Here is a 458,352-nt window from a genome sequence, read left to right on the forward strand (position 1 = left end):
TCAACTCCAATGCGCGTAAGCTTCATGAGTGGACTCCTCTTCGCCAACGACTGGTTCTATCGCTTCCAGTCTGGCACTCGATGCCGAAGACGGAGAGGAGTCCATCTCATTGCTGTGGGTCGGAAGCTGACCTTAGCCTCGCCCCGCTCACCATCCACGTGTCAGACAATACGCGCTCTTGTGCCGTCACCCAAAAACCCGCGCCGGCGGCGGCGTACAACCAGAACAATCAACCGAAGACCACAACTGGGATGCATGCGCTCCGCTCGGCCCCGACCTTTTGCTGCTCGACACTCAAAGCATATCTGTGAAGCCCACCTACACCCTGTCTTCAGCTACGCCTGGCCGTGATCGCGGCCCGGATCATCCGCCAAGCATGCAGGACCGCGTAGCCACAAGAAATGGACCGATGACCGCCCCCAGGGCTTCCGGAATAAGGTCCAGATCGGCCATCAGCGCAACCATCGCTATTAGCTCACCCCACGGCAATTAGATGTTCGGTCGGGCTGTAGCTCTGCGACCGCCCCCCCGATAACACGGGCAAGTCACCTTTCAATGGAAAGAGAGCCTTTTGGGCGCCAATACGCCCAGGAGCTCTTCGAGCAGACGCGCAGCGACAGCACTAGGCGTAAGATCGGAGCCCTCGCGCACTCACTACAGCCTTAAGGGAGTTCCTATGTCCCTTCTTCGCTACGCCGTTTCAGCAAGTTTGGTAGTGGTTGCTACCATCGCTATCGGCCTTCCCGTCCGTGCCTCGCAGGATGTGCCGAAACCACAGCAGAATCCCAACCTTTCTGGCGTACACGATTTCGACTTTTTCGTCGGCAGTTGGCGCACTCACAGTCGCCGACTGAAATATCGTCTTGTCGGCAGTCACGACTGGGAGGAATTCGACGGGACGATCCGCTCGTTCAGTCTTATGGGCGGGTTGGCGAATGTCGACGACACCGAGTTTGATACACCGGAAGGCATCTACCGCGGTGTAGCGCCACGCGCCTATGACCCGAAGACGGGTTTGTGGGCCATCTGGTGGATTGATGGCCGCAATCCCCATGGCGCACTCGACCCGCCGGTCAAGGGTCGTTTCGTACACGGCGTCGGTACTTTCTACGCAAGCGATACGCTTCGCGGCAAGCCCATCAAGGTGCGTTTCATTTGGTCGCAGATCACCCCCACTAGTGCGCACTGGGAGCAGGCCTACTCTGGAGATGGCGGCAGGACTTGGGAAACCAACTGGATCCAGGACGTGCGCCGGGTCCAGTGAACCCGAGTCCCGAGACTAAGCACGTAGCCGGATTTTGAGAAACGGTCATCCGAGAGCTAAGAGCGCAAGGGGATAGACGAACACGCTCGAAGGCCATGGCTGACAGGCAATCCAACGCACCTTGATGTCTGCTTTGGGTTGCGACTTCAGCCGGTCGATGCAACACCCCTAGACTGCGGCAGCAGGAGGTGTGTGGCAATGGCCCAGCGACCACGGATCCATTACACAGTGACTCAGAAGGCGGTGATGTGGCCGTTGAGTGGCCAATGGCCGGGCTCGACAGTTTGGCAGTTGGCTTGCACGTCGCGGAAGGCTTCGCTGTTGGCGAGCAGGCGCGCGAGGGCGTGGATGCCGGTGCAGTGCATGGCCAGCATGGCTTCGGCGCGTGCCGGGTGCCGTGGCAGAGGCGACGGCGTGGGACACGGCTGATCGACGGATAAGCGCCGGCGGCGATCCGTGTAGGGCAAAGCCATGTTTTGAGGTAAGCCGTCACCAAGGTGCGGTGCATCGCCAAACCAGCCGATGCACCGCGGGAACGATCACAAGGACTCGCTTACCCGTTCATCGCTTGCTCATCGCCGAGCTGCTTGGCGTACTGCTCCAGGCACTGGATCGCCACGGTCACTCCTTGCTTGAACAGCGGTGGAAGTGGCCATGTCATGGGCTCGGCGCTGTTATGCCGTGCCCTCGCCACGCGATACCGCTCGTCTTCAAACCACAGTTGCGCAAGCGCGTAGTGCGCCAGTGCAACGTCGTCGAGGGTGGAAAGGCGCAGCGAGTATGCCTGGGGGCCGTGCGCCGGTGGATCGGCGGCGGGCGAGGCGGTGAACGGGTCACCCAAGGAGGAAAAAGACAGGCGTGCGGGTGCCGTATGATCGTGGACAGCCATGATCAACTCGTAGTCAGTTGGTGATGGTTAGCGGGTCGTAGGTGTTGGTAGCACCTGCGGCCCGCGCCTCATGACATTGCTGCCATGGTCACTCGCGTAGCCCAATCCAAAGAACCCCGCGAGTGACGCGCCGAAAGTAGCAAAGGGAAACATTGCCGCCTGTCAGGGATTGCCGTTGCGGCGCATCCGGTCGCATGACATGGCTAGTGTGGTCCTTGGACTGCGGGGATTTGGCGGGTAACAGGTTCACTTATCGCTCGACCTCACTGGCGATGGTTGGATGTGAGCCTGGAACCGGTCTTTTGCGGATCAGCGATGCGTCGCATGGAAGTCACTAGTGCAAGGTCGCCGAAGCATCCGCATCGTCGCGCACCACGCGCCAACCATCACGCATCAATGGTCGAAAACAGCCGCTCGGGCAATTGCGCGCGCAATGCCACTGCGTCCAGATGGACGAGATTCTTGTTCACTTCCAGCATCACCCTCTCGCGGGTGCCCGCATCCAGTTGTTCGCGCATGGCGCCGAGGAAGGCGGGTGCGGCGATCAAGGCCAAGGCATGGAATTCGCCATCGGTACGCGCCTTGCGCAGACAGCGGGACAGTGCCGTGGCGAAGCTGGTCATCTCATGCGCGGTTGCCGTGGTATCCGGATCTTCGGCATGGCCGCCGGGGCCGAATCGCTCGAAACCGCGTCCCGCGCGATCTGAGACCAGCTCCTGAACGAGCATGCGGCCCTCGGGATGGATAAACGAATCCATTTCTTCCAGCGGGCCTGTCGGCTGACTCGTCCGGAACAAGCGCGCCACGGCGCGATTGGCGACCACGATCCACACGGACTTTTTCATCATGCGCTCCCAGAGAGATTCACCAGGAATGCCCTGCCGCATCGACTGCTGTGCAGAGCAGGAGCCAAGCCTCGTCGGCTTTGCCGCAATGCTCAGGTTCCCCGAGCTGGCGTCAAGCTGACGTGAGTGGTCTGCTTGACGCCGCCATCAGGGGATCTCGAAAGACCGTCCTTGTTCCCGTCATTCCCGCGAAAGCGGGAATCCAGCGCTTTGTGTTCAGTGGGTTGAAAGTCTCTGGATTCCCGCTTTCGCGGGAATGACGAGCTTTTCGAGGTTCCCATGAATGACTAGACGCTGCGAAACAGCGTGAGCTGATCCACGATCTGCTCGCCCTGGACCTTGAGCCACGGCTCTTGCAGAACCGCATCCGTGCACGGACCCAGGGTACAAACGCGAATCTCGCGCTTGCCCGCTTCCGCTTTCAACATGTCGAGCACGCTGCGCAGTACGCCGCCTTTGAACGGCGTGTAGAGGTAGAACACCGTACCTTCCGACAGATCAGCTGAACGCACGTCCTGCTGAAGAAAGGTTACTTGTTTCAAGTCCAGCGCCTGCGCACTGCGGCGAGCGCAGTCCGCATAGACGCCTTCGATTTCAATGCCGATGCAGCGTGCGCCCGTGCAGATGTTTGCCACCAGCGGTACATGGCCCAGGCCCGAGCCGAGATCGATCAGCACATCGTGCTCGTTGAGCGCGCTGCACTGGATCAGGTCGAAGATGAAGCGTGCCGGCGTGGGTTGATAGAACACCATTTCCGGCGCCAGCTCGGCGATGCCGCTGTCGGGCTCGTCAAACTGCAGGACGCCAGTGACCAGGGCATCGAGATAATCGTAGCCGACGCCGTTCAACTGATAGTCCGCGTGCACGGCCGGGTCGTAGACCTTTGCCCAGGCAAGCAGGCGCTTGGCGCCGTCACCGCGACGGATTTCGGCGCGGATTTCCTGGTAGAGCTCACGATTGGCCGCGTCCATCTGGTCGGAAATGGCTTCCACGCGACGCTGAAGAGCGGATTCCTCCGCCATCGCCGCATCGTCTTGCGGTCGCGGCATATGAAAAAGACAGGTTTCAATACGATCGAGCGCTTCGATGCGCTGACGCAGTTGGTCCGGCTCGTACAACGAAACATCCTGTTCCAGTTCGGCGACCAGATCTTGCAGCGCAACCTTCATTTGACAGCATTTCCTAGGTGAAACCATGCGATAGCCGCAGCGCCTTCCAGGCATGCCTGCGGGACCGGCATCTGCGCTATGTGTCCGTTCGATACCTGACGAACCGGGTGCCTATATTAGCCCTTTAGCGCCAGGCGGACCGGGAATGGCGCCACGCCTGCTTCTGTTGGCGGCTTCAGGCCGGCGCGAAGCGCTTGCGGAATCGCCCGATTGCGGCGGTGTGCCCGCCCTACTTCCAGCCGCTGACCGCGCTGAGCAGGGCCGCACCGGCTTCGGGCAGGCAGCCTTCATTGACGATGGTGAGTGCATCGCCCGGCGCGACGTAATTGTCATGCCGCGCGAGGCGCTCCTCGATCTGCTCGGGCGTCTCGCCGCCACGGGCCATGAGGCGGCGCGCAATGCTTTCGCGGCTGGCCGTGATCAGCACCGGCACCATGTCATTGAAGCGAGCCCGGGCCAAGGGAAAGGCTTCACGCGACCCGTTGACCAGCACGTTGACGCCTTGGCGCAGCCAGTGCTCGATCTCCTTGCCCAGGCCGCAGCGCAGGCCGTGGGCCTGCCAGGTGAGTGCAAACAGACCGCGGCGCTCGCGACGTTCGAACTCCTCGGCGCTCAGCGCCACGTGAAGTTCGCCACCGCCGTGAGCCGGGCGGGTGATATAGCGATGCGCGCACACCACCGCATGGGAGGGACCATTGTCGCGCACCCAACCAAGCACGCTGTCCTTGTCGGCGCCGGACGGACCCATCACGTAGTAGAGGCGCCCCGCATTCATGCCACGGAAACCTTGCGCAGTGCGAAGCGTTCCAGCGGCTCGAAGGCTGCGCCGGGCGATGGTTCGACGCACAAGCTGAGTGCATCGATGCGGGCGGCGGGCAGCATGGCGGCACGCAAGGCAAGCCAGCGCTGCAGCGCACGCTCCTCGTCGACCGAGGCGGGTGCGGACAGCGTCATGTGGAAGCGGTAGCGTTCGAACACGTAGGGGTATCCGTAGCGTTGAAGGTAGTGGGTTTCGATGGCGTCGAGCTCGACGGCGCGACGCTGGAATTCCGGTTCGATGAGCGGCGCGCGCAGCGGCTCGATGGCTTCGGTGCAGGCCGCGGCGAGAGCATCCACGGCGCGACACTCGCTGACTGGCCGCAAGGCCAGAAAGCCATCCAGCCGGGCGACCCGCAGCGAGAGATTAATCGGCGCATGGGCTTGCGCCACCGAGGACAGCACGCGACGCACATCGGCGACGTCGTGATCCGGGGACAAGGTGAAAGGCGAGCGCAGGGTGGCGTGCCAGCCGTAGCGGCGCACGTCGGCAAGCAAGGCATTCCAGCGCGGCAAGGGAATGCCCGAAATGCCATCGGGCGTCAGCTCGGCACTCAACCAGTCGCGACCCAGTGCGGCAAGCGCCGTGGCGGGAGCTGGGCAGAAGTAAATCGCGTAGCGCATCAGTCCTCCGCCAGCGGGAGGCGCGTCAGCCGATCGCGGCGGCAGCGGCGATGGTCGAACCATGCGCGAACAGCACTCGGGTCGCGCCGTCCTGCCTGTACCAGCATGGGTTCTTGCGTGTCTTCGGTGATGCCAAACTCGTTGAGCCTTCGGGTCACGGAACGGGTACGCCGGTAGAGGTCGGAACGATTAGGAAAGCGCTGTCCCGGAAAATACGCTGTGCTGTGGTCGACAATATGACCGTCCGACCGGGCCGGTGTGCGCAGCAGCCCCTGCTGCCGCGGTGCGTTCAAGATGCCCTCGGCGAAGGTGTCCCGCAGCGGGCGCCACAGCGCCACGCCCCCTCCCCTTATGGCTTGCTCATGCCACCCGTGCCCCCTGTCTGTTCACCGTCATGGCATCCGCATGTGCCACTGCCGGCATGCGCCGGACCGGGAGCACGCTGCCCCGGCCTGTCTAAATAACCAACCTTTGTGACAAGACGAGGAAGCCGCGTGGGCGCGCCGCTACGGCGGCGCCCTGGGGCGCGCACCCGGCGCTAGAACGAGCCGAACATCGTCCCAAGCACGATGACGGCGATCAGGCCGAGGACGGCGCCGACGATGCCAACCATGACGATGTCGCCATAGCTCTCGCCATGCTTGGTGCCGCATACGGCAAGCAGGGTGACCACCGCGCCGTTATGCGGCAGCGTGTCGAGCGTGCCGGACCCAATCACGGCGACCCGGTGCAGCAAGGCCGGGTCCATGCCGATGGCCGCCGCACGTGCCATATAGGTGGGACCGAGCGCATCGAGGGCGATGGTCAGGCCACCCGATGCCGAGCCGGTCAGCGCGGCTAGTACATTGGTGGCGACGGCCAGGGAGGTGAGCGGCCCGCCACCGATATTGAGCACGGCGTCGCGAACGCCGGCAAACGCCGGCAGGGCAGCCACGACCGCGCCAAAACCGACCAGGCTGGCCACGCTCACCGCAGGCAATACGGCCGCGTTGGCTCCAGCATCCAGGGTCGCGCGCAAGCCGGTGAGCCGGTGGAAGTTCAAGGCCAAGGCCACCGCAATGGCACAGGCCAATGCCGTCACCACGGCCCACACGCCGCCGACCCGGGCCAGCGAGGTGTTGCCCCACTGCGGCTGGTTGAGATAGCTGGTATCCAGCGCCGGGAGGATGAACAGCGACATGGCCAGATTGACGGCCACCACGGTCAACAGCGGCAGCGCGGCGGCCAGGGTCGACGGTGCATCGGCCTGGGTGCCGTGCACGATCTCGGTGGGGTCGAATTCGTGTGCGGTGGTGGCGCGCTCGCGCAGCGTCTCGCGCTTGGCCACGTCCTGCGGCGACAGCAGGTCACCCTGCCCGAAACCCTCGCCCTGCTTCCTGGCCGATGCCTCGCGCCGCCCCAGCCACCACATGCCGAAGACCATCATGATCAGGGACGCGATGACACCTAGCCCCGGCGCGGCAAATGGCGTGGTGCCGAAGAACGGCATCGGGATCGCGTTCTGGATCGACGGCGTACCGGGCAAGGCCGACATGGTGAACGTCGAGGTGCCCAGCACGATGGCCGCCGGCATCAGGCGGCGCGGGATGGCGGCGGTACGGAACAACTCCTGGCCCATCGGCGCCAGCACGAAGAACGCGACGAACAGGCTGACGCCACCGTAGGTGACGAAGGCGCCGGCCAGCACCACCGCCAGCACGGCATGCTTCTGGCCCAGCTTGCTGATCATGAAGTTCGCAATGGCCGTGATCGAACCGCTGTCCTCCATCAACTTGCCGAACACGGCGCCGAGCAGGAACAGCGGAAAGAACTGGGCGAAGAAGGCGGCGCCGCTGACCATGAAGGTCTGCGTCCAGTGCGCCAGCAGCGGCTCACGCGCGAATAGCGCGGCGACCAAGGCCGCCATCGGCGCCAGCAGCAGCACGCTCCATCCGCGAAACGCCAGCCATACCAGCAGCGCCAGGCCGAGCAGGATACCGAGCAGTCCCATGGCCTCAGCACTCCGCCAGTAGCGCGTCGAGATCGGCGGACGAACGGTGACCGAGATCGTCCCCGTGCACGCGCAGGAACTCGTCCGCGCTGCGCCGCCCCTCCTCCTTCAGCAGGCTGAGGAATTCCCATTCTGCATTGAGTTTCGAGGAGGCGCCAAAGGTCTCGAGTTTCTCGGTCATGATCCGGTGCACCCGCATGCCAGCCCACAACGCACCCTCGCCGTGACCGGGGTCGGCCACCTGGCGCAGCAAGGCGATCATGCGCAACTCCTTCATCAGCGGCGAATTGAAGGAAATTTCGTCGAGACGATTGCGAATCTCGTTCGCCGTTCGCGGCGTTTCCTTGCGATGGCGTGGATTGATCTGCACCAGGATGCTGTCGTGCGCATCGCTTTCGCGAATCAGCGGGGTGATGGTCGGGTTGCCGACATAGCCACCGTCCCAATACGGCTCGCCATCGATTTCCACCGCCTGGAACATCGTCGGCAGGCAGGCGGAGGCCAGCAGCACGTCCACCGTGATCTCCGCATTGCGGAAGATCCGGCCGCGGCCGGTGTGCACGTTGGTGGCGGTGACGAACAGTTTTATGGGTGCGCCGGCGAGATGGTCGAAGTGAATGGTGTCGGCGAGCACCGAGCGCAACGGGTTCATGCCGAGCGGATTCACGTCGTAGGGGGAGAACACGCGCGATGCAAAATCCATGGCGATATAGCCCGGCGATGCGTCCAGCCCCCAGCGCCCCATATAGCGATCGATCGGCGAGCGCTGCAAGGGGCTGAACATCGCCACTTGGGCCACGCGTAGCCAGTACGCATCGAGTGCCGCGCGCGCGCCCTCGGCGCCGCCCTTGGTCCAGCCATCCACCAGGACGACGGCATTCATGGCACCGGCCGAGGTGCCGGAAATCGCGTCGATGCGCAGCCACGGCTCGTCCAGCAGGCGATCGAGCACGCCCCAGGTATAGGCGCCATGGGAGCCACCGCCCTGCAGGGCAAGATCGATCAGTACCGTCGGACGCACCGCCGCGGGTTCCACCGGGGGCGTCGAGCTGGCCTTCCCCTCCACCGACTTACTTGTCACGGGCGGGCCCTTTTCCACCCGGGCCACCCGCCATGGGCCACAGCTTGCTCCACTGCGCCATGATGTCGTTCCACGGCGCAGCGCCGGCGGTGAGGTCGCCCACGCCGCCAAGCGCGCGCGAGGTGTCCTGCTGCCAGGTCATGATCGCCTCCTGCAGGCCCTGCGCGAAATGCGCCTGGACGTTGGCGGCGATTTGATTGGTCACTTCGGTATCACCCGCGCGCTGCTGCAAAAGGCGCCAGAACGTTTCGCCGGGCATGCTGGCCAGCGCGGTCCAGTCCTGCGCCTTGAGCAACTGCTCCACGCGCGCCTGCGACTCGCTGATGCCGTCGTCGACGGCACGACTGGACAGCTCCAGCCACTTCTTCCAGTTCTCCATGACCAGCTTGCTCACACGCAACTGGAACTCGGTGTTGGCCTTGTAGAGACTCAGCGGGAGATCACTTGGATTGCTCATCGGTCATGCCCTCGGTGGAGTGATGCGTCCTGCGACCGGGCCGGCGGCCCACGGACTTGCCAAAACGATGCAGCGAAGCGCAACGCATGCCGCCGGCAGCGGATTTCGATCACCACGACACAGAGGGCAAGGCGGCCATGCGCGGCCTGACTGACTACGCCCAGCCAAGCGATGACGTCGCACGAACTAGCCCCTGTCCATCGCCAGCATGACTTGCTTAGGTGCGGTAGAGCTTGTTTTGACACTACCGTTCCCATCGTGATGCCGATGTCATGGCTTGCGATGGCGCTTTTTTCGAGCCCGCTAAAAGTCTCGGTGTCGACAACTGTTCGAGTTTCCTTCCTACTCGTCATCCCAGCGAAGGCTGGGATGACGGTGTCTCTTGATGGCGTTGACGGTGTCGCTTGAGGGCTTTTGGGACGCTCTTACGATCATGGGCCCGCGCCAGCGCCACCGCGATTCAGCTCGCGGTCCGTTTGCATTCACCGCAAGTTGCAATACACGGAACAACACTCGGTGCCCCCCTCCAGCAACGAGGTAGGTCCATGAAGAAGATCGCTTCATTGACGCTTGCGATGGCCCTGGGCGTCTCCGGTGTCGCCATGGCGCAGGATGCACTGACGGAACATCAGGTGCAGGCATCGCTCGAGCAGCAGGGTTACACGAAGGTGCACGAGCTGAGCTTCAACCATGGCGTTTGGACGGCCAAGGCGCACAGCGCGGACGGGCAGAAAGTGTCGCTGCGCATCGACCCGAAGACCGGCCAGGCGTTTCCCAACGAACAGGTATCGCGACTGAGCGAGAGCGATATACGCGCCTCGCTATCCACCAAGGGCTATACCCGCGTCCACGACCTGGATTTCGATAACGGCGTGTGGACGGCCAAGGCCGACAATGCCGCCGGCAGCAGCGTACGCCTGCAGATCGATCCGGAAACGGGCCGAATCCTGGGTGGCGACAAGCGCTGACGATGGGGGGACCGGTGGGTCCGGGGCTTCGAAGGAGCCAGTCGGGCGCGCCCTTGCAGCGGCCCCAGGTCATCCTCGACTCGTCAGGTGCGGCGAAACCGCCGCACCTGACGTTTGACGCTATCGAACAACTACGCTCAAAGAGCGGCGTCCTTCAGCTTCTTCAGCGGGCGAACCTTGAGCTTCACCGTGGCGGGCTTGGCAGCGAACCACTGCTCTTCCTTGGTGAAGGGGTTGATGCCCTTGCGCTTCGGCTTGGCCGCAACGCTGACAGCGGTGATCTTCAGCAGACCCGGCAGCGTGAAGTGGCCAGCGCCCTTCTTGTGCACGGAGCCCGTGACAGCCGCTTCGAGCGAAGCCAACACGGCACGGACGTCCTTGGCCACCACACCGCTGGTTTCAACGATGTGAGCAACCAGGCCCGACTTGCCCAGGGCTTCCTTGATCGGCTTGTGAACGACTGCCTTCGCGGCGGCCTTCGGAGCTGCCTTCGGAGCGGCCTTCTTCTTTACTGCTTTCTGCGCCTTCGCCATACGTTTCCCCGTGGTCATCAAGATGATGGTGTGTGCAATGCCTTTCGGCATGCGGAATGTATGGCATGCCAGGGCTTCGCGCCAAGCTGCAACACGGAAAAAATGCGGTTTTTTTGCATCCGGGGCCGAAAAGGGGTGAAGAAAGTCACGCTTGGACCCAGCAGAGGCCTGTTTTCTAGGGCTTTTCCTATCGGCCGACCGCCACCCCACCCCGTTTACGCAGGCGTCAGGCTATGGACCGGCGAGGCCGGCGGTATCTACTATCGAGCCTCGTTTCCCCGTCCAGGTGTCGCCCATGAAGCGTTTGGCTTTATCCCTTCTTGCCCTGTCCGTGTCGTCGGCCCTGTTCGCCGCTGCCGCCACGAATGCCCCCAGCATCGACCCGCACCGCTTGTCGGACGACGTCAAGACGCTTTCCTCAGACGCCTTTGAAGGCCGTGGCCCCGCCACCGCCGGCGAAACCAAGACCGTCGACTACGTCGTCGCGCAGCTCAAGGCCGCCGGCGTGCAGCCCGGTGGCGACCTGAAGAACGGCAAGCGCGAATGGACGCAGGCAGTACCGCTGCTGCGCACCGAAATCGTCGGTACGCCGACGCTGTCGTTCGCCAACAATGGCAAGGTCGAAGCGCTGACCCAGGGCGACCAGATCGCCGTGCGCGCCGCGCTGGACGGCTCCAAGCAGGTGTCGATCAAGGACGCCCCGCTGGTCTTCGTGGGCTATGGCGTCAAGGCGCCCGAGCGCAATTGGGACGACTACAAGGGCGTGGACCTGCACGGCAAGATCGCCGTGGTGCTGATCAACGACCCGGACTTCGAGACCGGCGTGGGCGACTTCGGCGGCAAGGCCATGACCTACTACGGTCGCTGGACCTACAAGTACGAGGAACTCGCGCGCCAGGGCGCCGCCGGCGTGCTGATCGTGCACGAAACCGCGCCGGCCTCGTATGGCTGGGCCACGGTGAAAAATTCCAATACCAACACGATGTTCGACATCGTGCGCGACCACCCTGCCGCGGTGCACCCGCAGGTGGAAGCGTGGGTCCAGCGCGACGTGGCGGTGAACCTGTTCAAGAACGCCGGCCTGGATTTCGAGGCACTCAAGAAGCAGGCGCAGACGCGCGACTTCAAGCCCGTCGTGCTGAAGGGCCAGACCTTCTCGGCCAACTACAAGGTCGATTCCAAGGTCATTACCTCGCACAACATCGTGGGCCGCATCGAAGGCAGCAAGCGTCCCGACGAGACCGTGATCTACAGCGCGCACTGGGATCACCTGGGCGTCGGCGAGCCGGATGCCAAGGGTGACCGCATCTACAACGGCGCTGTCGACAACGCGACCGGCACGGCTGCCCTGATCGAGCTGGCCCGTGCATTCGCCAGCCAGCCGAAGCCGGAACGCTCGGTGATCTTCCTCAACGTCACGGCCGAGGAGAAGGGCCTGCTCGGCTCCGAGTACTACGCCGCCAAGCCGCTCTATCCGCTGGCCAAGACGGTCGCCAACATCAACATGGATGCGCTCGACCCGCACGGTCCGGCCCGCAACTTCACCATCTCCGGCAGCGCCAAGCTCGATCTGCTCGACGAGCTGACCGCTACCGCCAAGAAGTGGAACCTGGTGTACGAAGCCGATCCGAAGCCGGAAGCAGGCCACTTCTTCCGCTCCGATCACTTCTCGTTCGCCAAGCGCGGCGTGCCGGCGATTTCGTTCGGCTCGGGCAATGACTGGGTGGATGGTGGCGTGGCTGCCGGCAAGGCCGCCGAGGACGAATACGTCGCCAACCACTACCACCAGCCTTCGGATGAGTGGCAGGCGAGCTGGCCGTTCACCGGCATGGCGCGCGACCTGCAGATCCTCTACACGCTGGGCAACGACCTGGCCAATTCGGACACCTGGCCGAACTGGAGCAAGGATTCGGAGTTCCGTGCCGCCCGTGACGAGACGGCTTCGCAGCGCAAGTAAACGCGCCTGAAGCCGCTTGGCGAAAACGGCTCGCAGTGATGCGAGCCGCTTTTTTTTTGCGCCTGTTGAACGGTATTTTCACCACGCGCGGAGGTTCATGACGCTTGCAACAGAACTGCAGCATGGGCGTCATCAACCAGCCCTGCGAGCGCCATCTAACCGTCGCCATGGAATAACAGCGGGGTCATGGTAGGTGGTCAGGCTAGAGCACCATCAGCCGTTCACGATTGTTCATACCATGCTGGCCCAATACGTCTACCCGTCGAAAACCGGCCTGTTCCGCATCATCCGCCATGGCCGCCTATGGCGCGTGCTGTGCGAGGCCCAGGAATTCGGCCGCCACGAGACCGCCGAAGCCGCCCTGATCGCCGCCCGCATCGCCTGCCCACAAGCACGTCTGCCGGGCGCGCTGGAGCAATGGCGGCATCTGCCGGAACTGGCTTTGGCCCATTCGCGCGTTTCCTCTGACGGCGGCACGCGTTGGCGGTTGGCTGGCTGAGCTCTTGGCTCCCTCTCCCCGTCGGGGAGAGGGCTGGGGTGAGGGGCCAATCTTGCTGGCACGCTGGCTCAGGGAATCGCTTCTTTCAGCTCTATCGCAAGCACCGGCCCTCACCTCAATCCTCTCTCCCACAGGGACTACCTTCGGGTCGCCCGGAGGGGAGAGGAAGTTGGGGGGGCGCCTTTTTCAGCGCTATCGCGAGCACCAGCTCCTCACCTCGATCCTCTCCCCTTTGGGGAGAGGAAGTTGGGGTGTCGTTTTTTTCGGCTCTATCGCGAGCACCCGCCCCTCACCTCGGTCCTCTCTCCCACAGGGACTACCTTCGGGTCGCCCGGAGGGGAGAGGAAGACCAGCGGTCACTCTTGCGCGTTGATTACAGCCAGGAAATCCTGCCCATAGCGCTTGAGCTTGGCTTCGCCGACGCCGCTGATTGACGACAGCTCGGCTTCGTTCGACGGCAGCGCGCGCAGCATCGCCAGCAAGGTCGCATCGTGGAAGATCACGTACGGCGGCACGCCATGCTGCCTGGCGAGCTGGGTGCGCAGCTTGCGCAGCTCGTCCCATAGCGGCTGCTCATAGGCTTCCACGCCGAGACTGCCGCCCGTCACCAGCTGGCTATCGCGACGCTTGCGCGAGGCACGGGCCGGTCGCGCGTCTTCACGCAGGCGCACGGACTGGTTGCCGGTGAGCACGTCGCGACTGGTCTTGGTCAGGCGCAGCGTGCCGAAGCCTTCCGCGTCGGCCTCCAGCAAACCCATCGCCAAGAGTTGCCGGAACACCGAGCGCCATTGCTTCTCGTCCATATCGGCACCAATGCCGAAGGTGGACAGGCGGTCGTGGCCCAGGTCGGTCATGCGCGTGCTGTCTTCGCCGCGCAGGATGCTGATGACATGGCCTGAGCCGAAACGCTGTCCGCTGCGATAGACCGCCGACAGGGCCTTCTGCGCAGGTACGGTGGCGTCCCAGGTCTTGGGCGGCTCGATGCAGTTGTCGCAGTGCCCGCAAGGGCCGTGATACTCCTCGCCGAACGCCGCCAGCAGCAACTCGCGGCGGCATTGCGTCGCTTCCGCGTAGGCCAACAGCGATTCGAGCTTCTGCCGTTCCACTCGCTTGCGCTCATCCGCGGATTCGGACTGGGCAATCATCTGGCTCATCGTCACCACGTCCGACAAGCCGTAGATCATCCACGCCTCGGCCGGCAGGCTGTCACGGCCCGCGCGGCCGGTTTCCTGGTAATAGCCTTCCATGCTGCGCGGCAGGTCAAGGTGCGCCACGAAGCGCACGTCGGGCTTGTCGATGCCCATGCCAAACGCCACCGTCGCCACCATCACCAGGCCGTCCTCGCGCAGGAATCGTCGCTGATGCGCGTTGCGCGTGGCGGCATCCAGGCCTGCGTGATACGGCAAGGCATCGAAGCCTGCTTCGGCTAGCCACGTCGCCGTTTCGTCCACCTTGCGCCGACTGAGCGCATACATGATGCCGGTTTCGCCGCGATGCCGCTCCAGGAACTCCATCACCTGACGTCGGGCGTTGTGACGAAGACCGACGTGATAGCGAATATTCGGTCGGTCGAAGCTGGATACGAATTGCTTGGCGTCCTGCAGGGCCAGGCGCTCGACGATTTCCTCGCGCGTGCGGTCATCCGCCGTCGCGGTGAGCGCGATGCGTGGCACCTGCGGGAAGCGCTGATGCAGCACTGCCAGTTCGCGGTATTCCGGGCGAAAATCGTGGCCCCATTGCGATACGCAATGCGCCTCGTCGATGGCGAACAGCGCCACCTCGTTGCGTTCAAGCAGGCTCAGGAAACGCGGCGTCAGCAAGCGCTCGGGCGCCACATAGAGCAGGTTCAGTTCCCCGTCCAGCAGGCGCCGTTCCACCTCGCGCTGGTCTTCCGCGCTGAGGCTGGAGTTGAGGTAGGCCGCTGCGACACCGGCCTCGCGCAGCGCGTCCACCTGGTCCTGCATCAAGGCGATCAGGGGCGACACGACGATGGCGGTGCCTTGCCGGATCAAGGCGGGAATCTGGTAGCACAGCGATTTGCCGCCGCCCGTAGGCATCAGCACCAGCGCATCGCCACCCGCAATCAACTGCTCGACGATGGCCTGCTGCGGGCCGCGAAACTCGGTGTAACCAAAAACGCTGTGGAGGATTTCTAGGGGAGAGGAAGCCATCGCGAGATGCTAGCAGTGGCACCCCCGACTCGACCCACGTCGATGGCGATCGCGACAGAAGCTGATGAAGAAAGCGCAACTTATTACGTCGCGTAACGACTGAGACTCGCGCCTGCGATGGATGAAAGCTTGCGCGATAACTGTCGCCAACCTTGCGACAGGTGTATCGGAATACACATTGACAGAGCGAGGCTCTGCAAAAAGGCCACTTGCAAGTCCATGTATTTACGTTAATCGAATTTCCACGTGACCAGCCTGCGAATGGTTCGTTGACAAATCGTTAGTTTCGTCCGTAAGGTTCAAGCAAGGATGCGGGGGGATTCCGCAATTTCCTGCCCTGTTGGCTCAAACGCGGACCTGTGGAAACAGGCCCGAAGGGGAGGCTGTTGCCTCGAGAAAGGCCGCCATCGCTCGGCCTGATTGTTGATTTCAACAACGATGTTTAGGGGAGTTCACACGTGAAAGAATTGGGTAATAGCAAGCTTGCCCTGGCCGTTCGCCTGGGCCTGGCCATGGGTGCCTTCGTGGCAGCCGGCTCGGTTTTCGCCCAGGATGCGGCCGGCAGCAATCCTGAATCCGCCAAGAAGCTGGAAACCGTCACGGTCACCGGCTCGCGCATTCGCAGCGTCGACGTCGAGACGGCTCAGCCCGTCATCACCGTCACCCAGGCCGATATCCAGAAGACCGGCCTGACCAATGTCGGCGACATCCTGCAGAACCTGACCATTACCGGCCAGCCGACTTTCAGCAAGTCCGCCGTGCTGACATCCAACACCGAAGAAGGTGGTCAGTACGCCAACCTGTACAACCTCGGTGAGAACCGCACCCTGGTGCTGGTCAACGGCAAGCGCTGGATGACCAGCCTGGCCGGCTACACCGACTTGTCGACCATCCCGGCAACGCTGATCGACCATATCGAAATCCTCAAGGACGGCGCTTCGGCCATCTATGGTTCTGATGCCATCGCCGGCGTGATCAACATCATCCTGAAAGATCACTTCGAAGGTGCCGCGGTCAGCGGCCAGATCGGCGAGAACGAAGGCAACGACGGTCGCCAGCAGGCCTACTCATTCACCGTGGGCAGCACCGGCGCGAAGTCGTCGATCGTGTTTGCCGCGACCTACAACAAGACCGATCCGGTCTGGGCAAAGTCGCGCGACATCACCGACTACACCTATGGCCCGAACCATATCGAAGACGGTTTGAGCAGCACTGGCCCGTGGGGTCGCTTCAAGGCTGCCGATCCGACCACCGCCACGGTGCCGGGCACGTATTACCTCAACCACACCGGCAGCTGGAACGGCCAGGGCGTGGGCGCAGACTCGACCCAGCTCAGCAACTACCACTCGCCGGCCAACTTCCCGGACGATTACTACAACCCGTCGCAGCAGATGATGGCCCAGCTGCCGACCGAGCTGAAGTCGATCTTCACTTCGGGCAGCTACACCTTCAACGACTACGTCACCTTCAAGGCGACGGGCATGTACTCGGAGCGCGATTCGTCGACGCAGACCGCCGGCTATCCGTTGAACAGCGCCAGCCAGCCGACCTTCCCGGTCTATATCAGCGGCCAGAGCTACTACAACCCGGTACCGGGCCAGGATGAGTTCTTCTATCGCCGCATCGTCGAGATGCCGCGCGTCAGCGACGAATCGGCCAAGTCGTTCCATTTCGACGGCTCCTTCGAAGGTGCGTTCGAAGTCGGCAAGTACAGCTGGAACTGGGATGTCGGCTTCGGCTACAACAAGTACGACGTCGACACGACCGGCACCGGCAATATCAACCTGCTGCACCTGCAGAGCGCGTTGGGTCCGTCGTTCCTCAATAGCGCCGGCGTCGTCCAGTGCGGCACGCAGGCGGCTCCGATCGCCCTGTCGCAGTGCGTGCCGTTCAATATCCTCGGCGGCCCCACCGCTTCGACGCCGGAAGCGCTGAAGTACATCAATGCGCTGGAGCAGTCCAGCCAGCAAAGCCTGATCAAGGACTACACCGCCAATATCACCGGCGGCCTGTTCGAAATGCCGGGCGACGCCGGCACCTTCAGCTTCGCAGCAGGTGTGGAACATCGTGGCGTCAGCGGCTATGACTACCCCGATGAACTGGCCAGTGCCGGCTACACCACCGACCTCGCGGCCGGTGCCACGGTGGGCCGTTACAACACCAACGAAGCCTATCTCGAGTTCAATATCCCGGTGCTGAAAGACCTGCCGGGCGCGAAGTCGCTGTCGTTCGACGTGGCCAGCCGTTACTCGCACTACAGCAGCTTCGGTGGCACGACCAACAACAAGTACAGCTTCCAGTGGATGCCGTTCGATGATTTGATGGTGCGTGGCACCTTCGCCAAGGGCTTCCGCGCGCCCACGTTGTCCGACACCTTCGGCGGCGGCTCGCAGACGTTCGACTATTACACCGACCCCTGCGACGCGACCTTCGGTTACACCAGCAATCCGACGGTGGCCAAGGCCTGCGCAGCCGCTGGCCTGTCGCCGACCTTCCGCCAGACCGACAATGCGGGCAAGCCGGTCACGGGCCCGGATAGCCAGGGCACCACGCCGTTCAACACGGGTGCCGGCAATGCCTACCTGCAGCCGGAGCACAGCATCAGTCGCACGGCGGGCTTCGTCTACAGCCCGAGCTACGTGCAAGGCCTGGACTTCACGCTCGACTACTACCATATCAACATCACCAACGTGATCACGGCGATCAGCGCGGACTATGTGCTGCAGCAGTGCTATATCTTCTCGGTGCAGAGCTACTGCAACCAGTTCAGTCGTGATGCGAACGGTCAGGTGGTGGGCTTGAATCGCGGCAACGCGAACCTGGGTTCGCTGGATACCGCCGGCTACACCTTCGGTGTGCACTACCGCCTGCCGGAGTTCTCGTTCGGCAAGTTCGTCGTGACCCTCGACAGCAACTATCTGTCGAACTACACCACCGTCAGCACGGCCGGTGCGCCGCCGCAGGACTACGCCGGCACCTATGGCTTCCCGCGCGTGCGTGCCAACCTGGGCCTCGACTACACGAAGGGTAACTGGGGCGCCACCTGGGGCCTGCGTTACTACGGTGCCTTCCGCGACGAGTGCTGGAGCGCCCCGGACATCGAGTGCAACGAGCCGAACTACAACGGCCACAGCTGGCCGTATGGCGTAGGTGCGAATCGCAAGGGCGCGATCATCTACAACGACGCCCAGGCCCGTTACGAGCTGCCGTGGAAGGCCAACATCGCGTTCGGTATCCGCAACATCTTCGACAAGCACCCGCCGACCACGTACTCGGTCAACAACAGCAGCACGGGTCTGCTCGACCCGACGCTGGACCTCGATCGTTACTTCTACCTGCAATACAACCAGCGGTTCTAAGCCCCTGCGTTGAGTGCTCCATCCCGATGGCGTCCCGCAAGGGGCACCCTTTTACGGAGTCCCGCAAGGGACTCCGCTTTTTTTTGTGCGGATGGAAAAAGCCGACGCTGGCGATGCGCCGGTTTGGCTTCAAACCAGCCTCAGTCCGGCATGCCCCACAAGGCCCGGTCCAGGTCCGCGTCCATGCCGAAGCCGGCCAGCGGCACGCGCCTATCTTTCACCATCACGCCTTCGGCGCGCAGCGATGAAGCCTCGCATCACAAAGCCATGAAAACTTGCGTAATGACAGCCATTAACTTACGCGAAGCGCGCTGACTTCAGTATTGACAAAGCAACTAGTTACGAAATGGCGAGCCATAAGTCTATGTATTTGCGAAAAATGAATTTTCACGCGACAGAAATACGAATATTTCGTTGACAATTTGTTATTTGCGCTCGTAAGTTTGTAAAGGGGATGCGGGGGAGAGCCGCATTTTCCTGCCCTGTTGGCTCAAGCACGGACCTGTGGAAACAGGCCCGCGGGAAGGCATGTGCCTCGAAAAAGGCCGCCATCGCTGAGCCAGATTGTTGATTGCAACCACGCTTAGGGGAGTTCACACGTGAAAGAGTTGGGTAATAGCAAGCTTGCCATCGCTGTTCGCCTGGGCCTGGCCATGGGTGCCTTTGTGGCAACCGGCTCGGTTTTCGCCCAAGACGCGGCGGGCAGTAATCCTGAATCCGCCAAGAAGCTGGAGACCGTGACGGTTACCGGCTCGCGCATTCGCAGTGTTGATGTCGAGACGGCTCAGCCCGTCGTCACCATTACCCAGGCCGATATCCAGAAGACCGGCCTGACCAATGTCGGCGACATCCTGCAGAACATGACCATCGCGGGCCAGCCGGATTTCAGCAAGTCCGACGTGTTGGTCTCCAATACGGAAGAAGGCGGCCAGTACATCAATCTGTACAACCTGGGCTCGAACCGTACCCTGGTGCTGGTGAACGGCAAGCGCTGGATGACCAGCCTCGCCGGTTACACCGACATGTCGACCATTCCGGCAGCACTGATCGACCGCATCGAAGTCCTCAAGGACGGCGCCTCCGCCATCTATGGTTCCGATGCCATCGCTGGCGTGGTCAACATCATCCTGAAGGATCGCTACGAAGGTGCCGCGGTCAGCGGCCAGATCGGCGAGAACGAGGGCAACGACGGTCGCCAGCAGGCCTACTCGTTCACGGTGGGCAGCACCGGCGAGAGGTCGTCGATCGTGTTTGCCGCGACCTACAACAAGACCGATCCGGTCTGGGCAAAGTCGCGCGACATCACGCTGTACACCTATGGCCCGAACCATATCGAAGACGGCTTGAGCAGCACGGGCCCGTGGGGTCGCTTCAAGCCAGCGAACTCGGCTACCGCCACGGTCAAGGGCTCGCATTACCTCGACCACACCGGCAGCTATGACGGCCAGGGCGTGGGCGCAGACTCGACCCAGCTCAGCGACTACCACTCCCCCGTCAACTTCCCGGACGACTACTACCTGCCGTCCCAGCAGATGATGGCCCAGCTGCCGACCGAGCTGAAGTCGGTGTTCACCTCGGGCAGCTATGTTTTCAACGACTACGTGACGTTCAAAGCCACCGGCATGTACTCGGAGCGCGATTCGTCGACGCAGACCGCCGGTTATCCGTTGAACAGCGCCAGCCAGCCGACCTTCCCGGTCTATATCAGCGGCCAGAGCTACTACAACCCGGTGCCGGGCCAGAATGAGTTCTTCTATCGCCGCATCGTCGAGATGCCGCGCATCAGCGACGAATCGGCCAAGTCGTTCCATTTCGACGCCGGCTTCGAAGGTGCCTTCCAGGTTGGCAAGTACACCTGGAACTGGGATGTCGGCTTCGGCTACAACAAGTACGACGTCGGCACGATCGGCACTGGCAACATCAACCTGCTGCACCTGCAGAGCGCGCTGGGTCCGTCGTTCCTCAATAGCTCCGGCGTGGTCCAGTGCGGCACTCCTGCGGCGCCGATCGCGCTGTCGCAGTGCGTGCCGTTCAATATCCTCGGCGGCCCCACCGCGTCCACGCCGGATGCGCTGAAGTACATCAACGCCCTGGAGCAGTCCAGCTTGCAGAGCCTGACCAAGGACTACACCGCCAACATCACCGGCGGTCTGTTCGAGATGCCGGGCGATGCCGGCACGCTCAGCTTCGCAGCGGGCGTCGAACATCGTGGCGTCAGCGGCTATGACTACCCGGATGAACTGGCCAGTGCCGGCTTCACCACCGACCTCGCGGCCGGTGCCACGGTGGGCCGTTACAACACCAACGAAGCCTACGCCGAGCTCAACATTCCGGTCTTGAAGGATCTGCCGGGCGCGAAGTCGCTGTCGTTCGACGTGGCCAGCCGTTACTCGCACTACAGCAGCTTCGGTGGCACCACCAACAACAAGTACAGCTTCCAGTGGATGCCGTTCGAGGATTTGATGGTGCGTGGCACCTTCGCCAAGGGCTTCCGCGCGCCCACGCTGGCCGACACCTTTGGCGGCGGTTCGCAGACGTTTGACGCGTATACCGATCCCTGCGACACGAATCCGAACATCGGCTCCACCACGAATCCGACGGTGGCCAAGGCGTGTGCGGCGGCCGGCTTGCCTGCCAACTTCCACCAGACCGACACCACTGGCAAGCCAGTTTCGGCCCCGGATACCCAAGGCGTGACGCCGTTCAATGCGGGTGCCGGCAATGCCTACCTGCAGCCGGAGCACAGCATCAGCCGCACGGCCGGCTTCGTCTACAGCCCGAGCTATGTGCAAGGCCTGGACTTCACGCTGGACTACTACCACATCAATATCACCAACGTGATCACGGCGATCACCGCGGACTATGTGCTGCAGCAGTGCTACGTGTTCTCGGTGCAGAGCTACTGCAACCAGTTCAGTCGTGATGCGAACGGTCAGGTGGTGGGCTTGAATCGCGGCAACGCCAACCTGGGTTCGCTGGATACCTCCGGCTACACCTTCGGCGCGCATTACCGCCTGCCGGAGTTCTCGTTCGGCAAGTTCGCGATCAGCTTCGACAGCAACTACCTGACGAACTTCACCACCGTCAGCACGGCCGGTGCGCCGCCGCAGGATTACGCGGGCACCTATGGCTACCCGCGCGTCCGTGCCAACGTGGGCTTCGACTGGCAGCTTGGCAAGTGGAGCGCGAATTGGGGTGTGCGCTACTACGGCGCCTTCCGTGACCTGTGCTTCGACGACACCGAGTGCAACCAGCCCAACTACAACGGTCACAGCTGGCCGTATGGCGTAGGTGCGAACCGCAAGGGCGCGATTGTGTACAACGATGCCCAGGCCCGTTACGAACTGCCGTGGAAGGCCAACATCGCGTTCGGTATCCGCAATATCTTCGATCGGAAGCCGCCGACCACGTACTCGGTCAACAACAGCAGCACGGGCCGGATCGACCCGACCCTGGACCTCGATCGTTACTTCTACCTGCAATACAACCAGAAGTTCTAAACGATTGCGTTGAGCGCACCATCCCGACGGAGTCCTGCAAAGGGCACCCTTTTTCGGAGTCCCGCAAGGGACTCCGTTTTTTTGTTCCGATGGAAAAATTCGGCGCTGTCGATGCGCCGGTCCGGCTTCAAACCCGGATCAGTCCGGCATGCCCCACAAGGCACGGTCCAGGTTCGCGTCCATGCCGAAGCTGGCCAGCGGCACGCGCCCGTTCTTCACGACCACGCCTTCGGCGCGCAGCAGCCGGCATTGTTCGCGAAAGCCGCGACTGCCTGTCGGCAGAGCAACCTGGCCGCTGGAGCGCAATACCCTATACCAGGGCAGGATCATGCCTTCAGGAGTCTCGCCTAGCAGCTTGCCCACCAGCCGCGCCCTGCCCGGCAAGCCAGCACGGGCGGCTATCGCGCCGTAACTGGCGACGCGACCGCGCGGAATGGCCGCAATGGCGGCATAGATGCGTGCATGTGCTTCGTTCATGGCGTGATCGGAAAGTTTGAACAGGCTCTTTACGCTAGGTCGTGGCACAGTAGCGGCGGCAAAACTGCCTGCCAAGGACACCGCGCCATGCGCCATTTTGAAGCCGTGCGCTCCCATATCGGCAGCATGCATCAGTTGCGCCACAACGACCCGTACCTGATCAGCTTCGATCTCACCCTGCCGCACGATCGCCACCAGGGTATTTATCTCGCCGAACTGGAAGACGAGGCCGGTCGCCGCTACCTGCGGATCTCCACGCCGATCGGCCCGCTGGCAGGCACCGACCCGCGCCGCTGCCTGCGTTTCAACTGGGAGCAGCGGCAGGGCTTTCTGGCCCTGGCTGATCTGGACGGTTCGCCTTACCTGCACCTGTGCGAGAACCGCCCCTACGAACTGCTGGACGCCGCGGAGCTGAAGCGGCTGATCGAGGAGCTGGGCGTCCTCGGGGATCAGCTGGAGCGGATCGTCGCTGTAGGCGGCGACGATCTGTGAGTAGAAGTTGCAGGGGCGCACTGTAGGAGCGCACCCTGTGCGCGATCACGGCGTCACCGCTCCATTGGCCGATCGCGCACAGGGTGCGCTCCTACAATAAAGCCGGGTGTTACAGCAGCGCGGCGAGACGCACCATGCCGTAGGCAAGCAAGGCGGTGACCGGCAAGGTGAGAATCCACGCCCATACCATGCGCTCCACCACCGACCAGCGAATCGCATTCCAGCGCTTGGCCGCGCCCACGCCCATGATCGAGGCGGACACGTTATGCGTGGTGGACACCGGGATACCGAAGGCCGACGCGGTGAGGATCACCGCCGCCGAGCTGCCTTCCGCGGCAAAGCCGTTGATCGGATGCAGCTTCACCATCTTGTGACCCAAGGTCTTGATGATGCGCCAGCCACCGCCTGCGGTACCCGCGGCCATGGTCAAGGCGCATACCACGGCCACCCAGGCCGGCACGTTGAAGCCGCCATCGGCCGAGCCCTGGATGCGCAGGAAATGCAGCCACGCCGGCAGTCCCTCGAATTGCCCTGCGGCGGTCGCGCCGGCAAGCGCGAGGGCAATGATGCCCATGCTCTTCTGCGCGTCGTTCATGCCATGCGCCAGGCCCATCGCACTGGCCGAGAAAATCTGCGCCTTGCCGAAGAAGCTGTTGACGAACGGCGTTCGCCCGAACCGGCGCAGGAAGCCGGAGCGACCGGAAAGCCAGCTAAGCAGCGCGTACAGCGACCCCATCAACAGGAAGCCGAGCACAAAGCCCATCAGCGGCGATATCACCATCGGCAGGATCACCTTCGGCACGACGCCATTGCCTTGCCACCAATGGGCGCCACCGTGCCACCAGATCACTGCCGCGAAGTTGTTGCCGGAGGCGGCGACCGCCGCACCGACCAGCGCACCGACCAGGGCATGGCTGGAACTGGACGGCAAGCCCACCCACCAGGTGATCAGGTTCCACACCGTCGCCGCCAGCAAGGCGCAAATCAGCAACTGCGGTCCTGCCGCAATGACATGGGTGTCGATCAGGCCGGCGGCGATGGTCTTGGCCACCGCCGTACCCCACAGCGCACCAATGAGATTGGTGACCGCCGCCATCAGCACCGCCTGGCTCGGCGTCAGCACCTTGGTCGCCACCACCGTGGCAATCGAATTGGCGGTGTCGTGAAAGCCATTGATATAGGTGAAAGCCAGCGCTATGAGGACGACGGCAACCGCAAGGCCGATACTCATGCGCACACCCCGCGCAGGGCACGCAAGGGGAGGCATGCCCGGTAGTCGACCGGGCGGCTCAGGTAAGGCGAGGTCATCGGGCGGGCCTCAGGAGTTCTTCAGCACAATCGAGTAGACGGTGTTGCCGACGTCGCGGCACTTGTCGATTGCCTTCTCGAGCAGCTCGAACAGATCCTTGGCCAGCATGGCGCGCATGGCGTCGTTGCCTTCCACGTAAAGCGTGCGGTACGGCGAGAGCAGCATGCGATCGCCTTCCGATTCCAGCGTCTGCAGGCGGTCCTGCAACTTCTTCACCGGGTCGATGCGCAGGCCACGGCGAAGCTCGCCGATCATCTCCGACACGACCTCGGTAGCACGCAGCAGCACATGGGCACGCGCGGCGAAGTCGACATCCACCAGACGCGTGGCCACGATTTCGTAGCGTTCGGCAAACTTCTCGATGGTCTTGGGAATCTTGTACAGCGCAGAATTCAGCGCCTCGATGTCCTCGCGATCGAGCGCGGTGACAAAGGTGTTCACCAGTTCTTCGCTGATCTGCCCGGCAAGCGCCTTCTCGCGCTGGCGAGCGGAGGCGAAGGCGGCCATCACGGGCGCATGGTCCTTGCGCGTGACCAGTTCGTGCAGGGCCTTGGCGCTTTCGCGGGCGGCGTCGGCACTCTGCTCGAGCAGGCCATAGAACTTATCGCCTTTGCCGAAAATCGTTTGCAATGAAAACATGCGGTTATTGCCTGGGTGCGGGGACGGCGTAAATGACGGGTATGTTACAGGACGCCCCTAGTGCACCGCATCACGCCTGCCGGGCCGGGCCTTTTGGGGCTTCGCCAGGCACCCGGAGCCCTTCATTGGCGGCGAAGAAGACCCGTCGAGGCCTTACACTGCGTCTCATGCCCATCCGCGACCTTCCCCGCGACCGTCTGCCGCCATGCTGACTGAAATCGCGCTCGTCATCGTCCTTTCGCTGTTCAACGGCTTCTTTGCGCTCTCCGAAATGGCGCTGGTGGCCTCGCGCAAGTCCCGCCTCAAGCACATGGCACGCAGCAGCCGGCGCGCCCGCATGGCGTTGCGGCATGCGGAGGCGCCGGAGCGTTTCCTGTCGACCGTGCAGGTGGGCATGACCCTGGTGATCCTGATCACCGGCGCCCTGGCCGGCGACGTGCTGGGCGACCATATCGCCACCATGATCCATGGCGGCCGGGCGGCCTGGATGGAGCCTTACGCCAAGGTGATCGGCTTCGTCATCGGCTTCACCATGATCTCCTACATCCAGATCGTGGTCGGCGAGCTGGTGCCCAAGCGTCTGGCGCTGTCCTCACCCGAGGTGATCTCGGGCTACGTGGCGATGCCGATGCTGGTGCTGTCGCGCGCGGCCACCCCCTTCGTCTGGCTGCTCAATTTCTCCAGTGGTGTGCTGCTGCGCATGCTGAACGTGCGTGGGCGCGGCAGCGATGTGGCCTCCGAAGAGGAAATCCGCCTGCTGGTGGCCGAAAGCGCCGAGCACGGCGTGCTCGATCGCGACGAACACAATATGGTCAACCGCGTGCTGCGCCTGGGCGACCGCACCGTGGACAGCGTGATGACCCCGCGCACGCGCATCGTCTGGCTGAACCAGGCCGCCAGTTACGAGGAAAACGCCGAGATCCTGCGCAGCACGCCCTACTCCCGCTACCCGGTCTATCGCGGCGACGAGAGCGACATCCTTGGCGTGGTGGAAGTAAAGCGACTCCTGCGCGGCTTTGCCGAAGGCAAGCCCGACCTTTTTGGCCAGCTGTCCAAGCCGCTGTACGTGCCGGCGACGGCGCGCGCGCTCGACCTGCTGGAAGAGTTCCGCGACGCGGAAACGCAGCTGGCCCTGGTGGTCGACGAATACGGCGACATCGTCGGCCTGGTGACGCTCAACGATCTGCTCGCCGCCATCGTGGGCGCGACCCAGCTCGGCAGCAGCGGCCCGGAGGAATCCCAACCCATCGTGCAACGCGAGGACGGCAGCTGGCTGATCGATGGCTCCTTGTCGACCGACGATCTGCGCGAGCTGCTGCACGTGGATTCGCTGCCGGGTGAAGAAGAGCACGAGTACCGCACCGCCGCCGGCATGGTGATGGCCGCGCTCGGCCATATTCCGCAAACCGGCGAAGTGTTCGAGTGGCGCGGCTTCCGCGTGGAAGTGGTGGACCTGGACGGCGCTCGCATCGACAAGCTGCTGATCACGCCGGTGGCTGGCGTGGATGTGGACGAGGATGGGTTCTGACCCGCCCCCCATCACCCTGCCTTGGTGTAGGAGCGCACCCTGTGCGCGAAAAGCCTACGGAGCGGTGACGGCGAGACGCTGATCGCGCACAGGGTGCGCTCCTGCCGAGCGAAGGGCGTCAGCCCTTTGGACCCTTGAGCTTGTCGTTCGCAATCTGTGCCATCCGCTGCGCATCGGCAAAAATCCCATGCATCACGCGCAGCTCGCGTTCGTCCATCTGGGCGCGCTGAAACAGCTTGCGCAGACGCAGCATGATGGTGGTCGGCGCGCGGCCCTTGTGGAAGTCGATGTCATCCAGCATCTGGCCGAGGTGCTCGTAGAAACGCTCCATCTGGGCGGCATCGGCCGGCAGCTCGGCATCCGCGCGAACCGGGGCTGCCACCTCGCCCAAGGAGGCGACGCGCAGCTCGTACGCCATCACCTGAACCGCCTGCGAGAGATTCAGTGAGCTGAAATCGTCCACGCTGGGGATGCGCACCATGGCGTGGCAACGGGCCAGTTCCTCGTTCTCCAGGCCGGTACGCTCGTTGCCGAAGACCAGGGCCACCTGCTCGCCGCGCGCCGCCGCTGCCAGCGCGCGGCTGGCGGCCTCGCGGGGCGTGATTTCTTCCAGGTCCACGCCACGACGCCGGGCCGACAGGCCCAGGGCGAGGCTGGTGCCCGCCAAGGCATCGACCAGGCCCTCGTGGATGCCGGCGCCTTCCAGCACGTCATCGGCGCCAGCGGCCAGCGCCGAGGCCTCCCGATCGGGGAAGCGGGCCGGCGACACCAGGGCCATGCGACTGAAGCCCATGGTGCGCATGGCCCGCGCCGAGCTGCCGATATTGCCCGGATGCGAGGTGCGCACCAGCACGTAGCGGATGCGGTCGGCAAGGTCGTTGGGGGTGGTCATGGGCTGGCAAATCGCGGCAAAACGGGCGCAAAGCTTGGAAACTGTAGGCCGGTCTGTCAAACGGTTGCCAGCCGGCCGGCCCCGGGCTGCCTGCCCGCAGGCGCCTTCTCTGCTAAACTTCGCCGCCGAAAACCCCGTTCTTTTGCAAAGTCGAAGCCATGCCCAGACCCGCCGTCAACGTCGCGGTGCGCGCCGCGCGCTCCGCAGGAAACATCATCCTGCGTTATATGAACCGTATCGACGGCCTCAATGTCGTCGAAAAGCAACGCATGGACTTCGCCTCGGAAGTCGACAAGCTGGCCGAAGCCGAGATCATCAAGGAACTCAAGCGCGCCTACCCGACGCATGCCTTCCTCGCCGAGGAGAGCGGCAGCATGGGCAAGGGTCCGCTGGTGTGGGTGATCGATCCGCTCGATGGCACCCACAACTACCTGCGCGGCATCCCCCACTTCTGCGTGTCGATCGCCCTGCTCGACAAGGGCGAGCCGGTCTATGCCGTGGTGTTCGACCCGCTGCGCGACGAACTGTTCACCGCCAGCAAGGGTGACGGCGCCTATCTCAACGACCGCCGCATGCGCGTCAGCAAGCGCGAGAACCTGGGCGGCGCGATGATTGCCACCGGCTTCCCTTACCGTCAGCGCACGCATCTGGAACCGCAGCTGGACATGACGCGCGCCATCCTCGGCCAGGCCGAAGATATTCGTCGCTCCGGCTCGGCAGCATTGGACCTGGCCTATACGGCTGCCGGCCGCTACGACGGCTTTTTCGAGATCGGCCTCAAGCCGTGGGATATGGCTGCCGGCGTGCTGCTGGTGCGCGAAGCAGGCGGCCGCTATTGCGATTTCGCCGGCCGTGACGGCATTCCTGAAAGCGGCAACATCGTCGCTGGCAACCTGCACATTGCCCAGGCCATGGTCGATGCGTTCAGCGCGAACGCCACCCCGGCGCTGTTGAAGGCCTGAGAACTATCGACGGATGGTAGGAAGGCGCCCACCAGGGCGCCTTTTTTGTGGGTCCAGCCAGCTCTTTATCCATGTAGGAGCGAACCCAGTGCGCGACCGCGGCGGTACGGCGTCACCGCTGCGTAGGCTTTTCGCGCACTGGGTGCGCTCCTACCGAGAAAGCTTAGGCGCCCGGCTCGGTTTCGCGCAGGAAAACACGCAGGAATGGCACGGTGATGCGTCGCTGCGCGGCGAGCGAGGCCTGGTCGAGGCGGTCGAGCAGATCGAGCAGCGCCCCGAGATCTCGCGCATAGCGATTGAACAGCCAGTCCAGCACCGTGTCGTCCAGCTCGATGCCGCGAGAGGCCGCCTGCTGCCGCAGCACGTCGCGGCGCTCAGCATCATCCAGTGGCTTGAGCAGGGCCTGCTGGCAGGCACCCAGGCGCGAACGCAGGTCCGGCAAACCCAGTCCAAGCTGCGCCGGCAAGGCTTCGGCAGCAAACAGCAGCGCCGCGCCTTCGGCCTTGGCGCGGTTGTAAACATCGAACAGGGCGTGTTCGGCGTCGCGATCGCCCACGATGGCGCCGAGATCATCCAGCGCCAGGAACTCGCTGCCAGCCACGCCACGGATGGCAGCCGCCTTGTCGCGCAAGCTGGCCAGCGGCAGGTATTGCACCGTGCGTCCACCCTCGACGGCCGCCTGGCAGGCAGCCATCAGCAAATGGCTTTTGCCACTGCCGACCGGACCACAAAGGTAAAGCCACGGTGTGCCCGGCGTGCGCGCCAGCTGCTCCACCGCAGCGAGCGTCGCGGCGTTGGCGCCGGGATGGAAATGTTCGAAGCGCTGGCGGCGTGGCCAGCGCAGGGCGAGCGGCAACTGCGGAATCATCTTTGCGGTACTACGTCCTTATCGCCGGCGTGGCGGACGACCGTGCTGGTCTGCACCGTGCCATCGGGCGTGTCGACCGTGACATCCACCTCGGTGCGCAACGGATCGCCACGGCCATCCTGCATGTACAGATCACTTTGCCGGTAACGCTCGCCCAGGTAACGCAACAGCACCAGGATCACCGATGCCGCGGGCAAGGCCAGCAGGACGCCGAGGAAGCCGGCGAGGTAGCCGCCCGCAAGCACCGCGAAGATCACCGCCACCGGGTGCAGGCCGATCTTTTCACCCACCAGTCGCGGCACCAGCACATAGCCTTCCAGCAGCTGGCCGGCCGTGAAGATCCCGATCACGATCAGTACATGATTCCAGTCACCGTACTGCACCACGGCGGCAATCAGCGCCGAGCCAAAGCCGACGATGAAACCCAGGTACGGCACGAAGCTGAGCAGGCCGGCGACCATGCCAATCAGCGGGCCCACCGACAGCCCCATGATGGTCAGCGACGCACCGTAGAAAATGCCCAGCGCCAGCATCACCAGCAGCTGTCCACGCACGAAGGCGCCCAGCACGCTGTCGGCTTCCCGCGCCAGCTGGCGGATAGTCGGCTCGATCGAGCGCGGCAGCATGCGATCGATCCAGGTCACCAGGCGATCCCAGTCGCGCAATAGATAAAACGCGACCACCGGGATCAACACCAGGTTGGTCAGCCACATCACCACGCCCACGCTCGAGCGGGAGATCTTGCCGAGCACGCTGGACGCCACCCCGCCAATCGAACCGATATGGTCCTTGAGCTGGGTCATCAGGCGATCGGTGTCGAAGGCGCCGGGATCCAGGTGCAAGGTGGCCTGCAGCCACGGCAGCGCCGTGCCGCGGACCCAGTCCACGTAGCGCGGCAGGTTCTGCACCAGGTTGTCGACCTGGCGCGAGATCAAGGGAATCAGCAGCAGCAACGCACCGACGGTTAACAGCAGCAAGCCGGTGAACACGATGCTCACGGCCAGGGTGCGCCCCATGCGCAGGCGCTGCAGGCGATCGGCCAGCGGGTTGCCCATGTAGGCCAACATGGCGGCGAACGCAAACGGCATCAGCACCGGCGCCAGCAGCCAGAACACGTAGAGGATGACCGCGCTGATCGCGAACATCTGCCAGCGGCGGGAGGTGTCATGAGTCATCGACATGGCTCATCCAGTGAGGTTAGGCAGTTTGACCCATGCCGGCAGGCATCGCCAGCACGACACCGCATGGCGACAGGCGCGGTGCTGGGTAGGCTCAGTGCACCCAGCGCAAACTGGCATCGGCCTCGCTGTGCGAGTCGCCACGCAGCAATCGCCCGCCCGCGGCGAGGCTGTTGGACAGCGCATCCATCGGCAGGCTGGCCTTGACGGCGAACAACATGCCATCGCCTTGCGCGCTCATCGTGGTTACCTGGCGCACGGCCGGGTCGGCGCGCAGCGTGGCCAGCAGATTCGCGTAATCCATCGCCGAATTGATGCCCGAGATCCACAGCTTGCCGTCGATATTGGCCGAGCCAATCACATTGAGCTGCTTGGCCAGGCGATCGGCCAGGCCGTTGCCGGCGTCCGTGAGGACCGCGGCCGCGTTCGCGCCGTCGTTGTTCCAGCGCTGCTGCGGACCGCCGGATACCAGCACCCAGTCACCGCTGTTGCCGTGCACCTGGCCCAGCAGGATCAAGCCCGTCTTGTACTGCCTGGCCAGCGCGGCCACCTGCTCGGGGTCGGCGCTGGTGAGATTCGGCGTGTCGCCGGTCTTGGCGGGATCCGCCAGCACCGTGCTGTAGCCGCGCGCCGCGATCGCCTGGGTCAGTGCGGCCAGGGCGTCCTTGTTCAGCACGCTACCGTCCTCGTCGCGCACCACCAGCAGCACGGGCGGCTTGGACCCGGCACTGGCGACGCCCATCTGGGCCACGGCCCGCTGGACCGCGGCTTGATCGAAGGTCACCTGCAAGGCCAGCCCGGTCGCGGCGCGCTGATACTGGAACTGCTTGACGATGCCGGCAGCCCCCTTGAGCACGTCGGCATAACCCGGCTTGCTGCTCAGGTCCTGCCCTCCGGAAGTCCGCGCCAGCACCTGGGCCAGGGCATCGCTGAAGGCGTTGTTCCTCGCCGCATCGCTGGTATCGGCCACCGAGACCACCACCGTATAAGGTGACACCTGCTCTTGCGCATGCGCGGACAGCAGCGGGGCAAGTCCAAGCATCAGACAGACGAGCAACAGACGGGACAGGCGCATGGGGTGGGAGAATCCGGAGGGGAACGCCGGGAAGTCTGCCCAATCCGGCCCGCAGCGTCCATCGGAAACGGCCCCAGATCGGCACCAGACCTCAGTTATGCGCGCTCCCGTCGAGCAGCGGGCAGGCCCTCGCCTTCACTGCTACAATTTGACGTTTCTCCACGCCGGGTTGCCCCCATGTCCGACGCCCTTACCTACCGCGCCGCTGGCGTCGATATCGACGCGGGCAATGCCGTGGTCGAACGCATCAAACCGCTGGTCAAGCGCACCTTCCGTCCCGAAGTGATGGGGGGATTGGGCGGCTTCGGCGGCCTGTTCGACCTGTCCGGTCGCTTCAAGGAGCCGGTACTGGTCTCGGGCACCGATGGCGTGGGCACCAAGCTCAAGCTCGCCCAGCAGCTGGGTCGCCACGACACCATCGGCATCGACCTGGTCGGCATGTGCGTCAACGACGTGCTGGTGCAGGGCGCCGAGCCGCTGTTCTTCCTCGACTACTTCGCCACCGGCAAGCTGGACGTGGACACCACGGTCGCCGTCGTTGGCGGCATCGCCAAGGGTTGCGAGCTGGCCGGTTGCGCCTTGATCGGCGGCGAAACGGCGGAAATGCCGGACATGTACCCGCCGGGCGAATACGACCTGGCCGGCTTCACCGTCGGCGCGGTGGAGAAGTCCGCCCTGCTCAGCGGCGAAGGCATCGTGGCCGGTGACGTGATCCTGGGCGTGGCCTCGTCCGGCCCGCATTCCAATGGCTACTCGCTGATCCGCAAGATCGTCGAGCGTGCAGGAAGCCCGTTGGAGCTCGACCTCGGCGGCGTCAGCCTGGCCGACGCGTTGATGGCGCCGACCACGATCTATGTGAAGGCGATGCTGGATCTGTTGAAGAACCAGACCGTGCACGGCATGGCCCACATCACCGGTGGTGGCCTGAAGGAAAACATCATCCGCGTGGTGCCTGAAGGCCTGGGCATTGCGCTCGATGCGTCCACCATCGTGCTGCCGCCGGTGTTCGACTGGCTGATGCGCGAGGGCAAGGTGGCGCGCGAGGAAATGTGGCGCACGTTCAACTGCGGCGTCGGCTTCACCATCATCCTGCCGCGCGACGCCGTCAGTGCCGCCTCGGCCTTGCTGGCCAAGCATGGCCTGGCCAGCTCGGTGATCGGCGAAGTCGTGCCTGCGCAGGGCGAAGAGCGCGTACACATCGGTTGATCGCCGTGCCTTCGTCGCCTCTTCGCGTCGCCGTGCTCGCCTCCGGGCGCGGCAGCAATCTGCAGGCCTTGATCGCTGCCCGCGAGGCGGGCGAGCTGCCGGTCGACTTCGTCATGGTCGGCAGCGACAAGGCCAAGGCCGGCGCCCTGCAACTGGCCGAAACCGCGGGCATCCCCACCTTCACGCTCGATCCCAAGCGCTACGCGCATCGGCGCGACTTCGATGCCGACCTGTTTGCGCAACTCGATGCCAGCGGTGCGCAGGTGCTGGTGCTGGCGGGTTTCATGCGCATCATCGATGGCGAAACGCTGAAGCCCTGGGTCGGACGCACGATCAATGTCCATCCCTCCCTGCTGCCCAAGTACCGCGGCCTGCACACGCACCGCCGGGCGCTGGACGCCGGCGATGCAGAACATGGTGCCAGCGTGCACTACGTCACGTCGGAACTGGACGGCGGCCCGGTGATTGCGCAGGCACGCATCGCCATCCAGCCCGGTGACGACGAGCACCGCCTGGCGGAGCGCCTGCTGGTCCACGAGCACCAGTTGCTGCCCGCCGTGCTGCGCTTGATCGCACAGGGGCGTCTGGCCCTGACGCAGCGCGGTATTGTCGAACGGGACGGCCAGCCCCTGCAGGCGCCGCTGCAACTGCGAGACGGCGATTTGGTTGACTGAGTCCGCGCCGGCTCTCTACAACCCGTTCAGGATGGGTGCGTAGACTTCGGACCTCATGACCAAGCCAACCTCCATCCGCTCGATCGCCGCCGGCCTGGTGCTGGCGCTCTCCACCTCCGCTGCCCTGGCCGCCACGCCCACGCCGTTCACCGCGACCTACCAGGTATCGCAGGGCGGACAGGTGATGGGCGAAGCCGTGGTGACGCTCAAGCCGGTCGGCAACGGCCTGTGGGAATACAGCAACCAGACCCACGGCACCTCGGGCCTCGCCGCCGCACTGGGCGCCAATTCCACCGAAACGACCCGTTTCCGCTGGAACAACAACGCGCCGGAAACCGTGATCTACGACTACCACATGGATGCCGCGATCAAGAGCAAGCAGCGCCATATGGAAGTGAACTGGACCAGCAATCAGGTCAGCGTGGACGAAGGCAAGGGACCGATGACCTACCCCAGCGTGCCGGGCATGGTCGACCGCAATACCGCACCGCTGGCCATCGGTATGGCGCTGCGCGGGGGACAACAGATGGTCGCGCTACCTGTGGCGGTCAAACGCAACGTGGAGAACCAGCAGTTCAAGGTCGCCGGCAAGGACAGCGTCAGCGTACCCGCCGGCAACTTCCAGGCCGAACGCGTCGTGCGCAGCGACAGCGACAAAGCTTTCAGCGCTTGGTACGCCCCGCAGAAGTATCCGGTGCCGGTGAAGCTGGCGCAGAGTGATGGTGGCAATCTGGAGTTGCAGTTGGTGAGTTACAAGAACGGCAACTGAGCACAACGCTTAGGCCAAGCCCGTCGCCCCTAGCTCGTCATCCCAGCGAAAGCTGGGATCCAGTGACTTTCGCTTTGACCAAGCGCCTCAAAGGCACTGGATCCCCGCGTTCGCGGGGATGACGGCAAAGAAAAAGGCCGCTTTCGCGGCCTTTTTTTACACTCGAAGACTGGCGCTTACGACGGCAGGCGGCGAATCTTCGCACCCAGCACGCCGAGCTTTTCCTCGATGTTCTCGTAACCGCGATCGATGTGATAGACGCGATCGACCGTGGTGTCGCCTTCGGCGACCAGGCCGGCCAGCACCAGGCAGGCCGAGGCGCGCAGGTCGGTGGCCATGATCGGCGCGCCGCTCATCTTCGCCACGCCCTTGATGATGGCGGTATTGCCTTCAAGGCGGATATCGGCGCCCAGGCGCTGCAGTTCCAGCGCGTGCATGAAGCGGTTCTCGAACACCGTTTCGGTGATCACGCCCACGCCCTCGGCCACGCAGTTGAGCGCAGTGAACTGCGCCTGCATGTCGGTGGGGAACGCCGGGTACGGCGCGGTGGTGATGTTGACGGCCTTCGGACGACGGCCGCGCATGTCCAGCTCGATCCAGTCGGCGCCGGTGGAGATGTGCGCACCGGCCTCTTCCAGCTTGGACAGCACCGCGTCCAGCGTATCGGCGCGGGCGTTGCGGGCGCGCACCTTGCCGCCGGTCATGGCCGCACCGACCAGGAAGGTGCCGGTTTCGATACGGTCGGGCAACACTTCGTACTCGGCGCCATGCAGGCGCTCGACGCCGTGGATGACCAGGGTGGACGTACCTGCGCCCTCGATCTGTGCGCCCATGGCGATCAGGCAGTGCGCCAGGTCGACCACTTCCGGTTCCTGCGCGGCGTTCTCGATCACCGTGGTGCCCTGGGCCAGGGCCGCCGCCATCATGATGTTCTCGGTACCGGTGACGGTGACCATGTCCATCGAGATGCGGGCGCCCTTCAGGCGCTTGGCCTTGGCCTTGATGTAGCCGTTTTCCACGATCACTTCGGCGCCCAGCGCCTGGAGGCCGCGAATATGCTGGTCGACCGGACGCGAACCGATCGCGCAGCCGCCCGGCAGCGAGACTTCCGCCTCGCCGAAGCGCGCCACCAGCGGGCCCAGCACCAGGATCGAGGCGCGCATGGTGCGCACCAGGTCGTACGGCGCGAAGCAGCGGTCGGTGGAGCGCGGGTCGACATGCATCTTCATGCGGTCGTCGAGCACCAGCTGGGTACCCATCTGGCCGAGCAGCTCGATGAAGGTGGTGACATCGTGCAGGTGGGGCACGTTGCTGATCGCCACCGGCTCATCGGCCAGCAGGCATGAAGCGAGAATCGGCAGCACGGCGTTCTTGGCGCCGGAAATGCCGACCTCACCGTGGAGCGGCTCGCCGCCACTGATCAGGATCTTGGCCATCGTAGTCCTTGCGAAAGTGCTTGGGAGTCACAGCGCAGCCCTCAACGGCGCGCCGCGACCTCCTCGGGAGTCAGGGTTTTCAAGGCAAGCGCATGAATCGCACCGCCCATGAGATCCCCCAGGGTGGCGTAAACCAGGCGGTGCCGTGCGAGCGGCAACTTGCCAGCGAACTGTGCAGCCACCACTTCAGCTTCGAAGTGCACGCCGTCTTCGCCATTCACGGCCGCCCGCGCACCGGGCAGGCCTTGTTCGATCATTGCCTGGATGGTGGCAGCGTCCATTGATTTGGTGGTTCCACTTGCAGAGGGTGGGTCAACGTCGTGGATTCGAAAGGCCGGTGAATCCAATGCCGTCGACTATGACGTTAAAATGCGAATATGCCATGTTAATGGAAAACCTCTGTCGCAGAAACGACACGCATAGGCGGCAGCCCCCGCACAGCGGCTGCAAGAAAACGCCAACGCCATGATTTAACGGAATATTTCAAGGTCACCACGAGCCTTTTGGCGGTGACAAAATTCCGGCACCAAGCCCGAGGATGCATGAACGCCCACATCGCCCCAGCCAGCCAGAACGCGATCGACGCCGAGACCATCGTGCGCAATGCCCGCACCGTGATCGCCACCGAAGCGGCGGCCATCCGCGACCTGGAGACCCGCATCGGCCCGGAGTTTGTCGAAGCCTGCCGTCTGATCATGGCTTGCGCCGGGCGCGTGGTGGTGACCGGCATGGGCAAGTCCGGCCATGTCGCGCGCAAGATCGCCGCCACCCTGGCTTCCACCGGCACGCCGGCCTTCTTCGTCCATCCGGGTGAGGCCAGCCATGGCGACCTGGGCATGATCCTGCCGCAGGACGTGGTGCTAGCCCTGTCGAACTCGGGCGAAACCGACGAAGTGCTGTTCATCCTGCCGGTGATCAAGCGCCAGGGCATTCCCTTGATCGCGATTACCGGCAATGCGAATTCGTCGCTGGCCGACGAGGCCAATGTGCATCTGGATGCCAGCATCGCCGCCGAAGCCTGCCCGCTGGGCCTTGCGCCCACCGCCAGCACCACGGCCGCCCTGGTGATGGGCGATGCGCTGGCCGTGGCCTTGCTGGAAGCACGCGGCTTCACCTCCGAAGATTTCGCCCGCTCGCACCCGGCCGGTAGTCTGGGCCGCCGTCTGCTGCTGCACATCAGCGACATCATGCACACCGGCGAAGGCATTCCGGCCGTGTCTCCCGAGGCCTCGCTGACCGAGGCGCTGATGGAAATGACGCGCAAGCGCCTGGGCATGACGGCGGTGATCGATGCCGACCGACACCTGCTTGGCGTGTTCACCGACGGCGACCTGCGCCGCGCCCTCGACGACGATGGCGTGGACCTGCGCGGATCCACGGTGGCCGCCCTGATGACGCGGGGCCCCAAGACCATCAGCGCCGACAAGCTGGCCATCGAAGCCGCACAATTGATGGAAAAGCATCAAATTCACGCCCTGCTCGTGGTCAACGACCAGCAGCAGGTGGTGGGTGCGCTGAACATTCACGATCTGCTCCGCGCCCGTGTGGTGTGATTTGACGGCTCAGGGACGAGGGATGCGTAGCGAGGGGCGTCACGGTGCACGCCTGCCCCCATTGGACGTTCATACTCGACCCCGTTCCGGTTTTCGCGCCCTCGCCGCTCATCCCTAGCCCCTCACAACGACGCCCCCACCCGTGCCCAGCTACCTCTCCGACATCCCCGCTGACGTACTCGCCCGCGCCGCCAAGGTCCGCCTCGTCGTCTTCGATGTGGACGGCACGCTGACCGACGGTCGCCTGTGGTACGGCGAGGACGGTCATGAAACCAAGGTGTTCCATGTGCACGACGGCCTGGGCCTCAAGCGCCTGCTGGCCAATGGCGTGCAGGTGGCGATCATGTCGGCGCGTATCAGCCATCCGGTCGCCTTGCGCGCCGAAGAGCTGGACATTGCCCATGTCTACCAGGGCCAGTCCGACAAGCGCGCCTGCCTGGACCAGTTGATGGAGGCGCTGTCGCTGACGCCGGGACAAGTGGCCTTCGTCGGCGACGACCTGCCCGACCTGCCGCCCATGCGCATCGTCGGCCTGGCCGTGGCCGTCGCCAACGCCCATCCGTGGATCCTCGAGCAGGCCCACTGGCATACCCGGCTCCACGGCGGTCTTGGCGCGGCACGCGAAATCAGCGACATGATCCTGCACGCCCAAGGCAAGTCGGCCGCCGAGCGGGAGCGCTGGCAGTGAATCTGCGTAGATACCTGCGCGACCGGGGCGTACCGGTGGCGATCGTGTTGATTGGCCTGGCGACCGGCGCCGCCCAGATGCTGTACTGGTGGCTGGCGCCTACGCCGAAGGAAAGCGACTTCGTGGGCCCACCGCGCTCGGGTTACGTGCTGACCAACTTCAAGCTGTGGGCCTTCGACGTCGACGGCCTGCCCAGCTTCCGCATGGTCGCGCCCCACCTGGAGCGGCGCGAGAACGACGAATCGCTGTACATCAATACGCCGAATTTCGAGATGCCCTCCAACCAGCCGGGCGTACCCCCCTGGCTGGGCAACTCGCTGTACGCCTGGGTCGACAAGAGCGGGACGCTGCTGAAACTCAATGGTCCGGTGTTCATGCACCGCGCCGCCTTTGCCGATACGGCCGCGGCGGAAATGCATACCTCGGACGTCACCGCCTGGCCCAAGGAGAACCGCATGGAGACGGCAGCTCCCGCACATATGGTGCAGGGCGACAGTAAACTTAGCGGGGTTGGCATGCGTGCCAACCTCAACACCAATCATCTGGAGCTGCTCGATGAAAGCCACGGCACGTACCCGCCGCGCAAACTCAGGTCCCAAGCTGGGGCTCAGCCTGCTGTGCCTGCTGGGGCTGCTCATCCTGCAGCCGGCCCTGGCCAAGCAGGATGACCGCAGCCAGCCGATGAACTTCGCCTCCAAGACGGTGGACGGCTTCAACCAGCCCAACACCATCACCACCCTCACCGGCAATGTGGTGGCCACCCAGGGCACCATGAAGGTCACCGGCGACGTCGCGAAGTTGTACCTGGACGCCGATACGCAGATCGCGCGCATCCTGGTCACCGGCAAGATGGCGCATATCGAGCAGTTGGACGACGCCGGCAACCTGATGCAGGGCGACGCCGACACGCTCGACTATGACAATGTCAACGGCATCGCCGTGCTGATCGGCAACGCCGTGGTGCGTCAGCAGGGCCGTGGCGAGTTCCATGGCGACAAGCTCACCTACAACACCAATACCGCGCTGATCACCGGCCAGGCCGGCGGCGACGGCCTGGTGCATGGCGTGATCCTGCCCAAGGCGAAACCCGGCGCACCCGCTGCAACGCCCGCCAAGCCGGCACCGGCGCCCGCTTCAACCGCGCCGACCAAGCCGGCGACCCAGCCGACCGGGAACCCGTAATCGATGCTTTCTGCTGAAGGTCTACAAAAGAGTTTCAAGGCGCGCCAGGTCGTGCGCGACTTCGCCTTCTCGATTCGGGAGGGCGAAGTGGTCGGCCTGCTCGGCCCCAACGGCGCCGGCAAGACCACCTGTTTCTACATGGTGGTCGGCCTGATCGAGGCCGATGCTGGCGTCATCAAGCTCGACAAGCAGGACATCACCGGCCTGCCCATGCATTCACGCGCGAAGCTAGGCATCGGCTACCTGCCACAGGAAGCCTCGGTGTTCCGTCGACTCAGTGTCGCCGACAACATCATGGCCGTGCTGGAGCTGCGTGAAGGCTGGGATGAAAAGCGTCGCACCACCGAGCTGGAAAGCCTGCTGGACGAATTGAAGATCGCGCACATCGCCGACCAGAAAGGCATCAGCCTCTCCGGTGGCGAACGTCGCCGCGTGGAGATTGCCCGCGCCCTCGCCGCCCATCCGCGCTATATGCTGCTGGATGAACCGTTTGCCGGCGTCGACCCCATTTCGGTGGGCGAGATCCAGCGCATTGTGCGCCATCTCAAGGAGCGCGGCATCGGCGTGCTGATCACCGATCACAACGTGCGTGAAACCCTCGGCATCTGCGACCGCGCCTACATCCTCAACGATGGCGAAGTGCTCTCGCGCGGCACGCCGGCGCATATCTTGGCCGACGAGAAGGTGCGCGAGGTCTACCTGGGTCGTGAGTTCCGCCTGTAACAGCTCGGCGACAGCTCTAAATCAGAGGTAGTACACGATTCCGCCTTTGACCTATGGCCGACCCTGGGCACAGGCGTTAGGATGACCCGGAAGTTCATCCGACCCAGCTGGCATGAAACCCGGACTGCAGTTTCGACTCAATCAGCAGCTCACCCTGACGCCGCAGTTGCAGCAGGCCATCCGCCTACTGCAACTGTCGCAGCTAGAGCTGGAGGCCGAGCTGCGGCAAATCGCAGAGGGCAACCCGTTGCTCGAGTTTTCCGAGGACAACCCGGAAGACGTCGATGGCGACGAGCGCGAGGTCGTCGATCTCCTGCCGGCCAGCAGCCCCAGCACCTCCAGCAATGACACCGTGGACGATGCCGAAGCGCCGGAATGGAGCGACGGCGATGGTGGCGGCGAAGATCCCATCGACTTCTCCAGCAGCGGCAGCGCCACGCGCAACAACAGCAATCCCGATGACGACGGTTTCGAGCCGCAAAGTGCCGCAGCGGAGACCCTGCAGGAACACCTGCTGTGGCAGCTCAACCTCACGCATATGAGCGCGCGCGAGCGCACCATTGCCACGGTGCTGATCGATGCGCTGAACCCCGATGGCTACCTCATCGAAAGCATGGAGTCGCTGATTGGCGCCTTGCCGCCGGATCTGAAGGCCAGCGCGGCGGAAGTGGAGAACGTGCGGCGTACGCTGCAACGCTTCGATCCCACCGGCGTGGCCAGCCTGGATTTGCGCGACTGCCTGCGTGTCCAGCTCGAACAATTCGACGCCGACCTGCCCCAGCGCGAACTGGCGCTGCGCATCGTCGACAGCGAGCTTGAGCTGCTTGCCCGCAACGACATCGCCCGACTCGCGCGCAAGCTGCGCGCCAGCGAGGACGACACCGCGGCAGCCGCCGTGCTGATCCGCAGTCTCGATCCACGGCCCGGCGCCGCGCTGGACGTGACGCCGGTGGAGTACGTGGCACCCGATGTATATGCACGCAAGGAAGCCGGACGCTGGCGCGTCAGCCTCAATCCCGACTGCCAGCCGCGGCTGGGACTGAACCAGCATTATTGCGGCCTGATCGCGCAGGCGCGCGGCACCGATGCCAGCTGGATGCGTGGCCAGCTGCAAGAGGCCCGCTGGCTGATCAAGAGCCTGGAATCGCGTGCGGAAACGCTGATCAAGGTGGCCGAGGCAATCGTGCGCCGGCAAAGCGCCTTCCTCGACTACGGCCCTGAAGCGATGCATCCACTGGTGCTGCGTGAAGTGGCCGAGGAAGTGGGCATGCACGAGTCGACCATCTCGCGTGTGACCACGCGCAAATACATCCATACGCCGCGCGGTACTTTCGAACTGAAACACTTTTTCTCCAGCGGCGTGTCCACCGAAGACGGCGGCAGCGCCTCGGCCACCGCCATCCAGGCCATGCTGCGCAAGCTGATCGATGCTGAAGATCCGCGCAAGCCGCTGTCCGATCAGGCCATTGCCGAGGAGCTGCACCGCAAGGGCATTCAGGTGGCGCGGCGCACTGTCGCCAAATACCGCGAGGGCATGCGCATCCCCAGTTCCAGCGAGCGGCAGCGGGCCAGTTGATACCTCTGCGGCAAAGCGTCCCGGGAACTTGCCGGGATAAAAGACGTCCCCATTAAAGGAGAGAGTCCCGCCGGAGGAAAACCTGTCATGTCTAACTCGTAAAGGTCCGCATAACGCGGGCTTTGCAGCAGAAGTGCATAGTGAATGCCCTGCCTTGGCGAGGAGACGGGAATCCCCCTATGGAGCACCCCGGTCATTGAAGCTTTGTTTGAAGGTGTGTCGGCCACGGTCCCGCGACCGGCGCATCGACCCCAGCCGCGACCAGCGGCAAGTACCAGAGGAGGCGCAACATGCAAGTTCAACTCAGCGGTCAGCAGATCGAAGTCACTCAGGCTCTTCGGGATCATGTGAACAGCCGGCTCGACCGCCTTACCCGCCTCGACGACAAAATCCTCAGCCTCAGCATCGTGCTTTCAGTGAACAAGCTGCAGCAACGCGCCGAAGGTACGGTCTATGTCTCGGGCGCCAGCCTGCATGCCGAAGCCCTTGAAGCCGACATGTACGTCTCCATCGATATTCTGTTCGACAAGCTGGTCACCCAGCTGCGCAAGCATCGCGAAAAAATCTGCGACAAGCACCAGCGCGCCGTGCGCGAAGAGCGCCAATACGGCTGACCTGTTGCCCGGCCCGCCCCGCTCCGGGGCGGGCCATATCCCCCACATGGAACCTAACCCAAGCACCTTCTCCCCGGAGGGGAGAAGGAGCAACGAGCTCGGCGCTCAGTTGTCGCGCTGTAGCAAGCACCCGCCCTTTACCCCCTTTTCGGGGCTCATCCCAGCCTTCTCCCGAAAGGGGAGAAGGAGCTAGAGCGTGGGAAGGCGCCATTTGGTGCGAACTGGCACAATGCCCGGGTAGCCGCCAGGGTCCATGCAGGTCCCGCCACGCGGCGCAAAGGACCTGGATTGGATCGCCTTACCGCACGGCAACTCTACGATGGCGTTCACGAGCGCATGGCGCTGCGCTGGGTGTCCGGCATGCGCGGCGAATCGCGCGTACTGGAACACGGTGCCACCACCACCCGCCGGCCCTCGCTGATCGGCTACCTCAACGTCATTTACCCGAACAAGATCCAGATCATCGGCACGGAGGAGCTGAACTTCCTCGACGGCCTGGATGCGCGCCAGCGCTGGGAAACGCTCAACAAGATCTCCGCCTACCAGCCGGTCGCCATCATCGTGACCAAGGATCAGGCGATTCCCTCCGACTTGCGTGAGGTCGCCGAGCAGACCAATACGCCACTGTGGATCAGCTCCAAGCGCGGCCACGAGCTGCTGACCTGGATGCAGTACTACCTGGCACGCCTGCTCGCGCCCAAGATCACCCTGCATGGCGTGTTTCTCGAGGTGTACTCCATCGGCGTGCTGATCACCGGCGAATCGGGCTCGGGCAAGAGCGAGCTGGCGCTGGAACTGATCAGCCGCGGTCACCGCCTGGTGGCCGATGACGCCACTGAATTCACCTTGATTGCACCGGACGTGATCGACGGTACCTGTCCCGAATTGCTGCAGGACCTGCTGGAAGTGCGCGGCCTGGGCGTGCTCAACGTGCGCGAAATGTTCGGCCACACCGCGGTCAAACCCTCCAAATACATTCGCCTGGTGGTGCACCTGAAGCCGCTGCGCGAAGGCGAGGATACCGACGGCCTTACCCGTCTCACCGGCGACATCGGCCACCGCGATATCCTCGAAGTGAAGGTGCCGATGATCACCATACCGGTGGCACCGGGCCGCAACCTGGCCGTGCTGGTGGAAGCCGCCGTGCGCAACCATATGCTCAAGAGCAAGGGCATCGACCCGGCCCAGACCTTCATTGATCGCCAGGCGCACCAGATGCGCCGGCTACCCCCGTGGTGAACGCATGAGCGACACGACAACCGGCCGAACCATCCACCAGCCCGACACGATCCACCTGATCGTGCTCTCCGGCATGTCCGGCGGCGGCAAGACCGTGGCTCTGCGCGCGCTGGAGGACCTGGAGTTCTACTGCGTCGACAACCTGCCGACTGCCCTGCTGCCGCAGTTGGTGGCCGCGGTAAGCCGTGGCATGAGCGACAAGCGCCGCAACGTCGCCGTAGGCGTGGACGTGCGCAACCGCGAGGAAGACCTCAAGCGGATGCCCGAGATGTTGTCGGAACTGGCGGCGGAAGGCGTCGATGCACACCTGATCTTCCTCGATTGTCGCGACGAGGTATTGATCAAGCGCTATTCCGAAACGCGCCGACGCCACCCGCTTTCGTGGCGCGGATTGTCCTTGGCCGACTCCATCGCCGAGGAACGACGCGTGCTGCGCTCGCTTTCGTCGATTGCCGACAAGGTGATCGACTCCAGCGACATGAACGTGCACCAGCTGCGCCGGCTGATCGCCACCGGCTATGCGGAGGCGACCGAAGGGCTCACCCTGATGTTCCAGTCGTTCGCGTTCCGCCGCGGCCTGCCGCTGGACGCTGATTTCGTGTTCGACGCGCGCTGCCTGCCGAATCCGCACTGGGACCCCAAGCTGCGGCCGCTTTCAGGCAAGGACGCGCAGGTCCGCGACTACCTGGAAGCGCAACCGCTGGTGGCCGAATATTTCGCCGACACGGCACGCTGGCTGGATGCCTGGCTGCCGCGGTTCGAGGCAGACGATCGCAGCTATGTCACCATATCCATCGGTTGCACCGGTGGTCGCCACCGCTCGGTCTACCTGGTGGAAAAGCTGGCGGCCCACTATCGCGCGCAGCGTAACGGCGTGCTCACCTTCCATCGCGAACTCGAGTGATTGCCATGCTGTCCAAATTCACTGAGCGGAACGGCACGCCGTCATGAGCGTCGGCGTATTGCTGATGACCCACGAGGCGGTCGGCAAGGCCTTGATCCTGGCCGCCCATCACGTGATTCCGAAGCTGCCCTTGCGGGTGGAAGCGGTGGAAGTGCCCGCGCAGTCCGATCCGGATGTCATGCGAACACTCACCGCCAAGCATGCCCGGGCCCTCGATGAAGGCGACGGCGTGCTCGTACTGGCCGACCTGTACGGCGCCACGCCCTGCAATATCGGGCTGTCGCTGGGCGCGCTGGGCGTGCGTTTGCGCTGTGTGTCGGGGCTCAACCTCCCGATGCTGCTGCGCGTGCTCAACTATGCAGACAAACCATTAGACGAACTGGCGGAAATCGCCGCCAGCGGTGGACGCGGGGGAATCCTGATCGATCATGCTTGAACAAGACATCGTAGTTTCCAACAAGCTCGGCCTGCATGCCCGTGCCTCGGCCAAGCTGGTGCAACTGGTGCAGGGCTTCAAATCCACGGTCTGGCTGGTCAGCAAGGGGCGCGAAGTCAACGCGCAGAGCATCATGGGCGTCATGATGCTGGCAGCCGGCATCGGCACGCAGCTGACCGTCCGCGCGGATGGGCCGGATGAGGAATCCGCCATCCATGCCGTGGTCGCCCTGTTCGACCGCAAATTCGACGAAGGAGCCTGAGTGCGGAAAGTCATCGCCCGAGCCCAGCGCCAGGAGGCCGTTGCCACGGCCCCATGCCTGGTGGCGCGCCACTTTTCCGGGTCGGGAGAGCCGGGATCGGGAATGAATAGTGTCGTCGTGGCCGGATGCCACCGCGTTGAGAGACCGAGCAGGTCACCCCACCAGGGAAGGTACGCATGAGACAAACACTGACTGGCACCACGGCCGCGCGGGGCATGGCCCTGGGACGGGCGCGCCTGGTCCAGCCAAGCCGCTATCTGGTCGACACCCGTCCACTGAACGAGGACGAGGTCGAGGTCGAACTGCAGCGCCTGCATCGGGCGCTGGAGACCGCGCGGCAGGAGCTGCGCGAGCTGCGCGGCAAGCTGCATGGCGCCCTGGCGCGCGAGGTGAATGAATTCATCGACGCGCACAGCCTGTTGCTGGACGACCCCGAGCTGCTGCGCGGCCTGGACGACCTCGTACGCATCGGCCATTACCGTCCGGGCGCAGCGCTCAAGAAGCAGCGCGATCGCCTGGCCGCGGTGTTCGAGGCGATGGACGACCCCTACCTGCGTTCGCGCAAGGAAGACGTCGACCAGGTCATTGGTCGAGTCATTTCCGCCTTGCAGCGCCAGACCAGCCGCGAAGAACGCAAGCTGGCGGCGCGCGTGGGCGAAATCCTGATCGCCGATACCATCGCGCCCGCCGACATGGCGCACCTGGCGGGCAGCGGCCTGCTCGGCGTGGTGGCCAGCTCGGGCAGCGCGTATTCGCACAGCGCCATCCTCGCGCGCAGCCTGGACCTGCCCATGCTGGTCGGCGTGCGCGATGCCTTGTCGAGCATCCACGATGACGACCTGATCCTGCTCGACGCCGAGCGCAACGAAGCCGTGGTGCATCCCACCGCGCAGGATCTGGCCCGCTACCGTTCCTGGCAGCGCGAGGCCGTGCAGGAGGGTCGCCGCCTGGCCACCCTGGCCAATGCCCCTACGCGCACGCGCGATGGCATCGATATACGCCTGCTGGCCAACGCCGAGATGCCGGCCGACATCGCCATGGCGCGCGCGCGCGGCGCCGATGGCGTCGGCCTTTATCGGACGGAATTCCTGTTCCTTCGACAAAAGGGCCTGCCCACCGAGGACGAGCAATTCATCGCCTACCGCGATCTGGTCCTTGGCATGGGTGGCCTGCCGGTCACCATTCGCACGCTGGACCTTGGCGCCGACAAGGCCGATGCCGCAGGCCTGGTCCTGCGCGGCGAGGACAATCCGGCGCTGGGTGTGCGCGGCGTGCGCCTGTCGTTGCGCTATCCCGCCGTGTTCACCACGCAGATTCGCGCGATCCTGCGCGCGGCCTGCTATGGACCGGTGCGCGTGCTGGTGCCGATGGTGACGCAGCCCGACGAACTGATCGCCGTGCGCACGCTGTTCAAGCTGGCGCGCCAGGAACTCAAGCGCGAGAACGTGGACCTGCCGGAGAAGCTGGCGCTCGGCGCGATGGTCGAAGTGCCCGCCGCGGCGATCAATGTGCGCGCCCTGCTGGAACACGCGGACTTTCTCGCCATCGGCACCAACGACCTGGCCCAGTACGTGCTGGCCGCCGATCGCGGCAACGATGCGCTGGACAATATCTACAACCCGCTGCAGCCCGCGCTGCTGCGCCTGCTGTCGTATGTGATCAGCGCCGGACGGCGTGCGAAGAAGCCGGTGAGCCTGTGCGGTGAAATCGGTGGCGATGTGAACTTCACCGCCCTGCTGCTGGCGCTGGGCCTGTGCGAGTTCAGCATGCACCCCAGCCAGCTGCTGCACGTGCGCGATCGCCTGGCCGCGCTCGATCACGCCGCCCTGCGCGCGAATGCACCACGCATCCTGCGTGCACATACGCACGAACAGGCGGAAGCGCTGCTGGCTGAGATCACCGGGTAAAAGCTGGCCGTGGGAAGGGCGTTGACAGGATCAGCCGCGCCCGCCGAAGGCGCCGTGCAGAAAGGCCTCGATCAAGGCACCGCGATAACGCTGGCGATGCAGCAGCAGCGACAGCTTGCGTTGCAGATCGAGAAACGGTGTCTTCAGTGTTTTCAGGCGCCCGCTCATCACCGCATCGGTGACGGCCACTTCGGGCAGGCAGGCAATACCGAGGCCTGCAATCACCGCCTGCTTGATCGCTTCGGTCTGGTCGAGCTCCAATACGGTCTCGCCCATCGGCAAACTGGACAGCGCGCGCTCACTCAAGCTGCGTGTGGCTGAGCCGGGCTCACGCAACACCCAGCGCGCGCCGGCAAAGTCATCCGGCTGCAATCGCCGTTTGCGCGCCAGTGGATGATCGGGGGAAACGCACACCACCAAGGCATCGTCACGCCAGGGACGCACTTCCAGCGAAGGATGCGCCACGGGCCCTTCCACGCAACCCAGCTCCAGGGCGTGATCGAGCATGGCCGCGGCGATCTCGGCGGTATTGGACACGCGCAGCCGGACCGAGACATGCGGATGGGCGCGCACGAAATCGCCCAGCAGCTCGCCCACGCGATAATTGCCCACGGTGTTGCTGGCGCCCACGCGCAATTCGCCGCCCAGGGCTTGCGCACTGTCGCTGCCGATCCGTCCGAACTCGGCGTAGCGCTCCAGCAGCTCCTGCGCCAACGGCAACAGCTCGCGCCCGCGCGTATTGAGCCGCAGGCGACCGCGTTCGCGCGCGAACACCGGCGCATCCAGCTGCCGCTCCATCTCGGCCAGGGCCATGCTCGCCGCGGGCTGGGTGAGATGCAGCGCTTCGGCAGCGGCGCGCACGCTGCCCAGGCGGGCAATCTGCACGAACACCTCGAGCTGGCGGGGACTGATATTGATCATCAGCAGATCTTATTCCATCCATCAGAAATTCAAAGTTTTATTGATGGACTGACGAGCGGAGAATGGCGCCGTCGAAGGAGATCGCCATGAACGCCAACGCTACAACCCTGTCCGCTCCCACCCTCAATCAACGCCTGCCGGGCCTGCTGCTGTCGGTGGCCATTGCCCTGGTCGCGCTGCTGCTGGGCAAGGCCGTGCCGCTGATCGGCGGTCCGGTGTTCGGCATCGTGCTGGGCATTGCCGTACGCAACCTGGTGGCGCCGGGTGGCAGCTATACGCCGGGCATCCAGTTTGCCGGCAAGCAAGTACTGCAATGGTCGATCATTGCGCTGGGTTTCGGCCTGAGCCTGAACCAGGTCGCCAAGACCGGCCTGGAGTCACTGTCGGTCACCCTGGTGACCATGACCGTGGCCTTCCTCAGCGCCTGGCTGCTGGGGCGCCTGTTGAAGGTGGACGACAAGCTGAAGATCCTGATCGGCGTGGGCACGGCCATTTGCGGTGGCTCGGCAATTGCGGCGGTGACGCCGATCATCAAGCCGGACGACCACGACACCGCATTCGCGATCTCCACCATCTTCCTGTTCAACCTGGTCGCCGTGCTGTTGTTCCCGCTGCTTGGGCACCTGCTGCACCTGTCCGACCTCGGCTTCGGCCTGTGGGCAGGTACGGCGATCAATGACACCTCGTCGGTCGTGGCAGCAGGCTACAGCTTCAGCAAGCAGGCCGGCGACTACGCCACCATCGTCAAGCTGACCCGTGCCACGCTGATCATCCCGATCTGCCTGGTGCTGGCCTTCGCCACGGCCTGGAAGCAGAAGAAGCAGGGCGCCAGCGATTTCAGCCTGGCCCGCATCTTCCCCTGGTTCATCCTGTGGTTCCTGGTCGCCTCGGCGGTACGTACGGCAGGCCTTATTCCGACAGCGATCCAGCCCGTGCTGCATATGGCGGCGGAGTTCCTGATCATCGTGGCGCTTACCGCGATCGGTCTGTCGGCCAACCTGCGCCGCATGGCTTCCACCGGTGCACGTCCGATCCTGCTGGGCCTTGGCGTGTGGGCGGCGGTATCGGTCAGCAGCTTGCTGGTGCAGTTGGTGATTGGGCAGCTTTAAGAGCCGCTCCAGAGTCTCGGGAAATCGCTCAACACAAGCCGTCATCCCAGCTTGGCTGGGATGACGGCTTAATTCGTATCTTTTCCAGGAATCTTGAGCAGGCTCAAGCCTTGCCCTGCTCCACCAGTGTCAACGCCACCTTGTCACGTAGATAGACCGGTAGCGCATGCTCAGGGGCAGTGGCCCGCCCCGCTTTGAATTCCAACGCAGCCAGTTCGGCCACATGACGCGCCTGCGGATAGCAGGCGCCGTCCGCAGAACGCAACTCGCCGGTGAGGCGAGCACGCAGTACATCGGCATAAGTGGCCCAGCCCGTGCCGACCACATGCCAATGGGACGCCTGCGGCAAAACCAGGGCATCGTGCATGCAGACGCGCTCGTCGTCGAGCGCGACGAGGCCGCCGTTATCGTCGCGTCGATAACTCGCTGCATAGATTTCACCCATGCGCGCATCGATCACGGCGAGGATGGTGGCATCGTCTTCAGGTGCTTCCAACGCCAGCGCGGCGAGCGACGATATCGTGATGACGGGGATATCGAGCGCCAAGGCCATGCCTTGTGCCAGGGAGATGCCGAGCCGCACGCCGGTAAAGGCGCCCGGTCCGCGCCCGACGGCAATGGCGTTGAGCGCATGACGGCCTAGCCCGGCTTCAGCCAGCAGCGCGTCGGCCATCGGCAACACCAGCTCGGCATGACGGCGGGGAGCGAGTTCGCTGCGCGCGATCACTTCGTCGCCATGGATGAGGGCGACAGAACAAGCTTCGGTAGCGGTTTCGATGGCGAGCAGATTCATGACCGCTCCATGATAACGGCTGTCGGCCCTGCCGCGGTGGGTCCGCTGGCGTACCCGTCAATGCGGCAGGCCAGGTTCCTCTGCAGCGCCAACAGACCGATGCGCAACAGCGCGGCGGTCCAAGCTCGCAACCAGCTTCCCATGGCCTTCTCTCCTGAGCACCGAGCCTTGATGGAAACAGTCGCCGCGGCAAGGCAACGGGCGCGCTGCGGTCAAACCACGGCGGCTTGATGACGAAACGAAGACCGGCCCGCCACGTGCAAGCCATTACCTCCCGGGTAATCGCCTTGGCGCCATGTCGGCTTCAGGCTGGGCTCACCTCAACGAGACAGCAAGGAGTTCGTCATGCACAACGCCCACCACCTCATCGAACGCTATATCGACGGCTGGAACGAAACCGATGCGCTACGCCGCCGCAACCTGATCGAAGACGTCTACACCGAGCATGCGCGCTATACCGACCCGATGATCGACGCGAATGGCTGGGAGGCCATCGACGCCACCATCGCTGCCGTGCAGGGCATGTTCCCTGGCCATCGCTTCAGCCTTGCCGGCCCGGTCGACGCGCATCACGACACGCTGCGCTTCCAATGGCAGCTGGCTGCTCCCGATGCGGACGAGCCGCTCGTCGTTGGCTTCGATGTCGCCGCGCTGGAACACGGCCGCATCCGCCAGGTGTTCGGCTTTCTCGACAAGGTGCCGCAGGCAGCCTGACCTCATCCGGCGAGCGACTACGGCCGCTCGCCCTCACCGGAGACACACCATGCCAAGTTTCAAAAGCAGTGACGGCGTCACCCTCGCCTACCAGGATTGGGGCCACGGCAAGCCCATCCTGTTCGTCCATTCCTGGGCCCTCGACGCGCAGATGTGGGCCCCGCACATGCTGCACTTCAACGCGCTGGGCCTGCGCACCATTGCCATGGACCGTCGCGGCCATGGCCGCTCCGAGCAGCCCGCCAGCGGTTACGACTATGACCGGCTGGCCGACGACCTGGCTGAGTTGATCGAACATCTCGACCTGCACGAGGTCACCCTGGTCGGCCATTCGATGGGCACCGGCGAATGCACTCGCTTGCTCTCGCGCCATGGCAGCACGCGAATAGCGCGGGCGATCTTCGTCTCATCGATCGCCCCCTGCTATCTCGATGCGGATGGTGCACGGCTACCCGCCAGTGCCTTCGATCCGGTGTTGGCGCAAATCCACGCGGATTTTCCGCGCTGGCTCCACGACGCGGCCGATGGCTTCTTTCTTCCTGCCGAGACGCATACTTCAGCCGGCACCATCCGTCGCACGATCGATATCGCCCTCGGTACGTCGCTGTACGCCGCCACCGCCTGCTTTCGCATCCGCTGCCGCGCCGACCTGCGCGACGAACTGCGCCGCATCGACGTTCCCTTGCTGGTCATCCATGGCCATCGCGATGTCAGTGAGCCGGTCGCGTATGGACGCGCGATCGCCGGATTGGTGCCTGATTGTCGCTACCTGGAATACCCCGGCGCGCCACACGGCCTGTATCACACCCATCGACTGCCTTTGCTCGACGATATCCAGGCCTTTATGGCGACCGAGGTCACGGCATGACTCTCGGCGCACGGCAACGGCGGCGCCGCGTGGGATCATTGATCCGTGCCAGTCGACGCCACGCTCGCCCCGCGCCACCAGGAGCTTTCGCATGAATGCTGTCGCTATCCCGCCTCGGCCTGTCGGCGATCTGTTGCGCGAGTGGCGACGGCATCGCCGGCTGAGCCAGCTCGATCTGGCCACCGGCGCCGAGATCTCCACGCGCCACCTCAGCTTCGTCGAATCGGGACGTTCCCAACCGAGCCGCGACATGATCCTGCACCTGGCCGAGTATCTGGATATCCCGCTGCGCGAACGTAACGCGCTACTGGTGGCCGCGGGTTTTGCCCCGGCCTTCCGCGAACGCACGCTGGCCGATCCCGCCCTGGATGTCGCACGCGCAACCATCGATCTGCTGCTGAAAGGACTGGAGCCCTATCCGGCGCTTGCGGTCGACCGTCACTGGAATCTGGTCGCGAGCAACCAGGCGACGCTGCGCTTGTTGTCGGGACTGTCCGAGGCGTGGCTGCAGACGCCGGTCAATGTGCTGCGACTCAGCCTGCATCCAGCCGGCCTGGCCCCGCGCATACGCAACCTGCCGGTATGGCGGGCACACCTGCTCGATCGCCTGCGCCGACAAATCGACGCCAGCCAGGATCCGCAGCTGATCGAACTGTTGCGCGAACTGCAGGCCTATCCCGCGCCTGCCGCAGAGGCTGTGTGGACCACGACAGCCCCAATCCATGCGATCGCCGTGCCGATGGAGCTGGAGCTCAACGGCGAAGTACTGTCGATGTTGAGCACGACCACGGTGTTCGGCACGCCCACCGACATCACCCTCGCCGAGCTGGCACTCGAGGCTTTCGTGCCGGCCGACCAGGCCACCATGGAGCGCTTGCGCGCGGTGGCCGCAGCGTGAGCGCCGCCGCGGCCATCCGGGTCAACCCGGCGGCTGCCACAACTCCACGCGCGTGCCTTCGGGGTCCATGATCCAACCGAAGCGACCGAACTCGCTGTCCTGGACGTTCTCATCTACCGTCACGCCGGCGTCGCGCAGCTGTGCCAGCAAGCCATCGAGATCGTCCACGCGGAAATTGATCATGTACGGTTGCGCGCTCGGTGCGAAATAGTCCGTATCCGCCGCAAACGCCGACCACAAGGTATAGCCCTTGCGCTGCTCGTCTTCGTCGAAGCGCACGCCGCCCCAGTCATCGACGGGCAGGCCCAGATGACGCGCATACCATTCGCTCAACGCCTTGGGATCGCGTGACTTGAAGAAGATACCGCCCAGACCAATGACCTTTGCCATGTCCTGATCCTCTCGAAGTGAAACCGCTAAGCGGGCGACGACAGCTCGCCCTCGAAAAACGCCTGCACCGCCGCCAGTTCGCGCGTGCGCGGCATGGCGGGAAGACTGGCGAGAAACAGGCGACCATAGCCCTTGCTGGTCAGGCGAGGATCGCATAGCACCAACACGCCGCGGTCGCGCACATCACGAATCAAGCGGCCGGCGCCCTGCTTGAGCGCAATGACCGCCGTCGGTACCTGCCAGCCCATGAAGGGGTTGATGCCGGCATGTTCCAAGGCCTCCAGCCGCGCCTGCAACACCGGATCATCCGGCGCGGCGAATGGCAGCTTGTCGATCACCACGACGCTCAAGGCCTCGCCCGCGACGTCCACCCCTTCCCAGAAACTGGCCGCGCCCAGCAGCACGCCATGACCGCTGCTGCGAAATTCCTCCAGCAGCCGATGCCGCGGCGCCGTGCCCTGCACGAACAGCGGCCAGGGCACGCGCTCGCGCAACAGTTCCGCCGCGCGGCGAAGTGCGCGATGCGAGGTGAACAGCAGGAAGGCGCGCCCGTTCGATGCGTGCAACACCGGCAGCACGGCGTCGAGCACGCGATCCGTATAGTCCCGCGTGGCAGGATCAGGCAACGGCGTCGGCAGGTAACAAAGGGCCTGGGTGGCGTAGTCGAACGGACTTTCCACCTGCAGTGTCTGCGGATCCTCCAGTCCAAGCTGGCGTGCAAAGTGGTCGAAACTGCCGGCCACCGACAGGGTAGCCGAGGTATGGATCCAGGCCGCCTGCGTCTGCTCGCGCATCGCGCGCAAGGGCGCGGCGAGATCGAGTGGCGTGGCGTGCAAGGCAAAGCCACGCGGAAAGAGTTCGTACCAGCGCACATCCCGCTCGCTCTCGCGCTCGGCAATGCGATCGAGGCGTTCGCTCAGATGGGCTGCACGCTCGTGCGCATTGGCAAAACCGCGCGAGCGCTCGGCCTGGGAGGCGAGCACATCGGTGAGTGCAGCCAGCACTTCACGCAGGTCGTGCAGTCCGGTGTGAATGGATGCACTCGCTTCCAGCAGGTGGAACGGCCCGCGCTCCGGCAACGCATCCATGGCCAGCCGCAATCTGCGCACGGCATCCTGCAAGGCCTCGGCCGGCTCGAGCACCAGGCCGATCGCGCCGGTGATGCCATTACATTCGCTCAGGCTGTCCTGCGCCAATTCGCTGAACTGACGGGCACTGATGCTTTGCGAGAAGAACTGGCCGGCCAGATCCGGGATCTGATGCGCCTCATCGAGGATGAAGGCATGCGCGCCAGGGAGAATTTCGCCGAAGCCCTCCTGTTTCAGGGCCAGGTCCGCGAACAACAAGTGATGGTTGACCACCACCAGGTCGGCTTCCTGCGCCTCGCGGCGCGCTTTCACCACGTGGCAGTCGTCGTAGAACGGGCATTCCACGCCCAGGCAGTTGTCCGGCGTCGAGGTGACCCGCGGCCACAGCGGCGACTCTTCCGGCACCTCGGCCAATTCCGCGCGATCGCCGCGCCGCGTGCGCGCGGACCACGTGCGGATCGCAGCCAGCTGCCCTGCCTGGGCGCGATCGAAGGTGGCGCCTTCGCGCACGGTCTGGTCAAGCCGGTACAGGCACAGATAGTTCGCGCGCCCTTTCAGCAGCGCCGTCTTCAGGCGCGCATCCAGCACGGAACGCACACGCGGAAGGTCGCGGAAGTACAACTGGTCCTGCAACGCCTTGGTACCGGTGGAGACGATCACTCGCTGGCCGGACAATAGCGCCGGCACCAGATACGCGAAGGTCTTGCCGGTGCCGGTGCCGGCCTCGGCGATCAGGGTTTCACGCTCGGCGATGGCATGCTGCACGGCACGCGCCATCGCCTGTTGGGCGGCACGTGGCGCGAAATTCGGCAGCTCGCGGGCAAACGGGCCATCCGGGCCCAGCAACGCGGCCATATCCTCGTCATCGATCATCCGCCAAGTATCGCCGACCTGAGCCGCACTCGCGAATGTCCTTGGGGCGAGGGGCGAGGGATGAGTAGTGAGGGATGAGTAGCGAGGGCGACTGAACGAGGCGCCGCCAAACCGCGGGAGCGAGTGATTGTGACGCCCTCGCTCCTCGCCCCTCACAACACGCCCGGCAGCCAAGGTCTAGACTGCTGACGCCCCGACCTGCGGAGTTCGCCCATGCCCACGTCCATCAGCGGTATCGGCCAGATTGCCATCACGGTAAGCGATGTCGACCTCGCGCTTGCCTTCTACCGCGACATACTCGAGTTGCCATTCCTGTTCCGCCCTGCCCCGAATCTCGCCTTCCTCGACAGCGGTGGCGTGCGCCTGATGCTGTCGACACCGCAAGGCGCGGGCAGGGTAGGCAGTAACTCCATCCTGTATTTCAAAGTGGCCGATATCGGCGACACCTTCTCGGCCCTGCTGAATCGTGGCGCCACCGGCGAGCGCGAACCGCAGGCCACGGCCGAGCTGTCCGATCACACCTTGTGGCTGGCTTTCCTGCGCGATCCGGACGGCAACCTGGTTGGCCTGATGGAAGAACGCCGACGCCCGGCATAAGCGCGACTCGAGCGGTCACTTCATGACCGTATGCACGCCAGGCTTGCCCGGCATTGCGCATGGCTGGTTCACCTCGGCTCCCAAACGAAGATGGGGCAAGGCGGTTGGCGGCGTATCGCGAAACGGCAGCAACGCTGACGACCGAATCTGCTGGCGGCACCGCTGCCCACTAGGGTTTGTGCGAGCGGTATCGAAGCGCATCGACCAGCAGGGCAAAGGCGGGCGATGGTTGCCGCCGGCTTGGGTAGTACAGGTGATAACCCGAAAACAGCGGGCACCAATCATCCAGCACCTGGCGCAGACGGCCGGCCCTGAGGTGCGGTCGGACCATGTCCTCGGGCAGATAGGCCAGGCCGAAGCCGGCCAGTGAGGCGGCAAGGATGCGCTCGAGACTGTTGAAGGTCAGCCGTCCCTCCACGCGCACGTTGAGTGCCTGGCTACCTTGCTCGAACTCCCACGCATACAGACCACCGTGGGTAAGAAAGCGCAGATTGATACAGTCGTGCCTGGTGAGGTCGTGCGGTGTGGCGATCGGCGGCCCGGCATCCAGGTAAGCCGGTTGGCCCACCACCACCAGCCGCGTCGGCGGCCCGATGGGCACGGCAATCATGTCCAGTGCCACCTGTTCGCCCAGGCGGATGCCGGCGTCGAAGCGCTCGGCCACGATGTCGGTGAGCGTCGAGTCGCTGACCACCTCCACATGGATATCCGGGTACTGCGGCAGGAAGGTCTCCAGGACGGGCCACAGGATGGTGGCGGCGGCGTGCTCGCTACTGGTGATGCGGATGGTGCCACTGGGCTTGTCGCGCAGCTCGCTGAGCCCGGCGAGCGCCGCGTCGATATGCTCGAAGTTGGGCGCCAGCGCCTGCTGCAGTCGCTCGCCGGCTTCGGTGGGCGACACGCTGCGCGTGGTGCGGGTGAGCAGGCGCAGGCCGAGCCGTGCCTCGAGACCCTGGATCTTGTGGCTGAGCGCCGACTGCGACAGGCCAAGCTGAGCCGCGGCGCGGGTGAAGCTGCCTTCACGCGCCACCGCCAGGAACGCCTGCAGGTCGTTGTAGTTCTCGCCAGCCATGATCGCGCCGATGTGATTGATCGACTGGAATCATAAGTCCATTCGATATTTGCCGTCTTATCAGATAGGCGTAACGGGACCAGACTGGCATGGTCATCGCCGCCCGGCAGTCACCCACTGGCCGCTCGGCGACTCACCGTTTTCTCCAGGAGCCCCACCATGGCCGACTTCACCCCGAAGACCCAAGGCCCTTTCGCTGACATTGCGCCCGCGCTCGACCAGCTCACGCAGCAGGTGTTGTTTGGTGACGTCTGGGAACGACCCGAGCTGTCCAAGCGCGACCGCAGCCTGGTCACGGTGGCCGCCTTGGTCGCGCAATACCGCATCAACGAGCTGCCCTTCCATCTGCAGTTCGCGCAGCAGAACGGCGTGACGCGCGACGAACTGGTCGAGCTCATCACCCACCTGGCCTTCTATGCCGGCTGGCCAGCGGCAAGTACGGCGGTCGGCATCGCACGCAAGGTGTTCGCCGAAGGTACGTGAGCGGCGGACACGCCGGTTGATCCCGTTTTGAATTCATCGAGGTGACATATGCAAAAGCGCGTACTTGGAAAGAGTGGCCTGGAAGTCTCGGCCCTCGGCTTTGGCTGCATGGGCTTGAACTTCAGCTACAGCCATGCCCTGGCGGACAACGACGCCATTCGTCTGATTCGCGACGCCTTTGAGCGAGGCGTGACGTTTTTCGATACGGCGGAAGTCTATGGGCCGTTCACCAACGAGGTGTTGGTGGGCAAGGCCTTGGCGGCTGTCCGGGACGAGGTCGTCATTGCCACCAAATTCGGCTTCGACATCGACCCCGAGAGCGGACGGAACAAAGGCCTCAACAGCCGCCCGGCGCATATTCGTGCCGTGGCCGAGGCCTCGCTCAAGCGTCTGGGCGTCGACACCATCGACCTGCTGTACCAGCACCGTGTCGATCCCAATGTACCGATCGAAGACGTCGCCGGCGCGGTCAAGGATCTGATCGCCGAAGGCAAGGTGCGCCATTTTGGCCTGTCCGAGCCGGGCGCACCGACGTTGCGTCGAGCCCACGCGGTGCAGCCTGTGACCACCCTGCAAAACGAGTACTCGCTATGGACCCGCGGCCCCGAGACGAACGGCATCCTGGACGCGTGCAAGGAGCTCGGCATTGGCCTGGTCGCCTATAGCCCACTGGGCAAGGGCTTTCTCACCGGCACCATGAGCAAGGACACCACGATCGGTGACAACGACTTCCGCAAAAACCTCCCGCGCTTCTCGCCCGAAGCCATGGCCGCGAACCAGGCGCTGGTCGACCTGCTGCAGCGCATCGCCACCGCCAAGCATGCGACGCCCGCGCAGATCGCGCTGGCATGGCTGCTCGCCCGCGAGCCGTGGATCGTGCCGATTCCAGGCACCACCAAGCTGCATCGCCTGGAAGAGAATCTGGCCGCAGCCACGGTCGAGCTGACCACGGCCGATCTAGCCGAGATCGAGCAGGCGGCCGCGGCCATCCGCATCGAAGGCGAGCGCTATCCGCCGCACCTGATGGCCACCATCGGCCGCTGACGATTGAGCCGTCGCGCGTCGATCCCGCACCCATCGTCGAGCATGATGAACGGCGATGGGTGCGCTTCGGCCGCGTGACGATCCTCCTGCTTGACGGCGCAAATTACCTAACCTAAGTTAGGTATCCATGAGTGACGCGATCAAACGTGTTCGTCGCTTCAACCGGGCCGTGACGGCAGCGGTAGGCGCGCTGGATGAATCCTTTCTTGGTCGTGGCCGACCGCTGGGGTCCGCCCGCGTCATCAATGCCATTGGGCAGGGGCGCACCGACGTTGCCGTGTTGAGGGAATACCTGGGCGTCGAGACCAGTCTGATGAGCCGTTTGTTGCGCGGCCTCGAAGATGAAGGCCTGGTGGAAACCGTGGTGAGTACCCACGACGCGCGTCGGCGCGTCGCGCACCTGACCAAGGCGGGAAAGTCGGAGTTCCAGGCCTATGAAAGGCTTTCCAACGCCCAGGCCAGAACCCTGCTGGCGAAGCATGCGCGGCCAGACGAACTGCTGGCGGCGATGGATCTGGTGGCATCGGCGCTTGGACGCGATCGCGTGGTGATCGACGAGACCGACCCGCGAGATGAGGCAGCCAAGTCTTGCCTTGCTGCCTACTATGAGGAAATCCGCAGCCGTTTCGAACACGGTTTCGACGTAGCGCGTTCACGGGATCCGCTTGCCGAACAAATGATCCGACCACGCGGCGCTTTCCTGGTCGCCTGGTCTGACGATCTTCCCGTCGGCTGCGTGGGATTGAAGGGAGACAGACACGGCATGGCGGAGATCAAGCGGCTCTGGGTGGCACCTTCTGCACGTGGCATCGGATTGTCGAAGCGGCTTATGGCCGCAGCCGAGGGAATCGCACGGGAGTTGTCCATCCAGGTGTTGCGCCTGGATACCAACCGCGCCTTGCCCGAGGCCAAGCAGCTCTACCTGAAGACAGGGTGGAAGGAGATCGATCGATTCAACGACGATCCCTATGCCGACAGTTTCTTCGAAAAACGACTGTGACTTCGGCGCGCCACCGACTTACAGCGGCGACGGTTTGCGCAGAGGGCATGGAAGGGAGCACCAGACTGTACTGGCGTGTCCCGATCGGCATCGCTGTCAATAAGGTCTGAGGCTTTTGCACCCATCAGGACTGCAACGTCGCTGTCACTGCGTAGCGTCAGTGTGGCCCGATGTTGGCGGTGACATCCGTGCCGGTCTGCTTGGCACATGACTTGTCCCAAACCTCTCGCCCGGCTTCCGTATCGCCAAAGGCCAGCCGGCCTTCGGCGGGCAGTACGGCATGCTCGACCGTCATGCCGCCTGATTCGTTGCGCGTGTGATAGGTATAGCAAACATCGCCATCCTCCGAGAGGATGGCATGCTCCAGCTGGTAGCTGTCCGGGTGAAGCTGTGCCTCGTGTAGCGTGATGCTGCCAAGCATGGCCCGGCGCACCGACTCATTGAACCTTGACTCGGCCGCGCTCCGTTCGCGCGTCGCTTCCGATGCCGACATGTTTGCGGCGGTGTCGCTTGGATGATGGTGCTTCCACCAGAGTGCCGCGACGACACAGGCGATCAGGAACCCCCCGAACAGCACCGGCAGCAGGGAGGGGGCGCGCCCGCCAGTGGCCGCCTCGCCGGGTGGCGCGGCGGCATCCGATAATGGCGAGCCACACTGCGGGCAAGCGCGCCCCTGGTCGCCAACCTTCGCGCCGCAATGGGGGCAGGTGATGAGGGCCATGAGGGCGGTCCGCGTCGTGGTGACCCAGTTATCGCCCCGGGCGTGTCGATTTCGCGTGGATGATCGCCCTGGCCCGGCTGGCTGGACGGTGATCGCGCCATTCGCCGCCGCGACCATTCCGGACCCTGGTCCATAAGTGACGCGGTTGCAGCGTGCGCCCGCGCCCAGGTTCTACCAATGAAGATCGCCGAGCATGCCGGCATAGGTCTCGATGCCGTCCCACAGATTCTGCAAGCGGGCGTTTTCGTCGGCGGCATGCTGGTTGTTGTCATGGTTCGCGATCGGCAGGACGATCGCCGGCACGTCCAGTGTCTCGGTGAAGAGATAGATCGGCACACTGCCGCCCATCATGGGCAGCACGGCCACCGGGCCAGCAGCGGCGCGCTCTGCCGTAGCCAGCACGGCGCGCGAAACGGGACTGCTCATATCGCCGCGGTAGCCGGGGTAGCCATGGTTCCAGTCGAGCCTCACCAGCCTGGATTTGGAGCCGCGCGTCGCCGCATCGGGTTCGGCATGGAGCACCGTCCAGCCGAGGTCCTGCAGTCGTTTCTCCACCTGTTCGCGCACGCGCTCCGGCGTCTGGTCGGGAACCAGCCGGAAATCCAGCGACGCCTCTGCAGTGGCGGGGATCGCCCGCGCCGGACCGCCCGCCTGGAGGCCCACCACATTGAGCGCGGGGCGCATCGTGCTCGCGGTCAGGCCGTCGCTACCCTCGCTCTGTGCGATGCCAAATTCGCGCTTCAGCGAGGACTCCACTGGCGGCAAGGCCTTGATGGCCCCCTGCTCGGCCGCGGTCAGCGGACGCACATCGCGATCAAAGCCAGGGATGCGGATACTGCCGTCTGGCGCGCGTAAATCCATCACCAGTTCCGCGGCCTGATAAGCCGGGTTGGGCACCCAGTTGCCGTAATGGCCGCTATGCAACGGCCGCAGCGGGCCGTAGACGGTCGCCTTCAGATCGAGGGAGCCGCGTGCGCCAAAGTAGAGCGTGCGCTGCCGCGACTGGTGCATGGGCCCATCGCCGATCAACCACAGATTGGCAGCAAGCAGGGAATGGTTCTGACGAAGCAGGTCGGCCAGATGCGGCGATCCCCGCTCCTCCTCGCCTTCCCAGAACACCTTGATGTTGACGGACGGTGCGTGCCCGAGCGCCTTCAGTGCGTCGAAGGCTTGCAGGAAGGCGACGATCGACGATTTGTCGTCGCTGACAGCGCGACCAAACAATCGCCATTCCGGATTGAACGGAGGACGCAGCTTGGCCCAGTCCACAGGTGGCGACTTGGGGTCCGGCGTGCTGTGCAAGACCGGTGCAAAAGGGTCCGCTTGCCACTCGGCGCGGTTGACCGGTTGGCCATCGTAATGCGCGTAGAACACCACCGTCCGACTGGCGCCGGGCGTGTCGAGTTCGCCATAAACGACGGCGGGCGCATCCGGACTGGCCTGCAACAGCCGCGCCTTGAAGCCGCGTTGCGCCAACTCCGCCTGCAAGCGATGGGCCATGCTGTCGAGGCCGGAGGCATCCGCGGCGACGCTGGGAATCGCGGTGAAATCGGCGAGCTGTTGCACGACGACCGGCTCATGTCCCAGGCGCCATTGGCGGACCTGTCCCACCAGCCCGTCAGCGGCATTTGCCGCCATACAGGCGATGGCGCAAACGATGGCGACTACCCGTTGCTTCGTCATGGCCACGCCTCTGGTCAACTGGGGACTCAAGCTCGTCCACCCCTGGTTCGGGGACGAATCGTAGTGGCGATCTTCGCATTCCCAAAGGCTGGTCATGGCGTGGGCATCGGAATCGCGACAGTCGGCTGCCAGGCCTTGCCTCCGAACAGGCAAGGCTGCGCCTGGCTGATCCTCCATAAGGCCGATGGCCTGGTGATTTCCGTAGCTGCTAGTGTCCTCTCCGCAAGGCGGAGTGGTTCGCTCAAGGCAGATGCCTGCGCTGCCGCTTGACTCCAGGTCTTGAGCCCTGAAGCTTGCCCATGGGGGTACACCATGAACGCAAACCGCGCTGCCGGCTACGCTCCGCTGTTGCTGAGGATCGTCCTGGGCTCACTGTTCATCGCGCACCTGTACTGGAAGTTCGCGATCCTGCCTGGAGGCTTGTTGCGCTGGTGGGCTGCTTTCGCCGCCAATGGTTATCCCTGGTTCGTTCCCTGGTATGTGTTTTCTGCGGAGCTTGCCGGCGCCCTGCTGCTCATTCCCGGCATCTATGCGCGCTGGGTCAGTCTGTATGCCCTGCCCATGATGCTCGGTGCAACGCAGTTCTGGGCAGTACGCAAGGGCTTCTACTTCACCGGCGCGGGGGCAGAGCTACCACTGGTATGGTCGTTGCTGCTGATTCTTCAGGTCATGCTGGGCGACGGTCCGCACCGGTTGCGAGCCAGCTGGGCAACCGCGGCCTGACCGCCATTCCCACCGAGGACGCATCCGTCTCCGAGCCGGGATGGACGTCTGCATGGCCTGCTTGAGTCACTTGCGAAAGCGCTCGCCTGACGAGCTTGCGCAACAGGACCGGCATCGAGACCATCGCTGGTTCTTGCGAATCGCTGGTTTTGCTTGTGCCTGCCCAGGCAGGGGGAAATACTTGGCGCTCAAGCAGGGGCTCGTCGACGCAGGAGGTCTGTCATGCGTATGGCAATGATCTGGCTTATCGGCACGGCTGCGTGGGTGCTTTCGGCAAGCTCAAGTCTGGCCCTGGACAAGACGCCGGCGCCGGCAGGTACAGCGGCCCCACCGCATTGGTCGTACAGCGGCGAGCACGGCCCCGCGCATTGGGGCGACGTCGCGGCCGATGGTGCCGTTTGCGCCATTGGCAAGAGCCAGTCCCCGATCAATCTCGCTGCCGGCGCCGCCACGACCGGCAAAGCCGGCAATTTCAAGATCAACTACGCGCCAGGAGCCGTCGCGCTGTTGAACAACGGCCATACCATCCAGGCCGATGTCAGCGACGCCACGAATACGGTCACGTTTGACGGCACTTCATACACGTTGGCGCAGTTTCATTTTCACGCGCCCAGCGAACACACCGTCGATGGCAAGCAATTTCCGATGGAAATCCATTTCGTGAACAAGGACGCGAATGGGCACATCGTTGTCGTGGGCGTTTTCGTGCAGGCCGGAGCGGAAAACAAACTACTCGCGCCCATGTTCAGCGCCTTGCCAGCGACTGCGACGCCGGCAGGAACGCATGCCGGAAGCCCGCTGAAGGTGGACATCCCGGCCGTGCTTCCCAAGGATCGCAAGGCTTTTGTCTATGCGGGTTCGCTGACCACACCGCCCTGCACGGAAGGCGTGCACTGGATCGTGCTCGCCCAGCCGATCGAGATGTCCAACGCGCAGATCGATGCGTTCAAGTCGATTATTCACGACAACCATCGCCCGTTGCAGAAGATCAATGGACGCGACGTGGTGAGCGAGACGGAGTGAGTCGGCGGCTTGGGCTTAGCGGCGAAAACCGGCGACTGTGGTAACGGCCCTGCCCTGAGGACGCGCACTGGGTGCGCTCCTACGCAGGGAACGGGCAGCGTCAGTAGCGCTGCACGCCTTCCACGTGGCACTGCTGCAACGACTTGGCGGCCGTCGCCGCGCCGGCATCGTCGCCTGCGCGTTCGCGCAACTCGGCGATGGTCTGCCAGTTGCGCGCGCATAGCGGCCCCAGGCGCGGACCGAGCTCCCACGAGCGCTGCGCGAACTTTTCGGCGTTGGCGTAATCCTTGAGGCGGATCGCCAGTTCGGCGCGGTCCTGCAGCAGGTCCGGCGAATTCGGGCTCAGCTTCAGTGCCTGGTCGAGCTTGGCCGCCGCGGCATCGTACTGGCCGGTGCGCATGTCGCCGGCCGCCGCGTCCTGCAAATTGGCCACGCCCGGCTCACGCAGCGGGTTCACGTCAATGACGGACTTTTCCTTGTCGCCCGCGGCGTGGATGGACGCCAGCATCTGCTCGTCCGAACGGGTCGGGCGGGTCGCTTGCGCGGGCGCGCTGGGCTGGCTGCACGCAGCGAGCAACAGGACGGCCAGCGTGGCTGGCACGGCGGAGACGGGGAAGGTACGACGCGACATGATCAGTCTCGAATGGGAGCCGGGGGAGCCGGTGCGGGCGCTTGGTCACCGCCGCCGAAAAGATTGCCGACGTGCTGCCAGAAGCAGCCCTCGGCATCTTGTGACAGTGTACCGGCCACTACCGGTAATTGCCGCGCTCCCTCGCACCCCTGTTCCGTGCGCCTGCCAGTGGACGGATTGATCCAGGCAAGCTCGAGACCCTCGCCAGGCGCTGCCGACAACGGTTTCGTCGGCAGCTTGCGGAACAACTCCTGCCACGCGCGCAGACTGCCGGTGGCGCCATACAGGCCGCTCGGCTTGTTGTCGTCGCGGCCCATCCAGAACACCGCCAGATGCTCGCCAGTAAAGCCGGCGAACCAGCTGTCGCGCATATCGTTGCTGGTCCCGGTCTTGCCCGCTGCATTGAGGTAGGCCAGGCCGGAACTGCCAACCGATGCGGCGGTACCCGAACGCGTCACCTGCTGCATGGCCCAGGTCACCAGGCGCACCGCGGACTGGTATTCACCCGGGCCGGTTTTCACTTCGTAGCGCTTGATGGTCTGGCCCTTGCCGTCGACCACGCCGCGCACGGCGACCAAGGGCAAGGCATGGCCGTCGGCGGCGATGTACTGGTAAAGCTGGGTCGCCTGCAACGGCGACATGTCCAGCGCGCCGATCAGCAGCGACGGACTCGGGTTCACATCGGTCAGGCCAAACGATTCCAGGAAGGCCTTGATGCGCGACACGCCGATATTCATGCCGAGATTGATGGTGGCCAGGTTCCACGAATGCACCAGCGCGTCGACCATCGGCACCGGGCCGTGGGCATCGCCTTCGTCGTTCTTCGGCGTCCACATGGTGCCGTCGGGCTGCTTCATGCTGACCGGCTCGTCTTCGATCACGCTGCCGAGATTCCAGCGTTCCGGCTGCGCCAGCGCCACCAGGTAGACCAGCGGCTTCACCAGCGAACCAATCGGGCGGCGCGCATCGAGTGCGCGGTTGAAACCCTGGTCGCCGGGCAGCTTGCTGCCCACGACCGCCAACACCGCGCCGGTCTGCGCTTCGGTGATCACGGCAGCGGCTTGCGCCGCGTCACCACGCTTGCCGAGGCTGGCCATGGTGGTCGTGATGGCCTGCTCCGCATACAGCTGCGCGGCCGGATCAAGCGAGGTGTAGACGCTGAGATTGCCATTGGAAAGCGTCTCGTCGTCGAAGTCGGCGGTGATCTGGTCACGCACCAGCTGCATGAAGGCCGGGAAGCGGTTATGCGGCAACTGGCCGACGCTGACGATGCCCAGCGGGGTGGCCTGCGCGGCCTTCGCCTCATCAGCCGTCATCACGCCGGTTTCGGCGAACTGCTCGAGCACCAGGTTGCGGCGCGACAACGCGCGCTCTGGGTAGCGGCGCGGGTCGTAATAGCTCGGCCCCTTCACCATGCCGATCAGCAGTGCCATCTCCTGCGGCTTGAGGTCCTCCATGCGGCGACCAAAGTAGAACTCCGACGCTGCCGCAAAACCGTGCACCGCCTGGCTGCCTTGCTGACCGAGGAAGACTTCGTTGACGTAGGCCTCCAGGATGCGGCTCTTGTCGTAGTGCGCCTCGATCAGGATCGACATCAGCGCTTCGTTGAATTTGCGCGTGAAGTTCTGCTCGCGATCGAGGAACAGGTTGCGCACCAGCTGCTGGGTCAGGGTGGAACCGCCCTGCACCGTGTGGCCCGCGCGCAGGTTCGCGAACGAGGCGCGCAGGATGGCGGTGAGATCGATGCCGAAATGATGCTTGAAGTCGCGGTCCTCGACCGCCTGCAAACCGGACAGCAACATCGGCGGCACATCCGCCAGGCGCACGATGCGGCGCTCTTCCTGCTGTGAGCCGTACAAGGTGGCGATGCGCGCCGGATCGAGATGGGTCAGCTCGATGCTCTTGCCGCTGCCGAGGTCCTTCACGCCGGCCACCTGCCCCTTGCCCAGCGCCACGCGCACGCGCTTCGGCAACTCGCCGCCGTCGGGCCCGGCGTAACCGCGCGAGGCGATCGTGTAACTGCTGCCGTCCTTCAACCAGGTGCCGGCCACCTGGCCATGCCCGTCGTTGCTGTAGCCGGCGAAGGTCAGCTCCAGCTCCAGCGCGGCCGGCGTCATCGGCGTGCCGGGGGCAAGCGCGAGCGGCCGTGCATAGATGCGCGTGGGCACCGCGAAGACCAGGTCGTTGAAGCGATCCTGCACGCGTTTGTTCAGCACCAGCGTGTAGGGCAGCACGAACCCGAACAGCAGACCCATGCAGATCCAGAACGGGATGCGCACCCAGGGCCAGGCGGCGCTGGTGAACGAACGTAGGCGGGGCAAGAAGGCCAAGGAAGGGGAATCCTGAACAGGAAGGCAGGGGGATCATAGGGCCTGCTGCCCGGCGGGCATCTGAACGCAGACTGTGGTTTGTGGCACGAGGGAGGCAACGCCGAGGCCGCCAGGGGACCTTACGCACCCCCTGTAGGAGCGCACCCAGTGCGCGACAAACCGGCAGGACTGCCGGTTTGCACAGCGGCAGCTGCCCGAAGGGCGAGGGCCAAGGATGGCCCGAGTGAAAAGCCAACGGAGTGGGGACCCCGTGATCGCGCACAGGGTGCGCTCCTACAAAGAGGGGGCGGCGGGGGTCCAACAGGCGGCATCGGGGCGGAAGGGCCGCGGCGAGATGCCCAGCAAGCCCTGGACGCCGCTATTGTCGGCGATCAGGTCGGCATCCAGCCTGGTCAGCGGCCCGCGCAGGCGCGGCACGGCGTGGCGACCCAGGCGCAACAGCCAGGCCGGCAGCGGCACCGGAACCGTCGCCACCGGCAGGCTGGCGCGGACACGGGCGAACATCTCGGACGCGGGGAGACGTTCGCCGCCGCCCAGCGGCAGCACAAGCCCGGCGGCCCCGGGCTGGTCCAGGGCCGCGATCACCGCCTGGGCGATGTCGTCGGCATGCACCGGCTGGCGCAGCCCGCGCCCGGCCAGCAACGGGAATACGCGCTGGCGCATGGCGCGACGGGCGATCGGACTGAGGCTCTTGTCCAGGCCGGCGCCGTAGATCAAGGTGGGTCGGAATACCGTCCACGGGTAGCCGTGACGCTCGCACGCGGCCGCCAGCGCCGCCTCGCCGTCACGCAGCATCTGGGAGATCGCGCGTTCGGCTGGCACATCGGACGCCTGCTTGGATTCCGCACTCATCGAACTGGTCGCGATCACCCGCAGGCCAGGCACCGGATCGATCTTCGACAACCATTGGGACACCGCCAGCAGCGGCCCGAAACTGATGATGGCCGAGGGCTTCGGCACCACCGGCACGGCATCCGGCAAGCGCCCCTTCACCCACGTGACACCGGATCCATCGACGCGCGCCTGCCGGCTGATCGCCACCACGTTTTCGCCGCGCGCGCGCAGGCGTGGCAGCAGGAAATGGCCAATCTGACTGCTGGCACCGAAGATCACCACGGTCATGCAGGCATCCTCAGGAACCAGTCTGCAGGCGCGCCGTCAGCGTGGACAGGCGCGCATTGCCCGGCGCCAGCTTGCGCGCCCGCTCCAGCGACTGCGCCGCACTGGCACGGTCGCCTTGCTGCAGCTGCTGTTCGGCCTGGTCCAGCCAGGCATTGGCCAGACGTTGGCGCAGCTCGTCCTGCCCTGCAGCGCCGGGCGAGAGATCACCGAGATCCGCGAGACGATCGCCAGCCACTTGCAGATTGCCGCTGGCGAGGGCCTGGTTGAACTGGTTCAGGGCCAGGCTGGGCAGCCCTTCCAGGCCGTGCCGGGCCGTCTCGTTATTGCCATCCAGCGCCAACGCACCGCGATAGAGATCGTAAGCGCTGTCGCCCGGAGGCAGCATCAGCTTGCCCTGCTGGGCGGCCGCATCGGCACGCTGGATCATCCGTGCGAGGTCGGCGGTCTGCTGCGCGGTGAGCACCGGATGCTGCGTCGGTCCCGCCACGTCCTGGGCGTCGCCCGCGACCGGCAGCGCGCCCGCTGCCTTGTGAGTGTCGCCGAGGCGCGCCCTGGCGGCGGCAAGATCCGCCGAGTGGGGTGCCAGCTCGGCCGCTTGATCGAGCAGTTTGTGCGCCTGCTCATGGTCGCCGCTGTCCAGCGCCGCATTCGCCTGCATGATCAGCGCCTGTGCCACCTGGGCAAGACCGGCCTTGGCATCGGCATTGTCGGGATCGAGCGCCAGCGCCGCCTTGTAATGGGCCAGCGCCGTGTCGTCACCGTCACCGCTGATGCGGCCCGCGCGCATGGCGTCCTGCGCTTGATTGAGGGCATCGGCCAGCGCAGCGCCGTCCGGCTTGTCCGCCGGCACCAGGGCCGCGCGCAAGGCAGGCAGTTCGCCATAGTTGGGGATGAGCGCGGCCAGTCGATCCACCAGGGCGGAGGCGGCAGTCCGATCGCCCGCATCCAGCGCCTTATGCGCCTGGCTGGCCAGCGCTTCGCCGACCTTGTCCAGCCCGTGCGCGGCGACGGCATTGTTCGGGTCGGCGCCAAGCACGCGTCGGTACAGCGTGCCGGCGCCATCGTCGCCGTCCAGCTTGCCGGCATCGAAAGCCTGTTGTGCCTGCTCGATCAGGTGATCGGTCTGCACCGGACCCGTTCGGGCCGTGGCCAGCGCCTGGGTCAGGCGATCGACGTCGCTGCCGCCACCGAGCAACTCCCGCGCGGCGACCAGGGCCTGGTCGGCATCGTCCAGCTTGCCGGCCTGCAGCGCCGCGTCGGCGCGGGCGATCTCCGCCAAGCCCACCTTGCGCAGGCCATCGCGGGCTCGGTCGTTGTCGGGCTGCAGCGCGCGGGCGGCTTCGAACAGCTCGCGTGCGCTGGTGCCGTCATTGCCGTCCAGACGTCCTTCCTGCAAGGCGACTTCGGCACGACCCAGGACCCCATCCAGCTCGGTGCTTGGCACCAGGCCGCGCAACTTGTCCTGCTCCATCCACAGCGAGGTGCCCACGCCGATCACCAGCAGCAGCAACAGCGGGATCAGCCAGCCACGACGGCCCGATCGCGCCGGCGGCCGCGACGGCACACTGCGACGACGCTCCGGATCCAGGGTGACCTGCGGCAAGCCATCGTCCGCCTTCGCCTTTGGCGCAGGCGCATCGTCCAGATGATCGAGGTCACCCAGGGTCGGTTCGGTGCGGCCCTGCGATCCGTGGTCGTGCGGGTCTTTGCGTCCGTTCATGGGTTCACGAAGGTGGGATCAATCGTCCGAAGCTTAGCATTGCGCCGTGGCGCCACCCGCCTCGTCACGTTCAGCGTTCAGCCGGCGCTGACCCTGCGTGCGTCGACCACGTTGGGCATCGCGACCAGCCGCCCGAGCAGGCCGGAAAGCTGTTCGAAGTCGCGCACGCGCAAGGTGAAGCGCATCTCCACCTCGCCGGTCTGGGCAAACACCCGGCTGGACGAGGCGATGATGTGGGTGCCGGCATTGCTGATCATGCTGGTGACATCCTTCTGCAAGCCCTTGCGGTCGTAGCCGTGCAACTCGATCTCCACTTCATAGGCTTGCGCGGACGCCTTGCCCCATGCCATGTCGATCACCCGGTCCGGATCGCGTCGGGCCAGGCGCGCCAGGCTGATGCAGTCGGCGCGATGCACCGAAACGCCGCGTCCGCGCGTGACGAAGCCACGCACCGCATCGCCGGGCAACGGCTGGCAGCAGCGCGCCAGCGTGGTGAGCAGGTTGCCCACGCCCTCGATGCTCAGCGCACTGTGATCGCGCAGCGCCTGGCGCGGTGCGGTCGGTGCCGCCGACTGGGTGACCGGTGTAGGCGCCGAGGCTTCCTGCAGCACGCGGGCGATCTGCCCGGGCGCGACTTCACCCAGCGCCAGCGCCACCAGCAACTCGTCATGCGTCTTGAGATGGAAGTGCGCAGGCAGCTTGGCCAGGTCGGCCGTGGGCAAGGCCAGCCGCTTGATCTCGCGCTCGAAGATGCTGCGGCCCGCCGCCAGGTTCGCGTCATGCGCGATCTTGCGGAACCACGTGCGCACTTTCTCCTTCGCGCGTGAGGTATGCAGATAGCCGTGATGCGACGACAGCCAGTCGCGGCTGGGTTCGGCCACCTTGGCCGTGAGCACTTCCACGCGATCGCCGCTATGCGGCTGGAAGGTCAGCGGCACGATGCGCCCATTGACCTTGGCACCACGGCAGCGATGACCGACTTCGGTATGCACGTGGTAGGCGAAGTCCAGCACGGTGGCACCGCTGGGCAGGTCCACCACTTCGCCCTTGGGCGTGAGCACGTAGACGCGATCTTCGAGCAGCTCGGTCTGCAGTTCGGCGGCCAGGTCGCCGTCGCTGTCGGCGCGCGGCTCCAGCAGGCGGCGCATCCAGGCGATCTTCGCCTCGAACTCGCTGTCGCCGCTGCCGCCTTCCTTGTAGCGCCAGTGCGCCGCCACGCCCAGTTCGTTGATGCGATGCATCTCGTGCGTGCGGATCTGCACTTCCAGCGTCTTGCCGCGCGGACCGATCACGGCCGTATGCAGCGAGCGATAGTCGTTGCCCTTGGGCCGCGCGATGTAGTCGTCGAATTCGCCGGGCAAGTGCGGCCATAGCGTATGCACCACGCCGAGCGCGCCGTAACAATCGGCCACGCTGTCGACCAGCACGCGAATGGCGCGGATATCGTAGAGATCGGAGAATTCCAGCGCCTTGCGCTGCATCTTCTTCCAGATCGAATAGATGTGCTTGGGCCTGCCGGCCAGTTCCGCACGAATGCCGGCGGCTTCTAGCGAACGATGCAGCACATCCAGCGATTCGCGAATGAATTCCTCGCGGTCACTGCGACGCTCGTCGAGCAGGCGCGCGATGCGCTTGTAGGTATCCGGGTGCAGGTAGCGGAAGCCGAGATCCTCCAGCTCCCACTTGAGTTGCCAGATACCCAGCCGATTCGCCAGCGGCGCATGGATGTCCTGGGTCAGCCGCGCCAGCAGCTGGCGCTCGCTTTCCGGCAAGGTACTCGCCGCACGCATGCGAGCCAGCTGCCGCGCCAGCAGGATGAACACCACGCGCAGGTCGCGGATGATCGCCAGCAGCAGGCGGCGCAAACCCTCGGCGCCATGGTCGGCGCCATGCTGGGCGTGCAGCGCCCACACCCTCTCGGCGGCCACCTGGCCGGCGACCAGTCGTTGCAACTCGGCGGGCAAGGTCCGTTCGCGCTGTGCCCACGAGGCTGGGTCGAGGCGCGCCACTTCAAACCACAGGGCGGCGGCCTGAGTCTGCGCATCGCAACCGAGCATGGCCAGCAGGTCGAGCACCTCCACGCCTTCGGCACGGCTCACCGGCAGCGGCGCGCACGCCTCCAGCGCCTCCGCCAGGACCGACGGGACACTGCTGGCGCGACTGCGCCACTCGGCAAGATCCGAGCTTGCGTTGGGGGCGGCTTGAACCATGCGACCATTCTAGGGCCTGCTCGCACGCTCCGCGTGGCCCGCATGAACCGGCGGTTCATGGCGTGTATGCTGCGCCAGCGCCGTTACTTCCCCATGATCGAGAGGATTGCCCCATGCGTCTGGCCCGTCTGCTGCCGTTGATGATGAGTGTTGCCCTGGCTGTTCCCGTGATCGCGCACGCCGCCGACCAGTACGTGCCGCTGCAGCAGCGCATGTCTCCGGAGGAGTTCAAGGCCGCCGGCCTGGACAAGCTTTCGCCGGACGAGCTGAAGAATCTCGACGGCTGGCTGAGCGGGCACGCCAAGGTCACCACCAAGATGGTCGACCAGGCCGGCAAGCCGGTGTTCTATCCGAGCAGCGAGAAAGCCGGCCCGATCCAGGCGCACGTGCAGGGCAGCTTTACCGGCTTCAGCGGCCACGGCGAGTTCACCCTGGACAATGGCCAGGTGTGGAAGCAGGCCGATACCGCCAGGATTTCCTGCCTGACCAGCAACAATCCGAAGGTCACCATCCGTCGCTCGCTGATGGGCAACTGGATGATGGCAGTGGATGGTTGCAACGACACCACGAGCGTGGTGCGCACCAAGTAACCAGAAACGCCCCCCTTGTAGGAGCGCACCGTGTGCGCGATGTCGGCCCCGTCGCTACATAGGCCTATCGCGCACAGGGTGCGCTCCTACATCAGGTTTTCCAGCGCCCGGTGCAGGCGCTTGGCCGACACCGGCTCGGCCGTCTTCAACTCCTGCGCGAACAGCGATACGCGCCATTCCTCGATCAACCAACGCAGTTCGTCCAGTCCCTCGCCTCCTGCAGCGCGATGCTTCAAGTACTCGCGCCAGAACGGCAGTACCTGCAGCATGCGCTGCTGGTCCTTGGCCGGGTCCTGGCGCAGCCGCTCGGCGCGTAAGCGCATGGCCTTGAGGTAACGCGGATAGTGCGCCAGCCGCGCGGTCGGCAAGTCGCGCAGGAAACCGGGGATCAACAAGCCATCCAGCTGTTCGCGCAGATCGTCGTAGCTGGCGCGGGCAAAACCCATCAGCGGCGGTTGCAGCCAGGGCTTCAACTCGGCCTGCGCCTCGATGATCGGCTCGGCCAGCTTCAGCCGTTCCACGGCGGCGGCGAACAGTTCGCGTGCAGCCTGTGTATGTAGCGCTTCGAACGTACCGGCGGTGCGCACGTCCAGGGCGTGGCGGTCCAGCAGGTCGCTGAAGCCGCCTTCCACCAGGTCCTCGCGCAAGCCATCGACACCGCCTAGCGGTGCGTACTTGAGTGCCAGCGGATTGCCGACCGGCAGGCGGCGGCGCGCCTGCTTCATGTCGCTGGCCAGTGCGTTGCGCAACAGGCGCACCACGCCGAGACGATGCGCCTCGCGCGCCTCGTCGCCACGTTCGAACACGCGCAATGCCACCGTTTCGCCCAGGTCGACCAGGGCTGGAAAGGCCAGCAGGCCACCGGCCGAGCGGACCTGGGCCGGGATCTCCTCGAAATCCCAGCTGGCGATGTCTTCGCGGGTCAGTTCGATATCGGTCTTGCGCGAGAACGCTTCGCGCGCCTGGCCTTCCCACTGCGCGCGCATGTGGGCGAGATCGCGACCCGCCGTGAGCGTGCGGCCGTTCTCGTCATGCAGGCGATAGCGCATGCGGAAATGCGCAGGCAGTTCGACAACGGCGAATTCACCCGCCCCGATGTCCACCCCGGTGGCACGCTTCAAGAAGGTGGCCAGGGCCTTGCCCAGTGGCTCGTCGCGCGGTGCTTCCGCCTCGACAAACGCGCGGGCGAAATCCGGCGCCGGTACGAAGTTCCGTCGCAAGGCCTTGGGCAAGCCTCGAATCAACTCGGCCACTTTTTCAGCCAGCAGTCCTGGCACCAGCCATTCGCAGCGCGCAGCAGGCAGCGCATTCAACATCGATAGCGGCAGATGCAGGGTAACGCCATCGGCATCGTCGCCGGGTACAAAACGGTATTCCAGCCGGTACTTTTGCGGCCGCTCCTGCGCATCCTGCGCACGCGGCACTCGGCCATCCATGGCCAGCGGCGGGATCTCCAGCGACGCGGGAAACGCCCGCGGATCGAGCCCCGCTCCGCCGCTCATCACATCGTCCAGCGACCAGCGCAGGGCGGCCTGCTCGGCGGGACGCGCCTTGCGATACCACGCATCGAGCGCGCGGCTATCGGCGATGTCCTGTGGCAGCTTGCCTTCGAAGAAGCCGACCAGCTCGTCCTCGTGACGCAGCAGGCCTTCGCGTCGCTGCTTGGCTTCGATGCCATGCGCGTCTTCCAGCACGCGCTGGTTGGCACGGATGAAGTCGGCGCGCGCGTCGATATCGCAACGAACCAGCGCCTCGCGCAGGAAGATCTGGTGGGCGAGCGCCGGATTCTGGCGCTGGAACGTCACCGGTCGACGCTCGACCAGGGTCAGTCCGAACAGGCTCACCTGCTCGTACGCGACAACATGGCCGCGCTTGCGCGACCAGTGCTCGTCACGGCATGACGAACGCAACAAGTGTGCGGCCTGCTGTTCAATCCACAGCGGCTCGACGCGGGCGCACATCATGCCCCATACGCGGCCACCGACATCGAGGATTTGCGCGGCAAAGATCCAGTTCGGCGGCACTTTCGACAGTGCCGAGCCAGGGAATACCTGGAAGCGGCGCTCGCGCGTGCTGCGATAGACGCTCTTCTCGTCCTTGTGGCCTACCTGGGTGGGCAAGCCGGCGAGCAGGCTGCGGTGGACCGCTTCGTAGTGCAGCGCCGCTTCGCTCTCACTCCCTCTCCCCGCACCTTCGCTCCCTCTCCCCCCCGGGGAGAGGGCTGGGGTGAGGGGCAGGTGCTCGCCTGATCCCTTCCTACCCTGCTTCTTTTCAGGAGCAACTGCCGTTGCCTTTGCAGCGCCCCGCAAGGTTGCCCCCTCATCCCGGCCTTCTCCCCTTTGGGGAGAAGGAGAAGTGAGGCTCCATCCCAGCTCCTGCACCACCAACAACAACTGCCGATGCAGCTCACGCCATTCGCGCATGCGCATGAAGCTGAGGAAGTGGCGTGAGCACCAGTCGCGCAGCTTCGACTGGGTGAGCTCCTCATGCGCCTTGCCGTACTCGCGCCACAGGTTGATCACGCCAACGAAATCGGACTTGGGATCGGCGAACGCGGCATGCGCCGCATCGGCCTGCTGGCGTGCATCCGCGGGGCGCTCGCGCGGATCCTGGATGCTGAGGAAGGACACGATGGTCAGCACGTCGCGCAGGCTGTGCAGCTTTTCCGCCTCGACCAGCATGCGCGCCAGCTGCACATCGATGGGCAGGCGGGCGACGGTGCGGCCGATCGGGGTGAGATGCCGCGCCTCATCAATTGCCGAGATCTCCGCCAGGCGGCGATAACCATCGGCCACCACGCGCGGGTCGGGCGCTTCAAGGAAGGGGAACTGATCCACCTCGCCGAGCTGTAGCGAGAGCATGCGCAGGATCACGTTGGCCAGCGACGAGCGCAGCAGCTCCGGGTCGGTATACGCAGCGCGACTGTTGTAGTCGGCCTCGTCGTAGAGGCGATAGCAGATGCCTGGCCCCACGCGCCCGCAACGGCCCTTGCGCTGGTCGGCGGCGGCCCGCGAAATCGGTTCCACATGCAGGCGTTCGAGCTGGCTGCGCTGGCTGTAGCGCTTGACGCGCGCCTGGCCCGAATCGACCACGTAGCGGATGCGCGGCACCGTCAGCGAGGTTTCGGCCACGTTGGTAGCCAGCACGATGCGTCGCTTCGGGCCCGGCTTGAACACGCGGTCCTGGTCGCCCGCGGAAAGGCGCGCATACAGCGGCAGCACTTCGGTCTCACGGTATTGCCGGCGCGACAGCAGCAGATGGGTGTCGCGGATCTCGCGCTCGCCGGGCATGAAGATCAGCACGTCGCCGCGCGGGTCGTCATGGGTGATCTCGTCGAGCACCGCGGCGACATGTTCGGCACTGCCCTGCTGCATCTCACCGGCCCGCTGTCCACGCGTCGCAGCCACGGCATCGAGCGAGCGCCAGCGCACCTCCACCGGATAGGTGCGCCCTTCCACCGACACGATCGGCGCGCCGCTGAAATGCTCGGCGAAGCGTTCGGTATCGATGGTGGCCGAAGTGACGATGATCTTCAGCGTGGGCCGCTTCGCCGCCAGCCGCTTCAGGTAACCCAGCAGGAAATCGATATTGAGGCTGCGCTCGTGCGCCTCGTCGATGATGATGGTGTCGTACGCGCTAAGCCACGGATCGCCCTGGGTTTCAGCCAGCAGGATGCCGTCGGTCATGAACTTGATCAGGCTGCGCTCGGATACCTGGTCGTTGAAGCGCACCTGGAAGCCGACCTGTTCGCCCAACAGGGTGCCTAGCTCTTCCGCGACACGACGTGCCACCGAGCGCGCAGCCAGCCGGCGTGGCTGGGTGCAGCCGATCATGCCCGCTTCGCCGCGGCCAGCCGCCAGGCACAGCTTGGGCAACTGGGTGGTCTTGCCCGAGCCGGTTTCGCCGGCGATCACCACCACCTGGTGCTTGCGGATCAGCTCGACGATCTCGTCGGCACGGGCGGTGATGGGTAGCGCCTCGTCCAGGCGGATCGCCGGCTTCGCGTCGACGCGGGCACGGCGCTTTGCCGCGGACGCCTCGATATCCGTGGCGAGCGCCGTCAGCTTTCTTTCGTCGAAGCGACGCGAGAGCTCGCGCAGCCGGCCTTGCAGCCGGCCGTAGTCGCGACTGGAAACATGGTCCAGCGCCTTGCGCAGATCGCGCAGACGGGCGTCGGATGCGGAGGATGGGGGGGCGGAGGCATGGGTCATCGGACCGCACATGATAGCCGCTGACTATCGCCCGCATCGGAAGTATTCATTTCTCCGCACGGATCCGGCCCGATAAGCTCGGTTCCAGGTTCCACCCCCAACCCTCAAAAGGAGCAAGTCATGGCCATTTCCATCGGTATCGCCAAGAAGGACCGGGAGCAGATCGGCCAGCAGCTGTCCAAGCTGTTGGCCGATACCTATTCGCTCTACCTGAAGACGCACAGCTTTCACTGGAACATCACGGGGCCGCAGTTCAACAGCCTGCATGCCATGTTCGAGACCCAGTACAACGAACTGTGGCTGGCCGCCGACGAGATCGCCGAGCGCATCCGCACCCTGGACGTGTTCGCGCCGGGCTCCTACAGCCAGTTCGGCAAGCTCACCTCGATCAAGGAAGAAGCGGGAGTCCCGGAGTGGAAGGATATGGTCGGCCAGCTGGTCGAGGGGCACGAGATTGCCGCGCACACCGCGCGCGGAGTCATCAAGGCGGCTGATGCGGCTGGTGACGAAGGCACGGCCGATATCGTGACCGGACGCCTGAAGGAGCATGAGAAGACGGCGTGGATGTTGCGTTCGCTGTTGAAGTAGCCAATTGGCTCCCTCTCCCCTTCGGGGAGAGGGTTGGGGTGAGGGGTCGGCCTGGCCTCGGTGGAACATCGAGCGAACGCTTGCTCTTACAGAGGCTTTCGCGAGCACCCGCCCTTTACCCCCTTTTCGGGGCTCACCTCGGTCCTCTCCCCAAAGGGGAGAGGAAGAAGTGCGCTACGGCCTCGCTTCCAGCACCAGGTTGAACGGCGTTTCGGTGGCGCGGCGGAACTGGCGGAAGCCGCCGCCGTCGACCACGACCTGGCGCAGGCGCTTCTCGCCGGCCTGCGCGCCCAGTGCCGGGCCTTTGCGCGCCAGCGACACCGGCACGCAGATCTGCGATGAGGCGGCGTAGTACACGCGGCCGACCGGGTTCATGTTCTCCTGCACGCTGTCGCCGGCAAACGGCTCGACAATCATGCAGTTGCCATCGCTCTTCAGGGCCTGGTGCGCGTGCCTGGCGGCTCCAACCGGATCGCCCATGTCGTGCAGGCAATCGAAGAACGCGATCAAGTCGAAATTCCTGCCGGTGTAGCCGGCGGCATCCGCGACGTCGAAGCGCGCATTCTCCACGCCGGCCGCCTTGGCGCGCTCGCGCGCCACGTCGATCGAGGGCGCGTGGTAGTCGTAGCCCACGAACTCCGACTCGGGAAACGATTGCGCCATCAGGATCGTGCTGGCGCCGTGGCCGCAGCCCACGTCGGCAGCGCGACCGCCCCGGCGCAGCTTGTCCACCACGCCGTCCAGCGCCGGCAGCCATGCCGCAATCAGGTTGGCGTTGTAGCCGGCGCGGAAGAAACGCTCGGTGCCATGGAACAGGCAGGGATGATGCTCGCCCCATTCCATGCCGCGACCGTTGCGGAAATTGGCCAGTGTGCGCTCCTTGGCGTGGAACATCGCCTCGACGATGGAATAGGCCCCGGGCAGGTCGACCGGCCCGTTGGGGTCGGCCAGGCATAGCGCCTGCTCCTCGCTCAGGCCGTAGGTTCCGCTGGCCTCGTCGAACTCCACGTAGCCGCCTGCCGCCTGATTGCCCAGCCACTCGCGCACGTAGCGCTCGAACGTGCCCGTGCGCTGGGCCAGTTCGGCCGGGGTGAGGCGTGCGCCGGCAAGCGCCTTGTAGAAACCCAGTTCGTCGCCGATCTGGATCAAGGTGGCGCTCGTCGCCGCACCCAGGTCGCACACCGCCTTGCCCAGAAACGCCTGCAGTCGTTGTTCGTCGATGGCCATGGCACAACTCCGCGACACCGCCTGCGCGACGGTGGAGTAGGATCAAAAGCTCTGCATACGCCACCGCCGACATGAGCGCCTGTCCCAAACCGGACAGCCCGAAAGCACTAGGTTCCGTGGCGAGGAGGCCTTCATGCATCCGAATGCACCGTCCGTGGGCGACCTTCACGCGCTTCCGCCGATACGCGATGAATACCGGCACGATGCCGGCGTTTCCGCCGCCGTCCTGGGTGAACTGCTCGATCAACTGCTGATAGGCGTGATCCTGGCCGATGCGGACGCGCGCCCGTGCTACGCCAATCGCGAAGCGCGCCGCATCCTGGCCAGCCATGATGGACTGGCGGAAGGACCCGACGGCCTGAGGGCCAGCACCAGCGGAGGCACCTGCCGTCTGCGCCAGGCCTTGGCCCTGACGGGCCTGGCGCCGGCGGGCGACGGTGACGCAACGGCAACGCGCTACCTGTCGCTGCACCGACCCGGCCCTGCGCGACGGGCGCCGTTGCTGCTCACCTTCTCGGCCCTGGCCGGGTCGCCGGGGCGGACAGCGATCTTCATCGACGTCCCAGAGCGCCTCCAGCCGGTTTCCCGTGGGGCCATGGCGGAAGTGTTCGGCCTCACTCCACGCGAGGCCGCGCTGGCTGCCTTGTTGGCGGATGGTCACGAGCTGCGCGATTGCGCCGGTCTGCTGGCCATGGGGGAAGGCACCGCGCGCAATCACCTCAAGCACGTGTTCGAGAAGACCATGAAACACAGCCAGGGAGCGCTGGTGGCACAGTTGTGCCGTATGGTGGGACCGTATCGTTAGGGATCGTCGGCGCAGCCGGCCATCCCGTTGTATTCGCGACTGAAGCAAGCCACATGCTTTGACCCGACGACCCCGCAAAAGCTATCCAGGCGTGGAATTCGGACGTTTGCAGACCACCCGGGCCTGACCTGGCGCTGACCACTCCACCCTCTCTTTATTGAGGGAAATGCGCTGCATGGTTAAGCTCCTCACGCTTTTCGGCCTCGTGTGAGGCAGCCACGGGGATCGTTTTGAGCGCCACACCAACCAAGAGTCTGGTTTCATACTCCAAGTACCTCGCGTTGCGCTTGAGCAGTTGCCAGGCGCAACCGTACGGGCCGGGTCTGTTTGCCCACAGGGCGGCGTCATCGCTCAGTCGTGTAGCGACGTACACTTCCTCGCTCTTCCTTGCCCTGCGCGCAAACAGCTCCCGGCGCGAGGCACTTGGGATATGAAACCAAACTCTAACGACAGCCGGCATCCGCTGCTCGCAGGCATCCTGCTCGCCCTGATCGTTGCGGCCATGAACATCGGCCTGTGGTGGTGGAGCAACCTGCCGCATGGCCCCGAGGACTGGAAAGGTCCGATCGGTGGCTTTGCGCTGTCCGCCTTCCAGCGCTATCAGAACCCGCTGAAGAACGATTTTCCGAGCGAGGACGAAATCGCTGGTGATCTCAAGCTGATCAGCCAGTATTCGCCGCGCATCCGCACCTATTCGATGCTGCTGACCCCGCAGGTGTATCGCCTGGCCGAACAGGAAGGGCTGCAGGTGATGGCCGGCGCGTGGATCGACCGCCGCCTGGACAACAACGAGAAGGAGATCGAGGCGCTGATTGCCCAGTCGCGTCGTTACCCCAACTCGATCAATCGGGTCATCGTCGGCAACGAAGTGCTGTTCCGCAACGATGTGTCACCCGAACAACTGATGGCCTATGCCGACCGCGTGCGCGCGGCGGTGCACCAGCCGGTGACGATTGCCGAGCCCTGGCACATCTGGGCCAAGTACCCGGAACTGGCCCAGCACGTCGACTTCATCACCGTGCACCTGTTCCCGTACTGGAACGGCATTGCCGCCACGGCTACCGGCCGGGGGCTTGACCGCAACGATCCGCTTGGCCGCTACCCGGCGATCAAGGATGCGCTGGGCAGCTATGAAACGCTGCAGAAGATGTTTCCCGGCAAGCTCGTCGTGATCGGCGAAATCGGCTGGCCTTCGAACGGCGATCGCTTCAAGTACGCCGACCCATCGGTATCGAACCAGGCGATCTTCCTGCGCACCTGGTTCAACGAGGCGAAGAAACGCAACATCGACTACTACGTGATGGAAGCGTTCGACCAGCCCTGGAAGGAGAAGCTGTCCGGCCGCACCGAGGCCTATTGGGGCATGTTCAACGCCGATCGCCAGCTGAAATTCCCGTTCACCGGCCCGGTGACCGAGGATACCGGCTGGCCGTGGAAGGCGCTGGCGGCGAGCCTGCTCGCCCTGCTGCCGATGATCTGGTTCGCGCGCCACTACAGCCGCTTCAAGCTGATGGGGCGGTTCTTCTTCTGTGCGCTGATCCAGCTGGCCTGCGGCCTGGTGGTGTGGTCGGCCACGCTGCCGTTCAACTTCTACCTGAGCTGGATCGACTGGACCATGCTGGTGCTGCTGTTCCCGGCCCAGATCGCGATCCTCGGCATCCTGCTGATCAACGGTTTCGAGTTCACCGAGGTGCTGTGGCGCCGCGACTGGATTCGCCACGCCGGCCTGCTCAGGCCCGACCCGGTGGAAAGGCAGCCGTTCGTGTCGATCCACCTGGCCTGCTACAACGAGCCGCCGGAGATGGTCATCATCACGCTGGACTCGCTGGCCGCGCTGGAATACGAGAACTACGAAGTCCTGGTGATCGACAACAACACCAAGGACCCGGCGATCTGGAAGCCGGTGCAGGACTACTGCGAAAAGCTGGGCAGCAAGTTCCGCTTCTTCCATCTGGAACCGTGGCCGGGCTTCAAGGCCGGCGCACTGAACTTCGGCCTGAAGGAAACCGACCCGCGCGCCGACGTGGTGGCGGTGATCGATGCCGACTACGAAGTGCGCAAGGACTGGCTGGCCGCGCTGACCGGCCACTTCCACAACCCGAAGGTGGCCGTGGTGCAGTGCCCGCAGGCGCACCGCGAGTTTGAGCACAACCGCTTCCGCCGCATGACCGCGTGGGAATACGACGGCTTCTTCCGCATCGGCATGCACCACCGCAACGAGCGCAACGCCATCATCCAGCACGGCACCATGACCATGGTGCGCCGCTCGGCGCTGGAAGGCACCGGCGGCTGGTCGGAATGGACCATTTGCGAGGACGCCGAGCTGGGCCTGCGCCTGATGCATGCCGGCTATGAGCTGGTGTATGTCGACGAGCTGATGGGCAAGGGCCTGACCCCGGCCGACTTCAAGGCCTACAAGAGCCAGCGCTACCGCTGGGCCTTCGGTGCCATGCAGATTCTCAAGGGCCGCTGGGACTGGATGACCAAGAAGGGGCCGCTCTCCGGCGGCCAGCGCTTCCACTTCCTCACCGGCTGGTTCAGCTGGTTTGCCGACGCGCTGCACCTGATCTTCACCATGATGGCGATCTTCTGGACCGCCGGCATGGTGGCCTTCCCGACCATCTTCAGCCTGCCGATGCAGCTGTTCCTGATCCCGGTGATCGGCTTCTTCTTCGCCAAGGCGATCTTTGGCATCGTGCTGTACCGCGCCCGGGTCCCCTGCAGCTGGTACGACACCTTGATGGCCTCGCTGGCCAGCATGGGCCTGTCGCACGCCATTGCCCGCGGCATCCTGCACGGCCTGACGCGCGAGAAGACCTCGTTCGTGGTGACGGCTAAGAGCCGACGCCTGGGCGGCAGCAATTTCGCTGCCTTCGCGCCGGTGCGCGAGGAACTGCTGATGGCGGTCGCGCTGTTCCTGTGCATCGCCGGCATGGGCCTGCGCTTCGGCACGCATTACGTCGAAGGCGTGCTGTGGATGTTCATCATGGCTGCACAGTCCATCCCTTATGTCTCGGCCGTGGTGGGTGCGTGGATTGCGCACAAGGCCGGCGACAAGGCCGGCTGACACCCAGGTGACCCATGGCTGCGTCCATGGGTCCAGGAGTGACGGGTCAGCTAAGCTGCGGGCGGGCGTGTCACAGCGCCTACCCAAGGCTTCCAGGATGGAAACACCGATCGCATGGGCCGAATCCAACGCCTGACGCTGCTGCCGTTGCTGTGGTTGCCGCTGCTCGCGCACGCGAGCGTGCAGCTGGTGGTGGATGGCGTAGAGGATCCGCTCAAGTTCGCCGTCACCTCGGGCGTCGATGTCGCCCAATACGCCAATCGCAGCGTCACCGATGCCCAGATGCAGCGGCTTTATGGCCAGGCCGTCGACCAGGCCAAGAGCGCCATGGAGCCCTATGGCTACTACGAGGCCGCGGTGGATGGCCGGCTCGAGTCGCTGGGCGGGGGCAACTGGCGCGTCACCCTGCACGTCACCCCGGGCGTGCCGGTCACAGTGACCGCCGTCGAGCTCAAGCTCGACCCGAAGGCCGCCGAGATCCCGGGCATCCGTCGCGCCAAGCGCGCCATCGAGAACCTCAAGGGCGAAGTCCTCAACCACGGCGTGTATGACGCCGCCCGCGACGCGCTCAGCAGCGCATTGACCGCCGACGGTTTCCTGGACGCCCGCCTGACCACCCGCCGAGTCGAAGTGAACCGCGGCGAGCGCAGTGCCGTGGTCCGCCTGGTCTGGGAAGTCGGCCCGCGCTATCGCTTCGGCGACGTGCACTTCGAAGGCTCGCAGTTCCGCCCCGGCTTCCTGCAGCGCTATGTGCCGTTCAAGCACGGCGACTATTTCTCGCAAAGCCAGCTGCTGCAGCTGCAACAGGCCTTGAACGGCGCCGACTATTTCTCGGTGGTCAACGTGCAGCCCGATGTCGACGACAAGAAGAATGGCGTGGTCGACGTCAAGGTCGACCTGGCGCCAGCCAAGCGCACGATTTACACCGGCGGCCCGTTCTTCGGCACCGACACCGGTTTCGGCGTGCGCCTTGGCTACGAGCTGCGCTGGACCAACAAGCGCGGGCACAAATGGAAGAACGAGGTGGTGCTGGCGCAGAACCTCAAGACCGTCTCGACGCTGTATGTGGTGCCCATGCCTGGCCAGAATCAACGCAGCTTCAACTACGGCGCCATCTATCGCGATTCGAACACCGACACCTCGCAGTCGCGCACGCTGGAAGTCATCGCGAACGAAACGCGCCAGTGGTACGGCTGGACCCGCAGCATCGGCATGCATGTACTCGACGGCACCTTTACCGTGGGCAAGCGGGGCAACGAACCGGACAATACGCCCGGCCTGGATCACGGCCAGAGCACCCTGGTCTATCCGGAGATGTCGCTGTCACGCAAATCCGGCGACAACCCGATCTTCGTGCGCAATGGCTGGTCGCTGGTGCTGACCGCCCGCAGTACCGTCGGCACCCTGCTGTCAGACGCCAGCTTCAGCCAGGTCACCGCCGACGCCAAATGGATCAACTCCTTCGCCGGCAACAACCGCCTGATCCTGCGCGGTTCGGCCGGCGCGACCTGGACCAATGATTTTTCCGACCTGCCGCCGCAGCTGCGCTTCTTCGCCGGCGGCGACCGCTCGATCCGCGGCTATGGTTTCCAGAGCATCGGACCGGAGAACAGTTACGGCCGCGTCATCGGCGGCAAGAACCTGCTGGTCGCCAGCACCGAGGTGGAACACTACTTCAGCCGCACCTGGGGCATGGCCAGCTTCGTCGACGCCGGCAACGCGTTCAGCGGCACCGATTACAAACCGGCCATCGGCGCGGGACTCGGTGCCCGCTGGCTGTCGCCGGTGGGTATGATCCGGCTTGACCTGGGCGTACCCGTGCACAACTCGACGCATCACGGCGTGGAGCTGCACGTGGTGATTGGCCCGGATCTGTGAGAAAGACGCGATGACCGCCGCGACCTCCACACCCGCTGCCACTGCTCCCGCGCCGCCACCGCGTCGCCGCTGGCTGCGCCGGACGCTGCTGGCGCTGCTCGCCCTGCTGCTCCTGCTCGCACTCTTCCTTGGCTGGCTGGTCGGCACCGGCCCTGGCCTGCGCTTCGCCCTGGCGCGTGCCGAAGGCTTCACCCATGGCGCACTGAGCGTGCAGTCGGCGCAGGGGCGACTGATCGGACCGCTGGACCTGGTCGGCCTGCGCTATGCGGACGGCACCGGCCTCGATGTGAAGGTGGCGAAGGCGCATCTGGATCTGCGCGTGCGGTCCTTGTTGCACAAGCGCGTGCACGCGCGCGTGCTCGACGTCGACGGCGTGGATATCGCCTTGGCCAAGAGCAATCCGGACAACGAAAGCAGCTTCTCGCTGCAACCGCCGTTCAATATGGTGCTGGATCGCGCGCATGTCGGTAGCTTCCGCCTGACCCAGGCGGGCCAGCTGCTGTTTGCCTCGCACAGCCTCGACCTGGTGGGTGCGTGGACATCGCAAGGCATCGAGTTGCGACAGCTTGCCCTGCGCGCGCCGGATGGTCATGTCGATCTCGATGGCACCTTGGTGGTGGCGGCCAACTATCGTGGCGACAGCAAGCTGCGCTTCGCCTGGCGCCTCGCCGGCACCGACTATGCCGGCGAGTTGCAGGCCCATGGCGATGGCAAGCACGCCCGTGCCGATGTGCAGCTCAGCCAACCCATGGCCGCGCATCTGCAACTCGCACTGGCGCAAAGTGGCGACAACGCCTGGACCGCGCGGCTGGACGCACCGGCGTTCAACCCCAAGCCCCTGCTGGGTGAGAGTTCCCTCACGGCCCTGGCGGTGGCGCTTGAAGGCCACGGCGATCGCCGCAGCGGTAGCTTGACGGGTCAACTGGGACTCAACGACTACCAGCTGCAACTGCGCCCACTGCGTGCGCGTTTCAGCGACGACCTGAAGACGCTCACGTTCGACCAGCTCGACCTGGCCTCGCCACAGTTCAAGGGCGATGTCACGGCGCGCGGCGTCGTGCAGCTCGGCGCGCATCCGCTGTCGGCGGACCTCACCGTCGACTGGGCTGGCCTGGAACTGCCCGAGGCCCTGGTCGGACAAACCTTGCTGAGCCATGGCCAGCTGCAGGCCAAGGGCAGCCTCGACCAGTTCCACGCCGAGGGCAAATTGGCGCTGGGGCCACCCGGCCAGCTGGCCGACATCTCGCTCGCCCTCGACGGCACGCAGCAACTGATCACCCTGCACTCGCTCACGGTCAAGCAGCCGCAGGGGCAGCTGGATGCCAAGGGCACGCTCACGCTGCAGCCCGCACTGGCCTGGCAACTGGAAGCCACGGCGAACAAGTTCGACCCCGGCCACGTGCTGGCGAAGTGGCATGGCTCGCTCGATTTCGACATCGCCTCGCAGGGGACGCTGCCGAAGGACCGCCCCGACGTCACCCTGGAGATCCGCACGCTGGTCGGACAACTGCGCGATCGCACCGTGCGCGGCGAAGGCAAGCTGCATCTGCCGCCGGAAGGCGTGTTGAATGGCCAGCTGCATCTGGTCTCGGGTGGCAGCGATGTGCGCATCGACGCGCGGCCGGGCAACAGCAACAACGTCACCATCACGCTGGCCATCGCCACCCTGGCGGACTGGCTGCCGGATGCGGCCGGTCGCGTCCAGGGCAGCATCCGGGTGCTCGGGAAATATCCCGGCCTGGCCGTCGATGCGAACCTGCAAGGCCAGGCACTCAGCTACGCCGGGCAACGCGTGGACAGCCTGCGCCTGCTCGCCAACGTCCCAGACATCAGCCGCCCCGGCGGCAGGCTCGATCTGCAGGCCACGGGCGTGAATGCGGGCGGCCTCGCCTTCACCCAGGTCAGTGTGCGTGGCGACGGCACCGCGGAACGCCACAACCTCACGCTCAACGCCCACGGCGCGGCGCTGACAACCGCCCTGGCCCTCAATGGCAGCCTGCGCGGTTCGGCCTGGAACGGCACGCTGACCTCACTCACCCTCGATGTGCAGGGCCTGCCCCCCTGGCGTCTGCAGCAGCCCTCCCAGCTCTCGTACAACGACGGCGCGATGAGCGCATCGGAACTGTGCCTGACGGCCGGCGAGCCGCTGCTGTGCGCTGCCGCCAAACAGGACAAGGCAGGCAACCTGGATGCCAGCTATCGGCTGCGCAACCTGCCCATCGCCCTGGTGTTGAGCGCGGTGAGCAGCAGCAAGGTGCCGATGCGCGTGGAAGGCACCCTGGAAGGCAACGGCAGCGTCCGCCGCAATACGGCCGGCGCACTGAACGGCACGGCGACCATCACGTCCGTGCGCGGCTCCATCGCCTTTGCCGATCGGGTCGACCAGCCCTTGCTGACCTACGACAACCTCGCACTCAACGCACAGCTGAGCCCATCGAACCAGCGCATCGACCTGCATGCGGGCCTCACCAACAACGGACGTCTGGACGGCCAGGTCACCATCAGCGGCGCCCAGCAGGCACTGGCTGGTCGCGTCTCCATGCACGTGACCAACCTGGCCTTGCTGGAAGTCTTCACCAACGCGGTGGTCAGGCCCAAGGGCACGATCAGCGGCGATTTCACCCTGGGCGGCACCGTGGCCCAGCCGGCGATCAACGGCCAGGCGGTCGCAAGCGAACTGGCCGCCGAGATCCCGGCGATGGGACTACGGCTCAGCGACGGCCGGGTGACCGTCAGCACCCGGGACGCCCGGCACTTCGATATCGTCGGTTCGCTGCATTCGGGCAGCGGCAGCGTCGCCCTGCAGGGTTCCGCGGCCCTGGGTGCCGACGCCAAGGCGGTGCTGTCGGTGAAAGGCAGCAACTTCACGGCGGTCGATATTCCCTCGGCCAAGGTTGCCGTCTCGCCCGATCTCGCGCTGCGCCATGGCGCCGAAGGCCTGGACATCAGCGGCTCGATCACGCTCGACAGTGCCGACGTGGATCTGTCCAAACTGCCGGGCGCGGGGGCGACCCGGGCCTCACCCGACGTGGTCGTGGTGGATGATCCGCATCGTGAGGAACAGGTGGCCAGCCTGCCGATCACCACGACCGTCACGGTCCATCTGGGCGAGAAGACCCATCTCGTCGGCATGGGCCTGGACGGCCACCTGCACGGCCAGGTGGTAGTAAGCGAGCGCCCTGGCCGCAGCGCCCTCGGCCAGGGCCAGATCAATGTCAGCGGCACCTATCGGGCCTATGGACAGAATCTGGAGATTTCGACAGGACAGCTGCTGTTCGCCAGCACGCCGATCGACAATCCCGGCCTGAATATCCGCGCCATTCGCCGCCTCAACCCCAACGCGACCATCAGTGATGGCCAGCAAGTTGGCCTGATGGTGACCGGCACGGCGCAACGCCCGGTGCTCAACGTGTTCTCGCAGCCGGCGATGCAACAATCGGACGCCCTCGCCTACCTGATCACCGGCAGGCCGCTGTCCCAGGTCCGGGGCAATGAAGGCAACACGGTGAATGCGGCGGCCCAGGCCCTGGGCTCGGCCGCGGGCAACCTGCTGGCCAAGAGCATCGGCGCGCGACTGGGCATCGACGAAATGGGCGTCAGCAGCAACGACGCGCTGAATGGCGGCTCCGCCTTCACCGTCGGCAAATACCTCTCGCCGCGGCTCTACTTCAGCTATGGCGTCGGGCTGTTCGATCCAGGCCAGGTGATCACGCTGCGCTACCACATCAGCGGCCGCTGGAATTTCGAGGCGCTGACCGCCACCGAATTCAGTCGCGCCAGCATCAACTACCGCTTCGAAAGGTAAGCGGTGAGACCCATGTAGGAGCGCACCCTGTGCGCGATCACGACGTCACCGCTCCGTCGGATTTTCCCCCGGACCCTCCCTGGCCCAAACCGGCAATGCTGCCGGTTTATCGCGCACAGGGTGCGCTCCTACAAAAGAACGACGGCCGTATCGGGTTCAGGGCTGTTGCTGCCGCAGGCGCAACAGCTCCTCGGTCAGCCAGTCGGCGGACGGTTGCTCCTTGCCGTCGCAATTCACCTTGTAAGGCTTGCCGCTGAAGCTGCTGGTGCTGGCCGCGCGCGCAATGAACTCCTCGGCGGAGTTGATCTGGTCCCGGTGTTCCAGGTATTCCAGCTTGCTCTGCAGATGCGCTTTTGCATCGACGCCGCTGTACTCGCTGCCGTTACGGATAAAGCGGCAATGGCTGTTGCCGACATAGTCGAGCAGGGCCGCCACTTCGCGCTGCCCGGTGGCGTCCAGGGCTGCATACGCGCTCAGCGCCGGCCAGCCGCCCGCGACGACTGCTATCAAGGCCACGCCCAGCCGCCTGATCACCTGCATGCCAACCTCGACTGTCCTCGCTACCCGGGATCCTCGCGGAGTGGCGTTTCCGCCGCCTTTCCTGACTGTGACAGCGGGTCTGACGGGCGACACCGCCAGCACCGGTGGGATCCGATAGCCCAAAGGTCATGCCCACGCGAGCGGGTCGTGGGATTATGGTGAACGTTTTCCTACCCAGGAGTATCGCCCCATGCGGCACTATCGTTGGATTCTCACGGCTGCAGCCCTGACCAGCACCTGCGCCCTGGCTGCCGCCCCCGCCGCACCCCCGGCGGTGCAGGCGCCCGCACGCAACCCCAGCGGCATCGATCTGGCCGGCATCGACCATAGCGTCAAGCCGGGCGACGACTTCGACAACTTCGCCAACGGCAACTGGAAGAAGACCGCAGTAATTCCGGCCGACCGCTCGAGCACGGGCATCTTCCTGCAAGTGTTCCAGAAGGCTGAACAGCGCACCGCCGACCTGATCCGCGACACCGCCAAGGGCAACCCGGCGGCGGGCAGCAACGAGCGCAAGATCGCCGACTACTACGCCGCCTTCATGGATGAGGCCACCATCGAGAAGCGTGGCCTCACGCCGCTGCAGCCCCAGCTGAAGCAGATCGACGCCATCCACAACCAGGCCGATCTCGCCCGCGTACTGGGCGGCGGCCTGCGCGCCGACGTGGACCCGGTCAACGCAACCAACTTCCACACCGAAAACCTGTTTGGCCTGTTCGTCTCGCACGGCCTGGTGGATGCCAATCGCAACATCCCCTACCTGCTGCAAGGCGGCCTGGGCATGCCCACGCGCGACTACTACCTGTCCGACGACAAGGCGATGGTGGGTACCCGCGACAAGTACCAGGCGTATATCGCCGCCTTGCTCAAGCAGGCCGGCGTGGCCGATGCGGACGCCAAGGCCAAGTCCATCCTCGCGCTGGAAACCAAGATCGCCAAGGCGCATGCGGACATCGTCGACAGCCAGGACGTGCACAAGGCGAATAACCCGTGGCCTGCGGCGTCGTTCAGCCAGAAGGCACCGGGCCTGGACTGGGCCACCTACTTCAAGGCCGCCGGCCTGGAACAGGCAACGGTAGTCAACGCATGGCAGCCGCAAGCCATCCAGGGACTGTCCGCCCTGGTGGCCAGCGAGCCGCTGCAGACCTGGAAGGACTACCTCACCTTCCATGCCCTCAATGAAAGCGCGAGCCTGCTGCCCAAGGCCTATGCCGACCTCAGCTTCGGCTTCTACGGCCAGACCCTGCAGGGCACGCCCAAGCAGCGTGATCGGTGGAAGCGCGGCGTGGCCAGCACCAATGTCGCACTCGGCGATGCGGTGGGCCAGATCTATGTGAAGAAGTACTTCCCGGCCTCGTCGAAGCAGGAAGTCGAACAGATGGTGAAGAACATCCTCGCCGCGTTCGACGAGCGCGTGGATCACCTCGACTGGATGACGCCCGCCACGCGCCAGAAGGCCAAGGCCAAGCTGGCCGCCATCAAGGTCAGCGTCGGCTACCCGGACACCTGGCGTGACTACGGCACGCTGGAGATCCACGCCGATGACGCCCTGGGCAACCAGCAGCGCGCCGAAAAGTTCGAGTACCAGCACCAGCTGGCCAAGCTCGGCCAGCCGGTCGATCGCAACGAATGGTGGATGACGCCGCAGACGGTGAACGCGGTGAACCTGCCGCTGCAGAATGCACTGAACTTCCCGGCAGCAATCCTCGAATCCCCGTTCTTCGATCCCAAGGTGGACGCGGCCGCGAACTACGGCTCGATCGGCGCGGTGATCGGCCACGAGATCAGCCACAGCTTCGACAATCTCGGCGCCGAGTTCGACGCCCAGGGCAACCTCGCCAACTGGTGGACGCCGGAAGACCTGGCCCACTTCAAGGCGGCGGGCCAGCAGCTGGTGAAGCAGTTCAATGCGTACGAAGCCTTGCCGGGCCTGCATATCAACGGCCAGCAGACGCTGGGCGAGAACATCGCCGACCTGTCCGGCCTGACCATTGCCTATGCCGCCTACCAGAAGTCGCTCGGCGGCAAGCCCGCAGCGGTGGTCGATGGCCTCACCGGCGACCAGCGCTTCTTCCTCGCCTTCGCCCAATCCTGGCGCGAAAAGGTGCGCGACGAAGCGATGCGCCAGCGCGTGATCGGCAACGAACACGCACCCGGCCGTTTCCGCGCGCAGACCGTGCGCAATATCGATGCGTGGTACGACGCGTTCGAGCCCAAGCCCGGCCAGACGCTGTACCTGGCGCCGCAGGATCGCGTGCGCATCTGGTAAGGCATCGACGCAAGTCGAAACAGAGAGCCGCGCCCTCGCGGGGCGCGGCTTTTTTACTGAAGGCTAAGCGCGGCGCAACGGCTCAGAGGTTCTTCGTCATGAAGACGCTATACGGATCTTCGACGTAATCGGCGAACGGGCCGCAAAGCTCGAAACCGAACCGTGCATATAACTCGCGCGCCGGCGCGAATGCGGCCGGCGCTCCCGTTTCCAAGCTTAGCCGCTGGTAGCCGCGTCGCTGCGCCTCGCCGAGGATGTGTTGCAGCATGGCCGCCGCCACGCCCTGGCGGCGGTAATGCATCGATGTACGCATCGACTTGATCTCGCCATGCGCCACACCCAGCTGCTTGATTGCGCCGCACCCCATCAGCTCACCGTGCTGCCACAGCGTCCAGAACGTGATTTCCGGTCGGCGCAAAGCATCGAGATCGAGCGCATGGATGCTTTCCGGTGGCGAGTGCAGCGCCATGTCACGCAAATGCTCGTGCAACAAGGCGGCAATCTCGGGCCCGCGCAAATCATCGATGCGTATGTCGAAAGCCGTGGACGTGGGAGCGCCTTCCTGCATGTCATCGATACCCGTAGCTGCCCTAGCCGATACCCAGGCCGTCGATGCCGATGATGTCCTGACTATCGAAGCCCGCCCATTCGGCGAAGCGCCGGCCACGTTCGGCATAGTCATGAAACTGGTCGAAGCTGGGTGCGCCAGGCGAGAGCAGCACGGTGCCGCCTGCGGGCGTGAGTGCCTTGGCACGCGTCACGGCGGTGGCAAGTTCACCCACTTCTTCGATCGTGGTCTTTACGCCGGCCTCCCGCAGCGCCCGGGCGATGCGGGGGCCGTTGGCGCCTTGCGCAACGATGGCGTGCGGCGCGCGGGTCTGCATGGCCACGCAGAACTCGGACCAGTCGAGGCCCCGATCATGGCCGCCGACGATGACCGTGATGTTGTGCCCATCGAGGCTGGCGAGTGCTGCCAGCGTCGCCTGCGGCGTGGTGCTGATGGAGTCGTTGATCCATGCAAGGCCGTCACACTCGCCCAAGGGCTGCAGGCGGTGCGGCAGCGGCCGGAACGCGGCCAGCGATTCCGCGGCGGCCACGGCGTCGAAACCCATCGCTTCCAGCGCAGCGAGCGCGGCGCAGGCATTCAACGCATTGTGCTCGCCCGGGGCGCGCAGCCTCGCAATGTCGAAAACCTGTTGCGTGCCGCGACAAATAAAACCACCGCGCACATGCCATCCCGCCGCATCACCGAACACCATGCGGTTCGGATGTTGCGCCGTACGTTCCAGCAGGAACGGCTGGGTGGCATTGACCAGCAACTGCCGGGAGACATCGGCCAGCTTGAGCTTGTCGTCGATATAGCGCTCACGCGAGCCGTGCCAGTCGAGGTGTTCCTCGTACAGGCTGGTGACCACGCCAAGCTCGACCGGGCCGGCTTCGCCGGTCTGGAAACTCGACAGCTCGATCGCCCACAGCTCGGCGGACTGATCCAGCAGCTCCAGCATCGGCAGGCCGATATTGCCGGCGAGCGCCGTGCGTACGCCGAGCGAACGTGCCAGATGCGCGATCAGCGCCGTGGTCGTGCTCTTGCCCTTGGTGCCGGTAATGGCAATCACGCGCGACGCGGCATGCTCCGCGAACCACAAGGCCGTACCTGAAGTGATACGGATACCCGCCTCGGCCGCGGCCAACAGTGCTGGTTTGTAGGCGGAGACGCCGGGTGACTTCACCACCACGTCGAACGAGGCCAGCGCAATCGCATCCGGTTCGTTGCCGTGCACGAGCAGGGACGCATCGAAGGCCGTGGCAGCCGATACTTCCGGCTCGCTGCAGTACAGCGTGAGGGACAGTTGCGGTAAACGTTCCCGAATCGCCGAGATGGCGGCACGCCCTTCGCGACCAAAGCCCCAGATCGCCACGCGCTGGCCGGCGAGGTCGGCAATGCGCAAGGGCGTCCGCTGTTGCTTCACGCGAAGATCGCCAAGGCAGGCAGCAAGCGTGCCGGAATGCGGTGTTCGCCCGACGCCTGCAGCCAGGGCTCTAGCGCCAGCTCGCTCGCATCCAGCTGCGGCAGGATCTCGTTGCGGAAACGATTGACCAGGGCGTCTTCCTGCCACTCCGGGCGCTGGCTCAAGGCGAACATCGCCGCGCGCGCCTCGGCGCCCTCGCCCACGCACTCGAACGGCTTGTGGTCCTGGTATTCCAGCAGCGCGTCGAAGCCGGCCGCGAGATTCTCGTCGTCCAGCAGATTGCGGCCAAAGATCGACAACAGGCGCGGCTTGGCCAGGAACGGCGCCAGCGCCAGGAACACGAAATGGCACTTCGGGCACTGACCGCACCAACGGTCGGCCGGCTTGGGACCGAGCAGCTTGAAGTTGCGGTTGCAGCTGGAGAACGCATCGAAGTACGGCGTGAGCTTGGCAAACGCACGCGTCACGGCCAGCTCCGAATACGGACGCAGCAGCGAGCAATAAGTGAGGTCGGCAGCCACGTGCTGGTGCAGCCAGTCGCCCAGCAGCTGTTCAAACACGTAGCCCTTGCTCCACTGGTGGTTCACCAGCTGGCCTTCGTATTCCAGCGTCGCCGCGGACGCCGAGCGTTCGTTGGCGAACGCGATGCTGTCGTAGCCGTAGAGCAGCGCCGCCACGGCCAGGATCGCGGAATTCACCGCCGTCACCGGAATATGCCCGTTCCATGCGCCAAGGCGGTTGAGCTCGAACAGGCCCGGCGCCAGCTCGCGCTGGATATTGAGCATGGGCAAACCGGTGCGCTCGGCGCAGGCGGCGATCAGCGGCGAATTGCCCACCCACACCGCCGTCGCCTCACCACCGATGGACTTGATCGCTTCCACTGCCACCAACGAGTCCTTGCCGCCACCGATCGGCACCAGGGTGCGTTGCGGCAAGTTCAACGCCTTGGCCGCCGGTTGTGCCGCGGCGCCACGCGGAAACGCGATGCGTCCACGCAGATCCAGCCCGTTGCGGTAAGCGAACTCGGCCAGGCCATGCAGATACAGCGCATCGAGCAGGTCCGCCGTGGCGTCATCCAGCGGGCCACCGGCGACCTCGATGCGCGGCGGCACCCCGGCCTTGTAATAGCTCACGCCGGCAATCAGGTGCAGCATGCGCAGCGCCGCATCGAACGCCGCCTGATGGCTGGCCGGCAAGGCCGGCGCCTGCGGGAAGCGCACGCGCTCGATCAGTTCCTCGCCATGGTCAAAGGCATACACCAGCTCGGCCACGCCATCGGCATAGCTGCAGCGCACGAAGCGAAATACCTGGGTCAGGCGGGGTTGGATGTTGGTTGTCACGCTCAAGTCTCCGCGGGCATTACTCCCTCTCCCCTTCGGGGAGAGGGTTGGGGTGAGGGGCCGGGCTTGCCAATGCCTCCATGATCACCTCAAGTACGCTGTCCAAATTCTTCAAGACATCATTGTTCCAGAAACGCAGCACGCGGTAGCCCATGTTTTGGAGTTTTCGCGTGCGCGCCTCGTCATAAGCCACTTGTTCGCCATGTTGCCCGCCGTCCAGTTCCACAATCAGCGCTGCATCCGGGCAGACGAAATCCACGATGTATTGATCGATCTCGTTCTGGCGGCGGAACTTCCAGCCTTGCAGGTGCCGGTTGCGCAGGCGGTACCAGAGCACTTGCTCGGCATCGGTTTGCCCCGCTCGCAGCCCTCGAGCCCGATCCACGTTCAGACGCTTCATCCTTGAAGGCCCTCCGTTGCCAGTCTTTCGCGAGCACCCGCCCCTCACCCCGGCCCTCTCCCCGGAGGGGAGAGGGAGAAGTGGGGTCTTACTCGATGATGATTTCCTCGGCCTCATCGCGCAGGTTATACGGCGACGACATCACCTTGCCGTATGCGCCCGCCTGGGCGATCAGCATCACGTCGCCCTCTTCCGGTTCGGGCAGGCGACGGTCGGTGCCGAGCACGTCGCCGCTTTCGCAGATCGGGCCTACCACCTGGAACAGCGAGGTGGCAGGCTCGCCGAGCCGGGTGAGGTTGACGATTTCGTGCCAGGCTTCGTACAGCGCCGGGCGGATCAGGCTGTTCATGCCGGTGTCCACGCCGAGGTAGCGCACCGTGCCATGGCCCTTGCCCTTGGTCTGGGTGACCTTGGTCAACAGCACACCCGCATCGGCCACCAGGTAACGGCCGGGTTCCATCCACAGCTTGTAGTGCGGATAGGCCGCCTTTACCTCGCGCAGGACGCGATCGAGTGCGGCGATATCCAGTCGCGCCTCGCCCGGATGCGACGGCACGCCAAGGCCACCGCCGATATCCAGGAAGGTGACGCTGCCGATGCGCTCGGCCAGGCTGGCCAGCTGGCCATAGACCTCGCCCCAGTGCGTGTCGTCGAGAATGCCCGAGCCCAGGTGGGCATGCAGGCCGCGCACGATGACGCCGTGCGTATCGGCCAGGCGCAGGAACGCGTCGACCTGTTCTACCGGCAAACCGAACTTGCTGCCGCTGCCGCCCGTGCGCACCTTTTCGTGATGACCCAGGCCACGGCCCAGGTCGATACGCAGCACGACCTCGCGGCCACGGAACAGCTCACCCCACTGCTCGAGCTGATACAGCGAGTCGAGCGAGAGCGTGGCCCGCGTGGTCAGCGCCCAGGCGTAATCCTCGCGCGGCGCGAAGTTGGGGGTGAACAGCAGCGGCGCCGTCTCGGGCACCACCGCCATCACCGCCTTCAATTCACCCGGCGAGACGCATTCAAAGCCGAAACCTTCCTCCGCCAGCGCCCTGAGGATGGCCGGATGGGTGTTTGCCTTCACCGCATAGTGCAGGCGATCGACCGCTGCCAGCGTTTTCAGGTCGCGCGCCTGCTGGCGCACGGTAGGGAGGTGGTAGACATAGCGCGGCGTCGCCTCGGCACCGAGTTTCAGCAGCGCGTCGCGGCGGTCCGTACGCCACCAGGCCGCGGCGGGCGGCAATACTTCGCCGCTGCCATACAAGGCCTGCCAGCTGGGGCCGAACAAGGCGCTGTCGTCGGTGCGCAATGCGCCGGCCGTGATCAGCAACTCGTGCAGATGCGGCAAGAGTTCGTCCACCACGTTCTCGTCCACCACGAAGGTGAGATTGAGGTTGTTGGAGGACTGCGAAATCATGTGCACGCGCAGCTGGCCGAATTCCGCCAGCACGCCGGACAGCGTGTGCAGCATGGAGCGCATGCCGCGGCCGACCAGGGTAATCGCCGCACACGGCGCGATCACCTTGACCCGGCAGACCTTGGCCAGATCGCTGGCGAGCGCGGCGAGCGCGTCGGAGTCGAGCAAGTTCTCGGTCGGGTCGAGCGATACGGTGACGTTGGTCTCGGCCGAACCGATCAGGTCCACCGACAGGCCATGCTGCTTGAACTGCGCGAACACGTCGGCAAGAAAGCCGACCTGCTGCCACATGCCCACCGACTCCATCGAGACCAGGGTGATGCCCTTGCGTGCGCTGATCGCCTTGACGCTGGGTGCGTGCTCGCGCACTTCGGGACCAATCAGCGTGCCTTCCAGCTCCGGACGATTGGTGTCCTTGATCAGCAGCGGCACGCGCGGCTCGCGCAGCGGCGACAGGCAGCGCGGATGCAGCACCTTGGCGCCGGTGGAGGCGATTTCCTGGGCCTCCTCGTAATCGAGGCGCTGCAGCAGACGTGCACTCGGCACCTGGCGCGGATTGGCGGTGAACATGCCGGCCACGTCGGTCCAGATCTCTACCCGCTGCGCCTTCAGCAGCGCGCCGAAGTACGAGGCCGAGGTATCCGAACCACCCCGCCCGAGTAGGACCGTACGGCCCTGCGCTTCGCGGGCGATAAAGCCTTGGGTGATGAACACCTCGCCCAGCTGTGCCAGGCGCGCGTTCAAGGCGGGCTCGGGCTTGGCCTCGACCATGGCCGACAGCAGCTTGGTGCGCTCGTTCTGGTTCGGCAGCGCGACCGCGGCAAGGCAGTCGCGTGCATCGAGCCACTGCGTGGGCAAGCCGCTATGGCTGAGGAAGGCTGAGCCGAGCGCGCTCGACATCAACTCGCCATGCCCCTGCACCAGGGCGGCCCAGGCCAGCTCACCGAGTGCCGCGGGGCCGTCCTCCGCCAGCGACGCGAGTTCGGCCAGACGTGCGCCGAGCGTGTCCGGAACCGCCAGCTGCATGTGATCGAGCAGCTCGTAATGACGCTGTGCGATCGCCTTGGCAGCCTCGATGCGTTTGCCCTTGTCTTCCTGTGCGCACAGTTGTTTGAGTGCGTCGGTGATGCCGGAGAGTGCCGAAACGACCACCAGCACGCGTGCGCCTTCGGCGCGACGGCTGGCGACCAGCTCCAGAATGTTCTGCCAGCGCGGCAGGGTGGCGACACTGGTGCCGCCAAACTTCATCACGATCCAGGATGCGTCGGCAGGAAGCGACGCGGGGGCATTCGAGGTCACGGTTCTCTCAGTTGGGTTGCGGGAAAAATATTCGATCAGTGTTGCGCCGCAGCAGGCGGAATGCAATGGGAGGACGCCTACGGGCGTTTGGATGGCTAAATGCGGGGCCTACAGCTCCCTCTCCCCTTTGGGGAGAGGGTTGGGGTGAGGGGTCGGGCTGGCCTCGGTCGCGTTCAGGCGAGAGCTCGTTCTAGAGAGGCTTTCGCGAGCACCCTCCCCTCACCTCGGTCCTCTCCCCGAAGGGGAGAGGAAGCAGAGCGTCAGGCCACCACCACCGGAATCTTGCCAATGCGCGCCTGCCATTCCTTCGGCCCGGTCTGGTGGACCGAGGTGCCGGCCGAATCCACGGCCACGGTCACCGGCATGTCCTGCACCTCGAACTCGTAGATCGCTTCCATGCCGAGGTCGGCGAAGCCGACCACGCGGGACGCCTTGATCGCCTTGGACACGAGGTAGGCCGCGCCGCCCACCGCCATCAGGTACACCGACTGGTGCTGCTTGATGGCCTCGATGGCGGCCGGGCCGCGCTCGGCCTTGCCGACCATGCCGAGCAGGCCGGTCTGCGCCAGCACCTGTTCGGTGAACTTGTCCATGCGCGTGGCCGTGGTCGGGCCGGCCGGGCCCACTACTTCGTCGCGCACCGGATCGACCGGGCCCACGTAGTAGATGAAGCGGCCCTTGAAATCGACCGGCAGCGGCTCGCCCTTGTTGAGCATGTCGACCATGCGCTTGTGCGCGGCGTCGCGGCCGGTGAGCAGCTTGCCGTTGAGCAGCAGCACTTCGCCCGGCTTCCAGCTGGCGACTTCGTCGCGGGTCACCGTATCGAGGTTCACGCGGCGGCCCTTGCTAGAGTCGTAGGTGAGCTGCGGCCAGTCCTTCAGCGACGGCGGGTCGAGCATCACCGGGCCGGAGCCGTCCAGCGTGAAATGCGCATGGCGGGTGGCGGCGCAGTTCGGGATCAAGGCCACCGGCAGGTTGGCGGCGTGGGTCGGATAGTCCTTCACCTTGATGTCGAGCACGGTGGTGAGGCCACCCAGGCCCTGCGCGCCGATGCCCAGTGCATTGACCTTCTCGTACAGCTCCAGGCGCAGTTCCTCGGCGCGATTGCTGGGGCCGCGCGCGATCAGGTCCTGGATGTCGATCGGCTCCATCAGCGCTTCCTTGGCCAGCAGCATCGCCTTCTCGGCGGTGCCGCCGATGCCGATGCCGAGCATGCCCGGCGGGCACCAGCCGGCGCCCATGGTCGGCACGGTCTTGATCACCCAGTCGACGATGGAGTCGGACGGATTGAGCATGGCGAATTTCGACTTCGCTTCCGAACCGCCGCCCTTGGCCGCGACGATCACGTCGACGGTGTCGCCCGGCACGATCGAGACGTTGATCACCGCCGGCGTGTTGTCCTTGGTATTCGTGCGCTTGCCGGCCGGGTCGGCCAGCACGCTGGCGCGCAGCTTGTTGTCCGGGTCGTTATAGGCGCGGCGCACGCCCTCGTTGACCATGTCTTCCAGCGACAGGGTGGCGTCCCAGCGCACATTCATGCCGACCTTGAGGAAGACGGTGACGATGCCGGTGTCCTGGCACAACGGGCGATGGCCCTCGGCGGCCATGCGCGAATTGATCAGGATCTGCGCCATCGCGTCTTTCGCGGCCGGCGACTCTTCGCGCTCGTAGGCGGCGGCGAGGTTGGTGATGTAGTCGACGGGATGGTAGTAGCTGATGTACTGCAGGGCGTCGGCGACGGACTGGATCAAATCGTCTTGCTTGATGGTGGTCATGGCGAGCTTCGACTCCGGGGAATACCGCGTCGAAAACGGCCGTTGACGACGCACAAGCCCACTATTGTGCCGCAAAGTGATCGATCGGCCGAACGCGCCCGGCGCGGCTGGGCAAGGCGGCCCAGGGGCCCAGGCATTCCTCGGCCGAACGATATAGGCGCAATATTTTGCGCGGCACTTTTCAACCCCGACGCGGATTTGGCAATTTTTTACGAAATTTCAGCTACTTCCAAGGCCCATGCAATGGGCGTAGGTTCGGGTGGCCGGCGCGGTTGATCTTCCAGGGGACGCCCCGGCTGTTGGGGAACGCGATGACAAACCACGACCAGCCGGGCGGTGGAGCATCACATCCGTGATACCGCAGCGCCGCTCAGCGGGACCGTTTTTACCCTTGGAGAACGCACATGCTCAAGAACTTGCATCGCAAGTCGCTAGCGGCCTCGCTGGCGCTGCTGCTCGGTGGCTTCACCATGGCATCCTTCGCCGCCGGCGCTTCGTCGGCTGCTGACCTTGGGGCCAGCAACACCAATCAGAAGGTCAATGTCACGCTGGTGCTGGGACTGCACAATCAGGCGGCGCTGGAAAGCTATATCTACAGCACGGTCACGCAAGGCAACCCCTCTTATCACCGCTTCCTCACCACCGACCAGTTCGCGGATCGCTACGGCGCCACCGCCGATGAAATCTCCAAGGTGCAAGCCTTCATCAAGCAGCAGGGGCTGACCCAGGTCCAGCTGTTGCCGAATCATCTGGCGATCCAGGTGAGCGGCACGATCGGCCAGTTCAACAAGGCGTTCCAGACATCCGTGCACGATTATCGCGCCAGTGATGGCTCGACCTTCCATCGCCCGAGCACGGCGCTGACGGTGCCAGCCGCGCTTTCCGGCACCCTGGTGCTGACTTCGGGCCTGAACAGCGAGCCACATTTCCGCTCCCACCGCGTAAGCGCGTTAGAGCCAGCGCCGGCCAGCAGCCATGCCAATGCGCTGGCCAAGAGCGCCACCGCCGCGCCGGCCACCACGCCCTGTACGGGCAACCCGACGGCGACCTGTACACCCGGCGAATTCACCGTGGGTGATGTCGCCAACCGTTACAACGTCAATCCACTGTACAAGGCCGGCATCAACGGCAAGGGTTCGACCATCGGCATCGCCACGCTGGCGGACTTCGTGGTTGCCGATGCGTATACCTACTGGAGCGATATCGGCCTGGCGGTGAAGCCGAATCGCATCACGAAGTTCGCGGTCGACGGCGGTGGCCCGCTGAGCGGACCCGATGGCTCCGGCGAGACTTCGCTTGACGTCGAGCAGTCCGGCGGCCTGGCGCCGTGGGCCGATATCGTCGTCTACCACGCACCGAACACCGATGCCGGCTTCTTCGATGTGTTCAACCAGGCCGTGTCCGACAACAAGGTCGACAGCCTGTCGGTCAGCTGGGGCGAGCCCGAGGTCCTCTACATCCTGCAACTGGACGCCAATGTCGCCTACATGCAGGCCCTGCACCAGGTATTCCTGGAAGCGGCTGTACAAGGCATCACGATGTTCGCCACCTCGGGCGACTCCGGCGCGTTCGACACCGTGTCGTTTTTTGGCGGCTTGCCCTCCGACCCTGTGCCGCCACCGCTCACCGCGGACTCCCCGGGAGCCGATCCCTTCATCACCACGGCGGGCGGCACCACCGTGCCCTTCACTTATAGCTTCCGCAGTGGCCCAACGGCGTCGATCACCAAGGAAAGCGTCTGGGGCTGGGACTACATCGCGAACTACTTCCAGACCAATCTCGGCATCAATTTCCTTTATCGGGTTTTCTCAACCGGTAGCGGTGGCGGCGTGAGCGTGTTCTGGCCAACGCCGCTGTACCAGCAGTTCACCTCGGGCATCCGCAAGACCGAGAAGAACCAGACCTTGTCCCTCCCCGATAACGGCATCAATTACACGCTGCCAGCCAACTTCCGCGGCCGCAACGTGCCCGACCTCTCGTTGAATGCCGACCCTGAAACCGGCTACAGCTTCGTTTCCTCGACGGACGGCCCGGGCTTGCTGACGTTCGAAGGCGGCACCAGTTTCGTGGCGCCCCAGCTCAACGGCATCGCCGCCCTGCTGCGACAGTCGACGCATGGCCGCACCGGCTTCTGGAACCCGCAGATCTATCCGCTGCAGAATATCTTTGGTTATGGCCCGTTCTCGGCCTTCAACGATATCAAGGCGGGTGACAACTGGTTCTACCAGGGTGTCACGGGTTACGAGCCGGGAGCAGGTATCGGCACGCTCAACGCCACCAACTTGGCCCTGTTCCTCAGCGTGTTCTAAGCGGGCCTTGAGCAAGACCTGGCGGAAGCCGGTGCCGCAAGGTGCCGGCTTCCGCTTTTTTCCTTTCCGCGTGACCGGGGCTTGCTGAGGCCGGACTCAACCGCCATGCTCGCTGGCACCTCTCAGCGTGCAAGGTTCCATGAGCGATTCATCGACGTCCGGTGGTTACGTTCGCCGCCTCCGCCCATGGGACGCGGCCATGATCGTGGTCGGCGGCATCATCGGCGGCGGCATCTTCCTCAACCCATACGTCGTGGCGATGCGCACCTCGTCGGGCTTGTCGCTGCTGCTCATGTGGGTGGGCGCGGGCCTGCTCACCCTGATCGGTGCGCTCTGCTATGCCGAACTGGGCGCGCGCCGCCCCCATGCGGGCGGCAGCTACGTGTACCTGCGCGAGGCCTTCGGGCCGCTGGCCGGCTTTCTGTTCGGCTGGAGCATGCTGCTGGTGATCTATTCGGGATCAACGGCCGCGGTGGCCACGATCTTTGCCAGCTACGCGGCGGCCCTGTTCGGCCTGCCCGCCAGTGCCACCACCAGCCTGGCCATCGGCGCCCTGGTTTTCGTGGCGCTGATCAACCTGTTTGGCCTGCGCCTGGGCGCCCAGATCCAGAACGCATTCACCTTGCTCAAGTTGCTGGCGGTGGCTGTGCTGGTGGTATGCGGGCTGTTCCTGGCCGGCGTGAACGGCCATGGCATTCTGGCCACCGACCCGCAGACTGCGGACATGGGTTTCATGGGCGCGGCACTACCGGTGTTGTTCGCCTATTCCGGCTTCACCTATCTCAATAATCTGGCCGGCGAAGTCAGCGAGCCGCAACGCACCCTGCCCCGCGCCCTGTTGATCGGCATGTTGCTGGTAATCGCGGCCTATGCGCTGGTCAACCTGGCTTATCTCGCCGTGCTCGGCCACGCCGGCCTCGCCGCCAGCCGGGCGCCGGCAGCCGACGTCATGCAGCGCGTATTCGGCACCGCGGGCGCCAAACTGATCGCCGTGGGCGTGGCGATTTCCGCGCTGGGCTTCTGCAATATCACCCTGGTGGCCGGCGCCCGCGTGCTGCAGGTGATGGGCGAGGATGGCTTGTTTTTCCGCAGCGTGGCGCGGCTGCATCCCAAGCACCGTACGCCCAATGTTGCGCTCCTGCTGCTCTCGGGCTGGGCCATCGTGCTGGTGTGGTCCGGCAGCTATGGCCAGTTGCTGGATTACGCCACGTTTGGCGACTGGCTCGCCTGTGCGGTGGGCGTGGGCACCTTGTTCTGGTATCGCAAGCGTGAAGGCGCCCAGGCGAGCTTCCGCGTGCCTGGCTATCCCCTGCTGCCGCTGATCTTTATCGCCACGATCGGCCTGGTCATGGTGCAGAGCCTGCGCGCCAGCCCCATGAACACGGGCATCGGCCTGCTCATCATGGTCGCGGGCGTGCCGGTTTACCTGGTGTGGCGACGCCTGTTCAGCCGGGTCACCTCCTAAGCGCCGCGCTGCGATGCCACAATGTGCGGATAGAGAAGGAGAGTCTCACCGATGGCGCAAGTGCAAGACCCGATCCTGACGCCCCACCCGACCAATGCCATCGTGCCCGAGAAGGTGCGCGAAGGCATCGATCTGGAGATCAACGGCAGGACCTACCGTCATACCGGCGATGCGCAGATGCCGCTGCTTTGGTATCTACGCGACATCCTGCGGCTCACCGGCACCAAGTACAGCGGTGAACATGGCGAAGGCGGCCACGACCTGGTGCTGGTGGACGGCAAGCTGGCGTCAGCCACCCATGTTGCGGTCGCTGACGTGGCCGGCAAGCCGATCACCACGGTGGAAGGCCTCGCCGCTGCCGACGGCAAGCTGCATCCGCTGCAACAGGCCTTCGTGGACGAAGATGCGATCGGCTGTGGCTACTGCACGCCAGGCTGGCTGATGGCCTCGCTCGACCTGCTCAACCGTCATTCGCAACCCAGCGACAACGAGATCGACCAGTTGCCCAACCTTTGCCGCTGCGGCTGCCAGACGCGGGTGCGCCTGGCCATCAAGCGCGTCGCTTCCGCCGGGAGCCACGCATGATCGGCGACAACCATGACGGCGTTCGGCTGACGCGCCGCCGCTTCCTGCAGGTAGTCGCCGGCACGGCTGGCGCGCTCGTGGTCGGCATTCGCCTTGCCGATGCCACCGATGCACCGGTGCCGCCGGCCCTGCTCGGCGACACCTTGTACGGCCTTGGCCCATTCGTACGCATCGATACCGACGGCAACGTGATCATCGGCGCACGCGATCCGGACACTGGCACCGGCACCACCACGTCGCTGCCACGCATCATCGCCGATGAGCTCGACGCCGACTGGACGCGCGTCAGCGTGGTACCGCTAGGCCTTGGCGTCGAGGACGACAACGGCAAGCCGCGCTGGACCTATGGGCATCAGACCAGCGGACTCGGCAATTCGATTCCGGCCGCGTGGGGCGACCTGCGCGAAGTCGGCGCGCTCGCCCGCTGGCTGCTGCTGCAGGCCGCGGCGCGACGGCTCGGCGTGCCAGCCGACCGGCTGCGCTGTGAGGCCGGCAATGTCATCGCTCCCGATGGCCGTCGTTTCAGCTATGGCTCCCTGGCGGAGGCTGCGTCCAAGGTCACGCCGCCGACATCGCCGGTACCCTTGAAGACGCCGGATCGCTACACCTTGATCGGTCACCCTGCCGGCACCGTCGACGCGCGTGCCGTGGTCACCGGCGAGGCCATCTACACGCTCGACAGCTATGCCGGCGACATGTTGACCGCCGTGCTCAGCCATTGCCCCTGGCCTGACGGCAGCCTGGACCACCTGGACACTACCGACACCCTGGCGGTGACGGGCGTGGTCAAGGTCGTGCAGCTCAAGCCCGAGGCGGGCCAGCCGCCTGGTCACACGGTGCGCTCGCCGGCCGTGGCGGTGCTGGCCGACAGCACCTGGGCAGCGCTGCAGGGTCGCGCCAAGCTCAAGCTCCAGTGGAAGCCGGGCAGCCAGAGCGAAAGCAGTGCCTGGTTTGAACAACAGGCCGCCGATCTCGTCAACAACAAGGACGCGGCACCCACCACGCGCGTGCGCAACGATGGCGATGTCGACGCGGCCAGCAAGAAAGCCGCGCACCGCGTCGACGCGACCTATGTGCAGCCGTGGCTGGCCCACGCCACTTCCGAGCCGATGAATTGCGTGGTGCACATCGACAAGGACAGTGCGACGCTGGTGGTGCCGACCCAATCGCCGCAGGACGCATGGCACGTCGTGCAGCGGCTCACCGGCCTTTCGCCGGCGCAGATCCAGATCAGCGTGCCGCGTGTCGGCGGCGGTTATGGCCGCCGCTTCGATCACGACTACGTGGCCGAGGCGGTCATGCTGGCCAAGGCAGCGGAAAAGCCGGTCAAGCTGATGTGGACGCGCGAAGAGGACATGAGCCAGGATTTTTATCGCTCCGCCTGCGTGCACAAACTCAATGCCACGCTGGATGGCAAGCGCCAGATCGTCAGCTGGAACCAGCGCATGGCGAGTGCCTCGGCCTTTGCGCATCGTGGCGTGCCCGACAATCGCCTATGGACGTCCGAAGTGGATGCCCATCAGCTGCCTGCCGGACTCGTGCCCAACCTGCGCAGCGACTGGTACTCCCTGCCCTCGGCCATGCCTCGTGGCCTGGCCCGTGGCATGCCGCACGTGAGCAATGCGTTCGCGGTCGAAAGCTTCGTCGACGAGATTGCCCACAGCCTGAAGGAAGATCCGCTGGTGACGCGCCTGCGCCTGCTTGGCGTGCCGCGCCAGATCCCGCTGGAAGAAGGCCAGACGCTCGACACCGGTCGCCTGATCAATGTGCTGAAGCTGGTGGCCGATCGCATCGAGTGGAAGAACTGGCTGCGCACGGTCAATGGCCTGGGTATCGCCTGCTGGTATGTCGACGGCGCCTATGTCGCGCATGCCGTCGAAGCGTCCCTGCAGGGTGACCGCCTCAATATCGAGCGTGCCGTGTGCGCGGTCGATGTGGGTCGCGTGGTCAACCCGAAGGGTCTCGAAGGCCAGGTCGCCGGCGCCACGCTCGATGCGCTGTCCACCGCGCTCAACCTGTCGGTGACCTACAAGGACAGCCAGGTCCAACAGCGCAACTGGAAGGACTACCCGCTCGCCAGCATGGCGCAACTGCCGGACACGACCGAAGTGATCCTGGTACCCAGCGAACTTGAGCCGACGGGTGCCAGCTTCCTCGCCATGCCGACCGCGGCGCCCGCCCTCGCCAATGCCGTCTTCCGCGTGAGTGCGGTGCGCGTGCGCCGGTTGCCGTTGATGAAAGAACTGCTGCGCATGCTTTGACACGACAACGTGCCCGTCCGCTTGGACGGGCACGTGAGTGCGCCATCAGCGCACCTGCCTGGGGGCGCCGGCCCGGTCCCGACGGCCCGAGTCCCATAGGACACCTCACCCCGACCATCGCGCCGCATCGACGATTGACGTTACACAATGCCCCGCCGGCTGCTGAAGTGGCCCTCCGACGGGAGTCGATGTCATGAAACCGCTGCGCCTGTTGCTCACGCTTGCCAGCCTGGCGCTTTGCGCCTGTTCGACCGTGTCCGTCACCAATGAATGGAAGGACCCGGCCTGGTCAGGTCCGCCAGCATCCAGCGTGGTGGTCGTCGGCATCTCGAAAAGCGACCTGATACGACGCAAGTTCGAAGACACGTTCTCGCAACAGCTGCTGGCGGCGGGCCTGAAGGCCGTCCCCAGCTATACTCAGATACCTCCTGGCAACGGCGGAGCCGTCAAGCTAACTGACCTGGTTCGTTCCAGCGGCGCCGAGGTGGTCCTGGTCACGCGCATGCTGCGCGTTGAACAAAAGATCGATGTCACCCCGACCGGCCCCGCCTATGGCGGTTTCTATGGCTGGTACGGCGGCGCCTGGGCATCCACGGCGCAGGTGACGCAATACGATGTGGTCACGCTGGAAACCAGCGTCTGGGATGCCAAGACGCAGAAGCTCGTGTGGTCGGTCACCACCGAGGCGGTAAGTCAGGAAAAGATCGCCAAGGCGACGGAGGAGCTGGCGCAGGCGCTGATTCCGAAGCTGAGGACGGATGGGATCTTGCGCTGAGGCTTGCGGTTGGCGGTGTAATCACCGCCTAGGCGATGGCTCGTCACTCTAGCGACTGTCAACCGCCCAATGGCTGGTCAAGCCGGGGTGCCGAGCAAGCGAGATGCAAGCCGCCTGCTCCGGCTGGGCCAGGCAGCGAATCACTCCGTGGGACGCACCAACAGCGTCGTCCCATCCACGCCCACGACCTCGACCATGCTGCCCACGGGCAGATCCGGCCCACGGACCAACCACAGGCTATCGCCGACGCGCGCCTTGCCACGCCCATTGACGATCGCTTCGGCCAGGACGTAACGCTGCCCGATCTTCTGCTCGCCGCGGCGATTGAGCAAGGCATCGCCCGGTTCGTTGCGCATCAGCCTCGGGCGCAAGCCATACCAGTAGGCCGCGCAGGATAGAAACGCCAGCACCGCGAACACCAGTGCCTGGCCCAGCAGCGACAGGCCGGGTGCGACCAGCATGACCAGCCCGGTGACGCCCGCGGCGATGCCGATCCACAGCATGAAATACCCCGGCATGATCACTTCCAGCGCAATCAACACCAGCGCCAGAATCCACCACCAAAAGTGCAAGGCCACCTGTTCCACGTCGTCTCGTCTCCGGCCTGTGGATGCTTAGCCCACCGGCGGCGGCACGCGCCGGCCAGCCTGGCCCTGCAGCGGATTCTGCTGCTGGCTCAGCGATTCCTTGGCCAGCTCGGCAATGCCGGCGAGCGAACCGAGGATGCCGGTCGCCTCCATCGGCAGCAGCAACATCTTCTGGTTCGGCGAGTTCGCCATTTCCTTCAGCGCCTCGACGTATTTGTTCGCCACGAAGTAATTGAGCGCGTTGATATTGCCGTTGGCGATCGCTTCGGAAACCATCGCGGTCGCCTTGGCCTCGGCCTCGGCCGAACGCTCGCGCGCTTCGGCGGCGCGGAAGGCCGCTTCCCTTTCACCTTCGGCGGCCAGGATCACCGATTGCTTCTCGCCTTCGGCCTTGAGGATGGCCGCCTGGCGGAAGCCCTCGGCATCGAGGATATTGGCGCGTTTCTCGCGCTCGGCCTTCATCTGGCGGGCCATCGAATCGATCAGGTCACGCGGAGGCGCAATGTCCTTGATCTCGATGCGGTTGACCTTGACGCCCCAGGGATGGGTCGCCTCGTCGACTACCGACAGCAGCTTGGCATTGATGGCGTCACGCTGGCTGAGCGATTCGTCCAGGTCCATCGAGCCCAGCACGGTGCGGATATTGGTCATCACCAGGGCCAGCGCCGCCTGCTCCAGGTTGGCGACCTCGTAGGCGGCCTTGGCGGCGTCCAGCACCTGGTAGAACACCACGCCGTCCACCCGTACGACGGCGTTGTCCTTGGTGATGACGTCCTGCGACGGCACGTCCAGCACCTGCTCCATCATGTTCATCTTGCGGCCGATGCCGTACATGATGGGGATCAGGAAATGCAGGCCGGGAGTGAGCGTGCGCGTGTACATGCCGAAGCGCTCCACCGTCCACTCGTAGCCCTGCGGCACGATGCGCACCAGCTTGGCCAAGATGATCACGACGACGATGACTACCACCAACGCGAACAGCTGACCCATCGCCCTGCTCCTGCATCCATGAAAGATGCGCCGAGTATAGGTGAGCCGGCCCTCGGCGGTACGAGCGCTTACTTCGGCCCGAGTGGTAGCAGAAGGCTGACACGCAAGCCGCCTTCCTCACGATTCGCCAGGGCGATGCGCCCGCCATGCGCCTCCACGATCTCGCGCGCCAGCGCCAGGCCGAGACCGGTGCCGGAACGCTTGGTCGAATAGAACGGCAGCAAGGCCTGCGCCAGCACCGTCTCGCTCATGCCCGGGCCACGATCGGCCACTTCGATGCGCAGGTCGCGGGCAATCACCGTCAGCGACAGGCTGACTTCGTCATCCGCGCTACCGGATTCGTGGGCGTTCTTGATCAGGTTGATCAGCACCTGTTCGATCTGGCCTGCATCGAACCAGCCCGGCTGCTCGGGGATGTGGCCGCTCACCTTGAATTGGCAGTGCAGCGAAAGCGCTTCGAGAAACGCCTTCCACGCAATCGCCACCGGCTGTGGTGCCGGCAACTTGGCAAAGCTGGCATAGCCCGCGATGAAGCCATGCAGGTGGCGCGCGCGTTCGCCGATGGTGGCGAACACGCCGGGCAGGCGCGAGGTGTCGCCACGCCGCGCAAGCTCGGCGCCGGAATGCGCAAGCGAGGAAATCGGCGCCAGCGAGTTGTTCAACTCGTGGCTGATCACGCGGATCACGCGCTTCCAGGTCGCCACTTCCTGGCGCGACAACTCGCGCGTCATGCGGCGAAACAGCCGCAGTCGATGCGGCCGCCCCTGCAGGCGGAAACTGCGCTGCGACAAATGGAAGGTTTCCTCGCCACCGTCCATCTCCACGGTGAGCAAGGCGTCCTCGCCGCCATCAACGGCGCGGCGCAGGGCCTCGGGGCTATCGCTCAGGAGCTCGGCGAAGCTCAGGCCGTGCAGGGTGCGTCCTTCGTTGAACAGGTGGCGCGCCGCGATATTGGCGTAGGTGACGCGATCGCTGGCATCTGTCAGGACCAAGGCCACCGGCGTGTTCTGCACCACCGTATCCAGCAGCAACTCGCGCTGGGCCAGGTTCTGGCGCTGCTCGCGCAAGGTCTGGCCCAGCGCGTTGTGCATGCGGATCAGCTCGCCGAGTTCGTCGCGACGATCCGCGGCAATGGAGAAGCTGAAGTCGCCATCGCGATAACTCGCCACGGCGCCTTCCAGCGCACGCAGCAGCTTGGTGATCGGCGACATCACGCGGTGGCCCAGCCACAGCGCCAGCGGCAACAACAGGATGACCGAGATGATCAGGCCGCCATAGAAACTGAAATGCGCCGGTGCACCCAGGTCGATGCCGAGGTCGTTGTGCAGCCACACCAGCAACTGCGGCAGCGGCCATTGGGTGACGCCGGCATACACCAGCACGCCCGACAGGCCGGCCAGGCTCAGCAACAGCACCATGCGCGATTCCAGCGAACTCAAACCGCGCAGCATCGGGTGCTTCCTTGGCGGCGACTCGTCGTCAATGGCACGCGCCGCCCATCCCCATCGGCACGCAGTTCACATGGGGGCCGCGACCATTGTTGATGATCACGCGAATCGGCGACTGATCCGGCGGCGCGTTGTCCTTGGGATTCCGATCGCTGAACTTGAAGCGCCCGGCGGCACTGGCTGCGGTGCTTAGCGCATCGCGATAAGTGCCCGCGCTGGTGCTCGATGGCGCTGGCGCGTTCCAGCTGTCGCTGGCCTGGGTAACGGGCGGCTTGGCATTCTGCGCCACCGCCGCCATGGCGAGCACAGATGCCGCAAGAAACAGGACGCTGCGATATCGCATGGCAGGCTCCATCGGTAGCGATATCATCCTCGCCGGCGCCGTGGACGGCAATCACGATGGGTGACGCAACGCGCCAGTCAGGCCTGATCGACACCATCCCGGCTCAGGCCTGCGCCTGGGCCAGGCCGTAACGCTCCATGCGCCGGTACAGCGCCTGGCGCGACAGGCCGAGCGACTGGGCGGCACGGCTGACGACGCCGCCGGCCTTCTCCAGCGCCGCTTCCACCGACTCGCGACTGGGCTCGTCCAGATTGCGCACGGCGGTGGCCGCGACCTGCGGCAGATTCAGTTGTTCCGGCGTTATGCGGCCATCGCTGGCCAGCAGCGCCGCGCGCTCGATCGCGTTCTTCAGCTCGCGCACGTTGCCCGGCCAGGGATAGGACAGCAAGGCCTCACGCGCGGCATCGCCCAGTTCGGCGCGCCCATCGAGGAAATGCTCGGCCAGCGGCAGGATGTCATCCACGCGCTCTGAAAGCGGCGGCAGATTGACCTCGATGACATTGAGTCGGTAATAGAGATCTTCACGGAACGTACCGGCACGGATCATCGCCTTTAGATCGGCGTTGGTGGCGCTCAGTACACGCACCTTCACATGGCGGGTACGACCGGAACCGAGGCGCTCGAATTGTCCGGTTTCCAGCACACGCAGCAGCTTCACCTGCCCCGATAGCGGCAGGTTGCCGATTTCATCGAGGAACAAGGTGCCACCGTCGGCCAACTCGAAACGTCCCTCGCGGGCCTTGTTGGCGCCGGTATAGGCGCCGGCATCCGCGCCAAACAGTTCGGCTTCGATCAACTCGCCGGGCAAGGCGCCGCAGTTCACCGCAATGAAGGCGCCGCGCTTGGCCGCCGAATTGGCGTGCACGATGGCCGCAATGCGCTCCTTGCCGGCGCCGTTGGGGCCGGTGATCAGCACCGGCACATCCGAGCGCGCCACCTGGCAGGCCAGTTCCAGCGTGCGGGCCATCGCCTCGGAGGCGAACACCAGGCTGTCGAGATCGTAACGACGTTGCAGGTCCTCGCGGCGGCGGCGCCGTTCGTTGCGCGTGCGGTTCACCTCGCGGGTGGATTCGGACAGTTCCAGCAGGTTTTCCACCGTGGTGAGCAGCTTGGCGTCGTCCCACGGCTTGGCCAGATAATCCGAAGCACCGGCCTTGACCAGTTCCACCGCCGTCTCCAGATGTGTCCAGGCGGTGAGCAGGATCACCGGCAGGTCGGTATGGCGCTGGCGGATGGCCCGGAATAGCGCGATGCCCTCCTCGCCAGACGTGGTGTCGGCGGTGAAGTTCATATCCTGAATGACCACGTCGACGCGTTCGCTTTCCAGCATCGCCAGCCCCTGCTCGGGCGTCAGTGCGATCAGCGGACGGATTTCATGCAGGGAAAGCGCCAGCGACAGCGCTTCACCCACGGCCGGGTTGTCGTCAATGATCAGTACGGTTCGCATTCGTCTCTTGCACATGTAGACGTGGATGCAGCTCCACGCCAAAAGGTTGCCATCTTTCGCACGATCCGTCGCGGGTCAAGGGCGGCGGCCATCAAGCGCTCGGCGGAACGGGGGGAGCCGGGGGTGTCGGTGGAGCGGGTGGCGCGCTGGGCAGCAAGTCCTCGCGGGCCTGCGCGGACAAGGCCACCCCGTGCTCGACGCCATGGCGCCGTACCGTCAGCGGCATCGGCGACGTGCCGTGCTCGCGCAGGCGACTGAGCAAGGCCGCCACATCGTGTACGGGCTGGCCATCCGCCTCGATGATCACATCGCCCTGGGCCAGTCCCCACAGGGAGGCCGGGGTCAGCGCAGCCACGGTGACGCCGCCTTCGCTGGCGGTGACCAGATGCAGGCGCTGGCCATCGCTGCGCCAGCGCAGGCTGTTGTCGGATTGGTAGACGAAACGGCTGTGGCTTGCGGCGACCGGCGCTGCAGGGGCAGCGGGAGGCTGCGGTGCAACCGGCGGCTTGGGTGACGGCGCGGGCACCAGATCATGCGCCTGGGCCGCCAGCGTGACCGTGCGCTCGACGCCAGCCTGGCGCAGCTTGAGCGGCATCGGCGAGGCATCGTGTGCGCGCAGCGTGTTCAACAGCTCGGCCACGTCGTGAACCGGGTGGCCATCGGCTTCCACGATGATGTCGCCTTCGCTCAGTCCCCACAGCGAGGCGGGTGTGATGCCGGCCACTTGGACGCCACCGTCCTTGACCGTGGCCAAATGCAGATAGCGGCCCTCGCTATGCCAGCGCAAGGTGTTGTCGGAGCGGTAGGAAAACTCGGTAGCCGCCCAAGCAGTCGCCACGGGCGCCAGCAAGGCTGCGACCAACCACACTGTCTTGATCGATCGTTGCATCGCCTTTCCCCTTGGAAGAGTACGCGCCGCCTCATGCGGCGCGCACTTCAGTCTTACCGGAAGCTCAACCGGCCACCGGATGAGCGGGCGCCTTGCCCGCCTTCACCGCAGCGATCCATGCGTTGATGCGCATTTCAAGCACGTCCAGCGGCAGCGCGCCGCCACCGAGCACTTCGTCGTGGAAGGCGCGGATGTCGAACTGGTCGCCCAGCTCCTTCTTTGCATGCTCACGCAGCTCGACGATCTTCAGCTGGCCCATTTTGTACGCCAGCGCCTGGCCCGGCCAGGTGATGTAGCGGTCGGTTTCGGCCTGCACATCCGGCTCGTCTTCGCTGGAATGCTCGTGGAAGAAGTCCACCATCTGCTGGCGCGTCCAGTGCTTGCTGTGCACGCCGGTGTCGAGCACGAGGCGGTCGGCACGCAGCAGTTCGTCGGAGAGGCGGCCGTAGTAGGACAGCGGGTCCTTGTAGAAGCCCAGCTCCTTGCCCAGCTGCTCCGCATACAGCGCCCAGCCCTCGATATACGCGTTGTAGCCCGCCTGCTGGCGGAACGGCGGCAGCTTGGGCAGCGACTGCGCGATCGAGATCTGCATGTGATGGCCGGGAATGCCTTCGTGGTAGGCGGTCGACTCGATGGTCAGCACGCTGCGGTTGGCGTAGTCACCGGTGTTGACGAAGATCTGGCCCGGACGCGAACCATCGGGCGTGCCCTGGTGGTATTCGGCGGCGGCCGCTTCCTTCTCGCGGAACGGCTCCACCGGCACCACTTCCACCTTGGTCTTGGGCAGCAGGCCGAACAGCTTCGGCAGTTCCGGCTGCATGCCCGCCAGGTAGTTGCGGTAGCGGTTGAGAATGTCCTCACGCGAGGTGGCGTGCGTCTTCGGGTTGGTCTTGAGGGCGGCGCGGAAGCTCGCCAGGTCCTTGTAGCCCTGCGACTTGGCCACCTCGGTCATCTCGCCTTCGATGCGCTTCACTTCGGCCAGGCCGATTTCATGAATGCGCTCCGGGCTTTCCTTGGTGGTGGTCATCTGCTCGACATCGAAGCGGTAAATCGCCTCGCCGTTCGGCAGCTGCCAGACGCCAGGTTCGCTGCGGCCGTGCGGCGCGTAATCCTTCGCCACGAACTCGCCCAGCTTCTGGTAGGCCGGACGCACGTCCTGATCGATGGCCGCAAGAATGGCGTCGTGCAGGCGCTTCTGATCCGCCGGCGACACCGACTTCGGGAAATGTTTGAGCGGCTCGGCGAAAACGCTGTCCATGCCGGCGGGCTTGCCGATGCTGTCGATCTGGGTGACGACCTTCTCCAGCAGGTACTTCGGCGGCATCATGCCGTCCTTCAGGCCCTGCTGTGCCACGCTCGTCACCTGCTCGAGCAAGGTTGGCACGGCCTTGAGGCGCGTCAGGTAATCGTCGTATTCCTTGGTGCTGTTGAACGGGACGGAGCTGACGAAACCAGCCAGCGCAAGGTGCGCGCCGCTCATCTGGTCCAGCGGCATCTCGTCGATCTTCAGGTCATGCGCCTTGAGGGCGTCCTGCAGCTGACGCACCATCAGCTGCTGGTTCAGCTTGTCGTCGTCGGAGAAGCCGGTGGTGTCGATCGCCTGGAAGCGCTTCAGGAAATCCTGGTTCTTCGCATACTCGGCCTTGGCGTGTGCCAGTGAGGCGTCGCTCCAGCGGTCGTTGTAGCGCAGGTCGCCAATGATGGTGGCGAACTCCGGCGCGTTTTCCAGATTGTGCTGCCACTGCTCAGCCAGCAAGGCATTCAGCGCCTTCACGCGCGTCGCCACGTCCGCCTGCGTCGCCGGCGCCGGCGCCGCCGCCTGTACGCTGGCCACACCTGCGGCCGACATCAACAAACCCGCCAGAACCATACGCGGTCCGATTTTCATGGAAACACCCTTCCGGTTGAAATAGACCCTATTCTCCACGGCCAGCGCCACCGCAACCCGTGCCGGACTGCATGGTTCGGCGACCGGTTTGCCCCCGTTCAAACTGAACGCGTGGCCACCACCGGTGGCACCGCCGCCGCCCGCAGGGCGGGGCCGAGCACGGCCAGCTGGCCGAGCAGCCACAATGAGACGGCACCCATGGGCAGGTAATACAGCGGCAGGCGCGGCAGCTCGTAGAACTTCATGAGCGCCAGGTTCAGTCCAAACGCCAGCACCATGCCGACGAGGATGCCGCCACTGACGATCAGGAAATTCTCGGTCTGGAAGTAGCTGAGAATGTCCTGCCGGGTGGCACCGATGGCGCGTCGGATACCGATCTGCTTGCGGCGTTGCTGTACCCAGAAACTGGCCAGGCCGACGATGCCCAGGGCGGTGACCAGCAGCAGCGAGGCGATGACGGCCACCAGGATGCCCGTCATGGTGCGGTCCTGTTGGAAGAAGCTTTCGCGCAAATCGCCGATGGTTTGCGTGCCCTGCAGGTCGAGCACGGCGTCCGGGGCCACCTTGGCAATCGTCTCGCGAGCATCACGCAGTACGCGGCGGATATCGGCGGGAGCCGCCTTGATCAAATAACTGCCGGAAAGCCCCGGCCCAGGCTGCGCCGGCAGGAAGGCCGACCAGCCCCCGGTGCCGGCGCCCCATAGGGCGGGAGCGGGCACCACCAGGCGATCGATAACACCGACCACCTGGTAGTGCAAGGGCTTGCTCCAGATCGACTTGCCCAGCGGATCCTCGCCAGGCCACAAGTGCTCGGCCAGCTCCCTGGTCACCAGCACGGGCGCGAAACTCGGCATCAAGCCGGAGAACGACTGATAGTCCTCCGCCTGCAGGGCCCGACCCGCCACCAGGTGAAACCCCAAGGCCTCCGCGCTGCCCGGGCCGCCGAGGTAGAACTCGATCACGCCGCCGCGATGCAGCCCCTCGGCATCGGTGGTGATGCCCATCGAGCCGCGTCGCTCGCCGAACGGAATGGAATTGAGCACGCTGACCGACTGCACGCCGGGAATGGCGCGCAAACCCGCCGTCACCCGCGCGTTGACATCCACCGACTGGCGGTCTTCGTAGCCGCTGATCGTCAGCGAGGCGAGCGAGGCTTCATCGACGCCGCTCTGGATATGCATGTCCCGGACGCGATTGGCGATCAGGAAACAGGCGTTGCATAACACCGCACAGGCAAGCGCGATCTCCAGGCCGATCAACATCGCGGCGAGCCGGTGACGGCGCAGGGCAGAAAGTATGGGTCGTATCTGCATGGGGCCCTCAGAGTGTCTTCAATTGCAGGCCGGGTGCCACGCGACTGGCCCGGGCGGCCGGCAGCACGCCAGCGATTAGACTGGTGGCGATGGCAAGCGCAAACGTGAGCAGGAACATGCGGCCGTCGAGATAAGCCAGATCGGCAAAGGCCACCGGCTGGCCACGCACGACCCACAGCCCGAGCAAGGTCAGCAGCAGGCCACCCACACCGCCGAGCAAGCCAACCATGCCTGCCTCGACCAGGCATTGCGCGAAGATGGCAGCGCGACTGGCACCCAGCGCCCGACGCACGCCGATCTCACCGGAACGGCGCAGGAATTTCGCCAGCAGCAGCCCGATGGTGTTGAACAAACAAATGGCAAGAAACGCGAACGCGAGCCAGGTCTGCAGGCGCACGTCGCTTGGCACTACGCCATTGAAGTCCAGCCATTCCATCAAGCTGCGCAAGCGCGTGTTCTGCGGTCGCACCACGCGACCCAAGGCGTGCTGCTCGGCCGCGTAGCCATCGAGGAAGCGCTTGAACGCGGTCACCTTGGCCGGGCTGTTCAATTGCACCCACACACCCAGCCATACGCACGGCGCGTTCTGCAGATGGCCCGGGGTCGACGGTGGCAGCCAACAGGTGAACTGATAGAAATTGCCGTCGTTGATTTCCAGGCCACTGGTGAACGGTGTGAACACATCCTGCGGCTTGCTGTAGAAGTCGGCGGTCTTGCCCGCGGCGAAACGGCCGCCGGCCACGGTGTAGAACTGCGGCGATGGTCGCCACGGCGCCAGCACGCCAACGATGCGCACATCGGTATCGCGCAGGCGCAGCGTACGGCCCACGCTGTTGGCGCCCTGGAACAACCGGGCATTGAGGTCGGCGGAGATCACCGCCACGCGGGCATGCTTGTCGTCATCCTCGGCGCGCCACGGCCCGCCATACTGAAACGGCACGTCGAACATCGGGAAGAAGTCGGCCGTGGTCGACAGCATCGATGGCATCAGCGGCGGCAACGAGGCATCCGGTGCGCGCAGCTTCACCGCGCTATCGACCACCACGGTCTGCCGGTCGGCCAGATGGGCATTCAGGATGTCCATGGCGGTCGGATAGTCGAGCTTGTCCAGCGGCTGCTTGCGCTGCTCCGGCGACGGATCGGTATCGACCTGCGCGTAGAACAGCGAGCCGCTGCGTCCCGGCAGCGGATCGCCCGACAGCAGATGCATCACGGTCAAGGTGGTCATGCTGGCGCCGATGCCTACCGCGATCGCCAGCACCATCAGCGCGGTGAGCACGCTGTTACGACGCAGGCCGCGCCATGCCAGTTCAAGATAGTAGCCAAACATCCCTATCTCCCCGTAGCGCCGCCCGTAACGGGCGGCGGCCTTCCATTACACCGAACGCGTCGCCACCACCGGCGGCACCGCCGCTGCGCGCATGGCCGGACCGAGTACCGCCAGCTGACCGATCACCCATAGCGAGAGCGCACCTACCGGGAAGTAGATCGCCGGCAGGCGAGGCAACTCGTAATGCAGCATCAGCATCAGGTTGATGCCGTAGGCGAGCACCATGCCCAGCGCGATACCGATGGTGGCGAGCAGGAAATTCTCGGTCTGGAAGTAGTGCAGGATGTTCCGACGGGTCGCGCCCAGCGCACGCCGCACGCCGATCTGCCGGCGCCGCTGCGCCACCCAGAAGCTGCCCAGGCCGACGATGCCCAGGGCCGTCACCACCAGCAGGGCGATGCATACGCCCACCAGCAAGCCGGCCATGGCGCGGTCGTTCTGGAAGAAGTTGCTGCGCACCTCGTCCCACGGCCGCTGCTTCAGGATGACACGATGCGGATTGATCGCCTTCATCTTGGCCACGGCGGCCTTCAGCACGGCGTCGCGATTCTGCGGATCGGTGCGGATGATGTAGAGACCCTGGGTGATGCGCATCGGCAGCACCATGGTGAACTCGGCGGTGGCATTGTCGGTGAAGGCTGGCCGCACCAGATGCTTCACCACGCCCACCACCGTCATCGGGTAATCGGCGTAGTAGATCACCTTGCCGAGCGGCTGCTGTCCGGGCCACAGGCGTTGCGCCAGGCTCTGCGTGATGACGGTGACCTTGGGAATGCCCTTTGCGTCCTTGACCGAGGCGGCCCTGACCACATCGTCGAAATCCATGTAGTCGTCGGGCTGCAGGTTGCGCCCCTCGACCAGTTGCGTGCCCAGCGTCTGCAGCACGTTCTCGCCCGTGTAGGTCGTGGCATTGAGCGTCGACACACGCTGGTTGCGGTCGAGCTTGATACCGCCGTTCCACGAGGAATTGCCGAACGGCACCTGGTTCGCCGACGACACCTGCAGCACCCCAGGAATTTGCCGCAGCGCAGCCAGATCTTCCGCGGTCCGTGCTTTCTGGTTCTTGTTCGGGCCGATGTCGGCAAACAGGATTTCCAGCAACTCGTGCTCGGCCACGCCGCTGGTCATATGCATGCGGTCGAGGCGCTGGTTGATGAGGAACACCGCGTTGCACACGATGGCGCAGGTCAAGGCGATCTCGATGATCACCAGGAAGGCGGTGATCTTGTGACGACGCAGTGTCGAAAGAATCGGCAGGATGTCCATGGCGTTGTCCTTACTGGCTCTTCAGTTGCAGCGCAGGAGTGATCTGGCAGGCGCGCCAGGCGGGCAGCAGGCCGGCCAACAGGCTCGACCCCACGGCCAACAGGAAGGTGATCAACAGCATCGACATGTCCAGGTGCGCGAGCGCCGCGTAGTCGGAAGGTTGCTTGCGCACCAGCCACAGGCCGAGAAAGGCCAGCAGCAGGCCGCCCGCGCCGCCGGCGAGGCCGATGACGCCCGACTCCACCAGCAGCTGGGCAAACACCTCGCGCTTGGACGCGCCCAGTGCGCGGCGCACACCCAGCTCACCCGAACGGCGCAGGAATTTCGCCAGCATCAGGCCCACCGTGTTGACCAGGCAGACCAGCAGGAAGCCGAAGGCCAGCCAAGTCTGCAGGCGCACATCGCCGGGCACGACCTTGTTGATGTCCAGCCACTCCATCAAGGCAGGCAGGCGCACATTGGGCGGCCGTTGAAAGCGGCCCATCGCCTTCTGTTCCTGCGAGTAATGCAGCAGGTATTCCTTGTAGGCGGCGGCATCGCCGGTGCTGCTCAACTGCACCCAGAATTGCAGCCACACGCAGGGCGCGGTTTCGAGGTGCTCTTCATCGCCACCGCCGGTGCCCCAGCAATCCATCGAGCCGTTGTGGTCAAAGCGCAGCTCGCGCGCGGTGGTGAGCGGCAGGAACACATCTTCCGACGCGACATAGTTGCCCATGTTCATGTCGTAGAAGTGCGGATTCGGCCGCCAGCTGTCCAGCACGCCGATCACGCGGAAGGCGCTATCGCCCATGCGCAGGGTCTGGCCGGTGCTGTCCTTGCCGGCGAACAGCTTGTCGTTGAGCGTGCGGGTGATCACCACCACGCGCGCCTTGTCATTGTCATCTGCCTCGCTCCAGCCACGGCCGAACAGGAACGGCACCTGGAACATGGCGAAGAAGTCGTCCGAGGTGTAACGCGCATCGGCGTAAAACGGGTCCATGCCCGACTGCGCTGGCTGCACCGGTACCGCGCCACCGGTCATGAGGGCCTGGTGCAGGCCCCGCTTGGCATGCAGCAGGTTCATGCCGTCGATCCAGGTGACCTGTTGCATCGGCTCCTTGCCGGGCTCGTAGCCGTCCATGTCCTGCGGATCGAGCTGCGGGTAGAACAGCGTCGCGCTCCTGCCAGGCATCGGGTCACCCGACAGCACATGCAGCACGGTCAGCGTGGTCATGCTGGCGCCGATGCCGAGCGCAATGGCCAGCACCATCAACGCGGTGAGCGTCTTGTTGCGCCTGAGGCTGCGCAGCGCCAAATCCAGGTAGTAGCCGAACATACGTTTCCCCTCGCTTCCTGACTTTTCGTGCGGTCAGACCGACCGCGTGGCCTCTACCGGAGGCACCCGTGATGCACGCATCGCCGGCGCCAGCACCGCGCCTTGGCCCAACAACAACAGGATCACCACGCCTGCCAGCACATACACCAGCGACAGCCGATTCATCTCGAAGCGCGTGACCAGCCACAAATTGATCGCAACGGCCAGCAGCACGCCAAACAACGCACCCGCACTGCTGATCAACAGGTTCTCGGTCATGAAGTAGTTGAGAATGTCGCGCTGGGTGGCACCCAGGGCACGCCGCACGCCAATCTGCTTGCGCCGCTGGCCCACCCAGAAGCTGGTGAGGCCCACGATGCCCGCCGCCGTGATGGCCAGCAGCACCACGCAGATCACCCCCATCAGTATCGCCATGCCGCGATCACGCTCGTAGGCACGGGACCGCACTTCCGTAAAGCTCAGCAGGCCGTCCTGTTCATTGATGATGCGGCGCGGATTGTGCGCGAACAGCGCCTTCGACGCCGCCTTCATCGCCGCGTCCAGCTGGCCGGGACGTGCGCGCACGATATAGAACGTACCAATCGTCGAGGCCAGCCGCTTGGGAATGATGGTGGAGCGATGCGCAAACTCGGCCGCCCAACGGTCGACGCTCTGCGCCTGCAGCACGTCGACCACGCCGACGATGGTGCCGGGGCCGCCGACCATGTAAATGGTCTTGCCTACCGCGTCACCATTCGGGAACAGCTTGTCGGCCAGTGCCTTGGTGACGATCATCTGCGGCGGTGCCAGCGTGTCGCGCACATCCATGGCGGCGATTTCATCGGCGCGGAAGTTGCGGCCGGCGATCAGCTTCAGGCCCAGCGTATCGATGAAATGATCGTCCGCGAAGTAGACCGTGGATCCCGTCGTGTCCTGCTGCTGGTCGGGCTTCAACTTGATGCCGTCGTCCCAACCGCCGCCGCGCAACGGATAGGAGTTGCTGGGCGTCGCGTCCTGCACGCCGGCCAGCTGACGCAGCACCACCAGGTCCTCGCGGATCTTGGCATCGGCCTGCTGCGGCGTCGACGTTCCCACCCATTCGTTCTGGATCACGAAGATATCCGCCTCATCCAGCCCGGTCGGCTCGGACAAGTGGCTCACGCGCTGGTGAATGATGAACAGCGCATTGCAGACGATGGCGAGCGTCAGGGCGATCTGCATCGCGATCAGGAAGGTGCCCGCCTTGTGACGGCGCAACGCGGAAAGAATCGGCTTGATCTGCACGGTTCGCTCCTCGCCTCAGTTGGACTTCAGCTGCCAGGCGGGCTGCACTTGCGCCGCCCGCCAGGTGGGATAGAACGCAGCCAACACCGTGGCGGCAATTGCCACCAGCAAGGTCAGTGCGACCAGGGACAGATCCAGGTGCGCCAAACGGGCGATCTGTGGCTCGAACACCAGGCCGACGCCCCAGATGCCCAAGCCAGTCAGCAACAGTCCGAGCACGCCACCGGCCAGACCGACCATGCCGGCCTCAGCGAGGAACTGGCGATAGATGTCGGCACGCGACGCACCCAGCGCGCGGCGCACGCCGATCTCCGGCGCACGGCGCATGAACTTGGCCAGCAGCAGGCCGATCGTGTTGACCAGACAGATCAACAGAAAGCCCAGCGCCAGCGATAGCGAAATGCGGCTTTCCGGCGGCACGGCGTGCAGGAAGTCGAGCCATTCACGCACGTTGCGCAAGCGATTGTTCGGCGCCCAGTTGAAACGGCCAGCACGACGCTGGTCATTGGCGTAGCTGTCGAGGAATTGCCGATAGGCCGCCACCTTCGACGCGCTGTTCAGCTCGACCCAGGGACTGACCCAGACGCACTCGCCATGCAGCCAGCTGTCGCGATCGTCACCGCGCTTGCCGTCGCTGCCGCAGTTGTTGTTGCCGTAGGTTTCGATCTTCTGGTCGATCGCATACGTGAACGGGATATAGATCTGCGCGGGATCGGCGAATTCATTGCCGTCGAACAAGTCGTAGAAGCGCGGCTTGGGATCCCAGTTGTCCATCACCCCGACGACCCGGTACTGGCGGTCATCCATGGTGATGCGCCGCCCCACGCTGTTCTGCCCGGCGAAGAGTTTCTGGTTGAGGCTGCGGCTGATCACCACGATGGCCTCGCGCGATTCGTCCTCGACGCTACCCCAGGGATTGCCATACAGGAACGGCGCCTCGAACATCGGAAAGAAATCGCCATAGGTGGCATAGCCGGTGGCCTTGAATGGCATCTTGCTCGAGTCACCCGGCATCACCGACAAGCTCACCGGGTACAACAGGGTCTGGCGATCCGCCCGGTGCGCGCGCATCAGCGCCATCGCATCGGTATAGGTAAGCGCACTCGGCGGCTCGCCATGGCGATTGAATTGCGGACCGCGGTTGTCGATCAGCGGCACGAACAGCTGTGACGACTTCTGCGGTATCGGGTCGCCCGACACGGCGCGAAACACCGCGAACGTCACCATCGAAGCCGCCACGCCAAAACCAATCGACATGATCATCAAGGCGGTCAGCAGCGGATTGCGGCGCAGGCTGATGGCGCCCAAACCCAGGTTGTGCATGAACATGCCGCTCATAGCCACCTCACTGCGCACTCGCCATCCGCTGTTGCCCGAACACTCATCCAACGCTCCTTCGCTCTAACCATGGCTCAGACCGACCGGGTCGCCTCGACGGGCGGCACGCGCGCGGCCCGCATGGCCGGCGCAAGCACCGCGCCCTGCCCCAGCAGCAGCAAGGCCACCACGCCCACGGCCACGTACACCAGCGAGAGCCGCGCCATCTCGAATTGCGTCACCAGCCATAGATTCATGCCGATCGCGAGCAGCGCGCCAACGACCACGCCAGCGACACCGATCAGCAGGTTCTCGGTCATGAAATAGCTGAGGATGTCGCGCTGCGTGGCGCCCAGCGCTCGCCGCACGCCGATCTGCTTGCGGCGCTGGCCGACCCAGAAGCTGGTCAGGCCGACAATGCCCGCCGCGGTGATCGCCAGCAGCACCAGGCACACCACGCCCATCAGGATCGCCATGCCGCGGTCGCTCTTGTAAGCCTGTGCGCGTACGACGTCATACGTGCGCACGCCACGCTCGGAGGGGATCACGCGCATGCGGTTGAGCTTGTACAAGGTCTCCGGCACGGACTTGGTGATCGCCGCCAACTGGCCCGGTTTGCTGCGCACCATGTACGAGGTGCCGCCACCGGTGAGCTGGTAAGGCAGCAGCACGGCGTTGTCGAGGAAGGTGTCGGACCAGCTGCTGTTCCACGGCACTTCCAGCCGCTCGACGATGCCGATGATGGTGCTCGGCTTGGTGCCGTCATCGACGTACACCACCTTCCCCAGACCCGAGCCATCCGGAAACAGTTTGTCGGCCAGTGTCTTGGTGACCATGATCTGCGACGAGGCCACGACCGCCTTGGGATCCATTTCGACGATTTCGTCGGAGCGGAAGTTGCGCCCCGCCACCAGCTTCAAGCCCATCGTCGCGAGGGCATGGTCATCGACGAAATACTGGGTGGTATGCGTCTCGGACTTCTTGGCATCCGGGTTGGTGCGCACGCCGGTCGACCAGCCGCCGCCGCGCAAGGGATACGAGTTGATCGAGATGGCGTCTTCGACACCCGGCAGCTGGCGGATCGCCTGCACGTCGGCGCGAATGAGCGGGCCAGTCTTTTCGTCATCCACGCCGACCCAGCGGTTCTGCAGGGTCAACAGGTCCGTTTCGATCATGCCGGTGGGGCGCGCGATGCGGTCCAGGCGTTGCTGGATGATGAACAGCGCGTTGCAGACGATGGCCAGGGTCAGCGCGATCTGCAAGGCGATCAGGATCGTGCCTGCCTTGTGGCGCTTGAGTGCGGCGAGGATGGGCTTGATTTGCAGCATGGTCGTCGCCTCAGTTGGATTTCAGCTGCCAGGCAGGCTGGACCTGCGCCGCACGCCAGGTGGGATAGAACGCCGCCAGCACCGTCGCCAGCACTGCCACCAGCAGGGTCAACGCGATCAGCGAGACGTTGAGCCGGGCCAGCCGCGCGATATCCGGATCGAACACCAGGGTCACGCCGAACACGCCGACACCGGTCAGCAACAGGCCCAGCAGACCGCCGGCCAGGCCCACCGTGCCTGCCTCGATCAGGAACTGTGCGTAGATCTCCTTGCGCGATGCGCCCAGCGCCCGGCGCACGCCGATTTCCGGCGCGCGCTTCATGAATTTCGCCAGCAGCAGGCCGACCGTGTTGACCAGGCAGATCAGCAGGAAGCCGAGCGACACCAGCAGCGAGACCTTGGCCTCCTGCGGCACTACCTTCTCGTGGTCCAGCCATTGGGGGACGTTGTACAGGCGCACGTTCGGCGCCCAGTGGAAGCGGCCGCTGCGCTGCTGTTCGGCCGCGTAGCCGCGCAGATAGTCGCGATAGCCGGCCGCCGCCGTTTCGTCGGGCAATTCGGTCCAGTACTGGATCCACACGCATTCCGAGCGGATCCAGGCATCCCAGCCTTCACCGGCGTGCTTGTTGCAGTTGTTGTTGCCGTTCGTCGCCATCTTCAGGTCGATAGCGCGGGTGAACGGAATGAACAGCTGGATCGGGTCACCGAAGCCCGAGGTGTTGACGGGATCGAAGAACAGCGGCTGCGGATCCCAGGTGTCCATCACGCCGGTGATGCGATAGTTGCGGCCGTCCAGGTTGATCTCGCGACCTACGCTGTTGGCGCCATTGAACAGCTTGTCGTTGAGCTTGCGCCCGATCACCACGGTCGCCGCATGCGCTTCGTCGTCTGCACTCTGCCAGGCGCCGCCGTACAGGAACGGCACGTTGAACATGGCGAACGCATCGGCATACACCGCGTAGCTGCTTTCGCGGATCGGCAGCAGGCTGGCATCGGCCGGAATCACCGAAGGCGCCACCGGGTACAGCGCGGTCTGCCGCTTGCCGCGGTGATCGCGCATCAGGCCCATGGCGTCGGTGTAGCTCATCGCCTCGGGCGGCTCGCCCTTGTTTTGCGCCGCATCTTCCGGCCCCCAGTTGTCGATCAGGGGCACGAACAGCTGGGACGATTTGTCCGGTATCGGATTGTTCGAGGTGGCGCGGAACACCGAATACGTGGTCATCGAGGCGGCCACGCCAAAGCCGATCGCCATCACCATCAGCGCTGTCAGCAAGGGATTGCGGCGCAAGCTGCGAAGGCCAAGCTGAATATAGTAAGCAAACATCGTTATCCGCTCTGGTGGTGATGACGGCCTCCCGACGGCGCGGGAGGTCTCATGGGTAGGCCCGGATCAGGCCGGCGCGTTGTTGCGCGCCGCGTGCACGGCGTGGTGGAAGCGCGGGTCTTCCGCCAGATCCACGACCTGGCCGTCGATGATGTGCACGTTGCGCTGCGCGCGGGCGGCCAGCTCCGGATCATGCGTGACCATGACGATGGTGGCGCCCTCGCGATGGATCTCCTCGAGCAGTTCCATCACGCCGCGTGCCATCTGCGTATCCAGGTTGCCGGTCGGTTCGTCCGCCAGCAGCAGGCGCGGCGAGCCGGCCAGTGCACGGGCGATGGCGACGCGCTGCTGCTGACCGCCGGAGAGTTCGGCCGGATAGTGCTTGGCGCGCGAGGCCAGACCCACGCGTTCCAGCGCGTCCATGATGCGCTGCTTGCGCTCGGCCGCCTTCATGCCGCGATAGCGCAGCGGCACTTCGACGTTGTCGAACACGTTGAGGTCGGGAATCAGGTTGAACGCCTGGAAGATGAAGCCGATCTTCTCGTTGCGGATCTTCGAGCGGGCGTTGTCGTTGAGGTTGCTCACCTCGACGCCGTCCAGGTGGTACTCGCCACCGGTGAAGGTTTCCAGCAGGCCGGCGATGGTGAGGAAGGTGGTCTTGCCGGAGCCGGACGGGCCGGTCACGGCGACGAACTCGCCTTCTTTCACATTGATGTTGAAGTCGCGCAGCGCGTAGGTCTCCACCACTTCGGTGCGGTAGACCTTGGACAGGTGAGTCATCTTGAGCATGTGTGCTTCCTCAGTGGTGGTTGTCGCCCCTCCCCTTGCACGCAAGGGAGGGTTGGGTCGTTAGTTGCTGATGGCGACGCGGGCCGCGCCCTTGAAGCTGTCGGTACCTGAGATCACGATGTTGTCGCCTTCCTTCAGGCCATCGAGAATCTCGACCTTGTCGATGCTGCTGGCACCCACGCGGATCGGATGCTTCTCGGCAATGCCGTCGCGCACGATGTAGGCATAGCTGCCACCCGATTCGTCGACGAAGGAACCACGCTGCACGGTCAACACGTTGTCGCGCTTGTCGAGCAGGATGCGCACGGACAGGCGCTGGTTCTGGCGCAACTGCTTGGGCGTCTCGCCGTCGAAGCGCAGGCGTGCCGCCACTTCGCCGTTGACCACTTCAGGCGAGATCGCGCTGACCAGGCCCTTCCAGGTGTTGCCGTTGCCGGTGATTTCGCCGCCCATGCCGATGCCCAGGTCGCGTGCGAAGCTTTCCGGCACCTTCATTTCCACTTCGAGCGCGGAGAGGTCGATGACACTGAGCAGCTGCGCGTCCTTGGCCACCGTGGCGCGTTCGGCGATGAACAGCTGACCGACCTGGCCATCCACCGGCGACTTCACGTTGAGATCGTCGACCTGGCGCTGCAAGTCCTTCACCAGCAGCAGCTGGCGCTCATGGGCGAGCTTCTTGGACTGGATGTCGAACTCGAGGCTGTTGCTGTCCGTGCCCAGGTCGGCCTTGGCATGGCTCATGGTGATCTTGGCCTTTTGCAGCTCGTCCTTGGCCTTGTCCACGTTCATGCTCGGCACGGCGCCCAGCCCGAAGGCCTTCTCGTAACGAGCAAGGTCGCGCTCCGCGCCCTGCTGGTCGATCTGCGCGTTGTCGTAAGCCTTCTGCAATTCACCGCGCTTCTTGCGCGCGTCGATCTGGGCGCGCAGGTAATCCACCTGCATCGCATCGGCTGCGCTCTGTTCCTGCGCCAGCTTGTTGGTCAGTTCGGGGCTGTCGATGGTGGCAAGCACCTGGCCCTTCTTCACTGCATCGCCAGCGTGCACCTTCAAGGTCACGGCACCGCCGTAAGTGGCATAGAGGGTGGGGCTGACCGCTGCCACGACCTTGCCTTCGGCGGCGATGTCACGCACGAAGGGGCCACGCTGCACCGTGGCGAACGCCAGGCGCGAACCGCTTACCGAGGCGTCGGCCGAGAACAGGCGGCCGATGCGCGGCGCGAACAGCGCCATCAGCACCAGCACGGCCACGCCGCCGCCGATCCACAGCAGGCGACGCTTGCGATTGGGTTTGACCTCGACCAGTCGGTCTTGAGCGGAGGTGTCGCGAATCATCGATGTGTCCCTGGCCGCGGACAGTGCGGCCCCTGGACCTATCTGAGCAAGCGGCGTGCCAACTCAAAATCGATGCTTTATATGTGTATTTTCAACATGTTATTGGATGCCATCCGAAGCGGACAGCTGTCCGCGGACAACTGGACGGACAAACGGACAAGCTCCGCGGCCGCCTCAGCCCAGGGTCGGCTCCAGCTCGACGGCGGCCGCCCGGGCCACCTCGCCCGCGATGCCCCGCCCCAAGGCGGATACCTTCGCCAGTGGCATGGTCTCAAGAAGCTGGAGCGCACCCACGCGGCGGTGGCGGAACTGGGCCAAGGTAGCGCTGGCCGCCCGGCATACCAGTCGCTCCGGGCGTAGCGGCGCCAGCGGCAGCAGCCGGCTCCCGGCAAGCAAGGCATCCCAGGCGAGATAGTCCGTGTCCGGCAACAGGTGCAGCCTCGCACATGGGCGACCTTGTGCATCCATGCAGTCGATCCATTCGCGCGGCCCCTCTGCGCCGATCATGCTGGCGGCCACGAGTTCCCGCGTGTCGAACAGCGGCGCCAGCTCGCACTGCGCCACCAGCCAGCCGGTGCAAACCGGCAGATCCTGCGGCGCCGGGCGCGGCGCCGGCAGATACAGCACGCTGCCCAGCAGGGGCAGGTGGGCTGCCAGTTCGACGCCAAGCATCGACACTGAGCAACGGGTGATGGACCCAGCGTCGGCCGCAGGGCACATCGCGGCGAAGGCGTGAGTGAGCCAGCCAAGCATAGTCATTGCTCCTTGCAGGGAGGCGACCCGGCTGGCGTTCCGCGGAACGGCGTGGCGATAGGCCTGGAGTGAAGCGCCGGCCCTGGAGCCAGCAGGCGAACGGGCGTCCTTGCCCACAAAGCGCTCCTCGGGGGACGGCGAGCTATTTCGTCAGGATCAGCTTGTTATTGCGGGTGAGCCGCAGGTGGTATTCGCTGCCCTGATGCTGGATCACCAGCTCGCGCTCGCCGTTCAGCAGCAGCTGGCTGGAGATGCGCCGCGTCGCCGGGGTGTCGTCAGCGGCGGTGGGCTGGAGGCTGAGCAGGCGAAACGGGCGGGCTGGCGCTTCAGCACGTTGAGGCAGTGACAGGACGGGCATCGTCATGAGGGAACTCCGCAGTCGGAAGTGGCCACTCGATGATAATGATTCGCATTTGCGTGTCAACCCACTGATTCGCCGCACCCAACGGTTGCTCAGTGACCCGACGGGCTCGGGCCCTTCGCCTCGGCGCGTTCCTTGGCGAGGCGAGCCTCCAGATTTCCCCTTCCCTGCTTGGCATAGGCACGGCAGGCGTTGGCGTCGACCAGCGGATTGGGCGTCGTGCCGGCATCGCGCCGCGCCACCCGGTCGAGGAAATCACTCTGCTCCGGATGCGGGGTAATCAGGATGTCGCAGGGCAGCGCGGCAAGGGCGTCGATGCCGCGGCGAAAGTCCTCCACGCGATGCGGATGCGCCGCGTCGTCGGTGAAGTGGTAGCCCTTGGCGCCGTAGGGGTAGAGGCTGTCCGCATAGACCATGTTGAGGCAATGACCGGCATCGCAGGATTGCCAGGTCCACGTGGTACTGCCCGGCGTGTGGCCCGGCGTGTAGTGCGCGGTGATGGCAAGCTCGCCCACGCGCACTACGCCGCCATCGGGCACCGACGTCACCTCGGCAACGGGCGCAAACGGGGACGTTTCACCGAATTGCGGATCGTCCGGATCCTTGCCGCCCAAGCTCAGGGCCTTCGCCCCGGCCTCGCTCGCTGCCACGCGCGCACCACTGTCACGCGCCAGCGTGGCGATGGCACCGGCATGGTCAAGGTGCGCGTGGGTGTTGAGGATCAGCTTGATGTCCGCCACGCGAAAACCCAGCGCCTTGATATTCGCTTCGATCTGCGGCGCATTGCGCTCCATCGGGGCGTCGATCAGCACGAGTCCCTGCGGCGAGGCGACAAGAATTGCACTGAGTCCACGCGTGCCGACGTAATACGTATTGCCGTAGATGCGGAAGGGCTTTTGCGGCTGCGTCCACTCCGGTGGTTCGGCGAGCGCGAATGATGCGGACAGCGCGGCCACGCACGTGGCGAGAAGGATGGCGAGCGGCTTCATGCGGGGGAATCTCCTTTTCTGACGAGATGTATCGGCGATCGGTGTATTCCAGTCGCCATGCATGGTGACCGCGGCATAGGCAACGAGGGCGGCCGGGCTCGGCGCTCCGGCGGGCGCAACATGGCTTTATTGGGCAAACAAGGCGCATCGCCTCCCTGTGCAGGAGCGCACCCAGTGCGCGACCATCCGGCAGGACTGCCGGATGGCACAGCGCGGCTACCCGAGTTACTGACCAGCGACCGTGGTATCGCCGGGGTCGCGCACTGGGCGCGCTTCTACATAAGCGAAGGGCTCGGGCGCTTATTACGCCATCAGCGCAACGCCTCATCGATGCGCTTGAGCACGCCGGCATCCAGCTTCGGTATCACCTCCAGCGCCGACAGATTCTGCTCCAGCTGCTCCAGCCGGCTGGCCCCCAGCATCACCGTCGACACATGCGGATTGACCAGACACCAGGCGATCGACAGCTGCGCCAGCGACACGCCCAGGTCGGCGGCGATCGGGGCGAGGCGGCGTACCTTGGCGATCTTGTCGCCGCCCTGCTCCAGGATCGCGTCGCGCAGCCACTCATAGCCCGGTTGCGCCAGGCGCGCATCGGCAGGCATGCCATCGTTGTACTTGCCGCTCAGCAATCCGGAGGCCAGCGGCGACCAGATCGTGGTGCCCATGCCGTAGGCGTCGTAGAGCGGCGCGTACTCCTGCTCCAGCCGTTCGCGATGCAGCAGGTTGTACTGCGGCTGCTCCATCACCGGCGCGTAAAGATGGTTCTCGCGCGCCACGCGATGGGCCTCGACGATCGCCTCGGCGGGCCACTCGCTGGTGCCCCAATAGAGCACCTTGCCCTGGCGCACCAGGGTATCCATTGCCGCCACGGTTTCCGCGATCGGCGTATCCGGATCAGGGCGATGGCAGAAGTACAGATCGAGATGCTCGACCCGCAGCCGCTGCAAGGCCTGGTGGCAGGCTTCGATCACGTGCTTGCGAGAAAGGCCGCGCTGGGTCGGCAGCGGCTGCTCGACCGCACCGAAATACACCTTGCTGGACACGCAATAGCTGTCGCGCGGAAAGCGTAGATCGGCCAGCACATCACCCATCAGGGTTTCGGCCACGCCATGGTTGTAGACCTCGGCGTTGTCGAAGAAATTCACGCCGCGATCGTGCGCCATGGCCAGCAGATCGCGCGCCAGCGAGCGTCCCACCTGTTTGCCGAAGGTGACCCAGGCGCCAAACGACAGCGCGGACAACTGCAGGCCCGATTTTCCTAGACGTCGATATTGCATGGGGCACTCCGCTTTCATGGGGATGGATCAGCATGCCAAGAGCATGCGGCCTGCGTCCAGCATGGCTGCTTTGGCGCTCGCCTATACGTCATGCCGACGCCCTCCCGGCTACGCTCTCGCGGCTTCGACGTTTGCATCCCTTTCTGCCAAGGAACCATGCCATGTCACTGATGAAGGGTTGGGCCGCGCAAGAGGCGGGCAAGCCGCTGGTTTTCAGCGAGTTTGATCTCGGACCGCTCGGCGCTGAGGAGGTGGAGGTGGCCGTGGACTACTGCGGCATCTGCCATTCCGACCTGTCCATGATCGACAACGAATGGGGCATGTCACGCTTTCCGTTCGTACCAGGGCATGAGGTGATCGGTCGTGTGATTGCCGTCGGCTCGCATGCCAAGGGGGTCAAGGTCGGCCAGCGCGTGGGCATCGGCTGGACGGCGGAAAGCTGCATGCATTGCCATCAATGCCTGTCGGGCCACCAGAACCTGTGTCCCGAATCCGTGCCCACCATGGGCGTCCACCACGGGGGCTTCGCCGACAAGGTGCGCGCGCACTGGGCCTGGGTCATTCCGCTGCCGGAAAACATCCACTTGCCCAGCGCAGGCCCGCTGTTCTGCGGCGGTATCACCGTGCTCAAACCCTTCCTGGCCTACAGCATCAGCCCCAGCGCCCGTGTCGGCGTGGTCGGCATCGGCGGCCTCGGCCATATGGCGATCAAGTTCGCCAATGCCTGGGGCTGCGAGGTGACAGCCTTTACGTCCACCGCGGCCAAGGAGGCTGAGGCACGAGGTTTCGGCGCCCACCACGTGGTCGCAAGTCGCGATGCTGCGGCCATCAGCGCCATTGCCGGCACGCTGGACCTGCTCCTGGTGACCGTCAATGTCCCGATGGACTGGAATGCGTATATCGGCACGCTGGCGCCGCGCGGCCGCATGCATGTCGTCGGCGCCATCCTGGAACCGATTCCGATATCGGCATTCGCGTTGATCCTGGGGGAACGCGAAGTGTCCGGCTCGCCTACCGGTTCGCCCATCGACATCGCCACCCTGCTCGACTTCGCGACCCGCCACGACGTGCGTCCGCAGGTGGAAATGTTCCCCATGAACCAGGTCAATCAAGCGCTCAGGCATCTGGCCGATGGCAAGGCGCGCTACCGCATCGTGCTGGAGGCGTAGACGGACCAGCGCCTGAATCGCGGCGGGACTGGGCTAGGCAGGTCTGGCCCGGTGCTTGATGGAAATCCTGCCCTGTCAGCACAGCCTTGCTTCGCCCGCGGGCATCGGCGTCGATGTCCGCGAGCGATGGGCGAAACAGCAGGGCCAAACGCTGCTTGTCGCGCCGGCCCGGCCGCACTCAGGGAAGCACGTGGACCGCGGTGCGCCCGTCGAGGCCGTCGTCAGCGTCCGAACGCCATAGTGCCTTGCGGATCCGGTCACTGGTTCCCCAGGTCTTCAGCGCCGCCAGGACCGCCTCATCCTGGGTGTCCTTCCTCACGTAGAAGTCCAGGTAGCGGTGGTCCTCGCAAGCAACGTCGCAGTGGAAGCTGGAGAATCCCAAGGCCTGGATCTGGCCGAACTCGTTGAGGATCACCACCGCCGCGTCACCCCCGCGGTCATGCGATGGCACGGCCGCAAACAGGAAACGCTTGTCGTCCAGCAGTACGACGTGCTCCGGCGTGCCCCCAAGGACGGTAAGCGCCTGTTCGCTCAGGGAGCGATTGGAACGGAAATAGTTGGCTTTCGCGCTGTTCGCAAAGTGTCCCAACGCCTGGGCAAAGCCGGAGGACTTCACCAGTTCGTTGGCGTTGGGGCAGGTCGACGGATCGATCAACCTGCAAGGTCCCGGAGGTGAGGTGCCCGCCGCTGCGGCCAGCGACGGCGCAATCAGCACCGCGACCAGACATGCACTCTTGATAAGAAGCCTACGCATAACACCCCCTAGAAGTGAATCGAGAGCCTGGAACTGGCATCAAGCCATGCAGCACCCGGGTACGACGCCAGTAACCGCTGACGCCGCCAGATGGCGGCAGCGTCAATGTCCGGAATATCGCTGTCCCCGATGTCGGCAACCCGGCGCGTGAACGCCTCCGTGGCGCTCCCGCAACCGCAGGGTCGGACGCTTTACGCGCTCACCGACGCACCGGCGAATGTGTACTGCCGCCATGTGGCAGGCAGAAGTCAGTGCGTCACGGACGTCCAAACGCCCCCTGTCCCGGACGGCACAAGATGTAACACCGCCATGCATGACACGTAAAGGCTTTAGGCCGCAGATGCCGCCTGTGCAGGAATAATTCCTATGCACAGACCTGCGCAGACCTGTAGCTCGAGGCACGCGGCGCGAGGGTGCTCGGCACCTTCGCTGCAACACGGAGAGAGATCAGCGCCGCCGCAGGAACGTGGCGACCCTCGCACTGCGCGAGCTCAGGCGTGCAATAGCGCCTGCACGACCGCCAGCACGATGGCTGCGAATACGCCAGCCACGACATCATCCACCATCACACCGAGGCCGCCCTTGAGGCGGCGATCCAGCCAGCCAATTGGCCAGGGTTTCCAGACATCGAACAGGCGGAACAAGGCGAAGCCGATAAGCACCATCCACCAGGGCGCCAGCAGCGCCGGAATCAGGGCGATCCACAAACCGACGAATTCGTCCCACACGATGCTGCGGTGATCATCGACGCCGAGCACGCGACCCGCGAAACCGCACGCCCACACGCCGATGGTGAACGCGACCAGCAAGGTGAAGAGGTAGAGCTGCAGCGGCAAGGAGCGCAGCAACAGCCAGGGCAGGATGGCCGCCAATGAGCCGAAGGTGCCTTGCGCCACCGGCGCCAGCCCGGAGCCGAAGCCGCAGGCGAGCCAGCCCGCCGGCGTGGCGAGCAGGCGGCGGCGTTGCTCGGAGGTGAGGATCTTCTGGTCACTCATGCGGCGAAATGATCCCACCCGCGGCGCGCCACTTCCAGCCATTGGCCATGCACATCGCGCACCCGCACGCCATCGCTTTCGAGCATGCGCCCGATACGCGTGGCGCCACAGCCCATGCGTGCCAGATCCGTCTGCACTTCGGCCACTCGCGCAGGCGGCACCGTAAAGCACAGCTCGTAGTCGTCGCCACCGCTCAGCGCGAAGTCGCGCGCAGCGACATCGTCAAATGCGCCCAGCAGCATGGACGAGCGCGGCAGTAAGGCTGCGTCGATCTCCGCCCCGAGCCCACTCGCTGCGCAGATATGGCCGAGATCGGCCAGCAGGCCGTCGGAAATATCGATGCAGGCGCTGGCCCGCTCACGCAGGGCGAGGCCGGCGGCCAGCCGTGGTGTGGGCCGGTTCAGGCGTTCAATCAGATAGGCCGCGCGACCATCGCCTTCGTCGATGCGGGCTCCTTGCTGCAACAACTGCAGGCCTGCGGCGGCATCGCCCAAGGTGCCGGTCACCAGCACCACGTCACCGGCGCGCGCGCCGGCGCGGGTCAATGCCTTGCCGGGTGGTACGAAGCCATGCACGGCGACGCTTATCGACAGCGCGCCGCGCGTCGTGTCGCCGCCGATCAGGGCCAGCCGGTGCGGCTGCGCCAGCGCGGCGAAGCCGTCAGCGAAGCCATCGATGAAATCCCGGGTCTGCGCCGCCGCCTGCGTTGGCAGCGTGAGCGCCAGCAGCGCCCATGCAGGGCTCGCCCCCATGGCGGCGAGATCGGACAGGTTCACCGCCAGGGATTTCCAGCCGATATCGGCCGGCGCCGTGCCCTGCGGGAAATGCACGCCTTCGACCAGGGTGTCGATCGCGATGGCGATCTCCTGACCTGGCGGCGGCGCCACCAGGGCGGCGTCGTCGCCAATGCCCAGGCGAACGTCTTCGCGGCCTTGCGCAGTGCGTTCGCGAATACGGTCGATCAGTTGGAATTCCATGCTTGCGGCGATCCTGGATCAGTCAGCAGGAGAACATCTGGCCGCCGCCAGTGCAAGCCAGCATGGATCAAACGCAGGGTTTCGCGGTGCAATGACTTCAATGCAGCCGGGCGATGCGCAAGGAGCGCAGTGCCTTCCTAACGCGAGAACACCAGGGTGGGACTGCCGTGATAGGTGGTTTCCTGCCAGCGCTGAAAGCCGGCTTTCTCAGCCACGCGAATCGATGGCAGGTTCTCAGGCGCAATGATGCAGACCGCGCGCAGCGCGCCCAAGTGACGTTCGCCCCAAGCCGTGACAGCAGCGACGGCCTCGCTCGCATAGCCTTTGCCATGCGCCGACGGCGCCAGCACCCAGCCAAATTCCAGCATGCCTTCCAGCGACGGCTGCAGATCGCGCTTGAAATCGGCATAGCCGATGTCGCCGATATAGCGGCCGCTGAGTTTTTCCTCGACGGCCCAGTAACCGTAGCCGAGCAGGGACCACATGCCGGCGTACTGCAGCAGCCGCTTCCACACTTCTTCGGCGGTGAACGGCCGGCCACCGATATAGCGGGTGACCTCCGGATCCGACCAGATCGCCGTACAGGCGGCGTGGTCATCGATCCGATGCCCACGCAGCCGCAGCCGCTCGGTTTCGAGCACGGGCACCAGACCGTCGGCCAACCGCCCGTGCCGGCCGGTCATCAGCCGCGCTTCTCGGTGGTACGCAGGGTACCGGCCAGCTTGTCGAGCACGCCGTTGACGTAGCTATGGCCGTGGTCGGCGCCAAAGCGCTTGGTGACTTCGATCGCCTCGTTGATGATCACGCGATACGGCACGTCCGGGCGGTACTTCAACTCGTAGGCGGCCAGGCGCAGCGCCGCGCGCTCGATCGGGTCGATCTGGCCGACGTCACGATCCACGAAGGGCTTGAGGCTGGTATCGATCGCGTCGATGTTGCGCTCCACCCCGTGCAGCAGGTCCTCGAAGTATTCGAGGTCGGCCACTTCCATGTCCTGCTCGTGGCGGAACTGATCGATCACCGCATTCATGTGGCTGCCGCTGAGCTGCCACGCATACAACGCCTGCAGTGCGCGCCGGCGGGCGCGCGAACGCGCAGCGAGATCGATGCCTTCGGGACGACTCATCACAGCTTTCCGTACAGGTTGACCATCTCGAGCGCCGCCAGCGCCGCATCGGCGCCCTTGTTGCCGGCCTTGGTGCCGGAACGCTCGATGGCCTGCTCGATGCTGTCGGTGGTCAGCACGCCAAACGCCACCGGCACGCCGGAAGCATACGCCGCCTGGGCCAGGCCCTTGGCGCATTCGCCGGCGACGTAGTCAAAATGGGGGGTGGAACCGCGGATGACGGCGCCCAGCGCGATCACCGCCGCGTACTTGCCTGAATTCGCCACCTTGTGGGCCGCCAGCGCGATTTCCCAGGCGCCCGGCACGCGGATCAGCTCGATCGCGTCGTCCTTCACGCCATGGCGCACCAGCACGTCCCGCGCGCCGGCCACCAGGGGCTCGACGACAAAACCGTTGAAACGGCCGGCGACAATGGCAAAACGGCCTTTGGGCGTGGCGAAATCGCCTTCGATGATCTTCATGGGGGTGCGCTTCCTGAGGGCTCGGTGGCCCATGCGGGCCGGACATTTTACGGGATTTGGGGCAACTTGCCCGGATCGGGCCGGGAAACCGCCCCGGAAAGGTGGGGATGGCCGGAAAAATGCAGCCTGGCCTGCCCGTTCGCCACCTGCAGCCGGGCCGGCACGCCGAATGGCAGGGTGAACTTGTCCGGCTCGTGGCCAAACGGCAGGCCCCGCACCACCGGCACCCGCGCCACCCGGCTGATCTGCGCGAACGCAGCGTCGACGTCGTAGCCGTTGTCGTAGGCATGCGGCCGGCACTGGCTGAAATGGCCCAGTACCAAGGCGCGCTGGCGATCCAGCACGCCGGAAAGGTGCAGCTGGTACAGCAGGCGCTCGATGCGGAACGGCGGCTCGCCCACGTCCTCGACGAACAGGATGCCGCCGTCGATGCGCGGGAAGTACGGCGTGCCGAGCAGGCTGCACAGCACGGCGAGATTGCCGCCCCAGAGCGGGCCATGGACATCCAGCTCGGCGGCCGGATCGGTGGCCCAGCCTGCCGAGGCCTCCGGCGCGGATACCGTGCGCCAGAAGTGTTCCCACATCAGCGGGTTGAGCTCCGGTGCGCCGAAGTCCGCACCCAGCATGGGGCCGCCGAACGTGGTGAGGCCGCTCTTCGCGTGCAAGGCCATCTGGATCGCGGTGAAGTCGCTGTGGCCGACCAGCAGGGTGGCCGTGCCGGCCAGGCGTTCGCGCAAGGCGCCGTAGTGGATATGTTCGAGCAGCCGGGTGGCCCCGTAGCCGCCACGGATCGCCAGCGCGATATCCGGCAGGGACGGATGGATGGCCAGGGCGTTCAGATCGGCCACGCGCTCGGCGTCGCTGCCGGCATAGCGGTGTTCGACGCGGTCGAGCACGTCCAGTCCATCCACCGTGCAACCGGCCACACGCAGGCGGGCCACGCCGCGGGCCATGGCATCACGGTCGTGCGGGTAGCCGGAGGGGGCGATCAGGCGTAGTCGGGTCATGGCGGCGTCTGGTCTGGAGATGGGCCTGGAGTATGGGCTTGGCGAGCTGGCGTTCCGAGGGCATGAAGGGGCGAAAACCCTGCACCGTCATCGCACCCTACCTACTACGGTCATCCCAGCTTTCGCTGGGACGACGGGGGTGAGGGAGCGACGTGAGGCTGGTGGCCCCTCAAACGTACTCCACCACCTCCAGCCCAAAGCCACCCAGGCCCACCATCTTGCGCGGCGTGCCCAGCACCCGCAGCTGGCAGATCCCCAGGTCGGCCAGGATCTGCGCGCCAAGGCCAAGCTGGCGCCATTCCTGCTGCTGCGCTTCTTCCGGCGCCTGGGTCACCGGCTGGCGATTGAGTCGACGCAGCAAGGCCTCCGCTGTGTCCTCACCCGAGAGCACCAGCAGCGCACCACGGCCTTCGTCGGCAATGCGGCGCAACCCGGACGTGACGGTCAGGCCAAGGTCATCGCGCTGCAGATGCAACACGTCGGAAAGCGTGTTGCGCACATGCACACGGGTCAGCACCGGCGCGCCGTCATCCACCTTGCCGCGGACCAGGGCGAAATGCAGGCCGTGACGGATCGCATCGCGATAAGCCACCAGGCGGAACGGGCCGAACTCGGTCTGCACGTCCTCTTCATAGACGCGCGCGACGGTCTTCTCGGTTTCCAGGCGATAACGGATCAGGTCGGCGATGCTGCCGATCTTCAGGCCATGCTTCCTGGCGAAGACTTCCAGCTCGGGGCGACGCGCCATCGAGCCGTCCTCGTGCAGGATCTCGATCAGCACGGCGGAAGGCTCCAGCCCTGCCAGCGCGGCCAGATCGCAGCCGGCCTCGGTATGGCCTGCACGCGTCAACACGCCACCCGGCTGGGCGGTGAGCGGGAAGATATGGCCGGGCTGCGAGAGGTCCTGCGGCTTCGCATCCGACTTCACCGCCACCTGGATCGTGCGTGCGCGATCGTGGGCGGAGATGCCGGTGGTGACGCCCTCGGCCGCCTCGATCGAAACGGTGAAGTTGGTCTGGTAGGGCGAGGTGTTGTCGACCACCATGGGCTTGAGGCCCAGCTGGCGCGTGCGATGCTCGGTCAACGTCAGGCAGACCAGGCCGCGGGCCTCGCGCACCATGAAGTTGATGTCTTCCGGGCGCACCATCTGCGCCGCCATGATCAGGTCGCCTTCGTTCTCGCGATCCTCGTCATCGAGGATCACGACCATGCGGCCGGCGCGGATGTCTTCGAGGATTTCGGGGATGGTGTTGAAGCTCATGGGAGTATCCAGAGAAAGTTTGTCGCGGCGCTGCCTTTACTCGTCATCCCCGCGAAAGCGGGGATCCAGCGCCTTGAGTCGTGCGAAAGACGTTGGGTCCCCGCTTTCGCGGGGACGACGGACGTCAGACGAAACCGTGTTGCTTAAGGAACGCCTCATCGAGCTTCGGCGCGTCTCCGCTGGCGATCAGTCGCTCGATATAGCGCGCCACCACGTCCACCTCGATATTCACCGCATCGCCCACGCGACGCGCATGGAACGCGGTGTGTTCCACCGTGTGCGGAATCAGGTTGACGCCGAAGCGATGGCCAGCCACTTCGTTGACGGTCAGGCTGGTGCCGTCGATGCAGACCGAGCCCTTGGCGGCGATGTAGCGCGACAGCGCGGCCGGCACTTCAAACATCCAGCGCAGCGAGCGTCCGTCGGGCGTGATCGACACCACCTTGCCCAGGCCATCGACATGGCCGGACACCAGATGGCCACCCAAACGATCGGCCAGGCGCAAGGCCTTTTCGAGATTGACCGGGTCGCCGGCCTTCAGCTTGCCCAAGGTGGTGAGCGACAGCGTCTCGTTGGAGACGTCCGCGCCGAAGCCGCGCGACTCCAGCGTGACGGCGGTCAGGCACACGCCGGACACGGCAATGCTGTCGCCCAGCTGCACATCGGCAAGGTCGAGGTCGGCGGTATCGACGTGCAGGCGCACATCACCGCCACGCGGTTCGAGCCGCGCAATGCGACCCACGGTCTGGATGATCCCGGTGAACATCAGCACACCTCCCTGGCGAAGGCGGCGACCGAACGGCAACGAAGCCGGTTGTAACGATGCTTGGACATGAAACGTTTCCCGCGTGAATAGCATGCGAAAAACGCCCCAAGGCGTCTGGCAGGCACGCGCCCGCGAAGGCGCGCACCGTACCGTCTTCTCTCATCCGGACTTTCTGGAGGCTGTCGCCAGCTTCCAACCGTCGGCTCCGGATTTGGACCGGATCTGCTGACCTTCCGGCTAGGCCGGAAGCGCTCGCGGGCTCGCACCTTGAAGGTACCTACCGCCGGTGGGGAGTCGCACCCCGCCCTGAAGACGTCGTTGTGGTTTTACCGGCGAACCGGCCTGCGCAGTCTACCACCTTCCCCGGCGACGCTTTGCGCGGGATCGTGCAGCTGGCAGAACAATCTGTCCGGCCAGCCGCCTGGCCACGCTCACATCCCGATGGCCTGCCCCGTCTGGCGGCGATAGTCCCGCAACACCTGATCCATCACCCAGCTCGTGCGCGCGCCGGTCACCGCAGTCGAAGGACAGGCACCGGCCTGGCCGGTCAGCTCGGCCACGATGGTTTCGACCAGCGGCTGCTGGATATGCAGGGGGTTGTTGATGCGCAGCTCCCTGGCGCCGTCGGCGTTCTCGACCCGGATCGGACCGTCGCCAAAGGTGGCGAAGGTGATGCGGCCGCGATCACCGATCACTTCGATCTGGTCGTGATGCTGGTAGCTGCCGAACTGCCACAGGCCGGTGCCGAGCATGCCGTTGCCGAAGGCGAACGACATCGCCACGGTGTCCTCCACCGGGTAGGCGCCGAGCTGATTGCTCGCCTGTCCGCTGGCCGCAACTATGGGGCCGAACAGCCAGTCCAGAATGTCCAGCGTGTGGCAGCCAATGTCCATGAAGATGCCGCCACCGGAAATTTCCGGCCGTACATGCCAGGGCAGGTTCGCCGGATCGTGGTAGCGCGGATGATGCGGTTCGTGCAGCACGCTGTTGACGATGCGCGGCGTGCCGATGGCCTGCTCGTCGAAGATCAGCTCGCGCACCTTGAGGAAGCGCGGCAGGCGACGGCGGTAATAGGCCACGAACACGGGCACGTTCGCCTCGCGGCCCGCACGGATGATCGCGTCGCATTCGGCGGCATCCATGGCCATGGGCTTTTCCACATACACCGGCTTGCCCGCGGCGATGCTCATCAAGGCGTATTGCTTGTGCGTCGACGGCGGCGTGGCCACGTAGACGGCATTGACGTCCGGGTCGGCGATCAAGGCGGCGGCATCGTCATACCAACGCGCCACGCCGTGGCGCTGCGCATAGTCGCGCGCCTTGTCGCCATCACGACGCATCACCGCCACCAGCGAGGAATTCGGCGTCTTGCTGAAGGCAGGGCCACTCTTCACCTCGGTGACATTGCCGCAGCCGATGATGCCCCAGCGTATCGATGGCGTCGTCATGTGGTCTTGAACTCCTTGCCGAGAAACTGCTGGTGATAGGCGTGGAACATGTTCACTTCCGGGTGCTTGGCGCGCTCGACCAAATGCAGACGCAAGGCCTCGCGCACATTGGGTTCCAGTGATGACAAGTAGTCCACCGTGTATTCGGTGTGATCGAGCACGCCGAAGTGGCAGGTCGGTGGGCGCGTGCTGGAATGGAAACCGAGATGGATGGTGATGCGCCGGTCCTTGAGCACGCCACCGTAGCCGCGATGCACCGCGTAGTTGTTGTAGAACACCGCTTCGCCCGGCTGCACCACGATCTGCCTGCCGCCGCTGAGTTCGGCGGCGTCCACCGGCGCCATCTTCTCGGTGTTGCCAAAGATCGTCCGCTCCTCCGCGTTGAGCTGGCGGCGGTGACTGCCCGGCACGATCCACAGGCAGCCGTCCACGGTCAGCGGCATATTCATCTGCACGTAGTTGTAAGCGTAGTCGTCACTGAACCAGCTCGGATCCACCAGCTCGTCCGGCACCTGCAGCACGTCGCGATGCCAGCCCTGGCGGTAGTCGATGCCGGCATCGCCGTAGAACAGCGAAGCGCCATCGATCACGATGCCATCCCCCAACAAATCGCGGCACACGGCGAGGATGTCGGCGTTGCAGATGATGTCCTGCACGCCGCGAATGGCCTTGCCCGGCTGCAGGAATTGCAGGTTGCTCATGCGCGCGGCATCGCCGCGTTCGCGGCGCGATGCTTCCACGGCGGCCACGTAGCGGGCGACACTGGCGTCATCCAGGATCTTGCGGATCAGATAGCCCTGCTCGCGGAACGAAGCACGCTCCGACTCCGTCAATACACCTGGCTGCGAATGCTGCGACTGGGTCATGCCTGATACCTTTGATCTCGAATCCGAAAGAAGCGGCGCACCTAGGCAGCGGATCGCATCAGCAAGCGAAGGTCGTCACCGACGATGCGTCGATCGATGGCCTGCAATTTCCAACGCGCCGCCATATCCGTCAACAACGGCAGCTGCAACAGCGGGCGCGCGGCATCGCCGAGCAATAAGGGGGCCACGTAGATCAACAGCTCGTCGACCAGGCCGGCGGCGAACAGCGCACCGCACAAGGTGGGACCGGCTTCCACATGCACTTCGCTGCAATGACGATGCGCGAGCACGCCGAGTACGGCGGATAAATCCAACGCATCGCCCTGCTCCGCGACCACCGCGAGCTCGACCTTGTGAAAGCGGCCATCGTTCGCCCCTGCCTGCTCACCATGCAACAGCAAGGTCGGCGCCGTGCCGTCCAGTACGTGGCTACCTGCAGGCGTACGCAACTGCCGATCGAGGACAACCCGCAACGGCGGCGTAAACGCTTCGCCGCCGGGCAGGCGCACATTCAAGCGTGGATCATCCGCCAGCACCGTGCCGGAGCCCGTGAGGATCGCCGAGCTACGGGCTCGCCAGCGTTGCACGTCTGCACGTGCGGCCTCGCCGGTAATCCACTTCGATTCGCCGTCGGCCAGCGCGGTGCGGCCATCCAGGCTCATCGCGAGCTTGACGCGCACCCAGGGGCGACCGCGTTCGATACGGCTGAAGAAGCCGATATTGAGTTCGCGTGCGCGTTCGCGCAGCAGCCCCGTCTCGACTGCGATACCGGCATCGCGCAGCTTGCCGATGCCGCGGCCGGCGACTTGCGGGAATGGGTCCTCGGCCGCGATCACCACGCGCGCCACGCCGGCGGCGATCAACGCATCGGCGCAGGGCGGCGTGCGGCCGTGATGCGCGCAAGGTTCCAGGGTCACATAGGCCGTAGCACCACGCGCCTGGTCAGCGGCCTCGCGCAACGCGAACACCTCGGCGTGCGGTTCGCCAGCGCGTTGATGAAAACCCGTGCCGACCACCTGCTCGCCATGCGCGATCACGCAACCGACGCGCGGATTAGGCTGGGTGGTGAACAGGCCGCGCTCGGCCAGGCGCAGGGCGTGCGCCATGTGGGCGTGGTCGATCGCGGTGAAGGTGGACGTCATTACCGAGCCGATTCGCAGTGCGGTGGCGTCAGTCTATGCGAAGTAGCGGCTTTTACTTCCTCTCCCCTTTGGGGAGAGGATTGAGGTGAGGGGCGGGTGCTCGCGGAATCGTTTCAACGAAAGCCGGCTTCGACTCAGCGACGAGGCTAGATTGACCCCTCACCCCAACCCTCTCCCCAAAGGGGAGAGGGAGCAGTGCTTAGGACTTCTTGCGCCGCGCCACGCTCTCGCCCAAGAGCGAAAGCTGCAACGCCTCCAGCTCCGGCAAGTCGCGCTCGAGCTTCTCGATTTCCTCGCGGAACGCCTGCACGTCCTCGAACTTGCGATAGACCGAGGCGAAGCGCACATAGGCCACCTGGTCGAGCTTCTTCAGCTCGCGCATCACCAGCTCGCCGACCTGTCGCGACGGCACTTCGCGTTCGCCGCAGCGGCACAGGTCGTTGACGATCTCGCGCACGGCGGCATCCACCGAGTGGGTGGGCACCGGCCGCTTCTGCAGCGCGCGCTCGAAGCTCACGCGCAACTTGCGCTCATCGAACGGTTCGCGGCGCTCGCCGCTCTTGACGATGGTGGGCAGCTTCAGCTCCGCCGTTTCGAACGTATTGAAGCGTTCGCTGCACTTGGGGCATTCGCGGCGGCGACGCACCGTGGCGCCGTCCTCGGTGAGGCGGGAGTCGATGACGCGCGTGTCTTCGTGCTGGCAGAAGGGGCAATGCATGGGTCAGCCATGAGTATGCAGGAGTGGGAAAGGCCTGACCATGTCTGTGCTCTCCCCCGCTCCTGCGAACTCGTGCCCGGTCTCAGCCGTAAACCGGGAACTTGTGGCACTGCGCGGTGACCTGCTCGCGCACGCGGGCGATCACTGCCTCGTCATTCGGCGCGTCCAGCACGTCGCAGATCCACTGGGTCAGCTCGACCACGTCCGCTTCCTGGTAGCCGCGCGTGGTGATGGCCGGCGTGCCCACGCGCAGGCCCGAGGTGACGAAGGGCTTGCGGGGATCGTTCGGCACGGCGTTCTTGTTGACCGTGATATGGGCCTTGCCCAACGCTTCTTCCGCGTCCTTGCCGGTGACGTCGCGGCCGATCATGTCGACCAGCATCAGGTGGTTCTCGGTGCCGCCGGAAACGATCTTGTAGCCGCGCTCGATAAACGTCTTGGCCATGGCCTTGGCGTTCTTGACCACCTGCGCCTGGTAGGTCTTGAACGACGGCTCCAGCGCTTCCTTGAAGGCGACCGCCTTGGCGGCGATCACGTGCATCAGCGGACCGCCCTGGATGCCCGGGAACACGATCGACTGCAGCTTCTTCTCGATCTCTTCGCCGGCCTGCCCCATTGAGGCTTGGTTGGCCACGATGATGCCGCCGCGCGGACCGCGCAGCGTCTTGTGCGTGGTGGAGGTGACCAGATGCGCATGCGGCACCGGACTCGGGTAAACGCCTGCAGCGACCAGGCCGGCGACGTGCGCCATGTCCACGAACAGGTAGGCACCGACCTTGTCGGCGATGGCGCGGAAACGGGCCCAGTCCATGACCTGCGAGTAGGCGCTGAAACCGGCCACGACCATCTTCGGCTTGTGCTCGAGCGCGAGACGCTCGACTTCGTCGTAATCAACCAGGCCCTGCTCGTTGACGCCGTACTGCACCGCGTTGAACAGCTTGCCGGAGATATTGACCTTGGCACCGTGGGTGAGATGGCCGCCATGCGCCAGGCTCATGCCGAGGATGGTGTCGCCCGGCTGCAACAGGGCGAGGTAGACCGCCTGGTTGGCCTGCGAACCGGAGTGCGGCTGCACATTGGCGTAGGTGGCGCCGAACAGCTGCTTGAGGCGATCGATGGCCAGGCGCTCGGCAATGTCGACGTATTCGCAGCCGCCGTAGTAACGCTTGCCCGGGTAACCCTCGGCGTACTTGTTGGTCAGCACGCTGCCCTGCGCTTCCATCACGCGCGGGCTGGCGTAGTTCTCGGAAGCGATCAGTTCGACATGATCCTCCTGGCGACGCGCTTCATCCGCCATGGCCTGGGCCAGTTCATTGTCGTAACCGGCGATCGTCTCGTGCTTCGGGAACATCCTGACCTCTATTGGGGTGGCTACAGGGTTAGAACGAGAAAGTGTAGCGGTCATGTGTTATGGGGGCCACCTCCGGACACTTGTGCGCACGTTGCGTACAACGTACCGTACGCCGCACGCAATCGAACCGCAGGACCCGTCCGATGCCCATCGAACCCTCGCGTGTCCAACCCCGCCTGCTGCGCTGGCTGGCCCCCGCCCTGCTCCTGCTGGCCCCGCTGGCATTCGCCGCGCCAGGCATCGCCGGCGTCGGCATCGCCCCCATCCATATCCCGGACCCGGTGAGCGGTGGCCAGACGGATGGCTACGTGTTCTATCCCTCGACCGAGGCCACCCCGGGCACGTTGGCGCTGGGGCCCTACCAGGTAGCCGCCCGCATGGGTGTGCCAGCCGTACCCGGTGCGAAGCCGCTGGTGGTGATTTCACACGGCAACGGCGGCTCGCGCCTGGGCCACCATGGCCTCGCCACCTACCTGGCCAGCCATGGCTTTATCGTGGCCACGCTCAACCATCCCAGGGACGACTTCGAGGACACCAGCGGCGTCGGCCATATCGAAGTGCTGGCCGGGCGCCCGGTGCAGGTGAAGTCGACCATCTCGACCCTGCTGGCCGATCCACGCTGGAAACCGCTGATCGACCCGACGCGCATTGGCGTGGCGGGATTCTCAGCCGGCGGCTATACCGGCCTGATGGTGGCGGGCGCCCAACCCCGCTTTACGCGCTTCGTGGACTTCTGCGAGCGCTACCCGAAGGACCCCAACGTCTGCGGCAAGCTGGCCGAGTTCCAGGCCGAGGCAGCCAAGTCCGGCCTGACCCTGCGCCAGCTGATGCAGCGGCGGCAGGACCAGCTCGACCGCTATGGCGATACCGCCGACCCACGCGTCAAGGCCGCCTTCGTGATGGCTCCGCTCAGCCTGGTCTTCGACGCGCATAGCTTCGATGGCGTCACCGCTCCGATCTACCTGTACTACGGCGAAAACGATCATGTGCTGCGGCCCGATGCCAATGCCCGCCATATCCAGCCACTGATCCACACCCTGGCCGGCGTCAAGGAGGTGCCCAAGGCCGACCACTGGGTGTTCCTGACTCCGTGCGCGCCGGCGCTTGCCAAGCAAATCAGCGAGCTGTGCAGCGACCCGCCGGGCGTGGATCGCCAACAGGTGCACGCGCAGATCGACGCGGATGCGCTGGCATTCTTCCGCCAGGCCTTGCACTGGCCGGCCGACTGACATGCCCCGCGCCCTGAGCGAACAGGAAACCGACGCCTTCCGCGAGCGGCTATGCGACGCGGCGGCCCGGCTCTACGTGGACGAAGGCCCGGGCGCCGTCACCCTGCGGCGCCTCGCGGCGGAGCTGGGCGTAGGCACCATGACGCCCTACCGCTACTTCGCGAACAAGGAAGCGATCATCACCGCCGTACGCACGCGCGGCATGCACCGCCTGTGCGAGGCCATGGAGCGTGCCCTGCACTCGCCAGGCGACGGCCGCAGCCGCAGCCGCGCGGTGCGCGATGCCTATATCGCGTTTGCCCGCGCCAACACGGCCGCCTACCGGCTGATGTTCGAGTACCCCGAAGCGAACCGCGATGACCCGGACTATCGCGAAGCGCACCAGCGCATGTGGCGCAACATCGCCGCGCATGTGGAAGTAATGATTGCCGAAGGCAAGGTCGTCGCCGACCCGGCCATCCTCGGCCACCAGATCTGGGCGTCACTGCACGGCGCGGTGATGCTGGAAATCGCTGGCCTGCTACCCGAAGGCTATGACGCCGCCTCGCTGCATACGCGCACGGTGAGTGCGCTGTTCGAGACAGCACAGCCGCAGCGATAGCCCCCCGAAAGCGGGAAAAACGCAGCAGCACATGGCAAGCCCATCGCACGGGCGCACCATAGGGCGCTACCGCCTATGGAGCCTCCACCATGCAGCAACGCACGCTCGGCAAGCACGGCCCCCAGGTCTCCGCCCTCGGCCTTGGCTGCATGGGCATGTCCGGCATGTATGGCGCGGCCGATCGCAGTGAGAGCATCGCCACCATTCACGCCGCGCTCGACGCCGGCATCGACCTGGTCGATACCGGCGACTTCTATGGCATGGGCCACAACGAAATGCTGATCGGCGATGCCCTGGTCGGGCGTCCGCGCGACAGCTATCGACTCAGCGTGAAGTTTGGCGCCCAGCGCGGCCCGGCCGGCGACTGGCTGGGTTACGACGCGCGACCGGCCGCGGTGAAGACCGCGCTCGCCTACACGCTGCAGCGCCTGCGCACCGACTACATCGACATCTATCGCCCTGCGCGCCTGGACCCCAAGGTACCGATCGAAGAGACCGTGGGCGCCATCGCCGACCTGGTCAAGGCCGGCTACGTGCGCCAGCTGGGCCTGTCCGAGGTGGGCGCCAATACCATCCGGCGCGCGCACGCCGTGATGCCGGTGGCCGACCTGCAGATCGAATACTCGCTGATCTCGCGCGGTATCGAGACGGCAGTCCTGCCGGCGTGTCGCGAGCTGGGCATCGGCATCACCGCCTATGGCGTGCTTTCGCGCGGCCTGATCAGCGGCCACTGGTCCAGGGACCAGGCCACCGATGCACGCGATTTCCGCCAGCACAGTCCGCGCTTCCAGGGCGACAATCTCGCCCACAACCTCGGCCTGGTCGAACTGCTGCGCGAGCTGGCCGAGGCACGCGGCGTCAGCGTGGCCCAGCTGGCCATCGCCTGGGTGCTGGCGCGCGGTGACGATATCGTTCCGCTGATCGGGGCACGCAGCCGCACGCGCCTGCACGAAGCGCTCGGTGCACTGGACGTGACGCTCGGCGCCGACGACCTCGCCGCCATCGAACAGGCCATCCCGCCCGACGCCGCCGCCGGCGAGCGCTACAACCAGCAGGGCATGGCCTCGCTGGACAGCGAACGTTGAACGCCGTCCGCCGCTAGCGCAGACCCGTTCCCGGCCGCCGCCGCGCCACCGCCGAGACCAGCACATAGCTGATGATCATCAGCAGCAGCCACGCGCCCAGCTTGCCTAGCGGCACCATGTTCCAGCCATGCCGCTGGGCGGGATAACGCCAGGCAGCGGCAAACGTGCCCAGGTTCTCCGCCAGCCAGATGAACAGCGCCACCAGCACGAAGCCGAGCAGCAAGGGCATGCGCCGATGCGCATGGCGTATGCGGAAGTGGATCCAGCTCGGACCGAACAGCCACGCCACCGCGCCAAACAGCAGCCAGCGCGCGTCCGGCAGGAAGTGATGGGTGAAGAAGTTGATATAGATCGCGATGGCCAAGCACGCCGTCGCCGCGAACGATGGATGCCGCACGAAGCGAAAATCGAACAGGCGCCAGGCCCGCGCGATATAGCTGCCCACCGAGGCATACATGAAACCGGTGAACAGCGGCACGCCTCCGATGTGCAACAACGACGGCTCGGGATACACCCACGAGCCCATCGTCGTCTTGAAGACTTCCATCGCGGTGCCCACCAGGTGAAAGCACAGGATCACCACGGCCTCGTCGCGCCCCTCCAGCCCGGTGGCGATCAGCACGAGCTGGATCGACAGCGCGGCCAGGGTGAGGAAGTCGTAACGCGCCAGGGCAGCCCCGGCCGGGTACCAGGCCCACGTCGCCAGCAACAAGGCCAGCATGCAGCCCCCGAACAGGCAGGCCGAGGCCTGCTTCAGGCCAAAACAGACCAGCTCATGCAAGGCCGTGGCCCAGCGACCACGCGTCTGCGCCCAGGCCGCCGTTTGCCCGTCCAGCACGGCAAACACCCGTAACGCGTTGCCCGCCGCCGGCATGCCTGGTCCTGTCATGGCGTCTCATCCGTGGAAAAGACCAGCATGGACGGGGACACTGGCCATTCGCCGCCAGAACATGGCCGCCGAGAGGCAGGGAACTCACGCAGCAGGGGCGCTGCTGTCACCGGGATCGCCCCACAAGCCGCTATAATGAGTGGTTTACACCCACTCTGAATGCACCGCCTGCCCTCCTCAGCCGGCGTCGTGCACGCCGCCGGAGGCTCCATGCAATACATCTACACCATGAACGGGGTGAGCAAGATCGTCCCCCCGAAGCGCCAGATCATCAAGGACATCTCGCTCAGCTTCTTCCCCGGCGCCAAGATCGGCCTGCTGGGCCTGAACGGCGCGGGCAAGTCGACGGTGCTGAAGATCATGGCCGGCGTGGACAAGGACTTCCAGGGCGAAGCCCGCCCGCAGCCGGGTATCAAGGTCGGCTATCTGGCGCAGGAGCCGCAGCTCGATCCGGAGAAGACCGTGCGCGAAGCGGTCGAGGAAGGCGTGTCGGTGATCCTCGATGCGCAGAAGCGCCTCGACGAGGTCTACGCCGCCTACGCCGAGGAAGGCGCCGACTTCGACAAGCTGGCCAAGGAACAGCAGGAGCTGGAAAACATCCTGGCGGTGAACGACGCCCATGCGCTGGAGCGCCAGCTCGAAGTGGCCGCCGACGCGCTGCGCCTGCCGCCGTGGGACGCCAAGATCGGCCCGCTGTCCGGTGGTGAAAAGCGTCGCGTGGCGCTGTGCCGCCTGCTGCTGTCCAAGCCGGACATGCTGCTGCTCGACGAGCCGACCAACCATCTGGACGCCGAGTCCGTCGACTGGCTGGAGCAGTTCCTGCAGGACTACCCCGGCACGGTGGTGGCGGTGACGCATGATCGCTACTTCCTCGAGCACGCGGCCGAGTGGATCCTCGAACTCGACCGCGGCCGCGGCATTCCGTGGAAGGGCAACTACACCGACTGGCTGGAACAGAAGAGCGAGCGCCTGGCCCGCGAAGAAGCCGCCGAAAAGGGTCGCCAGAAGGCCCTCGCACGCGAGCTGGAGTGGGTACGTTCGGCCGCCAAGGGCCGTCAGTCCAAGGGCAAGGCGCGTATCAACCGCTTCGAGGAACTGAACTCGGTCGAGTACCAGAAGCGCAACGAAACCAACGAACTCTATATCCCGCCGGGCGAGCGCCTGGGCCAGGAAGTGATCGAGTTCAAGAACGTGTCGAAATCGTTCGGCGATCGCCTGCTGATCGACGACTTGTCGATGAAGATTCCGCCCGGCGCCATCGTCGGCGTGATCGGCCCGAACGGCGCCGGCAAGTCCACCCTGTTCAAGCTGATCACCGGCCAGGAAACGCCGGACCAGGGCGAGGTGAAGCTCGGCCATACCGTGCAGCTGGCCTACGTCGACCAGTCGCGCGACAGCCTCGATCCGAACAAGAACGTGTGGCAGGAAGTCTCCGACGGCGCCGATATCATCACCATCGGCCGCTACGAGCTGCAGTCGCGTGCCTATATCGGCCGCTTCAACTTCAAGGGCACCGACCAGCAGAAGATGGTGGGCAGCCTGTCCGGTGGTGAGCGCGGTCGCCTGCACCTGGCCAAGACCCTGATGCAGGGCGGCAACGTGTTGCTGCTCGACGAACCGTCGAACGATCTGGACGTCGAGACGCTGCGTGCACTGGAAGATGCGATGCTGGAATTCCCGGGTTGCGCGATGGTGATCTCGCATGACCGCTGGTTCCTCGACCGTATCGCCACGCACATCATCGCGTTCGAAGGCGACTCGCACGTCGAGTTCTTCCCCGGCAACTACAACGAATACGAAGCGGACAAGAAGCGCCGCCTCGGCGACGAAGCGGCCAGGCCGCATCGCGTGAAGTACAAGAAGCTGGCGTAAGCCCGCTCTTACTCCCTCTCCCCTTTGGGGAGAGGGCTGGGGCGAGGGGCCACGGCTGGCTCCGATCCTCAAAAGAACATCACTATTCTTAAGCGATACCGCAAGACCACCCCTCACCCCAACCCTCTCCCCGGAGGGGAGAGGGAGCAGAGAGCGGCAGCGAGGAGACCCCGATGCACTTCATGCAATCCCTGCACCAGGCATGGACCCGCAACAACTCATTGGTCTGCGTCGGCCTCGATCCCGAACCCGCGAAATTTCCGGCGCATCTGCAAGACAGCAACGACGCCGTGTTCGAGTTCTGCCGCGCCATCGTCGACGCCACGGCGGACCTGGTGTGCTCATACAAGCCGCAGATCGCGCACTTTGCCGCCTTGCGCGCGGAGGATGCGCTGGAGCGCTTGATCGCGCACATCCACGCCAAGCACCCTGGCGTGCCGGTGATTCTCGACGCCAAGCGCGGCGATATCGGCAGCACGGCGCAGCATTACGCGACCGAAGCGTTCGAGCGCTATGGCGCCGATGCGGTCACGCTCAACCCGTATCTCGGGCGCGATTCCATCCAGCCCTTCCTCAATCGCGCCGACAAGGGCGTGATCCTGCTCTGCCACACCTCCAATCCAGGCGCGGCCGACCTGCAGGATCTGCGCGTCACCGACGAGGACGGCAACTCCCTGCCGCTTTACCAGCACGTCGCCAAGATCATTGCCAAGGATTGGAACGGCCATCGCAACTGCGCGCTGGTTACCGGCGCAACCTGGCCCGAGCAGTTGGGCGAAGTACGCGCCCTGGTCGGCGACATGCCCCTGCTGGTTCCCGGCATTGGCGCGCAAGGCGGCGACGTGGAAGCGGTGGTGCGCAATGGTCGCAGCGCCGATGGTGCAGGCCTGCTGATCAGCTCGTCCCGTGCGATTCTTTACGCCGGCAACGGCGCAGACTTCGCCCAGGCTGCACGTGCCGCCACGCTGGAACTGCGCGACAGCATCAACCGCTATCGTTGAACCAAGCGGGCCCGGTTACGCCTGGCTCAGTCCATTGCAGTCGCAGGCTGTACCGCTGGCTGCCGAACCACCGAACGTGAAAGCAGCCGCGTGCGCAAACGGCGCTCCGTCGGGGTGGAGATAAAACGCTCCACCATCGCGCCCAGCAGCCAGCACAGCGGCAGCGCAGGCAGGTACCACAGGAAGCCAAGCGCCTGATCGCTACCCATCGCCTTGTAAGCACGCACCACCGCGAACACCACGAACATGTGGGTGAGATAGATCTCGTAGCTGAGCTGGCCCCATCGACGCAGCCAACCGAGACCCTGCAGCGCCGGCAAATCCTGGCGCCACTGGCAGGCCACCACCAGGCACAGCGACGACGTCGTCAGTACCAGCATGGAACCATCATGCAAGAGCGGCCACAGCCAGCGCTCGGCCAGCAAGACCGCGAGCAGTCCAACGGCGCCTACCCACAGCACGGCTCTCGACACGCCTGCTGACGCTGCGGGCCAGCGTGTCGTCAACAGCGCACCGAGCACGCCCGTCGCAATCGCCGCCATGCCCGGCAAGTAGGCCTTCTCCTGCCAGATCTCGTTGCCTTCGAGCACGGCACGCGTGAACGGCAGCGATAGCGCCAGCACCGCCAACATCGGCACGAGCAGCCAGGCACGCCTGGTCAGCAGGCATACGAGGGGGAAACCGATGTAGAACACTTCCTCGATCGACAACGACCACAACACATCCCAGTTGCCGGGCAGGTAACCCGTCACGCCTTCGTACCAGTTCAGGTGGAAGCCCAGCGCAGCCACGATAGCGCGCGGCAGCGACTGCCCTTCGCGCTTGATCACGTAGTCGTCCACGCCCAGCAGGTGCAGGACGCTGAGAACGACCACCAGCAACACGAGGCACGGCGCAATGCGCGAAAAGCGCCGGGCGTAGAACGCGCGCAGATCGATCTGCGCGAGCGCGCCATCGCGACGAAGCGCATGGCTGGCGATCAGAAACCCCGAAATCACGAAGAACACGAAAACGGCCTCGTAGCCGTTGTAGTTCAACGCACTCAGCAAGCGTGTCGGCAGCACATCGGCGAGCAGGCTCTTCTTGAGCGGAATACGCAATCCGATGTGATGCAGCACCACCAGCAGGATAGCAAGGCCGCGCAACAGATCAATGCCGGAATTTCGGGTCCCCACCACTGCACGGTTTGTCGTCACGTCCATCAACCCGGCCACCCCGTCAAGAAGTAGAACATGGCGCATTTCGGCCGGGTTGTGCAGCGGCAATTCATGCACGCCTGGTATCGCCAGACCGGCGCAAGCCGCGCCCCAACCCGGGCTTTGCGATCCTCAGTGCGCTGCGGCGGCGGCCGGCAGGTCGTCGATCATCTGCCGCGCCAGCCCTTCGTAGTTGTAGTCAAAGTGGTGGTCGCCAGTCTTTTCGTAGACCTTGATCCACGCGGGCAGCTTGGGGTCGGCGCAAATGGTGTCGGCCTTGTCCTTGATGCCGTAATAGCACACCACCGGAGGATGGCCGTCCAAGGCCAGCAGCGGCGGCATCGCATCCGAATGATGGACCGGATTGATCCACTGGAAGAAGTCCTGGGTGTGGGTCTTCCACCAGCCCTCCTTCATATAGCCTTCCATTTCAATCTCGAAGTTCACGTCCTTGCTGGGCGACAGCATCACGATCTGGGCAATGCGTGCACGCCCTTCGGCGCTGAGATTGCCCACGATGGACGGCAGCACGTCGGCGCCGAACGAGAAGCCGATCAGCCAGATGCGACGCTTGTCGCCCTGAGCCGTCATGCGCGTGATCAAGGCATCCAGATCGGCTGCGGAATCGGCGGCGGAGCGCTCGCGCCAGTAGTACTGCAGCAGGCTGATGCCCACCACCGGGATGCCGTGCGCCGCCATGATCTTGCCCAGCGACTGGTCCAGGTCGCGCCAGCCGCCGTCACCGGAATAAAAGATCGCGACCACATCCTCGCGTCCCGCCGGCGGCGTGACGCCAGGCGCGACCGGCACCTTCACGATCGATTCGTCCATGCTGGCGTGATGCCACGGTTGCCAGGCCCACAGCCCGACGGCTGCGGCCAGGACCAGCACCAGCGCGAGATACTTCCACAGTCGTTTCAACGGCGCACCATGCCCGAAAGTCCACCCGAAATAAGGCTCGCCACGTTGGCGAACACCAGCGGCAACGCAATGCCATTAGGCACGGCGAGGTAGCGAGGTTCCCACACCGGGTCGAATTTGTCCTTGTACTTGTGCAGGCCGCGGAAGTTGTAGAAGCGCTCGCCACGTCCAAACAGCATCGCGCCCAGCCGGCTCCACAGCGGCGCGCTGCGCCGGTTCTGCAGGCCGGACAGCGGCGCCATGCCGAGATTGAACCAGCGGTAGCCCTCCTGCCTGGCCCACGTCATCAGTTCGACGAACATGAAATCCATGATGCCGGAGGTGCCTTCAGGCAGGTGACGCATCAGGTCCAGCGACGCCTCCTCCTTGCTGTCGGTGAGGAACAGGTTGGAGAACGCCACCAGTTCATCGCCCTGCCACACCAGGGCCATCGGCGTGCGCTGCAGGTACTGCGGATCGAACGTGCCCAACGAGAACCCTTTCTCGCGCACGCCCTTGTCGCGCATCCAGGCATCGGAGATTTTCTTCAGGCGTGGCAGCAGCGCCACCACCGCTTCCGCCGGCACGATTTCCAGCCGCATGCCTTCGCGGGTGAGCTTGTTGATGGTGTTGCGCAAGACCTTCTTCGACTTGCCGTCGAGACTGAAGCTGCTGAGCAAGACCCGGGCTTCCTCGCCGATCTTCAGCAGGTTCATGCCGACTTCGAGGTAGAGGTCCAGGTCCTCGGGGCGCACCTGGTAGAACAACGGCCAGCCACCCGCGCGTTCGCACTGGTCGCGGAAGGTCCATACCAGCTCGCGCCGCGCTTCATCCGACTCACCCACCGGATCGCCCATGGCGACCCAGCTGCGGCCTTCCACGTCGTACATGATGAAGGCCTTGCCCTCGGGATCGAACAGCAGCGTCTTGTCGCCCATCAGGGCCAGATGCGCCTGCGCGGACGAATACTGCTTGATCAGCGGCAACGCCCGCTCCAGTTCCCCCTCGTTCGGCAGGCGCAAATCCGGTCGCGCCGGACGGATCAGGTTGGCCAGGGCAAACAGCAGGCCCGCGGCCGCCGCACCCACCAGGGCGCGCAAGGCGCGCGGTGCACCGCCGTGATAGAAGCTGAACTCCCACCACAGGTTGTTGCTGTATTCCACGTGCTTGTAGCTGAAGGCGACCAGCCAGCCGGCACAGACCAGCACGGCGAGGATGGCGATGATCCAGCCCATCGAGAAGCTGGCGCTGAACAGCGAAGTGCGCCGGTAGAACAGCTGATGCGCCGGCGCCAGCGCCAGCGCCAGCAAGGACAGCAGGATGGCTTCTTCGTAGTCGATGCCCTTGAGCAGCGACAGCACCGCGCCCAGCACCAGCAGCACGAGGGTCAGCACATAGGCCGCATCCAGCCGGCGCTGCAGGCCGCGCGCCAGGATCAGCAGCATCATGCCGACCACGCTGCTGAGGAAGTGGGAGACTTCCAGCACCGCCAGCGGCAACACATCACGCAAGATCGCCATGCGCGCCGGCAATGCCGAGGTGGCGCCGGAGAACAGCAGCACGGCGCCCGAGACCATGGTGAGGCCGGCGAAGAACGGCGGCAGCAGCGCGGTGAACCACGGCGCCAGCAGTGCCTTGCTGCGCAGACCGCGCGCTTCGCGCACCAGCACCACCAGGGTCGCCGCGAGCAGGGGCAGGAAGTAGTAGATCAGGCGGTAGGCGGCCAGCGCGCCGAGGATCGGCGCCTCCAGTCCCTGGTTGCCGGCCGCGCCGAAGCCGGCCAGCATCACCGCTTCGAACACGCCCAGCCCGCCCGGCACATGGCTGATCAGGCCGGCGATCTGCGCCAGCACGAAGATCGCCAGGAAATGCCCGAAGCCGGTATCCACCTGGTTCGGCATCAGCAGGTAGAGCACGTAGGCGGCCAGGCCCCAGTCCACCGCGCCCACCAGGATCTGGCGCGCGGCGACGCGCGCCGATGGCAGGCTCACGCGCCAGCGCCAGATACGCAGCGGACGTCCCAGCAGGCGATTGCCCACCAGCCATAGCAGGGGAATCGCGGTGAGCACGGCGGCCACCGGCAAGCGCCAACTGGCCAGGGGCAACGATGCCGGCACCGGCACCAGCAACAGCGTCACGCCGGTCAGGGCGCACAGGCCCAGCCAGAAACTGAGCGTGCAATACAACACGACCTTGGCCACCTCGGCGGTGGTCAGGCCGGCCTGAATATAGAAGCGGTAGCGGATCGAGCCGGAAATCAGCAAGGCCATGCCCAGCGCATTGCTGAAGGCGTAGCTGATAAAGGAGATCAAGCTGACCTGGGCGCGCGGCAGGCGCTTGCCGACATAGGCCAACCCGAACCAGTCGTACAAGGTCATCACGCCATAACTGCCGGCGGTCAGCAGTACGGCCAGTGCAACGCGATAGTTCTCAAGACCGTGGACGTAGCGGGCGACCTCGCGGTAGCTCACCTCGCTGGCCAGACGCCGCAGCGCCCACAGCGCCAGGCACAGCATCGCCACCGAAAGCAGGGGACCGGCCAACCGGCGCAACCTGGCCATCAGGCCAGGACGAGCCAGCACGTCTCCGGAAATCGGGGCCTCCGCCCCAGTCTGCTCCACCACGCGTTTACCGCCTCCACATCGACCTGCACGCAGGACTGCGCTGCGACCGTCTAGGATAGCCGGTCAAGGCCCGTTCCTGTTCGATCGTGGCATGCGGGAATGACAATTGGTCGCGGTCGCTTCAGGCAGGCCGCGACCACAAACTCAGGCCTTGCCGTTCAGCCCCTTGCCCATGCGGGCCACCCAGCGGTACAGCACGAAGACGATCGCCGCGAAGGCGATGCCGCCGATCCACTGCGCCGCGCCGGCGAAGCTGTCGCCGACCAGGGCCAGCGGCGCGCCCTTGCCAGACAGGCCGACGATGAACGCGATCACCACGCCGATCACGCTCTCGCCCACGATCAGGCCCGAGGCCAGCAACACGCCGAGCTGCTTGGTCGATTCGGGGTTGGCCGAGCGATCCGCGCGACGGTCGAAATACCAGCCGACAATGGAACCCACTACCACCATCAACGTGCTGACCGTGGGCAGGTAGATGCCCAGGCCCACCGCCAGGGGCGGCATGCTGAGCCGCTTGGTGGTACGGCGCAGGACCTCATCGATGATGATGATGGCCACACCGATCCAGATGCCGGTGATGATCAGGCTCCAGTCGATATTGTTGGTGATCACGCCCTGCGCCAGCGCCGAGATCAGGCCCGCCTGCGGGGCCGGCAGCGCATGTGCGCCTGCTCCAGCCACGCCGACGAAACCGTAGGCCTTGTTGAGCAGGTCCAGCACCGGCGGAATCACCGCCGCGCCAGCGACCACGCCGATCACCAGGGCCACCTGCTGGCGCCACGGCGTGGCGTCCACCAGCTGGCCGGTCTTCAGGTCCTGCAGGTTGTTGTTGGCAATCGCCGCCACCGTGAACACCACCGAGGTGATGAACAGCGCGAACGCCACCAGCGCCTTGCCTGCTTCCGGCCCCACGTAGGGCTTGACGAAGGCCACCAGCAGCAAGGCCGCGGCGATCACCACCAGGATGCCGACGCCCGACAGCGGGCTGTTCGACGAGCCGATCAGGCCGGCCATGTAGCCGCACACGGTGGACACGAAGAAGCCCATCAGCACCACGAAGGCCACGCCGCCGACGGCAAGCACCATCAGGTGGTCGCCCAGGCCGCTGATCGAGCCGAAGTAGCCGAGCAGCCAGGCAATCGGAATGAAGCACGCCAGTGTGATCAGGCCGACGATGCCGATCGGAATATCGCGCTCGGTACGCGGCAGCGAATCGGCCTTGCCGGCCTTGCGCACGCGCGAGGCGGCCATGGCCGAGGTCAGGCCGCTGATCACCGGCTTGACCAGCTTGGCCAGGGTCCAGATCGCCGACACGCCGATCGCGCCCGCGCCCACGAAGCGCACCTTGTGGCTCCAGGTGGCATTGGCCACGTCGGCCACCGCGCCGGTGGCCTGCGCCAGCAAGGAGTAATGCGGCACGCCCCAGCCCCAGCCGATCACCGCGCCGATCAGCATCGCGATACCGACCGACAAGCCCACCAGGTGACCAATGGCGAACAGCGCGAAGGAAAGATTGAAGTCGAAGCCGCTGACCGAACCCTTGCTGCCCACGCGGAAGTACTGCACCACGTCGCTGGCAAACACCTGGGTAGCCACCACTACGGCGAACACCGCCGACACGATCGAGCCCCACAGCACGGCCATCAGGCCGGCCTTGCCTTCCTCGACACTGCCGTCGCCATCCTCGCCGCCGCTGCCCACCTTGAGCACTTCGGCGCAGGCGAGGCCCTCCGGATACGGCAGGTCGGAATTGGTCACCAGCGCGCGGCGCAGCGGGATCGAGTACATCACGCCCAGGATGCCGCCCAGCGCGCACACGGCGAACGAGGTCCAGAACGGGAATCCGGTCCACCAGCCGATCATGATCATGCCTGGCAGCACGAAGATGATCGAAGACAAGGTGCCGGCCGCCGAGGCGATCGTCTGCACGATGTTGTTTTCCTGGATGGTCGAGTCCTTGAAGGCGCGCAACAGCGCCATCGAGATCACCGCCGCCGGAATCGAGGTGGCAAACGTGAGGCCGGCCTTGAGGCCGAAGAACACATTGGCCGCGGTGAACACCACGGTGATCACGACGCCGAGGATGAGACCGCGAATGGTCAGCTCTTTGCGCGACTGGGCGCTGGGATGGTTGCCGCTCACGAATGCCTGCCCGTCATCTTGGTGTCCCCTGCTCGTCGCCCGGGGGCGACATGGATGCGATGGCTGCCGCCGGGCGGCGGGCCAGCGCGTAGATTTGCCAGATTCGGGGGGCTACGCAAGGTATTTTTTTCGCCCTCCCCCGAGCGTGAGAGGGCGCCGAGGGCCACTATTCGTCCGCGCCCGGGTCCATCCCCGGGAACAGCACCTCGGTATAGCCGAACCGGCTGAAATCGGTGATGCGCGAGGGATACAGGCGCCCGATCAGGTGATCGCACTCGTGCTGCACGACCCGCGCATGGAAGCCCTCGGCATTGCGGTCGATGCGCTCGCCCTTCGGGTCCAGCCCCTGGTAGCGGATCAGCGAATAGCGGCTCACCACGCCGCGCAGCCCCGGCACCGACAGGCAACCCTCCCAGCCCTCTTCCATGTCCTGCGAGAGCGGCGTGATCATCGGGTTCAACAGGATGGTGCGCGGCACCGCCGGCGCATCCGGATAACGCTCGGACTGGTCGAAGCCGAAGATCACCAGTTGCAGGTCCACGCCGATCTGCGGCGCGGCAAGGCCGACGCCACCGGCATCGTGCATGGTGTCGAACATGTCCGCGATCAGCGAATCCAGCCCGGCGCTGCCGATCATCGCGTCAGGCACCGGTGGCGCCACCCGCAACAGCCGGGCATCGCCCATCTTCAGGATCTCTCGGATCATGGAATGCCTCGCTCCTGGCAGAGTTGCCGCCCATCGGGCGCTGGGCCGGCCGAAGCAGCAGTCTACCGCGCAGATGGCGATGCCAGCGTGCCCCGCGTCGCCGCGGCGCATTCGACCAATGGCTAATGTTGGCAGGCGCATAATGGCTCTTGACCCCCAAGGCGACGGGGACGACCCTTGTTGGGGACCGTTCAGGAGCGAATGCGCATGCACACCGCCGTTGCCAAACCAAGTCCCGCCGGCAAGATCCTGTGGGCCGTCATCGCGATCATCGGCGCGTGGTGCCTGGGCGTCGTCGCCCTGCGCCGCGGTGAACCGATCAATGCCATCTGGGTGGTGGCTGCCGCCATCGCCGTGTTCCTGATCGGCTATCGCTTCTACGGCAAGTTCATCAACGACAACGTCCTGCGCATGGACCCCAGCCGGGCCACCCCCGCGGTGCTGCGCAACGACGGCCTCGACTACGTGCCGACTGACAAGTGGGTGGTGTTCGGCCACCATTTCGCGGCGATCGCGGGTGCCGGACCGCTGGTAGGTCCGGTGCTGGCGGCGCAGATGGGCTACCTGCCCGGAACCATCTGGATCCTGTTTGGCGTGGTTTTCGCCGGTGCGGTGCAGGATTTCATGATCCTCGGCCTGTCGCTGCGTCGCGATGGGCGCTCGCTGGGCAACATGCTGCGCGACGAACTGGGGCCGGTGGCCGGCGTGGTCGCCATGTTCGGCGTGCTGGTGCTGATGATGATCGTGCTGGCGGTGCTCGCCCTGGTGGTGGTCAAGGCGCTGACACACAGCCCCTGGGGCACGTTCACGGTGGCCTGTACCATTCCCATCGCCCTGCTGATGGGCATCTACCTGCGCTGGGTGCGTCCCGGCAGGATTCTCGAAGTGTCGATCATCGGCCTGGTGCTGCTGCTCGCCTCGATCTGGTTCGGCTCGCATGTCAGCGTCTCGCCGACGCTGGCGCCGCTGTTCAACTTCGATGCGAAGGCGCTGGCCTGGCTGCTGATCGCCTATGGCTTCTGCGCCTCGGTGCTGCCGGTATGGCTGCTGCTGGCACCGCGCGACTACCTGTCCACCTTCCTCAAGATCGGCACCATCCTGCTGCTGGCGCTGGCCATCTTCCTGGCTGCGCCAACGCTGCAGATGCCGGCCGTGACCAAGTTCATCGACGGCACCGGCCCGGTGTTCCAGGGCAACCTGTTCCCGTTCCTGTTCATCACCATCGCCTGCGGCGCGGTGTCGGGCTGGCATTCGATCATTGCCTCGGGCACCACGCCGAAACTGCTCGCCAGTGAAGGCGAGGCGCGCATGGTCGGTTATGGCGGCATGCTGATGGAAGCTTTCGTTGCCATCATGGCGCTGATCGCCGCCGCCTCGCTGCATCCGGGGGTGTACTTCGCCATGAACTCCCCTTCCGCCCTGATCGGCACCACCGCACAGCAGGCCGCCACCACCATCAGCGAATGGGGTTTCGTGGTGACGCCTGACGAACTGCTCAATACCGCCAAGAACATCGGCGAGACCAGCATCCTCAGCCGCGCCGGCGGTGCGCCGACCCTTGCCGTCGGCATGGCCCAGCTGCTGCACGGCATCATCCCGGGCGAAGGCATGATGGCGTTCTGGTACCACTACGCCATCCTGTTCGAAGCGCTGTTCATCCTCACCACGGTGGATGCCGGCACGCGCGTGGGCCGGTTCATGATCCAGGAGATCGCGGGCCTGGTTTACAAACCACTGCAGCACACCGAATCGTGGACCGGCAATCTGCTCGCCACCGCCATCTGCGTGGGTCTGTGGGGCTACTTCCTGTACCAGGGCGCGGTCGATCCGCTGGGCGGCATCAACACCTTGTGGCCACTGTTTGGCATTGCCAACCAGATGCTCGCCGCGGTCGCGTTGATGCTGGCCACCGTGGTCACGGTGAAGCTCAAACGCGAGCGCTACGTGCTGGTGCCGGGCATTCCCGCCATCTGGCTGGTGGTGTGCACGCTCACCGCCGGCTGGCAGAAACTCAGTGGCCCGATCAGTTTCTCCGCCGCCGCGCAGAAGTACGCGCAGGCCGCCGCGGACGGCAAGCTGCTGGCGCCCGCCAAGGATGCCGCGGAGATGCAGCGCATCATCACCAACAACTATGTAGACGCCGCACTCACCGGCATCTTCATCCTGCTGATCCTCACCATGCTTGGCTTCACCCTCAACGCGATACTCAAGGCTTGGCGCATCAACCACCCGACCGCGCACGAGGAGCCGTACGTGGCACTGGGCAGCGTGCCGATTCAATGAGGGCTGCGACCATGAACGCGAACCTGCGGGCCATCTGGAAAAGGGCGGTGCAAACCGCCCGCCTCTCCTGCGGCGTCCCCGACTACGACGTCTATGTGAAGCATCTGCGCGAACACCATCCCGAGCGCCCGGTGCCCAGCTACAAGGAATTCTTCCGCGAACGCCAGATCGCCCGCTACAAGGGCACCGGCGGACGTTGCTGCTGAGCAGGCGGCAAGTTTCCGCCAAGGCCATGCCTCGAAGCGGGGCATGGCCTTTCTCGTTTTGGCAGGCGCCATGACGGATGGCGCTGGGCTTTCCGTGCCGTTCCCTTCATCATCGCCTGGTGACCATGCAAAACCCCGAGCCACACGTTTCACCATGACCGAACACCACCTCACCCAACCCACCTCGGAAGTCGAAGCGCAGCACAGCATCGGCCTGCGCGTCATTGCCATCTACAAGGCGGTGAAGACCGTCTGCCTGATCCTGGTGGCGGCCTTCGCTTTTCACCTCGACCGCGAGCAGAACTTCGAGAAGCTGGTGCACTGGCTGGAGCACCTGTCGCTCAGCGACAGCAACGGCCTGCGCTGGCGACTGGTCGAGCTATTGCAGCAATGGGGCCCGAGCAAGTTCGTCGCGATCGGGCTGGTCGCTCTCGCCTATGCAGCGATCTTCGCCACCGAAGGTACCGGCCTGTGGTTGCGCAAGCATTGGGCGGAGTGGTTCACGGTGATCGCCACCGGTTCGCTGATTCCGGTCGAGTTCTACGAGACCCTGCATCGCTTCAGCTGGCTGAAGCTCGGAGCGCTGGTGGCGAATATCGCCATCGTGGTTTACCTGGTGCGGATTGCGATGCAGCCGCGGCCACCAAAGGTACGCTGAGCTGTGCTCCTTCTCCCCTTCGGGGAGAAGGTTGGGATGAGGGGCGGGTGCTCGCGGAAGCGCTACAACCGAGCCATGTCACCAGCTCAGTTGCGGCATGACAACACGCCTACGCCTTAAACCCTCTCCGCCTCGGCGCGTTGCGGTGTAGCCGCTGTGTAGCGGCCATGGGCCGCCACCTGTCTGGCTGGCGACACCCGTCAGGCTCGTATCCCGCGCAATGCTACGAGCTCTTCAGGCCATTTTCTTTGGGTTACTTTTCTTTTGGGCCAGCAAAAGAAAAGTGACCCGGACCGCGGCAGCGGTTCGGAACGCCCGCTGCGTAAGCGGCAAGCTGGCGTAATCGCTCGGTCATTGCGTCATCGCGAGCACCCGCCCCCTCATCCCAACCTTCTCCCCAATGGGGAGAAGGAGTAAAGCGCGCTGGATCCCACGACGAAAAAACCGCGCTACACCTCGTGGTGCAAACCCTCGACGGTCATCCCGCCGCGTCGTGGCGCCAACTCCACCAGATACATCGCCGCCAGCACCAACACGCCGCCGGCCATCATTCGCCAGGTCAAGGCGTCGTGGCCAAAACTCACGGCAAAACCGGCGGCGAATACCGGCTCCAGCGTCATCACGATCGCCGCCCGCGTCGGTGACAGATGCGCCTGTGCCCAGGTCTGCACCAGCATGGCGCCCGCGCCGGCCGCCAGCGCCATGTAGACGACGGCCAACCACGCTTCAGTGTCGGGAGGCAGGGTCGGACCGGCAGGCAAAGTCGCGAGCAGGCAGATGACCGCGATCACGCTCACCTGCACGCTCGAAAGCGCAAACGCACTGCCCGGCCGCGACCACGCGCCCAGCCCGACGATGTGCAAGCCATACAGGGCGGCCGAGGCCAGGGTGAGCCACACACCGTAGCCGATGCTCAGACCATGCAAGGCGAGCAGGCCCAGGCCACCCACCGAGAGCAGCACGGCGATCCACGTCACGGGCGGCAGGCGTTGGCGCAGGAGCACGGTGCCGAGCAAGGGCGTGAACACCACGTACATGCCGGTGACGAAGCCGCTGATGCTGGCCGAGGTGTGCTCCAGGCCGGACGTCTGCAACAACTGCGCAATGCCAAAGATCGCGCCAAGCGCGATGCCCTGCCCCCATTCGCGCCGACTCAGGCGCATCAAGGGGCGATGAAAGAACACCAGCATGGCGAACGCGGCGATCAGGAAGCGCACAGCCAGGAAGTCGGCCACTGGCATGCGCGCCACCAGATCCTTGATCAGGAAGAAGGTTGAACCCCAGACGGCAGTGACGGCAATCAGTCCGACCGTGGCCCATGTCGCCGTACGCGACGACGATGCACTCATGCGCCAGGTTTCCCGCTGGCAAGCCTGCGCCGCATCAGGCGCAGCCATTGGCCGGGAATCTGCAACAGAAAATGCGCCCAGATGCCGAGCCACACGAGGGCCGACAACCACGGCTTGCGTGCGGCCGGATCGAACTTGCGGAACCAGCGCCACATGCCGCGATGCTTGTGCCGGCTGACGAAGACCGGACGATGCCGGCTCGAACTGCCCTTGCCGTGCAGCACGCGCACATCACCTGCCAGCATCACGCGATAACCGGCGTCACGCACGCGCCGACACAGGTCCAGGTCTTCGCAGTGCAGGAAATAGTCTTCGTCGAAACCGGCGAGATAGTCGAATACGCGACGCGGCAGCAGCATCAGCGCGCCCGACACCGCCTCGACTTCGAGCAAGGCTTGCGGGATCGGCCCTTCGATGTTGACGCCTTCACCCGCGCGCTTGAACAGGGTATTGAGCGAGCGACTCAACAGCGGATCGCGACGATACGAGGCCGGGTCGGCCACGCCGTTCTCGTCGCATACGACGGCGCCAATCACGCCGGCGCGCGGATGGTTGGCCAGCAGCTCCAGCAGGCGCCGCAAGGTGTCGGTGTCGATCAGGCAATCCGGGTTGAGCACCAGCACGGACTTGCCATGTGCCTGCGCTGCGCCACGATTCACCGCCGGGCCAAAGCCGAGGTTGGCGTGGTTGTAGACGACGCGCAGCCGCGCATCGTTCTCGTAGGCGCGCGCAATCGCCTGGGGAATGCCATCGTCCGAGGCGTTGTCGACCAGGATGAATTCCAGCGGGACCTCGCAAGCCAGCACGCGGCGCGCGCACTCGCGCAACGACGGGCCGCTGTCGGCAGCCACCACGATCACGCTGACCGGCAGTACCGAGGACAAGGTTGTTTGGGCGGAGTTGTTCACTGGATCCAAGTATGCGCGAGGTGTGGCGTGTCGAAGAGTGAAGAAACGTAGAGCGGGCGCCTGGCTAGGGTCGGCGCCCCTGCCCCAGCACCTCGTGCAGTGACGTGGGCACGCCGTCAGGGCTTCGCGCCAACCAGGGTTGCTCGCCTTCCCAGCCGCATAACTCCCAACCGGACAAGCGATGCAAGCGATCGGCCTGGCGATCCCACAAGGTGTCGCCGCGCCCTTCAGGCAGGCTCGCCACGAACCAGCGTCCGCCCGGGCCGAAGCAGCAACGCGGACTCACGTTGTCGATCACCCGCCCCTTCGCGAACACGTAGCGCCCTCGATCACGTTCGCCGGCCTGGTAGTGCACCGGCTCCCCGCCCGGGTCGGCGAATGCATCGCCTGCCTCGCACCAAGCGGCGCGCGACAGCTCGATGATCTGCGCCGGCGGCCCCATCGGTGCAAGCGCCATATCCTGCCACGCCGGTGCAGGCGACCCGTAGGGCGCACGCCGCACACGTCGATCCAGCAGTGACTCCATCAGCGCCACCAGCGAGAAGCCCACCAGTGCCCCCAACAAAGCGGCACCCCAAGCCACCAGGTCGCCACCCAGCGCGCGCTGGACGGCAAACAGCAAACCCGGCAAACCCCAGCGCAGACCGCGGCGACACAGTGCCGCGTAATGCACGATGCGCCGCGCAAACACCACCGCGCCCACGGCCAGCAGCAGCAACAGCGGCAAACCCATCCACCAGGGACAGAGTGCCAGCAGAGCGGCCCAGGCCAAAGCCGGCAGCACCCGCACGAGCCAGCGTGCCACCGGGGTGGTCATGCTAGGCCCGCGCGAACGGTACAGGCCACGCGGAGAACCAGAACCGGCTCCCAGCGCGGCCGCGAACCATCAACCGCACCACACCCGTGCGTTGCGGAACATGCGCATCCACGGCGAATCCTCGCCCCACTTCTCCGGATGCCAGCTCATCTGCACCGAGCGGTGCACGCGCTCGGGGTGCGGCATCAGGATTGTCACGCGCCCGTCCGCGGCGGTGAAGCCGGTGAGGCCGCCCGGCGAACCGTTCGGGTTCAGCGGATAGTCTTCGGTCGGCCGGCCACGGTTGTCGACAAAGCGCAGTGCGCCGCCCGCCTTGGACGGACTGCAGGCCTGCGGGAAGCTCACGCGTCCCTCGCCGTGCGCCACCGCCACCGGGATGCGCGAACCGGCCATGCCCTTGAAGAAGATGCTCGGCGAGTCGAGCACCTCGATCGTGGCCAGGCGCGCCTCGTACTGTTCCGAGGTGTTGCGCAGGAACTTCGGCCAATGCTGTGCGCCCGGAATGATGTCCTTGAGCTGGCTCATCATCTGGCAACCATTGCAGACGCCAAGCGCGAAGCGCGTGTTGTCGGCAAAGAATTCGCTGAACTCGGCGCGCAGGTAGTCGTTGTAGAGGATGGACGTGGCCCAGCCACGACCAGCGCCCAGCACGTCACCGTAGGAGAAACCGCCGCAGGCGGCGAAGCCGCGGAAGTCGGCCAGCTTGATGCGGCCGCTGGCGAGGTCGGACATATGCACGTCCACCGCCTCGAAGCCGGCGCGCGTGAACGCCGCGGCCATTTCCACCTGGCCGTTGACGCCCTGCTCGCGCACCACCGCCACGCGCGGTCGCGCACCCTTGGCGATATACGGCGCAGCGATGTCTTCCGCCGGATTGAAGCTGAGCTTGGGCGAGATGCCCGGGTCGGCATCGTCGAGGCGCCATTCGCGCTCGGCATCGGCCGTCATCGGGTTGTCGCGCAAGCGCTGCATGGCGTAGCTGGTCTCGTTCCACGCTTCGAACAAGGTGGTCCAGTTCCACTTGAACAGCGTGTCGCCGTTGTGGAACAGCTTGATGCCCAGCTTTTCCTTGGGACGGCCAATCCGATAAGCCATGCCGGTGAGGCCATGCTTCACCAGCAGCGCCTCGAACGCCTCGCGATTGGCGGATGCCACCTGCACCACCGCGCCAAGCTCTTCGTTGAACAAGGCACGCAGCGTCGCTTCGGCCCAGCCGTCCAGCTGGATCTCGAGGCCACAGTGACCAGCGAACGCCATTTCCAGCAGGGTCACGATGACGCCACCGTCGGAGCGGTCGTGATAGGCCAGCAGCAAGCCACTCGCATTCGCTTCCTGGACCAGCTCGAACAGCGCCTTGAGGCGCTTCGCGTCATCGAGATCCGGCGGCACGCCGCCGCCACGATTGAACACCTGGGTCAGCGCGGAGCCGCCCAGGCGGTCGCGGCAGGCACCGAGGTCAAGCAGCCACAATTCGGAATCGCCACGATCGAGGCGCAGTTGCGGGGTCAGCGTGCGGCGCACGTCGGTCACGCGCGCAAAACCGGTGATCACCAGCGATACCGGCGACACCGTGCGCTGCGGCTGGTCGCCGTCCTTCCACACGGTCTGCATGGACAACGAGTCCTTGCCGACCGGTATGGAAATGTCCAGCTCCGGGCACAATTCCATGCCCACGGCCTTCACCGCGTCGAACAGTGCCGCGTCTTCACCTGGATAGTTCACCGCCGCCATCCAGTTCGCCGACAGGCGCACTTCGCCGAGCGACGCAATCGGTGCCGCAGCCAGGTTGGTGATGGCTTCGCCAACCGCGAGGCGGGCGGCATCGGCACTGTTGAGCAGGGCCACCGGCGCGCGCTCGGCCATCGCCATGGCTTCGCCGGTATAGCCGTCGAAATCGGTGATGGTGACGGCGGCATCGGCGACCGGCACCTGCCACGGGCCCACCATCGGATCGCGGTGGTTGAGGCCACCCACGGTGCGGTCGCCGATGGTGATGAGGAAGCTCTTGCTGCCCACGGTGGGCAGGCGCAAGACGCGCAGCAGCGCCTCGTCCATGCCGATGCCGGTGAGATCCGGCACCAGGTCGACGCGTGGCTTCAGGCGCGTGGCATCGCGATGCATGCGCGGCGGCTTGCCGAACAGCACATCCATCGGCAAGTCGATCACCAGGGTGTCGGTGCGCGGATCGTGCAGCACCAGCTGACGCTCGGCCGTGGCGTCGCCCACGACGGCATACGGGCAGCGTTCGCGGGCACAGTAGGCTTCGAATTCGGCCAGGTCCTCGGCGCCGATCGCCAGTACATAGCGTTCCTGCGACTCGTTGCTCCAGACCTGCATCGGCGACAGCGACGGGTCATCGCACGGCAGGCGAGAAAGATCGATACGACCACCCACGCCGGCATCGTTCAGCAGCTCGGGGATCGCATTGGACAAGCCACCCGCGCCCACATCGTGGACGCTGACGATCGGGTTCTTGTCACCGCGGCGCCAGCAGGCGTCGATCACTTCCTGGCAGCGGCGTTCCATCTCGGCGTTGTCACGCTGCACCGAGGCGAAATCCAGTTCCTTGCTCGAGGTGCCTGAGGCCACCGACGAAGCAGCGCCACCACCGAGGCCGATCAGCATGGCCGGGCCGCCCAGCACGATCACCTTGTTGCCCGGCTGCACTTCGCGCTTCTGCACGTCGCTGCTGCGGATATTGGCCAGGCCACCGGCGATCATGATCGGCTTGTCGTAACCGCGACGAACACCGGCTTCGCCGGTTTCGTGCTCGTAGGTACGGAAATAGCCCCCCAGGCAGGGACGGCCAAATTCGTTGTTGAACGCGGCAGCACCCAGCGGACCATCGCGCATGATCTCGAACGCGGTGGCCATGTGCGGCGGCAGCGGGCGATCCACTTCCCACGGCCGCGGCGTGCCTGGGATGCGCAGGTCCGATACCGAGAAGCCGGTGAGGCCTGCCTTGGGCTTGGCACCACGACCGGTAGCGCCTTCGTCGCGAATCTCGCCACCCGCGCCGGTCGCCGCGCCGGGCCACGGCGCGATCGCGGTCGGATGGTTATGCGTCTCCACCTTGATCGCGTAATCGACACGCTCCCGATGGCCGCGCCACACGCCGTCCTTGTCGGCGAAGAAGCGCATGCCCTCGTAGCCTTCGATCACGGCCGCGTTGTCCTTGTAGGCAGACAACGTATGCGCCGGCGAATGCTGATGGGTGTTCTTGATCATGCCGAACAGGCTCTTTTCCTGTTCGTTGCCGTCCAACGTCCAACTCGCGTTGAACACCTTGTGGCGGCAATGCTCGGAATTGGCCTGGGCGAACATGAAGAGCTCGGCGTCGGTCGGATCGCGACCGAGTTCGGCATAGCGCTCGGCGAGGTAGTCGATCTCGTCGTCGGCCAGCGCCAGGCCCAGTTCGGCATTGGCCTTGGCAAGTGCGGCGCGGGCATCGCTGCCCAGGGCGACATGCACCAGCGGACCCGGCTGCCCCGCCAGGAACAAGCCCTGGGCGTCCTGCAGATGGGTCAGCACGGATTGCGTCATCGCATCGTGCAGCACTGTCATCACCGCTTCATGCTGCGGCGAATCCGCCTCCGGCAAACCGGCAACCTGCCAGGCCGTGCCACGCTCGACGCGGTGCACGTCAAAGCCGGCGCCGTGCAGGATGTCGGTAGCCTTGCTCGACCAGGGCGAGATGGTGCCCAGCCGCGGCACGACCCACAGCGAGGCCGCTTCCGGCGTCGCATCCTTGGCCTCGAGCACCTCGAGCAGTCGCCGGCGCTGTTCGCCCTCCGGCATCACCGCGGCATCGATGAAATAGACAAACCAGGAAGACTGGACGCGAGTGCCACGGCTAATGGCTTCCAGGCGTGCGTTCAGGCGTTCGAGGCGGAAAGGAGAGAGGGCGCTCTGCCCGTCGAGTGCGATCATTCGGGGAGGGGAGCTATGCGAAAACGCCTATTGTACCCCAAGGAAGGTCAAGGCTACCGCGCCGCAGCATCCGGGCGTGTGGATCGCCCTCGCGCCCTCGCCGTCATCCGCCGCGTAAGGGGAACAGCGCATCGCGCGGCAGCACGGCCGCAACTCCCCTCACCGTCATCCCCGCGAAGGCGGGGATCCAGTGCCTTTCGCTCTGTCTTGGCGTTACCGCAACCTGGCTCGCCTGCCGCGGGCTTCCGAGCCGCTGCCGCGGCCCGGGTTACTTCTCTTTGCGTGGCCAAAGAGAAGTAACCAAGAGAAAGGCCACCCCGATGGCGCGCCTTCCGGGCTGCGCCCTCCAGGTGCGCGGGTGGGTTACGGAGGTTTGTCGACAGGGCCTCCTGCCCTGACGACAAACTGGCCGGCATCCCTGCCGGCCACCCTGCGGGCTTTTCCTCCACCCACCCGCCGCGCCATAGGGGACCCGGAGAGCGGAAGAGCAACCCCCAAGGCCAAAGCCAAAAGCAAAGGCAAAAGCAAAGGCAAAGGCAAAGGCAAAGCGAAAGCCAAGTGCGATGAGCAGCGCAGCGCGCTGCTCGAGCCTTCGGCTCTGCTTTTGACTGTGGGGCCCCTGTGCGGCGGTGAGGGGCGGACGATCAGGCCCCGAAGGGGGCATCGGCACGGATGCCGATGCCTTTTCGTCAGGGCAGGAGCCCTGTCGAAAAGCCCGGCCGACCCTCACGGACTTGCCGAGCGTCAGCTCGGCAAGCGCCAAGCGGGGTGCCTTTTCTCTTGGTTACTTCTCTTTGGGCAAGCAAAGAGAAGTGACCCGGGCCGCGGCAGCGGCTCGGAAGCCCGCCGCAGGCGAGCCTGATTGCGGAAGCACAACCCAAAGAGCGAAAGGCACTGGATCCCCGCTTTCGCGGGGATGACGGTGAGGGGAGTTGCGGCCGTGCTGCCGCGCGATGCGCTGTTCCCCTTTCGCGCCGGATCACGGTGAAGGCATACGCGACGCCCCCGCCAAAAACCAGACCAGCGCCTCAGCCGCCCGCCTTGTTTTTGCTCAACAACTCCAGCATCTGCTCCGGCGTCACATAGCCACCCAGCATGGTGCCATCTTCCGCGATGATGGTTGGCGTGCCGGTGACGCCCAACTTCAGGCCCAGCTCGTACTGGTCCTTGACCGGGTTGGCGCAGGTGGCCGACTTGGGCGCCTTGCCTTCCTTGGCCGCGGTGAAGGCCGACTTGCGGTCGGTGGCGCACCAGACCGAGACCATTTCGTTATAGACCTGGGTGTTGCGGCCAGCCGGGTCGGTCACGCCATCGCGCGGCCACGCCACGTACTCCAGGGCGATGCCGGCCTTGGTGAACGCTGCCACGTGTTCGTGCAGGGCACGGCAGTAGCCACAATTCACATCAGTGAACACGGTGACCCGGTAGCGTGGATTGGCCGGACCAAAGACGATGCGCGCGGATTCCGGCACCTTGGCCAGCTCGGCCTTGCGAAACGCCGCCCAGCCGGCCTCGCTCAGATTCTTCTTGGCCGTCAGGTCGAGCAGATCGCCATTCATCACGTACTTGCCGTCCGCGCTGACGTAAAGCATCAGGCCGGAGGTAATCACCTGGTAGAACCCGGGCAGCTGCGCCGGCTTGATCGAATCGATCGTCGCCGTCGGCTCCACCGACAGGACCGCCTTGCGCACAACGTCCTCGGACCCCGGCGCGGCAGCTTCGCTGGCAGCACAGGCGTTAAGCGCCAACCCGCCGACGCACAGCGCCAGCAACCATTTCTTGAACATCTCGAACCTCACGAGCATGCGTTTCCGCAGGCGGAAACGCTGGGAAGCCATCATTCTGGCACAGGTGACTGAATCGTTCCGACAGGTGGTTGGCAGCCAAAAGGCCTCCCATGACGTCAGCCGCGCGGGTGGTGCTGGGCGTGCAGGCGCTTCAGGCCTTCCTTTGCCACCAGGGTATAGATCTGCGTGGTGCTCAGCGCGCTATGGCCCAGCAGCATCTGCAAGGCGCGCAGGTCGGCGCCGTGATTAAGCAGGTGGGTGGCGAACGAGTGGCGCAACACATGCGGCGAAATGCGCTTGGGCGTGATGCCGACCACCACGGCATAGCGTTTCACCAGGGTCCAGAACATCTGGCGCGTCATGCCTTCGCCGCGATTGCTGAGAAACAGCGCCAGCGGCTGGCGTCCCCGCGCCAGGGCCGGGCGGGCAGCATGGAGATAGGCCTCGATATGCTCGGCCGCGACCTCGCCGATCGGCACCAGGCGGTCCTTGCCGCCCTTGCCGGTCACCCGCACCACGCCCTGGCGCAGGTTGAGCGACGCCAGTGGCAGCTCGACCAGTTCCGACACGCGCAGGCCCGAGGCGTACATCAACTCCAACATGGCGCGATCGCGCAGGCCCAGCGTGCTGGCGAGGTCAGGCGCGTTGAGCAGGCCTTCGATCTCGCGCTCGGCCAGCGCCTTGGGCAGGCTGCGCGGGGTCTTGGGACGCTCGATCAGCAGGGTCGGATCGTCGAAGCCCGGCTCGGACCGCGCCAGGAAGGCGTAGTAGCGGCGGAACGCCGATTGCCGCCGCGCCAGCGAGCGCACGGCGACCGGCTGGCTGCCGTGATAGGCGGACAAGTGCTGGCGTTGCGCGCCGCGCAGCCCGAGTCCGTGCGTTGCCAGCCAGCGCGCCAGCGCTTCCAGGTCCTGCCGATAGGCATCGAGGGTGCGGTCCGCCAGGCCATCCTCGGACCAGACCCGCTCGATGAAGGCATCGATGCTGCGGCGGTCCGCATCGGTGATACTTGGTTTTTCTTCCTGCATGGACGCGATGCTCGCCGCCGGCCACGTCGTGTGCAAGCGCTCCCTACTACCGGCTGCACTCCTGATGACCTCCAGCACGCTTTCCGCCGCTATGCCCTGCCCGCTGTGGCGCCGCTTGCTTGCGCTGGTCTACGACCTGCTGGCCGTGGTCGCGATCGTCATGGTGGTGGGCTATGTCTGCCAGCGCGTCACCGGCGGCACCCTGATCCGCACCGACGGCCATGCCCGGATCGCCTGGTGGTACCAACCCCTGCAGGCCCTGGTGGTGTCGGCGTACTTCGTCGTGTCCTGGCTACGCGGTGGCCAGACCCTGGGCATGCGCCCCTGGCGCATCCGCCTCATCGCCAGCGGCGGTGGCCGCCCGACGCTGGTCCAGGCCTTGATCCGGCTGCTAGTCGCGGCCTCGCCCATGCTGCTGCTCGGGCTGACGCCCTGGGTGGGCACGCGCGGCGCCGTATGGGCCGTCGTCATCGGCTGGGCCGGCTGGTTCGCCGTGGCAGCTTTCGACCCCCGGCGACGCGCACTGCACGACCTGGTGGCGCGCACCGAGCTGCGTCGGATCGACTGAGCGCTGCGGTCCGCGTCAGGCTCCGGCTGACCTGGACCGCGCCCCAGCGCGACTTCGAGTGGCCGTCGGGCAGCTGACAGTGATCGCTGCGAACCCTTCTAAGCGACTGATTCATCAGGCCTGAGACGATGCGGCGGCGCAGCACAAGCACCCCAAACCGGGTAACATGCCAGCTTTCAGAAACCCTCGGTCTTGCCCCGATGCTTTACCAGATCCACGAGTGGCAGCGCGCCATCCTCGGCCCGCTGAGCCACTACGCTGACGCCAGCGCCAAGATGTTCAGCGACCTCACCAGTCCGCTGTCGCATGTCCCGGGGGCGCAGCGGCTCGCCGCCGGCTATGAACTGCTGCATCGGCTGGGCAAGGAATACGAGAAGCCTGCCTTCAACCTGCCGCAGGTCAATGCGCATGGCGAAGAGATCGCCGTGATCGAGCGCGTGGTGCTGGACAAGCCGTTCTGCCAGCTCAAGCGCTTCAAGCGCTTCAGCGACGATCCGGACACCATCGAGAAGCTGAAGAACGATCCCGTCGTGCTGGTGGTGGCGCCGCTGTCCGGCCATCACGCTACCTTGCTGCGCGACACCGTGCGCACGCTGCTGCACGACCACAAGGTGTTCATCACCGACTGGGTCGATGCGCGCATGGTGCCGACCAGCGAAGGCGCCTTCCATCTCGACGACTACGTCGCCTATATCCAGGAATTCATCCGCCATATCGGCGCGCACCGCCTGCATGTGATCTCGGTATGCCAGCCGACCGTGCCGGTGCTGGCCGCGGTGTCGCTGATGGCCGCTCGCGGTGAGCAGACCCCGCTGAGCATGACCATGATGGGCGGTCCGATCGAGCCGCGCAGCAATCCGACCGGCGTGAACAACCTTGCCACCACGCGGCCGTTGAGCTGGTTCAAGGGCAATGTCATCCACACCGTGCCGCCGAACTATCCGGGACGTGGCCGCGAGGTCTATCCGGGCTTCCTGCAGCATGCGGGCTTCATCGCCATGAACCCGGGCCGCCACGTCAACTCGCACTGGGACTTCTACGAGAACCTGCTGCGCGGCGACGAGGACGATGCCGAGTCGCATCGCAAGTTCTACGACGAATACAACGCCGTGCTCGACATGCCGGCCGAGTATTACCTCGACACCATCTCCACCGTGTTCCAGCAGTTCCTGCTGCCGCGTGGCCTGTGGGATGTGGCCGGCGAACGGGTGAAGCCCAGCAGCATCACCACCACCTCGCTGCTTACCATCGAAGGCGAGCTGGACGATATCGCCGGCATTGGCCAGACCGAGGCCGCGCACGACCTGTGCACCGGCATTCCGGTCGACCGCCGCCTGCACCGGGTGATCGAAGGTGCCGGCCACTACGGCATCTTCAGCGGCCGGCGCTGGCGCGAAGTGGTCTATCCGCAGGTGAAGGATTTCATCCGCAAGTTCGATCGCCCGCAGGGCTGATCGAACCTGCGCAAGACCAGCAGATTGGCCGACTGAATGTAGGAGCGCGCCCTGTGCGCGAAGAGCCTACGCAGCGGCAACGCCGTGATCGCGCACAGGGTGCGCGCCTACATGGCGAGCGCATGCACTGCGTACGAACAACGGCCTAGCTACGGACGAAGAATCGCCGGAACGCATCGACCGTTCGCGCGATGCCTTCATCGTCGATATCGAGATGGGTGACCAGCCGCAGCGTCGGCAGATAACCGACGCTGATGCGCACGCCGGCCTCGCGCAAATGGACGTCCAGTTCGCGCAGGCGATCCGCCGGCACATCGACAAAGACCATATTGGTGTAGTGACCCAGCAGCTTGACGCCGGGAATCTCGCCCAGCCCCGCCGCCAGGGTTGCCGCACGCGCATGATCGTCGGCCAGGCGCGCCACATGATGGTCCAGCGCATAATTCGCCGCTGCCGCCAGCAGGCCCGCCTGGCGCCAGCCGCCACCAGTGACCTTGCGCCAGCGGCGCGCCTTCTCGATCAGCGCCGCATTGCCCACCAGCACCGAACCCACCGGTGCGCCCAGACCCTTGGACAGGCATACCGACACGCTATCGAAGTGCTTGGCAATCTCGCGGGCGGCCACACCGCTGGCGATAGCGGCATTGTAGAGGCGCGCTCCGTCCAGGTGCAGGCCCAGTCCGCGCTCGCGTGTGAACGCATGCGCTGCCCGGATGTAGTCCAGCGACATCACGCGGCCATGCCAGGTGTTTTCCAGCGCCAGCACGCGCGTGCGGGCGAAATGCGGATCGATCGGCTTGATCGCTGCGGCGACCTTGTCCAGGGGCAGTGATCCATCGACGTCCTGGGGAATCGGCTGCGGCTGGATCGAGCCCAGCACCGCTGCGCCACCGCCCTCGAACTTGTAGGTATGCGCATCCGCGCCCACCACATACTCGTCGCCGCGCTCGCAGTGTGCCATCAGCGCCAGCAGGTTCGACTGCGTCCCGGTGGGTACGAACAGTGCCGCCTCGAAGCCCAGGTCGTCCGCCACGCGCCGCTGCAGCGCATTGACGGTCGGGTCTTCGCCATACACGTCGTCGCCCACGGCGGCATCCAGCATGGCCGAGCGCATGGCCGGAGTGGGACGGGTGACGGTATCGCTACGCAGGTCGATCGGTTCCACGGTGATTGCTCTTTCAGGGACAGACGAACAGCTTGCGCACTTGCCGGGCGCCAGGCAAGCGCTTCCAGATCAAGAAACGCATGACCGCAGGGATCTACGCTTGGCTCACCGAGACAAGAAGGAGCCACGACCATGAACAAAGGCGACGTGATCAAGGAAGTAGCCGCGAAGACGGGACTAGCGCCAGAGCAATGCGAGGCCGCCCTGAAGGCTTTCGAAGCCATTTGCGGCGATGCGCTGACGCACAAGTTCAAGGGTCTTAGGCACGATCACGCTCACGTCATCGACGAGATGGCCCGCAAGACCGGCCAGAGCGAGCAGGCATGCCAGCTCGTGATGAAGGCGTTCGAGGAGGTGTTCGACGAGGCCTTGAGCGCCAAGCTCGGCTTCCTCCGCAAGAGCGCCACCTAAGGCCACCATGGGACAGCGCGGAAGCGATTGGGCTAGCCTTCGGTCCGCGGGGATCCTGCGTCCCTGGCGAACCCACCCCGGAACGGAGCCGCGCCGATGTCGTTCCTGCGCCTCTACCTGCGTGTCATCGGGCTGCTGGCCCCCGAGCGAAGGCTGGCGATCACCCTGGCGCTGGCCAATCTCGCCCTTGCCGGCGTGTTCTTCCTGGAGCCCTTGCTGTTCGGCAAGGTGGTGGATGCGCTGGCCGCGCCGGGAGCCCATCAGGCGCCGCGGCTGATCGCCTTATGGGCAGCAGCCGGTCTGGCTGGCGTGCTGGCCAATGTGTGGGTCTCGCTGCATGCGGACCGCCTCGCCCACCGGCGCCGGCTGGCCGCGATCGCGCTGTTCTTCGAGCACGCCGCGTCGCTGCCGCTCGCGTTTCATGGCGAACACCATACGGGGCGGCTCGCCCGCATCATGAATACCGGCGTGAGCAACCTGTTCACGCTGTGGCTGAGTTTCTTCCGCGAGCATCTGGCGACCCTGCTGTCGATCATCGTGATGGTGCCGGTGGCGTTGTGGCTGAACTGGAAGCTGGCGCTGTTGATGATCGCCTTGCTGGTCTGCTTTGCCACCTTCAATGCGATTGCCGTGCAGCGCACGCACCAGGCGCAGGGCGAAGTGGAGGAGCTGCACAACGAAATCGCCACGCGCGCCGGTGATGTGTTCGGCAATGTCACGGTGGTGCAGAGCTTCACCCGGCTGGCGGCCGAATCGCGCGCGCTGCGCGAGATGATGTCGCGCGTGCTGGATGCGCAATACCCGGTGCTGAAGGGCTGGGCGATCCTCTCCGTGCTCAATCGCGCCGCCAGTACCCTGACCATCGTGGCGATCTTTGCGCTTGGCGCAGGCCTGCACGCTCGCGGCGAGATCAGCGTGGGCGGCATCGTCAGCTTCGTTGGTTTCTCGATGCTGTTGATCGGCCGGCTCGAACAGTTCGCCAGCTTTATCTCCGGGCTGTTTTTCCAGACCCAATCGCTGCGCGACTTCTTCAGCGTGCTCGACCATCGTCCCGGTATCGAGGATCGCCCGAACGCCACCGCCTTGCTGCGCGTACGCGGCGAGGTCGTGTTCGAACAGGTCAGCTTCGGCTACGACCCGGTGCAACCGGCGCTGCACGAGCTGAGTTTTCGCGCCGCGCCAGGCAGCACGATCGCCCTGGTCGGTCCGACGGGCGCGGGCAAGAGCACCGCGCTCAGCCTGCTTTATCGCGCCTATGACGCCAGCGCGGGCCGCGTCATGATTGACGGCCATGACGTGCGCGACGTCACCCTGGAATCCTTGCGCCAGAACATCGGCGTGGTGTTCCAGGACCCGGGCATGTTCTATCGCTCGATCCTCGACAACCTGCGTGTGGGCAAGCCCGATGCCGATCTCGCCGAGATCGAGGCCGCCGTGGCCGCGGCCGAGGCGGCCGCCTTCATTGCACGCAAGCCGGAGGGCCTGGAAACCCTGGTGGCGGAGCGCGGCCGCTCGCTCTCGGGCGGCGAGCGCCAGCGCCTGGCCATCGCGCGCGCCATGCTCAAGGATGCGCCGATCCTCATCCTCGACGAGGCCACCAGCGCGCTCGACAACGCCACCGAGGCACGCATCCAGCGCGCGCTGGACCGGCTGACCGAGGGGCGTACCACCTTCGTCATCGCGCACCGGCTGTCGACCGTGCGCCACGCCGACCTGATCCTGGTGCTCGATCAGGGCCGACTGGTGGAACAGGGACGCTTCGACGAGCTGATTCGCCAGGGCGGGCTGTTCACGCGGCTCGCCGAGCAGGGCAAGTTTGTGGCGGATGCGGAAGCTGGCCTGGCCTCATCTTCTTTAGAGGGCGCACTGGGAGGCGCCGGCTCTGGGGAGCTACCAGAGGATTCGTAGAACTCGGGATGCCGCGCCGACAGAGCCTGCCCTGAGCAGGACTTGTCGCAAGATTGGCCCCTCACCCTGCCCTCTCCCCAACGGGGAGAGGGAAAAGCCAGGGCTTAGCCGTGCTTGCGGAAGTACAGCCAGGCCACCAGGGCCAGCACCACCGCGGGCAGCAGGTTGGCGAGGAATGGCGGTACGCCGTAGACGGTGCCGAAGTTCACCATCGCCTTCTGCAGGAAGTACCAGCCAATCGCCAGCAGCATGCCGATGAACATGCGCTTGCCCAGGCCACCCGAACGCAGCGTGCCGAACGCGAACGGCATCGCGCACAAGACCAGCACCAGCACGTTGAGCGGATACAGCGCGCGCGTCCAGAACGCCGAGGCATACACGCCGGGGTTCTGATTGTTCGCTTCCAGATAGGAGATATTGCGCCGCAGATCGCGCATCGGCAGGTATTGCGGCTGGATCACCGATTGCTCCAGCACCTGCGGATTCAGGTGCGAATCCCAGCGCTGGCTGGGGATCGTGGTGCTGTGCACGCCCTGCTCGTCGAGCGTGGAGCTGCGTACCTGGCTCATCACCCACTGCCGCCCATCGTGCTCGGCCGTCTGCGCCCAGTCGAAGTGGGTCACCTGCCCATCGGGCGTCAGCGTGAACACGCGCACGTCGTGCAGCTGCACGGTGGCGTGCGCGCCATGGCGTTTGGCCGTCCAACCCTTGGCATTGATGATGCGGTCGCCGTCGCGCGCCCACAGGCCGGACGCGCCACCCAGGCCGACGTTGTTGGTCTTCAGGCGCAGCTGCATCGCCTGGGCCTGCTGGTCGCCCCAGGGCGCCGCGGTTTCACCCAGGATCACCACGCCCACGATCAGGATGGCCACCACGCCCACCGCGGCCACGGCGATGCGCAACTTGGACAGGCCACACGCGCGCAGCGCGGTGAGTTCGTTGCTGCTGGCCAGGCCGCCCAGGCCAAGCAGGCCACCGATCAGCGCGGCATTGCCGAACATTTCGTACAGGCGGCGCGGAAACGTCACCAGCACGTAGACGACGGCATTGGTCAGGGTGAAGCCGTTCTTGCCTACGTTGCCGAGCTGGCGCAGGAACTGGAACACGGCGTCGAGGCCGGTGATCACCAGCCATACCATCAACATGGCGCTGAGCACGGTGATGCCGACCAGCCAGTCGACCCGCTTGATGCGCAACGCGGCGATCACGCGGCCACCTTGCGCGGCTTGCGCTCGACGTATTGGCTACGGAACATCCACGCGGCAATGCCAAACACGATCAAACTCACCATCCACATCGGCCCCGCGTGATGCCAGTGGCCCTTGATGATCTGGCCACGGCACAGCGCCAGCAGCAGGTAATAGAAATAGAAGCTGAGCACGGCCAGCAGCAGGCGGCCAAAGCGCGGCTCGCGCGGCGTCTGCCGCGACAGCGGCATCGCCAGCATCAGCAGCACCAGGGTCATCGCCGGCGCGATGGTGCGCCAGGCGAACTCGGCGCGGGTATCGGGCGTGTTCGAGTTCAGCAGCGCCATCGTGGTCAACGATGCGGCGGGATCTTCGTCGCTGTTGTCTGCCTGGACGCTGGACAGCGAAGCGTCGTTGCGCTCGTACTTCATCTTGCGCCAGTTGTCCGCACCCAGCGGCAGGTCGTATTGCCAGCCATTCCAAAGCGCCAGGAAACGGTCGTTGCCGTCGCTTTCCTGGTACAGCTGGCCACGCTTGCCGGTAACCACCTTCACATGCGTCACCTTGTCGGAGCCGACTCGCTCGGTCGCAATGAAGGTATTGCCGAGCTGGCTGCCATCGCGGCTCAGCTCATCGACGAAGATGATGCCGCCCCGGCCTGGCAGCTCGGTGAAGCGTCCGGCATCGAGGCCGGCGGCGATCACCGAACGGTTGGCCGCGGCCACCAGGGCGTCCGACGTGCGCACGGCCCAGGGGCCCAGCCACAGCGACACCGCGCCCACCAGCACCGCCACGCTTAGCGCGAGGATCGACATCGGGCGCAATAAACCATCGGCACCCATGCCCGACGAGGCGAGCACATGCATTTCGCTCTCACGGTACATGCGACCCAGGCCCAGCAAGACGCCCAGGAAGGCCGACAGCGGCAGCAACGTGGTGAGGCCGGTAAGCATGTTCAGGCCCAGCACCTGGAACATCACGCTGGCCGGAAAACTGCCGTTCGCCACCTGCTGCAACACGTGCGCGAACTGCGTGCCGGACATGATGGCCAGCAGCACGATGGCGGTCGCGGCTACGTTCTGAGCCAGCTCACGCAGGAAATATCGATCGAGGATGCTCAGAAACGGTCCTCACGCACGTAGTAGCCCGCGGCGCGGGGGGCGCGCCTGAAGGACGGGAAACAACCGCTAAGTGTACGTGCTATCGCCCGGGTCATGGGGACAGGTTCTCGACATGCGATAAGATGAAGGGCTTGGCGCCGCGCCTTTCGAGGCCGGCAAACCCCAAGTCTAGCCTGTCCGAACCTTTCCGGACCTTTCTGCAGGACATCACATGACTCTCCAGTTCAGCCTTGGCTCCGCCGCTCCCGAAACCGTCGATACCCCTTGCGTGGTGGTCGGCGTCTATGAGAACGGTGTGCTCACCAGTGCCGCCGCCCGCGTCGACACCGCCGCCCATGGCGCCATCAAGCGCCAGGTGGAGAGCGGTGACATCAACGGCAAGGCCGGCACCACGACGCTGCTGTATGCGCCCGAGGGCGTCACGGCCAAGCGCGTGCTGGTGGTCGGACTGGGAACGCAGAAGACGCTGGATGGTGCACGCTACCAGCGCGTGAACGGCGAAGCCGTTCGTGCACTCGGCCGCCTGCCGATCGACAGCGCCGTGTCCTACCTCAGCGAAGTCGACGTGCCCGGCCACGATGCCACCTGGCGCGTGCGCACCGCCGCCCTGGCCGCCGACCACGCCGCCTATCGCTACACCGCCACCTTCAAGCCGCGCGACAAGAGCCCGCAGCCGGAACTGGGCGCCCTCACCCTCGCCGCTGGCCACGATGCGCAGGCTGGCCTCGACCAGGCCGAGGCGATCGCCGCCGGCGTGCGTTTTGCACGTGAGCTGGCGAACCTGCCGCCGAACATCTGCAACCCGGCTTACATCGCCAGCCAGGCCAGCCAGTTCGCCGAGCAGCACGACAAGGTCAGCTGCAAGGTGCTCGATCACGTGGCCATGGAAGAACTCGGCTTCGGCTCGCTGCTCGCGGTCGGTCGCGGCTCGGCCAACAAACCGAAGCTGGTGGTGCTCGAGTACAAGGGCGGCGCCGAGGGTGACAAGCCCTACGCGTTCGTCGGCAAGGGCATCACCTTCGACACCGGTGGCATCAGCCTCAAGCCGGGCCCCGGCATGGAAGAGATGAAGTTCGATATGGGCGGCGCCGCCGGCGTGCTCGGCAGCTTCGTCGCAACCGTGAAGCTGGGCCTGCCGGTCAATCTGGTGTGCGTGGTGCCGGCCGTGGAAAACATGCCCGATGGCGACGCCTACCGTCCCGGCGACGTGCTGACCAGCCTCTCAGGCCTGACCATCGAAGTGCTCAACACTGACGCCGAAGGTCGCCTGATCCTGTGCGACGCACTCACCTACACGACGCAGACGTTCCAGCCGAAGGTGCTGATCGATGCCGCCACGCTGACCGGCGCCTGCGTCATCGCCCTGGGCAAGCACGCCAGCGGCGTGATGAGCAAGCACGACGACCTCGCCGCCGAACTCATCGCCGCCGGTGAACAGGCACTCGATCGCGCCTGGCGCCTGCCGCTGTGGGACGACTACCAGGTGCAGCTGGAATCGGGCTTTGCCGACGTCGCCAATATCGGCGGCAAGAACGCCGGTGCGATCACCGCCGGCTGCTTCCTGGCGCGCTTCACCGAAGGCCAGCGCTGGGCCCATCTGGACATTGCGGGCACCGCCTGGGACGAAGGCCGCAAGGGCCTGGCCACCGGTCGGCCGGTGTCGTTGCTGGTGCAGTGGCTGATCGACCGCAGCGTCTAAGCGGCCGCCATCGTCATTCCGGCCAAGGCCGGAATGACGATCCCCCTTTCTTCGCCCTGGCTTCCAGCCCATGCCTCGTGCCGATTTCTATCTGATCGACAAGCCGCGCTTTCGCGAGCAACCGCTGTTGCTGGTGTGCGAGTTGGCCAAACGCGCCTATGCCTCGCAACGGCCCACCCTGATCCTCGCCCGCGACTTCGCCCAGGCGGAGGCAATCGATGAGCTGCTGTGGGCGTTCGAGGAAGATGGCTATATCCCGCACCAGCTGGCCGGTGACGACGACGATGCGAACACGGCCGTGCTGATCGTGCCACCTGGCATCGATACCGCCGATCGGCCGTTGCAGATCAATCTGCGCGAGGCCTGCCCGGCCGGCCACTACGATCGCGTGCTGGAAGTGGTGGCCGCGGATCCGGCCGAACGCGAGGGCTCGCGCACACGCTGGGGCGAGTACAAGCGGCGCGGCTTTGAGGTGAACAAGTTCGATATGTAGCTGGCCTTGCTCGCTCGCGTGCGCTGCAGGAGCGCACCCAGTGCGCGATTACGGCATCACCGCTCCGTTAGTTTTTCACTCGGGCCATCCTTGGCCCTCGCCCTTCGGGCAGCTGGCGCTGTGCCATCCGGCAGTCCTGCCGGATGATCGCGCACAGGGTGCGCTCCTACAAAAAAAACAGATCTGGCGCCCGTGGATTTATTGGCGGCGACGTTCAGGCAAACCGTAGCGTCACCAGGTCACGCCACATTGGCCTGGGCCGGCAACGGCTCCAGATGCGCCATGATGGCGTCGACCAGTTGCTCGCCGGTGAGCGGCTTGCGCAGGAACCCATCCATGCCCGCCGCGCGCGCCAGCGCTTCCTCGTCACCGCCCGTGCGGGCGGTGATCGCCACGATGGGCATGCGCTGGCCGGGTTCCTCGCGCTGGCGGATCAGTCGCGCGATCTGGAAACCGTCGATACCCGGCAAGTCGAGATCCAACAGGATCACATCGCACGGCGCCTGGGCGAGTTCGGCCAGGGCAGCCAGTCCATTGACCACATAGCGCACCTCATGACCTGCTCGCTCCAGCAGGCCACGGATCACCGCGGCGACGATGGCGTCGTCTTCGACCAACAGCACGTTGAGCAAGGGTATCGGCGCACGTTCGCCGCGCACGCTGGCTGCGTCATGCCATTCCGGGGCAAGCGGCAGTGGCAGGCGCACATGGAAGGTGCTGCCGTAGGCCAGCTTCGACTCCAGCTCGATACTGCCGCCCATCATCGCCACCAGCTCGCGGCAGATGGCCAGGCCCAGCCCGCTGCCCGCCCGCCGCCTTGGACCGGTGGCCTGTTCGAAACGCTCGAACAGGCGCGCCCGGCTGGCTTCGGGTATGCCAGGGCCGGTATCGATGATGCTGAAACACAGGCCGTGCTGGGTGCGCCGCGCACGCAACGTGACACTGCCGCGCTCGGTGAACTTCATGGCGTTGTTGGCCATGTTGAGCAAGACCTGCTTGATACGCACGGCATCGCCAATCATGCGGTGCGGCAGGTCATCGGCGATGTCCACGTCGAAACGCAGGCCCTTGGCCTGCGCCTGACTCTGTTCGAGGTGGGCCACGTCGTTGACCAGCGAACGCGGATCGAACGGTGCGAGCTCCAGATCCAGCTTGCCCGCCTCGATGCGCGCCAGGTCGAGGGCGTCGTTGAGCAATTTGAGCAACATGCCGCCCGAACGTTGCATGGCCTCCGCGTAATGACGCTGAATCTGACTGAGCGGCGTGCTCAACAGCAATTCCGCCATGCCGATGACACCGGTCATAGGCGTGCGTATCTCATGGCTGAGCGTGGCGAGGAACTGGGTTTTTGCCGCACTCGCCTGTTCAGCCAGTCGGCTGCGCTGCTCGGCCAGCTGGATCTGATGGCGTTGTGCCAGGCGACGGCGCCATGCCTGCAAGGCCAGCCAGAGCGCCAGCACGGCCAGCAGCACATAGCCGCCCCACGCCCACCAGCGCGCCCATGGCGGCGCCTGCACGTGGATCTGCACGGGTGCCGGCAGACTTACCCATTCGCCATCCGCGCCTGCCGCCATGACGTCCAGCGTGTAGTCGCCCGTGCCCAGCCCGGCAAAATCGCGCTCACCGCGGCTGCCAGTGTCCACCCACGCGGTATCCACGCCATGCAGATAAAAACGGTAACGGTTGGCGGCCGGGTCGATATACGAGAACACGCGCGACTCAACATTGAGTCCACGATCCTTCCAGCCGATGAACAGTTCGCCGGATGAAGAGAGCGGCAGATCCTGCTGCACGCCATCGCGAAGCACGCTGACGCGCGTGATCTCGACCTGCGGTGGCGTGACGTGCTCGTCGATGCGATTGGGATTGAAGCCCATCACGCCGCCGAGCGTAGGCGCGTAGATGGTGCCATCCGCAGAGCGTCCGAAGCCGCGCAGAAATTCGCCGTTGCTCAGGCCGTCCTGCAAGCCGAGCTGACGGAAACGGCCACTGGCCGGATCGAAGCGCCAGAGCCCATCGCGGCCGAAAATCCACACGCGCCGATGCCGGTCCACCGCCAGGTCAACGACGTTGATCGACGGCCAGCCATGCGCGCCATCGACCTTGTGGTCCAGCGCCAGGCCATCGCCTTCGTAGTGATAATGTTCGAGCCCGTCGGGTCGGGCCATCCACAGCCCATCCTCGGTAAAGTCGAAGGCATCCACGGCCTGGTCGTTGTTGACGCCCGGCACCGGTTCGAAATGATCGCGCGTGCGGTCCAGGCGCAACATGCCGCCATCGCTGGCATACCAGAAGGTGCCGCGGTTGAGGGTAATCTGGCTGCCCCAGCGGGATTTTTCGTCCGCCGGCAAGAACGGCACCGGCGAAACCTCCAGGGTCTCCTGGTCGACACGGAACAAACCCTCGCCAAACGTACGCGCATAAAGCTTGTCATCCGGTCCGACCTCCACCTCAAGCGGATGCCGCATGCCCTTGCTGCTCGAAGGCACCATGTCGAGCTTGCCGTTGCTATAGCGAAACAGCGCGCCCTGCACGGTGATCCACAAACGTGATTGCGCATCCTGGGTCATGCCCAACACATCGCCGCGCAAGCCGGACAGCACATGCTCGACTGCGCCGGTGGCCGGCCACAGCCTGTCCACGCGCCCATTGCGTTCGCCTACCCAGATCGAGCTGTCCCAGCCGCGGGCAATCGCGTGGGCCACGGAGTCGCGCAGGCTCAACTCATCGTCAGGGATATGCGTGAAGCGGCTGACGCTGTTCCAACCGGGCGCGAGATAGGCCACGCCGCCATCGAACAACGCAATCCACAGACCACCCTCGTTGTCGGTATGGATTTGCCACACCCAGGTGCCCGGCAGGTTTCCGTACAGCACGGGTTGGTTGATGACACCTTGCAACGGCGCGCCCTTGCCGTTTTGCAAGAACAGTCCGCGCTGGGTACCCACCCATAACCGCCCGGCACCGTCACGGGCGCTGCCCAGCACATTGGTTTCAGGCAGCTCGCCACGCCCGACCTGGCGAGCAAGGTCATCGCTGCCCACCACGAACAGGCCGTGCGACGACGCGATACGTATCTCGTCGCCGTCCCCGTCAATGCGCCAGGCGTCCAGCGCCTGCCCGGCCCGGTCCGTGGCGATCGCATGAAATACGCCGGCCGCATCGCGACGAAAGACGCCGTTGTCGCTACCGACCCACAACTGCCCGCGCGCGTCCACGAACAGGGCGCCGACGGTGCCCAGCGCGGCCGGCTGATCGCCAGCCGGCGGCACCACCACGTGATCGAAGCCACGACCATCGACACGCATGCGATCGAGGCCCGCGGCCGTGCCAACCCAGAGGGTGCCATCGCCGGTCTGCGCAATCGACCAGGCCTTGTCACTGCTCAGGCTCGACGGGTCCTTCGGCTCGTGCCCCCAATGCTGGAATGCATCGGAGCGCTGGTCGTAGCGATTGAGGCCTGCTTCCAGCCCGGCCGCCCACAAATGCCCGCTCCGGTCGAAGACCAGGGCGGAGATGCCATTGTTGAACAGCGATTGCGGCTCGCCTGCGACGTGGCGAAACACCTTGAAGCGGACCCCGTCATAGCGGGCGATACCGCTCTTGGTGCCGAACCACATCGCCCCATCCGGCGCCTGCGCGATGGTGTACACACTGCTGCTGGGAAGCCCCTCGGCGGTGCCGTAGCGACGGAACTGCGGCGTTGGCAAGGTCGCGGCGGCCGAAGGCGCGACTGCCGTGGTAGCCACTGCAGCCGTGGGTGTGGTGCCGAACAGGAAGACGCTGAGCAGCAAAGACGGCAGCATGGACTCCCCCCAAGTCGTTCGATGATGCCAGACCCGTGGTGTCAGAACGAGCCGCTCCCCCGTGAGGGCCGCCAACCCGGCCACGGCTAGGCCTAGCCCCGGGCCGGGGCAGACGGCGACAGCCGCGCCCCGACGCCTCCCAGGCTCTACCATGCAGCGATGTCCCGACGACTACGCTGGCTGCTCGCTGCTATCGCCCTCGCCGCCCTGCTATGGCTGCTGCTGGCCATTGCCGAACGGGCGCTGGCGCTGGCGCAGCGCTTTCTTGGGCTGCCGACCTGGCTGCAATGGACCCTGGGCAGCACACTGGCCTTGTTCGCCCTCGCCGGACTCGCCGTGCTCTGGTGGCTGGTAAGGCCCCGCCGCAAACGAAAGGCCGTGCCGGCGCCCGATCGCGGCGCGCTGGAACGGCGCGTCGAACGCCTGCGCGAACAGGGAGCGGATACCCAGGCACTCGGCGCGGAACTGCTCGAACTGGACCGGCGCCGCACCACGGCCCGCGTGTACGTCGCCCTGTTCGGCGAAATCTCCACCGGCAAATCCACCTTGATCCGGGCGCTGTCACGGTCATCCGCTGCGCGCAGCGATGTCCGCGGCGGCACCACGCGTCAGGTGGCGCACTACGACAGCGCGCTGCCGGATGGCCGCACCCTGGTCATCGCCGATGTGCCCGGCAGCCGCGAGACCGATGGCGCCGCTCACGAAGCCCTGGCCCGCGACGAGGCCTTGCGCGCGCATGCCGTGATCTATCTGTGCGCGGGCGATCTCACCCGCACGCAGATGGAGGAAGTGCGTTGGCTCGCCGATTTCGGCAAACCCTTGCTGCTGGTGCTGAACAAGGCCGATCAGTGGAGCGCGCACGAACTGGATCAACTTCGCCAGCGCTTGCGCGAGCAGACCAGGGGGTTGGCGAATGCCGTCGTCGCGATCAGCGCCGGTGGCTCCGAGTACTTCCAGCGCCAGCTGGCCGACGGCGCCATCGAACAGGTGGAGCGCCAGCGCAAACCTGCGATCCAGCCGCTGCTCGAGGCCTTGTCGCGGCTGACCGCCGCGGGCGCCGAAAGCCTTGAACCGCAACGCGAGCACGCGGTACTGGCCGGCCTGCACCAGCGCACCGGTGCCCTGGAGGCCCAGACGCGTGCTGCGGAAAGCGAACGCATCGTGCGCAAATACGCGCGCCGCGCCATCGTCGGTGCGATGGCGGCGGTGGCGCCCGGTAGTGACCTGATCATCCAGGGCGCACTCGCGGCCGCGCTGACGCGCGAACTGGCAGCCCTGTACGAGGTCCGCGTCAGCGACGTGCAGATCGAGGACTTCGTGCACCAGGCCAAGCTCACCCTGCGCACCGGCAGCTCCATCGTGCTGGCGATCGCGGGCAATGCGCTGAAGGCGTTCCCGGGCCTTGGCACCCTCGGTGGCGGCGTCCTGCATGCGTTTGCCTATGCACTGATCTTCGACAGCATGGGGCGCGCCCTGGCCGCTTCGCTGGCCGAGCGCAAGGCGTTGGACCAGGACGATGCCAGCGCGCGGCTCAAGACCCTGCTCACCGAGGCCGGCGGCGCGCGCCTGCGCCAGTTGGCCACGCTTACCATGGATACACTACGTGAGCGTGACGAGGATCATCCTCCGCCATCCGACTGATCGCCGCCGATGTGGCTCCGTTCGGGAAACAATATGTTCCGGCAAGGCTGCTGGCATCGCCGCCGCGGTTCGGCCAGACTTCCGCCCATGATCAGGTCGCGCCTTCCACGCTGGGCCCTGCCCCTGTTTGCCGGCTTGCTGCTAAGCGCTGGCGTGCAGGCGGCGCCCGTCGCTTATCGCTACGACACCACGCACAGCCAGATCGTTTTCAGCATCGACCACAATGGTTTCTCGCGTCCGTTCGGACGCCTGCATATCGCCCAGGGCTGGCTGCGCTTTGATGCGGCGGACTGGAGCCAGTCGGCGACCGAGCTGGACATCGACCTGGCCAGCGTCGACATGGGTGACGAGGCGTGGAACGCCGCCGTGCGCAAGCCTGCCTACCTGGATGCGGAGCGCATGCGCTACGCGCATTTCGCCAGCACCTCGGTGGAGCGCAAGGACGATCAACACGGCGTGTTGCACGGCAACCTCACGCTGCGCGGGGTGACGCGCCCCGTCGATCTTGCGTTCACCGTCAACCGCATCGGCACCACCATCTACGGCCTGCATACCACCGCGGGCTTCTCCGCCAACACCACGCTCAATCGCGATGACTTCGGCATCACCGCCACGCCGAATTCGATCGGCCACGGCGTCAGCGTGTGGCTGGAACTGGAAGCGATCCAGGACGATCAACATCAAACCACCAAGGAATCACCATGAGTCTGCGCAGCACCCGTCGCCAGTGGGGCTCGGTCGCCAAGTTCTTCCATTGGACCACCGCGCTGTTGATCATCGGCAACGGCATCTTCGGCCTGGCCATGGACCTCGCCAGCTCGCCGATGCAGAAGATCAACTGGCTGGCCCTGCACAAGTCGATCGGCCTCACCGTGCTGGCCTTGCTGCTGTTGCGCCTGCTCTGGCGCTGGCGCGACCAGCGCCCGCTGGAGGAGCCGGCACCGCGCTGGCAGAAGAGGGCCGCGCATGCCGTGCATGGCGCCCTCTACCTGCTGATCGCTGCCTTGCCACTCAGCGGCTGGTGGTTCAACTCGATCGCGGGCAAGCCACTGCAGTTCTTCAAGCTGTTCAATCTGCCCGCGCTGACGGCAGCCAACCACGCCATGCAGCGCACCGCGCACGAACTGCATGAAGACCTGTTCTGGATCCTGGTGGCCGTACTGGTGCCCCACATCGCCGGCGCGCTGAAGCATCACCTGTTCGATCGCGACAACGTCCTGCTGCGCATGCTCCCCTTCCGTCGCCTGCGCGAGAGCACCCCCTCCCAAGGAGAATCCTGATGAAACAGCTTGCCCTCCAGCACCTCGCCCCGTTGCTGCTCGCCCTGGCCTTGCCCGGCCTGGCCAGCGCCGCCGACTACACCGTGCAGCCGGCCGCCAGCAAGCTCGGTTTCACCAGCAGCTTCCAGGGCCAGTCGTTCGATGGCACGTTCGGCAAGTGGACGGCGGCGATCAGCTACGACGCGACGAAGCTCGCCACCTCCAAGTTCGACGTCCAGGTCGACGTGAGCAGCGCCAAGACGGGCGACAACGACCGCGACGGCGCCCTGCCGGGGTCGGACTTCTTCAATGCGGCGAAGTTTCCGCAGGCGCATTTCGTCACCACGGGCTTTCGCCAGAGCGGCGCTCAGGTGATTGCGGACGGTAACCTCACCCTGCGTGGCGTCACCAAGCCGGTCAGCCTCAACGTCACGTTCAAGCCGCAAGGCAGCGGCGCCACGCTGGATGTAAGCGGCTCGGTGAAGCGCCTCGATTTCGGCGTGGGCGGCGGCGACTATGCCGACACGTCGGTCATTGGCGCCGACGTGAAGATCAACGCACACCTCGTGCTCGCCGCAAAGTAAGTCGCCGACATGGCGGTCGACACGCTGTGGCGACGCTTGCGTGGCTGGCTCAAGCCAGACGCGTTCGTCGCCGCAGCGCCCGGCGCTACCGCCAACACCGATACGGCGCAATCGCGCATGACGGCAAGTCTGCGCAGCCTGCTCGACGACCCCACCATATCCCCCGCCATCCGCAGCGATCTTGCGGCGGATTTCGGCCGCATCGAAGCGATGCTTGATCGGCTGGAGCGCGGTGAATTGCACGTCGCGGTGTTCGGCCGCGTCTCCGCCGGCAAGTCGGCGCTGGGCAATGCCTTGCTCGGACGCGAGGCGTTCACCGTGGGCGTGCTTCACGGCACCACCGCCGCGGCCCAGCAGGCCACACTCGACGAGGCGATCCAGGACGGCCTGGTGCTGATCGATACGCCGGGCATCAACGAGCTGGATGGCGAGGCGCGCGAGCGCCTGGCTTTCGATGTCGCCGAAGTCAGCGACCTGGTGATTTTCGTCGCCGATGGCGACCTCACCCGTGACGAGCTGGACGCCATCCACACCCTCGCCGCCACCCAGCGCCCCCTGCTGTTGGCGCTGAACAAGGCCGACCGCTATCGCGCGGATGAACGCGAGGCCCTGCTCGATCGACTGCGCGAGCGCACGTCCGGACTGCTGCGTGCGGAGGATGTGATCGCCGTTGCCGCGCGCCCTTCGCCCGAGCGTGTGCTGGATATCGATGCTCATGGCCGCGAACACGCGCACGAACAGCAGCGACCACCCGATGTCGCCGCCTTGCGCGAACGGCTGCTGGCCATTGCACAGCGCGAAGGCAAGACGCTGTCTGCACTGAATGCAGGACTGTATGCGGGGCGTCTCACCGATCAGGTGAGTGCACGCATTGCCGCCAGCCGCCGCCTGTTGGCAAGCCGGCTGATCCGCCAGTACTGCATCGCCAAGGGACTGGCGGTGGCGCTGAATCCGATCCCGGTCGCCGACCTGCTCGCTGCGGCCGGGCTCGATGCTGCAATGGTCGTGCAGCTCTCACGCGTCTATGGTTTGCCGCTGACCCGCGCGGAATCCGGTCGCCTCGTCGCGGTCATTTCCGCACAGCTGGCGGCCCTGATGGGTGCGATCTGGGGCGTGCAACTGGTGGCGTCGACGCTCAAAGGCGTGAGTGCGGGGCTTTCGGTGCTGGTCACCGCTGCCGCTCAAGGTGCCCTGGGCTGGTATGCCACGGTCTTGATTGGACGCGCCGCGGAGCGCTATCTCGTTGCCGGCAAGTCATGGGGCGACCAGGGCGCCAAGCGCGTGGTCGCGGAGATCGTGGCCAGCCTCGATCGCGATTCGATCCTGCGTGAAGCGCGCGAGGAAATCCTCAAACGCCTGAAATCGCGCCAGGCACCGTTACTGTAGGAGCGCACCCTGTGCGCGAGAGCCTACGTAGCGGTGACGCCGTGATCGCGCACAGGGTGCGCTCCTACACAATGCCGTCGAGGAATTGGCGAACCATGGGCGCATCGAACGGCCAATCCAATTCGCGGCCATCCTGATCATCCCGCAGCACCGGCACGCGAACGCCATAACGCTGTTCCAGCGATGCGTCGTCATCGACCCAGATGCTGTCGAAATCCGGCGCGCGCGCCTCAGCCATCACGGCCAGCGCCTGGTCGCAGAGATGGCAGTAGTCGCGTTGGTAGAGTACGAATCGTGTCGGCATGGCCGCCGCACCATACGCCAGCTCGTCGTGATCCGCGAGCACATCGCGTGGCCGGCACCAGGCGGGCAGATCGTCCCGCCATACGCTTCCGCACTGACTACCCGCTGCGGCGCGGCAAGCATCGCGGCGCCGCCTGCGTAGAATAGGCGACCCTCCCCGCCCACATTGCGCATTCCATGGCTGTCAGCGTATTCGACCTGTTCAAGATCGGCATCGGTCCGTCCTCCTCGCATACCGTCGGCCCGATGCGGGCGGCGGCGCGCTTCGCCGAGCGCTGGCTGGAGGAAAAAGGCGTGCTCGATCGCGTTACGCGCGTGCGCGCGGAGCTGTACGGCTCGCTGGCGATGACCGGCCGCGGCCATGGCACCGACAAGGCCGTGCTGCTCGGCTTCGAGGGCGCGCATCCGGATACGGTCGACCCCGACCGTATTCCCGAGACGTTGGCGCGCATTCGCTCGACCCATCGCCTGCGCGTACTCGGCAAGCACGAGATCGAGTTCGAGGAAAAGCGCGACCTGGTCTTCAACAAGCGCCAGAAGCTGCCGTTCCACACCAACGGCATGCGCTTCTCCGCCTACGATGCTGAAGGCCATGAGCTGGCAACGCGCGATTACTACTCCGTCGGCGGTGGCTTCGTGGTGAATCACGACGAGGCGGCCGAAGACCGCATCGTGGCCGATACCACCGAGCAGCCGTATCCGTTCTCCACCGGCGACCAGATGCTGGCGCTGTGCGAAAAGCACGGCATGACCATCGCCCAGTTGATGATGGAGAACGAAAAGGTCTGGCGCAGCGAGGAAGCAACCCGCGCCGGCCTGCTGGTCATCTGGAAGGCGATGCAGGACTGCGTCAATCGCGGCCTGCGCTCGCCTGGCGTGCTGCCTGGCGGACTCAAGGTGACGCGACGCGCACCAGCCATGGCGGCTGACCTGCGCGATGCGCCGGAAGCCTCGCTGAAGGACCCGCTGACCATCCTCGACTGGGTCAACCTCTACGCGCTCGCGGTGAATGAAGAGAACGCTGCCGGTGGCCGCGTGGTGACGGCGCCGACCAATGGCGCGGCCGGCATCGTGCCGGCGGTGCTGCACTACTACCACCGCTTCTGCCCGAAGTCGGATGAGAACGGCATTATCGATTTCATGCTCACCGCCGGCGCCATCGGCATTCTCTACAAGGAGAACGCCTCGATCTCCGGCGCCGAAGTGGGCTGCCAGGGCGAAGTGGGCGTGGCCTGCTCGATGGCCGCGGGCGGTCTCACTGCCGCGCTGGGCGGCAATGTGCTGCAGGTCGAGAACGCCGCCGAGATCGGCATGGAGCACAACCTCGGCCTGACCTGCGATCCGATCGGCGGCCTGGTGCAGATTCCCTGCATCGAGCGCAATGCCATGGGTTCGGTGAAGGCGATCAACGCCAGCCGCATGGCGCTCAAGAGCGACGGCAAGCACCGCGTGTCGCTGGACAAGGTCATCGCCACCATGCGCGACACCGGCCGCGACATGAAGGACAAGTACAAGGAAACCTCGCGCGGCGGGCTGGCGGTCAACGTTATCGAGTGCTGAGCTTCTAGCTCCCTCTCCCCTTCGGGGAGAGGGCTGGGGTGAGGGGTCAATCTTGCGAAAAGCCTGGCTCAGGGCCGGCTCTGTAGTCACGCCCTCGCGAGCACCCGCCCCTCATCCCAACCTTCTCCCCGGCGGGGAGAAGGAGCTATGAGCGGCTCCTTTCCACAACCGATTCAAGCACCTGCCTGCTGCGCCGCGGCACGATCGATGACGCCGGTCAAGCTGACAGCGCCGCGCCGGGTCTGTCATCATCCGCCCCTTATGTCGCCCAGGTGGCGGCTCGTCGAATCACTGACCTGGGAAACCGCATGGCTTCTTCCCCTCATCGCCGCGATGTCGGCCCGTTCGCCCTCATGCTCACCGGCCTGGGCTCGATCATCGGCTCCGGCTGGTTGTTCGGCGCGGCCCGTGCCTCCAGCCTGGCCGGCCCCGGCGCGGTCTGGGCCTGGGTGCTGGGCGCGGCGATCATCATGACCATCGCGCTGACCTATGCCGAGCTCGGCGCCATGTTCCCGGAGTCCGGCGGCATGGTGCGCTACAGCCATTACTCGCATGGCTCGCTGGTCGGCTTCATCGGCGCCTGGGCGAACTGGATCGCCATCGTGTCGGTGATCCCGGTGGAGGCGGTCGCCTCGGTGCAATACATGCACCACTGGCCGTTTGAATGGGCGCACGGCCTGTCCACGCCGCTGGGCAATGGCCATATCGAATTGACCACGGCAGGCATGGGCATCGCCAGCGTGCTGGTGCTGGTGTATTTCCTGCTGAACTTCTGGAGCGTGAAGCTGTTCGCGCACTCCAATACCGCCATCACCACGTTCAAGCTGGTGGTGCCCGCCGCCACCGGCCTGCTGCTGATCGCCAGCGGCTTCCATCACGAGAACTTCTCGGTCGGCATCCATGGCGACCAGCACGCCATCGACTTCCCGGCGATTCTTACCGCCGTGACCACCGCCGGCATCGTCTTCAGCTTCAACGGCTTCCAGAGTCCGGTGAACCTGGCCGGCGACGCGCGCAACCCGGGCCGCAGCATTCCGCTCGCCGTGGTCGGTTCGATCGCCATTGCCACGGTCATCTATGTGATCCTGCAGGTGGCCTATATCGGCTCCGTGCCGACCGACATGCTGGCCAAGGCCGGCTGGAACGGCATCAACTTCAGCTCGCCGTTCGCCGACCTGGCGATCATCCTCGGGCTGCAGTGGATGGCCTGGCTGCTGTTCGTCGATGCGGTGATCAGCCCCAGCGGCACTGGCATCACCTATACCGCCACCACCGCGCGCATGATTTACGGCATGGAGCGCAATGGCACGATGCCGAAGATTTTCGGTCGCCTGCACCCGAAGTGGGGCATCCCGCGTCCGGCCATGTGGCTCAACCTGCTGGTCTCGTTTGTCTTTCTGTACAACTCGCGCAGCTGGGATTCGCTGGCCGCCGTGATCGGCGTGGCCACGGTGATTTCCTACCTCACCGGTCCGGTCAGCGTGATGACGCTGCGCCGCACCGCGGCAGGCATGCATCGACCATTCCGCCTGACCGGCTTGCCGGTGCTCGCGGCGATTGCCTTCATCATGGCCACCGAGCTGCTGTTCTGGGCCGCCTGGCCACTGACCGGCAAGATCATCCTGCTGATGGTCGTCGCCCTGCCGGTCTATCTGTATTACCAGGCGAAGGCTGGCTGGCACGACATCGGTCGCCAGCTCGGCGGCGCCTGGTGGCTGATCGCCTACCTGCCGACGATCGCGCTGATTTCCTGGGCCGGCAGCTCGAAGTTCAACGGCCACAACTACATTCCCTACGGCTGGGATTTGCTGCTGGTCGCTGTCGTCGGCTTGGTCTTCTATATCTGGGGCGTGAAGTCGGGCTGGCGCACGCCGTCGGTGGAAGCGGCGGAGGCCGAAGCCGCTAGCCGCCCTGCCCAACACTGAAACACTTCTGTGTTGGCACATGAAAACGCGCGGTGATGAGCCGCGCGTTTTTTGTTTTGCCCAGGCCATCCGACGAACGCCAAAGTTCAGTGCGGTGCCAGTGCCAGCACATCACCCAGCAGTGCCTGCGCCGTCACCTCCGGCCCCGCGCCCGGCCCCTGGATCACCAGCGGCTGGGTGTTGTAGCGCGTGGTGGTGAGGGCGAACTGGTTGTCGGTGCCGAACAGCCGCGTAGCCGGATGGTTCGCGGGTACCTCGACCAGGCCGACGCGCGCGCGGCCGCGCTGATTGAGGCGCGCCAGGAATCGTAGCGAGCCGCCGCGCGCCTTCGCCTCTGCATGACGGGCCGCGAGCGGTTCGTCCAGCTCTTCCAGGCGGGCGAGGAAGGTTTCCACATTCACCGAACGCAAGGCCTCCGGCACCAGGCTTTCCACTTCCACTTCATCCGGGCGCAGTGCAAAGCCGGCACATCGGGCCAGGATCAGCAACTTGCGCGCCACGTCTTCGCCCGAAAGGTCCGACCGCGGATCAGGCTCGGTGTAGCCCAGCTCACGCGCACGCCGCAGCAGGGTGGAAAACGGCTGGCTGCCGTCGTACTGGTTGAACAGGTAGGAAAGCGAACCGGAAAACACGCCTTCGAGGGTGAGCAAGGCATCGCCGCAATGACGCAGGCGACGCAAGGTGGACAGCACCGGCAAGCCGGCGCCCACGGTGGCCGAATCGCCATAGCGACCACCCTGCAACAAGGCGCTTTGCAACGAGCGCCAGCCCGGCAGGTCACCACCGGCCAGCGATTTGTTTGCCGTGACCACGTGGTAGCCGCGTGCCAGCCAGTCGGCATGGCGAGCGGCGAGCGTGCCGCAGGCGGTGGCGTCGATGATCACCTTCACCGCGGCGTCGCTGGCCTCGAGTGCGGCAAGCAAGGCCGCATCGTCACGGTGATCCCCGTGGCTCTTCAGCTTTTCACGCAAGGCACGATCGGCAAGCTGCTCGGCTCCCGTCTGCTGCCGGCGCGAGTTGGCCGCGCCCACCAGGCGGATCGACGCGGCTGCCTGGGTATTGAGCAGTTTCAGGAATGCACCGCCGACCACGCCCGTGCCCAGCAGCACCGTGGCAATCGACGCGGGCGCCTGCCCCGTCGACGCGAGGGTTGCCTCCGCACTCAATGCAGCACTCATGCGCTCACCCGGCGTTTGCCTGCCTCAACGGCTTGCGCGCGGCACAGCGCGGCATCGAGATCGCGCAGCAGGTCGTCGCCGTCCTCGATGCCTATCGACAAGCGCAGCAGGCTATCGGCGATACCGGCTGCGCGACGCGCCTCCGGCGCCATCGCGGCGTGGGTCATCGATGCCGGATGGGCAATCAGGCTTTCCACGCCGCCCAGCGATTCGGCCAGCGAGAAATAGTGCAGTCCGTCGACAAAGGCCTCGATATGGGACACATCGCCTTGCAGTTCGAAACTCAGCATGGCGCCGAAACCCAATTGCTGACGTGCCGCCAGCGCGTGACCGGGGTGACGCTCCAGGCCCGGGTAATAGACCTTGCTCACGGCTGCATGGCCGTCCAGACGGTCGGCAATGCGGACGGCGTTTTCCTGATGCTGACGCAGGCGCACGCTCAGCGTGCGCAGGCCGCGCAGGGTGAGGAAGCTGTCGAACGGCGCGCCGGTAAGGCCATTGCAGTTGCCCCACCACTTCAGCTGCTCGGCCACCGCGGGATCGCGTGCCACCACCGCGCCGCCCACCACATCGCTGTGACCGTTGATGTACTTGGTGGTCGAATGAACCACCACGTCTGCGCCCAGGGTCAGCGGCTGTTGCAGGGCCGGCGACAGGAAGGTGTTGTCGACCACGACCAGGGCACCTACCGCATGGGCAGCCTGTGCCACGTGACGGATATCGGTAATGCGCAACAAGGGGTTCGATGGGGTCTCCACCCACACCAGCGCCGGCTTGCTGGCGAGACCTTCGGCCAAGGTATGCGCGTTGGTGAGGTCGACGAACTTGACCTGGAAACGCCCCTTCTTCGCCCACGCATCGAGCAAGCGCCAGGTGCCGCCATAGCAGTCGTGGGCCGCCAGCACGGTCGCCCCCGCCGGTACCAGCTCCAGCGCCAGCGCCACCGCCGCCATGCCACTGGCCGTGACGACGGCGCCGGCGCCCTGCTCCAGCTCGGCCAGTGCCTCACCCAGCAAGTCGCGCGTGGGATTGCCGCTGCGCGAATAGTCATAGGCGCGCTTGCCGCCCAGGCCGGTGAATGAGTAGTTGGTCGACAGGTGCAGCGGCGGCACCACGGCGCCGTGTTGGGTATCGGACTCGATGCCGGCACGCACCGCGCGGGTACAGGGGGATGGGGTCTCGCTCATGGGTGAATCTCCGTGCGTATAGCGTTGCCGTGGGCGGCAGGGTTTTGTGTCGGGGTCAACAACCGGCCAGCGCCTCGCGCAACAACGGCGCGAGGCGATCGGTTTCCTTCAGGAAGGCGTCATGCCCGTACGGCGACTCGACTACTTCGAGCGTGGCCGGACCATGCAGGCGGCGCTGCAGCTCGCACAGGTCGGCGAGCGGCACCAGCCGGTCGGACGGGAAGCCGATCAGGGTGGCCGGCGCGGCGATCTGCTCCGGCGGCACGTCGTGCAGGTCGATGGATTCGGACAGGGCCAGGAAGCGCTCGACGTCGAAACGCTCGACGAAGCGGCGTCCGGCGTGCTCCAGGTAGTCCTCGACCTGGAAATGGAAGCGGCCATCGCGGAACTCCGGCGCGGCCCCGAAGCGGCGGGCGAATTCGTCGCTGCCGCGATAGGTGGTCATCGCCAGCTGGCGGGCCAGCGCCAGCGCCTGCTCGGGCTGGCCGCAATCCTGGCCCAGCCGCACGATGCCGCGCTGGACCGAGCGCTGCGCGGTCGCCAGCGGATGCGGGCGATGGGCGCCGGCCAACAGGATCAGCCGCCCCAGCGCATACGGGTGGCGCGCAGCAAACGCCAGCGCCGCCATGGCGCCGTAGGATGAGCCGATGAAGGCATGCACGCGCCCGATCCCCAGCGCCTCCACCAGGGCAGCCAGGGCATCGGCCTGATCCTCGCTGGAAATGGCCTGCACGCCGCCGAGGTCGGCCGGGGTGATCCAGTCGATCGAAAGCACCCGATAGCGCTCCAGATCCAGCGGCAGCCCGCTGCCGACCAAGTCCTGCCACCAACCGGGAGCCGCCTCGCCGTCGAGCGCCACCACGTCCCGGCTGGCCGAGATGCCGCCCTGCACGATCACCGTGGGAGCATCCGGGGCGCCGCACCACAGGTAACTCACATCGAGCTCGCACGGCGCGCTGCCGTACTTCGGGGTGATCCTGATGCGACGGGTGCAGCGCTGGGTGGTCAGGTCCGGCCGCATGACCGCACCGGCCGCAGCAAGGGCGGAGGCAGTGGGCGTAAGGGCTTGCGGCTGGCTGGACATCTCGGCTCTCTCCGGTCGGCATCGTCCTGCGGACCGGAGAGGAGAGGAGAGCGCATGGCGGCGCAACAACAGCGCGGCGGTGCGGATCTACCCTCATCTCGCGGCATGCGCCCTAGGCGCTACCGCAGGAATTGGCACCGTCGCGGAACTGTTCCGCAGGTTGCCCCGGCTTCAAAGGGCCTGTCCCTCCGCCGGTCTCGATGAGTTCGGTAGAATCTATACGCGAAGGATATGACTGTCAATAGACGTCTAAACGTCTAGGCGCATAGACCTCAGTAGCGCGCAAGCCGTCACGACCCGTAGACATAGGCCAAAGGCGGTCCCCGTCTGGCTTTGCACCCCTTCGCGCCAGGGCGCTGCATGGCCCTGGCGCGGCACCAAAGGCTTACTGCTTGAGCGCCGTATAGGACGTGGTCCGCCCCTGCAGCTTGTCGTCGTAGACCATTTCGATGCTTTTCCCGTCCGCACTCACGGTGGACTTCACGACCGCAATGACCTTGCCGTTGCGGAGATCCGTTTCCACCAGGGAGTTCTTGCCGACCTGCTTCACCTTCACGGTGGTAATGCCGGGGTCGCCCTTGTAGGGGGCCTCGGTGCCGTCCGTCTTGGCCTCGTAGGACTGTCCGGTCGGCGTGGTCATGCCCAGCTTGCCGCCGTCTTCCTTATAGGTGAACAACAGGCCGTTATCGGACAAGCCCGAGATATCGGACGTCACCCACGAGCCGGAGATGGCGTGCGCGCCGGCTGGACCTTGCGCCACCTGCTTCATGTCGCCCTTGCCGGTGACCGGGTCGCCACTGGTGTTGCTGCTGTCGGTGAACTCGAAATGGGCCGTCTTGCCGTCCGCCGCCACGGTGGTGGTCGAGCTGGCCACCACCTTGCCGCCCTTCTTTTCGGTTTCCTTGACCGTATGCTCGTCCACCACCTGGACCACCATCGTGTCGTAGTAGGGGTGCCCGGTCACTTTCTGGTCGGTGCCATCGGCCTTGACCTTGATTGGCGGCGCGCAGGTCTTGCACTCGAACATGCCGTTCTGCAGCACGAGCACATCGGGCTTCTTGGACATCTGCACCTTGTTGGTGTCGATCTTCCAGGTGCCGTCGAAGGCGCTCTGCGCCATGGCGTACGCCGGACAAAGCAGGACCAGCAGACCGATACTCAGCGACTTCTTCATGGTTGCGACTCCCCAGAGAGTGAGTGTGGCCAGGTCGCGCCCAAGGCCCCCAGGCAGACCTGCCGATCATTCGAGCAAGATGCCGTGGCGGACCCGGCCGTGCGACCGTACGCCCGCCCCTGAGCGCTAGCAATCAGCTGAAAGGGTTAGCAAAACATCGGAATGGCTGGCCGAATTTGCGACCTGGCAGCCCGACTGCAACACTTCATCCCACTCAAGCATCGGCAACCACCATGTCCATCGCTGCCAACCTCGTCATCGCCGTGGTCGCCCTGCTGCACGTCTGGTTCCTGATCCTGGAAATGTTCCTGTGGGACAAGCCGTCAGGGCGCCGCGCGTTCGGGCTCACGGCCGAGTTCGCTGCCCAATCCAAGGTGCTGGCGGCCAACCAGGGGCTCTACAACGGCTTTCTCGCCGCCGGACTGTGCTGGGGCCTCTGGCTGGGCCGCGACGGCATCGATATCAAGCTGTTCTTCCTAGGCTGCGTATTGATCGCCGGGCTGTTCGGCGGGCTGACCGCAAGCCGGAAAATACTCGTGATCCAGGCCCTGCCGGCCCTGCTTGGCCTAGTGCTGGTACTGCTGACCTGAGCGCTTGCCGGCCCGGCACGCCTGCATCCGAGGCGACGCTGTGCCATGCTTTTCGCTTGACCGCAATGCCGGACCACCCCATGAGCCCGATTCAACAGGAAGCGGTCGGCAACCGCTTCGATCCCCGCCGGATGCAACATGCGCGCGAACGCACCTGGGCCGCGGTACAGGGCACCCGCGAGCGGATGCGGCCCGGCATCAGCGAGGACGAGGCCCGGGTCGAAGCCGCCGAGGTGTTCCGTGCCCTGGGCATCGAACGACTGTGGCACCCGGTGATCATCCGCATCGGGCCCAACACCACCAAGACCTATCGCGAGCGCTCCGACACCAGCGTGCGCCTGGGCGAGAACGACATCTACTTCATCGACCTCGGCCTGGTGTTCGATGGGCACGAGGGTGATGCCGGCGACACCTTTGTGGTGGGCCACGCGCCGCAGCAACAGGCCTGTGCCGATGCCGCGCGGGCACTGTTCAAGCTGGTCGCCGAGGCATGGCGCAGCCAGGGCCTCAGCGGCGAGGCACTCTATGCCTACGCCCAACAGCAGGCCGAGGCTATGGGCTGGCAGCTGAATCACGAGATCAAGGGGCATAGAGTCAGCGACTTTCCCCATTCCGTGCACAAGGCCGGCGACCTCGGTGATCTGGGCGAACGGCCGTCCAGCGGCCTGTGGATCCTGGAAATCCAGATCGCCCACCCCAGCGAACCCTACGGCGCCTTCTACGAGGACCTGTTGAGCGTCGACTAGGGCCTGTCTTGAGGAGTCCCGGCATGAGCAATGACGAAGCGATGCTTGAAGGCGGCTGCGACTGCGGCGAGGTCCGTTACCGAGTGATCGGCCCACCGCTGTTCGTGCACTGCTGCCACTGTCGCTGGTGCCAGCGCGAGACAGGCACCGCGTTCGCCCTGAACGCCTTGTTCGAAACCGAACGACTGAGCCTGCTCAAGGGCATGACTGAGGCCATCGTGACGCCATCGCTGAGCGGCAAGGGTCAGACCATCATGCGTTGCCCGAGCTGCCGCCTGGCCCTGTGGAGCCATTACGCCGGCGGCGGCCCCTGGGTGGCCTTCCTGCGGGTGGGCACCCTGGACCAGCCGGACCGGCTCAGTCCCGACATCCACATCTACACGACCACCAAGCAGCCCTGGGTGGTGATCCCGGACGGCGTGCCAGCGGTGGACGAGTTCTACCCGGCCGACCAGTACTGGCCCCCGGCTAGCCTGGAACGGCGCCGGATCCTGCGGGAAAAGCTGGCAAGGTCCTAGCCTTGGTACAATGGCGGGTTCGCAAGCCTGATACCCCGCCATGTCCACGCATCTATCCGAAACCCGCCGCCGCCGCACCTTCGCCATCGTCAGCCATCCTGACGCGGGCAAGACCACGCTGACCGAAAAGCTGCTGCTGTTCGGCGGCGCGATCCAGATGGCCGGCTCGGTCAAGGGGCGCAAGGCGGCCCGTCACGCCACCTCCGACTGGATGGCGCTGGAAAAGGAGCGCGGCATCTCGGTGACCTCGTCGGTGATGCAGTTCCCCTACGAGGAACGCATCGTCAACCTGCTCGACACCCCAGGCCACGCGGACTTCTCCGAAGACACCTACCGCGTGCTGACGGCCGTGGACTCGGCGCTGATGGTGATCGACTGCGCCAAGGGCGTGGAGGAACGCACCATCAAGCTGATGGAGGTGTGCCGCCTGCGCGATACCCCGATCATGACCTTCATCAACAAGCTCGACCGCGAGGGCCGCTCGCCGATCGAGCTGCTGGACGAAGTGGAGTCGGTGCTGGGCATCGCCTGCGCGCCGCTGACCTGGCCCATCGGCATGGGCAAGCGTCTCAAGGGCGTGTATCACCTGCTGCTCGACGAAGTGCATGTGTTCGAGCAGGGCAAGAATTTCACCCGCCAGGACTCGACCATCTTCAAGGGCCTCGACGCCCCCGGCCTGGCCGAGAAGATCGGTGCCGAAGCGCTGGCCGAACTGCGCGACGAACTGGAGCTGGTGCAAGGCGCTTCGCATCCGTTCGATCTGGATCAATACCTCGCCGGCAAGCTGACCCCGGTGTTCTTCGGCTCGGCGGTGAACAACTTCGGCGTGCAGTTGCTGCTGGACTTCTTCGTCGAGCACGCACCGTCGCCACGCGCACGCGGCACCTTGTCGCGCGAAGTGAAGCCGGAGGAAGAAAAGCTCACCGGCTTTGTGTTCAAGATCCAGGCCAATATGGACCCCGCGCACCGCGACCGCATCGCCTTCATGCGCGTGTGTTCCGGCACCTATACCGCCGGCATGAAGATGATCCAGACCCGCACCGGCAAGGAAGTACGCATTGCCAATGCGCTGACCTTCATGGCCAGTGACCGCGAGATCGTCGAATCGGCTTATCCCGGCGACGTGATCGGCCTGCACAACCACGGCACCATCGGCATCGGCGACACCTTCAGCGAAGGCGAGCCGGTGAGCTTCACCGGCATCCCGAACTTCGCGCCGGAGCTGTTCCGCCGCGCCCGCCTGCGTGATCCCTTGAAGATGAAGGCGCTGCAGAAGGGCCTCGCGCAGCTGTCCGAGGAAGGCGCTACCCAGTTCTTCCGTCCGCTGATGAGCAACGACCTCGTGCTCGGCGCGGTGGGCGTGCTGCAGTTCGACGTGGTCGCCTACCGCCTCAAGGACGAGTACGGCGTCGACGCCAGCTTCGAAACCGTCGGTGTGGCCACCGCGCGCTGGGTGCATTGCGAAGACGCCAAGAAGCTGGAGGAGTTCCGCGAGAAGAACGCCATGAACCTCGGCATCGATGCTGCGGGTGAGCTGGTCTATCTCGCTCCTTCGCGCGTGAACCTGCAGCTGGCGCAGGAGCGCTGGCCGCAGGTCCGTTTCTCGGCCACGCGCGAGCACGCCACCTCCGTCGACCTCTGAGCCCCAGCCAGAGGTCCCAGCGCCACGCGCGTGGATGTCTCCATCGACGCGCGCAGAGCTCCGATCGAACGGCTGCGCCGCCGGGAACACCCGTGGCGGCCAGCCACTTCCGGCACTGTAAGCGCATTCCAGCACGCTGCTAGCCTAGCCCCTACTTCAAGGGGGACTACAGCTGATGGAACAGGGACAAATCGCCTTCCGCACACCGGCTTCCGCCACCCGCTGGCAACGTTGGATGGTGTTCTCGCCGGTGGCACGCATCGTGTTCTTCGCGGCGCTGTTCTTCGTGCTGAACAAGCTCGCCTATATGACCATGCTCGACCTCGGCGCCTTCGGCAAAGGCGTCGATCCCCTGCTGCGCTCGCTCGGCAGTCTTGTCGCATCGCTGGTACCGGCTGTCATCAGCTATACCGTGCTGGTGAAGGCCGTCGAACGACGGGCCATGCGCGAGTTCGCGTTGCGTGACCTGCCGACCCTGGGTCTCATCGGCCTCGTGCTGGGTGCCGCGCTATTCAGTGCCGTGGTGTTGGTGCTGTGGCTGGCCGGCAGCTATCACGTGTCCGGCACCGACCCCACCGTGAACTGGCTGCCCGCGGTCTTGACGGTGGGCGTAGGCGCCGGCGTCACCGAGGAAATCATCACGCGCGGCGTACTGTTTCGCATCACGGAAGAAGGTCTGGGCACCTGGTGGGCGCTGGCCATTTCCGCACTGTTTTTCGGCGGCGCCCACATCTTCAATCCGGGTGCCACGCTATGGAGCTCGCTGGCCATTGCCGTGGAAGCCGGTATTTTGCTGGCACTGCTTTATCACGTCACTCGGTCGCTGTGGCCGTGCATTGGGCTGCACGCAGCCTGGAACATCATGCAGGGCACCGTGTTCGGCATCCCCGTATCCGGCACGGCGGCGCATGGCTGGCTGATCTCCAATCGCAGCGGTCCCGACTGGCTCAGCGGTGGCGAGTTCGGTGCGGAGGCCTCGGTAGTGGCCCTGCTCATCTGCTCCTGCTGTTCGGCAGTGCTTCTGATGATCGCGCGACGCCGCGGCTCCATCGTGGCGCCAGCCTGGCGTCAACGACGCGTGATGGCTGCTTCCGCCGTCAGTTGAGTGCGGATACTCTGGCCGGGCCCGCCACGGCCCGGCAGGATGCCAAGGCCATCACGAACGACTAGAGACGTATGGCCAACGCCGCAAGCAGATACTCCTGGCTCGCGCATCAACCGATGCAGCGCAAGATCCTGATCGCGATTGGCGCGATGCTGCTGCTCTTCGTCATCGCAGGCCTGGTCACCCTGCGTTCGGTGTCAAGCCAGCTCACCAGCGGGTATTGGACCCGGCATACCTACGACGTCAAGCTCAAGCTGGGCGACACGGTACGTGCCCTGCAGGCCAGTCAGATCGGTGGACGCGGCTATCTGCTAACCCTGCAGCCTGCGGAACTGGCCGCGTTTCAAAAGGCCAACCTGGATCTGACCGACAACATCCGGCAACTGCGCAAGCTGACCTCCGACAACCCCTTGCAGCAGGAGCGCATCGACCAGCTCGAGAGCATGAGCGCGAAGTGGCAGGAGGAGATGATCAGCAAGGCCATCGATCCCGTGAAGGACATCTCCACGACTGACCCTGCCACCGCCGCCCTGCAGCGCGCAAGCATCCAGTCCAACTACCTGAACCACCTCTCGGTTCGCGTCTCCGATATCCTGGCCTTGATCACGCAGATGGATGAGCACGAGTCGACCCTGCTCAGTGAGCGCGAGCAATACGAGCATCGGGATGTGCTCGAAGTGGAAGTCGTCACCTGGGTCACCTTGCTGTTGAGCCTGGCGCTCGGCATCTCGGTCATCACCATGACCTTCCGCCTGATCACCCGGCCGATCCGTCGCATGACCGATCTGATGACGCGGCTGGCGGCACACGATCACAGCGTGGAGATCCGCCAGCTGGAACGTCGCGACGAGATCGGCGAGATCGCCCGCGCGCTGCAGGTATTCAAGCAGATGGCGATCGAGACCGCCGCGCAGACCTGGGTGAAGACCCAGGTCACGCAGATCGCCAGCGCCCTGCAGGCCGTCAACGATCCGCGCGAATTCGCCGACCGCTTGACCGGCGCGCTGGTGCCGCTGCTGCAGGGTGGCGTCGGCGTGTTTTACATGTACGACGAGAACGACCGCAGCCTGCTGCTGGAAGGCAGCTACGGCTATCAGCATCGCCGCCACCTGAGCACGCACTACGCGCTGGGCGAAGGACTGGTGGGACAAAGCGCCGTGGAGCGCAAGCCGATCACCCTGAACAACGTGCCCGAAGACTACGTGCACATCCACTCCGGCACCGGCGACGCCGCGCCCCGCACGATCACCGTGCTACCCCTGCTGTTGCGCGACAAGCTGCTTGGCGTGCTGGAACTGGCCAGCTTCCAGCCGCTCACGGAGCCGCAGGAGCGCCTGCTCGGCGAACTGTTGCCGATTGCATCGCTGTCGCTGGAAAACCTGGGGCGCGCGATCCGCACCGAGAGTCTGCTCAAGCGCACCCGCGAACAGGCGGACGAGCTGCGCACATCGGAAGATGCCCTGCGCCGCCAACAGCAGGACCTGCAGGCCACCAACGAGGAGCTCAACGCCAAGACCGCCGAGCTGGAGGAACAATCGCAGCGCCTGCAGGCCTCGGAAGAAGAGCTTCGCGTGCAGACCGAGGAGTTGCAGGCCTCCAACGAAGAATTGCGCCAGAAGACCGACACCCTCAATCAGCAGAAGCAGGTGCTGGAGACCCTGCAGCGCGAGACCCAGGAGAAGGCCGAGGAGCTCGCGCGGGCAAGCCAGTACAAGTCCGAATTCCTCGCCAACATGTCGCACGAGCTGCGCACGCCGCTCAACAGCCTGCTGATCCTGTCACGCAGCCTCGCCGACAATCGCGAAGGCAATCTGGACCACGAGCAGATCGAGTCGGCGCGCATCATCCACGACTCCGGCAGCAATCTGCTGCGGCTGATCAATGACATTCTCGACCTGTCCAAGGTCGAGGCCGGCAAGATGGAAGTCATCCTCGACGATTTACCGCTGGCGGACCTGGAGCGCGTGCTGCGACGCACGTTCAATCACGTGGCGCAGGAAAAGCAGCTCGGCTTCCATATCGACATCGATCCCGGCCTGCCGGCCAGCATACGCACGGACGCCAGCAAGCTCGAACAGGTCGCCAACAACCTGATCGGCAATGCCTTCAAGTTCACCCACCATGGCGCGGTAAGCGTGTACATCGGCCGGCCTTCGGCCGCCGTCGTGCTGCCTGAAGCGCTACGCGGCAAGGACATCATCGCCATTGCCGTCGGCGATACCGGCATCGGCATTCCGCCCGAGAAGGCGCAGAAAATCTTCTACGCGTTCGAGCAGGTGGATGCCAGCACCAGCCGGCAATACGGCGGCACCGGCCTGGGCCTGGCCATCTCCAAGCGCATCGTCGAATTGCTCGATGGCGATATCGTGGTGCACAGCGACGTCGGCCATGGCAGCACCTTCACCATCCTGCTGCCAGAGCGCGGCCCGCAAGGCGGCAGCCTCATGCCGGCGACGTCCGCCCTGACGACAACGCAGGCAACGCTGCGCGCAGCTCCCAGCAACGGGCTCCTGCCGGAAAGCATCGACGACGATCGCGCGAGCCTGGCGCCCGGCGACACCGTCATCCTCATCATCGAGGATGACCCGGTATTCGCACGCATCCTTGCCGACATGGTGCAGCGCAAGGGCTACCGCGTATTGGCCGCGGCCGATGGCGAGTCGGGCCTGCAGCTGGCCCAACAGCACCGACCCACCGGCATTCTGCTCGACGTGATGTTGCCAGGCATGGATGGCTGGACCGTGATCGAGCGACTCAAGGAAAGCGCGCTCACCCGCCATGTACCGGTGCACTTCATCTCCGCCGTCGACGAGGCCAACCGCGGCCGCGAACTGGGCGCCGTAGGCTTCCTGACCAAGCCGGTCAGCCGCGAGGCGATCAGTGGGGCGTTCGAGCGCCTGCTGCACTTCGCCGAGGGGCAGATGCGTCACCTGCTGGTGATCGATGACGACGCCGACTCGCGGGCAGCACTGCGCACGCTGCTGCGCCATGACGACGTGGTCATCGACGAGGTCGGCAGCGCGGAGGACGCGCTGCCACGCCTGTCCGAGACCAACTACGACTGCATCGTGCTCGACCTGGGCCTGCCCGGCATGTCGGGCATGCAGTTCCTCGAGCAACTGGCCACGGCGGGACGCCTGCCGCCGGTGGTGGTCTATTCCGGTCGCGAACTCAGCCGCGAGGAAAGCCTCAAGCTGCGCCAGTACACCGACAGCATCGTGATCAAGGGCGTGCGTTCGGCGGAGCGCCTGATGGATGAGGTGAGCCTGTTCCTGCACAGCATCCAGGACGGCCGCAAGCCCGCCCATGCAAGCGCGGCACCCTCGCCCAGCGCGCTCGCCGGCGGCGAGCTGCGCGATCGCAAGGTGCTGCTGGTGGACGACGACATGCGCAACCTGTTCGCGCTGTCCAAAGTGCTGCGTGGCTGGGGCATGCATGTCAGCATGGCCCAGGATGGCCTGAAGGCACTGAAGACGCTGGCCGACCACGACGACATCGAGTTGATCTTGATGGACGTGATGATGCCGGTGATGGACGGCTACGACACCATCCGCGAGATTCGTGCCCAGCCGGCGCTGGCACGACTGCCGATCATCGCGCTCACCGCCAAGGCCATGCGCGGCGATCGCGAGAAGTGCCTCGAGGCCGGCGCGAACGACTACCTGTCCAAGCCGATCGACATCGACAAGCTGTCGTCGATGATGCGCGTATGGCTGCAACGATGAACGAATTGCACGATGCGGTCCCGGCCAGGGACGTTGCCCTGGAAGACATCGAGATCGACTTGTTCGTGCGCGCACTCAAGCTGCGCTACGGCTATGACTTCAGCCAGTACGCACCGGCGTCGCTCAAGCGCCGCGTGCTGCAGCTGGCCCATACCCAGGACGCGGCCACGGTCAGTGCGCTGACCGCCCGCCTGCTGCACGAACCGGACCTGCTGCAGGGCGTGCTGGCGGGGCTGTCCGTGCCGGTGTCGGAGATGTTCCGTGACCCGGAGGTGTTTCGCACGCTGCGCGAACGGGTGTTCCCGGTGTTGGCCTCCTACCCCCAGATCAACATCTGGCAGGCCGGCTGCGCGCATGGGCAGGAGGTTTACTCGCTGGCCATCCTGCTGGAAGAAGCCGGCCTGTACGAGCGCACCCAGATCTATGCCACCGACTTCAATGAGAAGGCACTGAGTCACGCCCAGGAAGGCATTTACCCGTCGAAGGAGGCACGCCTGTGGTCACGCAACTACCTTGCCGCCGGCGGCAGTCACAGCCTGGCCGACTATTACAGCGCCCGCTACGAGTACATCAAGCTGGACCAGCGGCTGCGCCGCAACGTGATCTTCGCCAACCACAACCTGGTGACCGACGACGTGTTCTGCGAAGCGCACCTGGTGCTGTGCCGCAACGTGCTGATCTATTTCTCCGACCCGTTGCAGGACCGCACGCTCGCGCTGTTCCGCGACAGCCTGGTCCGCGGCGGCTTCCTGTGCCTGGGCACGCGCGAAAGCCTCGACTTCGCCCCCTCGGCGGTCGACTTCACGCCACTCGACGCTGCCTTGCGCATCTACCGCCTCGGCGCTCGGGCTTCCGGCAGGGACTGACATGAGCGCACCGCAAGCGATCGTGGTTGGATGCTCGGCCGGCGGCCTGACCGCGCTGGAGGTGTTGTTCGCCGGACTCGATCCCGCCCTGCCCCAGGCCATCGCCGTTTGTTGCCATACCGGCTCCTCCACCGTCGACCTGCTGTGCGAACTGCTGGCCGAACACGCCAGCCTGCCGGTGACCGAGGCACGCGAGCGCGAGCCGCTGCAGGGCGGCGTCATCCACGTCGCGCCCAGTGGCTATCACTTGCTGGTGGAGGCCGACCATCGCTTCTCGCTGTCGGTCGATGCGCGGGTCAGCTTCGCGCGTCCCTCGATCGATGTGTTGTTCGACACCGCCGCCGAAGCGTACCGGGACGCCCTGATCGGCATCGTGCTTACCGGCGCCAATCGCGATGGTGCCGAAGGTCTGAGCCAGATTCGCCGCCATGGTGGCCTGGCAATCGTGCAAGACCCTGCCGAGGCGGAGTCCACCGCCATGCCCCGCGCGGCCCTGGACCTCGCCGGGGCCGACCATTGCCTGCCACTGGCCGCCATTGCGCCACTGATCAACCGTCTGTGCCTGCCATGAAAATCTCCGCCCCCAAGATCCTCGTCGTCGACGATACGCCGGCCAACCTGGTCGCCATGCGCCACCTGCTCGCCGACAGCGGCGCCAGCCTGTACGAAGCCAGCAGCGGCAATGCAGCACTGGCGCTATGCCTGGACCATGAATTCGCGCTGATCCTGCTCGACGTGAACATGCCCGAGATGGACGGTTTCGAAGTGGCCGCCCTGCTGGGCGAGGCGGAGCGTCTGCAGGAGACGCCGATCATCTTCGTCACGGCCGCCTACGCCGACGACATCAACCGCCTGCGCGGTTACCGCTTTGGCGCGGTGGACTACATCGCCAAGCCGATCAATGACGTGATCCTGCAGTCGAAGGTGCGCGTGTTCCTCGATCTGTACGCGGCGCGCGCCCAGCTGAAGATGGCCCTGGATGCCCTGTCCGAACGCAATGCACAGCTCAACGCGGAAATCGCCGAGCGCAAGCGCATCGAGGCGCAGATTCGCCACCAGGCCACGCATGACATGCTCACCGGCCTGCCCAACCGCACGCTGTTCCATGATCGCCTGCGTACCGCGATGGAACGGGTGCCGCGGCATGGCCCGGGTTTTGCCCTGGCTCTGATCGACATCGACGGCTTCAAGAGCGTCAACGACGGCCACGGCCACCCCGCCGGCGATGCGTTGCTGCAGGCGATCGCCACGCGCCTGGGCGAGCAGGTGCGCGCCAACGATACGGTGGCGCGACTGGGTGGCGACGAGTTCGCACTCATCCTCGAAGACGTCGGCGACCTGCCGTCGCTGCTCAAGCGCTGCGAGCAGGTGTGCGCCGTGCTGGCCCAGCCCTACCCTCTGCAAGGCAGCCAGGGCCAGTTCGAGGCCCGCGTCAGCGCCAGCATCGGCATTGCGGTATGGCAGGATGCCGGTGGCAGCGACGAGGCGTTGATCCACGCCGCCGACTACGCGCTCTACCAGGCCAAGGGCGAGGGCAAGAATCGCTGCGTGCTGGTGCCCTGAATTGACGCGGGCGCGCGTTCAGCGCTGACTGCGCGGCGATACCCACATGTCGATGCGCGCACGGAAGACTTCCTGACCTGCGCCGTCACGAATGCTGACACGTGCTGGCCAGGCGTAACCGCTGGCCGCTTCGGTCGCGGCAAACTCCGGCGTGGCCGTGGCATGCATCGCGCCCTTTGCCTTCGCCACGTATTCCACGGTCATGCCGCGGGGAATCCAGCGCATGCCGGCCGGGATGGTCACGTCGGTCATCATGCCGGCGCTGAGCTCGGCCGCGTTGCACAACGCGATCGCGTGCACGGTACCGATATGGTTATGCACACGCCGACGGTCGCGAAAGCTTACTTCGCAGCGCCCCGGCTCCAGCGCCACAAAGCGCGGGGAAATGGTGGCGAAATAAGGCGCCTTCCAGCAGATCAGCCGCGCATACAGCCAGCGCCCACCCGGCAGCGAAACCAAGCGTCGATAAAGCGACAGCGTCTGGCTCATGGCAAACCTCCCGCGTGGGCGGAGCCGAAGGCTCCGCCCTTGCTACAAGACAATGGCTATCAGGCCGCGTCGGCCAGCTTCTTTTTCAGATCTGCGCGGGTCACCGCTGCACGCAGCTCGGACGGATCGAAATCATCCACCGAGATGAACTCGAACACCCGCTCGCGCACGCGCTTGAGCAGCTCATACTCGGCAGCGGTGATCACACCCGCCTGCATGGCTTCCACCAACTGGCCGTTGTAGTCGTGGGACTTGAACTGGCCAGCCTTCTGCGCCTTGCCAAACTTGCGCTCCACCGGCTCGGCCGCGATCACGTCCGGCAACAGCGCATTCATGCGGCCGATGGTGTTGTTTGCGGTCGGGGTGAGATAAGTCCATTCGGTGAGTCGATCGCGCGCTTCGCCCGGCGCCGTGATCAGGGCGGCTACGCGGCGACCAAGTCGATCGGAGGGCGGCACTTCGCGACGACCGAGCGGGAACACCAGCGCACGCAGCAACCAGGACACCGGGCGCACCGGGAAATTGCGGATCGCGCCATCCAGCGCCATCTGCATGCGCCAGACGCACTCATGGAAGGCCCAGGCCAGCAGCGGGCGGTCGGCTTCCGGACGACCGGTATCTTCGTAACGCTTGAGCATCGCACTGGCGATGTACAGGTAGCTCAGCACGTCGCCTAGCCGGGCCGACAGCTTTTCCTTGAACTTCAGCTTGCCGCCAAGCACACCCATAAAGGTGTCGGCGCAAAGTGCCAGCGCAGCCGAGTAGCGGTTGAGCTTGCGGTAATAGCGGCGCGTATAGGCATCACCGGCGGTGTCGCCGAAGCGTGAGCCGGTAAGACCCAGGGTGAAGCTGCGCACCGCATTGGAAATGCCGAAGCCGACATGGCCGAACAAGGCGCGGTCGAACGTCCGCAGGCGATCGCCGTAATCGGCGATCGACAGTGCCTGCATTTCCTTCAGCACATAAGGATGGCAACGAATGGCGCCCTGGCCGAAGATCATCAGGCTGCGCGTCATGATGTTCGCGCCTTCCACCGTGATGGCGATCGGCACGCCTTGCCAGGCGCGGCCAGCATAGTTCTTCGGACCCAGCTGCACGGCCTTGCCGCCATGCACGTCCATCGCATCGCCGGCGATCACGCGCCCCCATTCGGTAGCGTGGTACTTGGCGATCGCCGACGGCACCGCCGGCTTCTCGCCGCGATCCACCGCTGCGGCTGTCGCTCGCGACAGCGCTGCCGTGGCGTAGGTCAGGCCGCCGATACGGGCCAGCGCTTCTTCCACACCTTCGAAGCGAGCGACCGAGAGACCGAACTGCTTGCGCATGCGCGCATACGCGCCGGTCGCCGCGACGGCGGCGCGTACGCCGCCCGTGGCGTTTGACGGCAAGGAAATCGCGCGACCCACCGACAGGCACTCCACCAGCATGCGCCAGCCATGACCGGCCATCTGCGGGCCGCCGATCAGCACCGACAACGGTACGAACACATCCTTGCCGTGCAGCGGGCCGTTCTGGAATGGCACGTTCAACGGCAGGTGGCGACGACCGATTTCCAGGCCTGGCGTCGAGCGCGGCAACAGCGCCAGCGTAATGCCGAGGTCTTCCTTTTCGCCCAGCAGGTGCTCAGGGTCGTACAAGCGGAAGGCCAGGCCCACCACGGTGGCGATCGGCGCCAGGGTGATGTAGCGCTTGTCGAACGTGAGCTTCATGCCCAGCGTTTCGACGCCATCGACCGTCTGCTTGCAAACGATGCCGTAGTCGGTGATCGAGGTGGCGTCCGAACCTGCATACGGGCCGGTGAGTGCAAAGCAGGGAATCTCTTCGCCCACGGCAAGGCGCGGCAGGTAATGGTTCTTCTGCTCGTCGCTGCCGTAGTGCAGCAGCAGCTCGGCCGGGCCCAGCGAGTTCGGTACGGCGACAGTCGACGCCACGGTGGCGGACATGGTGGCGAGCTTCTGCAGCACGGCGGAATGCGCCAGCGCCGAGAAGCCCAGGCCGCCGTAGGACTTCGGAATGATCATGCCGAAGAACTTGTGCTTCTTGACGAAGGCCCACACGTCCGGCGGCAGGTCGGCCAGCTCGTGGGTGATCTGCCAGTCGTCGATCATGCCGCACAGCTGTTCCACCGGGCCGTCCATGAAGGCCTGCTCTTCCACGCTCAGCTCGGGCTTGGGCTGCTTGAGCAGCTCGTGCCAGTCCGGCTTGCCGGAAAACAATTCGCCCTCGAAGCCGACGGTGCCGGCTTCCAGCGCGGTCTGTTCGGTTTCGGAGAGTTTGGGCGTCACCTGGGCAAACAGCTTCAGCAGCGGTGCGCTGATCTGCTTGCGACGGAAGCCGTCCATCAGCAAGGGCACGGCGATCGCCAGCTCGATCACCAGCAGGATAAACATCGTCCAGAGCGCGCCGGCCATCAGGCCGACCACGGCGGTGGCAATCACCGTGGCAATCGCCCAGGTGCGCAAGCTGCTGCGATGGTAGGCACAGGCGCCGGTGGCAATGAGCGCCGCCAACAGAGTCAGGATCACGGACATCACAACACCTCGTTACGAATGACGGCTTGGCGGATTACAGGCATCACGCGGGTTCAAACGGGAACCGCATCGCTGCGGTCCTGGGCAGAAAATTGGCCCACGAATCGTGCAATCTCGCGGGTGAATGCATCGTTGGCGTCGCCGGCCACCATGTGCGTGGCGCGCGGCAATTCCACATGCTCGGCATGCGGCACCAGTTTCAGGAACTCATCGACGTTGTCGCGCGACACCACATCGCTGCGACCGCCGGACAGCAGCAGCACAGGCAGTTGGACTTTCGCGGCCGCCGCCATCAGGCGCGGCTGGTAGCGTTCGCTCTCGCTGATCAGACCGCCGAGCAGGGCCGGATCCCAGTGCCAGCGCAAGCGGCCGTCGGCACCCTCGCGCAACAGCGGGCGCAACTGGTCTTCGGACTTGCGCCCCGCGCGATGCGGCATATACACCGCGATCTCTTCCGCCGCCTCCGCATAGCTGGCGAAACCATCCGGATGCGCCTGCATGAAAGCGAGAATGCGTTCCACGCCAGCAGTCTCCCAGCGCGGGGTGATGTCCACCAGCACCATCGCGCGGAACGCCTGCGGATCCAGCTCGCCCGCAATGACCAGGCCCAACAGTCCGCCCATCGAGGCACCTACCAGGATGGGCTTGCGCGCCTCGGCATGGGCCAGCAGGCACAGATCGCCGACAAACTGTTCCATGTGGTAATCGCCGCCTGGAAGACGATCGCTTTCGCCGTGGCCCCTGCTGTCGTAGGTTACGCAACGACAACCCAGCGCAGCCAGGGCTGCCGCCGCGCCGTGCCAGGCGCCACGCGTTTGGCCAAAGCCATGCGCGAACAACAGGGTCGGGTTACCTGGCGGATTGCACACTTCCACCGCCAGCCCAAGGCCATCGGCGGCAGCGACGCGGGTCACGCTCTTCTCAGCAGTGGAAATATCTACCATACGCACGAGTATGTAATCGCTTTCCCAGCGCGTCAATACGCACCGCAAACAACCGCCCCACGGATTCAACCACTTGCAGGGGCGGCAATTACAAAGGCGGTCAACTGGGGCTACCATGCGCGTATGAATGTAAGCGCCAAACCCGAACGCACCCGCCTTTCCGCCGAAGACTGGGAGGACGCCGCTCTCAGACTGATCGCCGACCAAGGCGTCGGAGCCCTGGCCGTCGAGGCCCTGGCCCGCCAGCTCGGGGTGACCAAGGGCAGCTTCTACTGGCATTTCCGCACCCGTGAAGCTTTGTTGCAGGCGGCGCTGGAGCGCTGGGAGCAGTACGGCGAACGTGAAGTCATCAGCCAGATCGAGGCCATGCCCGACCCGCGCGCGCGCCTGCCGGAGCTGTTTCGCCGCGTGGCCCACGAACTGGCGCCGCATCGCGTTTATGCGGCCCTGCTGAAGGCGCTGGATCACCCCCAGGTGGTGCCGGTGATGGCCCGCGTGTCCCAGCGGCGCATGGAATTCCTTACCAATATTTATCGCGAGGCTGGCCTGCCGCCCGAGGAAGCGCTCAATCGCGCCCGCCTGACCTATGCGGCCTACGTCGGCTTCCTGCAGCTCAATTTCACGCTGGGCCTGCCGCGTATCAGCCATGACGAGTTCGACGCCTACGTCGAGCACATGATCAAAACGCTAACGCCAGGCTGAGTCTTTCTCCACGTCGGCTTTGCCAAGCTACCGACCAACGACAGCGCCGCCATGCGGCGCTGTCGTTTTTTTGCCTGCCGAAAAGTAGGCGCCCATGGCGCCCGGAAACGGCGCTAAACCCGCGGCCTGCCTACGCTTTGCGCACAGGTACCCTGGTTTTTTGCTGCACGCCGCCTTGCAATGCCAGTGCACGCAAACTACCGTTTCTGCTCTTTTTTGGCTTAAGACCAGAGTGAGGAACGTGATGTCGAGCAAGTTGGAAGCGTTGCAACGCTGGGTTGACGAAGTGGCGGCGCTGACCCGTCCTGCGCAAATCCACTGGTGCGATGGCTCGGATGCCGAGTACCACAGCCTGGTGCAGCAGATGCTGCAGACCGGCGACCTGATCGAACTGAACCAGCAGACCCACCCTGGCTGCTATCTGCACCGCTCCAGTCCGTCGGACGTGGCGCGCGTCGAACACCTGACCTTTGTCTGCACCAAGGACGAGCACGACGCCGGCCCGAACAACCACTGGATGGCCCCGGCCGACGCGCACGCGAAGATGGATGCGCTGTTCGAAGGCTGCATGGAAGGCCGCACCATGTACGTCATTCCGTACTGCATGGGCCCGATCGACTCGCCGCTGGCCCGCTGCGGCGTCGAGATCACCGACAGCCCGTACGTGGTGGTCAACATGCGCACGATGACGCGCATGGGTGCCGCCGCACAGGCGCGCATCGAGCGCGAGGGTCGCTTCGTGAAGGGGCTGCACTCCACCGGTGAGCTGGACCCCGAGCGCCGCTTCATCATGCATTTCCCGGAGGAGCTGACCATCAAGTCGTATGGCTCCGGCTACGGCGGCAACGCGCTGCTGGGCAAGAAGTGCCACGCCCTGCGCATTGCCAGCTACCAGGCCCAGTCGGAAGGCTGGCTGGCCGAGCACATGCTGATCGTCGGCATCGAGAACCCCAGGGGTGAAACCCATTACGTCGCGGCCGCCTTCCCATCGGCTTGCGGCAAGACCAACCTCGCCATGCTGATTCCGCCGGAAGGCTACCGCCAGGACGGCTGGAAGGTGTGGACCGTCGGCGACGACATCTGCTGGATGCGTCCCGGCGCCGACGGCCGCTTGTACGCCATCAACCCGGAAGCCGGCTTCTTCGGCGTGGCGCCGGGTACCAGCGCATCGACCAACCCGAACGCGCTGGCGTCGATCGCCCGCGACACCATCTTCACCAATGTCGCGGTCACCGCCGACAACCAGCCGTGGTGGGAAGGCCTGCCGGGCACGCCGGTCACCGATTGGCAGGGTCGTCCGTACGACGCGGCCAATGGTCCGGCCGCGCATCCGAACTCTCGCTTCACCGTCAGCGCCAGGCAGTGCCCGACCTGGTCGCCGCGTGCCGAGGACGCCCAGGGCGTGCCGATCAGCGCCATCGTGTTTGGTGGCCGTCGCCCGTCGCTGGTGCCGCTGGTGTTCGAGGCGCGCGACTGGACCCACGGCGTCCTCGTAGGTGCCGCCATGGGTTCGGAAACCACCGCCGCAGCGACCGGCGCCGTCGGCGTGCTACGCCGCGATTCGATGGCTATGAAGCCGTTCGCCGGCTATCACTACGGCGACTACTTCCGTCATTGGCTGTCGTTCGACCAGGCCGGCACGCAGCTGCCGAAGATCTTCCACGTCAACTGGTTCCGCAAGGGCGAGGACGGCAGCTTCCTGTGGCCAGGCTTTGGCGACAACCTGCGCGTGCTGGAATGGATGATCGATCGCGTCGAAGGTCGCGCCAGCGGCAAGCAGACCCCGATCGGTACCGTACCGGCGGCGGGCGAACTGAAGCTGGATGCGCTTGCCCTCGATCGCCAGACGCTCGACACCCTGCTACATGTCGACGAGGCCGGCTGGCAGGCCGAGTTGGCCGACATCGGCGACTACCTGCGCAGTTTCGGCGAGCGCATGCCACAGCAACTGCATGACGAGCAGGAACGTGTCGCCAAGGCGCTGGCCGATGCCGCGGTAACGCCGCGCACCGCTGCCGCCCGCTAAGCCACAGCGCCCGCCAGCCGCAGCAAGCGGCTGGCGGGCGTTTTTGCATGGCATCTTCTAAACCTTGCCAGGCAACCGCGCATCCAAGCTGGCAAGATGATTGCTCCCTGCCCAGCCAACGGAAGCGCAATGCCGCCTGCACCCGCCACGGATCCTTCCGACAAGGATGACGTGCACGCGGCCGCCGCGGGTGACCGGCAGGCTTTTCAGCGGCTCTATCGCTTGCACGTGGGTCGCGTGTACGGCGCGGTCTACCGGCTCGCCGGTTATGACCACGCCCGCGCGGAAGACCTCACCCAGGACGCTTTCGTGCGCGCCTGGCAGAAGCTCGCCGGCTTTCGCCACGAAAGCGCGTTCGGGACCTGGCTTTATCGGCTGGCCGTCAACGTTGCGCTGATGGATATTCGTGCCCGTAGCGCGGATCCGGTCAGCATGATGGATGAGGACAACATCCCCGATCACGGTGAAACGCCATTCTGCGCGGCGGAACGCGAAGAACTGGAACGGGCCATCGGCAAGCTGCCGCCACGCGCGCGCGCCGTACTGGTATTGCATGACATCGAAGGCTGGCGGCACGAGGACATCGGTGCCGAGCTTGGCATGGCGGTCGGCTCGTCAAAAGCGCAATTGCATCGCGCACGCGGCCTGCTGCGTAAGACTTTGGGAGAACCCTCATGAACGAATTCGAATGGCTACGCCAGACCCGCGCCCTGCGCGAACCGGTGACGCCAAGGCGTGACCTGTGGCCCGAGATCGAGGCCGCGCTCGAGCCAGCAGACCACGCCGCGCCGCCGATGCGCCAGCGATCCCAGCGACGCCAGGCCTGGTTGCTCGCCGCCAGTTTTGCCGGCCTGTCGCTGTTCGCCGGCAGCGTCGCCGTGCACCTGCGTGATCAGCCCGTGAACGCGGCCACCGCAACGACGCCGGATGTGGTGCGCTGGCATCCGTCCGATCCGCGCCTGGCCGGCGCTGCCGTACAACTGGATGCAGCAAACATGGAGCTGCGCCAGGCCATGGAACAGGCTCCCGATTCACCCGCGTTGCAGCGCCTGCTGTACCGCACCCGGAAACAGCAATCGCAATTGCGTCAGATGGAACACCAGGCTGGTTGAGTCCAGCGGAGCCTTCAGCATGAAAACCGCACGCATCATTCCACTCCTGCTCAGCCTGTCGATCGGCCAGGCACTGGCCGATACGCCCATCAACCTCAGCCATGACGCCACCCCTAGCGTCCACGTCAGCATCGGCAACGTGAAAGGGACGGTTACCGTGACAGCATGGGACCGCGACCAGGTGCAGGTCGGCGGTCATCTTGGCGAAGGTGCCAAGCCGCTGACCATCGAAGGCAGCAACAGCGACCTGACCATCAAGGTGCAAGCGCAGGGCAAATCCGGCTGGTTGAACTGGAACAGCGATACCTCGATGGGCGGCACCACGCTCGACGTGCGCGTGCCCAAGGGCGCGTCACTGGACGTGGACGTGGTGAGCGCGCCAATCAGCATCGACGGCATCGAGGGCGGCAAGATCAAGATCAATGCCGTCAGCGGCAAGGCACGCGTGAATGCCCGCACGCCCTCCGCCGAGATCGAGACCGTCAGCGGCAATATCGAACTGGCCGGCCACGCGGATCGCGTTTCCCTGCAAACGGTCAGCGGCGACATCCTTGCGCCCAGCGTAGGCAATAACGCGGAACTGCAAACGGTGTCGGGCCGCATCCGGGTCGGCGGCGGCCCGTGGCAGAAGCTCAACCTCAGCACGGTTTCCGGCGACGTCCAGCTCTCCGGCGGGCTCGCGGCAAGCGGCACGCTGGACGTCGACAGCATGAGTGGCGACGTCCAGCTGCAGATTCCCGCGAACACCTCGGCGGCCATTCACGCCAACACGTTCAGCGGCGACTTGCGCAGCGATTTCGGCACGGTGAAGAAAGCGGAACACGGGCCCGGTAGTGCGCTGCAAACCACCATCGGCTCGGGCAGCGGCAAGATCGCCATCGAGACCTTCAGCGGCGACCTGCGCATACGTCAGCAGGATTGAGTCAACGCTGCCAACGCCACGGGGCCGCATGGCGTCATGTCATGCGGCCCTTGGCTTGATAGGGTCAGCAATAATCAGGGGGCTACTGCCTGCGCTCGGCAGCCAGTGCAACAACGACGATTACAGGTCTTGGTGATACTGCACGTACGGCGTGCGCGACTGGTCAGGCTCGGGGCCGGCCGGGGTGTTCACGGCACTGCCCGACGACCACACGTTCTGCGCACCGATGCTCAGCTGACCCTGCCACGGCAGACGCCAGGTCACGCCCAGGTCGATGCTGCTCCAGCGCCGATCCGGATTGTTATATGCGGCGCCCGGCACCGCCGTTTCAGGCTGCATGACGCGGCCCACGATGCTGCCGCTCAACGGGCCGCGATCGACGCCGAAGCTCAGTGCCTTCTGGTCCAGTGTACTGACGCCCAGCAGGTTGCCCGGCAGCAGGCGCACGCGCCCCACGCTGGCACCGAGGTCAATGCCGCTCTTGCTGTCCAGGGCCAGTCGACCGCGTGCGTTCAACTGCGTACTGCTATCGAAGCCAGGCAAGCCGTTCACACCAGGCACCGCACCTGGCAACAGGCGCGGCAGCGTCGCCGCATTGGGGATGGTGTCCGAACCCAGGCTCAGGCCCAGGCTGTAACGACCGGCATCGTAAGTGGCGCCGACCTCCGTGCCGATCACGCGCGGGGCCTGATTATTGGCCCAGTTGTGCTCGGTCACGCCGGCGTGTGCCTGCAGGTTCGGGCCGAGCCCATACTGCAACTGACTGGACAGCACCGACGCGGCATCCACCGCGCGGAACTGCAGCGGCGCATCGGCGCGCTGGGCCGCCGTCAGCGTGTCATTATCCGCCTTGAGGGCCAGCCAGCGGCCATCCGCGCCACGCCACAGCGGCACCGCGACGCTGGGGCCAATCTGCGCCATCTGGTCAGGCTGCTGCATCAGCAGGCGCCCGGCCATGTCGTAGGGATCATTGGCCGCAGACTGTCCTGCCGCGATAAACGGCATAAGCAGCAAGGGCAATGACAACAACCAACGACGCATGGACGCGAGTCCCCCGAAACGGCGGATGAACGGGATGGGTCGCCCCCTCCCAGAGACGATCGGCTATCAAGATATCACGTTTTACTTTTTGCTAACACCTTAAATGCACCCCTGAAGGTGTGACGGAACCTGCGAAATCACCATTTTTTGACATCGGTCCTACGAAAGGGTTCCTTGGACCCGGGGTCCTGGCGACCGCAAGACCCTGAACAGCGGTTCAGATGAAGCAGCGGGCGACAAAGCTGAATGGAGGCGATATATAGTCCGCCTCGTCACCATGCGCGAATTCGCCTGCGACCGATGACTTCGGCTTCCACCAGCAACACTCTCGTGCCCTGGCCCGCGGACGGTAACGTCGCGGCCATGCACGCGGCCGTGGAGCGGTTGTTCCGCGCCAGCGATGCCGCCAGCGTGCTGGAGATCTGCGAGGCCATGCTGGGTGAACTTGGCATCAACGGGCGGCTGCATTGGCGCCTGATCGGTGACGAGCCTTGCCGCAGCGAAGGCACCGCCCAGCTGGACCTGGCCGAAGACCCGCAGGGCCTGCGCACCCTGGTGCTGGAATTGCCCGACGCGGCCGCGCCGGATTCGCTGTTCGACCACCTGGCCTGGCTCGGCCGCCTGTCTGCCTCCCGCCTGCGCCAGCTGGCCGAAACGTCGCGGCTGTATGAGGCCATTTCGCGACTCGCCCTGGCCGAGCGGCTGCAGCGCGCGCTCTACGCCATCGCCGACCAGGCCAGCGGCGAGCACAACATGACCGAGATGATGCATTCGCTGCACGCGATTCTCGGCAGCCTCATGTATGCGGAAAACTTCTATATCGCGCTGTACGACGCAGCTACCGACAGCGTGCGCTTCCCGTACTACGTCGACACCATGGACAAGGAACCGCCCTCGCCCGACGAGAGCGTGCCACTGCAGGAAATGCGTCACAGCCTGACCTGGAACCTGTTGCAGTGCGGCCAGGCGATCATGGGTTCGGTGGCCGAACTGACCCAGCAATTCCAGGGCCGCTTCATGTTGCTGGGCCCGGTGTGCGAGCACTGGCTGGGCGTGCCGCTGCTGCGCGAGGGCCGCGTGGTGGGTGGCATCGTGATGCAAAGCTATCGCGAAGACACGCATTACACCCAGCACGACCGCGAGCTGCTCAGCTACGTGGCCAAGCACGTACAGACCGCGCTGGAACGGCGCGAGGCGCATGAGGAGCTGGAACGCCGCGTCTCCAGCCGCACGGCGGCGCTGCGCGAGGCCAACCGGGTGTTGCGCCAGCAGGTGTTGCAGCGCCAGCGCGGCGAGCGGCTGCAGGCGGCGTTGTTCCGCATTGCCGAGCTGGCCAATGCGTCTGAAAGCCTGGACAACTTCTACGCCGCCGTCCATCGCGTGATCGGCGGCCTGCTGTACGCGCGCAATTTCTATATCGCGCTGCTGGATGAAGAGCAGAAGACGCTCAGCTTCCCCTACTCCGTGGACGAGTTCGACACCATTCGCCTGCCACGTGCCCACGGCCGTGGCGTGACCGAGTACGTGTTGCGCCATGCCAAGCCGCTGCTCGCGGATCCGGAGGAATTCGAACGCCTGTCGCGCCTGGGTGAGCTCACTCATCGGGGCTCGCGCTCGGTCTGCTGGCTGGGCGTGCCCCTGGTCTGGGGTGACCGCGCCATGGGCGTGCTGGCGGTGCAGAGCTACTCGCCCGAGCATACCTACGATGTGCGCGACCAGGAGTTGCTGACCTTCGTCGGCTACCACGTGGCCAACGCGCTGCAGCGCAAGCACACCACCGAATCGCTGAAGCAGGCCTATGCCAGCCTCGAGCGCCGGGTGACCGAGCGCACCCGCGCGCTGGCCTTGGCCAATCGCGACCTGCGCGAGCAGATCGCCGAACGCGAGCGCGTCGAACGCCGCCTGAAGTACGAAACGCTGCACGACTCGCTGACCGGCCTGCCCAACCGCACCCTGCTGCTGCAACGCATGGAACAGGCGCTGCAGCGCTACCACAGCGATACGCAGGAACTGTTCGCCGTCCTGTTTATCGACCTGGATCGCTTCAAGGTCATCAATGACTCAGTAGGCCACCTGGTCGGCGACGACCTGCTGTTCCAGGTGGGTGGACGCATTCGCGCCTGCCTGAAGACGCGCGACGTGGTGGCGCGCCTGGGTGGCGATGAATTCGCCGTGCTGGCCGAAGGCATCACCGATCCGAAGATGGCGCTGCTGATTGCCGAGCGCATCATCGACGAGTTGCAGACGCCGTTCCGTCTCGGCGCCAAGGAGATCTTCACCTCGGCCTCGATCGGCATTGCCCTGCCCAGCCCCCATTACCAGCGCCCGGAAGAGCTGCTGCGTGACGCCGATGCCGCCATGTACCGCGCCAAGGACGAAGGCCGCCACCGCGCGGCGATCTTCGACGATCGCCTGCGCCGCGAGGCACTGTCCCTGCTGGAGATGGAGGGCGATCTTCGTCGCGCCTTGAGTCGCAACGAGTTCGTGCCGTTCTACCAGCCGATCGTGGAGCTGCAGAGCGGCCGCACGGTCGGCTACGAGGCCCTGCTGCGCTGGCGCCATCCCGACCGCGGCCTGCTCACGCCTGGCGACTTCCTCGCCGTAGCCGAAGAAAGCGGCTGTGCGGAAAGCATCGACTGGCAGATTTTCGAACAGGTGTGCGCCCAGGCCGAGGCCCTGGCGGGTCCCGACGGATTCGTCAGCATCAACGTCTCCGGCCGCCACTTCCGCTCGCCGGATCTGGACCGCAGCCTGCTCGACCTGATCGCCTCCCACCAGGTGCCGCCACGCTGCCTGCGCATCGAAGTCACCGAACGTGCGCTGCTGGAGAACGCCATCCAGGTCAAGCGCATGCTCGACAATCTGCGCTCGCATGGCGTCAGCATCGCGCTGGACGATTTCGGCACCGGCTATTCGTCACTGAGCTATCTGCACCAGTACCCGATCGAAACACTGAAGATCGACCGCTCCTTCATCGTGGAACTGCCCCGCGAGGGCGGACACGGCACCGCCGTCGTGCGCGCGATCCAGGCACTGGCCGACTCGCTGCAGATGCAGGTGATTGCCGAGGGCATCGAAGAAGAGGAGCAGCGCGACGCCCTGTTGCGCATCGGCTGCCGCTACGGCCAGGGCTTCCTGTTCGCCACGCCCAAGCTGGCCGAAGTGTGGCTGCAGCGCGAGCATCATTTCGCGCTGCCGTAGGCGCCTGTTCTATATCGCCAGTCCGGCGGTTACGCGCTTCGACTCCTTCTCCCCTTCGGGGAGAAGGAGCCGAGCTACTGCGCTGTCGTCGGCGCACTCGCTGCGGGACTCACGCTCAGCAGGTGCTCGGCATCGATGCGGTCGAACGTGTAGCGATGCGCGCAGAACTCGCAAATCACCTCGATCTCGCCATCGCGGTCTTCCAACGTGGCTTCGACTTCGTCACGGCCCAGCGCACGCAGCATCGCCTCCACCCGCTCGCGCGTGCAGCTGCAGCCGAAAGCCAGTGGGCGCGGCTCGAACAGACGTACCGATTCCTCGTGATAGAGCCGGTACAGCAGCTGTTCGGGCGCCGTGCTCAACAACTCCCGGTCCCCCAGCGTGGCGGTGAGATGCTGGATGCGCGTCCAGGCGTCCTCATCCTCCACCGCATCGTGGCCACCCTCGCCGGGCAGCTTCTGCAGCATCAGGCCCACCGCATGCTCGCCATCGGCGGCCAATACGATGCGCGCGGGCAGCTGCTCGGACTGGCTGAAATAGTTCTCCAACGCCGAGGACAGGTTCGGATGCTGCAGGTCGACCAGGCCCTGGTAGCGCTGGCCGCGCTCGGCATGACCGATGGTGATGGCCATGATGGCCTTGGGCAGGGCAGCCAGGTCCAGCGTTTCGGGAAACGGATCGTTCCAGCGCGCCAGGCCACGCAAGCGGCCCTGGTCGGTGCATTCGGCAAACAGCATGCGCAACGGGCCACCGCTCTTCAGCTCGACCGACAGCGCACCATCGAGCTTGATGTTGCCGGTGAGCAGCGCGCTCGCGGCCATGGCCTGCCCCAGCACCGAGCGCAAGGCCGTCGGGTATTCCGCACGCCCTGCTATCTCACGCCAGGCCGGCCCAAGCCGGACCAGCACGCCGCGCACGCCAGCGCGCTCGAGCATGAAGCGGTGCAGCACATCTTCGACAAGCACGGTTTCCACGGAAAGGACCTCGCAAGAACAATCCCCCTAGGTGGGGGCATGGCCGGCGTAGCTCAACCGCCGATGACCCTGGCCATCGGGCTGGCTCCTAGCGGCACTTATACTGCTGGCAACCCTCCCAGCACACCGCCATGACGCCACGACGCCCGTTCCCTGCCCGCCTGCTGCGTTCCCTCATGATCATTCTCGTGTCCTGGTTGGCGCTGAGCTGGCTGGCGGTGCTGGTGCTGCGCTTCGTGCCGCCCTGGACCTCGGCGGTGATGATGGAGCGCCGAGTGGGCGCGCTTATCCACGGTGAGACGGGCTTCCAGCTGCACCAGCGCTGGGTGCCGTGGTCGCAGGTATCGCCGTACGTACCACTGGCCATGGTGGCCGGGGAAGACCAGAAGTTTCCGTTCCACCGTGGGTTTGATTTTGACTCCATCCAGAACGCCGTGGACGCGGCCGACGAGGGCAGGCGCCTGCGCGGCGCCAGCACGATCAGCCAGCAGACAGCCAAGAACCTGTTCCTCTGGGGTGGCCGCAGCTTCGTGCGCAAGGGACTGGAGGCGTACTTCACGGTGCTGATCGAGCTGACCTGGCCCAAGCAGCGCATTCTCGAGGTCTATATGAACATCGCCGAGCTGGGCAATGGCATATACGGCGTCGGCGCGGCCAGCGATGCGTTCTTCCGCCAACCGCCAGCTCGCCTCAGCGCGGCCCAGGCGGCGCGACTGGCAGCGGTGCTGCCCAATCCCCGCCTGTTGCATGCCGACAACCCCAGCGCCTACGTGCAAAGGCGCGCCAATTGGATCCAGCAGCAGATGGCCCAGCTGGGAGGCCCGGACTATCTGCAGAGCCGCCGACCACCGCGCGTGCAACGCCAACGCTGAGACTCGCCGCGGCGCCGCCACTGCACTAGGGCCTATTCACACTCTCCGCGTAGCCCGCGCCGAGATCTTATTGCCCGCCAGACAAGGAAGAACGAGGGCACGCGGAGAGGCGCCATGGATGGCGCCGGTTTTGGGGAGCGAGGAGTGTACGTCCGTACACGACCGAGTGATGACGCAGGATGGCGGGCAATAAGATCCGGCCCGCACGCGGGGAGAGTCCAGGGATGGACTCTGCCTTGAGGAGCGAGGAAGGGTTGCTTGTCCGTGGCCGCCATGCGCCAGCGCGCGGCTTGCCCTGGCAGCCAGCCAGGCCGGCGCCACGCACTGCCACCTGACGGCCACGGACAAGCAACGCGGGCTATGCGGAGAGTGTCAATAGGCCCTAGCATGCAGCTTCACTTCCGAGAATCCTTGGCGCCGCCCATGCCCCGCCTAACCGTCGTTGTGCCTGCCCACAATGAAGTCGCCGTACTGGAAGCCTTTCACGCCAGGCTGGGACGAGTACTGGCGGAGCTGCCGCTGGATAGCCGCGTGCTGTACGTCGACGACGGCAGCACCGACGCGACCTGGCGACTGATCGAGGAATTGCTGGCCCGTGACCCACGCGTGGGGGCGATCAAGCTGTCGCGCAACTTTGGCAAGGAGGCGGCGCTTACGGCGGGCCTTGACCACGTCGATGCTGACGCCGTGGTGGTGATCGACGCCGACCTGCAGGATCCGCCGGAACTGATTCCCTCGCTGGTGGAACGCTGGCACGCCGGCTTCGACGTGGTCTATGCCACCCGCACCGCCCGCGCCGGCGAGACCGGTTTCAAGCGCCTCACCGCGGCGCTGTTCTACCGCGGCATGGAGCGCCTGTCGGATACGCCGATTCCACGCGACACCGGCGACTTTCGCCTGCTGTCGCGCCGCGCGCTGGAGGCACTGCGTCAGCTGCGCGAGCGTCAGCGCTTCATGAAGGGGTTGTTCGCCTGGATCGGCTATCGGCAAACCGCCGTGCACTACCTGCGCGAATCGCGCCAGGCCGGCACCACCAAGTGGAATTACTGGCGCCTGCTGCAGCTGGCCATGGAGGGCGTGACGTCGTTCTCCACCGCGCCGCTGCGACTGGCCACCTGGGTTGGCCTGCTGTCGTCGCTGGTGGCCTTTCTGTACGGGTTGTGGGTGTTCGGCAAGGCCGCCATGCTCGGCGATCCGGTGCAGGGCTACCCGTCCCTGATGGTGGTGATCCTGTTCCTGGGTGGCGTGCAGTTGCTGGCGCTGGGCGTCATTGGCGAGTACCTCGGCCGCAACTACGCGGAGAGCAAGCAGCGACCGTTGTATTTCATCGAGGAACAGCGCTCCCCGCGGGCGAAATGACCACCTCGCGGTGCCTGCCACGCCCGTCTTCGAGTCGTCTCTACCAGCTTCACATCACCCCAACACCATGTCCCCCGCAGCGGCGCTAGACTCGACGCATGCGGCCCGTCCGCGGTCGCGTGGGAGGTTCAGGCATGCGTCAAGTCAAGCATTTGCTGGAAGGCAAGGGCAACGACATTTACAGCATCGCACCGGATGCACCCGTGCTCGATGCGATCAAGCACATGGCGGAACGCCGCGTCGGCGCGCTGCTGGTGATGCGAGGCGAGCGACTGGTTGGCATCCTTTCCGAGCGCGACTATGCGCGCAAGGTGATCCTGCAAGGTCGCTCCTCGGCCCAGACGGCCGTGTCGGAGATCATGAGCAGTCCGCCGCTCACCGTAGGGCCGGATACGGATGTATTCGACTGTATGCGCCTTTGCACCGACAGCCGCATTCGCCACTTGCCGGTGGTCAGCGGCGAGCAGGTGATCGGCGTGATCTCGATCGGCGACCTGGTGAAGGAAGTGATCGACGCCCAGGCCGAACAGATCGAGCAGTTGCAGCGCTATATCACCAGCTGATCCAGGCAGGCGCTCACGCTTCGGCCGGTCGCGCCTGCCCTGCATTCGCCGGCATCTCCTGCTGCTCCGGCAGCAGGTCTGGCGAGCGACCTGCGCGCGCGGCCACCCAGGTAGCCAGTGCAGAGACGCCCGCACCGATCGCCGCCATGCCACCCACGGCCACGCCGACCTTGCCCAGCACGGTCACCCCGCTGGTGACCACGAAATCGCCGAAGCGCCAGATCGCCGTCTCGACGAAGTTCTTGCCCTTGTAGCGCGTCTCCCGCGGCACCCGCGTATACAGCGCATCCACCGCCGGCTTGGTCATGCCATAGGCGAAGCCACGCGTGCCGACCAGCGTCACCGATAGCATCGGCACGGCGAAACCCAGCAAGGCAAGATTGCCGTGACCGAACATCACCAGGCCACCGAGCAAGGCCAGATTGACCAGTGACGGCAGCACCAGGCCCCACGTCGTGCCCCGGCGAATCAGCAGCCAGCGCGTGAACGTGAGCTGCAGGACCACGCCGAGCACATTCGCTGCCAGGTCCAGATCGTTGTAGAAGGACGTGCGCGCAATCTTGTCCGGCAAATGGACCTTGGCGTAGTCCGCCATCAAGGCGTAGGCCAAGGTGCCGATACCGTCGCCCAGGACCATCAGGATCGCCATGTAGCGCAGGAAAGGCCGCGTCCACAGCTCCTTGATGCCGGCCCAGAGCGAACCGCCGATGACTTCATCGCGCTGCAGTGGTGCGCGGCAATCAAGGCGCGCCGAAAGCGCCAGCAGCAGCACGAGTGCGGCCAGCAGGGCAGTTGCCGATACCACCAGCAACGGCGCCACGCCGATCGTCTGCACCAGCAGCTTGGTCACCAGGGGACCGAAGATGGCGCCGGCCATGCCACCCAGCGCGATCAACGGAAACACCCGACGCGCCTGCACGCTGTGGAAGATGTCCGCCATGAAGCTCCAGAACAGCGACACCACGAACAGGTTGAACACGCTGACCCAGACAAAGAACACCACGCCGAGCTGGCGTGCGCCGAGGCGATCCTGCGCCACGAAGGCAGGCACGAAGGCGAGCAGGCAGGCGATGAAAAAGCTGTAGGTCCAGCCCAGCAGGCGCCGGCGTGGGAAATGCGCGACCAGGGCGCCGAACACCGGCGTCAGCAACAACATCACCGCGAATACGCTGCCGTAGAACAAGGGCAGCGACTGCGAGCCGACGGCACCGCTGAGCTGGTCCCGCACCGGCCGGATGATGTAGTACGCCGTCATCACGAAGAAGAAGGCTATGGCCGACAGGGTCGAGGCGAGGCCTTCGTTCGCTGCGGCGGGTCGAGGGGTGTTCACTGGCGTATCCAGCCTGGGTCGCGCACAGACTAGCATGCGACTATGACGGGCACGGACGGGGGAAATGGCGTGACGTACGACTACATCATCGTGGGTGCAGGCTCGGCGGGCTGCGTGCTGGCCCATCGACTGAGTGCACACCCCGGCAAGCGCGTGCTGCTGCTCGAAGCCGGCCCCGCCGACTGGCATCCGCTGATCCATATGCCGGCAGGCATTGCGCGCCTCGCAAACGTTCGTCGCCTCAACTGGAACTATCGCACCGAGCCGGAACCGCAGCTGCTCAACCGTTGCCTGTGGTGGCCGCGCGGCAAGACGCTCGGTGGCTCCAGCTCGATCAATGCAATGTGCTACGTGCGCGGTGTCCCCGGCGATTACGACGCCTGGGCGCGCGCAACCGGCGATGCACGCTGGTCGTGGTCACAGGTGCTTCCCTGGTTCCTGAAGAGCGAAGACAACAGCCGCGGCGCCAGCCCACTGCACGCCACCGGTGGCCCGCTCGGCGTCAGCGACCTGCGCTATCACAACAGCTTGTCGACGACCTTCGTCGAAGCGGCGACCAACGCCGGCCATGCCCGCAACGACGACTTCAACGGTGCACGGCAGGATGGCTTCGGCCTCTATCAGGTCACCCAGCGCGCTGGCGCCCGCTGCTCAACCGCCTCGGGCTTTCTGCGGCCTGTGCGGCAGCGGGAGAACCTGGAGGTGCGCACGAAGGCCGCCGTCGCCCGCGTCGTCATCCGCAACGGTCGCGCCGTCGGCGTACAGCTGCAGGGCGCGACGGACTTGCTCGAGGCGGGCGAAGTGATCCTTGCCGGTGGCGCGATCAATACACCGCAGCTGTTGATGCTCTCGGGCCTGGGCCCCGCCGATCATCTGCGCGAGCACGGCATCGCGGTGGTAGCGGACATGCCCGAGCTGGGCGCCAATCTGCAGGACCATCTGGATATCTGCACGCTCGACGGCAGCACCCAGCGCATCACCTACGACCATCTCAACGAACTTGCGGCGGGTTGGCGCTTCCTGCGTCATCGCGATGGGCCGGGCAGCTCCAACGTCGCCGAAGCCGGCGGCTTTGTCCGTAGCCGCCTGGCCACCGACGAGCGCTGCGACCTGCAGTTCCATTTCGTGCCCGCCCTGCTCGACGATCACGGCCGCCATCGGCTGCCCGGTTACGGCTATACGGTGCACGCCTGCTATCTGCATCCACGCAGCCGCGGTCGCCTGCGCCTGCGTTCGGCCAACCCGGCGCAGCCCATCGCCATCCACGCGAACTATCTCGGCGACGCGGAAGGTCACGATCTGCAGCGCATGATCGAGGCCGCGCGTCTCTCGCGCGACATCCTGGCCCAGGCCGCGTTTGCGCCTTACCGCGGCGCCCCGGTGTTTCCCGAGCGGGCGCTAAGTACCGATGCCGAATACGCCGATTTCATTCGTCGCAAGGCGGAGACGATTTATCACCCGGCCGGCACCTGCCGCATGGGCAACGACGCCGGCGCACCGCTGGACAGCAAGCTGCGTGTGCGCGGCGTGGACGGCCTGCGCGTCGTCGATGCCTCGGTGATGCCGAGCCTGCCGAGCGGCAACACCAATGCCCCCGTCATCATGATCGCCGAGCGCGCCAGCGCCTTGATCCTGAACGAAACTTCTTCGGGAGAGGGCCGACCTCCTTGAGGTAGACGACTTCTTAACGCCGGCGGGCAGCGGGGACTTTCGGCCCGACCTGAGTTAATCTCGCCCACGCGTCACGGAGGGATCCGACTCGCATCCACCTGGCCCGGCCCCGCCGGCGCCGTTCTAGTTCCAACGGCGCCCAGCAGGCCCCACCAAAGCGTTCGAGTAGTATGACGTTACGCACGATGCCCCTCCTGATCGCCGCGGCGCTGGGCCTGTCCAGCGCGTCGCTGCTCGCCAGTCCCATCGATCCCCCTGTGGCACAGCCTGTCAGCGCCTCCGCGCAGGCGCCCGCCCTGCCCGCTGATCGCATCAAGGAAACGCTGGACGCCTATCAGCAGTGGCTGCAGAAACTGGATGAGCGCAACTCGGTAGCGGGCCTGGCCACGGCCGTCGTCGTGGGCGACAAGGTCGTGTTCGAGGACACCATCGGCTACGCCAATGCCGCCACGCGCGAGCCGGTGACGCCGGAAACCGTGTTTCGCCTGGCCTCGCTGTCCAAGGCCTTCGCCACCGCGCTGACCGGCGTGCTGGTCAACGAAGGCAAGCTGGATTGGGATACCAAGCTCGCCAGCGTGCTGCCGTTCTTCCGGCTCAAGGACGACTCGGCGCAGCAGCAGGCGACCGTACGCGACATCCTCGGCCAGCGCGTGGGCCTGCCCAAGAACACCTACGACAATATGCTCGAGGAGAACATTCCCTACGAGGAACTGGTGCGCAAGCTCGACGAGGTCGACCTCACCTGCGGCGTGGGCCAGTGCTACGGCTACCAGAACGTCGCCTTCAGCCTGATCGGCGACGTGATCTACGCGCAGACCGGCGACTTCTTCAACCGCCAGGTGGACAAGCGGATTTTCTTTCCGCTGGGCATGAAGACCGCCAGCTATGGTCGCGAAGCGTTGGAAGCGAGCAAGAGCTGGGCACGCCCGCACCGTCCCAGCGGCAGCGGCTGGGCGCCGTTCGAACCAAAGGAAGCCTATTACCGCGTGGCGCCGGCCGCCGGCGTGAACGCCAGCCTGCGCGACATGGAGCAGTGGCTGATTGCACAGATGGGCGGCCGCCCCGACGTGCTGCCGCCCCAACTACTGGAGACGCTGCACGCGCCGGAAGTCGCCACCCCGGTCGAAATGCACTCCACCCCATGGCGGCGCGCACGCCTGAGCGACGCGAGTTACGCGCTCGGCTGGCGCGTGTTCGAATACGGTGGCGAAACCCTGGTCTTCCATGCCGGTGCGGTCGAAGGCTATCGCACCATGATCGGCTTCTTCCCGAAATACCATGTCGGCGTGGTGACGCTGTGGAATTCCGCGGGCCCGGTGCCCTCGGGCCTGATGCCCGAAGTCCTGGATGGCCTGCTCGGCCTGCCGCATGTGGATTGGGCTGGCCTCGATAGCGATGCGCCTGCGAAGGCCGCCGCCAGCTCCAAGGGCAAGACACGCAACAAGACCAAGACCGCGGCAAGCGGCCACGCCACCAGCGGCTGACCCGTCCCACGGTTCACCCGAGCCTTGGAAAGCAAAGAGGCGCTGCATGGACCCATGCAGCGCCTCTTTCGTTGGTACGTTGCGCGTGCGGGTGCGGCCCGCTATCGATCAGTTGAGCTTGAAGACGATGCGACGCTTGTCCTGCGAGGCCACCGGTGCACCATTCTGGGTCGCTGGCTGGTACTTCCAACGGCTCACCGCTTCGACCGCGGCGCGATCGAAGACGTGACGCGGCTCCGCATCAACCACCTTCACGTCATCCACGCTGCCGTCCGGCGTGACGGTGAAGGTCAGCTCCACCCAGCCCTCCTGGTTGGATCGCATCGCCGTCGCCGGATAGCGCGGGCTGACATTTCTCACCAGCACCGCACCATGCGAGCCGCTTGCACTCAAGCTTTCGCTCGCCGCTGAGGCCGTGCTTGCCTGAGGCTGCCGCGCCGACTCGGACGATGCCTGCTGTTGCTGCGCGAGGCGTGCCTGTGCCGCCTTCTGCTGCTGTTCGGCGAGCGCCTTCTGCTGCACCTCGGCCGCCTGGCGATCGGCCTCGGCCTTGTCGGACACGGCCTTCTGGGCAGCCAGCTGCGCCTGCTTCTCCTTGTCGGACGCCATCTGCTGTTCGCGGTCCTGCAGCTTGCGCTGAGCGTCCAGCTTCGAGCGCAGTATGGTCAGCGTGTAGTTCGCCGGATCGGCCTTGGCGAGCAGATCGATCTGCCGCTGGGCCTCGGTGAAGTCGCGCTGGTTGATCGCCTGCTCGGCGACGCTGGAACCGACCGGAAAGGTCTCGCGCAGTGCATCGGCGGCGACCTGGTTACCCGGCTGCTTCTCCAGCACCTTGAGATAGAACTCGAAGGCGTTGTTGCCGGCGGGCGCCAGCAGGCGCTGCTCGTTGACCGCCTTGCGGGCTTCGGACAGCAGCTGATTGGTGCTCATGGCCGCCACGTTGACGGGCGGCGGAGGCGCTTCACGACCCGCCACCACCGGCGTCGACGGATGCGCGCCGGCGTCCGTGTCGACCAGGTCCTGGTGCGGCTTGATGATAAGGAACCACGACGCTGCCGCGAGCACGGCGACGACAGCAACAATGGCGATGGCAGCGGGCCTGATGGCCCCGCGCGCACGGCGGCGCGACTGACGTGTATATCGGGTATCCATGGTCTCTCACTGAGTGTCATCAGATACCCGCGCTTTTTCCCCCTGTGAATCCAGGAGCGGGAACCTCCCCAGGCTCCCGCGGCGCGGATGTACGAAAGGTAACCGTAATGTGGCACCACGGCAAATCGTGCGTAGGGTCACGTCGCGGCGAGCAGGATCAGACCGGCATGTCACGGCCGCGTCATCGTGCTGCTATCCGAGGTCGCCTACGAATTTTTCGTACCCCGGAAACGAAGCGTCCCGGCATAGGCCGGGACGAATCGCGCTTTCGAAGACTCTCCCCGCGCTGGGCACCGCGGGGAGAAAAGTCGGTGAAGCTAGTTATGTAAGTTGATACTTACTTCTTCGCGACCTTGGCGGTCTTGGTGGTCTTGGTGGCCTTTACCACCTTGGCGGCGGCGGCCTTCTTCACGGTCCGCTTGGCAGCCTTCTTGGCAACCTTCTTCGCGACCTTCTTGACAGCGACCTTCTTCACGGCAGCCTTCTTGGCGGCCGCCGGACGCTTCTTGGCGACAGCTTTCTTGGCGACCTTCTTGGCGGCAGCCTTCTTGGCGGCCGGCTTACGGGCAACCGGCTTCTTCGCGGCGGCCTTCTTCACGGCGGTCTTCTTGGTCGCCTTCTTGGCGGCCGGCTTCTTTGCAGCGGCTTTCTTGGCAGTGGCCATAGTTCGTCTCAGCTCCTCATCAGTTGGCAGTGGTTGCCCAGTAAAAGCATGTAGGAACGCCTCCACAAGCAGATCGCTATTGGTGGCGTGCCGAAGATTGTTCACCTGACGACGGGTGCGTTCGTCAGAAAGGGGCCTTAGAACGTGCAGTGGAATCGAGACCGTGATCTTGCGAACTGCGCCGGCCTTTTCTCCATGCTCGATATAAGGCGGTATGAATTTCGATGTTGCCATAGCACCCGTTCTCCGTGTTCCGATGCGAAAGCTATTCCTGAAGATTTCAACTGTCAATTGATTTTAGCTACGAAATCAATTCGTTTCATCCACCCCCGGGAGGGTCCAAACCCCCACCGGATAAGGCCTGAGGGGGGTCTGAGGGTAATTAAGATCAGACGTCCATACCGCTAAATTCAAATACAGACATATAACCGGTTAATGCAATAAAACCGCTTAAAACAAGCTGTTTCATGCCACGTTGCGACATTGGTCCGACATACTCACTCAACACGTATCTCCGTGAATACACAGGGTAAATTGGATGCCCCATGAGGGGGTCCAAGAATGAACAGAACACGACTGAAATCGTCCGTTTGCCCACCCCCCGGGAAGAAGCCCTCGCCCCCTCCATCGGACGCCGAATCGGTCGCGAAGGCCCTTCATCCGATCCCGGCACGCGTCCGCGAACCCCTTCCCGATCTACCTCATGGACATCTATCGGCATAGCCGTCGGTAACTTTTGCGGCCACCAAACTGCCGCCCCTCGAGCTGCCGATACCACCCCATGATGGACTTGAAGGCGTTCGCCGCCGACTCGTGCATGCCTCTCGCACTCATCACTCAGTCGATGCGCTGAGCCCCCGCAATGTCAGTGCCCGTTGATGAGGATCGTGGAGACCGCGCCGCTCAAAAAGACGCCGGCCGCTTGGTAGCGGCCGGCGTCGGGTGCAGCAGCGAACGCGGACTTAGTGGTCTTCGTTCTCGATCAGTTCGGCATAGGCGTCGGCGTCGAGCAGCTCGTCCAGCTCGCCCCGGTCGCTGGCGCGAACCAGGAAAATCCAGCCATCGCCAAAGGCGTCCTCGTTGATGGTCTCGGGCTTGTCGTTGAGGCCTTCGTTGACCGCCACGATCTCGCCGGACACCGGGCTGTAAATGTCCGAGGCGGCCTTGACCGACTCGACCACGGCCACGCCGTGGCCGGCTTGCACGCTGGCGCCGATCTCCGGCAACTCCACGTACACCAGGTCACCGAGCTGGCCCTGGGCATGGTCGGAAATACCCACGCGGACCAGGCCGTCGTCTTCGACGCGGGCCCATTCGTGGGACTTGAGAAATTTCAGATCGCCGGGAATCTCGCTCATGATCGAATCCAGTCGTTGGTCTTGGGTCGGGGATGAAGTGGCAATTCTAGCTTCTTCATCCCAAAGGCAACACGGGCCGGCACGGCCCGGTTGCAATAAGCATCAGATGCCTTCGCAAGGCTTGCCGTCGCGCACGAACGGGTACTTCACCACGCGCACCGGCACTTCCCGGCCACGGATGTCGACACGTACGTCGCCCGGCTCACCCGACGGCACGCGCGCAAAGGCCACGGCCTTGTTGAGCGTCGGGGCGAAACTGCCGGAGAGGATCTCGCCGGCACCATTGGCCGTGAGGACCGGCTGCCCGTGACGCAGCACTCCCTTGTCGTCGAGCACGAGGCCGACCATCACGCGCTTTACACCCTCGGCCTTCTGCGCCTCGAGTGCCTTGCGGCCGATGAAGTCACGCCCTTCGTCCAGCGCGATGGTCCAGCCGAGGTTGGCCTCCCACGGCGACACGGTCTCGTCCATGTCCTGCCCGTAAAGATTCATGCCGGCTTCCAGGCGCAGCGTGTCGCGGGCACCCAGGCCTGCCGGTGCGACGCCGGCGGCGACCAGCGCCTGCCACAACGCCACCGCGTGCTCCTGCGGCACGATGATCTCGAAACCGTCTTCACCCGTGTAACCGGTGCGGGCGACGAACAGCGGCATGCCATGCGGCCCCTGCGCGGCGGCGGCGGCGAACTTGCCCAGCTTGCCGATCCGCTCGTGGTCGATCTCGGCCAGCAGGCCGATGGTCTTGGCGCGGGCGTTGGGGCCCTGCACGGCGATCATGGCGAAGTCCGGGCGCTCCTTCACCTGCACGTCGAAGGCCTTGGCCTGCTGTTCGATCCAGGCCAGGTCCTTCTCGCGGGTGGCCGCATTGACCACCAGGCGGAAGAATTCCTCGCCGAGGAAATACACGATGAGGTCGTCGATGACGCCGCCCTGCGGGTTGAGCATGCACGAATACAGCGCCTTGCCATGCAGCTTCAGCTTGTCGACGCTGTTGGCCAGCAGGTGACGCAGGAACTCCCGCGTGCGCGGGCCATGCAGGTCGACCACGGTCATATGCGAGACGTCGAACATGCCGGCATCGCGACGCACGACGTGGTGCTCCTCGATCTGCGAGCCGTAGTTGATCGGCATGTCCCAGCCACCGAAATCGACCATACGCGCTCCGAGCGCGCGATGGGTGTCATTAAGTACGGTCTTCTCGGTCATCGCAGTCGTGCTCTGGGGAAAGCGACATTATCGCCGCGCGAACAAGGCATTCCAAGCCGAGCGACGCCGGCTCACCGTGCGTCGCCGTATCCATGACCGCGTCTTGCAACGCCGTAATCTACGCGTCAGGACATTTAGCCCGAGTGATGCGGCCCCAATCCCGCGAGCAATTGCTCCACCACCTGCTCGGCCAGCTGTTCGGGACGCAAGCCGGCGGTGCGCAGATGCAATTCCGCCTGTTCGGGCGCCTCGTAGGGCGAGTCGATACCGGTGAAATTGAGAATTTCGCCGGCACGGGCCTTGCGATACAAGCCCTTCGGATCGCGCCGCTCGCACTCCTCCAGCGTGGTGTCCACGAAGACCTCGAGGAACTCACCACCGTCGAACAGGCTGCGGGCGAAGCGACGTTCGCTTTGGAATGGCGAGATCACGCAGACCAGCACGATCAGGCCGGCATCGACCATCAGATGCGCCACCTCGGCCACCCTTCGCACGTTCTCCACGCGGGCCTCAGCCGTGAAGCCAAGATCCTTGTTGAGGCCGTGGCGCAGGTTGTCACCGTCCAGCATATAGGTGTGGTAGCCGAGTGCGTGCAGACGGCGCTCGACCAGGTTGGCCACGGTGGACTTGCCCGCGCCCGACAGGCCGGTGAACCACAGGCAGCGCGACTGCTGCCCTTTGCTGGCGCTACGAACATCCTTGTTGAGGTCGGTATGTTGCCAGTGCACGTTGGCGGCACGGCGCAAGGCGAAAGCGAGCATGCCGCAGCCGACCGTGGCATGGGTCTGGCGGTCGATCAGGATGAAGCCACCGAGGGTGCGGTTGTCCGCATAGGTCTCGAAGGGGATCGCGTGGTCCAGGTCGATATTGCAGTAACCGACCTCGTTGAGGTCGAGCCGACGCGCAGCCAACTCGGCCTGGGTATTGACGTCGACCTTGTGCTTGATCGTGGTCACCCGCGCGTTGACGGTACGCGAACCAATCTTCAGCCAGTAGGCACGATTGGGCAGCAATGGCTCATCACCCATCCATAACAGGTGGGCGGCGAACTGGTCCGCCACCGGCGCCGGCCGTGTGGCATCGGCAATCACGTCGCCGCGACTCACGTCGACTTCGCGATCCAGGGTCAGCGTCACCGCCTGGCCGGCGCTCGCCTCGGCAAGATCGCCGTCGGCCGTCACGATGCGCTCGATCCGCGCGCGCTGCATGGCCGGCTGCACGACGATCTCGCTGCCCACCGCCACCTGGCCGCCGCAGATCGTGCCGGCATAACCGCGGAACGAGGCATCCGGCCGGTTCACCCATTGCACTGGCAGGCGGAAGTCGACCGCCTGCGTCGCCGCCGTGTCGGCCGACTCCAGCAGTTCCAGCAGGCAGGGACCGCGGTACCAGGGCATGCGGGTGGAACGCTGGCCGACGTTGTCGCCGCTCGGGGCCACCACCGGCAGGCAGTGCACGCTGGTGATACCCATATGCGCGGCCAGTTCGCGGTATTCGTTCGCGATGGCGGCGAAGACGTCGTCGCGGTAGTCGATCAGATCCATCTTGTTCACCGCCAACACGACCTGGCGGATGCCCATCAGCGCGCAGATATAGGTATGCCGCCGCGTCTGCGCCAGCAGTCCCTTGCGCGCATCCACCAGCACCACCGCCAGCTCGGCATTGGAGGCGCCGGTGGCCATGTTGCGCGTGTACTGCTCATGCCCCGGGCAGTCGGCCACGATGAAACTGCGCCGCTGGGTATGGAAATAGCGGTAGGCCACGTCGATGGTGATGCCCTGCTGGCGCTCGGCATCGAGGCCGTCGGTGAGCAGGGAAAAGTCCAGCTGATCAGGCGCATCGGCATGCAGCTTGCGGCTGTCGCGGATCAGCGCCGCGACCTGGTCCTCCGGCAGCATGCCGGCGTCGTAGAGCAGGCGGCCCAGCAGGGTGCTCTTGCCGTCGTCGACGCTGCCGCAGGTGATGAAGCGCAGCAGGTTCGTGTTGTCCTGCGCCACCGCCGGGGTGATTTCCACGGTCGTCATCAGAAATAACCCTCCTGCTTCTTGCGCTCCATCGACGCGCTGGCGTCATGGTCGATCACCCGCCCCTGGCGTTCGGAGCTGCGCGACGTGGCCATCTCGTCGATGATCTTGTCCAGGGTGTCGGCGCTGGACGCCACCGCGCCGGTCAGCGGATAGCAACCCAGCGTGCGGAAGCGCACTTCGCGCATGGCGACCGTCTCGCCCTCGCGCAGGGTGAAGCGGTCGTCGTCGACCATGATCAGCGCCCCATCGCGCTCCACCACCGGCCTCGGCTTGGCGAAATACAGCGGCACCACCGGAATGCCCTCCCGGCGGATGTAGTGCCACACGTCCATCTCGGTCCAGTTGGACAGCGGAAACACGCGGACGCTTTCGCCCTTGTGGATCTGCGTGTTGTAGGTGTGCCAGAACTCCGGGCGCTGGCTCTTCGGGTCCCAGCGGTGCTGGGCATTGCGGAAGGAGAACACGCGCTCCTTGGCCCGCGACTTCTCCTCGTCGCGCCGCGCACCGCCGATGGCGGCGTCGAAGCGGTATTTGTCCAGCGCCTGCTTCAGGCCCACCGTCTTCATGACATCGGTGTGCACCGCCGAGCCGTGCACCAGCGGCGAAATACCCTGGCGCACGCCGTCTTCATTGATATGCACCAGCACTTCGACATCACCCGCGGCCGCCACCTGGTCGCGGAAGGCGATCATCTCGCGGAACTTCCAGGTCGTATCGACATGCAGCAGGGGCATCGGCGGGCGCGCGGGATAGAACGCCTTGCGCAGCAAATGCAGCAGCACGGAGGAGTCCTTGCCGATGGAATAGAGCATGACCGGGCGCTCGAAAGCAGCCGCCGTCTCTCGAAAAATATGGATGCTCTCAGCCTCGAGTGCATCCAGATAGGACATGGGGGACATAGATGGTTTCGCTGGCCTCTGGCTCGATCGCCCCGGGGTAGCGGCAGATCATCCGTGGAAATCTAGCGGAAGTCACCCGAAGGAACACGGTGAGCCGCCGCAGACGGCAGAAAAACGCGCTGGGACGATTCGCGCCTACCGGCGTGATCTTTTCGTCACCTCCCTGGCGCAACACTCGTTTAAGATCGGCCTCATGAGCACATCGATGGCGACGGGAAGCGCACAACTCGATGCCACTGCGACGCCCCCCTGCCTGCGCGTTGCGGGCGACTGGACGCTGGTCCATTACGCCGATCTCGAGCGCGCCGTTGGCCTCATCAAGACGCCCCTGAGCGGTGATACCACCCTCGACCTGGACCAGCTCGGCTCGCTGGATACCGCCGGCGCCTCGTTGCTGGCCAGCCTGTTGGGCACGAGCCGGCTGGGCAATCTGGAGCGCGAAGCGCCGGGCATGCCGGCGGCCCGCCGCGCCCTGTTGCAAACCGTGGGCACGGCCCTGGCCGGCTACCGCGAGCCGACCCGCAAGACGCATAAGGGCAATACCATCACCGACCTGCTGGCGCGCATCGGCGCCTCGATGGAGGCGGTCTGGCGGCAGCAGCTTGCACTCCTGGGCTTCGTCGGGCTGACCTTGCAGACGCTGGCCCAGACCATCGGGCGACCACGTCGCTGGCGAGTCACCTCGCTGGCGGCGCATATCGAGCAGACCGGCCTGGATGCCGTGCCCATCATCGTCCTGCTCACCTTCATGGTGGGCGCCGTGGTGGCCTTCCTCGGCTCGACCATTCTGGCCGACTTCGGCGCGACCATTTATACGGTCAACCTGGTGGCGTTCTCCTTCATGCGCGAATTCGGCGTGCTGCTGACCGCGATCCTGATGGCCGGCCGCACCGCCAGCGCCTTCACGGCGCAGATCGGCTCGATGAAGGCAAACGAAGAGATTGACGCGATTCGCGCGCTCGGTCTGGATCCGATGGAATTGCTGGTATTGCCGCGCGTGCTCGCGCTGCTGGTATCGCTGCCCATACTCGCATTTCTGGCCACCATGGCCGGCATTCTTGGCGGTGGCGTGGTCTGCGCGCTGATCCTGGATATCTCGCCAATCATGTTCATCAACGTGCTCAAGACCAATATTGGCGTCCAGCATTTCCTGGTGGGCATGGCCAAGGCGCCGGTGTTCGCCTTCCTGATCGCGGTGATCGGTTGCCTCGAAGGCTTCAAGGTCACCGGCAGCGCCGAATCGGTGGGCGAACACACTACTTCGAGCGTGGTGCAGTGCATCTTCGTGGTGATCCTCATCGATGCACTGGCCGCGCTGTTCTACATGGAGATGGGCTGGTGAGCGCGGTAACGGCCAGGCCGCAGGACGAGGTGATCAAGGTGCGCAACCTGGTCAACCGCTTCGGCTCGCAGACCGTGCACGAACAGCTGGACCTGGATGTTCGTCGCGGCGAGATTCTTGGCGTGGTCGGGGGCTCCGGCACCGGCAAGTCGGTCCTGTTGCGCAGCATCGTGGGCCTGCTTCGTCCCACCTCGGGGCAGGTGCAGGTGTTTGGCGAGGATCTGCTGAACCTGTCGCCCGAACGGCGCTCGCTGGTGGAACGTCGGTTCGGCGTGCTGTTCCAGAACGGCGCGTTGTTCTCTTCGCTCAACGTGGTCGAGAACGTCGCCATGCCGCTGATCGAGCATGCCGGCCTCGGCCGCCCCGATGCCCAGCAACTGGCCGGGGTCAAACTCGCCCTGGCGGGCCTGCCGGCCGGCACCGAAACGAAGTATCCCGCGGAGCTGTCGGGCGGCATGGTGAAGCGCGCGGCGCTGGCGCGCTCGCTCTCGCTCGATCCGGAAATCCTGTTCCTGGACGAACCCACGGCCGGCCTGGACCCGATCAGCGCCGCCGCGTTCGACCAGCTGATCCTGACCCTGCGCGACGCGCTGGGGCTTACCGTGTTCCTGGTCACGCATGACCTGGACACGCTTTACACCACCTGCGACCGCGTCGCCGTGCTGTCGCAGAAAAAGGTGCTGGTGATTGGCCCCATCGACGAGGTTGCGAAGACCGACGACGCGTGGGTGCAATCCTATTTTCATGGTCCGCGTGGCCGCGCCGCCGAAGACGCGCGTGCCGCCGAGCTGTCGCACGAGGTGAAGTGATATGGAAACGCGAGCCCATCACGTACTCATCGGCCTGTTCACGGTAATCGTGGTGGCCGCGGCCCTGTTGTTCGCGCTATGGCTGGCCAGGTCCAGCTCCGACCGCCAGTTCACCCAGGTGCAAATCGTCTTCCAGGAAGCCGTGACCGGCCTCTCGCAAGGCAGCGCCGTGGAAATGAATGGCATCCGCGTCGGCGAAGTCACCCAGCTCAGGCTCGACCCCGCGGACCCACGCAGGGTGCTTGCACGTGTCCGCCTCGGTGCGGACACCCCAATGCACCAGGACACCCGCGCCGTGCTGGCGCTGACCGGCGTTACCGGTCTCTCGATCATCCAGCTCAGCGGCGGTACGCCGGGGAGTGCGCCTCTGCTGGGGCGTCAAGGAAACCTGCCAACGATCGTGGCCGACCCGTCGCCACTTGCCCGCCTCCGCGCCGGGGGCGGCGACCTTTTGGTCAGCATCAATGAAGTCGTCGACCGCGCCACCGAACTGTTGTCACCAAAGAACATCGAGCACATCAACCAGACGCTCGATCACCTGGACAAGGTGACCGGCGCCTTCGCCGACCAGCACGACGACATTCGCCAAATGGTGCAGCAGCTGGCCCAGGCGAGCAAACAAGCGAACGCGACGCTGGCGCAGACGGACCAGCTGGTACGCAATGCGAACGGCCTGGTCGACAACCAGGCACGCGCCACCCTGGACAGCGCGCAGAAGACGATGGCCTCGCTGCAGAGCTCCTCCGCCACCATCGACCAGTTGCTCAACGACAACCGCGCCGCCGTCAATGGCGGCCTGCAAGGCCTTAGCGAGCTTGGCCCGGCGATTCGCGAACTGCGCGATGCGGCCGGCACCATGCGCGGCATCTCGAGCCGCCTCGACGACAACCCGGCGCGCTTCCTGCTAGGCCGCGACCGCAGCAAGGAGTTCGTGCCATGAGGTTTTTCGCCCGCTTTGCGCCCGCGTCGATGGCCATCCTGTTGCTTGGCGCGTGCTCGATCTTCCCCAAGCCGGAACCCCAGGAGACCTACCGCCTGCCGGTCACGGCCCTGCCCCGCGCCGATGCCCAGCCGGTCAACTGGTCATTGCGCGTCGATACGCCGCAGGGCGGGCGCATGATCGACAGCGCGCGCATCGTCGTGCTGCCGCAAGGCGACGTCGTCACCGTATACCGGGGCGCTCGCTGGAGCGACCCCGCGACGACCTTGATACGCAATCGCCTGGTCGACGCCTTTCGCGATGACGGGCGCGTTGCCGCGGTCAGCAGCGATGATTCGAGCATACAAGCCGACTACATCCTGACCGGCGACATGCGCGCGTTTCAGTCCGAGTACCAGGGTGACCATCCCGTGGTGGTGATCCGCTTCGATGCGCGCCTGATCAGCAATGCCGGCCTGCGCATCATCGCCACGCACCGCTTCGAGATCACCCAGCCGGTGAACGGCTCGGCGGTACCGCAGGTGGTGACTGCCTTTGGCCAGGCCAGCGATGCGCTGGCGGCGCAACTGGTGTCATGGACCTTGCAGCAACCCGCGCGCAACCGGCAGGCCAGCAACTGACGTCAGCCGCCCGCGGCCGTCGCGGTCGCATGCACCTGACGAAAGGTGAGATTGATCCGCGGCCCGACTGCGGCGGTCGTCTTCGGCAGGTCGTGCACATACAGATGCTGGGTGTCGCCGGCCATGCGCAGCAGGCTGCCGTGACCCAGCTCGATCACATGCACCTGACGCTTGCCTTCGCCGCGTTTGGCGCGCAAGCGGAACCGGCGCACCGCGCCCAGGCTCAGTGAGGCAATCACCGGCTGCCGGCCCAACTCCGGCTCGTCGTCGCTGTGCCAGCCCATTGAATCCCGGCCATCGCGATAAAGGTTTGCCAGCACGCTGTTGAAGCGCGTCGCACAGGCCGCTTCCACCCTGGCACGCAACGCCATCAGCGTCGGAGTCCATGGATGCGGTTCAAAGCGCGTGCGCGAATAGACGTAGGTGGCGTCCGCGTCGCCGATCCAGCAACTCAGGCGGGGCGACTCGACCTCGCGACCGTAGATGCGAATCCGATGAACCTCCCAGGCGATGCTCGCCATCAGATCGACGAACAGCTCATCCGCTGCGGCCGGCGCCAGCCACGATGGCCAAAGCGATAGTTCGGCGCCTGGCAGCGGCAGTGGCTGCCAGCGAGCCGAGGAAGGCGTTTCAAACAGACTCACCCGAACATCTCCCTGCGCGCGCCCACTCACCGGTCAGGCAATCGCCGGATACGCGGGCTCGACATCCAGCGTGGAGGCGCACACCGAAGCCAGCTCCAACAGGCGCAGATCGGAGCCCCGCGCGCCCACCAGCTGCAGGCCGATCGGCATGCCGTTGGGCAGGTAGCCCATCGGGATGCTCACCGCGGGGCAGCCGGCCAGGCTGGCGAAGCTGGTGAGGTCGGCCTGCGAGTCCGGCACCGGACCATCCAGCGGGAACGCACCCTGCGGCGTGGTCGGCAAGACCAGCACGTCGATCTGCGCGAACAGGCGACGCATCTTGAGGGTAGCCGCATCCAGCACGCGATCGGCAGCGGCGTAATCCGCCGCGGTCTTGGCAGCGGCATAGCCCAGCAGGCGACGAAAATGTTCGGAGACACGATGGTCGGTGTCGGCAAGATCGTCGGCGAAGGTGCCAAGCATCTCCGCCTCCATCAACAGCAGGCCGGCGCGCCGGGTACGCGCGAAATCCCAGTCGGAGAAATCGACGGTGCGGCGCTCGCCCAGCTCTCGTGGCCATTTCGCCAGTGTCGCCTCGAAGACTTCGATCACCTCGGGCTGCACGCCAAGCCCGGCCAGATTCGGCAACAGGCCCGCGCGCAGCTTGCCCGGCTCCCAGTCCGGCGGCGACAGCGCCACGCGGCGGCGACGCGAGCGCGCGTCGTCGGCGTCATAGCCCGCCAGCACCTGCAGCAGCACGGTGAGGTCGTCTGCGCTGCGCGCGAGCAAGCCTACCGTATCCAGCCGCCGCGCCGCCGGCACGACGCCGCGCGCGGAAATTTCACCGTGGGTCGGCTTGATCGCGTACACGCCGCAATAGCTAGCCGGGATGCGGATCGAGCCCAGGCTGTCCGAACCCACGGCGGCCACCGCCAGGCCTGCAGCCACAGCGGCCGCAGCACCGCCCGATGAGCCGCCAGCGGTATAGCCGTGACGATGAGGGTTATGCGTCGGCCCATAGTGAGGGTTGTCCGTGACCGCCCCCAGCGCCCCTTCATCCATATTGGTCTTGCCGACCAGAAGCGCGCCGGAAGCGCGCAGCCGCGCCACCACGTGGGCATCCTCCGTCACCGGCTTCAAGCGACCAGCCAGCCCTGCGTGGGTGGGCCATCCCGCGATGTCGAAATTGTCCTTGAGCGCCACCGGCAGGCCGTCGAGCCTGCCGATGACCCCGTCGCGTCGGCGATGCTGCGCCGCCAGGGCCTGCTCTTGCAGCATCGCTGGACTCAGGCTGACGTAAGCATTGAGCTGGGGATTGATTCGCTCGATCGCCTCCTGATAGACCTCGGCCAGCGTCTGCGGCTGCACCCGCTCCGCGGCCAGCCAATGCAGCAGCTGGCACATGGTGGCCCGACGAAGGTCGAGATCGCTGATCGGGGGCTGCTGACTCATGGTCTCGTCCTTGGCGCTGGCTGCAGTGGATTATCCCCTTCGTTGATGAAGGGTTTGCAAGGATCTGACCCGCGCCGTTGCCCGGCACGGCCCGAACCCGGAGAATGACGGATTGCCCGTTCCGTACGCCATGGAACGGTTTTGTGCCGCAGCAGACAGAGGGAGCCCGCCATGAGCGAACGCGAAACCATGGAATACGACGTCATTGTGGTCGGCGCTGGCCCCGCAGGCCTCTCGTTCGCCATTCGCCTGAAGCAGCTCAAGCCCGAAATAAGCGTGTGCGTGATCGAGAAAGCCTCGACCATCGGCGCGCAAATCCTCTCCGGCGCGGTGATCGAGCCGCAGCCGCTGGACGCGCTGCTGCCAGGTTGGCGCGACAATCCGCCGCCCATCTGCGTGCCGGCCGGCGAGGACGAGTTCTGGCTGCTCAGCAAGACCGGCGCGCGCAAGCTGCCGGTGCCGCCGGGCATGAACAACCATGGCAACTTCATCGTATCCCTGGGCGCCATGTGCGCCTGGATGGCGCCGCAGGCCGAGGCGCTGGGCGTGGACGTGTTCCCTGGTTTCGCTGCTGCGGACAACATTTACAACGACGACGGCTCGGTCGCCGGCGTACGCATCGGTGACATGGGCGTGGCCAAGGACGGTTCGCACAAGCCCGGTTACACCGAGGGCATCGACATCAAGGCTAAGGTCACCGTGCTCGCCGAAGGCGCGCGTGGCAGCCTGACCAAGCAGCTGATCAAGCGCTTCAAGCTGGACCAGGACAGTGACCCGCAGGGTTACTCCATCGGCATCAAGGAGCTGTGGCAGCTTCCCGCCGGACGCGTCACGCCGGGCAAGATCGTGCACAGCTTCGGCTGGCCGGCCGACAGCCACACCTATGGCGGCAGCTTCCTCTATCACTTGGATAAGGATCGGGTCGCGCTCGGCTACGTCAGCGGCCTCGACTACACCGACCCCAACTACCAGCCGTGGGAAGCGTTCCAGCAGTGGAAGAACCACCCGGCGGTGAAGGCGCTGCTGGAAGGCGGCACCATTCTTTCGGCAGGCGCACGCGCCATCGTCACTGGCGGCTACCAGTCGCTGCCGAAGCTGGAGATGCCCGGCGCCTTGCTGATCGGCGACACCGCCGGCCTGCTCAACGTGCCCAAGATCAAGGGTACGCACCAGGCCATCAAGAGCGGCATGCTCGCTGCCGAGCACCTGGCCGCCACCGATCTCGATCCCGCCGGTTTCGACGCCAAGTTGCGCGCTTCCGACGTGATGGCCGAGCTCAAGCAGGTGCGCAACATCAAGCCCGCCTTCAAGAAGGGCCTGTGGTTCGGCATGCTCAATGCGGCGTGGGAGACGGTGACCCGTGGTGCCTCGCCGTGGACCCTCAAGAACAAGGCCGACTGGTCCTCGCTGCACAAGCTGGGCGAGTGCGAGGAGCCCAAGCGCGACTACGTCCAGCGCGAACTCGCGCCACGCGATCGCCTCGCCGCCGTGTATTTCGCCGCCACCGAACACGACGAGGACCAGCCCGTCCACCTGCACGTGGCCGACACGTCGGTGTGCGTGACCAAATGCGCGGTGGAATACGGCAACCCTTGCACCCGCTTCTGTCCGGCCGGCGTCTACGAGATCGTCGACGATGAAGCAGGCAAGCGCCTGCAGATCAACGCCGCCAACTGCGTGCACTGCAAAACCTGCGATATCAAGGACCCGTACGAAATCATCACCTGGGTGACGCCTGAGGGCGGGTCCGGGCCCAATTATCAGAGTCTTTGATGGATATTGGTTGGCGGTTGCGGCGTATCGGCCATCTGGCGCGGCGCCTGAAAGGCAGCATCGCGATCCGGGGCTGGCGCGGGACCTTGCGCCGGGCAATGCGTGATCGCCGCACAGATGCCTCCATCGCCCTCCATGACGTCCCTTCGGTTGCTCTCCGTGCGCCGGCCGAGGGCCGCCCTCCACGAAGGATCCTCGTGGTGGAGACGATGACACCCGATCCAACGCGCGACTCCGGCTCGATGCGCCTGTGCCACATATTCGAATTGCTCAATGCTGACGGTTGGTACGTCGACTTCATCGCGGACGATGATGACGCGACGCCGCGCGACCTCGCACGGCTCGCGGCCCTGGGTGTGCGGGTACATCGCAGCAGCCCCGCATCCTGGATGCGGCACCACGGAGCCACGATAAACGCCGTCATGCTGTGCCGCCTGCCGGTGGCCGACCAATATCTGACGCTCGCTCGCCAGCTGGCACCACAGGCACGCGTGGTTTTCGATACCGTCGATCTGCATTACATACGAGAGCAGCGCGCCGCTGCACTTACATCAAATCCGGCGCTTGCCCGCCACGCCAAACGTTCACGCCGCCGCGAGTTGGCCATGGTTGCACGCGCTGACGTGACTCTCGTCGTGAGCGCCGATGAACGTGACATCCTCGCGAATGAGGCGGCGCGCTCGCGCGTGGAACTGGTCAGCAATATTCATGACGTCGTTGGCCGCGCGGAACCATTCGCATCGCGCAGCGGGCTGCTTTTCGTCGGAGGCTTCGGACACCCGCCGAACGAGGACGCCGTACGCTGGTTCGCTGCACACGTGTTACCGCTGGTGCGAGCACTCGATCCATCGATCATCCTCCATGTGGTAGGTGACATCGACGACCTTACGCGTCGCGCCATCGAGCGGGATGGCATGATCGTACATGGCCGAGTGGAAGACCTCGCCCCCCTGCTCGCCCAAGCGAGGATTTCGGTGGCACCGCTGCGCTTCGGCGCGGGAGTGAAAGGGAAAGTCAACCAGGCGATGAGCCATGGCTTGCCGGTAGTCGTCACAACCCTGGCCGCCGAGGGCATGTATCTGCACGATGGCGTGGATGCCTTGATCGAGGACGATGCGACCGCGATGGCCGAAGCTATCGATCGCATCTATCACGACGAAGCCCTGTGGGTCCGGCTATCCGATGCGGGCCTCGACAACGTTCGTCGCCACTTTTCCACTGACTGCGCACGCGAGGCACTGCGCCGAGCACTGGACGAGCCAATCGTATGAGCTCGCTGTTCCGACCGTGGCTCAAGAAACTGCTCGGCTTGCTGGCACGATACCCTGCGTTGAAGCGTTTCGTCGTCAATGTGGTGTATCGGTTCCCCGCCCTCGATGCGGGACTGCGCACGGTGGCCCATCGTACCATCCACCCGGAGGCAGCCCTCGATGTCGATGCTACGCGCATGCCCGAAACGAGCCGCCGCGCGTTCGATCGAATTCGCGCCAGGAAATTTCCATGAAGATTCGCATCGACATGCAGGGCGCGCAGACGGACAGCCGGCATCGCGGCATCGGCCGTTACTGTCTCGCGGTCACGCGCGCCTTCATCGAACTAGCACGTGATCGCCACGACATCGGCCTGTTGTTCAATGCCGCACTCGACGGCATCGGCGAGGCCGTCGATACCCTCGCCGACGCTGCCCCTCGAATATCACGCCGCACCTTCGGACCCGTGCGTCACGTGTCTTCCGACAATCCCGCAAATGATGCGAGACGCAAGGCGGCTGAACTCGCCTTCGGTCACGCACTCGGCGCGGACCTCCCAGACGTCGTCTGGCTCGGCAGCGTCGTGGAGGGCTTCACTGATGATGCCCTTGTCCCATACGCGAAGCCCGAGGCTTTTACGGTTGCCACGCTGTATGACCTGATCCCACTTCACGACCCGACGACATACCTAAGCAATGCGCATGCCCGTGACTGGTATATGCGTCGTCTGGAGGTGCTGAAGCGTTGTGACCTGCTCCTCGCCATCTCCGAGTGGGTGCGCAATGACGCCATCGTACGGCTCGGCATCGACCCTGAGCGCATCGTCGCGATCGGTGCTGGCGTCGACGCGCGTTTCGCTCCACGAACCGCGGGCATCGACCACACGCAATATTTACTCGGTCGCTTTGGCATCGACCGTCGTTTCGTTATGTATAACGGCGGATTCGACAAGCGAAAGAATGTACTCTCCTTGATCGAAGCGTTCGCCGACCTGCCAGCCGAACTACGTGCCGTGCATGCCCTGGTCCTGGTCGGTCGCGTTCCTCCTCTTCTGGCCAAAACATTCGCCGCGACCATGGTTGCCCGTGGCTTGGAGCCCGATGATGTACTCTTGACGGGTTTCGTCAGCGACGAGGACCTGGTGCGGCTTTACCAGGCATGCGCCCTGTTTGCGTTCCCCTCCGAACGCGAGGGCTTCGGCCTCGCTCCGCTGGAAGCAATGGCCTGCGGTGCGCCAACGATCGTCAACGATGCGACCAGTCTCCCTGAAGTGGTCGATGATCCGGAAGCCCTTTTCGATGGACATGCGCCTGGGGCGCTGGCCGCTCGCATGCGTACCGTGCTCACGGACCGCCACCTGGCAGACCGCCTTTCCTCGCGAGGACTTGCACGGGCCCGCCACTTCAGCTGGCGAGCCGTCGCGGCTCGCGCGCTGTCCGCTATCGATGAGCACGCCCTGGGGTATACAGCAACATCGCTAGATGGAGCGGAACGGCCCACCGGGCTTCCCGTCTATCGCGTCGACGCGGGCAATGTCGACAGACTACTGCCCACACTGCGTCAGTGGCCGGGCACTGTGGTCTGGTCTGGGCCACTTCCGGAGACGGGACCATCGCTACCCGCAGACCGCTACCGACTGGGGGGCTACGGCCGATTGCACGTTCAGGGCGGCGGAAACGAATGGCTCGCACTGCTGGAGCAGGACGCAGCTGGCGTGCTGCTCGACGATGGCCAGGCGGGTATCGCCCTCGATGAACGGGTCCAGCGCTTTCGCGTCGCGCACCCGTTGGCGCGACAGCGAAGCGTGGAAGACTCGATCGCAGCCTCCGTCGCCCCGTCGTTGACGGACGATGATCTGGCACGCGTCGCCGATGCTCTTGACCGTTCGCGGCCGACCAGCACCCGCCGCTGGCTTGTAGACGTCACGCACATCGCAACGCGCGACCTCGGCACCGGTATTCATCGCGTCGTGCGATCCATCCTTCGTGAGTGGCTGCAACATCCGCCTGAGCATGTGCTTATCGAACCGATCGTGTTCAGAGAGGGGCGCTTCCATCACGCGCACGATTACGCTTGCGCCCTCATCGAGGCGGACATCCCTCCGAACACCCTGCCCGGGGACCTCGTGGCCATCACCGGCAGCGAGGTGTACATCGGGCTGGACTGGACCATGGAAAGCCTTCCTTCCAGCGCGCCGCTGCTACGCACCTGGCGATGGGCAGGGGTGCAGATGCAATTCGTCGTCTACGATCTCCTGCCGCTGACGATGCCGGATGCATTCCACGCGCATTCGCGCGAAGCATTCACGCGATGGGCGACCACGATTGCCAGCCTTGGCGATGTCCTGCATTGCATTTCCCGAAGCACGGCGGCGGAGGTCAGGGGCTGGTTGAGTGAGAACCATCTTGGGCGGCGGCCGGAAGTGACAAACTTCGAACTCGGCGCCGACGCGAGTGGGCATTGCCAGATCGGTGAGCTCGATCCGGCCCTGGAGGAGGCAATGTCCACGAGCGCGTCGCTACTCATGGTCGGGACGGTCGAGCCACGCAAGGGGTACGTCCAGGTACTGGACGCCATGGAATTGCTGTGGGAGGCGGGTGCGAATCTTACGTTCGTGATAATCGGTCATCGCGGATGGCTCGTGAACGACCTGACGGAGCGCCTCCAGCAACATCGCGAAAAAGGCAAGAGACTTTTTTGGCTCGACAATGCCGACGACGGGACACTGGAAGCGGTCTACCAAAAATCGACGGTTTTGGTCGCCGCGTCGCGTGGCGAGGGCTATGGACTACCTTTGATCGAAGCAGCGCGCCGAGGCAAGCCAGTCATCGCGAGGTCACTTCCGGTTTTCCAGGAAGTCGCCGGTGATTTTCCTTCTTACTTCGACACGGATTCTCCGGAAGGCCTGGCAAGTCATATTGCCCGCTGGCTCGCCGCGCGTCCGGCACCGGGACCACATCCTGAGTGGCTGAACTGGCGACAGAGCGCGTTCAGGCTGGGACAATTAATCCGCACTCGCGTCGAGAGCGCGGCGCCACCCTGACCCAGGTCGGGCTTGCATTCATCATCCGCACCGCACGGTCGGTCAACGTTGCGGCGGTTTCAGCGTGACGATGACGAACAAAGGTTGTTCATCCACGGACAACAGGGGATCCTGGCGCAAGGCCTTCACTTGTTCCGCGTAGGCGGCTTTGATCTGCACCGGACAAAGGAAGCCAGGGTTGGCCGCGAACAAGGCAAGCGTCCGGGCCGAATACCCCCTGGCTTGATCAACACAGGGCCAAAGGTGTGCTGCCCACAGACTATCGAAGTATGGAATGACCATTGCGTCAGCTTCATGGTGGAGCAACGTCGCGCGGATCGCGGGAAGGTCGCCTGTGTCAAACCGGTTCATGGCGAACTTTTGCAGATTGGCGGGCCACTGGTCGCGGGCGATCTCAATTTGTTTGTCCCCTCCGACGTTGTAGGAAACCACGCCGAGCTTGGGGCTCAGGTAGTTCGCCATCACGTCATTGCTGAAGGGCAAGAAGAATATTCTCGATCCGGGACGGAGCCTCGCAGCGAGAGGTCTGGCGAGGTCATGATCGATCGTGGCGAGATCGCGTCGATAGCTCCGGTAGTCCCTCCACATGTCCATAAGATGCGGCATGCTGGAAACGATCAACAGTAAGTACACGATGGTCCAGGCCCAGCTATGGCGGGACCGGACCCGTGCCGAGCCCATGACGACGAGGCCCCACATGCCAAGCAGGAACAGGGCCTCCCACCGATAGGCCGCGCGCATGGCGCGAAATCCCGGAACGTGCTCGGACACGAATGCATTGCCGGTGGGCATTACGCCGGATGCGGCCTCCATGAAGGGCCCGCTTGCCCCATCAGGCTTGATCGCTCCGTACTTTAGCGACGGTCCCAGCGACATATATAGGCCAAGTAAAGCCACGACCAACAACACCCAGGCACGACCATCCTGTTTGCGCACTGCAAGGAAGCACCCGAGACCGAGGATCGACATCGGCAACGCGAACGTCGTGAGCCAGACTGATGCATCGCCAAAGAACTTGGAATCGCTGCGTACGCCGACCCACCCCAACCAGTCCCATAGCCAGAACTCCCCCTGGGGCGGCTTGATGAGGAAAATAAGGTCCAGCGCCCAGCCACGAAAGAACGCCAGGGGCGCGGGCGAAAACGCCGATCGTCCGATGTATCCGGTGTAAAGCAGATAAGCCCCAGCGAACCCCAGCACATAGGCCGGCAACGCTCCTCTTGCGGTGACCAACCACGAGGACGGGTGTGCGATCAGTCGGAAGGCGAACAGGACGGCGCTCGCGACGGCGAACATCATGAACGTGTAGCCATCCATGAAAAGTGCAATAACGCAAAGAGCCACAAATGCCACGATGCAAAAGACGCGACGCCAGAGGGACGCCTTCGATATGTCGAAGAGGGCGAACGCCGAGGACAGGTAGAGTGGAAGCAGGGCCATGCCCAAGGCAAGAGACGAGTACGACTGGTGGGCCCATATCATGGGCAACGACATCCATGTCACCGCGGCAAGTACGCCTATCGCTGACGTCGCTCCAAGAGCCCTTGCGAGCCGGTAGGCCCCCAAGTAGGCTGAGACAAGCCAGAACGCCGCTGCTGCGGCGTACGCATCGGATGCCTGCATACCCAGGCGGACGAACCAGCCAGCGAGCCAAGCGAGCGGCAACCCCGTTGCCAGGGACGTCGCCACGGGATATCCGAACGACCTCGCGTGCAGCGAATACCAATGCTGGTCGGCAAATGCCTGCGCATAGCCCATCATGGACGCAGCCTGGCCCATTGTCGGCATGCCTAAAAAGGGTACGGCGCCGTTGATCAGCAGGGCCCATAGCGCTCCTGCGGCCAGGGCCAGCATCACGAACACGTTATGGCGATCGACCCTGCGTATGTTATTGGTTCCCACGTCCATATCCCCCTCGAGCCAGTAGAAGTCGCCATCCCGACCCGAGGAGAAACGCCAGTGCATCGGCCAAGGTGGTAGCGAGGCGCAACGTCACGCCAAGTGCAATGGCAGTTGTCTCTCCGAACAGCGGAGAAAACAGCACCAGCATCACGGACTCCCGCACGCCGATGCCGGCCGGGGCGCCTGGCAACAGATAACCCGCGAGCCACGCAAGGGCGAAGAAGCCGCTCACTTCCAACAGGGGCGCCTCAGGAGCACCGAAAAACACCTGCGACTGCAAGCGCAAGATCAGCCCCATACACGCATAGCAACCCACGTACAGCGCCGAGACCCACAACGCCGCACCCCAGCCGGGAGGACGCAGTTCGCCCCCGGCGAGCACCTTCCCGATGGCACCGGGAAATACGCGCCTGAGCAGGGTGATTCCAATCCATGGAGCGGCCAGCAAAGCCACGAAACACATGCTCAGGCTGGCGGTACTCAGCCACGGTGGCAGTGACGCCACCCCATCGCCAAGAAACAAGTACAGCGAAAGCGCCGAAACGCCCAGCGCCGTTCCGATGCTCCAGAGGACCTCGGTAAGCATCGTCGCGAGCGTAACGGGCACCGGTATACCGATGTCGCGGGCAAGGGCCACCCTGCCTACGAACTGTCCGATGTTCCCCGGCAAGTACTTCCCGAACTGCGACACCAGGAAGAGGGACAGCACCTTGCCCAGCGGACGACGCACCTGCTGGTCCTTCAGCAGTACCTGCCAGATGACGCCAGAGAGAAGGATCGCCAGAAGTGCCAGCAGAATCGATGCCGCTGAGACTCCCACTCCGGCGGCGCCCCAGGCGATACGCGGCATGCGCGATGCGTTGACGATGACCCGCTGGACGAAGAAACCGATCGCGATTGCCGTGACGATCCATCCGAGCGCGCGCCTGACCATGTGACGATACGAGTGGGTCAACAGCCTGCCTCCATGGGCGCCCCATAGGCCTCGAGAGTGCGCTCTGCTACTGCCGGCCAAGCATAAAGTGACGCAATAGTTTCCTGAGCGGCGAGAATGAACGATGTCCGCTGCGCCGCCGGCCAAGTGGCAATTTCCGCGATCTTCGCAGCCCATGCCGACGCATCGCCCGTGGGAAGGAGGAAGCCAGTGCGGCCATCCACGACGGCGTCGAGGATGCCTTCGATGCCACTGGCCAGTAGCACGCCACCGTCGGCACCAGCCTCCACGGCCGTAAGACCGAACCCCTCGACATCCGTGCCACCTGAGGTGATGTTCGGCATGACGACGGCCAGTGCGTCGCGGCGCAACGTGAACAGATCCGCGGCACTCACGACGTCGCGACAGTCCACCCTGGGATCGGTGCGCAGCGCGGCCGCTTCTTCCTCGTCCCACGCCCTACCGACCACCACTAAACGTAGCGTGCCAGGCAGCAGCGGCATGACCTCCCGCGCGAACCAGGCCGCACCCTTGCGCCTGACGAGTCGACCGATAAAGAGGACGAAGTCACCAGCCGGCCGGTCGACGGGCGGGACGCGCGTCGGCAGGTCCACACCGAGTGTCACCACGGCGACGTCACGAAAACCTGCCTCCCGGCAGAGCGTCGCCGTCTGTCGCGAAATTGCGATGACGCGCACGTTCTTGCCGACCAGGCGCACTCCCAGCGCAAGGTAGCGACGGTAGATCCAGGGCAGCAGGCCTGGCCGCCGTCCGAACACCAGGTCGAGGCCATATGCGGTGATGGCAATGCGCGGCGCGGTACGCGCCAGCCTGGCGGCCAGGGCCAACGGCCACAGCACCAGGTCCCCCACGTGGACGACGTCCGCACGCCGACCAACCAAAAAGTGCATCGCCTTTACTACGAACGATGCGAGGCGTATGAGCCCTGGCGGGCTGCCATCGGGCCGGCCAGGCAGCACACGAGTTTCCAACGCGCAGCGCAGCGCCAGTTCGGCGCACAGCTTTACCGCATAGGTCTCCATGCCACCGATCGCAGGCGGCCACTTACGCGTTACGAACAGGACACGCTGCATTTAGGTGCGATGTGACATGGTGATTATACTTCCTTGCGCCAAACTTAATATTATAGGCGCACTCACTAACATGAAATTCCACAGGGAGCAGTGGGAACGATTCGGCGTCGTCCAGCCGCCCGGGGAGAACCATGAAGCTAATTATCCAGATCCCCTGCCTGAACGAAGCAGAGACACTCGCCATTGCACTGACAGACCTGCCACGCAAGGTCGCCGGCTTCGATTCGGTCGAATGGCTGGTCATCGACGACGGGTCCTCCGATGACACGGCAGAGGTCGCTCGTAGGCATGGGGTGGATCACGTGATCCGTCACCACGTCAACCGGGGTCTCGCCGAAGCCTTCATGACCGGCATCGATGCCTGCGTCCAGTTGGGAGCCGATGTCATCGTCAATACCGATGCCGACAACCAATACTGCGGTGGCGATATCCCGACACTGACCGCACCGGTGCTGGCTGGCGAGGCAGAGATTGTGATCGGCGCGCGACCGATCAGCGAAATCGAACACTTCTCGTGGATAAAGAAGATACTGCAGCGCCTGGGCAGCTGGGCCGTCCGCATGGCCAGCGGCACCCAGGTCGCCGACGCTCCCAGCGGATTCAGGGCTATATCCCGGGAGGCCGCCATCCGGCTGCATGTTTTCAGCAGTTATACCTACACGCTGGAGACCATTATCCAGGCTGGCCAGAGCAATATGCGGGTCATCTCGGTACCGGTACGCACCAATGGCGACCTTCGGCCGTCACGGCTAGTCAAGAGCATCTCTAACTACGTCAAACGGTCGCTGATGACGATACTGCGCATGTTCGTGGTGTACCGGCCGCTAGCGTTCTTCGCGTGGGTGGCGAGCATGTTCCTGGCCATCGGCTTCATCGCTGGCTTGCGTTTCCTTTTCTACTACATGAGTGGATCCGGCTCTGGACACATCCAGTCCGTGATCCTGAGCGCCCTTTGCATCATCGTTGGACTGCTTTTCGCCATGATGGGCCTAATCGGCGATCTGATCGCAACAAATCGCAAGCTGCTCGAGCGGATCGACATAAAGTTGCAACGCATCGAGCGCCAGCAAAAACTGACGGGCACTACCGAGGGTGGTCGTGACACCATACCGGCTCTCCAGGCTGGGCGTGCATCTTCGGCGTGAGCGCCCGCTGCGCTGGCTCAAGCGCGAAGGCACGACACTCAACACCCGACGTCCGACGCCGGCCTGCTGCGCAGGTCGCTGATGGTCGATCAGCACCTCGCCGCTTTCCGCAGCTAAGCGTCGAGGGCCAAGCTGCGGTTTGACACGGTCGATTCCCACTCCATCCACGAACAGCTCGCTGGGCGTTTCGCTCGGGCCAGCGCGATTTGGCCATGACAGGGAATTGCGGCTCAACGCTTGCCGCAAGCAAAGGCCAGCGCAACATCACTTTCGTGCTCTACAACCGCGAGGGTGGATAGCGGAAGAATGTCTAGGCCTTGTTCCCGGCGTTCGGCGAGCCGCCGCGGGAACTGTGCGATACCCACTTAATGGTGGCCGGCTGCACGCCTTCGGTAACTGAGAAACGCCTTGAGAAGATCGCGCGCGACGCTGACCTGAAGGCTGAGGACGTGGTCTTCACCGACCTAGCAAGAGACGAAGACCCAACCTTTGTCGCGGATACGCTGAGCCGCCTGCACCCCTGCATACGGCATAGCCGGCTGGTCGCCGTCACCCATATCGCCGGCAACGATCTAGGCATGGGTATCCAGTGGTAATCCGGGCCTTCCCACGGCGCTGGCTGCGCGAACCTTCCGCCGGGGTAATCCCTCCGCCCTTGAGTGCACGGAGCAAGGCATCGGGCGGCGCAGTGACGGCACAGCGCGCACCGTCAGTATCTCGCTCCGCGCGACAGATGCTTGCACTAGAACGCCTCACCCTGTGAAGAAGGCGGCATCGGCGGCCAAGAATGAGTCGACTGCCATTGGACTGCACTCGATGGCACCTACGATCCGTGGCAGGATTGGACGATCGCTGTCTTATGGCATGATCTCAGACAACCGCCCGAATAACGCAGATACTCTCTGGAGTGCATCAAAAATGCTGAATTCAGTTGCCTGCCGCTATACGGATTTTTCAACGCCTTGGTATAGGGATCGCGAGTCAGAACTGAAGATCCGCGACATCTATCATTCCCATTCTGCATCGCAAGTGGAATTCATCAATCGCAAATTCTGGGAATGGTGCGTTATCGTGCAGGCGCTGCAAGAGCGCTCCAAACTGAGGCTTGACGCGAAGGGACTCGGTTTTGCGGTTGGAACCGAGCCGTTGTCGTCGTTCTTTGCCGCCAAGGGTTGCCGGATTCTAGCCACGGACCTGAGTGTCGAAAGTTCGCAGCTGGGCTGGATCGAGAGGAACGAGCACGCGGCGTCGAAGAACGCACTCTACTATCCGCAACTTATCGAGCGAGAGCCCTTCGATGAGCGAGTGATGTTTCAATCGGCGGACATGCGTACGCTGAAGGGGCTATCTGGTAGCTACGACTTTATCTGGAGTTCCTGTGCCCTGGAACATCTCGGGTCGCTGCAAGCTGGTATCGATTTCGTGCTCGAGTCCTCGATGTTTCTGAAGCCTGGGGGCGTGGCGGTCCACACCACAGAATTCAACGTCCGCTCGAATGACGAAACGGTTACCAGCGGCTCAAATGTCGTCTACCGGCAAAAGGATTTGCTGAATCTGGAGGAGGCATTACGACTGCAGGGCCTCAAGCTTGCCATGCTCAATTTCGATACCGGGGATCACCCATTCGATCTCGATGTGGATATCGCGCCTTATATGCAGCCCGGCAAACGGCATCTGAAGCTCGACATTTCAGGTCACGTGGCGACATCTTTTCTATTGATCATCGAAAAATTACCTGAAGCGAAGCCGAATCACTCTTGGCGAACACGGCTCAACTCGCTGTTTCGCTCAAGAGCCTGAGTGACGGAGCGGCCAGGAGAACGGCCATTGCGGCGACGGTGGTCGCGGGGGCATGAAGTCGCCCGCATCCGTCGGGGCAGGCGCCGGAATCCAGCCGCGCGTAGGCCTCGGCGAAGCGCTATCGGATCAGCCGCGCGAATGGCCCTTCGCCACATGCGGTTGCCGAAACGCGCTGTTGTGATCCTTGCCTGCATGCATCTCGCGGGCGCATCAGGCTTATCACGTGTTTGTTCCACTCGGGATAATGCCTATCCAGCCATTCGCAGCGTCAGCAGCGAGGCCGGAGAGGCTGGGTAGTTCTGGTACAGGTGAGTCCGGTCAACCAGTGGGTCGCAGTACAACCAGGTAGGCCGTGGTTCCCGCGATCGTGACGGGCCTGATGGACGATGCATCGGCGACGACAGGACGGGCCAACTGGCCGAATGAGTTGGTGGTTTTCACGCAATCGTCCACGCTTGCTTGGAGACAAAGCGAAAGCACGCCATGCGGCCGGTCGGCAAACAGACGATCGATTTTCTCGCGCAAGGCGTGCGCGCGAAACGTCATGCCGTACATCCGCTCCCTGGCCTGCCCGGTTCGCCGCAGCTGGCTGCGTGCCTCCATGACAGCCGGCCAGACATGCCAGAAATCGCCGACGATCAGCGCTGCATGCGCATCGACGGCGACATGGGCGGCGGCCTCGGACGACTCGCGCCACGGCTCGCCGACCAGCGCCCAGGGAGTCTGTGAAAGTCCGTGGAAGGCGAATGAAAACATGGCAAAAAACAGCGCCGCCGCCGCGATAGCCTGGCGACGCAGCGACCCGAAGGCGAGCGGGAACTCGCGCAGCAGGATGTAGACGCAGCAGCTGACAAAGACCGTCAGGAAGGTCAGGAAATAACGAATGCTGTAGACGCCATCCTGCAACCATTGCAGGCACGACAACGCGCCAATCGCGACAAACATCCCAATCGCGACCAGGATGGCCATCATAGTCTCGCGCGAGCGACGGATCGCGGCCACCACGACCGCTGCCACGAACAGCGCGCAAAGCAGGCGCACGTCCACCTCGTTGAAGAACGATTGATAGCCAGCCTGCACCGCTTCCCATGAGGGATGCAGGGCGAACTTCGTCACTGGTTCGCCGAACCACTGACTATGAAGCCATGCGGCCAAGATCGATACTAGATTGAGCAGCAACACCGCGCCCAACAGCCGCCGATCACGCACGCCAAAAACCATGGCCACCGCCAGAAACGGTACTGCCCATACGACCAACGCTAGGTTGACCGCATAGGCAAGGAACAATACGAAGAAAGCCGCGCCCCAGCGCCAACTGGCCTTGCCGTTGACACAGACCCATAGCGCCAAGGCAAAAAGCACGAACGACGTGCCATAGGGATTGTGCTGCGCCCACATGTTGAACGCGCCATACTGCGATAACGCAAAGGCGAGCAGGCACTGGGTTGTAGCCACAAGCAGCACGGCGAAACGCCAGGAGCCGCGAAACACGCAGACCACGCCGAGCGGCGACAGGAACGCCAACGCGAAGCGCAGGAAGACCTGTACCCGCAGGTTAAGCTCCGGATCGCGGAACGGCGCGGCCAGCGCAGGCAGCAGATTGAGCAGTCGATCCTGTCCCCAGAAATACCAGGTCAGTTTTTGCGTGGAAATAAGCGCCGTCAGAACGCCGTCGCTATCCTGAGTGCCGGCCAGCCAGGCCGTCATCGGGAGCATGATTCCCGCGACGATGCCCAGCAGGCACAAGGAAAGGGCAACTCTTCGCCGCTGGCGCCGTTGATCCGCGGCCGTCACCGCCCGTCACCGCAAAATACACACATCCTGCCCTGCGCCGCGTTCACGACGGAATAGCCAGTGCCGCACACACCGCACGGCTGGGGCGAAAAAGCCTCCCAAGACGGCTTGCCTCCGAAAACCTTGACGACCGCCAGGCGCATCAGATTCGCCACGCCTCGAAAAATTTCGAAGGGGGGAATCTTTGACGTTCCATAGCCCCGCTCGCGGAAATGAATCGGCACTTCGGCGAGTCGCCAACCGCGCCGCGCGGCTTCGACCACCGTGGTCAGGAAGAAGGAATAGCCGCCGACAAGGAGCGCGCCGAAATCCAACGAACGCAGCTTCTCGACCTTGAAGATCCGGTACGAGGTGGTGAACTCGGTGAGCTTGACGGAAAGCAGTAGCCGCGCGGCGACATTGGCCGCCTGGCTCACGCGCAGGCGGTAGCCGTCGTAGTCGCATGCGCCACCCTTCATGTAGCGCGAACCGATCACGAAATCGTATCCCGAGTCCAGCTTTTCCATCAGCGCGGGCAGATGCTGCGGATCGTGGGAACCGTCCGCATCCATGGTGACGAGCGCCTCGTAACCATTGGCCACTGCATAGCAGAACGCCAGCAGATGCGCCGTACCGAGACCGAGCTTGCCTTTTCTCACCAAAACGGTGACGTTGTTGCGCCCCAGCTTTCTAATCGCGTCAGCCGTGCCGTCCGGGCTGTTGTCATCGACCACCACGATGTCCGCCGCCGGAGCGCGCTCCGCGATCTGCTCGATCAACGCAGCAACGTTACCCGCCTCATTATAGGTCGCGAAGAAAATTAGCGTTTTCATGAAATCCATTTATTGAATCGGGCCATCGCCATCTTGCAGAAACCGTTTGAATCGACCGCTCCGAGATTCATCGTGCCCTTTTCGCGATCACTGCCGTGATCAAGCGCCAGACAAAGGCATATGACATCAGGTAGTTCCACATAGACCCGCAAACGATGCCGCAGACCGCCGCGATAACCGGAGGAAGTCCGCGCGCATACGCGATCGTCGAAACGCCCATGCTGATGGCGAGACCGAGCGAGGTCACGCCCATGTACAGCGCATACCCGACGAGGATCGACCGCCCCCGCAGGGTCTTGTCGCTGAAAGTGGCGGCATTATTGAAGTAATAATTGAAAGTCGCCGCACCGATCATCGCTATCAGATTGGCGATGCGAAAATCAAGCTGCAGAACGATCATGCCAGCTTTCATAATCGCCAGATGGACGCCCATGCCGAGGGCGCCCACGGTGAAAAACGAAATCAGGCTGCGCGGCAGCAGACCTAGGCAAAAGCGATGGGCTAATCCGGAAACCCGGTTGACAAAATTGATCATGCATCCCCCAGATGCCGTCGGGCTTTACCGCCGCGCGGCCATATACGGCACGCGGTAGCACGCGAGCATAGCATAAATCCGCGGTCCGCCTGACTTAATCATGTTCCGCGAGGCGCGAACCTGTCGCCATCCGGGATAGCGAGAGCTACAATCAACCGGCTATGCCCGGGACTCCCACTTGGGCCAACGTTCTCCGCAACTTATGGACTATCGAATGAAAATTCTGGTCGGTTACAAGCGCGTGGTGGACTACAACGTCCGCATTCAGGTCAAGGCCGACGGCATGGGCGTCGTCACGGACGGTGTGAAGCTGTCAGCCAATCCGTTCGACGATATCGCCCTGGAAGAAGCCCTCCGGCTGCGCGAAAAGGGGCTCGCCGAGGAAGTCGTGGTCGTCACCATTGGCTCTGCCGACCTCACTGCACACCTGCGCAACGGCCTGGCCATGGGCGCCAATCGTGCCATCCACGTGCAGACGGGCGACGCCGTGTCGCCGCTGACCGCCGCCCGCGTGTTCCTGAAGCTGGCGGAAAAGGAACAGCCGGGCCTGTTCATCCTGGGCAAGCAGGCGATCGACGACGACGCCAACCAGACCGGCCAGATGCTAGCCGCGCTGTGGGACCGCCCCCAAGCCACCTTCGCCAGCAAGGTTGAGCTGACCGACGGCAAGGCGGTCGTAACCCGCGAAGTCGACAGTGGCCTGGAAACCATCGAGGCCGACCTACCGGCCGTGATCACCACCGACCTGCGCCTCAATGAACCACGCTTCATCAAGCTACCAGACATCATGAAGGCCAAGTCCAAGCCGATCGAGGTGATCGAGCTGGCCACGCTCGGCGTCGACGCCGCGAACCATGTGACCACCACCCATTACGCCGCGCCGGCCAAGCGCAGCAAGGGCGCGATGGTGAAGGATGCTGCCGAGCTCGTGGCGGCCCTCAAGCAAAAGGGTCTGCTCTAAGCAGCCGCAAAGGAGAATCAGGATATGAGCAAGGTTCTGGTCATCGCCGAACACTTGGACGGAAAACTCAATGCATCGACCGCCCGCGCCGTCAGCGCCGCGGTGGCTGTAAAGCCCGAGGTGATCGACGTCGTCGTGCTGTCGGACGCGCCCGAAGTCGTCGCCGCCGAAGCTGCGAAGATCGTGGGCGTTAGCAAGGTGCTGACCGTGGCGCGGGTGGAGAACGCCCACGCTCTGGCGGCGATCCTAGCCCCGCAGATCGCGAAGCTCGCCGCCGGCTATACCCACGTGTTTGCGCCATCGACCACGTTTGGCAAGGACGTCGCTCCGCGCGTGGCGGCCTTGCTGGGCGTGTCGCAGGTAAGCGACGTGATGAGCGTGGAAGCCGCGCGTCGCTTCACGCGCCCGATCTACGCGGGCAATGCCATCGTCACGGTCGAAGCGGACGCCTCGTCCGTAGTGGTGGCCACCATCCGTACGGCGTCCTGGCCGGCGGCGGCCTCGACCGGCGCGGCCGCCGTGGAGGCCGTAGCAATCGACGTAGCGTTACCGACGCACACCCGCTTCGTGGGTCTGCAGCAAGGCAAGAGCGATCGCCCCGACCTGCAGAGCGCATCCAAGGTCGTCTCGGGCGGCCGCGGTGTGGGCTCGAAGGAGAACTTCGAGATTATCTACAAGTTCGCGGACAGGATCGGCGCCGCGGTGGGTGCATCCCGCGCCGCCGTCGACGCCGGCTACGTACCGAACGAAATGCAGGTGGGCCAGACCGGCAAGATCATCGCGCCGGAGCTCTACATGGCGATCGGCATCTCCGGCGCCATCCAGCACCTCACCGGGATCAAAGACGCGGGCACCATCGTCGCCATCAACAAGGACGCGGAAGCTCCGATCTTCGAAGTGGCCGACCTCGGCCTGGTCGGCGATCTGTTCAAGATCCTGCCCGAACTCGAGCAGGCACTCTGACGATGGCTGGCGCGCCGAACGAGATGCGTTGCTTCAAGGCCTACGACGTCCGTGGCCGTGTTCCCGACGAATTGAACGAGGATGTCGCCCACCGCATCGGCCGCGCAACGGCAGAACTGCTGGGAGACGGACCTGTCGTGCTCGGCCGGGACATCCGACTGAGCAGCCCTGCGCTGCAGGCAGCCCTGGCCGCCGGCCTGAGCGAGGCGGGCCGCGAAGTCATCGACATCGGTCTGTGCGGCACGGAAGAGGTCTATTTCGCCACGCCGCACCTCGAGGCCGCCGGCGGCATCATGGTCACCGCCAGCCACAACCCGATGGACTACAACGGGCTGAAGCTGGTGCGCGAGAGAGCCAAGCCGATCAGCGGCGACAGCGGCCTGTTCACCATCCGGGACAAGGCCATCGCGAACGCGTTCGCGCCTAGCTCCGGCAACCGCCCGATGCGAGAGGAGCCTTCCAAGGCCGCCTACATCCAGCACCTGCTCGGTTACGTCGACCGCGACCGGCTGAAACCGCTGAAGATCGTGGTCAACGCCGGCAATGGCGGCGCGGGCCTGGTCATCGACGCGCTAGCGCCGCACCTGCCCTTCGATTTCATCAGGATCCATCACCAGCCGGATGGAAGTTTTCCGAACGGGATCCCCAATCCGCTGCTGCCGGGGAACCGCGGCGCCACCGCCGGTGCCGTGCGCCAGCACGGGGCCGACATGGGCATCGCGTGGGACGGCGACTTCGACCGCTGCTTCTTCTTCGACGCGACGGGGCGTTTCATCGAGGGCTACTATCTGGTCGGCCTGCTGGCGAAGGCCGCCCTGGTGCGCCATCCGGGCGGCAAGGTGATCCATGATCCGCGCCTGACCTGGAACACTATCGAGATGGTCCGCGCGGCCGGCGGCGTGCCGATCCAGAGCAAGACCGGACATGCCTTCATCAAGGAGCGCATGCGCGCCGAGAACGCCATCTACGGTGGCGAAATGAGCGCGCATCACTACTTTCGCGAATTCGCCTTTTGCGACTCCGGCATGATTCCGTGGCTGCTGATCGCGGAGCTGATCTCGACCTCCGGCATGTCGCTCGCCGAACTCGTCGAGGACCGCATGCGTGCCTTCCCCTGCAGCGGCGAGATCAACTTCCGCGTGGAGAACGCCGCTGCCACCGTGGAGCGCGTCATCCAGCACTTCGCCGGCAGGAACCCGAAGATCGATAGCACCGACGGCATCAGCGCGGATTTCGGCGACTGGCGGTACAACTTGCGCAGCTCGAATACCGAGCCGCTGCTACGGCTGAACGTCGAATCGCGCTGCAACGAAGACCTCATGCGCGAGAGCACGGACGAAATCTCCCGGCTCATCGGCGCCCCCGACCAACATTAAGAGCTCACCATGAACATTCTTCCCGTCATTCTCTCGGGCGGCTCTGGCACCCGCCTGTGGCCCCTGTCGCGTGAGGCCTACCCCAAGCAGTTCCTGCCACTCGTAGGCGCCGACACCATGCTGCAGGCGACTTGGCATCGCGTCGCCCCGCTTGCCGACCGCCAGCCGATCGTGGTGGCGAACCAAGAACATCGCTTCATGGTCGCCGAGCAGCTGCTCGAAGTCGGCGCACTACCCGAGGCGATCATCCTCGAACCCTCCGGCCGCAACACCGCTCCCGCCATCGCGATCGCCGCACTCGAGGCGCTGAAGGCCGGGGAGGACGCCCTGCTGCTGGTGCTGCCGTCCGATCACGTGGTGATCAACGAGCATGCCTTCCACGCCGCGGTCCGCCTCGCGGTCGACGTCGCCGAGCAAGACAAACTGGTCACCTTCGGCATCGTGCCCAAGGCGCCCGAGATCGGTTACGGCTACATTAAGGCCGTCGCGGGCCAAGGCGTACGCGCCGTCGAATGCTTCGTCGAAAAGCCCGACCTGGCCACGGCCAAGGCTTACGTCGCGTCCGGCGAGTATTATTGGAACAGCGGCATGTTCATGTTCAAGGCCAGCGTCTATCTGGACGCACTGGCCCGCTATCAGCCGCTCATGCTTGAGGCCTGCCGCCGCGCGCTGGAGCTGGCCAAGCGCGACAACGACTTCGTGCGACTGGATCATGAGGCTTTCTCCGCCTCGCCTTCCGATTCGATCGACTACGCCGTGATGGAGAAGACCGAGAACGCCGCCGTGGTACCGCTCGATGCGGGCTGGAGCGACGTGGGCTCTTGGTCCGCCCTGTGGGAGGCCAATGAACACGATGCCGACGGCAATGCCCATCACGGCGACGTGATCTCCATTGACTGCCGCGATACGTACGCCTACGCCCAGCGGCTGATCACCATGATCGGCTTGGAAGAGGTGGTCGTGGTCGAGACCGACGACGCCATCCTGGTGGGCCACAAGGATCGCATCCAGGACGTCAAGAAGATCGTCGAGCAGTTGAAGGGCGAGGGTCGTCCCCAGGTCAAATGGCACCGCAAGGTCTACCGTCCCTGGGGTGCCTACGACTCCATCGACGCCGGCAGCCGCTTCCAAGTCAAGCGCATTACCGTGAAGCCCGGCGGCACGCTCAGCCTGCAGATGCACCATCACAGGGCGGAGCACTGGATCGTGGTCAGCGGTACCGCCGAAGTCACCTGTGGCGACAAGGTCCTGCTGCTCACGGAAAACCAGAGCACCTACATTCCGCTTGGCGTCACGCATCGGCTGCGCAACCCCGGACGCCTGCCGCTGGAGCTCATCGAGGTCCAGTCGGGAAGCTATCTGGGCGAAGACGATATCGTCCGCTTTGAGGACAACTACGGCCGTACATGATGCACCGCCACGGCGGCCGCCCCTGAGCGGGCGGTCGCCGTGAGCCATCAGGCCTGTGCCAAGTACATCCAGGCCAGTGTGTCCCTGATCTCGAACTGCGGCAGCGGACCGACGGCGCGCTCGAGCCGTCCGGGATCGCCATGCAGATGGGTGATCTCGTTGTCGCGCACGAATGCGGGATTGACACGGACCTCAATGCGATGGCCAGAGATCTGCTCCATCGTCGCGATGATTTCCCGGATCGACCGCTCCTTGCCGGAACAGACGTTGAAAACCTCGCCCTTGCCCGGGCGGTCCAGCAGGCGCACATACGATTCGACAACGCGGCGGACGTCCGAAAAGTCCCGCCAGACATCGATGTTGCCGAGTTCCATGACCTCGGCCCGACGCTGGAAGTGCGACACGATCTTCGGCAGGAGGAACTTCACGTCCTGGCCGACGCCGGTGTAGTTGAACGGCCGCACGATCGTGATCGGCAATCTACCCATCCATAGCGAGGCCATGCGCTCCATCGCCATCTTGCTGACGGCGTAGTCATTCTGCGGGCGCAGCGGCGCGCTTTCGTCGATTCCGCCTTCCTGCTCGCCGTAGACATTCGCGCTGCTCGCCAGCAGCACGTGCCGCGGCGGGGTCTCCATGTTGGAGAGCGCCTCGAGCAGGTTGCGGGTTCCGACGATGTTCACTGCATAGATCGCGGCGGCGTTCCCATGGGCGATGAACGAAATCGCCGCGAGGTGCAGAACGTAGTCGGGCATTGCGCGCCCGACCGCTGCCGCCACCGCCGTCCGGTCCAGCAGATCCACGGACTCCGCTGTGCCGAGCCCGCTAGCCGAGCGCCACTCATGGACGTCGTAGCCTGCCCGGCGCAGCGCCTCGGCCGCGTAATGCCCCGTGAAGCCGGAGGCGCCCGTCAGCAATATGCGGCCGCGCGACATGTCAGAACGACGCGTCACGCTGGTTGCGACCGATATCCGCCTTGACCATCATGTCGCACAGCTGTTCGAGCGTCGTGGTCGGCTCCCAGCCCAGCTTGGCCTTGGCCTTGGCCGGATTGCCGATCAGCAGGTCGACCTCCGCCGGGCGATAGAACTTGGGATTGACCCGCATGACCACCTTCCCGGTGGCCTTGTCCTTGGCGACCTCCTGGTCTTCCTTGCCGCTGAACTCCAGCTCCACGCCGATTGCCCTGAAGGCCATGCTGACGAAGTCGCGGACGGTCTCCGTGCGGTTAGTGGCCAGCACGAAGGTGTCTGACTCGTCGGCCTGCAGCATGCGCCACATGCCTTCGACGTATTCCTTGGCGTAGCCCCAGTCGCGCTTCGCGTCCAGATTGCCCAGCTCCAGGCAGTCGAGCTTGCCTAGCTTGATCTTGGCGACCGCGTCCGTGATCTTACGGGTCACGAACTCGCGCCCGCGCAGTGGGCTCTCGTGATTGAACAGGATGCCGCTGGAGGCGAAAAGGTTGTAGCTCTCACGATAGTTGACGGTGATCCAGTGCGCGTACAGCTTGGCCACACCGTACGGGCTGCGCGGATAGAACGGCGTGTCCTCGGTCTGCGGCACAGCCTGCACCTTGCCGAACATTTCCGAAGTCGAGGCCTGGTAGAAACGGATCGACGGATCGATGAGTCGGATCGCCTCGAGGAAGTGCAGCGCGCCCACGCCCGTGATCTGCGCGGTGGTCGCCGGCTGGTCGAAGCTCACGCCGACGAAGCTCTGTGCCGCCAGGTTGTAGATCTCCTGCGGACGGAACTTCGACACCAGCGCGAACGTCGCGCCCTGGTCGGTCAGGTCGTGCTCGACCAGTTCGAGGTTCGGGTGGCCCATGACGCCCAACCCCTCCATCCGCCAGAAATTGACGGAGCTCGTGCGCCGGAAGGTGCCATACACCTTGTATCCCTTTTCCAACAGCAGCTGGGCGAGGTACGCGCCGTCCTGGCCACTGATGCCGGTGACGATTGCTTTCTTCATGTCAAATCTTCCTGGTTGAGACGAGGGACCGGGCCGCCTCGTCCGAGGCCGATCCAGTGAGTACGCCTGGATGATTGGCGTACAGGGCGAACAGCATATTGTAGAGACGACGGCCGAGCGTTGTGTACTGATGCGCCTCCCGCCAGCGATCGGCGGTAGCCGCAATCGTGGCAGCGGCCGGATGGCCGTCGATAATCCCGGCCAGTCCTATGGCCATCTGCTCAACGGTGGTGCCTGGCAGCCGGTACACGGCGCCACCCACGTCGTCGAAAATGGAAATGGGCGTGACGGCCACCGGGCGGCCGACGGCCAGGCCATAGCGCACCGCCGCGCTCGACGACTCGCCGGTCTCCTGGTACGGGAACACGATCAGGTCCGCCGTCGACAGCTGGCGGAAGGACTCCCCGTCGGACAGGTAGTCCGTCACCAGGTTGATCCGGTCCTCTACACCCAGCTCCTTGATATGCGCGGCCAGGGACCTAGCCAGTTCGGCGGACTCGCCCACCGGGTATTCCGCGTTGAGCATCAACAGCTCAATGTCCTTGCCCTGCCGGATCAGCTCCGCGACCGCCTCAAGCAGTTGCGGAAGCCCCTTGTGCGGCAGGCAGAAGCCGTAGGAAGCGACGCGGAAACGTGGAGCTTTCGGCCCGGCGGTGTCGTGCGCGAAGCTCGGAATGCCATGGGGAACGATGGCGGCGTTGTCGACCACGCCCAAGGCCTTCAGGCGATTGAGATCGGCGATGCCGTGCACGAGCACGCGGTCGCACTGCCGCAAGGCCTGCGCCAGCATGGACAGCTTGCGCGTTGGCACGTGGGCCGGGTCCTGAGTGGCGTGCAGCATGGCCACAACCACGCGCCCCGCGTGTTTCTGCTCGAGCATGAAGCGCGACAGCGCCGGAAACTCGAAGAAGCCGTATTGAAACTGGATCACCACGATGTCCGGGCAGGCCTGCGCCACGGCGTTGGAAAGCCCGAACAGGTGATCCGGCGCATCGGCGTCCCAGCAGCGCACGACGTTGCCTCCATCCGGCGCCGTCAGCTCGGCCGACGTCGATGCAAAGACCTGCAGCCCGGTGGTGGGCATGTGCCCTACCAGATGCGCCGAATAGCTGGCGATGCCGCAGCGCTTATTCCAGGTGCTGACCCAGCCAATGCGCGGCGGCCGTGTCCGCGGCGAGTTGGACAGCCAGCGAACGAAGCCGATCATCCGCTCGGACACGTCGCTCCACTTGAACTTCTCGCGCAGCAGGTCCTGCCCTCGCCGCACACGCTCCGCGCGCGTCTCCGGATCGACGCTCCAGACCTCGCGCATGGCCTGCGCCAGGCTCGCCAGGAGGGGCTCCGCCCAGACAGAATGGAACAGGTTGAAGTGCGTCTTCGCCTCCGCGAAGTCGTAGTCGACCAGCCACGCGGTCTCGGGCGAGCAGAAGTCGGTCTGCCCGCCCCAGGCCGTGGTGATCACCGCCAGGCCGGAAATCATCGCTTCCGCCAGCGGTAGGCCGAAACCCTCGGCCCGGCTCGGCGCGACGAGCGCATGGCACTGCGCATAGAGCGCCTTCAGGCGTTCGTCCGACAGGTCTTCCTCGATGATGCGCACGTCCGGAAAATCCGTGCGATCGCCCTTCGCCTCGCGCAGCCAGGTGTGCACCTCGTTGTGCGGATTGGCGAAGGTCTTGATGATCAGGCTAACGTCGTCCGCGGCGGTGAATGCCTGTCCAAAAGCCTTAAGCAAGACATCGGCGCCCTTGCGCGGGAAGCAGGAGGACACGTGAAGGAAGCGGAACGACTTTCCGTCCACGCGATAGCCATCCTCCGCGGTGACGCGATCCCAATGGTCGATACCCGCCATGCCAAGCGAAATCGGTACGGACACGCCGTTATCGATCATGATCTTCCGAACATGCGTCGACAGGGTCGAAAGTCCCTGCAGAGATTCGTTGAAGGCATCGACCCATTCCGGCGGGAAACCCGACTCCTCCCACGCATAGGTGTGCAGCAGATTGAATCGCGACGTCATGTCGGCGACGCGCGGCGGATACAGCAACCGGCTCGAGACATCCGCATCGCCGGGCGTAATGGTTGCCGTCCTGCGGTGCAACTCGGCGAGATCCGGACGTGCCTTGAGAAATTCCGGGTTCGCGGGAAAATCGCCAGGGCCCTCGGTGGAATGCAAAGCCACCTCGATGCCGTCCTTGGACAGAGCCAGCGCCACCTCGCGATTGACCAGGGCCAGACTGTAGCTGCTGTCGAACGGCCCTTCGACGCGCCACGTGAAGCCGGCCTCCAGTGGAGTCGAGGTGCGCGCAGCATGGACGGCCTCTTCCTGGTTGGAAGCCAACGTCCGCGCGACCGCGATGCGATCGCCCTCGGTGGCTTCTGAAGCATCCCGGGGCACCGCGGCCACGGCGGCGATCAACTCGCGGTAGCGCAACGAGATATCTTCGCGCACGGAGGTCCAGGCGGCCCTCGACTTGCTCCGCTCGGCAGTCGCTTCAAAGGCCTGGATCAGGCGCTTCGCACTGGCATCCCATGAGAACGTGGCGGCATGCCTCAAAGCATGCTCGCGCAACGATCGATGGTAATCGCCGTCGCCCAGGGCGCGGCCCATCAGGTGCGCGATGGCGTCGACGGAGGTCGGATCGAACATCGCATCGGCGCGTCCGATCACTTCCGGAACGCTCGTCGTGTTCGAGCCTATGGTCGCCACTCCGCACGCCATCGCCTCGAGCGCGGGCAGACCGAAGCCCTCGTGCAGCGAGGGGAAGACGTACAGGTTCGCGGCGTTGTACAGCAGGATGAGATCGGCATCGCTCACATATCCCGTGAATACCGTCCGATCCTCGACCTGGAACTTCCGCGCCGCAGCCTTCAGCCGTTCGAGATCGGCATCGGCGATCTTGCCGGCGATTACCAGTTGATAACGGCCAGCCATGCCGTCGGGGAGGGCGGCGAATGCCTTCATCAGTGCTTCGACGTTCTTGCGCGGATCCATGGCGCCGCTGTACATCACGTACGGCTTATCGATGCTGTAGACAGCACGCAGGCGCGAGCGCTCCGCGGGCGTCACTTCCATCGGCCGGAAATCCGGGGAAACCGCCGAGGAAATGTTGACCACCCTCTCGGGGGACAGCCCGAGCGTCTGGATGGCCTCTTCGCGCGCATGGCCGGAAATGGCCAACAACACGTCAGCGCGCTTGAGCGATTCGATCTTCGAGTAGTACCAGTCGCGCACCCACCCCGCGCGCAGGTATTCGTCTGGCTTGTGCAAGGGGATGAGGTCGTACAACGTCACGCCGGTACGCATTACGGACGGCAGCAAGCCAACCGAGGTGATCGCACTGTCGGCCGTGCCCTCGAAAAGGCTGGACACGTGAACGAAATCGGGTTCGAGATCGCGAAGGAACCCTTCGCGCAGCCGTTCAGAGATGTCGCGGCGCCAGCGATGGGACGGCTCGTTCCAAGCGGTGCCCGGCGGCACATCGAAGCGGACGATGCGCGTGGCAGGAAGCAAAGTGTCGAAAGCGGCGCGAAGGTCGGGAATCGTCGCTTCGAACGAGGCATTGAGCGCAACCCACACATCGTGCGCGCCCGCGTTACGGGCGACGGCCTGCGCCAGCGCCATGGAATATCGACCGATGCCACGATGCCTGCTGGCGGTTTGCGCCCCTTGCAAATCGACTACAATCCGCATTACTTCGACTCCGTTCGCAGGGCTGCATTGAGATCGTCGAGCACGCGGGACGCCTTCAGGGAAAGCGCCGGATGCGACGTCGCCGCTGCCGGGCCCAGCACGACGACCTGGCCCGCGGCGTTTGCAGCGATAAATCCATAAGCTACGGCAATGTTCCGCAAGCGGCCTTTGATCCCGGGGGCTACCGACAACATCACCTGGATGGGCCGTACGAGATACCGCCTGCCGATGACCCTGCGCATGACTCGAGCGAGCACGGCCCGGACGATCTGCTTGACGAACGCGCGGGTTGAATAATGCCCGCCCCGCAAGCTGCGGATCGGCGCGGTAAAGCGCCAGGATCGGCTGGCCTTGATGCCGTCGAGTTCGGTCCGCGCCTGCTCGGCGGTCACCCACCAGTAGTGAGCGATGCGCGCTCGTTCGGCGCGATCGGCGGACAGCAAGGTGACATGGGCGTTCAAGGCGGCAAAGGCGTCGCGCATGGCGTCCGCCTGCGCCTGTGAGTCGCGCAGCTTCCTCTGTGTGATTTCCAGCTGCATGGCGATGGACGCGGAGCCACGCCTGAACACGGCGAACTCCGCTTCGATCCTTTCCATCTCATGCCGCAGTGCCTGCGCATTCTCCTCGTGCTCGCGCACTTCCCGCTCCATCGCCTGCCGCAGCGCCTGCGCAGCCTCCTCGTGCTCGCGCACTTCGGCCGCCTGCGCGAGCGTCTGGGCGCACTGCTCTTTGCGCAGCGCCTCGATCTGATGGTTGAGCAGGCTGACGAACGGCTGGCTCGCCTCGCCACTCAACGAGAAATCGTCGAACACGTTCGGTCCCGGCCCGAAGGCAGAGAGAAGTTCCTCGTGCGGTTCGGCCACGTAGAAGCGATTCAAGCCATCGAAATAGGCGAAGCGGTAGCCCTTAGCGAGCAGGAGCGGTTCCCACTGGTGGTGGGACTGCACCTGGCTCAACGGCAGCGTGCTCTCGACCACCACTACCCACGGCCTGGTCTCGCCGCGCCAGCCGCGGATCACATGCTCCTCGAAGCCCTCGACATCGATCTTCAGCCAATGGATGTCTTGGAATCCGGACTGGGCGAACACGTCGTCCAGCAGCAGCACCTGCGTCTGGGTTTCGATGACCTCGAAACCCTCCGCCTTGTGGCGGTTCGCGATGGCTTGATCGGTGGTGCTGAGCCCCGTGCTTGGTATCTCGTAGAACACCAGACTCCCGCGCTCATCGCCGAGGGCGGCGCGGATGATCAGGTCGTCCGGGCGGGCTTCTTCTAGCTGATTCGCGTAGGTGAGCACGGGCTCAACGTGCACACCGCGCCAGCCAAGGCCGTGGAACAGCCGGCTGACCGAATCCACCTCCGGACTCTGCGCCCCGACATCGATGTAGCAACCGCCGGAAACCGCCTTTAGCGCGCGGTAGAGGATGACGTCCTCGAAGTTTTGGGCGTAGGAAACGAGCTGATTCATCGAACGTCTTTAGCTGGAGTGAGGCACAGGCATATCGTCCACGTCTCCCTTGGCGACGCTAAATTTGGCGTCGAGCCAGGTGGATCCTATGAATACGTGGCGATCCGCATTCATGACATCGAACACCAGCAGATTGTCCACCCATTCGTAGTTGTCGAGCATATGGGTATCGCTGCTGACCAGGGCGGGCGACACCGAATACGAGCCGGGGCCCAGCACGCATTCGAAGTCGAGGGCATAGCGGACACGCTGCCCCGGACGCAGGTCTTCAACCACGTCGCCCGTGTGCCAGGTATTGCTACCCCACACCACGTTGCCCTGCTTGTCGCGGATCATGTAGCCGAGCACCAGCCGCGGGACATCCGCGTGCGCGAGCGCTTCAAGTTCCAGCCGCACCCTCTGCCCTGTCCGCACCATGCTCTGCGGCTCGCCGGTCGCAGCGTCCACGAGCCGCAAGGAGTTCACCGTCGCCTCGCGGGTGCCGCTGCGGGTCAGCACCCAGCCGTTCTTCTCTCGCCGCTGCTCAATGCTGAGCATCGCGTTCTCTTTTTGCGCGATGAGCGCGTTATAGAAATCCACGACCTCGTCCGGCGATCCGTCCCGCACCACCGAGCCTTTGTCGAGCAGGATCGCGCGGTCACAGATGCTCTTCACGTCGGCCATGCTGTGTGTGACGAGCATGATCGAAATGCCTTCTTCGCGGAATTGGCGAATTCGATCGAAGCTCTTGTGCTGAAAATAACTGTCGCCTACGGACAGTGCCTCGTCAACGATCAACAGATCGGGCCGGAAGGCGGTGGCAACGCTGAAGGCGACCCGCACCTGCATGCCGCTCGAATACATGCGCATCGGCTGATCGAAGTATTCGCCGATTTCGGCGAATGCTTCGATAGCATCCATCGCCGCATGGATCTCGGCTTCGCCATATCCCATCAATCCTGCCGAATGAAAGGCGTTCTCGCGCCCTGTCAGATCGGGATTGAAACCCATGCCTAATTCAAGAATAGCCGCGATGCGGCCGGCGCGATCGACGGTGCCTCCTGTAGGCTGGGTTGTGCCCGTGATGATTTTCAGCAAGGTGCTCTTGCCGGCGCCGTTCTGCCCAATCACTCCCACCGCCTGACCCGGCAGGATGGAGAACGAGACATCCTGCAGCACCCAGTGCTCCTCGACGGGAAGACACGGCAAGCCAAGCCACGATCCAACGCGCGACCATTCACTGCCCCACTTTCGGTAGGCCTTCCCGACCTTGTGGACATGAAGTTCGCCACTCATAGGACGTCCACCATTTCCGGACCCGCCTTGCGGAACATGACCAGAGCCAGCAGCATCAACAAGCACGATGCCGCGACGATCGCAAGCAGCGGACCCCATTCCGGCTCGACCCCAAAAACCAGCACGTTCTGGTAGCTCTTGACGATCGGATAGATGGGATTGAGATTGAATAGATGGCGCACGTTCTCGGGAAACATTGTCACGTTATACACGACCGGTGTCAGCCAGAACGTAATCTGCAGAATGACCGGAATAACCTGACCCAAGTCGCGCATGAAAACGTTCAGAACGCCAAGAACCAGCCCCAGGCCAAGGCTCAGGAGCAGATTGATGGCGATCAATACCGGCAACCACAGCACATGCACGTCTGGAATATGCCCCAGCGCGGCGAACACCATGAAGATCGCTACCATCAGCAGAAGGTTGTTAACCGTCGTCGAACCGGCCGCGATCAATGGCAGGCAGATCCGCGGAAACGCCATCTTTTTCATCAGATTGCCGTTATCGATGAAAAGCGTCAGGCAGCGCGAAATGGTTTCGGCAAACAGCGACCAACCCAGCGTACCGGCCATCAGGTAAAGCGCGTAGGCATACTTGTTGTTGATGCCGGGCAGCTTCGCCGAGAGAACGTTCGACAGGATCAGAGCAAAGATCAGCACCTGGCTGAGCGGATGGATAATCATCCACAAACCACCCAACTTGCTTCGGATGAAACGGACGCGCAGTTCGTTCTTTATGGATGAAAGAATGAAATAGCGATAACGCCACGCGGCTTTGATCATTTGTTCCATTAGGTACTCCGATCGACGGGCCCTGCCCGGCGATCCATCACGTTCAATCCTTACGGCGCAGATCAGCGCACCAAAGCCCTTGCAAGCTCGGCACGAAGGTCCTCGACGTCCTCCACCCCGACCGACAACCGGATCAGCCCATCGCTGATGCCGAGCCGCTTGCGCGTTGCCGGAGGAATCGACGCATGGGTCATGATGCCGGGATGCTCGATCAGGCTCTCGACGCCACCGAGTGACTCGGCAAGCGCGAAGATCTCGCAGCGTTCCAGCATCTTGCGCGCGGCGCGGACGCCGCCCTTCACCTCGGCGGAAATGATGCCGCCGAAACCGTCCATCTGGCGGCGCGCCAGCGCGTGCTGGGGATGCGATTTCAGGCCCGGGTAAATCACCCGCTCGATCGCGGGGTGCTTTTCCAGCCAACGAGCGATGTCGAGGGCCGATTCGCAATGCGCCTTCATGCGCAGATGCAGCGTCTTCAGGCCACGCATTGCCAGGAACGCGTCGAAGGGACCAGCGACGGCTCCGATGGAGTTCTGCAGGAAACCCATGCGCTCGGCCATCTCATCATTGGCTGCGACGACGATGCCGCCAACCATGTCGGAATGACCGTTGAGGTATTTGGTGGCCGAATGCAGGACCAGATCCGCCCCATATTCGATCGGGCGCTGGAGCATCGGTGAGCAAAAGGTGTTGTCGACCACCAGGATCAGGCCGTGCTTTTTTGCGAATGCGGATAGCTTCGCCAAGTCGACCAGTTTGAGCATCGGATTGGTCGGCGTCTCCGCCCAGATCATCCGCGTGTTCGGCTTCAGGGCGGCCCGCAGGGCCGCGGTGTCGTTGAGGTCGACGAAGGTGAAATCCAGCCCTGCGGAACGGCGACGAACGCGCTCGAACAGGCGGTAAGTACCTCCGTAGAGGTCGTCCATGGCGATCACATGGCTACCGGAGTCGAGCAGGTCGAGCACCGTGGAGGCACCAGCGAGGCCGGAGCCGAAGGCGAATCCAGCCGCTCCCCCCTCCAGGTCGGCAACGCACCGCTCGTAGGCCATGCGGGTCGGATTCTGCGTCCGCGAATACTCGTAGCCCTGGTGCTTTCCGGGGCTCGATTGGACGTAAGTTGACGTGGCGTAGATCGGCGTCATGATCGCGCCCGTCGACGGATCCGGTTGCTGGCCGGCATGAATTGCTCGCGTGCCGAGTCCTAGCATGGGCGACTTTTTTCTGGAAGCCATTGATCTACCTGAAATAATTATTTCGCGAGCGCGCCATGCGCCACGCTAAAGCGTGCCATATTACCGTCTTGGCGTTCTCTCGGCTGCACAGTCTGAAGCCGCATTCATCCGTCGATGATGCAGGCGACGAAAAAGGACAGATCGACCATAATCCGGCCACTGCCCGAGGGACGCCATTCCGGGCCCTACCAAGGTCGTTCATGTCCATCTTTCTGGTTACCGGCGGAGCCGGCTTCATCGGCGGAAACTTCGTTCATCGTGCGGTGGCGGACGGCCACCGGGTAATCAACCTGGACAAACTCACCTACGCCGGCAACCTGTCCACCCTGGAAACGCTCCGCGACCACCCCGGCCATCGTTTCGTGCGGGGAGACATCGGCGACGCGACGCTCGTTTCGAGCCTGCTGGCGGAACACCGACCGGATGCCGTCGTGAATTTCGCCGCCGAATCGCATGTCGACCGCTCCATCGACGGGCCGGCCGCCTTCATCCAGACCAACGTGGCGGCGACGCTCACCCTGCTGGAGGCGACTCGCGACCATTGGCTGGACCTGCCGGAAGCAGACGCTCGCGCGTTCCGCTTCCTGCATGTTTCTACCGATGAGGTCTTTGGATCGCTGGGACCCGAGGGCCGTTTCACCGAAATCACGCCGTTCGCGCCCAACTCCCCCTATGCCGCCTCGAAAGCGGCGTCTGACCATCTCGTCCGCGCCTTTCAACACACCTATGGCTTGCCGACCCTGACCACCAATTGCTCCAATAACTACGGCCCCTTCCAGTTTCCCGAAAAGCTCATCCCCCTCATGATCCAGAAGGCATTGGCTGGCGAAGAGCTTCCGGTTTATGGCGACGGCATGAACGTGCGAGATTGGCTCTTCGTGCAAGACCACTGCGAGGCCATCTCGGCGGTATTGGAGCGTGGCCTTCCGGGGCAGACGTACAACATTGGCGGCGACAGCGAACAAACCAACCTCGATGTCGTCCGGTCCCTTTGCGTTTTGTTGGACCAGCGCGTGCCGACCGACCGTCCCCGTGAATTGCAGATCCGCTTCGTACGCGACCGCCCGGGCCACGACCGCCGGTACGCGATTGATGCAAGCAAGATCAGGCGCGACATCGGCTGGACGCCACGCAACGATTTTGCCTCGGGGCTGGCACATACCGTCGACTGGTACCTTGCAAACCAGCCCTGGGTGGCAGGGATACTCGATGGCAGCTATCGCTTGGAACGACTCGGACAATGAAATCACGCAAAGGCATCATTCTCGCCGGAGGCTCCGGGACCAGGCTTTATCCGATCACCCAAGGCGTCAGCAAGCAACTGCTGCCCGTCTACGACAAGCCGATGATCTATTACCCGCTGGGCACGCTGATGCTTGCGGGTATTCGCGAAATATTGGTCATCAATACCCCTCATGAGCAGCCCATGTTCCAGCGGCTGCTGGGCGACGGCTCGCAATGGGGCATTTCGATCCGTTATGCAGCGCAGCCGTCGCCCGATGGCCTCGCTCAAGCCTTCCTCATCGGAAGGGAGTTCCTCGATGGCGCACCCAGTTGCTTGGTCCTGGGCGACAACATCTTCTACGGCGACGGCCTGATCGATCGTATGCATCGGGCCGACGAACGCCCCGACGGCGCCACAATCTTCGGCTATTGGGTGCGCGACCCCAAAAGATACGGCGTCGCCACGATAGGTCCGGACGGCAAGGTTCAAGGTATTGAAGAGAAGCCTGCGCGCCCGAAATCAAACTACGCGGTCACCGGCCTGTACTTCTACGACGAGCACGCGCCGGCATACGCCGCCGAACTCCGGCCGTCGGTTCGCGGGGAGCTCGAGATCACCGACCTGAACCGGCGTTACCTGCAGCAATCGCAGCTACATCTTGAGCAGCTCGGTCGCGGGCACGCATGGTTGGACACGGGCACGCACGAATCGCTGATGGAAGCCGGCAACTACATCCAGACCATCGAAAATCGACAGGGCCTGAAAATCTGCTGCCCCGAGGAGATCGCTTTCGTGAATGGCTGGATCAGTCGGGAGGCATTGGTCCGCCTCGCGGCGCCACTGTCCAAAGTGGGATACGGACAGTATCTTTTGCGCCTTGCCGAACAGGACGGACCGCAGTGAAATGCATTGCCACCGACATCCCGGGTGTCGTGATCATCGAGCCGACGGTATTTGGTGACGAACGGGGGTACTTCTACGAAAGCTTCAACCACGCGCGGTTTGCCGCCAACGGCATCGACGTCGGTTTCGTGCAGACAAACGTCTCGAGGTCGAAGCGGGGAGTAATCCGCGGACTCCATTACCAGTGGCCGAATCCCCAGGGCAAGCTGGTCAGCGTACTTGAGGGCGAAGTGTACGACGTTGCAGTCGACATCCGGCCCGACTCATCCACGTTTGGAAAGTCGATAAGCATCGCACTTTCGGCCGAAAACAAGCGACATCTCTGGATCGCGCCCGGTTTCGCCCATGGATTCTGCGTGGTGTCGGAATACGCCACGCTCTCGTATCAGTGCACGACCTTGTACGACCGCGATGCCGACGCTGCAATCCGATGGAACGACGCACGCTTCGCGATCGACTGGCCCGTATTCGATCCGGAACTCTCTGCCAAGGACAGCATCGCGCCATTCTTCGAGGACATACCCCGAGCGCGGCTGCCAGACTACATACCGTGAAGATCCTCCTGCTCGGTGCGAACGGACAGGTCGGCAGCTACCTGCGCCATACCTTGTCGTCCGCGGGTACGGTTGTCGCATCCTCGCGATGCGGTTTCGACGGCGCCCTGGCCTGCGACCTCACCAGGCCTGGAGACCTGCGCGATCTGCTGCTCAGGCAGCGTCCCGACCTCGTCGTCAATGCGGCAGCCTACACCGCTGTAGATCTCGCTGAACGGGAGCGCGACGCAGCCATCGCCCTTAATGCGGACGTCCCTCGCATCATTGGGGACACCGTCGCGGCCTGGCACGGCGGCGTGATCCACTTCTCCACCGATTACGTCTTCGACGGTCGTAGTCACCGCCCCTATCTCGAAAGTGACGGCACAGGTCCGCTTGGCGTTTACGGACAGACTAAGCTCATGGGCGAGGATGCGCTTGCCGCAAGCGGGGCGGATTATCTGATCCTTCGCACGGCCTGGGTCTACAGTCTGCGTGGACGAAACTTCCTTACGACCATGCTCCAGCTGGCAGGAGAACGTCCCCTTCTACGCGTCGTCGACGATCAGCGCGGCACGCCGACTAGCGCCGGCTTTGTCGCCAGGGCAACCGCTGGAATCGTCACTCGCTGGGCAACGGACTTTCATACGCGCAACAATCTCAACGGCGTTTATCACCTCACAGCCAAGGGGGAAACCACCTGGTTCCGCTTTGCGCAGGCCATTTTCGCCGAAGCACATTCCCTCGGCGTTCTTGCCCAGGCGCCTACCGTCATCCCGATTCCTAGCGCCGACTACCCCACACCCGCTGCCCGACCGGCATATTCAGTGCTCGACATCCACAAGCTGGAAGACGTGCTGGGAGTCATCGCTCCGGAGTGGCGGTCCGACCTTGCGCGCGTCATCGCGAGCGAATACGAGCGCTGAGCCGTCAAGGCGACGAGACCGAACCCGGGGAGCCGAGCACTCAAGTGGGCGAACCCAAGGCGATGGCTCCCCCAGAAACATCACGGGTGACAAGCCCACCGAAACCCATCGCGGCATTGGCATCGAATTCCAGACCCGTCGGATCGTGCCCCAATCGAAGCCCCGCGCCTCACCATCGCTTGCGGAAACTTCCCTTACTTACCCGCGACTGAGGACAGCGGTCATTGGCCAACGTGTCGTCCGCCGCGATGAGAACGTCGTCGACATACGGTTCTTCCCAGAGCTGCACGCCGCTCTTAACCGTGACACGGTCGCCGACAACGACATCGCTCTCGACGAAATAGTCCGAGCGAATACTGCAGTCTTCACCGATCATCGCAAAGGGCAGGACCACGACGAACTACCAGGCCCAGGTCCGCTCACCGATTGTCGATGGTTACACCTTGGACATCACGTGCATGAACAGCGCGTCGCCCATCATTCGACCGTCACCGATTTCGCCAGGTTGCGCGGCTGATCGACGTCGGTGCCGCGCAGCACGGCCACGTGATAGGCGAGCAGCTGCAGCGGCACGGTGAACACGGCCGGGGCGATGAAGTCGCCGCCACCGTTGATGCGCAAGGTGACGCCTCGGGCATGGTTGCCTTCGAGGCTGGCTTCGCCATCGGCGAACACCAGCAATTCACCGCCACGCGCACGCACTTCCTGCAGGTTGGACTTCAGTTTGTCCAGCAACGGGCCGCTGGGTGCCACGGCAATCACCGGCATGTCTTCGTCGACCAGGGCCAACGGACCGTGCTTGAGTTCGCCAGCGGGATAAGCCTCGGCGTGGATATAGGAGATTTCCTTGAGCTTGAGCGAGCCTTCCAATGCCACCGGATACTGCGCACCGCGCCCGAGGAACAACGCGTGCTGGCGATGGATCAGATGGGCGGAGAGCTCGATGATCTCCGGCTCCAGCTTGAGTGCGTCTTCAAGCGCGCGCGGCAGGTGCTGCAGCTGCGTGCACAGATCCACATAGCGCGCGCGATCCAGTCCTCGCTGTTGCGCCAGATGCAGGGTGAGCAGGGCCAGCGCCGCCAACTGCGTGGTGAACGCCTTGGTCGACGCCACGCCGATTTCCGGACCTGCGCGCGTCATCAGCTTGAGATCGGCCTCGCGCACCACCGACGACTCGGGCACATTGCAGATGGCCAAGGTGCCGAGGTAGCCGCGGCGGCGAGACTCGCGCATGGCCGCCAGCGTGTCCGCCGTTTCACCCGACTGCGAGATGGCCACGAACAACGTGCCGTCGGGCACCACGGCTTCGCGATAGCGATACTCGCTCGCCACCTCGACACTCACCGGCAGGCGCGCATACTCCTCGATCCAGTACTTGGCGACCATGCCCGCGTGGTAGCTGGTGCCGCAGGCAATGATGTGCAGGCCGCGCACGCGCGACAGCAGCTCATCGCCGTCCACACCGAAGATATTGGGCAGGACGCCATGCGGGCCGATGCGCGCCTCGAGCGTGGCGGCCACGGCATGGGGCTGCTCGAAGATCTCCTTCTGCATGTAGTGGCGATACTCGCCACGTTCCACTGCATCTGCCGACAACTCGCTTTCGTGCATCGAGCGCTCGACGCGCTGACCGTCCAGACCGAAGATCGCCACGCCATCGCGCGTGATCTCGGCAACGTCGTCCTCGTCGAGATAGATGATCTTGTTGGTGACCTGGATCAGCGCCTGCGCATCCGAGCCCAGGAAATGCTCGCCAATGCCTACGCCAATCAGCAGCGGTGCGCCATGGCGTGCACCGATGACGCGGCCAGGTTCCTTGCGACTGATGACCGCAATCGCATAAGCGCCCTCGAGCTCGCGCACGGTCGCCATCACCGCGTCGCGCAGGCTCAAGCCCGACTCGACGTGTTCGTTGATCAGGGCGGCCATCACCTCGGTATCGGTCTCCGAGGTAAACACATGACCGCGTGCCTGCAGATCGGCACGCAGGCTGGCGTAGTTCTCGATGATGCCGTTGTGAACCAGCGCCACGCTGCCGGCCATGTGCGGATGCGCGTTCGCTTCATTCGGCACGCCGTGGGTGGCCCAGCGGGTGTGCGCGATGCCGGTGCCACCGGGGAAGGGCTCGGCCAGATACAGCGATTCCATCTCGCGCACCTTGCCCTTGGCACGCACGCGGTGAATCTCGCCGCGATCCAGCACGGCCAGGCCGGCCGAGTCGTATCCGCGGTATTCCAGCGCCTTCAGGCCGGCGATCAACAACGGCGCCACATCACGCTGGGCGGCAGCGGCAACGATTCCACACATCGGGTGTTACTCCTTCGAAACAGGTGCGATCCAGGCGGCCGCGAACGGCGACTTTCCACGCACGCGATTTCAACAAACTTTCATGGCAACTGGCGGGCGTTGGGAAGATTCATCCTGGACGCGCCCCAGGCCGCCATTCAATGCACCTTGCGGCGTAGATAATTCAGCAGATCAATCCGCGTGATCAGGCCCAGGAACCGCTCGCCATCCACCACGATGGCCACGTGGCCGCGATCGAACACCGGCAGCAGCGCCTCGATCGGCGAGCGCACGTCGAGCATCTCCAGGTTGCTGGTCATCGCGGTCGACACCACGTCGCGGAAGCGGGTCTCGTCCGAATGCACGTGCATCAGCACATCGGACTCGTCCAGGATGCCGACCAGGCGATCGCCGTCCATCACGGGCAGCTGGGAGACGTCGTACAGCTTCATGCGCGTATACGCAGTCATCAGCAGCTCGTTCTGGCCGATCACCACGGTGTCGCGCTGCGCGAACGGGCGCAGCAGCAGATCGCGTAGATCACCATACTGCTCGCGTTCGATGAAGCCGTTGTCGAGCATCCAGTAATCGTTGTACATCTTCGACAGATACTTGTTGCCGGTGTCGCAGACCAGGGTCACCACGCGCTTCGGCGCGGTCTGCTCGCGGCAGTAGCGCAGCGCCGCCGCCAGCAGGGTGCCGGTGGAGGAGCCGCCGAGGATGCCCTCCTTTGCCAGCAGTTCGCGCGCCACCAGGAAGCTTTCCTTGTCGGGAATCGCATAGGCCTTCGCCACCCGGGTGAAGTCGCTGATGCTGGGCAGGAAATCCTCGCCGATGCCTTCCACCATCCAGCTGCCGGACTTGGCCGACAGGGTGCCTTCGTTGATGTATTCCGCAAGGATCGAACCGACCGGATCGGCCAGCACGAACTCGGTGTTTGGCGAATGCTCGGCGAAGAACTTCGACAGGCCACTGAGCGTGCCCGAGGAGCCGCAACCGACCACGATGGCATCGACCTGCCCGTCCAGCTGCTCGAGGATCTCGGGGCCGGTGGTGGCGATATGCGCGGCCGGGTTGTCCATGTTGCCGAACTGGTTGATGAAGTACGCCCCCGGGGTCTCCCGCGCGATGCGCTCGGCCATGTCCTGGTAGTACTCCGGATGCCCCTTGGCGACGTCCGAACGGGTGAGCACCACCTCGGCGCCCATCGCCTTGAGGTTGAAGATCTTCTCGCGGCTCATCTTGTCGGGCACCACCAGGATCAGGCGGTAGCCCTTCTGCTGCGCCACCAGGGCCAGGCCCAGGCCGGTATTGCCGGCGGTACCCTCGACCAGGGTGTCGCCGGGACGAATCTTGCCGGCGCGCTCGGCCCCCTCGATCATCGAGAGACCAATGCGATCCTTGATCGAACCGCCGGGATTGGTGCTTTCCAGCTTGAGGAACAGCTCACACGGTCCGACGTCCAGGCGCTGCGCGCGTACCATCGGGGTACGTCCGATCAGTTCGAGGACACTCTGGTGGACCGTCATGGGGACTCCTTGCAGAAAGCACCGGCCGCGTCATCACGACCAGAAGGGGCCCTGATGATAACCGAGCCGCGGCACCCCCTCCCCCATGCCACAAACGGAGCGGCCCCGGAAACCGTTCCCTTGCGGGAGGTACCGGGGCCGCCTTCATGCGAAAACTCGCAGATTCAGTTGATGCGGTGCGCGTGATTGTCCCACATGCGCTGGAGCCGCTCCTTCGCGTGGAGTTTCTCCTTCTTCATGCCCGATAACGTCATGTCATCGATGGGAAGCACGCCAATCTCGGCGTCGTGCACCTTGCTGTCGAGCTCTTGGTGATGTTGGTAGAGCCGACGAAACTCCGCGTCGGCCTTCATCAAGGCTTCGACATCATCACGCTGCTGGTTTTCAAACATGATTCGACCTCCTCTGGAGAGAACGACGGGCCACCCGCGGGGGCGCCCTCAGACGCTGAACGACATGCACACGCTCGCCATCCATGCCGGTTATGCGGGCCATGGACTTCGATGTTGGGGAAAGGTAGATGCATGATTCCGGTCAATGACCCAGGGGGCGAAGTGCGCCCTGGGAACTCGACCCTACTCCCCGGATCAGGGTCATGCAAGCGTCACAGAGGGACTAGATCGCCAGTCCAATTTTCGTAAAAAAAGCTGAAAGAACAGCCTTTTGCACGAATCCAACAAAGACTTTTCGGATCTTGAACGAAACGTCGCAGCAAGCGGCTTCGCCTTGCCCTACCGACCAAAAGTAAGAAGGCCGACAGGATCAACTGTCGGCCTTCGCACGAGCTCGCCTCCAGGGCCTTGCTGTTACTTGCCCTGGTCTTTCTTGGTGCTGCTGTCGTCAGAAGAGGAACTGTCGCCCTGCATCTGCGCACGCATCGCGCGCGCCGCCTGGGCCGCCAGGTCGGCCTGCTTCTTGGCGGCGCTGGCCGCCTTGGCCTGCGCGGCGGCGAGCTTCTTGGCCTGCAGCGCCTCGGCCTGCGCCTGGGCGGTGGCTTCGGCGCCCTCGGCCTGCTGGCGTGCGGCCTCTTCCTGCGCCATCTGGTACTGCAGGCGCTGACGATCCAGCTCGCGACGGGCCTGATCGGCCTCGCGGCGGCTGCCATCGAGCAGGATCTGGTCATGCTCGCGGTCGAGCTGATTGATCTTCAGCTGCGCGTCCTGCAGCTGTGCCGTGGCGCGGGCCAGGTCAACGCGGCGTTCGGCCAGGTAGAGCGCATGGGCACGGTCGCGGGAGCGGGCCTGCGCCAGCTGGTTGATGGCGTCGCGCGCACGCGCCTGCTCGGCCTGGGCGTAGCCGCCCAGGGCCGGGTCACTGGCAAGCTGGTCAAGGCTGCCGGTCAAGCGGGCGATGTCCATGTCGTCCTTGCCGGCGTGAGCAACGCCCGCGGCGGCCAAGGCCAGCAAAAGCGCGGAAAAACGGATGGTCACGGTTTTCATGGATGACCTCCCTGGTCCGTGGTCGACTGGGGTACGGTCTGGAAGCCCTGCCCCTGCGGAATGGGCTCGGCAAGCGAGGATGCTGCAGGTGCCGGCATGTCCGTCGGCGTCTGCTGCTGGACCGGAAGCGCCGGGTTCTGGCTTTGGTCCTGTTGCTGCTCGTGGCTCAGCGACTCGTCGATCTGATTGCGCAACTGGCGGTTCGCCTCGCCCTTGCTCTGGATCTGCGCCCGCGCCGCCGCCAGACGCGCCTTGGCGCGGGCCAGCTCGGCATCCGCACGGGCTTCATCGGCCAGGGTAGCGGCATCGTCATACTTGCCCTTGGCCATCGCAGCCTGGGCCTGCTGGAACTTGTTTTGCGCAAAACCCAGGTCCACCGGCGCGTAATCGGCGGCGTCGGCATCACGGGCAGCCCGTAGCTGCACCTGGGCCTGGTTCATGATCCCGTCCGGCGGCGGCGTCGAGGCACAGCCGGAAAGCGCCAGCGTGAAGGCCAGCGTCAGGGTCGAAACCGCCAGGCGAACACCCCTAGGGCGCCCGAACAGCGGGGAAAAGATGTGCACCATCACTCATTCCTCTCGGAGTGTCGCAGCGTATTGTGGGCGGGCATAATCCACTTTAGCAATGCGCGCGAAATTCAGGGGATTCGAGTGGACATTGGTTACTTCCTCAAGCTAATGGTTGACAAGGGCGCGTCGGATATGTTCCTGACGACGGGCGCCCCTGTGAACATCAAAGTCGAGGGCAAGCTGTACCCGTTGGGCAATACCGGCCTGCCCAGCGGCATGGTCAAGAAGATCGCCTATTCGTTGATGGACGAGGGCCAGGTACCGCAGTTCGAGCGGGACCTGGAGCTGAACATGGCGCTGGCGGTGAAGGAAGCCGGCCGCTTCCGCATCAACGTCTTCAAGCAGCGCGGCGAAGTAGGCATGGTGATCCGTGCCATCAAGAGCGAGATTCCCAGCGTCGACCAGCTGCAGCTGCCGGGCATCTTCCGCGAACTGATCATGGAACCGCGTGGGTTGATCCTGGTGGTCGGCGCGACCGGCTCCGGCAAGTCGACCACGCTGGCGGCGATGATCGATCACCGCAACCAGCACTCGTCGGGCCACATCCTCACCATCGAGGACCCGATCGAGTACCTGCACCGGCACAAGCGCTCGATCGTGAATCAGCGCGAAGTCGGCCTGGACACGCACAGCTATCACGAGGCCCTGCGCAATGCGATGCGCGAGGCGCCGGACGTGATCATGATCGGTGAGATCCGCGATACCGACACCATGGAAGCGGCCATCGCGTTCTCCGAAACCGGTCACCTGTGCCTGGCCACGCTGCACTCCAACAATGCCGACCAGACGCTGGAACGCATCCTCAACTTCTTCCCGGAATCGGCGCACAAGAACGTGCTGATGAACCTCGCGCTTAATCTGCGCGCGGTGATCAGCCAGCGCCTGGTGGTGGGCAAGGACGGTCGCCGCCTGCCGGCCACCGAGGTACTGCTCAATACGCCGCTGATCCGCGACATGATCCGTCGCGGCCAGGTGCACGACGTCAAGGAAGCGATGGACCGCAGCCTGCAGGAAGGCATGCAGACGTTCGACCAGTCGCTCTACCGCCTGTACAAGGAAGGCCGCATCGAGTTGGACGAGGCGCTCAACAAGGCCGACTCCCGCGATGGCCTGGGACTCAAGATCCGCCTGTCCGAAGGCAACGGATCGGAGAGCACCGAACTGGTCGGCAACGATCCGTACGGGTTGGGCTTCTAAACGCTTCCCTGGGATTTTCAGAACACGGTGGAATCAACCGTCATCCCAGCGCAGGCTGGGATCCAATGACTTCGAGGGCCTGCCCAAGGCACTGGATGACCAGCTTCGCTGTTGTGAAGCGTTTCCGGCTTTCGCCGGAATGACGGCCCGGGCTTCACCCTAACTGGCCGCAGGCGCGTCTGACTGCGCTTCCGGTGCCGCCTGCTGGAACGCCTCCAGCGCCTGGCATGCCGCATAGATGCGCTGGATCGTCGGGAAGTCGTCCAACGGCAGTTTCCAGCGCACGGCGTTATAGACCTGCGGTGCCAGGCAGGCATCCGCCATGCTGGGTGTGTCGCCATGGCAGAAGCGGCCGGTCGCGACGTTGCCAGCCAGCATCGCTTCCAGCGCCCTGAAGCCCTCCCCGATCCAGTGCCGCGACCACACGCCCTTGGCAGCATCCTCGGCATGGAACTGAGTCACGAGATGCTGCAGCACGCGCAGGTTGCCCAGCGGATGGACATCGCAGGCCACCAGCTGGGACAAGGCCCGCACGCGGGCGCGGCCGGCCGGGTCGGCGGGCAGCAGGGGCGGCGTGGGCCGGGTTTCGTCGAGGTATTCGATGATCGCCATCGACTGGGTAAACACCTGCCCGCCGTCGACGAGGCAAGGCACCAGCTCCTGCGGATTCAATGCCCGATAGTCCGCGCCATGCTGCTCGCCGCCATCGCGGACCAGGTGCACCGGCTGCGACTCGTAGGCCAAGCCCTTGAGATTCAAGGCAATACGAACGCGATAAGCGGCGCTCGAGCGCCAGTAGCCATACAAGACCAGGTCCGGGGTCATGATCGTATCCTTATGCGGGCAGTCTGAAATAATCAGTTCCTAGGATACCTGTCGGGTCGTTTGCATCGCCGGCGGGCGGACAGGACAATACGCGGTTCGCGCCTCCGGGCGTCCGTTTCCACGAATCCAAGCAAGGGAGTTCCGCCGTGTCCGTCACCCGCATGAGCGATCTGGAGTTGCGCGGCAAGCGCGTACTGATCCGCGAAGATCTGAATGTACCGATCGAGAACGGCCGGATCACCTCGACCCAGCGCCTGGAAGCTGCCCTGCCTACGCTCAAGCTTGCCCGCGACGCCGGCGCCAAGGTCATGGTGCTGTCGCACCTGGGCCGCCCGAAGGAAGGCCAGTTCGACGCCGAATCGTCGCTGGCGCCGGTCGCCGCCTGGTTGGGCGACAAACTCGGCAAGCCGGTGCGCCTGGTCGCCGACTACCTCGACGGCGTCGACGTCGCCGATGGTGAAGTCGTGGTGCTCGAGAATTGCCGCATGAACATCGGCGAGGGCAAGGACGACGAGACGCTGTCGAAGAAGTACGCCGCCCTGTGCGACATCTTCGTCATGGACGCCTTCGGCACCGCGCATCGCGCGCAAGCCTCCACCCACGGCGTGATCAAGTTTGCCCCGATCGCCGCCGCCGGCCCCCTGCTCTCGGCCGAGCTCGACGCGCTGGGCAAGGCGCTGGAGCATCCGGCCCGTCCGTTGCTGGCCATCGTCGCCGGCTCCAAGGTCTCCACCAAGCTCACCTTGCTGGAAAACCTCATCGGCAAGGTCGACCAGTTGATCGTCGGTGGCGGCATCGCCAACACCTTCATCGCAGCCATGGGCTGGTCGGTCGGCAATTCGCTGTACGAGCCCGACCTTATTCCGGCCGCCAAGAAGGTGATTGCCGAGGCCAAGCGCCGCAATGCCGATGTGCCCGTGCCGGTGGACGTCGTCGTGGCCCCGGAGTTCTCGGCCCATGCGTCGGCCACGGTCAAGCCCGTCGACGAAGTGAAGGACGGCGAGCTGATCCTGGATATCGGGCCCGAGACGGCACGCCGCTATGCCGAGATGATCGCCAAGGCCGGCACCGTGGTATGGAACGGCCCGGTCGGCGTATTCGAATTCGACGCCTTCAGCGCCGGCACCGAAACGCTGGCGCGCGCCATCGCCGCGTCGCCGGCGTTCTCCATCGCCGGCGGCGGTGACACGCTGGCCGCCGTCGACAAGTACGGCATCGAGAAGGATGTCTCGTACATCTCCACCGGTGGCGGCGCCTTCCTCGAATTCCTCGAAGGCAAGGAACTGCCGGCCGTGGCCGCACTCCGGGCACGCGCGGGTCACTGATGCTCTGCCTGTTCGACCTCGATGGCACGCTGATCGATTCCGAGCTCGGCATCCTCGGCTGTGTAAGGCACGCCCTGACACAGCTGGGCGTGCCCGCCCCGGCCGAAATGCGCCACTGGATCGGCCCGCCGCTGCGGCATAGCTTCGCGCCGCTGCTCGATCACGATCACGAGCGCATCGAACAGGCGGTGGAGCACTACCACGATCGCTTCCACACCGTCGGTTGGCGTGAGCACACGGTATATCCGGGCATCGAGGCGATGATCGGGCAGTTGCAAGCCGCCGGCCATCAGTTGGCCGTGGTGACCAGCAAGCCGGAACGGCACGCGCGGCCGATCATCGAACACCTGCCGTTTGGTGGCGCCTTCAGCCGCCTGTATGGCCCCGACCCGTCGAGCCCGCATAGCGAGAAGGCGGCCATGATTGCGGCCGCGCTCACGGACTTCGGCGCCGCGCCGGAGCAGACCGTGATGATCGGCGATCGCCACTTCGACATCGACGGTGCCGTCGCCAATCGCATACGCGGTGTCGGTGTGCTGTGGGGGTTTGGCAGTCGCGAGGAACTGGAAAAAGCCGGCGCCCATGCGGTGGCGCAGGATCCGCAGCATCTGGCGACGCTGCTGGTCGCCTGAAATCCTTTTTTGTAGGAGCGCACCCAGTGCGCGATAGCCTACGAAGCGATAACGGCGAGACTCTGCGATCGCGCACAGGGTGCGCTCCGACATACAGCGAAGCCATGCATAAAAAAACGCCGCGATGATCGCGGCGTTTTTTTATGGTGAGGTTTAGGCGAGCACCCGCCCTTTACCCCCTTTTCGGGGCTCACCCCAGCCCTCTCCCCGGAGGGGAGAGGGAGCGGGGCTTAGCCGATCACGCGCTTCACCGCATCGACCACATGGGCCACGGTGAAACCGAAGTGCTCGAACAGCTGCGGTGCCGGGGCGGAAGCGCCGAACGTGGTCATGCCGATCACGTCGCCGTCCAGGCCCACATACTTGCGCCAGAAGTCGGACGTCGCCGCCTCCACCGCCACGCGGGCGCGGCACCAGCCCGGCAGCACGCCTTCGCGGTATTCCAGCGGCTGTGCATCGAACACTTCGGTACACGGCATCGACACCACGCGCACCGGCACGCCCTGCTGGGCCAGCGCCTGGGCCGCTTCCGTCGCCAGGCCCACTTCCGAGCCGGTGGCGATCAGGATCGCCTTGAACTTGGTGTCCTGCGGATCGGACAGCACATAGCCGCCGCGGGCAATGTCGGCCACCTGCTGTGCGCTGCGTGGCTGGTGCTTCAGGTTCTGACGCGAGAACACCAGGCACGCCGGGTTGCCCTTGCGCTCGATGGCCAGCTTCCACGACATCGCCGATTCCACCGCATCGCAGGGGCGCCACACCTGGTTGTTCGGGATGTAGCGCAGCGAGGCCAAATGCTCCACCGCCTGATGGGTCGGGCCGTCTTCGCCCAGGCCGATCGAGTCATGCGTATACACATGGATTGCGTGCGCCGGGATCAACGCGCTCATGCGCACGGCGTTGCGCGCGTAGTCGGAGAACACCAGGAAGGTGGCGTCGTACGGAATGAAGCCGCCATGCAGCGCCAGGCCGTTGGCGATCGCGCTCATGCCGAACTCGCGCACGCCGTAGTAGACGTAGTTGCCCTTGCCATCGCTGCTGTTGCCGTTGCCGGCATCCAGGCTGCCCTTCCACTTGGTCAGGTTGGAACCGGCCAGGTCGGCCGAGCCGCCGATCAGTTCCGGCAGCAGCGGCGCGAACGCCTCGATGCTCATCTGCGAGGCCTTGCGCGAGGCGATTTCCGGGCCGTCAGCCTGCAGCTTGTCGACGAAGGCCTGCGACTTCTCCGCCCAATCGACCGGCAGCTCGCCGGACAGGCGGCGGGTGAACTCGGCCGCCAGCTCCGGATGCGCCGACGAGTACTTGGCCACGGCATCGTGCCAGGCCCGCTCGCGCTCGGCGCCAGCCTGCTTGTGATCCCAACCCGCGTAGATATCGGCCGGAATCTCGAACGGCGCATAGCGCCAGTCCAGGGCGTCGCGGGCACCTGCAACTTCGTCCTTGCCGAGCGCCGCGCCGTGGCTTTCTTCCTTGCCCTGCTTATGCGGCGCACCAAAACCAATGATGGTTTTGGCGCAAATGAGAGTGGGCTTTTCGCTCTGGCTCGTCGCCGCCTTCAACGCCGCGGCAATCGCAGTGGCGTCATGACCGTCGACGCCGCGGATCACGTTCCAGCCATAGGCCTCGAAACGCTCCGGCGTCTTGTCGGTGAACCAGCCGTGGACTTCGCCGTCGATCGAAATGCCGTTGTCGTCATACACCGCCACCAGCTTGTTGAGCTTCCAGGTGCCGGCCAGCGAAGCGACCTCGTGCGAGATGCCTTCCATCAGACAGCCATCGCCCAGGAACACATAGGTGTGGTGGTTGACGATCTCGTGACCCGGACGGTTGAAGTGCGCGGCCAGCACCTTCTCGGCCAGCGCAAAACCCACCGCATTGGCCAGGCCCTGGCCCAGCGGACCGGTGGTGGTTTCCACGCCTGGGGTTTCGCTGGCTTCCGGGTGGCCGGCAGTCTTGGAGTGCAGCTGACGGAAGCGCTTGAGCTGGTCCATCGGCAGGTCATAGCCGGTCAGGTGCAGCAGCGCGTACTGCAGCATCGAGCCATGGCCATTGGAAAGCACGAAACGATCGCGGTTGAACCACTTCGGATTGGTCGGGTTGTGCTGGAGGAAATCGTTCCACAGCACTTCGGCGATATCCGCCATGCCCATGGGCATGCCTGGGTGGCCGGAGTTGGCCTTTTCCACGGCGTCCATGGCGAGAGCGCGCACGGCATTGGCGAGTTCGCGGCGGGTAGTCATCTAGAGATTTCTCCGGGGCTGGGCGGCAGCTAAAAACGCGTATTGTCGCCGATCCTCGCATCGCGTGTCGCCCGGCAATTGAACGGCGGCCATGCCAGTTTCGTGATTAACTGAAGCTTAATACTGCACTAACAAGTATTGAAACTCTTCAGCACGCTCCCCATCTAATTCCCCGGCACCGTCACAGACGGGTGCACGGGCCGCGTATGACCGAACCCCCGGCGACGCGGCCTGAACTTATAAGACGAAGAGGAATCCCCCAAATGAAGAAGACACTTTTTGCTCTGGCCCTCGCTACCGCTGGCGTGATGGCCATTCCGGCTGCTTTTGCCCAGGACGCTGCTCCGACGGCCCAGCAGGGTTGGTATGTCGGTGCGAACGCCGGCTATGCCGATGTGAGCCGCGGCCCCTACGACAATGGTGAATTCGCCGGCGGCATCAAGGGCGGCTACCGTTTCGCGATCAACCCCGAGACCTCGCTGGGTGCGGAAGTGGGCTACGTCTACCTGGGTCGTGTCAGCGCCCAGAACAGTTACTCGCAGAACTTCGCCGGCAGCAACGACAAGTCCAAGCTGCAGGGTGCCACCGCCGGCCTCAACCTGCGCTACAACTTCAGCCCGAGCTGGTACGGCGAAGTGCGTGGCGGTGCCTTCTTCGCCAAGGGCGAGGGCCTGACCAACGACCGTGCCAACCCGGAGTTCGTCAACTTCAACAGCACCCGCTACTACGCTGGCGCCGGCGTTGGTTACAACATCGCGCAGAACTGGAGCGTGGGCCTGAACTGGGACTACTACGACGGCAGCCAGAGCGACAAGAACATCCACCTGCCGACCAACCTGTACAGCGTCAGCGCGGAATACCGCTTCTGATCGACCCATTACAGGGCAAGACAGGGCAACAAAAAAACGGGCGCCGCGAGGCGCCCGTTCTTTTTGCAGCGATGGCTTGGAATGCCGACTTACTTGGCGTTCCACTGACCCAGCGCGGCCAGGCCGTTTTCCTTGGCACGGGCGGCCACGGTCTTCTGCGCGTCGGCGTAGTTGGCCTTCATGTCCTTCGCCCACAGCTTCAGCGCGGCCTGCTGCATGGCGCGGCCGTAGGAAAAGCTCAGTGGCCACGGGTGCGGGCCCATGCGGTTCATGGCATTGAGATGCGCGGTCGACTGCTCGTCGGTCTGGCCGCCCGAGAGGAACACGATGCCCGGCAGGGTCGCCGGCACGGTGGTCTTGAGCACGCGCACGGTGGCTTCAGCCACTTCCTCGACTTCGACCTGCTCGTCCGAGTCCTTGCCAGGGATGACCATGCTGGTCTTCAGGATGGTGCCTTCCAGCATCACGTTCTGCTCGTACAGGGCGTTGAACAGGCTGCGCAGCACGGCTTCGTGCACTTCGTAGCTGACTTCGATGCTGTGGTCGCCGTCCATGATCACTTCCGGCTCGACCATCGGCACCAGGCCGGCTTCCTGGCACAGCGCGGCGTAACGGGCCAGGGCATGGCAGTTCGCCTCGATGGCGGTGGAGCTGGGATTGTCTTCGCTGATGTTGATCACCGCGCGCCACTTGGCGAACTGCGCACCCAGCTTGACGTATTCCTGCAGGCGCTCACGCAGGCCATCAAGGCCTTCGGTGATCACGTCACCCGGGAAGCCGGCCAGCGGCACCGGGCCCTTGTCGACCTTGATGCCCGGGATGATCCCGTTCTTCTTCATCAGCTGGGTGAACGGCACGCCGTCCTTGGTCGATTGACGAATGGTTTCGTCATACAGGATCGCGCCCGAGATGTGCTCGGAAACGCCCGGCGCGGTGAGCAGCAGCTCACGATACGCACGGCGGTTCTCTTCGGTGTTCTCGATGCCGACGGCCTCGAAACGCTTCTTGATGGTGTTGGTCGACTCGTCGATGGCGATGATGCCCTTGCCGGGCGCGACCATCGCCAGGGCGATGCTTTCGAGGTCTTCGATGCTCATGACAACTCCGGATACTAGGCGGTGTGGGCCGCACAAGGTTAGGCCGCCCGCAAGGGCGGCAAGGCTCAAAGTCCGCAATTATATGTCATAAGCCCAAACCGGGTCCGGAGGGGCCCTGGATGGCGCCGTGGCGGGCCCGGCCGCCTCAGGCCTGGTCGAAGCCCGGCAGCTTGCAGGCGGCCACGATCGCCTTGCGCTGTGCCTCGTCGGCCGGCAGGTTGAACGGCACGATGAAGTAGGTGGAAACCGGCTCGCTATTGCGATTGGTCAGCGACGGGCCGTAGCGGAAGTTGTTCACCACGCTCTTGGCCACCGCATCCAGCCCGCTCGGCGGCACGACCTTGCGCACGGTCACGTTCTGCGGCACGCCATCGGAACCGATCAGGTAGCTCACCGCCACGCAACCTGGCTTGTCCATGTTGCTGCCACTGTTGGGAATGTCGGCATCGACCTTGGTGTTGAGCATGATCCAGTACGACTGGATGTGCTCCGGCCCCACCATGCGCGCCTGCGACTGCGCCAGCAGTGGCGCCGCCCCGAACATGGCCAGCGCCAGCGACAAAGCCTGGCCACAACGACGTGACATCGTGTTCATGAAAAACCTCCTGGACGGACGTGGGGATAGCGATCGGTCATGATTCTAGCCGCATGAAACCATGACCGATGTCTAAGGCACGCCCACGCCTGCGCTTATAGGTCGCGCAGGCACTCCACCACGCCCTCAGCGCCCACCGACAGCAGCTTGAGCGTATTGGTGCCGCCGCCCTGGCCGATGTGGTCGCCGTGGGTCAGCACCACGCGATCGCCCTCGGCCAGCCGGCCCTGGACAAACAGCTGGCGCACCGCGTCCCGGGCCGAACCGGCCGGGGTCTGCGAGACATGGGTGAATTTCACCGCCGTCACATCGCGGAAGATCGACATGCGGCGACGCGCATCGTCGAACGGCGACAAGGCGTAGATGGGCACCGCACTGCGGTAGCGCGACAGCCATTGTGCCGTGGCACCGGATTCGGTCAGCGCCACGATGGCACGCACGCCCAGCTGCGCCGCCAGCACCATCGCCGCGAGGGCGATGGCCTGATCGGTACGATCCAGCAGATGGCCCTGGGTGGCCGGATCTTCCTTCGGCTCGAACTGACGCTCGGCGCCCAGGCAAATGCGGCGCAGAGCGGCGACGGCCTTGTCCGGATGCGCACCGGCGGCCGACTCTTCGGACAGCATCACGGCATCGGTGCCGTCGATGACGGCGTTGGCCACGTCCATGACCTCGGCGCGAGTCGGGATGGGCGAACGAACCATCGACTGCAGCATCTGTGTCGCGGTGATCACGGCGCGATTGCGCTGTACCGATTCGCGAATGATCTTCTTCTGCAGGCCGGGCAGCTCGGCATCGCCGATTTCCACACCGAGGTCGCCACGCGCCACCATCACCACGTCGGAAGCGTCGATGATTTCGCCGAGCACCGGGATGGCGTCAGCACGCTCGATCTTGGACACCAGCGAGGCCCTGCCGCCGGCTTCTTCCAGCAGGCGACGCGCTTCGTGCATGTCGGCGGCCGAACGTACGAAGGACACGGCCAGGAAGTCGCAGCCGATCTCGGCAGCCAGCTTGATATCGGCGCGGTCCTTGTCCGACAGGGCCGACACCGAAAGGCCACCGCCCTGGCGATTGAGGCCCTTGCGATCGGACAGGCGGCCGGCGATCAGCACGCGGCAATGGATCTCGACACCGACGACCTGCTCCACCGTCATGGCGACCAGGCCGTCGTCGAACAGCAGCACGTCGCCGGCCACCACATCGTTCGGCAATCCGTAATAGCTCACGCCCACGCGGCCCGCATCACCCAGCGGCGCATCGGGACGGCAATCGAGCACGAAGGCATCGCCGACACGCAACTCGACCGGACCATTGGCAAAACGCTCAACGCGGATCTTGGGGCCCTGCAGGTCGGCGAGAACGCCGACTTCGCGGCCGAGCTTGGCCGCTGCCTCACGCACGGCGACGGCGCGCGCGCGGTGATCGTCAGGCTGGCCGTGGGACAGGTTCAGGCGAACCACGTCCACGCCTTCGGCGATGATTTTTTCGAGCATGCCAGGCGCGTCGGTCGCGGGACCGAGGGTGGCAACTATTTTTGTGCGGCGCAGCGGATTTTCATTTGTCATGCATCGAGGCTAGCAGAACTGACAGCCCGCGCCAGAGGGTTTTTCAGGGCTTTTTTGGCGCCGTCCGGCGAGCCTAACTGGACTGCTTGTGGCATGCGGACCACCACCAGCCACTGGTATTACCAATTCAGCAGGATGTTAACGATGGGGTGATGAACTGGTCTTCTTCACGGACGTCGAAACGCCTAAACACTGGTGTCATCCGAAGCCCATCGGGAATCCACTGCGCGGCCAGGTCCGACTTGCTGGCAAGCCGCGACGGAAGACCAGGGCAAGTCGCTGCTGCACGCATGGAATGACGTGCGGCAGCGCAGCAATTCGGGCTCCGAAACAGCCTGCCTGAAAAACTCAGTGCCCCAAGGTGACGTTGAGCACGTCGGCCAAGCGACGCCCTGCCTGACGCAGGCGCAGCTCGGCGACCGGCAGCTCCTTGTCGACATAGGTCTGGTCGATCTTGTGGCCATCCGGATAGATGTCGCGAGAGATGGCGCAGGACTCCTCGGCCCACTGCGCGTAGTCGTTGTCCAGCGGCGGGATGCGCGGCGGCAGCTCGACCGGGCCGCGGGCATCGAGCTCGTCCGCATAGGCCTTCCATTCGAGGCCGCGCGTCTTCAGCAAGCCAGAATCCCACACGCTGTGCAGGTTCGTGCCCTTGCCATTGAACTGCACCTGGTAAGCGTTGCCGCCCTTGTCGTCACGGGAGCCGCCGTGCAGTGGCTGATGTTCGTCACCGATGAAATGCACCACGAACTTCAACGCCTCGAGTCGCACGGCATCGGGCTGGCCCTTGTCGCCGAGGACTTTTACATAGTGATCGATGCCTGCCACCACGCAGACACCGTCGCGACAGTCACGCGGCGGCTGGTAGTCGCAGTCGCCCGAGGTGAAGTCGACGTAATGCAGGCCGCGGGTGGTGTTCCACAGCTCCGCCTGCCTGGGATCGTTGCGGATCTCATCGGGCCAGCTGGCAATATCGGCCAGCGAGCGCGTGTGTTCGGGAGCCAGCAAGCGCTCCACCACGGCCTCGGCCGTCGGGTTCAACTGACGCTGCGCCAGATCGGCCACGACGCTGTGTCCCAAGGGACCCCAAGCCTGGACGCCAGGCGCCAGGGCAAGGCAAATCAGTACGGCAGCGGCGGATCGACGAAGAGAAGCCATGGCGCGGGGGACCTGGGATGAGAGGGCCGCGGAGTGTGCCACAGCCCCATGACAGCTTGCCGCAAGATACCGGCTCAGGCCGCGGCGGGCTTTGCCAGCAACTGCCCGGTCCCATCGCGCACCGCGACATCCACCGCGATGCCTTGCCGCACGCTCTCGGTGACGATGCAGAAGTCCTCGAACTGGGCGAGCACGCGATCCAGGTGTTCCAGCGTGGCGGCCGCATCGGCCAACTGCAAATCCACCGCGATATGGGTGACGCGCCAACGGCTGTGCTCGTTGCGCGTCAGTGTCGCTTTCGCATGCGCGCCCAGGGTACCCGGCGCATTCTTGTACTTGCGCAAGGCAAACAACAGGCTCGCTGCCAGGCAGTTGGCCACGCCGGCAGCCAACAGGCGCGACGGATTGGGGCCCGCGTCGTGCCCCAGCGGAGCCGTTTCGTCGGTGATCAAGTCGGGGATCGCGGTGTCATCGAAACGGACCCGGAACTCGTAGTCGGCGGTCTGCTGCAGTGAAATCTCGATAGTCTGCTGTGCGTCACTCATGCTGTTTTCCCTTGCCGATCGGCTAGCCGCAAACGGCGATTCAAGCGCGTTAACGGCCGCCTGAACAGCCCCGGATGAGTGTGGCCCCCGGTTCAGGCTAAAATGACGGTTTTACGGCGGCCAGCGGCCGTCACTTTCGTCATCTCACCCCGGAGGACGCTGTCCCATGGCAATCAAGGTCGCCATCAACGGTTACGGTCGCATTGGCCGCAACATTCTGCGCGCGCTGTACGAAGCCGGTCGCACCCAAGAGATCCAGATCGTCGCGATCAACGACCTCGGCGACGCCGAGACGAACGCGCACCTGACCCAGTACGACACCGCCCACGGCAAGTTCCCGGGCACCGTGTCGGTGGAGGGCGGCGACCTGATCGTCAACGGCGACCGCATCAAGGTCTGCGCCGAGCGTGATCCGTCCAAGCTGCCGTGGGGCGCACTCGGTGTCGACGTGGTGCTCGAGTGCACCGGCCTGTTCACCTCCAAGGCCAAGGCCAGCGCACACCTCGCCGCCGGCGCCAAGAAGGTGATCATCTCGGCACCGGGCGACAAGGACGTGGACGGCACCTTCGTCATCGGCGTGAACGACGACAAGCTCACCTCCAAGCTGGAAGTGATCTCCAACGCCTCCTGCACCACCAACTGCCTGGCCCCGCTGGCCAAGGTGCTGCACGACAAGATCGGCATCGTGCGCGGCCTGATGACCACCATCCATGCCTACACCAACGACCAGGTGCTGACGGATGTGTACCACTCCGACCTGCGTCGCGCCCGCTCGGCCACGCACTCGCAGATCCCGACCAAGACCGGCGCTGCCGCTGCGGTGGGCCTGGTGCTGCCGGAACTCAATGGCAAGCTGGACGGCTTCGCCATGCGCGTGCCGACCATCAACGTGTCGGTGGTCGACCTGACCTTCGACGCCGCCCGCGCGACCACCAAGGAAGAGATCGACGCCGCCATCAACGAAGCCGCCAACGGCGCGCTGAAGGGCATCCTGGCGGTGAACACCAAGCCGCTGGTGTCGATCGACTTCAACCACAACCCGGCCTCCTCCACCTACGACGCCACCCAGACGCGCGTCATGGGCGGCACGCTGGTGAAAGTGCTGTCGTGGTACGACAACGAGTGGGGTTTCTCCAACCGCATGCTCGACATGACCATCGCGCTGATGGCGGCGAAGTAAGCTTCATCGTCATGCAGCAGAAGAAGGCCGGGCGGATGCCCGGCCTTTTTTTGCCCACGCTGGCGCCTCAGCCGCTTCAGCGAATCCCGCGTCGCGACGTTCGCACCTGAGCCGGCCTGGGCGGCCTTGTTCGACGAAAGCATTCCGCTCCGCGAACGGCTGCGCGCCATAAGGCCGCGGACAATTGACGCCAGGCTGCGGCTCTCGATGGCCTTCATGCGCCATCTGGCTGCATCGGCGACATAAGGCAGGCGCGCGCCGTAGCTGGCTCTTGGCGGGTCGTGCTGCGGTAAACCGTCGCTCCCCGCTGCCGATCGCCCAAGGGCTGATCCAAGTCAGCGCGAGGCATTCGTGGGATGCCCCATCGTTAGGCTTTCCCCGACATCCTCAATGGAGAGTTCTGATGGTTCGCAAGACCTTTGCCCTTGCCTTGCTTGGCCTGTTCGCCATGCCGCTCTGGGCTGCCGACTGCGCCGCCACGATCGAAGGCAGCGATGCCATGCAGTTCAACCAGACAAGCATCGCGGTACCCAAGACGTGCAAGCAGTTCACCGTCACGCTCAAGCACACAGGCAAGCTGCCCAAGGCATCGATGGGCCATAACTGGGTGCTCGGCCATGCGGCCGACGAGTCGGGCATCCTGGCCGATGGCATGAAAGCAGGCGCCGAGCACGACTATGTCAAGCCTGACGACGAGCGCGTGGTCGCGCACACCAAGCTCATTGGCGGCGGCGAGTCAGCCAGCGTCACCATCCCGATGGCCAAGCTAAAGGCCGGTGAAGCCTATGCCTACTTCTGCACCTTCCCAGGCCATGCCGCCTTGATGAAGGGCACGTTGACCCTGGGCATGTAAGCAACGAGCGGATCTGCCGCCGCTGTCGTGAGACGCAGACGCCGGGCCCGCGCCCGGCGTTTGCTTGGCACCGGTTTGCGAAACGCGGACCCAGCCGTGCCGCTCGCGCACAAGCTGGGCCCGTACGACAGGATCGTCAGCGCAGGACCGCCAAGGCGGCGTCGTAGTTCGGCTCATCGGCGATCTCGCCGACCAGCTCGGTATGGATCACCTTGTCGTGCGCATCGAGAACGACCACGGCGCGCGCTGCCAGGCCAGCCAGCGGACCTGACGAGATCGCCACGCCGTAGTCCTGCAGGAACTCGTGGCCACGCATGGTCGACAGCGTCACCACGTTGTCCAGGCCCTCGGCGCCACAGAAACGTGCCTGTGCAAACGGCAGGTCGGCGGAGATGCACAGCACCACGGCATGGTCGAGCTGGCTGGCCTTTTCATTGAAACGACGCACCGAGGTGGCGCAGGTCGGTGTGTCGATGCTGGGGAAGATGTTCAGCACCTTGCGCTTGCCGGCAAAGCTGGCGAGGGTGACATCGGACAGGTTCTTGCCGACCAGAGAGAACGCCGGCGCCTGGGCACCGTTGGCGGGAAGGGAACCGTCGACCTGGACCGGCTGGCCCTTGAGGGTAACGTGGGACATGAGGCACCTCGCTGGATGGGGCCTATAAGTAGAACATGGTCTTGGCCAGAAACACGATGCCCACCATCAGCGCCAGCACCACGCGATGGGTGTGGCGGAATCGACAGGGATCGAGACGGCCACGCGATCCTGCACGCAGGGTCATGACAAACACCACCAGCACCAGCAGGGCCAGGCTCACCTTGGTCAGCAGCAGCCAGCCGAAATGCGAGCCGAGACAGCTCAGGCCACCGCAGCGAATGGTGAACAACATCGCGCCGCTCAGATACAGCAGACCCACCACCCAGGGCATGATCCGCCGTGCGCGTTGCATCACGGCCTGTTCAAGGCGCTCCATGGTGGCGCGATCAAACTGCCGATGCAGTGCGTCGAGTATGAGCACCTCGAACGCCGCCGCGCCAATGAAGACGATGGCGCAACTCAGGTGCAGCAAGACCACCCAGGGATACCAAGCGCTCATCGGAAGCTCTGACCTGCCATGGCGATATCAGGCCATTCCGCCCCGGCGCAGCGCCATGACTTCGATCAGGGGAAAGCGCGAACAGGCTCCGAATCCTCTCCCGGAATGGCCATGGCGGCGCGCGGCGATCCGACGCGGCGCTCGTCACCGTGCCTTGACTGGCGTCATGGCGACCACCTCTCGTCACCTCGAGCATGTCCGCTTGCTTGAGGGAGATGCGCTTTGGATGACACGCGAACGTGGTGGCTGGCATGAGCGGCAGTCGTCCACGGTCAACCCGGCGGGTGGCGTCGTGGCGTAACTTGGGGCAATCCTCCCCGCTGGAGCACGCCATGTCGTTCGCCCTGCTCGGCTATGGCCGCTTTGGCCAAGCCTTCGCCAACCTGCTGCGCCGCGCCGGGCATCGGCTGCAGGTATTCGATCCTGCTGCCGAGGTTCCCGCGCCGCTGGCCGCAGCATCCGCTGCAGCTGCGATCGCCGAAGCCTCATGGGTAGTGCTGGCGATGCCGGTACCGCGGTTGGAATCGGCGTTGCGCGAACTGCGCCCACTGCTCCATCGCGGGCACATCGTCATCGACGTAGGCAGCGTCAAGCAACACCCTTGTGAGCTGATGGACGAGCTGCTGGGTACGGCCATACCCCACCTCGGCACGCATCCGCTGTTCGGTCCGTTGAGCCTGGCGCGCGGCGAACGTCCGTTGCGCACGGTGATCTGCCCCAGCGGGCAACATCCCGAGGCCGCCATGCGCGCCCGCCGGTTGTTCGAAGAACTCGGCTGCGAGGTCATCACGCAGGATCCAGCCACGCATGATCGCGCCATGGCCGAGACGCACGCGCTGGCCTTCTTCATTGCCAAGGCCATGGTCGACCTGGGCATTGGCGAGGACCTGACGGTGGCGCCGCCTTCGTTTCTCGGCCTGGCCAGCATGCTGTCGGCGGTGCGCGGCGACGCCGGCCACCTGTTCGCCGCCATCCAGCGCGAGAACCCTTATGCCGCCGATGCCCGTGCGCGTCTGCTGACGCAGCTGGAGGCGATTCATCGCCAGTTGCTGGCCGGCGGCGATGGCGGCGCGCTGTCCATTCCCGATCTGTCCGAAGACTCCGATGAGCCATCACGACCTGCGTAGCTTTATTCATCAACTGGAACGCGATCGGCAACTGCTGCGCGTACCCGTGCCGGTCCACCCGTATCTCGAATCCACTGCGCTGAGTCTCCGGGCGCTGCGCGAAGGCGGCCCCGCCCTGCTGATGGAGCAGCCCACCGGTTCCCAGCACTGCTTGCTGGGCAACCTGTTCGGGCATCGCCGGCGCATCGAGATGGCGCTGGCGGGCCGGCCGCTGGCCTCGCTGCGGGAACTGGGCCAACTGCTGGCTTCGATCAAGGAGCCGCGTTGGCCAGCCAGCCTGCGAGAGGCGCTGGCGACCTGGCCCGAACTGGCGCAGCTGGCCAACGTCGCGCCGCAGCGCGTGCATGAAGCGGCCTTCGAGTACGAGACGCTGCAGGGCAGCGAAATCGACCTGTCGCGCCTGCCGATCCAGCATTGCTGGCCCCAGGATGCGGGCAAGCTGATCACCTTCGGCCTGGTGGTCACACGCGGTACGCGCCAGCGCCGGCAAAACGTGGCGATCTACCGCCAGCAGGTCATCGGTCCAAACCGGGTGATCATGCGCTGGCTGCCGCACCGCGGCGGCGCGCTCGACTACGCCGACTGGAAGGCGTCCTCACCGGAACAACCGTTCCCCGTACTGGTGGCGATTGGCGCCGATCCGGCCACCATGCTCGCGGCCGTGGCACCGGTACCCGACAGCTTGTCGGAATACGAATTCGCCGGCTTGTTGCGCGGCCAGCGCACGCGCGTCTGTCACAGCGCGCTCACCGGACTGGATGCCCCGGCGGGCGCGGAAATCGTGCTGGAGGGTTTCATCCGACCCGACGATGTCGCGCTGGAAGGTCCGTTCGGCGACCACACCGGCTACTACAACGCGCAAGCCCCCTTCCCGGTATTCACCATCGAGCGGATGCGCCTGCGCCGCGACGCGATCTACCACGGCAGCTACATGGGCCGCGCACCGCATGACGAACCCTCGGTGCTGGCGATGACCTTGAACGACTTGTTCGTGCCAATCCTGCAGAAGGTGTTTCCCGAAATCGTCGATTTCTTCCTGCCGCCGGAAGCCTGTTCGTATCGCGTCGCCGTGGTCAGCATCCGGAAGCAGTATGCCGGCCATGCAAGGCGCATCATGATGGCGGTGTGGTCCTATCTGCGCCAGTTCACCTATACCAAGTTCGTCATCGTCACGGACGATGACATCGACGTACGCGACTGGTCGCAAGTGATCTGGGCGGTGGCCACCCGCGTCGATCCGGCGCGCGACAGCCTGATCGTCGAGAACACCCCCATCGACTACCTCGACTTCGCCAGCCCCGCGGCCGGCCTGGGCTCCAAGCTCGGCATCGACGCCACCAACAAATGGCCGTCCGAAACCTCGCGTGCGTGGAGCCAGCCGATCGTCCCCGATGCGAAGGTCGAGCAGCGCGTCCATGCGCTGTGGAAGCAGCTGGTCGGGTCCGGTGACGCGGGCGCACGCGACGGTGTGTCACAGGCGAGCCGATGACCACCGTGGGATGATGAAAGCCGCTTTACAAGCAAGCCGATCCGGCCGCAAAGGACGCAGGTGACACGCATTCGGACTCCACGCTGGGTTGCCTGGGCGGCGATGGTCGCCCTGTGGCTCACCATCGTGGCGCCGGTGATCTCGCAGTCGCTTGCCGTCGACAGCATGCCGGGGATGGTGGGGTGCGAGTCGCAGCACGCGCATCCGGACCCCACCGTTCCACCGTCACATCCATCGTCGATGGAGAAATGCGGTTACTGCGGCCTGCTCGGTCACAGCCCCGCTCTGATCGGCCATGCGGTGCCCTTGCCCCATCCCGCACCGGCGAGATGGCACGGCACTGCCGCCTTGCCGGCACGGCTCCAAACGGAATATTCCGCGCTGGCTGCAGCCCCACGGGGACCGCCGGCTTTCACGCAGCACTGAGTGACTTTTCATCGCCTTCGCGGCCATCGCCGCGCGGCTTTCTGCTGCCTGCTATTTCGGATTCAGTTATGTCCTACCTACCCCTCCATGTGCGCGCCCTCGCGGCGACGCCTTCGCTTCCACGCGCCCGCCACCCAGCGGGTGCACCATCACGCTTGCCGCTGCGGCGGCTGTCGCTGGCGCTGTTCGTCGCCTTTTCTCCTGCGCACGCTGGCGAGGCCATTCCGCTGCAAAACCTTGCCCCGATCGTGGTCACCGCACCGATGCAGGATAGCCCGCTGACCGTGATCACCGACCCCAAGGCGCCGCGGCAACCCGTGCCGGCCAGCGACGGCGCTGACTTCCTCAAGAGCATTGCCGGCTTCTCCACCATCCGCAAAGGCGGCAGCAATGGCGACCCGGTGTTGCGCGGCATGGTCGGCTCACGCCTGAACATCCTGGTCGACGGCGGCCAGATCGGGGGCGGCTGTCCGTCGCGCATGGATCCACCCACCGCCTATATTTCGCCGCAGCTATACGACCGTGCCATCGTGATCAAGGGACCGCAGACGGTGTTGTACGGGCCGGGCAACTCGGCGGGCACGGTGTTGTTCGAACGCGATTTCAAGCGCTACGCCGCACCCGGCATCAGCATGGAAGGCAGCGCGTTGGTCGGCTCCGCCGGCCGCAACGACCAGATGGTCGACCTGCGCGCCGGCACACCCAACGTCTACATGAACATCGATGCCAACCACACCCATGCGCAGGACTATCGCGACGGCGACGGTCACCATGTGCATTCGTCCTGGGACCGCTGGAACACCGATGCAGCAATCGGCTGGACACCGGACGACAACACGCGCATCGAGTTGTCGTCCGGCAAGGGCAACGGCCATGCCGCCTATGCGTTCAGCAGCATGGATGGCGCGCAGTTCCTGCACGAAAGTGCCGGCCTGAAATTCGAGCATGAACGACCGGACACTTTGCTTAGTCGCATCGAAATGCAGCTGTACTACAACTACACCGACCATGTGATGGACAACTACACGCTGCGCCATCCTGATCCGGCCAGCATGATGCCGCTGGCCATGGCCAGCGACGTAGATCGCCGCACCGTAGGCGGGCGCGCGGCCGCAACGTTCACGTGGGGCGAGGCGTTGAGCCTGGTCACCGGCCTGGATGGCTCCACCAGCGTCAATACCAGCCGCATGGGCGGCCCGGCAGGAGGCATGCTGCCAGACTATCGCGACCAGCCGCGCGAACGTACGGCTCGCATGGGCAGCCTCGGCCTGTTCGGCGAACTCACCTGGAACCTGGCCGAGCGCGATCGCTTGATCAGCGGCGCGCGTCTCGATCGTGCGCAGGTGCGCGGCTACGACCTGACCGGCGCCGGCAACAGCCAAAGCATGGGCGGCATGAGCGGCATGAGCGGCATGAACGGCATGAGCGGCATGAGCGGCATGAGCGGCATGAGTATGGCATCGAACATCGACGCCAGTCGCTCGGACACGCTGCCCTCCGGCTTTGTCCGTTACGAGCACGACTTCGCCGCCACGCCCATGACTCTCTACGCGGGCATCGGTCACGTGCAACGCGTTCCTGACTATTGGGAACTGTTCGGGCGACACGCGGATAAGAGCCTGACCAGCTTCCGCCAATTGCAGGCAGAAAAGACCACCCAACTCGATATTGGCCTGCAATATCACGACGCGCACTTGCAAGCCTGGGTGTCGGGTTATGTGGGCGTGGTCCGCGACTTCATCGTGATGGATTACGCCAGCGGCGCGGACACCGCCGGGGCAAACAACGTAAACGCGCGTACGGCCGGTGGCGAGGCAGGTATGGCCTATACCATCAGCACGCGCTGGAAAGCGGATGTCACGCTCGCCTGGGCCTGGGGTGAAAACCGCAGCGAGCACCGGCCACTGCCGCAGATGCCGCCGCTGGAGGCGCGCCTAGGCCTCGTCTACGACACCGGCACCTGGTCGCTGGGCAGCCTGTGGCGGATCGCCTCGGCGCAACGCCGTGTGGCGGTAGGCGAAGGCAATATCGTCGGACAGGATCTCGGCCCCAGTGCCGGCTTTGGCGTGTTCTCGTTGAATGGTGGCTACCGCGTCAATCGCGCGCTCACGCTCAGTGCGGGCATCGACAATCTCTTTGACAAGATCTATGCCGAGCACGTCAACGCCGCGAATGCGGGCTTGGTCGGCTACGTCAACACGGTGCGCGTGAACGAGCCGGGGCGCACCGTCTGGCTGAAGCTGGACGCCAAGTACTAGGCGCCGGTTCGCGCCCAGAGCCACAGGTGGATCGCGCCGCCTCCCACCGGCGCGATCCACCTCGGCCCCCCAAAGGCATGGTCGGTAACTCAGGGCTTGTCGCCCATCCCGTGTGCCGTCGAATCGGACGTCCATCCCGGGTCATCGAAATAGCGTGGATAAGCAGCCACCGCTTCACGCATCGCCGCCAGCTCGGCGACGTCGTGCGGATCCTGCTTGAACTTCTGTGCGGCCGCGAGCAAGTGCACCAGCATGCCGTGCAGCAGCTCGTCTTGCTGCGGCGGCAGCTTGCAGTGGGCAAAGATGGATGCGGCAGCGTCCTCGATCATGCTGATGCGGTCCATGGCCAGGCGCTCGCTCATATGGCCCATCTCGTAGTGCCGCAGTTGTTGCAGCGCCGTGTGGATGCTCGCCATGCCGTCGCGCAGTGGCGCGTCGGCCGGCCAGCGCGATGCGGCTATCGGCAGCTGCGTGTGTGGATCGTTCGCATGCGCGGCAGGTTCGTTCTGGGGCTGCGCCTGCACCAGGCCGCTCAAACCAAGCACGCCGATCAGGACGAGACGGCACGGGGTGATGTTCATGCGCGAGGTTCCAGCAAGCGGCGCACGCGCCGCGGACGACATCACGGTAACGCAATCGATCGTCGTCACGGCTGACGCAAGTCAACGGCGCGCTGCGAGGCGGGCGTCGCGATGCCCGCCGCCTTTTCTGCGCGCACCCCGGCCCATTCGGCCCATGCGATCGCAGGGGCTTCCTTGCAGGGCAAGCAGGGGGATGGAGCCAGGGGCATGTGGTCACACCGGAATCTTGAACAAGCTCCTACACCTTGGCGAACACCAGGCTCGCATTGGTGCCACCAAAGCCGAAGCTGTTGGACATCACGGTGCTGAGCCGCGCATCGCGTGTCTCGCGAAGAATTGGAAAGCCCTTCGCGCGCGGGTCGAGCTCGTCGATATTGGCCGAGCCAGCCACGAAGCCGCCGTTGAGCATCAGCAGGCTGAAGATCGCTTCGTGCACGCTTGCTGCTCCCAGCGCGTGCCCCGTAAGCGCCTTGGTCGAGGACAACGGTGGCACGGCCTCGCCAAACACCCGCTGCACGGCTTCCAGTTCGACAATATCGCCCAGCGGCGTGGCGGTGCCATGGGTATTGAGGTAATCAACCGTCCCCGTCACGCCGGCCAGCGCCAGGCGCATGCAGCGCTCCGCGCCTTCGCCGGACGGCGCCACCATGTCGGCGCCATCGGAGGTAACGCCGTAGCCGACCAGTTCCGCATGGATGCGTGCGCCGCGCGCCTTGGCATGCTCGTACTCCTCCAGCACCAGCATGCCGCCGCCACCGCCGATGACGAAGCCGTCGCGACTCGCGTCATAGGGGCGCGAGGCGGCATGCGGCGCATCGTTGCGGACGCTGGACAGCGCCCCCATCGCATCGAACTGCGCGGTCATGCCCCAATGCACTTCCTCGCCCCCACCGGCGAACATGACGTCCTGGGCGCCGTGGCGAATCAGGTCGGCCGCCGCGCCGATGCAGTGCGCGGAAGTGGCGCAGGCCGCGGCAATCGAATAGCTCAAGCCCAGGATGCCGAATGCGGTCGCCAGCGTGGCCGACACGGTGGAGCACATCGTGCGTGGCACCATGTACGGGCCGACGCGCCGCACGCCCTTCGCACGCAGCAGCTCGGCCGTCTCGATCTGCCACTGCGCCGAGCCGCCGCCGGAACCGGCAATGACACCGCTGCGTGGATGACGCACCTCTTCGAGGGCGAGTCCGGCATCGGCGATCGCCGCGCGCATCGCCACATAGGCGTACGCTGCAGCGTCGCCCATGAAGCGCTTGAGCTTGCGGTCGATCGACGCCTCCAGGTCGATCTCCGGCACGCCCGCCACCTGGCTGCGCAGGCCGAGCGCCGCGTAGTCGGGCATCGCGCGGATGCCGCTTTGCAGGTCGCGCAATGCGCGCGTCACCGTATCGGCCATATGGCCGAGGCAAGACACGATGCCCATGCCGGTCACCACCACGCGGCGCATCAGAAGCCCTCCGTCGACTGGAACAGGCCCACGCGCATGTCGGTGGCCACGTAGATCAGGCGATCGTCCACATAGGTCTTCCCGTCGGCGACGACCAGGGCAAGTCGTCCACGCATCACACGGCGGACGTCCACCTCATAGCGCACCAGCTTGGCGGAAGGCAGTACCTGGCCGGAGAACTTCACTTGCCCGACGCCCAGCGCGCGTCCGCGGCCTGGCTCGCCCAACCACGGCAGGAAGAAGCCGCTCAACTGCCACATCGCATCAAGGCCCAGACAACCAGGCATCACCGGGTCGCCGTCGAAATGGCAGCCGAAGAACCACAGGTCGGGACTGATATCCAGCTCTGCGCGCAGGACACCCTTGCCGAAGGCGCCGCCGTGGTCGTCGATATGCGTGATGCGATCGAACATCAGCATCGGCGGGGATGGCAGGCGCGCGTTGCCCTCGCCGAACATCTCACCGCGGGCGCAGGCGAGCAGTTGCTCGCGATCTAACGAGGAAGGTCGTGTCATGAAAAAACCGCAGGTAGGAAAAACCCGAGTCTGCGCGTGCCATTTCGCGGCGGCCCTGATGCGGATCAAGCGTAAGCCGACATACGCCTGCGTACTTTTTCCCGGCCACCCTGGCCGGAAGCGATCGGCTCAGGCGGCTTCGCACCGATAGGCAGCGCGGGCGGCGCGCGCCATGCGCGCACCCGACGCTCGCGTTCGTGGTCGCGCGCCACGACACCAGGCCGCGCTGGACCTACCGGAGCAGGCATACACGCGCGCTGCCATCTGCGCACTTAGGTTCGGACCCCGGCAGTGATGAGGAAACGGCGCGTGCGCCAACGCACGCCAATAAACATCAGGCCTACCACCAGCCACGCGGCGCACAGCGCCAGCCCGGCCGCACGGGCGAGCCAGGCCACGGGGTAAAGCGTGGCGGCCACCAGCAGCAGCGCCGCAGCCGCCAGCGCAAGCAGGCCCGCACTCCGGTCGCGCGAGGGCATCAGGCGTTGTACGCCAGGCAGCTGCACCCCACGTCCAACCCGTCGATGCAGATCTATCCAACCCAGAAAGGCGACGATCTCCAGCGCCATGCCAACCACCAGCACGGGCAGCGCGCCGCCCAGCGCGAGGACGGCGGCGCCCATCTGATACCTGTTGCCTACCCCGAAGGCCAGCGCCGACAACACCAACGCCGCGGCGCCGCCTCGCCAACTCCACCATAGCGGCCCGCGCCGAGACGATGGCGTGCGCCGCTGCAGTCCGAGCACCCCAACACCGAATGCGAGCGCGCACGACGCCAACACGACACACATGCCACCTGCATCGTCACGACCGAGCCGCCAGGCCGCCGCCGCAGACAGCAGCAACGGGAGCGCGACCAGCCAGGTCGCCAGGTGCCTGGCCGACGGCACCCGCGTGCCTTGGAACATGGGCATGACCACGCCGGACACGCTGACCAACAGCAGCAACACCCAGCCGGCGATACCCCAGGAAGCGTGCACGTCGACCAGAGCCGGCAGGCGTATCGGGAAATAACCCGCGCGAGCCAGCGCCAACGTCGCTCCGAGCAAGCCCACGATCGATCCGAATGCCAGCGACATACCGATGCCCGCGCGCAACAGCCGCTGCAGGGAGGCCTGCAGCAGGCCAGGAACCGTCATGCCGGCCAGCATCGCAAACGCAGTCGGCAAGGCGAGTGCTGCCGCCAGCAGGGCCACATGCGAACCCTGTCGCAGGCCGAATACGAGCGCCAGCGCGCCCGCGTTGAACAAGCCGTGCAAGTACGCACCGAGGCGCACACCACGCAGGCGAACGCCAGCCGCCGCCGGCAAAAACTGCAGCAGGCTGCCGAACATCGCGTTGCCGAGCACGCCCAGCGTATAGGCATGAACCAGGGCCAGCGTGCCTGGATGCCAACGCGAACGCAGCAGTGCGTCGCCATCGACGAGCAGCAGCACACCCGCCAGCATCCCCCACGGCGGCATGCTGAGCAGAAAGCGGCGCGGCAGCGAGACTACCGGCGCCTGATCAAGCGCCAGCTTGGCCATCGCCGCAAGTAGCGTCGCTTGCATGGCATCGAATGGTCACGCGCGTGCCGCCCTCGGCAAGTGGCTCCGCCCGCGCGTCGAGGCCACGTTCGGCCAGGGCAGTCAGCAAGGGCATCGGCATCAAGGGCGTGAGCACGACCAGCGACTGCCCAGGCACCAGTGTGTCCGCCGCGGCCAGAGCGCGCTGCAAGGGTTCGGGGGGCGCAAGCTCGCGCAGATCAAGCGGCGCCGCCGGAGGGGCATGATCGGTGCTGCAGGCGCAGCCGCGGAATGACGTTTGCATGCACGGATTTCAGCGCATGCGCGACGTCGGCGCGCTGACTCAAGTCAACGCGCCGGCGCAGCCGGCCAGGCCGGATCGGATCTTCACGATCAAAGTGGCTGCTTGCCCTGCCACTCCAGTTGCAGCCATAGCTTGGTGCTGTCGCGTGAAAAATTATCCGCGCGGTAATCGGCCAGCTTCACCAGGCCAGTGAGGCCAGGCAACAGCGGGAACGACAGCGAGGCATTCCATTCGCTGCCGTAGTGCGCGGAGCCGCGATCGGCATGGTAGTCGTGATAGCTGACGATCCAGCCAAACTTGCTGGCCAGGCCATGGCTGCCCAGGTTGCCGTTGAAGGCGACGTAGTAATCCTGCAGGCCATTGACCGGCGTGACCAGGAATTGATCGTCCCAGCCATTGAAAGCATGCAAGGTGGCCAGCGGTGTCTGCAAGGCCGTGCGGCCGTCGCCGCCCAGATGCTCCCAGCCCAGCTTGCCGGTGACGCCAAACTGGGTCCATGCGGGCTCCAGCAGCCAATAGCTGTGGGCGAAGTTCTGCGGATTGTTCGCGTAGTCGTATTGGCGCGCACCTTCGAGCGCCCAGCTGAAGCCGCCATCCGGTGCCGGCTTGCCGGTCCAACGCAGGCCATAGGTGGCGGTGGAGGCGGTGGCGACGTCCTTGTCCTTGTGCAGATAGGCGTAGCCAACCCATTGCTGCTCGCCGTGCGTCCACGCCGTGTTGAGCAGATGGGTGTTGAGCAGGCGCTGCTGCGCCAGTGGATTGAGCGCATCGGGACCGGCCACGCGGTTCACTCGTTCTAGCCAGTCGTAGCGCACGGTCCAATCCGTGGCGGGCCTCCATTGCGTGGATAGCGCGTCGAAGGTCTGCTCGAACTGGCGCCAGCCCGAATTGCCTATCCAGCGCTGATTGTCCAACACGATCTCCTGGCGGCCCAGCCTGGCGCCGAAGCTGTCACCCAGCCAGCCGACCCAGGCCTGGTTGAGTTCGCCGCCGTGCGGATCGGTGATGGTGGGGTATTGGGTCTGACCGTTGGCGCCGCTGTTGTAGTGGTCATTGGCGCTGGCCACGCCGGCACCCTCCACGAAGGCACTCCAGCCGTTACCCAGGTTCGCCCGCAGGCCCAGGCGCACACGCAAGGTATCGGCCATGGCGGTGCGACTGTAAGCATCGTCGTCGACCTGCTCGTGGCGAAGTCGCGCATTCCATTCGAGTTGCAGCGGCGCATCGGGTGTCGGCGCCGATTGTGCGCTGGCGGCGCTTGACGCGGCCAACGCGGCGCAAAGGGACAAACCAAGCCGGTAACCGCGGCCGTGGTGTAAAGCTCTCATCCAAGACTCCTGTCTCATCACTCGCTATCGAGTGCAAGCAGTCTCGGTGGATGGGTTTCGATGTCGTCTGACGATGGTCAAGGGAAAAACGTTCGACGTGGCGCTGTGACAACGCGCCACGCTTCGTCACCGGCAACGCGCTTTTCCATGGCTTCGCCGCCCGACATGCGAAAGCAATGATGGTCGTCGCGGCATGAACTTCCACACTCTGCGGCCAGCAGATCCGGTTCGCGGCCACGCAAGTGGCGTGTGCTCACTGCAGCAAGCATGCGCCAAGCACTTTGCGAATCGACGCACGCAAGACTGGCGATCACTGCGCCATAAGCGACGCGCTTGCGTATCGCGCGTGACGGATCGGGACGCGGGCAGGTAGCCAGGCGCGTAACAGCAGAAGTCACCAACGGTGGCGATCCGTTGGTGGCTTCCATCTCGCGTGACGTGAGTCGAGGCCGCCGTCTCCGTCGCGTCGTGCCTATTTGGCGGCGAGTGCCTTGCGCACGGCCTGGACGAAATCCGGATCCAGCCGACCCATGACGTCGCTGCGCGCGAGGATGCGGCCATCGGCATCCAGCAGGATCAATTCGCTGGAATGATTGAAGTCACCATCCGGCAGCTGTCGGTACTGCAGGCCGAGCAAGGCAGCGAGCTGACGCGCGTCCTGCGACTCGGCGCGGGCGAGCGTCCAAGGCGGCGCGTTCAACTTGCGCCGGTCGGCGTATTCGCGCAGCGCCGCAACACTGTCGCGGGCTGGGTCGAAGCTCACCAGGAGCAGGTCAAGCCGGCCACGCGCCGACTCATCCAGCGCCTTCGCGGTAAGTTTCATGGTATCCACGACCATGGGGCACACCATCGTGCACGAGGTGTAGAACATCGAGACCACTTGCACATGCCCTCGACGCGCAGCCCATGGCCAGTCATGTCCGTCCTGGTCGGTGAGCCTGACCTCGAGCTGATAGACCGAGTCCCCGGGAAGCGGCGCACGGGCAAAGACCTGGCCTGCAAAGAAAACCAGACACAACAACATCAGCAGGTGTTTCATCACAAATCCTCAGTGCGAGCGCGCACAACGGAAGCCCATCGAGCTGGTGGTATCAGAGGCTTTCAGCGCGGACAGCATGGCGACACGCATCAGGCTGGCGTAGTTCTCTTTCTGCTGCATGGTGAGCGCACCGGCGCCACAGAACTTCAACTTGTCGGCGCCATCCTGGTCCCGGCTATCGACGCCGACCAGCAAGGCATTGAAGTCGCCCACCCATTCCCATACCAGGCCATTGAGATCGCTTACTCCATGCACGTCCGCCGCGCCGCCGATGGCGGGCAGCGGCGTGTTGGAAGGACGGCCGTACCATGCCAGTACGCGCTCGCGCCATGCCGGGTCGTTGCGCGCATCGGCACGGTGGTCATCGGCCGCGGCCGCGTATTCCCACTCGTACCAACTCGGCAACCTGGCCTGCTCGCTCTCGCAATAGGCTTGTGCGGCAAACCAGCTGATTTGCGTCACCGGTTGTGATGGCTGTGCTTCGCTGCCCAGCACATCGGCTGCTGCCCAGTGCGAAAGGTAGCGACCGTCGGCAAAAATTCCCGCTACGCGGTCGCGGCGCCACTGTGGGTGCGTCTGCACGAAGGCGAGGAATTCCGCGTTGGTAACCGGCTCGGTGCGCAGCTGGAACGGCTCGATGGTCACTGGTGCCGCCTTGCCATCGGCCGGCATCACGCTGGTGAACAGGCCGCCCGGCAGGGCGGCGTAGTTCGCCGCCGCTGCCGGCAAGGAGAGCAACGCGCCGAGCATCAGTATCGGCAGACTGCGCAGCGCGTTCATCGTCAGTGCCCCGCTGCCGCCGGCGCCGGCTGTGCGCGCACCTTGCTTACCTCCTCCGCACTGATCTGCCCGCCAGGATTGCCCCAGCTGTTGAGCACATAGGTGAGGATGTTGGCGACTTCGTCGTCGGTAAGCTGGCTCATCGGCGGCATCACCGAGTCGTAGTCCTTGCCGTTGACCGTGACCTTGCCCGTGCGGCCATGCAGCGGGATCGCAATCAGCTGCTCCTTGCTCTGCTTGGCCAGGTAATCGGACTTGGCGAGGGGAGGAAACACGTTAGGCAAACCTTCGCCGTTCGCCTGATGGCAGACCGAACAGGTACCGGCAAACAATTGCTGGCCGGCCTTGACCTGGTCATCCTTGCTCAAGGTGCCCGCTGCATTGGCCTTGGCCGCGACGCTGACCGCATGGAGGTTCGGCCCGGCGCGGTCGCCCAGGTAGACCGAATCGACTTCCTTGCCCGAGTAGATCGCCTTGTTTTCCGGGCCATCCACCTTGAGGATGCCCATCGCGCCCTTGTTGAAGGCGCGGAAGATCGAATGGTCGACCAGTACATAGCTGCCCGGCACGTCCACGTGGAATTCCGCCATCATCGCGCCACCGGACGGAATCAGCGTGGTCTGCACGTTCTCCTGCGCGTGCTTGCCGCCTTCGTAGTAGACCTTGTCGAAGATCTCGCCGATCACGTGGAAACTCGACACCAGGTTCGGTCCGCCATTGCCCACGAACAGGCGCACGGTTTCGCCGGTCTTGGCGGTCAACGCGTTGTCGCCGGTCAGCGCGCCCTCGCGGCCGTTGAACAGCACGTAGGTCGGATGCTCATCGATCGCCTTGTCCATATCGAACGGCTGGTGACCCTTCTCGCGGTACTTGCCCGTCGTATAGAAGTCGCCCTGCATGACGTAGTACTCGTGGTCCACCTTCGGCAAGCCTTCCGGCGGCTCCACCAGGATCAGGCCATACATGCCGTTGGCGATGTGCATGCCCACCGGCGCCGTGGCGCAGTGGTAGACGTAGATGCCGGCGTTGAGCGCCTTGAAGGTGAATTGCGACTCGTGCCCCGGCGCGGTGAAGCTTGACGCCGCGCCGCCGCCCGGGCCGGTGACGCCGTGCAGGTCGATGTTGTGCGGCATCTTGTTGTCAGGGGCATTCTTCAGATGGAACTCCACCGTGTCGCCCTGGCGCACGCGGATGAAGCTGCCTGGCACCGTGCCGCCGAAGGTCCAGTAGGTATAGGTGACACCCTCGGAAATCGGCATCTCCTTCTCGACCACCTCGAGGTCGACGATCACCTTGGCCGGCGTCTTGCGATTCAGCGGTGGCGGCACGTTCGGCGGTATGCCGAGCACCGCGTGGATCGGCTCGCCCTGCGGCGGACCGAGGTCGCCCGGCACTCCGGCTGGCGCGCCGCCCGGGGCGGCGCCGGCGGCGGCGACCGTGCCCGAAAGCAAGCTGGCGGCAATCAGGAACGTGGACAGTAATCGTGACATGCGCTTCTCCCTGTGAATCCTTGTGCTCAGGATAGGCAGGGGCTTTTTTCGCCGATTGACTTGCGTCAGAGCAAATGTAGACAGCGCTGCAATGCGGCAACCTGCCACAGGAGTCGCTGTGGACGGTCAGCTCAGTCCGGCCACGCTGCTGCGGGCCAGGCATTGAAGGCCGGCCCGGTCACGCAGGGTTACCGCCCTGCCCTCGATGTCGATCAGCCCCTGGCTGCGGAAGCGGCCGAGCACCCGGCTCACGGTCTCGGCCGCCAGGCGCAGATAGTTCGCGATATCGCTGCGCGCCATGCTCAGGCGGAAGTGCACGCCGGAGAATCCACGCGCCTCGTAACGGTCGCCAAGGTCGATCAGAAACGCTGCCATGCGCTCGTCCGCGCTGTAGTCGCCGGCCAGCAGCCTCGCCGAACCCAACTCCCTGCTGAGCAGGCGGAACAGATGCTGTTGCAAGGCCGGCATGCGCCCGGCCAGTGCACTCATGGCCGGAAACGAGAAGCGGCAGAACTGCGCCGACTCCAGCGCAACGGCTTCGCACGGAAAACGATCGGGGTAGATGGCGTTGAGGCCGATTACCTCACCAGGCAGATAGAAGCCCAGCACTTGTTCACGCCCTTCCTTGTCCACCACGCACGTTTTCACCGCGCCTGCGCGCACCGCGTAGATGGCACGGAAGGGATCGCCGGTGCGGAAGATATGCGCGCCCTGCCGATAGGGACCGACATGCTCGACCAGGCAATGCAGGTCGGAAAGTTCGGGCTTGCCGTAACCTACCGATAGGCAGGCATCAGCAAAGGCGCAGGTGCTGCAGAAATGGATCTCGTCGCCGTCATCCGCGATGGGGTTGCGCCAGTGGATCAGCTGGCCATGCGATTTTTCGGCAGACATTACCAACACCCCTGTTTGCTTTGCCTTTCAGATCGTGCGCGAGTAGCGCGACAATTCGGATGGACGACGAAGATAGGCGTCGAAGCACATCGCGATATTGCGCAACAGCAGGCGCCCCCGCGGCGTCACCTGGATGCTTCGGCGATCCAGCACGATCAGGCCATCCGTGGCCAAGCCATCGAGGCGCTCCAACTCGCTGGCAAAGTATTCGGCGAAGTCCAGCCGATGGCGTTCGCTGAAGGCGGCCAGATCCAACGCGCCGTGGCACATCAGCTCGCTGATGACGGCACGGCGGGCACGGTCGTCCTCGTCGAGCATCAGGCCGCGTGCTATCGGCAGGCGACCGTTGTCCAGCGCCGCGTAGTAGCCGGTGAGGTCGCGCGCGTTCTGGCTGTAACTATCGCCGATGCGGCTGATGGCGCTGACGCCCAGCCCGATGATGTCGCAATCGCCATGGGTGGAATAGCCCTGGAAATTGCGTTGCAGCGTGCCGGCGCGTTGCGCACGCACAAGCTCGTCGTCCGCCCGAGCGAAATGATCCATGCCAACGTAGATGTAGCCGGCACCGCACAGCTTTTCCAGCGCGCGACCGAACAAGGCCAGGCGCGTCGCGGGGTCGGGAAGGTCGTCGGCTTCGATCTGCCGCTGCGCCCGGAACAGGTTAGGCAGATGGGCATAGCCGTACACTGCTACGCGGTCAGGCGCCAACGTGATTACTTCGTCCAGCGTGCGCTCGAATCCTTCCAGCGATTGCCGCGGCAATCCATAGATCAGATCGACGCTGGCCGAGCCAAACCCCGCTTCGCGTGCCGCGACCAAGACCTCGCGGGTCTGCTCCACGCTCTGGATGCGATTCACCGCCGCCTGCACCACGGGGTCGAAGTCCTGGATGCCTACCGAGATGCGGTTGAAACCCAGCGCTCCCAGCCCCCGCACGTAGTCGCCATCGGCAAAACGCGGATCGATCTCGATACCGTATTCGCGCGCGCCATGCCGGTCATGGCAGAAATGGTCTTCCAGGCATTCGACCAGCGCGGCCATGCGCGGCAGATCGAGGAAGTTCGGCGTGCCGCCGCCGAAATGCAGCTGGCGCAGCGGGCGATCCCGATCGAACATCGGCGCGATCAGCGCCACTTCACGTTGCAGGCGCTGCAGATAGTGATCCGCCTTTGCCATGTCGCGAGTAATGACGCGCGTGCAGCCGCAGTAGAAACAAGGACTGAGGCAGAACGGCACATGCACATACAGCGACAGCGGGCGCGGCATCGGTTCTTCGTTCGACCATCGGGCTGCCTCGCGCAGCGCCGCTTCGCCGAAGTCCACATGGAACTGGGGCGCCGTCGGATAACTCGTGTAACGCGGCCCCGCCACGTCGTAGCGCGCGACGAGCTGCGCGTCAAATTCAGGAGCGTTCGTGATAGTGCGCATGCGCGGCAGTATCGCCGTCATGCTCGTGGGCCAAATTGATGGCGATCAATTCGCTGCGGCAATACGCGCCCAAACGCCGCGGCGACCTCACGGTAGCCGCGGCGGCCAGCTGTCAGCGCTTGAGCGGTGCGACAACTTGTTCGATGGCACCGAAGATCGACGCGCCCGCCTGGTCGGTGACATCAATACGCAGGCTGTCGCCGAACTTGAGGAACGGCGTGCTCGGCTTGCCGTCGCGCAGCGTTTCCACGGTGCGCTGCTCGGCCAGGCACGAGGCGCCCTTGCTGGTGTCTTCGTTGGCGATGGTGCCGGAGCCGACGATGGTGCCGGCGGTCAACGGCCGCGTCTTGGCCGCGTGTGCCACCAGCTCGGCAAAGCTGAATTGCATGTCGACGCCGCATTCCGCCTCGCCGAACCACTTGCCGTTGAGCCAGGTGCGCATCGGGAGGTGCAGCTTCTCGCCTTGCCAGGCGTCACCCAGCTCGTCCGGCGTCACCAGCACGGGCGACAGCGCCGAGCGCGGCTTGGACTGCAGAAAACCGAAGCCCTTGGCCAGTTCGCCCGGAATCAGGCCGCGCAACGAGACGTCGTTGATCAAGCCGACCAGCTGAATATGTTCAGCGGCCTGCGCCGGCGTGGCAGCCATCGGCACGTCGTCGGTCACCACCACCACCTCGGCTTCCAGGTCGATGCCGTAGTCTTCGCTGGGCACCACTACCGGGTCGCGCGGCCCAAGGAAACCGGCGCTGGTCGCCTGGTACATCAACGGATCGGTATAGAACGACTCCGGCACCTCGGCGCCACGGGCGCGACGCACGCGCTCGACGTGGGGCAGATAGGCACTGCCGTCGACAAACTCGTAGGCGCGCGGCAGCGGCGAGGCCAGGGCCGTCGGGTCGAGCGCAAACGCGCCGCTCGCGTTGCCGGCGTTGAGGTCTTCCGACAAAGCGTTGAGGCGTGGCGCGACATTCGACCAGTCGTCCAGCGCGGCCTGCATCGTCGGCGCGATACCAGTCGCCTTGACCGCCTGCTTCAAATCGCGGCTGACGACCACCAGCGTACCGTCGCGACCGCCTTCCTTCAGAGAACCGAGTTTCATGCCTTTGCTCCATAGGCTGCGCTCAGCGACAGCCGTTCACATCTTTGATTCGGATGACCCACGCCACCCGGGGATGGGTCGTTTGACAGCGCTCAGCCGCCAGTGAAGTGCTTGCGGATGCCCTGCCAGCATTCGTAGTAGTTGCCCTGCAGCTGCGGCGCTTCCAGTGCCTGTCTGGTCGGATGGATCACGCGACGCGTCTCGAACATGAAGGCCATGGTGCCGGTGATCACGTCAGGCTTGGACAGATCCGCCGTCGAGGCCTTTTCGAACGTCGCCGCATCCGGCCCATGCCCGCTCATGCAATTGTGCAGCGAAGCGCCGCCGGGCACGAAGCCCTCGGCCTTCGCATCGTAGGCGCCGGTGATCAGGCCCATGAACTCGCTGGCGATATTGCGGTGGAACCACGGCGGGCGGAACGTGTGCTGCGCCACCAGCCACCGCGGCGGGAAGATCACGAAGTCCATATTGCTCACCCCAGGCGTGTCGCTAGGCGCATGCAGCACCAGGAAAATGCTCGGGTCCGGATGGTCGTAGCTGATCGAGCCAATGGTGTTGAAGCGGCGCAGGTCGTATTTGTACGGCGCATAGTTGCCGTGCCAGCCGACCACGTCGAGCGGCGAATGATCGATGGCCGCACGCCACAGCTCGCCCTGGAATTTCGCAATCAGCTCGAACTGGCCTTCCACATCCTCATAGGCGGCCACCGGCGTGAGGAAATCGCGCGGATTGGCCAGGCCATTGCTGCCGAGCGGACCGAGGTCGGGCAGGCGCAACATGGCGCCGAAGTTTTCGCACACGTAGCCACGCGCCGATTCGTCCAGCAGCTCGACGCGGAAGCGCACGCCGCGCGGAATCACCGCGATTTCCAGCGGCTCCAGCTCGATGACGCCCAGTTCGGTGGCCAGGCGCAGGCGGCCCAGCTGCGGCACGATCAGCAGCTCACCGTCGGCGTCGTAGAAGAAGCGCCCCTGCATCGAACGGTTGGCGGCGTAGATGTGGATGCCCACGCCCGACTGGTCCGCCGCACTGCCGTTGCCGGCCAGGGTGACCAGGCCGTCGATAAAGTCGGTCGGCTCGCTCGGCAGCGGCCAGGGATCCCAGCGCAACTGGTTGGGCGTAGCGGGGGCGTCGCCAAAACGGTTGTGAAAGCGGCCCGGCGGCATCGCCTCGAACGGGTGATGCATTGCGGCGGGGCGAATGCGATACAGCCAACTGCGACGATTGCTATGCCGGGGGGCGGTAAACGCCGTGCCCGATAGCTGTTCGGCATACAGGCCGTGGGCGACCCGCTGCGGCGAGTTCTGCCCCTCCGGCAGCACGCCAGGCAGCGCCTCGGTGGCGAATTCATTGGCGAAACCGGACTGGTACTGCTGCTTGCTGGCTGACATGGAAGCTCCGCGATCTGTCCGCTAGGGCGGTGTCATGCACGACGCCGCACGATCCTATTACTCTTGCCTGTGACTGCTGGCCCGCCTCGTTCAAGGGAAGAGGCGTTGTTGTTCATTCATTGCAACGACACCAAAGGAAACCACATGTCCGACTCATTCTCGTCACTCGGTCAAGCTACTGCCGTCCCCTCGATCAAGGACCTCAGCCAGCCACTCGCCTCAGGCAAGGGGTGGATGAAGTTCGTCGGCATTGTGTCCATCATCCATGGGGCCCTTATCGCCCTCTCCATTATCGGCCTGGTCATCGCCTGGCTGCCGATCTGGATGGGCTTGCTGCTGATGCGCTCGGCCAACGCCATCGAACGCGCCCAGCTCAGCGGCGATGCCGACGCCTTGAAGGAATCACTCGCCAAGCTGCGCACCTATTTCGTGGTCCTGGGCGTGCTCATCCTCGTCGGCATCGTCATCTCGGCGGTCTACTTCATGTTCTTTGGTGCAATGATCGCCACCATGATCAGGAATGGAAGCTTTCCGCACTGATCGTTGCCAGTACGGTGGCCGCCCACGGCGGCCACCGTGCCAGCGCCTTACAGCACGCCGCGCTTCATCTGGTCGCGCTCGATCGACTCAAACAGCGCCTGGAAGTTGCCCTCGCCAAAGCCCTCGTTGCCCTTGCGCTGGATGATCTCGAAGAAGATCGGGCCGATATTGTTCTGCGTGAAGATCTGCAGCAACTTGCGCTGCTTGGTCTCCGGGTCGGCGTCGATCAGGATCTTGTTCTTCGCCAGGCGCGGCACGTCCTCGCCATGGTTCGGAATGCGCAGGTCGATCACTTCGAAGTAGGCGTCCGGCGTATCGAGGAAGCTCACGCCCTTGGCGCGCATCGCTTCGACCGTGTCGTAGATATTGTCGGTGAAGCAGGCGATGTGCTGGATGCCTTCGCCGTGGTACGCATCGAGATACTCGTTGATCTGCGACTTCGGATCGCTCGATTCATTGAGGGGGATGCGCACGATGCCGTCCGGCGCGGTCATCGCCTTGGACACCAGGCCGGTCTTGGCACCCTTGATGTCGAAGTAGCGGATCTCGCGGAAATTGAACAGGCGCTCGTAGTAATCCGACCACTTCTGCATGTTGCCGAAGTAGAGGTTGTGGGTCAGGTGATCGATGAAGGTGAGACCGAAGCCCGCCGGATGCTGGTCAACGCCCGGGATCGGCTCGTAGTCGCCGTCATAGATGCTGCCCTTGGCGCCGTAACGGTCGACCAGGTAGAGCATGCAGTCACCGATGCCCTTCACCACCGGCGCATTCACTGCCTTGGTCTCGGCCTTCTCCGTGATCGCCTCGCCACCATTGCCAAGCACCGTGCCCAGGACCTCGGCAGCGGGCTTCTGGAAGCGAATGGCAAAGCCGGCCGCACAGGGGCCATGCGCCTTGGCGAAGTCAGCCGCGAACGATTCGGGATCCTCGTTGACCAGGATGTTGACGTCGCCCTGGCGGTACACCGTGATCGGACGGGACTTGTGCTTGAGTACGGCAGTGAAGCCCATGTTCTTGAACAGCGTATGCAATTCATGGGCACGGCCCGCGGGAGCGGCGAATTCGACGAACTCGAAGCCGTTAATGCCCATGGGGTTTTCGAAGGTGGTGACCTGCATGCCAAGATTGGGCTGCGCGCTCATGGGAATCTCCTGGTTGATCTAAGACTCAATGGCCCTACGCCTAAGCGTGCGACCATCCATATAAGATGAGCGTTATAGTTACATATGAAACCATTTGCAAGGAGCGTCGCAGCAGTGCCCGTTGAAACCCGTCCCGACCATGCGCCACTCGAACTCGAGCACTTCCTGCCGTACCGGCTCTCGATCCTGTCCAATGCCGTCAGCCAGGGCATTGCCGACGAGTACCAGCGCCGTTTTGACCTGAGCATGACGGAATGGCGCGTGATGGCCGTGCTGGCCCGCTTCGATGGCCTGTCGGCGCGCGAAGTGGCCGAACGTACCCTGATGGACAAGGTGGCGGTGAGCCGGGCCCTGGCGCGCCTGGTGGAATCGGGCCGGGTCAACCGCGGCACCCACGACGGCGACAAGCGCCGCTCCGTGCTCGGCCTCAGCGAGGCCGGCTGGCAGGTCCATGACGAAGTGGCGCCGATGGCGCGGGCCAGGGAGCGCGAGCTGCTGGCCAAGCTGGATGCCGAGGAACGCGATTGGCTGATGCGCATCCTCGACAAGCTCCAGCCGGTCGATCAGCCCTGAGGCATCGAGGGGGAAGCATGCCTTCCCCCTCCTCCCCCTGCGCTTACTTCACGCCATGCATCAGGCGGTTGATCAACGGCGCAATCAGGAACAGCAAGGCGCCTGCCCCAACTAGCGACCAGAAGCCAAACGTGTAGCCGGTCAGCGCCGACTGCACCGTCATGCCGCTTTCGCCGCTCACGATGCCCGCGAAAATGCCGGACAGGTTGTTGCCGATGCCGGTGGACAGGAACCAGCCGCCCATGCCGAAGCCGACCAGGCGCACCGGGGCCAGCTTGGTGACCATCGACAGGCCGATGGGCGACAGGCACAACTCACCCACGGACTGGATCACGTAGACCATGAACAAGGTCCAGAATGGGATCTTGCCGGCCTCATTGACGAGGCTGGACAGGGCAAACATCAACAGCAGGAAGGCCAGGCCGTTGAAGATCAGGCCCAGGCCGAACTTGCGCGGAATCGACGGATTGCGGCGACCCATGGCCACCCAGATCCAGGCGATCAGCGGCGCCAGCGCAATGATCGCGATGGAGTTCACCGACTGGAACCAGGCATTGGGAAAGGTGAAGCTGCCCAGCTGGCGATTGACGATCTGGTCGGCGAGGAAGGTGAACGAGCTGCCGGCCTGTTCGAAGAACATCCAGAACAGCACGTTGAAGACAAAGATGATCAGCATCGCGATCACCTTGTCACGCTGCACCCTGCCCTCGCGAATGCCCTCGACCAGCAAGAGCAGGGACAGGCCGATGAACAGCGCACCGAGCACCCAGGCCAGCACGGTGGCTGCAGCGAGGGTCTTCTCGAAATCCACCGCGCCATTGACCAGCACCGGGTGAATGGCGCCGAAGCTCAGCAGCGCCTTGGTGACCAGGGTGGAAAAACCACCACCCATCAGGAAGTACACCACGGGTACCGTCACCACCACGCCGATCAGCACGTAGACCACGCGCATCAGGCTCTCGCCGCCCGCAGGCGGCCGGCCCACGTCCTTGAGGCCGCGGCGGCCGATCCAGAACCACACCAGGCTGATCAGCATGCCCACGCCGGACGCGATGAACACATATTTGTAGTTCGGCATGCCCTGAGTGCCGAAGATCGATTCGGCCAGGTACTGGGTGATCACCGGCGAGATCATCGCGCCGAGGTTGATGCCCATGTAGAAAATGGTGAAGCCGCTGTCGCGACGGCCATCGGCTACCCCGTAGAGCTGGCCGACCATGGTCGAGATATTCGGTTTGAACAAGCCGTTGCCGGCAATGATGGTAGCCAGGCCCAACTCGAACACCTGCTGGTTCGGCACCGCGATGGCGAACAGGCCCACCATCATCACCGCCGCGCCGACCAGGATCGAGCGCTGATAGCCCAGCACGCGATCGGCGATGTATCCGCCGAAGATGGCCGCCGCGTAGACCAGGGCCAGGTAGGCGCCGTAAGTGCGACTGGCCGGCGCCTGGCCGACGGCGTCCCCGCCGAAGAACTGCGCCACGATATAGAGCACCAGCGCCCAGCGAATGCCGTAGAACGCAAAGCGCTCCCAGAACTCGGTCATGAACAACATCCACAAGGGCCGCGGGTGACCCATGGTCTGTGGGTAATCAGGCACACGCGGTGCGGTGGTGAGGGTGTCGCTCATGCCTTCCCCTATGGGTACGGGCCGGCTCGTCGGGTGCGGACCGGATGGTTGCCGACGGAGAGATGTAACCGGCAGCTACCGAACCCGTCAAATGCACCGCAACATTTTACGATCCCGGTGGGACTCCGCGCAAAGCCTTGGCTGTCGCGGGAAACACGGTGAGGCGGCGCCAACGCCGCCCCACCGGTCGACTCAGCGCACGCCGTGCATCAGCCGGTTGATCAGGGGCGAGATCAACAGCAGGAACACGCCGGCACCGGCCAGCAGCCAGAAGCTGAAGGTGAAGCCGCTCAGCGCGGAAGCGGCCGTCATGCCGCTGTCGCCGCTGATACGGCCGGCCAGCAGGCCCGACAGATTGCCGCCCACCGCCAGCGACAGGAACCAGCCGCCCATGGCCACGCCGGTCAGGCGTGGCGGCGCCAGCTTGGTCACCATCGACAAGCCAATCGGCGACAGGCACAACTCACCCACGGTCTGCAGCACGTAACACAGCGTCAACGGCCAGAACGGAATCAGTCCGTGGCTATCGACCAGGCGCGACAAGGCGTACATCAGCGCGGTGAAGCCCAGGCCGTTGAACACCAGGCCGAGGCCGAACTTGCGCGGAATCGACGGTTCCTTATGGCGCCGCGCCAGGAACGACCAGACCTGGGTCACCAGCGGGGCCAGCACGATGATCGCCAGCGGACTGACCGACTGGAACCAGCCAATCGGGAATTCCCAGCCGCCAAACATGCGCCGGTCGACCATGTTCGCCGCCAGGAAGTTGAACGACGTGCCCAGCTGGAAATAGAACATCCAGAACAGGATGTTGAAGGCGAAGATGATCAGCATCGCCAGCACCCGGTGCAGTTGCACGCGATCGTGGCGCATCGCCTCGACGATCAGCATCGCCGCCACGCCGACAAACAGCAGGCCCAGCAGCCATTGCAGGCCATTGGCGCCGACGAAGGCCAGCAGCAGATAGATCAGCGGCACCGCCGCCAGGATGCCCAGCAGCACCCACACCACGCGCATGCGGCTGGCCGCCTCCGGCGCCGGCCGCCCCACCCCGCCCAGACCGCGCCGGCCGAACCAGAACCAGAACAGGCTCAGCACCATGCCGACGCCGGCCGCGCCGAACACCAGCCGGTAGTTCTGCTGCATGGGCGTGTCGGTGAAATAGCTGGCCAGCCAGCCGGTGAGCAGGGGTGCCAGCAAGGCGCCGCCGTTGATGCCCATGTAGAACAGGATGAAGCCGCGGTCGCGGCGGTCGTCCTTGGGCCCGTAGAGCTGGCCGACCATGGTGGAGATATTCGGCTTGAACAAGCCGTTGCCGACAATCACCATCGCCAAACCAAACAGGAACAATGATTTGCTCGGCAGCATCACCACGAACAGGCCCGCGGCCATAACCAGGGCGCCGAGCAGGATCGAGCGCTGGTAGCCGATGATCTTGTCCGCCACATAGCCGCCGAAGATGCTGGTGGCATAGATCAGCGCCGTATAGGCACCGTAGATCTTGCTGGCCCAGGCCTCGCCGGCGGGGTCGCCATGGAAGAAGTGCGCCACGATGTACAAGGCCAGCGCCCAGCTGACGCTGTAGAACGCAAAGCGCTCCCAGAATTCGGTCATGAACAGCATCCACAACGGCCGTGGATGACCGAGCATTTGCGGATAGTCCGGCACCGGCGAAGGTGCGCTGGTCGTGGTGTCGCTCATCTATGCCCCTTGGGGTGCAGGTCGGCACGCCGCGTGCAGACCGCTGTGGTTACGGGCCGGCGGATGCAGCGCGCATCCACCGACCGGTCAAATCCTTGCTATAGATACCCGGATCAGCTGCCGAGCTCGGTGCGCACGTCCAGCAACTCGGGAAAGAACTCCAGCTCCAAGGCCTTCTTCAGGAAGGCCACGCCAGACGAGCCACCGGTGCCGCGCCGGTTGCCGATGATGCGTTCCACCGTTTTCATATGGCGGAAACGCCAAAGCTGGAAACTCTCCTCCACATCCACCAGTTGTTCACACATGTGGTATTCCGGCCAGCACGTGGAGCGGTTCTCGTAAATGCGCTTGAAGACCGGCAGCAAGGCGTCGTGCCGTTGATAGGGCTGGGTCCAGTCCCGCGCAAGCAAGTTGGCTGGCACCTCGTGCCCCTGGCGCTTGAGGTAGCGGAGGAACTCGTCGTACAGGCTCGGCGCCTCGAGCACCGCGCGCAGCTCGGCCTGCGCCGCCGGGTCATAGGCGAACACCTGCAGCATCTGCGCGTTCTTGTTGCCGAGCAGGAACTCGATCTGCCGGTACTGCAGCGACTGGAAGCCCGACGAGGCACCCAGCACGCCGCGAAATTCCAGGTATTCCGACGGCGTCAGCGTCTCCAGCACCGCCCACTGCTCGAACAACTGGCGCTGCACCTGCTTCACCCGCGCCAGGATCTTCAGGCAGGTATCCATGTCGTCGGCGCGCAAGTGGGCCAGCGCGGCCTTCAGCTCATGGATCAGCAGCTTCATCCACAGCTCGGCCACCTGGTGCTGGACGATGAACAGCATTTCGTCGTGGTGCGGCGGATTGCTCAACGGTCGTTGGGCCGACAGCAGGGCATCCAGCCGCAGATATCCGCCATAGGTCAGTCGCCCGTTCAGGTCGAGTTCGATGCCGGCCTCAAGGTCGCGCTGATTCTCGGTCATGGCCTTCCAGTAAGCGGTAAAAAGCGCATGTTAACCGTTGTGGAGGCCCCCTCCGTACGACCGCGCATGCTGCGCTGTACCTTGCAGCGCAACATCCCGCCCTGTTATCAAATGCGGTCTTGTCAGGGCCTTACGCGAGCCTGACCCCACTGGATGGGTCACCGCCTCCCTACACCCAATCCCCACCATTACTCACTCCGGGAGCGAGTCGTGTCCATCGCCGCCAAGTTTGAAATCGAATACCTGCAGTATCTCGATGCCGAAGGCAAACAGGTCCGTGACGATCTGCCTGAATTTGCCAAAGACCTTGACCACATGGTCGAGCTGTACAAGCTGATGCTGTCGACCCGCGTGTTCGACGCCAAGTCGGTCGCCTTGCAGCGTACCGGCAAGCTCGGCACCTATGCCAGCTGCCTGGGCCACGAAGCGGCCCACGTCGGCATCGGCAGCGCCATGCGCCCGGAAGACGTGTTCGCCCCCAGCTACCGCGAGTACGGCGCGCAGCTGTATCGCGGCGTGCAGCCGCGCGAGGTGTACATGTACTGGGGCGGCGACGAGCGCGGCAACGACTACCAGAAGGAACCTGCGCGCCACGACTTCGCCTGGTCGGTGCCGATCGCCACGCAGTGCCTGCATGCCGCCGGTTCCGCGCTGGCGTTCAAGATCCGCAACGAACCGCGCGTGGCCGTGTGCACGATCGGTGACGGTGGCTCGTCCAAGGGCGACTTCTATGGCGCCATCAACATTGCCGGCGCGCAGAACCTGCCGCTGGTGGCGGCGATCGTGAACAACCAGTGGGCTATCTCGGTGCCGCGCAAGATCCAGTCCGGTGCGCCAACGCTGGCGCAGAAGGGCATCGCTGCGGGCCTGTACTGCATCCAGGTCGACGGCAACGACATCATTGCCGTGCGCAAGGCGATGGGCGACGCGATCGAGCGCGCACGCGCCGGCCAGGGCGGTTCGGTGGTGGAGCTGGTGACGTATCGCCTGTCCGACCACACCACCGCCGATGACGCGCGCCGTTACCGCGGCGAAGACGAAGTGAAGGACGCCTGGGCCAAGGAGCCGATGAAGCGCCTGCGCAACTGGCTGGTGGCCAAGGGCGTGTGGGACGACGCCAAGGAAGAGGCCTGGAAGGCCGAGTGCGACGAGTGGATGGACAACGAGGTGAATGCCTACCTCGAGACCAAGACACAGCCGGTCACGGCGATGTTCGACTACACCTTCGCCGAAGTTCCTGCCGATCTCGCCAAGCAGCGCGATTACGTCCTTTCGCTCGAGAACAAGGGTCACTGAGTCATGGCACAAATCACTCTTATCGAAGCCGTCACCCAGGCGCTGGCCTATGAAATGGCCCATGACGACAGCGTCGTCGTGCTCGGTGAGGACGTGGGCGTCAACGGCGGCGTGTTCCGCGCCACCCAGGGCCTGCAGGAAAAGTTCGGCGAGCTGCGCGTGCTCGACACGCCGCTGGACGAAACCACCATTGCCGGCGTCACCGTGGGCCTTGCCGCCCAGGGCATGAAGCCGGTGGCCGAAGCGCAGTTCGAAGGCTTCATCTATCCGATGATGGAGCAGATCGCCTGCCATGCCGCGCGCCTGCGCAACCGCACGCGCGGCCGCATCACCGTGCCGGCCGTGTGGCGTGCACCGTGGGGCGGCGGTATCCGCGCGCCGGAGCATCACTCCGAGGCGAACGAGCACCTGTTCACCAACATCCCGGGCCTGCGCGTGGTGATGCCGTCGTCGCCGGCACGCGCCTATGGCCTGCTGCTGGCCGCCATCCGCGATCCGGATCCGGTGATGTTCTTCGAGCCCAAGCGCATCTACCGCCAGTACAAGGAAGAAGTGCCGGATGACGGCGAGGCCCTGCCGCTCGACGTCTGCTTCGTGCTGCGCGACGGCACCGACGTCACCATCGTGACCTGGGGCGCCCAGGTGAAGGAAGCGCTGGAAGCCGCCGATGAACTCGCCGCCGACGGCATCAGCGCCGAAGTGATCGACGTAGCCACGCTGACGCCGCTGGACTTCGACACCATCGCCGAGTCGGTGCAGAAGACCGGCCGCTGCGTGATCGTGCACGAGGCCCCCAAGACCGCCGGCTTCGGTGCCGAGATCGCCGCGCGCCTGGCCGAGGAATGCATGTACGACCTGCTCGCGCCGGTCGAGCGCGTGACCGGCTTCGACACGCATATCCCGCTGTTCCGCCTGGAAATGAAGTACCTGCCGAGCACCGAGCGCGTGGTGGCTGCCGCCAAGCGCACGCTGGCCGCCAGCTAAAATCCTTCCGCGCTCGTCGTCCCCGCGAAGGCGGGGACCCAGCGCCTCAGACCAAGCACTGGATCCCCGCCTCCGCGGGGATGACGACCAAACAAATTCGCGAGAATCATCATGGCCAACATCAAGACGTTCTATCTGCCCGACCTCGGCGAGGGCCTGCCCGACGCCACCATCGTCGAGTGGCACGTGAAGGAAGGCGACAACATCAAGCTCGACGCGCCGCTGTGCTCGATGGAAACCGCCAAGGCCGTCGTCGACGTGCCGTCGCCGTACACCGGCAAGGTCGTCAAGCTGCATGGCGCCGCCGGCGACATCATCGAGACCGGCTCGGCGCTGGCCGAGTTCGAGCCCGACCCGAATGCCAAGCAGCGCGCTGAAGCTGAATCCACCGGCCACCACCACGGCCCGAAGAAGAGCGTGGGCAGCGCTACCGCTGACGCGCACAAGGTCGTCGCCTCCGACGAAGGCGGCGAGATCGACGCCGACGACAAGCCGGAACGCGAAGACGAAGGCACCGTGGTCGGCGCCATGATCAGCGGCAGCCACGTGCACGTCGAACAGGCCAGCAGCGTCGGTGGCGTGAAGGCCGTGCCGGCCGTGCGCGCCCTGGCCAAGAAGCTCAAGGTCGACCTCACCCGCGTGCGCCCCACCGGCGCCGATGGCGTGGTCACCCTGCAGGACGTGAAGAACGCCGCCGCCAACGGCACGGCCGCCCTCGGCGCCGCGCCGGCGCGTGCCGTGCCCGCCTCCGCCGGTCGTCACCTGGCTCCCGAGCTGCCGCAGCCTGAGGCGGCCCGTACGGCCACCTCGCTGGCCGGCAAGCCGGTGCGCACGGCCCCGCCGAGCGTGCACGCCAGCGGCCAGCCTGAGCAGTTGAAGGGCGTCCGCCGCAACATGGCGCGCGTGATGGCCGAAGCCCACGCCAACGTGGTGCCGACCTCCCTGGTCGACGATGCCGACCTGCATGCCTGGATCGGCAAGCAGGACATCACCGCCCGCCTGATCCGCGCCATCGTGGTCGCCTGCAAGGCGGTGCCGGCGATGAATGCCTGGTTCGACGGCAAGAACCTCACCCGCACCCTGCATCCGCACGTGGACATCGGCATCGCCGTGGATACCGACGACGGCCTGTTCGTGCCGGCGCTGCGCAACGCCGACGTGCTGGACGGCGCCGGCGTGCGTGCCGCGATCAAGCGCCTGCGCTCGCAGGTGGAAGACCGCAGCATCCCCGCCTCGGAACTGTCCGGCTACACCATCAGCCTGTCGAACTTCGGCATGTTCGCCGGTCGCTACGCCACCCCGGTGGTGGTGCCGCCGACGGTGGCCATCATTGGCGCCGGCAAGCTGAGCCACGACGTGGTGGCGGTGATGGGCGGCATCGAAGTGCATCGCCGCATGCCGCTGTCGGTGACGTTCGATCACCGCGCCGTGACGGGTGGCGAAGCCGCGCGCTTCCTCAAGGCCATGATCGACGATCTGGGCCTGCCGAACTAAGCAGCAACAGCGTCGTGAGAGCCCCGGCCGATGCCGGGGCTTTTTTTATGCGTCGGCCGAGCCTGGGCCGATGACGATGGTGGTCGTGCGATGCGCGCCCAGGCCGATCGATTGACAGCATCTCTACAGGTGGATAGCTATACGGATGCCATCGACACCCGCAGAGGAACATGCCATGCACCACAGCAGGCTGTGCACGATCGTGATCGACTGCCAGACCGACGACCTCGCGCCGGCCACCATGTTCTGGAGCCACGCGCTCGGCAAGTCCATCGTCACGCTCGACCAGGATGGCGACGGGCGCTATGCGGAACTGGCAACGGCTGACGATGAGCCGATCATCCTGCTGCAACGCGTCGAGCACGACAGCCGCGTGCACCTGGATATCGAGACGGATGATCTGGCGGCGGAAGTCGAGCGACTTGAACAACTCGGCGCCACTCGCGTGGCCTGCGTGCGCGACCGCTGGTGGGTCATGCAGGCGCCCAGCGGTCATCGTTTTTGCGTGATACGCCAGCAGCGGGAACGCTTCGGCCCGCACCTCAATCGCTGGGAATGACCCACCGGCACTCGCCCGGCGCGCGCAAGACCATGCTCAAGCCGCGACCTCAGTAATCGCGGACATCCAGCGCGACAAAGCCACGAACACTATAGCCCGCATCTACCGTCGGCCATGCCAGGGACGCCAGCAAGCGGTCGCCGGCCGGCCATGGCGCATTGTCGAGCAGCGCTTCGGCGCTTACCTGGCCGTCGTCGGTACGGCGATGGAACAGGCGCACCCAATGCAGTTCCGGGCTGAGTGATTCGTTCTGCAATGCGGTCCGCAAAGCCGGCACGAGCTCGCCCGGGGCCTCGACGCCATCGCGACTCGACACCAGTGGGCCGATGAACGCGTCCCACGTGCGTACGCCGATGTCCCAGCTCTGCAGCTGCATCCGGCGATCGTCGGTGACATACCAGCAGGCCGCCAGCACGACATGGAACACGCTGCGCTCGAACGCTTCCAGCGCGTTGCGGCAAGCGTCCTCGCCCACGCCGACACCGGCAAAACTCTCTTCGATATGGCGGTCCTCGCTGATCACGATATCGACGTCCAGACGTCCGGGCTCCCCTGCCGAGCCCTCGTGCCAGAGCGCCCGCACGGCCGGAAAATCGCCATCGGTCATCAGCCACTCTTCGTCGGGTTCCAGCTCGACGTCATGCCGCTCGAACAGGCGAAGCAGATAGCGTTGCAGGGTTGCATCGTCCATGGGAATCCTCGTCGTTACTATGAGCGGGCGCGGGGACGCCAGAGCAGATGGCGGATGATCAGCGCCAACACCAACACCAGCACGCAGGCGCCATAGCCGTAAAGCGCCGGCAATACCTGTCGCCAGATGGCACCGCTTGAAGGGCCGTATTCGCCAACGGCCGGCACGCTTGCCGTATCGAAGGCCACGATGTCGCACTGCACCGCCGCGAAGGCGGCCAGCAGCAGGGCAGCCACGTCAAAACTGCGGCGCGCGCGCGTGCGCGGCAAGCTCTTGGGGTAGGCCCAGTAAGCCCAACCCAGGATGAGCAGCCAGGGCGCCAGCAACAGAATGGCGAGGAAACGCATAAGTCAGGTCACTCCGTCAGCGCCAGCGCCCACTGCACTCATTCCTGTGCAGCGAGCTGATCCAGTGCCCCACGCAAACGCGCCAGGGCTTCGTCCCGCGCCTGTTCGTCGCCGTAGGTCGGCGTCGTGGCCACCTGCTCGCCGTCCAATTCCAGCGCCAGCGCCAGCGGCTGTGCCTGCAGCACGGCCGAGACCCCACCCAGCTCCTTGATGCGCTTCTGCAACGCGCCGGCCGATTTGGGGTCGGCAAACGCCTTCGACAGCAGCAGCTCTTCGCCATCGGCGGAGAACAGGCGGAAGCGGAAGCTACCATCGCCATCACGAAAACTGGCGAAGCGCGGCGATTTGCCCGGCTTGGGCGCAGCCTTGGACGCTGCCTGCGGCGCGGCCACGCTACCCGAGCGCAAGCCAATGGCATCACGCAGCTCGGCAATCTTGGGGGCGGCGATCGCCCGCGCTTTCTTCGCACCTTCGTGCAGGATCTCTTCGATCATCGCCGGCCGCGCAATCAAGGCATCGTAGCTCTCGCGCATCGGCGCCACATCCACTTCGATGCGCTCGAACAACACCTGCTTGGCCTCGCCCCAGCCGATCCCGTCGACCAGGGCCTGGCGGAACGCCGCCGACTCGGCTTCGCTGGCGAACGCGCGAAAGATGGTGAAGAGCGCGGAGTTGTCCGGGTCCTTCGCCTCGCCGGGAAGGCGCGAATCAGTGACGATGCGCATGATCGTGTCACGCAAATGCTTCTGGCCACCGGCGAACAGCGGAATGGTGTTGTCGTAACTCTTGGACATCTTGCGACCGTCGAGGCCGGGCAAGGTCGCCACCTGCTCTTCGATGACCACGTCCGGCAGCACGAAGAACTCGCGGCCATAGATGTGGTTGAAGCGCTGCGCGATATCGCGCGTCATCTCGACGTGCTGGATCTGGTCACGCCCCACCGGCACCTTGTTCGCGTTGAAGGCTAGGATGTCGGCGGCCATCAGCACCGGATACATGTACAGGCCCGCGGTGACGCCGGCGTCGGCGTCCTCGCCTGCCGCGCTGTTCTTGTCGACGGCAGCCTTGTAGGCATGTGCGCGATTGAGCAGGCCCTTGGCCGTGACGCAGGTGAGGAACCAGGTCAGTTCCGGGATTTCCGGAATGTCGGACTGGCGATAAAACGTGACCTTCTGCGGATCGAGGCCGGCGGCCAGCCAGGTGGCCGCTATCTCCAGGCGTGAACGCTCGATGCGGCCCGCGTCGTCGCTCTTGATCAGCGCATGATAGTCGGCCATGAAGTAGAACGCGTCGACGTCGTCACGCCGGCTGGCGGCCACCGCCGGGCGAATCGCGCCAACGTAGTTGCCCAGATGCGGCGTGCCGGTGGTGGTGATGCCAGTGAGTACGCGGGTCTTCATGTGCGATTCTTTATGCGTGTTGTTGGGTCGGGGCGTTCAGCGGATCAGCGGATCAGCGGATCAGCGTGGACTTGCCGAACAGCGATTCAACCAGATCCACCGCCAGCCTTGCGGTCTGATTGCGCTTGTCGAAGGCCGGATTGAGTTCGACGATATCCAGCGAGCTCACGCGACCGGTGTCGGCGATCATCTCCATGCACAGCTGCGCCTCGCGATAATTCGGTCCGCCTCGCACGGTCGTGCCCACGCCAGGCGCAATGGTCGGATCGAGGAAGTCGACGTCGAAACTCACGTGCAGATGGGTGTTCTCATCCACGTCGGCGAGCGCTTCTTCCATCGTACGCTTCATGCCGACTTCGTCGATGCGACGCATGTCGAAGATACTGACCTGGGCTTCGCGCACGAGACTCTTCTCGCCTTCATCCACCGAGCGGATGCCGATCTGGCGAAACACATCCGGCGTGGTCGCGGGCACGTGCCCGCCGACTTCGACCAGCGCCTGGGGTCCATTGCCGCACAGGCAGGCCACCGGCATGCCGTGAATATTGCCCGAGGGGGTGACGTCGGCGGTATTGAAATCGGCATGCGCATCCAGCCACAGCACGCGAAGTTTCTTGCCCTGCTCGCGGCAATGGCGTGCCACCGCACTGATCGAGCCGATGGCCAGGCAATGATCGCCGCCCAGCATCACCGGCACCCGCCCAGCCGCCAGCTCAGTATAGACGGCCGTATGCACCGCCTCGTTCCAGGCCACGACCTGGGGCAGATGGCGATAGCCATCCTGCGGCGGCTGCCACGGATTGACCGGCCCCTGCAGGTTGCCGTGGTCGATCACCTCGAACCCACGCCGTTCCAGCTTGCTGGCCAGGTTGGCCACGCGCAGTGCCTCCGGCCCCATCGAGGCGCCACGATGGCCGGCGCCGATGTCGGTGGGAACACCAATCAGGGAAAGTGCCTTGTTGCCCATGAAGTCTCGTCAGTGAGGAGGATTCGAAGCGGCAGCGCTCTCGCGCACCAGCGGAAGATGACGCTGCCGCCATGCATCGAGGCTGCCTTCGAGCTGGCGCACATGGGTATACCCCAGGCCCAGCAAGGTTTCCTGCGCACGCGTGGCACGACGCCCGGAGACGCAGTACACCACGATTTCGCGATCGCGCGGCACCCCCAGGGCGCCGGCACGACTGGCCAGCTCCTCCACCGGGATATTCAGCGCACCCGCAATATGGCCGTCGCGGAATTCATCCGTGTGACGCACGTCGAGCAGCAAGGGCGTCTGGCCGGTCTGTTGCTGCGCCAGCAGTTGGTCGGCAGCGAGCGGGGCGTCCATCGCCATGGCCAGGTTCGCCCCCGCCAACATGAGAAGGGCGGCAAGGGACGCATGGCGCATGGGAGGAATCCTCGAATGGTGCCGGCAGCAGGAATCGAACCCGCGACCTACTGATTACAAATCAGTTGCTCTACCAACTGAGCTATGCCGGCGAAGAACGGGCAGTCTAGCAAACCCGCGTCTGTTGACGCCAAAACAGCGGCCTCAGAAACAACCGGTGCTGTGCGAACCCACGCCACGCACACGGTTACGCCAATCCCCATGGCCATTGTCGGCCATCACCACGTCCAGCCAGTACTCCGGCACCGCCTCGGTACGCTCGCTCATCTGGGCGGGGAACCCGGCCGCCACCACCTGGTCGCGACGACGACGCGCATTGGCGGGATCCTTGAACAGCCCCAACGAAATGGTGTTGGACTGGTCACCCGTACCCACGATGAAATACTCGCCGACATTGGCGGCGGTAAGGCGGCGCGCCAGTTCCAGCGACTTGTCGCGGCTGCCGCCACCAGGCAGATAGACCCACCAGCCGGTGGTCTGGGTGGTTTGCTCCTGGCGCGAACGCATGCGTGCGGCCTGGTTGCTGAGCGCGGTCCGCGCATTGCGCAAGTCGATCGGCGTGGCGAAAGGCCCCAGGGCCATGCAGGTGTAGCTGGCCTGTCGCGGCGGTGTCGCCGGGATGGCCGGGGCTACCGGCGTCGACGCTGTCGGCGACGGCGACGGCGCTGAAGCTGCCGCGACAACCGATGCCGCGGCAACGGGCGTCGACGCCACGGAGGCGGGCGGCGGCGGTCGCTCGGACAGCAATTTCAGGGCCGGCACGCCCGGGTCGGTGGCGCTGCGACCGTGCACGTCGTCCTGCCCCAGCAGCAACCAGGCTCCCACCGCAATGTTGAGGGCAATCAGCAGTACGAACAGCAGGCGCAGGAACATCGTCGATCCGTCAGGCAAACGACAAGAGCCGGCATTCTAGAGAGCCGACCCGAGAGGGGAATGTGCGTCCGACCACACGGCCAGGCCACGCAGCACGCTATCGCTGCTGAGCCTCGCCGGCACGGACATCAACGGCAACAACGCTTCCGCGTCGCCGCCACCCAGTATCAGCAAGGGCGCGCCGCCGAGTGACGGCGCCAGCCGCGCCACGAAACGCTCGATCAGTGCCGCCGCCGCTTGCCAGCAACCGGAAGCCACCGCATCGGGCGTGTTGTCAGCCACATCGAGCACGCGCCCCGGCCGCTCGACCAGCACGCGCGCCGTCGCGCCAAGCAGGGACTGCTGCATCAGCTGCGGCCCGGGTGCGATCAGGCCGCCCAGGTGCACGCCATCCGCCGCCAGTGCATCGAGGGTCAGCGCCGTGCCCACGCCAGCCAGCACGCAGGGCCCGAGGCCATCGGCGTGCGCTGCCACCATGGCGAGGAAGCGGTCCACGCCCAGGCGCGCAGGATCGGCGTAGGCGTTGCGCACGCCGCAGGCTTCGGCCGGCGTGCGCAACCACTGCGTATCGCGGGCAAAGCGTGCCGACACCACGGCAGCGACCTGAGCCTCGCGCCCGGCATCCACCACCGATGCCGCCACCGCGGCCACCGGCATGGGCACCTCGCGCCAAGCCTCGTGCAGGGCCAGCACGACGTCTTCGTTCCAACTCACTGCGCCCTGAGACTGCCAGTCGCCGCCGTCGCACAGCGCCCACTTGAGTCGGGTGTTGCCCAGATCCAGCAGGAGTCTCATGCGCGCCGCACCGTGACATCGGCGCTGTCGATCGACAACACGCCCGCAGGTGTCTGCAGCAGCAGGGCACCCCGCGCATCCACACCGGCGCCGACGCCATCCAGCTCACCGAGCGCACCCTGCAGGTGCAGGGGCTTGCCGCGGAGCAGGTCGTGCCCGCCGTAGGCCTCGACGAAGCCGGCGAATCCTTCGTGTTCGAACTGGCGCAAGCCCTCGACCAGGGCGGCGATCAGGCTTGCCGCCACCAGGTTTCGATCGGGTGCCTGGCCATGCGCGAGGTTGGCCAGGTCGTTGATGGGCTGGCCGGCCTGCTCGCGCAGCGCCGCGGTAAGTCGCACGTTGACGCCCACGCCGATGATGGCGGCGCAGGGGCCCTGATACTCGCCGCTGAGCTCGACCAGGATGCCGGCCAGCTTGCCGCCATCGCTCAGCACATCGTTCGGCCACTTGAGGCCCGCACCCTGGATACCCAGGGCCGCCAGCGTGCGCATCACGATGACGCCCACCGCCAGGGACAGGCCCGACAGCGCAGCAAAGCCCGCGTCGAAACGCTTCAGGCAGGACAGGTAGACGTTCAAGCCCGGCGGCGACAACCATGCGCGACCGCGGCGTCCGCGGCCAGCGCTCTGGGTCTCGGCCAGGATCATGCTCAAGTCGGGCAACGTGCCCAGGCGACGCTGAATCTCATTAGAGGTCGAGTCGATCTCCCAATGCAGCTCCAGCGCGCCCACGTGGCTGCGCACATGCGACGGCAAGGCCGCCCGAATCTCCTGCAAACCCAGCACCTGCAACGGCCAGGGCAGGCAATAGCCCGCGGTGCCGCGCGATTCCACCGGCACGCCCCGCGCGCGCAAGGCCTCGACCTGCTTCCAGATGGCTGCCCGGGTCACGCCGGCACGCTCAGCCAGGAAAGCACCAGACACGGTGTCTCCATGCGCGAGAGCGACCAGCAACTCTTGCGCCTGCATCAGCGTAGGCCAACGCCAGGGAGGCCGCGTGAGCGACTAACGGCAAGGCATGCACGCGGGGCTGGGAGAGGTGACATCGGGCGATTCTAGCCTGCCGCGTGCACGCCCCAAACATCGGTGCGCGCTTCAAACGCCATGACTTCTGGGACTCGCGGGTTCTTGCGGGGGGCTTGCGGGGCACTGGCATCGGATGCCCATTTCTGCCAGCATCCGGTACTTGGATTGCGGATCAAGGGGTTGCGCCGCGATGGGCGTCGGGAAGTTCTTGATAGGTTGTGCTCTGTGCGTCGGCGGCATTGGTGCTGCGTCGGCCATGGACGCTGACACCCAAGATCTGACCTCCATGCAGCGTTCGGTGGACAGCAGCTCCAGCACTCACGATGGCGGTGGCAACAGCAGCGGCGACGCACTGGGCCTGCCACGCGATGCATCCCCCTCTTCGGGCTCCGCGTCCTCTTCGTCGAGCAATGACAACTGCCCGAGCACCACCCCGCCAGCGGCACCGAGCGGTCACCGCGCCTATCTTGGCTGGCAGTCACTGCTGCCCGGCTCTATCCAGTAAGTCTTCGGCCTGTGCCGGAATCATGGTGGCGGCGTTTCCGCTCCTATTTCACGGCTCCACCACTCCCTGACTCGCTGTGGCAGCGCGCGCTCGCGGGCTGTCCGCTGGGGTTGCGGCTGGATGCTGCGCGCCAGGATGAACTACGGCGCCTGGTCGCGGTTTTCCTTGCGCGCAAGCGCTTTCATGCCCTGGCCGGGGCGGAACTGACTGAGCATCTGCGCACCCTGATCGCCATGCAGGCCTGTCTGCCGGCGCTCCAGCAAGGCCCGCGCGCGCTGCGCGGCTGGCGCGAGGTGCTGGTCTATCCTGGCGAGTTCAAGGTGCATCGCAGCCACCACGACGAGCACAGCGGCATCGTCAGCGAAGGCGACGACGTGCTGATCGGCGAGGCGTGGGAGCACGGCCCCCTGGTGCTGTCACTGGCCGATGTGCAGCTCGACCTGGAACGGCCCTGGGATGGCTACAACGTGGTCGTGCACGAGATCGCGCACAAGCTCGACATGCTCGATGGCCCACCCGACGGCGTGCCGCCACTCCCTGCCCATATCGTCCGGCGACAATGGATCGTGGCTTTCCAACGCGCCTTCGACCATCTCGCCAACGACGTGGCGCGCGGGCGCGAAACCTTGATCGATGCGTATGCCGTCGAAGGTGCGGATGAATTCTTCGCCGTGGTCAGCGAGCTGCACTTCTCGCAGCCGGCCGTGTTGCGTCGTGCCGATGCGGCCGTCGCCGATCTGCTGCAGGCGTATTACGGACCGTCGCCTGCGCCTGGTTAGGAGACAGGGGCTAGGGATGAGTGGCGAGGGCGCAACGGCGTTGGCGCCCCACTACTCGCCCCCGCCCCAGCCTTAGCCCGGCGGCAACCTCACACTGAAGCGGGCGCCGTTGAGCTCCGGCGAGCGATCGACAATCAATTCGCCCTGATAGGCACGCACGATGTCCTGCACGATGGACAGGCCGATGCCATGGCCTTGCACGCGCTCATCGCCGCGCACGCCACGTTGCAGCACGCTCTCGATCTTGTCTTCGTCGATGCCCGGGCCGTCGTCCTCGACACTCAGCCACAGGCCAGGGCGCTGGCGACCCGCCACGGGGCGCATCTTCACCACCAGCAAGACCTGGTGACGGGCCCATTTGAACGCGTTCTCCAGCAGATTGCCCATCAGCTCGAGCAGATCGCCCTGCTCGCCGTAGAACGCTGCGTTGTCGTCGATATCGAATTCGCACAACACGTTCTTCGCCGCATAGACCTTCTCGAGGCTTTGCACCAGGTCCTCAGCGTGGCCGGCGATCGGAATCGCGGTTGCCGCGAAGGTCTGCCGCCCCGACGTCGCCGCGCGCGCCAGCTGGTAGGCCACCAGTTCGTCCATCTTGCGCACCTGGTCGAGCACCTGATTGCGCAGGCCCGACTCGTCGCTCACCGTTTCGAGCCCGGAGCGGATCACCGCCAACGGCGTCTTCAGGCTGTGCGCGAGATCGGACAAGGTATTGCGCGTGCGCACGCGCTGCTCGCGCTCGCTGTCGACGAAGGCGTTGATGCGCTCGGTCAGGCCCGTAAGCTCGGCAGGATACTGGTCACCCAGATGCTCGCTTTCGCCGCGCTCCACGCGCGACATCTCGCTGGCCACCTTGCGCAAGGGCGTGAGGCTCCAGCGCAGCAGCAGCATCTGCAGCAGGATCAACATCACGCCCAGCGAGGCGAGCCAGAAAATCAGACTGCGACGAAAGACGGCATTGCGGCCTTCAAGCTGGTCCTCGGTCTGCGCCACCATGAAGGTGAGGTGCACGGACTTCTTCTCGGCGGTATCGAGGGCCACCCCGTAGGTGTAGTAGTACAGCCGCCCCATGCGCGTATCGATCGGGCCGTCAAACTGTCCTTCGCCCGGCGCCAGCGGCTTGAGGAAGCCAAAGTCGCGCCCGATGGCCGAAGGCGATTCCCACTTGAATCCGTTGTCGCCGATGGCGACGGCATACAGGCCCGAGCCTGGGCGCGAGAAGCTCGGGTCGGGGGGCGTATCGGGCAACAGCACCTTGCCGGAACGACCGACCTCGGTGCCCGCCAGATAGGCCACGACGAAGTTCTGCAGGCGGTCCTGCAGACCTTGTAGCGCGCTGTCGGCACTGGTGCGCGACAGCGTGAGTCCAACCACGCCAAGGAAGGCCGCCAGCACGAAGCTGGTGGCTAGCGCCGCTCGCGCCGCCAGTGAAAATGGGCGGCGCGGCGGTTGCGTATCACTCGTCGTCGGCTTCGCTGCGAGGGATGGCAAAGCGGTATCCGCGTCCACGTACCGTCTCGATGGGCTTGAGGTTGCCGTCCGGGTCCAGCTTGCGGCGCAGACGACCAATGAAGACTTCCAGCACGTTCGAGTCGCGGTCGAAATCCTGCTGATAGATGTGTTCGGTGAGGTCGGCCTTGGAGACCAGCTCGCCCGCATGCAGCATCAGGTATTCCAGCACCTTGTACTCGTAGCTGGTCAGGTCGACGACCTTGCCTTCCACGGTCACGGTCTGCGCGGTGGTATCGAGCTTGATCGGGCCGCAGGCCAGCACCGGCTTGGACCAGCCGCTGGCACGACGCACCAGCGCGTTGATGCGCGCCAGCAGTTCCTCGACGTGGAACGGCTTTACCAGGTAGTCATCCGCGCCGTGCTTCAGGCCCTCGACCTTGTCCTGCCAGCCGCCACGGGCGGTGAGGATAAGGATGGGATAGCGCTGACCGGCCTCGCGCAGCGCCTTGATCAGGTCCATGCCCGACATCCGGGGCAGGCCCAGGTCGATGATGGCCAGGTCGAACGGCACCTCGCGACCGAGGTAGATACCTTCCTCGCCGTCCTGGGCCGCATCGACAGCAAAACCGTCGCGCTTCAGACGGGCGGCAAGCGTTTCGCGCAACGGCGCCTCGTCCTCAACCAAAAGGATGCGCATCAGTGTTTCTCCTTGTTGCTATCACCGTCAGCGGACGGGTTCTTGGTCGAATCGTTGGAAGCCGGCCCCTTGCTGGCCTCCGTGGTAACGGTCACTACCCGCACATGGCCGGTGGGCGTCAACACCTTCACCCGATGCTCGAATGAGCTTCGACCACGTCGAACGGTACTGGCCGACAGCACCTTGCCGCCAGTCTCCTGCTGCACCTGGACCACCGCCTGCTCCAGCGTCATGGCCGGCTCGACGGTCTGCGCAGCAAGCGCGCCACTTCCCGCCGACAGCGAGAGCAGCAACATCGAGCTACACAGAATTGTTTTAATTTTGTTAAACAAACCCGGATAACCTGCGAGGACGAGAGGCATCTTCGTTCAGACTATGGAATCGGGGCTGAATACTGACCGGACGGGCCTGCCACGTCACGCCGCCACCTGGGTTGGCGCCATCGCCTGGTCGATCAGCGCCCAGCCTGCACCCGGCAAATGAGCGCCCTCGCTGAGCCGGCGACGGAACCCCCGGGCACCCGGCTCACCCTGATACAAGCCCAATAAATGACGGCTGATGTGCTTGAGCGCCGTACCCCGGGCCAGCTCGGCCTCGATATAGGGACGCATGCGCAGCAGCACGTCCTCGCGCGCAGGCAGCGGTTCTCCATACAAGGCGGCCTCGACCAGGGCCAACACGTAGGGATCGTGATAGGCCGCACGCCCCAGCATCACGCCATCGACCTGGGCCAGGTGCGCCTGCACCTCCTCTGCCGTAGTGATGCCGCCGTTGATGACCACGACCAGTTGCGGAAACTCGCGCTTGAGCCGATACACGCGCTGGTAGTCGAGCGGCGGAATCTCGCGGTTCTCCTTCGGGCTCAGGCCTTGCAGCCAGGCCTTGCGCGCGTGCACCACCAACACCTCGACGCCGGCGCCGAGCATGGTTTCGGTAAAGTGCTGCAGATCGGCGTAGTCGTCCTGGTCGTCCACGCCGATGCGGCATTTCACCGTGACCGGTACATCCACCGCATCACGCATCGCCCTCACGCAATCGCCGACCAGGGCCGGCTCGCGCATCAGGCACGCGCCGAAGCGACCCGACTGCACGCGATCGGACGGGCAGCCCACGTTGAGGTTGATCTCGTCATAACCCGCGTCCATGCCGTAGCGCGCCGCCACCGCCAGCTCCGTTGGATCGCTGCCGCCAAGCTGCAGCGCTACCGGATGCTCCTGCTGGCTATGCTCGAGCAGGCGCAGCTGCTTGCCGCGCACCAGCGCCGCACTCGTCACCATTTCGGTATACAAGCGCGCATGCGGCGACAACAGCCGATGGAAATAGCGGCAGTGGCGATCCGTCCAGTCCATCATCGGAGCGACGGTGAGGCGCCAGGCTTCGTTTTGAACGGAGCTGGCAGCGGGGATAGGGGCGGCAGACATGGCCGCTATTGTACGTGCTGGCGCTGAAGCGCATGGCCGGCGCCGTGGAACCGCCCGCACCCCAGGCATAGCGATGCAGCTCGCGTCATGATGCCGCAGTGCCTTGCCTGGGCCTGGGCGGCCACGCTGCCGGATGTGCCGATGCGGCTGCAAAACCGCACGGGGCTTCGTTTTCGGCAACATGCGCTGCACGGACGGCCTGCCATGAACCGCCCGCCCGGCGATGGCATAATGGCGATCCTGGCTGCACCTGCGGCAGCACTCGTCAGGCGCAGCGGCTTCCGCCTTCCCCATACGAGTCCGGTTCCGGTCCCCGCCGGCGCCCTGCCCGCAGCTCCCCTCTACTCTGGACGGTAACCGGCAATGGTGGCATTGGCGACGGAGCACGTGATCGACGTGCACCACTGGAACGACAGTCTTTTCAGCTTCCGCACCACGCGCGATCCGGGCTTTCGCTTCGACAGCGGGCAGTTCGTGATGATCGGGCTCGAGGTCGACGGACGTCCGCTGATGCGCGCTTATTCGATTGCCAGTGCGAACTATGAGGAACACCTGGAGTTCTTCAGCATCAAGGTGCCGAACGGGCCGCTGACCTCGCGCCTGCAGCACCTCCGGCCCGGGGATCCGCTCATCGTCAGCCGCAAGCCGACCGGCACCCTGGTGCTCAATGACCTCAAGCCGGGCAAGCACCTGTATCTGCTTGGCACGGGCACGGGCCTGGCGCCGTTCCTGAGCCTGGTGCGCGATCCGGAGACCTACGAGCGCTTCGACAAGATCGTGGTTGCCCATGGTGTGCGCAACATCAGCGACCTCGCCTATGCCGACTTCCTGCAGCATGAATTGCTGCAGCATGAATACCTGGGTGAGCTGGCTCGCGAGAAGCTCATCTACTACCCCACGGTGACGCGCGAAGCGTTCCGCAATCAGGGCCGCATCACCGACGCCATTGTCGACGGCGCCATGAGCAAGGCCATCGGCCTGCCCCCGCTCGATCCAGCCACGGATCGCGTGATGCTTTGCGGCAGTCCTGCCATGCTGGACGATACCTGCGCCTTGCTGGACAGCCGCGGCTTCGCGATTTCGCCGCGTACCCGCGAACCTGGCGACTATGTGATCGAGCGCGCGTTCGTCGAGAAGTAAGCGACGTCGCGGCAAGCACCCGAGAGAGGGAGTCACCATGCTGGAGATTGCGCTCTACGTACTGGCCGCGGTGCTGATGGTGGGTGGACTGGTCGGCAATATCCTGCCGGCGCTTCCAGGCATCCCGATGATCTTTGGCGGCATCTGGCTGGCCGCAGCGGTGAATCAATACCAGCACGTCGGCCTGTGGTGGCTGGTGGTCATCGGCGTGCTTGGCACCGTGGGTGTCATCGTCGACTTCGTTGCCGCCACCCTGGGCGCCAAGCGCATCGGGGCGAGCCCGCTGGCCTTGTCGGGGGCGGGCCTGGGCACCCTGATCGGCATGTTTCTCGGCATACCGGGCCTGCTTCTCGGGCCATTCGTGGGCGCGCTGCTGGGTGAACTTGCCTCGGGTACCAGCGTGCTGCGCTCGGCCCATGTAGGCGCGGCCACCTGGATGGGGCTGCTGTTCGGCACCCTGATCAAGCTGGTGATCTCGTTCGTCATGATCGGCCTGTTCGCCTTCGCCATGCTTATCGGCTGAGCGCCGGGTCGGGGCGGCCCCGAGACCTTCGGCACATGGCGCCCGTCGCGGCCGCCCTTATAGGCTCCGGGTACCACGACTTTGGGGAACAACATGTCCAAACGCCTCGCCCTTGCCATGGCGGTCTCGCTGATGGCCGTCGGATCGGTTCACGCCGAAGCCAAGGCACCTACCTGGATCGAGCGCAGCAACACCGACTCCAAGGTGATGCTCGACGTGCTCGCCAGGTTCAGCCCGGAATTCGCCTCGCAGATCGGCCTGCCCGAGTACGACGCCAAGGTCGCCGACCTCAAGCCCGATGTCGATGCGCGCTCCCGCGCGGCACTGGTCGAGGCGAAGGCCAAGCTTGAGAAGATGCTGGCTGCCGAGAAGGACACCAATGTGAAGCAGGATCTGCAGATCCTGATCAAGGCGGCCGACCAGCAGATCGAAGGCATCGACCTCAATCACAAATACATGCTGCCCTACCAGGACGTGGGCCAGCTGATCTTCGGTGGCGAATTCGCGCTGCTGAAGGACGATGTCGCCGCCAAGCGCCGTCCCGCCGCGCTCAAGCGACTTCAGTGCTATGTAGGCAAGGCACCCGGCTGCACGCCGATCACCGAGCTGGCCAAGGCGCAGACCCAGGCACGCCTGGGCGAGAAAGACCTGATCGGCCCGTACAAGGGCGAAGTGGAGCAGAAGCTCGCCAATACGCAGCGCTACGCGCAAGGCATCCGCCAGCTGTTCGCCAAGTACAAGCTGGACGATGCCGAAGGCAAGGCCGCGCTCGATGCCATGGACAGTCAGCTGAAGGACTACGACAGCTGGGTACGTGCCACCATCGTGCCGCGTGCACGCGCCGACTTCCGCCTGCCCGAGCCGCTGTATGCGTACAACCTCAAGCAGGTTGGCGTCGACATTCCGCCGGAAGAGCTGATCAAGCAGGCGCAGCTGGAATTCGTCGAACTGCGCTCGATGATGCAGATGATGGCGCCGGTGGTGGCCAAGGCCGAAGGCATCGACGCCACCGACTACCGTGATGTGCTGAAGGCGCTCAAGCAGCAGCAGCTGGGCAAGGACGACGTGGTGCCGTGGTACCACGAGACCATCGGCAAGATCGAGGACACCATCCGCCGCGAGCACATCATCACCCTGCCGCAGCGCAAGATGCAGATGCGCCTCGCCTCCGAGGCGGAAACCGCCGCGGTGCCGGCACCGCATATGGACCCGCCGCCCTTCATCAACAACCACGGCGAGCAGGGCACCTTCGTCCTGACCATGGGCAACCCCTCGTCGAACGGCGACAAGTCGCAGTCGTACGACGACTTCACCTATAAGGCTGCCGCCTGGACGCTGACCTCGCACGAAGGCCGCCCGGGGCATGAGCTGCAGTTTGCCGCCATGGTCGAGCGCGGCGTGTCGCTGGCGCGCAGCTTGTTCGCCTTCAACAGCGTCAACGTGGAAGGCTGGGCGCTGTACGCGGAGTCGGAGATGCTGCCGTATGAACCGCCGGCAGGCCAGTTCGTCGCCTTGCAGGCTCGCCTGCAGCGCGCGGCCCGCGCATTCCTCGATCCGATGCTCAACCTCGGCCTGATCAGCAAGGAGCGCGCGCACGATGTACTGCGCTACGACGTCGGCCTGTCGGAAGCCATGACCCAGCAGGAGCTGGATCGCTACACCTTCAACAGCCCGGGCCAGGCCACGGCGTATTTCTACGGCTATATGCGCCTGCAGCAGACGCGCCTGGAAACGGAACTGGCCTTGGGCAAGGACTTCAATCGCCAAGCCTTCAACGACTTCGTGATCGGCCAGGGCCTGCTGCCGCCGGAGCAGCTGGCCGAGGCCGTGCGCACGCAGTTCATCCCGTCGCAAAAGAAGAAATGATCCAGCCACGCGGGGACGTCACCGTCCCCGCCGCAGGTCAGGGCCGCGTCTTCGGGCGCGGCCCTTTCTTTTGCGCCTTCGCGATCGCCTGCGCACTGCGCTCAAGCCACCGGGCCAACTGCGCCGTGTCGGCGCACAACGATGGCGGCAGCACGATGTATTGACGGCTCGGCGGCAGGCCGGGCCGGGCCTCGAAGCGCCTGGCACCTTCACGCGCCAGCAGCTCAGCCTGATCGTCTGCAGCCAGCTTCAGCGCCAGTCCCTGCGTCGACAACCATGCGCACGGCTTCTCGCCGAAATACGCCATCAGGCCGCCGAACATGGGGTGGAAACGCAGCTCATGCGGCCGCCCCAGGTGGGTGGCCGCATCTTCGAGGTCACGCCGTAGCGCGTCGAGCGCAAGGCTCATGCCGGTGCGTCGGGTATCACGTAGAGCAATACGGCCAGGTAATGCAGCACGCTGCCGGCGAGCACGAAGAAGTGCCACACCGAATGGTGGTACGGCAGCTTGCGCCAGAGATAGAACGGCACGCCCAGCGTATAGGTCACGCCGCCGGCGATCAGCAGCACCATGCCACCGAACTGCAGGTGTTCGCTCAGAGGCTTGAACGCAATCAGCCCGACCCAGCCCATCGCCACATACATCAGCACGGCAAGGCGGCGATAACGTTTGAGTAAGCCCAGCTCCAGCGCGCTACCCATCAGCGCCAACGCCCAGATCGTGCAGAACAATCCCCAACCCCAGGCGCCCGGCAACGCGATCAGGGTGAACGGCGTATAGGTACCGGCAATCAGCAGGAAAATCGCGATATGGTCAAACGTGCGCAGCACCCGTTTGGCCAGCACACCGGGAATCGAGTGATAGAGCGTCGATGCGGTGTAACAAAGAATCAGGGTCGTACCAAATACCGCGCTGGCAACGACCGCGCGCACATCGCCATAAAGCGCGGAGAACGCCACCAGAGTAGCCAGGCCGGCGATGCTGAGCAGGATGCCAATGCCGTGGATGACGCTACTGGCGAGTTCATCGCCATAGGCATAACGGGGGAGCGCCGTGCCGGGGTGGGCGGACATGGTGGGGATTCCTTGTCATTCGAAACGTACGGGGTCGTACGTACCCGCCACCTTAGCCATCTGCGGATCGAATGCAAAGCCTGGCGCAGCGCACAAAACGCCACACCAGGCTCTCAGTCATTCGAGAATGAACGCGCCAAATGCCACGCCCAGGTCCCAGCCCTTGCCCGTACCGCTGAGCGCCAGCGAGACATTGCCCTTGGTCATCACGCGCGCACCGGCGGATTTCGACGCCCCGGCGTGAACCCCTGCATCGGCGTAATGCCCCTTGATCTCGCTGATGCTGGTTATGCCCGAGAATTTGCCGATGCCGTGGTCAATTTCGTTCTTTCCAAACGTGATGCCACCGCCCTTCACCCGGATATGCACGCCCATGCTTTGGCCGTTGTTGCAATGGACCGTGCCGCTGCCAGTAGCCGTCTGATAGAACACCGACCAGCCGGACAGGTGGAAATCCATCTTGCATTCGATGTCTCCCGCGTGGGCCGAGGCCGAGGCCATCCAACAGGTCAGGACCAGCGCCAGCGCACCCAGACTCTTTCGCATTTTCATTGCCGTCTCTCCCGTATGGCCGTGCCCACGCCAAGCTGAGGCGGGAGTCTGATTCTGGCAAGCGCCCTCCTGCTGACACGTGAATGCCTCCTTCACCCAGGCTGTACACCAAATCAAGCCGGGCGCCGGGAAGATACGCGGGCCGGGCATCCCCTCTCTCTCCCCCGATGCTCGGCTTTGCCGCCCCGCCACCCTGTGCGGGGCTTTTTTTTGGCGGATCCGTACGCCCCTGCCTGCCCTGCGGCCCCACCGCCAGGCTGCGGCGACATGGGCTACGCACGGCCATGGAACAGGCTCTAAGCTGGGCAGGGACTGGAAACAGGAGGACCGCTCGATGTCAGCCATCGATCTGCTGTTGCATCTGGACCATTGTGAGCTGGACGTACCCGCGCCGCGCGCGGCCCTGGCACTGGCGCGACGCCTGGGTGCGCGGCTGGATGCGCTTTACGTGGCCGACCTGCCCGCCGCTGCCTTCAGCCTGCCGGAGGCGGTACCCGTGCAGTTGGAAGAGACCCAGCGGCGGATCGCCGAAGCCCAGACGCACGCAGTCCACTGGCAACAGCTGCTCGGCGCCCACGGCCTGGCCGGTACCTGGCGGGTCACCCAGGGGGATACCGTACAGACCGTCAGCCAGGCGGCCTCCGGCTACGATTTCCTGATCATGGAACGCAGCCAGCAGCGCAGCGACGCGCCGGTCGGTTTTGGATCGGTGTCGCGTTGCGTGTTCGCCAGCGGACGGCCGGTGCTGGTGGTGCCGGACCTGGCACCGGTCGCCGACATCGGCGCCCGTGTGCTGGTGGCATGGAACGGCAGCCGCGAATCGGCCCTCGCACTTGCCGCAGCGATACCCATCCTGCAAAAAGCAGGGGACGTGCTGGTACTGGATGGCAGCGAAATGAATGCGGACCTGCTGCCCGTGCTACCGCCGCCCGGACTGGTCGATTGGCTGCAGCGCCACGATATTCATGCACGCCTGGAAGTCTTCGATAGCGGCCCCAGCCATGCCGCTGGCCCTGCCGTGCTGGACGCGGCGCACAAGCATGCTGCCGACCTTATTGTGATGGGCGCCTGGAGCCGCTCGCGGCTCGCCCAGATGGTGCTGGGGGGCACCACCCGGCACCTGTTCATGCACGGGGACGTGCCGATGCTGGTGGCGCACTGAAAATCCGCGTTCTCGCGCACTAGCGCCCCGCCGCACAGAATAGCCTTCCATACGGCCACTTGCGCAAGTCTTTTTTGCGGGCTTAGGCTGGTCTCGCATCCGCACGATCCCCACCGCGTCCCCACGCGGCGCTGCGGATGCCATCCCAACATCGAGCCGTCAGGAGGTCGCTTATGTCGTCCGCAAGCCTGGCTGTATCCCGTACTGCCCATCCCGACAGCGTGCGCATCGCCGCACTCAGTGCGGCCATCGCGCTCAATCTCGCCGCCCTGCTCGCCGTCATGCGGCCCCTGGCTCCCCAGTTGGCCGAACAGGTCCAGCACCTGCCCGACCTGCGGATCCACTGGGTCACCAGCCCGCCCGAGGTCAAGCCGCCGCCGACGCTCGAAATCAAACCCCTGGTCCAACCCAAGCCGATGGCCCATCCGCAAGTTCAACCTCAGCCCGTGGTCGCGCCAGAGCCGATGACCACCGAAGACAGCCCCATGGCGGTACCGACCATTACGCCCACGATCGTCTCCGATGCACCCGACACCGGCACGCAGGCGGCGCCGGTCGAAGCCACCCTCGCCTACAAGGCGATTCCCCTGAAGTATCCGCCGCAGGCACTGCACGCGCACATGGAAGGCACGGTCTTGCTGAGGGTGCTGGTGGACGAACAAGGCGTGCCGCAGGACGTCGTGATTGCCAGGAGCAGCGGCTATGCCCTGCTCGATCGCAGCGCGCGCGAGCAAGTACTGAAAGGCTGGAAATTCGAGCCCGCGATGGCCAACGGGCGCGCCATACGCGCGTGGGCGAAAGTGCCGGTCAGCTTCAACATCAACCAGCTTTGATGGGGCCGGCTTTGATCGACCCGACTTAGATCCGTGTGGATGGCGCGCTACCCGGCGCGGGATCGTTGGGCCCGAAGAGGCCCGGCCTGCATGGACCGCCAGGCCGGGCCGTTCCACGGCAAGCAGGATTCAGCGCGCCGTCGCGGGTGCCGGCGACGCCGGCCGGTGCGTGGCGCGTGCGATGGCCCAGACCACGGCCACCAGTAGCAACACCGGCAGGCAGAATGGCAGAACGGCCAACGCAACGATCGGCGCAATCACCAGCAGGGCCACGCCACCAAACAGCAATCCCAGCGCTGCGCCGACAATACTGAACAAGCCGCCGATCAGCGCGAAGGTCAACTTGAATACGACCCCGACAACGGCGGCCGTAAGCCATAACGTCACTACCAGCATCAAGAGCAGGCTTATCGCGATCATGGCGCTCCTCCTTCCAGTGCAGCCCGGCGGCTTCATACGACGACGTCATATTGGCGGCCGACGCAAGTTTCAAGGCCTCGACGGCGATGATCTTGCGCGCTTGCCACAGCGTTCGCATGTTGCGGAAGTCATAGGCTGCCGCAGCCTTCCGGCACGCTCGAAGTTACGGGACTTTAACGATGTGCATGGTCCACTGCGCCCCCGGTTCCTGACGAGGCCCCTCGCATGGCCAGACACATGCAACACCTGAAGGCACTGCGTGACATCGCATTTTCCTGTGGTGTAGGCGAGCATCCGGATCTTCCCTCGATGGCAAGAGAGCTCAGCCGCATGGTGTTTCAGAACCGGCAGGCGTTGAACGACGACCTGGCCGATCTGCGCACGCATAACAAAGGCTTCGAGCGTTGGCTGCTTGCCTTGCGCAACAAGCCGGATATCACCGTGCTGGTGAACGCCTGGCCTGCCAACCATGCCACCCCGATTCACGACCATGCCGGCCTGTGGGGGCTGGAGCTGGCCTTGCATGGCGCGCTCGAAGTGGAGTCCTGGGAATGCGATCCGCAGGGCCGCTCGCTGAGGGCGGTAGGACGCGACTGGCTGGGCCCCGGCGATGCCAGCTGGTTCGATGCCGATGATCGCTACGCGCATCGCTGCCGCAATCTTTCCCGCCACGACACGGCACTGACGCTTCACGTCTACGGTGGCGATCTGGCACAGTACTTCACATACGAAAGAACCGGGGAAACCGGTCAATGGCTCACCAGGCCGCAGCGCAGCGCCATTGCTGGCCACCTGCACGCCTGAGCCGCACAACGCAATCATTTAAGGGAGTGGCATGTATCGAAGGGTCGCCATTATCGGCGGCGGTGCGGCAGCGGCAGCGCTGCTGAGCGAGCTGCTGGAACGCCAGCCGGCGCAGCCGTTGCATCTGGACTGGTACACCGGCGGCGACACGTCGGCACGCGGCGTGGCCTATGGCACCCGTTCGGACCGGCATCTCCTGAATGTGCGTGCGGCATCCATGAGCATGTTCGCGGGCAAACCGCGCGGTTTCCTCGACTTCGCCCAGCGTGGCGATCACACCATTGCGGGAACCGACTTCCTGCCGCGACGTCTCTATGGCGACTATCTGGAAGCGGAAGTCGCTCGCGCACTGGAAAACGCTCGTAGCGCTGGCCACGACATACGCGTGCTGCCGTTTGCGGTCGATGCGGTGGTGCCGGAAAACGAAGGTGTCACCATCATTCACGGCGAGGAGAACAGCCGCGTCGACGCCACCGTACTCGCACTGGGATCGCTGCCGCCACAGCCGCTGTGCGGCGTAAGCGAAGCGGCCCTCGAGAGCGGCCAGTACGTGACCGAACCGTGGGGCTTCCTCGCCTCGGTAAAGCCCGACAGCCGACCGCTCAAGGTGGTGCTGATTGGTCTCGGCCTCACCGCGGTCGATGTGCTGCTGGAGCTCTCCGCGCAATGGCCGAATGCGCAGTTCACCGCCATATCGCGCCACGGCTTGTTGCCGGAGTCGCACCTGGAAGCGGCTTCCGCACCCGTGGATGACAGCAGCGACCTGATCGAATCGATGCGCGATGCGCCGGATATTCGCACCTGGGTGCGTCTGCTGCGCGAAGCCGCGGCGCAGAGCAGCGACTGGCGCACGGTCATCGACAGCCTGCGGCCGCATACGCCGAGCTTGTGGCGCCTGCTTCCGCAGACCGAACGGGCGCGCTTCCTGCGCCATGCGCGCTGGGCATGGGAACGTGTGCGTCACCGCATGGCACCGCAAGTCATGGCATCGATGCTAGCGCTGGAAGTCGACGGTCGACTGCAACGCCGTCGTGGGCGACTGGAGGCGGTCGAAGTAGCCGGCGGCAAGCTGCATCTGGACATCCGCTCGCCACGCGATGGCACGATCTCGTCGATGGACGCCGACGTGGTGATCCAGACGGTCGGCCTCAATACCGACGTGCGCCGCACCAAGCATCGCCTGGTTCGTCAGTTGGCGACCAATGGACATGTGACGGCCGATCCACTTGGGCTCGGTTGCGAAGGAACCACCGAGGGCCGCCTGCAGCACGACGGCCAGACCTGGCCACACCTCTACGCCATTGGCACCCTGCTGCGCGGCACGCTGTGGGAATCCACGGCGATGCCGGAAATCCGCCAGCAGGCACGCAACCTGGCCGACCGCATCCTCGCTCCTTGAGCGAGCCACGGCGGATGCCTCCGCATCCGCCGTGCTGCCGCCGATTTCAGGCGAAACCAGCGAGCACCAGCTTGCCGATCGTGCTGGCACTCTCCAGCTGCACATGTGCGCGGCGCAGGTTCGCCGCATTGATCGCGCCAAGGTTTTCACGCAAGGTGCTGCGCAGCACGCCGGCATCCACCAGATTGGCAACCTCATCGAGTAATACGTGCTGTGCCTGCATGTCCTCGGTGCGATGCTGCGAACGCGTATACATGAACTCCCAGTGCAACGAGAGGCTCTTGGATTTCATCAGGCGGATATCCAGCGGCGTTGCCGGGTCATCGATCAGGCCCAGTTTGCCCTGCGGTTTTAGCAACTCCACCAAGGCGGGGAAATGCTGCTCCGTGTGGGTGAGGCTAAGCACGTAGTCGACACCTGCGGGCGAGATCGCCTTGACCTGGGCGACGAGGTCACCGCGATGATCGATCACATGATGCGCGCCCATGTCCCTCACCCATGCGCGACTGTCGTCGCGCGATGCCGTGGCGATGACGGTGAGGTTGGTCAGCCGGCGCACCAGCTGGACGGCCATCGAACCCACCCCACCGGCTCCGCCGACTACCAGCACGACACCGCTGCGTGCCGTACTTCCGCGTGGCACGCCAAGGCGATCGAACAACAGCTCCCATGCGGTGATGGTGGTAAGCGGCATCGCCGCCGCCTCAGCAAAATCCAGCGAGGCCGGCTTGCGTCCCACGATGCGTTCGTCGACGAGCTGAAGCTCGGCATTGCTGCCGGAGCGGTCGATGGCGCCCGCGTAGTAAACCGCATCGCCCGGCTTGAACAGGCTGACGTCCGCACCGACCGCCACCACAGTACCGGCCGCATCCCAGCCAAGCACCTTGTCCGCACCCTGCGGATCGGCCCGCACGCGGATCTTGGTGTCGACGGGATTGACCGAGATCGCTTCGACTCTCACCAGCAAGTCGCGTCCTTGGGCCAGGGGCGCGGGCAGCTCGACATCGAGCAGGCTTTGCGGATCACTGATTGGCAGGCTATGCCGATAAGCGACGGCTTTCATGGGGTACTCCTTGAACCTGATTCAGTCATCCGGCGTGCGGGGCTAGGGAATGATTCTGCGCTCGCGAAAATCGTCGAACAACCGCATGAACATCGCCTGCGTGTCGACGTGCTCATGGAAACCGAAGCGGCGCGCCTTGGAACCGTCGCCAAACATGTCGTAGTCCCAGGAGAAAACGAAATCCGCGAAGCGCCATGACGACACCTCGGCGTAGGCATGCGCCGCGAGCGCATGCTTGTCGCGCATGGCGCGCCATAACGGCTCCTTGTCGTCCATGACCGTAGCCAGCGCCAACGGCAACGGCGGCGCCACCTCGAGTTCGAAATAGCGTGCGATGGCTGGCCACATCTCATTCCAGCGAAACAGATCGCCATTGGTGATGTTGAACGCCTGATTGGCGCAACGCGCATCGGTCGCGGCCCACACCGTGGCCCGCGCCAGCAAACCGGCATCGGTCATTTCCAGCAGGCGATCATAAGCGCCCGGCTTGCCTGGAAAACGCAGTGGCAGCCCGAGCTCCCTGCTCATCGACGCATACACGGCAATCGCCAGCGCGAGATTCATGGGATTACCGAGCGCAAAGCCACCCACCACGGCCGGACGGATAGCCGACCAGCTCCACGCCTTGCCCTGTTGCCGCGCCTCGAGGAAGCGCTGCTGATCATGCATGAATTCCGGCGGCATGAAGGCTGCATCGGTTTCACGCGCAGGGGTCTTGAACGGGCCCAGGTGTCCGCCATAAACCTTGTAGCCCTGCATCAGGCTGATGTGCTGCAGGCGCGTCGCCACCGGCTCGATGGCTTCGACCGTATTGACCAGCATCGCCAGGTTCGGCGGGACCAGTTCCGCCCAACTCGGTCGATCCTGATAGGCCGTATAGAAAACATGCGTCACCTGTCGAAGCCCGGCGAGCTTTTCACGGGCATCCGCAGGATCCAGCAGATCCACGGCGATGTGCTGGACCTGTTCGGTCACCGCACCACCACGGCGCGACAGGCCCACCACCTGCCAGTCGTCCAGGCTCGCCAGATGGTCGACGAGGTTCCGACCGATCACACCCTGGGCTCCAACGACCAGGGCCACCTTCGCTGCATCTGCCATGAGCTTCCCCTGTGAGGGCGAGTGATTACGCGCGAACCGCGTTGCCGGCAAGCGCGTGGTTGCCACGGCGACGCCCCAAGGTGGCGCTCGCCAGCGTCACCAGCAAGCCGAGTACAGTGACCACGGCCCCGGCGATGCTGACCGACGGCAGTCCAAAACCAAGCTTGATCATCGAGCCGCCAATGAAGGCGCCGATCGCATTACCCAGATTGAACGCGGCGATATTGAGCGTCGATGCAAGATGCGGCCCGTCGCCAGCCTGCTGCACGACGCGCATCTGCAACGGCGGCACCGTGGCAAATGCGGCGACGCCCCACACAAATACGGTGATGATGGCCGCCGTGGTGTCATGCATGGTCCAGGCAAACGCCAGCATGATCAGGGCCAGCAGCACCAGGACGCCCACCAGGGATGGCATCAGGCGCCAGTCGGCCAGTCGGCCGCCGAGCATATTGCCGACCGTGGTGCCCGCGCCAAACAGCACCAGTACCCAACCCGTCGCGCCAACGCTCACCTGCGACTGCTGCTGAAGAATTGGCGCGATATAAGTGAATACGGTGAACACGCCGCCAAAGCCAAGCACGGTCATCGCCAGTGCCAGCAACACCTGGGGTTGGCGCAACACCACCAGCTCGCGACGGATGTGCGGCATGGGCAGATCCGGCAGTGCCGGCACCAGCCGCCATACGGCGATGGCCGCCACCACGCCCAGCCCGGTGACTGCGCCGAAGGTCGAGCGCCAGCCGGCCCATTGGCCAAGAAAGGTGCCGAACGGTACGCCCAGCACATTGGCCAGGGTCAGGCCGGTGAACATCAAGGCGATGGCGCGAGCCGCCTGCTCACGCGGCACGATATGCGACGCCACCACCGCGCCGATACCAAAGAACGAGCCATGACAGAACGCAGCGACCACGCGCGCCACCATCAGCACACCATAGTTCGGGGCCACGGCACATAGCGCGTTGCCTAAGATGAACAGGCCCAGCAATAGCAGCAAGGCGTTGCGACGCTCCAACCGGGCGGTGAGCGCCGCCAGCAAAGGAGCCCCTGCCGCCACGCCCAGGGCATAGCCGGAGACCAGCAGGCCCGCCGAGGGAATGCTGACATGCAGGTCACCAGCCACTTCCGGCAACAGGCCCATGATCACGAATTCCGTGGTCCCAATGGCAAAGGCGGCGACAGATAGGGCAAACAGCGCCCATTTGGACGAAACGGCGCTCATCGTCGCCGTCCAGCGCTTCGAAGGATCATGACAAGGGCTCTAGCTAGGGAATGCCAGCCACTCTGCATCTTGTCGAACCATGCGTAAATTGAGCAAACTGGATAGGCATCTTTTCCAAAAAGTTGAAGATGGTCGATTTCGAAGACATGCGGCTGTTTGTCCGCGCGGTCACCGATGGCAGCCTCTCGGCCGCTGGGCGGGAGCTTGGGCTGTCCCCGGCCACCGCGAGCAAGCGACTCAACCGGCTGGAGCAGGCGCTGGGGGTGAGGCTGATGCAGCGCAGCTCGCGCCGTCTCACGCTGACCGAAGAAGGCAGCATCTATTACGAACGCTGCATGGCCATCATTGCCGACGTGGACGACGCCAACTCTGCCGTAGGCCTCGGGCAACTCGAGGTGCGCGGACAGTTGCACGTGTCCGCGGCGGTGGACATGGGGCGCCAGTACATCGGTCCGATCGCGGCCGACTTCGCCGCCCAGCACCCGCACCTGAAGCTGCGCCTGACCAACTCCGACGCCATACTCGACCTGTTCGAGCACGGCGTGGACGTGGCGGTGCGCGGCGGCAACCTCACCGATTCGCGGCTGGTCTCGCGCCGGCTCGCGCGCAACTTCCGCGTGGTGTGCGCCGCGCCTTCCTACCTGGCCCGTCGCGGCCGCCCGGCCAGCGCCGACGAGCTGTCTCAACACGACTGCCTGATGCTGCATCGGCCAGGACACGGCATCCTGCCGTGGATCCTGCAAACGCCGGAAGGGCCCCGCACCCTGCGCATCGACGCCAGCATCACTTGCGACAACGGCGACCTGATGCGCGCGCTGGCGGTGGCAGGCCATGGCCTCGCCTTCAAGTCCGCCTGGGACATCGCAGAGGATGTCCGCGCCGGCAGGCTGCTGCCGCTGCTCGCCGATGTGATCCTGCCGGAGGCCGACATCTACGCCATCTATCCCAGCCGTAGCTACCTCCCTGCACGCATACGCCTTTTCGTCGATCATCTGCAGCAGCAGTTGGGGCAGCGCGAAAGCGATGTCCTGGATACCGTACGCAGCGCCATGCGCTGAGACCGGTGTGCAAACCTCCTCCACCACGCGACGTCATTCACGAGGACAGCATGTTGATCCACCGCAACACGCCCGCCTTCGGCGCAACTGAGCGCCACCCATGCTGAGCAGCATCATCGGCGCCGTCGTCGTCCTGTTGCATGCGGCTGGCGTGCTGGCGGCCATGCATGCGGTGATGAACACGCGCACGCCCCAAGGCGCCTTTGCCTGGGCACTCGGCCTGGTGTTGTTGCCCTATGTCACCCTGGTGCCTTACCTCTACCTGGGCCGTAGCCGCTTCCATGGCTATGTCGACCTGCATCGGCTACGGCGCGAGCAAATGCAGGCCATGGCCGACATCCAGCTCGAATCCGCGCTGTCGACGCCCGATACCTGCACGCGCTATGCGGAAATCGCCCACATGCTGCGCACGCGCTTCCATGCCGGCCAGAAGCTGCGCCTGCTGGTCAATGGCGAGGCCGCGTTCGACGCCATGCTCGCCGCGATCGGCGAGGCGAAGCATTGCGTGCTGGTGCAGTTTTTCATCATTCACGACGACACCCTGGGGCGGCGGTTGCAGCAGGTATTGCTGGAGCGCGCGCGCGCCAAGGTCGAGATCTGCGTGCTCTACGATGGCATCGGCAGCCACGCCCTGCCCCATCAGTATGTGGACACGTTGCGCGATGCCGGCATCGCCGTCCACCCGTTCGCCACGCAGCGGCGCAGCAATCGCTTCCAGCTCAACTTTCGCAATCACCGCAAGATCGTGGTGATCGACGGCACCCGCGGCTTTGTCGGCGGCCTCAACGTGGGCGACGAATATCTCGGACTCAAGCCGCCGCTCGCACCCTGGCGCGATACGCATCTGCAGATCGAAGGGCCAGCCGTTGCCGACCTGCAGCGCAGCTTTGCGGAGGACTGGCATTGGGTCACCGGCGCCTTGCCACCGCTGTTGTCACCCACGCCGAACGAAGGCCATGCGCACACGCTGATTGCCGCCACCGGCCCCGCTGACCGGCAGGAAACCTGCTCGCTGTTCTTCGTCGCCGCCATTCACGCGGCACGCAGGCGACTATGGATCACCACGCCATATTTCGTGCCCGACCAGGCCGTGATGTCGGCCTTGCGTCTTGCCGTGTTTCGCGGCGTGGACGTACGCGTGCTGATTCCATCGCGGCCCGATCACCGCACCGTGTTTCTCGCCACCGGGCTGTATGCGCACGACGCGGTGCGCGCCGGCATTCGCATCTTCCGCTACCAGCCTGGCTTCCTGCATCAGAAGGTGATGCTGATCGACGACGATACCGCGTCGGTTGGCAGCATGAATCTCGACAACCGCTCGTTCCGCCTCAATTTCGAGATCGGTGCGCTCAACGTCGATCGCACTTTCGCCATGCAGGTGGAAGCCATGCTGCGCGAGGATTTCACCCATGCGCACGAGGTGACCGAGGCAGAGTACCTGGGGGCGCCGTATCTCAGGCGACTGGCCATGCATGTGGCGCGCTTGTTCGATCCGGTGCTCTGAAGGCAACACTGATTAAGTCTCACCGTCGTCATGATGCCTGGAAGGTTCGCAGGGGAAGGCGCGCGGCGCCGGGAAGACTGGCCGTCTTGCCAAGCCGCGCGTCTTCGTCTGCGGGCCTTCCAGGCATCACCCAAGCCTTTGAATATCCATATGAGGGGCCGCCCCTGTCTGCCCCCAGCTCGCCGGTCCGCCGGCTCGACAGACGGCCAGTCTGCCTTCCTCGCTCCTCAAAGCCGAGGACATCCATGTCCTCTCCCCGCGTGCGCCGACGCCCCAACGACCTGCGGGCAGACAGGGGCGGTGACGACGGCGAGACTTGATCAGTGTTGCCTTAAATCTCAGCCGCGCATGGTGTTGCCGTAGGTTGCGTACAACACGCCGGTAAGCGCGGCAGCCGCCAGGGACATGAGTGCGGCGACGACGAACATCGGCGCGTAGCGACCGCCCGATGCGATCCAGCCGCCGAGCGGGCCGGTGATGCCCAGTGCCACATCGATGAAGACCGAATACGCCCCCAGGGCGGATCCTCGATTGCTCGCGCTGACCCTTTCCACCGCGACAACGCCGAGCGAGGGAAAGATCAGCGAGAAGCCGATACCGGTCAGTGCCGCCCCCAACACCGCCACCCCGGCGTGGCTCGCGCTGCCCAGCACCAGCAGGCCCAGGCACTCGACCAGCAGCGACACCAGGGCCACCCGATAACCACCGAAATGCCCGATGGTCCAACCGAAGACCAGGCGCACGCCTACGAAGCACAGGCCGAACAGGCTCAGCGTCAGTGCCGCGCCCGCCCAGCCCTGGCTGGCGTAGTAGAGCGTGATGAAGGTGGCGAGGACGCCGAAGCCGACCGACCCCAGCGCCAGTCCCATGCCATACGGCGCAACTCGCTTGAATACATGATGCAGCGGCAGGCGCTCGCCTGCTTCGACACGCACGGCCGGACGCCGCCACGCCAGCAGCAGCGAGAGCAGCATCAGCGCCACGCTGGCGATGCCGATGACCACGAAGCCAAAGGTCGCGGTGAGCAGCACGCCGACCGGCGCTCCGACGGCGAGCGCGCCGTAGGTGGCAATGCCGTTCCAGGAAATCACCTTGGCCGTGTGCGCGTTACCCACCCGCCCGATGCCCCACATGATGCAGCCCGTGGCCACACAGCTCTCGCCCACGCCGAGCGCCAGCCGGGCCAGCAACATCACGCCCAGCGACGCGGCTGGCAGGTCGCGCAGCAGCGCGGCACCGATCATCAACAGACCGCTGCCGCCACAGGCGGCGAGGCCGATCACCGCCGCCCGCTTGGGGCCGGCCGTATCGGACGTGCGTCCGGCAAAGCCGCGGCTGAGCAGGGTGGCGACGTACTGCGTGCTGATCACCAGCCCCGCCAGCACCGCGCCAAAGCCGAGGTCGTTGTGCACGAAGGGCGGCAGCACTGCCAGCTGCATGCCGATGACCAGATAGGCCAGAAACGTGAAAGCAACGATCTGAACGATGCGGAGGGTCAACGGCAGGCCGCTGCCGGCCATGTCAGCTTGGGTATTCATCACGACAACGTGCGGGGAGGGGAAGCCAAAACATCCGCGCCGGGCACCAGGCTGCGCAGCCTGGACCCCGCCACGGCAAGATCAGGACAGTCGGCGACGCGCGAACAGTAACCAACCAAGATAGACGCCGATGACGACGCCAACGAATTCGCACAGTACGCGCAAGCCGATGCTGTCGGGGTCGTGCACTTCGGCCAGTCGTGCGCGCAGCAACTCCAGCGACTGCAAGCGGCCGTAGTTGAAATAGAACAGATTCCACAGGTCGACACCGCCCGCGAGCAGCATGCTCAGCACGGCGGCCCAGCTGATTTCAAAACCCAGGCTCCAGCCTTGGGTGCGGCCGAACCAGTGGATCAGGCCAAACAACAGGAAAGCCACCAGCGCCGCGATGACACCGGCTTCCAGGCCACCTATCAGGCCATAACCCATCCACGACTGGTCGTAAGGCATACCCCTGTCCACCATTGTTGTTGTTTGACAGCATTATGCCCTTAGCGAGGCGGCTTACGATCGGCCTGAGGGCTTGGAGTAAGAAAAACCCTACTCTGAACAGCACACATTGCGTACACATCACTCGTCGAATCAGTCACATTGTTACCGGCGGTGGGACGACTAGACTCTTTGGCCGCAACCTTTTACGAGCTTCGAGCGACCCATGAGCGAGCCCATCAGCCGTCGCGCCGCCCTGATCCTGGTCGACGTGCAGCCAGACTTCATGCCTGGTGGCGCCCTGGCCTGCCATGAAGGTGATGCCATCGTCCCTGGCATCGACCGGCTGCTGAAACGGCAGCTGTTCCAACATGCCGTCGCCACCCAGGACTGGCACCCCGCCGGCCACATCTCCTTTGCCAGCTCCCATCCGGGCCGCGAACCGTTCGAGCGCATCCCGCTGTACGGCCACGCCCAAACGCTATGGCCGACCCATTGCGTGCAGGACACGCCGGGGGCGGCGCTGCATCCCGGCATCGACTGGTCCAGCGTGGATACCGTGATCCGCAAGGGCGACGATCCGCGGGTGGATTCCTATAGCGGATTTCGTGAGAACCACGGGCCCGACGGCCAACGCCCCTCGACCGGGCTGGCGGACTGGCTGCGCGGACACGACGTGGACGAAGTGTATGTCTGTGGCCTCGCGCGGGACGTATGTGTCCTGTGGACGGCGCAGGATGCGGTCGAGCTGGGTTTTCGCACGCATGTGCTGTGGGACCTGACCCGCCCGGTCTCGCCCGATGCTGAGGTCGACCTCGCCACCCGCGTGCGTTATGACCAGCTGGGCGTCAACGTGATCGACTCGAGTGCACTCGGCTGAGTCCAGGCGACACGCTCAACCGTCGTTCTCCGAGGTGACGCCGACATGCACTTCGCCGTCCTCGCCGATGTCGACGGCAATCTCGATGGGCCGGCAGCAGACCTGGCAGTCCTCGATGTAGCGCTGACTGTCCACCGAAGCGTCGACCAGGATCTCGATCGGCTCACCGCAGTACGGACAATGGACCAGGACAGGGTCAAGCATGGCGCTCACTCCAGCAGGGTCGCCCTGGCACCCGCCTGGCTGCGGCTCAGCGCTTGGCCAGCGACAGGGACGATCCGCGCGCATTCACTTGCACGGTGACGTCCTCGCCAGCGCCCAGCGTCGCATCCACCCTGGCATCACTCACGCGGCGACACGCGCCGGAGTTTTGCAGCGAGATCGCATGCGTGCCACTGGGCAGGCGGAACGCCGCCTGCTCACCGATTTCCAGCTGCGCTGCCTGCTTGTCATCAATAAAGATCTGGCTGGAGCAGCCGCCGCCGAACAAACCGTTGTCGCGGACCACCAGCAAGGTGGCATCGCCGTCACCGGCAGCCTGGTACAGGAACAGGCGATTACTGACGGCGTTGCGGATCGCGGTGTCATGGGTCGTTGCCGTACCGCAGCCGGCCAGCACCATGGCAGCCAAGCCACCTAGCATCGCTTTCATCGCCTGGGCTCCTCGCGTCGACACGGTGCGGAGCAGCATCGCGTTTGCGCGATCAAACCGGCGTGAATCGGCACTTACCGCGGCGGCAGCCAGGCCGATGGCGTCTGGATCTCGAACCAGCCCTCGCGCGCGGTGCGCCGGGCCAGCTGCAGCACGGCCTTGTCCTTGCTGAGCAGCCATTGCGCACCGGCCGCCAGCGCCAGTTCGAGGAATTTCTGGTCGTCCGGATCGGCACAGCGCGGAAGCCGGACTTCAGGGCGCGGCGACAAGCTCGACGCGGGCAGGCGTTGCGTCCACTGATCGAACGCCACGCTGGCCTCGCTCTGGACGTCCTGTGCCAGCGCCAGCGCCGGATAGCCAAGCACGGCCAGCCATTCCTCGCGGCAGGCGTCGTCCACCACGGCTTGCACCGTGCCCGACTGCAACGCCGACCACAGCTGGGCGCAAGCGGCGTCGTGGAACACGAAAAGATCGAGCGCTACATTGGTGTCGAGGACGAGGCGGGGCGTACGGTCAGGCATGGCGCGCATGGTGGCACAGCCGGCCAGCGGCGGCGCGCGCGGTACACTAACGCCCCTGCCCTCCGGACGACCGCCATGACTGAACGCCTTTTCGACGACTATGTGGTCCGTTCTACGGCGGTCGCCGAAGGCTCCCGCTTCACCGCCTGCATCGTCGTCACGCCGCGCGCGCGCAACGGCTATCCGGTGTATTACGCGGTATGCGAGAACCGCAGCTTCCGCCAAGAGGAGCAGGCCGAGCAGGCCGCGGCGAGCGCACTGGCCGCGATCCAATCGCTGGAAGGCGACGGCACGCCGGTGTTTCCGGAAGGCTATACCGGCTTCGACGATGCGCCGCCAGAGCACCCGGATGCATGACCGCGCTCAAGTATCTCGGCGGCTATCCGCCGCCCTTGCTGGACAAGGTTCGGCAACTGATTGAACGCGACGAGCTTGGCGACTATCTGCAGCGACGCCATCCGGGGCGCCATGAGGTGCAGAGCGACAAGGCGCTGTACGCGTATACCAATGCGCTGCGCCAGGAACATATGCGCAACTCGCCGGGCATTGACCGGGTCTGGTACGACAGCAAGCTGGACGTGATCCAGCGTGCGCTGGGCCTGCATACGGCCATCTCGCACATCCACGGTGGACGCCTGAAGGCACGCAAGGAGATCCGCATCGCCTCGTTGTTTCGCGAGACGGCGCCGGAGTTCCTGCAGATGATCGTGGTGCACGAGCTGGCGCACCTGAAAGAGCCTGAGCACAACAAGGCGTTCTACCAGTTGTGCGAATACATGCAGCCGGACTACCACCAGCAGGAACTCGACCTGCGCCTGCATCTGACCTGGCGTGACGTGCTCGCCGCGCGCGCCTCGTAGCCCACCGGCAACTACGCTACGACCCGTGATGGCCACGGACAGGCAACGCGGGCCACACGCAGAGCCTGAACAGACCCTAGAATAACGGCCTCCCGCGCCCGCCCGAACGGCGCGTCGCCTAACCTGAGTGGATGGTGTCGCTCCATGAGCCGCAAGCTATTGCAGCTGTTTCAACGTCGCCCGCGCCTGGTCAGCATTGGCGGCCGTGCCTTCGTCAGCGAGGGGCTGACGCGGCGTTTCTGGGATGACATCTACCACTTCGCCCTCACCATCCGCTGGCCTGTGTTCTTCGGCCTGGCCGCCACCATCTTCGTGCTGTTGAACGTGGTGTTCGCGGTCTTCTATCAATTCGGCGACAACGCCATCGCCAACCAGTTTCCGCGCAATTTTGGCGGTGCGTTCTTCTTCAGCGTGGAGACCCTGGCCACGGTCGGCTACGGCGACATGCATCCACAGACGATCTACGGGCATCTGGTGGCCACGGTAGAGATCTTCACCGGCATGCTCAGCATTGCCCTGGTCACCGGCCTGGTGTTTGCGCGGTTCTCCCGTCCGCGCGCGAAGATGATCTTCGCCGACCATCCCATCGTGCGCCGCATCCACGGCCAGCCCACCTTGATGATCCGCGCCGCCAACGCGCGCCAGAATGTGATTGCCGAAGCCTCGGCCAGGCTACACCTGCTGGTTCGGGAAACCTCGCCCGAAGGCTTCCGCCTGCGGCGCATCCACGACCTCAAGCTGCTGCGGGACAGCCACCCGGTGTTCTCGCTGAGCTGGAGCCTGATGCACGTGATCGATGAAAACAGCGTGCTGCACGGCATGACGCCCGAAGCACTGGCGGAGGCGGAGGCGACCTTGATGCTGACCATCGAAGGCATCGACGAGACCACCTCGCAATCGATGCTGGCACGTCGCCAGTGGAACCATCGGGACTGGCGCTGGAATCACCGCTATGTCGACCTGGTGCATGACGACGAACTGGGCGTCAGCCATATCGACTACGGCGTCTTCCACCACGTGCTGCCGGTGGGCGAGGACGAGGACTCCGATCGCTTCTGACCTTCTCAGAGCGTAAGCAGCACCTTGCCGATCGCGGCGCGACTCTCCAGAAACGCATGCGCCCGGGCGCCATCGCGCAGGGCAAAGCGCGCGGCAATATGGGCTTTGAGGGCGCCGCAACGCAGCTGCTCAAACAGCGCCGCAGCCCGCTCCCTGCGGCTCTCGGGGCCGGTCAACACGTTCCACAGGTCGCCGCCGGTGAGGGTGAGCGAGCGGTCCATCAGCAGGCGCGGATCGACCGGATCGGGATCACCCGCCGCCATGCCGTAGAACACGACGGTGCCGCCGATGCGTGCCGCCGCCAGGCTATCGCCCAAGGTGCGCCCGACGGAGTCGTAGACCACATCCGCGCCATGCCCGCCCGAGAGCTCCCTGGCCGCCGTGACCCAGGCGTCATAGCCGACGGCCACGTCGGCACCTGCGGCAATCACCGCGTCGCGCTTCGCTTCACTGGAGGCAATGCCCAGCACGACTGCGCCGAGCGACTTCAGCATCTGCACCAGCAACAAGCCCACGCCGCCCGCGGCGGCGTGCACCACGGCCACGTCGTCCGGTCGCACCATGAAGCTGTCGGTCACCAGGTACTGCGCGGTCAGGCCCTGCAGCAGCACGGCGGCGGCGGTGTCGAAATCGATGTCGTCGGGCAAGGGAATCAGGCGATCCCGGTCGACCACGACCAGCTCGGCATTGGCGTGCGCCATGTCGGCAAAGCCGACGCGGGTCCCCGCGGGGAACAGCTGGTCGCCTGGCACCGGCGTTTCGACCACGCCAGCGCCTTCGTACCCGAGCGTCCACGGTGCCGAGCCGCTGAGGTGGTAGTTGCCGTTGCGGCGATACACATCGGCGAAGTTGAGCCCAACGCTGCGCATGCGCACGCGCACCTGCCCAGGGCCGGGCACGGGATCGGGCTGTTCCGACCAATGCAGCACATCGGCGGCGCCAAAACGATCGAAGGTCAGAGCATGCATGGAAAGATTCCTCAAAACGACATCGGATGCAGCCAAGGATGCCAGCCTTGACCTTCAGGCTGGCCCTTCTCCGTTCCGCTGGCGCGCAAACGATCACAGCACACGCCATTCACCAGACGTGTCTCAGGTCAAGCCGATCTGCGCGTGGCCCGCGCCGGCTCAGCCGGTCGGGACCGGTACTTCGCTGGCCCGGTTGAAGTCTCCGATGGCCTCGACCAGGTCGGTCACGGCGAGGCGCTCGACGTCCGTGAGGTCCGGGTTCCAGCTATCCAGGATCAACACCACGCGCGTCTCGTTGCTGTTGTTCCAGGCTTCGTGCTCGAAGGTGTCGTCGAAGGTGACGCAGCGCCCTTCCTGCCATTCGTGAATCTCCCCGCCGACGCGGATCGCGCAGTCCGACGGCACGATCAGCGGCAGGTGCGTGACCAGACGCGTGTTGGTGACGCCGCGATGCGGCAGGATGTGGGTACCCGGACGCAGCACCGAGTACAAGGTCTCCGGCGCGTGGTCGCGAATGCGCACCAGCGGCAGCGAGTCGAGCAGACCTGACGTACGCGGGCAGCGGGCGCACTGCTCGTCATAGCGTTCGCCATGCCGATAGAAGAAGTAGCCATCCCACACGGCCGCCTGGCTGCCGGACGAACGCAGATGTTCCTTGAGCTCCTCCGGCGAGCGCTCGCCCAGGAACGGCTGCAACGGCTGATTCTCCGCCAGCACCGCCATCAGCTCCTCGCGGACCGCTGCGGTCGCGGCTTCCAGCTCGGCTTGCCATGGAAAGCGGGAGGTCGGGTAATAGGTTTGACTGGGCACGCCAGGGAAATACAGGAACTTGGGCTTTTGCCGCGGATCAGGCAAGGGCGCCGGTTGTTCGCCAAGATAGATGGCCAGGCATTGTTCGACTCGCGCCAGCTCGGCGCGTCCGTAGCGCTGCCGCAACGGCTCCAGCACCGCATCGAACACCGGGCGTCGACCCGCGTCGATGAACTGGATGGCGTGCTTCACCGCCCCCTGCAAGCCTGGCGCCGTCGTCGCATCGTTCAACCAGCGGCCTTGCGTTTGCGCGGCGTTGACGGCGCCGAAGTAAGCCAGCAGTGCGCCATGCGTCTCGCCCAACTGCTCCAAGGTGATGCCCAGACGCAAGCGGGCCACGAAGATCTGGGGGGCCAGTTGCAGACAGCGCCGCAAACTACGCAGGGCGCCTTGCAGATCACCCGTCGCCATCTGGGCTGCGCCCAGCTGATGCAGCGTGTCAGGCGCATCGGGTCGTGCCCGTTCGGCGGTCAGCAACATGGCCACGGCACGCACGGCGTCCCCACGCACCAGGTGGCGGCTGGCCAGGAACTGCAGCGCCTCCACATCGCCGGGAACCAGCTCGAGCAGCCGGGCGAAAGACTGCTCCGCCAACATGGCGTCTCCCTGCCGCAATCCGTTTACCGCCATTTCGCGCAGTGCCGCGGCACCTGCCTGAATCCCGCCATTCATCGTCTGATCTACTGCCATGCCCCGTTACTACCCCATGGAAAGACCGCCGGCCTCGTCGCGGCGGGTATGGGCATAATAGACGCGTTTTGAGAGGCCGTACGCATCGTGGCGCCCGCCAGATGGTGCGCTGCGAAAACACCGTCCTGAGAGGGGTTTTGATGAATCCGCGTCTACAAGGTCTGGGACCAGCCGCCACCCAACACGTGATGATCGCCGGGCAGGCGCTTGACGCCGGACGGGTGGCCGAGGCCGACCAGCATCTGTCCGCTGCCCTGGCCGCTTATCCGGACCACCCCGAAGTGCTGCGCATGAAGGCCGGTGTGCATAGCCTGCGCGGCGAGCATCAGGACGCGATCCGGGCCATGCAGCGTGCGCTGACGCAACGCCCGCAGGACCCGCTCTACTACAACACCATGGGTTCGCTGCTGGGCAGCAGTGGGGAATACGAGGCGGCGATCCAGGCCCTGCGTCGGAGCTGCGAGCTGCAGCCCGGTCTCGCCCTGGCCTGGTACAACCTCGGCATCATGCTGACCAAATGCGTGCGCAACGAGGAAGCGGTGAAAGCCCTGCAGCGCGCCATCGCGCTGGCGCCCGACCATGTCGCCGCACGGGCGCTGCTCGCCGATCTGCTGCGCACGCGTGGGCGGGTGACGGAAGCCGCGGCGGAGTACCGCGCGCTGATCGCCAAGCATCCCACCGCGGGCATGGCCTGGTGGGGCCTGGCCGATCTGAAGACGCAGCGCTTCAGCGAGGATGATGTCGCACAGATGCGCGCCGCATTGCAGCGCCCGGAGGCGAGCGAACACGATCGCACCGCGATCGGCTTTGCCCTGGCCAAGGCGCTGGACGACGCGGGCCGCTACGACGAATCGCTCAGCGCCCTGGCGACGGCGAATACCATCGCGCGCCGGCAGCAGACCTGGAATGCGGCGGCGTTCTCGAACAGCGTCGCGGCGATTTCCAGCGCGTTCGAGCCGGCCCCTCCCGCTGCTGCCGATGCGCTGGGCCGCGAGGTGATCTTCATCGTCAGCCTGCCGCGCTCCGGCTCGACCCTGATCGAACAGATCCTCGCCTCGCATTCGCAAGTGGAAGGTGCCGGTGAACTGCCCGACCTGCCGCAGGTGCTGGCCGAGGAATCGCGCCGCCGCGGCAAGCCATTCCCGCAGTGGGTTGGCGATATGCAGGCACCGGACTGGCAGCGCCTGGGGCAACGCTATCTGGAGCGCACCGTGCACTGGCGTCGCGAGCGTCCGGTCTTCACCGACAAGCTGCCCAACAACTGGATCTACATCGGCGCCATCCGTGCGATGTTGCCGGGCGCCCATATCGTGGTCTGCCGACGCGATCCGCTGGAGACCTGCTTCTCCTGCTATCGCCAGCAGCTCGACTACAGCAACGGCTACAGCCGCACCTTCGACGACCTGGCCAGTTTCTGGCGCGACTTTAATCGCAGCGTGACGCGCAGCGCCGCGCTGCACCCCGGGTTTGTCCGCGAAAACAGCTACGAAGCGCTGGTTGCCGATGCGGAGCCGCAGATCCGCGAGCTGCTGGCGTTCTGCCAGCTGCCGTACGAGGAGGCCTGCCTGAATTTCCATGAGAACGTGCGTGACGTACGCTCGCCCAGCGCCACCCAGGTGCGCCAGCCCTTGCGCCGCGATACGGCCCGCTCGCATCGCTATGGCAGCCTGCTCGATCCATTGCGCAAGGCACTGAACCTGCCACCGTTCCAGGCATGAGCGTGTCCGCAGGCATCCCGGCGCAGGCCTCGAACGTGAGCGAACATGCCCTGGCCCTCTACGATCAGCAGCTCGCCCAGGGTTCGCCGCAACAAGCTCGTCAATCACTGATCGATGCGCTGGCGGAGGCCTCCGAACAGGCCTGGCTGGAATGCGGCCGAACCCTGGTGCTGCGCACCGAGCTGGAAGCGGCCATGGAAGTATTCGCAGCCGCGACCGCCCGCTATCCCGCTTCTGCCGACCTTACCCTCGGGCTCGCGGGTCTTTGCTGGCAGATGCAACGACAGGCGCAGGCCGAAGCACGATTGCGCGACTGGCTCTCGGGGCATCCAGGCGATATCGCGGCCAGCTTTCTGCTGGTGCGCCTGTTGCGCGAACAAGGCCGCATGCAGGCTGCTGCAGAGACCATGCTTAAGCTGTTCGAGCACGGCCCGCATGACGAAGACACGGTGATTCAGGCCGTGGAAATGCTCGACGACTACGGACGTCCACAAGACGCCTCGCGCATCTGCGAAATGGCGATCGCCGCGGGCTCCGCGGACCCACGCCTGCATGCCTATGCGGGCATGCTCGGCATCCAGCTAGGCCAGTTCGAGCGTGTACGCGAACACTACGACTTCGCCCTCAGCCACGACGTACGGGCCGTGGAATGGAACATCCCGATCGGCTTGTCCGGCTTGCAGCGTTACCGCGACGCCGATCACCCCGACTTTGCCTTGTTTCGCGAGGTGCTCGGGCGCCCCGGGTTGAGTGAGCAGGCACGCACGACGACGCTGTTCGCTCTCGGCAAGGCGCATGATGACCTTGCCGACCATGCGCAGGCCGCGCGCTATTTCAGCGAAGCCAATGCGCGCGCGCACGCCGCCCGCGCCTGGCCACGCAAGCAGTGGAAGCGCGCCGTCGAGGCGCGCCTGACCGCCCCCGCCTATTCATGGACGCTGCCCTCGCCCGCCGACTGGACGCCAGTGTTCATCGTGGGCGTGCCGCGCTCCGGCACCACCCTGCTGGCGGAGCTGATCGCGCGGCACCCGCAGGTATGCAATCGCGGTGAACTGGGCTGGCTGCAGGTGATCGCCCAACGACTCTCGCTGACTCCGGCGAGCGAACGCAAACCGTTCGAGGAGGCGGCTGCGCTCTACGCCACGCAACTGCGCCAGGACGACTCGAACGCCCACTGGTACATCGACAAGCAGCCGCTGAATCTGCTGCACATCGATCTGATCATGGCGCTTTGGCCGAACGCTCGCATCATCCATTGCGAGCGCGATGCACGCGATACCGCGCTGTCGCTATGGTCGCAATCGTTCCACGACCAGGCGCACGACTACGCCTATGACTTCAACGACATCGCCACGGTGATCCAGGGTTGCCGTCGGCTGATGGCGCATTGGTGCAAACGCTATCCTGCGTCGATCCGCACCGTGCATTACGAGGCGCTGGTGGCGGCGCCTGACGATGGCGTGGCTGCGCTGGCCGAATGGCTGGGCTTGCCCGCCGCCGCGTCCCTCGAGTCTACGCAGCAAGGCCGTGGCATCAGCACGGCCAGTGCGTGGCAGGCGCGCCAACCGGTGCATACGCGTTCCGCCGGACGCTGGCGCGATTACGCGCCATACTTACCGGAACTGTTGCGGATTCCCGAGCACTGAAGGGACAGTGCTGACTGACGTTGCCGGCCGATGCGAGGATCACCGGTACGGCAGCGCGAGACTCAGCCACTCACTTCGGCGGAATAGCCCCAGTGGCGCAACATCGGCTCGAGGATGGGCAGTATCGGTTCGATATCCGCCTGGTACTTGTGCCAGCGCCCCATCCCCTTGCGATTCACGGGTTCGATCACCTGCGAGTAGCTAGGCGTACCGATGTAGGTCTTGTTGCGTGCATGCTGGTCGAAGCGCAACATCGGTGAGACATCCTCCAATTCGAGGAACTGGGCGATACGCGCGGTCTGTTGCGGGAAGTCCTCCACCAGCGCTTCGTAACGCGACACCAGTACGGTCGGCTGGAAAATGTTTACCTGCTCGAGCCAGCGCGTCATCGTCTCCACATAAGCGTGCGCCAGACGATCGAGCGTGCTGCAGGCGGCGGCCAGACCACTGGAGCGGAAGCTCTGCATGTAGCAACTGAGAATGACATCGCAGGGATGACGTAAGGCCAGGATGATCTTTGCTTCGGGGAACAGCCGATGGATCATCGGCAACCACTGCATGTTCAATGGATTCTTGTCGACCAGGCGCGTCTCCGCTCGACGCTGGATGCGTTCGGCCACCATGGCGTGGTAGCTCTTGCGCAGCTCATCGCAGTCGTATTGCCGCAGGACACCAAGGTCTTCCAGGATACGAGGATCGTGATTGCGCAATGTGAGTGCGAGGCGATTGAAGAACGGGTTCTCGTCCATCGATTGCAGGCCGGGATGCGCATCCAGCATCTGCTCGAGCAAGGTCGTGCCGGAGCGCGGGAAGCCCACCACGAAGATGGGCGAGTCGTGTGCCTCCGGGGCGATCAGCTGCGGCCAGCGAGCGTACTGTTCGGCAGACACCAGCGGCGCGTCTACCGGCATGGCAGGTGCGTCGGGTGTGAAATACTCCGGCGAGTCGAAGCGCCTCTCGCGAGCCTCGAAGCGATGGGCCTCGCGCAGGGCCGACATGGCTTCCTCCACTTGCCCCAGCTTGTCGCACGCCGCCGCCAACTGGAAATAGTGAGCGAAGTCGTCATCGCCTTGCGGCCCGCTCTGCTCCAGCAGCTGCTTTGCGCCGGCCGGGTCCTTCCTGCGCAGCGCCAGCGTGGCGAGCAGATGGTCCGCTTCGTTGCGCTGGACTTTGCTCGCACCGGCCCCGCTGTCGACCACCGGCAATAGAATCGCTTCGGCTTCTCCCAGCCGATTGAGCCGCTCGTACAGGGTGGCCAGCAACAGCCTCACATCCAGATGACCGGGTTGCCTGGCGAGCAGGTCCTCCAGCAGCCCAGCCGCCTCGGGCACGGCGTTCTTGAGTGTCATCACCTGGGCCAGGCTCACTTGAAGCTCGTCGTTGTTCAAGGGCAGCCAGCTGCGCCACGGCCTGAGCAGGTCGTGGGCACCCTCGGCATCCTGGCAAAGCAGGCAGGCCCGGGCGGCGTTGATGCGTATCTCTGGCGACTGCGGAGCCAAGGCCACGGCGTCCAGTAATACGTCGCGAGCAGCCAGATAGTCGCGTCGATCAATCAGCAAGAGTCCCAGCTGGTTTTTCGGCGTCACATTGGCCGGATCAAGCCGGACCGCTTCCACATAGGCCGCCTGCGCCTGCTCCTGCGCGCCGGCCTCAAGCAGAACGGTCGCGTAATTGTTCCAGTGCACGCTGCTGCTCGGGTAAAGCCGTGTCAGTTCGGCATAAATCGGCAGCGCTTCCTCCAGGCGTTGCTGTAGCTGCAAGCTCATGGCTAGCAGGAGCAGCAAATTTTCGTCACGCGGATGCGCGGACAAGGCGGCCCGGCAGAGCCGCTCGGCTTCAACAGGCTGGCCCGCGTGAATCGCTGCGGTTATCTGGGAAAGTTCGTTGGTAGCCATGGCACCACACAAAAAAAGAGGGCCGCGTGAACATCACGCGGCCCTCAAGGTTAACGCTTAAAGCTACGACTTAGAACTTGACCGTCACGCGAGCCCAGAAATAGCGGCCCATCAGGTCGAAGTCGCTCGGGTCGGTGTTGGCGTTGAGCGTGTTGTTGCCGTACAGCAGCGGCGGCTGCTTGTCGAACAGGTTGTTCACGCCGAAGTCCACGCGCGTATTGATCGGTGCGATGTTGTAGCCGAGCGATACGTCGTTATACATCGTCGAGCCGTAGTGCAGGATCGTACCCGACTGACCATCCGGGAACGTGTCGTAGATCGAACCTGCGGCACCGCCGTTGCTGAAGCCGCTGATCCAACGCATACGCCACTGGGCGCTCCAGCCACCCTGCTGCCAATCCACGTAACCCTGTGCACGCCAGCGCGGGAACAAGCAGACGCCGGCATTGTCCGGGCACGCAGCGGACTGCGCGGAACCGTACGGCAGGAAGCGACCGGCGTTCTGGTACGTGACATTGCCTGCCACGCCCGGTGCGGTTTCCTGGGTGTAGTACTTCAGGTAGGTCGCGTTGACGCCCACGTTGAACTGGCCGAACGAGAACTGCGGCAGCTTGTAGTTGGCCGACCAGTCGATACCGCTCGAGCTCAGGCTGCCCAGGTTACCCGTCGGCTCCACCGTGGAAGCCAGCAGCTGACCGGCGTTCGTACCGCCAGCCTGACGCTGGATGTACTGGCAGTACTGGGTCGAACCGGCAGCGCAGAGGTTCAACAGGCTCTGCAGGCCCACCGTGGTGATGGTGTCATTGAGGTTAACGCGCCAGACGTCGAACGTGGTGGACAGACCCGGCACATACGAGGGGCTGTACACGAAGCCGAAGTCATACGACTTGCCGTGCTCCGGCTTGACCGGGAAGCCGGCCACGCGGGAACCCTGCACGACGGTCGTGGCCTGGTTGTTGTTGACGATCAGTTCGTTCTGGAACGAGCCGTCGGTCGGGACGTTCTTACAAGCCAGGGCCAGCGGCGAACCAGCCGGCGCACCGGTGTAACCGGTACACGGATCGGAATGGATCAGCGGAGCATCCGAACCCGAGAAGTACAGCTCACTGATGGACGGCGCACGGAACACGTCTTCCATCGTACCGCGCAGCAGCAAGTCGTCGAACGGCTTCCATTCCAGGGCGAACTTGAAGTTGTTCGTGCTACCGAAGGTCTGGATCTTCGAATAGCGGCTGCCAATGGTCAGGTTAAGCGACTGCACGCCCGGCAGGCCGGCGAGGACCGGAATGAACGTTTCGGCGTAGATGTCCTTGGTGTTGTAACCACCCTGCACGGCGCTGAGGCACTGGCTACCCAGCGTACAGCTACCGGTGGTCGGATCGATCACCAGCTGCGGTGCGGGAACAGTGTGCTCGTACTCGGTGCGGTACTCGGCACCGACGGCCAGCTGCACGCCACCGGCCGGCAGCGTGAACACTTCACCGTTGATGCCCGCGTGCCAGGTCTTCTCAATCGAGTAGGAATTGGAAGGGGCAACCACGTCAGCCGCCTTGATCGCGGCGACCGAGCCTGGCGTGTTGATGTCGAATGGGTTGAACTGGCACTGCACCACGCTGACGCAATTGGGGCTGGTTGCAAGACCGTCCGCACCAATCGTGGAGGAGCCCGTGTACAGCTTGGACTGATCAACCAGGCCAGCCGTCGTGGTGACGATGCTTTCGTGGCCGTAGTTGATGCCAGCATCCCAGTTCCAGTTCTTGTCCCAAACCGTGAAATCACCGCGGAAGCCGGTGTTGATCTGGGCGTCGTTCCTGCCGGTGAAGGCCTGGCGGAAGCCGTTCGAGGTCAGGCGCGATGCGAACAGGTTGCCGCCCGAACCGAACTGCACGCCGAACGGGTTGAACGCGTTGTCCTTCGCAATCACTGCACCCGTCGAAGCCGTACCGTACACCGCCGGTGCCAACTGGAAGTTGGACGAGGTCTTCTGGTAGATGGCGTCAACGTAAGCCGTGACATGATCACCAAGGTGGTAGTCACCATTGATGAAGCCGCCGGTACGCTCCTGCGGGGTCATGATCAGGTTGACGGCCGCATAGTTGTAGCGATCGGCATGGGTGAAGCAATGGTAGTTGGTGGTGTTGACCACCTGGCTGTTACCACCAGGGCTCAGCGCGACCTGGGTGCAGCCGAATTCGCCAGCGAGGCCGGAGGCAGCAATGCCCTTGGCCGGATTCGCAAGCGTGCCCGGGAGCTGGATACGGCCCACCGGCGAGGACGACGAGCCGCCGAAGAACGGACCGCTGGTCGAAAGGCTGATCACGTTCTTCGAGAACGCGCGATTGGCCGCCAGGACGCCGTCCTGCTTGTTGTAGTTCAGGCCGGCCATGATGCTTCCCTTGTCGGACGTCTGTCCGAAAGTGAAGGTATAACCGCTCTGGTCGCCGTCGTTACGGTCAGACTGACCGACGTTGGCGGAGAACGTGGCACCCTGGTAGTTCTTGCGCAGGATGAAGTTCACCACGCCGCCGATGGCGTCCGAACCGTAGGTCGCCGAGGCGCCGGTCGGCAGCACTTCGATGCGCTCGATCGCGTCCGCCGGAATGGCGTTCGGATCCTTGCTGAGCAGGCGCTGGCCGTCGACCAGGATCAACGTGCGCTTCGAACCGAGGCCGCGCAGGTTGATGGACGAACCGCCGGTACCACCGCCGTTATTAACCTGCGGGTTGACGTTGCCGCCGGTCATGGCCGGCAGCTGCTGCACCAGGTCGCCAAGCGTCTGCTTGCCGGTAGCCTGGATCTGGGCGCGGTCAATGGTCACAACCGGGCTGGACGTCTCGACGTCGACGCGGCGGATCAGCGAACCGGTCACGGTGACCGTTTCGAGCGTCTTGCTCTTGGTCGGCGCCGGAGCTTCGCTGGTGGTCTGCGCGTCCTGCGCGAAAGCGGCAGTGCCGTAGGTGCTAGCAGCAAGCACACCCAGCGACAGAGCCAGGCGCACCGACGTGCACAGTTTATTTTCCCCGAACTTCATTGAGACACCCTCCCGTTATTTATTTATGACTGGATTTGGAAAAAATCCCCGCTCCAAACCTGCGCCCTACTCACCCATCGCAGGGAGATCTTGTAGTCAAAGCGCTACGCATTTTATTGCGCTCTGCTTACGAATAGTCAACAAAATTTATACATTGTGCAACGGTATTTTCCCACGCATAATCGCAAAGCTTTGCGACTTGCGCCGACTCTCCTGACCGGGCAAGGCCGGCACTGCGCGCTGCACCGCGGGGGCCGCGATCGGGCCGCCGCGCTCGCAAAGGAATGGATCGAGCGCTGGCAGCGCCCGCAGCGTGAACTCAGAACGAGCCCCATGCTGTTGATTTACAATGATTTAACGAGGACATCCCCACACACTCCCGAGCACGGCCTCGTGCACACCGGAAAGGGCGACGTAGCCGCTTCACTGCATCAATACCGATGCGTATGCGGCACCCAATAAATTGCGTTGCCGTACCGACATGGCTCATTTCGGTTTTTGATTCCTTCAGGTTTCGGGGGCGGATTCCAGGCCCGAGATGGCCTCCACCAGCCATCTCGATGGCCAGCGCAGGGTAAAAATGGCCTTGGCCCGCCTATCCGAGGCTCGGGATAGCCACGGCCAGGGCGCATCGCGCTCCGCAACGGGACCAAGACTCGCGGCCGCGATTCATCGCCCAACGCGGCCCGCGCAACTGGACGCCAGTGGGGTCCTGGGAATGTTTGGTGGCGTGCTCGCGGACGGTCCAGGTGCACACCGGCGTCCCCGCCCGACCTCGCCTGCCGCTACCCCTCAATGCCGACTGTCCCGCGAGCGGCTGCAACGGCAACGCATATCTATGGGGAACATGAAAAAGGGCCGCGTGAATTATCCACGCGGCCCTTCGAGGTTGACGCTACCGCTGTCGAGTTAGAACTTGACCGTTACGCGAGCGTAGTAATAACGCCCCATCAGGTCGAAGTCGCTCGGGTCGGTGTTGGCATTGAGCGTGTTGTTCGCGTACAGAATCGGCGGCTGCTTGTCGAAGATGTTGTTGACGCCGAAGTCGACACGCGTATTGATCGGCGCGATGTTGTAGCCGATCGACGCATCGTTATACATCGTCGAGCCGTAGTGCAGGATCGTGCCCGAGACGAAGTTCGGCTGCGTGTCGTACTGGGAGCCCGCGGCACCGCCGTTGGAGAACTTGCCGATCCAACGCATGCGCCACTGGGCGCTCCAGCCGTATTGCTGCCAATCCACGAAGCCCTGTGCACGCCAGCGCGGGAACAGGCAGACGCCCGTATTGTCGGGACAGGCGGCGGCTTGAGCCGAACCAAATGGCAGGAAGCGACCGGCATTCTGGTACGTGATATTGCCGGCAACGCCCGGTGCGGTCTCCTGCGTGTAGTACTTCAGGTAGGTGGCATTGACACCGACATTGAACTGGCCGAACGAGAATTGCGGCAGCTTGTAGTTCGCCTGCCAGTCGATGCCGGACGTGGCTAGGCTACCCAGGTTGCCCACCGGCTCCACCGTGGACTGCAACAGCTGACCCGCATTCGGGCCGCTGGGCGTACGGTGGATGTACTGGCAATAGATGGTCTGACCGGCCGCGCACAGGTTGAGCAGGCTTTGCAGGCCCACGTTGACGATCGTATCCCTCAGCTGCACCCGCCAGACGTCCAACGTGGTAGACAGACCCGCCACATACGATGGGCTGTACACCAGGCCGAAGTCATACGAGGTGCCGTGTTCCGGCTTGACCGGGAAGCCGGCCACGCGGGCGCCCTGGATGACGGTGGAAGCCTGTGTCTGCGACGCCACGGAGCTGTTGACGAACGTGCCATTGGGGGGCACGTACTGGCAGGCCAGCGCCAGCGGCGAACCTGCCGGAGCGCCGGTGAAACCCGTACACGGGTCGGTATGGATGAAGGGGGCATCAGAAGCCGAGGTGTACAGCTCGGTGAGGTTGGGCGCGCGGAAGACGTCTTCCATCGTGCCACGCACCAACAGGTCGTCGATCGGCTTCCATTCGAGCGCGAACTTGAAGTTGTTGGTGCTGCCGAAGGTCTGGATCTTCGAGTAGCGGCTACCAATGGTCAGGTTAAGCGACTGCACGCCCGTCATGCCGGCGAGGATCGGGATGAACGTTTCGGCGTAGATTTCCTTGGTGTTATAGCCACCTTGCACGGCGCTGAGGCACTGGCTGCCCAGGGCACAGGTGCCGGTGGTGGGATCGATGACCAGCTGCGGCGCGGGAATGGTGCGCTGGTACTCGGTGCGGTACTCCGCGCCCACGGCCAGCTGCACCGCGCCGGCGGGCAGGTTCACCACTTCGCCGTTGAGGCCCGCGTGCCAGGTCTTTTCAATGGTATAGGAATTGGACGGGGCCACCACGTCCGCTCCCTTGATCGCCGCTATCGAGCCTGGAGTATTGATGTCGAACGGATTGAACTGACAGGCCGCCACCGTCGGACAGGTACCACCATTGGTCGCCACCGCAAGGCCATCCGCACCAATCGCGGACGGTCCCGTATACAACAGGCTCTGGTCGACCAGGCCACCGGTGGTCGTCACGATGCTCTCATGGCCGTAGTTGAGGCCGACGTCCCAGTTCCAGTTCTTCTCCCAGACGGTGAAATCGCCCTTGAAGCCGGCATTGATCTGGGCGTCGTTCCTGCCGCTCGCCGCCGTACGGAAGCCGTTCGAGGTCAGGCGTGAACGGAACTGGTTGCCGGAGGTCCCAAAGGTCACGCCGAATGGGTTGAAGGCATTGCCGGCATTGATGTTCGCGCCAGTCGTGTCCGTGCCATAGACCGCCGGTGCCAACTGGAAGTTGGACGAAGTCTTGGTGTAGATGGCATCCACGTAGGCGGTCACGTGGTCAGCGAGGTGGTAGTCACCAAAGATGTAGCCGCTGGTACGCTCCTGCGGGGTCATGATCAGGTTGACCGACGCATAGTTGTACTTGTCGGCATTGCCGTAGCAGTGATAGTTCGCCGAGTTGACGACCTGGCTGTTACCGCCCTTGGTCAGCGATACGTGCGAGCAGTTGAACTGCGCTGCCAGACTTCCCGGCGCAAACGTGCCGTCCGGGTTAATGCCCGGCAACTGGATATAGCCCACCGGCGTGGACGACGAACCACCGACAATGACGTCGTTACCTATCAGGGACAGCGCATTCTTGGAGAAGTCGCGATTGGCCGCCAAGACCGGGTCCTGCTTGTTGTAGCTGATGCCGGCCATGATGTTTCCCTTGTCGGACGTCTGCCCGAAAGTGAAGCTATAGCCGGTCTGGTCGCCGTCATTGCGGTCGGATTGACCCACGTTGGCGGTGAACGTCGCCCCCTGGTAGTTCTTGCGCAGGATGAAGTTGACCACGCCACCGATGGCATCCGAACCATAGGTCGCCGAAGCGCCGGTCGGCAGCACTTCGATGCGCTCGATCGCATCGACCGGAATGGCGTTCGGATCCTTGCTGAGCAGGCGCTGGCCGTTGACCAGGATCAGGGTGCGGCGTGAGCCCAGGCCGCGCAGGTTGATGCTCGAACCGCCGGTACCGCCACCGTTGTTGGTCTGTGGGTTGACGTTGCCGCCGGTCATCGCCGGCAACTGCTGCACCAGGTCGCCCAGGGTCTGCTTGCCGCTAGCCAGGATCTGGGAGCGGTCGATCGTCACGACCGGGCTGGACGTCTCGACGTCGACGCGGCGAATCAGCGAACCCGTCACCGTGACCGTTTCCAGGGTCTTGCTCTTGGCCTGGTCCGGCGGTGGCGGGGGTGGCGGCGTAGCGGACTGCGCATCCTGCGCGAAAGCTGCGGGGCCATAGACGCTCGCTGCGAGCATTCCGAGAGACAGCGCCAGGCGCACCGACTTACAAAGTTTGTTTTCCCCGAACTTCATGAGACACCCTCCCGTTATTAGTGTGACTGGATTTGGGAAAAGTCCCCGCCCCAAACCCGCGCCAAATTCACCCGAACAATAGGGATAAGCCAGAGGCCTAAGCGCCCGGCATTTATCACGCTTTACTTACAGATAGTCAATAAAATCTATACAGCAAGAAATAATCGCTGGAATTAAATGTGAACGAATAAAATATCGATTATGTGTAGGTTATGTGAATTACATTTTCGGATTATATTTCGTGAATCTTCACGCACTCTTCATTAATTCGTAATTAATTTCGATGTGACTTGATTTGTTAATCCGGCAGGCGCAGAGGTTCCGTCCGCTATCCGCAGACAATCATGGGTTTGCAGTGAATCCACGGTGAAAAAACGGTGACGCCTGGCCGGGCGCCTTATGGCGCCCGACCCGCTTTCTTTATTTATGCGTGACCGCCACTCAGTCGAAGCCGGCGTCGTCCTCAAAGCGCAAATGCTTCACGCTGCGTCCATTGCGACGGACCAGCTTCAAGGCCTCGATACCGATGCGAATATGCCGCTCGACAAATTGCGTCGTGACGCCACGGTCGCTGGCCTCGGTTTTAATACCCTCGGGTATCATCGGCTGATCCGAGACCAATAACAGGGCGCCACACGGAATCTTGTTGGCGAAGCCGGCTGCAAAAATGGTGGCCGTTTCCATATCCACGGCCATGCAGCGGGTGCGCCGCAGATACTCCTTGAAACCCTCATCGTGTTCCCAGACCCGACGGTTGGTGGTGTACACCGTGCCCGTCCAGTAGTCGTGGCCGAGGTCGCGAATGGTGGTCGAGACGCCGCGCTGCAGCTGGAAGGCTGGCAGGGCGGGGACTTCCGGCAACAGATAGTCGTTGGAGGTGCCTTCGCCGCGAATGGCGGCAATCGGCAGCACCAGGTCGCCAATGGCATTCTTCTTCTTGACGCCACCGCATTTGCCGAGGAACAACGCCGCCTTGGGCCGGATGGCGCTGAGCAGGTCCATCACCGTGGCGGCGTTGGGGCTGCCCATGCCGAAGTTGATCAGCGTGATGCCGTCGGCCGTGGCATTGGGCATGGGTCGATCGCGACCCTGCACGTCCACCCCGTGCCATTGCGCAAACTGTTCCACGTAATGACCAAAATTGGTCAGCAGGATGTGCTGGCCGAACTGCTCCAGTGGCGTGCCGGTATAGCGCGGCAACCAGTTGGAGACGATTTCCTGTTTGTCCTTCATAAGACCCCATGAGGTCGGCGCAGCCTTGGCTCTGCTGCGCGTTACCGGCGACGCCACGCCGGCAAGATGCCAGATCGGTGCGCGCATCTTACCCGCGGGCACCGGCAATCGGGACTGAATTCCCCCAGCGTCAGGTCCGTCATCGAAGTGACCCGCACACTCGCGTAGTCGGCATCGTCGATGCCGCGCTCATGCTGCACTGCGTGAAACCGGCGAAAAGCGCCGCGGTCGTTAAAGTGCGTGCTTCCAGCGCCGATACGTATCGACAGCCGCGACGGCTGCCGCAGCGCTTTGCGTTCCAGCTCCTGGCCACCCTGAAAGCGCACAGCAGATCATCACCCATTCGTCGGGGTCGGCAGTCCTCACGGCGCATGCTATGTTGGCCGTGCCGTTCACTGGGGGGTGAGATGATGCGGATGGGGTTAGCCATCGATGCGTCCTGCGATATACCGCAGGCGTTTCTTCAGAAACACAATATCGCGGTGATGCCCATCGCCGTGCGCGTCGATGACGAGGTCTTCCTCGACAATCGCAGCCAAGTCGAACTGCATCGATTCCTCGATCGCAATCTTGGCAGTCGCAGCCATTCGGCCGAGACCGAGCCCTGCTCCGTCGAGGAAGTACAAAAGCTGTTTCTCGAGAAACTGGTGCTGGAGCAGGACTGCGTGTTCTGCCTCACCATCACCGCCACGCGCAGCCCGATCAACGAACACGTGATCAAGGCAAGCTTCGCGGTGCTCAAGAACTATCGCGCGGTGCGCGAGAAAAACGGCATCACCGGCCCCTTCCTGATGCGCGTCATCGACACGCGCAATCTGTTCGCGGGTTCGGCACCGGCCATCGTCGAGGCCATCCGGCTGATCGAGGCCGGCGAGACACCAGCCGCCATCCGCGAGCGCCTGACCTATATCGCCAACAATTCCTACGGCTACATGCTGCCGCGCGACCTCTACTACCTGCGCGCACGCGCGAAGAAAAAGGGTGATCGCAGCGTGGGCCTGTTCAGCGCCATGCTTGGCTCGGCCCTGGACATCAAGCCGTTGCTGCGCGGCTATCGCGGCGATACCGGCCCGGTCGGCAAGGTCCGCGGCTTCGATCATGGTGCCGAGACCTTGTTCAACTACGCGGCCGAACGCGTGCGCGCGGGCTTGCTGGTACCGGTGGTCTGCGTCAGCTACGGCGGCGACCTGGCGGAACTCGCCAAGCTGCCGGGCTATGCCAAACTGCGCACAGCCTGCGAAGAATGCAGCGTGGAGTTGATGGAAGCCCCCATGAGCATCACCGGCATGGTCAACGTAGGCGAGGGCGCCGTGACCCTGGGTTTTGCCGCCGAGGAACACGTCGCCGAATTCTAAGAGCAGGCTCCCGCATGATCCGTCTGTTGGTCCTGGTGATCCTCGCCTGCGCTGGCCTGCCGGCCGTCGCCGGCACGGCCTACAAGTGCACTACGGCCGACGGCCGGGCGATCTATCAGGACAAGCCCTGTCCCGGGACCCAGCACCAGCAGACCTTGCAGTTGGATGATTCCAAGCCTGTGCTGCGTCCGGCGCCAACGCCAGCCCCCGCGGCCACCGTCGCGGCGCAACCGTCACCGCCACCCGAGCCAGTCGAACCACTGCCTCCCCTGCCGCTGATGTACACCTGCATCAGCGCCACGGATGGCAAGACCTATCTCAGCGACAACGGTGACCCGCAACCCTACCAGGTGCCCTACGGCATCCTCGGCGCCGGCTCACTGCCACTGTCGCAGGTCTATGGACCGCCCAACAGCGCCGGTGCATCCGCACCCGAACTCAATCGTGGCCGTATCCGGCCGGGGCTGATCGCCAACTACTACGTATGGGTCCAGGACCAGTGCCGCGAACTGACGCCACAGGAAACCTGCCACGCGTTGCGCGAAGCACTGGATGCCACCGAGACCAAGCTCAGGCGCGCATTCAAGAGCGATCAACCACCGCTGGAAAAACGCGAGCGGGAATTGCGCGAGCAGTTACGCGGCTGCTGAGGAGCACACGTTGCGCATTTTTTGCGCAATGTCATGCAAGTCACTGCCACACAAAGCGCTTGCGCACTTTTCCACAGGCTTGCTCCCAGCCTTTCCCCAAACCCTGTGGAAAACCGCGCGGCGCGTGACGCCAGACTGAGCAGGATGATGAAATCGTCGCACTGACAGGCACTTGCCGTGCCTATCCACAGGCTTGTCCGGTGACTGTCCACACCTGCTGTGGATAAGCCTGCAATCAAAAGCCGTAGTTGAGGAAGCCGCCATCGACCGCGAGCACCTGGCCGGTGATGTAGCTCGCCGCCGGCAGACACAGGAAGGCGATCGCCGCGGCCACTTCCTCTGGTTCGCCGATGCGGCGCAGTGGCGTGCGGTCCAGCACTTCGTCCAGATACTCATCGTTCGCCAGGGCCGGCTCCGAACGCTGCGTGCGGATGTACCACGGCGCCACCGCGTTCACGCGGATGCCATCGGAGGCCCACTCCACCGCCAGGTTGCGCGTGAGCTGATGCAAGGCCGCCTTGCTCATGCCATAAGGCGATCCCGTGCGCACGTGGGTCACGCCGGAGACCGATCCCACATTGACGATGGCCGCGTTCGCATGCTGCACGAGCTGCGGATGGGCCAGCCGACACATCTCGAAGGCGGAGAACACGTTCTGCTCGAAGATGGCGTGGTATTCGTCCTCGCGATAGGACAGCGTCGACGCGGGCTGGTTGCCGCCGGCGTTATTGACCAGCAACGACAGCGGCGCGCCGAGATCGGCCACCCAATCGAATACTGCCAGCCGCTCTTCCTGTTCGCTCAGATCCGCACCGAAGGCCAGCACCTCGATGCCGGGATAATCGTCGACCAACTCCACGCGTACCTGTTCGAGGTAGTCGACATCGCGCGCAACCAGCAGGAGGTTGGCACCAAGGCCGGCCAGTTCGCGCGCGGCGGCGTAGCCGATGCCCTTGCTGGCACCGGTGATCAATGCGGTATGGCCCTGCAGCTGCCAGGCGTCGATGCGACTATTCATGCGCAGAGCTTAGAACCTGCCCCAGCCTTCCGCCAACCGGACGGGCGCTTGCCGCCCGTATCGTCAGGCGCAACACTGCGCTGGACCCCAACGAGGATCGTCCATGAAATGGCTCGCCCCGATGTTCTGCCTGTGTGCCCTCGCCGCCTGCTCCGGCAAGCCGCCTGCGCCGGAATCCCAGCCGGCGGCTGCCAGCACGGCACGCGTCGCCACGCCATGGGACAACATGAAGAAGGACGAACAACGCGCCCGCGACGTGCAGAAGGCAGCCGACCAGCAGGCCGAAAAGCAGCGCCAGGCGATGGAAGCGGCCCAGCAATAGCCGCCCCGCATGGCCATGCCATAAGAGCCTGTTCACGCTCTAAGGGGGACTTGGCAAATCGACGTCCAAACGGGCATTGTTCCCGGCATGAACGCCCCTTTCCCCGATGACCTGGGCTGCGTGCCCCTGTTGGAGATCGACGACGCCAGCGTGATGCGCGGCGATCGTCTTATCCTCGATCGCTTCAGCCTGCGCATCAACGCGGGCGAGCACACCGCCATCCTCGGCGCCAACGGTGCCGGCAAGTCCACCCTGGTGCGGCTGATCACGCGCGAGATCTATCCACTGGCACGCGGCGACGGGCGTGCCTCCCTGCGCGTGTTCAATCGCGATCGTTGGCATGTATCCGAGTTGCGCGGACTTCTGGGCATCGTCTCGCCTTCATTGCAGGACGACTGCACCAGCGACGCTGCACTGGAGGTCTCCGAAGCGGTGCTATCGAGTTTCTTCGCCGCGCGGCGCCTGGGACTCGATCATCGCGTCACCGAGTCCATGCGCGAGCGCGCCAACGCAGCCTTGGTCCACGCAGGCGCGGAACATCTGCGTGGACGCAGCATGGCCAGCTTGTCGACCGGTGAAGCACGGCGCGTGCTGATTGCACGCGCCCTGGTGCACCGCCCGCGCGCGCTGCTGCTCGATGAGCCCTGTGCCGGCCTCGATATCGCCAGCCGTCGACGCTTCCTGGAAAGCCTGCGCCACCTGGCGCGCAGCGGCACGACGCTCCTGCTGGTCACGCATCACATCGAGGAGATCCTGCCGGAGATCACCCAGGTTGCGCTATTGCGTGATGGCCGTGTGGTACAGCACGGCGACAAGGCCGAGGTGCTTACCGATGCCGCCTTGTCCAAAACGTTTGGCATGCCGGTACGCGTGCAGCGGCTGGGCGACTACTACAGCGCAGCAATCGAGTAGCACAGCGCAGGAATGGAAAGCCCCGCTTCGGGCGGGGCTTTCCAACAGTTGCATGCCGTGCAAGAACTCAGCGTGGCGAGCAGAAGCAATAGGCGTAGACGTTGGGATGGCCGGCCTTGGCGTTGCGCAACAACTTCAGTTCCGGCGCCATCGTGTCGATCTGCGCAACCCATGCCGGCAGGTGCAGGCCATAGGCCTGTGCAGTCTGCACCATCACGTTGTCGTTGAGCCCCACCAGGAATTGCTCGAAGCCACCGAGCGGCTCTTCCACGTAGCGCACGGCGTAGCTCTTGCCCAGCTTCGCGCGGGAGGCCGCGTCAGCCACCGCCTCGCCCAGGCCGCCCAGCTGATCGACCAGGCCACGGTCGAGCGCCTGCTGCCCGGTCCACACGCGACCCTGCGCGATGGTGTCGACGGCGTCGTACTGCTTCCCACGCGCCTTCGCTACCTGGCCGACGAAATCGCGGTAGCCCTTTTCGATGATCGCCTGAATTACCCCACCAGCCTTGGGATCCAGCGGACGCGTGATGTCGAAGCCACCGGCCAGCGGGCTGGTGCTGACGCCATCACTGCGGACACCAAGCTTGTCCAGCGTGCCCGGCACGGTGAGCACCATGCCGAAGATGCCGATCGAGCCGGTGATCGTATTGGGCTGCGCATAAATGCGGTCGGCATTCATGGAGATCCAGTAGCCGCCGCTGGCGGCGACATTGCCCATCGACACCACCACGGGAATGCCGGCAGCGCGCGTCAGCGCGACTTCGCGACGAATCTGCTCCGCCGCATACACCTCGCCACCCGGCGAATTGACGCGCAGCACCAGGGCCTTGGTGCGCTTGTCCTGGCGCGCATCGCGGATCAGCTTGGCGGTGGATTCACCGCCGACGGATCCCTGCGGCTGCTTGCCGCCGGAAATCTCACCCTCGGCCACCACCACGGATACGCCCGGGGTGAACGTGTCATCGTCGCTAGGCAGGTTGCTGGAGTAACGCTGGAACGATACCTGGCGGAAACCCTCGCCCTTCTTGCCGGCAGGCACGCCTTCCTTGCGCATCATGTCTTCCAGCTCGGCCGGCGTGGCCACGCCATCGACCAGATGCTGGGCTAGCGCAAGCTGACCGAGATCACCACGCGAAGTGGCGATCTGCTCAGGCAGGCCATTGATGTCGGCGCGCAAGGTGGCGGGGTCGAGCTTGCGCAGCTTCGCCACTTCGTTGATGTAGGTATCCCACAAGCCGCCCATCCAGAAGCTGTCCGCTTCCTTTGCTTCGGGCGAGGCATGGTCGAGGATGTACGGCTCGGCTGCGCTCTTGAACTGGCCCACGCGGAACAGGTGCACGTCGACGCCGAGCTTGTCGAGCAGGTTCTTGTAGAACAGCCGATAGTTGGCGAGGCCGGTAATCATCACGCCGCCCTGCGGATCGACCAGCACGCGATCGGCATGTGCGGCAAGGTAGTACTGGCCCTGGTCGAGATCCGCGGCCCATACGATCACCGGCTTGCCGGCAGCGCGAAAACGATCAAGCGCGGCGCCGACTTCGCGCAGTGCGGCGAAACCACCGCCCTGCATGTCACCGGGCTCGAGCAGGATGCGCGTGATGCGCGTGTCCTTGGCCGCCGCGTCGATGGCGCCGACCAGATCACGCAGCTGCACCTGCTTGGGCGCGTTGCCCGACAGCGTCTGCACTGCGCGCTGCAGCGGATCAAGGCTGTATTGCTCGACCAGTTCGCCTTGCGGCTTGATCACCAGCACGCTGTCGTTCTGGACCACGCGATCGGCACGGCTGCTGATGAAGCCGGCGACCAGCACCAGCAGCAACAGGAACAGCACGAAGAAAAAGACCAGGTTGAGGATGACCAGCCTGACCACGTTGATGCCGCGCCCAAAGACGCAGAGAAAGGCCCAAAAGCCGTTGGGGCGACGCTCCGTCATGCGAAGTTCCTCAAAATGTCCGCAACAGCGTAGCCGTTCGCGCGGTGAAGGTCATGTGGTGCTGATGACCCATGGGATGGACGCCGGCTCCTTCTCCCCACTGAGCGATTCGCAAATACCCCCGACACCGCATCGACGGGTCATATCACCCGCCTGTTTTCATGGCCACCACGCCGCCGACGCCTTAAGCCCTCTCCGCCTTGGCGCGTTGCGGTGTAGCCGCTGTGTGTCGGCCGTGGGCCGCCACCGATCTGGCTGGCCTTGCCCGTCAGGCTCGCATCCCACGGAATGCTATGAGCCCTTCAGGCCGTTTTCTTTGGGTTACTTTTCTTTTGGGCCAGCAAAAGAAAAGTGACCCGGTCCGCGGCAGCGGTTCGGAACGCCCGCTGCGTAAGCGGCACCCTTGCAGCCACGCTCAGTTGTAGCGCTGTCGCGAGCACCCGCCCCTCATCCCAACCTTCTCCCCGCAGGGGAGAAGGGGCCAAAGCGCGGCGGGACCGCCCAAAACGCTCAGCGCCGCCGCCAGCTCCCATGAAACGCGTTGCGCCAGAAGCGCGCGAACAGCAACACGGCGGCCATGCTGAGGCCGGCGATCAGGCCCATCCACATGCCGCGTGCACCCATGCCGAGGTGGAATGCGAGCCACCAGCCCACCGGCATGCCCACGACCCAGTAGGCGAACAAGGTGATGACCATCGGCACGCGCGTGTCCTTGAGCCCGCGCAAGGCACCATTGGAGGTGACCTGGATGCCATCCGAGAACTGGAACAGGCCCGCCAGCACCATCAGCTGCGCGGCAAGCGCAATCACCGCCGTGTCATGCGTGTACAGGCGCGCGAGCAGGTGCGGCATGCCCAGCATCACGCTGGAGGATACCGACTGCACGCATAGCGCCAGGGCGATACCGCAGAAACCGGCGTAGCGAACGCCCCGCGCATCGTCACGACCCACCGCATTGCCCACGCGCACGGTGATCGCCATCGACAAGCCCAGCGGTACCATGAAGGCCACGGTGGCCACGCTCAGCGCCACCTGGTGGCTGGCCACCACGGTTTCGCCCAGGGTCGCAATCGCCAATGCGACGGCCACGAACAGACCGCCCTCGGCCAGCAAGGTGACCGCCATGGGGCCGCCGATCTTCAGCAGCTCGCCCAGGATCCTGGGGTTGGGCCAGGCCACGCCGGCACGCAGGCCCAGGTCGCGATAAGCCTGATGCTTGGCCACGTAGATGGAGAAGCCGATCATCTCCAGCCACAGCACGATGGCGGTGGCGATGCCGCTACCCAGCGAACCCATCTGCGGCAGGCCAAAGCGGCCATACATCATCACGTAACCCAGCGGTGCCAGCAGCAACAGGCCGCCAAAGCTGAAGTACATCGACGGCCGCGTCATCGACAGGCCCTCGGACAGGCCGCGCAGCGCGAAATAGCTGGTCAAGGCAGGGGCCGCCCAGCTGATCGCGTGCAGGAAGTGCGTCACGTCGGTGCGCAAGGTCGGCACCACGCCGATCCAGTCCAACATCGGCGACGCGTGGCGTACCAGGAACCACAGCACGATGCCCATGCCCCAGGCCAGCCACAGGGCCTGCACGAAGACGGCGCCTACTTCATGGCGACGGCCGGCGCCATCCAGCTGCGCCACCGAGGGCGGCACGGCCATCATCATGCCCATGCCGCTGACGAGCGCGAGCGCCCAGATGCTGACCGCCGTAGTGACGGCAGCCTGCACGTGCGCGCTCAAATGGCCGGCGAGCACGGCATCCACAAAATTGGGGCCCACCGCGGCCAGCTGGGCAGCGATCAGAGGCAGGGCGAGACGCACCGTGGCGCCGACCTCGTGCGCCACCCTGGCGCGATCGGGGCGAAAAGACTTCATGAAAGGGGACTCCTGGGGCGTGGAGTCTACAGGAGCCACCGACCAGGCCGGCACCCCGCTTGGCCGTAGGTGCCTGGCGTCACCCGCTTGTGCCAAGATCGCTCGCTTGTTGAACTCGGGGAAGACACATGAAGAAGGAACTGGTGTCGTTCGAGGGCGTGCACTGCACCAACTGCGGCACGCCCATGCAGGGTGAGTTCTGCCACGAATGCGGGCAATCGATCCACGGCGTGCTCAGGCCCATGCACCACATGGTCGAGGACACGCTGGAAATGATCCTGCACGTGGATGGCCGCGTGGTGCATACGCTGCCGCCGCTGCTGTACCGGCCGGGCTTCCTCACCATGGAGTACTTCTCCGGCCGCCGCCAACGTTACGTGCCGCCGTTTCGCCTGATGTTCGTGCTGTGCCTGCTGGCGTTCTTTCTGTGCCACCTGGCGATGGACAACCTCGGTTTCGTCAAATTCGACACCACGACCAGCGCCGGCACCGCCGAGTTCGCCAAGGACAACACCCCCGAGGCGGTGCGCGCGCACTACGAGCAGCTGCGCCAGGCCGGCGTGAAGGCCGCCGATGGCACCGAGCTGCAGGGCAAGGCATTGAAAAAGGCGTTGTCGGTCGAGCGCGACCACGCCAATCATCGCCTGGCCCAGCTTGGCGCGATGCCGCTGGAAAACCCTGACGCCAAGGGCTGGATCCTGGAATCCCACCAGGTCCACCTGTCCTGGCTGCCCGACGGCATGAACGCCAGCCTCACGCGCTCGCTCGCCCATGCCACGGCCAATGTGAAAAGCATCAGCGCCGGCGGCGAAGAAGGCGCCGAGGCGACCGAACGGGTGCTATCCGGCACCTTCGCCGTGCTGCCGCAGACCATGTTCCTGCTGTTGCCGATGTTCGCCCTGCTGTTGAAGCTGATGTACATCTTCAAGCGCAGGCTCTACATGGAACACCTGATCGTGGCCTTGCACAGCCACGCCTTCATGTTCCTGGCGCTGCTGCTCGGCATGCTGCTGCTCCTGCTGCGCAGCTGGCTGGTACCCCATGCAGCCTGGGTGGGCCTGCCGCTGTCCTTTATCGGCTGGGTGCTGTTCGCCTGGGTGCCTGTCTATCTGCTGATCATGCAGAAGCGCGTCTACCGCCAGGGCTGGTTCATGACCTCGGTGAAATACCTGTTCGCCGGCTGGTGCTATGTGTGGCTGCTCGGCTACGCGCTGGCGTTCGCTGCGCTGTTGGGTTCTACGCGCTGACGCCCCTGCCCATTTTGTGATTTGCATCACAGAAGATTTGCCAAGCGGCGCAGGGTTTGCGGGCGGGCAGAAGGCTTCGCGTATGGGTTTTACACAGCGTCACATGGCTGTCAAGGCAAGTCTCATGCCTATGTCAGTTGTATGAACGCCAGCCGAGCAAAAATTTTAACTGCATGAATTTAAAGACTATTTCATCGTGGTTAAAACTTGCGCAGAGCGTCATGAAGGCCGTTTTCATGCGCGTTACAGCACTCCCTCAACGTCACATCCACAGACTTATCCACAGATGCTGTGGATAAATGGAAAAGACCCCTGCCAAGAGTCACTTAGCCTCGACTCCTAGATGACAGGGCAGCAACCCGACGCAAGCTCCGGACAGCGGACCATTCGCCGCCGCACGTGGTGCCTGGTCGCATCATCCCGCGCCTCGACAGGCCGGTTACACTGAGCTGCCACGAGGTGTTCATGCCCGCCGTCCTTCGCGTCGCCCTCCCAGTTCCGTTGCCGACCCTGTTCGACTACCTGCCCCCTGAAGCGGGCCAGGCGAGTGTGGGCAGCCGCGTGCTGGTGCCGTTCGGCAAGAGCACGGCGGTAGGCGTGGTGGTGGCGACGGAGGTGGAGACGAGCGTCGGCCAGGCGCGGCTCAAGCGGGCGCTGCGCGTGCTGGACGATGCCGCCCTGCTCGACGCCGAGTTGATGGCCACCCTCGCCTGGGCCGCCGAGTACTGGCTTGGTGCCCCGGGCGAGGCATACGCCAATGCCTTGCCACTGGCCCTGCGCGAGGATCGTGCCCTGCCCGACACCCGCGAGGAAATGTGGGAGCTTACCCAGGCCGGCCGCAGTGCGCTCGATGCCAGCAGCCGTCGCGGCCGCAGCCGGGCCTTGCTGGAAACCCTGGCCGCCGGGCCGCTGAGCGCCGATGTGCTGCACGAGGCACTGCCCGGTTGGCGTGACGCCGCGCGGCGCCTGGCCGAGGCCGGCCTGATCGCGCGGGTCGATGCCCGGCTCGCCACCCATACACCTTCCACGGTGGCGCCGGCCTTGAGCGCCGAGCAGCAGCAGGCCGTGAGCACAATCGGCGCAGCGCTGGGCCGGTTTCAACCGTTCCTGCTCGATGGCGTCACCGGCAGCGGCAAGACCGAGGTGTATCTCGCGCTGATGGAACAGGTCATCGCGCAGGGCAAGCAGGCACTGTTGCTGGTGCCGGAGATCGGCCTCGCGCCACAGACCGTGCGTCGCCTGCGCGAACGGCTCGGCGTGTCGGTACAGGTGCTGCATTCCAACCTGGCCGAAGGCGATCGCGCGCGCGCCTGGCTGCGCGCCCGCACGGGTGAGGCCAAGCTCATCCTGGGCACGCGCTCGGCCGTGTTCACGCCGCTCCCGCATGCCGGCCTGATCGTGGTGGATGAGGAACACGACAGCGCCTATAAGCAGCAGGAGGGATTCCGCTATCACGCCCGCGATCTCGCCTTGCTGCGCGCGCGCGCGCTCAACGTGCCGGTGGTGCTGGGCTCGGCGACGCCATCGCTGGAATCCCTGGCCAATGTCAAAGCCGGTCGCTACCAGTCGTTGCATCTGCGGGCGCGCCCAGGCGCGGTCCGGCCGCCGCAGGTGCAGATCGTGGACATGCGCGCGCAACGGCTGGAACACGGTCTCTCGCCGGCCCTGCTCGCCGCGGTGGCCGACACGGTGGCGCGTGGCGAACAGGCGCTGGTGTTTCGCAACCGTCGTGGCTATGCGCCGGTCCTGCTTTGCCACGCCTGCGGCTGGCATGCCGAATGCCCGCGCTGCGAACACCCGCTGACCCTGCACGCGGGCCGTCGCCAGCTGATCTGTCACCACTGCGACTACAGCTCGCGCGTACCGGAGCAATGCCCGAGCTGCCAGGCACCCCAGCTCAAGCCCCAGGGCCAGGGCACCGAACGACTGGAAGAAGCGCTCGCCGCACGTTTTACCGACGTGCCGGTGCTGCGTATCGACCGCGAGACCACGCGCCGGCGCGATGCCTTCGAGCAATTGCTGGAAGGGTTGCATGAGGAGCGTCCCGCGATCCTCGTGGGCACGCAGATGCTGGCCAAGGGCCACGACCTGCCCAACCTCACCCTGGTTGCGATCGTCGGCGTGGATGAAGGACTGCACAGCGTGGATTTCCGCGCCAGCGAACGACTCGCCCAACTGGTGGTGCAAGTCGCCGGCCGCGCCGGCCGTGCCAGCAAACCGGGGCGCGTGCTGCTGCAGACCCATCATCCGGATCACCCGCTATTACGCCAGCTGCTTGCCCAGGGCTATGCCGCTGCCGCCAGCAGCTTGCTGGACGAGCGTCGCAGCATCGAGCTGCCACCTTACGGCCATCAGGTCTTGCTGCGCGCGGATGCCCATCAGCGCGAACACGTGGATGCGTTTCTCGCCGACGCCAACGCCGCGCTGGCGGGCGCGCCGCTGCAGATTGCCGGCCCGATGCCAGCGCCCATGCCCTTGCGAGCAGGCCGCCACCGGGGGCAGCTGTTGATCGAAGCCACCAGCCGCAGTGCCTTGCACGCCGTGCTTAGACCCTGGCACCAGGCGCTATGGCGCCTGCCTTCCGCGCGCCGCGTGCGCTGGTCGCTCGACGTCGACCCCATCGATCTCTACTGAGCAAGGACGCACAACAGCACACCGTACCTATGCACCATGGACTCTCGCAGCGAGGCATAGCATGGACGACCGCAACCAAGGTTCTTCCTCGTCCACACCCCACGTCGTGATTCTCGGCGGCGGCTTCGGCGGGCTGGCCGCAGCCCGCGGGCTTGCCGGCACCGCGGCTCGCGTCAGCTTGATCGACCGGCGCAATCACCACCTGTTCCAACCCCTGCTCTACCAGGTCGCCACCGCCGGCTTGTCGGCGCCATCGATCGCGGCGCCACTGCGACAGATCCTGCGCAGGCAGACCCAGGTCACCGTCTTGATGGACGAAGCCATCGATGTCGATCTTGCGCAACGCCGCGTCCGCTTGCGTAGCGGCGACATGGCCTATGACGCGCTCATCGTCGCCACCGGTGCGACGCATGCGTACTTCGGGCATGACGATTGGGAAGCCCATGCGCCCGGGCTGAAGACGCTGGACGATGCCTTCACCATCCGTCGGCGCGTGCTGCTGGCCTTCGAGCGGGCCGAGCGCGAGGACGACCCGGCACGCCGCCAGGCGTGGCTGAACTTTGTCGTGGTCGGCGGCGGCGCCACCGGCGTCGAACTCGCCGGCACGCTTGCCGAACTCGCCCGCCATACCTTGCCGCGCGAATTCCGTCGGGCCGATCCACGCCAGGCCAATGTCTTGCTGGTGGAGGCAGGCCCGCGGCTATTGCCTGCCTTCGCCCCGGACCTCTCCGAAAAGGCGCGGCTGCAACTGCGCAGGCTCGGCGTCGAGATACGGCTCGACACCGCCGTGACCGCCATCGACGGCAGCGGCGTCATGCTCGCTGCCACGCCGTATACCGCACGCACCGTGCTGTGGGCGGCCGGCGTCGCCGCTTCGCCGCTGGGCCGCCTGCTGGGCGCGCCGGTGGACCGCGCAGGACGCGTGCTGGTGCAGCCGGATCTCAGCCTGCCCGGACATCCGGAATTGTTTGTGATCGGCGATCTTGCCAGTGTCACTCAAGAGAATGGCCAGCCGGTGCCCGGCGTGGCGCCTGCCGCCAAGCAGATGGGTCGCTACGTCGCCGAGGTCCTGCGCGCACGTTGGCAGGGCACCCCACTCATGCGCCCATTCCGCTACCGCGACGATGGCGTGCTGGCGACGATCGGGCGCATGGCCGCCGTGGCGCAGTTTGGACGTATAAAACTCTCCGGCCTGCTGGCCTGGTGGGTATGGCTGCTGGCCCACGTCACCTTCCTGATCGGCTTTCGCAACCGGCTGGTAGTCCTGCTGGACTGGGCCTGGTCGTACTGGACCTACCAGCGCCATGCCCGCATCGTCACCGGGTCCGATGCGCCATCCCGTGCCTCCCAGCCCTTGCCTGATGACGAGTAGCGTGGAGAATCAACGCTTCACCCAGACGGAAATCGCCGTGTCCTCCCAACTAGAACAATTGCGCCAGTACACCACCGTGGTCGCCGACACCGGTGACATCGAAGCCATCGCCCGCTATCGGCCGGTGGATGCCACCACCAACCCCTCGCTGCTGCTCAAGGCCGCCGAGATTCCTGCCTACGCGCCGCTGATTGAAGAAGCCGTGCAATGGGCAAAATCCAGGAGCCATTCGCGCGAGCAGCAGCTGGTGGACGCGGGCGATCATCTCGCCGTGGCCATCGGCCGCAAGATCGTCGAACTGGTGCCGGGCCGCGTCTCCACCGAGGTGGATGCGCGCCTGTCCTTCGACACGCACGCCACCATCGCCAAGGCCGAGCGTCTGATCGAGCTCTATGAGCATGCCGGCGTGCCGCGCGAGCGCATCCTGATCAAGATGGCGTCGACGTGGGAAGGCATCCGCGCTGCCGAACAGCTGGAAAAGGACGGCATCCAGTGCAACCTCACCTTGCTGTTCTCGTTCGAGCAAGCCGTGGCCTGCGCCGAGGCGGGTGTGTTCCTGATCTCGCCGTTCGTGGGCCGCATCATGGATTGGTACGTGGCGAACACGTCCACCAAGAGCTTTGCACCCGAGGAAGATCCTGGCGTGCAATCGGTGCGCCGCATCTATGCCTGGTACAAGGAGCACGGCTTCAACACCGTGGTGATGGGCGCGAGCTTCCGCAATATCGGCCAGATCCAGGCACTGGCGGGCTGCGATCGACTCACCATCAGCCCCGACCTGCTTGAAAAGCTGGATCAGGACCAGTCGCCGCTGGCCCACGCCTTGAGCGACGACGGCGTGCGCAAGGCCAAGCCCGCGCCAATCAGCGAGGCAGCCTTCCGCTGGGGCCACAACGAGGACGCGATGGCCACCGACAAGCTTGCCGATGGCATCCGCAAGTTCGCTGCCGACCAGCGCAAGCTGGAAACGCTGCTGAACGGCAAACTCGGCTAAGCACCCGGCTCGGCCCGAAACGGGCGGCACCAGCCGCCCGTTTCCGCCGCGATCACTTCGTCGAGCTCGTCAACTTTTGTTCCTGCGCGAGATGGTCCGGCGCCAGTTCGTCGCTGGACCAGCCGCCACCCAGCGCACGTACCAGGCCCACGCTTGCACGCAGCTGGTTCGTCTGCAGGCTGAGCAGGCCCTGATGTGCATCCAGCGCGGCGACCTGCGCCGTCACCACATCCAGGTAACTGTTCGCACCCTGCTTGTAGAGCGCCATCGACAGGTTGAGCGTGTGATCGGCTGCCTTGGTGGCGTCTTGCTGATCGACCATGGCGGTACCCAGATCCGTCAGGATCGACTGGTTGTCTTCCACCTGCTGGAACGCGGTCAGCACCACGCCGCGGTAACGCGCACCAGCCTCGTCGGTGGCGTGATGCGCGGCGGCCACCTGGGCTTTGCGGCGACCACCGTCGAACACATCCATCAGCAAGCTCGGGCCCAGAGCCCAGATCGCGCTGGGCGCGGTCAGCAGGTTGCCCCACGAGCCGCTGCCAAAACCGCCACCCGCGCTCAGGTTGAGGGATGGAAAAAAGGCCGAACGCGCGACGCCGATCTGCGCGTTCGCTGCCGCGGTGCGACGCTCTGCGGCGGCGATATCCGGACGCCGTTGCAGCAGCGTCGACGGCAGGCCGATCGGAATCACCGGCAGGTTGGGCAGATCGGTCTTTGCATCCAGCGTGAAGGTCGAGGCGGACTGCCCGACCAGCACGGCGATCGCATGCTGCAGCAAGGCGCGCTGTGCCTGCGTCTGCGAAAGCTGCGAGCGCGTGGATGACAACTGCGTCTGCGCGCGATTCACATCCAGCCCGGATACGGCACCGCCGGCCTGCAAGGTCTTGGTGAGCTGCAACGCGCGCTGATAGGCGTCCACCGTCTTCTGCAGCAGATCGATCTGGCGATCCTCACCCACCAGCGCCAGGTAGGTATCGGCCAGCTCCGCTTCGAGGCTCAGACGTACCGAGGCGAAATCGGCCGCGGATGCCTGCATCGAGGAACGACCGGATGCCACGTTGTCGTGCACGCGGCCCCACAGGTCGACTTCGTAGCTGGCCTGCGCAGTCAGCGAATACGTGTTGTACCAAGCGGGCGAGGTCGCGCCACGCAGCGCGGCATTGTCGGACTGGCGGTTGCGGATCGCGCTCGCGCCCAGCGATACCTGAGGGAACAGGTCGGCGCGCACCTGGGCGAGGAAATCGCGTGATTGCTCGTAGCTGGCAAAGGCCGCAGCAAGATCGGCGTTGTGTGCGAGCAGCTGATCTTCCAGATCATCCAGGCGCGCATCGCCATACAATTTCCACCAGCCTTCGCGCGGTAATTGATCAGCCGGCGCGGCCGTGGTCCACGGGCCGCTGGGTTGGAACTGTGGCGCCACCGGTGCGTCCGGCACCTGGTAGGTAGGTGCCATCGAGCAGGCACCCAGCGCCAAGGTAGCCGCCAAGGTGGCGGCAAGACTCTTAGGCTTTTTCATGGGGCTTCGCCGCCGGCTGCGTGTTCTTGGCGATGCGGACCGGATCACCGACGGCCAGGCCATCGGGCGGGTTGTCGATCACGCGGTCATCGGGCCCCAGGCCCGAACCCAGTTCCACCGTTTTGCCGAAATCGCGGCGGATCGTCACCGTCTTGAATTGCACGTGGTCGTTGGCGTCCAGCGTCGCCACGTGCAGTCCCTTGTCGTCGAAGATCAGCGCTTCGGCGGGAACGCGCACGCCTTGCGCGTCCGACGTCACGTTGAAACGCACGCTGGCATAGCTGCTCGGCAGCAGGCGGCCATCGGGGTTGTCGACCAGCAACTGCACCAGGGTCGTGCCCGAGGTGGGCGCGATCGCGCGCGCATCCGCCTCGACCTTGGCGGTGAAGGTCTTGCCGGGATACTCGGGCACGGTCAGCGTGGCCTCGTCGCCGCTATGAATGCCCGGTGCATAGACCTGCGGCACGCGCACATAGACGCGCAGCTTGCTGGTGTCGGATATCGCGAACAGCGGTGTGCCACTGCCGCTGCTGTCCGCCGTGATCAAGGCACCCACGTCGGTGTTGCGTGCGGTGACGCGGCCATCGAACGGAGCCAGGATGCGCGCGTAGGACTTCAGTGCCTTCAGGCGATCGACATTGGCCTGCGCCGAGTTCACCTGCGCCTGCTTGGCCGCGTAGTCGCCGTTGTATTGATCCACCGACTGCTGGGACACCGAATCGGAATCGGTGGCGCGCAGCTCCTGCCAGCGCTTGGCCGTGGTGGCGGCCAGCGCCGCGTTGGCGCGCGCACTGGCCAGGTCGGCCTGCGCCTGCAGCAGCTGCTGGTCGAGATCCGGCGTATCGATCACGCCCAACAGATCGCCGGCCTTGACCTGCGCGCCAATGTCCTTGTTCCAGGACTTCAGGTAACCGCTGGTGCGCGCGTAGATCGGCGCATTGGTAAACGCGTCCATCTGCGCGGGCAGCTCAAGCGGTGCCTTGCCATTGCTGGGCTCGGGCGTCGAGATGACGACGGTGGGAATCGCCTGCGCGTCGGTCCACTGGCGCAGACTGCGTGCCTCGGTCAGACGCGTGGCGACACCGATCACCACAATCGAGCCGAAGACCACGGCGCCGATCGCGGCGGCCAAGCGCAGTCGGCGCGGCGACGGCGTCGACTCGGGAAGCGAAGTGAGATGCTCAGACATGGACAGGCTCTCCGGCAATGACGGCCGAATCAGGCGCGCGGCCACGCCGCGCGTGCACGATGGAAAAGACCACGGGAACGAAGATCAGCGTGGCAGTAGTGGCGAACAGCAGGCCGCCGATCACGGCCCGGCCCAACGGCGCGTTCTGCTCGCCGCCGTCGCCCAGGCCCAGTGCCATCGGCACCATGCCGATGATCATGGCCAGCGCGGTCATCAACACGGGACGGAAGCGCACGAAACCTGCCTCGCGTGCCGCCAGGGTGGCATCGCCGTGCTCGGCCAGGCGCTCCCGGCAGAAGCTCACCACCAGCACCGAGTTGGCGGTGGCCACACCCATGCACATGATCGCGCCCGTCAGTGCAGGCACCGACAAGCTGGTGTGGGTGATGAACAGGATCCACACGATGCCGGCCAAGGCCGCAGGCAAGGCGGTGATGATCACGAACGGGTCGGACCATGACTGGAAGTTCACCACGATCAATAGGTACACCAGCACGATCGAACCCATCAGGCCGAACAGCAGACCCGAATAGGCATCGTGCATCGTCTGTACCTGGCCCAGCAGCGCGACGGTCGCGCCCTTGGGCTTGGATTTCTCGGTGTCATTGAGCACCTTCTGGATGTCGGCCGACACCGCGCCGAGGTCACGCCCCTGCGTAGTGGCGAAGATCTCCACCATCGACTGGATGTTGTACTGGCTCACGACGGTGTCGCTGTGCGAGCGCGAGAAATCGGCCAGCGCGCCAAGCACCTGCGAACTGCCACCGTTCTTCGAGGTGATCGGCAGGTTGCCCAGCGAGGCCAGCGAATCGAGCTGGTATTGCGGCACCTGCGCCGAAATCGGATAGGTCACGCCGTTCTCGGGATTCAGCCAATAGGTGGGCGCGACCTGGGCCGTACCCGAGAGATCGGCGACCAGGCTGCTGGTGACATCGCCCTCGGTCAACCCAAGCAGTTGCGCACGCGTGCGATCCACATTGATCTTGAACGCGGGCTCCGCCTGCGACTGCTGGATGCGAGCATCGGCCACGCCGGGAATCTGGCGAATCTTGTTCAACAACTCATTCGCATAGACGAAGTTGGCGGACAAATGAAAACCGCGAATCTGCAGGTCGATCGGCGCCGGCGAACCGAAGTTCAGGATTTGGCTGACGATGTCCGCCGGCGGGAACGAGAACACCGTGCCCGGGAACATCTGCGGCAGCTTCTCGCGCAGGATCTTCACGTACTCGGCGCTAGGGCGGTGACCTTCCTTCAGCGAGATCTGAATGTCGCCATCCTGCTCGCCGATCTCGCCGGTGTTGTTGTAAATGGTGTTGATCGAGCTGCTGTACTGGCCGATGTTGTCGATCATCGTCTCCACCTCGTCCGGCGGGATGATCTGGCGGATCGCCTTTTCCATGTCGGCAAACTGGGCTGCCGTCACTTCTACGCGCGAACCGACCGGCGCGCGTGCATGCACGATGATCTGGCCGCCATCGACGTCGGGGAAGAAGTTGCTGCCCAGGCCCGGCAGCAGCACGAACGACGACACGACAAAGCCCAGGAAGCCCAGCACGAACACCTTGCGGTGCTGCAGCGCGAGGTTCAGGAGGCCCATGTAGCCGGCGCGGAAGCGCTCGAAGCGGTCGACGAAGCCGCGCTGGAAGCGGCCCAGCGCCGTCTTCGGCGGCGGCAGCGGCAGGTGCTGGCCGTGCTCGTCCGCGGTCGGCGGATGCGCCTGCAACAGGTACTTGGCCATGGTCAGCACCAAGGTACGCGACAGGATGAAGGAGAAGATCATCGCGAAGATCACCGCCTCCGCCATCGGCACGAACAGATAGCGCGACACGCCCGGCAGGAAGAACATCGGCACGAACACGATGCAGATGCACAGCAGCGAGACGAAGGCAGGCACCACGATCTGCGCCGAACCGTCGACGATCGCGGTGACGACGTCCTTGCCCTGCTCCAGGTGCCAGTTGATGTTCTCGATGGTGACCGTGGCCTCGTCCACCAGGATGCCCACGGCCAGCGCCAGGCCACCGAGGGTCATGATGTTGAGCGTCTCGCCCAAGGCCGACAGGGTGAACACGGAGCCGAGCACGGCCAGCGGAATGGAGGTGGCGATAATCAGGGTCGAGCGCCAGCTGCCTAGGAACAACAGGATCATCAGGCTGGTCAGGGCGGCGGCGATGACGCCCTCACGGATCACGCCATTGATCGACGCGCGCACGAACAAGGACTGGTCACCGATCGGCGTCACCGTCAGATTGTCCGGCAAGGCGTCTTTCATGCCCGCCACCTTGGCGCGTTCGCCGGCGACGATCGCCAAGGTCGAGGTCGAGCCGTTCTTCAGCACCGACAGCAAGGTGGAACGCACGCCGTCGACGTGCACGATATTGGTCTGCGGCGGATTGCCGTCACGCACGTGCGCCACATCGCGGATATAGATGGTGGTGCCGTTGGCGGTCTTGATCGGCAGGTCTTCCAGCTCCTGCACGCGGTCGGCCGCGTTGTTCAGATCCATCACGTATTCGTACTTGCCGATCTTCTGCGTGCCGATCGGGTTGATCTGCTGCTGCGCCGCCAGCGCATTGGCCACGTCCTGCGTCGACAGGCCGCGCGCCTGCAGCGCGGCGGGGTCCACATCCAGCTGCACCTGGCGCGTCTTGCCGCCGAACGGATACGGAATCGCCGCGCCAGGCACGGTCACCAGCTGCGGACGCAGCAGGTTCAGGCCGAGGTCGCCCAGCTGCTGTTCGCTGAGTCCCTTGCCCGACAAGCCGAGCTGCAGGATCGGCACGGTCGAGGCGTTGTAGTTGACGATCAGCGGCGGCGTCGCACCCGTCGGCAACTGCTTCAGCAGCGTCTGGGCAATCGCGGTGACCTGGGCGTTGGCCACGGCCACGTTCACACCGGGCTGGAAGAAGATCTTGGTGATGCCGATGCCGTTGATCGATTCCGCTTCGATGTGCTCGATGTCGTTGACCGTGGTGGTCAGCACGCGCTCGAACGGCGTATTGATGCGTCCCGCCATCTGGTCGGGCGTCATGCCGGTGAACTGCCACGCGACCGCGATCACCGGAATATTGATGTTCGGAAAAATATCGGTCGGCGTACGGCCTGCCGCCATGACGCCTGAAATCAGGATGAGCAGCGCGAAAACAACAAAGGTATAGGGTCGCGTAAGCGCGATCCGGACGATGCCAAGCATACGGGGGGACTTCCGTGCGCGAAATGATGCGATGCGTCAAATTTTCGCACGCGGATGAGCTAAACGGTGGCCCGCGCGGATGAAGATAATTTCATGTTGCCCGCGGGCTTCTCTTCTTTTCTGGGTGACCTTGTCGCCAAGCTGCACGTAACGGCCCCTTCTCCCCGCCGGGGAGAAGGTTGGGATGAGGGGTGGGTGCTTGCGGTAGGGCGACAACTGAGCGATGTCGCCAGCTCAATTGCGACAAGACGGCAAGCCAAGGCCTTAAGCCCTCTCCGCTCCGGCGCGTTGCGGTGTAGCCGCTGTGTAGCGGCCTTGGGCCGCCACCGATCCGGCTGGCCACATCCGTCAGGCTCGCATCCCACGTAATGCTACGAGCTCTTCAGGCCATTTTCTTTGGGTTACTTTTCTTTTGGGCCAGCAAAAGAAAAGTGACTCGGCTGCCGGCAGGCAGTCGAAACGCCCGCTGCGTAAGCGGCACCCTTGCGATAGCGCTTAGTTGTCGCGCTATCGCGAGCACCCGCCCCTCATCCCAGCCTTCTCCCCGGAGGGGAGAAGGAGTACGAGCGTGCTCACACCGTCAAAGGCGTCACTTCCGGCACGGCGCGAGTCAGACAGGTTCCGGGCTTCTCGCCCGGTGCCACGGGATAGCAATACAGCGTGAGACGAGCGCCGGTGGTCGCCTGGCCGATATCCAGTGCATAACCGTGCAGGCGCACGATCGCGCTGACGATGCTCAGGCCGAGTCCCGAGCCTGCCGTGGTGCGGCTGTTGTCGCCGCGATAGAAGCGGCGGGTCACCGCATCGCGCTCGTCGGCCGGAATGCCCGGACCGCTGTCGATGATGTCCACGCGCGGACCACGCTTGTCCATGCTCGCGCGCAGGCTGACCTTGCCGCCCGGCGGCGTGAACTTGATCGCGTTGCCGACGAGGTTCGCCAAGGCTTCGAACAGCAAGTGGGCATCCGCGCGAATCGGCGCCAATGGCTGCACGTCCAATTCGAACGGCTGGCCGCGATCTTCCGCCACGGGTGCATAGAACTCGTGCACCTGACGCAACACTTGGCCGACATCCACCTCGTCGAAGCAGGCGGCGCGGTTGCGGTCTTCCAGTTCAGAGACGCGCAGCAACGCGCGGAAACGCGTCAGCACGGCATCGATGTCCACCAGGCTCGCCTCCAGCAAGGCCTCCTCGGGGCGACCCTCCAATTGCTGTTGCGTGCGGTACAGACGCGCGCGCAGGCGCGTGAGCGGCGTGCGCAGGTCATGCGCGATGTTGTCGCACACGCCCTTCACTTCGCTCATCAGGCGTTCGATCTCACCCAGCATGGTGTTGACGATGGCGGCCAGCTGATCCAGCTCGTCGCCACGGCGACTTACCGGCAAGCGCTTGGAAAGGTCGCCCTGGCGGATCGGATCGGTCGCCTCCTGCAGCGCGCGTATGCGCTTCCGTGGACCCCGCCGCAACAGGAATCCGCCAAGCAGGCCGGGAATGATGGTCAGCGAGATGCCCCACAACAGCGCGCGGCGAATGATCGCGCCGAGGCCGTCGATGGTGCTGGTGTCCTTGGCGATCACCAGGATGTCGCCGTTGGGAAGCTTGTTCGCCAGGCCGCGAGCGCGTACGCGCTCGGCATCGCGATCCGGGCGCGGCAGGCCATGCTCGAGCATGTGCACCTGGCCGTCCTGTGCCAGCGATACCGGCAGGCGATCGATATTGCCGGCGACCGGGCGATGTTCGCGATCGAACAGGCCCACCGACATGATGCCGTGCGGATCGATGGCGCTGGCGGCATCCACGGTCGCCGGCATGCGCGCCGGATCGGTCGAGGCGATGTAGTGCATGCGCTGCAACAGCATCTGGTCGATCACGCCGTTGAGGTAACGGGTCGTTTCCCACTGGATGACGCCCACCAGGATGAATCCCCACACGGCGAACAAGGCGCCGTAGATTAGGATCAGGCGCGAGGTGGCCGACTGCCAGGCATTCGGACGTGCGTTCATGAGGTCACCGGCAAGCTGTCGTGTGCGGCCGTGAGCATGTAGCCGGTGCCGCGGACCGTGTGGATCAGCGCCAGTTGCCCGGCACTGTCGATCTTGCGCCGCAGTCGGCCGATATGCACGTCGATGACATTGGTGCCGGGATCGAAATGAAACCCCCACACCGTCTCGAAGATCATCGCCCGGGTCAGCACCTGATCCGAGTTGCGCATGAGAAATTCGAGCAGCCGATATTCCGTCGGCAACAGCGTCAGCGGCTGGCCGTTGCGGTAAGCGAGGTGGCTCACCAGGTCGAGCTCGAGATCGGCCACGCGCAAACGCTGGGCGGGCTGCGGCTGACGGCGCCGCAACAGCACTTCGGCGCGCGCGGCCATTTCGTCCGGCGCGAACGGCTTGGTGAGGTAGTCGTCACCGCCGGCGCGCAGGCCACGCACGCGGTCGTCGACGTCGCTCAACGCGCTGATCATCAGCACCGGCGTATCGATCTGCGCGCGGCGCATTTCGGCCACCACGTCGATGCCGTCCATGCCGGGCAACATGCGGTCAAGCGTGATCAGGTCGTAGTCACGCTGCGACGCGCGCTCGAAACCTTCGCGGCCATTGGCCACCCACTCGGCCAGCATGCCGTGCACCGTCAGCTCGGCGACGATTTCTCGCGCCGTGGTCTCGTCATCTTCGATTACCAGGACTCTGGGCATGGCTTGGGGGATCGAACATCCGGTTAAGAGGCACGGAAGCAGCCATGTCTCCGCATAGCCAAACGGCCCCATCGGGGCCGCTGGCATGGTACGCCGATCGATGTGCTCAGGCGGCGAACAACCCGCGCATCTTCTTCATCGCATTCGCTTCGACCTGACGGATGCGTTCGGCCGACACGCCGTACTCATCAGCCAGATCCTGCAGGGTGGCCTTGTCTTCGTCCAGCCAGCGGCGCTGGATGATGTCGCGCGAGCGGGCATCCAGCTTCTGCAGCGCGGTGGATAGCGTGTCGAGCTGGTTGTCGGCCTGGTCGGCGTCGGACACGTTCTCGTACGGGTCGGCGCCTTCGTCGATCAGGAACGCTTCCGGCGCCGGCTTGGCGTCTTCGTCGGCATCCGCCGGGGCTTCGAAACCGATGTCACGGCCCGACAGGCGCGATTCCATCTCGCGCACGGTCGCTTCCGGCACACCCAGGTCCTTGGCCACGGTTCGCACTTCCTCGGCGTTCATCCAGCCCAGGCGCTTCTTGCTCTTGCGCAGGTTGAAGAACAGCTTGCGCTGCGCCTTGGTGGTGGCGACCTTGACGATGCGCCAGTTGCGCAGGATGAACTCGTGCATTTCGGCGCGAATCCAATGCACGGCGAAACTCACCAGGCGCACGCCCTGGTCGGGGTCGAAGCGCTTCACGGCCTTCATCAGGCCGATATTGCCTTCCTGGATCAGGTCCGACAGCTGCAGGCCGTAACCGTTGTAGCCACGGGCCACATGGACCACGAAGCGCAGGTGCGACATCACCAGCTGGCGGGCGGAATCCAGATCATTGTCTTCGTTGAAGCGGCGCGACAGCGCCTGCTCCTCGTCCTGGCTCAGCACCGGGATCCGATGGACCGCCGAGATATAGGCATCCAGACTGCCGACGACACTCGGCACCGGCAGGTTGGCGGTCACCAAAGCTTGAGACATGTGTGGAACCTCCTGTGAGGGGATCAGCTTAGCACTCGGGTTGTACGAGTGCTAAAGGACCGGAAAGGTTCCAGTCCTTTAATGAACTGCATCGTACAGGAATACGGGGCATTCGTCCAGTGTGACGAATGGGGGAGGCCCACTGTGCCGGCCAGGCGGTTCACACGGCGTGAACGGCCGCTCAGCCCAGCTGAGCGCGTGGCGGCAAGGACCAGTCGATGGGTGCGACCCCGTGGGCTTCCAGGTACTGGTTCGCCGCCGAGAAATGCCCACAGCCGATAAAACCGCGATGTGCTGACAAAGGAGATGGGTGCACCGACTTCAGAACACAATGGCGCGACGGGTCGATCAGCTGCCCCTTGCGCTGGGCGTAGGCGCCCCAGAGCATGAACACCAGCCCTTCCCGCTCCCGGTTCAGGGCGTCGATGGCCGCATCGGTGAAGCCTTCCCAGCCCTTGCCCTGGTGCGAAGCGGCCGCGGCCTGCTGGACGGTCAGCACGCTATTGAGCAGCAGCACGCCGCGGTCGGCCCAGGGCGTGAGGCAGCCATGGTCCGGCGCCCGGAAATCCAGGTCGCGCTGGATCTCCTTGAAGATGTTCTGCAGCGAGGGCGGCGGCGGCACGCCAGGGCGCACCGAGAAGCACAAGCCATGCGCCTGCCCCGGCCCGTGGTACGGATCCTGGCCCAGGATCACCACCCGCACCGCATCGAACGGGGTGTGGTCGAAGGCGGCGAAGATTTCCGGCCCCGGCGGGTAGATCACCTTGCCGGATTGTTTCTCGGCGCGCAGGAATTCCCCGAGGGCCTGCATGTCGGGTCGTGCCAGGTATTCGCCGATGCGGGCCTTCCAGGAAGGCTCCAGCCTGACCTTGTCCTCGGTCATGCCGCTTCGTCGTGTTCGCGCAGGTGCCGCGACACGCGCAGCTGGAACAACAGCTTGGTCATCAGCAGCTTTTCCTCGATCGGCTTCTCGACCAGGTCGTTCGCGCCGGCGCGGAGCAAGGCGGCCTGGTTCACCGGATTCTCGTCACCGGTCATCACCAGCACCGGCAGGCGGCCCTTGCCGTAGCCGTAGTCGCGACGGATCCGCTCGAGCAGGTCGCCGCCGGTCAGTTCGCCCTTGAGGCTGACGTCGGTGAGCACGATGTCGGCGCCCACGGCGCCGCGTGCCTTGGCGGTATCCAGCAGCGCCAGCGCGTCCTCCACACTGACCACGTGATGCACGGTGAGGCCGTGCTTTTCCAGGATGCGGCGGGTGGCCAGGGCCACCACGCGGCTGTCCTCGACGTACAACACGTCGCCTTCGGCCTGGTCCTGCGGGCGCACATAGCCGCGAATGAATTCGGCCAGCGCCTGGAAACCCAGCGACTTGTCGAAATAGTCGGTGACATGTTCGCCCAGGGTGCGGCGATGCAGGCGGTCATCGACGTCGCCCGAGACCACCACGATGGGCACATAGACCTGGGCCGCCGATTCGCGCACGTGACGCGCCAGCTCCAGGCCATCCATATCGGGCAGGCGCAGCGCGATGGTGATGAAATCGAAGGCGCCACCGTCTAGCAGCTCGTGCGCTTCCGCGCCCGTGCCGCAGCCGATCACCTCGGCTTCGGGCAATTCGGCCTTGAGCACGCGGGCAATCAACTGGCGCACCACCTTGGAGCCGTCGACGACCAGCACCCTGGGCGCCGCCCCCATCACGCGACTGCTGAAACTCGCACTCATCCCCTGTCATCCACGTCTTGGCCGGCATTCCCTGCTGGCGAAATCCCCATGCGTCCACCCTGCACGGTCAGTTCGATGGCCGGCAGCATGCACCGGCTACGCCACCCTCGCATTACCTCTCCGGCGCGGCCGTGAGCCCGCGCACGGTTCAGGCGGCCTTGCGCAGCTGCCATGCACTCACCAGGCGTGCGCCCAGCCAGCCCAGCACGGCGGCAGCCACTGGCACCGAGGCCAGCAGCCATGGCGGCAGCACGTCGATCTGCAGCTTGCCGGCATAGGCATGGCCCAGCCGGGCGACCGGATCGGCCAGCGACAGCTCCACCAGCACCGCGAAACCCGCCGCCAGCACGCCGCTGAACAGGCCATACCAGATGCCGGCGTAGAGATAGGGTCGACGCACGAAGGCGCGACTCGCCCCGACCAGCATCAGCACGCCGATCTCTTCGCTACGGCTGGCGATATCCACGCGGATGGTGTTGCCAACCACCAGCAGCACCGCGAGTGCCAGCAGCACGGCGAGAATCAGCACCGCACGCTGGCCTACACCCAGCAAGGCCTCCAGGCGTTGCCGCCAGGTGCCGCTGTCCTGCACTTGGTCCACGCCCGACATGCCGCGCATATCGGTGACCAGGCGCTCGACGCCATCGGCGCTGACACCTTGCGCAGGTAGCACCTCGAGCACGAACGGCAACGGGTTGTCTTCCAGCGTATGCAGCGCGCCGGAGAAGCCCTGCATCTTGGCCAGCTCGTCCATGCCCTGCTGCGGCGTCTTCACGGTGACGGCCGCCACGTCGGGACGGTCACGCAGTTTCTTCGCCACCAGCTGTGCCGCGGAACCGCCCTGGCTTGGCTGCAGGAACATGCTGACCGTCTGGTTCTGGCCCAGGGCCTCGCCCATCTTCTGCACATTGCCCAGCAGCAGATAGAAGGTCAGCGGCAAGGCCAACGCGATGGCCATCACCGCCACCGTGAGCAAGGTGCCGACCGGACGCGACATCAGGCGGCGCAGACTGGCGGACGCGCTCCAGCCATGGTGTTCACGCCAGCTCGCCACCGGGCGCGCGCGTGTGCGCCCGCCACGCGATGGGGTCTCGGCCAGCAACGGGCTTTCGTTGAGGGGAAGCTCGGGCTGCGTACTCACAGCACCTCCTGCGCGGCCACGTCGGCCACCAGACGACCATGATCGAGCACTACCACGCGCTTGCGCATGCGCTTGATCAAGGGCAGGTCATGACTGGCCACCAGCACCGTGGTGCCCACCTGCTGGAACTCGGCAAACAGGCCCATGATCTCCACTGCCAGCGTGGGGTCGAGATTTCCGGTGGGCTCGTCGGCGATCAGCAGCATGGGCTTGGCCACGATGGCGCGCGCAATGCCTACGCGCTGCTGTTCGCCAGCAGACAGGGTCGCGGGCAACTGGCGTTCGTAGGCCAGCAGGCCCACTTTTTCCAGCGCGGCACGCACGCGCTTGCTGCGCTCGGGCGGCGCCATGCCGCCAATCATCAACGGCAGCTCGACATTCGCGAACACGGTGCGATCCATCAACAGGCGGTGGTCCTGGAACACCATGCCGATACGGCGACGCAGCTTGGGTATGCCGCTACGGCCGATCTTGCCCAGGTGCTGCCCTTCCAGCGTGATCACGCCATGCGAGGGACGTTCGATCAGACCCAGCAGCTTGAGCAAGGTGCTCTTGCCAGCGCCGGAATGGCCGGTGACGAAGGCCATCTCGCCTGACGCCACCTCAAAGGAAAGCTGCGACAGGGCCTCGTGGCCGCCTTCGTAGCGTTTGCTGACTTGATCAAAGCGGATCACCGCGTGTCCCCGATCCTAAGAGCCCTTGCAGGAAGGATAAGGGATGCACGCGCGAAGGTCAGGCGCTTTCTGTCGATCCGCTGCCGCGGGTTATGCCCGCGACAGCTTGGCGCAAGTACGTCGCCGCTTCGACCGCTCAACGACCGGTGAAGAAACGACCCAGGCGACGGAAGAAACCGTCCTTCTTCGGCGCCGACGACTCGTTCGACACGCCGGAGGTGATCGCCACCTGGCGCGAAGGACGCGCATGCGCGGCATCCGCACCACCGCGCTCACGGGACGAGCGACGCTCGCCGTGCGCTGCACGGCTGTTCTCGGTGGCCGGCTTCGCTGCGATCTCCGCCGCAGGCGCATCGCCATCACGGCGACGACCACGACCACCGCGACGACGGCGGCGCTTGCGCTCCACGCCATCGACCGTCTCGCCATTGGCCGGTGCCGGCTTGGTCTCGGCGGGCGTTGCCACGGCCACGACGCTTTCCTGGGCAGGCTCGACGCGCGGCTTGCGCGGTTCACGCGGCTTGTCGCTGCGTGCCGGACGCTCGCCATCGCGGCGGCTGCCGTTGCGGCTGCGCGAACGCTGGCCGGGCGAACCGTCCTTCTCGCGCGGCTCCACCTTGTCGCCGAAAGCGGCGCTGTCGGCAGCCACATCGGCCATGAACTGGGCGTCCAGTTCGCGCGGCTTCGGCATCACCAGCATGTCCGGCTCGATGTTCGCCACCGGAATGCGTTGGTCGATATAGGTCTCGATATCGGGCAGCGACATCGCATAGAGGTCGCAGGCGAAGCTGATCGCGTCGCCCTCGGCGCCGAGGCGCGCAGTACGGCCGATGCGGTGCACGTAATCCTCGGCATCCTGCGGCAGGTCATAGTTGAAGACGTGGCTGACCGCCGGGATATGCAGGCCGCGCGCGGCCACGTCGGTGCACACCAGCATGTCGAGCTGGCCTTCCTGGAAGCGCTGCAGCAGCTTCTGCCGCTTGAGCTGCGGCACGTCGCCGGACAGCGCGCCAACGCGGTAACCCTGGCGCTTCACCCGATCGGTGATGCGCTCGGCGGCCGCCTTGGTGTTGACGAAGATGATGCTGCGCTCGGCGTTCGTGCGATCGAGCAGGTTGAGCAGCAGCGGCATCTTCTCTTCCTTGGCGGGGAAGTAGACGACCTGGCGCACGCGGTCGGCGGTGACGTTTTCCGTCTCCACCACCAGCTTCTCGGCGTTGTGCATGTGCTCGTAGGCCAGCTCGAGCACGCGGTGGCTCAAGGTGGCCGAGAACAGCAGCACCTGGCGCTGCTCGCGCGCCGGCAGGCGGCGGAAGATGAAGCGCACGTCCTTGATGAAGCCGAGGTCGAACATGCGGTCCGCCTCGTCGATCACCATCACCTCGACGGCGTCGAGGCTGAACACGTGCTGCTTGTAATAGTCGAGCAGGCGGCCCGGCGTGGCGATGATGATGTCGCAGCCGTCCTTGAGTTGCTGGCGCTGCTTGTCATAGTCGACGCCGCCATAGATCAGCGCAGTGCGCAGGCCGGTGTGGCGGCCGATCGCCTTGGCGTCCTTCTCGATCTGGATTGCCAGCTCGCGGGTCGGGGCGATCACCAGGGCACGCGGATCGCTGTCCTTGCGCTCGGCCACGGCCGAGGTGGTCAGCAGGCGATTCATGGTCGCCACCAGGAAGGCGCAGGTCTTGCCCGTGCCCGTCTGCGCCTGGCCGGCCACGTCGCGACCGGTGAGGGCGACCGGCAGGGTCAGGGCCTGGATCGGCGTGCAGCGGGTGAAGCCCGCCTCGTCGAGGCCTTGCTGCAGCAGCGGATGGAGATCGAAATTGGTGAAAAAAGTATCAGTGAGTACGGTTTGTGACATCGCTATAGGGATTATTGATCGGGCATCGCAGGAGCAGACTGCCCGGCTCCTCGGCGTTGAGACGCTCAAAGGAACAGGTGGATGATCGGCACGGCCAGGGCGTGGTGGCAGGCAGAATCCGAAGATTGCGCGTGCCGGCAACACGTTTCCGTGGCTGGCGCCGGAGGGAGGCGGCAAGTACCGGCAGCTCCGCTGGCATAGGTCAAAGGACTGCGTCCTAAGAGGCTGGGCCCCGGGGGAACCCTTTCACCTATGTCAACGGAACTGTCCGTGGCCGCCCTTGAATCGCTTGAATCGTGCCCCGAGTTAGGCTGGAATGGAGGTCTGCCGCAACGGCACCAACCTTCTTCTCGGAACGACCCCGCGCTTCATGGGCGCCCCAGTGTAGCCGATGCTGGGCGCGAGGTCGTGAAACCCCTTCCGCCTACCCTCGGAGACCCCGGTGAGCGACCTGATTACCCATGTAAGCGACGACGCCTTTGAGCAGGAAGTGCTCAAGTCCGACACCCCGGTGTTGCTGGATTTCTGGGCGGAGTGGTGCGGCCCGTGCAAGGCCATTGCCCCCATCCTGGACGAGCTGGCCAAGCAGTACGAGGGCAAGCTGCGCATTGCCAAGATCAATATCGACCATAACCAGAAGACGCCCCGCAACTACGGCGTCCGCGGCATCCCGACCCTGATGGTGTTCAAGGATGGCAAGGTCGAGGCCACCCAGATCGGCGCGGTCAGCAAGGGCCAGCTGACGCAGCTGATCGACAAGGCCATCTAGTTGAAGCTTTAACGATCGTCATCCCAGCTTTCGCTGGAATGACGATCAAAACCATTCGGGAGGATTATTCATGGCTTCCGAGGCAGTCCCGAGGCCGTTTGGGGGCCATCAATCGCACCAAATCTGAATTACCTCGATCACGACGCTTTACGTCGCCGCAGATCGGGTGCTAGATTTCATCCGTCCGTCGGGACAGTCCTGTCCCCCGCGCCGTCCGCGCACCGTCACCCTCCCTGTGTAACTAACGGCGCCCCGCAGAGGTTTGCCCGTGTCTGATATCGAAAGCAAAGAAACTACCGACGCCAAGGGCGCCGAGTCGAAGCCTGTGGCAGAGACCCGCACCCGCGCACCACGCAAGTCTGCTGCAGCGGCCGAGGCCGCCCGGGCAGAAAAGCAGGCGCAGCTGGATATCCCGCCGCCCCCGCCGGTCGAGCGCTCCGCGCCGGCTGCCGAGGCGCCGCCTCCGGCGCCAGCCCCGGTGAACGCGGCCCCCGCCGAGTCCGCTCCGCAAGGCGATGGCGCTCAGCGCACGTCGCAGGAAGCACGCGAAGGCGGCCAGCAGAACGGCGGCAACGCGGGCTTCAACAACCGCAACGACCGCAATGACCGTGATGGTCGCGGCCGTCGCCGTCGCCACGAGCGCAACCAGCAGCGCGGCCCCGGTGGCCAGGGCGGCCAGCAGGGTGGCGGTCATCCGCGCAACCCCAATGGCCTGCCGGTGGACGACGAGTACGCCGATGCCGGCAGCAACGACCGCCTGATCAACCTGACCGAGCTCAAGCGCAAGAACGCGATCCAGTTGCTGGAATTCGCCGAGTCGCTGGGCGTGCAGGAAGGCGTCGCGCGTGCCCGCAAGCAGGACGTGGTCTTCAACATCCTGAAGGCGCATGCCCGCTCCGGCGGCGGCATCTGGGCCGAGGGTGTGCTGGAGATCCTGCAGGACGGCTTCGGCTTCCTGCGCTCGGCCGACGAGTCCTACCTGGCCGGCCCGGACGACATCTATGTGTCGCCCAGCCAGATCCGCCGCTTCAACCTGCGCACCGGCGACTATATCACCGGTCGCGTGCGTCACCCGAAGGAAGGCGAGCGTTACTTCGCCATGCTCAAGGTCGACGACATCAACGGCGATCCGCCGGAGGCGTCGAAGAACAAGATGCTGTTCGAGAACCTCACCCCGCTGTTCCCGCGCAAGGCTTTCAAGCTTGAGCGCGGCAACGGTTCCAGTGAGGACATCACCGGCCGTATCCTCGACCTGGTCGCCCCCATCGGCCGCGGCCAGCGTGGCCTGATCGTCTCGCAGCCGAAGTCCGGCAAGACGATGATGCTGCAGAACATCGCCCAGGCCATCACCTACAACCACCCCGACGCGCACCTGATCATGCTGTTGATCGACGAGCGCCCGGAAGAAGTGACGGAAATCGCCCGCACCGTGCGTGCCGAGGTGATCTCCTCGACCTTCGACGAACCGGCCGTGCGCCACGTGCAGGTTGCCGAAATGGTGATCGAGCGCGCCAAGCGCCTGGTCGAGCACAAGAAGGACGTGGTGATCCTGCTCGACTCCATCACCCGCCTCGCCCGCGCCTACAACACCGTGGTGCCGAGCTCCGGCAAGGTGCTGACCGGCGGTGTCGACGCCAACGCGCTGCAGCGTCCGAAGCGTTTCTTCGGCGCCGCGCGCAACGTCGAGGAAGGCGGCAGCCTCACCATCATCGCCACCGCCCTGACCGACACCGGCAGCAAGATGGACGAGGTGATCTACGAGGAGTTCAAGGGCACCGGCAACATGGAAGTGCACCTGTCCCGCCGCATCTCCGAGAAGCGCGTCTACCCGGCCATCGACATCAACCGTTCCGGCACCCGCCGCGAAGACCTGCTGATCGAACCGGACCTGCTGTCCAAGATCTGGATCCTGCGCAAGCTGCTGCATCCGATGGACGAGCTGGCCGCGATGGAGTTCATGCTCGACAAGATGAAGAACACCAAGTCCAACGACGAGTTCTTCAACTCGATGAAGCGCTGATCCGTCGGCGCCTCGTCCAGAACAAAGGCCGCCGCAAGGCGGCCTTTGTTCTTTACGCCGCGCAAGGCGCTCGCTCGTGCAGTAATGGGCGCCTCATCCGTCATTGGCCGCACGGCAGCGCACATGGCGCGAACGCCATATCGGGCCAGAGACGTGGCGATTGCGCCAGTGGAAGCGGACAGCCGCACGCCGTGTTGCGGCCCGCGGCCTTGGCCGCATAAAGCGCGCGATCGGCGTTGCCGAGCAACTCGTCGACACGCCCCGGCGAGTACATGGGCGCTGCATTCATGCTCGCCACGCCAATGCTCAGCGTGACGCAACCGTAAGGACTGGCCGGGTGCTTGATATCGAGCCCCTGTATGGCCCGCAGCATGTCCTGGGCCACGCCATGCGCGCCGCCAATGGCGGTATTCGGAAGTATGGCGATGAATTCCTCACCGCCATAGCGGCCGACCACGTCGCCCTGGCGGCGAACCATCGCCTGCAATTGGGCCGCGATGGCGCGAAGACAGGCGTCGCCTCGCTGATGTCCAACGTGATCGTTGTACTTCTTGAAGAGGTCCACGTCGATCATCAGCACCGACAGCGATGCTCCCGCACGTGCACAGCGGCGCGATTCAGCCAACAGGGCCTGATCGATGTGGCGGCGGTTTGGCAGGCCGGTCAGGTGATCGTGACTGGCGCGGAATTGCCAATGCCGACTCACCTTCTCCAGCGCCTGCTCCATCTGTCGGCGGGCCGTGATGTCGATGAGCGCCAGCGTGAGTCCGACCACCTGCCCCGCGGCATTCTGCATCGGCTGGACTGCCTGGATGTAATAGCCGCCAGCACGGCTGACCTCGCGTTCGATCATGCCGATCCCGGCATCGAAGCGCATCAGGTCGCCCTGCCACTGAGGCTCTGCATCCGATCCCAGCTCACCGACCACCCGGCCCACCATCGCGTCGGGAAAGGTACCGTAGATGGCTGCATACATCGTGTTGACCGTCAGGTATCGACCATCACGCCCGATGACGCCAAGGGCGGTTGGAATGGAATTGTAGAGTCGTTGCATCGACCTCGCCGAAGCCGCTTCACCTGCGATCGTTACGATGCCGGACCCTTCAGCGTCGACGCGCCCAGGATGATCCTCCGTCGCCGTCCTCGCGCGATGCGCCATCGCACGGCCACCATGGCGCGTCTCAGCGCTCCCGCTGCCAGCGAGCTCGGCACGGCTGGCCAACATGCGCCTGGCGATGCGGCGCCCCTTCGGACACCCAGCACCAAACGCCATGGGGCGACGGCCTCGTCGTCGGCATCTCAACCTCGTGAAGTTTCGCTTCATGACTCCATGTGCAAGCAACGTCCACGCCATTCGGGGCTGGCGTTCAGTCACATCCCGGCAAGACCTGGCAACCCGAGGCTACGCGTCAGAACCGGCCAGGCCGTCGCCGTTCAACCGTCATGTATGGCCGCCGAATCGGCCGAGGCCTGATCGCACACCTGATGGTGCGCCAAGTGACACTCACTTGAATCAGAAAATCGCTGTCGGCGATGGTTTCATTCTTCGCTTACAGATCAACCCCGCTATAGACCTACACAGAAACACGCCATGCACTCACTCTGACCCCGTGCCAGCGTGTGCACCTCACTTGTGCGGGCTGATCGACGGCGATGCATCACGCACCCTTGACGCGAAGTTCTTCGCGTCGTTCGGTCCTTGAAGAATCCCGATAAATCGATCCAGGGGACGGATATCGATCCATCGCCGGCGTACTCACCGACACATACACGTCCCTGGTATGCGGGAAGTCGTCACGTGAACCATGGATGCACAAGACGCATCGATCGTGTAGCTGCCTCACGTATCCTGGTGATATTCGCCGCTATCACGGTCGCAATGGAATCAGAAAATTCCTAGATCGATGACTCAATGTGGTGGCCAGGCGTCGACAATGCCCGTGGCAGCTACCCGCATTGACCGCTTCGCGATTTACGAAAGCAGGCCCGCCGAACGGGCGAATTCAAAGAGCTGTTTATCGCTGTGCAGCCCGAGTTTTCGCATGGCATCGCGCTTCTGCTGACTGATCGTCTTCACGCTACGCGCCGTGCGACGCGCGACTTCCGAAACCGTAAGGCCCTGGGCGAGCAGGCGGATAACTTCACCCTCGCGCGGGGATACGGCCAAACCGTCCTCGCCGGGTCGAACTGCGTTCTCGATCTGGCGGCGCAGGCGCGTGCTGAGATAGGTCCGACCGGAGCGAGCCATCTCGATCGCGAGCATCAACTCCTTGGTCATCGCCATCTTGTCGACAATACTTTGCACGCCTGCCGTCAACATGCTCTGCGCCAGCGCAGGATTACTCAACATGGTGAGCACTAGGATCGGCAGCTTGGGGTAGGCTCCTCGCAACCGGTGGATCAAGGACAGGCCATCATCTTCCGCATCCTCGGATGGCATGGAAAAGTCGGTAATCAGAAGGTCGCAGGGCACGCGACCAAGCAGAGACAGCAACTCGGCCCCGTTACGCGCCTCGCCTACAACCTCGATACGGCTACCGTAGTCCTGCAGCCAAGTCTTCAATCCCTTCAATACGACCGGGTGATCATCGGAAATTATGATCCGCACTAATCCTCCAAAACTTTCCCGCAAGCTGCGGCCGGTCCATGCGCAGCATTGACACTCGATACCGTTGTTGAATTTTTCTTGCGAACAGTAGCATGAACGCCCGAGCTCGCCTTGACCCGACTTCCGCACCGCATCAGCTGTTCCATGCGGCGCATTCCCTTACGCACCTCCAAGCGTCAACACGCGGACAATTCATGCAAGCCAAGTCAGTCTTTACCTTGCTTGCAACAAGCTCACTCGGCCTCGTGTTCCCGTGGTCGGACAACCAGGCAACGGCGCTATCCCCGATGGCGTTGACCCTGGCGCTCTTGTTGATGTTCACCGCCACGCTCGCGTTTGCATTGGCGTGGCTGCTGCAAATGAAAAATCGCAAGACGAAATACCTGCAGGACCAGCTACTCGCGCAGCGCTCTCTGTGTCAGGAGGCGTTGAACGCCTTGCCTCTACCCATCGCACTGCATGGCATGAATGGCCAGCCCGCGATCGTCAATGCGTCGGGTCGTAGCGTGCCTGGCGCCCTCGAAGCCATCATGGCGGTCATAGGTGGCGCCGACTTTGCCGCAAAAAAACCAGCACTCCTGCAAGGGCAGACCAGTCAGCACGCGCTTGAGTACACGGGCGCCGACGGCGACGTGCATCCTGCCCATGCCTGGATTCGCACCATCTTCGACCAGCATGGGCAGGTCCAGGGCTATGCCAGTTCGCTGCTCGACATCACGGCATTTCGCGATGCCGAACGCGAGGCAAAAGCAAGCGAACGCAGTCTGGACGAACTCGCCCGACGCATTCCCGTCGTCGTGCTTACCCTGCTGCTTGATGCAGGCAACGCACGACACCTGACATTTGCCACCGGCAATATGAAGGCCCTTTTCAATGCGGATTTGCGCGACCTGAAGGACACCGATGGGTCGCTGCGCACGGCAGCCTTGCGCGACTGCATCCACCCCGAAGACTGGTCTGCATTCGAGCAATTGATCGCACCCGCGACGACTGATCCACAGACTCGCGATCTCGACTTTCGCACGTTTGGCCAGCACGGCCTGCGCTGGATTCACGCGACGCTCGCGCCGACGCAGCAAGCGGACGGAACCTCTCGGCTCATGGGCTATTTCATTGACACGACCGAGTTGAACCTGCGCAACGAAGCCTTGCGCGTAGCCCGCGACGTCGCCGAGCGCGCGTCCAAGGCGAAAGGCGATTTCCTTGCCATCATGAGCCACGAAATCCGCACGCCGATGAACGGTTTGATCGGCATGCTCGAGCTGTTCGGCCATACGCCGATCAACCAGGAACAGCGCGAGTTACTCCAGGCCGTTGGGGATTCCGCGGGAAACCTGCTGCAAATCCTCAACGACATCCTGGACTTCTCCAAGCTCGAAGCAGGTGATGTCCGCCTTGACCTGACAGCCTTCGATCCGCGTTTGTGGATGGACCATGTGGCCGGCGTGATGACGGCGGCGGCGCATAAAAAGGGCCTCGACATTCACTTCTCCACGGATGCCAGCGTGGCCGGCCAGCTGCGTGGCGACGGCCTTCGACTCGGACAGGTTTTGCTCAACCTGTTGAGCAACGCCATCAAGTTCACCGATCGCGGCGGGGTCTCTGCACGGCTTGTCGCCTTGGGCGATAGCGGCTCGCACCAGCGTCTGTGCCTGAGCGTCAGCGATACCGGTATCGGCATCGAGAGCGACAAACAGGCGGCGCTGTTCAAACCCTTTGCGCAGGCCGAGGCGTGGACCAGCCGTCGTTACGGTGGCACCGGCCTTGGATTGGCGATTTGCCATCACCTGGTGCAGCTGATGGAAGGCTCCATCGAGCTGATCAGCGAAGTGGATGCCGGCACGACGGTGAACGTGGAGGTGCGCCTGCCGGTGGGTGAGCGCGCCATAGAGGCTCCGGGCGCGCTGCACGGACGCCACGCCGTCGTCCGACTCGAATCGACTGAAACGACGGCGACGCTTGGCGCTTATCTGCACGCTGCCGGGATGACGGTGGAACAGGTCGACCCTTCCCAACCGATGCGTGAGGGCATGGCGGCCAGTCTTCTCTTTGTCGATGTCACCGACGTGGTGAGCCAGACTCAGATCAACGCGCATGTCGTTGCGGTCACCACACAGCCGCTGGTGCCGGCGGGCATGCAATGGAAGGACGAACGCATCCTGCTAAGCGCGAATCCGCTGAAGTGGCAGTCCACCCTGCGCGCCAGCATGGCGGCGCTTGAGCTGGACGATCCGGCCGGGCGGCGGTCGCTGCAGGACGACAGCGGCGGCACCCAACCGCTCGCCGTCATGCCGTTTGTCCAGAGCACCGACGCGGGGCTGCCAGTCCATCACGGCCACATCCTGGTGGCTGAAGATCACCCCATCAGCCAGCAACTGATACGGCGTCAGCTCGGCCTGCTCGGGCTCAGCTGCGATGTCGTCGATAACGGGCGCGACGCGTACGAGGCGCTCACTGGCGGCGACTACGCGTTGCTGCTCACGGACTGCAACATGCCCCAGATGAGCGGGTATGAGCTCGCCCGGGCGTGGCGAGCACATGAGGACACCACCGGCGCCCCGCATCGTCTCCCCTTGATCGCCATGACCGCCAACGCCTTGAGCGGCCAAACGGCGCGTGCGCGGGAGGCAGGCATGAGCGATGTGCTCAGCAAACCGCTGCAGTTGTTGGCGCTCAGCCAAAAGCTGGCGCAGTGGTTGCCGGGACCGACACCCCTACGCGCCAGCGCCGATGCCCCGACTGGCAGCCGCGGCGTCAAAGACACGGCCACGCAGGCGGAGCTCGAGCAACTTTTCACCACGACCAGCCTGGGCGACCTGCAGGATCTGCGCGCTTGCCTGGCGGCGGCGGACGCGCCGGCGGCGACCCAGGTCTTGCATCGCCTGCTTGGTGCCCTGCCCTTGTTCGCCGATGGCGACCTGCTGGAGCAGGGCCGGCAGCTGTTCGAGGCGCTGCAAGCCGAAGGCGGGAAACAAGCCCTGCCTGGGCTAAACGGATTTATGCAGCGGACAGAGGAGCTGCTGTCAACGCTCAACCGGTCACGCCTGATTTTGTGATGCAGTTGGCAATTACGAGACGCGTCCACGATAATTGACGCGCTGGAAGTCGCAACGACGTCAGGGGCACGGGATGTTCCTCTGACGACGAAGGAGCAAGCGGCTGCAATACAGGGGGCTCTACAGGAACGTCGAGGTTGTCATGCCGCACCGGACAGGAGGCTTGCGCCGGCCGAAACACTGGCTGTTCGCCATGTTTCTCCTCACTGCATTTGCTTCCACCTTCGCCCCCACCCTCCCCGCCGCACCCGCCGACTGGAACTACCGGGTCCGCCCTGGCGATAACCTATGGGACCTGGCGGGCCGCTATATGAAGCCCGACGTGCCCTGGCAGACGTTGCAGGACTACAACCAGGTCGGCGATCCGCTACATCTGCCGCCCGGCATAACCCTACGCGTGCCCGTGGCATGGCTGCGACTGCAGCCTGCGCCGGCGCGGGTGTTGGCGATTATCGGCGTCGCCGAAGCGAAGGTCCGCGCCTCGCTCCCCGCCGTGCCGGTCACCCAGGGCATGTCGGTCGGGTATGGCACGGAACTGGTGACGCAACATGATGCGAGCCTCACGCTGGAACTCGCAGACGGCTCGCGCGTCTTGATGCAGAGCGACAGCGAGCTGGTGCTGGATCGCCTCAGCGAATACGGCCGCACCGGGATGGTCGATACACGCATGCGCCTGAAGCGCGGACGCGTCAGCACCGATGTGAGGCCGCTGACGGGCAGTGCGGCCCGCTTCACCATATCGACCCCGAATACGCTCTCGAGCGTGCGCGGCACGCATTTCCGCGTGGTGGCCGACGCCGATCAGGGCATGGCGCGCACCGAAGTCGTTTCCGGCCGCGTCGATGTGGGCAACGACAAGCGGCACGTGTTGGTAAGCACAGGAACCGGCGTGGCGACCGCATCCGGCGCCAGTCCAGGCCAGCTGGAAGCGTTGCTGTCGGCGCCCGAGATGGACTGCCCGCGCCAACCCATCGGCCTGTTGCCGGGCACCATCCGCTGGAAACCGCTGGCTGGCGCCGGGCACTACCGCATCCAGGTGGCGTCCACCGACAAGTTCGAAGCGCTGGTCATGGACCAAGTTGTCGATGGCCCCCAGGCCTCGCTACCCAGCCTTGCGGATGGCCCTCACGCGTTGCGCGTGCGCGGGATCCGCAGCAGCCAGCTTGAAGGTCTGGATGCCATCTGCAGCTTCGTGATCGCCGCCCATCCGCAGCCGCCCCTGATCATCGAACCGCAACCCGGCACCAAGGTACGCGGGACGCGTCCAGGCTTCCGCTGGACCGAAAACGAGGAAGCGGCGAGTTACGCGTGGCAGCTCTCCGACGATGCTTCTTTCGACCACGTACTGGACAGCATGCCCACCGTCATCGGCGACCGGGCGCGCACGCATGCATCCTTGCCCTACGGACGCTATTACTGGCGGATAGCCAGCCGCGACCAGCATGGCAAGTTGGGCCCGTTCACCGAGGCAATCGCGTTCGAGCTTGTGGCCGAGCCGCCCGCACCGCAACCGGGCGTGCCAAGGCACCAGCATGGTGACTTGGTATTGAGCTGGCCTGCCGGCAGCGCGGAGCAGCGTTATCGCATCCAGTTGGCGCGCAAACCCGACTTTGCCGACCCGGCCGTGGACCAGATGCTCGACCAACCCCAGCTCAACCTGACGAAGCTGTCCTCGGGCAAGTGGTACGTGCGCGTGCAGACCATCGATACCGACGGCTACGCGGGCCCGTGGGGCGCGGTGCAGCGCACGCGCGTGCCCTGCGCGGCATGTCGCTGGGTGGCTGCCGGCGGCGGTGCCGCCCTGCTGTGGCTGGTGCTATGACGGGTCTGGCGAACACGCCGGCAAACGCCTGATGGCAAGCGCGTTGCCCTTGCTCAAACGTGCCCTCGCCTGGGTCGCGGGCGTCGCTGCCTTGTTGCTGCTGTTCGCCAGCAGCGCGACCGAGCGTTTCGACAACGCGCTCTACGATGCCCACATGCGTCACTGGTCGTACCCGACCAGTGACAAGGTGATGATCGTCGCCATCGATCCGCAAAGCCTGGCCACGCTCGGCAACTGGCCCTGGCCCCGCGCCATCCACGCGAAGCTGATCGAGCGACTGAGCCAGGCCGGCGTGCGCGGTATCGGCGTCGATATCGCCATGGCCGAAGCGGACATCAGCCACCCCGGCAACGATCGCGCATTCGCCGAGAGCATCGGCAAGCAAGCACATGTGGTCATGCCCGTGTTTGCAGAGGCCGCTGAGCTGGGCGGTGTGCTTGAAGAAATACTGCCGACACCCGACATCGCGCGCAACGCCGCCGCATTGGGCCATGTGGATGCCGCCAAGGACAGCGATGGCGTGACTCGTGGCGTCTACCTCAAGGCAGGACTGGGCCGGCCGCAGTGGCCCGCGCTGGCGCTGGCGCTTTACGACATGGGCAAACCCGAACCGCTGCAGACACTACCCGGCCTGCGCAGGCCGGACGACCAGCCCGATTCGCCGTACCAGTGGATGCGCGACAACTACGCGTTGATCCGTTTCGCCGGCAACTCCGGCAGCTTCGACCGGGTGTCGTATGTCGACGTGCTGCAAGGGCGTGTCCCTCCCGAACTGCTGACGGGGCGCTGGATCCTGATCGGCGCGACGGCAGCGGGCCTGGGCGACCAGCTCGCCACTTCCGCATCCGGCATCAACGATCCGCTGCCAGGCGTCGAGTATCAGGCGAACGTGCTCGAGTCCTTGTACGACAACAGCTTGATCACGCCACTGAGTCTCCCCGCCCAGTTGCTGCTCGGCGCGCTGCTGCTTGCCTTGCTGCTGGTGCTCTTTGGCATGCCCGGCTTTCGCCGCAGCTGGCCAGTGGCACTCGTCGCCCTGGTCGCCACGCCCATGTTGAGTCTCTGGCTGCTGCGACGGTTCAGCGTCTGGTGGCCGCCGGGCTGCTGTCTGCTGGTAACTGCATCAGGGCTTGTGGCGCATGTCGCCCTGAGCAGACTCGAGCAACGCCACGAGCGGCGCATGACATCACGACTCGCCATCAACGACGCCTGGTGGACCAGGGGGAACGTGTGATCGGCATGCAGAGATCCTGATGCGCCAAGCTACGACTTCGGCGTCGCCTTGCGGTAGCGATATTCCTGCATGAGCCACATGGCCATGCCATAGCCAGCGCCGGTGAGCAGCCACAGCATGGCCGATGCCGGCGTGGTGAACCGGGGATGAGGAATCATGAACGTCATGATGACGAACATCGGCACGCCGTACGCCAGCACACCGCTCAACAGCACGAATCGATACTTTCCTCGCGCACGTGTTCTTGCCCAGCGCTCGAACTCACTTGCCTTCATATGCTTTCCTGTTCAACCCGACAGCGGGCTGACATTCGGCGCCGATCATAACGCGGCGCGGGACCATCTCCGCGCCGCATGTTTTTCCGTTGGAACTCCGTCCATGCATTGCCCGCCGTGGCCAGCGCCCGTCGCAGGGCGATGCGTCAGGCCTCGTGCTCGAGACCGTCGGGCAGCGTCACCCAATGGTGCATGCACTCTTCGTAGACCGAGACTTGCGGCGCTGGAAAGTTCGGATTCGCAAAGCCACCAATAGGAACACCGACCACGTCGTCCAGGCCTTCCAGCTGGTAGTAAACCGTCGCACCACACACCGGACAGAAGTAAAACGTGCCCGTGCCACCGGAATCACTCGTGCGCACATATTTCGTAGCCTGGCCCCGTATCACCACGCTTTCCAGGCGGAAGCGCGCCTGCACCCCGAACACGCTACCCGTGCGTCGCTGGCAGGCGTGGCAGTGACAGATCGAGATGCGCAGCGGCTCCTCCGTTGCGCGAAGCATGAGTTGCCTGCAACTGCAGGTTGCGACACGCTGTGTCATGCGTTGTGTCCCCGAAAGCTACAAGACAACGGCTATCTCTCGCCCGCTATTCTTCACCTAGCGCGAGGCGAAAGCCAAACACCGGCAGCGCCGCCTGCAGAAAATCGATCTCCGGCGCCCGCTGAAAGCCCATCCGCTCATACATGTCCCAGGCCACGCGCATGGCCTCGGTGCTATGCAAGACCACTTGCTGGTGGCCCTGCTCCCGCGCGAGCCTGATGCAAGCCTCGGTCAGCGCCTTGCCCACGCCCCTGCCACGCACCGCAGGAGCCACCCCTAGCAGCCGGATACCTGCCGCGTTCTCTATCGTTGCCGCCACGCTGGCGGCGCCGTACTCCGCCATATCGCCGAGATAGACCACGCCGCCCACCAACTCGCCGTCCATCAAGGCCACCAGCACCTGGGCACCGTTCTTCCGGGTGAAGTCACCGATATTCGCCAGCATTTCGTAGTAACGCGGCTGCTGGGTCGGTGTGGGGAAACCTTCCAGCCCGCCATAGACGCCGACCAAAAGCTGGCCGAGGGCTTGAAACTCTTCGGGGCGAATATCGCGAACGACGATCGGCTGACTCATGGACACTCCCAGCGACAAGGCGGCCGGCACTATACGCGCTCCACCGCCACGGCTGGCAGGTCCAGCAAGCCTGCACGGAATCGAGCCGGGAGCGTTTTCGGCTGGCGCGCCCGGCCGCAAGGCCGACTGACGCTCCACGTTAGCGTCCCAGCCGATCTCGCTTCGCTCGCATCGCTTCTTTAGCCATGGCACCGAACTGGCGACTTTGCTCGCGTTTCTCGCGCAGCGTGCGTTGTGCCACAGCCGCTTCGCGCTGGAGTTTTCGATAGTTCGCGAGTCGCCGATGATCCAGCGTGCCTGCGGCCAGCGCACGCTCCACCGCGCAATCCGCATCACCCTCGTGGTGGCAATCGCGGAACCGGCATTGCTCAGCCAGGGCTTCGATATCGTCGAAGACGCTATCGAGCGCCGACTCGGCGGCACCGATGCGAAGCTCGCGCATGCCTGGCGTATCGATGACCCAGGCCCCCGATGCCGTCGGAAACATTTCCCTTGCGGTAGTCGTATGCCGCCCCTTCGCATCGTCTTCGCGAATAGTCCGGGTTTGTTGCGATGCCTCGCCGAGCAAGCGGTTGGTCAGGGTCGATTTGCCCACGCCGGAGGAGCCGACAAAGGCCACCGTGCGCCCTGTCGCGAGCCAGCGAGCCAACGGCGCGACGGCCATTGTATCCGTGGCATTCAGCGCGACGACCGTCACCGCCCCCAGGGCCGCTCGTGCCTCGGCAACATATTCGTTGGCCGTGTCGCTCAGGTCGACCTTGGTAAACACGAGCACGGGCTCGACGCCAGCCTCGCAGGCCAACGCGAGATAGCGTTCCAGGCGCGACAGGTTGAAGTCGTCGTTGCACGAGGTGACGATGAAGAGCGTGTCGACGTTCGCCGCGATGGATTGACGCCGATGGTCGCCACCGGCGGCCACGCGTTCGATCAAGGACTGGCGTGGCAGCAAGCGCATCACCCGGTCCGCCTCGTGCTCGACCAGGACCCAATCGCCAACGGCGACAGCCGACTCCGCCTCGAGCAGATGGTGCGGCAATACCACCGACCCGGTACCGCGCGAGGAAAGCACGGACAGACCACTGCGATGCACGGCGAGCACGCGCGCCGGATAGCCCGCTTCGAAATCCGTCAACGTCAAATGCTGGGCGTAGCCAGGCTGCCAGCCGAGCTGGGAAAGCGTTTGAAAAGACATGGGGAAACCCTGGATGCAAGAAATACGACGGCCTCCCGTCAGGGAGCCGAACGAATCGCCAGGGAGCAACGCGAGTGGGTGAAACGAGCCAGCCCAATGGCTGGCGTAACGATCAGACGCGCATCGACCCGGCGGAGGCAGCTGCTACAACAATCATGGTCATGACCTCCTCTTGCGGGGTTGATGGGAGGCGCAGGGTAGCCCCGCGCTGGGTAGCTTGCAAGTGCTGTGCGGCCTCGGTGCGGAGGCTGGACTGGGCGATGTCGCCATCGCCCTTCATCCAGGCGCGAATCAAGTCACACCTCCAACCTGTCGTCGGGACGCGCGACCAGCGTATACAGCGTTGGCATCAGGAACACGCTGATCAGCAGTCGCGTGAACAGGCCGCTGACAATGACCAGGGCAAACGGTCGTTGTGTATCCGTGCCGACGCCGGTCGCGAGTGCCGCCGGCAACAGGCCCAAAGCGGCGACCAGCGCCGTCATCATGATCGGGCGCAAGCGCAGGATGGCACCCTGGCGGATGGCTTCGTTGAGTTCGGTGCCGCCGCGGCGCAGCTCGTTGACATAGGAGATGTAGACCACGGCCGTTTGCACCGAGACGCCGAACAACGCCAGGAAGCCCACGCCGGACGACACCGAGAAAGGCGTGCCGGTGATCCACAGCGCCACGATGCCGCCCACCGGTGCCGAGAGCAACACGCCGAGCACGGTGATGAAGGGGAACTTGAAGTTGCTGTAGAGCGTGAACAGCAGCAGGAAGATCAAGGCCAGCGTCAGCGGCAGGATCACGTTCAACTGCGCCCGCGACGCCGTGTATTCGGTGTATTCACCGCCCCAGTCCAGACGATAGCCCTGCGGCAGCTTGACCTTCGCGTTGACCTGCTCAATCGCGTCGCCTACCGCGCCAGCCAGGTCGCGACCTTCCACCGAGAACTGCACGCCGATGTAGCGCGAATTGTCCTGGCGGTAGATGAAGGAGGCGCCGTTGGTGACCTGGATATCCGCGAACTCCTTGAGCGGAATCTGCTGTCCGTTCGGCGTGGTGACGAGGATGTTCCTGATCTGCTCGGGGTTGTCGCGATACTGCTGTTCGAGGCGGACCACCAGATCGAACTGTTTTTCACCCTGCATGACCTGGGTGGCCACGTCACCACCGATGGCCGTCTGGATCAGGCCATTGATGTCGGAGACATTCAGTCCATAACGTGCGATCTTCGCCCGGTCGATCTTGATGGTGAGGCTGGGCTGACCCAGTTCCTGCACCAGGGTCACGTCGCGAATGCCGCGCACGTGCTCCAGCAGCTGCTTGATGGCCTTGCCCTTCTGCTCGAGCGTATTGAGGTCGGAACCGAACACCTTGACCGCCAGCGCGCTCTTCAAGCCGGTCTCCGCCTCGTCCACCGCATCTTCGGCCGGCTGCGTGTAGTTGAAGATGATGCCGGGAAACGCTTCGAGCTTGTGATTGATGGCCTCGATCAAGGTGGCCTTGTTGCGATACGTGCCGGTCCATTGCGAGTAAGGCTTGAGTCCCACATAGAACTCGACATTGAAGAAGCCGGTCGAATCCGTACCGTCATCGGGGCGTCCCAGTTCGGAGGCGACCGTGGTGACTTCGGGGAAGGAGCGCAGCACCTCGCGCACCTTGGGCGTGATCTTCGACGCTTCCTCGAACGAAATCGTATACGGCATCGTGGCGCGCACCCACAGCGCGCCCTCGTCCAGTTGCGGCATGAACTCCGCGCCGATGCGCGGGATCAGCAGCAGCGAAAGCATCAGCAGGAAGGCCGAGGCGATCGTGGTGCCCCAGGGCCGCGCAAGACAGAAGTCGAGGCCCTTGATGTAGACCGACTTGATCGCCTCGAACGCGCGATTGCGCCGTTCCTGCACGCCCTTGCGCATGAACCACGCGCACAGCACCGGCAACAAGGTCAGCGTGACCACCAGGGAGCCAATCAGGGCGAAGATCATGGTGTCGGCCATGGGCTTGAACAGCACGCCCGACGGTCCCGCCAGCACGTAGATCGGCAGGAAGCTGACCACGATCACGGCGACCGCGTAGAACAGCGGGCGATCCACCTCGGCCGCCGCGTCGCGGATGATCTCCTTGATGTTGAGCGGCGTGCCCTTGCGCTCGGCGATCTGGCGGAAGATGTTCTCCACCATCACCACGGCGGCGTCCACCAGGATGCCGAAGTCCACGGCGCCGATGGACAGCAGATTGGCCGAGGCGCCCTGCAGATCCAGGCAGATGAACGCGAACAGCAAGGCCAGCGGAATGGTGGTGGCGACGATCAGGCCCGCGCGCACGTCGTACAGGAAGAAGATCAGGATCACCACCACCAGCAACATGCCGCGCAGCAGGTTGTCCTCGACGATCCTCGTGGTCAGCGCGATCAGGTCGGTGCGGTCGTAGAACGGCACGACCTTGACGTCCTTGGGCAGGATCTGGTCGTTGAGTTCCGTCGTCTTTGCCTCGACGCGCTTCAGCACGTCCTGAGTCTTCTCGCCCGTGCGCAGGAGGATCACACCCTCGACCGCATCGTCCTGTTTCTCGTAGCCGAATTCGCCGAGGCGAGGCGCAATGCCGATCACCACGCGGCCGACATCCTTCACCAGTACGGGCGTGCCGTCGTGCACGGCGACCACTACGTTGCCGATGTCCTCCAGCGTCTCCACGCGCCCCGCGCCGCGCACGTAGTAAAACTGCCCGCCTTGCGAATAGAAGCCGCCGCCGGCATTGGCATTGTTGGCCGTGAGCGCGGCCTCCACCTGTACCGCGGACAGGCCCACCGCCGCGATCTTGGCCTGGTCGAGCAACACCTGGTACTGCATGGTGCCGCCGCCGAAACCGGAATCGTCAGCCACGCCAGGGACGGATTTGTACTGCGGCTCGACCGTCCAGTCCTCGAGCGTCTTCAGCTCCATTGGCGACCGGTCCGAGCTTTGCAGCACGTACCGGTAAATCAGTCCCGACGGCGCCGAGAGCGGCGCCACCGAAGGCGTGACGCCGCTGGGCAAGGTCAGATCACCCAGTCGGTTGAACACCTCCTGGCGTGCAAAATTGTTGTCCGTGCCGTTCTGGAAGGTCAGGATGACGTCGGACAAACCGTAGAGCGAGATGGAGCGCGTATTGGCCGTCTTCGGCGTGCCGTTCATGCCCAACTCGACCGGCACCGTGATCAGGCGCTCCACTTCTTCGGCGGCATGCCCCGGCCATTGGGTAATGATCTCGACGATGGGCGGCGACAGATCGGGATACGCATCCACCGGCAGGCGCCCAAGCGAGCGAGCGCCGGCACCGGTCAGCATGAGCGTCATCAGGATGACGAGGAACGGCTGGCCCAGCGACGCGGCGACGATCCGGTTCATGAACGACGCCGTGCGCGACGGCGATACGCCTGGAGGCAGTTGGTCGCTCATTGGTCTTGCATGAACTGGACGAAGATGCCGCCGTCAACCACGACCTGCTCACCGGCCTTGACGCCGGAGGCGATCTCAAACTGGTCGCCGGTGCGATAGCCGACCGTCACCGGTCGCCGTGCAAAACTGCCATCGCGTTCGGCAATGTAGACGAACGGCAGATTCTCGTCGTCGCGCAGGATCGCCGATACCGGCACCAGCAGGCCGCTGGTTTCCTGGCGGGCATGAATCTTCACGTCGACGTACATCTGCTTCTTCAACAGCGCAGCAGGGTTGTCGACCACTACGCGCGCCGCCACCAGACGGGTATCCGGATTGACCAGCGCCGAGATGTTCGACACCGTGCCCGACAGGTTTTTCGACGCCGCCGTCACCACGTCCGCCGCATCGCCCAGGCCGATGTCGGCGAGGTCCGATTCGGGAACCTGCGCCATCACCCATACCCGCGAAAGATCCGCCACGGTGAAAGTCGGCGTGGTGCCCGCCTGCAGCAATTGCCCCGGCGTAATCTGCTTGTCCACCACGGTGCCGCTTATGGGCGAGCGGATGAAGCCCTGGATCGGCGCGATCGGCCGGCCTTCCTCGATGGCCTTGATGGTCTGCGGATCCACATTCAGCGACACCAGCGCCTTCAGCGCCGCGTCGCGATCCGCATCGGCATTCGCGGCATCGGTTTCCGCCTGGTCTTCCTCACGCTGCGCCACGCCCTGGTGCAGCACCAGATCCTTCTCCAGATCGGCCAGGCGACGCGCGGTATGCGCGGTGGTAAGCGCCTTGCGATAGGCGCTTACCGCAGCGGCAAAGTCGGGAGAATCCACGACGGCGAGCGGATCGCCCTTCTTGACCCGGTCGCCGATATCCACCAGCAGCCGCGACACGGGGCCGGAAATGGGTGCCAGCACGGCCGTGGCATGATCGTTGTCGAAGTCCACGGTACCCGTGGTCTCGATCGTCTTGTGAAAGCTCGACGCCACCACCGTATGCAGGCGAACGTGCTCGCGCTGCGCCGCCGTGAGCGTCACGTTGCGGGCTTCCCCGCTGGCAGGCGGCGCGTTGTCGTCGGTCTTGCTCGAGCAGCCGGCAAGCATCAGCAAGGTAGTCGCCGCCAGCATGGCAGCGACAGGCACGCGCCTGCCCGCACGCCACACCACCGGCACGCCGTAGTACCGTCTATTTTTCATTTTTATCCTGGGCCAGATCGGCGCGATTCCACCATCCACCACCAAGCGCCTGGAACAGCGCCGCCGTGTCGGCATAGCGATTGGCCTGGGCTTGCACCAGGTTGATCCGCGCTTGCAGATAGGACTGTTGGGCATTCAACAACGAGAGATAATTGGCATAGCCGGCCGTCAACTGGCGCTGCGACAGATCCAGCGTGCGTTTGGCGGCGTCAGCGGCGGCCGCGGCCGCCTTCAGGCCTTCGGCATCCTGTTCCAGCGCGGTCAGCGTGTCGGCCACATTCTGGAAGGCTGCCAGCACCGTACTGCGGTATTGCTCGGCCGCCTGCACATAGGCCGCCTTGGCCGCGCGCTCCTGGTGCAGCAAGGTGCCGCCCTGGAAGATCGGCGCGGTGAGATCGGCACCCAGGCCCCAGAAGCCGGTGCCCGACTTGAATAGCTGATCCATGGCCAGCGCGGTACTGCCGGCATTCGCGCTCAACACGATATTGGGCAGCCGGTTGGCGATGGCGACGCCGATCTGCGCGCTGGCCGCATGCATATTTGCCTCGGCCTGGCGTACGTCAGGACGTTGCTCAACGAGAGCCGAGGGAAGACTCAGTGGCAGCTCCTGCGGCAACTGCAGGCTCGCCAGCGCCAAGGTTTCGTCCTGCGCCTGGTTCGGCATCTTTCCCGCCAGCACCGCAAGCAGGTCGCGTTGCTGGGCCAGCTGCTTGATCAACGGCGGCAGCGTGGCCCTGGTCTGCTCCAGCTGGGATTCCTGCGCGGCGAGGTCGAGGCCACTGGCATAGCCCTTGGCCAGTTGCTCGCGCAGGATCGCGACCATGTGGGTATTGATGTCGATCAGCTCGCGCGTCGCGTCGATCTGGGCCTGCAGCGAGCCCGCCTGGACGGCGGCGGCCACCACATTCGTGCTCAAGGTGATCTGCGCCGCGACCATCTCGAAGCGCACCGCCTGCTCCTGCGCCTGCACCGATTCCGTGGTGCGGCGGTTGAGCCCGAAGATATCCGGCACGTAGGAAATGCTGACCTGCGGCGTGTACAGGTTGTACAGGAATGTATTGGAGTTGGGCGTCGGCGAGATGGACTCGGATTGCTTCTGGCGGCTGGCCGAGAAACTGGCTGCCACGCTGGGGTAGTACGCGCCGCGCTGCGCCAGCACATTTTCCCTGGCGACGGTCAGCGCAGCCTTGGCCGCCTTCAGATCATGGTTGTTGGCGAGCGATTGATCGATCAGCTCATTCAACGGCTTCGAATGAAATACCGTCCACCAGTCGCCGGGGATGTCGCCTCCCTGGGCGAAATGCTGGGATTCCCCTCCGGCCACGTTCGGGGTGGCCACGGTAGATGAAACCGGATGCGCGGTGTAATCGCTGGCGCCGGGAGCATCGGGCCGCTTGAAGTCGGGCCCCACGGCGCAGCCAGCCAACAGCGTGGAGGCCAGGACCACGACGAAACGCAGACGGCGGACAGACGACGAATTGGCAAACGCGGAAACTTCCATTACAGGACCAGTTCTCTTCTTGTCTGCCCTGGCCAGCTGAGCGTCCCTGGTTGGGTCAGGTATCGGTGCCCCGATATCCTCGGCAATCACCTGCCCCGGTCACCCTGCGCCCTGCATGGCCGCCATCCCCTGATGGCTGCAGAGATATATCACACGGCCGCGCGAACGGCGCCGGGCCGGCAGCGAAAGTTTTCACGCCGGCAGATGGCGGACGTCGGCCATTCGCCTCTGGACGACGCTACTGGCCTCCACCGCGTATCACTTGCCCCAGGTCGCAAACATCACGACAGCGGCGGTCGTCATGACGGCAGTAGCAATCCAGCCCCAGACTTTCAGTGAGGGGTTCAAGGTGTACTCACCCATGATCCGGTGATTCGTGCTCACCAGCATGATCATCACCATCATGGGCACGGCGGCCACGCCATTGATCACGGCGCTCCAGTACAAGGCCTTGATCGGGTCAATCGGTGTGAAGTTGAGCGCGACACCCGCCAGACTCGACAGGATCAACACCCCATAAAACAACTTGGCCCGCTGCAGCTTGTGCTCCAGGCCAGAGGGATAGCCGAGGACGCCTGCCGCGGCAAAGGCGGTGGAACCTGCCAGCACGGGCACCGCCAGCAAGCCGGTGCCGATAATGCCGGCAGCAAACAGCACAAAGGCGAATCGCCCGGCCAGGGGACGCAGCGCTTCGGCTGCATCCGACGACGACTGGATATCGGTCTTGCCGTGCGCATGCAGGACCACGGCCGCCGTCAGGATGATGCAACCGGCCACGATGTTGGAGAACACCATGCCGATCGAAGTATCCAGCCGAATACGCTGGAGTGCGTCGGCGCCTTGTTCCGGGGCGTGCTTGAGCGGCTCACGCTCGTCACTGGCACGCATCTCCTCGACCTCTTGCGCCGCCTGCCAGATGAAGAGATACGGGCTGATCGTGGTGCCGAGCACCGCGACGATCGCCACCGCGTAGCGGGCATTGAGCGCGGCCTTGGGCAGGACGGTTCCCTTGATCACGTCGGCCCAGGGCACATGAATGACGAACACGGTGGCGACGTAGGCAAACAAGCTCAAGGTCAGCAGCTTCAGCACCGGCGAATAGCGCGAGAACGGAATAAAAACCTGCAGCACGACCGACAAGATGGCGAAAGCAGCCACATACAGGTGGGCCGGTCCGCCTATCAGCAGCTTGAGCGCTGCGCCCATGGCCCCGAAGTCCGCCGCCAGATTGATCACGTTGGCGACCACCACCATGAGTATCAGCGAGCGTACCCATGCAGGCGGATAGTGTTTGCGCAGGTTCGAGCCGATGTCCCGGCCGGATGCGCGACCGATCTGGGCGCTGATCGCCTGGATCGCGATCATCAGCGGCATCGCCAGCACTAGACTCCAGATCGTCGCGAAGCCGTAAGCGGCACCTACCTGTGAGTAGGTGGCAATGCCACTGGGGTCATCGTCCGCCGCGCCCGCGATCAGGCCAGCGCCAAGCCGCTTGAAAAGGGAGGGACCGCTGCCGTCCTCACCTGACATCGTCATGGCCGCGACTACATTGCCCCGCATCGTGAGCCTAACTTTGTTCAGTCCGAGTCAACGCACGCTGGCACGTTGCGCATGGCCTGCCGAGTCGACCCATCTTCGGCGCAGGGCTCCCGGCCGGCGGCAACCCCTGCGCCGGGTGCGGCTAGAACACGTGGGTGAAGAAGTAGATGAGAACCAGCAGGCCGAGGGGCACGCCCAGCAACCACGCAAGAAGGTATTTTTTCATGGGTACGCTCTCCGCCAGGGAAGGCGGCGCGATGGCCGCCTTCCGACATCGCGATTACAGCTTTCCGTCGAATTCCCTGATCTGCTTCTCTGCCTCGTCCCTGGCAATGCCATAGCGCTCCTGCAGCTTGCCCGCGAGATATTCGCTATTTCCCTCGGCGACCTTGAGGTCGTCGTCGGTCAGCTTCCCCCACTTCGCCTTGAGCTTCCCGCTAAGTTGTTTCCATTGCCCTTTGATCTTGTCATCGTTCATGCGTGAATCCTCTTGATGGGTTGGCACATGCCTTGGCCGTGGCGGCCTGGCGTGCGCTCGCTAGTCCTTGACCTTGAGGCCGGATGCGTCGACGTTCGTCACGCCCTTGACGCCCCTGGCCGCGGCAACCGCCTTTTTGACGGCCGTATCGCTTGCAAGGACACCAATGAGGGTGACCTCGCCGTTGACGGTCTTGACCGAAATGTCGGTGCTTTTCACGCCATCGGTCGAAGCCAGCTCGGCTTTCACCTTGGTGGTTATCCACGTATCCGACGTGGGCTGGTCTGAGTGAGCCTGGCTGTCCTGCACAGGCGAAGCCTGGACCGCTTGCCCAGGACTCACCCAGGCTCCAAGCGACAGCAGCGTCGCCAGGGCGAGCGCGGGAATCGTGTTGGGGAATCGCATAAAAACCTCGTCTTTCGGGCGCCGAAACGCCCGCTTTGGCCATGTCTTAGCGCTTGTGGTTCGCGTCACGATCCGCACCGCGGTGATCCTGCCGGTTCGGATCGCTGGGCTTGGACTGCCCGTGATGCTGCTTGTCGTCATCACGCTGCGGCGACATCGGTTTGCGCTCGGTGGACTGATGGGGATCGGGCTTATGGGTCGTATTCATCGCTATCTCCGTTGATGGGAAACCCACCGGGTACTCGGTGGTGAATTCAACCTACGAGTCGCGCCCGATGCCGACCAGAGCAAGTGGCACTAGTTGATCTAGTATTCTTGCCAGGGGAGAGGCGTGGCTTTGCGCTAAACGTGCTAGATCGAAGAAGTGCTGTGGGGTGACCATGGGCGCGAAAACTTCCAGACCGAAGGTCGATCGGGGCCAGCTACAGCAGATCGTCGCAGGCCTCACCGAGGGCATTCTGCTGCTTGATCCGGACCATTCGATCGTGTGGGCGAACGAGACTGCCCTGGCGATACACGGCGTCGATAAGCTGGCCGATCTTGGCGCCACCGCCACGCAGTATCGAAAGCATTTCATCCTCACCTATCGAAACCACCACGCGCTCAAGGCGGCGCAGTATCCGATCGAGCGTGTGCTCAGAGGGGAGTTGTTCCGCGACGTGGTCGTCCAGGTAACGCGGCCCGACGACGAGGATTTCTACCGCGTTCATCAGACGCGGAGCCTGGTCCTGACCAATGCGGCAAGCCTGGGCGAGTCGATGGTCCTGGTCATGCAGGATGTCACCGATCGATATAACGCGGAGGATCGGTTTGAACGAGCCTTCAACGCGAATCCCGCGCCTGCGCTGATCTGCCGGCTATCGGATTTGCGCTACATCAAGGTCAACCAGGGTTTCCTTGAAATGACCGCATACGACCGCGACGACATCATCGATCACTCCATGTACGAACTGGATGTCCTGGAGAAAGCCGATGGCCGCGAGGCGGCGGTTCAGTGCCTTCAGGAATGGACCACCATTGCGCAGAGAGAGGCAGTACTACGGCTACCCGACGGGGAGGAGAAATTCGTCATCGTCGCCGGCCAACCCATCGAGATCGAAGAGGACGATTGCATGCTCTTCACCTTCATCGATCTCGAGGCGCGCAAGAAGGCAGAAATCTCACTGGCTCATAGCGAGGAACGCTTCTCCAAGGCTTTCCGTCTTGCCCCCGTCCCCATGATGGTCTGTGCGCTGCCCGAGCTGCGCATCATCGAGGTCAATGCGGCGTTTTCCACCGTGACCGGGCATGTCACTGATGACATCCTGGGCAAGACCACGACCGAGCTGCATCTATGGAGCGACCCGAAGCTCTATCGCGAACTCCAGGCCCGACTGGACGCACAGGAAGCGGTGCGGGAGCAGGAAATAGCCCTGCGAACACGCGAAGGCGCCATCATCGATTGCCTGTTTTCGGGTGAGCCGGTGGTCATCCAGGATCAGCCCTGCGTCCTGTGCGTGGCCCAGGACATCACGGAGCGCAAGCGATCGGAGATGGACCTGATCGCGGCAATCGATGCCGTGATGCAGGACGCGTCCTGGTTCAGCAGGACACTGATGGAAAAACTGGCTCAAGTGAGGGATTCGGGCAAGGGGAGCCACGCGACGTCCGAGCTGGACGACCTGACTCCGCGCGAGAGGGAGGTTCTGGTCCTCCTGTGCAAGGGCCACAGCGACGAGGACATCGCGACCAGCCTGCAACTCTCGCGCAATACCGTACGCAACCATGTCGCCACCTTGTACGGCAAGATCGGCGTCAATCGACGCAGCGCAGCGGTGATTTGGGGGCGTGAACGTGGCGTGGTTGGTTATTGATGTGAGTTGGCGTCCCACAGGAACCCACCGTCCTCCCGCCGCCTTCGAGCGCGTTGGCGTTCGCCCGGATAGCGCGACGCCACCACGGACAAGGCGTCCTCACACCATCTCGATTAACCGCAGGCAACATCAGGTAGAACATGCAAATGCACGCAACGCCCCGGACGCGCAAGGGATTTTACAGGCTACCCGATTGAAGTTTCGGGAATTTCCGCCGGGCGCTCAGCACGGATAGCATCGAAGTGTGTTAAATGGTCGGCTCGTGCCGGGTGCGCGCAAGTCCAGAACATCCTTCCGACAGGTCGTCTTGGAGCCGCAACATGCGAACAGATCGTGCGATCGTCGCGTATGCCTTCGCAGCGCTTTGCCTCCTTCTACAGGCATGTGGCTCGCTTCCGCCAAGCACGGACAAGCCGGAGTCGCACCACCTGCCGCCGGCCTCCGATACGCCATCTGCGAAGTACACACAAGCGGAAGTGGACCAGCATCAGCATCAGTCCGGCTTCCGCTTGCTGACCCTGAGCACGAATGCGCTGCTTAGTCGCATAGCCCTGGTGGACCACGCCAAGCATTCGATCGATCTGCAGTACTACATTTTCGCCAGTGACATGACGGGCCATCTGCTGATGCAGCACCTGCTCACGGCGGCGGATCGCGGGGTGCGCGTGCGCATCCTGATCGACGACAACAACTTTACCGACGAAGACCACCTGTTTGATGCGCTCAATTCACACCCCAATATCAAGGTGAGATTGTTCAACCCGCTGCAGACGAGAAATCCCTCCGCCATTTCCCGCGCAACACAATTCGTGCTCGATTGGCGCCGCCTGAATCGACGCATGCACAACAAATCGCTCATCGTCGATAACAGCGTTGCCATCATTGGCGGGAGAAACATCGGGGATCCCTATTTCGATGCGGGCAGCGACACCCATTTTCGCGATCTCGACGTGGTGGCGATCGGACCAGTCGTCCAGCAGGCATCGGCGGCCTTCGACGACTACTGGAATTGCGATGCCGCCTATCCGCTCAAGAGCCTGACCAACGCAGACGATTCCGCCCAGCGCCTGGCCGCGGCGCGGCAAATCCTCCAGGGCAAGGTGCGCGCGTTCAAGGAGTCCGACTATGCGCAAACGGTTCTGGATGAGCTGCCCACGGGCCCCACCGCGGATCGACGAGGCGCCTGGTTCTGGGGCGAGGCCGAGCTGGTTGCCGATCAGCCCGAGAAAATCGAGACCAGCCGGGACGTGCCTGCCCTGCGCATCGGCTCGAAGCTGAAGGCGATGATCGACGGTGCGCAGCACCAGATCCTGGCAACGACGCCCTACTTCATTCCGGGGGACGAAGGCACCGAGCATCTCATATCCCTCGTGCAGCGAGGCGTGACGGTCAAGGTGCTGACGAATTCGCTGGCCTCGACCGACGAGACGGCGGCGCACGCTGGTTACGTGCACTACCGCAAGCGCCTGCTCGAAGGAGGCGTGATGCTTTACGAGCTGAGACCGTCCATGGGCCAGGCCCAGCCGTCGACGACGCTGGGCAAGTCCTCCGGTGTCAGCCTGCACGCGAAGACCATCGTGGTGGATGGCCGCCAGGTTTTCATCGGCTCGTTGAACATGGATCAGCGTTCGAAGTTGCTGAATACAGAAATGGGCATCATCGTCGACTCACCCGGTCTTGCGCAGGCCGTCACTGACTTTTTCAACACGGCGGCACTGCCCGCGAACGCCTTTCAGGTCACGCTTGACCCGAGCTCTCACCGCCTGAGCTGGCACGCCACCGACGATGGCAAGGACGTCGTCTATCACGAGGAGCCGGATGCGAATACGAAGAAGCGCGTGGAAGTGTCCTTTCTTCGCATGCTGCCCATCGATGGCCTGCTCTGACACACGACCGACCCGCCATGCAGTGACTGCGTGGCGGGTCGGCGATCGTCGTGGGTACCGGTATGCCCATGGCCAAGTCGAAGCAAGGTCCCGTTTGCCCCCCCTCATCGCCCCGCCGGTGATCGCTGTTCGCCCTAGGGCCCCGCTGCGACCAAACCGTACTTGGTGGCGCGTGCCTCGATTTGCGGATCCAGCGCGCGCGCAGCGACGAGATCGGCGTTACCCGCTTCCGGCTGGCCACCGCGGATCTTGGCCAGGCCCAGGCCATAGCGGGTCCACGCGGAATTCGGGTTTTTCGCGATGGCCTGCTCGTAGGCCTTGATCGACTCGGGATAATGTCCCAGCCGCAACTCAATCAGGCCCAGACTGTCGAGATAGGCCGGGTTTTCGCCATCGCGCCTGATCGCCTTGCGGCAGTCGCTCAAGGCATCGTCGAGCATCTGATTGCTCAGGCCACGCGCCCAACAGCGCTCGTTCAGCGCGAGCCCGAGCAAGGCATCGCCGTTGTGCAGGCGAATCCAGTCATCCAGCATCGGCAGCGCCGCGGCGGGTTGATCGAGTTGGATGTAGAGGGCAGCCACCGAACGCGCCCGCGCGGACCCGGCTGGCGCCAGCGCGCTCGCCGCCGCCACATCGGACGCGGCTCCCGTGCGGTCCTTCTGCGCAAGGCGAAGTCCGGCGCGCATCAACAACGCATCGACATTCTTCGGATCGAGGTTCAGGGACTTGTCCAGGTCGCTGAGCGCGGCATCGCGCTGTTTGTCCGCCGCATGCGCCGCTGCACGGGCAACATAGTAAGCCGCTTGATCGGGCGCCAAGCGGATCGCTTCGTCGAGATCGGCGACGGCGGCATGCGATTCTCCGCGAGACAGGTGGGCCTGGCCCAATAGGGCGTACTCGCCCGCGCTCTTGGGCGCCGCCCCATTGACGTCCGAAGCGGCGCCGGCATCGGATGTGTCGCTGTCACTCGGCGCTGCGGCAAGGGCAAACACGCGCCCGCCGTTATAGGTGAAATAGGCCTTCTTCTTGTCGTTGGCGATGAACATGTGATGGGCGAGAAGAAAATCCAGGCCGAGCAGCATGTCGGTGTTGTCGCCTATCCTTCCGTCGATGACCAGCATCTGACTGTGCTGGATCAATTCCGAACCGACCGAGAACGAGTCAATGTTGACCGTCCAGGTCTTGAGCCTCTTGGCGCCGATGCCGTAGCTGCCGCCGCCAGCCTTGGCATCTGGCCCACTCAAATTGATGCCGGCTCGTTCGGCGGCGTCACGACTCAGCAAGGTGGCGGGTGCGCCCGAATCGAGCACGGCGCGCACCTTCCTGCCATTGATCGTCACCGTGAAAAAGGTACGCTTGTCGAACTCGCTACGGGCCGGCTCGATATCGGCGACGTTGTAATTGCCATCCTTTGCCCAATACGCGAGCGACACATTATCGCAGTGCTCCGTTTTGAACATCGTCATCTTGCCCTGTGCAAGATCGATTTCAAGGTCGTAGAAATCGAGCATGAGGGCACCAAGCAAGCCAGCGCCGATATCGGTGCCGCCGACGAGGAAGTCCACGTTTTTGAGCGTCGTGTCGAGGATGCCGAATTCCTTGACGTGCGTTTGCTGGACGTTCGCCGAGCCTCCAATGCCATTGATGCGAAACCCCATGGGCGCGGGTTCCAGCCTGAGTCCAAGCGCCGACGCGTTGGCACTCGACATGATATTGAAGAAGGCCCCGGTATCGATGATGAAGCGCGTATTGGTCCCATTGACCTTCGCCATGGTGGTGGCTCGATCGCCGACCATTTCCACAGGCAGCGTGCCGTAACTCGTCACATGGCAGGCGTCGGCCCAGGCCTGACCTGTGAGCAGAACGCCCATGCCGAGACAGCAAAAGCGCAACCTATCCATCACCACTCCCCTGTTTGCCATGGCGGCAGATTCTATGTGCGACTATGAGTAGCGCAAGGATCATACGTTCTCCCTGCCCCCGATGCTGCGCATCCCTGATTGCCTGGTGACTGCGGGAAACTCGGAGCCGCGTGCGTGCGGGAACAGTTTGAATTCTAGGCTCATCTCCCGAGTAGGCGTAGCGACCAATCGAGGGTGCGAAGCGCATCTTGAGCAAGATCAATACCGGCTTGGATGCGGTTGACGGGGCGGTCCAGCCGTAGCCGTGGTCAGCGAGATGTTTCCAACCGCCGGTTCCGCCTCGACCGGGAAGCGGACGGTCCCCATGTCCACCCGTGTCCGGCAGTGCCCATGACCCTCATGACCCGCGATCCGGCCTGGCTGCTCTTGGCCCACCATCCTTTCGGACACGTGTCTCGTAAGCCTTGTTGACCAGCGCCTTCACCGCAACGGGGTTGGCGGCCGCCAGTGTCACCCGCAGACCAACCACCTTGCCACCCCAAAACAGCTTGTCGAGAAAGCCCGGATAGAGGGCCAGGGCCGTTTCCCGGTCTTCCTCGCCAATGAAGACATGAATGACGTCGTCGGGAGGCGGGATGGTCACGAAAATCCTTCCTCGCACCCGGAACGACGAGGATTGGTGATGCGGCTCTTCCGTGACCGCCTCGAGCGCCATCGCGTGCTTGCGGACTGCGTCTATCTTCATGGAGAGCTCTTTGCGATGAGGTGACAGGGAAAGCGCGCAGCGCCCGGATACCGTTGATGCCACTTCGGATCGAAGGCGGACCTCGGCTTATGGGTGACACCGTCCATACGGCCCCTGGAACGTGTCCAAGCATACTTCTGCGCGGCGGGGGCTAGCGCTATCCTGAAGACTCTGGAATGGAGATCTTCCATGGCCAAGCTTGTCTTCGGTTTGAACCAGTCCCTGGATGGCTATGTCGACCACCAGGCATTTACACCTAGTCTGTCGCTCTTTCGTCACTTCATCGAGCAGGCGCGCGACCTGACGGGCAGCGTCTACGGTCGCCGCATGTACGAAGTCATGCGTTACTGGGACGAAGACTCTCCTGAGTGGAGCCCGGAGGAACGCGACTTCGCGGAGGTGTGGCGCAACCAGCCGAAATGGGTCGTGTCGCGCTCGCTTCCCTCGGTCGGCCCAAACGCCACCCTTGTCACCCATGGCATCGAGGCGGCGATCCGGAGGCTCAAAGCCGAGCTCGCTGGGGAGATCGAAGTGGCCGGACCCGATCTGGCGCATAGCCTGACCGCCCTGGGACTCATCGATGAGTATCGACTCTACCTCCACCCCGTCGTGCTTGGCCGCGGCAAGCCATTCTTCGCAGGTCCGCGGCCGCCGCTCCGCCTAGTGGCCAGCGAATTGATCGCCGATGACGTGATCAGGTTGACCTACGTTCCCGCTTGATGGCGCGACTCGCCCGACGGACAACGCCAGCGCATCAGATCCGGATTGGGCGGGAAGCGGACATGTCCAGCTTCCCTGGCGGCACATTTGTCGGCGACGTCCGCCGCCAGCGACGAGCGCCGCCAGGCCGCAGTCGCATCGCGGGCGCTGACAGCGCCCGTATACCGGCTCCAAAAGTCGCTATTCTTCCCCGCCATTTCAGGGAAGAGCCCCATGCACCGTCTACCAGGCCTGGATCTGCTGCGCGCCGTCGCGATCGTGTCGGTCCTGTGCACCCATGCATGGATTGTTGGCGGCATGGGTTACGGCTTCGGCTGGATTGAAGAGTATGGCTGGATGGGCGTCGACCTGTTCTTTGTGCTCAGTGGGTACCTGATTGGCCGACAAGTGCTCGTTCGCTACAAGCGCGGCGAGGGCGTGGACTTACCGGCCTTTTATCGGCAACGGGCTTACCGAATCCTTCCGGCCTATGTGGCGGTCGTGGCGCTTTATTTCTTGTTCCCGGGCCTGCGTGAGCAAGAGGCAATCCAGCCACTCTGGCAGTTCCTTACGTTCACCATGAACCTGTTTGTCGACCAGAGCGCCATGCACGCTTTCTCGTCGGCCTGGTCGCTATGCGTCGAAGAGCACTTCTACCTGATCTTCCCCGTGGCGGTGCTCTTCGTTGCTCCTCTCGCCCGCGCGAAACGCGTGACCGGCATGCTGCTGCTTGCCTTGGTCCTGGCTGGCCTGACGTGGCGCGGGTTTGCCTGGTGGCAATCCGCAGCAGCCCCCGTCGCGGGCAGCGGCGCTTGGGAAATGGACGGGCGACGATACATGGAGCTTATCTATTACCCCACCTATGCGCGCCTCGATGGCTTGCTGTTTGGCATTGGGCTGGCGATCCTGAGCGTCTACCCGACCTCACCATGGGAACGCCTCCAGCGCTACCCCAACCTGCTCGCCCTGCTCGGTTTCACCATCGTGTTGTTCGCGGCGTGGATTTTCCGGGACATCCTGACCTTCGCCGCCTGCGTCTTCGGGTTCCCGATCCTGTCGGCAGGCCTTGCCTTGATCGTTGCCGCCGCCGCGAGCCCCGCAGGCCTGCTCGCTCGAATGAGGTTGCCGGGCACCGCCTGGCTCGCAGCTACCTCATACAGCATCTATCTGAGTCACAAGGCGATGCTCAAGCTGGCCTCAAAGCATCTTCCGGATGGCCTCAATCACCACGGCATCCTCACCTTCTTGTGCTGCCTGCTGGTCGCCATCACGGCAGCCGCCCTGCTGCACTATCTCGTCGAGCGCCCGTTCCTTCTTCTGCGCGACCAGCGGCGACACAAAGGAATGCCGTCGCCCGTCGTCGAGGCCGGCGGCGTATAGAAGGACGTCTGGTACGAGTGCACACTGAGGGCGACTTACCACGACATCGAAGTTCGCTTTGGGCCGGAAGCTGACCTTACAAGCCTGCAGGCGGCCCGCCTGGTCCGCAAAGTTCGTCTTCGGCTGACGGCAAATATTTGTGCACGGATAACGAACTGCGAGGCTTACTCCAAAGCATGAAGATGGACGGCAAGAAGCAGCTCGGCAAGTAAGAAGTAGGCAACACAGGCAAAACCTACCGCCGCCGCGACTAAAACCGTAAGCCGGATCATGCCCCAAATGACGACCGCCAATCGCAGCTTCATTGCGGTAGAGCTCCAGGTACCTGCAAGGTGATGGTCGACTGAGCTTGGCGAAGAGAACCGGTTCGCTGGAAGTCTGTTCCGGCTCGGGAGCGAACCGTACTGAGCCAAACGATACCGTCGACATTGGGGCGGTCGATTCGCGCCACTGCCGGAAGGCCCGACGGGCGCGACATCACGATGGAGATGCGCGTCGTCGGCCTCCGTTGACATGCTTTACCGCGTGCGGCCCCCGTCGGTCATGTCGCCTGTGCGGAACATGGTTTCCCAGCGAAGCGTCTCTTGATCTATGGGGTAGGTGGCGTCTGCACGCGTCGGACGGGACTCAATCACTCTCAGGCGGTTGCCAAGATCGCGCTTGTCCACCGTCTGGATAACGACGGAGCGGCAGTCGTGTGAAACACCGGCGTCGAGCGACACGATGCGGTTTCCCGACAGCATCGGCTGCGGGCAGCCTTCGTCCGTGGTCACCAGCCAGACGTTCTTATGTGATCCGTCTACGGTATAGACCGCGATGCGGTGATCGCCGAGCGGATCCACGCTGGTCACTAGCGCCGTGTCGGCGATGCCTTGGACCGCATGGCCGGCCGCCTTTACGTAGGCATCGCGTTCGGCGGCCTGGAGATCTTTTTCAGCGCCTGCCATGGCAACGCCGCTCGCAATCAGCCAGACGACGCAGGCCAGACTCCAAACCTTACCCTTGCGTATCTTCATGACGACGCTCCCTGGGACGATGGTCGGTTTCCTCTTCTACAAGCCGCGTCTCGCAAGATCAACCGTCGAAGCGTGAAGATTCTTTCATGTCACGTCCACGTTTTTCATGAGATGGATGGTCTGGATGCAGCGGCCAGTCAATGAGCATCGACCCGGTACCCGCAACAGGGATGCCATCGTCCAAGATCAGATAGCCGACATAGGAACCATCCAGCAAACGTCGTCCAACCTATTCACGGGAGCGCTCGATCATGGGCATCAACACCTCGTCGCTCCTTCCAGCATCCTGAAACAGGTCTTCGCGATGCCGGCAGTCTAGGTCAAGGTCATCGATGCCGAGCGCTCGAATGTCCAAGGTGATACCGATGTGAAACCGCTCGGTCATCGATTTGAAGTTCAACGATCTACTTCAAGCGACCGACGACGTGCGTTTCGAATATCACGCCCATGCCGGATGCAACCTGAAAGGTGATCGCACTGGCACGCGGTTGATCGTCCGATCGCATGGAAAACTGTATGGCCGCGGCGCCGATGCCCTCCGGCGCGTAGGAAGTAGCGTCTTTCCATCGCATGCTTTACCCAGACGACGTCGACTATGGATTTGGAGCGAATATTTCCCGCATTGGCCAGTGCGACGGCAACACCGGCCCAGTCGCCATGCGGGGGCAGATGGGTGAAAGCGCCCATTCCCCCGCACTCCATGCCCAGCTCAAATCACTTGTCGTCGCCACTCAGCAAGGAGCCCACGATGCCTCCGAGCAGGCCGCCGCCGACCGCTGCGCGCCCGCCGCCGCTGTCGTTACTGGGCAGGTATTCGGCCACCTGGTGCGCCAGGCGGGAGATGGGTAACGTCTGCAGCCACACCGTGCCGGGGCCGGATAGCACGGCCAGGAAGAGGCCGTCGCCGCCGAAGATGGCGTTCTTGATACCGGGGACCGTGGTGATCTGGAAGCTGACCGAAGCCTGGAAGGCACCCACGTGTCCCGGATGGACCCGCAAGGTTTCGCCAGGCGCCAGATCCTTGCGGATCAGTTCGCCGGAGAGTTCAAGCCATGCCGTGCCGGTGCCGCCGACTTTTTGGAGCCGGAAGCCATCGCCGCCGAAGATGCCGGCACCCAGCGACTGTTGAAAACCCACGCCCAGGCTGACTTGCGGCGTGGCGCAGAGAAAACCATGCCGATGCACCAGGTATTCATTACCTGGGCTCACCGATACCGGCACGATGTGCCCCGGTACCTTGGCGGCGAAGGCAACCTCGCCCGGTGCCTGCGCAGCGCGGTACTCGGTCATGAACAAGCTGCCGCCGCCGACCACGCGCTTGAACATCCCCATCAGCCCTCCACCACCGCCCATCTGCGTGTGCGTGGTCATCTGGATCGACGAGGTCATCCATGAAAGCTCGCCGCTCTCGGCGAAGACGCTCTCATTCGGCTCAAGCCGCACTTCCAGTACCGGCATCACCGTGCCCTGTATGCGTGTCTGCATGTCCTGTTCTCTTGATGTTGGATGGTTGCGGGCTGGCAGGCATATAACCAGTCGTTCTACCGGCATGCGAAATGCTCATATGCCGACCCCTTTATATCCTGCGCAGTCCAGGTATTTATATAGCCACCCCTCAGTGTCGACGCGATGAACTCGCCAAGGGGACCTCGAGACACTGGGACACACCCGCTCCTGGCAACAGGCGCTCCCCCAAGATCCAGGCAGTGAACACACCCGTGGGCAGGGATGCCCCCGTGACGCGCATGTACACGCATGCGGCGGCATGCGTGTGCCACCACGCCACGTTTGAGAGTCGCTCTAATTGAACAAGCAGATTGTGTTGGCAAGCCGTGCCCTATCGTTTGCGATCGCCGCGGCCGTCAGTCTTTCCAGTACACCCGCCGCGGCGCAGTCCACCACCGGCAGCATCTTCGGACAGGTTCCGCTGGCCGGTGGCGAAAGCATCCTGATCAAGAGCACCACCGGCATCTCGCGCGAAGTGCCGGTCGATAGCCGTGGCCGCTACGTCGCCTCGGAACTGCCCTTGGGCACATACACGGTGTCGTTCCTGCGCAACGGCCAGGTTGTCGACTCACGCGACGATATCGGGCTGCGCGTGGGTAGCGGTACGGAAGTCTCGTTCGAAAATGCCGCCGCCAAGAACCTAGGCGCGGTCAACGTGAGCGCCAATACGGCGCCGCTGATCGATGTCACCAGCGTCGATTCGCGCACTGTCATCACGGCTTCCGAACTCGCGAAGTTGCCGCTCGGGCGCTCGGCCGAAGCCATTGCCCTGCTCGCCCCCGGTGTGACCAACAACAGCGGCGGCTACACCGGACCGTCCGGCCAGTCGCTGGTGACGTTCGGCGGTTCTTCGGCCAGCGAGAACGCCTATTACATCAACGGCTTCAATACCACGGAGACGCAGCGCGGGCTGGGCGGGCTCACCCTGCCCTATGGCGCCATCGAACAGCAGGAGATTTATACCGGCGGCTACAGTGCGCAATACGGCCGCTCCGACGGCGGCGTCATCAACATGGTCGGCAAGCGCGGCAGCAATGACTGGCACTTTGGTGGCCAGGTGTTGTGGGAGCCTGAATTCGCTCGTGCCGACGCCAGCAATACGTACTACACCAATGGCCTGCCGGCATCGCCGATTGCCGGGAGCCTGTATGACCCCAACAGCCGCAACCGCCAGTGGACAACCACGTATGACGCGTACATCGGCGGCCCGCTGATCAAGGACAAGCTGTTCCTGTTCCTCGCCGGCGAGGTATCCAAGCAGGACGGCTCGACGGTCAACGGCGTGTCCAGTGCCCAGCCTTACGTGAACTACCGTGAGTCATTGCCGAAGTGGTACGGCAAGCTGGACTGGAACATCACCGACAGCAACATCCTTGAACTGACCGGCGCGTCGAACAAGAAGAACACCTCGGGCAGCATCTACAGCTACAACTTCACCACGCTGACGCGCGGCGCCTTCATCAACGCCGCGGACAACACCAAGACCGGCGGCGACCTCTACTCCGCCAAGTTCACCAGCTATATCACCGACAGCCTCACGCTCAGCGCGCTGTACGGCAAGATGAGGCTGGACAACTACGACGTGCCGGGCAACTACGACAGCAGCCTCACCTATCTCACGGACATCCAGAACCAGAATCCCGCACTCAATGGCGGCACGCCGATCGGCAATGGCCAGGTGACGCAATCGCTGTACAACCCGAACCGCCACAACACCAGCAACAACCTTCGCCTCGACCTGACCTATCAGCTGGGCGCGCATACGTTGTCGGCAGGCATCGACAATCAAAACGCTCGCGCGATCGACCAGGGCAGCCAAACCTCCGGTCCGGGTTACTACTGGGGCTACGGCTATACGACGACACCGACGGTGGCCTTGATCCCGAATCTTGGCGTCGGCGCGCCAGCGAACTATCCCAACGGCGCCGCGGGCTACTACGCAGTGCAGTACATTGACAGCTCGATTGCGAGTGTCCGCTCCGCCCAGCGCGCGCAGTATGTCGAGGACAAGTGGCAGGTCACGGATCGCTGGCTGCTGTCGCTGGGCCTGCGCAACGACCAGTTCACCGACTACAACGCCGATGGCCAGGCCTATATCCGCCAGAACCGGCCGCAATGGGCGCCGCGGCTTGGCTTCAGCTGGGACGTGAACGGCGACGCCAGCTTCAAGGTATACGGCAATGCCGGTCGCTACTATCTCGGCCTGCCGCTCAACCCGGCCTTGAACGCAGCAGGCGCCTATGTGGCGACCCAGCAGTACTTCACCTATAGCGGCATCGCTGCCGATGGCACCCCCACCGGCCTGGTGCCGTTCTCCAACGCCGTGTCGCCGAACAATACCTATGGCGTGCTGCCTGATCCTAAGACGGTCACCGCACAGAACATCAAACCGGAGTACCAGGACGAATTCATTCTCGGCCTGAGCAAGGCCATCGACGACCACTGGGTCTACGGCGCCAAGCTGACCCAGCGCATCCTGCGCAGCGGCATCGACGACTATTGCGACGTGGGCGCCATCGAGAACAAGGCAGCCGCGCTGGGCTACGACGTCAATTCGACCAATAGCTGCTACCTGATCAACCCGGGACGGGCCAATACCTTCACCGTGGTCGACACCAGCGGCGCCTACCGCAGCGTCAGCCTGAGCAACGCGGAAATGGGCTTCCCGCCGCTGATCCGCAAGTACTACGCGCTCGAAACCTTTCTTGAACACCCGTTCGATGGCCATTGGTACGGCAAAATCGATTACGTGTTTTCGCGCAGCTACGGCGACACGGAAGGCCAGCTGCGTTCGGATATCCAGCAGACCGCGGCGTCGACCAGCATCGACTGGGACTTCCCTGCCCTGATGTCCAACAGCAACGGTGCGCAGAGCAACGATCATACCCACCAGATCAAGTTGTTCGGCTACTACCAGATCACGTCGGAATGGCAGGTCTCGGGCAATGTATCCCTGGTGTCGGGCAACCCGCGCAACTGCCTCGGCTTCTATGGCCCCAACCAGACCGACCCGGTGGGCTATGGCAGTTACTACCACTGGTGCGGCGGCCAACCTTCACCCCCGGGCACGTATCGCCTGCCGTGGAACAAGCAGCTGGATGTCGGCGCTAGCTACCGACCGTCGTTTGCCGCGGGCAAGCTCGGCTTCTCGCTGAACGTATTCAACCTGTTCAATTCCCAGGCCATCCTCAACGCCTATCCGTACTACCAGATCTCCCCCGGCACGCCTGATCCGCTGTACGGCTCCGCCGTGGTCAGGCAGCAGCCGCGCTTTGTGCGGCTGAGCGCCACCTACGACTACTGATGTCGCACCGCTTGTGCAGGTCGTCCCCTCGCCGCCTGCACTCCGAAGGGATGGCCCACACTCCATCCCTTCGTTCTTGATCTCAACCCGCCGCCGATAGAGGCACACGACCATGCAAACGGCTTCCCGATTCATCAAGACCGTCCTCGTCGCCGCGCTGACGCTGCTGGGCGCATCGCTACACGCCGGCGAAAGCAAGGAAACCAACAGCATCGCCGATGCGATCCAGGCAGCGGGCCAGCAGCATCGTCCGGTGCTGATCGATTTCCACGCGGTGTGGTGCTACTCCTGCTACTACATGGCCAGCCATGTACTCAACGGGCCCGCGTGGGACGCCGTGGAGCACAAGGCCATCGTGGTCGAGGCGGATGCCGACTCACCGGACGGCCAGGCGTGGCTGAAGAAACTAAAGGTCTCCTTCCTGCCCAGCTATGTGGTGTTGGACGAGCACGGCAACGAGCTGGGACGCATCGCCGCCGAGCAGCCGCGCGAAAAGTTCTATCCGCAGATCAACGCCATCATCGCGAACGGCCGGTCGCTGGATACGCTCAAGGCCAAGGCCGCCAGCGGCTCGGTCGATGCAGTTGCCGGCGTACTGGGCGCCTACAAGGCACGCGACGAAGGCGAGGAAGGCCTGCAGTGGTTTGCCTCGTTGTCCGCCCCTGTTCGCGACGCGGCGGGAAAGAACCCGAGGGTCGCGCTGGCACTGGGCCAACTGGGCCTGGCGAAAGCGCAGGCCGCCAACGACGATGAGGCCGTCATCGCCAGTGCTCAACGCGTCTTGGCCGGGCCGATCGGATGCGAGCGTCCCTATGTGCTCGACGCCTTGCTGGACGCGAGCAAACGCCTGGGCGCGGCGCAACGCACGGCCCTGCTGGCGCCGCAGCGCCAGCCGCTCGACCACTACCTCAACGCGCAAGTCCTCACCGCCAAACCCACCTGCGTCGACCAACGCAGCGCCGTGCTGGCCAGCGCGAACCTGGATGCGGCACTCGGTGATCATGCCGCCGAAGCCGGCGTACTGGATCGTGCGATCAAGCTCGCCAGGCAAGGCCTGGGCGACGATGTCACCCGCGACCGCAACCTGGCCGACAACCTGCGCGTCTACCTGGCACGGGCAAAGCGCACCGACGAACTCGATGTCTTCCAGCGCAAGCTGATCGCCGCGTATCCTGACGATTACGTCTACAGCTACCGCTATGGCCGCAGCCTGCTCGAAGCCGGCAAGCCGGAAGCCGCGCTGCCTTATCTCGCGCAGGCCGCGACCAAGGCTTACGGCGCCAATCGGCTCGCAGTCGCCACCCAGCAGGTCAAGGCGCTGAAAGCCCTGCACCGGACGGCAGAGGCGACGAAGGTGGCAGATGCGGCGGTTGCCGACAGCGGCCCCTGGTTCCCCAAGCAGACAGATGCATTGAAGGCGGAGCTGAAGTCGTAAGCGAGGCACACACCCGACCTCGGGCGACCATCGCAGACTGCTCCCGACCAGCCCGCAAGCACGGCGCCCGGCTCAACCTGGCGCCGTTTTCAGTGGCATAGTGGCCGACGAGCATGCCGGTGTCGTCGAAACCGAGGTGACTTATGTCGAGCAAAACCGCCTCCTGTACCTGCGGGCAACTGCGCATCGAGGTTCAGGGAGAGCCCCTGGGCGTTGGCGTCTGCCACTGCCTGGCCTGCCAGCAACGCACGGGTAGCGTGTTTGCCGCACTCGCCGCGTACCGGCCCCCGTTTACGGTCACCGGCACTGCCACGGAATACGTGCGCACAGGCGACCAGGGTTCCAGGTTTCGCTTCAGGTTTTGCCCGGTCTGCGGCAGCACGGTGTTTCACACCGAAGAGGGCGACGATCGATCCGTGTCGGTGGCGGTAGGCGCCTTTGCCGATCCAGGCTTTCCCGCCCCTCGCGACTCGGTCTATGAGTGCCGGCGGCATGCATGGGTGCAATTGCCCGCCGATATCACGCGCTACGACAAGGATCCGACGTAGCGCGTGCTTGATGCCGATGGTTCGGCTGATCCATTACAAACGGCGAAGGTGAGCACGCGTGCCCTTCGAGCCGAAGCCATCGAGCCCGATCACGGAAACTTCCGGCTTCGCATCGCTCACCCGGCTGCTAGTTGCTACCGATGTTTGCCAACGCAAAATCGATCGCTGCACATACCGCCGTCGCCTGTGCGGTATTGCATTGCTCGGCACTGGCTCGGGGGCTGTCGGGATAGACCTCGGTGGTGGTCTTGTACGGCGCACCGGTGATGCCGGCGCAGAGACCGAGCTGGGTGAGCGGATACTCGATGACGCCTGGCGCGACCATGGGCGAGCCGATGATCTCGCCATGGCTATCGGCCGGGGCGATGTGGGTGACTTTCTCCACCGCCGCAATCACCGCCTTCTGGAATGCCGGCTGCGGATGCGCGCTGTCATCGACCACGTAGAAGCCGTCGGGGACCTCGCCCGGTACGTAGGGCACGCCATCGCGGGCAGCCAACGCCGGGCGGAACTCGGACTCGTCGCTATCGGTGGTCTCATGCAAATCGATATGCACCAGCACGCGATCGCGCAACGGAGCGATCAGCCGCAGCAGCGCAGCCGACTCCTGCGCCGGACTGTTGTCACGAAATGAGCGGTTCGGATCCAGCGCGTTGGCGTTCCAGCGATGAATCCGCTCATAGGCCCAGGGGCTCACGCAGGGCGCCACCAGCAGGTTGACCCGGCCCGCATAGGCCGCCGCATGCTGCTCGATAAACTGCAAAGCCCCGTGCACGCCGCTGGTTTCATAGCCATGCACGCCGCCCGTCACCAGTGCAACGGGAAGGTCGTCACGCCAGTCGCGACTCTTGATGGCCAGCAGCGGGTAACTGTCGTCCTGGTAATCCAGACGACCGTACGTCTCGACCTCAAAGCGCTCGCGCAGGCGCTCGATCACGCTCAGCACATCCGCTGCATAACTGCGCTTGCGGGTCTGCCGCGACAGCCAGAGGGCGACTTCCGCACTACCCCAGGGCTGTCCGGGCGTGCCAATCGGAAAGGGGGTATCAGACGTCATCGGTTCGCTCACATAGCCGGGAATACAAGGGCAAAGCATGGGGTCAGGATGACCTTCCCGCAACCACAGCGCTGGCACGTGAGGGCGAATGACGCTACCTGTCCCGTCTTGCCCCCTTATTGGGTCCGCAAGGCGCAGGCGGCACCGGCGCCCTGTTGGCGTCGTGCCGAACGCGCCAACAGTGAAGGCCTCGTCAACGGTTCTTGCTGAAAGGCCCGGTATGCCGCCAGCGTGTCGAGTGATTCGCGCAGCAAGTTGATCTTTGCGCGCTCCGCGACGAGTCGCCCCGCATGGGTCTGCCGATAGGTTTTTCCGGCGCAAAGCACCTGCGCTTCAACGCTGATTTCGCCGAATACATGAAAAGCGCACTCCGGTCCCTGCCTGGCCAAAAGCCTGGAATACGCCAATCATTCAGCGGCCAAGCTTCACCACGCCTGCCGTCGGCTGGCGAAGACCGAGAACTTTTTCCCCAATCCTCGAGTCGATGAGAACGCACGCCAGGCAGCTCGCGGAGCTGCGGCTCATTGAGGGTACGGCCTTGAAAGGGAATCGATTGAAGGCAGGTTGTGCAGTGTTGGGGATGGTCTTGGCAGGTGGCGTACAGGCCGGAGGATCGGCCGATATTTCGGTGTTGCAGCGCATTCCAGATAGCTATGCGCAAGCAGGAACACTCGTCACCATAGCGCCTGGTCGCAAGTTGAACCTTCGCTGTGAGGGCCATGGCGAGCAGACCGTACTCCTTGAGGCTGGCTCACGTGCCGACACCACCACCTGGTTCAGGCTGCAGCCGCTGTTGGCGGCATCCAGCAAGGTCTGTTCATACGATCGGGCGGGTTACGGCTTCAGCGATGAAGGTCCGCTGCCACGAAACCTCGATGCCGATGTCGCGGATCTGCACGCACTGATCCAGCAAGCCGACCTGCATGCGCCGCTGGTGATGGTGGGGCACTCCAGGGGAAGCAATATTGTCCGGCTCTATGCCGACCGGTACCCGGCCGATGTCAGTGGCATGGTTCTGATCGATCCTCCCGCGCAGGACATCGCCGCCGTCGCGCCGGACTGGGCGAAGCAGGAGGAGGAGATGAGCGCGCAACGGTTTGCCTTCATAAGCCAATGCGAAGCGGGTGCGGAGAAGCATCAACTGGCGTCACCACCACCTGCACTCGCGCGTTGCGTGGCCGGCGCCAATCCACTTGCCGGTGCAAAGGTGAATGCGGCGATTGCCGCCTACAAATACAAACCGGCGTTCTGGCGCACGCTGAAGTCGGAGCTCGAGGACAACGTGGTGGTTTACCGGCAGCCCGTGGCGGCCACGGAAACGCATGGCTCGACGCCCATGATCGTACTGACCGCCGCCGACACCTATGCCGACGCCCCCGCGGATATTCGCAAAACGCTCGAGGCGGCCAGGGACAAAACCCAGGCGCAAATCCTCGCCACCACGACGCGTCACCAGCGAATCGTCGTCGATCACGCCTCACACGACATTCAACTGGATCAGCCGCAGGCGGTAGCGAGCGCCGTTGCTGCCCTAATGAAGCAGACAGCCGTGCCCGTCCAACAGGCTGCCACAGGCATGCCGTAGCCAGGCTACTGTGCGGCTGAGTGTGTGCTTGAAAAAGCCGCGTAAATTGGGGGGACAGCGGTCGATTGCGGGAAAGGTGCGCCCTGCCCCCTGTTTGCAAGAAGGAGGACCGTCCAGTGACATCCTTGAACTAGCTGTCCTTGCCGCCCTTGCTCTTGGCAGCCATCTCCGCCAGCTTGACCACCGTGTTCATATTGCGCGCCGTGCCGGTCTTGGCAGCCGGGATCTTCAACTTGGAATCGGCCATGCCGTCACCGTAGTGGACATAGATTTCGCGCTTGCCCAGCTTGACCACTTCGCCGTTGACCCCGGTGATGGTCTTGAGCGTATCGGCGGGCGGTGCGGCGTCGATAAAGATCGCCATGACCCGGTTGGGCGCCGCCTTCGGAAAAGGATTGGCTGCTGCCACCGCAGCCATCTCGGCCGCCGTACGCACGTGTACGGCAACCGCCTTCCCGGCGTAGCGATGGAGGCGGCTTTCGATGGCCACCTGCACCTGTGCCGCCGTCTTCTTGCTGCTGAACACGACGTTGCCACTGGCGATATAGGTGCGGACATGCTCGAACCCGGCATCCTCACACATGGCCTTGAGCTCGCTCATGGGAAGCTTGCCGGTGCCTCCCACGTTGACGGCGCGCAATAACGCGATGAATGCGGTCATGTCCCTATCCTCGATTCCCGGAGCTACGGCGAACCCTGGCTGCCGCCCGATTTGGGCCCCATCCGTGCCTGTGATCGCGGCCCCGCCACCCGGCGGATCGCCGTCGCGCGCCAGCATAATCCAGGAAATACGCGGGGGTATTCACCCTTTTCCATCCCCCGGACCCTAAATGTCCCTGACCTTGAGGTACGGCTGCGTATATAGTTCCTGTTTCCAAGCACTTCCTTCCAAGAGCATGATTCGAAGCAACCAGGTTTTAGTCACCATCGGCACGGCCTGCACGATTTCCGCGGTCGGCTCCACGGAAACCTACCAAGCCCTGGTGGCGGGGACCGAGGAGTTTTTGCCGTTGGCCGCGTTCGACGCCGGCCTTGTCGACGTCGACCCCAACGCGGAAAGCGCAGCACATGCCATGCGCTGGGCCTCGGGTGCGCAAGCGGGCGAGTCCGTGACATCGCAAGAACTGGCGCAGCTGCATGGCGATGCCTTGCGTGCGAACTCAGGCATTCGTCACGTCGCGGGCGTTCGTGAACTGGCGCCGCGCGTGGTCACCGATATTGCGGCCCCGCTGCCACACGACCTGGAGACGGTAGGCTTGCGCAGGCTGGCCGGCCTGCGCTACGACGATATCCGTGGCTCGGGCCTGAAGGACATGCATGGGCTCTTTCAGGACGACCCGCTGCTCAGTCCGTCCTTGCAGTCGCAGCTTTTTGCCTATGGCGCGCTCGGCGCGCTGGCCGGACTGCCGCGCTCACTGTCTGAACTCGTACCCAATCCGTTCGGCTTCCGCGTCGTCTCGGCCACTGCGTTTGGCGGCATGGAAGCGCTGGGGCAGTGGTTGCGACCGGATGCGCCCTTGCCTGAAAGCGGCGTTCCCAAGGATACCTTCGCCGTTCGCCTGGCCCATTCGCTGGGCTCACATGGGCCGGCCCTGGTATCGACCATGCTGGCTCCGTCCTACAGCATCAGCCGCGTGCTGAAGAACCCGGCGCTGCGCGAATCGCTGCGGTCCGATGATGTCGGCTTTATGCGCGTGCCGCAGACGCCGATGACCGCCGTGGGTGCCTGTGCGTCGAGCCTCATTGCGCTGGCGGACATTGCACCGCAACTGCTGTTCGACTACCCGGGCTTCCAGAAGCCGCAGATGGTGCTGCTGACGGCCGCGGATGCGCCCCTGCAGCCGCGCTACGGCATTCTCGAGGCTTTCGGCGGTGGCGCGCTCATGACGGGCGAAAAACTTGCCGCCAAGAATGCCGCCCATACCGATGGCATGCAGCGCAGCGTGCACGACTCGCTCGCCCCGTTCGACATCGATGCCGACGGCACGGTGGTCGGTCATGGCGGCTCGGGCTTGCTGGTCACGACGCTGGAGTTTGCCCTCAAGAACCAGCTCGACATCACCTCGATCATCGTCGGCTGGGGCCAAAGCGCCGAGGCCGGCGGCAAGGCGCACTTTGCCGGCGTCGGCTTCGGTGGTGAAAACGCCCTGGTCCAGGCGCTCGACATGGCCTTCCTCGGTCACGGCTACGGCGTCTCCGATTTTCATTACCTGGCGGCGCACGCCACCGGTACGCGCACCAATTCGAAAACCGACCTCGGTACCGCCTGGGCCGGCTTGAATGGCGCGGCGCAGCGCCAGCGCTTTGAAGGTCCGCTGCCACGACTCTTCGTTGGTACGCCCAAGGCCGTCGGTGACGGACATACCATGGGCGAAACCGGGCTGAAGGCCATGTCTCAGGCGCTGCAGTACGTCTTGGGCCGCCCGGCGCCAGGCGTACCGACGCTGCGCCGACTGGACCCGGACCTCGCCGATATTGCCGGTCATTTCCATTTGCAGCCCGAGCCGTCGTCCGGCAATACCAACGGCGGCGCGCTGTGCGTGACGCAGGGGTTTGGCGGTTACAACGGCGCCGTGGCGCTACGCTCGGCAACGCCGGAGGCGCTGGCGCGCTACGTCTGCGATCCCAGCGAACTGGCAAGCTATCTGGAGGCCTGGCCGACCATCCGCGCCGAGCGCGAAAAGCGCGAGCGTGTGGCTCGCCGGAGTGCCAAGCTGGCCCTGGCCATGACGGAACGCCATCGCTGGCTTGGCCTCGAGTAAGTCGCCGCGGCGCCGGCAGCGAATCTGGCGCAGCGTGACTCCCACGTTCCAGAGCGGGGGTCAGAGTCAACTTTCACGGTAGTGCACGCCGACCCCTGGCATTCGCACAGGGGTCGACTTGCCATGGATCGAACAAGCCGCCGCGTGAAAAATCGTCCTGCATGGTTTCCGTCTTCGCGCGCATCGACCGACTAAAGCCGCCGTCGAAAGCGGCTTAGCCGGGGGCTTGCACGCCCAGCGATCCCCCGTGGGCACCGTCCCGCGATCTACTGGTCAGCCCGCACCGCGTAGCAAAGCTCCACGACGCCACTCCGGTAGGCGTTCACCTCTGCCAGATGGAGCGCCACATCGGTTTCGAGCCCGCCGAAGAAGGGAATGCCATCGCCAATCAGGATCGGCAGAATCGAATAGCGAATCTCGTCCGCCAAGCCACGGCGAAGGCATTCGCCGCAAAGGGCACCGCCACCGACGAACCAGATGCTGTGGAACGCCGGGCGTAGCACCTGATCGACGAATTCCGCGAGATCGCCCGAGTGAAATTGAACCGTGTCGCGATTCTTGGGAAGGACGCGGGTCGTGAGCACGAACACCGGTTTGTCGCCATAAGACCAACCAAAGCCTTTGGCTTCAAAATTCAAGGCGGTTTCATAAGTTCGCGATCCCATTACGTAGCAATCGATCGCCTTGAGGAACGCCTCGATCGTCGCCGGATCCAGCGTGCGACCGCCTGCGAACACGTCTGAAGTCTCCATCCAGTCGACACGTCCGTCCTTGCGGGCCACAAAGCCATCAAGGCTCGCCGCCATGTGGATGGTTACGCGAGAGTCTGTGTCTGCCATCGCTATTCACCACGCCTGCAAGTACGAGGCCGCTGCCGTGATGCCGCATCGCCCCGGATTCATGCGTCCGCCAAGACGCGGCGATCTTACACCCGAAGTCCGCGACGCCCCGTGGAAGAGTGCAGATACATGCCAAGCATCCAGATCCTTCGAACACGAACATGTCTGCTTCGGGCCGGAAGCGCACATGGCTAAGTTGCACTTCCTCTTTGAAGTGAACAGCAACCTAAAGTCGTGTCGTCCCTGCTCAAAACCTCCTCGAATCTCGCCCGCTGCAGCCGGTTGTTGGACGCCCTCACTGACGCACATAACGCACGTGCGTAGCGGCTGGTCCATCAAGAACCCGGTCAATGCGAAACTGCGGCCCCGGTTCGCGCAGGTTCTCGAAGAGACGCCGTCCGCCGCCGAACAACACGGGCGCCAAGGCAATTTCCAGCTCGTCGACGACACCCAGGTTCAGGTATTGCTGGATCACATCCGCTCCACCCGAGATACGAACATCACGACTGCCGGCGGATTCACGCGCCAGCTCGAGGGCACGCTCCGGACCCTCGTTGATGAAGTAAAAAGTCGTGCCACCGGGGCGCACCCACGGGTCGCGTTGCTCATGGGTAAGAACGTATACCGGGGTATGAAACGGCGCCTCCTCCGGCCAGGCCTGCTCGCCTTGATCGAACATGCGCTTGCCCATGATGTTGGCGCCAATGCGCTCGTTGGTGCTGCGAAGCAGGTCATTGACCGGACCGGTCTCGCCCCCTGGTCCGAGCTTGAGGAGGTTTTCGCGAAAGTACTGTTGATTGAGCAACCAGCCCATCATTGCACCCCACTTGGCGCCCCAGTTCTTGTACTCAGGCTTACCCATGGTCATGCCTTCCGGTGCCATGTAGCCATCCAGGCTGAGTCCAATGTTGACGAATACTTTGCTCATGACGCTCCTCTCGCTTGTTCGAATGTCGACCTACGCTCGCGCGTCGCTTCCCTCAGGAATGAGCTTGATATTAGAGGTACCCAGCTTGTCCGCAGCGTGACGGAAGCGTACGTGGGCGCTCACCTTCGCAGAATCACCTGGCCGATCGAAGTGAAGTCACCGAATCTTCACGCCGCTGCAGTCACCCACTTACGTTGACATCCAAGCAGGTATGTCCCGCACCACCTCGGTCAACTTGCCAGTGCTGATCTCGTAGAAGAAGCCGTAGAGCTTGATGCGCTTCGGCACCGCCGGGCTTGAACGAAGCAAGGCGATGTCATGCTTGATGGAGTCCTCGAAATCCATGATGGCAAGGCTGCCGCGATCGAACATCGTCGCGATATCGGCGCGATGATGGTCATGAAACTTCTTGATGAGAAGCTCGGGCGTCAGCGTGGTCGTGCCGCAGAACGAGTGGTGCACCACGACGACATTCTGAACGCTGAAGATGTAGTCCATGGCTGCCACGGACTCCAGCGCGAAGGCGGCACGTCCACCCGCATTGGTCTCGACGAAGAGCGTCCGGGTGTGACCCACCCGATTACCGGATTCGTCGAGGATGTTTTCACCCGGATAGACCTCGTCGCCAAGATACGCGGCGACGGCCAGCGGAATGTCGGCCGCCCGGGGATCAAAGCAGTGGATCACGAGCGTCTTCATCGGGATCGCCTGATTCGCGCCCTCGAAGGCGTTCATGTCGAAGCCGGGGAGCTTTCTGTACTCGTAAGCGCTGAACTGGCCCATTTCCCATCTCCACAGCCGTTGACTGCAGGCAGATCCACCAGCTCGGCGAAAAGCTGTCTCGGAAAGGCATCGAGCCACTGGGCCCGATTAACGCCCCCGAATGATACGCCCCATCGCACTTCATGTCCCCGCGGGCACGCACTGGCGCTGAAGTAACTCCACGATTCTCCGGCATCCGCGGAGCCCTCTGTCGTCGCATCAGCCTCTTGCGAGAGGTTGGACATGGGCCGGTAGCAGGTAACCCAGGCTAACAATCAAGCCGACGGCGCCACACTCCCACAGGAGATGGTCGTGGAACGGGTTCCAGTGGCGAGGGTTGAGAAAACCGAAGCATCCCTTGGGTGTCGTCCCAATACGGAAGCGCGGCAGGATCTTCCCGGCTAACCCCGACCTAAGTTAAGTCGGGGCGCCGCCCTTCCTGTGCTCCGAAATGCTTTACCAGCGCTGGTGAACATGAGGCGCTATATGGCGCTCATAGACGTCGCGGACGTGTTGCATGGCCTCATGGGACAGTGGCGCAAGGCTTGCAGCAGCGACGTTTGACGTCGCCTGGGCCGCGCTTTTACTACCAGGAATGATGACGGAGACCGCGTCCTCCATAAGAATCCAGCGTAGCGCGAGTTGCGCCATGGAAGCGTCCACCGGCACAAGGCCGCGCAGCTCGTCGACCGCTTTCAAGGCGATCTCATACGGCACGCCGGAGAACGTCTCACCGACGTCGAACGCCTCGCCGTGGCGATTGAAGGCGCGATGGTCGTCCGACGGAAACACCGAATCCGCCGACATCTTGCCCGTCAGCATGCCGCTCGCGAGTGGCACGCGCGCAATCACCGCAACGTTCCTCTCTCGCGCCTGCTTGAAGAACAGCTCGGCAGGGCGCTGGCGGAACATGTTGTAGATGATCTGCACGGAAACCACATGGGGATATTCGATCGCCTTCAGTGCCTCCTCGACCTTTTCGACCGAAACGCCGTAGTAGCGAATCTTGCCAGCGGCGACAAACTCGTCCATCGCCTCGAACACCTCGGGGCGGTAATAGACCTCCGTCGGCGGGCAGTGCAATTGCACCAGGTCGAGCGTATCGACGCCCAGGTTCAAGAGGCTGCGGTCGATGAAACCTGCGAGCTCGTGCTTGTTCGTATAGCCGCTCGTCACATGCGGATCGAGCCGGCGACCGAGCTTGGTGGCCACGATCGGACGCTCGCCACCACGTTGCCGCAACACGTCGCGGATGATGCGTTCCGATCGGCCATCGCCATAGACGTCTGCCGTGTCGATGAACGTAACACCGCTATCGAGCGCGGCATTCAGCGCAGCCTTGGCGTCGTCCTCGGCGACACTGCCCCACGCGCCGCCGATTGCCCATGCCCCAAAGCCGATTTCCGACACATGCCAGCCGGTACGACCAAAAGTCCTCTTCGAAAGCGTCATCTAAGTGCTCGTCCTGTGTAGTGCGTAGTTCTTCATTGGTGCGAATTTTGCCGACTATTTGGGTCGCCCGCGACCGCCATCGACAAAATTCGCCAGCCTGGCGTCCGTGATCCGGCGAAATGGCAGACCACAACTACGCCTGCTCCATCGGCGTACCGGCAGTGAGGCACCCTCTGAACAGACCACTCGATGGCGATGCGCACGATCCTGCGCCGCTTCAGGTGACCGTATGTCAGGCGATGCGCTGGCGGAATGCCAGATACGCAGCCAATACGGCATCGGGCGCTTCGATTTGAGGGTAATGGCCAACGTTTTCCAACAGCGTCACATCGGGCTGGGGAATCAACTCCTCATAGCGCGCCGCCATGTGCTGGCCGGATACGGGATCAGCCGTGCCATTGATGAGCTTGAGCGGAATCCGGGCATGCTGCATGGCGCCCACCCAGCGTTCGCGATGCTCACGACGTTCGATGATGTAACGAATCAGCCTGGGCGCGACGGCAAGGCCGTTGTTATGCGTCATCAGGTTCCAGAACGCATCGATCAGTGCCTGATCCGGTTGCGTCGCCGGCCCAAAGATCTTGCGCATGCTTTGAGCCACGGTTGCACGCGTTGTCATTCGGGCGACCAGGGGACCGAGCGGAGAAAGCAACAGCTTCTGGACGGGCACCGGTCGGTGGGTCTCCGGGAACAAGCCACCGTTCAAGAACGCGGCACTGCGTAGCCTGGGGCCACGGCCAGACTCTTGCTGGCGGGCCAAAAGTTCCTGCGCCACGCTGTCGCCATAGTCATGGGCCAGTAAGTGGTACTTCTCCACGCCTTCGTTGGCCAGGAACGATGCAACGAGGGTCGCCTGATCCATCAATGAGTACGCATAGCCTGCGGGCTTCGCCGAGAAGCCAAAGCCGATCATGTCCAGCGTGTAGACCCGAAAACGACGCGCCAGGCTCGACCACAGCGCCTCCCAATCCCAGGAGGCGGTGGGAAAGCCGTGAATCAACACGAGTGGCTCAGCCCCAGGGGCTCCGGCAACGCGCACGAAGATGGCATGCCCTCGATAGTCCATCGTGCGCCCGGCTTCGGCCCATTCGGCGAGCGACACGCGGCTACGTGAATCAGCGCTACCTTCGTGCATGACAGGAGACCTCTGGCTCGATTTGCACGCCGCTTCCCGCTATCGGTTGTCACGCCACGCGTGTTGAATATACGACGCTCTTCAGGCTCGCCCTAAGAACCACGACGAAAACCCTCTTCGCAGGGTCACGGTTTGCGAGCACATTGCCCGGTAATGGGCCGGCCATGGAGAAGCGGCAAGGCGTGTAGCGATGACAGTAAAGTCTTCATTTCGCCTCCCCCATACGAACTCACCCATCACCACAACCCAAAGTGTGGGTGCGCGGATTTCGGGGACAGCTGACTACGGTTACGGCAGCGCCTGAACGCGCCCATCGTGCCGCCAGCGCGCCGGCGTGGACAAGGCCCGCTCCTGCTCGCAAGCGGACCTTCCAAGCCTGCCAACGCGCCCCGACCGCCAGTGCAGGCGAGGCCGGAGTGGCCTTCAAGACCGACTCGATCGACCTAGCCTCTCAGTTGTGAGACGGCAACACCGTGAATCGGTTGCACAAGAAGGTGTTTCCTGAAGCGTCTTTCGTCTTGGCGTAGGTACTTTCGCGTAGCGTCAGAACTTCGCCCTGAACGCATCGCTGATCCTCATGGAGCAGGTCGGCAAAACTACCCGTACGCGGCGGCGTATCGCCCTCGGCCCGCTTCTCTTCCCCGTAGCCGATCCAATAACTGACCCAGTCAGCAGGCTTCTGCGCGGCGTTTGTGGCCGACTTTCCGGCGGCGAAACCCAAGTCGTAGCTGGCACGATCGATGGGTTTGAACTGCAGCGCATCCGCCGGCAATGCGTTCTTCTGGGGGTCCGGATTTCTGTCCGGACGCACGCTCGAACTGTAGCTTCGCTGCACGATGAAACCTACGACGATGATGATCCCGACCGTAGCCAATACCAAGCCTTTCGATTTCATGGCGTCCACCCTCTTTGTTGGAAGACCGATTCGAATCGACGAGTGTGTTGTTGCGTAAACCAGACATCTGTCCACGTTGGGCTGTGGACGATGCGGCTAAGTCCAGGAGACGTCGACGACGTCGACCTCCATTCCCGGTACCAGGGCAACCTCGTCGATCGCCTCGGTATGGATGACTGCCTCTGCATCGGGGGTTTGAAGGCCTTGCGCGATTTCCGGCCAATGCTGCGTGGCGAGATCGATGGCCTTCGAGAGTGCCGAGCCCGAGTCGCCAGCTGAGACGACGCCGTAGAGCTCGAAGCTGGCCGCTCCTTCGGGACGCAGGAATCCCTGCCCGACGGCCAAGACTGACCAAAGCGCCATATGCCCCCCTTTGTCCCCCGTACGCCCGCCAAGAAAGCAGACGTCGTCTAGAATCCCCGTGCGTAGTATGGCAACTCTTCAAGCCCGCGCAGCCCAATGGCCGTCCATTTCCGTCTAGGAATTTTGGAAGTGGCGTGGGGCAGAGGCTGCCACTGAGGCTTCGGGACATCGTTGGAATCGGGGTCCGCCCTCACCCCATGCTTCTCCGGGGGTAGCCGGGTAGGCCGTCCAGACGGCCTTTCGCTCGGTGTGCATGACCCTACCCAAGGCGAGTTCGACCGGTCGCCGCCGGCCGCCCCCATCCATCGGACAGGCCACACCAGCGAAGGCTGAATCGATCTACTACTATCAGCAACAAAGCCGACCCGTCCCCGACGCGGCCCGACCAAGACTCATTAGCCACCTCGAAACCCGAGGCGGTTCACCATCCCCCAAGTCCGAACCTATGCCCAAGTCTGCTTCGATCCTCTGTGTCTTCCTGCTAGCCACTTCCTTGGGTTCGCTGGCTCAGGCCAGCCCGGGGCCTGCGACCACGCCGGCCGGCGCTGTCGCTTCCGGCCATTACCCGGACCTGTTTGCCGAAGCTGGTCACGCCCGCCCTGACGTGGAAGCAAAGATTCAGGCAGCCTTCCAGCAACTGTTCCACGGCGATCCAGCCACGCAGGCGATCTACTACGAGACAGGCAGTAACGCCGATGGGCCGCTGGCCTACATCCACGACGTCAACAATGACGATGTGCGCTCGGAGGGCATCTCGTACGGAATGATGATTGCGGTGCAACTGGACCGCAAACGCGAGTTCGACGCGCTCTGGAACTGGGCCATGACCCACATGTACCAGCGCGATCCATCACATCCGGCGTACGGCTATTTTGCTTGGTCGATGCGGACGGACGGCGTGGCCAATGACCCGATGCCCGCGCCCGATGGCGAGGAGTACCTGATCACCGCGCTGTACTTCGCCGCCGAGCGCTGGGGTAACGGCCAGGGCATCTACGACTACCGCGCCCAGGCCGATCGCCTGCTCCGCAACGTACTGCACCGCGAGGCGATCACCGGCCAGACCATCCACGGTCAAATGACGGCACTCAGCCTGTTCGATCCCAAGACCAAGATGGTGCGCTTCACCCCGGACGCCGTGAACGCGGCGCACACCGATGCGTCCTATCACTTGCCGGCCTTCTATGAGGTATGGGCGCGGGTTGGGCCGCAGGCCGACCGGGCGTTCTGGCACCAGGCTGCGCAGGTCAGCCGCGACTATCTGGCCACCACCGCGCACCCCAAGACCGCGCTTACTCCCGATTACGGCAACTTCGACGGCACGCCGTGGGCGGCGCCATGGCGGCCGGATTCCGCGGACTTCCGTTACGACGCCTGGCGCAGCGCCATGAACTGGTCGGTGGATGGGTCGTGGTGGGCACGTGACCACCGCGAAGTCGAAATGAGCAACCGCCTGCAGGCCTTCTTCGATGCGCAAGGCATGGACGCGTA

Annotated in this window: 391 protein-coding genes, 1 tRNA gene and 2 riboswitches (1 of these 394 only partly in view); of the genes, 163 read left to right on the top strand and 229 right to left on the bottom strand. The window is 64.7% G+C overall.

Annotated features, from left to right (window positions below):
* Window positions 1–676 precede the first annotated feature (676 nt).
* Window positions 677–1,264, top strand: coding sequence for a hypothetical protein (locus OUZ49_RS06820; RefSeq protein WP_266149417.1), 588 nt, complete (start codon window positions 677–679; stop codon window positions 1,262–1,264).
* Window positions 1,265–1,497: 233 nt separating this feature from the next.
* On the opposite strand, the gene OUZ49_RS06825 is transcribed toward OUZ49_RS06820, so the two are convergent.
* The 10 genes from OUZ49_RS06825 to OUZ49_RS06870 all read right to left on the bottom strand — a co-directional run bounded on the left by OUZ49_RS06825 (window position 1,498) and on the right by OUZ49_RS06870 (window position 9,135).
* Window positions 1,498–1,638, bottom strand: coding sequence for a hypothetical protein (locus OUZ49_RS06825; protein ID WP_266149418.1), 141 nt, complete (start codon window positions 1,636–1,638; stop codon window positions 1,498–1,500).
* A 179-nt stretch (window positions 1,639–1,817) separates the two neighbouring features.
* On the bottom strand, window positions 1,818–2,153 hold the full coding sequence (locus OUZ49_RS06830; protein ID WP_266149419.1) for a hypothetical protein: 336 nt from the start codon (window positions 2,151–2,153) through the stop codon (window positions 1,818–1,820).
* A 386-nt stretch (window positions 2,154–2,539) separates the two neighbouring features.
* Window positions 2,540–2,998 (bottom strand): host attachment protein, encoded by a 459-nt coding sequence (locus OUZ49_RS06835; protein ID WP_266149420.1) that lies wholly within the window; start codon window positions 2,996–2,998, stop codon window positions 2,540–2,542.
* A gap of 287 nt (window positions 2,999–3,285) precedes the next feature.
* On the bottom strand, window positions 3,286–4,167 hold the full coding sequence (locus OUZ49_RS06840; protein WP_266149421.1) for a class I SAM-dependent methyltransferase: 882 nt from the start codon (window positions 4,165–4,167) through the stop codon (window positions 3,286–3,288).
* 229 nt (window positions 4,168–4,396) lie between these two features.
* Entirely contained in the window at window positions 4,397–4,942 is a 546-nt protein-coding gene (gene phnN / locus OUZ49_RS06845) for a phosphonate metabolism protein/1,5-bisphosphokinase (PRPP-forming) PhnN (protein ID WP_266149422.1), read from the bottom strand.
* Entirely contained in the window at window positions 4,939–5,607 is a 669-nt protein-coding gene (locus OUZ49_RS06850) for a DUF1045 domain-containing protein (protein WP_266149423.1), read from the bottom strand. Before OUZ49_RS06850 ends, phnN begins: the two co-directional genes overlap by 4 nt.
* Window positions 5,607–5,945, bottom strand: a complete 339-nt coding sequence (locus tag OUZ49_RS06855; protein WP_266149424.1) for a hypothetical protein — start codon at window positions 5,943–5,945, stop codon at window positions 5,607–5,609. Before OUZ49_RS06855 ends, OUZ49_RS06850 begins: the two co-directional genes overlap by 1 nt.
* 200 nt (window positions 5,946–6,145) lie before the next feature.
* Window positions 6,146–7,597: a GntP family permease gene (locus OUZ49_RS06860; protein WP_266149425.1), complete on the bottom strand. Its 1,452-nt coding sequence runs from the start codon at window positions 7,595–7,597 to the stop codon at window positions 6,146–6,148.
* Between the two features lie 4 nt (window positions 7,598–7,601).
* The gene (locus OUZ49_RS06865) at window positions 7,602–8,678 is read right to left on the bottom strand and encodes a patatin-like phospholipase family protein (RefSeq protein ID WP_266149426.1); all 1,077 of its coding nucleotides are present in this window, start codon (window positions 8,676–8,678) and stop codon (window positions 7,602–7,604) included.
* Window positions 8,668–9,135 carry a phasin family protein gene (locus tag OUZ49_RS06870; protein WP_266149427.1) on the bottom strand — a complete coding sequence of 156 codons (468 nt, stop codon included), beginning with the start codon at window positions 9,133–9,135 and terminating at the stop codon, window positions 8,668–8,670. Before OUZ49_RS06870 ends, OUZ49_RS06865 begins: the two co-directional genes overlap by 11 nt.
* Before the next feature lie 545 nt (window positions 9,136–9,680).
* Here OUZ49_RS06870 and OUZ49_RS06875 point away from each other — a divergent pair.
* Window positions 9,681–10,103: a PepSY domain-containing protein gene (locus OUZ49_RS06875; protein WP_266149429.1), complete on the top strand. Its 423-nt coding sequence runs from the start codon at window positions 9,681–9,683 to the stop codon at window positions 10,101–10,103.
* A 137-nt stretch (window positions 10,104–10,240) separates the two neighbouring features.
* Here the strand turns inward: OUZ49_RS06875 and OUZ49_RS06880 are convergent, their stop codons facing one another.
* Window positions 10,241–10,636, bottom strand: a complete 396-nt coding sequence (locus tag OUZ49_RS06880; RefSeq protein WP_266149431.1) for an HU family DNA-binding protein — start codon at window positions 10,634–10,636, stop codon at window positions 10,241–10,243.
* A 295-nt stretch (window positions 10,637–10,931) separates the two neighbouring features.
* Here OUZ49_RS06880 and OUZ49_RS06885 point away from each other — a divergent pair, with 295 nt between their 5' ends.
* Together OUZ49_RS06885 and OUZ49_RS06890 are read left to right on the top strand one after the other, a co-directional pair.
* Entirely contained in the window at window positions 10,932–12,593 is a 1,662-nt protein-coding gene (locus tag OUZ49_RS06885; RefSeq protein WP_266149433.1) for a M28 family metallopeptidase, read from the top strand.
* Window positions 12,594–12,831: 238 nt separating this feature from the next.
* Entirely contained in the window at window positions 12,832–13,092 is a 261-nt protein-coding gene (locus OUZ49_RS06890) for a hypothetical protein (protein ID WP_266149435.1), read from the top strand.
* A 356-nt stretch (window positions 13,093–13,448) separates the two neighbouring features.
* Here OUZ49_RS06890 and recQ read toward each other — a convergent pair whose 3' ends face one another.
* Window positions 13,449–15,263 carry a DNA helicase RecQ gene (recQ, locus tag OUZ49_RS06895; RefSeq protein ID WP_266149437.1) on the bottom strand — a complete coding sequence of 605 codons (1,815 nt, stop codon included), beginning with the start codon at window positions 15,261–15,263 and terminating at the stop codon, window positions 13,449–13,451.
* Window positions 15,264–15,775: 512 nt separating this feature from the next.
* Here recQ and OUZ49_RS06900 point away from each other — a divergent pair.
* Together OUZ49_RS06900 and OUZ49_RS06905 are read left to right on the top strand one after the other, a co-directional pair.
* The gene (locus tag OUZ49_RS06900; RefSeq protein ID WP_380003596.1) at window positions 15,776–18,622 is read left to right on the top strand and encodes a TonB-dependent receptor plug domain-containing protein; all 2,847 of its coding nucleotides are present in this window, start codon (window positions 15,776–15,778) and stop codon (window positions 18,620–18,622) included.
* Window positions 18,623–19,275: 653 nt separating this feature from the next.
* Window positions 19,276–22,122 (top strand): TonB-dependent receptor plug domain-containing protein, encoded by a 2,847-nt coding sequence (locus tag OUZ49_RS06905; RefSeq protein ID WP_380003594.1) that lies wholly within the window; start codon window positions 19,276–19,278, stop codon window positions 22,120–22,122.
* 138 nt (window positions 22,123–22,260) lie between these two features.
* On the opposite strand, the gene OUZ49_RS06910 is transcribed toward OUZ49_RS06905, so the two are convergent.
* Window positions 22,261–22,599, bottom strand: coding sequence for an MGMT family protein (locus tag OUZ49_RS06910; RefSeq protein ID WP_266149439.1), 339 nt, complete (start codon window positions 22,597–22,599; stop codon window positions 22,261–22,263).
* 87 nt (window positions 22,600–22,686) lie between these two features.
* Between OUZ49_RS06910 and OUZ49_RS06915 the strand changes: the two genes are divergently transcribed.
* Entirely contained in the window at window positions 22,687–23,091 is a 405-nt protein-coding gene (locus tag OUZ49_RS06915) for a hypothetical protein (protein WP_266149442.1), read from the top strand.
* A 109-nt stretch (window positions 23,092–23,200) separates the two neighbouring features.
* Here OUZ49_RS06915 and OUZ49_RS06920 read toward each other — a convergent pair whose 3' ends face one another.
* Both OUZ49_RS06920 and OUZ49_RS06925 read right to left on the bottom strand, forming a co-directional pair.
* Window positions 23,201–24,322, bottom strand: coding sequence for an inorganic phosphate transporter (locus OUZ49_RS06920; RefSeq protein ID WP_266149444.1), 1,122 nt, complete (start codon window positions 24,320–24,322; stop codon window positions 23,201–23,203).
* Between the two features lie 87 nt (window positions 24,323–24,409).
* Window positions 24,410–25,039, bottom strand: coding sequence for a DUF47 domain-containing protein (locus OUZ49_RS06925; protein ID WP_266149445.1), 630 nt, complete (start codon window positions 25,037–25,039; stop codon window positions 24,410–24,412).
* A gap of 205 nt (window positions 25,040–25,244) precedes the next feature.
* Here OUZ49_RS06925 and OUZ49_RS06930 point away from each other — a divergent pair, with 205 nt between their 5' ends.
* Complete coding sequence (locus OUZ49_RS06930) at window positions 25,245–26,567, top strand: hemolysin family protein (protein ID WP_266149447.1); 1,323 nt, start codon at window positions 25,245–25,247, stop codon at window positions 26,565–26,567.
* A 118-nt stretch (window positions 26,568–26,685) separates the two neighbouring features.
* Here the strand turns inward: OUZ49_RS06930 and OUZ49_RS06935 are convergent, their stop codons facing one another.
* Complete coding sequence (locus OUZ49_RS06935; RefSeq protein ID WP_266149449.1) at window positions 26,686–27,459, bottom strand: RNA methyltransferase; 774 nt, start codon at window positions 27,457–27,459, stop codon at window positions 26,686–26,688.
* 158 nt (window positions 27,460–27,617) lie between these two features.
* On the opposite strand from OUZ49_RS06935, the gene OUZ49_RS06940 reads away from it, so the two are divergent.
* Window positions 27,618–28,421, top strand: a complete 804-nt coding sequence (locus tag OUZ49_RS06940) for an inositol monophosphatase family protein (protein ID WP_266149451.1) — start codon at window positions 27,618–27,620, stop codon at window positions 28,419–28,421.
* A gap of 163 nt (window positions 28,422–28,584) precedes the next feature.
* Here the strand turns inward: OUZ49_RS06940 and hda are convergent, their stop codons facing one another.
* The 3 genes from hda to OUZ49_RS06955 form a co-directional block, all read right to left on the bottom strand.
* The gene (hda, locus tag OUZ49_RS06945; protein ID WP_266149453.1) at window positions 28,585–29,289 is read right to left on the bottom strand and encodes a DnaA regulatory inactivator Hda; all 705 of its coding nucleotides are present in this window, start codon (window positions 29,287–29,289) and stop codon (window positions 28,585–28,587) included.
* Entirely contained in the window at window positions 29,286–30,470 is a 1,185-nt protein-coding gene (locus OUZ49_RS06950; RefSeq protein ID WP_380003576.1) for an AI-2E family transporter, read from the bottom strand. The genes hda and OUZ49_RS06950 overlap by 4 nt, the downstream gene beginning before the upstream one ends.
* Window positions 30,471–30,561: 91 nt before the next feature.
* Window positions 30,562–31,542: a DUF2066 domain-containing protein gene (locus OUZ49_RS06955; RefSeq protein WP_266149455.1), complete on the bottom strand. Its 981-nt coding sequence runs from the start codon at window positions 31,540–31,542 to the stop codon at window positions 30,562–30,564.
* Between the two features lie 177 nt (window positions 31,543–31,719).
* Here OUZ49_RS06955 and purM point away from each other — a divergent pair, with 177 nt between their 5' ends.
* The 3 genes from purM to OUZ49_RS06970 are packed head-to-tail and all read left to right on the top strand — an operon-like array spanning window position 31,720 to window position 34,191.
* Complete coding sequence (purM, locus tag OUZ49_RS06960; protein WP_266149457.1) at window positions 31,720–32,748, top strand: phosphoribosylformylglycinamidine cyclo-ligase; 1,029 nt, start codon at window positions 31,720–31,722, stop codon at window positions 32,746–32,748.
* Window positions 32,748–33,422: a phosphoribosylglycinamide formyltransferase gene (gene purN / locus OUZ49_RS06965; protein ID WP_266150032.1), complete on the top strand. Its 675-nt coding sequence runs from the start codon at window positions 32,748–32,750 to the stop codon at window positions 33,420–33,422. The genes purM and purN overlap by 1 nt, the downstream gene beginning before the upstream one ends.
* A gap of 55 nt (window positions 33,423–33,477) precedes the next feature.
* Window positions 33,478–34,191, top strand: coding sequence for a DUF3108 domain-containing protein (locus tag OUZ49_RS06970; protein ID WP_266149459.1), 714 nt, complete (start codon window positions 33,478–33,480; stop codon window positions 34,189–34,191).
* A gap of 176 nt (window positions 34,192–34,367) precedes the next feature.
* On the opposite strand, the gene murA is transcribed toward OUZ49_RS06970, so the two are convergent.
* Together murA and OUZ49_RS06980 are read right to left on the bottom strand one after the other, a co-directional pair.
* Window positions 34,368–35,627, bottom strand: coding sequence for a UDP-N-acetylglucosamine 1-carboxyvinyltransferase (murA, locus tag OUZ49_RS06975; RefSeq protein WP_266149461.1), 1,260 nt, complete (start codon window positions 35,625–35,627; stop codon window positions 34,368–34,370).
* A 41-nt stretch (window positions 35,628–35,668) separates the two neighbouring features.
* Window positions 35,669–35,908 (bottom strand): BolA family protein, encoded by a 240-nt coding sequence (locus tag OUZ49_RS06980; RefSeq protein ID WP_266149463.1) that lies wholly within the window; start codon window positions 35,906–35,908, stop codon window positions 35,669–35,671.
* Between the two features lie 261 nt (window positions 35,909–36,169).
* Here OUZ49_RS06980 and OUZ49_RS06985 point away from each other — a divergent pair, with 261 nt between their 5' ends.
* The 12 genes from OUZ49_RS06985 to ptsP all read left to right on the top strand — a co-directional run bounded on the left by OUZ49_RS06985 (window position 36,170) and on the right by ptsP (window position 46,711).
* Window positions 36,170–37,180, top strand: a complete 1,011-nt coding sequence (locus OUZ49_RS06985; RefSeq protein WP_266149465.1) for a KpsF/GutQ family sugar-phosphate isomerase — start codon at window positions 36,170–36,172, stop codon at window positions 37,178–37,180.
* A gap of 142 nt (window positions 37,181–37,322) precedes the next feature.
* Window positions 37,323–37,868 (top strand): KdsC family phosphatase, encoded by a 546-nt coding sequence (locus tag OUZ49_RS06990; protein WP_266149467.1) that lies wholly within the window; start codon window positions 37,323–37,325, stop codon window positions 37,866–37,868.
* Window positions 37,865–38,536: an LPS export ABC transporter periplasmic protein LptC gene (gene lptC / locus OUZ49_RS06995; RefSeq protein WP_266149469.1), complete on the top strand. Its 672-nt coding sequence runs from the start codon at window positions 37,865–37,867 to the stop codon at window positions 38,534–38,536. The genes OUZ49_RS06990 and lptC overlap by 4 nt, the downstream gene beginning before the upstream one ends.
* A 13-nt stretch (window positions 38,537–38,549) precedes the next feature.
* Window positions 38,550–39,050 (top strand): lipopolysaccharide transport periplasmic protein LptA, encoded by a 501-nt coding sequence (lptA, locus tag OUZ49_RS07000; RefSeq protein WP_323134916.1) that lies wholly within the window; start codon window positions 38,550–38,552, stop codon window positions 39,048–39,050.
* A 3-nt stretch (window positions 39,051–39,053) separates the two neighbouring features.
* Complete coding sequence (gene lptB, locus OUZ49_RS07005) at window positions 39,054–39,773, top strand: LPS export ABC transporter ATP-binding protein (RefSeq protein WP_266149472.1); 720 nt, start codon at window positions 39,054–39,056, stop codon at window positions 39,771–39,773.
* 112 nt (window positions 39,774–39,885) lie between these two features.
* On the top strand, window positions 39,886–41,349 hold the full coding sequence (locus OUZ49_RS07010; protein WP_266149474.1) for an RNA polymerase factor sigma-54: 1,464 nt from the start codon (window positions 39,886–39,888) through the stop codon (window positions 41,347–41,349).
* Window positions 41,350–41,639: 290 nt separating this feature from the next.
* Window positions 41,640–41,963 carry a ribosome hibernation-promoting factor, HPF/YfiA family gene (gene hpf, locus OUZ49_RS07015; RefSeq protein ID WP_266149476.1) on the top strand — a complete coding sequence of 108 codons (324 nt, stop codon included), beginning with the start codon at window positions 41,640–41,642 and terminating at the stop codon, window positions 41,961–41,963.
* A gap of 288 nt (window positions 41,964–42,251) precedes the next feature.
* The gene (gene hprK / locus OUZ49_RS07020; protein ID WP_266149478.1) at window positions 42,252–43,202 is read left to right on the top strand and encodes an HPr(Ser) kinase/phosphatase; all 951 of its coding nucleotides are present in this window, start codon (window positions 42,252–42,254) and stop codon (window positions 43,200–43,202) included.
* A 4-nt stretch (window positions 43,203–43,206) separates the two neighbouring features.
* The gene (gene rapZ, locus OUZ49_RS07025) at window positions 43,207–44,106 is read left to right on the top strand and encodes an RNase adapter RapZ (RefSeq protein WP_266149480.1); all 900 of its coding nucleotides are present in this window, start codon (window positions 43,207–43,209) and stop codon (window positions 44,104–44,106) included.
* 43 nt (window positions 44,107–44,149) lie between these two features.
* On the top strand, window positions 44,150–44,542 hold the full coding sequence (locus tag OUZ49_RS07030) for a PTS sugar transporter subunit IIA (RefSeq protein WP_266149482.1): 393 nt from the start codon (window positions 44,150–44,152) through the stop codon (window positions 44,540–44,542).
* Window positions 44,535–44,804, top strand: coding sequence for an HPr family phosphocarrier protein (locus OUZ49_RS07035; RefSeq protein ID WP_266149484.1), 270 nt, complete (start codon window positions 44,535–44,537; stop codon window positions 44,802–44,804). Before OUZ49_RS07030 ends, OUZ49_RS07035 begins: the two co-directional genes overlap by 8 nt.
* Window positions 44,805–44,980: 176 nt before the next feature.
* Window positions 44,981–46,711 carry a phosphoenolpyruvate--protein phosphotransferase gene (gene ptsP / locus OUZ49_RS07040; protein ID WP_266149486.1) on the top strand — a complete coding sequence of 577 codons (1,731 nt, stop codon included), beginning with the start codon at window positions 44,981–44,983 and terminating at the stop codon, window positions 46,709–46,711.
* Window positions 46,712–46,741: 30 nt separating this feature from the next.
* On the opposite strand, the gene OUZ49_RS07045 is transcribed toward ptsP, so the two are convergent.
* Window positions 46,742–47,632 (bottom strand): LysR family transcriptional regulator, encoded by an 891-nt coding sequence (locus tag OUZ49_RS07045; protein WP_266149488.1) that lies wholly within the window; start codon window positions 47,630–47,632, stop codon window positions 46,742–46,744.
* An 86-nt stretch (window positions 47,633–47,718) separates the two neighbouring features.
* Here OUZ49_RS07045 and OUZ49_RS07050 point away from each other — a divergent pair, with 86 nt between their 5' ends.
* Window positions 47,719–48,741: a YeiH family protein gene (locus OUZ49_RS07050; protein ID WP_266149490.1), complete on the top strand. Its 1,023-nt coding sequence runs from the start codon at window positions 47,719–47,721 to the stop codon at window positions 48,739–48,741.
* 103 nt (window positions 48,742–48,844) lie between these two features.
* On the opposite strand, the gene tsaB is transcribed toward OUZ49_RS07050, so the two are convergent.
* The gene (tsaB, locus tag OUZ49_RS07055; RefSeq protein ID WP_266149491.1) at window positions 48,845–49,534 is read right to left on the bottom strand and encodes a tRNA (adenosine(37)-N6)-threonylcarbamoyltransferase complex dimerization subunit type 1 TsaB; all 690 of its coding nucleotides are present in this window, start codon (window positions 49,532–49,534) and stop codon (window positions 48,845–48,847) included.
* A gap of 345 nt (window positions 49,535–49,879) precedes the next feature.
* Between tsaB and OUZ49_RS07060 the strand changes: the two genes are divergently transcribed.
* The 3 genes from OUZ49_RS07060 to OUZ49_RS07070 all read left to right on the top strand — a co-directional run bounded on the left by OUZ49_RS07060 (window position 49,880) and on the right by OUZ49_RS07070 (window position 52,014).
* Window positions 49,880–50,248 (top strand): nuclear transport factor 2 family protein, encoded by a 369-nt coding sequence (locus OUZ49_RS07060; RefSeq protein WP_266149493.1) that lies wholly within the window; start codon window positions 49,880–49,882, stop codon window positions 50,246–50,248.
* Window positions 50,249–50,297: 49 nt separating this feature from the next.
* On the top strand, window positions 50,298–51,116 hold the full coding sequence (locus OUZ49_RS07065) for an alpha/beta fold hydrolase (RefSeq protein WP_266149495.1): 819 nt from the start codon (window positions 50,298–50,300) through the stop codon (window positions 51,114–51,116).
* A gap of 91 nt (window positions 51,117–51,207) precedes the next feature.
* The gene (locus OUZ49_RS07070) at window positions 51,208–52,014 is read left to right on the top strand and encodes a helix-turn-helix domain-containing protein (RefSeq protein ID WP_266149497.1); all 807 of its coding nucleotides are present in this window, start codon (window positions 51,208–51,210) and stop codon (window positions 52,012–52,014) included.
* Between the two features lie 21 nt (window positions 52,015–52,035).
* On the opposite strand, the gene OUZ49_RS07075 is transcribed toward OUZ49_RS07070, so the two are convergent.
* Window positions 52,036–52,404, bottom strand: a complete 369-nt coding sequence (locus tag OUZ49_RS07075; RefSeq protein WP_266149499.1) for a VOC family protein — start codon at window positions 52,402–52,404, stop codon at window positions 52,036–52,038.
* A 26-nt stretch (window positions 52,405–52,430) separates the two neighbouring features.
* On the bottom strand, window positions 52,431–54,365 hold the full coding sequence (gene yoaA, locus OUZ49_RS07080; protein WP_266149501.1) for a DNA repair helicase YoaA: 1,935 nt from the start codon (window positions 54,363–54,365) through the stop codon (window positions 52,431–52,433).
* Between the two features lie 213 nt (window positions 54,366–54,578).
* On the opposite strand from yoaA, the gene OUZ49_RS07085 reads away from it, so the two are divergent.
* Entirely contained in the window at window positions 54,579–54,962 is a 384-nt protein-coding gene (locus tag OUZ49_RS07085) for a VOC family protein (RefSeq protein WP_266149503.1), read from the top strand.
* A gap of 169 nt (window positions 54,963–55,131) precedes the next feature.
* Here the strand turns inward: OUZ49_RS07085 and OUZ49_RS07090 are convergent, their stop codons facing one another.
* A complete protein-coding gene (locus OUZ49_RS07090) occupies window positions 55,132–56,034 on the bottom strand; it encodes a LysR family transcriptional regulator (RefSeq protein ID WP_266149505.1) in 903 nt (300 codons plus the stop codon).
* Between the two features lie 159 nt (window positions 56,035–56,193).
* Between OUZ49_RS07090 and OUZ49_RS07095 the strand changes: the two genes are divergently transcribed.
* From OUZ49_RS07095 to OUZ49_RS07105, 3 genes are all read left to right on the top strand, one after another.
* Window positions 56,194–56,517 (top strand): carboxymuconolactone decarboxylase family protein, encoded by a 324-nt coding sequence (locus tag OUZ49_RS07095; protein WP_266149507.1) that lies wholly within the window; start codon window positions 56,194–56,196, stop codon window positions 56,515–56,517.
* 48 nt (window positions 56,518–56,565) lie between these two features.
* Window positions 56,566–57,561 (top strand): aldo/keto reductase, encoded by a 996-nt coding sequence (locus OUZ49_RS07100; RefSeq protein WP_266149509.1) that lies wholly within the window; start codon window positions 56,566–56,568, stop codon window positions 57,559–57,561.
* A 127-nt stretch (window positions 57,562–57,688) separates the two neighbouring features.
* The gene (locus tag OUZ49_RS07105) at window positions 57,689–58,561 is read left to right on the top strand and encodes a bifunctional helix-turn-helix transcriptional regulator/GNAT family N-acetyltransferase (RefSeq protein WP_266149511.1); all 873 of its coding nucleotides are present in this window, start codon (window positions 57,689–57,691) and stop codon (window positions 58,559–58,561) included.
* 157 nt (window positions 58,562–58,718) lie between these two features.
* Here OUZ49_RS07105 and OUZ49_RS07110 read toward each other — a convergent pair whose 3' ends face one another.
* Window positions 58,719–59,282: a zinc ribbon domain-containing protein gene (locus OUZ49_RS07110; RefSeq protein WP_266149513.1), complete on the bottom strand. Its 564-nt coding sequence runs from the start codon at window positions 59,280–59,282 to the stop codon at window positions 58,719–58,721.
* Window positions 59,283–59,453: 171 nt separating this feature from the next.
* On the bottom strand, window positions 59,454–60,965 hold the full coding sequence (locus OUZ49_RS07115; RefSeq protein WP_266149515.1) for a M20/M25/M40 family metallo-hydrolase: 1,512 nt from the start codon (window positions 60,963–60,965) through the stop codon (window positions 59,454–59,456).
* 312 nt (window positions 60,966–61,277) lie between these two features.
* Here OUZ49_RS07115 and OUZ49_RS07120 point away from each other — a divergent pair, with 312 nt between their 5' ends.
* Together OUZ49_RS07120 and OUZ49_RS07125 are read left to right on the top strand one after the other, a co-directional pair.
* The gene (locus OUZ49_RS07120; RefSeq protein ID WP_266149517.1) at window positions 61,278–61,688 is read left to right on the top strand and encodes a DoxX family protein; all 411 of its coding nucleotides are present in this window, start codon (window positions 61,278–61,280) and stop codon (window positions 61,686–61,688) included.
* A 222-nt stretch (window positions 61,689–61,910) separates the two neighbouring features.
* The gene (locus tag OUZ49_RS07125; RefSeq protein WP_266149519.1) at window positions 61,911–62,711 is read left to right on the top strand and encodes a carbonic anhydrase; all 801 of its coding nucleotides are present in this window, start codon (window positions 61,911–61,913) and stop codon (window positions 62,709–62,711) included.
* Between the two features lie 100 nt (window positions 62,712–62,811).
* Here the strand turns inward: OUZ49_RS07125 and OUZ49_RS07130 are convergent, their stop codons facing one another.
* From OUZ49_RS07130 to OUZ49_RS07150, 5 genes are all read right to left on the bottom strand, one after another.
* Window positions 62,812–63,342 (bottom strand): tetratricopeptide repeat protein, encoded by a 531-nt coding sequence (locus tag OUZ49_RS07130; protein ID WP_266149521.1) that lies wholly within the window; start codon window positions 63,340–63,342, stop codon window positions 62,812–62,814.
* A gap of 2 nt (window positions 63,343–63,344) precedes the next feature.
* Window positions 63,345–65,672, bottom strand: a complete 2,328-nt coding sequence (gene mrcB, locus OUZ49_RS07135; RefSeq protein WP_380003562.1) for a penicillin-binding protein 1B — start codon at window positions 65,670–65,672, stop codon at window positions 63,345–63,347.
* A gap of 273 nt (window positions 65,673–65,945) precedes the next feature.
* The gene (locus OUZ49_RS07140) at window positions 65,946–66,794 is read right to left on the bottom strand and encodes an NAD-dependent epimerase/dehydratase family protein (RefSeq protein ID WP_266149523.1); all 849 of its coding nucleotides are present in this window, start codon (window positions 66,792–66,794) and stop codon (window positions 65,946–65,948) included.
* A gap of 10 nt (window positions 66,795–66,804) precedes the next feature.
* A complete protein-coding gene (locus OUZ49_RS07145; RefSeq protein WP_266149525.1) occupies window positions 66,805–68,514 on the bottom strand; it encodes a tetratricopeptide repeat protein in 1,710 nt (569 codons plus the stop codon).
* Window positions 68,515–68,591: 77 nt separating this feature from the next.
* Window positions 68,592–70,724 (bottom strand): RelA/SpoT family protein, encoded by a 2,133-nt coding sequence (locus tag OUZ49_RS07150; protein ID WP_266149527.1) that lies wholly within the window; start codon window positions 70,722–70,724, stop codon window positions 68,592–68,594.
* Between the two features lie 113 nt (window positions 70,725–70,837).
* Here OUZ49_RS07150 and OUZ49_RS07155 point away from each other — a divergent pair, with 113 nt between their 5' ends.
* Window positions 70,838–71,314 (top strand): hypothetical protein, encoded by a 477-nt coding sequence (locus tag OUZ49_RS07155; protein ID WP_266149529.1) that lies wholly within the window; start codon window positions 70,838–70,840, stop codon window positions 71,312–71,314.
* 86 nt (window positions 71,315–71,400) lie between these two features.
* Here the strand turns inward: OUZ49_RS07155 and hrpA are convergent, their stop codons facing one another.
* The gene (gene hrpA, locus OUZ49_RS07160; RefSeq protein ID WP_266149531.1) at window positions 71,401–75,525 is read right to left on the bottom strand and encodes an ATP-dependent RNA helicase HrpA; all 4,125 of its coding nucleotides are present in this window, start codon (window positions 75,523–75,525) and stop codon (window positions 71,401–71,403) included.
* Window positions 75,526–75,645: 120 nt separating this feature from the next.
* On the opposite strand from hrpA, the gene OUZ49_RS07165 reads away from it, so the two are divergent.
* On the top strand, window positions 75,646–76,113 hold the full coding sequence (locus OUZ49_RS07165; RefSeq protein WP_266149533.1) for a Dps family protein: 468 nt from the start codon (window positions 75,646–75,648) through the stop codon (window positions 76,111–76,113).
* 174 nt (window positions 76,114–76,287) lie between these two features.
* Here OUZ49_RS07165 and OUZ49_RS07170 read toward each other — a convergent pair whose 3' ends face one another.
* Window positions 76,288–77,340 (bottom strand): class I SAM-dependent methyltransferase, encoded by a 1,053-nt coding sequence (locus OUZ49_RS07170; protein ID WP_266149535.1) that lies wholly within the window; start codon window positions 77,338–77,340, stop codon window positions 76,288–76,290.
* Between the two features lie 133 nt (window positions 77,341–77,473).
* Here OUZ49_RS07170 and OUZ49_RS07175 point away from each other — a divergent pair, with 133 nt between their 5' ends.
* The 4 genes from OUZ49_RS07175 (at window position 77,474) to OUZ49_RS07190 (ending at window position 86,895) form a co-directional block, all read left to right on the top strand.
* Window positions 77,474–78,145, top strand: a complete 672-nt coding sequence (locus OUZ49_RS07175; protein ID WP_266149537.1) for a helix-turn-helix transcriptional regulator — start codon at window positions 77,474–77,476, stop codon at window positions 78,143–78,145.
* Window positions 78,146–78,575: 430 nt separating this feature from the next.
* Window positions 78,576–81,212 carry a glycosyltransferase family 2 protein gene (locus OUZ49_RS07180; protein ID WP_266149539.1) on the top strand — a complete coding sequence of 879 codons (2,637 nt, stop codon included), beginning with the start codon at window positions 78,576–78,578 and terminating at the stop codon, window positions 81,210–81,212.
* Between the two features lie 114 nt (window positions 81,213–81,326).
* The gene (locus OUZ49_RS07185) at window positions 81,327–83,090 is read left to right on the top strand and encodes an autotransporter assembly complex protein TamA (RefSeq protein WP_266149541.1); all 1,764 of its coding nucleotides are present in this window, start codon (window positions 81,327–81,329) and stop codon (window positions 83,088–83,090) included.
* A gap of 10 nt (window positions 83,091–83,100) precedes the next feature.
* On the top strand, window positions 83,101–86,895 hold the full coding sequence (locus tag OUZ49_RS07190; RefSeq protein WP_266149543.1) for a translocation/assembly module TamB domain-containing protein: 3,795 nt from the start codon (window positions 83,101–83,103) through the stop codon (window positions 86,893–86,895).
* Between the two features lie 156 nt (window positions 86,896–87,051).
* Here OUZ49_RS07190 and OUZ49_RS07195 read toward each other — a convergent pair whose 3' ends face one another.
* A complete protein-coding gene (locus OUZ49_RS07195) occupies window positions 87,052–87,435 on the bottom strand; it encodes a YfeK family protein (protein ID WP_266149545.1) in 384 nt (127 codons plus the stop codon).
* Window positions 87,436–87,625: 190 nt separating this feature from the next.
* Here OUZ49_RS07195 and OUZ49_RS07200 point away from each other — a divergent pair, with 190 nt between their 5' ends.
* Window positions 87,626–89,704, top strand: a complete 2,079-nt coding sequence (locus tag OUZ49_RS07200; protein WP_266149547.1) for a M13 family metallopeptidase — start codon at window positions 87,626–87,628, stop codon at window positions 89,702–89,704.
* 82 nt (window positions 89,705–89,786) lie between these two features.
* On the opposite strand, the gene OUZ49_RS07205 is transcribed toward OUZ49_RS07200, so the two are convergent.
* The 6 genes from OUZ49_RS07205 to OUZ49_RS07230 form a co-directional block, all read right to left on the bottom strand.
* Window positions 89,787–90,272 carry a GNAT family N-acetyltransferase gene (locus OUZ49_RS07205; RefSeq protein ID WP_266149549.1) on the bottom strand — a complete coding sequence of 162 codons (486 nt, stop codon included), beginning with the start codon at window positions 90,270–90,272 and terminating at the stop codon, window positions 89,787–89,789.
* A gap of 22 nt (window positions 90,273–90,294) precedes the next feature.
* Window positions 90,295–91,653, bottom strand: coding sequence for a UDP-N-acetylmuramoyl-L-alanine--D-glutamate ligase (gene murD / locus OUZ49_RS07210; protein WP_266150034.1), 1,359 nt, complete (start codon window positions 91,651–91,653; stop codon window positions 90,295–90,297).
* 17 nt (window positions 91,654–91,670) lie between these two features.
* On the bottom strand, window positions 91,671–93,014 hold the full coding sequence (gene murL, locus OUZ49_RS07215) for a UDP-N-acetyl-alpha-D-muramoyl-L-alanyl-L-glutamate epimerase (protein ID WP_266149551.1): 1,344 nt from the start codon (window positions 93,012–93,014) through the stop codon (window positions 91,671–91,673).
* Window positions 93,015–93,033: 19 nt separating this feature from the next.
* Complete coding sequence (locus tag OUZ49_RS07220; protein WP_266149553.1) at window positions 93,034–93,414, bottom strand: endonuclease domain-containing protein; 381 nt, start codon at window positions 93,412–93,414, stop codon at window positions 93,034–93,036.
* An 88-nt stretch (window positions 93,415–93,502) separates the two neighbouring features.
* Complete coding sequence (locus OUZ49_RS07225; protein ID WP_266149554.1) at window positions 93,503–96,121, bottom strand: bifunctional aspartate kinase/diaminopimelate decarboxylase; 2,619 nt, start codon at window positions 96,119–96,121, stop codon at window positions 93,503–93,505.
* 260 nt (window positions 96,122–96,381) lie between these two features.
* On the bottom strand, window positions 96,382–97,896 hold the full coding sequence (locus OUZ49_RS07230; protein ID WP_266149556.1) for a fumarate hydratase: 1,515 nt from the start codon (window positions 97,894–97,896) through the stop codon (window positions 96,382–96,384).
* Window positions 97,897–98,300: 404 nt separating this feature from the next.
* On the opposite strand from OUZ49_RS07230, the gene OUZ49_RS07235 reads away from it, so the two are divergent.
* The 5 genes from OUZ49_RS07235 (at window position 98,301) to OUZ49_RS07255 (ending at window position 105,291) form a co-directional block, all read left to right on the top strand.
* Window positions 98,301–100,205 carry a S53 family peptidase gene (locus tag OUZ49_RS07235; RefSeq protein WP_266149557.1) on the top strand — a complete coding sequence of 635 codons (1,905 nt, stop codon included), beginning with the start codon at window positions 98,301–98,303 and terminating at the stop codon, window positions 100,203–100,205.
* 139 nt (window positions 100,206–100,344) lie between these two features.
* A complete protein-coding gene (locus OUZ49_RS07240; protein ID WP_266149560.1) occupies window positions 100,345–101,670 on the top strand; it encodes an APC family permease in 1,326 nt (441 codons plus the stop codon).
* Between the two features lie 51 nt (window positions 101,671–101,721).
* Entirely contained in the window at window positions 101,722–102,255 is a 534-nt protein-coding gene (locus OUZ49_RS07245) for a (2Fe-2S)-binding protein (protein WP_266149562.1), read from the top strand.
* On the top strand, window positions 102,252–104,516 hold the full coding sequence (locus OUZ49_RS07250; protein ID WP_266149564.1) for a xanthine dehydrogenase family protein molybdopterin-binding subunit: 2,265 nt from the start codon (window positions 102,252–102,254) through the stop codon (window positions 104,514–104,516). Before OUZ49_RS07245 ends, OUZ49_RS07250 begins: the two co-directional genes overlap by 4 nt.
* Before the next feature lie 193 nt (window positions 104,517–104,709).
* Window positions 104,710–105,291 carry a DUF4136 domain-containing protein gene (locus tag OUZ49_RS07255; protein WP_266149566.1) on the top strand — a complete coding sequence of 194 codons (582 nt, stop codon included), beginning with the start codon at window positions 104,710–104,712 and terminating at the stop codon, window positions 105,289–105,291.
* 140 nt (window positions 105,292–105,431) lie between these two features.
* Here the strand turns inward: OUZ49_RS07255 and OUZ49_RS07260 are convergent, their stop codons facing one another.
* The 21 genes from OUZ49_RS07260 to OUZ49_RS07360 form a co-directional block, all read right to left on the bottom strand.
* Window positions 105,432–105,878, bottom strand: coding sequence for an NfeD family protein (locus tag OUZ49_RS07260; RefSeq protein WP_266149598.1), 447 nt, complete (start codon window positions 105,876–105,878; stop codon window positions 105,432–105,434).
* 27 nt (window positions 105,879–105,905) lie between these two features.
* On the bottom strand, window positions 105,906–106,868 hold the full coding sequence (locus tag OUZ49_RS07265; RefSeq protein WP_266149600.1) for an SPFH domain-containing protein: 963 nt from the start codon (window positions 106,866–106,868) through the stop codon (window positions 105,906–105,908).
* Between the two features lie 68 nt (window positions 106,869–106,936).
* Entirely contained in the window at window positions 106,937–108,319 is a 1,383-nt protein-coding gene (locus OUZ49_RS07270) for a sensor histidine kinase (protein WP_266149603.1), read from the bottom strand.
* A gap of 28 nt (window positions 108,320–108,347) precedes the next feature.
* Window positions 108,348–108,659: a hypothetical protein gene (locus OUZ49_RS07275; protein WP_266149605.1), complete on the bottom strand. Its 312-nt coding sequence runs from the start codon at window positions 108,657–108,659 to the stop codon at window positions 108,348–108,350.
* Window positions 108,660–108,762: 103 nt separating this feature from the next.
* On the bottom strand, window positions 108,763–110,106 hold the full coding sequence (locus OUZ49_RS07280) for a sigma-54-dependent transcriptional regulator (RefSeq protein WP_266149607.1): 1,344 nt from the start codon (window positions 110,104–110,106) through the stop codon (window positions 108,763–108,765).
* Between the two features lie 91 nt (window positions 110,107–110,197).
* On the bottom strand, window positions 110,198–110,995 hold the full coding sequence (locus tag OUZ49_RS07285) for a PDZ domain-containing protein (protein ID WP_266149609.1): 798 nt from the start codon (window positions 110,993–110,995) through the stop codon (window positions 110,198–110,200).
* A gap of 64 nt (window positions 110,996–111,059) precedes the next feature.
* Window positions 111,060–112,883 (bottom strand): DUF885 domain-containing protein, encoded by a 1,824-nt coding sequence (locus OUZ49_RS07290; RefSeq protein WP_266149611.1) that lies wholly within the window; start codon window positions 112,881–112,883, stop codon window positions 111,060–111,062.
* A 98-nt stretch (window positions 112,884–112,981) separates the two neighbouring features.
* Complete coding sequence (locus tag OUZ49_RS07295) at window positions 112,982–114,196, bottom strand: ABC transporter permease (RefSeq protein WP_266149614.1); 1,215 nt, start codon at window positions 114,194–114,196, stop codon at window positions 112,982–112,984.
* 7 nt (window positions 114,197–114,203) lie between these two features.
* A complete protein-coding gene (locus OUZ49_RS07300; protein ID WP_266149616.1) occupies window positions 114,204–115,526 on the bottom strand; it encodes an ABC transporter permease in 1,323 nt (440 codons plus the stop codon).
* A 45-nt stretch (window positions 115,527–115,571) separates the two neighbouring features.
* Window positions 115,572–116,792 carry an ABC transporter permease gene (locus tag OUZ49_RS07305; protein ID WP_266149618.1) on the bottom strand — a complete coding sequence of 407 codons (1,221 nt, stop codon included), beginning with the start codon at window positions 116,790–116,792 and terminating at the stop codon, window positions 115,572–115,574.
* Between the two features lie 10 nt (window positions 116,793–116,802).
* Window positions 116,803–118,107, bottom strand: a complete 1,305-nt coding sequence (locus tag OUZ49_RS07310; RefSeq protein WP_266149621.1) for an ABC transporter permease — start codon at window positions 118,105–118,107, stop codon at window positions 116,803–116,805.
* A 33-nt stretch (window positions 118,108–118,140) separates the two neighbouring features.
* Window positions 118,141–119,370: an ABC transporter permease gene (locus OUZ49_RS07315; RefSeq protein ID WP_266149623.1), complete on the bottom strand. Its 1,230-nt coding sequence runs from the start codon at window positions 119,368–119,370 to the stop codon at window positions 118,141–118,143.
* Between the two features lie 15 nt (window positions 119,371–119,385).
* Window positions 119,386–120,699 (bottom strand): ABC transporter permease, encoded by a 1,314-nt coding sequence (locus tag OUZ49_RS07320; protein ID WP_266150035.1) that lies wholly within the window; start codon window positions 120,697–120,699, stop codon window positions 119,386–119,388.
* 83 nt (window positions 120,700–120,782) lie between these two features.
* Entirely contained in the window at window positions 120,783–122,015 is a 1,233-nt protein-coding gene (locus OUZ49_RS07325) for an ABC transporter permease (RefSeq protein WP_266149625.1), read from the bottom strand.
* A 10-nt stretch (window positions 122,016–122,025) separates the two neighbouring features.
* A complete protein-coding gene (locus OUZ49_RS07330; RefSeq protein WP_266149627.1) occupies window positions 122,026–123,339 on the bottom strand; it encodes an ABC transporter permease in 1,314 nt (437 codons plus the stop codon).
* A gap of 66 nt (window positions 123,340–123,405) precedes the next feature.
* Window positions 123,406–124,128, bottom strand: a complete 723-nt coding sequence (locus OUZ49_RS07335) for an ABC transporter ATP-binding protein (RefSeq protein WP_266149629.1) — start codon at window positions 124,126–124,128, stop codon at window positions 123,406–123,408.
* A gap of 60 nt (window positions 124,129–124,188) precedes the next feature.
* On the bottom strand, window positions 124,189–125,460 hold the full coding sequence (locus OUZ49_RS07340) for an efflux RND transporter periplasmic adaptor subunit (RefSeq protein WP_266149631.1): 1,272 nt from the start codon (window positions 125,458–125,460) through the stop codon (window positions 124,189–124,191).
* 174 nt (window positions 125,461–125,634) lie between these two features.
* Window positions 125,635–126,213, bottom strand: coding sequence for a hypothetical protein (locus OUZ49_RS07345; RefSeq protein WP_266149633.1), 579 nt, complete (start codon window positions 126,211–126,213; stop codon window positions 125,635–125,637).
* Window positions 126,214–126,355: 142 nt separating this feature from the next.
* Window positions 126,356–126,577 carry a hemin uptake protein HemP gene (gene hemP, locus OUZ49_RS07350; protein WP_266149635.1) on the bottom strand — a complete coding sequence of 74 codons (222 nt, stop codon included), beginning with the start codon at window positions 126,575–126,577 and terminating at the stop codon, window positions 126,356–126,358.
* A gap of 89 nt (window positions 126,578–126,666) precedes the next feature.
* On the bottom strand, window positions 126,667–127,563 hold the full coding sequence (gene bla / locus OUZ49_RS07355) for a subclass B3 metallo-beta-lactamase (protein WP_266149637.1): 897 nt from the start codon (window positions 127,561–127,563) through the stop codon (window positions 126,667–126,669).
* A 311-nt stretch (window positions 127,564–127,874) separates the two neighbouring features.
* The gene (locus OUZ49_RS07360) at window positions 127,875–128,843 is read right to left on the bottom strand and encodes a potassium channel beta subunit family protein (protein ID WP_266149639.1); all 969 of its coding nucleotides are present in this window, start codon (window positions 128,841–128,843) and stop codon (window positions 127,875–127,877) included.
* 161 nt (window positions 128,844–129,004) lie between these two features.
* On the opposite strand from OUZ49_RS07360, the gene ahr reads away from it, so the two are divergent.
* Window positions 129,005–130,012, top strand: coding sequence for an NADPH-dependent aldehyde reductase Ahr (ahr, locus tag OUZ49_RS07365; RefSeq protein ID WP_266149641.1), 1,008 nt, complete (start codon window positions 129,005–129,007; stop codon window positions 130,010–130,012).
* A gap of 178 nt (window positions 130,013–130,190) precedes the next feature.
* On the opposite strand, the gene OUZ49_RS07370 is transcribed toward ahr, so the two are convergent.
* From OUZ49_RS07370 to glyA, 14 genes are all read right to left on the bottom strand, one after another.
* Window positions 130,191–130,766: a hypothetical protein gene (locus OUZ49_RS07370; RefSeq protein ID WP_266149643.1), complete on the bottom strand. Its 576-nt coding sequence runs from the start codon at window positions 130,764–130,766 to the stop codon at window positions 130,191–130,193.
* Window positions 130,767–131,257: 491 nt separating this feature from the next.
* Window positions 131,258–131,761 (bottom strand): phosphatidylglycerophosphatase A family protein, encoded by a 504-nt coding sequence (locus tag OUZ49_RS07375; RefSeq protein ID WP_266149646.1) that lies wholly within the window; start codon window positions 131,759–131,761, stop codon window positions 131,258–131,260.
* Window positions 131,758–132,738 (bottom strand): thiamine-phosphate kinase, encoded by a 981-nt coding sequence (gene thiL / locus OUZ49_RS07380; RefSeq protein WP_266149648.1) that lies wholly within the window; start codon window positions 132,736–132,738, stop codon window positions 131,758–131,760. The genes OUZ49_RS07375 and thiL overlap by 4 nt, the downstream gene beginning before the upstream one ends.
* A gap of 137 nt (window positions 132,739–132,875) precedes the next feature.
* The gene (locus OUZ49_RS07385; protein WP_266149651.1) at window positions 132,876–133,421 is read right to left on the bottom strand and encodes a GNAT family N-acetyltransferase; all 546 of its coding nucleotides are present in this window, start codon (window positions 133,419–133,421) and stop codon (window positions 132,876–132,878) included.
* The gene (nusB, locus tag OUZ49_RS07390; protein ID WP_266149653.1) at window positions 133,421–133,864 is read right to left on the bottom strand and encodes a transcription antitermination factor NusB; all 444 of its coding nucleotides are present in this window, start codon (window positions 133,862–133,864) and stop codon (window positions 133,421–133,423) included. The genes OUZ49_RS07385 and nusB overlap by 1 nt, the downstream gene beginning before the upstream one ends.
* Window positions 133,864–134,325 carry a 6,7-dimethyl-8-ribityllumazine synthase gene (gene ribH, locus OUZ49_RS07395; protein WP_266149655.1) on the bottom strand — a complete coding sequence of 154 codons (462 nt, stop codon included), beginning with the start codon at window positions 134,323–134,325 and terminating at the stop codon, window positions 133,864–133,866. Before ribH ends, nusB begins: the two co-directional genes overlap by 1 nt.
* Before the next feature lie 47 nt (window positions 134,326–134,372).
* Window positions 134,373–135,332, bottom strand: a complete 960-nt coding sequence (gene ldcA / locus OUZ49_RS07400; RefSeq protein ID WP_266149658.1) for a muramoyltetrapeptide carboxypeptidase — start codon at window positions 135,330–135,332, stop codon at window positions 134,373–134,375.
* Window positions 135,333–135,501: 169 nt separating this feature from the next.
* Window positions 135,502–136,593, bottom strand: a complete 1,092-nt coding sequence (ribBA, locus tag OUZ49_RS07405) for a bifunctional 3,4-dihydroxy-2-butanone-4-phosphate synthase/GTP cyclohydrolase II (RefSeq protein ID WP_266149660.1) — start codon at window positions 136,591–136,593, stop codon at window positions 135,502–135,504.
* A 124-nt stretch (window positions 136,594–136,717) separates the two neighbouring features.
* A complete protein-coding gene (locus tag OUZ49_RS07410; RefSeq protein WP_266149662.1) occupies window positions 136,718–137,359 on the bottom strand; it encodes a riboflavin synthase in 642 nt (213 codons plus the stop codon).
* A gap of 147 nt (window positions 137,360–137,506) precedes the next feature.
* Window positions 137,507–137,677: riboswitch (FMN riboswitch) on the bottom strand.
* 113 nt (window positions 137,678–137,790) lie between these two features.
* Window positions 137,791–138,807: a Gfo/Idh/MocA family protein gene (locus tag OUZ49_RS07415; RefSeq protein WP_266149664.1), complete on the bottom strand. Its 1,017-nt coding sequence runs from the start codon at window positions 138,805–138,807 to the stop codon at window positions 137,791–137,793.
* On the bottom strand, window positions 138,804–139,673 hold the full coding sequence (locus OUZ49_RS07420) for a phytanoyl-CoA dioxygenase family protein (protein ID WP_266149666.1): 870 nt from the start codon (window positions 139,671–139,673) through the stop codon (window positions 138,804–138,806). Before OUZ49_RS07420 ends, OUZ49_RS07415 begins: the two co-directional genes overlap by 4 nt.
* A gap of 41 nt (window positions 139,674–139,714) precedes the next feature.
* Complete coding sequence (ribD, locus tag OUZ49_RS07425; RefSeq protein ID WP_266149668.1) at window positions 139,715–140,815, bottom strand: bifunctional diaminohydroxyphosphoribosylaminopyrimidine deaminase/5-amino-6-(5-phosphoribosylamino)uracil reductase RibD; 1,101 nt, start codon at window positions 140,813–140,815, stop codon at window positions 139,715–139,717.
* A 199-nt stretch (window positions 140,816–141,014) separates the two neighbouring features.
* Window positions 141,015–141,533, bottom strand: a complete 519-nt coding sequence (gene nrdR, locus OUZ49_RS07430; protein WP_266149670.1) for a transcriptional regulator NrdR — start codon at window positions 141,531–141,533, stop codon at window positions 141,015–141,017.
* Window positions 141,534–141,615: 82 nt separating this feature from the next.
* Entirely contained in the window at window positions 141,616–142,884 is a 1,269-nt protein-coding gene (glyA, locus tag OUZ49_RS07435) for a serine hydroxymethyltransferase (protein WP_266149672.1), read from the bottom strand.
* A 143-nt stretch (window positions 142,885–143,027) separates the two neighbouring features.
* Between glyA and OUZ49_RS07440 the strand changes: the two genes are divergently transcribed.
* The 3 genes from OUZ49_RS07440 to OUZ49_RS07450 all read left to right on the top strand — a co-directional run bounded on the left by OUZ49_RS07440 (window position 143,028) and on the right by OUZ49_RS07450 (window position 145,799).
* The gene (locus OUZ49_RS07440; RefSeq protein WP_266149674.1) at window positions 143,028–144,113 is read left to right on the top strand and encodes an alpha/beta hydrolase family protein; all 1,086 of its coding nucleotides are present in this window, start codon (window positions 143,028–143,030) and stop codon (window positions 144,111–144,113) included.
* 1 nt (window position 144,114) lies between these two features.
* On the top strand, window positions 144,115–144,714 hold the full coding sequence (locus OUZ49_RS07445; protein WP_266149676.1) for a TetR/AcrR family transcriptional regulator: 600 nt from the start codon (window positions 144,115–144,117) through the stop codon (window positions 144,712–144,714).
* An 89-nt stretch (window positions 144,715–144,803) separates the two neighbouring features.
* The gene (locus tag OUZ49_RS07450; RefSeq protein ID WP_266149678.1) at window positions 144,804–145,799 is read left to right on the top strand and encodes an aldo/keto reductase; all 996 of its coding nucleotides are present in this window, start codon (window positions 144,804–144,806) and stop codon (window positions 145,797–145,799) included.
* A gap of 13 nt (window positions 145,800–145,812) precedes the next feature.
* Here the strand turns inward: OUZ49_RS07450 and OUZ49_RS07455 are convergent, their stop codons facing one another.
* Complete coding sequence (locus OUZ49_RS07455; protein WP_266149680.1) at window positions 145,813–146,688, bottom strand: DUF817 domain-containing protein; 876 nt, start codon at window positions 146,686–146,688, stop codon at window positions 145,813–145,815.
* 210 nt (window positions 146,689–146,898) lie between these two features.
* Here OUZ49_RS07455 and ettA point away from each other — a divergent pair, with 210 nt between their 5' ends.
* Complete coding sequence (ettA, locus tag OUZ49_RS07460) at window positions 146,899–148,560, top strand: energy-dependent translational throttle protein EttA (protein WP_266149682.1); 1,662 nt, start codon at window positions 146,899–146,901, stop codon at window positions 148,558–148,560.
* Window positions 148,561–148,733: 173 nt separating this feature from the next.
* Window positions 148,734–149,561, top strand: a complete 828-nt coding sequence (gene pyrF / locus OUZ49_RS07465) for an orotidine-5'-phosphate decarboxylase (protein ID WP_266149684.1) — start codon at window positions 148,734–148,736, stop codon at window positions 149,559–149,561.
* 26 nt (window positions 149,562–149,587) lie between these two features.
* Here pyrF and OUZ49_RS07470 read toward each other — a convergent pair whose 3' ends face one another.
* The 5 genes from OUZ49_RS07470 to def all read right to left on the bottom strand — a co-directional run bounded on the left by OUZ49_RS07470 (window position 149,588) and on the right by def (window position 157,129).
* Window positions 149,588–150,802 carry an acyltransferase family protein gene (locus OUZ49_RS07470; protein WP_323134918.1) on the bottom strand — a complete coding sequence of 405 codons (1,215 nt, stop codon included), beginning with the start codon at window positions 150,800–150,802 and terminating at the stop codon, window positions 149,588–149,590.
* 87 nt (window positions 150,803–150,889) lie between these two features.
* Window positions 150,890–151,678, bottom strand: a complete 789-nt coding sequence (locus OUZ49_RS07475; protein ID WP_266149689.1) for an AcvB/VirJ family lysyl-phosphatidylglycerol hydrolase — start codon at window positions 151,676–151,678, stop codon at window positions 150,890–150,892.
* Window positions 151,675–154,239: a bifunctional lysylphosphatidylglycerol flippase/synthetase MprF gene (gene mprF / locus OUZ49_RS07480; protein WP_266149691.1), complete on the bottom strand. Its 2,565-nt coding sequence runs from the start codon at window positions 154,237–154,239 to the stop codon at window positions 151,675–151,677. Before mprF ends, OUZ49_RS07475 begins: the two co-directional genes overlap by 4 nt.
* Before the next feature lie 186 nt (window positions 154,240–154,425).
* Window positions 154,426–156,423, bottom strand: a complete 1,998-nt coding sequence (locus OUZ49_RS07485) for an OPT family oligopeptide transporter (protein ID WP_266149693.1) — start codon at window positions 156,421–156,423, stop codon at window positions 154,426–154,428.
* A gap of 166 nt (window positions 156,424–156,589) precedes the next feature.
* Entirely contained in the window at window positions 156,590–157,129 is a 540-nt protein-coding gene (gene def, locus OUZ49_RS07490) for a peptide deformylase (RefSeq protein ID WP_266149697.1), read from the bottom strand.
* 207 nt (window positions 157,130–157,336) lie between these two features.
* Here def and OUZ49_RS07495 point away from each other — a divergent pair, with 207 nt between their 5' ends.
* The 3 genes from OUZ49_RS07495 (at window position 157,337) to OUZ49_RS07505 (ending at window position 160,276) form a co-directional block, all read left to right on the top strand.
* The gene (locus OUZ49_RS07495) at window positions 157,337–159,412 is read left to right on the top strand and encodes a carbon starvation CstA family protein (protein WP_266149699.1); all 2,076 of its coding nucleotides are present in this window, start codon (window positions 157,337–157,339) and stop codon (window positions 159,410–159,412) included.
* Window positions 159,413–159,423: 11 nt separating this feature from the next.
* A complete protein-coding gene (locus OUZ49_RS07500; protein ID WP_266149702.1) occupies window positions 159,424–159,618 on the top strand; it encodes a YbdD/YjiX family protein in 195 nt (64 codons plus the stop codon).
* Window positions 159,619–159,772: 154 nt separating this feature from the next.
* Window positions 159,773–160,276 (top strand): DUF2127 domain-containing protein, encoded by a 504-nt coding sequence (locus tag OUZ49_RS07505; RefSeq protein WP_266149704.1) that lies wholly within the window; start codon window positions 159,773–159,775, stop codon window positions 160,274–160,276.
* 449 nt (window positions 160,277–160,725) lie between these two features.
* Here OUZ49_RS07505 and OUZ49_RS07510 read toward each other — a convergent pair whose 3' ends face one another.
* From OUZ49_RS07510 to xerD, 6 genes are all read right to left on the bottom strand, one after another.
* The gene (locus OUZ49_RS07510; protein WP_266149706.1) at window positions 160,726–161,625 is read right to left on the bottom strand and encodes a DMT family transporter; all 900 of its coding nucleotides are present in this window, start codon (window positions 161,623–161,625) and stop codon (window positions 160,726–160,728) included.
* Window positions 161,622–162,533: a glycosyltransferase family 2 protein gene (locus tag OUZ49_RS07515; RefSeq protein ID WP_266149708.1), complete on the bottom strand. Its 912-nt coding sequence runs from the start codon at window positions 162,531–162,533 to the stop codon at window positions 161,622–161,624. Before OUZ49_RS07515 ends, OUZ49_RS07510 begins: the two co-directional genes overlap by 4 nt.
* A gap of 64 nt (window positions 162,534–162,597) precedes the next feature.
* A complete protein-coding gene (locus OUZ49_RS07520) occupies window positions 162,598–163,350 on the bottom strand; it encodes a hypothetical protein (RefSeq protein WP_266149710.1) in 753 nt (250 codons plus the stop codon).
* 69 nt (window positions 163,351–163,419) lie between these two features.
* Window positions 163,420–167,280: a phosphoribosylformylglycinamidine synthase gene (gene purL, locus OUZ49_RS07525; protein ID WP_266149712.1), complete on the bottom strand. Its 3,861-nt coding sequence runs from the start codon at window positions 167,278–167,280 to the stop codon at window positions 163,420–163,422.
* Between the two features lie 1,028 nt (window positions 167,281–168,308).
* The gene (locus tag OUZ49_RS07530; protein WP_323134917.1) at window positions 168,309–169,085 is read right to left on the bottom strand and encodes a DsbC family protein; all 777 of its coding nucleotides are present in this window, start codon (window positions 169,083–169,085) and stop codon (window positions 168,309–168,311) included.
* A gap of 98 nt (window positions 169,086–169,183) precedes the next feature.
* Complete coding sequence (xerD, locus tag OUZ49_RS07535) at window positions 169,184–170,095, bottom strand: site-specific tyrosine recombinase XerD (RefSeq protein ID WP_266149713.1); 912 nt, start codon at window positions 170,093–170,095, stop codon at window positions 169,184–169,186.
* Here xerD and OUZ49_RS07540 point away from each other — a divergent pair.
* Window positions 170,094–170,663: an RDD family protein gene (locus OUZ49_RS07540; protein ID WP_266149714.1), complete on the top strand. Its 570-nt coding sequence runs from the start codon at window positions 170,094–170,096 to the stop codon at window positions 170,661–170,663. The two genes, xerD and OUZ49_RS07540, sit on opposite strands and share 2 nt — an antisense overlap.
* Before the next feature lie 200 nt (window positions 170,664–170,863).
* Entirely contained in the window at window positions 170,864–172,117 is a 1,254-nt protein-coding gene (locus OUZ49_RS07545) for a polyhydroxyalkanoate depolymerase (RefSeq protein WP_266149715.1), read from the top strand.
* Between the two features lie 145 nt (window positions 172,118–172,262).
* Here the strand turns inward: OUZ49_RS07545 and ltaE are convergent, their stop codons facing one another.
* Window positions 172,263–173,282 carry a low-specificity L-threonine aldolase gene (ltaE, locus tag OUZ49_RS07550; RefSeq protein WP_266149716.1) on the bottom strand — a complete coding sequence of 340 codons (1,020 nt, stop codon included), beginning with the start codon at window positions 173,280–173,282 and terminating at the stop codon, window positions 172,263–172,265.
* Window positions 173,283–173,414: 132 nt separating this feature from the next.
* Here ltaE and OUZ49_RS07555 point away from each other — a divergent pair, with 132 nt between their 5' ends.
* Both OUZ49_RS07555 and OUZ49_RS07560 read left to right on the top strand, forming a co-directional pair.
* A complete protein-coding gene (locus OUZ49_RS07555; RefSeq protein ID WP_266149717.1) occupies window positions 173,415–173,693 on the top strand; it encodes an HU family DNA-binding protein in 279 nt (92 codons plus the stop codon).
* Window positions 173,694–173,789: 96 nt separating this feature from the next.
* Entirely contained in the window at window positions 173,790–175,601 is a 1,812-nt protein-coding gene (locus OUZ49_RS07560) for a glucan ABC transporter ATP-binding protein/ permease (protein WP_266149718.1), read from the top strand.
* 104 nt (window positions 175,602–175,705) lie between these two features.
* Here OUZ49_RS07560 and lptG read toward each other — a convergent pair whose 3' ends face one another.
* Together lptG and lptF are read right to left on the bottom strand one after the other, a co-directional pair.
* Complete coding sequence (gene lptG / locus OUZ49_RS07565) at window positions 175,706–176,806, bottom strand: LPS export ABC transporter permease LptG (protein WP_266150038.1); 1,101 nt, start codon at window positions 176,804–176,806, stop codon at window positions 175,706–175,708.
* Window positions 176,806–177,903, bottom strand: coding sequence for an LPS export ABC transporter permease LptF (gene lptF, locus OUZ49_RS07570; RefSeq protein WP_266150039.1), 1,098 nt, complete (start codon window positions 177,901–177,903; stop codon window positions 176,806–176,808). The genes lptG and lptF overlap by 1 nt, the downstream gene beginning before the upstream one ends.
* 217 nt (window positions 177,904–178,120) lie before the next feature.
* Here lptF and OUZ49_RS07575 point away from each other — a divergent pair, with 217 nt between their 5' ends.
* Complete coding sequence (locus tag OUZ49_RS07575; RefSeq protein WP_266149719.1) at window positions 178,121–179,608, top strand: leucyl aminopeptidase; 1,488 nt, start codon at window positions 178,121–178,123, stop codon at window positions 179,606–179,608.
* Between the two features lie 70 nt (window positions 179,609–179,678).
* A complete protein-coding gene (locus tag OUZ49_RS07580) occupies window positions 179,679–180,101 on the top strand; it encodes a DNA polymerase III subunit chi (RefSeq protein ID WP_266149721.1) in 423 nt (140 codons plus the stop codon).
* Window positions 180,102–180,340: 239 nt separating this feature from the next.
* Here the strand turns inward: OUZ49_RS07580 and OUZ49_RS07585 are convergent, their stop codons facing one another.
* On the bottom strand, window positions 180,341–183,907 hold the full coding sequence (locus OUZ49_RS07585) for a hybrid sensor histidine kinase/response regulator (protein WP_266149722.1): 3,567 nt from the start codon (window positions 183,905–183,907) through the stop codon (window positions 180,341–180,343).
* 159 nt (window positions 183,908–184,066) lie between these two features.
* Here OUZ49_RS07585 and OUZ49_RS07590 point away from each other — a divergent pair, with 159 nt between their 5' ends.
* From OUZ49_RS07590 to OUZ49_RS07610, 5 genes are all read left to right on the top strand, one after another.
* Window positions 184,067–185,548 (top strand): GTPase, encoded by a 1,482-nt coding sequence (locus OUZ49_RS07590; RefSeq protein WP_266149724.1) that lies wholly within the window; start codon window positions 184,067–184,069, stop codon window positions 185,546–185,548.
* Between the two features lie 87 nt (window positions 185,549–185,635).
* Window positions 185,636–186,253 (top strand): YceI family protein, encoded by a 618-nt coding sequence (locus OUZ49_RS07595; RefSeq protein ID WP_266149725.1) that lies wholly within the window; start codon window positions 185,636–185,638, stop codon window positions 186,251–186,253.
* Complete coding sequence (locus OUZ49_RS07600) at window positions 186,250–186,828, top strand: cytochrome b (protein WP_266149726.1); 579 nt, start codon at window positions 186,250–186,252, stop codon at window positions 186,826–186,828. Before OUZ49_RS07595 ends, OUZ49_RS07600 begins: the two co-directional genes overlap by 4 nt.
* Window positions 186,828–187,391: a YceI family protein gene (locus OUZ49_RS07605; protein WP_266149727.1), complete on the top strand. Its 564-nt coding sequence runs from the start codon at window positions 186,828–186,830 to the stop codon at window positions 187,389–187,391. Before OUZ49_RS07600 ends, OUZ49_RS07605 begins: the two co-directional genes overlap by 1 nt.
* A gap of 9 nt (window positions 187,392–187,400) precedes the next feature.
* Window positions 187,401–188,777: a GTP-binding protein gene (locus OUZ49_RS07610; protein WP_266149728.1), complete on the top strand. Its 1,377-nt coding sequence runs from the start codon at window positions 187,401–187,403 to the stop codon at window positions 188,775–188,777.
* Window positions 188,778–188,841: 64 nt separating this feature from the next.
* Here the strand turns inward: OUZ49_RS07610 and OUZ49_RS07615 are convergent, their stop codons facing one another.
* The gene (locus tag OUZ49_RS07615) at window positions 188,842–189,081 is read right to left on the bottom strand and encodes a glutaredoxin family protein (protein ID WP_266149729.1); all 240 of its coding nucleotides are present in this window, start codon (window positions 189,079–189,081) and stop codon (window positions 188,842–188,844) included.
* 176 nt (window positions 189,082–189,257) lie between these two features.
* Here OUZ49_RS07615 and OUZ49_RS07620 point away from each other — a divergent pair, with 176 nt between their 5' ends.
* Window positions 189,258–190,640, top strand: a complete 1,383-nt coding sequence (locus OUZ49_RS07620) for an L-serine ammonia-lyase (protein WP_266149730.1) — start codon at window positions 189,258–189,260, stop codon at window positions 190,638–190,640.
* Window positions 190,641–190,948: 308 nt separating this feature from the next.
* Window positions 190,949–192,565, top strand: a complete 1,617-nt coding sequence (locus OUZ49_RS07625) for an APC family permease (RefSeq protein ID WP_266149731.1) — start codon at window positions 190,949–190,951, stop codon at window positions 192,563–192,565.
* A gap of 86 nt (window positions 192,566–192,651) precedes the next feature.
* Here the strand turns inward: OUZ49_RS07625 and OUZ49_RS07630 are convergent, their stop codons facing one another.
* From OUZ49_RS07630 to OUZ49_RS07645, 4 genes are all read right to left on the bottom strand, one after another.
* The gene (locus tag OUZ49_RS07630; RefSeq protein WP_266149732.1) at window positions 192,652–193,743 is read right to left on the bottom strand and encodes a homoserine dehydrogenase family protein; all 1,092 of its coding nucleotides are present in this window, start codon (window positions 193,741–193,743) and stop codon (window positions 192,652–192,654) included.
* Complete coding sequence (gene metB, locus OUZ49_RS07635) at window positions 193,740–194,930, bottom strand: cystathionine gamma-synthase (RefSeq protein ID WP_266149733.1); 1,191 nt, start codon at window positions 194,928–194,930, stop codon at window positions 193,740–193,742. The genes OUZ49_RS07630 and metB overlap by 4 nt, the downstream gene beginning before the upstream one ends.
* 55 nt (window positions 194,931–194,985) lie before the next feature.
* Window positions 194,986–196,014 (bottom strand): homoserine O-succinyltransferase MetX, encoded by a 1,029-nt coding sequence (gene metX, locus OUZ49_RS07640; protein WP_266149734.1) that lies wholly within the window; start codon window positions 196,012–196,014, stop codon window positions 194,986–194,988.
* A 90-nt stretch (window positions 196,015–196,104) separates the two neighbouring features.
* Window positions 196,105–196,221: riboswitch (SAM riboswitch) on the bottom strand.
* 178 nt (window positions 196,222–196,399) lie between these two features.
* Entirely contained in the window at window positions 196,400–197,188 is a 789-nt protein-coding gene (locus OUZ49_RS07645) for a hypothetical protein (RefSeq protein ID WP_266149735.1), read from the bottom strand.
* A gap of 233 nt (window positions 197,189–197,421) precedes the next feature.
* Here OUZ49_RS07645 and OUZ49_RS07650 point away from each other — a divergent pair, with 233 nt between their 5' ends.
* The 9 genes from OUZ49_RS07650 (at window position 197,422) to OUZ49_RS07690 (ending at window position 207,943) form a co-directional block, all read left to right on the top strand.
* Window positions 197,422–197,778, top strand: coding sequence for a DUF1304 domain-containing protein (locus tag OUZ49_RS07650; protein ID WP_266149736.1), 357 nt, complete (start codon window positions 197,422–197,424; stop codon window positions 197,776–197,778).
* A gap of 80 nt (window positions 197,779–197,858) precedes the next feature.
* Window positions 197,859–198,524 (top strand): M24 family metallopeptidase, encoded by a 666-nt coding sequence (locus OUZ49_RS07655; protein ID WP_266149737.1) that lies wholly within the window; start codon window positions 197,859–197,861, stop codon window positions 198,522–198,524.
* 23 nt (window positions 198,525–198,547) lie between these two features.
* A complete protein-coding gene (locus OUZ49_RS07660; protein ID WP_266149738.1) occupies window positions 198,548–199,042 on the top strand; it encodes a GFA family protein in 495 nt (164 codons plus the stop codon).
* 40 nt (window positions 199,043–199,082) lie between these two features.
* Complete coding sequence (locus OUZ49_RS07665) at window positions 199,083–200,684, top strand: peptide chain release factor 3 (RefSeq protein ID WP_266149739.1); 1,602 nt, start codon at window positions 199,083–199,085, stop codon at window positions 200,682–200,684.
* A 175-nt stretch (window positions 200,685–200,859) separates the two neighbouring features.
* Window positions 200,860–201,789 (top strand): CPBP family intramembrane glutamic endopeptidase, encoded by a 930-nt coding sequence (locus OUZ49_RS07670; RefSeq protein ID WP_266149740.1) that lies wholly within the window; start codon window positions 200,860–200,862, stop codon window positions 201,787–201,789.
* Between the two features lie 116 nt (window positions 201,790–201,905).
* Window positions 201,906–205,514: a response regulator gene (locus OUZ49_RS07675; RefSeq protein WP_266149741.1), complete on the top strand. Its 3,609-nt coding sequence runs from the start codon at window positions 201,906–201,908 to the stop codon at window positions 205,512–205,514.
* Window positions 205,511–206,380, top strand: coding sequence for a CheR family methyltransferase (locus tag OUZ49_RS07680; protein ID WP_266149742.1), 870 nt, complete (start codon window positions 205,511–205,513; stop codon window positions 206,378–206,380). Before OUZ49_RS07675 ends, OUZ49_RS07680 begins: the two co-directional genes overlap by 4 nt.
* 1 nt (window position 206,381) lies before the next feature.
* Window positions 206,382–206,951: a chemotaxis protein CheB gene (locus OUZ49_RS07685; protein WP_266149743.1), complete on the top strand. Its 570-nt coding sequence runs from the start codon at window positions 206,382–206,384 to the stop codon at window positions 206,949–206,951.
* Entirely contained in the window at window positions 206,948–207,943 is a 996-nt protein-coding gene (locus OUZ49_RS07690; protein ID WP_266149744.1) for a diguanylate cyclase domain-containing protein, read from the top strand. Before OUZ49_RS07685 ends, OUZ49_RS07690 begins: the two co-directional genes overlap by 4 nt.
* A gap of 18 nt (window positions 207,944–207,961) precedes the next feature.
* On the opposite strand, the gene OUZ49_RS07695 is transcribed toward OUZ49_RS07690, so the two are convergent.
* Genes OUZ49_RS07695 through OUZ49_RS07705 form a run of 3 tightly spaced genes read right to left on the bottom strand, consistent with a single transcriptional unit; the run spans window position 207,962 to window position 211,907 of the window.
* The gene (locus OUZ49_RS07695; RefSeq protein ID WP_266149745.1) at window positions 207,962–208,432 is read right to left on the bottom strand and encodes a hotdog fold domain-containing protein; all 471 of its coding nucleotides are present in this window, start codon (window positions 208,430–208,432) and stop codon (window positions 207,962–207,964) included.
* A 59-nt stretch (window positions 208,433–208,491) separates the two neighbouring features.
* Window positions 208,492–210,963: an acyl-CoA dehydrogenase gene (locus OUZ49_RS07700; protein ID WP_266149746.1), complete on the bottom strand. Its 2,472-nt coding sequence runs from the start codon at window positions 210,961–210,963 to the stop codon at window positions 208,492–208,494.
* Window positions 210,964–211,016: 53 nt separating this feature from the next.
* Window positions 211,017–211,907 carry an alpha/beta fold hydrolase gene (locus OUZ49_RS07705; protein WP_266150040.1) on the bottom strand — a complete coding sequence of 297 codons (891 nt, stop codon included), beginning with the start codon at window positions 211,905–211,907 and terminating at the stop codon, window positions 211,017–211,019.
* Window positions 211,908–212,030: 123 nt separating this feature from the next.
* On the opposite strand from OUZ49_RS07705, the gene OUZ49_RS07710 reads away from it, so the two are divergent.
* From OUZ49_RS07710 to OUZ49_RS07730, 5 genes are all read left to right on the top strand, one after another.
* Complete coding sequence (locus OUZ49_RS07710; RefSeq protein WP_266149747.1) at window positions 212,031–212,609, top strand: TetR/AcrR family transcriptional regulator; 579 nt, start codon at window positions 212,031–212,033, stop codon at window positions 212,607–212,609.
* 94 nt (window positions 212,610–212,703) lie between these two features.
* The gene (locus tag OUZ49_RS07715; RefSeq protein ID WP_266149748.1) at window positions 212,704–214,635 is read left to right on the top strand and encodes a phosphoenolpyruvate carboxykinase (GTP); all 1,932 of its coding nucleotides are present in this window, start codon (window positions 212,704–212,706) and stop codon (window positions 214,633–214,635) included.
* Between the two features lie 129 nt (window positions 214,636–214,764).
* Window positions 214,765–215,313 (top strand): RNA polymerase sigma factor, encoded by a 549-nt coding sequence (locus tag OUZ49_RS07720; protein WP_266149749.1) that lies wholly within the window; start codon window positions 214,765–214,767, stop codon window positions 215,311–215,313.
* Complete coding sequence (locus OUZ49_RS07725) at window positions 215,310–215,747, top strand: hypothetical protein (RefSeq protein ID WP_266149750.1); 438 nt, start codon at window positions 215,310–215,312, stop codon at window positions 215,745–215,747. The genes OUZ49_RS07720 and OUZ49_RS07725 overlap by 4 nt, the downstream gene beginning before the upstream one ends.
* A 19-nt stretch (window positions 215,748–215,766) precedes the next feature.
* Window positions 215,767–216,669 (top strand): DUF4097 family beta strand repeat-containing protein, encoded by a 903-nt coding sequence (locus tag OUZ49_RS07730; RefSeq protein ID WP_266149751.1) that lies wholly within the window; start codon window positions 215,767–215,769, stop codon window positions 216,667–216,669.
* Between the two features lie 120 nt (window positions 216,670–216,789).
* On the opposite strand, the gene OUZ49_RS07735 is transcribed toward OUZ49_RS07730, so the two are convergent.
* The gene (locus OUZ49_RS07735; RefSeq protein ID WP_266149752.1) at window positions 216,790–217,710 is read right to left on the bottom strand and encodes a hypothetical protein; all 921 of its coding nucleotides are present in this window, start codon (window positions 217,708–217,710) and stop codon (window positions 216,790–216,792) included.
* Between the two features lie 300 nt (window positions 217,711–218,010).
* On the opposite strand from OUZ49_RS07735, the gene OUZ49_RS07740 reads away from it, so the two are divergent.
* Complete coding sequence (locus OUZ49_RS07740; RefSeq protein WP_266149753.1) at window positions 218,011–220,911, top strand: bifunctional diguanylate cyclase/phosphodiesterase; 2,901 nt, start codon at window positions 218,011–218,013, stop codon at window positions 220,909–220,911.
* A gap of 74 nt (window positions 220,912–220,985) precedes the next feature.
* On the opposite strand, the gene hslO is transcribed toward OUZ49_RS07740, so the two are convergent.
* Window positions 220,986–221,885, bottom strand: coding sequence for an Hsp33 family molecular chaperone HslO (hslO, locus tag OUZ49_RS07745; RefSeq protein ID WP_266149755.1), 900 nt, complete (start codon window positions 221,883–221,885; stop codon window positions 220,986–220,988).
* Window positions 221,886–222,016: 131 nt separating this feature from the next.
* Here hslO and mtgA point away from each other — a divergent pair, with 131 nt between their 5' ends.
* The 3 genes from mtgA (at window position 222,017) to OUZ49_RS07760 (ending at window position 224,679) form a co-directional block, all read left to right on the top strand.
* A complete protein-coding gene (mtgA, locus tag OUZ49_RS07750) occupies window positions 222,017–222,757 on the top strand; it encodes a monofunctional biosynthetic peptidoglycan transglycosylase (protein WP_266149756.1) in 741 nt (246 codons plus the stop codon).
* Window positions 222,758–223,180: 423 nt separating this feature from the next.
* A complete protein-coding gene (locus OUZ49_RS07755) occupies window positions 223,181–224,116 on the top strand; it encodes a glycosyltransferase family 2 protein (RefSeq protein WP_266149757.1) in 936 nt (311 codons plus the stop codon).
* A 134-nt stretch (window positions 224,117–224,250) separates the two neighbouring features.
* The gene (locus OUZ49_RS07760; RefSeq protein WP_266149758.1) at window positions 224,251–224,679 is read left to right on the top strand and encodes a CBS domain-containing protein; all 429 of its coding nucleotides are present in this window, start codon (window positions 224,251–224,253) and stop codon (window positions 224,677–224,679) included.
* Window positions 224,680–224,692: 13 nt separating this feature from the next.
* On the opposite strand, the gene OUZ49_RS07765 is transcribed toward OUZ49_RS07760, so the two are convergent.
* Complete coding sequence (locus OUZ49_RS07765) at window positions 224,693–226,009, bottom strand: NTP/NDP exchange transporter (RefSeq protein ID WP_266149759.1); 1,317 nt, start codon at window positions 226,007–226,009, stop codon at window positions 224,693–224,695.
* Window positions 226,010–226,078: 69 nt separating this feature from the next.
* Between OUZ49_RS07765 and OUZ49_RS07770 the strand changes: the two genes are divergently transcribed.
* Together OUZ49_RS07770 and OUZ49_RS07775 are read left to right on the top strand one after the other, a co-directional pair.
* Complete coding sequence (locus OUZ49_RS07770; RefSeq protein WP_266149760.1) at window positions 226,079–227,680, top strand: GMC family oxidoreductase; 1,602 nt, start codon at window positions 226,079–226,081, stop codon at window positions 227,678–227,680.
* A gap of 185 nt (window positions 227,681–227,865) precedes the next feature.
* Window positions 227,866–229,164, top strand: coding sequence for a serine hydrolase domain-containing protein (locus OUZ49_RS07775; protein ID WP_380003520.1), 1,299 nt, complete (start codon window positions 227,866–227,868; stop codon window positions 229,162–229,164).
* A 108-nt stretch (window positions 229,165–229,272) separates the two neighbouring features.
* Here OUZ49_RS07775 and OUZ49_RS07780 read toward each other — a convergent pair whose 3' ends face one another.
* The 6 genes from OUZ49_RS07780 to cysD form a co-directional block, all read right to left on the bottom strand.
* Entirely contained in the window at window positions 229,273–230,316 is a 1,044-nt protein-coding gene (locus OUZ49_RS07780) for an energy transducer TonB (protein WP_266149762.1), read from the bottom strand.
* A 337-nt stretch (window positions 230,317–230,653) separates the two neighbouring features.
* Window positions 230,654–231,214: a met regulon transcriptional regulator MetJ gene (metJ, locus tag OUZ49_RS07785; RefSeq protein WP_266149763.1), complete on the bottom strand. Its 561-nt coding sequence runs from the start codon at window positions 231,212–231,214 to the stop codon at window positions 230,654–230,656.
* A 728-nt stretch (window positions 231,215–231,942) separates the two neighbouring features.
* A complete protein-coding gene (gene gcvH / locus OUZ49_RS07790) occupies window positions 231,943–232,338 on the bottom strand; it encodes a glycine cleavage system protein GcvH (RefSeq protein ID WP_266149764.1) in 396 nt (131 codons plus the stop codon).
* Between the two features lie 102 nt (window positions 232,339–232,440).
* Entirely contained in the window at window positions 232,441–233,541 is a 1,101-nt protein-coding gene (gcvT, locus tag OUZ49_RS07795; protein WP_266149765.1) for a glycine cleavage system aminomethyltransferase GcvT, read from the bottom strand.
* A gap of 134 nt (window positions 233,542–233,675) precedes the next feature.
* Window positions 233,676–235,565: a sulfate adenylyltransferase subunit CysN gene (cysN, locus tag OUZ49_RS07800; RefSeq protein ID WP_266149766.1), complete on the bottom strand. Its 1,890-nt coding sequence runs from the start codon at window positions 235,563–235,565 to the stop codon at window positions 233,676–233,678.
* Window positions 235,565–236,467, bottom strand: coding sequence for a sulfate adenylyltransferase subunit CysD (gene cysD / locus OUZ49_RS07805; RefSeq protein ID WP_380003517.1), 903 nt, complete (start codon window positions 236,465–236,467; stop codon window positions 235,565–235,567). Before cysD ends, cysN begins: the two co-directional genes overlap by 1 nt.
* A 193-nt stretch (window positions 236,468–236,660) precedes the next feature.
* Here cysD and OUZ49_RS07810 point away from each other — a divergent pair, with 193 nt between their 5' ends.
* The 4 genes from OUZ49_RS07810 to OUZ49_RS07825 are packed head-to-tail and all read left to right on the top strand — an operon-like array spanning window position 236,661 to window position 240,178.
* Window positions 236,661–237,809 carry an MlaE family ABC transporter permease gene (locus OUZ49_RS07810; RefSeq protein ID WP_266149767.1) on the top strand — a complete coding sequence of 383 codons (1,149 nt, stop codon included), beginning with the start codon at window positions 236,661–236,663 and terminating at the stop codon, window positions 237,807–237,809.
* The gene (locus OUZ49_RS07815; protein ID WP_266149768.1) at window positions 237,806–238,618 is read left to right on the top strand and encodes an ABC transporter ATP-binding protein; all 813 of its coding nucleotides are present in this window, start codon (window positions 237,806–237,808) and stop codon (window positions 238,616–238,618) included. Before OUZ49_RS07810 ends, OUZ49_RS07815 begins: the two co-directional genes overlap by 4 nt.
* 1 nt (window position 238,619) lies before the next feature.
* Window positions 238,620–239,558: an MlaD family protein gene (locus OUZ49_RS07820; RefSeq protein WP_266149769.1), complete on the top strand. Its 939-nt coding sequence runs from the start codon at window positions 238,620–238,622 to the stop codon at window positions 239,556–239,558.
* Window positions 239,555–240,178: an ABC-type transport auxiliary lipoprotein family protein gene (locus OUZ49_RS07825; protein WP_266149770.1), complete on the top strand. Its 624-nt coding sequence runs from the start codon at window positions 239,555–239,557 to the stop codon at window positions 240,176–240,178. The genes OUZ49_RS07820 and OUZ49_RS07825 overlap by 4 nt, the downstream gene beginning before the upstream one ends.
* Window positions 240,179–240,180: 2 nt before the next feature.
* On the opposite strand, the gene OUZ49_RS07830 is transcribed toward OUZ49_RS07825, so the two are convergent.
* Both OUZ49_RS07830 and OUZ49_RS07835 read right to left on the bottom strand, forming a co-directional pair.
* The gene (locus OUZ49_RS07830) at window positions 240,181–240,822 is read right to left on the bottom strand and encodes an alpha-ketoglutarate-dependent dioxygenase AlkB family protein (protein WP_266149771.1); all 642 of its coding nucleotides are present in this window, start codon (window positions 240,820–240,822) and stop codon (window positions 240,181–240,183) included.
* A 33-nt stretch (window positions 240,823–240,855) separates the two neighbouring features.
* The gene (locus tag OUZ49_RS07835) at window positions 240,856–242,253 is read right to left on the bottom strand and encodes an amidase (RefSeq protein ID WP_266149772.1); all 1,398 of its coding nucleotides are present in this window, start codon (window positions 242,251–242,253) and stop codon (window positions 240,856–240,858) included.
* Window positions 242,254–242,424: 171 nt separating this feature from the next.
* Here OUZ49_RS07835 and OUZ49_RS07840 point away from each other — a divergent pair, with 171 nt between their 5' ends.
* Genes OUZ49_RS07840 through OUZ49_RS07855 form a run of 4 tightly spaced genes read left to right on the top strand, consistent with a single transcriptional unit; the run spans window position 242,425 to window position 248,319 of the window.
* Window positions 242,425–244,026: an electron transfer flavoprotein-ubiquinone oxidoreductase gene (locus tag OUZ49_RS07840; RefSeq protein WP_266149773.1), complete on the top strand. Its 1,602-nt coding sequence runs from the start codon at window positions 242,425–242,427 to the stop codon at window positions 244,024–244,026.
* Window positions 244,026–245,297 (top strand): glycosyltransferase, encoded by a 1,272-nt coding sequence (locus OUZ49_RS07845; RefSeq protein ID WP_266149774.1) that lies wholly within the window; start codon window positions 244,026–244,028, stop codon window positions 245,295–245,297. The genes OUZ49_RS07840 and OUZ49_RS07845 overlap by 1 nt, the downstream gene beginning before the upstream one ends.
* Window positions 245,294–245,530, top strand: a complete 237-nt coding sequence (locus OUZ49_RS07850) for a hypothetical protein (RefSeq protein WP_266149775.1) — start codon at window positions 245,294–245,296, stop codon at window positions 245,528–245,530. The genes OUZ49_RS07845 and OUZ49_RS07850 overlap by 4 nt, the downstream gene beginning before the upstream one ends.
* The gene (locus OUZ49_RS07855; RefSeq protein ID WP_266149776.1) at window positions 245,527–248,319 is read left to right on the top strand and encodes a glycosyltransferase family 4 protein; all 2,793 of its coding nucleotides are present in this window, start codon (window positions 245,527–245,529) and stop codon (window positions 248,317–248,319) included. Before OUZ49_RS07850 ends, OUZ49_RS07855 begins: the two co-directional genes overlap by 4 nt.
* A gap of 42 nt (window positions 248,320–248,361) precedes the next feature.
* Here OUZ49_RS07855 and OUZ49_RS07860 read toward each other — a convergent pair whose 3' ends face one another.
* The 3 genes from OUZ49_RS07860 to OUZ49_RS07870 are packed head-to-tail and all read right to left on the bottom strand — an operon-like array spanning window position 248,362 to window position 252,198.
* Complete coding sequence (locus OUZ49_RS07860) at window positions 248,362–250,227, bottom strand: hypothetical protein (protein WP_266149777.1); 1,866 nt, start codon at window positions 250,225–250,227, stop codon at window positions 248,362–248,364.
* Entirely contained in the window at window positions 250,208–251,176 is a 969-nt protein-coding gene (locus OUZ49_RS07865; protein WP_266149778.1) for a lysylphosphatidylglycerol synthase domain-containing protein, read from the bottom strand. Before OUZ49_RS07865 ends, OUZ49_RS07860 begins: the two co-directional genes overlap by 20 nt.
* Entirely contained in the window at window positions 251,173–252,198 is a 1,026-nt protein-coding gene (locus tag OUZ49_RS07870) for a glycosyltransferase family 4 protein (RefSeq protein WP_266149779.1), read from the bottom strand. The genes OUZ49_RS07865 and OUZ49_RS07870 overlap by 4 nt, the downstream gene beginning before the upstream one ends.
* A gap of 182 nt (window positions 252,199–252,380) precedes the next feature.
* Between OUZ49_RS07870 and OUZ49_RS07875 the strand changes: the two genes are divergently transcribed.
* From OUZ49_RS07875 to OUZ49_RS07885, 3 genes are all read left to right on the top strand, one after another.
* Window positions 252,381–253,394, top strand: a complete 1,014-nt coding sequence (locus OUZ49_RS07875; protein WP_266149780.1) for a glycosyltransferase family 2 protein — start codon at window positions 252,381–252,383, stop codon at window positions 253,392–253,394.
* A gap of 317 nt (window positions 253,395–253,711) precedes the next feature.
* Window positions 253,712–253,990, top strand: coding sequence for a hypothetical protein (locus tag OUZ49_RS07880; protein ID WP_266149781.1), 279 nt, complete (start codon window positions 253,712–253,714; stop codon window positions 253,988–253,990).
* A gap of 220 nt (window positions 253,991–254,210) precedes the next feature.
* The gene (locus tag OUZ49_RS07885; RefSeq protein ID WP_266149782.1) at window positions 254,211–255,194 is read left to right on the top strand and encodes an SAM-dependent methyltransferase; all 984 of its coding nucleotides are present in this window, start codon (window positions 254,211–254,213) and stop codon (window positions 255,192–255,194) included.
* Between the two features lie 318 nt (window positions 255,195–255,512).
* Here OUZ49_RS07885 and OUZ49_RS07890 read toward each other — a convergent pair whose 3' ends face one another.
* From OUZ49_RS07890 to OUZ49_RS07900, 3 genes are all read right to left on the bottom strand, one after another.
* A complete protein-coding gene (locus OUZ49_RS07890) occupies window positions 255,513–256,901 on the bottom strand; it encodes a hypothetical protein (RefSeq protein WP_266149783.1) in 1,389 nt (462 codons plus the stop codon).
* Window positions 256,902–256,984: 83 nt separating this feature from the next.
* The gene (locus tag OUZ49_RS07895) at window positions 256,985–257,809 is read right to left on the bottom strand and encodes a polyprenol monophosphomannose synthase (RefSeq protein WP_266149784.1); all 825 of its coding nucleotides are present in this window, start codon (window positions 257,807–257,809) and stop codon (window positions 256,985–256,987) included.
* Between the two features lie 58 nt (window positions 257,810–257,867).
* A complete protein-coding gene (locus OUZ49_RS07900; RefSeq protein ID WP_266149785.1) occupies window positions 257,868–258,335 on the bottom strand; it encodes a GtrA family protein in 468 nt (155 codons plus the stop codon).
* A 214-nt stretch (window positions 258,336–258,549) separates the two neighbouring features.
* Here OUZ49_RS07900 and OUZ49_RS07905 point away from each other — a divergent pair, with 214 nt between their 5' ends.
* From OUZ49_RS07905 to OUZ49_RS07920, 4 genes are read left to right on the top strand one after another with little or no spacing between them, the layout of a single operon-like run.
* On the top strand, window positions 258,550–259,296 hold the full coding sequence (locus tag OUZ49_RS07905; RefSeq protein ID WP_266149786.1) for an electron transfer flavoprotein subunit beta/FixA family protein: 747 nt from the start codon (window positions 258,550–258,552) through the stop codon (window positions 259,294–259,296).
* Window positions 259,297–259,320: 24 nt separating this feature from the next.
* Window positions 259,321–260,259: an electron transfer flavoprotein subunit alpha/FixB family protein gene (locus OUZ49_RS07910; RefSeq protein ID WP_266149787.1), complete on the top strand. Its 939-nt coding sequence runs from the start codon at window positions 259,321–259,323 to the stop codon at window positions 260,257–260,259.
* A 2-nt stretch (window positions 260,260–260,261) separates the two neighbouring features.
* Window positions 260,262–261,635 carry a phosphohexomutase domain-containing protein gene (locus tag OUZ49_RS07915; protein ID WP_266149788.1) on the top strand — a complete coding sequence of 458 codons (1,374 nt, stop codon included), beginning with the start codon at window positions 260,262–260,264 and terminating at the stop codon, window positions 261,633–261,635.
* A gap of 9 nt (window positions 261,636–261,644) precedes the next feature.
* Window positions 261,645–263,045: a mannose-1-phosphate guanylyltransferase/mannose-6-phosphate isomerase gene (locus OUZ49_RS07920; protein ID WP_266149789.1), complete on the top strand. Its 1,401-nt coding sequence runs from the start codon at window positions 261,645–261,647 to the stop codon at window positions 263,043–263,045.
* Between the two features lie 47 nt (window positions 263,046–263,092).
* Here the strand turns inward: OUZ49_RS07920 and OUZ49_RS07925 are convergent, their stop codons facing one another.
* The 7 genes from OUZ49_RS07925 to OUZ49_RS07955 all read right to left on the bottom strand — a co-directional run bounded on the left by OUZ49_RS07925 (window position 263,093) and on the right by OUZ49_RS07955 (window position 273,471).
* The gene (locus tag OUZ49_RS07925; RefSeq protein ID WP_266149790.1) at window positions 263,093–263,980 is read right to left on the bottom strand and encodes an NAD-dependent epimerase/dehydratase family protein; all 888 of its coding nucleotides are present in this window, start codon (window positions 263,978–263,980) and stop codon (window positions 263,093–263,095) included.
* A gap of 1 nt (window position 263,981) precedes the next feature.
* Window positions 263,982–265,016, bottom strand: coding sequence for a GDP-mannose 4,6-dehydratase (gmd, locus tag OUZ49_RS07930; protein WP_266149791.1), 1,035 nt, complete (start codon window positions 265,014–265,016; stop codon window positions 263,982–263,984).
* A gap of 1 nt (window position 265,017) precedes the next feature.
* Window positions 265,018–268,707: a glycosyltransferase gene (locus OUZ49_RS07935; RefSeq protein ID WP_266150041.1), complete on the bottom strand. Its 3,690-nt coding sequence runs from the start codon at window positions 268,705–268,707 to the stop codon at window positions 265,018–265,020.
* Complete coding sequence (locus OUZ49_RS07940) at window positions 268,707–270,173, bottom strand: FkbM family methyltransferase (RefSeq protein WP_266149792.1); 1,467 nt, start codon at window positions 270,171–270,173, stop codon at window positions 268,707–268,709. The genes OUZ49_RS07935 and OUZ49_RS07940 overlap by 1 nt, the downstream gene beginning before the upstream one ends.
* A 9-nt stretch (window positions 270,174–270,182) precedes the next feature.
* A complete protein-coding gene (locus OUZ49_RS07945) occupies window positions 270,183–271,448 on the bottom strand; it encodes an ABC transporter ATP-binding protein (protein WP_266149793.1) in 1,266 nt (421 codons plus the stop codon).
* Complete coding sequence (locus OUZ49_RS07950; protein ID WP_266149794.1) at window positions 271,445–272,239, bottom strand: ABC transporter permease; 795 nt, start codon at window positions 272,237–272,239, stop codon at window positions 271,445–271,447. The genes OUZ49_RS07945 and OUZ49_RS07950 overlap by 4 nt, the downstream gene beginning before the upstream one ends.
* A 62-nt stretch (window positions 272,240–272,301) precedes the next feature.
* A complete protein-coding gene (locus tag OUZ49_RS07955) occupies window positions 272,302–273,471 on the bottom strand; it encodes a trans-sulfuration enzyme family protein (protein WP_266149796.1) in 1,170 nt (389 codons plus the stop codon).
* 200 nt (window positions 273,472–273,671) lie between these two features.
* On the opposite strand from OUZ49_RS07955, the gene rfbB reads away from it, so the two are divergent.
* The 4 genes from rfbB to rfbD are packed head-to-tail and all read left to right on the top strand — an operon-like array spanning window position 273,672 to window position 277,058.
* Complete coding sequence (gene rfbB / locus OUZ49_RS07960) at window positions 273,672–274,715, top strand: dTDP-glucose 4,6-dehydratase (protein WP_266149798.1); 1,044 nt, start codon at window positions 273,672–273,674, stop codon at window positions 274,713–274,715.
* A complete protein-coding gene (rfbA, locus tag OUZ49_RS07965; protein WP_266149799.1) occupies window positions 274,712–275,599 on the top strand; it encodes a glucose-1-phosphate thymidylyltransferase RfbA in 888 nt (295 codons plus the stop codon). The genes rfbB and rfbA overlap by 4 nt, the downstream gene beginning before the upstream one ends.
* Complete coding sequence (gene rfbC, locus OUZ49_RS07970; RefSeq protein ID WP_266149800.1) at window positions 275,596–276,153, top strand: dTDP-4-dehydrorhamnose 3,5-epimerase; 558 nt, start codon at window positions 275,596–275,598, stop codon at window positions 276,151–276,153. The genes rfbA and rfbC overlap by 4 nt, the downstream gene beginning before the upstream one ends.
* Window positions 276,150–277,058, top strand: coding sequence for a dTDP-4-dehydrorhamnose reductase (gene rfbD / locus OUZ49_RS07975; protein WP_266149801.1), 909 nt, complete (start codon window positions 276,150–276,152; stop codon window positions 277,056–277,058). Before rfbC ends, rfbD begins: the two co-directional genes overlap by 4 nt.
* Before the next feature lie 169 nt (window positions 277,059–277,227).
* Here rfbD and OUZ49_RS07980 read toward each other — a convergent pair whose 3' ends face one another.
* The 6 genes from OUZ49_RS07980 to OUZ49_RS08005 all read right to left on the bottom strand — a co-directional run bounded on the left by OUZ49_RS07980 (window position 277,228) and on the right by OUZ49_RS08005 (window position 282,878).
* A complete protein-coding gene (locus tag OUZ49_RS07980) occupies window positions 277,228–277,452 on the bottom strand; it encodes an LbetaH domain-containing protein (RefSeq protein WP_266149802.1) in 225 nt (74 codons plus the stop codon).
* A gap of 83 nt (window positions 277,453–277,535) precedes the next feature.
* Entirely contained in the window at window positions 277,536–279,365 is a 1,830-nt protein-coding gene (gene glmS / locus OUZ49_RS07985; RefSeq protein WP_266149803.1) for a glutamine--fructose-6-phosphate transaminase (isomerizing), read from the bottom strand.
* Between the two features lie 137 nt (window positions 279,366–279,502).
* Complete coding sequence (locus OUZ49_RS07990) at window positions 279,503–280,873, bottom strand: pyridoxal-phosphate dependent enzyme (RefSeq protein WP_266149804.1); 1,371 nt, start codon at window positions 280,871–280,873, stop codon at window positions 279,503–279,505.
* 164 nt (window positions 280,874–281,037) lie between these two features.
* Window positions 281,038–281,265 (bottom strand): HP1242/YdcH family protein, encoded by a 228-nt coding sequence (locus OUZ49_RS07995; RefSeq protein ID WP_266149805.1) that lies wholly within the window; start codon window positions 281,263–281,265, stop codon window positions 281,038–281,040.
* A gap of 414 nt (window positions 281,266–281,679) precedes the next feature.
* Window positions 281,680–282,312, bottom strand: a complete 633-nt coding sequence (locus OUZ49_RS08000) for a hypothetical protein (protein WP_266149806.1) — start codon at window positions 282,310–282,312, stop codon at window positions 281,680–281,682.
* Window positions 282,309–282,878 (bottom strand): DUF4398 domain-containing protein, encoded by a 570-nt coding sequence (locus OUZ49_RS08005; protein WP_266149807.1) that lies wholly within the window; start codon window positions 282,876–282,878, stop codon window positions 282,309–282,311. Before OUZ49_RS08005 ends, OUZ49_RS08000 begins: the two co-directional genes overlap by 4 nt.
* An 84-nt stretch (window positions 282,879–282,962) precedes the next feature.
* On the opposite strand from OUZ49_RS08005, the gene OUZ49_RS08010 reads away from it, so the two are divergent.
* Window positions 282,963–284,078 (top strand): PilT/PilU family type 4a pilus ATPase, encoded by a 1,116-nt coding sequence (locus tag OUZ49_RS08010; protein WP_266149808.1) that lies wholly within the window; start codon window positions 282,963–282,965, stop codon window positions 284,076–284,078.
* A gap of 159 nt (window positions 284,079–284,237) precedes the next feature.
* On the opposite strand, the gene maiA is transcribed toward OUZ49_RS08010, so the two are convergent.
* Window positions 284,238–284,903, bottom strand: a complete 666-nt coding sequence (maiA, locus tag OUZ49_RS08015; protein ID WP_266149809.1) for a maleylacetoacetate isomerase — start codon at window positions 284,901–284,903, stop codon at window positions 284,238–284,240.
* A gap of 146 nt (window positions 284,904–285,049) precedes the next feature.
* On the opposite strand from maiA, the gene OUZ49_RS08020 reads away from it, so the two are divergent.
* The gene (locus OUZ49_RS08020; RefSeq protein ID WP_266149810.1) at window positions 285,050–286,228 is read left to right on the top strand and encodes a phosphoglycerate kinase; all 1,179 of its coding nucleotides are present in this window, start codon (window positions 285,050–285,052) and stop codon (window positions 286,226–286,228) included.
* Entirely contained in the window at window positions 286,228–286,860 is a 633-nt protein-coding gene (locus OUZ49_RS08025) for an HAD hydrolase-like protein (RefSeq protein WP_266149811.1), read from the top strand. The genes OUZ49_RS08020 and OUZ49_RS08025 overlap by 1 nt, the downstream gene beginning before the upstream one ends.
* A 230-nt stretch (window positions 286,861–287,090) precedes the next feature.
* Here the strand turns inward: OUZ49_RS08025 and tkt are convergent, their stop codons facing one another.
* Window positions 287,091–289,100 (bottom strand): transketolase, encoded by a 2,010-nt coding sequence (gene tkt, locus OUZ49_RS08030; protein WP_266149812.1) that lies wholly within the window; start codon window positions 289,098–289,100, stop codon window positions 287,091–287,093.
* A gap of 263 nt (window positions 289,101–289,363) precedes the next feature.
* Between tkt and OUZ49_RS08035 the strand changes: the two genes are divergently transcribed.
* The gene (locus OUZ49_RS08035; RefSeq protein ID WP_266149813.1) at window positions 289,364–289,969 is read left to right on the top strand and encodes an outer membrane beta-barrel protein; all 606 of its coding nucleotides are present in this window, start codon (window positions 289,364–289,366) and stop codon (window positions 289,967–289,969) included.
* A gap of 89 nt (window positions 289,970–290,058) precedes the next feature.
* On the opposite strand, the gene OUZ49_RS08040 is transcribed toward OUZ49_RS08035, so the two are convergent.
* From OUZ49_RS08040 to OUZ49_RS08060, 5 genes are all read right to left on the bottom strand, one after another.
* Entirely contained in the window at window positions 290,059–291,066 is a 1,008-nt protein-coding gene (locus tag OUZ49_RS08040) for a class I fructose-bisphosphate aldolase (RefSeq protein ID WP_266149814.1), read from the bottom strand.
* A gap of 145 nt (window positions 291,067–291,211) precedes the next feature.
* Window positions 291,212–291,661 carry an energy transducer TonB gene (locus tag OUZ49_RS08045; protein ID WP_266149815.1) on the bottom strand — a complete coding sequence of 150 codons (450 nt, stop codon included), beginning with the start codon at window positions 291,659–291,661 and terminating at the stop codon, window positions 291,212–291,214.
* A 95-nt stretch (window positions 291,662–291,756) separates the two neighbouring features.
* Window positions 291,757–293,229: a pyruvate kinase gene (gene pyk / locus OUZ49_RS08050; RefSeq protein WP_266149816.1), complete on the bottom strand. Its 1,473-nt coding sequence runs from the start codon at window positions 293,227–293,229 to the stop codon at window positions 291,757–291,759.
* Between the two features lie 348 nt (window positions 293,230–293,577).
* Window positions 293,578–294,387: a S1/P1 nuclease gene (locus tag OUZ49_RS08055; protein WP_266149817.1), complete on the bottom strand. Its 810-nt coding sequence runs from the start codon at window positions 294,385–294,387 to the stop codon at window positions 293,578–293,580.
* A gap of 74 nt (window positions 294,388–294,461) precedes the next feature.
* The gene (locus OUZ49_RS08060; protein ID WP_266149818.1) at window positions 294,462–294,932 is read right to left on the bottom strand and encodes an OsmC family protein; all 471 of its coding nucleotides are present in this window, start codon (window positions 294,930–294,932) and stop codon (window positions 294,462–294,464) included.
* Window positions 294,933–295,098: 166 nt separating this feature from the next.
* Here OUZ49_RS08060 and gap point away from each other — a divergent pair, with 166 nt between their 5' ends.
* Together gap and azu are read left to right on the top strand one after the other, a co-directional pair.
* On the top strand, window positions 295,099–296,112 hold the full coding sequence (gene gap / locus OUZ49_RS08065; protein WP_266149819.1) for a type I glyceraldehyde-3-phosphate dehydrogenase: 1,014 nt from the start codon (window positions 295,099–295,101) through the stop codon (window positions 296,110–296,112).
* A gap of 403 nt (window positions 296,113–296,515) precedes the next feature.
* On the top strand, window positions 296,516–296,965 hold the full coding sequence (azu, locus tag OUZ49_RS08070; RefSeq protein WP_266149821.1) for an azurin: 450 nt from the start codon (window positions 296,516–296,518) through the stop codon (window positions 296,963–296,965).
* A gap of 136 nt (window positions 296,966–297,101) precedes the next feature.
* Here the strand turns inward: azu and tpx are convergent, their stop codons facing one another.
* Together tpx and OUZ49_RS08080 are read right to left on the bottom strand one after the other, a co-directional pair.
* Window positions 297,102–297,602, bottom strand: a complete 501-nt coding sequence (tpx, locus tag OUZ49_RS08075) for a thiol peroxidase (RefSeq protein ID WP_266149822.1) — start codon at window positions 297,600–297,602, stop codon at window positions 297,102–297,104.
* A 22-nt stretch (window positions 297,603–297,624) separates the two neighbouring features.
* Entirely contained in the window at window positions 297,625–298,062 is a 438-nt protein-coding gene (locus tag OUZ49_RS08080; protein WP_266149823.1) for a hypothetical protein, read from the bottom strand.
* A 332-nt stretch (window positions 298,063–298,394) separates the two neighbouring features.
* Between OUZ49_RS08080 and OUZ49_RS08085 the strand changes: the two genes are divergently transcribed.
* The 4 genes from OUZ49_RS08085 (at window position 298,395) to OUZ49_RS08095 (ending at window position 303,362) form a co-directional block, all read left to right on the top strand.
* Entirely contained in the window at window positions 298,395–299,189 is a 795-nt protein-coding gene (locus tag OUZ49_RS08085) for a prephenate dehydrogenase (RefSeq protein WP_266149824.1), read from the top strand.
* Window positions 299,167–300,678 carry a UbiD family decarboxylase gene (locus OUZ49_RS08090; protein ID WP_266149825.1) on the top strand — a complete coding sequence of 504 codons (1,512 nt, stop codon included), beginning with the start codon at window positions 299,167–299,169 and terminating at the stop codon, window positions 300,676–300,678. The genes OUZ49_RS08085 and OUZ49_RS08090 overlap by 23 nt, the downstream gene beginning before the upstream one ends.
* Before the next feature lie 102 nt (window positions 300,679–300,780).
* A complete protein-coding gene (locus OUZ49_RS20955; protein ID WP_380003590.1) occupies window positions 300,781–301,104 on the top strand; it encodes a DUF2946 domain-containing protein in 324 nt (107 codons plus the stop codon).
* A gap of 68 nt (window positions 301,105–301,172) precedes the next feature.
* Entirely contained in the window at window positions 301,173–303,362 is a 2,190-nt protein-coding gene (locus OUZ49_RS08095) for a TonB-dependent copper receptor (RefSeq protein ID WP_266149827.1), read from the top strand.
* Between the two features lie 89 nt (window positions 303,363–303,451).
* On the opposite strand, the gene OUZ49_RS08100 is transcribed toward OUZ49_RS08095, so the two are convergent.
* The 13 genes from OUZ49_RS08100 to hmgA all read right to left on the bottom strand — a co-directional run bounded on the left by OUZ49_RS08100 (window position 303,452) and on the right by hmgA (window position 317,163).
* On the bottom strand, window positions 303,452–303,943 hold the full coding sequence (locus OUZ49_RS08100; RefSeq protein WP_266149828.1) for a DnrO protein: 492 nt from the start codon (window positions 303,941–303,943) through the stop codon (window positions 303,452–303,454).
* A gap of 238 nt (window positions 303,944–304,181) precedes the next feature.
* Window positions 304,182–305,390, bottom strand: coding sequence for a beta-ketoacyl-ACP synthase I (gene fabB, locus OUZ49_RS08105; RefSeq protein WP_266149829.1), 1,209 nt, complete (start codon window positions 305,388–305,390; stop codon window positions 304,182–304,184).
* Window positions 305,390–305,905 (bottom strand): 3-hydroxyacyl-[acyl-carrier-protein] dehydratase FabA, encoded by a 516-nt coding sequence (fabA, locus tag OUZ49_RS08110; RefSeq protein ID WP_266149830.1) that lies wholly within the window; start codon window positions 305,903–305,905, stop codon window positions 305,390–305,392. Before fabA ends, fabB begins: the two co-directional genes overlap by 1 nt.
* Before the next feature lie 272 nt (window positions 305,906–306,177).
* Entirely contained in the window at window positions 306,178–307,455 is a 1,278-nt protein-coding gene (locus OUZ49_RS08115; RefSeq protein ID WP_266149831.1) for a hypothetical protein, read from the bottom strand.
* A complete protein-coding gene (locus OUZ49_RS08120; RefSeq protein ID WP_266149832.1) occupies window positions 307,412–307,714 on the bottom strand; it encodes a DUF2249 domain-containing protein in 303 nt (100 codons plus the stop codon). The genes OUZ49_RS08115 and OUZ49_RS08120 overlap by 44 nt, the downstream gene beginning before the upstream one ends.
* Before the next feature lie 89 nt (window positions 307,715–307,803).
* Window positions 307,804–309,042: an alginate export family protein gene (locus tag OUZ49_RS08125; RefSeq protein WP_266149833.1), complete on the bottom strand. Its 1,239-nt coding sequence runs from the start codon at window positions 309,040–309,042 to the stop codon at window positions 307,804–307,806.
* 472 nt (window positions 309,043–309,514) lie between these two features.
* A complete protein-coding gene (locus tag OUZ49_RS08130; protein WP_266149834.1) occupies window positions 309,515–310,081 on the bottom strand; it encodes an SCO family protein in 567 nt (188 codons plus the stop codon).
* Between the two features lie 9 nt (window positions 310,082–310,090).
* The gene (locus tag OUZ49_RS08135) at window positions 310,091–310,861 is read right to left on the bottom strand and encodes a formylglycine-generating enzyme family protein (RefSeq protein ID WP_266149835.1); all 771 of its coding nucleotides are present in this window, start codon (window positions 310,859–310,861) and stop codon (window positions 310,091–310,093) included.
* Window positions 310,862–310,863: 2 nt separating this feature from the next.
* Entirely contained in the window at window positions 310,864–312,351 is a 1,488-nt protein-coding gene (gene nirK / locus OUZ49_RS08140; RefSeq protein WP_266149836.1) for a copper-containing nitrite reductase, read from the bottom strand.
* A 126-nt stretch (window positions 312,352–312,477) separates the two neighbouring features.
* Window positions 312,478–313,245 carry a helix-turn-helix domain-containing protein gene (locus tag OUZ49_RS08145; RefSeq protein ID WP_266149837.1) on the bottom strand — a complete coding sequence of 256 codons (768 nt, stop codon included), beginning with the start codon at window positions 313,243–313,245 and terminating at the stop codon, window positions 312,478–312,480.
* 27 nt (window positions 313,246–313,272) lie between these two features.
* Window positions 313,273–314,673, bottom strand: coding sequence for an oxygen-independent coproporphyrinogen III oxidase (hemN, locus tag OUZ49_RS08150; protein WP_266149838.1), 1,401 nt, complete (start codon window positions 314,671–314,673; stop codon window positions 313,273–313,275).
* A gap of 112 nt (window positions 314,674–314,785) precedes the next feature.
* Complete coding sequence (locus OUZ49_RS08155; protein ID WP_266149839.1) at window positions 314,786–315,772, bottom strand: fumarylacetoacetate hydrolase family protein; 987 nt, start codon at window positions 315,770–315,772, stop codon at window positions 314,786–314,788.
* 92 nt (window positions 315,773–315,864) lie between these two features.
* On the bottom strand, window positions 315,865–317,163 hold the full coding sequence (gene hmgA / locus OUZ49_RS08160; RefSeq protein WP_266149840.1) for a homogentisate 1,2-dioxygenase: 1,299 nt from the start codon (window positions 317,161–317,163) through the stop codon (window positions 315,865–315,867).
* A 144-nt stretch (window positions 317,164–317,307) separates the two neighbouring features.
* Between hmgA and OUZ49_RS08165 the strand changes: the two genes are divergently transcribed.
* Window positions 317,308–317,703 carry a DUF5362 domain-containing protein gene (locus tag OUZ49_RS08165; RefSeq protein ID WP_266149841.1) on the top strand — a complete coding sequence of 132 codons (396 nt, stop codon included), beginning with the start codon at window positions 317,308–317,310 and terminating at the stop codon, window positions 317,701–317,703.
* 47 nt (window positions 317,704–317,750) lie between these two features.
* Here OUZ49_RS08165 and hppD read toward each other — a convergent pair whose 3' ends face one another.
* Window positions 317,751–318,845, bottom strand: a complete 1,095-nt coding sequence (hppD, locus tag OUZ49_RS08170) for a 4-hydroxyphenylpyruvate dioxygenase (RefSeq protein ID WP_266149842.1) — start codon at window positions 318,843–318,845, stop codon at window positions 317,751–317,753.
* Between the two features lie 114 nt (window positions 318,846–318,959).
* Here hppD and OUZ49_RS08175 point away from each other — a divergent pair, with 114 nt between their 5' ends.
* Window positions 318,960–319,418, top strand: coding sequence for a MarR family winged helix-turn-helix transcriptional regulator (locus OUZ49_RS08175; RefSeq protein WP_380003496.1), 459 nt, complete (start codon window positions 318,960–318,962; stop codon window positions 319,416–319,418).
* 43 nt (window positions 319,419–319,461) lie between these two features.
* On the opposite strand, the gene OUZ49_RS08180 is transcribed toward OUZ49_RS08175, so the two are convergent.
* The 3 genes from OUZ49_RS08180 to OUZ49_RS08190 form a co-directional block, all read right to left on the bottom strand.
* On the bottom strand, window positions 319,462–321,051 hold the full coding sequence (locus tag OUZ49_RS08180; RefSeq protein WP_266149844.1) for a peptide MFS transporter: 1,590 nt from the start codon (window positions 321,049–321,051) through the stop codon (window positions 319,462–319,464).
* Window positions 321,052–321,243: 192 nt separating this feature from the next.
* Window positions 321,244–322,752: a peptide MFS transporter gene (locus OUZ49_RS08185; RefSeq protein WP_266149845.1), complete on the bottom strand. Its 1,509-nt coding sequence runs from the start codon at window positions 322,750–322,752 to the stop codon at window positions 321,244–321,246.
* A 113-nt stretch (window positions 322,753–322,865) separates the two neighbouring features.
* Window positions 322,866–323,714: a tryptophan 2,3-dioxygenase gene (locus tag OUZ49_RS08190; RefSeq protein WP_266149846.1), complete on the bottom strand. Its 849-nt coding sequence runs from the start codon at window positions 323,712–323,714 to the stop codon at window positions 322,866–322,868.
* 210 nt (window positions 323,715–323,924) lie between these two features.
* On the opposite strand from OUZ49_RS08190, the gene pdhA reads away from it, so the two are divergent.
* The 4 genes from pdhA (at window position 323,925) to OUZ49_RS08210 (ending at window position 328,047) form a co-directional block, all read left to right on the top strand.
* Window positions 323,925–325,010 (top strand): pyruvate dehydrogenase (acetyl-transferring) E1 component subunit alpha, encoded by a 1,086-nt coding sequence (gene pdhA, locus OUZ49_RS08195; RefSeq protein ID WP_266149847.1) that lies wholly within the window; start codon window positions 323,925–323,927, stop codon window positions 325,008–325,010.
* 3 nt (window positions 325,011–325,013) lie between these two features.
* Window positions 325,014–325,994, top strand: a complete 981-nt coding sequence (locus OUZ49_RS08200) for an alpha-ketoacid dehydrogenase subunit beta (protein WP_266149848.1) — start codon at window positions 325,014–325,016, stop codon at window positions 325,992–325,994.
* Between the two features lie 111 nt (window positions 325,995–326,105).
* A complete protein-coding gene (locus tag OUZ49_RS08205; RefSeq protein WP_266149849.1) occupies window positions 326,106–327,488 on the top strand; it encodes a dihydrolipoamide acetyltransferase family protein in 1,383 nt (460 codons plus the stop codon).
* Between the two features lie 175 nt (window positions 327,489–327,663).
* A complete protein-coding gene (locus OUZ49_RS08210; RefSeq protein ID WP_266149850.1) occupies window positions 327,664–328,047 on the top strand; it encodes a VOC family protein in 384 nt (127 codons plus the stop codon).
* 49 nt (window positions 328,048–328,096) lie between these two features.
* Here OUZ49_RS08210 and OUZ49_RS08215 read toward each other — a convergent pair whose 3' ends face one another.
* The 9 genes from OUZ49_RS08215 to OUZ49_RS08255 form a co-directional block, all read right to left on the bottom strand.
* Window positions 328,097–328,738 carry a DUF6348 family protein gene (locus OUZ49_RS08215; protein WP_266149852.1) on the bottom strand — a complete coding sequence of 214 codons (642 nt, stop codon included), beginning with the start codon at window positions 328,736–328,738 and terminating at the stop codon, window positions 328,097–328,099.
* A gap of 17 nt (window positions 328,739–328,755) precedes the next feature.
* The gene (locus OUZ49_RS08220; protein WP_266149853.1) at window positions 328,756–329,085 is read right to left on the bottom strand and encodes a hypothetical protein; all 330 of its coding nucleotides are present in this window, start codon (window positions 329,083–329,085) and stop codon (window positions 328,756–328,758) included.
* Window positions 329,086–329,123: 38 nt separating this feature from the next.
* On the bottom strand, window positions 329,124–330,485 hold the full coding sequence (locus OUZ49_RS08225; RefSeq protein ID WP_266149854.1) for a tryptophan--tRNA ligase: 1,362 nt from the start codon (window positions 330,483–330,485) through the stop codon (window positions 329,124–329,126).
* A 52-nt stretch (window positions 330,486–330,537) separates the two neighbouring features.
* A complete protein-coding gene (gene rocF, locus OUZ49_RS08230) occupies window positions 330,538–331,452 on the bottom strand; it encodes an arginase (RefSeq protein WP_266149855.1) in 915 nt (304 codons plus the stop codon).
* A 9-nt stretch (window positions 331,453–331,461) separates the two neighbouring features.
* Window positions 331,462–331,872, bottom strand: coding sequence for a rhodanese-like domain-containing protein (locus OUZ49_RS08235; protein WP_266149856.1), 411 nt, complete (start codon window positions 331,870–331,872; stop codon window positions 331,462–331,464).
* Window positions 331,873–331,888: 16 nt separating this feature from the next.
* Window positions 331,889–331,964, bottom strand: a tRNA-Thr gene (locus OUZ49_RS08240).
* 52 nt (window positions 331,965–332,016) lie between these two features.
* Window positions 332,017–332,745, bottom strand: coding sequence for an SPOR domain-containing protein (locus OUZ49_RS08245; RefSeq protein WP_266149857.1), 729 nt, complete (start codon window positions 332,743–332,745; stop codon window positions 332,017–332,019).
* 36 nt (window positions 332,746–332,781) lie between these two features.
* Window positions 332,782–333,540: a type III pantothenate kinase gene (locus tag OUZ49_RS08250; RefSeq protein ID WP_266149858.1), complete on the bottom strand. Its 759-nt coding sequence runs from the start codon at window positions 333,538–333,540 to the stop codon at window positions 332,782–332,784.
* Window positions 333,537–334,508: a biotin--[acetyl-CoA-carboxylase] ligase gene (locus OUZ49_RS08255; RefSeq protein WP_266149859.1), complete on the bottom strand. Its 972-nt coding sequence runs from the start codon at window positions 334,506–334,508 to the stop codon at window positions 333,537–333,539. The genes OUZ49_RS08250 and OUZ49_RS08255 overlap by 4 nt, the downstream gene beginning before the upstream one ends.
* A gap of 313 nt (window positions 334,509–334,821) precedes the next feature.
* Between OUZ49_RS08255 and OUZ49_RS08260 the strand changes: the two genes are divergently transcribed.
* Entirely contained in the window at window positions 334,822–335,070 is a 249-nt protein-coding gene (locus tag OUZ49_RS08260; RefSeq protein ID WP_266149860.1) for a hypothetical protein, read from the top strand.
* An 11-nt stretch (window positions 335,071–335,081) separates the two neighbouring features.
* Window positions 335,082–335,849, top strand: coding sequence for a M90 family metallopeptidase (locus OUZ49_RS08265; RefSeq protein WP_266149861.1), 768 nt, complete (start codon window positions 335,082–335,084; stop codon window positions 335,847–335,849).
* A gap of 72 nt (window positions 335,850–335,921) precedes the next feature.
* Here OUZ49_RS08265 and OUZ49_RS08270 read toward each other — a convergent pair whose 3' ends face one another.
* From OUZ49_RS08270 to dusA, 4 genes are all read right to left on the bottom strand, one after another.
* Window positions 335,922–337,340, bottom strand: coding sequence for an ATP-binding protein (locus tag OUZ49_RS08270; RefSeq protein WP_266149862.1), 1,419 nt, complete (start codon window positions 337,338–337,340; stop codon window positions 335,922–335,924).
* A complete protein-coding gene (locus OUZ49_RS08275; RefSeq protein ID WP_266149863.1) occupies window positions 337,306–337,998 on the bottom strand; it encodes a response regulator transcription factor in 693 nt (230 codons plus the stop codon). The genes OUZ49_RS08270 and OUZ49_RS08275 overlap by 35 nt, the downstream gene beginning before the upstream one ends.
* Window positions 337,998–338,294, bottom strand: coding sequence for a PepSY domain-containing protein (locus tag OUZ49_RS08280; RefSeq protein WP_266149864.1), 297 nt, complete (start codon window positions 338,292–338,294; stop codon window positions 337,998–338,000). The genes OUZ49_RS08275 and OUZ49_RS08280 overlap by 1 nt, the downstream gene beginning before the upstream one ends.
* A gap of 120 nt (window positions 338,295–338,414) precedes the next feature.
* Window positions 338,415–339,419 (bottom strand): tRNA dihydrouridine(20/20a) synthase DusA, encoded by a 1,005-nt coding sequence (dusA, locus tag OUZ49_RS08285; protein ID WP_266149866.1) that lies wholly within the window; start codon window positions 339,417–339,419, stop codon window positions 338,415–338,417.
* Window positions 339,420–339,782: 363 nt separating this feature from the next.
* On the opposite strand from dusA, the gene OUZ49_RS08290 reads away from it, so the two are divergent.
* The 3 genes from OUZ49_RS08290 to OUZ49_RS08300 all read left to right on the top strand — a co-directional run bounded on the left by OUZ49_RS08290 (window position 339,783) and on the right by OUZ49_RS08300 (window position 342,948).
* Window positions 339,783–340,559, top strand: a complete 777-nt coding sequence (locus tag OUZ49_RS08290) for a ferredoxin--NADP reductase (RefSeq protein ID WP_266149867.1) — start codon at window positions 339,783–339,785, stop codon at window positions 340,557–340,559.
* Between the two features lie 40 nt (window positions 340,560–340,599).
* Complete coding sequence (locus OUZ49_RS08295) at window positions 340,600–341,082, top strand: DUF456 domain-containing protein (protein ID WP_266150042.1); 483 nt, start codon at window positions 340,600–340,602, stop codon at window positions 341,080–341,082.
* Window positions 341,083–341,175: 93 nt separating this feature from the next.
* Window positions 341,176–342,948: a DUF885 domain-containing protein gene (locus tag OUZ49_RS08300; protein ID WP_266149868.1), complete on the top strand. Its 1,773-nt coding sequence runs from the start codon at window positions 341,176–341,178 to the stop codon at window positions 342,946–342,948.
* Between the two features lie 37 nt (window positions 342,949–342,985).
* Here OUZ49_RS08300 and OUZ49_RS08305 read toward each other — a convergent pair whose 3' ends face one another.
* The 3 genes from OUZ49_RS08305 to OUZ49_RS08315 form a co-directional block, all read right to left on the bottom strand.
* Entirely contained in the window at window positions 342,986–343,357 is a 372-nt protein-coding gene (locus tag OUZ49_RS08305) for a TfoX/Sxy family protein (protein WP_266149869.1), read from the bottom strand.
* Entirely contained in the window at window positions 343,354–344,022 is a 669-nt protein-coding gene (gene trhA, locus OUZ49_RS08310; protein WP_266149870.1) for a PAQR family membrane homeostasis protein TrhA, read from the bottom strand. Before trhA ends, OUZ49_RS08305 begins: the two co-directional genes overlap by 4 nt.
* A gap of 117 nt (window positions 344,023–344,139) precedes the next feature.
* Complete coding sequence (locus OUZ49_RS08315) at window positions 344,140–344,568, bottom strand: hypothetical protein (RefSeq protein ID WP_266150043.1); 429 nt, start codon at window positions 344,566–344,568, stop codon at window positions 344,140–344,142.
* Between the two features lie 340 nt (window positions 344,569–344,908).
* Here OUZ49_RS08315 and OUZ49_RS08320 point away from each other — a divergent pair, with 340 nt between their 5' ends.
* Window positions 344,909–345,736 carry a universal stress protein gene (locus OUZ49_RS08320; protein ID WP_266149871.1) on the top strand — a complete coding sequence of 276 codons (828 nt, stop codon included), beginning with the start codon at window positions 344,909–344,911 and terminating at the stop codon, window positions 345,734–345,736.
* A 173-nt stretch (window positions 345,737–345,909) separates the two neighbouring features.
* Complete coding sequence (locus tag OUZ49_RS08325; RefSeq protein ID WP_266149872.1) at window positions 345,910–346,569, top strand: energy transducer TonB; 660 nt, start codon at window positions 345,910–345,912, stop codon at window positions 346,567–346,569.
* A gap of 129 nt (window positions 346,570–346,698) precedes the next feature.
* Here the strand turns inward: OUZ49_RS08325 and OUZ49_RS08330 are convergent, their stop codons facing one another.
* The gene (locus OUZ49_RS08330) at window positions 346,699–346,989 is read right to left on the bottom strand and encodes a hypothetical protein (protein WP_266149873.1); all 291 of its coding nucleotides are present in this window, start codon (window positions 346,987–346,989) and stop codon (window positions 346,699–346,701) included.
* 225 nt (window positions 346,990–347,214) lie between these two features.
* Between OUZ49_RS08330 and OUZ49_RS08335 the strand changes: the two genes are divergently transcribed.
* Together OUZ49_RS08335 and OUZ49_RS08340 are read left to right on the top strand one after the other, a co-directional pair.
* A complete protein-coding gene (locus OUZ49_RS08335) occupies window positions 347,215–347,793 on the top strand; it encodes a cysteine dioxygenase (RefSeq protein WP_266149874.1) in 579 nt (192 codons plus the stop codon).
* 31 nt (window positions 347,794–347,824) lie between these two features.
* Window positions 347,825–349,192: an FAD/NAD(P)-binding protein gene (locus OUZ49_RS08340; RefSeq protein ID WP_266149875.1), complete on the top strand. Its 1,368-nt coding sequence runs from the start codon at window positions 347,825–347,827 to the stop codon at window positions 349,190–349,192.
* Window positions 349,193–349,238: 46 nt separating this feature from the next.
* Here OUZ49_RS08340 and OUZ49_RS08345 read toward each other — a convergent pair whose 3' ends face one another.
* Genes OUZ49_RS08345 through OUZ49_RS08355 form a run of 3 tightly spaced genes read right to left on the bottom strand, consistent with a single transcriptional unit; the run spans window position 349,239 to window position 352,578 of the window.
* Window positions 349,239–350,255 (bottom strand): zinc-binding alcohol dehydrogenase family protein, encoded by a 1,017-nt coding sequence (locus OUZ49_RS08345; RefSeq protein ID WP_266149876.1) that lies wholly within the window; start codon window positions 350,253–350,255, stop codon window positions 349,239–349,241.
* Window positions 350,256–350,297: 42 nt separating this feature from the next.
* On the bottom strand, window positions 350,298–351,356 hold the full coding sequence (locus tag OUZ49_RS08350; RefSeq protein ID WP_266149877.1) for an SDR family oxidoreductase: 1,059 nt from the start codon (window positions 351,354–351,356) through the stop codon (window positions 350,298–350,300).
* A 25-nt stretch (window positions 351,357–351,381) separates the two neighbouring features.
* Entirely contained in the window at window positions 351,382–352,578 is a 1,197-nt protein-coding gene (locus OUZ49_RS08355) for an MFS transporter (protein ID WP_266149878.1), read from the bottom strand.
* 128 nt (window positions 352,579–352,706) lie between these two features.
* Here OUZ49_RS08355 and OUZ49_RS08360 point away from each other — a divergent pair, with 128 nt between their 5' ends.
* Together OUZ49_RS08360 and cls are read left to right on the top strand one after the other, a co-directional pair.
* A complete protein-coding gene (locus OUZ49_RS08360; protein WP_266149879.1) occupies window positions 352,707–353,636 on the top strand; it encodes a LysR family transcriptional regulator in 930 nt (309 codons plus the stop codon).
* A 100-nt stretch (window positions 353,637–353,736) separates the two neighbouring features.
* Window positions 353,737–355,140, top strand: coding sequence for a cardiolipin synthase (gene cls, locus OUZ49_RS08365; protein WP_266149880.1), 1,404 nt, complete (start codon window positions 353,737–353,739; stop codon window positions 355,138–355,140).
* Between the two features lie 338 nt (window positions 355,141–355,478).
* Here the strand turns inward: cls and OUZ49_RS08370 are convergent, their stop codons facing one another.
* Both OUZ49_RS08370 and OUZ49_RS08375 read right to left on the bottom strand, forming a co-directional pair.
* Window positions 355,479–356,678, bottom strand: a complete 1,200-nt coding sequence (locus OUZ49_RS08370; protein ID WP_266149881.1) for an MFS transporter — start codon at window positions 356,676–356,678, stop codon at window positions 355,479–355,481.
* 81 nt (window positions 356,679–356,759) lie between these two features.
* Complete coding sequence (locus OUZ49_RS08375; RefSeq protein ID WP_266149882.1) at window positions 356,760–357,128, bottom strand: hypothetical protein; 369 nt, start codon at window positions 357,126–357,128, stop codon at window positions 356,760–356,762.
* A gap of 205 nt (window positions 357,129–357,333) precedes the next feature.
* On the opposite strand from OUZ49_RS08375, the gene pncA reads away from it, so the two are divergent.
* Window positions 357,334–357,987: a bifunctional nicotinamidase/pyrazinamidase gene (gene pncA / locus OUZ49_RS08380; RefSeq protein ID WP_266149883.1), complete on the top strand. Its 654-nt coding sequence runs from the start codon at window positions 357,334–357,336 to the stop codon at window positions 357,985–357,987.
* Window positions 357,988–358,002: 15 nt separating this feature from the next.
* Here the strand turns inward: pncA and OUZ49_RS08385 are convergent, their stop codons facing one another.
* From OUZ49_RS08385 to OUZ49_RS08395, 3 genes are all read right to left on the bottom strand, one after another.
* Entirely contained in the window at window positions 358,003–358,191 is a 189-nt protein-coding gene (locus tag OUZ49_RS08385) for a CPXCG motif-containing cysteine-rich protein (protein ID WP_266149884.1), read from the bottom strand.
* A 46-nt stretch (window positions 358,192–358,237) separates the two neighbouring features.
* Window positions 358,238–358,639 carry a hypothetical protein gene (locus OUZ49_RS08390; RefSeq protein ID WP_266149885.1) on the bottom strand — a complete coding sequence of 134 codons (402 nt, stop codon included), beginning with the start codon at window positions 358,637–358,639 and terminating at the stop codon, window positions 358,238–358,240.
* Window positions 358,640–358,713: 74 nt separating this feature from the next.
* A complete protein-coding gene (locus OUZ49_RS08395; RefSeq protein ID WP_266149887.1) occupies window positions 358,714–359,160 on the bottom strand; it encodes a PIN domain-containing protein in 447 nt (148 codons plus the stop codon).
* Between the two features lie 75 nt (window positions 359,161–359,235).
* On the opposite strand from OUZ49_RS08395, the gene OUZ49_RS08400 reads away from it, so the two are divergent.
* The 3 genes from OUZ49_RS08400 to OUZ49_RS08410 all read left to right on the top strand — a co-directional run bounded on the left by OUZ49_RS08400 (window position 359,236) and on the right by OUZ49_RS08410 (window position 361,079).
* Window positions 359,236–359,517 (top strand): hypothetical protein, encoded by a 282-nt coding sequence (locus tag OUZ49_RS08400; RefSeq protein WP_266149888.1) that lies wholly within the window; start codon window positions 359,236–359,238, stop codon window positions 359,515–359,517.
* Window positions 359,514–360,020: a M48 metallopeptidase family protein gene (locus OUZ49_RS08405; protein WP_266149889.1), complete on the top strand. Its 507-nt coding sequence runs from the start codon at window positions 359,514–359,516 to the stop codon at window positions 360,018–360,020. Before OUZ49_RS08400 ends, OUZ49_RS08405 begins: the two co-directional genes overlap by 4 nt.
* 144 nt (window positions 360,021–360,164) lie before the next feature.
* Window positions 360,165–361,079 (top strand): ion channel, encoded by a 915-nt coding sequence (locus OUZ49_RS08410; protein WP_266149890.1) that lies wholly within the window; start codon window positions 360,165–360,167, stop codon window positions 361,077–361,079.
* Window positions 361,080–361,084: 5 nt separating this feature from the next.
* Here the strand turns inward: OUZ49_RS08410 and OUZ49_RS08415 are convergent, their stop codons facing one another.
* Window positions 361,085–362,047 (bottom strand): quinone oxidoreductase family protein, encoded by a 963-nt coding sequence (locus OUZ49_RS08415; protein WP_266149891.1) that lies wholly within the window; start codon window positions 362,045–362,047, stop codon window positions 361,085–361,087.
* A gap of 159 nt (window positions 362,048–362,206) precedes the next feature.
* Entirely contained in the window at window positions 362,207–363,529 is a 1,323-nt protein-coding gene (locus OUZ49_RS08420; protein ID WP_266149892.1) for an aspartyl/asparaginyl beta-hydroxylase domain-containing protein, read from the bottom strand.
* Between the two features lie 158 nt (window positions 363,530–363,687).
* Here OUZ49_RS08420 and OUZ49_RS08425 point away from each other — a divergent pair, with 158 nt between their 5' ends.
* Window positions 363,688–365,265, top strand: a complete 1,578-nt coding sequence (locus OUZ49_RS08425; RefSeq protein ID WP_266149893.1) for a tetratricopeptide repeat-containing sulfotransferase family protein — start codon at window positions 363,688–363,690, stop codon at window positions 365,263–365,265.
* Window positions 365,262–366,911 (top strand): tetratricopeptide repeat-containing sulfotransferase family protein, encoded by a 1,650-nt coding sequence (locus OUZ49_RS08430; protein ID WP_266149894.1) that lies wholly within the window; start codon window positions 365,262–365,264, stop codon window positions 366,909–366,911. Before OUZ49_RS08425 ends, OUZ49_RS08430 begins: the two co-directional genes overlap by 4 nt.
* A 62-nt stretch (window positions 366,912–366,973) precedes the next feature.
* Here the strand turns inward: OUZ49_RS08430 and OUZ49_RS08435 are convergent, their stop codons facing one another.
* From OUZ49_RS08435 to OUZ49_RS08450, 4 genes are all read right to left on the bottom strand, one after another.
* The gene (locus OUZ49_RS08435; protein WP_266149895.1) at window positions 366,974–368,806 is read right to left on the bottom strand and encodes a tetratricopeptide repeat-containing sulfotransferase family protein; all 1,833 of its coding nucleotides are present in this window, start codon (window positions 368,804–368,806) and stop codon (window positions 366,974–366,976) included.
* A 70-nt stretch (window positions 368,807–368,876) separates the two neighbouring features.
* Window positions 368,877–371,837 carry a TonB-dependent receptor domain-containing protein gene (locus OUZ49_RS08440; RefSeq protein WP_266149897.1) on the bottom strand — a complete coding sequence of 987 codons (2,961 nt, stop codon included), beginning with the start codon at window positions 371,835–371,837 and terminating at the stop codon, window positions 368,877–368,879.
* Window positions 371,838–372,746: 909 nt separating this feature from the next.
* Entirely contained in the window at window positions 372,747–375,722 is a 2,976-nt protein-coding gene (locus OUZ49_RS08445) for a TonB-dependent receptor domain-containing protein (protein WP_266149899.1), read from the bottom strand.
* A 441-nt stretch (window positions 375,723–376,163) separates the two neighbouring features.
* Complete coding sequence (locus OUZ49_RS08450) at window positions 376,164–376,955, bottom strand: AMP nucleosidase (RefSeq protein WP_266150044.1); 792 nt, start codon at window positions 376,953–376,955, stop codon at window positions 376,164–376,166.
* Between the two features lie 410 nt (window positions 376,956–377,365).
* On the opposite strand from OUZ49_RS08450, the gene OUZ49_RS08455 reads away from it, so the two are divergent.
* A complete protein-coding gene (locus OUZ49_RS08455; protein WP_266149900.1) occupies window positions 377,366–378,310 on the top strand; it encodes a DegV family protein in 945 nt (314 codons plus the stop codon).
* 14 nt (window positions 378,311–378,324) lie between these two features.
* Window positions 378,325–378,960: a DUF4124 domain-containing protein gene (locus tag OUZ49_RS08460; protein WP_266149901.1), complete on the top strand. Its 636-nt coding sequence runs from the start codon at window positions 378,325–378,327 to the stop codon at window positions 378,958–378,960.
* Window positions 378,961–379,195: 235 nt separating this feature from the next.
* Here OUZ49_RS08460 and OUZ49_RS08465 read toward each other — a convergent pair whose 3' ends face one another.
* The gene (locus OUZ49_RS08465) at window positions 379,196–379,978 is read right to left on the bottom strand and encodes an SDR family oxidoreductase (RefSeq protein WP_266149902.1); all 783 of its coding nucleotides are present in this window, start codon (window positions 379,976–379,978) and stop codon (window positions 379,196–379,198) included.
* A gap of 103 nt (window positions 379,979–380,081) precedes the next feature.
* On the opposite strand from OUZ49_RS08465, the gene OUZ49_RS08470 reads away from it, so the two are divergent.
* Both OUZ49_RS08470 and OUZ49_RS08475 read left to right on the top strand, forming a co-directional pair.
* The gene (locus OUZ49_RS08470) at window positions 380,082–380,300 is read left to right on the top strand and encodes a hypothetical protein (protein ID WP_266149903.1); all 219 of its coding nucleotides are present in this window, start codon (window positions 380,082–380,084) and stop codon (window positions 380,298–380,300) included.
* An 87-nt stretch (window positions 380,301–380,387) separates the two neighbouring features.
* Window positions 380,388–381,212 carry an ABC transporter ATP-binding protein gene (locus tag OUZ49_RS08475; protein ID WP_266149904.1) on the top strand — a complete coding sequence of 275 codons (825 nt, stop codon included), beginning with the start codon at window positions 380,388–380,390 and terminating at the stop codon, window positions 381,210–381,212.
* A gap of 67 nt (window positions 381,213–381,279) precedes the next feature.
* On the opposite strand, the gene sppA is transcribed toward OUZ49_RS08475, so the two are convergent.
* Together sppA and OUZ49_RS08485 are read right to left on the bottom strand one after the other, a co-directional pair.
* Window positions 381,280–383,145: a signal peptide peptidase SppA gene (gene sppA, locus OUZ49_RS08480; protein ID WP_266149905.1), complete on the bottom strand. Its 1,866-nt coding sequence runs from the start codon at window positions 383,143–383,145 to the stop codon at window positions 381,280–381,282.
* A gap of 510 nt (window positions 383,146–383,655) precedes the next feature.
* The gene (locus OUZ49_RS08485) at window positions 383,656–385,020 is read right to left on the bottom strand and encodes an MATE family efflux transporter (protein WP_266149906.1); all 1,365 of its coding nucleotides are present in this window, start codon (window positions 385,018–385,020) and stop codon (window positions 383,656–383,658) included.
* A 128-nt stretch (window positions 385,021–385,148) separates the two neighbouring features.
* Here OUZ49_RS08485 and OUZ49_RS08490 point away from each other — a divergent pair, with 128 nt between their 5' ends.
* The 4 genes from OUZ49_RS08490 to tal all read left to right on the top strand — a co-directional run bounded on the left by OUZ49_RS08490 (window position 385,149) and on the right by tal (window position 391,267).
* Window positions 385,149–386,267, top strand: coding sequence for a DUF3667 domain-containing protein (locus OUZ49_RS08490; protein WP_266149907.1), 1,119 nt, complete (start codon window positions 385,149–385,151; stop codon window positions 386,265–386,267).
* Window positions 386,268–386,732: 465 nt separating this feature from the next.
* Window positions 386,733–388,901, top strand: coding sequence for a primosomal protein N' (locus OUZ49_RS08495; RefSeq protein ID WP_266149908.1), 2,169 nt, complete (start codon window positions 386,733–386,735; stop codon window positions 388,899–388,901).
* Between the two features lie 61 nt (window positions 388,902–388,962).
* A complete protein-coding gene (locus OUZ49_RS08500) occupies window positions 388,963–390,273 on the top strand; it encodes an NAD(P)/FAD-dependent oxidoreductase (RefSeq protein ID WP_266149909.1) in 1,311 nt (436 codons plus the stop codon).
* A gap of 37 nt (window positions 390,274–390,310) precedes the next feature.
* A complete protein-coding gene (tal, locus tag OUZ49_RS08505) occupies window positions 390,311–391,267 on the top strand; it encodes a transaldolase (RefSeq protein WP_266149911.1) in 957 nt (318 codons plus the stop codon).
* Between the two features lie 52 nt (window positions 391,268–391,319).
* Here the strand turns inward: tal and OUZ49_RS08510 are convergent, their stop codons facing one another.
* From OUZ49_RS08510 to OUZ49_RS08560, 11 genes are all read right to left on the bottom strand, one after another.
* Window positions 391,320–392,786, bottom strand: coding sequence for an efflux transporter outer membrane subunit (locus OUZ49_RS08510; protein WP_266149912.1), 1,467 nt, complete (start codon window positions 392,784–392,786; stop codon window positions 391,320–391,322).
* Window positions 392,773–393,975 (bottom strand): efflux RND transporter periplasmic adaptor subunit, encoded by a 1,203-nt coding sequence (locus OUZ49_RS08515; protein WP_266149913.1) that lies wholly within the window; start codon window positions 393,973–393,975, stop codon window positions 392,773–392,775. The genes OUZ49_RS08510 and OUZ49_RS08515 overlap by 14 nt, the downstream gene beginning before the upstream one ends.
* Window positions 393,968–397,171, bottom strand: coding sequence for an efflux RND transporter permease subunit (locus OUZ49_RS08520; RefSeq protein WP_266149914.1), 3,204 nt, complete (start codon window positions 397,169–397,171; stop codon window positions 393,968–393,970). Before OUZ49_RS08520 ends, OUZ49_RS08515 begins: the two co-directional genes overlap by 8 nt.
* A gap of 572 nt (window positions 397,172–397,743) precedes the next feature.
* Entirely contained in the window at window positions 397,744–399,174 is a 1,431-nt protein-coding gene (locus OUZ49_RS08525; protein ID WP_266149915.1) for a sensor histidine kinase, read from the bottom strand.
* Entirely contained in the window at window positions 399,171–399,869 is a 699-nt protein-coding gene (locus OUZ49_RS08530) for a response regulator transcription factor (RefSeq protein WP_266149916.1), read from the bottom strand. Before OUZ49_RS08530 ends, OUZ49_RS08525 begins: the two co-directional genes overlap by 4 nt.
* A gap of 106 nt (window positions 399,870–399,975) precedes the next feature.
* The gene (rpoH, locus tag OUZ49_RS08535; RefSeq protein WP_266149917.1) at window positions 399,976–400,833 is read right to left on the bottom strand and encodes an RNA polymerase sigma factor RpoH; all 858 of its coding nucleotides are present in this window, start codon (window positions 400,831–400,833) and stop codon (window positions 399,976–399,978) included.
* Between the two features lie 181 nt (window positions 400,834–401,014).
* Window positions 401,015–401,716 (bottom strand): uracil-DNA glycosylase, encoded by a 702-nt coding sequence (ung, locus tag OUZ49_RS08540; protein ID WP_266149918.1) that lies wholly within the window; start codon window positions 401,714–401,716, stop codon window positions 401,015–401,017.
* Window positions 401,713–402,555: a response regulator gene (locus tag OUZ49_RS08545; RefSeq protein ID WP_266149919.1), complete on the bottom strand. Its 843-nt coding sequence runs from the start codon at window positions 402,553–402,555 to the stop codon at window positions 401,713–401,715. The genes ung and OUZ49_RS08545 overlap by 4 nt, the downstream gene beginning before the upstream one ends.
* A 148-nt stretch (window positions 402,556–402,703) precedes the next feature.
* A complete protein-coding gene (ftsX, locus tag OUZ49_RS08550; protein WP_380003472.1) occupies window positions 402,704–403,696 on the bottom strand; it encodes a permease-like cell division protein FtsX in 993 nt (330 codons plus the stop codon).
* The gene (gene ftsE, locus OUZ49_RS08555) at window positions 403,693–404,370 is read right to left on the bottom strand and encodes a cell division ATP-binding protein FtsE (protein ID WP_266149920.1); all 678 of its coding nucleotides are present in this window, start codon (window positions 404,368–404,370) and stop codon (window positions 403,693–403,695) included. Before ftsE ends, ftsX begins: the two co-directional genes overlap by 4 nt.
* 136 nt (window positions 404,371–404,506) lie before the next feature.
* On the bottom strand, window positions 404,507–406,231 hold the full coding sequence (locus OUZ49_RS08560) for a DEAD/DEAH box helicase (protein ID WP_266149922.1): 1,725 nt from the start codon (window positions 406,229–406,231) through the stop codon (window positions 404,507–404,509).
* 442 nt (window positions 406,232–406,673) lie between these two features.
* Here OUZ49_RS08560 and trxA point away from each other — a divergent pair, with 442 nt between their 5' ends.
* Together trxA and rho are read left to right on the top strand one after the other, a co-directional pair.
* Window positions 406,674–407,000, top strand: coding sequence for a thioredoxin TrxA (trxA, locus tag OUZ49_RS08565; RefSeq protein WP_266149923.1), 327 nt, complete (start codon window positions 406,674–406,676; stop codon window positions 406,998–407,000).
* 277 nt (window positions 407,001–407,277) lie between these two features.
* Window positions 407,278–409,020 carry a transcription termination factor Rho gene (rho, locus tag OUZ49_RS08570; RefSeq protein WP_380003588.1) on the top strand — a complete coding sequence of 581 codons (1,743 nt, stop codon included), beginning with the start codon at window positions 407,278–407,280 and terminating at the stop codon, window positions 409,018–409,020.
* A gap of 100 nt (window positions 409,021–409,120) precedes the next feature.
* Here rho and OUZ49_RS08575 read toward each other — a convergent pair whose 3' ends face one another.
* Together OUZ49_RS08575 and OUZ49_RS08580 are read right to left on the bottom strand one after the other, a co-directional pair.
* Window positions 409,121–410,074 (bottom strand): sensor domain-containing diguanylate cyclase, encoded by a 954-nt coding sequence (locus tag OUZ49_RS08575; protein ID WP_266149925.1) that lies wholly within the window; start codon window positions 410,072–410,074, stop codon window positions 409,121–409,123.
* Window positions 410,075–410,992: 918 nt separating this feature from the next.
* Window positions 410,993–411,652, bottom strand: a complete 660-nt coding sequence (locus OUZ49_RS08580) for a response regulator (protein WP_266149927.1) — start codon at window positions 411,650–411,652, stop codon at window positions 410,993–410,995.
* A 170-nt stretch (window positions 411,653–411,822) separates the two neighbouring features.
* On the opposite strand from OUZ49_RS08580, the gene OUZ49_RS08585 reads away from it, so the two are divergent.
* The 3 genes from OUZ49_RS08585 (at window position 411,823) to OUZ49_RS08595 (ending at window position 417,740) form a co-directional block, all read left to right on the top strand.
* Window positions 411,823–414,684, top strand: coding sequence for an ATP-binding protein (locus OUZ49_RS08585; protein ID WP_266149929.1), 2,862 nt, complete (start codon window positions 411,823–411,825; stop codon window positions 414,682–414,684).
* A gap of 193 nt (window positions 414,685–414,877) precedes the next feature.
* Window positions 414,878–416,506, top strand: coding sequence for a FecR family protein (locus tag OUZ49_RS08590; RefSeq protein ID WP_266149930.1), 1,629 nt, complete (start codon window positions 414,878–414,880; stop codon window positions 416,504–416,506).
* A gap of 31 nt (window positions 416,507–416,537) precedes the next feature.
* A complete protein-coding gene (locus OUZ49_RS08595; RefSeq protein WP_266149931.1) occupies window positions 416,538–417,740 on the top strand; it encodes a CHASE2 domain-containing protein in 1,203 nt (400 codons plus the stop codon).
* A 29-nt stretch (window positions 417,741–417,769) separates the two neighbouring features.
* On the opposite strand, the gene OUZ49_RS08600 is transcribed toward OUZ49_RS08595, so the two are convergent.
* From OUZ49_RS08600 to OUZ49_RS08650, 11 genes are all read right to left on the bottom strand, one after another.
* Window positions 417,770–418,015, bottom strand: coding sequence for a hypothetical protein (locus tag OUZ49_RS08600; protein ID WP_266149932.1), 246 nt, complete (start codon window positions 418,013–418,015; stop codon window positions 417,770–417,772).
* A 146-nt stretch (window positions 418,016–418,161) separates the two neighbouring features.
* Window positions 418,162–418,557, bottom strand: coding sequence for a GFA family protein (locus OUZ49_RS08605; RefSeq protein ID WP_465251858.1), 396 nt, complete (start codon window positions 418,555–418,557; stop codon window positions 418,162–418,164).
* 46 nt (window positions 418,558–418,603) lie between these two features.
* On the bottom strand, window positions 418,604–419,131 hold the full coding sequence (locus tag OUZ49_RS08610) for a GNAT family N-acetyltransferase (RefSeq protein WP_266149934.1): 528 nt from the start codon (window positions 419,129–419,131) through the stop codon (window positions 418,604–418,606).
* 139 nt (window positions 419,132–419,270) lie between these two features.
* The gene (gene rsgA, locus OUZ49_RS08615; RefSeq protein ID WP_266149935.1) at window positions 419,271–420,323 is read right to left on the bottom strand and encodes a ribosome small subunit-dependent GTPase A; all 1,053 of its coding nucleotides are present in this window, start codon (window positions 420,321–420,323) and stop codon (window positions 419,271–419,273) included.
* Window positions 420,324–420,619: 296 nt separating this feature from the next.
* Entirely contained in the window at window positions 420,620–423,694 is a 3,075-nt protein-coding gene (locus OUZ49_RS08620; RefSeq protein ID WP_266149936.1) for an efflux RND transporter permease subunit, read from the bottom strand.
* 47 nt (window positions 423,695–423,741) lie between these two features.
* Window positions 423,742–424,926, bottom strand: coding sequence for an efflux RND transporter periplasmic adaptor subunit (locus OUZ49_RS08625; protein ID WP_266149937.1), 1,185 nt, complete (start codon window positions 424,924–424,926; stop codon window positions 423,742–423,744).
* On the bottom strand, window positions 424,916–426,427 hold the full coding sequence (locus OUZ49_RS08630; RefSeq protein ID WP_266149939.1) for an efflux transporter outer membrane subunit: 1,512 nt from the start codon (window positions 426,425–426,427) through the stop codon (window positions 424,916–424,918). Before OUZ49_RS08630 ends, OUZ49_RS08625 begins: the two co-directional genes overlap by 11 nt.
* 258 nt (window positions 426,428–426,685) lie before the next feature.
* Window positions 426,686–427,963, bottom strand: a complete 1,278-nt coding sequence (locus OUZ49_RS08635; protein WP_266149940.1) for an NRAMP family divalent metal transporter — start codon at window positions 427,961–427,963, stop codon at window positions 426,686–426,688.
* Between the two features lie 283 nt (window positions 427,964–428,246).
* A complete protein-coding gene (locus OUZ49_RS08640; RefSeq protein WP_266149941.1) occupies window positions 428,247–428,444 on the bottom strand; it encodes a CsbD family protein in 198 nt (65 codons plus the stop codon).
* A gap of 60 nt (window positions 428,445–428,504) precedes the next feature.
* Complete coding sequence (locus tag OUZ49_RS08645) at window positions 428,505–428,849, bottom strand: BON domain-containing protein (protein WP_266150046.1); 345 nt, start codon at window positions 428,847–428,849, stop codon at window positions 428,505–428,507.
* 46 nt (window positions 428,850–428,895) lie between these two features.
* Complete coding sequence (locus tag OUZ49_RS08650) at window positions 428,896–429,057, bottom strand: hypothetical protein (protein ID WP_266149942.1); 162 nt, start codon at window positions 429,055–429,057, stop codon at window positions 428,896–428,898.
* A gap of 172 nt (window positions 429,058–429,229) precedes the next feature.
* Between OUZ49_RS08650 and OUZ49_RS08655 the strand changes: the two genes are divergently transcribed.
* A complete protein-coding gene (locus tag OUZ49_RS08655; protein ID WP_266149943.1) occupies window positions 429,230–430,702 on the top strand; it encodes a helix-turn-helix transcriptional regulator in 1,473 nt (490 codons plus the stop codon).
* A gap of 320 nt (window positions 430,703–431,022) precedes the next feature.
* Entirely contained in the window at window positions 431,023–432,588 is a 1,566-nt protein-coding gene (locus OUZ49_RS08660) for a phospholipase D-like domain-containing protein (protein ID WP_266149944.1), read from the top strand.
* A 134-nt stretch (window positions 432,589–432,722) separates the two neighbouring features.
* Here the strand turns inward: OUZ49_RS08660 and OUZ49_RS08665 are convergent, their stop codons facing one another.
* On the bottom strand, window positions 432,723–434,489 hold the full coding sequence (locus tag OUZ49_RS08665; RefSeq protein ID WP_266149945.1) for an aspartyl protease family protein: 1,767 nt from the start codon (window positions 434,487–434,489) through the stop codon (window positions 432,723–432,725).
* 358 nt (window positions 434,490–434,847) lie between these two features.
* The gene (locus OUZ49_RS08670; RefSeq protein ID WP_266149946.1) at window positions 434,848–435,195 is read right to left on the bottom strand and encodes an MmcQ/YjbR family DNA-binding protein; all 348 of its coding nucleotides are present in this window, start codon (window positions 435,193–435,195) and stop codon (window positions 434,848–434,850) included.
* A 189-nt stretch (window positions 435,196–435,384) separates the two neighbouring features.
* Between OUZ49_RS08670 and OUZ49_RS08675 the strand changes: the two genes are divergently transcribed.
* Both OUZ49_RS08675 and OUZ49_RS08680 read left to right on the top strand, forming a co-directional pair.
* Complete coding sequence (locus OUZ49_RS08675) at window positions 435,385–435,915, top strand: dihydrofolate reductase family protein (RefSeq protein WP_266149947.1); 531 nt, start codon at window positions 435,385–435,387, stop codon at window positions 435,913–435,915.
* Window positions 435,916–436,002: 87 nt separating this feature from the next.
* Window positions 436,003–437,274, top strand: a complete 1,272-nt coding sequence (locus OUZ49_RS08680) for an acyltransferase family protein (RefSeq protein ID WP_266149949.1) — start codon at window positions 436,003–436,005, stop codon at window positions 437,272–437,274.
* Between the two features lie 164 nt (window positions 437,275–437,438).
* Here OUZ49_RS08680 and OUZ49_RS08685 read toward each other — a convergent pair whose 3' ends face one another.
* The 3 genes from OUZ49_RS08685 to OUZ49_RS08695 all read right to left on the bottom strand — a co-directional run bounded on the left by OUZ49_RS08685 (window position 437,439) and on the right by OUZ49_RS08695 (window position 439,775).
* Window positions 437,439–437,579, bottom strand: a complete 141-nt coding sequence (locus OUZ49_RS08685) for a hypothetical protein (RefSeq protein ID WP_266149950.1) — start codon at window positions 437,577–437,579, stop codon at window positions 437,439–437,441.
* Window positions 437,580–437,792: 213 nt separating this feature from the next.
* The gene (locus OUZ49_RS08690; RefSeq protein ID WP_266149951.1) at window positions 437,793–438,290 is read right to left on the bottom strand and encodes a DUF6491 family protein; all 498 of its coding nucleotides are present in this window, start codon (window positions 438,288–438,290) and stop codon (window positions 437,793–437,795) included.
* Between the two features lie 714 nt (window positions 438,291–439,004).
* A complete protein-coding gene (locus OUZ49_RS08695) occupies window positions 439,005–439,775 on the bottom strand; it encodes a TIGR00266 family protein (protein WP_266149952.1) in 771 nt (256 codons plus the stop codon).
* A gap of 319 nt (window positions 439,776–440,094) precedes the next feature.
* Between OUZ49_RS08695 and OUZ49_RS08700 the strand changes: the two genes are divergently transcribed.
* The 3 genes from OUZ49_RS08700 to OUZ49_RS08710 all read left to right on the top strand — a co-directional run bounded on the left by OUZ49_RS08700 (window position 440,095) and on the right by OUZ49_RS08710 (window position 445,083).
* Window positions 440,095–443,100, top strand: a complete 3,006-nt coding sequence (locus OUZ49_RS08700; RefSeq protein WP_266149953.1) for an outer membrane beta-barrel protein — start codon at window positions 440,095–440,097, stop codon at window positions 443,098–443,100.
* Between the two features lie 112 nt (window positions 443,101–443,212).
* Window positions 443,213–444,535 carry a thioredoxin family protein gene (locus tag OUZ49_RS08705; RefSeq protein ID WP_266149954.1) on the top strand — a complete coding sequence of 441 codons (1,323 nt, stop codon included), beginning with the start codon at window positions 443,213–443,215 and terminating at the stop codon, window positions 444,533–444,535.
* 143 nt (window positions 444,536–444,678) lie between these two features.
* Entirely contained in the window at window positions 444,679–445,083 is a 405-nt protein-coding gene (locus OUZ49_RS08710) for a GFA family protein (RefSeq protein WP_266149955.1), read from the top strand.
* 127 nt (window positions 445,084–445,210) lie between these two features.
* Here OUZ49_RS08710 and OUZ49_RS08715 read toward each other — a convergent pair whose 3' ends face one another.
* Window positions 445,211–446,140, bottom strand: coding sequence for a M14 family metallopeptidase (locus OUZ49_RS08715; RefSeq protein ID WP_266149956.1), 930 nt, complete (start codon window positions 446,138–446,140; stop codon window positions 445,211–445,213).
* Between the two features lie 484 nt (window positions 446,141–446,624).
* Here OUZ49_RS08715 and OUZ49_RS08720 point away from each other — a divergent pair, with 484 nt between their 5' ends.
* Entirely contained in the window at window positions 446,625–447,725 is a 1,101-nt protein-coding gene (locus OUZ49_RS08720) for an alpha/beta hydrolase (RefSeq protein WP_266149957.1), read from the top strand.
* A 130-nt stretch (window positions 447,726–447,855) separates the two neighbouring features.
* On the opposite strand, the gene OUZ49_RS08725 is transcribed toward OUZ49_RS08720, so the two are convergent.
* Window positions 447,856–448,386: a DUF1697 domain-containing protein gene (locus tag OUZ49_RS08725; RefSeq protein ID WP_266149958.1), complete on the bottom strand. Its 531-nt coding sequence runs from the start codon at window positions 448,384–448,386 to the stop codon at window positions 447,856–447,858.
* Between the two features lie 235 nt (window positions 448,387–448,621).
* Here OUZ49_RS08725 and OUZ49_RS08730 point away from each other — a divergent pair, with 235 nt between their 5' ends.
* The gene (locus OUZ49_RS08730) at window positions 448,622–450,487 is read left to right on the top strand and encodes a beta-ketoacyl-[acyl-carrier-protein] synthase family protein (RefSeq protein WP_266149959.1); all 1,866 of its coding nucleotides are present in this window, start codon (window positions 448,622–448,624) and stop codon (window positions 450,485–450,487) included.
* A gap of 266 nt (window positions 450,488–450,753) precedes the next feature.
* Here the strand turns inward: OUZ49_RS08730 and OUZ49_RS08735 are convergent, their stop codons facing one another.
* From OUZ49_RS08735 to OUZ49_RS08765, 7 genes are all read right to left on the bottom strand, one after another.
* Window positions 450,754–451,326: a dihydrofolate reductase family protein gene (locus tag OUZ49_RS08735; protein ID WP_266149960.1), complete on the bottom strand. Its 573-nt coding sequence runs from the start codon at window positions 451,324–451,326 to the stop codon at window positions 450,754–450,756.
* 295 nt (window positions 451,327–451,621) lie between these two features.
* On the bottom strand, window positions 451,622–452,254 hold the full coding sequence (locus tag OUZ49_RS08740) for a dihydrofolate reductase family protein (RefSeq protein WP_266149961.1): 633 nt from the start codon (window positions 452,252–452,254) through the stop codon (window positions 451,622–451,624).
* 189 nt (window positions 452,255–452,443) lie between these two features.
* On the bottom strand, window positions 452,444–453,037 hold the full coding sequence (locus tag OUZ49_RS08745) for a carbonic anhydrase (RefSeq protein ID WP_266149962.1): 594 nt from the start codon (window positions 453,035–453,037) through the stop codon (window positions 452,444–452,446).
* 435 nt (window positions 453,038–453,472) lie between these two features.
* Window positions 453,473–454,468, bottom strand: a complete 996-nt coding sequence (locus tag OUZ49_RS08750) for an aldo/keto reductase (protein ID WP_266149963.1) — start codon at window positions 454,466–454,468, stop codon at window positions 453,473–453,475.
* Between the two features lie 232 nt (window positions 454,469–454,700).
* The gene (locus OUZ49_RS08755) at window positions 454,701–455,603 is read right to left on the bottom strand and encodes an alpha/beta fold hydrolase (RefSeq protein WP_266149964.1); all 903 of its coding nucleotides are present in this window, start codon (window positions 455,601–455,603) and stop codon (window positions 454,701–454,703) included.
* Window positions 455,604–456,054: 451 nt separating this feature from the next.
* Window positions 456,055–456,498 carry a hypothetical protein gene (locus OUZ49_RS08760; RefSeq protein WP_266149965.1) on the bottom strand — a complete coding sequence of 148 codons (444 nt, stop codon included), beginning with the start codon at window positions 456,496–456,498 and terminating at the stop codon, window positions 456,055–456,057.
* Between the two features lie 96 nt (window positions 456,499–456,594).
* Entirely contained in the window at window positions 456,595–456,861 is a 267-nt protein-coding gene (locus OUZ49_RS08765) for a hypothetical protein (RefSeq protein ID WP_266149966.1), read from the bottom strand.
* Between the two features lie 445 nt (window positions 456,862–457,306).
* Between OUZ49_RS08765 and OUZ49_RS08770 the strand changes: the two genes are divergently transcribed.
* Window positions 457,307–458,352 carry the 5' portion of a family 8 glycosyl hydrolase gene (locus OUZ49_RS08770; RefSeq protein ID WP_266149967.1) on the top strand. 244 nt of this gene lie beyond the right edge of the window, so only the first 1,046 of its 1,290 coding nucleotides appear in the window; its start codon is at window positions 457,307–457,309; its stop codon lies off the right edge, out of view.

The organism is Dyella halodurans (genome assembly GCF_026283925.1).
Classification (GTDB): Bacteria; Pseudomonadota; Gammaproteobacteria; order Xanthomonadales; family Rhodanobacteraceae; genus Dyella; species Dyella halodurans.

What these genes read in the sequence shown, in the direction of transcription:
- OUZ49_RS07540 (WP_266149714.1), top strand. Translation starts at nt 170,094, where the DNA reads ATGGACGCGATGCTCGCCGCCGGCCACGTCGTGTGCAAGCGCTCCCTA.
- tsaB (WP_266149491.1), bottom strand. Translation starts at nt 49,534, where the DNA reads ATGAATCTGCTCGCCATCGAAACCGCTACCGAAGCTTGTTCTGTCGCC.
- OUZ49_RS07600 (WP_266149726.1), top strand. Translation starts at nt 186,250, where the DNA reads ATGAGTCTGCGCAGCACCCGTCGCCAGTGGGGCTCGGTCGCCAAGTTC.
- OUZ49_RS07845 (WP_266149774.1), top strand. Translation starts at nt 244,026, where the DNA reads ATGGATATTGGTTGGCGGTTGCGGCGTATCGGCCATCTGGCGCGGCGC.
- OUZ49_RS07700 (WP_266149746.1), bottom strand. Translation starts at nt 210,963, where the DNA reads ATGTCCGTGATCCTGACTCTGTTGGCGGCGCTCATTGCCACCGGCGCC.
- OUZ49_RS08755 (WP_266149964.1), bottom strand. Translation starts at nt 455,603, where the DNA reads ATGCACGAAGGTAGCGCTGATTCACGTAGCCGCGTGTCGCTCGCCGAA.
- OUZ49_RS07810 (WP_266149767.1), top strand. Translation starts at nt 236,661, where the DNA reads ATGAGCACATCGATGGCGACGGGAAGCGCACAACTCGATGCCACTGCG.
- tpx (WP_266149822.1), bottom strand. Translation starts at nt 297,602, where the DNA reads ATGTCCCACGTTACCCTCAAGGGCCAGCCGGTCCAGGTCGACGGTTCC.
- OUZ49_RS07370 (WP_266149643.1), bottom strand. Translation starts at nt 130,766, where the DNA reads ATGCGTAGGCTTCTTATCAAGAGTGCATGTCTGGTCGCGGTGCTGATT.
- OUZ49_RS07305 (WP_266149618.1), bottom strand. Translation starts at nt 116,792, where the DNA reads ATGGACATCCTGCCGATTCTTTCGACACTGCGTCGTCACAAGATCACC.
- OUZ49_RS08495 (WP_266149908.1), top strand. Translation starts at nt 386,733, where the DNA reads ATGCCCGCCGTCCTTCGCGTCGCCCTCCCAGTTCCGTTGCCGACCCTG.
- OUZ49_RS07740 (WP_266149753.1), top strand. Translation starts at nt 218,011, where the DNA reads ATGACTTCGGCTTCCACCAGCAACACTCTCGTGCCCTGGCCCGCGGAC.
- OUZ49_RS08445 (WP_266149899.1), bottom strand. Translation starts at nt 375,722, where the DNA reads ATGAAGTTCGGGGAAAACAAACTTTGTAAGTCGGTGCGCCTGGCGCTG.
- OUZ49_RS07340 (WP_266149631.1), bottom strand. Translation starts at nt 125,460, where the DNA reads ATGATTCGCGACACCTCCGCTCAAGACCGACTGGTCGAGGTCAAACCC.
- OUZ49_RS06985 (WP_266149465.1), top strand. Translation starts at nt 36,170, where the DNA reads ATGAACGCCCACATCGCCCCAGCCAGCCAGAACGCGATCGACGCCGAG.
- OUZ49_RS07220 (WP_266149553.1), bottom strand. Translation starts at nt 93,414, where the DNA reads ATGAAGCGTCTGAACGTGGATCGGGCTCGAGGGCTGCGAGCGGGGCAA.
- OUZ49_RS08735 (WP_266149960.1), bottom strand. Translation starts at nt 451,326, where the DNA reads ATGGCAGACACAGACTCTCGCGTAACCATCCACATGGCGGCGAGCCTT.
- nusB (WP_266149653.1), bottom strand. Translation starts at nt 133,864, where the DNA reads ATGAGTCGTCCCGAAGGCATCGATCTCGCTGCGCGTTCGCGCGCCCGC.
- tkt (WP_266149812.1), bottom strand. Translation starts at nt 289,100, where the DNA reads ATGACTACCCGCCGCGAACTCGCCAATGCCGTGCGCGCTCTCGCCATG.
- OUZ49_RS07955 (WP_266149796.1), bottom strand. Translation starts at nt 273,471, where the DNA reads ATGGCTTCCAGAAAAAAGTCGCCCATGCTAGGACTCGGCACGCGAGCA.
- OUZ49_RS07285 (WP_266149609.1), bottom strand. Translation starts at nt 110,995, where the DNA reads ATGCAACGATCGATCAAGACAGTGTGGTTGGTCGCAGCCTTGCTGGCG.
- OUZ49_RS08470 (WP_266149903.1), top strand. Translation starts at nt 380,082, where the DNA reads ATGAAATGGCTCGCCCCGATGTTCTGCCTGTGTGCCCTCGCCGCCTGC.
- OUZ49_RS07585 (WP_266149722.1), bottom strand. Translation starts at nt 183,907, where the DNA reads ATGCTGCCGTCTTTGCTGCTCAGCGTCTTCCTGTTCGGCACCACACCC.
- OUZ49_RS08515 (WP_266149913.1), bottom strand. Translation starts at nt 393,975, where the DNA reads ATGTCTGAGCATCTCACTTCGCTTCCCGAGTCGACGCCGTCGCCGCGC.
- OUZ49_RS07705 (WP_266150040.1), bottom strand. Translation starts at nt 211,907, where the DNA reads ATGGTAGATATTTCCACTGCTGAGAAGAGCGTGACCCGCGTCGCTGCC.
- dusA (WP_266149866.1), bottom strand. Translation starts at nt 339,419, where the DNA reads ATGTCTGCCGCCCCTATCCCCGCTGCCAGCTCCGTTCAAAACGAAGCC.
- OUZ49_RS06880 (WP_266149431.1), bottom strand. Translation starts at nt 10,636, where the DNA reads ATGGCGAAGGCGCAGAAAGCAGTAAAGAAGAAGGCCGCTCCGAAGGCA.
- OUZ49_RS08060 (WP_266149818.1), bottom strand. Translation starts at nt 294,932, where the DNA reads ATGAGTGACGCACAGCAGACTATCGAGATTTCACTGCAGCAGACCGCC.
- OUZ49_RS08590 (WP_266149930.1), top strand. Translation starts at nt 414,878, where the DNA reads ATGTTTCTCCTCACTGCATTTGCTTCCACCTTCGCCCCCACCCTCCCC.
- gmd (WP_266149791.1), bottom strand. Translation starts at nt 265,016, where the DNA reads ATGAAGAAAGCAATCGTCACCGGCATCAGTGGCCAGGACGGCGCGTAC.
- OUZ49_RS07150 (WP_266149527.1), bottom strand. Translation starts at nt 70,724, where the DNA reads ATGGTTCAAGCCGCCCCCAACGCAAGCTCGGATCTTGCCGAGTGGCGC.
- OUZ49_RS08055 (WP_266149817.1), bottom strand. Translation starts at nt 294,387, where the DNA reads ATGGCTTCTCTTCGTCGATCCGCCGCTGCCGTACTGATTTGCCTTGCC.
- OUZ49_RS07780 (WP_266149762.1), bottom strand. Translation starts at nt 230,316, where the DNA reads ATGGATACCCGATATACACGTCAGTCGCGCCGCCGTGCGCGCGGGGCC.
- OUZ49_RS07235 (WP_266149557.1), top strand. Translation starts at nt 98,301, where the DNA reads ATGCTCAAGAACTTGCATCGCAAGTCGCTAGCGGCCTCGCTGGCGCTG.
- ung (WP_266149918.1), bottom strand. Translation starts at nt 401,716, where the DNA reads ATGACCGAGGACAAGGTCAGGCTGGAGCCTTCCTGGAAGGCCCGCATC.
- cls (WP_266149880.1), top strand. Translation starts at nt 353,737, where the DNA reads ATGCTGAGCAGCATCATCGGCGCCGTCGTCGTCCTGTTGCATGCGGCT.
- OUZ49_RS07715 (WP_266149748.1), top strand. Translation starts at nt 212,704, where the DNA reads ATGGCGCCCGGAAACGGCGCTAAACCCGCGGCCTGCCTACGCTTTGCG.
- mtgA (WP_266149756.1), top strand. Translation starts at nt 222,017, where the DNA reads ATGACGCCACGACGCCCGTTCCCTGCCCGCCTGCTGCGTTCCCTCATG.
- OUZ49_RS08205 (WP_266149849.1), top strand. Translation starts at nt 326,106, where the DNA reads ATGGCCAACATCAAGACGTTCTATCTGCCCGACCTCGGCGAGGGCCTG.
- OUZ49_RS07645 (WP_266149735.1), bottom strand. Translation starts at nt 197,188, where the DNA reads ATGAAGAAGTCGCTGAGTATCGGTCTGCTGGTCCTGCTTTGTCCGGCG.
- OUZ49_RS07145 (WP_266149525.1), bottom strand. Translation starts at nt 68,514, where the DNA reads ATGAACGGACGCAAAGACCCGCACGACCACGGATCGCAGGGCCGCACC.
- rsgA (WP_266149935.1), bottom strand. Translation starts at nt 420,323, where the DNA reads ATGTCTTTTCAAACGCTTTCCCAGCTCGGCTGGCAGCCTGGCTACGCC.
- gcvT (WP_266149765.1), bottom strand. Translation starts at nt 233,541, where the DNA reads ATGACCGAGAAGACCGTACTTAATGACACCCATCGCGCGCTCGGAGCG.
- OUZ49_RS08730 (WP_266149959.1), top strand. Translation starts at nt 448,622, where the DNA reads ATGATTCGAAGCAACCAGGTTTTAGTCACCATCGGCACGGCCTGCACG.
- OUZ49_RS07510 (WP_266149706.1), bottom strand. Translation starts at nt 161,625, where the DNA reads ATGAGTGCATCGTCGTCGCGTACGGCGACATGGGCCACGGTCGGACTG.
- OUZ49_RS08200 (WP_266149848.1), top strand. Translation starts at nt 325,014, where the DNA reads ATGGCACAAATCACTCTTATCGAAGCCGTCACCCAGGCGCTGGCCTAT.
- rpoH (WP_266149917.1), bottom strand. Translation starts at nt 400,833, where the DNA reads ATGTCTCAAGCTTTGGTGACCGCCAACCTGCCGGTGCCGAGTGTCGTC.
- OUZ49_RS07335 (WP_266149629.1), bottom strand. Translation starts at nt 124,128, where the DNA reads ATGCTCAAGATGACTCACCTGTCCAAGGTCTACCGCACCGAAGTGGTG.
- rfbA (WP_266149799.1), top strand. Translation starts at nt 274,712, where the DNA reads ATGAAATCACGCAAAGGCATCATTCTCGCCGGAGGCTCCGGGACCAGG.
- OUZ49_RS08760 (WP_266149965.1), bottom strand. Translation starts at nt 456,498, where the DNA reads ATGAAATCGAAAGGCTTGGTATTGGCTACGGTCGGGATCATCATCGTC.
- OUZ49_RS07875 (WP_266149780.1), top strand. Translation starts at nt 252,381, where the DNA reads ATGAAGCTAATTATCCAGATCCCCTGCCTGAACGAAGCAGAGACACTC.
- OUZ49_RS08340 (WP_266149875.1), top strand. Translation starts at nt 347,825, where the DNA reads ATGTATCGAAGGGTCGCCATTATCGGCGGCGGTGCGGCAGCGGCAGCG.
- OUZ49_RS08185 (WP_266149845.1), bottom strand. Translation starts at nt 322,752, where the DNA reads ATGAGCGACACCACGACCAGCGCACCTTCGCCGGTGCCGGACTATCCG.
- yoaA (WP_266149501.1), bottom strand. Translation starts at nt 54,365, where the DNA reads ATGATCGATGACGAGGATATGGCCGCGTTGCTGGGCCCGGATGGCCCG.
- OUZ49_RS07910 (WP_266149787.1), top strand. Translation starts at nt 259,321, where the DNA reads ATGAGCAAGGTTCTGGTCATCGCCGAACACTTGGACGGAAAACTCAAT.
- OUZ49_RS08090 (WP_266149825.1), top strand. Translation starts at nt 299,167, where the DNA reads ATGAGCCATCACGACCTGCGTAGCTTTATTCATCAACTGGAACGCGAT.
- OUZ49_RS07440 (WP_266149674.1), top strand. Translation starts at nt 143,028, where the DNA reads ATGCCCATCGAACCCTCGCGTGTCCAACCCCGCCTGCTGCGCTGGCTG.
- OUZ49_RS08710 (WP_266149955.1), top strand. Translation starts at nt 444,679, where the DNA reads ATGTCGAGCAAAACCGCCTCCTGTACCTGCGGGCAACTGCGCATCGAG.
- OUZ49_RS07120 (WP_266149517.1), top strand. Translation starts at nt 61,278, where the DNA reads ATGAACGCAAACCGCGCTGCCGGCTACGCTCCGCTGTTGCTGAGGATC.
- OUZ49_RS07245 (WP_266149562.1), top strand. Translation starts at nt 101,722, where the DNA reads ATGGCGCAAGTGCAAGACCCGATCCTGACGCCCCACCCGACCAATGCC.
- OUZ49_RS07860 (WP_266149777.1), bottom strand. Translation starts at nt 250,227, where the DNA reads ATGGACGTGGGAACCAATAACATACGCAGGGTCGATCGCCATAACGTG.
- OUZ49_RS08425 (WP_266149893.1), top strand. Translation starts at nt 363,688, where the DNA reads ATGAATCCGCGTCTACAAGGTCTGGGACCAGCCGCCACCCAACACGTG.
- OUZ49_RS07375 (WP_266149646.1), bottom strand. Translation starts at nt 131,761, where the DNA reads ATGAGTGACCAGAAGATCCTCACCTCCGAGCAACGCCGCCGCCTGCTC.
- OUZ49_RS07420 (WP_266149666.1), bottom strand. Translation starts at nt 139,673, where the DNA reads ATGACCCAGTCGCAGCATTCGCAGCCAGGTGTATTGACGGAGTCGGAG.
- OUZ49_RS08595 (WP_266149931.1), top strand. Translation starts at nt 416,538, where the DNA reads ATGGCAAGCGCGTTGCCCTTGCTCAAACGTGCCCTCGCCTGGGTCGCG.
- OUZ49_RS08750 (WP_266149963.1), bottom strand. Translation starts at nt 454,468, where the DNA reads ATGACGCTTTCGAAGAGGACTTTTGGTCGTACCGGCTGGCATGTGTCG.
- OUZ49_RS08145 (WP_266149837.1), bottom strand. Translation starts at nt 313,245, where the DNA reads ATGTCTGCCGAAAAATCGCATGGCCAGCTGATCCACTGGCGCAACCCC.
- ribH (WP_266149655.1), bottom strand. Translation starts at nt 134,325, where the DNA reads ATGAAGATCATCGAAGGCGATTTCGCCACGCCCAAAGGCCGTTTTGCC.
- OUZ49_RS08375 (WP_266149882.1), bottom strand. Translation starts at nt 357,128, where the DNA reads ATGCCTTACGACCAGTCGTGGATGGGTTATGGCCTGATAGGTGGCCTG.
- OUZ49_RS07820 (WP_266149769.1), top strand. Translation starts at nt 238,620, where the DNA reads ATGGAAACGCGAGCCCATCACGTACTCATCGGCCTGTTCACGGTAATC.
- OUZ49_RS07050 (WP_266149490.1), top strand. Translation starts at nt 47,719, where the DNA reads ATGAACGCCAACGCTACAACCCTGTCCGCTCCCACCCTCAATCAACGC.
- lptB (WP_266149472.1), top strand. Translation starts at nt 39,054, where the DNA reads ATGCTTTCTGCTGAAGGTCTACAAAAGAGTTTCAAGGCGCGCCAGGTC.
- OUZ49_RS07885 (WP_266149782.1), top strand. Translation starts at nt 254,211, where the DNA reads ATGGCACCTACGATCCGTGGCAGGATTGGACGATCGCTGTCTTATGGC.
- OUZ49_RS07075 (WP_266149499.1), bottom strand. Translation starts at nt 52,404, where the DNA reads ATGGCAAAGGTCATTGGTCTGGGCGGTATCTTCTTCAAGTCACGCGAT.
- OUZ49_RS07615 (WP_266149729.1), bottom strand. Translation starts at nt 189,081, where the DNA reads ATGCCGACACGATTCGTACTCTACCAACGCGACTACTGCCATCTCTGC.
- OUZ49_RS08585 (WP_266149929.1), top strand. Translation starts at nt 411,823, where the DNA reads ATGCAAGCCAAGTCAGTCTTTACCTTGCTTGCAACAAGCTCACTCGGC.
- OUZ49_RS07010 (WP_266149474.1), top strand. Translation starts at nt 39,886, where the DNA reads ATGAAACCCGGACTGCAGTTTCGACTCAATCAGCAGCTCACCCTGACG.
- OUZ49_RS08300 (WP_266149868.1), top strand. Translation starts at nt 341,176, where the DNA reads ATGTCCAAACGCCTCGCCCTTGCCATGGCGGTCTCGCTGATGGCCGTC.
- OUZ49_RS08345 (WP_266149876.1), bottom strand. Translation starts at nt 350,255, where the DNA reads ATGAAAGCCGTCGCTTATCGGCATAGCCTGCCAATCAGTGATCCGCAA.
- OUZ49_RS08740 (WP_266149961.1), bottom strand. Translation starts at nt 452,254, where the DNA reads ATGAGCAAAGTATTCGTCAACATTGGACTCAGCCTGGATGGCTACATG.
- OUZ49_RS07625 (WP_266149731.1), top strand. Translation starts at nt 190,949, where the DNA reads ATGGCTTCTTCCCCTCATCGCCGCGATGTCGGCCCGTTCGCCCTCATG.
- OUZ49_RS07915 (WP_266149788.1), top strand. Translation starts at nt 260,262, where the DNA reads ATGGCTGGCGCGCCGAACGAGATGCGTTGCTTCAAGGCCTACGACGTC.
- OUZ49_RS08660 (WP_266149944.1), top strand. Translation starts at nt 431,023, where the DNA reads ATGCGAACAGATCGTGCGATCGTCGCGTATGCCTTCGCAGCGCTTTGC.
- OUZ49_RS07100 (WP_266149509.1), top strand. Translation starts at nt 56,566, where the DNA reads ATGCAAAAGCGCGTACTTGGAAAGAGTGGCCTGGAAGTCTCGGCCCTC.
- OUZ49_RS07385 (WP_266149651.1), bottom strand. Translation starts at nt 133,421, where the DNA reads ATGACCGGCCGGCACGGGCGGTTGGCCGACGGTCTGGTGCCCGTGCTC.
- OUZ49_RS07255 (WP_266149566.1), top strand. Translation starts at nt 104,710, where the DNA reads ATGAAACCGCTGCGCCTGTTGCTCACGCTTGCCAGCCTGGCGCTTTGC.
- OUZ49_RS07995 (WP_266149805.1), bottom strand. Translation starts at nt 281,265, where the DNA reads ATGTTTGAAAACCAGCAGCGTGATGATGTCGAAGCCTTGATGAAGGCC.
- OUZ49_RS07870 (WP_266149779.1), bottom strand. Translation starts at nt 252,198, where the DNA reads ATGGAGACCTATGCGGTAAAGCTGTGCGCCGAACTGGCGCTGCGCTGC.
- OUZ49_RS08650 (WP_266149942.1), bottom strand. Translation starts at nt 429,057, where the DNA reads ATGAATACGACCCATAAGCCCGATCCCCATCAGTCCACCGAGCGCAAA.
- purL (WP_266149712.1), bottom strand. Translation starts at nt 167,280, where the DNA reads ATGATCGCACTCGACGGGCAGAGCGCCCTCTCTCCTTTCCGCCTCGAA.
- OUZ49_RS08130 (WP_266149834.1), bottom strand. Translation starts at nt 310,081, where the DNA reads ATGAAACACCTGCTGATGTTGTTGTGTCTGGTTTTCTTTGCAGGCCAG.
- OUZ49_RS08220 (WP_266149853.1), bottom strand. Translation starts at nt 329,085, where the DNA reads ATGCGTTTCCTCGCCATTCTGTTGCTGGCGCCCTGGCTGCTCATCCTG.
- OUZ49_RS07205 (WP_266149549.1), bottom strand. Translation starts at nt 90,272, where the DNA reads ATGCAGGAAGGCGCTCCCACGTCCACGGCTTTCGACATACGCATCGAT.
- OUZ49_RS08455 (WP_266149900.1), top strand. Translation starts at nt 377,366, where the DNA reads ATGCGGATGGGGTTAGCCATCGATGCGTCCTGCGATATACCGCAGGCG.
- OUZ49_RS07195 (WP_266149545.1), bottom strand. Translation starts at nt 87,435, where the DNA reads ATGCAGGTGATCAGGCGGCTGGGCGTGGCCTTGATAGCAGTCGTCGCG.
- OUZ49_RS06820 (WP_266149417.1), top strand. Translation starts at nt 677, where the DNA reads ATGTCCCTTCTTCGCTACGCCGTTTCAGCAAGTTTGGTAGTGGTTGCT.
- OUZ49_RS08720 (WP_266149957.1), top strand. Translation starts at nt 446,625, where the DNA reads ATGAGAACGCACGCCAGGCAGCTCGCGGAGCTGCGGCTCATTGAGGGT.
- OUZ49_RS07520 (WP_266149710.1), bottom strand. Translation starts at nt 163,350, where the DNA reads ATGACCACCCCGGTGGCACGCTGGCTCGTGCGGGTGCTGCCGGCTTTG.
- OUZ49_RS07505 (WP_266149704.1), top strand. Translation starts at nt 159,773, where the DNA reads ATGACCGAACACCACCTCACCCAACCCACCTCGGAAGTCGAAGCGCAG.
- OUZ49_RS08385 (WP_266149884.1), bottom strand. Translation starts at nt 358,191, where the DNA reads ATGCTTGACCCTGTCCTGGTCCATTGTCCGTACTGCGGTGAGCCGATC.
- OUZ49_RS06920 (WP_266149444.1), bottom strand. Translation starts at nt 24,322, where the DNA reads ATGAGTATCGGCCTTGCGGTTGCCGTCGTCCTCATAGCGCTGGCTTTC.
- OUZ49_RS06970 (WP_266149459.1), top strand. Translation starts at nt 33,478, where the DNA reads ATGACCAAGCCAACCTCCATCCGCTCGATCGCCGCCGGCCTGGTGCTG.
- OUZ49_RS06910 (WP_266149439.1), bottom strand. Translation starts at nt 22,599, where the DNA reads ATGAACGAAGCACATGCACGCATCTATGCCGCCATTGCGGCCATTCCG.
- def (WP_266149697.1), bottom strand. Translation starts at nt 157,129, where the DNA reads ATGATCCGAGAGATCCTGAAGATGGGCGATGCCCGGCTGTTGCGGGTG.
- OUZ49_RS06830 (WP_266149419.1), bottom strand. Translation starts at nt 2,153, where the DNA reads ATGGCTGTCCACGATCATACGGCACCCGCACGCCTGTCTTTTTCCTCC.
- OUZ49_RS08665 (WP_266149945.1), bottom strand. Translation starts at nt 434,489, where the DNA reads ATGGATAGGTTGCGCTTTTGCTGTCTCGGCATGGGCGTTCTGCTCACA.
- murA (WP_266149461.1), bottom strand. Translation starts at nt 35,627, where the DNA reads ATGGCCAAGATCCTGATCAGTGGCGGCGAGCCGCTCCACGGTGAGGTC.
- maiA (WP_266149809.1), bottom strand. Translation starts at nt 284,903, where the DNA reads ATGACCCCGGACCTGGTCTTGTATGGCTACTGGCGCTCGAGCGCCGCT.
- OUZ49_RS06825 (WP_266149418.1), bottom strand. Translation starts at nt 1,638, where the DNA reads ATGCTGGCCATGCACTGCACCGGCATCCACGCCCTCGCGCGCCTGCTC.
- OUZ49_RS06875 (WP_266149429.1), top strand. Translation starts at nt 9,681, where the DNA reads ATGAAGAAGATCGCTTCATTGACGCTTGCGATGGCCCTGGGCGTCTCC.
- OUZ49_RS07725 (WP_266149750.1), top strand. Translation starts at nt 215,310, where the DNA reads ATGAACGAATTCGAATGGCTACGCCAGACCCGCGCCCTGCGCGAACCG.
- glmS (WP_266149803.1), bottom strand. Translation starts at nt 279,365, where the DNA reads ATGTGTGGAATCGTTGCCGCTGCCGCCCAGCGTGATGTGGCGCCGTTG.
- OUZ49_RS20955 (WP_380003590.1), top strand. Translation starts at nt 300,781, where the DNA reads ATGGTCGCCCTGTGGCTCACCATCGTGGCGCCGGTGATCTCGCAGTCG.
- OUZ49_RS08690 (WP_266149951.1), bottom strand. Translation starts at nt 438,290, where the DNA reads ATGAAGATACGCAAGGGTAAGGTTTGGAGTCTGGCCTGCGTCGTCTGG.
- OUZ49_RS06980 (WP_266149463.1), bottom strand. Translation starts at nt 35,908, where the DNA reads ATGGACGCTGCCACCATCCAGGCAATGATCGAACAAGGCCTGCCCGGT.
- OUZ49_RS08440 (WP_266149897.1), bottom strand. Translation starts at nt 371,837, where the DNA reads ATGAAGTTCGGGGAAAATAAACTGTGCACGTCGGTGCGCCTGGCTCTG.
- OUZ49_RS07360 (WP_266149639.1), bottom strand. Translation starts at nt 128,843, where the DNA reads ATGCAATATCGACGTCTAGGAAAATCGGGCCTGCAGTTGTCCGCGCTG.
- OUZ49_RS07900 (WP_266149785.1), bottom strand. Translation starts at nt 258,335, where the DNA reads ATGATCAATTTTGTCAACCGGGTTTCCGGATTAGCCCATCGCTTTTGC.
- OUZ49_RS08695 (WP_266149952.1), bottom strand. Translation starts at nt 439,775, where the DNA reads ATGCAGACACGCATACAGGGCACGGTGATGCCGGTACTGGAAGTGCGG.
- OUZ49_RS07925 (WP_266149790.1), bottom strand. Translation starts at nt 263,980, where the DNA reads ATGTCGCGCGGCCGCATATTGCTGACGGGCGCCTCCGGCTTCACGGGG.
- OUZ49_RS08250 (WP_266149858.1), bottom strand. Translation starts at nt 333,540, where the DNA reads ATGAGACTCCTGCTGGATCTGGGCAACACCCGACTCAAGTGGGCGCTG.
- OUZ49_RS06885 (WP_266149433.1), top strand. Translation starts at nt 10,932, where the DNA reads ATGAAGCGTTTGGCTTTATCCCTTCTTGCCCTGTCCGTGTCGTCGGCC.
- cysD (WP_380003517.1), bottom strand. Translation starts at nt 236,467, where the DNA reads ATGTCCCCCATGTCCTATCTGGATGCACTCGAGGCTGAGAGCATCCAT.
- OUZ49_RS07090 (WP_266149505.1), bottom strand. Translation starts at nt 56,034, where the DNA reads ATGGCTGGCGAGAACTACAACGACCTGCAGGCGTTCCTGGCGGTGGCG.
- recQ (WP_266149437.1), bottom strand. Translation starts at nt 15,263, where the DNA reads ATGGCTTCCTCTCCCCTAGAAATCCTCCACAGCGTTTTTGGTTACACC.
- bla (WP_266149637.1), bottom strand. Translation starts at nt 127,563, where the DNA reads ATGAAGCCGCTCGCCATCCTTCTCGCCACGTGCGTGGCCGCGCTGTCC.
- hpf (WP_266149476.1), top strand. Translation starts at nt 41,640, where the DNA reads ATGCAAGTTCAACTCAGCGGTCAGCAGATCGAAGTCACTCAGGCTCTT.
- OUZ49_RS08280 (WP_266149864.1), bottom strand. Translation starts at nt 338,294, where the DNA reads ATGTTGCTGCTCTCGCTGTCGGCGGGAAGTGGCGCGCTTGCTGCGCAG.
- OUZ49_RS08100 (WP_266149828.1), bottom strand. Translation starts at nt 303,943, where the DNA reads ATGAACATCACCCCGTGCCGTCTCGTCCTGATCGGCGTGCTTGGTTTG.
- pyk (WP_266149816.1), bottom strand. Translation starts at nt 293,229, where the DNA reads ATGACAAATGAAAATCCGCTGCGCCGCACAAAAATAGTTGCCACCCTC.
- hemP (WP_266149635.1), bottom strand. Translation starts at nt 126,577, where the DNA reads ATGACGATGCCCGTCCTGTCACTGCCTCAACGTGCTGAAGCGCCAGCC.
- OUZ49_RS08600 (WP_266149932.1), bottom strand. Translation starts at nt 418,015, where the DNA reads ATGAAGGCAAGTGAGTTCGAGCGCTGGGCAAGAACACGTGCGCGAGGA.
- OUZ49_RS08560 (WP_266149922.1), bottom strand. Translation starts at nt 406,231, where the DNA reads ATGTCACAAACCGTACTCACTGATACTTTTTTCACCAATTTCGATCTC.
- OUZ49_RS07270 (WP_266149603.1), bottom strand. Translation starts at nt 108,319, where the DNA reads ATGCTGCGCGGTTTGAGTTCGCTGGAATCGCGCATGGTGCTGTTGCTG.
- OUZ49_RS08215 (WP_266149852.1), bottom strand. Translation starts at nt 328,738, where the DNA reads ATGGACGATGCAACCCTGCAACGCTATCTGCTTCGCCTGTTCGAGCGG.
- OUZ49_RS06940 (WP_266149451.1), top strand. Translation starts at nt 27,618, where the DNA reads ATGCCCAGACCCGCCGTCAACGTCGCGGTGCGCGCCGCGCGCTCCGCA.
- ldcA (WP_266149658.1), bottom strand. Translation starts at nt 135,332, where the DNA reads ATGACCCGACTACGCCTGATCGCCCCCTCCGGCTACCCGCACGACCGT.
- OUZ49_RS07630 (WP_266149732.1), bottom strand. Translation starts at nt 193,743, where the DNA reads ATGAGTGCTGCATTGAGTGCGGAGGCAACCCTCGCGTCGACGGGGCAG.
- hppD (WP_266149842.1), bottom strand. Translation starts at nt 318,845, where the DNA reads ATGAGCGCGCAGCCCAATCTTGGCATGCAGGTCACCACCTTCGAAAAC.
- OUZ49_RS07325 (WP_266149625.1), bottom strand. Translation starts at nt 122,015, where the DNA reads ATGCTGCAAATCAAGCCCATCCTCGCCGCACTCAAGCGCCACAAGGCA.
- OUZ49_RS07720 (WP_266149749.1), top strand. Translation starts at nt 214,765, where the DNA reads ATGCCGCCTGCACCCGCCACGGATCCTTCCGACAAGGATGACGTGCAC.
- OUZ49_RS08630 (WP_266149939.1), bottom strand. Translation starts at nt 426,427, where the DNA reads ATGGAAGTTTCCGCGTTTGCCAATTCGTCGTCTGTCCGCCGTCTGCGT.
- sppA (WP_266149905.1), bottom strand. Translation starts at nt 383,145, where the DNA reads ATGACGGAGCGTCGCCCCAACGGCTTTTGGGCCTTTCTCTGCGTCTTT.
- OUZ49_RS08135 (WP_266149835.1), bottom strand. Translation starts at nt 310,861, where the DNA reads ATGAACGCGCTGCGCAGTCTGCCGATACTGATGCTCGGCGCGTTGCTC.
- OUZ49_RS07105 (WP_266149511.1), top strand. Translation starts at nt 57,689, where the DNA reads ATGAGTGACGCGATCAAACGTGTTCGTCGCTTCAACCGGGCCGTGACG.
- OUZ49_RS07530 (WP_323134917.1), bottom strand. Translation starts at nt 169,085, where the DNA reads ATGCTCGTGAGGTTCGAGATGTTCAAGAAATGGTTGCTGGCGCTGTGC.
- OUZ49_RS08405 (WP_266149889.1), top strand. Translation starts at nt 359,514, where the DNA reads ATGACCGCGCTCAAGTATCTCGGCGGCTATCCGCCGCCCTTGCTGGAC.
- OUZ49_RS07730 (WP_266149751.1), top strand. Translation starts at nt 215,767, where the DNA reads ATGAAAACCGCACGCATCATTCCACTCCTGCTCAGCCTGTCGATCGGC.
- OUZ49_RS08520 (WP_266149914.1), bottom strand. Translation starts at nt 397,171, where the DNA reads ATGCTTGGCATCGTCCGGATCGCGCTTACGCGACCCTATACCTTTGTT.
- OUZ49_RS07895 (WP_266149784.1), bottom strand. Translation starts at nt 257,809, where the DNA reads ATGGATTTCATGAAAACGCTAATTTTCTTCGCGACCTATAATGAGGCG.
- OUZ49_RS08005 (WP_266149807.1), bottom strand. Translation starts at nt 282,878, where the DNA reads ATGGTGCACATCTTTTCCCCGCTGTTCGGGCGCCCTAGGGGTGTTCGC.
- OUZ49_RS07825 (WP_266149770.1), top strand. Translation starts at nt 239,555, where the DNA reads ATGAGGTTTTTCGCCCGCTTTGCGCCCGCGTCGATGGCCATCCTGTTG.
- OUZ49_RS06930 (WP_266149447.1), top strand. Translation starts at nt 25,245, where the DNA reads ATGCTGACTGAAATCGCGCTCGTCATCGTCCTTTCGCTGTTCAACGGC.
- OUZ49_RS07295 (WP_266149614.1), bottom strand. Translation starts at nt 114,196, where the DNA reads ATGCAGATACGACCCATACTTTCTGCCCTGCGCCGTCACCGGCTCGCC.
- OUZ49_RS07840 (WP_266149773.1), top strand. Translation starts at nt 242,425, where the DNA reads ATGAGCGAACGCGAAACCATGGAATACGACGTCATTGTGGTCGGCGCT.
- OUZ49_RS08245 (WP_266149857.1), bottom strand. Translation starts at nt 332,745, where the DNA reads ATGTTCCTGCGCCTGCTGTTCGTACTGCTGATTGCCCTCAACATTGCG.
- OUZ49_RS08390 (WP_266149885.1), bottom strand. Translation starts at nt 358,639, where the DNA reads ATGAAAGCGATGCTAGGTGGCTTGGCTGCCATGGTGCTGGCCGGCTGC.
- pncA (WP_266149883.1), top strand. Translation starts at nt 357,334, where the DNA reads ATGAGCGAGCCCATCAGCCGTCGCGCCGCCCTGATCCTGGTCGACGTG.
- OUZ49_RS07030 (WP_266149482.1), top strand. Translation starts at nt 44,150, where the DNA reads ATGAGCGTCGGCGTATTGCTGATGACCCACGAGGCGGTCGGCAAGGCC.
- OUZ49_RS07345 (WP_266149633.1), bottom strand. Translation starts at nt 126,213, where the DNA reads ATGCTTGGCTGGCTCACTCACGCCTTCGCCGCGATGTGCCCTGCGGCC.
- OUZ49_RS06925 (WP_266149445.1), bottom strand. Translation starts at nt 25,039, where the DNA reads ATGTTTTCATTGCAAACGATTTTCGGCAAAGGCGATAAGTTCTATGGC.
- OUZ49_RS06915 (WP_266149442.1), top strand. Translation starts at nt 22,687, where the DNA reads ATGCGCCATTTTGAAGCCGTGCGCTCCCATATCGGCAGCATGCATCAG.
- trhA (WP_266149870.1), bottom strand. Translation starts at nt 344,022, where the DNA reads ATGTCCGCCCACCCCGGCACGGCGCTCCCCCGTTATGCCTATGGCGAT.
- OUZ49_RS07190 (WP_266149543.1), top strand. Translation starts at nt 83,101, where the DNA reads ATGACCGCCGCGACCTCCACACCCGCTGCCACTGCTCCCGCGCCGCCA.
- OUZ49_RS07755 (WP_266149757.1), top strand. Translation starts at nt 223,181, where the DNA reads ATGCCCCGCCTAACCGTCGTTGTGCCTGCCCACAATGAAGTCGCCGTA.
- OUZ49_RS07115 (WP_266149515.1), bottom strand. Translation starts at nt 60,965, where the DNA reads ATGACGAAGCAACGGGTAGTCGCCATCGTTTGCGCCATCGCCTGTATG.
- nrdR (WP_266149670.1), bottom strand. Translation starts at nt 141,533, where the DNA reads ATGCATTGCCCCTTCTGCCAGCACGAAGACACGCGCGTCATCGACTCC.
- OUZ49_RS08715 (WP_266149956.1), bottom strand. Translation starts at nt 446,140, where the DNA reads ATGACGTCTGATACCCCCTTTCCGATTGGCACGCCCGGACAGCCCTGG.
- OUZ49_RS07330 (WP_266149627.1), bottom strand. Translation starts at nt 123,339, where the DNA reads ATGTTTGCTTACTATATTCAGCTTGGCCTTCGCAGCTTGCGCCGCAAT.
- OUZ49_RS08125 (WP_266149833.1), bottom strand. Translation starts at nt 309,042, where the DNA reads ATGAGAGCTTTACACCACGGCCGCGGTTACCGGCTTGGTTTGTCCCTT.
- xerD (WP_266149713.1), bottom strand. Translation starts at nt 170,095, where the DNA reads ATGCAGGAAGAAAAACCAAGTATCACCGATGCGGACCGCCGCAGCATC.
- OUZ49_RS06955 (WP_266149455.1), bottom strand. Translation starts at nt 31,542, where the DNA reads ATGCGCCTGTCCCGTCTGTTGCTCGTCTGTCTGATGCTTGGACTTGCC.
- nirK (WP_266149836.1), bottom strand. Translation starts at nt 312,351, where the DNA reads ATGTCACGATTACTGTCCACGTTCCTGATTGCCGCCAGCTTGCTTTCG.
- OUZ49_RS08635 (WP_266149940.1), bottom strand. Translation starts at nt 427,963, where the DNA reads ATGACGATGTCAGGTGAGGACGGCAGCGGTCCCTCCCTTTTCAAGCGG.
- OUZ49_RS08640 (WP_266149941.1), bottom strand. Translation starts at nt 428,444, where the DNA reads ATGAACGATGACAAGATCAAAGGGCAATGGAAACAACTTAGCGGGAAG.
- OUZ49_RS08625 (WP_266149937.1), bottom strand. Translation starts at nt 424,926, where the DNA reads ATGAAAAATAGACGGTACTACGGCGTGCCGGTGGTGTGGCGTGCGGGC.
- pyrF (WP_266149684.1), top strand. Translation starts at nt 148,734, where the DNA reads ATGCACTTCATGCAATCCCTGCACCAGGCATGGACCCGCAACAACTCA.
- OUZ49_RS08325 (WP_266149872.1), top strand. Translation starts at nt 345,910, where the DNA reads ATGTCGTCCGCAAGCCTGGCTGTATCCCGTACTGCCCATCCCGACAGC.
- OUZ49_RS07775 (WP_380003520.1), top strand. Translation starts at nt 227,866, where the DNA reads ATGCCCCTCCTGATCGCCGCGGCGCTGGGCCTGTCCAGCGCGTCGCTG.
- OUZ49_RS08085 (WP_266149824.1), top strand. Translation starts at nt 298,395, where the DNA reads ATGTCGTTCGCCCTGCTCGGCTATGGCCGCTTTGGCCAAGCCTTCGCC.
- OUZ49_RS06935 (WP_266149449.1), bottom strand. Translation starts at nt 27,459, where the DNA reads ATGACCACCCCCAACGACCTTGCCGACCGCATCCGCTACGTGCTGGTG.
- OUZ49_RS07185 (WP_266149541.1), top strand. Translation starts at nt 81,327, where the DNA reads ATGGGCCGAATCCAACGCCTGACGCTGCTGCCGTTGCTGTGGTTGCCG.
- OUZ49_RS07940 (WP_266149792.1), bottom strand. Translation starts at nt 270,173, where the DNA reads ATGAATCAGCTCGTTTCCTACGCCCAAAACTTCGAGGACGTCATCCTC.
- OUZ49_RS08290 (WP_266149867.1), top strand. Translation starts at nt 339,783, where the DNA reads ATGGTGGCATTGGCGACGGAGCACGTGATCGACGTGCACCACTGGAAC.
- OUZ49_RS07320 (WP_266150035.1), bottom strand. Translation starts at nt 120,699, where the DNA reads ATGTTCATGCACAACCTGGGTTTGGGCGCCATCAGCCTGCGCCGCAAT.
- OUZ49_RS08415 (WP_266149891.1), bottom strand. Translation starts at nt 362,047, where the DNA reads ATGCATGCTCTGACCTTCGATCGTTTTGGCGCCGCCGATGTGCTGCAT.
- OUZ49_RS08180 (WP_266149844.1), bottom strand. Translation starts at nt 321,051, where the DNA reads ATGAGCGACACCCTCACCACCGCACCGCGTGTGCCTGATTACCCACAG.
- OUZ49_RS08275 (WP_266149863.1), bottom strand. Translation starts at nt 337,998, where the DNA reads ATGCGCATCCTTTTGGTTGAGGACGAGGCGCCGTTGCGCGAAACGCTT.
- OUZ49_RS08605 (WP_465251858.1), bottom strand. Translation starts at nt 418,557, where the DNA reads ATGACACAGCGTGTCGCAACCTGCAGTTGCAGGCAACTCATGCTTCGC.
- OUZ49_RS07855 (WP_266149776.1), top strand. Translation starts at nt 245,527, where the DNA reads ATGAAGATTCGCATCGACATGCAGGGCGCGCAGACGGACAGCCGGCAT.
- OUZ49_RS07890 (WP_266149783.1), bottom strand. Translation starts at nt 256,901, where the DNA reads ATGACGGCCTGGCTGGCCGGCACTCAGGATAGCGACGGCGTTCTGACG.
- OUZ49_RS08510 (WP_266149912.1), bottom strand. Translation starts at nt 392,786, where the DNA reads ATGAAAAAGCCTAAGAGTCTTGCCGCCACCTTGGCGGCTACCTTGGCG.
- OUZ49_RS07155 (WP_266149529.1), top strand. Translation starts at nt 70,838, where the DNA reads ATGCGTCTGGCCCGTCTGCTGCCGTTGATGATGAGTGTTGCCCTGGCT.
- OUZ49_RS07065 (WP_266149495.1), top strand. Translation starts at nt 50,298, where the DNA reads ATGCCAAGTTTCAAAAGCAGTGACGGCGTCACCCTCGCCTACCAGGAT.
- OUZ49_RS07275 (WP_266149605.1), bottom strand. Translation starts at nt 108,659, where the DNA reads ATGCGATATCGCAGCGTCCTGTTTCTTGCGGCATCTGTGCTCGCCATG.
- OUZ49_RS08080 (WP_266149823.1), bottom strand. Translation starts at nt 298,062, where the DNA reads ATGAGCGCTTGGTATCCCTGGGTGGTCTTGCTGCACCTGAGTTGCGCC.
- ahr (WP_266149641.1), top strand. Translation starts at nt 129,005, where the DNA reads ATGTCACTGATGAAGGGTTGGGCCGCGCAAGAGGCGGGCAAGCCGCTG.
- OUZ49_RS07230 (WP_266149556.1), bottom strand. Translation starts at nt 97,896, where the DNA reads ATGACCACCATCAAGCAAGACGATTTGATCCAGTCCGTCGCCGACGCC.
- OUZ49_RS08530 (WP_266149916.1), bottom strand. Translation starts at nt 399,869, where the DNA reads ATGCCCAGAGTCCTGGTAATCGAAGATGACGAGACCACGGCGCGAGAA.
- fabA (WP_266149830.1), bottom strand. Translation starts at nt 305,905, where the DNA reads ATGACACGACCTTCCTCGTTAGATCGCGAGCAACTGCTCGCCTGCGCC.
- OUZ49_RS08450 (WP_266150044.1), bottom strand. Translation starts at nt 376,955, where the DNA reads ATGAAGGACAAACAGGAAATCGTCTCCAACTGGTTGCCGCGCTATACC.
- OUZ49_RS08465 (WP_266149902.1), bottom strand. Translation starts at nt 379,978, where the DNA reads ATGAATAGTCGCATCGACGCCTGGCAGCTGCAGGGCCATACCGCATTG.
- fabB (WP_266149829.1), bottom strand. Translation starts at nt 305,390, where the DNA reads ATGCGCCGCGTGGTGGTGACCGGCATGGGCATCGTGTCTTGCCTCGGC.
- ettA (WP_266149682.1), top strand. Translation starts at nt 146,899, where the DNA reads ATGCAATACATCTACACCATGAACGGGGTGAGCAAGATCGTCCCCCCG.
- OUZ49_RS08410 (WP_266149890.1), top strand. Translation starts at nt 360,165, where the DNA reads ATGAGCCGCAAGCTATTGCAGCTGTTTCAACGTCGCCCGCGCCTGGTC.
- OUZ49_RS08645 (WP_266150046.1), bottom strand. Translation starts at nt 428,849, where the DNA reads ATGCGATTCCCCAACACGATTCCCGCGCTCGCCCTGGCGACGCTGCTG.
- OUZ49_RS07990 (WP_266149804.1), bottom strand. Translation starts at nt 280,873, where the DNA reads ATGACGGTCCACCAGAGTGTCCTCGAACTGATCGGACGTACCCCGATG.
- OUZ49_RS08460 (WP_266149901.1), top strand. Translation starts at nt 378,325, where the DNA reads ATGATCCGTCTGTTGGTCCTGGTGATCCTCGCCTGCGCTGGCCTGCCG.
- OUZ49_RS07175 (WP_266149537.1), top strand. Translation starts at nt 77,474, where the DNA reads ATGCATCCGAATGCACCGTCCGTGGGCGACCTTCACGCGCTTCCGCCG.
- OUZ49_RS08545 (WP_266149919.1), bottom strand. Translation starts at nt 402,555, where the DNA reads ATGAGTGCGAGTTTCAGCAGTCGCGTGATGGGGGCGGCGCCCAGGGTG.
- ribD (WP_266149668.1), bottom strand. Translation starts at nt 140,815, where the DNA reads ATGACGTCCACCTTCACCGCGATCGACCACGCCCACATGGCGCACGCC.
- OUZ49_RS07545 (WP_266149715.1), top strand. Translation starts at nt 170,864, where the DNA reads ATGCTTTACCAGATCCACGAGTGGCAGCGCGCCATCCTCGGCCCGCTG.
- OUZ49_RS07560 (WP_266149718.1), top strand. Translation starts at nt 173,790, where the DNA reads ATGTCGTTCCTGCGCCTCTACCTGCGTGTCATCGGGCTGCTGGCCCCC.
- OUZ49_RS08400 (WP_266149888.1), top strand. Translation starts at nt 359,236, where the DNA reads ATGACTGAACGCCTTTTCGACGACTATGTGGTCCGTTCTACGGCGGTC.
- OUZ49_RS06890 (WP_266149435.1), top strand. Translation starts at nt 12,832, where the DNA reads ATGCTGGCCCAATACGTCTACCCGTCGAAAACCGGCCTGTTCCGCATC.
- OUZ49_RS07675 (WP_266149741.1), top strand. Translation starts at nt 201,906, where the DNA reads ATGCAGCGCAAGATCCTGATCGCGATTGGCGCGATGCTGCTGCTCTTC.
- OUZ49_RS08435 (WP_266149895.1), bottom strand. Translation starts at nt 368,806, where the DNA reads ATGGCTACCAACGAACTTTCCCAGATAACCGCAGCGATTCACGCGGGC.
- OUZ49_RS07945 (WP_266149793.1), bottom strand. Translation starts at nt 271,448, where the DNA reads ATGAGTGGCGAACTTCATGTCCACAAGGTCGGGAAGGCCTACCGAAAG.
- OUZ49_RS08430 (WP_266149894.1), top strand. Translation starts at nt 365,262, where the DNA reads ATGAGCGTGTCCGCAGGCATCCCGGCGCAGGCCTCGAACGTGAGCGAA.
- OUZ49_RS08235 (WP_266149856.1), bottom strand. Translation starts at nt 331,872, where the DNA reads ATGCGCCATGCGTCCCTTGCCGCCCTTCTCATGTTGGCGGGGGCGAAC.
- metJ (WP_266149763.1), bottom strand. Translation starts at nt 231,214, where the DNA reads ATGGCAACATCGAAATTCATACCGCCTTATATCGAGCATGGAGAAAAG.
- OUZ49_RS07605 (WP_266149727.1), top strand. Translation starts at nt 186,828, where the DNA reads ATGAAACAGCTTGCCCTCCAGCACCTCGCCCCGTTGCTGCTCGCCCTG.
- OUZ49_RS07665 (WP_266149739.1), top strand. Translation starts at nt 199,083, where the DNA reads ATGTCCACGCATCTATCCGAAACCCGCCGCCGCCGCACCTTCGCCATC.
- OUZ49_RS07200 (WP_266149547.1), top strand. Translation starts at nt 87,626, where the DNA reads ATGCGGCACTATCGTTGGATTCTCACGGCTGCAGCCCTGACCAGCACC.
- OUZ49_RS07130 (WP_266149521.1), bottom strand. Translation starts at nt 63,342, where the DNA reads ATGTCGCGTCGTACCTTCCCCGTCTCCGCCGTGCCAGCCACGCTGGCC.
- OUZ49_RS07555 (WP_266149717.1), top strand. Translation starts at nt 173,415, where the DNA reads ATGAACAAAGGCGACGTGATCAAGGAAGTAGCCGCGAAGACGGGACTA.
- OUZ49_RS08675 (WP_266149947.1), top strand. Translation starts at nt 435,385, where the DNA reads ATGGCCAAGCTTGTCTTCGGTTTGAACCAGTCCCTGGATGGCTATGTC.
- OUZ49_RS07620 (WP_266149730.1), top strand. Translation starts at nt 189,258, where the DNA reads ATGGCTGTCAGCGTATTCGACCTGTTCAAGATCGGCATCGGTCCGTCC.
- phnN (WP_266149422.1), bottom strand. Translation starts at nt 4,942, where the DNA reads ATGAATGCGGGGCGCCTCTACTACGTGATGGGTCCGTCCGGCGCCGAC.
- OUZ49_RS08305 (WP_266149869.1), bottom strand. Translation starts at nt 343,357, where the DNA reads ATGAGCCTTGCGCTCGACGCGCTACGGCGTGACCTCGAAGATGCGGCC.
- OUZ49_RS07085 (WP_266149503.1), top strand. Translation starts at nt 54,579, where the DNA reads ATGCCCACGTCCATCAGCGGTATCGGCCAGATTGCCATCACGGTAAGC.
- OUZ49_RS08765 (WP_266149966.1), bottom strand. Translation starts at nt 456,861, where the DNA reads ATGGCGCTTTGGTCAGTCTTGGCCGTCGGGCAGGGATTCCTGCGTCCC.
- OUZ49_RS07710 (WP_266149747.1), top strand. Translation starts at nt 212,031, where the DNA reads ATGAATGTAAGCGCCAAACCCGAACGCACCCGCCTTTCCGCCGAAGAC.
- OUZ49_RS07735 (WP_266149752.1), bottom strand. Translation starts at nt 217,710, where the DNA reads ATGCGTCGTTGGTTGTTGTCATTGCCCTTGCTGCTTATGCCGTTTATC.
- OUZ49_RS07265 (WP_266149600.1), bottom strand. Translation starts at nt 106,868, where the DNA reads ATGGGTCAGCTGTTCGCGTTGGTGGTAGTCATCGTCGTCGTGATCATC.
- OUZ49_RS07920 (WP_266149789.1), top strand. Translation starts at nt 261,645, where the DNA reads ATGAACATTCTTCCCGTCATTCTCTCGGGCGGCTCTGGCACCCGCCTG.
- OUZ49_RS07595 (WP_266149725.1), top strand. Translation starts at nt 185,636, where the DNA reads ATGATCAGGTCGCGCCTTCCACGCTGGGCCCTGCCCCTGTTTGCCGGC.
- OUZ49_RS08350 (WP_266149877.1), bottom strand. Translation starts at nt 351,356, where the DNA reads ATGGCAGATGCAGCGAAGGTGGCCCTGGTCGTTGGAGCCCAGGGTGTG.
- OUZ49_RS07045 (WP_266149488.1), bottom strand. Translation starts at nt 47,632, where the DNA reads ATGATCAATATCAGTCCCCGCCAGCTCGAGGTGTTCGTGCAGATTGCC.
- rocF (WP_266149855.1), bottom strand. Translation starts at nt 331,452, where the DNA reads ATGGGCAACAAGGCACTTTCCCTGATTGGTGTTCCCACCGACATCGGC.
- cysN (WP_266149766.1), bottom strand. Translation starts at nt 235,565, where the DNA reads ATGACGACCGTGGAAATCACCCCGGCGGTGGCGCAGGACAACACGAAC.
- OUZ49_RS08330 (WP_266149873.1), bottom strand. Translation starts at nt 346,989, where the DNA reads ATGATCGCGATAAGCCTGCTCTTGATGCTGGTAGTGACGTTATGGCTT.
- OUZ49_RS07445 (WP_266149676.1), top strand. Translation starts at nt 144,115, where the DNA reads ATGCCCCGCGCCCTGAGCGAACAGGAAACCGACGCCTTCCGCGAGCGG.
- rfbB (WP_266149798.1), top strand. Translation starts at nt 273,672, where the DNA reads ATGTCCATCTTTCTGGTTACCGGCGGAGCCGGCTTCATCGGCGGAAAC.
- hemN (WP_266149838.1), bottom strand. Translation starts at nt 314,673, where the DNA reads ATGCGCACTATCACGAACGCTCCTGAATTTGACGCGCAGCTCGTCGCG.
- OUZ49_RS08255 (WP_266149859.1), bottom strand. Translation starts at nt 334,508, where the DNA reads ATGCAGGCGCAAGAGTTGCTGGTCGCTCTCGCGCATGGAGACACCGTG.
- OUZ49_RS07300 (WP_266149616.1), bottom strand. Translation starts at nt 115,526, where the DNA reads ATGTTTGGCTACTATCTTGAACTGGCATGGCGCGGCCTGCGTCGTAAC.
- metX (WP_266149734.1), bottom strand. Translation starts at nt 196,014, where the DNA reads ATGTCCAGCCAGCCGCAAGCCCTTACGCCCACTGCCTCCGCCCTTGCT.
- OUZ49_RS08355 (WP_266149878.1), bottom strand. Translation starts at nt 352,578, where the DNA reads ATGAGCGCCGTTTCGTCCAAATGGGCGCTGTTTGCCCTATCTGTCGCC.
- OUZ49_RS07670 (WP_266149740.1), top strand. Translation starts at nt 200,860, where the DNA reads ATGGAACAGGGACAAATCGCCTTCCGCACACCGGCTTCCGCCACCCGC.
- OUZ49_RS08525 (WP_266149915.1), bottom strand. Translation starts at nt 399,174, where the DNA reads ATGAACGCACGTCCGAATGCCTGGCAGTCGGCCACCTCGCGCCTGATC.
- OUZ49_RS07690 (WP_266149744.1), top strand. Translation starts at nt 206,948, where the DNA reads ATGAAAATCTCCGCCCCCAAGATCCTCGTCGTCGACGATACGCCGGCC.
- OUZ49_RS07250 (WP_266149564.1), top strand. Translation starts at nt 102,252, where the DNA reads ATGATCGGCGACAACCATGACGGCGTTCGGCTGACGCGCCGCCGCTTC.
- OUZ49_RS06835 (WP_266149420.1), bottom strand. Translation starts at nt 2,998, where the DNA reads ATGAAAAAGTCCGTGTGGATCGTGGTCGCCAATCGCGCCGTGGCGCGC.
- OUZ49_RS07290 (WP_266149611.1), bottom strand. Translation starts at nt 112,883, where the DNA reads ATGAAAATCGGACCGCGTATGGTTCTGGCGGGTTTGTTGATGTCGGCC.
- OUZ49_RS07495 (WP_266149699.1), top strand. Translation starts at nt 157,337, where the DNA reads ATGCACACCGCCGTTGCCAAACCAAGTCCCGCCGGCAAGATCCTGTGG.
- OUZ49_RS08685 (WP_266149950.1), bottom strand. Translation starts at nt 437,579, where the DNA reads ATGAAGCTGCGATTGGCGGTCGTCATTTGGGGCATGATCCGGCTTACG.
- OUZ49_RS08500 (WP_266149909.1), top strand. Translation starts at nt 388,963, where the DNA reads ATGGACGACCGCAACCAAGGTTCTTCCTCGTCCACACCCCACGTCGTG.
- hda (WP_266149453.1), bottom strand. Translation starts at nt 29,289, where the DNA reads ATGATTCCGCAGTTGCCGCTCGCCCTGCGCTGGCCACGCCGCCAGCGC.
- OUZ49_RS08705 (WP_266149954.1), top strand. Translation starts at nt 443,213, where the DNA reads ATGCAAACGGCTTCCCGATTCATCAAGACCGTCCTCGTCGCCGCGCTG.
- OUZ49_RS07240 (WP_266149560.1), top strand. Translation starts at nt 100,345, where the DNA reads ATGAGCGATTCATCGACGTCCGGTGGTTACGTTCGCCGCCTCCGCCCA.
- lptA (WP_323134916.1), top strand. Translation starts at nt 38,550, where the DNA reads ATGAACTTCGCCTCCAAGACGGTGGACGGCTTCAACCAGCCCAACACC.
- OUZ49_RS07950 (WP_266149794.1), bottom strand. Translation starts at nt 272,239, where the DNA reads ATGGAACAAATGATCAAAGCCGCGTGGCGTTATCGCTATTTCATTCTT.
- OUZ49_RS07070 (WP_266149497.1), top strand. Translation starts at nt 51,208, where the DNA reads ATGAATGCTGTCGCTATCCCGCCTCGGCCTGTCGGCGATCTGTTGCGC.
- OUZ49_RS08045 (WP_266149815.1), bottom strand. Translation starts at nt 291,661, where the DNA reads ATGAACACGATGTCACGTCGTTGTGGCCAGGCTTTGTCGCTGGCGCTG.
- metB (WP_266149733.1), bottom strand. Translation starts at nt 194,930, where the DNA reads ATGAGCGAGACCCCATCCCCCTGTACCCGCGCGGTGCGTGCCGGCATC.
- OUZ49_RS08420 (WP_266149892.1), bottom strand. Translation starts at nt 363,529, where the DNA reads ATGAATGGCGGGATTCAGGCAGGTGCCGCGGCACTGCGCGAAATGGCG.
- hmgA (WP_266149840.1), bottom strand. Translation starts at nt 317,163, where the DNA reads ATGTCAGCCAGCAAGCAGCAGTACCAGTCCGGTTTCGCCAATGAATTC.
- OUZ49_RS07575 (WP_266149719.1), top strand. Translation starts at nt 178,121, where the DNA reads ATGACTCTCCAGTTCAGCCTTGGCTCCGCCGCTCCCGAAACCGTCGAT.
- OUZ49_RS08370 (WP_266149881.1), bottom strand. Translation starts at nt 356,678, where the DNA reads ATGAATACCCAAGCTGACATGGCCGGCAGCGGCCTGCCGTTGACCCTC.
- OUZ49_RS07170 (WP_266149535.1), bottom strand. Translation starts at nt 77,340, where the DNA reads ATGGCCATCGACGAACAACGACTGCAGGCGTTTCTGGGCAAGGCGGTG.
- OUZ49_RS08040 (WP_266149814.1), bottom strand. Translation starts at nt 291,066, where the DNA reads ATGAGCATCGAAGACCTCGAAAGCATCGCCCTGGCGATGGTCGCGCCC.
- OUZ49_RS07035 (WP_266149484.1), top strand. Translation starts at nt 44,535, where the DNA reads ATGCTTGAACAAGACATCGTAGTTTCCAACAAGCTCGGCCTGCATGCC.
- OUZ49_RS06850 (WP_266149423.1), bottom strand. Translation starts at nt 5,607, where the DNA reads ATGCGCTACGCGATTTACTTCTGCCCAGCTCCCGCCACGGCGCTTGCC.
- gcvH (WP_266149764.1), bottom strand. Translation starts at nt 232,338, where the DNA reads ATGAGCGAGATTCCCGGCGATCTGAAATTTCTCAAGTCCCACGAATGG.
- OUZ49_RS08115 (WP_266149831.1), bottom strand. Translation starts at nt 307,455, where the DNA reads ATGCAAGCGACGCTACTTGCGGCGATGGCCAAGCTGGCGCTTGATCAG.
- OUZ49_RS06860 (WP_266149425.1), bottom strand. Translation starts at nt 7,597, where the DNA reads ATGGGACTGCTCGGTATCCTGCTCGGCCTGGCGCTGCTGGTATGGCTG.
- OUZ49_RS07415 (WP_266149664.1), bottom strand. Translation starts at nt 138,807, where the DNA reads ATGACGACGCCATCGATACGCTGGGGCATCATCGGCTGCGGCAATGTC.
- gap (WP_266149819.1), top strand. Translation starts at nt 295,099, where the DNA reads ATGGCAATCAAGGTCGCCATCAACGGTTACGGTCGCATTGGCCGCAAC.
- OUZ49_RS07660 (WP_266149738.1), top strand. Translation starts at nt 198,548, where the DNA reads ATGAGCAATGACGAAGCGATGCTTGAAGGCGGCTGCGACTGCGGCGAG.
- azu (WP_266149821.1), top strand. Translation starts at nt 296,516, where the DNA reads ATGGTTCGCAAGACCTTTGCCCTTGCCTTGCTTGGCCTGTTCGCCATG.
- hrpA (WP_266149531.1), bottom strand. Translation starts at nt 75,525, where the DNA reads ATGACCCATGCCTCCGCCCCCCCATCCTCCGCATCCGACGCCCGTCTG.
- OUZ49_RS08260 (WP_266149860.1), top strand. Translation starts at nt 334,822, where the DNA reads ATGGACGCTGACACCCAAGATCTGACCTCCATGCAGCGTTCGGTGGAC.
- OUZ49_RS07650 (WP_266149736.1), top strand. Translation starts at nt 197,422, where the DNA reads ATGTCCATCGCTGCCAACCTCGTCATCGCCGTGGTCGCCCTGCTGCAC.
- OUZ49_RS06870 (WP_266149427.1), bottom strand. Translation starts at nt 9,135, where the DNA reads ATGAGCAATCCAAGTGATCTCCCGCTGAGTCTCTACAAGGCCAACACC.
- OUZ49_RS08360 (WP_266149879.1), top strand. Translation starts at nt 352,707, where the DNA reads ATGGTCGATTTCGAAGACATGCGGCTGTTTGTCCGCGCGGTCACCGAT.
- OUZ49_RS08610 (WP_266149934.1), bottom strand. Translation starts at nt 419,131, where the DNA reads ATGAGTCAGCCGATCGTCGTTCGCGATATTCGCCCCGAAGAGTTTCAA.
- OUZ49_RS07310 (WP_266149621.1), bottom strand. Translation starts at nt 118,107, where the DNA reads ATGTTCGGCTACTACCTGGATTTGGCGCTGCGCAGCCTCAGGCGCAAC.
- OUZ49_RS08095 (WP_266149827.1), top strand. Translation starts at nt 301,173, where the DNA reads ATGTCCTACCTACCCCTCCATGTGCGCGCCCTCGCGGCGACGCCTTCG.
- OUZ49_RS08320 (WP_266149871.1), top strand. Translation starts at nt 344,909, where the DNA reads ATGTCAGCCATCGATCTGCTGTTGCATCTGGACCATTGTGAGCTGGAC.
- OUZ49_RS08395 (WP_266149887.1), bottom strand. Translation starts at nt 359,160, where the DNA reads ATGCCTGACCGTACGCCCCGCCTCGTCCTCGACACCAATGTAGCGCTC.
- OUZ49_RS07850 (WP_266149775.1), top strand. Translation starts at nt 245,294, where the DNA reads ATGAGCTCGCTGTTCCGACCGTGGCTCAAGAAACTGCTCGGCTTGCTG.
- OUZ49_RS08670 (WP_266149946.1), bottom strand. Translation starts at nt 435,195, where the DNA reads ATGAAGATAGACGCAGTCCGCAAGCACGCGATGGCGCTCGAGGCGGTC.
- OUZ49_RS08210 (WP_266149850.1), top strand. Translation starts at nt 327,664, where the DNA reads ATGCACCACAGCAGGCTGTGCACGATCGTGATCGACTGCCAGACCGAC.
- OUZ49_RS08000 (WP_266149806.1), bottom strand. Translation starts at nt 282,312, where the DNA reads ATGAAAACCGTGACCATCCGTTTTTCCGCGCTTTTGCTGGCCTTGGCC.
- OUZ49_RS08155 (WP_266149839.1), bottom strand. Translation starts at nt 315,772, where the DNA reads ATGAAACTCGGTTCTCTGAAGGAAGGCGGTCGCGACGGTACGCTGGTG.
- OUZ49_RS08725 (WP_266149958.1), bottom strand. Translation starts at nt 448,386, where the DNA reads ATGACCGCATTCATCGCGTTATTGCGCGCCGTCAACGTGGGAGGCACC.
- OUZ49_RS08225 (WP_266149854.1), bottom strand. Translation starts at nt 330,485, where the DNA reads ATGAAGACCCGCGTACTCACTGGCATCACCACCACCGGCACGCCGCAT.
- OUZ49_RS06905 (WP_380003594.1), top strand. Translation starts at nt 19,276, where the DNA reads ATGGGTGCCTTTGTGGCAACCGGCTCGGTTTTCGCCCAAGACGCGGCG.
- OUZ49_RS08165 (WP_266149841.1), top strand. Translation starts at nt 317,308, where the DNA reads ATGTCCGACTCATTCTCGTCACTCGGTCAAGCTACTGCCGTCCCCTCG.
- OUZ49_RS07470 (WP_323134918.1), bottom strand. Translation starts at nt 150,802, where the DNA reads ATGCGCCATGTTCTACTTCTTGACGGGGTGGCCGGGTTGATGGACGTG.
- thiL (WP_266149648.1), bottom strand. Translation starts at nt 132,738, where the DNA reads ATGGAATTCCAACTGATCGACCGTATTCGCGAACGCACTGCGCAAGGC.
- OUZ49_RS08655 (WP_266149943.1), top strand. Translation starts at nt 429,230, where the DNA reads ATGGGCGCGAAAACTTCCAGACCGAAGGTCGATCGGGGCCAGCTACAG.
- OUZ49_RS08475 (WP_266149904.1), top strand. Translation starts at nt 380,388, where the DNA reads ATGAACGCCCCTTTCCCCGATGACCTGGGCTGCGTGCCCCTGTTGGAG.
- OUZ49_RS07695 (WP_266149745.1), bottom strand. Translation starts at nt 208,432, where the DNA reads ATGAGCCAGACGCTGTCGCTTTATCGACGCTTGGTTTCGCTGCCGGGT.
- OUZ49_RS07680 (WP_266149742.1), top strand. Translation starts at nt 205,511, where the DNA reads ATGAACGAATTGCACGATGCGGTCCCGGCCAGGGACGTTGCCCTGGAA.
- OUZ49_RS07905 (WP_266149786.1), top strand. Translation starts at nt 258,550, where the DNA reads ATGAAAATTCTGGTCGGTTACAAGCGCGTGGTGGACTACAACGTCCGC.
- OUZ49_RS07125 (WP_266149519.1), top strand. Translation starts at nt 61,911, where the DNA reads ATGCGTATGGCAATGATCTGGCTTATCGGCACGGCTGCGTGGGTGCTT.
- rapZ (WP_266149480.1), top strand. Translation starts at nt 43,207, where the DNA reads ATGAGCGACACGACAACCGGCCGAACCATCCACCAGCCCGACACGATC.
- OUZ49_RS07455 (WP_266149680.1), bottom strand. Translation starts at nt 146,688, where the DNA reads ATGACAGGACCAGGCATGCCGGCGGCGGGCAACGCGTTACGGGTGTTT.
- OUZ49_RS08120 (WP_266149832.1), bottom strand. Translation starts at nt 307,714, where the DNA reads ATGCAAACGTCATTCCGCGGCTGCGCCTGCAGCACCGATCATGCCCCT.
- purM (WP_266149457.1), top strand. Translation starts at nt 31,720, where the DNA reads ATGTCCGACGCCCTTACCTACCGCGCCGCTGGCGTCGATATCGACGCG.
- OUZ49_RS08335 (WP_266149874.1), top strand. Translation starts at nt 347,215, where the DNA reads ATGGCCAGACACATGCAACACCTGAAGGCACTGCGTGACATCGCATTT.
- OUZ49_RS07835 (WP_266149772.1), bottom strand. Translation starts at nt 242,253, where the DNA reads ATGAGTCAGCAGCCCCCGATCAGCGATCTCGACCTTCGTCGGGCCACC.
- OUZ49_RS07280 (WP_266149607.1), bottom strand. Translation starts at nt 110,106, where the DNA reads ATGCGAACCGTACTGATCATTGACGACAACCCGGCCGTGGGTGAAGCG.
- OUZ49_RS07760 (WP_266149758.1), top strand. Translation starts at nt 224,251, where the DNA reads ATGCGTCAAGTCAAGCATTTGCTGGAAGGCAAGGGCAACGACATTTAC.
- OUZ49_RS07685 (WP_266149743.1), top strand. Translation starts at nt 206,382, where the DNA reads ATGAGCGCACCGCAAGCGATCGTGGTTGGATGCTCGGCCGGCGGCCTG.
- ribBA (WP_266149660.1), bottom strand. Translation starts at nt 136,593, where the DNA reads ATGAGCTTCAACACCATCCCCGAAATCCTCGAAGACATCCGCGCCGGC.
- OUZ49_RS08035 (WP_266149813.1), top strand. Translation starts at nt 289,364, where the DNA reads ATGAAGAAGACACTTTTTGCTCTGGCCCTCGCTACCGCTGGCGTGATG.
- OUZ49_RS07060 (WP_266149493.1), top strand. Translation starts at nt 49,880, where the DNA reads ATGCACAACGCCCACCACCTCATCGAACGCTATATCGACGGCTGGAAC.
- OUZ49_RS07450 (WP_266149678.1), top strand. Translation starts at nt 144,804, where the DNA reads ATGCAGCAACGCACGCTCGGCAAGCACGGCCCCCAGGTCTCCGCCCTC.
- OUZ49_RS07655 (WP_266149737.1), top strand. Translation starts at nt 197,859, where the DNA reads ATGAGCCCGATTCAACAGGAAGCGGTCGGCAACCGCTTCGATCCCCGC.
- ptsP (WP_266149486.1), top strand. Translation starts at nt 44,981, where the DNA reads ATGAGACAAACACTGACTGGCACCACGGCCGCGCGGGGCATGGCCCTG.
- OUZ49_RS07095 (WP_266149507.1), top strand. Translation starts at nt 56,194, where the DNA reads ATGGCCGACTTCACCCCGAAGACCCAAGGCCCTTTCGCTGACATTGCG.
- OUZ49_RS07410 (WP_266149662.1), bottom strand. Translation starts at nt 137,359, where the DNA reads ATGTTCACCGGGATCATCCAGACCGTGGGTCGCATTGCGCGGCTCGAA.
- OUZ49_RS07935 (WP_266150041.1), bottom strand. Translation starts at nt 268,707, where the DNA reads ATGCGGATTGTAGTCGATTTGCAAGGGGCGCAAACCGCCAGCAGGCAT.
- OUZ49_RS07165 (WP_266149533.1), top strand. Translation starts at nt 75,646, where the DNA reads ATGGCCATTTCCATCGGTATCGCCAAGAAGGACCGGGAGCAGATCGGC.
- OUZ49_RS07500 (WP_266149702.1), top strand. Translation starts at nt 159,424, where the DNA reads ATGAACGCGAACCTGCGGGCCATCTGGAAAAGGGCGGTGCAAACCGCC.
- OUZ49_RS07580 (WP_266149721.1), top strand. Translation starts at nt 179,679, where the DNA reads ATGCCTCGTGCCGATTTCTATCTGATCGACAAGCCGCGCTTTCGCGAG.
- OUZ49_RS07110 (WP_266149513.1), bottom strand. Translation starts at nt 59,282, where the DNA reads ATGGCCCTCATCACCTGCCCCCATTGCGGCGCGAAGGTTGGCGACCAG.
- OUZ49_RS08620 (WP_266149936.1), bottom strand. Translation starts at nt 423,694, where the DNA reads ATGAACCGGATCGTCGCCGCGTCGCTGGGCCAGCCGTTCCTCGTCATC.
- OUZ49_RS08745 (WP_266149962.1), bottom strand. Translation starts at nt 453,037, where the DNA reads ATGGGCCAGTTCAGCGCTTACGAGTACAGAAAGCTCCCCGGCTTCGAC.
- OUZ49_RS06950 (WP_380003576.1), bottom strand. Translation starts at nt 30,470, where the DNA reads ATGTCGATGACTCATGACACCTCCCGCCGCTGGCAGATGTTCGCGATC.
- OUZ49_RS08485 (WP_266149906.1), bottom strand. Translation starts at nt 385,020, where the DNA reads ATGAAGTCTTTTCGCCCCGATCGCGCCAGGGTGGCGCACGAGGTCGGC.
- OUZ49_RS07140 (WP_266149523.1), bottom strand. Translation starts at nt 66,794, where the DNA reads ATGACCGTGGTGATCTTCGGTGCCAGCAGTCAGATTGGCCATTTCCTG.
- OUZ49_RS07610 (WP_266149728.1), top strand. Translation starts at nt 187,401, where the DNA reads ATGGCGGTCGACACGCTGTGGCGACGCTTGCGTGGCTGGCTCAAGCCA.
- OUZ49_RS08575 (WP_266149925.1), bottom strand. Translation starts at nt 410,074, where the DNA reads ATGCAACGACTCTACAATTCCATTCCAACCGCCCTTGGCGTCATCGGG.
- glyA (WP_266149672.1), bottom strand. Translation starts at nt 142,884, where the DNA reads ATGTTCCCGAAGCACGAGACGATCGCCGGTTACGACAATGAACTGGCC.
- OUZ49_RS06840 (WP_266149421.1), bottom strand. Translation starts at nt 4,167, where the DNA reads ATGAAGGTTGCGCTGCAAGATCTGGTCGCCGAACTGGAACAGGATGTT.
- OUZ49_RS06900 (WP_380003596.1), top strand. Translation starts at nt 15,776, where the DNA reads ATGGGTGCCTTCGTGGCAGCCGGCTCGGTTTTCGCCCAGGATGCGGCC.
- OUZ49_RS08315 (WP_266150043.1), bottom strand. Translation starts at nt 344,568, where the DNA reads ATGCGAAAGAGTCTGGGTGCGCTGGCGCTGGTCCTGACCTGTTGGATG.
- OUZ49_RS07590 (WP_266149724.1), top strand. Translation starts at nt 184,067, where the DNA reads ATGTCCCGACGACTACGCTGGCTGCTCGCTGCTATCGCCCTCGCCGCC.
- OUZ49_RS08190 (WP_266149846.1), bottom strand. Translation starts at nt 323,714, where the DNA reads ATGACCGAGAATCAGCGCGACCTTGAGGCCGGCATCGAACTCGACCTG.
- OUZ49_RS08025 (WP_266149811.1), top strand. Translation starts at nt 286,228, where the DNA reads ATGCTCTGCCTGTTCGACCTCGATGGCACGCTGATCGATTCCGAGCTC.
- OUZ49_RS08490 (WP_266149907.1), top strand. Translation starts at nt 385,149, where the DNA reads ATGAAGAAGGAACTGGTGTCGTTCGAGGGCGTGCACTGCACCAACTGC.
- OUZ49_RS07180 (WP_266149539.1), top strand. Translation starts at nt 78,576, where the DNA reads ATGAAACCAAACTCTAACGACAGCCGGCATCCGCTGCTCGCAGGCATC.